Below are 455,415 nucleotides of genomic sequence, written 5' to 3'. Positions count from 1 at the left end.
CAGCAACGGCAGGATGCCTTTGTTGGAGATGATCGATTTCCAGGCCGGCTCGAAAAACTGCGTGTCGCTCTGGGCGATTGCAGCGCCAAACGGCTCGTGGAAGATGAACTCCCAGGCATGCAGCTTGAACAGGTGTGGAATCCAGCGATCTTCGAGATCGACGAAACGTCCGTCACTGGTGAGGCCAATGTCTTCGAGGTCGATGTGGCGTGATTCGATGCCGACTTTTTCCGCGATCAGGCGCAGGTAGTCGGTGGTGCCTTTGTCTTCGACCGAGTCTTTCATCGACGCAAAATAGAACGGCTGCTTGAGCTGCAATTGGGCAAAGGCCTGATGCAGCTTGGTGTCGATACTGTTGAACTGGTCGGCATGCTTGGGCAGCAGACCGCGTTCGATGCATTGCTCCAGCCAGCCCCACTGAAACGCCGCCGCCTCATACAGACTGGTCGGCGTGTCGTAGTTGAGTTCCAGCAACTTGGCCGGCCCGGTGCCGTTGTAGGAGAAGTCCATGCGCCCGTAGAGGTGCGGATGGCCTTCGAGCCATGAAGTACGAACCAGGTCGAAGAACGGCGCGGGAATGCTCAGGCGCTCCAGCAATTCCTCGCTCTGCACCACGCGGGCCACCAGGTCCATGCACATGTGATGCAGCTCGGTGGTCGGGTCTTCCAGGTCGTTTTCGATCTGCTTGAGCGTGAACTGGTAGTACGCACTCTCATCCCAATAGGGTTCGTCGTCGATGGTGTGGAACAGAAAGCCGAGACTTTCGGCTGTCTGTTTCCAGTCATGACGTTCGGCGCAGAGGATTTTCTTCATGGCGCTGCTCCTTAACTGCTCGAACCGCCGGAACTCTTGCTCGAACCGCCCCAGCCACTGCGTGCACTGGCCTGGCTGCCGAAGCCGCCGCGCGAGGTGGCCGAGGCGACCGTCGCCGCTTTGCTGCGGGTGATGGTGTCGCTGTAGTTGCTGCTGCCGTAGCGCGCCTGGTTGGACCGGTTGAAGGTCGAACCGCTCGAAACCCGCTGGCTGAGTGTCGAGTTCGAGTAACTGCCGCGATCATCGCGATAGCGGTAGACCGGCTCCGAGTAGTAGCTGTTGCGGTTGTTGCTCAGCATGTTGCCGATCAGCAAACCGGTCAGCAGGCTGCTGCCGGAGAACCCCGAGCCACTGACGGCGCTGGCCTCCGAGGCGGGCAGCTTGGCCTTGGCCGCATCCACTTCGGATTGCGTCACTTCGCCATCGGCGTTCAGTTCGAAACCGCCGAGCTTGGGAATGAACTTGCCGGCGGAGTCCTGCTGGCACCAGTCGGCGACAAAGTCGGCGTCGCAATCGGCCTGGTTGTCGTACACCGGCGCGATTTGGCGATGTTCGGCCATGGCCTTCATGTAGGCATCGGAACAGATGTCGACCGGCAGCTTTTCATCGGCGCACTGCTGGACGGACTGGAAGTTGTACTTCTTGTGTATCTCGTAGGTTTTTTCCGTCGGCCCGCAGCCTGAGATCGCCATGGCGACCGACGCGGCCAGGGAGAGCTGAACGTACTTGCTTCGTTTCATCACAATCTCCGTTGCGCGCGATCAGTTCTGGGAAGGGGTCATGCACGCGGCGTTGAGCATGCCGACGCTGATGGCCACGGCTGCCACGTAGATGCCGGCAGCGATTTCACCATTGCGGATGCGCTCGGACGTGCCCTTGAGCACCAGTGTGGTCATCAGGAACGCCAACAGTTGAACGAACGCTGCGATCACGGCCCAGACCACGAAGTCGAGGATGTTGATCGAATAGGCAATCACGTTGCTCGCTGGAATGGCGAAGCCAATGATCGCGCCACCGAGGGCAATCGCCGCGGCCACGTTGCCGGCGCGAATCAGTTCGAACTCCTTGTGCGGCGTGATGCGGGTGTAGATGAACTGGAACAGCCCGAACAACACGGCGGCGCCGATGATGTACGACACAAACCCGAGGACGGCGGCCTTGTTCAGGGAGATGGAGAGCGCTTCAAGCATGGGGATCTTCCTTTTTTAAAGTGTGTTCAAGTCGGTGGTGTACAGCGAAATACCCAGCGAAGTGCTCAGGCTGATGGTGCCTTCAGCGTCTTCCTCCACGGAAAACAGCAACAACTCGCGACGATCGGTCAGGCCGGTATCACGGGCATACAGCATCGAACGGTGCTCGATGGTGTAGGACTCGTCTGGATTCCTGACGTGTTCGCTGAGGGGCACCAGTTCCGTTTGCCCTTCCTCGGTCCCCCATTCACGGGTGTATTCGACGCCGTTGTGGGTGTAGGTCGGCAGCCCGATCAGGCTTTGCGGCCCGGCCAAACGGCGCAATTCCGCTTCGCTGGTGATGGTCACGTAGCTGAGGTAATTGAACAGGATCACTGACTCTACCTGCCCGTCGATTTCACCGGTGGTGTGGACTTGCAGCCAGTAGTCTTCGTCGTTCATGTAATAGCGCGATAGCCATGTCGACTGCCCGAGGTCGACATGGCCGACGCTCCAGATCTGTTGGGAGCCGGGGATGGTCACGCTGGTTTTTTCGTCGAGCAGCAATTTCAGGGTGCTGTCGAACATCACGCCTTTGCCCTGCGCCAGCCCCAGCGGGCCGACAACCGGTGGCGTGTCGTTGGCGGTCCACTTCGAGTTCGAGTTGGAATTCGTGGCCGGGGCCTCAAGCCCCATCAACTGTTTAAACCATCCCATTGGAGATTTCCTTTAGGCGAGTGGAGGCAATGTAGAAGAGTTCGCCGCCCTCAATGCGTGTGGCATTGGGCGGATTGATCGAAGGTTGCTGTGCACCCTTGGCGCGGTAGCCGATGAGGGTCGCGTTGTGGCGATCTTTCATCCGCGTGTACAGCTCGCCGAAGGTTGCCACATAGGTTTCGGGCAATTTCATCAGGTATTGCGTGGCGCCTTGGCCCACACACAGTAACTCGTTGATGACGACAGAGGAGCCCGGATCCTGGGAGGCGCGCACCAGCATTTCGATGGCCATGCTCGACGTGCATTCCAGGCTCGGCGCGTAGGAACTGGCGAGGGCGGCGATTTCGCTTTCGTTGAAGTGGGCGACCACGTGTCCGACCGGTTTCAGTTGATTGACCGCCAGCACGGTGGCCAGGGTCAAGTCGTCGGAGTGTGTACGCACCAGCACGCGTTCGGCCCCGGGCACGCCGGCGCGCACCAACAGCGCGCCGGAGGACAGGCTTTCGCCTTTGATAAACGCGGCTTTGCCCGGCATCGGGTTTTCTTCAAGGTCGCAATCGCAAATAACGATCAGGTTGTCGTTGGAGGTTTCATCCTCCAGCAGCAACTCAATGACCCGCTCACTGGACGAGCCTTCCCAGCCGATGAGCACCGTATGGCCGGTCTTGCCGGTGAAATCGCCTTTGCCCTTCATGCCTTTTCTCCATACATCGATAACGCTGCTGGTGGTCTTGCCGATGGCTGCCGTCAACAGCGCAATGCCCCCGAGCATGACCCAGGTAGCCACGAAAACCCGTCCGGCCGCAGTCTGTGGCGCAAGATCGCCATAGCCGACAGTCAGCGTGGTGGTGAGATAGAAGTAGGTAAATGTGGCGGGGGCGGTGAGATGCTGCTCGCCCAGCAGCACCAGGCCGAGATACGCCGTGCTCAGGTGAACGCCCAATGCAATCGCCAGTCCCGCCCAGCCGAAACGGTGGAAGAAGGTCGAGGCGTACACGCGTAATAGAAGAAAAATCGACATGACGTCCCTGACTCCTTGGGAAGGCTCGTTCCAGGTAATGCTCGTGGCCCGAATCTGCAGTTACCGGGCGGCATTAAACCTGTTGCGCGGCGCCGAGAGAAGTACCTTGGCTGCAATAAATCCGGCAAAAGCCCCGGCGATATGACCTTCGAAGGAAACACCCTGGCGCGGCAGGAAACCAAAGACCAATCCGCCATACAACAACGCGACGACAATCGCCGTGATCAGGTTGCCCCAGCTGTGCTGGAACCAGGCGCGCGACAGGATGTACGCCCACAGCCCGAACACCCAGCCGCTGGCGCCAATGTGCACGCCGGAAAAACCGAACAGCCAGACCAACAAGCCGCCCAGGCCGATGATGATCGCGCTGGCGGCGATGAAACGGTTGAGTCCGTCGACGATAACCAACGTGCCGAGGATCAAGAAGGGAATCAGGTTGGCGCTCAAGTGAGCGAAAGATGCGTGGAGAAAAGGCGAGGTGAAGATGCCAGGCAGCCCGTAAAGGGTTCTCGGGACCAGGCCAAATGAAAGGAGGCTGTAGCCGCTGACGGCGTTGAACACTTGCAGCGCGACCATGAAAATCGCCAGGCCGGCGATTGTCTTGAAACCCTTCAGGGCATCCATCCTTGACCTCGACTCGATAAAAAGTTGATCACCACAACCCATGTGGGAGCGAGCCTGCTCGCGAAAGCGATGTATCAGGCAACATCGATGTCGACTGATACTCCCTCTTCGCGAGCAGGCTCGCTCCCACAGGTTTTGCGCCCGGCCTGATTACTCCGCCGATTTTTGCTTCAGGCGTTCCAGGATCGCATTCGCGCTGCCGGTGTCTGGCGTAATCCCGGCTTCGCGCAGTTTGCGCTCCAGGTCAGTGCCGGTCGATACGTCGGCCAGTTCGTCCTGGGCTTGCAGCTCGGCAGCACGTTGCTGCTGCTTGGCCTGCAAACGGTTCAGCGTACCGACGGCGGTTTCCAGCTTGCCGTTGGCGCCGCCACTGGCAATCGAAGCGCTGACCTGGGCTTTCTGCACGCTTTCGCGAGCCTTGGCCATGTCCACTTGCTGGCGCAGGCTTTTGATCCGGCTTTCGGCCTTGGTGATGTCTTTGCGCATGCTGTCCGCGTAACCGCCGAATTCGGTGGCTTGCTTCTGCTCGACGTCGAGCTCGTTGGTCAGGGTCGAAATGGCTTCGGCCACTTCCAGCGCCAAGTCTTCGCGGTTGGCCTGGATCGCGGCCATGGCCTTGGATTCCAGGTCCTTGATCTTGGCGTTGTACTCGGCCACGCGATCGGCCGACAGCTTGTGCTTGGCCATGATGGTGACCAGCTCGCGCTTGGCGTTGGCCAAGGCGCCATCAGCGTCGCGGATTTCCTGGTCGAGGATACGCAGGGCCTGTTGGTCGACGATGGACTCGCCGACTTCACTGGCGCCGCCGCGCAGCGCGGTGAACAATTTGCTCCAAATGGACTGAGTCATTGGATATCGCCTATTCCTGAAAAATTAATGGAAGAACCGTTCAAAGGCTTCGCTGGCGCGCTGCACGTTGTCGACGAGGGTTTTGACCTCGGTCACAACGTTGGTCAGGCTGGAATCGGAGCTCAATGCGCCAAACATGTTGTAGACGGTCTGCCCGTTCGGCATCGACTCGATACCGATCGAGGACAACGGGAACAGCTCGCGGCTGCGCAGTACGGCGTCATTGAAGGCCGGCACGTCCTTGATCGACTCGACGTCCACCAGCACGGTGTCGACGATGATCTGCTCGCCCACCACCGCGATGTAAATCGGCAAGCCGCCGAAGTCGTTCATCTCCAGCTTGATGCTCGGCTCGGAGCCCTGAACGAGGGAAAGGGTGATGTCGTTGGAAACCACTTCATCAAGGGCCTGGAGGGCGCTGAAGAGGCGGTCGATGTTCCAGTTTGTACCTGCGCTCATGTAATTCTCCGACATGAATGAGCCAGCCAGGATCGGTTGGCGTAGCTGTTTCTCCATCTGCTTGAGCAGGCTTCGGTTTTCGGGAAGCACCCAAGTCTCGTGTTTCACATAACCGGCGGCACCCAGGCCCGCACGCATCTGCTTCATGTAGAAGCTCGACGGTTTTTTCGCGGACGGCTTCGAGCGCTCTCCCTTGCGGCTCGCTGTATCGGTAACAGGCTCGGCAGGCGGACCTGACGGAGAGCTACTTTTCATGCTGGTGACTCCGTAGTGAAAATCTCACGCGTGAGAAACACTACAGTGAATTTTCGAGGCCCTCAATAGCTCACGCGTGAGATTTTTTACGGATGGAAATACAAAGGCCCGCAGCGCGAGATCGCTGCGGGCCTTTTTATTTAACCAATTGTTTCGATGGTGTCAGCTGGCGAGGAATTCCTCAGCGGACACTACGCTCGCATAAGCAAATCCCAGTGCCGACATGAAAGCTGCGTGAACGTGGGCAGCCGGAACCGTCACACCGTTGAACTCCAGATCGCGGCTGGCGCAGGCGTCGTGGATCACTGTCACGTTGTAGCCCAAATCAGCGGCGGCGCGGGTGATGCCATCGACGCACATGTGGCTCATGCTGCCGACCACCATCAGGTTTTCGATGCCTTGTTGGTCAAGGATGGCTTCGAGTTCGGTTTCGCGGAACGAGTTGACGAAGTGCTTGAGCACCACCGGTTCGTCTGCGCGGTTGAGGACTTTGGGGTGCAGCTTCGCGCCGTCAGAGCCGGGGGTGAAGAACGGCGCCGCGTCGGAGGTGAACTCGTGGCGGATATGCACCACCGGATCACCGGCCTCGCGGAAGGCGTTGATCAGCCGTACGGCCTTGTCCGCCGCCGCGTCGGCGCCGACCAGCGGCCACTTGCCTTGGGGGAAGTAGTCGTTCTGGATATCGACTACGATGAGCGCTTGCTTGGCCATGAGTGTTTCCTCGAAGTGTGTGTGGGTGTGGAATGAAGTATCGGCGCTGGCCGGCCCGCCGAGGATTGGCCGCACCGACAATAGAAGGGGGAAAACTGACAATGGGCGTAGAAAGGCCAGTCGCCGAATTGGGCGTGTTGATCTATCCCGGCGCGCAGATGGCGGCGGTGCATGGGTTGACGGACCTGTTCGGGGTCGCGAACCGGATTGCTGCGGAGCATCAGGCGGCGCAATTGCCGATGCTGCGCATCAGTCATTGGCGCGGCGAGGGCGATCAGGTGCCCGAGCGGGTGTACGACAGTCATCCCGGCCCGGACAGCGCCTTGGTAGCAGTGATGATCCCGCCATCGATTGGCGGCTTTTCCGAGAGCCAGGCGCCACAAGGCGTGATTCGCTGGATTTGCCAGCAACATGCCCAAGGCGCGACCTTGGGCGGCGTGTGCGTGGGTTCGATCTTGCTGGCGGAAAGCGGGCTGCTCGACGGTCGCAGCGCCACCACCCACTGGACCTCGGCCAAAACCTTTGCCGAACGTTACCCGGCGATCAAACTCTTGGCCGACACGCCCATCGTCGATGACGGCGACCTGATCACCACCGCAGGGTTGATGGCCTGGTCCGAGTTGGGTTTGCGCATGGTCGATCGCTTGCTCGGGCCGAGCATCGCCAGCGGCACTGCACGGTTTCTGGTGGTGGAACACAGCGACAGCGCGAGCCAGTGCGGCAGCAACTTTGCGCCGATTCTCAGCCATGGCGATGCGTCGATTCTCAAGGTCCAGCACTGGCTGCAAAGCACCGGCGCGACCGATGTGTCGCTGACCGCGATGGCCGAGCGCGCAGGGCTGGAAGAGCGCACCTTCCTGCGCCGATTCCGCACGGCGACCGGGCTCAAACCCACCGAATACTGCCAGCATTTGCGAGTCGGCAAGGCGCGGGAAATGCTCGAATTCACCAACGGCACCATCGACCACATCGCCTGGACCGTGGGCTATCAAGACCCGAGCGCGTTTCGCGCCACGTTCAAGAAAATCACCGGGCTGGCGCCGAGTGATTATCGGGCGCGGTTTGGGGCCGTCACCCGATAGCGAACTACACAGCCAATCAAACTGTGGGAGCGGGCTTGCTCGCGAAGGCGGAGTGTCAGTCAGCATCAATGTGTCTGAAATACCGCTTTCGCGAGCAAGCCCGCTCCCACAGGGAAACGGTGCAAGTCTTCGGACCGTGCAAAATGCTCTAGTCTTGAAGTAAGTCGTGCAGAATCAAACAGGCCTAACGCCATCATCGTTTGAGCAACCGCCTGATCTGAAAGCCATTTATTTTCAGGCACCGTTGGCTTGATCCCTGCACCCCTCAAGCCACATTCATCAGCGCAGATTGAAGGGGGACGCATGACCCCAACAAATCGCAAAAAACTGGTCGTCGCCCATTCCGTTCGGCCTGAAGCCCCGCTGCACGAAGTCGAAACCAATCGGGCGCTGGCCAAGTGGCTGGCGCAGATCCTCGGGCTCAAGTACGGCGGCAGCTACGATCCCGAACAGCACAGCGGCCGCGACCTGTATCTATTACCGACCCAGACCCTGGTGGGCGTCGCTAACGCTCGGCAACTGGGGGTCAGGGGCCCGGAGGATTTGTGGGGCGGCTACGTCGACCACGACTTCATCTGCACCAAAGCCATCAGCCACGGTTTGCTCAATCGTGATGCCCAGGCGCCGGAAGGCTGGTCACCGCTGTTTTCCGAACGCGTGCGCCACGTCGTTCTCGATGGTCTCAGCGTATTTTCGCTGGAGGACGCGCGCCCGGCGGCGGAGCACTTGCTCGAGAGCGGCCCGATCCGCCTCAAACCGATTCATGCCTGCGCTGGACGCGGCCAGGAAGTGATCAAAAGCCTGAGCGAGTTCGACGCCATCCTCGCCCGGCCTGACGCCGAGCAGCTGTTCACCGAGGGCGTCGTGCTGGAGCAGGACCTCGACCAGGTGATTACCCACAGCGTTGGCCAGACCTTTATCGGCGACAAGGTGCTGAGTTACTGCGGCGATCAATACTTGACCGAAGACGGTCGAGGCGAGCAGGTTTACGGAGGTTCCAACTTGCTGGTGGTGCAGGGCTACTACGAGGATTTGTTGGAACTGGAGCTGCCGGACGATGTGCGCCTGGCAATCCAGCAAGCCCAGGTATTCGACAACGCAGCGGACGAGGCTTACCCCGGTTTCTACGCTTCGCGGCGCAATTACGACATCGCTCAGGGCCTGGACAGCAACGGCAAACAACGCAGCGGCGTACTCGAACAATCCTGGCGCATGGGCGGGGCCAGCAGCGCCGAAGTCGCCGCGCTGCAGAGCTTTATCAACGATCCGGGGATGAGCGCGATTCGCGTGTCGTCGGTGGAAACCTACATCGATCAACCGCTGCCGGCGGATGCCATCGAGGTGTATCGCGGCCCGGCGGAAAACAGCGACTTTCTTCTCAAGTACGTAACGGTCAAATCCTATGACGGCTAGAAGCGAAACGATTGAAATCGATATAGACGGCGAACAGATGACCGGGCATTTCCTGAGCCCCAAATCGAAAGTCCCGGGCGTGTTGTTTGTGCACGGCTGGGGCGGTAGTCAGGAACGAGATCTGGAACGCGCCAAAGGCATCGCCGGTTTGGGCTGTGTCTGTTTGACCTTCGACTTGCGCGGTCACACGGGGGGCACCGGCATTGCCTTGTCCCAAGTGACTCGCGAGGACAACCTGCGAGATTTGCTGGCCGCTTACGACCGCTTGCTCGCACACCCAGCTCTAGACACTTCGGCGATTGCGGTGGTCGGCACCAGCTATGGCGGTTACCTGGCGGCGATTCTCACGTCATTGCGCCCGGTGCGCTGGCTGGCGCTGCGGGTGCCAGCGCTGTATCGCGACGAGCAATGGCACACCCCCAAGCGGGATCTGGATAAGGTGGATCTGCTGGATTACCGCAGCACCCTGGTGCATTCCGAGAACAATCGGGCGCTGCATGCCTGTGCGGCGTTTACCGGGGATGTGCTGTTGGTGGAATCCGAGACCGACGACCACATTCCCCACGCGACGATCATGAGTTACCGCGCGGCGTGCCAGCAGACGCACTCGCTGACCCACCGCATCATCGACGGCGCCGATCACGCCCTGAGCGACCCCGTTTCACAACAGGCCTACACCTCGATCCTCGTGGACTGGATCACGGAAATGGTGGTGGGTGAGCGGTTGAGCATTATTCAGTCATCGTGATTCCAGCAAGATCAAAAGATCGCAGCCTTCGGCAGCTCCTACATTGAAATGCATCCACCTGTAGGAGCTGCCGAAGGCTGCGATCTTTTGATTTTGCTTTTAATCCCGAGGTTTCTTCGCAATCCGCAACGACTTGGCCTTGGCTTCCACCACCAAATACATCACCAGCGTAATCAACAGCGGCAAGATGAAATAAATCGCCCGATACGCCAACAACCCCGCCACCAGGCTGCCCCGCGATGCTTCATGTTGCAGCAGTGCCACGAACACCGCTTCCAGCACCCCAAGCCCCGCCGGGATGTGCGTAATGACTCCGGCAATCGCGCTGATCAGCAACACCCCCAGCACCAACGGATAATCCAGCTTGCTTGGCAGCAGGGTGAAAATCACCGCCGCCATCAGCGACCAGTTCAACGCCCCAAGCGCCAGTTGCAGCACCGCCATGCGCAACGACGGCAGGTTGATTTCCACCCCGCGTATCGCCCATTCCCGACGCTTGGAAAACTGGCACGCCGCCAGATACCCCGCGCTCACCAGCAGCAATACCACCCCGACAACTTGCAACGCATCGCTGCTCAGTTTCCAGCCCGGCGGCATTCTCACCAGGCCGCTGCTGAAGATCGCGCCGGCGATCACCATGTAGCCAAACCAGTTGGTCGCCAGGCTCAAACCGAGGATTTTCGCGATGTTGCTTTTGCTCACGCCCAACCGTGAATACAACCGATAACGCATGGCAATACCGCCGACCCACGCGCTCAAGTTGAGGTTGAAGGCGTAGCTGATGATGCCCACCGGCAGGATCTGTTTCCAGGTCAGGTCCTGGCGGATGTAGGTGCGGCCGATCAGGTCGAAGCAGGCGTAGACCAGGAAGCTCACCAGCGTCAGGCCGGAAGCGATGATCAGTGTGCGCACCTTGAAATCGGCCAGGGTGTCGAACACCTCGTTCCATTCAATGCGCTGGGCGAGCATCGTGAACAACACGATCAGTGCCAGGAAAAACAGCATCGTCAGCGGTTTTTTCCAACGGCTCCAACGGGATTTTTTTGCAGGCGTAGCGCTGTCGGCGTGGGTCGCCGGTGGTGCATCAGAGTGGCTCATGATGATCGCTCCCGGCCGTATGGATGAAAGGTTTCAGGCGCGGCTTGTGCGCCGGCAGCCAACCGGCCCATGCCGGAAAATGGCGCAGGAAGTGGAACACCAGAAAGCCGACGGTCATGTGCCAGACCCGCCCGCGTGGGGCTTTGTCCGGCGACATGGCTTTGCAATGGTTGTTGCTCAGGTCTTCAAGGCGCTCAAACAATTGGCGGTTGAAGGTTCGGTCGCGGATCAACACATTGGCTTCCAGGTTCATCGACAGGCTCAACGGGTCGAGGTTGCTCGAACCGACTGTGCTCCAGTCTTCATCCACCAGGGCGACCTTGCCGTGCAGCGGCCGCTCGCAATATTCGTGAATTTGTACGCCGGACTTGAGCAGATAGTCGTAGGTCATGCGTGCGGCAAGCTTGGCCACCAGCATGTCCGGCTGACCTTGCAGAATCAGCCGCACCTCGACGCCACGCCGGGCCGCGTTGCGGATCTCCCGCAGCAGACGATAACCGGGAAAGAAGTAGGCGTTGGCGATCACGACACGGCGCTGGGCGCTGCGCAGGACTTGCCGGTAAACCTCCTCAATGTCGGTGCGATGGTCGCCGTTGTCGCGATACACCAGCCGGACCTGGCCGTCGTGATCATTGAAGGCCAGTTCCGAGCGTCGTTGGCGGCGGCGTTGCCACCAATACTTGGCGCGAGCCGGACGACCGCTTTGCAGCAACGCGAAGTGATGAATGTCCGCCACCGCCGGGCCTTGCACTTCTACGGAATAATCCTGCTTGGCCTCGGGGCCGAAATCGGCCAGGTGGTCGGCGGAAAAGTTGATCCCGCCGATAAACGCAATCGTGCCATCGACCACCACAATCTTGCGGTGCAGGCGGCGGAACCAGTTGGTGCGGAATCCCAGATGCTTGGGCGCCGGGTCGAAGATCTGGATGTGCACGCCAGCCTCGCTCAGGGCCGCGAGATAACCGGTGGTCAGCTCGCCACAGCCGAAACCGTCGAGGCTGGCGGTGACGCGCACGCCCCTTTGTGCGGCTTCAATCAGCACTTGCTGCAGCTCATTGCCGACCTTGTCCTCGAAAACAATGAAGGTTTCCAGGAGGATTTCAGTCTTGGCCGCGCGCATGGCCTCGAACACCCGCGGGAAATACGCTTCACCGTTTTCCAGTAGCTCGACAAGGTTGTTTCCCTGCCAGGCATATTCGACGTCAACCGCCGCCGGCTCGACCATCGGTGGCGCGGGAATTTGTTGCACGCTGGCTTTCTCCATCGGGGGATTGCTCATAGCTCGATCTCCACCGAAAGCGGTGCGTGGTCAGAGAGGTGGGACCAGGGCCGCGCGGCCAATACTTGCGGACGACTGGCCTTGAGGTTGCGCACAAAGATGCGGTCCAGGCGCAGCGCCGGCCAGCGCGCCGGAAAGGTACGGGCTGGTTTGCCGTGGTGTTCGGCGAAGACTTCACGCAGGCCCGCAGGTTTAAGCAGCGCATCGGCGCGCTGGCGCCAATCGTTGAAGTCACCGGCGACGATCACTCGCGCATCCTCCGGCAGCTCTGCGAGGCGCCGGGTCAGCAAATTCAGTTGTTCGGTGCGATGCGCTTCATGCAGCCCGAGGTGGACGCAAATCGCGTGCACTTCCTGAGCGTCGCCAGGCAAGCGCAGCACGCAATGCAGGATGCCGCGGTTCTCGTGGCCGCTGATGGACACGTCGAGGTTGTCGTGGCGCACGATCTGGAATTTCGACAGCAAGGCATTGCCGTGATCGCCCGCCGGGTACACCGCGTTGCGGCCGTAAGCGAACTGCGGCCACAGGGTGTCGGCGAGGAATTCGTATTGCGGCATCGTCGGCCAGTTGCTGTAGCGCTGGGGATGCTGCTCGTGGGTGCCGTGGACTTCCTGCAAAAACACCACATCGGCAGACACGCTACGCACGGCCTCACGCAACTCGGGCAGGATGAAGCGCCGGTTGAGCGCGGTGAAACCCTTATGAGTATTGACCGTCAGCACGGTAAAGCGGCGCACCGCGGTGATGATGGTTTCCTGCTCGTCGGTGGTGCCGACCGGTTCGGAAATGCTCATGACAGCACTCCTTCGGCAGCGGGTTCACCGGGGCGGGTGGCGAGGTCATCGTCGAGGTGGAAGCGCTCCAGCAGGCTGCGTGCGTCGAAGGGTGCGCGGACCTTGATGTCGTTATCGAAATAGCAAAAGACTTCCCGGGATTTACGCACCTTGGGTTTTTGTCGTGGCGCGATCAAATGCGGGTCCGCCGGTTGTCGGCCGTGGTTCCAGGCATCGATCCGTTCGCCCCAGTGTTCCAGCGCCTGGGGCGTGTAGCCGCTGGCGTAGAGCTCTTCGGCACCGTGCAGGCGCAGGTACACGAAATCGCTGGTGATGTCTTCGCGGTACGGCCACTTGCCGGCGGTGTCGGCGATCACCAGGGCGGTGTTGTAGCGCCGCAGCAAACGGGTGAAGGCCGGGTCGACAAAGCTGTCGTGGCGAATTTCCACGGCATGGCGCAACGGTTTTTTGCCGTGGGCTTTCAGGCTCGCGTGGCCATTCACATGCGGATCGTGCTGGCGGGCGAGGGCGGCGGCCTGTTCGGTGTTGTGCGGCAATTGTTCGAGGAAATGTTCAAACAGCTCCGCGTCGAATTTGAAGCTGGGCGGGAATTGCCAGAGGATCGGGCCGAGTTTTTCCTTGAGTTCCAACACCCCGGACGCGAAGAAATTCGCGAGGGGTTTGTGGATGTCTCGTAGACGTCTGATGTGGGTGATGAAACGCGGGGCCTTGACGCTGAAGACGAAGCCTTGCGGGGTTTCGTCGTACCACTGCAGGTAGCGTTCAGGCCGTTGCAGGGCGTAGAACGATCCATTGATTTCGATGCTGTTGACCGCCCGCGAGGCGAATTGCAGTTCGCGCTTCTGGGTCAACCCCTTCGGGTAGAACCCCCCGCGCCACGGTGTGTAGCGCCAGCCTGAAATACCAATATGAATCGCCGCCATGTGTCCTCCCCGTCGAATACCCTCCGTCTTTTGATGACTGTCGGGCAAACGAGAAAGTTTCCACGGGGCTACGGACGGTAAGTTTCCTGAAAGACAGCACAAATCAACTGTGGGAGCGGGCTTGCTCGCGAAAGCGGTCTTTCATTCAACATTAATGCTAACTGATCCACCGCCTTCGCGAGCAAGCCCGCTCCCACAAGGGATGTGTATCAGTGACCGGCTACAACGCGGGTCGAGCTTTCGGCATACACCGGCCCAAGCCGGTCAAGCCGCCCACTCCACGCCGTCAGCGCCAGGGCCACCAACACCACCAGGCCACCGATCCACGCGGTATGGATCAGCCCCATATTCGCCACGATCAAGCCACCGCCCCACGCACCGCCGGCAATCCCGAGGTTGAACGCCGCAATGTTCAGGCCTGAAGCCACGTCCACGGCATTCGGGGTGTGATGTTCGGCCTGACGCACCACATACACCTGCAGCCCCGGCACGTTGCCGAACGCGACCGCACCCCAGACCAACACGGTGGCGAGGGCCAGCCATGGATTGCTGGCGGTGAAGGTCAGTACAAACAGCACGGCAGCGAGCAGGGCGAAGATGATTTTCAGCGCGCTGATCGGGCCTCGTTTGTCCGCCAGTTTGCCGCCCCAGATATTACCGACCGCCACCGAGATGCCGTACACCAGCAGCACCAGGCTGACCGTGCTGGCGCTGAAACCCGAGATGTCCTGAAGGATCGGTGCCAGGAAGGTGAACGCGATAAACGAGCCGCCGTACCCGACCGCCGTCATCGCATACACCAGCAACAGGCGCGGTTGTTTCAGCACTTGCAGTTGTTCCAGCAACGAGGCGGGTTTGCTGTGGGTAATGTTTTTCGGTACATACAACAGGCTGCCGATAAACGCGATAACACCCAGCGCCGATACGGCGAGGAAGGTTTCACGCCAGCCGAGATGCTGACCGATAAAGGTCCCCAACGGCACACCGGTGACCAGCGCCACGGTCAGGCCTGTGAACATGATCGCAATCGCGCTGGCAGCTTTTTCCTTCGGCACCAGGCTGGTGGCGATGGTCGAGCCAATCGAGAAAAACACCCCGTGGGCCAGGCCGGTAACGATCCGCGCAATGATCAGCGATTCGTAGCTCGGCGCTTTCCAGGCCAGCAGGTTGCCGAGGGTGAACAGCACCATCAGCGACAACAGCAGCAATTTGCGCGGGACTTTGCCGGTGAGGGCGGTCAGCACCGGCGCGCCGATGGCCACGCCCAAGGCGTAGAGGCTGACCAGCAGGCCGGCGGACGGCAGGCTGACCCCGAGGTCGGCGCCGATGGTGGGTAACAGGCCAACGATGACGAACTCGGTCGTCCCGATGGCGAAGGCGCTGAGCGTCAGCGCGAGCAAGGCAATGGGCATGACTGCAACTCCGGTGGGTTATTTGATGGAGCGCAGTGTCGGGGTTTGGGTTGTGCGGAAAAATAGGGGGATGGGCATTTGATATTTGCGTTCAGATCAAATATCGAAAAAGCACCGCAAGTCCCCATGTGGGAGCGGGCTTGCTCGCGAAAGCGGTGTGTCAGTTGATATATAGGTTGAATGACACACCGCTTTCGCGAGCAAGCCCGCTCCCACAGGGAGGTTGCGGTGTTGGTTTAATCCGGGCTAAAACCGAACTTGCCCGGCATTTGCCGATCAGTTCCTTACAGACCCTTCGCAAGGAGCTCCGCGTTTTGTTCAAGTTCAAGACCGCGATACTACTGGGGGCGTTGCTGATTCTGGGCAGCGGCGAGCTAGAAGCCGCCGCGCTGCCGGGCGTTCCCGCCACCGCCGAAGCGCCTGCCGCGGCCGAACCACTGGTCCAGGGCGGCCTGCTCGGCGCCATCAGTTCCAGCATCGACGACGTGCAGGACAAACTCGACCTCAACGACAACCTGGTGGACGCCTGGCGCGTGCGCGCGGATCGGGCGGCGGATGAAGTCGACAAACTGGTCAACCAGCCATCCGCGCGTTCCGGCTGGAGCGTGACCGGGGATTTCCTGATGCTGTCCGGCGTCTGGCTCGGCACTTTTGCCTTGCTCACGGTGCTCGGCGGTCTGGCGGCCAAACGCCTGATCCAGGGCCGTTGGCTAAGCACCCGCCAACGCAGTCAGGACCTGCTCGGCTACCTGCTGCCCTACACGCTGCCGGCGATTGCCAGCCTGCCGTTGACCCTTTACGTCAGCCATTTCCTGCAAGCCTCGGCGGGGCGAGCGTTGGCGCTGTGTTTTGCTTACGCCACCAGCAGCGGCATTTTCTCGACCTCGATGCTGCTGTGCGTGGTCGTCATGTTCAACACCGGCCACAAACGTCCGGCGGTGCAGATCATCCGCGATTTCTGTCCCAAGCCGCTGTTCCTGATCGGCTTCCTTGCGGCGCTCAGCGATGCGTTGACCAGCCCGCAGATCGCCCGACAACTGGGCGGTAATATCACCAGCAGTGTGGCGGTGTTTACCGGGCTGTTTGCCTCGATCATCTTCGGTTATCTGGTCATCCGCCTGCGACGCCCGGTGGCGCATCTGATCCGCAACCGCCCACTGGCCCAACGCCTGAAACAACCGTCGCTGCAAGAATCCCTGCGAATCTTTTCCGGTCTCTGGTACTGGCCGATTTTGCTGATGGTGATGGTCTCGGCGATCAACCTGATCGGCGTCGGCGAGGACAATCAAAAAGCCCTGCGCTGTGCGTTGTTCACCACGATCCTGCTGATCGCCACGGTGTTCCTGAGCACGATTTTCCAGCACCTGTTCAAATCCCGGAAAGCCGAAAGAATCCAGCGCAGCAGCGCCTACAAGGATCGCTTTCTCAGCCTGCTGCACGCTTTGTTGCGGATCGTCATTGCTGTGGCCTTCATTGAAATCCTTGGGCGCATCTGGGGCATTTCGCTGTTCGAATTCGCCGAGCAAAACACCGTCGGCCGAGCGATTGGCAATGCGCTGAGCAGCATCGGTTTGATCTTCCTGGTGACGTGGCTGCTGTGGGTGGTGCTCGACACCGCGATTCAGGAAGCGCTGAAACCGCCGGTCAGCAAGCGCTCGACGCGGCAACCGAGCACACGGGTCAAAACCATCCTGCCGCTGCTGCGCAATGCGATCAAAATCATCCTGGTGGTGATCTGCGCGATCACCACCATGGCCAATCTGGGGATCAACGTTGCACCGCTGCTGGCGGGTGCCGGGGTGGTCGGTCTGGCCATCGGTTTCGGTTCCCAGCAACTGGTGCAGGACGTGATCACCGGGCTGTTCATCATCATCGAAGACACGCTGTCGATTGGCGACTGGGTGGTGCTCGACTCCGGCCACGCCGGCACCGTCGAAGGCCTGACCATCCGCACCTTGCGCCTGCGCGACGGCAAGGGCTTTGTGCATTCGGTACCGTTCGGGCAGATCAAGGCGGTGACCAACCAATCGCGGCAATTCGCCTATGCGTTCTTCTCGGTGCAGTTCACCTACGACACCGATGTGGACAAGGCGATTGAGCTGATCCGCGAGGCCGGTGATTCGATCCGCGACGACGCGTTCCTCAAGTACAACCTGCAAGGGCCGCTCGACGTATTCGGTGTCGACAAGATGGACCTCAACGGGGTGGTGCTGACGGCGCAGTTCCGCACGGTGTCCGGTGGGCAATACGCGGTGAGCCGGGCGTTCAACCAGCGCTTGAAAAAGCTTGTGGATAACAGTCCGTGGGTGCACTTCGCGCAGACTTATCCACAGCAGGTTTTGATGCCGCATCGGGCGGTGGATGGCGTGGAAGAGGAAGGGCCGGCACCGGAAAATTCCCCAGTGTTGCTGCCGAATCAACCACGCAGCCAGTGATGGATGTTGTGGCTGATGGCCCCTTCGCGAGCAAGCCCGCTCCCACAGGGGAACGCATTCCAATGTGGGAGCGGGCTTGCTCGCGAAGGGGCCGGCCCAACCTACCTCAATGCCGGATCAGTTTGCTGTGTAGTTCAGCACTCTCGGACTGATCCAGCTCCACCCAAAAAACCTGCTTCCCCGCAATCTCGGCGGCCGCCGGCAAGCCATCCCGATACACCAACCGATTACTCGCCAACGCCGGCACTTTCGCACCCGGCAACAACGTCCCGGCCAGGTTCAGCGGATCCACTCCACATACCGCCACCAGACTCCCGTCATGCGGCCGGCGCCGCACCTCCCGCAGCAACGAAATAGCCTCGGGCAACGCAAACTGTTCTCCGGCCAAGCCACTGACAAACCGCCCACCGCGAATCTCGCCCCGTGCTTCCAACCGATGAAACGTGCGCAGCAATTCGCGCCAACTCGGCAACCAATCCGCCTCGCGTTCCAGCAAGCGCCAGAACACCACGCCGTAGCGGCGCAGCAAAGTCATGGCGATGTGTTCCAGGGTGTCGCTCGGCGTCGGCGCCGGGCGTTTGTTATCCACAACCGGCGCTGGCGGTCCGCGTCGTAACAGGGCCCAGCGCCCGGCGTCGTCCATGCCGCCGACAAACGCCCCGCGCCCCCGCCGACTGCTGCGCTGCTGGCGTTTGCTCGCAGGCGTGATCAGTGCGCGCAACCCGGCGAAGCTGTCGGCGTTTACCAACCCGGCGCCCACCAGTTCCTGCAAGGCGATTTCCAGTTCCGCGCGCAGCAGGTGCGCCTCATGGATCAACTCATCGAAAAACAATGCGCCGTGCTGGCTCAGTGCCTCGAAAACTTTTTGCGTCTTCGGTGAGAGTTCACTGACTGGCGTTTGCTCGGTCAAACCGCTCCACAACCCGACCTGACTGCGCGGCAACAGCAGAATCGGCGTGCTGCGCAGCGCCGTGCCCGTGCTTTTATTGCGCGCGGTCAGGCGCGTCCACACCAGTTTGCCGCTGCGGCACAGGTCATCCAGCCAGCTCGGCGAATAGTCCTTGAGCCGCGCCGGCAGGAGGTCGCTGTCCCACGCCGATGCAGCGGCCGGGTAGCCTTCAAATTGACTGACAATCGCTGGCAACACCGCGCTGCCCTGGCCTTGGGTGGCGGGGGACAGATGCTGCCAGTCGAACAGAAATCGCATGAAATCCTGCAACGCCACCGGCTCGATTTCCCGGCGCAGGCGCTTGACCGTGTAGCGATGAATCCGCGCCAGCAAATGCCGTTCGCACCATTCATCTTCATCAACGCCCGGCGTGAATTGCCCGCGCAGCACATAACCTTCGCGCTCCAGTTGCGCCAGGGCTTGAGTGACTTGAGTCGGCGGTAATCCGAGCGGTTCGGCGATCGCTTTCAGTGGTAGCGGACCGAACCCGCTAAGCCGCGCACGAATCACTTCCAGCACCGCTTCATCGGTGTCCCAGGTTTCATCGAAACCGGGCAACGCTTGCAGTGGTGGGGTTAAAACCGCCTGTGGATAAATCGCTCGCAGGCAGGTCAAGCGCTCCAGCGCCAACCACAGCGATTGCCCGTGATCGATCTGCAAACGGCTGGCGCGCCCCGACTCGGCCAGGGTGTTCAACCATTCGAGCCAATGCAGGTTGGCTTGAGCTTCGGCATCGGAAATACACGTCAGGCTCATCAACGCCTCGTGCATTTCATCGACGCCAGTGGGCGCCGGCCAGGCTTCATCGCGCACCGCTTGAATCGCCTCGGCATCCAGCGCGCCAAGGTCGTCGGTGGATTGTGGATCGCTCCAGCGCCGGTTGAGCACCGCTTGCGTGCGGCGTTCTTCCAGCGGTGCATCGTCGAGAAAAGTGTAGGGCCGGGCGCTGAGGATTTCTGCCGCCAGCGGCGAAGGCGCCGGCAGGTCGCGGCTGATCAGGCGCACGTCGCCGCTTTCCATGCGTCGCAACAGCGCGAGCCAGCCTTCGGTGTCCATGGCTTCGTGCAGGCAATCGTCGAGGGTTTGTTCCACCAACGGATGCTCGGGCACCTCCCGCTCGCCGGCGAGGTTTTCCACGCAGGCAATCTGGTCGGGGAAGACGCTGGCGATCAGGTCTTCGCTTTTCATCCGCTGGATCTGCGGCGCGACTTTGCGCCCGCCGGTGTAGCGCGGCAACGCCAGGGCGACCCCGGCATTCCAGCGCCAGCGCACGCCAAACAGCGGCGCCTCAAGGACGGCTTGAATCAGGATGTGCTCGGCGCTGTTGCTGTGCAGGTAGCGCCAGACGTCATCGAGTTCAAAGCTGTGGCTGGTGGACAGCGACAGCACGATCGCATCTTCGCTGGCGGCGGCCTGCAATTCGAAGTTGAAGGTACGGCAGAAACGCTTGCGTAGGGCCAGGCCCCAGGCACGGTTGATGCGGCTGCCGAACGGCGTGTGGATGATCAGTTGGGTGCCGCCGGACTCGTCGAAAAACCGCTCCATCAGCAACGTGTCCTGGGACGGCAGGGCGCCCAAGGTCAGGCGTGCGCGGGCCAGGTAATCCACCAGTTGATCGGCGCTGGCGAGGTTGAGGCCCAGAGTGTCGGTCAGCCAGTCGATGGCGGGTTGCAAGTTGCCGGGTGTGGCGCCGAGCAGTTCATCGAGTTGCGCTTGCAGGCGCGCCACGGCAAACGACAGTTCTGCGCTGCGTCCTGGCGCTTCGCCGAGCCAGAACGGAATGGTCGGCGGCTGGCCGTGGGCGTCTTCGACCCGAACCTTGCCGGTGTCGACCCGCAGGATGCGGTATGACGTGTTGCCGAGCTGGAAGATATCCCCGGCGATGCTTTCTACGGCGAAGTCTTCGTTGACGCTGCCGATGTTCAGCCCTTGGGGTTCCAGCAGCACGCTGTAGTCGGCGTTGTCCGGGATGGTGCCGCCGCTGGTCACCGCCGTCAGCTTGGCGCCGCGACGCCCGCGCAAGGTGCGACTCACGGCGTCGCGATGCAGGTAAGCGCTGCGGACTCCCTGACTTCCGTTGTAGCCTTCGGCGAGCATTTGCAGCAGCGCCTGATAGTGTTTTTCGTCGAGACTGGCGTAGGGCGAGGCCTGGCGGAACAGCGCCAGCAGCGCGTCTTCGTGCCATTCCTGGCAACTGACCTCGGCGATGATTTGCTGGGCAAGCACGTCCAGCGGCGCGACCGGGATCAGCAAGGTGTCGAGTTCGCCCCGGCGCACGCAATCGAGCAACGCGGCGCATTCGATCAGATCGTCGCGGGTGGTGGCGAACAAGCGGCCTTTTGGCGTGCCGCCGACCTGATGTCCGGAACGGCCAACCCGTTGCAGAAATCCGGCAATCGAGCGCGGCGACGCGATCTGGCAGACCAGATCGACATCGCCGATATCGATGCCCAATTCCAGCGACGCGGTGGCGATCAGCACTTGCAGGTCGCCGCGCTTGAGCCGTTGTTCAGCGTCGAGGCGAAATTCCTTGGCCAGGCTGCCGTGGTGCGCGGCCACCGCTTCTTTACCGAGGCGCTCGCTCAGGTGCCGGCTCAGGCGTTCGGCGAGACGCCGGGTGTTGACGAAAATCAGCGTGGTGCGATGTTCCCGGGCGAGGGCGGCGAGGCGGTCGTAGACCAGTTCCCAGACGTCATTGGCCATGACTGCCGAGAGCGGCACCGGCGGCACTTCGATGCCCAGATCCCGTGGGCGGGCGTGGCCGATGTCGATGATTTCGCACTCACGATCACGCCCGACCAAGAACCGCGAAACGGCTTCGATGGGTTTCTGCGTGGCGGACAGGCCGATGCGCATCAGCGGGTGCGGGCACAGCGCCTGCAAGCGCTCCAGGCTCAGGGCCAAGTGACTGCCGCGTTTGCTGGCGGCGATGGCGTGGATTTCATCGACGATCACCGTGCGCGTGGTACCGAGCATTTTTCGCCCGGAGTCGGAGCCGAGCAGCACGTAAAGGGATTCCGGGGTGGTCACCAGAATATGCGGCGCGGTCCTGCGCATCGCCGAGCGGTCTTTTTGCGGGGTGTCGCCGGTGCGCACGGCCGTGTTGATCTGCAATTCGGGCAGGCCCATCAGGCGCAGTTGCTCGGTGATCCCGGCCAGCGGGTTTTGCAGGTTGATCTGGATGTCATTGGACAGCGCTTTGAGCGGCGAGACGTAGACCACCAAGGTTTCGTCGGGCAACACGCCGTTATTTTCCAGGCCTTGGTGCACCAGCGCATCGAGTACGGCGAGGAACGCCGTCAGGGTTTTGCCGGAGCCAGTGGGCGCGGCGATCAGCGTCGAGCGATGCTGACGAATCAACGGCCACGCCCGGGCCTGGGCGGCGGTGACCGTCGGGAAGGTCTTGCTGAACCAGGCGCTGACGGCGGGATGGAAGCCGGCCAGGGCGCTGTCTGCGGGGATGGGCAGATTCATGGGTTAATTTATGCGGGCGGGGTGGGGAAGATGCAAGTACCGCTTGGGATGTGTCTCGATGCTGAGGGCCTCTTCGCGGGCAAGCCTCGCTCCTACAGGGAACGGTGCAGGCACTGCGAAAATCGGGGATCTACACTTTACGGATGACGGTTGCGCACTAAACCCGCAAAATGCAACGATTCCGGCATCTATCGACGACATTGCCTGCGGGCGGTGTCGATAAAACCATTGTTCCAATCAGACTGGGCCTGCTGACTCTATGCGAATGCGCCTTATGTTACTGGGCGGCGGAAATGCCCTTGGGCAGGCGCTGATTCGCCTCGGTGCGGAGGAAGACATCGGCTTCCTCGCCCCCCGCCCACCACAAGACGGCTGGGACGCCGCAAGCTTGACGCAACTGCTCGACGACACCCGTCCGGACGCGCTGATCAACCTCGCCTACTACTTTGACTGGTTCCAGGCGGAGGCGGTCAGCGAACAGCGTCTGGCCGGGCAGGAACGCGCGGTCGAGCGTCTGGCCGAACTGTGCCAGCACCACAACATCGTGTTGCTGCAACCGTCGAGCTATCGGGTATTCGACGGCTCGCGGGCCACGGCCTACAGCGAAAAAGACGAACCGGTGCCCTTGGGCCTGCGTGGTCAGGCCTTGTGGCGGATCGAACAAAGCGTCCGCGCCACCTGCCCGCAACACGTATTGCTGCGTTTCGGCTGGTTGCTCGACGACAGCCCTGACGGCACCCTCGGGCGCTTCCTCGCGCGGGCTGAAACACCCGAAGAACTGCTGATGGCCGACGACCGCCGGGGTAATCCGACACCGGTCGACGATGCGGCCCGGGTGATCATCTCGGTGCTCAAGCAACTCGATTGTGCGGCGCCGCTGTGGGGCACCTATCATTACGCCGGACATGAGGCGACCACGCCGCTGGCGTTGGGGCAGGCGATCATCACCGAAGCACGCAACCTGCATGAACTGGCCATCGACGCGCCGACCGCCCAGGCTCACGCCGCCCGGCCCGACGCTGCCGAAGAGCCGCAACACGCGGTGCTGGCCTGCAAGAAAATTCTGCACACCTTCGGGATCAAGCCCCGCGCCTGGCGCGCGGCGCTCCCGGGCTTACTGGATAGGTTCTATCGCCATGGCTGACGGCCCAGTTTTCATCACCGGCGGCGCCGGTTTCATCGGTTCCCACCTCACGGATGCCTTGCTCGCCAAGGGCCACTCGGTGCGGATTCTCGATGACCTCTCCACCGGCAAACGCAGCAACCTGCCGCTGGACAACCCCAAGGTAGAGCTGATCGTCGGCGACGTCGCCGATGCGGCATTGGTCGCCCGCTCCATGCTCGGTTGCAGCGCCGTGGCGCACCTGGCGGCGGTGGCCTCGGTGCAAGCATCGGTGGACGATCCGGTGAAAACCCACCAGAGCAACTTCATCGGCACCCTGAATGTCTGCGAGGCGATGCGCCAGGCCGGCGTGAAGCGGGTGCTGTTCGCCTCCAGTGCGGCGGTGTACGGCAACAATGGCGAAGGCGAGTCGATTGACGAAGAAACCGCCAAGGCGCCACTGACGCCATACGCTTCGGACAAACTGGCCGGCGAGTACTACTTCGATTTCTACCGCCGCCAGCATGGCCTGGAACCGGTGGTGTTCCGCTTCTTCAACATCTTCGGCCCGCGCCAGGACCCGTCCTCGCCGTACTCCGGGGTGATCAGCATTTTCAGCGAACGCGCGCAGAAAGGCCTGCCGATCACCGTGTTCGGCGATGGCGAGCAGACCCGGGATTTTGTCTACGTCGAGGACCTGGTGGATTTGCTGGTGCAGGCCATCGAGAAGCCGCAGATCGAAGTCGGCGCGGTGAATGTCGGCTGGAATCAGGCGACCACGCTCAAGCAAATGCTCGAAGCGTTGCAGCAAGTGGTCGGTGAGTTGCCGCCAGTGAGTTACGGCCCGGCGCGTTCCGGAGACATCCGTCACTCGCGGGCGAACAATCGTCGGTTGCTGGAGCGGTTTACCTATCCGGAGCAGACGCCGATGCGTGTGGGGTTGGCGCGGTTGCTCGGCCGCTGATCGAAAAAAAGGCGCCTGTTGAGGCGCCTTTTTTTATGCTGGATTTTTGTTGTCTGGGCTGATGTCTTCGCGATCAAGCCCGCTCCCACAGGGGAATGCGATCAACTGTGGGAGCGGGCTTGCTCGCGAAGGGGCCTTAGAACTTGTAACCAAGCCCGACCATGTAGATGAATGGATCAACATCCACATTGACCTTGGCCCGAGTGCCCGGCGCCACGGCGTCGTTTTCCACGGTCGCGCGGGTGTCGATGTCGATGTAGCGCATCTGGGCGTTGAGCATGATGTTGTCGGTGATCATGTAGTCAGCACCGACCTGGAACGCCATGCCCCAAGAGTTTTTAGCCTTGAAGTTGCTGAAGCCGTTCGCTTGGGCTTCGCTGCCGACGTGTTCGTCGTAAATCCAGGTGTAGTTGATGCCGGCGCCGACATACGGCTGGAATGCCGACTTGGCGTCGAGCGGGTAGTACACGACGCTGAGGGTCGGCGGCAGGTGTTTGAGGGTGCCGAGTTTGCCGTTGGCCGCGCCCAGGGCGGTGCCTTTGATTTTTACGTCATGCTCGAACGGCGAGGCCGCCAGCAGCTCGATCCCCCAGTGGCTGTCGATCATGTAGGCGAAGTTCAAACCCAGTTGCGTGTCGCTGCTCATGGTGGCCTTGCCACCCAGATCGGCACCCGCCAACGGACCCTGGTCAACCTTGACGCTGGAGCTGTCGGCTTTCGGGTTGACGGTGATCGCACCGGCGCGAACGATGATGTCGCCGGCCTCGTGGGCGTGGGCGAGCGGGGCTGCGAGCGCGAGGGCAAACAGCGAGGCGCTGAGCAAGGACTTGTTCATGGGGGCTCCAAAGGACGTTAAAAATGTTCGATGTCCAATGGTAAAGAGCCATCTGATACGGTCTTTTGATGCAGCTCAATGAAACAGTGATGGGCCTGTTTTTTGTGGAGCCTTTACTGGCCTCTTCGCGAGCAGGCTCGCTCCCACAGGGTTAGGTGATCCCTTGTGGGAGCGAGCCTGCTCGCGAATCGATCAAACAACACCGAACGCCGGATTCACTCCGGCAGTTCATACACATAAATCTTGTCCGCCTCCATCTGATAACCCGCATCCGCCAACTCGCTGCTGGACGCCTTGACCTGCAACGCCCCCTCGATCCAGTACGGTTGATACAACTCATCTAGCTTCACGCCGACTTCGCTTTTCACATGCACAATCTGGTTCGACGGCGGTGGTGGCACGTGGATGCAGGCGCCGAAATACGGCACCAGCAAAAACTCCGTCGTGCGACCTTCCTCGCTCACTTCCAGCGGCACGATGTAACCCGGCAAGCGGATGTTCTGGCCATCGAGGCTCTTCACCACCGGCGCATTCGGCAGGTCTTGCTTGGCGGCGGGCGCCGACTCCAGGGTGCTGCTCATCTGCGACAGATCATGCAGCGGTGTCATGTTCGGCACTTCCGCCGGGGCGTCCGGCGGGATCATTTCCGACCAGGTCAAATCCTTCGGCTCGGCCGCCCACAGGGGCAGGGCGACCAGCATCAACAGCGCGAGCAGAGCGCGGGGCATCTTCAACGTCCTCATAAACGGATCGACAGGCCATCGGCCAATGATTGGCGATACGCGCGCCAGGCCGGCACGCTGCCCATCAGCAGCGCGGCGATCAGGATGCCACCGAGCAGCGTCCATTCATATTCGCTCGGCCACGCCAGCGGCAAGTACAAACCGTAATTGGCCTGCACATAACCTTGGGCGGCGGCGATGCACACATACAACAACGCCACGCCGGCAATCACCCCGGACAGCGCCAGGGCAAAGGCTTCCAGCACCAGCAACGTCGCGATATGCCACGGCCGCGCGCCCACCGAACGCAGGATCGCCATCTCGCGGCGACGTTCATTGAGGCTGGTGAGGATCGCCGTGAGCATGCCGATCAACCCGGTCAGCACCACAAACAGCGAGACCACGAACAGGGCTTTTTCCGCCGTGCTCATCAAACTCCACAGCTCCTGCAACGCCACACCCGGCAGGATCGCCAGCATCGGTTCGCCACGGAATTCGTTGATTTCACGCTGTACCGCGAAGGTCGAAATCTTGCTGTTGAGACCGAGCATGAACGCGGTGATCGCTTGCGGCGTCAGGTCCATGTTGCGTGCCTGATCGGCGCTGATCCGGCCTTTGCCCTGGGCGGGCACGCCGTTGTGCCAGTCGATATGGATCGCTTCCATGCCGCCGAGGCTGATGTGCAACGTGCGGTCCACCGGAGTGCCGGTGCGTTTCAGAATGCCGACCACGGTGAACGGTTTGTCGTCGTGCTTGACCAGGCTGATCACCGCCACGCCGTGGGACAACACCAGTTTGTCGCCGAGTTTGTAGTGCAGCGCATCTGCGACTTCGGCGCCGAGCACCACTTCGAACGGGTCGGTGGCGAAGGCACGGCCGTCGGCCAGTTCGAGGTGTTGCTGATGGCCGTACTGGTAGTGCTCGAAGTAGGCCTCGGTGGTGCCCATCACGCGGTAGCCGCGATGGGAATCGCCAAGGGACATCGGAATCGCCCACTTCACTTTCGGGTTGTTGGCAAAGTGTTCGAAGCTGTCCCAGCGGATGTTGTTGGTGGCGTTGCCGATGCGAAACACCGAGTACAGCAACAGGTTCACCGAACCGGAACGGGCGCCGACGATCAGGTCGGTGCCGCTGATGGTGCTGGCGAAACTGGCCTTGGCTTCGGTGCGCACGCGCTCAACGGCCAGCAGCAGGCAGACCGACAGGGCGATGGCGAACGCGGTGAGGATCGCGGTGAAGCGGCGGTTAGCCAGGCTGGCCAGGGCTAGACGAAACAAATACATCTCAGACCTCGAACGGGGTGGCGGCGCGATTGAGCTCGGCCAGCGACAGGTTGCGGTCGAACAGCGGCGCGAGGCTCTGGTCATGGCTGACGAACAGCAGGCTCGAACCCGCCTCCCGGCACTCGGCGAACAGCAGGCGAATGAAATTCTCGCGAGCGTCGTAGTCCAGCGCCGAAGTCGGTTCGTCGGCGATCACCAGTTCCGGTTGGCCGATCAACGCCCGAGCGGCGGCGACCCGTTGTTGCTGGCCGATGGACAACGAATCGGCACGGCGGCCGAGGATGCTTTCATCCTTCAAACCCAAATGCGCGAGGAGGGTGGCGGCGGCCTGATCGACGCTACCGTGGCGCTGTTTCGCGCGTTCGGCGCGCAACTTGGAGAAGTGGCAGGGTAACTCGACGTTCTCGCGTACTGAGAGAAACGGCAGCAAGTTGAACTGCTGGAAGATGTAGCCGGTGTGATCGACACGAAAACGATCCCGCGCACCGGCGCCGAGGTCGGTCAGTTCCTGGCCGAGCAAACGGATGCTGCCGCGATTCGGCTTCTGCACTCCGCCGAGCAAGCCGAGCAGGGTGGTCTTGCCACTGCCGCTGGGGCCTTTGAGGAACAGGGTTTCACCGGGCTCCAGGCGAAACGCCGGGATATCCAGCAGCGGCGGGTGACCGGGCCAACTGAAGCCCAGGTCGGACAGTTCGATGAGTGCTTGGGTCATGGCGCCGATTTCATGGGTGTTGATGACCTGTGTAGGAGCTGACGAGTGAAACGAGGCTGCGATCTTTTGACTTTACAGATCAGGATCAAAAGATCGCAGCCTCGTTTCACTCGTCAGCTCCTACAAGGGTTTTGGGGTGGATCAGAATTTCAGGGCAGCAGCCTTGGCCGTCACTTCAACGCCTTGCTGGCCGCTCGGGCTGATCAGTTGTACCTGAATCTTCTGGGTCGCCGGGAAGGTGTTGAAGATCGTCGCCAGGTCCAGGGTTTTCAGCGCGCCGGGTGCCGAGCAGCTGAATTGGTAGTGGGCGTGGATTTCGCTGTGGTCGTGGTGATGCTCGTGACCGTCCTTGTCCGCTTCGTCGTGATCATCGTCGGCGTCCGGCTTGTCACCGAACAGCGGGCTTTCCAGTTCCTGGGTCGCGACCTTGCAACCGGCGGCTTTCGGCAGGTTGAACAGCGCCAGCGGGTTTTCCAGCTTCGCCTTGGCGGCGGCGACTTTGGCTTTGTCGGCATCGCTGGTGGCGGCGTGCTCGAAGCCCACCAGGTTCATCGCCGGGCTTTCCAGTTCCAGTTCCAGGGTCTGGCCGTCCAGCGCCGCGTTCAGGCGACCGACGCCATGTTCATGGGCGCCGAGGCTACCGTGTTCATCAGCGGCATGGGCGACGGCCAGCGGCAACAGGGCAAACGGCAGAGCGAGAAGCAGACGACGCATGGCGGGTCTCCGGAAAGTAAAGTGAAAGGTTTGTTATGTAATCTTATAACGAAAGTGCGGAGAGTTTGACCGCCCGCTTGGCGTTGCACAAGACCCATGGGAGCATGCAGGTCAGAAATGTGCAGGAGCAGACTCATGTTGCGAATACGCGGAAGCATCGGCGACTGGCCGGTGGATTTGACCCTGGAGATGGACGACGGCGACTGGGCACGGCTCGGCGCGCAGTTGCAGGTCAGCAAAACCGAGGAAGTCAGCGCCCCGGCGGCGAAACCGCTGAATCAGGATGACGCGCTGTGGCAGATCGCCAAGGACCTGCTGCGCAAGGCTGGGCAATTGAGCGGTCCGGATTTGCTGGAACAGCTGGAAGGGCTGACGGGCAGCGCTGCGTCGGGCAAGCGGTTGTTGGTGCGCTTGCGCCATTGTGCGGATGTGAAGGTGGTGAGCGGTGGAGATACGCCGCTGTACAGCTGGCGCGAGCCAGCGTAGGAGCTGCCGAAGGCTGCGATCTTTTGATCTTTCGGTTGTTCCAGCACCGCAAAAACAAGATCAAAAGATCGCAGCGTGCCGCAGCTCCTACGGGATCGGGTTCACAGGGCCCGAATCCGATTAATACAACGCTGCAAACAACTTGCGACGGTACGTGGTCACCAGCGGGTGATCGTTACCCAGCAGTTCGAACACCTGCAGCAAAGTCTTGTGCGGCAAGCCTTCGCTGTAGCTGCGGTTGCGGATGAACAGCTTCAGCAACGAATCCAGCGCCGGTTCGTATTGTTGACGGGCCAGTTGCTGGATCGCCAGTTGATACACCGCTTCATCGTCCTGCGGGTCTTTCGCCAGGCGTGCTTTCAAATCCGCCGCATCCGGCAAATCCTTGGCCTGGCCGAGGAACTGGATCTGTGCCTTGGCGCCAGCCAGCGCAGCCTTGTGCTCATCGGTCTTGACCGCGTCGAGCACGGTTTGCGCTTCGCCCAGTTCGCCACGTTCGGTAAGGCAGCGGGCATACAGGATCAGCGCCTTGGCGTTGGTGTTGTCTTCGCCCAGCAGCACTTTGAGAATGGCTTCGGCGTCGGCAAAACGGCCTTCGTCGAAGAGTGCCTGAGCCTGTTCGAACGGATCGGAAGCGGCCGGTGGCGGCATCTGCACATGCGGTTCAAGCATGGCGCGGACCGCGGATTCCGGTTGTGCACCGGCAAAACCGTCCACCGGTTGACCGTCCTTGAACAGCACCACGGTCGGCAGGCTGCGAATGCCGAAGCGCGAGACGATGTCCGGCTCGACGTCGCAATTGACCTTGGCCAGCAGCAACTCGCCCTGATAGCTCTCGGCGATGGTTTGCAGCATTGGCATCAGTGCCTTGCACGGCGCGCACCATTCGGCCCAGAAATCCACCAGCACCGGTTTGTGAAAAGAGTTCTCGATCACCGACTGGTCGAAATCAGCAGTCGTGGCGTCGAAGATGTACGGCGTTTCCTGACTCATGGGGGATCTCTTGGAAGCGTGAATGAGGCCACTATAAGGCTTGGCGGGGTGCGGCCGGAAGTGTGGGCAGTCTGACAGGCAGCCTTCGCGGGCAAGCCTCGCTCCTACAGGTCCGCGTCGAATTCGAAATCACCACAAACCCTGTAGGAGCGAGGCTTGCCCGCGAAGCTTTTAAGAGCGGCGCGCATGGTAAAGGCTCACATACCGAAACTCTTCAGGCTCGGCCAGATCAGGCAAGGTCATCGCCTCCAGCATTTCGATGCGCCGGTACAACGGATGACGAAAATCCCTCACCCGAGAATCCGCCACCAAGGCTTCCTGGCCGCGACTCAAGAACTCATCGAGCAGCGGCAGATTCGCCCGGTCGTACAGCACATCGGCGACGAGGATCAGATCAAAGCGATCCGCCTCGGCAAAGAAATCCGTCGAATAATTGAGTTCTACGTCATTAAGCCGAGCATTCGCCCGACACGCCGCAATCGCCAGCGGGTCCAGGTCACAGGCCACCACTTCCAGTGCGCCGGCCTTCAGCGCGGCAATCCCCGCCACCCCGGAACCGGCGCCGAAATCCAGTACGCGCTTGCCTTTGACCCACTCTGGAAACTCAGCGAGATAGCGCGCCACCGCCAGGCCACTGGCCCAGCAAAAACTCCAGTACGGCGGTTCATGCAGAATCCGTTGGATTTCGTCCTGGCTGAAGGCGCGATCCATGTTGTCGCCGTCGATCAGCCAGAGTTTCAGGTCGGTGTCCGGTAATGCACAAGCGACGAGCTGCGCATCACCCAGCAGTTCACCCAACGCCTGTTGCAGGTCGAGCGGTGCAATCATGGGGCTTTGACGAATTGCAGTTGACCCAAAGCCTGGGTCGTCGGCTGGGTAATGGTTTGCGACGGCAGGTGCAGAATCAACTGGCCGGACTGACTGGCGCGACCGCGCAATTCAACGCGGGCGCCGACCGGGAAGGATTCCGGGTTGAAGCGCAGGCGAAACGGCAACGCCTGGTTCGTGCCGATCAGGCTGGAACTGGCGAGCAATTGCTGCGGACGGGATTTATCGTCGATCACCAGCAGCGCCAATTCGACTTCGGCACCGGCGGGCACACCTTGCAGGGTGCCGCTCAATTCACGCTGATAGGCCGGCAGCGGGCCGAGATCAGCCGATTCCTTGGCTTTCTTCTGCGCCTGTTGCGGTGCGGGGCCGGGTGTCGGCGGCTGGGGCTTGGGCGCATCGCTGCCACAGGCCACCAGCAGGCTTAAAACACTGAGCAGGACGAGCGGTCGTAGCGACATGTGTGGCTCCAGCAAGGTGAAATCCATGAATCAAACATATAGCTCGTCTGTATACCGCAAACCCTATGGCTTGTCTTGCCACGGGGATGCGCTACCATGGCCCTCCCTTTTTTTGTTGCCTGCCACCATGCACTGTCCCTTCTGCGGTGCCAACGACACCAAGGTCATCGACTCGCGTCTGGTCGCCGAGGGCGAACAGGTGCGCCGCCGGCGTGAATGCCTGGCCTGCGGCGAGCGTTTCACGACGTTCGAGACTGCCGAACTGGTGTTGCCGCGCCTGATCAAAACCGACGGCAGCCGTCAGCCGTTCGACGAAGAAAAACTCCGCGCCGGCATGCAGCGGGCGCTGGAGAAGCGCCCGGTGAGTGTCGAGCGTCTCGAATCGTCGCTGGTGCACATCAAACACAAACTGCGCGCCACCGGCGAGCGTGAGGTCAAATCCCTCGTGGTCGGTGAACTGGTGATGGCCGAGCTGCAAAAGCTCGACGAAGTCGCCTACATTCGTTTTGCCTCCGTGTATCGGCGCTTCCAGGACTTGAACGAGTTCCGCGAAGAGATCGATCGCCTGGCCCGTGAGCCGGTGAAAGAATGACCCCCCCCCCCGAACACGCCATCCTCGACGCCCATTACATGGCCCGCGCCCTCGAACTGGCGCGCAAAGGTCACTACACGACGCATCCCAACCCACGGGTTGGCTGTGTGATCGTGAAGGACGGGCAGATTGTCGGCGAAGGCTGGCATGTGCGCACCGGCGAACCCCACGCCGAAGTTCACGCCTTGCGCGCCGCTGGCGACAAGGCTCGGGGTGCCACCGCTTACGTGACCCTTGAACCGTGCAGCCATCACGGCCGTACGCCGCCCTGCGCCGATGCGCTGGTGAATGCCGGCCTCGCCCGTGTGGTCGCGGCGATGCAGGACCCGAACCCGTCGGTGGCTGGTCGCGGCATGCAGCGTCTGGCCCAGGCCGGCATCGCCATTGAAAGCGGCGTGCTGGAAGGCGAAGCGCGCAAGCTCAACGAAGGTTTCCTGAAGCGCATGGAACACGGCTTGCCGTTTGTGCGGGTCAAGTTGGCCATGAGCCTTGACGGTCGCACGGCGATGGAAAGTGGCGAAAGCCAATGGATCACCGGCCCGGCCGCACGTTCGGCGGTACAACGCCTGCGCGCCCAGGCGAGTGTGGTGCTGACTGGCGCCGACACAGTGCTGGCGGATGACGCGCGTTTGACCGTGCGTGCCGCTGAACTGGGTCTGGACGCGGAGCAAACCGCCCTGGCCATGAGCCGTCCGCCGCTGCGCGTGCTGATCGACGGTCGCCTGCGCGTGCCGCTGGATGCGCCGTTCTTCAAGGCTGGCCCGGTGCTGGTCGCCACCTGCATGGCGATTGAAGAACAGTACGCCAACGGCCCGGAATGCCTGATCGTGGCCGGCGATGATGGTCTGGTGGACCTGCGCAAATTGCTGGTCGAACTGGCCAACCGTGGGACCAACGAAGTGTTGGTCGAAGCGGGTCCGCGCCTCGCCGGGGCTTTTGCCCAGCTAGGCCTGGTGGATGAATTCCAGATCTTCATCGCGGGCAAGTTCCTTGGCTCCTCGGCCCGGCCATTGCTGGACTGGCCGCTGGCGCAAATGAAAGACGCGCCTGAGCTCAAAATCACCGAAATTCGCGCGGTTGGCGATGACTGGCGAGTCATCGCCATTCCTGTGCCGGCAGCGAGCGTATAATTCCCGGCCTGCGCCACGCGACGGCTTTGTTCTCGAGGAGGACTTCATGTTTACCGGCATCATCGAATCCATCGGCAGTATTCGTGCATTGACCCCAAAAGGCGGAGATGTGCGGGTCTACGTAGAAACCGGCAAGCTCGACCTGAGCGACGTCAAACTGGGCGACAGTATTGCGGTCAACGGCGTGTGCCTGACGGCGGTTGAATTGCCAGGCAACGGCTTTGCGGCGGACGTCAGCCGTGAAACCCTCGACTGCACCGCCATGAATGACCTGAAAAGCGGCAGCCCGGTCAACCTGGAAAAAGCCCTGACCCCGACCACGCGCCTTGGCGGGCATCTGGTCAGCGGTCACGTCGATGGCGTGGGCGAAGTGGTTGCCCGCACCGAGAATGCTCGCGCGGTGGAATTCCGTATCCGCGCGCCGAAAGACCTCGCCAAGTACATCGCCCATAAAGGCTCGATCACCGTCGACGGCACCAGCCTGACCGTGAACGCAGTCGATGGCGCCGAGTTCTTGCTGACGATCATTCCCCACACCCTGAGCGAAACCATCATGGCGTCGTACCAGCCAGGTCGCCGGGTGAATCTGGAAGTGGACTTGCTGGCACGTTATCTGGAGCGCCTGTTGCTGGGCGACAAGGCCGCAGAGCCGACATCCGGGAACATCACTGAAAGCTTTCTGGCCGCCAACGGCTACCTCAAATCCTGACTCAAGGGGGTGCCTTGTGGCGCTCAATAGCATCGAAGAACTGGTTGAAGACATCCGCCAAGGCAAGATGGTCATCCTCATGGATGACGAAGACCGCGAGAACGAAGGCGACCTTATCATGGCCGCCGAGTGCTGCCAGCCTGAACACATCAACTTCATGGCCAAGCACGCCCGTGGCCTGATCTGCATGCCGATGAGCCGCGAGCGCTGCGAACTGTTGAAGCTGCCATTGATGGCGCCGCGCAACGGTTCCGGTTTCGGCACCAAGTTCACCGTGTCGATCGAAGCCACCACCGGCGTGACCACCGGCATCTCCGCCGCCGACCGCGCGCGTACCGTGCAGGCTGCCGCCGCCAAGGATGCCAAGGCTGAAGATATCGTCAGCCCGGGCCACATCTTCCCGCTGATGGCCCAGCCGGGCGGCACCCTCGCTCGCGCCGGCCACACCGAAGCCGCCTGCGACCTGGCGCGCATGGCCGGTTTCGAGCCGAGCGGCGTGATCTGCGAAGTGATGAACGACGACGGCACCATGTCCCGTCGCGCTGAACTGGAAACCTTCGCCGCCGAACACAACATCAAGATAGGCACCATTGCCGACCTGATTCACTACCGGATGATCCACGAACGTACCGTTCAGCGGATTGCCGAGCAGCCGCTGGACAGCGAACTGGGCCAATTCAACCTGGTGACCTATCGTGACTCCGTGGAAGGCGACGTGCACATGGCCCTGACCCTGGGCACCGTGTGCGCCGAAGAGCCGACCCTGGTCCGGGTGCACAACATGGACCCATTGCGCGACCTGTTGATGGTCAAGCAACCGGGCCGCTGGAGCCTGCGCGCCGCCATGGCCGCGGTTGCCGAGGCCGGCAGCGGTGTGGTTTTGCTGCTCGGTCACCCGCTCGATGGCGACGTATTGCTGGCGCACATCCGCGAAACCGCGGAGCACATCCCGGCGAAAAAACCGACCACCTACAGCATTGTCGGTGCCGGTTCGCAGATCCTTCGGGACCTGGGCGTACGCAAAATGCGCCTGATGAGTGCGCCAATGAAATTTAATGCGATATCCGGTTTCGATCTGGAAGTTGTAGAATACGTGCCCTCCGAATAATGACCGGTTGTTTCCAGTCCTTGATTCGCGGTTAACACATCACTGAGGGACGCGTAGAAAACGCGTCCCGGCTCTTTAAGAGATCTAACGAATGACCCTGAAGACCATCGAAGGTACCTTCATCGCCCCTAAAGGCCGCTACGCTTTGGTAGTGGGCCGTTTCAACAGCTTCGTCGTTGAAAGCCTGGTCAGCGGTGCAGTTGATGCCCTGGTTCGCCATGGCGTGAGCGAAAGCGACATCACCATCATCCGTGCGCCTGGCGCCTTCGAAATCCCGCTGGTTGCGCAGAAAGTCGCTCAGAAGGGCGAATACGCGGCAATCATCGCCCTGGGCGCGGTCATTCGTGGCGGTACTCCGCACTTCGAATACGTGGCGGGCGAATGCACAAAGGGCCTGGCCCAGGTGTCCATGGAGTTCGGCGTTCCAGTCGCATTCGGCGTGCTGACCGTTGATTCCATCGAGCAAGCCATCGAACGTTCCGGCACCAAGGCCGGTAACAAAGGTGCTGAAGCTGCCCTGTCCGCTCTGGAAATGGTCAGCCTGCTGGCGCAGTTGGAGGCCAAGTGATTAGCGACGACAGCGATCAGTTCAACCCGCGCGATCCAAAGCCTGCGGATGCCGGCAAGCCATCGAAAAGCGTCAAGCGTCGCGAAGCTCGTCAGCTCGCGACTCAGGCGCTGTACCAGTGGCACATGGCCAAGCAGTCGCTGAACGAGATCGAAGCGCAATTCCGGGTCGATAACGATTTCAGCGATGTCGATGCCGCCTACTTCCACGACATCCTGCACGGCGTTCCGGCGCACCGCACCGAGATCGATACTGCCCTGGCTCCGTGCCTGGACATTACGATCGAAGAGCTGGACCCGGTTGAACTGGCCGTTCTGCGCCTGTCCACCTGGGAGCTGATCAAGCGTGTCGACGTGCCTTACCGCGTTGTGATCAACGAAGGTATCGAGCTGGCGAAAGTCTTCGGTTCCACCGACGGCCACAAGTTCGTCAACGGCGTACTCGACAAGCTGGCCCCGCGCCTGCGTGAAGCTGAAGTGAAGGCGTTCAAGCGCTAACAAGCGCTTGTAGTTGCCATGGGCGAGTTTGAACTGATCCGCAATTTCTTCGCCGCCGCGCCTTGTGCGCAGGGCGGCGAGGGTGTTGCCCTTGGGATCGGTGATGACTGCGCCTTGCTGGCTGTTCCTCTCGGGGAACAGTTGGCGATTTCCACCGACACGCTCGTTGCCGGTGTGCATTTCGCAGATCCCTGCGACCCGTTTTTGCTCGGTCAGCGCTCGCTGGCTGTCGCAGTCAGTGACCTGGCCGCCATGGGCGCCACTCCCGTTGCCTTTACCCTTGCCCTGACCTTGCCGACGGTGACCGCCGATTGGCTGGACGCCTATGCCCGTGGTTTGAATGTGATGGCGCAGAGTTGTGGCGTGGCGCTGATCGGCGGCGACACCACCCGTGGACCGCTGAGTTTGACCATGACTGTGTTTGGGCGAGTGCCGACCGGTCAGGCGTTGACGCGCGGCGGTGCGCAACCGGGTGACTTGCTGTGCGTCGGCGGTGAGTTGGGTAATGCGGCTGGTGCCTTGCCGCTGGTGCTGGGTCAACGGACTGCTGATGCAGACATCGCCGATCCGCTGCTGCGTCATTACTGGTCGCCGCAACCACAACTGGCCCTCGGTCAGGCGTTGCGCGGCAGAGCCACGGCGGCGCTGGATATCTCCGATGGTCTGCTCGCCGATTGCGGGCACATTGCGCTCGCGTCGAAAGTCGGGATTCAGGTCGAGCGGAGCAAGCTGCCATTGGCCGCTGCGTTAGTCGCGTTCCTCGGCCAGACAGGCGCTGAAGACGCTGCCCTGAGCGGTGGCGACGATTACGTGCTGGCCTTTACCTTGCCGCCCGTCGAATTGCCTCGATTGCTGGCGGACGGCTGGCCGATCCATGTGGTGGGTCAGGTCGTGGCGGGGCAGGGCGTTGTGCTGCTGGACGCCGATGGACACGACATCACCCCGCCAACCCGGGGCTATCAACATTTTCGGGAGACACCGTGACAGATCATCCCAAACAGGTCCCGGCGGAATTCGTTCCGCCTTCGGTTTGGCGCAATCCCTGGCATTTCATGGCGTTCGGCTTCGGCTCGGGCACCTTGCCAAAGGCACCGGGCACCTGGGGGTCGTTAGTTGCGCTACCCTTTATCCCGTTGTGGCAGATGCTGCCCGACTGGGGTTACTGGCTGATGCTTGGCGTCACCATGCTGTTCGGCTTCTGGCTGTGCGGCAAAGTCGCCGACGATTTGCGAGTGCACGACCACGAAGGCATCGTCTGGGACGAGATGGTCGGGATGTGGATCACCCTGTGGCTGGTGCCGGAAGGCTGGTACTGGTTATTGGCGGGTTTCCTGATGTTCCGTTTCTTCGACATTCTCAAGCCGTGGCCGATCCGCTGGATCGACCGCCATGTACATGGCGGCGTCGGGATCATGCTCGACGACGTCCTGGCCGGGGTCTTTGCGTGGCTGGGGATGCAGGGCCTGGTGTGGTTTTTCGCCTGAGTGGTGAAGCAGGGGACTAGGGATGGCTCGACGCTGGTTGATGATGGTTTTCGCGTTGTTTTGCTCGCTCGCCCAGGCGGGGGAAACCGCGCCGCCGTCCGTGATTCATCTGGCCAGCGAAGACTGGGAAGACTACACCGCCGCTGACGGGCATGGCCTGGGTTGGGACGTGTTGCGAGCGATCTTCGAGCCGGCCGGGGTCAAGCTGGACATCCGCACCGAACCCTACACCCGAGCCGTCGGCCTGGCCCAGCGTGGCGAAGTGGATGCCTGCGTCGGCGCTTATCACAATGAAAACAGTGACGTGCTCTATCCGCACTGGAACTTCGACACCGACCACATCTATGCCCTCGGCCTGGCGAGCAACCCGTCGCCGACCCCGGACACCCTTGGCAACTATCGACTGGCCTGGGTGCGCGGCTACAAGTACCAGGATTACCTGCCGAACGTGCAGCGCTTCAACGAAGTGGTGCGGCGAACCGGCATCCTGTCGATGCTGACCCATAACCGTGCCGACTATTACATCGATGCCCTGACCGAAATCGATTACGTGGTCGCCCGGGCCAGGGATCCGTCGCAGTTCCGCCGCACCCACATCGCCGAGTTGCCGCTGTACCTGTGCTTCGCCGACAACCCCAAGGCCCGCGCGCTGATGGCGTTGTTTGACCAGCGCATGGAGCAGTTGGTGAAAAGCGGCCAGTTGAAACCGATCTTTGCGAAGTGGAAACAGCCTTATCCGTTTGACGCGAACTGAACACCGAGCTATGGGCTGATGACAACCCTGTGGGAGCGAGCCTGCTCGCGAAAGCGGTAGGTCAGCCACACAGATGATGAATGTGCTGACACTTTCGCGAGCAGGCTCGCTCCCACAGGGGAATGGTGTTGTTGACGCAGTGATCAAACTTTTTGATCGTTATGCCCCATAATTCAGCCTAAGCGTCTGAAGAAAGCTGCTGTTACAATGCCGCCTCTGCGAAACTCCAGTACTTATTGATCAGGAGCACACCGGTGCCTGTCGTTTTTGTCGCCGCTTCGAAGCTGCCAACGCCTTTTGCGCAATTCACCATGCACGGCTTTCTCGATGAAGAGAACGGACGCGAGCACGTGGTGCTCAGCCTGGGCGACTTCGCCGACGGCGCCCCGGTACTCGGCCGTTTGCACTCCGAATGCCTGACCGGCGATGCCTTGTTCAGCCAGCGCTGCGACTGCGGCTCGCAACTTGAAGCAGCGTTGCAAGCCATCGCCCGTGAAGGCCGTGGCGTGTTGCTTTACCTGCGTCAGGAAGGCCGTGGCATTGGCCTGCTGAACAAGATCCGCGCCTACGAATTGCAGGATGGCGGCGCCGACACCGTTGAAGCCAACGAGCGTCTGGGCTTTGCTGCCGACCAGCGTGACTACGCCATGTGCCTGCCGATGCTCCAGCACCTGGGCGTGAAATCCCTGCGGCTGATGACCAACAACCCACGCAAGGTCAAAGCCTTGACCGACATGGGCATTGTGGTCGCCGAGCGCGTGCCGCTGCACACCGGCCATAACCCGCACAACAAACTCTACCTGGCCACCAAGGCGAGCAAGCTCGACCACATGATGGGCAACGAGCATCAGGGCGAGGCGGACCGGGCGTGACCCGCGGCCAGGTTCGGCGACGACTGTCCTTCAGCTGGTGGCAATACCTGGCGCTGGCGTTGCTGCCGTTGTTCGTGATCAACGGCGTGTTCGGCCAGAGCGAGGCGATCCTGCCGGTGCTGGCGATGCCGCTGTTCATTGCCGGTGTGGCCTCGATGTTTGTCAGCCTGAAGTTTTTCAATGGCTACAAACACGCGTTGATCGCCACCCAGAAAGCCCTCGACACCCCTGAAGAACCCGCCGCCTGGATTGCCCTGGCCGCCAAGCGCCGTATCGCATTCCTGGCCGCGAGCCTGCCGGCCTGGGTCGGTGCGTTGGCGGTATTCGTCGGCCTCGAAGCCGTGCCGCTGATGCTCCTGGCGTTGTCGACGGCGGTGCTGTTCTACCTCTACCGTATTCCGCGTCAACTCGGCTGATGCTTCGTCATTGGCTGGCGGTGTTGCTGCTGGCCGTCAGCGGCTCGGTCTATGCGGTTGAGCGCGTGGTCAGCCTCGCGCCTTCTCTGTCTGAAATCGTTGTAGAGCTGGGCTCCGCCGACTTGTTGGTCGGTGTGCTGGATGCCGGTGAGCGTCCTGCCGAACTCAAGGATCTTCCTTCCGTTGGGCGTTATGGTCAGTTAGACATGGAGCGCTTGCTCAGTCTCAAACCCGATCTGCTGTTGCTCTGGCCCGGCAGCGTCGGCCCGGCCCAGCGTGAACAACTCAAGCGCCTGAACATTCCCACCTACGTCGCCGAACCCCACAACCTCGAACAGCTCACCGCGCAGATTGAAGCGATTGCCACGCAACTGGGGCGTCCGGAGCGGGGTGTCAGGTTGGCGGCTGATCTGCGCCAGAAGCTGGAAGACCTGCGCCAACGCTATCGCCGGGACAAGCCGTTGCAAGTGTTCTATCAAGTCTGGGATCGGCCGCTGTACACCGTCGGCGGCGGGCAGATCATCAGCGATGCGCTGGAAGTGTGTGGGGCGCGTAACGTGTTTGCCGACCTGACATTGCCGGCGCCGCAGGTCAGCATTGAGGCGGTATTACAGCGCAATCCCGAAGTGATTCTGGCCAGTGATCAGGCGCAGCTGGACGCGTGGAAAGCCTGGCCGCAGGTGACGGCGGTGGCGCGCAAGCAATTGTTGTTGGTGACGGACAAGGGGTTGGAGCGGCCGAGTGGGCAGATGATTGAGGCGACGGCCAAGCTCTGCCAGGTGATAGCGCCCGACCGTTCAGACCGAGGCTTGCCCGCGAAGAGGCCAGTCCAGACACCGCAAATTCAGGATCAGAGCCCCGGCGTCCAAGTCACCCCAAACATCCACGCCCGTCCTTCCTCGCGATACCCATACTGACCACCGTCATAACTGTACAACGCCCGGCTGTAGCCCTTGTCCAGCAGGTTATCCACCTTCAACTCAAGCTTCACTTCCCGATTCAACGCCCAACTGCTGCGCAACCCGAGCAAGGCATATCCACCCAACGGCTGCAGATTGTTCTCGTCGTCATAACTGCTGCTCACCGCCTGCCAACTCGCCCCCAGACCCAGCCGATCAAACTGCCGATCCAGATCCAGGCTCAACGTGCGCCGCGCCCGACGGGCCAGGGTATGACCGCTGTCGCGATCCCGCGGGTCGATGATCGCCACGCCGAGGTTGCTCTGCCAGCCGAACAGTTCCTGTTTCAGCGCAGCTTCGAAACCATTGATCCGTGCTGAAGCCACGTTCTGCGGGCGATTGTTGCTACCAAAGATGATCGCGTCTTCCAGATCGGTGCGGTACAGCGACGCTTCCAAGCGACTGCTTTCGGTCAACTGACTGCGCCATTGCAGCTCATAGCTTTTCGAGGTTTCAGGCTTGAGGTCCGGGTTGCTGAAGTCCGGGTAGTACAGGTCGTTGAAGGTCGGCGCGCGGAAGCCTTCGCTGTAGGTCAGCAGCACGTCGTTATCCGGATTCAACGGCAGGGTGAAGGTGCCGCTCCAGCTGTTCTGGCCGCCAAACTGCTGGTTCTGATCCCGACGCAGGCCCAGTTCCGTGGAGAAACTGTCGGCCTGATAGCGATGCTGGATGAAAGCCGCGCGGTTCCAGCGACTGTCTTCGTCGAACGCAGTGCTGCTGTTGACCCGATCTTCGTACCAGTCGCCGCCGAGGATCAGGCTGTTGCGATCATTGAGGGTCAGGTCGTTCTGCCAGTTCACCGAATCGCGGTAGGTGTTGAACACCGTGCGCTCATCGCTGAGTTTATCGAGGGTCTTCTCGCGGTTTTCGCTGTGGCCGAATTCGATGCGGGTTTTCCACACGTCGTTGATACGCGCGTCGATGTAACTGCTGACACTGCTGACATCGAACTCACTGTAAGGCTGCTGCTGGACCGATTCGAAGGTGTTCATGTCGAAGCGACCGAACGGGTTGTCGAACTCGCTTTTGCCGTGGTTATCCAGCACGTTCGCGCCGATCTCGATGTCATCGGTGAGGGCGTGGCTCAGGCTCAAACTCACGGATTTATTGCGGTACTCATCGTGATCGCTGTCGCTGGGATATGACTCATGAGTGCGGTCGATTCCGGCGGTTTCATCAAGGCTGGCGCCGAGATTGAAGCGGGTTTTCTCATTGCCACCGGACAAGCCGAGGCTGCGTTCCCACGTCTGGTTGCTGCCAAACCCCACATGCAGGCGTGGTTGCAGACCTTGTTCGCCGCCGCGACGGGTGAAAATCTGAATCACCCCGCCAATCGCATCACTGCCATAAATCACCGAACGCGAGCCGCGCAACACTTCCACGCGCTCGATCTGTTCGATGTTCAGGTGTTGCAGGTTGCTGTCGCCCGACGTGGTGCTGCCGATGCGTTGACCATCCACTAGCACCAGGCTCTGGGCCGATTTGGTGCCGCGAATGTAAATCCCCGGCAAGCTGCCGCGCCCACCGGTTTGCCCGACTTGCACGCCCGGCACACGACGCAACAGGTCGGTGACGCTGCTCGGTTGCAGACGGTCGATGTCTTCGCGGGTGAACACGGTGTTGGCGGCGCTGCTGTCGTTGCGCGCTTCGACCTGGCGGTTGGCGCTGATCAACACGTCGGGGAGCTTGAGGGCCTGGTCGCGCTCGAAGGTGTCGGCCAGGAGTTGACCGGCTGGCAGCAAGGTCAGCGTAAGAGCTAGGCGGGGGAGATTCATTGGCAATCCATGACGAATTCGGCGCAATCCCGTAGGAGCTGCCGAAGGCTGCGATCTTTTGATTTTGATCTTAGGGCGGTAGTGGCGCTGCCGGAGATCAGGATCAAAAGATCGCAGCCTTCGGCAGCTCCTACGGGGGACCGGTTTACAGATTCAGTAGCTGTAAACGCTCACGAATCGAAGCTTCAATCCCCGCTTCATCCAGCCCACACTCAGCCAGCATCTGCGCAGGCTTGGCGTGTTCGACATAGCTGTCCGGCAAGCCCAGGTGCAGCATCGACTTGAGGATGTTCTCGCGAGCGAGGAACTCGCTGACCGCGCCACCGGCGCCGCCCATGATTGCGTTCTCTTCGATGGTCACGAGCAACTCATGGCTGCCGGCGATTTCGCGAACCAGTGCTTCATCGAGCGGTTTGACGAAGCGCATGTCGACCACGGTCGCATCCAGCGTTTCGGCGACTTTAAGCGCTTCGGCCAATTGCACACCGAACACCAGCAGGGCGACTTTATTGCCCTGGCGGCGAACCACACCCTTGCCGATTTCAATCGGTTGCAGGTCTTTTTCGATGGATGCGTTCGGGCCGTTGCCACGCGGGTAGCGCACCGCCGCCGGGCCGTTGTACAGGTGGCCGGTGGTGAGCATTTTACGCAGTTCGTTTTCGTCGCTCGGGGTCATCACCAGCATGCCGGGGATGCAGCGCAGGAACGACAGATCGAAGCTGCCCGCGTGGGTCGGGCCGTCTTCGCCTACCAGACCGGCGCGGTCGATGGCGAACAGTACGTCGAGGTTTTGCACCGCGACGTCATGGATCAGTTGGTCGTAGCCGCGTTGCAGGAACGTCGAATAGATCGCCACCACCGGTTTCGCGCCTTCGCAGGCCATACCGGCGGCGAAGGTGACGGCGTGCTGCTCGGCAATCGCCACGTCGAAGTAGCGCAGCGGGAAACGCTCGCTGAACGCCACCAGATCCGAGCCTTCCTTCATCGCCGGAGTGATCCCGACCAGACGCGGGTCAGACGCGGCCATGTCGCACAGCCATTCGCCGAACACACCGGAATACTTCGGCCCACCAGATTTCTTTGGCGCAGCGGCGGGCGCATCAACCGGTTCGAGTTTGGTGATCGCGTGGTAACCGATCGGGTCGACTTCCGCCGGGGCGAAGCCTTTGCCTTTCTTGGTGACGACGTGGAGAAATTGCGGGCCTTTCAGATCGCGCATGTTGCGCAGGGTGGCGATCAGGGTTGGCAGGTCGTGGCCATCGATGGGGCCGATGTAGTTCCAGCCCAGCTCTTCGAACAGCGTGCCCGGGACCAGCATGCCCTTGGCGTATTCTTCGGTACGTCGGGCGATTTCCCAGGCGCCGGGCAGGCGCGACAGGACCTTTTTGCTGCCTTCACGCATGCTTGCGTAAGTGCGGCTGGAGAGGATCTTCGCCAGGTAATTCGACAAGCCGCCGACGTTGCGCGAGATCGACATGTCGTTGTCGTTGAGGATCACCAGCATGTTGGCGTTGACTTCAGGCGCGTGGTTCAACGCCTCGAAAGCCATGCCGGCGGTCAGTGCGCCGTCGCCGATCACGGCAATCGCCTTGCGATCACTGTTTTGCAGGCGGGCGGCAATCGCCATGCCCAGCGCTGCGCTGATCGAGGTGCTGGAGTGGCCGACACCAAAGGTGTCGTACTCGCTCTCGGAACGCCGCGGGAAGGCTGCGACGCCGTCCTTCTGGCGCAGGGTGCCCATGCGCTCGCGACGGCCCGTGAGGATTTTGTGCGGATACGCCTGATGACCCACGTCCCACACCAGCCGGTCGTCCGGGGTGTCGAACACGTAATGCAACGCGATGGTCAGCTCGATGACGCCCAGGCCGGCACCGAAATGCCCACCGGTCTGTCCGACCGTATAGAGCAATTCCAGGCGCAATTCATCGGCCAGGGTTTCCAGCTCGGCTTCACCTAACCGGCGCAGGCCGTCCGGCGTGTTGGCGCGGTCGAGCAGGGGCGTGGTCGGGCGTTTGCGGGGAATCTCATGAAACGTCGTGGGCATCAGGCGAATCGTTATAGGTATAGAAGAGGCGGCAGTTTACCTGATGCATCGGCCCCTGCCCACGCGTTGCTCTTTTTTGGCGGATACGCTGTCAGCTACGCCGTTCGACGATATAGCGGGCCAGATCGCGCAAAGGCTCGGCTGCCGCGTCAAACGGTCGCAGCGCATGCAGGGCCTGATCGCGCAGTTCCAGGGCGTAGGCCTTGGCCGCATCGAGACCGAGCAGCGCCGGGTAAGTCGGCTTGTCCCGAGCGATATCGGCGCCCTGGCGTTTGCCGAGGGTTTCGGTATCGCTTTCGACGTCGAGAATGTCGTCCTGGACCTGGAACGCCAGGCCGATGGCCTGTGCATAGGTCTGCAACAATTTGAGTTCGTCTTTCTCGGCGCGGCCACTGGCCAGGGCGCCGAGCTTGACGCTGACCTCGATCAGCGCGCCGGTCTTGTGCCGGTGCATGGTTTCGAGGGCTTTTTGATCGAGCTTCAGGCCGACCGAACCGAGGTCGATGGCCTGGCCGCCGACCATGCCCGCAGGGCCTGCGGCCAACGCCAGTGCGCTGACCATTTGCAGACGAATTTCGGTTTCCGGTGTGCTCAGGCGCGGGTCGAGCAAGGCGCTGAACGCCAGGCTCTGCAAACCGTCACCGGCAAGGATTGCGCAGGCTTCGTCGAATTTTTTGTGCGTAGTCGGCTGGCCGCGACGCAAATCGTCGTCGTCCATCGCCGGCAAATCGTCGTGCACCAGGGAATAGGCGTGAATCAGCTCCACCGCGCAAGCCGCACCGTTGGCCTGCTCAGCCTTGCCGCCCAGCGCTTCGCACGCGGCGTAGGCCAGCAGCGGGCGCACACGCTTGCCGCCATTCATTACGCTGTAGCGCATGGCTTCATAGAGGCGGGCGAGCTCGGGGCTCGGCGGGTTGAACAGGGTCTCCAGTGCTGCGTTGACGCGGGCCTGGCTGGTCGCCGAATACGCTGCAATCATTCTGGCTGATCCGCGTCGAAGGGTTCCTCGGCCAACTCGCCATCACGCTCGAGCAGCACTTGAACCTTTTGCTCAGCCTGGGCCAGCGCTGCCTGGCAATCGCGGGTCAGACCGATGCCTTGCTCGAAAGCCGTCAGCGAATCTTCCAGCGACAACTCGCCGTTCTCCAGTCGCTCCACCAGCGTTTGCAGGTCAGCGAGGGATTGTTCGAAATCCAGTGCAGCTTTTTTGCGGGCCATGGCGGCTATTTCCGGTTGACGTTAAACCGGCGCGACACTAGCAGACATGGGGGTTATGGGCAAATGAGCGGGGTGTTTGCCTCTGTTCCGGCAGCACCTGTTTCAGCTTCGATGCACCTTTGTAGCAGCTGGCGAAGCCTGCGTTCGGCTGCGCAGCAGTCGTCAACCCTGTTTGTACGGTACACCTGATGTAGCGTGCGTTCCGATTTCACGACTGCTGCGCAGCCGAACGCAGGCTTCGCCAGCTGCTACAGGTTGGAGTGCAAATCAACTCAATGGTCTATTCGGCTCATTTCGTGAGCCGAATAGCCGCTCTATTCGGCTCACGCCCAACAATCATCGTGATTTCCACCACAAATAAACATGTATCTGATTGTTAAAAAACTGCCGAATAGCTAACCTTCGCGCCTTCTACGACCCAATAGTCACGGGTCTTTCTGACGAAACGCAGTTTTTACATCTGTAACGCGCCGAGGATCGGGCGCAAGGTTTCGTTGTGCATGGCAGGAGGCGTCACATGCGTTGCTTTCTTTCACTGCTGATAATGCTGGCCTGGGCCTCCGCGGCCTCGGCCGAGCCGACGGCTGAAATGTCGGAACCGGTGGGCGGCTGGCGCTTTAACGGCTTGCTCGATCGCAGTGAAAACCCTCAAGTCGCCTATCCCACACCGCCTATCGACCGGGGCGTACAACGCAATCGCACGATGATCGAAGGCCAGCTCAAGGCCATCGGCACTCAGCGCGGGCCGCATACCCTGGCGGTCAACGGCAATCCACTGAATCTGTACACCGACGACGAAGGGCGTTTCGCTCGGCCGTATGCGTTTGGCGCCGGTTCCAACAGTGTCGAAGTGCGCAGCGCCGAGGGCAAATCGCTCAAGCGCGTTCAATTCTATGAAGCCAACAACCTGCGCACCCCGGCGCGGATTCGCGTGGTGCTCGGTTGGGACGACCCCAAAGCCGAGCTCGACCTGCACATCATCACCCCCGACGGCCAGCACGCTTTCTTCGCCCACACGGCGTTGACCAACGGCGGCGGCCTCGACCCGGATGGGGTCGATGGCCCTGGCCCGGAAATGTTCACCATGACCGCCCCGATGCATGGCACCTATCTGGTTTACGTGAACTATTGGGGCAACTTCGGCAGCGAAGGCTATAACTTCGATGAGACCAGCAACCAGAACGAGGTCATCACCTCGCAAATCAACCTGGTACTCAACGAAAACACCGTCGACGAAAAACGCGAGACCTTCATCGTGCCCCTGCGGGCTATCGGTGACCTGTTGCTGGTCAAGACTTTCAACTATTAAGCATCCCGCTCCACGGATGAATTGCTGAGCTTTGGGAACATGAGCGTGAACATGAGCGATAACACGAATTCACCAGCGGTTTCCCCGGCAGCCGAAACGCCTGCAGCCAAACCTTCACGTCGTTGGCCTGCCGTGCTGATCGGGCTGTGTCTGGTGGCCGGCGTGGCGGCCGGGTTGGGCTGGTTCATGCACAAACCCAAAGTGCCGCTGGCGGCGTTGGCCAGTGACAAACTGGGCATGAGCCGCCCGGACGGTCTGCTGGAAACCAACTCCTTGAGCCAATTGCCCAAGGACTTGCTGGCCGTGCCGTTCCTCAAGGAGACCCTGACCGAAGATTTCGTCTTCTATTACGAAGCCCACGCCGATCGCCTCGGCTTGATCGGCAGCTTGCGTCGGATCATCTACGAGCATGACCTGAAGCTGCAGGACAGCCTGATCGAGCAACTTTTCGATCAACCGGCGGACGTGGCGCTGTGGCGTGGGGCGGATGGTCGCCTGAAAGACTTCTTGCTGGTGATGGATCGCGGTGGTCTGGCCAAGATGCTGGAGCCGCTGGCCAAGGTTGCACTGGATGACACGCAACTGACCCAGGTCGCCACGGTGAAAGTCGGCGCTGATGATGTGGCGCTCTATCAGCTGACCTATAACGCAACGAAGTCGCTGCTGTTTGCCTCCCATGGCGACAAACTGGTGGTGCTGTCGAACCCGGCCAAGCTGTACGAAGGCGGCCATGGTCCGGTCGATGAACCGGGGATGGTCTCGACTCAGTCGCTCGAAGCACTGCTCGGGGGCCAAAAACTGTTCCCCGAAGCCTTCGGCCTGCAGCCCCGCGCCCCTGAGGTGAAACAACGCCTGTCGGTCAACTCCAGCGTCCTGGCCATGGGTTATCAGCGTTTCATCCCGAACTTCGCTGGTCTGCGTTTCGACATGGACGACAAGGGCTGGCACAGCTTCCTGGCCATGGATGAACTGGACAACCAACCGGACTTCGATTTCAAACCGATCTGGCAAGCCATGCCGATGGGCGCCAGTGCTTGCGTAGCTTTGCCACTCGCCGCCGAACAACAGAAACCGTTGCTGGTAAAACTCGGTGCCGAAGAAAAAGTCGCCCAGGCCCTGACCGAGCACATGGCCGGTGCGGCGGGTCTGTGCTGGTATGCCGATTCGCGGCTGTACACGCCGCTGTTGGTAGCCAGCCTGAACGACAGCGACAGCGCCAAACTTGATGGCGACCTGGGCAACCTGTTCGGCTCGATGGTCGGCGCTTATGAAGGCAACGTCGAAGAACACGCATTCCCGGTGGTTGAGAAGAAGGAAGGCGAAAGCCACCAATGGCAGCGCCAGGTCAGCTCCAACTTCGGCCCTTATAAAGCCAAGGATGCCGAGAACCCGGACGCGATCACCGGCAAGGCATTCATGAAAGTCAGCCTCGCTCGCCACGGTTCGACGCTGTTGTTCTCCCTCGACGACAAGCTGGTGGATAAAGCCCTCGGCACCCTCGACAAACGCTTCCCGCCTATGGCCGATGTGGTGCCGAAAGACCTGCTGATGCCGGTCTACTTCGGCCCGGATTCCATGGCGCAGCTGATGCAACAGGAAACCCTCGACAGCCTGCCGCAGGACATGGAGCCAGTGTTCTACAACGCCGCGCAAACCTACCTGATCCCGAAACTGCGCAAGCTCGGCGGTTACGGCAAATACGCGCTGACCCTGCCTGAAGGCAGCGAGCCGGACGGCCACTGGCAATGGCTGCCGCTGGAGTGGAAAGCTCTGTGACAGCCCTTATCCGAGGCCTCGGCCTGCTGGCGATGTTGCTCGGCAGTCGGGTGTTTGCCACTGAAGCCGCGCCGCTGGATGCGCAGCAATCCCAGGTGTTTCGCGCCTGGTTCGTGCGCATCGCCCAAGAGCAACTGACCCAAGGCCCGAGCCCGCGCTGGTATCAGCAGGACTGCGCGGGCCTAGTGCGTTTCGCCGCCAACGAAGCGCTGAAGGTCCACGACGACAAATGGCTGCGCAGCAATGGCCTGTCCAACCGCTACCTGCCGCCGGAACTGCAACTGAGCGAGGCCCAACGCGGTCTCGCCCAGCAATGGCAGCAGGGCGGCGGCAAGGTCGGGGCGTACGTCAACGCGATCAAACTGATTCAGTTCAACAGTCATCTGGTCGGCCGCGACGTATCCCAAGCCCGGCCCGGCGACCTGATGTTTTTCGATCAGGGCGACGACCAGCACCTGATGATCTGGATGGGCCGCTACATCGCCTATCACACCGGCACCACCACCCCCACTGACAACGGCATGCGATCCGCGAGCCTGCAGCAACTCATGACATGGAAGGACACCCGATGGATACCCGACGCAGCCAATCCCAACTTCATCGGCGTCTATCGACTGAACTTTCTCTCCCAATGATCGGTGCCCGCATGCTGCGTTTACTGCCTCTGCTGTTGGTTTTAGTGCTGCCGTTTTCGGCGGTGAATGCCGAAGACACCGTCGAGCCAAGCGGCTACACGCCGGTGGCCGGTGAAAGCTTTTTCCTGCTGGCGGATAGCAGTTTCGCCGCCGATGAACAGGCGATGGTGCGCCTCGAAGCGCCGGGCCGTGACTATCGCCGGTTCCGCATGGAGCCTTATGGCGGAGCCGACATTCGCGTGTACCGCATCGACAAGCCGCTGGATTTCCTCAAGCGCCAGAAGAACCTGCACCGCGTGGTCAGCGACGGCCAGTTCAAGGGCGAAGGCCTGTCGAACACCCTCGCGTACCTGTGGGACAACTGGTACCGCAAATCCCGTCGCGTGATGCAACGGGCGTTTTCCTACGAGTCGCGCAAACAAGTCACCGAGGAAGTGCCGGAGCTGAAGATGGGCACCGCGATCGCCGCGCCAACGCCCTACGACGCCCAGCCGCAATTCGCATTGATTCCGGGCCTGCCGGTGGTCAGTCAGTTCCGTTATCCGCTGTGGGAAGCCAAACCGATCCAGCCGCCCGCAGGCGTGAACCTGGCCGGCTCTTCGAGTGAATTCGTCAGTGTTGCGCCGGGCAACGTGTACATTCCGTTGGGTCACCTGAAACCGGGTCTGTACCTGGTGGAAGCGCTGATCGGCAAGTACCGCGCAACTACCATGGTTTTCGTTTCCAACACCGTGGCCGTGAGCAAGATTGCCGGTGATGAATTGCTGGTGTGGGCCGCGCGCAAACACGAAGGCAGTTCGGTGCCAAAAGTGAATGTGCTGTGGACTGATGGTCTGGGTGTGATGAGCAGCGGCGCCACCGATGCCGATGGTTTGCTGCGGTTGAAACACGTCAGCCCCGAGCGTTCCTTCGTGATCGGCGAAGACGAAGAGGGTGGGGTGTTTGTCTCCGAAAACTTCTATTACGACAGCGAAATCTACGACACCAAGCTTTACGCGTTCACCGACCGACCGCTGTATCGGCCGGGAGATTGGGTGTCGCTGAAAATCGTCGGTCGCGAGTTCAAGAACGCCCGGGATTCCGTGGCGCCGACCGCTGCCGACGTCAATGTGACCGTGCTTGATGCCACCGGCACCGCGCTGCAATCGCTGGCGCTGAAGCTCGATTCCAAGTCCGGCACGCAGGGCCGTTTCCAGTTGCCGGACAACGCGGTGGCAGGCGGTTATGAATTGCGTTTCAGCTACAAGGATCAGGCCTACAGCAGTGCCTTCCGCGTTGCCGAATACATCAAGCCACACTTCGAAATCTCGCTCAATTTGGCCAAACAGGATTACCGCACTGGCGAACCGGTCAAAGGCAGCCTGGTGCTGCTGTACCCGGACGGCAAACCGGTGGCCGACGCCAAATTGACCCTGAGCCTGCGCGCCCAGCAACTGTCGATGGTCGATAACGAACTGCAATACCTCGGGCAATTCCCGATTGAGCTGACCAGCACCGAACTGACTACCGACGCCAAGGGCAACGCGACCCTCGACCTGCCGGCCGCCGACAAACCGAGCCGCTACATGCTCACCGTGTTCGCCAGCGATGGCGCGGCGTATCGGGTCAAGACCACCAAGGAAATCCTCATCGACCGTGGCGCCGCGAGCTTCAGCCTGCGCGCACCGCAACGCTTCAGCGCCGTCGGCGACAAGGTTGCATTCCGCTACGTGAACGAAGGCGGCAGTGAGCAAAGCAAAGCGGTTACGCCGAGCAGTTACAGCTGGGTGCGTCTGGAAGACCAGACCACTGGCGACGGCAAGCTCACGGCGAAAGACAAAGGCTTCAGCCTCGCGTTCGACCGCCCGGGCACCTACAACCTGACGTTGAAGGATGACCACGGCCGCGTGGTCGGTGCGACCGGGCATTCGGTTACCGGCGAAGGCGTCAAAGCCGTGCCGGGCACCGTGGAAATCGTCCTCGACAAACCCGAGTACAAGGCCGGCGACGAAGCCATGGCGTTGATCACGTTCCCGGAACCGATCAGCGATGCGCTGCTGTCCCTGGAACGTGACAAGGTCGAGGCCACGGCGCTGCTGTCCAAGGGCGCTGACTGGTTGAAGATGGAAAAACTCAGCGAAACCCAATACCGCGCGCGGATTGCGGTGAAGGACAACTTCGCGCCGAACCTGACGTTCTCGGTGTTGTACACCAAGGGTGGTCAGTACAGCTTCCAGAACGCTGGCATCAAGGTGATCACGCCGCAAATCGACGTGGCGATTGCCACGGACAAAGAGTCGTATCAGCCGGGCGACACCGTGTCGGTGGACCTGAGCACCCAGTTCGCCGGCAAGCCGATTCCGGCGCACCTGACGGTCAGCGTCGTCGATGAAATGATCTACGCGCTGCAACCGGAAGTCGCGCCGACCATCGACCAGTTCTTCTACCACCCGCGCCGCAACAACGTGCGCACCAGCGCCAGCCTGTCGTTCATCAGCTACGACGTGGCGTTGCCGGGCAGCCCAGGCGCGCCGGGCAAAGCCAACCGCAGCGAGCGGGGCGTGAAGGTGCTGGAGCGGCCGCGTCGTGAAGACGTCGACACCGCCGCGTGGCAGCCGGAGTTGATCACTGACGCCAACGGTAAAACCCGCTTCACCTTCAAGATGCCGGACTCGCTGACCCGCTGGCGTATCACTGCCCGGGCCATCGCCGATGACGGCCAGGTCGGGCAGAAGAAGCAATTCGTTCGTTCGGAAAAACCGCTGTACCTGAAGTGGAGCGGCCCGACTAAATTCCGCACCGGCGACAAACCGAATCTCGGCGTGTTCGCTTTCAGCCAGGCCGAAAAACCGGTCAAGGCTGAGCTGGTAATTCATAACGGTGGCACTGAGCAGCGTGTGCCGGTGACGTTGAACAACGGCATCAACTACATCGCACTGCCGTCGTTCGCACTCGCGAGTGGCGACTGGACCGCTGAGCTGGTGCAGGACGGCAAAACCGCCGACGCCCTGGCCGTGCGCCTGACCGCGACCGGCGAAGGTTGGCAGGTCACGCAAAGCCAAAGCCTGGACGTGGCCAGCGGTGATACGCCGCTGACCTTGCCGGCGGACGCGACGGATATTCGCCTGCGCCTGGATGACAGTCCGCAAGCGCTGTTCCGCTCGGCCCTCGATGATCTGCTGAGCTATCCGTATGGCGGCGTCGAACAAACCGCCAGCCGTTTGCTGCCGCTGAGCATCGCTTATCCATCGCTGTCGTCGAACCCGCAGATCCGCGATCGCTTGCGTCTGATCATGCAAAACAGCCGTCTGCGCCTGGTGCAAATGGCTGGGCCTTCGGCGAGTTTCACCTGGTGGGGCATGGACGGCGAGCCGGACGCGTTCCTCACCGCTTACGCTTATTACGCCGACTGGTACGCCAGCAAAGCGCTGGAACTGAGCCTGCCGCCGGAGCATTGGCAGCGGGTGCTGGAGGTGTATTCCAAGCAAGCGAAGAACACGCCGTTGCTGCAACGGGCGTTGATCCTGTCGTTCGCCAAGCAGATGCAATTGCCGGTGAACACCTTGCTCAGCGGTTTGATGGATGACCTGGCGAAGGCCGGCGACGGCAACGCGGCGAACCTGATGGATGACGGCGAAGACAGTCTGGTCATGAGCGATCCGGATTCGGCGCTGGGCCTGGCGGCGGCGCGTGCGCTGACGGCTTCGTTGGCCAAGCAGTCCAAAGTGACGCTGCCGGATGCATTCAATCGTCAATTGCCGGATGCGCAACAACGTCTGGCCGTGAGTTCGCAGCCGTTTGCCGAAGCGTTGAACCTGTCGCTGCAAGCTTTCGATCAGGCTCATGCGCAACAGTTGTTGCAACGTCTGCTGCCACAGCAATCGACCCTGGAACGCGCCTTGGCACTGAGCTGGTTGCAGCGCAGCATCGAACAGGCTTCGCCGACCATTGCACTGGCGCCGGGCGAAGGCTGGAAGAAACGCTACGGTGATACCGGCGAAATGTACTGGACCTGGCAGGGCGCTACGCCGGTGCCGCCAGTGTTGTCGCTGGCCGGAACCCAGGAACGTCCGCTGCGCGCCGCGTTGAGCTATCAGACCAAGCAACCGCCAATCGATCCAATGGCCGTGACCATCACCCGTCGCTTGTCGCGTCTGGTGCCGGGTGACGAAGCGTTCGAATTCAAACTCGAAGCGGTCGGCACCAAGCCGTTGTCCAGCGACAGCCTGTACCTGGACGAAGTGATCATCACCAGCAAAGCCGCGAAACCGCTGCGCTACGGCATGATCGAAGTGCCGCTGCCACCGGGCGCCGATGTCGAGCGCACCACGTGGGGCATCAAGTTGATGGGCAAGGCTGGCACCGAACCGACGGCGCTGGAGAAGGCGCGTTTCGAACCGGGCCAACTGGCTTACGCGATTCCGGTGGACGCCTTGAGCGGCGAATTGCGCGTGCGTCACTTGGTGCGCTTCTCGCAGAAAGGCCAGTTCAACCTGCCGCCGGTGCGTTTCACTCAGGTCTACGCGCCACAGCATCAGGCCCAGGAACAGAAACCGGCGCTCGGCCAGGTCACGGTCAACTGACATGACCCGGCCTCTGGTCTGGTTGCTGCTGTGTTTGCTCCCTGCGCTGGCGACAGCGCAGGACGAACCGCTGCGGCTGGGCTTCAAGGGTGAGTTGATTTCGTTGAGCCCGACTCAAGTGATTTCACGTGAGCCGTTGCCTTCAGATCTGCAGACGCCGTTAGGCAGTTTGTGGAAGTTGTTTGTCTACGGCTGGCTGGTGGATACCGGTGCGCGGGAATCTGCGTATGAGTGTCGCGGGCAGTCGAAGGAAGAAGTTTATTGCTGCACGGCTGGCGGCAAGATTGGCCGTGATCAGGCGTTGGTGAAGTCCTGCGGGTTGTACTTTGAGCCTGCGCGGCTTGGCATTTTGGCTGCTGATTGGCGCACGTATTGGCAGGCGCGACAGGCGCCGGAGTGGTTGCTGAATTTACCGTCGCTACAGCCATCGACGCGGGTTTCAGTTGTTGAGTTGTTGAAGGTGCTGGCCGTGATGCCGGCGCAGGATCAAGCGCGGCGCGTGTTGCTGGACGTGGTGTTGAACGCCGCTGACGGCAATGTCGTCGGTGAGCTCGGTGGCCGGTTGCGGGTGAAAACCTGGAGCTGGCTGGGAGATCAGGATCCGGCGTCGCGTCAGGGCGGGTTTGCCGGTTGGACGCTGGATGGCACGCCGATCTGGGCCGGTGGACGCGGGACCAGCCAGATGGTGCTTCGGCATTATGGTGCGGCGCTGGCTGCGGTGGTGCCGGTGGATTGGCCGGTGGATGCGGGGCGTTGTGTCGAAGTCGGGTTGTTTTCACGTTATCCGATTGGTCGCGTTCTGGCAGGGGATCGGGTGGTTTCCGATGGGCCATTGCAGGGCGACTATCGTGTTGAATTCGCCAATGGCAATCAACTGGATATCCACAGCGACGGCGAACTGTTTCTGCTCAAGGACAAACTCGTCGCCCGTCTGGATCGCGAAGAATACGTCGCCCGCGTCTTGCAACGGGAAGCTAAAGCCGAACCTTTAGAGGCTGCCAAGGCTCTGGCCGTCGCTATCCGCACCTATCTTCTACAAAACGCCACGCGCAACGGTGACTGCCTGAGCATCGACGACAGCAGCAGCCGTCAGCGCGTTGCGCCACGCCCGGCCACCGCCGAATCGCGCAACATTGCAGCCTGGACCAGCGATCTGGTCCTGGCCGGCAGCACCGTCACCTATCACTCCGACCAATCCGGCCCGGACAAACTCTCCTGGCAACAAGCCGTCGAACAAGCCAACGCCGGCCAACGTTACGACGCGATCCTGCTGCACGCCTACCCGCGCGCCAGCCTCAGCCGCTGGGACAACCCCGTCGCCTCCTGCGAAGCGTTGCCCGCCGCGCAAGACTGGCTACAAACCCAACGCCGCGGCTGGCGCCAACGCCTCGAAAACGAAGTCGGCTACAACGAAGTCAACACCTTCGCCGTCTGCCGCCTGGCCTTCGGCCGCCCCTATGTCGACCGCGAACGCCAACGCATCTACGTGCGCGGCGTGCTGTCCCTCCAGGACCGCCTCGACCTGACTCACGAATACCTGCACCTGGCCTTCGAAGCACACCCGAACGGCCAGGATGAAACCTACATCGAAGGGCTCGCCCGCCACCTCTTGCTGGAATAGGCCATGAAACTCCGTTATCCACAGGTCTTCCTGTTCCTCTGTACCTTTTGCGCACTGCCGACGACCTTCGCCGCCGCTGTCGACCTCGATACCCCCGTGGGCGGTTGGCGAACCGGTGCGGTTGAAGGCGAAGGCGAAAACTACCGCCAGCCCGTCAACTATCCCGCGTCCTCGGTCAACACCCCGGTGGGCCAGGCCAACACCGCACGCATCAGCGGCCAGATCAAAGCCACGCCCAAGTCGGGCGAGCCTGGCCGATTGATCGTCAACGGCATCAGCATGCCGCTGAAGGTTGACGCTTCAGGACGCTTTGATCGGCCGTACTCGTTTCCCAATGGCAGTAACAGCGTTGAAGTTCGTAGCCCGGATGGGCAGCAGCGGCATCGCACGCAATTCCTTCACACCAGCGGTGGCGCTACGCCGGCCAAGTTGCGGGTGTTGTTGTCGTGGGACAGCGACAACACGGACCTGGATTTGCACCTGGTGACGCCCGACGGCGCACACATCTGGTACGGAGATCGGGTCGCACCGAACGGCGCGGCGCTGGATGTCGACGTGACCACGGGGTATGGCCCGGAGATCTTCTCCATGCCGGCGCCGATCAAGGGGCAGTATCTGGTTTATGTGAACTACTTTGGTGGCGGGTATCGGAGTGATGAGGACGGGCAGGAAGACGCGGTGCAGGCGCTGACGACCGCGCAGGTGACGGTGATTACGGAGGAAGGGACGCCTAACGAGAAGATGGAGACTTTTCTGGTGCCGATGCGGGCGGTGGGGGAGTTGACGTTGGTTAAGGGGTTTAGTTATCCGTGAGGCGGGAGGGCGACTGATCTGCTTCCGTGGGACCTGTTATGCGGTAGTTGAATAACGATGTGTTCAACAGATGAAAGCTGGGGCAGGACGCGTAAAGCATCTTCGGCTTTTTCACTTTTTGACGAAGGAACAGCTCAATGCGCCAAAGGGATTAACTGACGTCCCGTAACACCTCGATGTAGCCGTTATAGAGGTTGCCGGCGGGCACGAGTTGTTGCGCCACGAGTTGCTGATTCACGCGGTGCAAATGGTAAAAGGGCATGCGCACAAAGAGGTGATGCTCGATGTGGTAGTGGACGGCATGCGGGCCGAACACAAAGGTCTGCCAGTTCGCACGGACAATGCTGCGCGCATTCTGGCTTTGGTCATCGCAGGCGGGCAAGCCGGCATGTTCCATGATTGCCCGGACGCGGCCCATGAATGGCAGCAGGGTAATGGCCGGTAACAACCACAAGCCCAAGTACAGGCCGGCGTGCCCGTACGCACTCAGGATGCCAAACAGCAGGCCATTGCTGAGCAGCATTGAAAAAATTTCCCACGCCACTTGGCCTGTTGATTTTTCGACCTTGGGCATGATCTCGCGATAATCGCCTCGGGCAAATTTATAGGCACTGATGAAGTAGCCCACCCCCCCTATGTCAGCCAGTAACTTTATGGCCAGTTTGCCCCTGGGTAGTGGGAAGTCACCCAGACCAAACACAGCGACTACGGGGTCGTCATGCTGCATCGGCGCCAAGTGATGTTTCAAATGACCGGCGCGGTAGGTTTTCAGCGAAAGAAACAACGGGCCAGCGGCAAACAATTGCCCGATCAGATCATTCGGGCCTTGGCGGCGCAGTAAAACTCCATGGGCGCTCTCGTGCATGATCACCGCCAGCGCAAGTTGACTGCGGGCAATGATGATCGCTGCCAACAGGTACGTGACGGGGTGTGGCCAGGTCGCCGCCGCTACCAATGACGCGGCGATCAATCCCCAGTCGGCCAGTAACGCCAGCAAGGCCCGCCACGGTTTCAAGGCGAATAGCTCGGCGGGCGGGATAAACGCATTCAGCGCCGGATTGTCGCCTGCACGGGACTTCGGTTTGAGCACCTGCATCATCTCCTTGTCGAGGGGTTGCGGGGACACCCGACTCATAAGGTGAGCAGGCGGCTGACCCATGCGTCGATGCGCGCCTGGGCACACGCATTACCGGCCGACCCGTCGGGATCAAACATTGGTGTGAGGGTCAGTTCTGCGGCGGCGTGTGCCACCTGAAGGCGAAAATCAGCAGTATCGCCGCGCCAGGTCACCACGCGATGCACCAACCCTAATCGGGCCGCACGCGCGGCATTGGTAGCCTGTTCGGGCTGATCAGTGAGGACCAGGATGATCGGGCGCTGATAGATCCGCGCGATTGACAGCGCGGCCATCCCGGGTGCCGACACGATCAGTTGCGCCCGCGCCGCACGGCTAGCCCAGTTCGGGTCAACGCCCAGCCAGCCGCGAAGGTGGGTATAACCTTCGCCCACTAAGTGCGCGCTCAGGCCTGCATCGGCGATACCTGCATCTAACGCTTCGGCCAGGCGAGGGTCACTGAAATGCGGATTCAGATAGACCGCCGCACCATCTCGGTGTGGCGTCGATTGAACGTCGGCCAGAGCGACGGGTGTCGGCAATCGAAACAGCGCAGGTGCCGCTGTATCGTCGATGTCATAGGCGAAATCATGTTCGATACACGATCGCGCGGCGTCGATCTGTCGGCCAACGATCCAGCCAAAAATCTGCCCGAAGACACGCGGCCACATCCCCTCGAAGTTGTTGATCAGCGCGACCTTCAAGCTTGCGCCATACACATGCACGACCTTGCGCCGCCAACCCGGCAAGGTGCCCATGAACAGTAACGCCGGGTGAAAGGAGTCATTGATCAGCAGGTCTACGTCATGCAGTTTGCGGCGTAAGCGGATGATGTCCCGCAGCATTCTGCCCGGGCGGAAAACATAATGTGCCACATTGCTGTTGGTTGCCTTGCGCAGCATGTTCTGGCCGCTGTCGAACTGAACTGCGTAGTGCGGCGAGAGTACTTCGCTATCAATACCGAAGCTCTGCAGAAAGCGCTGCCCTTGATCCGAAGTGGTCAGCACCTCGACGTGTGCGCCGACCTTGCGCAGTGCGTGCACCAGCAATTGCGCGCGCATTAAATGACCGCGTGCGTCGGCGGTGGCGAGGTAGAGGATGCGTGGTTTCATCGCTCGCCACCGCTCAAGCGGCTTGAGCCGCCATAGACCCAACCCGCCAGGTACATCGCGAGTGCGCCGGTGACACCGAAACCTGATTCGATGTTCCGAATCTCGGCCAGCAACATGGCCAGATGGCCCGTTTCATGGGGCGCCACGATTTTGCGCAAGGTGTGTTCGCACAGCCGGACGTGTGCTTTTTCGTCGGCCAGAACCCGCGATAACAGCGGATAAAAGCCATGTTCGGCACCGATGACTGAGCAATGGCGACTGAGTACGCGCTCTGCCATCTGCTCGGCGCACAGCCCCGTCGCATAGGCGGGCACTAACAGGCCCTGCTCGAAATGCTTTTCATAGCGATGCGCCAGGCGCTGCCAGCGCCGTATCTTGCGGCGGCTGAGCCAGTCTGGCTCGAGGCGCGTTTGGCCCTCATCCCCGGCGGTGCGTAATGCATCGCTGAACAGCGTCACATGCCGGCGTTCATCCGCCAGATGTTGTTCGACCTGACGTTCTAGCCAGTCGGGTGACTGAGGCAGTAACTCTTCCAGCAGTGCGCGTTCGGTCGCGTCTTCTCCGGCAAGGTACATACGCAGCAACAGCCTCTCGCCACGCCGACTGCCGTGCAAGCGCGTCAGTGCCGCACGCTTGATGCGGTCGACCCAGCGCGCTTGCAGGGCGATCAGCCCTTGTGCTTTCGGGGTGGCCAGACACGCGAAGTCGGCCTCGATGCAGACTTGATCAACCACGGTCATTGCGTCGGCTGCTGTGCAGTATCGATTTCAGCTGTTTGCACTTGCGGCGTGCGGTGCCATGCCAGGATCAGACCGATAAAGCTGTCCTGCATGAAGGCATAACCCGTAGCAGCGGCGCCGGAGAACGCTTCTTCATGACCATTGAGACGCAGATAACCGTTGCCGTTGAGGGCCCCGAATTCCAGCGTATCCAGTTTGTTCAAACCGCGACGACGCACATCTTGCAGGAGCGGGCTGTCCTCAAGACCGAATATGAACAGCTGGCGCTGCACCACCCAAACGGGGATGTGGCTGCTCAGTGCCTGCAATTTAAGCCCCCAAGTACCATTGGAAAGCAGCGTATTCAGGTCACCGGTATCCGGTTCTTGCGAGGTAAAACTGGCGCGCATCAGCGATTTCGATAACCGGCCTACACCAAGGGAAATCGTAATGTCGTTGGCGGCCGGATCTTTCGCATTGCTTGGGCGCACGCCGATGAAATAGCTGGCGACCCGCGCAGCGACCGAAGGATGGGCGAGCACATCGCGCGTCTGTTCGGCGGTGAACAGCACGCGCTCGGTGTTGCCTTCGAGGACGTTGATCCGGTAACGGGGAATCACGACATCAGTGAATTTTCCGCTAACTGGCGCATGTACATAGGTGTCGGGCTTCCACTCCTTGCCCGATCGACGTAGCAGCACATGCAGGCTCAAAGGGACTCGCTGACCGTCAGAGTCGATGCCGCTGCCGTGCAGCAATACGTCGCCAATCACGGTTTTGCTGTCATGCGTGGCATCGGCGGAAATCAGGATGGTCAGGGACACAGGGTCGACACTGGCGCGGGCATCCGCGACATCCAGCGCCACGCGGTTGCATTGTGAGTTGAGCCTGTTGCCGCCGCCGAGAAGGTCTGGCGGACAACCATTGGTTGAGGCGAAGTGGTAGACCCCACGCCCCGCAAACTCCGAAGGGGAGGCATAGACTTGAATACTCAGCGACAACAAGACCAGGCCGGTGATGTACGAGCAGAGTGACGCGATGGAGTCAGTTTTCATCGTTACTTCCTGTAAACGCGACGTGACGTGCGAAAAAAATTCGACGTTAGACGGTATCAATCCAGAGTTCGGTGATAGGACAGTGCTTCAGAATGGCGAGCTTTCGCGCGGCCGGCCGAGATGCCCAGTCCCCGAACGATTGCCCCGGCGGTATCCAGCAACGACATGCCGATCACCATCGCCGTCGCCAAGATGCGGCGCAAACCGTGCAGCGGCGGTAAATCCTGATGATTCAAGGCACGCAAGCTGTAGCTGAGTCGCCCCGCCATTACGCAAAACGGCCCCAGCGGGCCACTGCGGCCGAGCCATTGGAGCCAGGCTGGCATATAAGCGCGCACCAGATACGGCGTGAGACCGACGCTGTCGCCACCGCGCAGCCAGCGCAGTTGAACCACTTCGCCGCGGGTATCCGGAAGCCTGTGTTCTGTGTGCGCACGGGGGGCATACGCCACTGCGACGCCGGCGGCTTGCAGGCGCAAGCCCATGACCTGGCAATGTGCGCGATAGATGCCATCAAGTGGCTCATAGCGATGCTGTTCGAACGTATCGCGGCGAAACGCGACGTTGTTCGCATAAAAATTGCGCGTGGCACCTTCACGCAAGGGACTGGGGAAATACATGAAGTCGATCGCGGTCAATGCACTGCCCATAATGCTCGCGTCGTAACTGGTGCGCCCGGCGACCGCCACGGGTGCGGTAGCGGCAGGCAGGGTAAAGGGAGAGAGCAATTGCTCCAGCCAGTCGGTGCAGGGAATACAGTCGGCGTCAGCAAAGACAACGTACTGGCATCGGCTCTGATCGACGGCCTCGAAACCGACGTTTTTCGCATCGTAGTAGCCGGTGAACGAGGTAATTTCGACGAATTCGATAGGTCGCCCGGCCAGCTCGCACAACGCTTTGCACGCCTGCGCTTCCAGACCGTCGTGGGTGATGATCCATTGCGCAAACGACTGAGTTGGCAGCGTTTGTTGGCCCAATGTGGTGATTAGCCGTTTCAGGCTTGCCAGCGCTTCCCGTGAGTCATTGCCGCCGCGCAGATTATTAGTCTCGAGGATCAATGCGGTATTGGCGGCGACGAAATCCAAGTCGCCTGTAACTTCCCTGTTTGTATGCACCGTCGGTATCCCAAGTTATTGCTTCGTAGTAGGTCTGGTTTTTTTCGTCCGAAGCGTGGTGTTAATCAGCTGTTTTTCTTCGACCCCGACCAGAGCAGGGAAAGCAGAGTACGCGAGTCCATCAGACGTTCATCGGCACTCACCAGGCCGGGCAGGGTGTGCCAGGGGTGGTTGGCATTGCGATGATGATGCAGGTGCAGAATCGTCTGGGCGTTGGTTTGCCAAGCGGTGAACGATAACAGGGTGAGCCAGATTATGCCTGATGCAACAACGGGTCGAGTCATCGTCGGTGACGCCCCGCCTGCGGCTCTGTAGGCGCGCAGATTACGCAGCGTATTGATAATGAACAGGTCTCCCAGCAGTTGCCGAAGCAATAATTTCCCGCCTAGAGGGCGGAATTCCCAAGGTTGCTGGTTGTAAAGAAACCGTCTTTCCGGATATCTCGTGGTTCCCGCAATGGCCAGGTTAATCAAAAAGTCGTTGATACCGCGATGACGAGTCAGGTGATAGTGAGTCGCGTCGTGGTACAGAATGAAAAGCACGTGTTGGCGCGCCGCAATAATGATGAAGGCCAAGCAATACAAGCGCCAGTCCGAGACATAAAGCGCAATGCGTAACGTCACGATGATGCATAACCATTCAAGCAGGATGGCCGCCATGGTGCGCAAGTCCACCTTCAGGCGAGTCAGCGTTATTGTGGTCAGGCGCACCGACAAGGCCTCGACAACGTAGCGGATTTCAAACCTGCCAATGTGCAAGCGGATGCCGTACATATTGGAGTTGAGCAACTACTGGCCGCCGTGAAGCGTGGCGAGGATCTGCCACAGGCACAGCGTCGCGAAACTCGGATACGGTTTGAGCTTTGACTGGGCATTCTGGCGGTGTGGGTATATTTCAGACATTAAAAAGCCGGCTTGTGGGCGGCGTTATTTTAGGCATTTGCCCTTATTTTACTGGGCTTCTGCGGTTTCAATCATTCTGTCCCCCCATTTATCCCCCCATTGAGTTTGCGCGTAAGGGGGGGCTGGGGGGCACGAACATGTACTGACCTTATCCATGGCTTCCTGTCTGGCCCCGTCGATGCCAAGAAGCTTATGCCTTGATGCTACCGTAATTTCCCATCGCATCCATGTTCGAAGGTATTAGCGGTAGCAAATATTTGTGGTCAGATCAGTCTTACGCTGAAAATGCAAAATTCGTGATGCAAAGCTTCGTCAGAAACAGCACAAGGCTCCTCAATTGAAGTCATTGAAGTAATCTCGACTATGCAATTGCGGCCTGTATACTTTTTAGCTTTGGGGTCGTACTCAAGGAGGTTGACGTAGTCCCCAACTTGATAGTTTCGATCGTTTCGGCGTAGTTCATGCGTTCGAAGTCCAGTGGACAGCTGCTCAAAAAATTTAGGCCAACTTTTTAGTTCATGAGTGCTCAACGTTGTTTTCCTCTAGTGCAGGAGAAAAGTCTGAATAATCAAAATTCAGGTTCAACGATTTGTTAGTTTGTGGTGGTGATATTTCGGTTACGAGCTCCAAAGTGTCTCTTGCTTCCTGAGGTAGGCTATCTATAGGTTTTGACTGTTTGTTCGTGCCGGAGATTGCAATGTTTCTAATTCTGTCGAAAGGCTTGTTATTTGCTCTGGTCAGCGCGTTAAGTAATTCTGTGGCCATGCGCACAATGCCGGCGAGCTCTTCATTTGTTATAAAGAAATTTTCGGCTTCGCTATCAATGTATATAACTCCGGTCACGGAAGGTGCATGGGGTGGTGAACCTTCTGGTTCTAGTAACGGAATTGCTAATACGAACTTCACGCTGCTAGACATTTTTCTAGAGGCTTCATTGAGTTGTAGCGAGTCCATGGCTTCGCTTAATTGCGTGGGTGCTATTTTTGATACTGATCTAACGATTTTATGGCAGCGATATGCAATTCCAATCGTCCCATTGTTTGCTGGAAAAGTGCGCGCTGCTGCGGTCTTATTACCTCTGGCCGTATCTGTTCCCTGATAGTCGCAAGCCTGCTGCAGCAGCTCTTCATCCCCGAAAGATATTGCGCGGTGTAGTGTTACTCTTAATCGACCAGGCTCTGTATGACGTGAGCAAATAAGTCCGGCAAGTGTAGCGCAGAAAGCGGTTGCCATTAGCTCCGTCGGTCCAGGTAAATATTCTTTTCGCCAGTGTCCACGTTTATTATCTTCAATCAAGAAACTGTCTTGGCTTTTTCCCCGAAAATCGAAGTAGCCTCCCGGCCAGCGTGCACGATCAGGCTGAGAGAACGGATCTGGTTTAGCATCTCCCCGCCTAGTTTTTATTGCTTTATAAAGATGGTCAGATAAAATCGCGCTAAGTTGATCGTCGCGGTACGTGCCATGACGCCGTACGATATTTCTCTTATGGATCGCATGTTGCTTGATTAACTTTTCTTCGTCTAGGGTCGATGGCACGAAACCACCGCATTTATAAAGAAAAAATATTAGAATCTTATTTTGAAAAGAGATTCTAGATGTTGGTGGATCGAGGAGTTGAGATAGGTTTCTTACTTGCAGATGTAGGATTACATCCGTATCTCTTCTTAGGCGTCTCGAAAGCTGTTTGATTACGTCTTCAAACTCTGCATTAGAGTCCGTGTTGCGTTCTAGAGCCTCAAAGTCAGCGAATAGACCTTTCCGGTGTTCATCATCTGTATATTTAGTGTGCAAATTCTGAATTAGAGTAAATAGGATTTTTTTGTCGTTGAAAAGCTCTTCAAGAATACGATCTTGTCGGTATTGCGAAATGCGGAGGCGTAGCACGTCAATCATAGCTCCGTCCCCTTGGCCGGAAACTAAGAATGTGCGGCGGGGTTGATCTAGGCTCGGCTGCCCCATGGTTTCATTTCGCCAATAAGAAAGTGCCCCGTCCCGTTCGACACCAAACCCTATCGCAAGAATGACTAAATCAAAAATATCGGATCGGCCAACATTACTCTGAGAGCTGTCCTGCTTAGTAGTACCGTCAATGGCCGTTCTTTTTTCACCAACCCACTCAAGTTTCACCCGAGGTGAGCCATCACCGCATTCGTGAATTTGCAGATGTCGTGTGTTGCAATACAGAGTGGGGTCGGTATCGGAACCGCAAAGAGTTTTTTTCCATTCGGAAAGTACCTGAACCACTACGTCAGAAGCTCGAGCCGCTGTCCAATTTAAAACAGGTAACATCGCTACGCTTGCCTGGCTCCCTTCTCGAGGCCAATCATAAATGCGAGGGTGTAACCAGCGCGAGTCACTTCCCTGTTGGAGAGGGAGAAGTGTATCTCTTTGTTCGAAGATTGTAATATCTGCAGTTGACCCTTTGGATATTAATCCTGCAGCTACTGATAATCCCGCAAAACCAGCTCCGACAATTGCGATTTTACACTGAGGAACCATTGTGTCGCTTGGCTCCTTTGGTGTTGTCGGGACAAGCCCTGACTCTACAGCTGCCCAAGCAAGGTTAAGTGCGCGTGTTTGCTGGCTGAATACAGTCACTCCCGTATCAAAAGTTCCAACTAAGTAGAGAGCTGCGCCGTCCACTTTATATGCCTTAAGCGTCTCCGCTGCGGGAGTTCTGGCGTAGTCATTCATTATCATTCTTCCCGCGTTTTTCAAGCCATGCACAAATTTCAGAAAGCGAGACATCATCTGTAACTTCCATGATTTGATCCGATGAGAGTGTGCGGGCAAATTCATCTAGCTGTTCGGTGGCTGATTTCACGTAATCTAGAAAACTTCGTTCTGCAACTCGTCCTCGCAACCCTAAACGTCTCGCAATTAAGTCAACTGGTTGTTTTAGATAAAGGTAGCCTAAAGGTGAAGGCAGTCTTTGCTGGATAGAGTTATAAACGGCATCGTATGCGGGAAACTCTTGATCCAGTCGCATTGACGCCCAGACTCTATCGGATCTAAATGACCAATCGCAAAAGTGAATTCCTTCGGAATTGATGCTCGCCACCAAATGTGCGTGCTGCATTAGAAAAGAAAGATCGTAAGCAAGGTAGCCAAGAATCTGATTTTGGCGTTCAGCCCCCCAGAAAGGGTTTTGTTCGTGTTGCTCGGCGAGTAATGGCTGAGGCTCCTCAGATTCTTCGATAAGCTTTTTAGCGAGCGTTGTCTTGCCGGAGCCGAACACGCCGAGGATTTCAATCCTCCGCCCCGTTAAAAGCTCGGGCGTCGCTTGGGGGGCTAGAGTAACCATGAATAATCCTTGGTGATTTTAACTTTTCTACTGTGTGAGCGTGGATAGTCTGGGCACAAATGGCCAGCATCGCAAAAAGCTCGGTAGTCGACGCCAGACGCGTGCTGCGAGATGATAAGGCATGGTCCATCGCTTTACAGTAATCATCACGAAGTGCCTACAAAGCCATTATTGAAACCATGTGCCGACCACGTACATTCTCTCAGGTCGTACTGTTTTTCGGCGAAAAAAAATATTTCAAGAAAAAATCACCCAAGGGATGAAGCTGACCTTCATACCCTTTGGATTGTTCTCAAGGTCCCTTTTTTTCTCGTATCAGTTCCGCTATTCGCTCCCCTGTCGCCTGCGCCTTTCTCGCCGATCCTAGCTCGCATTCCCACACGACGAAAACTCTCCAGCCGGCAGCGTTGAGTAGCGCCGTCACTCGGTTATCCCGAGCGACATTTTTCTCGAATTTTTCCACCCAAAATGCTGTGTTGCTTTTCGGTGTCGTAGCGATGTTGCAGTTGAAGTGCCTGTGCCAGAAGCATCCATGGACGAAGATCACTGTCTTGTACCGCGGAAACACAAGATCAGGCCTGCCGGGCAAGCCTGATCCATGCAGACGGTAACGCATTCCGAGACGATGCAATACTTTGCGCAGAGCCATTTCTGGGCGGGTGTTACTCCCCTTGATCCGGGCCATCCTCTCTGACCGTTCTTTAGAAGAAAGGAAGTCGGTCATTCTCGGACCTCGTAGGGAATGCTCTTACGAAGGGCTATCATTTCCCTCCTTGATCAGTTCATAGAAGGGAAGCCCATGAATCACTTCTCCTGAAACATCGAATGATTTATAGAGGCAGTGATGGTTAGGTAAAGTCTTCACGCGCTCTGAAAGCTCCGCCAAATCTGACGTAAATCCAAGAACTCCCAGCTCAGCAGGAGTGATGTTCGGCACTTTGTGGATGAACCAGGATAATAATGGTGTCCTGTAATCGGTCGCCCCAGCCTTAAAGTGCTTAAGGAACTGCGATGCTAGTATCACGCCGGTACCGAACTCCCGCCCCTCTAGCAGGATCTTCCGTAGTACGTCGAATTCGTAGGGCATGATGTTGTGGGCCTCGTCTACCAATAGGTAGGAGTCAATCGCTCTGAGCTGGGGATCTTCGCCCAGGAAGGGACGCTTGATTGTCTTTTTCATGTTCTCGAAGAACATGTTCAAAAAGATAGCGACGAGCATGTTCTTGCTTCGGTCGTCTTGCCCCATGGCATTCAGAGATATAACTACGACACCATCAAAGAATTCATCGAACGGCTTTGTCCCTTCGGTGGCCCGTGTAAATATCTCCATGTCCACCAAGTCATCGATAATCGCCATTGGGGAGTCCGACTTCTCACCGAGTATCTCCCTGTACTCCGAGTGGATGTCGTATATCGTAGGTTGGCGATCTTGAGCGTTTGCTGTCTCGTAGGCATTGCGGACAGCGGCTTTGAGTTTGTCCCGCTGTACAGGGCCTATGCCCGAATACACTTTGTCGAGCACATCAGCGAAAAATTTGAACCGATCTAGCCAAGGAGCCGTTGATTCTCCCATTCCGGTGGTGTCGAACAGGTTAAGAGGGAGATGGTAGGGCTTCACTACTTTTGCCCCAGTAGCCTCTACGAAATCCTGGCTACTGAAATCATTTTTATAGTCGAAGATCAAGAAGCGTGGTTTGATCCCGCGGTTTGCATCGCTGGCCCTGGAGATCTGTAGGATGAGCGACTTGAGGAACTGAGTTTTACCCGTTCCAAGGTCACCTGCCACACCAATGTTCAATTGGTTGAGTCGAGTATCGGATATGTTAAGGCTTAGCTTTCTTGGCTCGAAACCATCGACTGTTTTGCCCACAGAAAGGACTATTCCCCCTCCTAACTCGCCAGAAGTTAAGGATGAAACGGTGTCCACATTTGGTTTGTCGGACGATGTGTCTCCGTCGAGTGAATGCGATAGGTCGGTTTCTTTGGTTAGGGATATTGATGGATCTACCAAAGGCGCACTTTGCGCCGGTAACTGGCCGAATTCGATCAAACTGGCAACCGGATTTGATTGCGGAGGCAGCAGCTCCCAATCTCCCACTTTGGCACGCACGGCGTCGTAGAACGACTGTGAATCATTGCCGATTACGATACGACCTGCGTCCTTGTTTGAAATGACAATCGTCTCTTCGAAATTGTCGCCGTCACGATCGAGTGGGCCGCTCAAAGTGGATTCGTCCACGACGATCAGTCGCCCTCTCAAATCGATGCTTGGTTTCGAGCTTGGGTCGAGAATCGCTGCTGCGATTTGCTCATGGTAGCCTGCCCAACGAGTAGATTGCCCTTCTACTGCCTGATGCTGACTGTAGACTCGTAAACCAAAACCAATCATCGAAAGTAGGAGATGCTGGTAGGTCAGGCTCCATGCCAAAGACTTGCTAGCGCGTACCTCGATGGCCTGTAAAAGTGTAGAGAGTGCCCTGGCTTGTGAAAGGGCGTCGACGGCTTCGGAGGCACCAAGCACGGTCCCCTGACGGCACTTGACCTCTATAGGGGTCAGATGCAACTGGACTTTGTCGTTAGAGATCCTCACGCCAATGACAAGTAAGTCGGGACGTGAGAGAGAAGCATCTTTACGCTCCTTGCCAAGGGAGCGTGCAAGGTCGGCAAGATACCCTCTGAACGGATCGACAGGAACAATAAGTGCGATCGTAGATTCGTCAGACGAACCTGCGAGAACTGGTAATAAGCTGTTCAGGTTTCCTTCTATACGGAACTGGTCTTGAAGTAGTCGGACCGCGAGGAAGAGGCCAAGGTCGCCTGTGGCTCCTGTATCATCTCCAGAGAGGCCGCGTACGGTTGGAATTCCTCTCCTCGCGACCTCTAGAAGAATCTGCTCGACCTTGGAATCTTCTAAGTTGTCGCACCCTGGAAGGGGCTTCAAGACACGGCGCAACGCATCACGATCGGCTTGCTTGACCTGTGATAATAGGTAGTAACCGCTGGTATCGCCTGCACGATGGGAATAGGAAGGGAGGTCGTAGTCCCACAGGTATGTGCCTTTGATCCAGCCACCCAAAAAACAGGCAGGATCAATTGCAGAAGACGAGACTGCAACATATCCGGCGCTATTTTGCGTAAGCATGTCGGATATTGCATGGACGCTAGGCGAGAATTGCAGACCTATCGCGCTGTCCCTCATCCTTTCTACTTTAAGCATGCACGCTGACACCTTATCGGCGAATGGGTCGCCGGAAGGGGGCATCTGCAGGCCTTGGCGGGACTCACACAAGAAGGAGCTTTGAAGTTGACGCCTGACACGGTGCCTGATTAGCCCACCAGCGCCCATAGGTGAGAGCATGCCAACTTCTTTGGACTCGGGCTCTGCTGAGTCCAATTGCGCGATGATTCCTAAATCTGGCTTGGCGCCAATCGGTTGCTTTTCGTACCACCGAACGTGGTTATCAGTGTCTTCAGACAGATTTGCGATCGTCGCTTGATCCGGCCTTCCCGAAGTCCTCGTGTCGAATACCTCAAGAATTTTCGCGCCGATACTTTGGTTCGAAAGATCCGTATCACCACTACGAAACCGCTTGGTGCACCAGTTGGTCAAACCTTCGTTGCAAGCATCAGTGGTACCTGCTGCACTAGACACTACCAGGCTGATAATCGGCTTTGCGGCCAGAAGGCCAGTGACATCGTCTAGAGCACGCGAGACCTGTGCTGGACTAAATCCACTCGAGATCCCACCGACTGTTAAACCGAATGTGTTGTCAAATGGGGGGCGTTGGGTACGGGCAGGTAACTGGCCCAGGCGAGAGCCGTTCCATAGTACTGACCAGTAGTCGGAGCTACATTCCACGGACAGAAAGTCAATACGCTCTACGCCACTTGGGGACTGTAAGGAGATAGTTAGTAGATCGGGAACGCAATCTGGATCAAGAATGCTCGCCGCTGGGCAGGGCAAGAGTGAGTCGCCTTCCACCTCATCCCACAAGACTTTTTGGGCAAGACAGTGCCACGCAAGACGTAATGGGTGAAGGGGCGAAAGGATGATGGCGTCTGGAGTTCTACTTAGAGTGCGTCCGTCTAATTCTAGTGAGCAGACCGCAACAGCATCTATCCAGCATGCAATGTCTGGATCCGTATCGAGCCAGGACATATATGCGTCAAGGTAGGTTTCGACGAGTATGCAGAACTCCTCATTCTCCGATAGCCAGGCTCCCAAGGGCGCGGATTCCAGAAGCCCCGACTGATCATCGCTTCCGCGTATGTACTTCGCAATTTCTTGGCGAGTTTCCACGAAGCCCTTTGGTGGTTGGAAGCTTGAAGCGTCAGGGCGAGGGTCAAAAAGGAAGCGACCTTGAGATAAAATCGGGCCATGAACTGAGTCCCAATCTGGAGGTGCCCATTTAGAAATATAGTCTTCTGCTATTACTATCGGTCTGAATGAGTTGGCTACGTTCTGCTCCTCGAGGATCCAAGACTGCAAGCTTGAGGCACGCGCATTCCGGTCCAGATGGACGACAGCCTTTGAGTCAAACTTCTCAAGATGCCGGCGATTCTGTTTGATTAGGCGTTCAAACTCGCTTCTACAGCCCTCTTCCTTCGTCTCCTCGCAAGAAAGATATGCTCTGCAGATATAGGGAGAGGGATGTCCAAAGAGGTTAAATGTTATATCTAGTTGGTATTTTCCGTCAGCCTCTACTTCCAATAAATATTCGTTTTCGCCAACTATGCGCGTGTCGAAAGATTGCTGCTTTCCCTCCAGCTCAGTAGCGTCGTCGGGCATGCCTTCAACCTTACCGATGGTTGCCCCTGGAGATAGATGAATTCGCAATTCATATCGCCCGGATCCAGGTAGCGAGAGTGATGTCTCCCAATGTCCTGCTGCAGTTTTCTTGCTTGGCTTTTTAGGGGGGACCAGTTTTGTTGCTAGCCTGCAAGTGACAAGAATTCCTGGCTTCCAGTTTATTAGCGATATGACCCGAACATTTGCAGGTTTGCAGCCTTCAGAAGTGACTTTGTAAGTAATGGGGTTTTGGTGTGCGGGAGGTGCTAGATCCGTGTACTCGCTAACGCCGCTAGGAGCTGCTGGTAATGAAATTGGCGCTCTTCCATATGAGCCACCGGCCAACAGGAATTCTGCTGGTCGAAAGTTTTCATTCGTTGATACGGCTAAGTCGACCTTGTCTCGCACTATCGCAGGTAACTTCTTTGTTGCAGGAATAATACTATTTGTGCATTTTATGCTGATCTCTCCGACTGCTACATCGGGCTCGTCGGCAAGTAAGTCTGTCCACTGTTCTATGGTCAGCTGCTTCCACCAAGATGGCGGAGGAGTGAGCGTTAGGGTTTTCTCAGGCATATAAAAAGCCTGGGTAGCACGTTCGAAAGCAGTAGGAACGTCGCAGCTCGCTTGGAGGTGGGCAAGCAATTCTCGCAGCGCTTGAGCTATGTCATCAGGGGCGCTTTGTGCTAGGCGCTCAATACCGGTTTTGAACCCGTCAGATAACTCATCTGCAATTTTATCTATGATTGAGAGTTGTGCCTTCGAAGAAATCCCATCACCTGCCATTGGCGGGAGACCGCAAGCTAGGGCAAGAGCCTTTTCAGGCGAAAGGTTTTGGACGGCCGCGTCTATCGAAAATATGCGGGACAGCATCCGCCACAAGGCGCTGTCGTTTGATAGATCTGAATCCATCTCATCTACGGATTTCGCAGCTGCGTGGATTAACTCTTTTGCTTCCTCTCTTTGCGAATCTCCTATGCCTGCGAGGTTGAGAGCCTCATTTACAGATTGCTGTACAAATCCGTCGTCCCACCATGCGCCAAGATCCGAGCTCATGCCGAACACGTCGCTTGATGATTCGATCGAAAGATTGTTGTGCTGGCCTGCAGGAACTAAGGCTACAAAGCTCGAGTTGTTTGGGTCATTACGAACATCTAGCAAGTGATCATTGTCGCAAAATCCGGATTCTCCGATCCGAAGTTTTTGGCCTTTAATTTGATCATTTGGGCGCTGGAGTAGTACTGGTAAGGTCACGGTATTACCGTCTATTCCAGACATAACTTCGATTCCCCCATCGCGAGCGAGCTCTTCGTAAACAAGCTCAAGAAGTTCGAGAGGGGGGCCGCGAAAAATCAGCCGATACTCAAATTTTTTTCCGCTAAGACCTTGCGTCGCTCCAAGTGCTTTCTCACGGACAACTGACGCAAGCCACTCTGCAAGTTTATTCATGTTCGCTTCCCTGAAGAATTTGACTTGTATGGAAAGGCGGCAACAGCAACATGCCGCTCTCGGCATCTGGGCTGTCGAGCACAAGACCGAGCATTCTTAATTGGTGCCCCAAGTCATTCCGGGCGATTTCGTGCTTATCTACGGTGAGGCCATAGGCTTCGAGATGCAGGACTAGTTTTTGGATTGAACGAGGTCCGACCATTCCGGCGAGAGCGCAGTGCACCAAGGCAAGAACAGCTACTGGCCCAAGAGATACGATCCATGGGCTGGAGGAGCTGTTTCCTTTCTTTTTAAGGATGTATCCCTGATCGTACCCTCTGAGCAAAGGTACGGCTGTTTGTCGTTGCCCTAGCGCGTGCCTTGCGAACTCCAACAAGTTGGAGCCAATACCTTTCTTGCATAGCAAAGCTCGCGTCTCTTGTTCTCGTATATCGGTTATGGTTTCAAGAGTGCCGATACTGAGGAGAGCGTCTCGATTTTTTTTGATATGCAAGCAAAGCATGGCAATACCTTTGCTTGATGCAATGTCTCCCTCGTACGGCGCACCTATCTGAGTGAGTGACCAGAGCAGCGCATTGATCCCCAGTCTCGCGTTTAAGTAGCTAGAAACCTTGTCCTTGATACCCTGAAGGGCTTTCCCTCCGTAAGCCATGTACTGAGGGGTCTCAGGGAAAATTGCTTTCCTTATCTCTTGTTCATTCAGATTTATTCCAGTACCTAGTACTGCTGATAGGCTGCTCCAGACTCTCGCATGAACGTCACAAAGCCAAGTCACATGAGATACCGCACCTAGGCGCAATACTGCCTCTAGCAAGCTGGTCCACTGCCTGCGCGTCATGGCGTCTTTCGCCTGCATGATAGCTTGGAGGTCTTTGACAAATCGTCTGGCGGGTAGGAAATGAATATCCTGAAAATCGGGGGGCGTTAGAGTCGTTGATTCACCATCTGGAATCGGTGCTAGTGCCCATATGTCTACATCTTGATTCCATGAAGATGTCTCCTGCTCAAGCCAGCGAGCGAAAAAATCGTCCCTGTCATTCACGCTCAGGGCTTCAAATAGGAGTTTCCACAGCTGCTGTGCCGACTCCGCATCCTTTGACCCCAGGCAAACCATGCGGCGTATTAAGCTGCCAGCGGGCCAGGAGTTGCTACTCAGTCGAGCAGAGCCGGAGAATAGCGATGTTCCAGGGACGAGAGGTGTGACCTGTACGAATCGCTTGGAAGACTGGTTTGGGAGTTTGGGACTCTCCAAAATCCCATGCAGAACCGTATACCAGCTATCCACTGATAAAACCGCACCTGAGGGCTGCGTCTGATTTTTTTTCCTAAGTTTCTGGATCCGTTTATCTAAATCGCTGCCAGCTTGGGGGACGCTGCCTTCGCTAACTGCCGCAAAGCCTATAGTTCTATAGAGGGAGGAAAGTAATACCTCTGAGCTTGCATATTCCGGAGCAGGGCTCATTGCTAGAGCCGACTTCTGATAAGTGCCGTGGGAGAATCTCCACGGCGCCTGTTTGAACTCCATAAGGCTCATACCGCATCCTCCTTCCGCGCGACTAATCCATCCCATGAGCGAGCTATCACCGTGCCGTCCGCCCCTACGCGAATTTTGGCGTGGTCGAGTAGCTCTTCGTCGCGAACGATGGGGCCGGAAAGCCGAGCTTTTGTTGTATCTAACAGGGCCAATACAGTGCGTGGAAGTGATGCAGGGGATAGTCCCCTCTCCAGTTCCTTCACCGCCTTGAACAAGTCATAAGTAAGGGGGATCGGTTGAGTAGACTGGACGTTGCCAACTCCGAGGTAGCGAATTGGTGGGCGAGGACGGCCATTAGTATTCTGGGCTAGCATCTTAACCCTGCGCTGCTGTACTACTAATGTCGCCTGACGCTGTTTTGGGGGAAGTGGTTGCCCGAAGGTGGTAGTCAGTGACACCTCAAATTCGTGTCCCGTATTCAGAAGCCCCTTCACTTGTTGTTCTACTTCGTAAAGCTGGTGCTTGTCGTTTTCCTCAACGACCAGCTGGAAAGCTTGAAGTATCTGGACGTTTGCAACCACGGCTGTTCTGGTGCATATGCTTCGGCGAACTAGGCGGCAAGCGAAATCCCGGAGGACATGTTGAACACGGCTGGCCGCGACCGGTCTACCGCGTCGAAACATTGGCAAGGAGAGCGTGTCGTCTGCATCCGAAAGTCGCTTCAGTAGCTCAATCTCGTTTTTTGATAACACTTTATATTTACGGACGAACTCAATGCCTCCCGCCAAAGAGCGGCTGAATCGAATGTCAAGGTCACCCAGATTGATGGTGCTTTGCGTACTTACCGCAACCTCGTTGTCGGGACTCGCGAATGCAGGGTCTAGATGATCGACGAGGTCCTCCAGAAGAGGGGCAATTGTTGCTGGAAGGTAGTGTGTTTTACGCTCTGAAAGGAATTCTACGAGTCCCTTAAGAGCTCTCTGAAGAGCTCTCCCTCGCTCGGTGTCCAAAGCCTTATCCAGGCGTAGCTCTTGAATATCACGGCGGAGCGATGTAGCTACTCCCTTATCCCATTTATGGAACAAGGCATGCTGGTAGCTTGACGTCGCCAGATGAAAAATCGCGGTAAGTGCTTGTCTGGTTGGTTTTTTAGTTCCAGCCGCTTTCTGATCAAGTTCTATGAGGCTTTCAGCCCATTGGCAAGGCGTAGATTGGTGCGATCGGCTTTCCGCGTCATGAACTACAGGATGATGGCCGGCCAACAAGTAAGAGGTTAGAGAGAACAAGTCTCGGAAGCTCCAGCGCTTGCTGCTTGCAAGCTCATACCAGCGCAATATCTTCAGTAGTGCCAACCGTTGTTCCTCCTTCGCAAGGATACTCTGGCTAGTACAGAACGGGCATTTCTCGCCTGCTGGACATGTTCCCTTTGCAGGCCACATTTCGGATGCAGTAGCTTGGCCGAAGAGAATTTCCGCTGGTGCCTGGGGCAGTCCATCAGGCTTTACTAGCAGGGACTCGGCGTCCATTGGCCAAACTGCGATAGAGGGGAACCCTTCAAGTGGCCAGCAAGAGGGGGCGTCGTACGAGAGACTTACAGCTCGGGTAATCGCTTCGAGGATTACGCGCGGTTTTTCCAAATTGTTGTCTAGCGCATGGATGAGCGCATCATCAAGGACACCGCGGTTGACACAGCACAAATAAGCTTGGGAGGAAGGGCCATGCAGCAGTCTGTCGAGCTCTTGGATAAGGAGTGCAGGAGCAGTGCTCTCTTCGTTTCCAGCATTTGTAGATGCATCCTGAACTATGTCCAAATTCAGTTTGTTGTCAGAACTTGAAAGTCTCCCAGCATCGACGCTTACTATTCTCGGAACTTTAAAACCTGTAGACGGATGGAATGCTTTTGACAGCTCTTTGATCAGTTGTCCGTTGCAGCCGAGGCTAGCATCCAACCAGCGTACGGTGGATTCGATCGCCTCGGTCTTTCCATTACCCGGCCCACCAACTAGAAGGACAATCCGTGGAATGTTTGCACCTTCTATCGGGAGTCTTTCGGTCCAGGCTTCAAGCCGGGACAGAAGATTTGTTCTTAGTAATTTTTCGTTCGGCTGGCCGCTATCATTGTCTAAAAGCCGCTTCACTCCTCCCGAGTGATGGCCGGCCCAGTCGACAAGGGCTGCGGGGTAGCGCGCCCCTTCCAGTTGGGTGCTATCCATTCCCCTCGACTCCTATGTTTTCAAGCTATGGCTAAGATTTCTTGTTCTGGTTCGGTGATTGTTTGTTGATTAGCTGTGGCCATGGCTTCTTTAAGTACCAGCTTGATGGCTTGGCCAATGGCTCTTGCAAGGTAAGGAGGAACGGCGTTGCCTACCTGCGTGTAGCGCGGGCATTCCTTAGTACGTTGCTTACCGCCCGTGGTGAATTTACCGCGGAACTGGAACCAGTCGGGAAACGACTGCAGGCGTGCAGACTCTCGGACGGTCAGTATTCTGGGCTCGCTGTAGTGGAGCACATCGTCGGGCAACGTTGTTATTGTAGGTGCGGGATTTTTCTCGTGCATTAGGCAAATGCGGTGCTTCTTGAGGCCATATTTTTCCCTTTGGGCCAAGCTCATCAAACCACCCCTAACGCACTCGGGGTCCTGAATGATCCTCATGAACCGTTCACTGATTTCGGGCTTGTGTTTTGCTAAGCGTACGCTGTCCATAGAGCCGTCGCTCCCTTGATGCATAAGGGTTTGGTAATGTGTCCGAGGCCCCTTATATGCGAGCTCTAGAAAACCGGTACGAGAGGAGGGATCAGTGCATGGTCTTGTCCCAACGTGCTTTATTTCCAAATCAGAAATGGCCTCCGACGCGCTGACAACTTCTGGAAGGCCAAGCTCCTGCAGTTGGTTCAGCCTTGCTTCCTCTAGAAGCTCGAAAGCTCTGTTGGCGCCGCCACGGAGATGGCCAGCGAGATCTTTGTGGATCCCTATTACGATTAGACGTGGGCGCTTCTGGGGAACTCCAAAAAGTGAGCAGTCCACTATTTTACCGAGGACCTCATAGCCGACGCTATTCAGGCTTTCGACAAGCTTGTCATAGTAGGAATGGGGCTTCACTTTCGTTAAGCCAAATTCTTCTTTCCATGATTTGGCTTTATGCGCGACCTTCATGCCCGGTACGTTTTCCAGAACAATGGCCGCTGGCTGAATGGCCTTGACCATTTCCACGTATTTCTCAAACAGTTGGTTTCGAGGGTCGGACTCTAGTCGCTTCCCTGCGAAGCTGAATCCTTGGCAGGGAGGGCCTCCTGCAAGCACATGAACTTTGCCCTTGAGCCTAGAAAGATCAAGTGGGTGCTGTTCAAGAATGTCATCGATACCCCAGGCTTTTCTTTCCAACCAAGAGGGCCATTCGAACTGGGGTACGGGCACGTCACGCCCTTCGAGCAGGTTTGCCGAAAGCGTAGAGAAAGCCATTTTGTCGCGTTCGACGGCAAAAACGCCGTTTAGCCCTGCGAGCGATAGACCTAGAGATAGGCCTCCACAGCCCGCAAAAAGATCTGCGAACATCAAAGGTTGCCCGTGGGCGGGTAGCGGGGGGAGGGTTTCGAAGTTTTTCATGGGCTCCTGCCCGGATACGGTCGTTTTCAGGGTAGGGAGCGTCTCGCGAAGCCCTTGGCTATCGCCTATATAGACAGGACGATGGAGGTCTTTTTTCGCCACCGATGCTTGATGCCTACTCGGCATGCTGACTAGAGGTAGCTCGGTAGGCGTCGAGGGGGCAATAGTGATGGATAATGGATTGCCCCGCAAGCAAACGCAATGGCTGCGGCCGCTTGGTGACTGGCTTGTTTTGAGATTACAGGCTTCACTTATGTCATTGAATTCATAAAAAAATTTTGCATTAGGTAAATCCGGGGCGTCGCTTGGTGGTACCGGCATTGTTGAGCTCCATCAACGGGTATGAAACCGAGCAATCTTTAATAAACTGGTCCTAATTGGTGTTTTCCTACTGGGCGAACATTGCTTTCTTCGCTTCAACTGCTTGTATGTGCTGCTCAAGTTAGAAGGGCGTTGGGTTGAGGCGTCGGCAGTGTCGAAATCTTCGCAAAGCTGCCGCGTGCAGGCTTAAGAAGCTGCCACAACAGGCGAACTGGAAAGAAGGTCGATAATCTTCCATTGTTCGTCATTCGCCCAAGAGAGCCTTGGCCATTCCAAGTGATAAAAAAATCACTGTGTTTGTATACAGTATCGAGTTTAGGAATATTTGCGCAAGGTTGGTCCGTCGAACGGTTGTAGCAGGATGTGAATGGCGGTGTAGCAGGGGGATGGGTTTTATTTAAGACATTAAAAAGCCGGCTTGTGGCCGGCTTCTCGGGGACTGGCTTGGTTCATTTTTGGTAAACCGCGCCAGCCTTCAAAACGTACACCCGGATCTTGCGTCCGGCTGTGGGACTTGGCGAGAAAATCATCTGCCTTGTCAGTGCGATCAGAGCCGCGGGGCGGGGTGATGCGCAAATGTGGGGCGCAGCATACTGATTTTTTTGGGGAATTCCCAGCTTGATGTGCGGGGTAGAGCTATCGGTGGCTCGGGTGTGGGTACCTGTCCGGGTTTTCAGGTGCATGGGCCACCGCTTTCGCGAGCAGGCTCGCTCCCACAGGTACTGCGCAATCCTGTGGGCGCGGCGCGGTGTTAGAGGAACGGCACCGGCGGCCGTCGTTTGTTCAGCGTCGAGCACCAGAACACCCACCCCAACACCCGAATGTTCTGCTCTTCAATCTGCGCAGGTCTGAACACTTCATCCGGATATTCCGCGCTGTTGTGGCTGCGCAACCGCAACCCATTCCCCGGCATCCGGTGCAGGTATTTGATCCGTAGCATGCCGTCATGCTCGATTGCATAAATCTCCCCATCAACAATCTGGGTCAAGCCGCGATCGATGGCGATGGTTGAGCCGTCTGCAATTTTCTCGGCCATGCTGTTGCCGACCATGTAGGCGCAGATGGCGTCTTTGTGGTTGATTTCCAGGGAGTCGAGGTGGCCGCGGGGCAGGCGGATGGGGTGGCTGATGTCTTCGATGACGTGGGTTTTGCTGGAGCCTGGGGCGATGGGTGTTTCTTTGTAGAAGGGCAGTTCGACGTCGTTGGGTTCGATGACGGTATAGACGCCGCGGATGGCCTGGGTGTTGTAGGTGTTGCCGGTTTCGTCTAACAGGCACAGGTCTTTCGGGCCTTCGGCGGCTTTCAGCCAGGTGCTGTTGACCGAGAGTTTTCGGGCGACTTCTTCCATGCAGTGAGCGGGCACGCCACGGGTGTACCAGTTGTGGATGTTTTGCGGCGACGTATCCAGGAATTCGGCAAATCCTGTTGTCGTAATGTTCGCTGCTTTGAGCAGCGCTTTGAACCGTGGACCGCTAGTGTTCTTTTTCATGAACGCGAGTTTACGGGCGCGGGGCAGGGCTTTGAATAAACGAACCGTTCAAATTGCGCGGGAATTTTAAGACCGGATGTAAGACGTCTTACGCCAGTTTTAAACAAGAAAAAACCGAGCGCCCAGATTGTTAAACGTGTCGTTTAAAACTCGATCCGCGCCCACAAAAAACCCCGGATCAACCGGGGTTCTTTTTGAAGCTTGAAGCTCAACGCTGGCGTTAGCCTTTGTAAGCAGCAACCGACTTCATGATCTCGGTGCGAGCGGCTTCGGAGTCGCCCCAACCTTCGATCTTCACCCATTTGCCTTTTTCGAGGTCTTTGTAGTTCGCGAAGAAGTGCTCGATCTGCTGGATCAGCAGTTGTGGCAGGTCGCTGCATTCCTTCACGTCGACGTACAGCTGGGACAGCTTGTCGTGTGGGACTGCGATGACTTTGGCATCGCCGCCGCCGTCGTCGGTCATGTGCAGGATGCCGATTGGACGGGCGCGGATAACCGAACCTGGAGCAACCGGGTAAGGGGTCACGACCAGCACGTCGAGGGGATCACCGTCGTCAGCCAGGGTGTTCGGGATGAAACCGTAGTTGGCCGGGTAGAACATCGGGGTGGCCATGAAACGGTCAACGAACAGGCAATCGCTGTCTTTGTCGATTTCGTACTTGATCGGCGCGTGGTTGGCCGGGATCTCGATCGCGACGTAGATGTCGTTCGGCAGGTCTTTGCCAGCCGGAATCTTGCTGTAGCTCATTGGGCGGTGCCCCCGTTAGTTGACCAAAAACACTTGGCCGGATTGACCAAAAAGTGGCGGCGATTATAGGCATATTCTGCCGCCGATGCCATGCGCCTTGGGTCGTGTAGACCTTAGTCGTGTCCCTGATAGACAGGGCTGGACGCCTGAAGTTGCCGCAGCCGGGACAATGGATCTTGCCGATAAAACAGCTTTAGCTGCTCGTAGACCTGTGGATAAGCCTCGTGCAGCAAATCCGGAGCGCTGAAGAAGTATTCGCTGGTGACGGCGAAGAATTCGGCCGGGTTCTCGGCGGCGTAGGGGTCGATGGCGGTTTCGGCGTCCGGGTTGCGGTCCAGATGGCGGTTGAGGTCATCGTAGGCTTGTTGCATGACTTTGGCCCAGTCGCTGACGCGCATATCGGGATGCAGCGGCGGCAGGCCGTTGGCGTCGCCGTTGAGCATGTCGAGTTTGTGCGCGAGTTCGTGGATCACCAGGTTGTAGCCTTCCCAACCGCCGCTGGCCATGACGCCGGGCCAGGCGAGGATGATCGGGCCTTGCTGCCAGGCTTCGCCGCTGTGTTCGCCGTCCCATTCGTGTTCGACGCCGCTGGCATCGCGATGGCGCTGGGGGCTGAGGAAGTCGTCGGGGTAGAGGACGATTTCGTGGAAGCCCTGATACCAGTTCAACTCGCCGAGGTTCAGCAGCGGCAATTGCGCCTGGGCGGCGAGCAACAGGCGTTGTTCCTGGTGCAGTTCGACGCCGGGCAGGGCGGTCAGGTGTTTGTCTTCCAGGAACAACACGCTGGCTTCACGCAGCCACTGGTCCTCGGCGGCGCTGATGCCGTCCAGGAAGCTCAAGTGATGGCGCACCCGCTGCCACATGTCATCGGCAATCGGGTGCCTGGCCAGGATGCGCCGGCGACGCCAGGCGCTCAGGGACCACATGGGCGCTCAGCGGGTTTCGGCTTTGGAGCTCGAACCGCCGAAGCGGCTGCGCACGACGCCGATGATCATCGGGATCAGCGACAGCAGGATGATGCCCACCACCAGCAACGACAGGTTTTTCTTGATGAACGGTACGTTACCGAAGAAGTAACCGAGGGTCACCAGGCCGCCGACCCACAGGATCGTGCCGAGCACACTAAAGAAGAAGAAGCGCGGGTAAGGCATCCGGGCGATGCCGGCGACGAACGGTGCAAAGGTACGAATGATCGGCAGAAAGCGCGCCATGGTCACGGTTTTGCCGCCGTGCTTGTCGTAGAAATCATGGGTTTGTTGCAGGTAGTCGCGGCGGAAGATTTTCGAGTTCGGGTTGCTGAAGAGCTTCTCGCCCGTCGTTCGTCCGATCACGTAGTTGGTGCTGTCACCGAGGATCGCCGCCAGCATCAGCAGACCGCCCAGCAGCACCGGGTCCATACCGCCACCGGCCGCCACTGCGCCGGCGATGAAAAGCAGGGAGTCGCCCGGCAGGAAAGGCATCACTACCAGGCCGGTTTCGCAGAAGATCACCAGAAACAGGATGGCGTAGATCCATGGCCCGTAGTTGTTTACCAGCATGTCGAGGTACACATCGAGATGCAGGACAAGGTCGATCGGGTTGAAATCCATGGGGGGCACCTGTGGTGACGGTCCGACTCAGCAGACCTGTGCGTATGACTTCATGTAAGCCTACAAGCGGATGTAGTTTTTCTTACAAGCCGGGGGAGCTCGGGATTATACGGTGGGAAAAGTGAAAAGCGCGTCGAGATTGTAGCGGGGGATGTCGCGGATAATCAGAGTCCGACAAGTTGTATACAAATCCCTGTGGCGAGGGAGCTTGCTCCCGCTGGAGGGAGAAGCACTCCCAAAGCCTGCATTTACAGTGTGTCAGGAGAATCTTGTTGGCCGGGTTACGACTGCTGCGCAGCCGAGCGGGAGCAAGCTCCCGCGCCACAAAAGCTCGCCCGCCGCGAAATTGTTATAACTCGTCGCTAATCGGCAACACGTAGTTCTTGAATTCGGTGTCTTCCTTGAACCCGATCGACTCGTAAGTCTTCTGCGCCACTTCGTTGTTGCTGCTGGTGGACACACGCATGCGCACGGCATTGGTTTCCTTGGCCATTTTCTTCGCGGTGCGGATCAAGTTGTCGGCGACCAGTTGGCGGCGGGCATCTTCGGCGACGTAGATGTCGTTGAGGATCCACACGCGTTTGAGCGACAGCGACGAAAAGCTCGGGTACAGCTGACAGAAACCCATCAGTTTGTTGTTGTCGTCATCGGCCAGGGCCAGGTAGATCACCGATTCCTTGCGACGCAGGCGTTTTTCGAGGAAAGCCCGGGACGAGTCCGGATACGGCAGTGAGCCATAAAACTCGCGATATTTGACGAACAACGGGGTCAGCAGGTCCAGGTGTTCGAGGGTCGCTTGAATAATCCGCATGGTAGGTCTCGCTTCAAGTGGCTGTCATACGTGCGTGACGGCGATGGGAAACCCCTGGCGGCCGTGCATCGATCCTGCCTGAAACCGAGTCGGAAACGCAATGCGGAAACGGTTCAGGCATCCGGCGGACTGAGTAGGAAATTTCCTTTCATGTCCGCTCCAGTTTCCGACTCCAATGTCTGAACCTGGGCTTCGTCCTTCAGATTGACCCCCGACAACTGCCGCCGACAGGCTTCGCGCATCAGGTACAGCAAGCGGTGCGCTGCCATGCCGTAGCTGAGACCTTCGAGTCGGACGTTGGAGATGCAGTTGCGATAGGCATCCGTGAGACCAATCTTGGGATTGTAGGTGAAATATAAACCCAGACTATCAGGGGAGCTGAGACCCGGGCGTTCACCAATCAGGATCACCACCATTTTCGTGCCCAACAGCTCGCCGATCTCGTCGGCCACGGCCACGCGACCCTGTTCGACCAATATCACCGGGGCCAAAGACCAACCATCCGCCGCCGACTGTTCCTCCATGCGAGTCAAAAACGGCAGGGTATGCCGATGTACGGCCAATGCTGACAAGCCATCGGCGACCACGATCACCAAATCCACCCCACCGGGATGCGCCGAGGCGTAATCACGCAGGATCTGCGCCGACTCATCGCTCAACTTGCGACCCAGATCCGGGCGCTGCAAATAGCTGTTGCGGTCCGTGGCGGCGCTATGCAGCAGCAAACTCTCGCGCCCGCGTTCGGCCAATTGCGCGCTGAGCCCGGCATGATCGAACGGCAAATGCACCGCGTCCCGAGCCTGGGCGTGGGCGTACTGGAAATCCAGTTGCGCGCTGGTGGGCATGCTGGTGCCGGTGCGGCCCAGAGCAATCCGCGCCGGGGTCAGGCGCCGCAGTTCCAGCCACGGGTTCTGTGGATCAACGGGTGGTTTATCCATATCAACACTCATCCCAGTTGCGCCAAGGCCTGGCGGAAGGCCGGCGGCAGGTTGTTACCAAAGTGAATCTTGCCGTCCGCCTGGGTGAAAATCCCCATCTTCGCCAGCCACTGCTCGAACTCCGGCGCCGGCTTCAAACCCAGGGTTTGCCGAGCGTAGAGGGCGTCGTGGAACGAGGTGGTCTGGTAGTTGAGCATGATGTCGTCGGAGCCGGGGATGCCCATGATGAAGTTGATCCCGGCCACACTCAACAGGGTCAGCAGGGTGTCCATGTCGTCCTGGTCGGCTTCGGCGTGGTTGGTGTAGCAGATGTCGCAACCCATCGGCACGCCCAGCAACTTGCCGCAGAAGTGGTCTTCGAGGCCGGCGCGGATGATCTGTTTGCCGTTGTAGAGGTATTCCGGGCCGATAAATCCTACGACGGTGTTCACCAGGAACGGTTTGAAATGTCGCGCTACGGCGTAGGCCCGTGTCTCGCAGGTCTGTTGATCGATGCCGTGGTGGGCGTTGGCCGACAGGGCGCTGCCCTGGCCGGTTTCGAAATACATCAGGTTCTGGCCGAGGGTGCCGCGATTCAGGCTCAAACCGGCGTCGTAGCCTTCCTGCAACACGTTCAGGTTGATGCCGAAACTGGCGTTGGCCGCTTCGGTGCCGGCGATCGACTGGAACACCAGGTCCAGCGGAACCCCGCGATTGACCGCTTCGATAGACGTTGTGACGTGGGTTAAAACGCAAGCTTGTGTAGGAATTTCGTAGCGCTGGATGATCGCATCGAGCATTTCCAGCATGGCGCAGATCGAGGCGATGCTGTCGGTGGCCGGGTTGATGCCGATCATCGCGTCGCCGTTGCCGTACAGCAGGCCGTCGAGAATACTCGCGGCGATGCCGGCCGGTTCGTCGGTGGGGTGGTTGGGTTGCAGGCGGGTGGATAGGCGGCCGCGCAAGCCCATGGTGCCGCGAAATTGCGTGACCACGCGGATCTTCTGCGCCACCAGCACCAAATCCTGCACGCGCATGATCTTCGACACGGCGGCAGCCATTTCCGGGGTCAGGCCGGGGGCGAGGGCGCGCAGGCTCTGTTCGTCGGCGGCGTCGCTGAGCAGCCAGTCGCGAAAACCCCCGACGGTGAGGTGGCTGACCACCGCGAAGGCTTGTTTGTCGTGCGTGTCGATGATCAGTCGGGTGACTTCATCGGCTTCGTAGGGAATCAGTACTTCCTGTAGGAAGTGAGTCAACGGGATGTCGGCCAACGCCATTTGCGCAGCCACGCGCTCGCCATCGTTGAGCGCGGCGACACCGGCCAGGAAATCCCCGGAACGCGCCGGGCTGGCCTTGGCCATGACTTCCTTGAGACTCTCGAAGCGGTAGGTCTGGGCGCCGACGGAATGGGCAAATGCGGCCATGGGACGGGGTCCTCCTGATGCTGTAAATCACTCAAAAACACCGCGAACGCCCCTGTAGGAGCTGGTAGGAGCTGTCGAGTGCAACGAGGCTGCGATCTTTTGACCTTGTCTTTAAAAGATCGCAGCCTCGTTGCACTCGTCAGCTCCTACAGGCTTCTACAAGTTCCTACAGCAGCGGTGTGCACTTCAATATGGCAGGCGCCGAGTATTGAGCCCGGCGCCGGTGCAACTCAGATACCTGTGAGCATAGCGTCCGCCGGTGCCGCGAGGCGTTGCTTGGCGGTCAGTTGGAAATACAGGTAACCGGCAGCCATGAACCCCAGGAACACCAGGCCGATCAACGTGTTGAACCACGCCATTGCCACCAGGCACACCACCGCCAGGAACAGCGCGATCCCCGGCACGATCGGATAACCCGGCGCGCGGAAGGTGCGTTCCAGATTTGGCTCGGTTTTGCGCAATTTGAACAGGCTCAGCATGCTGATGATGTACATCACGATGGCGCCGAACACCGACATAGTGATCATCGCCGCCGTCAGGGTCATGCCTTGCAGATTGACCAAGCCATCGCTGTAGATCGCCGCGATGCCGATCACGCCGCCGGCCAGGATTGCCCGGTGCGGAGTCTGGAAGCGCGAGAGTTTGGCCAGGCCTTTAGGCAGGTATCCGGCGCGGGCCAGGGCGAAGAACTGCCGCGAATAGCCAAGAATAATCCCGTGAAAACTCGCCACCAGACCAAACAGGCCGATCCAGACCAGCATGTGCATCCAGCTCGAATTGTTGCCGACCACGGCTTTCATTGCCTGGGGCAGAGGGTCGTTGATGTTCGACAGTTGACGCCAGTCGCCGACGCCGCCGGCCATCACCATCACGCCGATTGCCAGGAACACCAAGGTCAGAATGCCGCTGACGTAAGCTTTGGGAATCGTGCGTTTCGGGTCCTTTGCTTCCTCGGCCGCCATGGCTGCGCCTTCAATCGCCAGGAAGAACCAGATCGCAAACGGGATCGCCGCAAAGATCCCCGGGATTGAGGCCATGGTGAATTCGTTGGAACCCGACCAGCCGTTGAGCACGAAGTTACTGAAGCTGAAGCCCGGCGCCACCACGCCCATGAACACCAGCAATTCGGCGACCGCGAGCACGGTGACCACCAGTTCAAAAGTCGCGGCGATGCTGACGCCGAGGATGTTCAGGGTCATGAACACAAAGTACGCGCCGACCGCCGCGATCTTCGGGTCCAGTTCCGGGTATTGCACGTTGAGATAGGCGCCGATGGCCATGGCAATCGCCGGCGGCGCAAAGACGAATTCGATCAGGGTGGCGATGCCGGCGATCAATCCGCCTTTCTCGCCAAACGCCCGTCGGCTGTAGGCAAACGGTCCGCCCGCGTGGGGAATCGCGGTGGTCAGTTCGGTGAAACTGAAGATGAAGCAGGTGTACATCGTCGCCACCATCAATGCGGTGACGAGGAAACCCAGCGTGCCCGCGGTGCCCCAGCCGTAACTCCAGCCGAAGTACTCGCCGGAAATCACCAGGCCGACGGCAATGCCCCATAAGTGCAGGGTGCCGAGTGTGGGTTTGAGCTGTGTCGTAGAAGTCATAAGTCCTCTCTGTTTTTTATTGTTTGATCGGTTGGACTTTCGGGTGTGGCGGTTACAGCGGGCACGCAAAGCCCGTGCCAGAGGGGCAGGGCGATGATTTTCGGTGTGTGTGAGGGCGCCTTCGCTGGCAAGCCATGCTCCTACAGGTATTGCATGATCTGTAGGAGCGAGGCTTGCCCGCGAAAGCCGTTACGCGGTCACGCGTCGAGTTAGAAGAAGCCCAACGGATTGATGTCGTAGCTCACCAGCAGGTTTTTGGTCTGCTGATAGTGATCGAGCATCATTTTGTGGGTTTCACGCCCGACGCCGGACTTTTTGTAACCACCGAATGCGGCGTGCGCCGGGTACAGGTGGTAGCAGTTGGTCCACACACGACCGGCCTTGATGGCGCGGCCCATGCGGTAGGCGCGGTTGATGTCGCGGGTCCAGAGGCCGGCGCCCAGGCCGAACTCGGTGTCGTTGGCGATGGCCAGGGCTTCGGCTTCGTCCTTGAACGTGGTGATGCTCACCACCGGGCCAAAGATTTCTTCCTGGAACACACGCATTTTGTTGGTGCCCTTGAGCAAGGTCGGCTGGATGTAATACCCGGTCGCCAGGTTGCCCTCGAGTTTTTCCACCTTGCCGCCGGTCAGCAACTCGGCGCCTTCGCCCTTGGCGATTTCCAGGTACGAAAGGATTTTGTCGAATTGCTGCTCGGACGCCTGGGCGCCGACCATGGTGTCGGTGTCCAGCGGGTCGCCACGTTTGATCGACAGAACTTTCTTCATCACGACTTTCATGAAGTCGTCGTAGATCGATTCCTGTACCAGCGCGCGGGATGGGCAAGTGCAGACTTCACCCTGGTTGAAGAACGCCAGCACCAGGCCTTCGGCGGCTTTTTCGATGAACGTTTCTTCGGCTTGCATGATGTCGGCGAAGAAGATGTTCGGCGACTTGCCACCCAGCTCCACGGTGGACGGAATAATGTTTTCGGCGGCGGCATGCATGATGTGCGAGCCGACCGGGGTCGAGCCAGTGAAAGCGATCTTGGCGATGCGCTTGCTGGTAGCCAGGGCTTCGCCAGCTTCTTTGCCGAACCCTTGCACCACGTTGAGCACGCCGGGCGGCAGCAGGTCGCCGATCAGTTCCATCAGCACGGTGATGCCCAGCGGGGTTTGCTCGGCAGGCTTGAGCACCACGCAGTTACCGGCGGCCAGGGCCGGGGCGAGTTTCCACGCGGCCATCAGGATCGGGAAGTTCCACGGGATGATCTGACCGACCACGCCCAGCGGTTCATGGATGTGATAAGCCACGGTGTTGCCGTCGATCTCGGCGGCACTGCCTTCCTGGGCGCGGATGCAACCGGCGAAGTAGCGGAAGTGGTCTGCGGCCAGCGGGATGTCGGCGTTGAGGGTTTCACGCACGGCTTTGCCGTTGTCCCAGGATTCGGTGATGGCCAGGAGTTCCAGGTTCTGCTCGATGCGGTCGGCGATTTTCAGCAGCACCAGCGAGCGCGCCTGGGCGGACGTGGCGCCCCAGGCATCGGCAGCGGCGTGGGCAGCGTCCAGGGCTTTGTCGATGTCTTCGGCCGTGGAGCGCGGGAATTCGGCAATCGGTTGGCCATTCACTGGCGAGGTATTGGTGAAGTACTGACCTTTGACAGGCGCGACGAACTCGCCGCCGATGTAGTTACCGTATTTGCTCTTGAACGAAACGATAGCGCCTTCAGTACCGGGGTGAGCGTAACGCATGGTGATTTCTCCTTGGCTTTTGTGCTTATAAGGGAGAGCGCATGTGCGCCTGCTATAAGCGTAGAGCAAAGGTTGGGCCACTGCCTTGCAGGGCAGGCAAATCAAGGCCTTGCGCGATTTTTGTCGGACAAGCGGAGATTGTCTGTGACGGTTTCGGTACAGCCTGGGTGACAGTTTGTACCGCTTGTGGCACAGGTTGTGACCGGGTGGTCTTGCCAGCATTGCAAAGCGCGCTGGCGTGGAGGATGCTCCGTGTTCATATGACTACGTCATTGGGCTGCACACCTTTGATGGCTGCCGCATAACCCCTGTAGGAGCTATCGAGTGAAACGAGGCTGCGATCTTTTGATCTTGTTTCTCAAAAAGCAAAATCAAAAGATCGCAGCCTCGTTTCACTCGACAGCTCCTACGTGGGAAGTGTTAGCGGCTCGGGGAGAATAATAAGAAATGCACGACAACCATTTGAGTCGCCATGCCCAGCAAGTCCTGACCGTTACCCAGGGCAAATCGCACCTACACGGTCCTGGCAGCGATCCGTCGATTGCCCGCTCCTGGCTGCGTTGTCTTGAGGATTACCACCTCGACCCGGCCCTGACCATGGCGCCAACGGTGCTGGAACATGGCCGCGTACTCGAAAGCCGCGAGCGCCTGCAACAAGTGCTGCACATCGCTGGCAATGAAATGACCAGCCTGCACCAGCAACTCTCCGGCGCCGGTCACGCGGTGCTGCTGACCGATGCCCGTGGGGTGATCCTCAATTGCGTCACTGCCCCCGCCGAACGCAAGATTTTCGAGCGCGCCGGGCTCTGGCTAGGCGCCGACTGGAGTGAAGCCTGCGAAGGCACCAACGGCATCGGCACCTGCCTGGTAGAGCGCCAGGCCCTGACCATTCACCAGGACGAACACTTTCGCGGCCGTCACACGGGCCTGACCTGCTCGGCGAGCCCGGTGTTCGACCCGCACGGCGAACTGCTGGCGGTGCTTGACGTGTCTTCGGCGCGGCATGAAGTCTCGCGGCAGAGCCAGTTCCACACCATGGCCCTGGTCAATCTGTCGGCGAAGATGATCGAGAGCTGTTATTTCCTGCGCTACTTCGACAATCAATGGCTGCTGCGTTTTCACCTTCAGGCGGAATCCGTCGGGCTGTTCAGCGAAGGGCTGCTGGCGTTCGATGGCGAAGGCCGGATCAGTGCGGTCAACCAGAGTGCGTTGAACCTGCTGGGGCACATTCGCGGCGGCTTGTTGGGTAAACCGGTGGAAGCGTTTTTCGATTGCACGCTGGATGAATTGCTGGGGCGTGCGAGCGTGAATGCCAGCGCCAGTTGGCCACTGCGCACCCGTGACGGGCGCAGTCTGTTTGCCCTGTTGCGCGGCCAGCCGCGCAGCATTCCGGTGCCGGTGGTGCAAAGTCCGGTGATTGCCGAGCGTCCGCGCCTGTCCGGTATTTGCCTGGGCGATGCGGCGTTGCAGGAAGATTTCCGCAAGGCCCTGCGTGTGTTCGAACGGGACGTGCCGCTGTTGATCAATGGCGAAACCGGGTCCGGCAAAGAGGCCTTCGCCAAAGCCGTGCACCAGGGCAGTCAACGGGCGGAAAAGTCCTTCGTCGCCCTCAACTGTGCGGCCATCCCGGAAAGCCTGATCGAAAGCGAACTGTTCGGCTATCGCGGCGGCAGTTTTACCGGTGCGCGCAAGGAAGGCATGCGCGGCAAGCTGCAACAGGCGGATGGCGGCACGTTGTTTCTCGACGAGATCGGCGACATGCCCCTGGCGTTGCAGACCCGATTGCTGCGGGTGCTGGAAGACCGCCAAGTGGTGCCGATTGGCGGCGAACCGGAGTCGGTGAACGTCCGGATTATCAGCGCCACCCACCGGAATTTGCTGGATCGGGTGCAGGACGGCAGCTTCCGCGAGGATTTGTATTATCGGCTCAATGGGCTGGAAGTCGCGTTGCCTGCGCTGCGTGATCGCACCGATAAATCCCAGTTGCTCGATTTCCTGCTGGCCGAAGAAGCGGGCGGGGAGACGGTGTTGATTGATCAACCGGCGCGACAGGCCTTGCTCGGTTTTGCCTGGCCGGGGAATGTGCGGCAGTTACGCAATGTGCTGCGTACCTTGGCGGCGTTGTGTGATGGCGGGCGGGTTGGGCTGGAAGATTTGCCGGCAATGATTCGTCAGGCGCGGCCGGTGGTTGCGGCGGCGGTGGAAGAGCCTTCCGAATTCCCGCTCGATGATGCCGAGCGCTTGGCGTTGCTGAATGCGCTGGAGCAGCAGCGCTGGCATATGACGCATACCGCTGAGCAGCTAGGTGTCAGCCGTAACACCCTTTATCGCAAGCTACGTAAACACGGCATCGCCCGTTCCGCGTAACCGATCGTTCCCACGCAGAGCGTGGGAACGATCATGTGCAAGAACCTGTAGGAGCGAGGCTTGCCCGCGAAGAACGATAACGCGGTGTATCAGACAGACCGCGTCGTGGCCTTCGCGGGCAAGCCTCGCTCCTACGGGTTGTGTGATCGACCCGAAACAAAGGTGCGATTTTCCCCACCCTACGCTAACCTGCGGCCATGTTTTACGAGGTCGACTATGCACATTCATATTCTTGGTATCTGCGGCACTTTCATGGGTTCGATGGCGGTTCTGGCCAAAGAGCTGGGCCATCACGTGACGGGCTCCGATGCCAACGTCTATCCGCCGATGAGCACGCAGCTTGAGGCTCAGGGCATTCAGTTGACCCAGGGTTACGACCCGGCGCAGCTCGATCCGGCCCCGGATCTGGTGGTGATCGGCAATGCCATGTCCCGTGGCAACCCGGCCGTCGAATACGTCCTGAACAAAGGCCTGCCTTACGTTTCTGGCCCGCAATGGCTGGCGGATCACGTGTTGCGGGGTCGCTGGGTGCTGGCCGTCGCCGGCACTCATGGCAAGACCACCACCAGCAGCATGCTCGCCTGGGTGCTGGAACACGCAGGCATGAGCCCGGGTTTCCTGATCGGCGGCGTGCCGCAGAATTTCTCGGTGTCCGCTCGCCTGGGTGGCACACCGTTCTTCGTGATCGAAGCCGACGAATACGACAGCGCGTTCTTCGACAAGCGCTCCAAGTTCGTCCACTACGGCCCGCGCACGGCGATCCTGAACAATCTTGAGTTCGATCACGCCGACATCTTCCCCGATCTTCCAGCGATCGAGCGGCAATTCCACCATTTGGTGCGCACGATTCCGAGCGAAGGCCTGGTGATCCATCCGACCACCGAAGCTGCCTTGCAGCGCGTCATCGATATGGGCTGCTGGACCCCGGTGCAAACCACCGGTGCCGGCGGTCAGTGGCAGGTCAAGCTGTTGAGCGAAGACGGTTCGAAGTTTGAAGTGCTGTTCGAAGGCGTCGCCCAAGGCGTGGTCGAGTGGGACATGACCGGTCAGCACAACGTCGCCAACGCCTTGGCGACCCTGGCGGCCGCGCGTCATGTCGGCGTCGTACCGTCGCTGGGCATTGCCGCGTTGAGCGCGTTTAAAAGCGTGAAGCGCCGGATGGAGAAAGTCGCGGAAGTCCGTGGCATCACCATCTATGACGACTTCGCCCACCACCCGACTGCCATCGCCACCACCCTCGATGGCTTGCGCAAGAAGATTGGCGACGCGCCGTTGATCGCGATCATCGAGCCGCGCTCCAACTCCATGAAGCTCGGCGCGCACCGTGACGGTTTGCCGGAAAGCGTGGTGGATGCCGATCAGGTGATCTGGTACGCGCCAGCCAACCTCGGCTGGGATCTGGCCGGCACGGCGGCGCTGTGCACCGTGCCGTCGATTGTCAGCGACTCCCTCGAAGGCATCATCGAACGCGTGAAAAGCCAGGCCCAGCCCGGCACTCACGTGGTGATCATGAGCAACGGCGGCTTCGGCGGCCTGCACGGCAAACTCGCCGAGGCGCTGCAATGAACAACGGCCCGGAACGCATCACGCTGGCCATGACCGGCGCTTCCGGCGCCCAGTACGGCTTGCGCCTGCTGGACTGCCTGATTCGCGAAGACCGTGAGGTGCACTTCCTGATCTCCAAGGCTGCGCAATTGGTGATGGCCACCGAGACTGACGTAACGCTGCCGCCGAAACCGCAAACCATGCAGGCCTTCCTCACCGAATACACCGGGGCGGCTGCCGGGCAAATCAAGGTGTATGGCAAGGAAGACTGGATGTCGCCGGTGGCTTCGGGCTCCGGCGCGCCGGCGGCGATGGTGGTGGTGCCGTGTTCCACCGGGACCTTGTCGGCCATCGCGACCGGGGCCTGCAACAACCTGATCGAACGCGCCGCCGATGTCACCTTGAAGGAGCGCCGCCAGTTGATTCTGGTGCCGCGCGAGGCGCCGTATTCGAGCATTCATCTGGAGCACATGCTCAAGTTGTCGAACATGGGCGTGACGATCCTGCCGGCCTCGCCGGGTTTCTATCACCAGCCACAGACCATCGACGACTTGATCGATTTCGTCGTCGCACGGATCCTCAATCTGCTGAATATCCCGCAGGACATGCTGCCGCGTTGGGGCGAGCACCATTTGAGCAGCGATGAATAAACTGCTGATGGTCCTGCTGGTGCTGCAACTGGCCGGCTGCGCCACGGCGCGCACCCTCGATGCTGCCAAACCGGGGGCGCCAGTGGTGTATTCGGGGACGCGCCTGGATTTGTATGCGATGAATGGTGGTTGCTGTGCCATGGATCGTTTTGGTGCTGAAGCGCCGAGCTATCCCGGCGTTGACCTGCCGGCCAGCGCGTTGCTCGACACGTTATTGTTGCCGTTGTCGGTGCTGACGGTGATTGGTGTGAGTTTTCAGGCGACGGGCGGGCTTTAAAAATCAAAAGATCGCAGCCTTCGGCAGCTCCTACAGGGTGAGCACATAGCCCATGTAGGAGCTGCCGAAGGCTGCGATCTTTTGATCTTACTTGCCTAACTTACGCAACTCATCCGACTCAACCACCCGCACGCCATCCTGCTCTTCCAGCGCCAGTCGCCACATTGCCCGCGCCAGTTGGCAGGCTTCGATGCCGTGGTATTTGCCCGGGATCAAGCGCGACAACGGCCCAGCGAACTGCTCGGCCATGCGCGGTTCGAGACGTTCGCCAAGCAACAACGAAGGTCGGCAAATGGTCAGTTGCGGCCAATTCTGCGCGCGCAATGCGTATTCCATCTCGCCTTTGACCCGGTTGTAGAAAACCGTGGATCTGCGATCTGCCCCCAGGGCACTGATCACGATCAAGTGCCGCGCGCCCATTTCCCGGGCACGTTTGGCGAACGCCACTACCATGTCCAGGTCCACCGCGCGAAACGCCTGCTCGGAGCCAGCCTGTTTGATCGTGGTGCCGAGGCAGCAGTAGGCGATGTCGACGCGACCGTTCAACTGCGGCAGGAACACGGCGGGGTCGCCGACGGGGTTTTCCAGATGGGGATGCTCGGCCAGTGGCCGGCGTGAAGGTGCCAATACCCGCGTAATCGTTGGCTCATTGAGCAGGCGATCAAGCAAATGTTCGCCGGTTAATCCGGTAGCTCCGGCAAGCAATACATGCTGAGGCGTCAAGTACATAGTGTTTCCCCCTTGATACTGTTCAGCTTAGTTGCTCTTGGCGTCCTTGCTGCTGATAGCAGCACTTTGTAATGCTTTTCGGGCTTGCTGCTTGCGCAACAGCTGCCAGTGGGAGAGCACGGTTTTTGGCGCCCAGATCTGCGGTTCAGAGGCTTCGAAGTTATCCGCCAGCTCGCGCTCGGCCACGGTGGCCTTGGCCAGTTTGAAGGCCTGCTCCAAATCGTCGGTCTGGTTCAGCGCCTGGGCGAACAAGGCGTCGCCGAAGTAAGTGAAGTTGGCCTCTTCTGAGCAACCGAAGGACACCCGGTCCGCCCGCGAGGCGGTCATGATCAACGTGCGCTCGTCTTTCAATGCCGGGATGAAACCACCGGAATAGCAGGAAGAGATGACAATTATCTTGTCGCGATTTTTCAGCGGGGCGAGCACCGCTGCCAGTTCGTCGGCCGGCAGGTCAGCCAGTTCCATGCGTGGCTGATCGAGCACCAGTTCGTGTTCGCTGGTGCCGTGGCTGGTCAGGTAGATAAACAGCAAGTCTTCCGGGCCACTGCGTTCGGCCAGAGTCTGGGCGGCGCGGCGCAGGTTTTCCCGGGTGGCCATCGGACGGTCGGCGAGGTGGTCGCGGTGGTTGACCAGGCGGATCTGCCCGTAAGCGCCGAAACGGCTGGCGAGCATGTTGGCGACGTAGTCGGATTCGCGCAGGAACACGCTCTGCTTGCCGTCGCCGCCGAGGGTCAGGGTGTACAACTCGACCGCCGGGGTGGAGGCGGGCACATTGGCCAGCGCTTCGTCGAGCAAGCGGCCCTGGGCCAGCAGACCGGATTCCAGGGTGTCGGGCAGCAACTTGCCGTCGGCGTCGCGCACACGCTGGCCGTTGATCCAGGTGCCGCTCATCACGGTGCCATCGGTCAGCACCAGGGTGCCACGACCCGAGTAGCTGTCGCTGTCGAAGCCGCCGACGTAGAAACTGCCGTCGGCCAGGTTCAAGCGGCCCGGCCCGGTGAAGCGCCAGTCGCTGAACTGGCCGATGTAATGGCTGCCGTCGGCGCCGACCAATTCGCCCTTGCCGCTGAGCGCGCCTTCCTTGAACTGGCCGATCCACACATCGCCATCGGCGTTTTCGTAGCGGCCCTTGCCGTGGAGTTGGTTGTCCTTGAAACCGCCGACGTAGATATCACCGTCAGCGCTGTTGAACGTGCCGTTGCCTTCGAGTTGCCCGTCGACGAAATGCCCGCTGAACTGATTGCCGCTGGCATCGCCGCGCTGGCCTTCGCCGTTGGGTTTGCCGTGGGCGAACTGGCCTTGATAGGTGCTGCCGTCGTCGAGTTCGAGACGACCGAGCCCGGAATACTGATCGGACTTGAACTCACCACGGTAAGTCATGCCGTTTTCTTTGAGGGTGCCTTCGCCGTCGCGCCGGCCCAGCTTGAAGCCGCCGGTGTAACTGCTGCCATTGGTGGTTAGCGTGCCCTGGCCGTCGAACAGCCCTTGCTGGAACTGCCCGCGATAGACCTCGCCATTGCTGCCGTGCCATTCGCCCTGGCCATGCCACTGGCCTTTGTCGAACTCCCCGGCGTACCAGCTGCCGTTCGGGTAGTCGATGCGGCCCTGGCCCTGCAACAACCCGTTGACCAGATCCCCTCGATAGCGTCCGCCGTCCGGCAGGCGCGCGTCAGGGGACAACAGCGATTCACCATCGCCGCAAGCGGTGAGCATCAGGGTCAAAGCGAGGAGTGCAAGTGAGCGCATAGCGGGATCCGGGCAATTAGGCGACCGAGTATGCCGCAGCTATGCGTCGCATATATAGAGAAGGTCGCGAAACAGCGTGCGCTGCTTCGCATTCGGGATGGTTTACACGAAACAGAGGGACAGCGGTTCAGCGATGTACGCCGGTTTGTCCGAGCCTTCTATCTCAAGGGTGGCGGTGGCCTTGAGCAACCACTGGCCGGGTTTCTTCTCGGTGACTTCGGTCAGGTCGACCTTGAGCCGTACTTTCGAGTTGACCTTGACCGGCTGGATGAAGCGCACGCTGTCGAGGCCGTAATTGACCACCATCTTCAAGCCTTCCGGCAGGATCAGGATGTCTTCCATCAGTTTGGGGATCAGCGACAGCGACAGGAAACCGTGGGCGATGGTGCTGCCAAATGGCGTTTGCGCGGCTTTGACCGGGTCGACGTGAATGAACTGATAATCCCCGGTGGCTTCGGCGAACAGGTTGATGCGCTCCTGATCGATGGTGAGCCATTCGGAACGTCCAAGTTCCTTGCCGACATAATCTTTGAGCTCTGCAACGGGAACATAGGGCATTGAGACTCTCCTTGGGTTCATCGGTTTTATAGTTTTGAGGTGGGGGGATTTGACCTCCCGGATTACCACTTTAGATCAACATGGCAAATTGCTCCGGTCAACTGACCATGCTTTTGGCGAATGCCGGTGTATAGCGTCGGCATGCTTATAATGCCCGGCCCCTTTTTGGTGGGGAGCGCGCGCGGGAGATGCTGGATGTTGTTACGTGGCCTGACCTGGCTGGTGCTGTTCCAATTGCTGGGCACAGCCATCAACCACCTATTTTTGCCGGTGCTGCCGGGGCCGATTGTCGGCCTGCTGCTGTTACTGGTGTTTCTGATTTGTCGTGGCGAGGTCGGTGAACCACTGAACCTGGCCGCCAGCAGTTTGCTGCTCTACCTGCCGTTGCTGCTGGTGCCGCCGGCGGTGGGCGTGATGGTTTACGCCAAGGATATTGCGGCGGACTTCTGGGCGATCACCGGTGCGCTGGTGCTGTCGCTGCTGTTGTCCATGGCGTTCGCCGGGGTGTTGATGCAGCGTCTGGTCAAGCGCCATGCGCATCGTGGGGATCGCCCATGATCCTCGACTGGCAAGGCGCGCTGGATTCGGTGATCCACCATCCGCTGTTCGGCATTGGCATTACCCTCGGCGCCTATCAACTGGTGCTCGCGGCGTTCGAGAAAACCCGCTGGATCTTCCTGCAACCGGTGCTGGTGTCGATGGTGCTGGTAATTGGCGTGTTGGTGAGCTGCGGCCTGACCTACGCCGAGTACCGCAAGAGCACCGAGATCCTCAGTATCCTGCTGGGCCCCGCGACTGTTGCGTTGGCGGTGCCGCTGTACTTGAACCTGCGACGGATTCGACAGTTATTCTGGCCGATATTTACTACGCTGGTGATAGGCGGTGTGGTCGCCACGGGCATGGGCGTGTTGCTGGGCTGGTGGTTTGGTGCCGAGCACATGATCCTGATGACCATGGCGCCGAAATCCGTGACCTCGCCGATTGCGATGTTGGTGGCCGAACAGATTGGTGGCGTCGCGGCGCTGGCAGCGGTGTTCGTGTTGATTACCGGCGTGATTGGTGCGATTTTCGGCCCGAGCCTGTTGACGCGTCTTGGTGTCCACAGCCCCGAGGCACGCGGAATGGCGTTAGGGATGACCGCCCATGCGGTCGGCACCTCGGTGGCCTTGCAGGAAAGTGAAGAGTGCGGCGCCTTTGCGGCGCTGGCGATGAGTCTGATGGGCGTGGCGACGGCGGTGTTCCTGCCGTTGGCCGTGTCGATGGTGGTGTAAGGAAATGTCTATGAGCTTGCCGCTTTTCCCGCTGAATACGGTGCTGTTCCCCGGTTGCATCCTTGATTTGCAGATTTTCGAGGCGCGTTACCTGGACATGATCAGCCGCTGCATGAAACAAGGCAGCGGTTTCGGCGTGGTGTGCATCCTCGACGGCGAAGAAGTCGGCATCGCGCCGGCGGGTTATGCGCTGGTGGGCTGCGAAGCACTGATCACCGACTTCAAGCAGCAGGACAACGGCTTGCTGGGGATTCGGGTGCAGGGTGGGCGACGTTTCCACGTGTTGCGCTCCGAAGTGCAGCGCGATCACCTGACCCTCGCCGACGTCGAGTGGCTGGAAGACGAGCCGGAACAACCGTTGCAGGACGAGGACGCCGACCTGGTCGCCTTGCTCAAGGCGTTGGCCGAACACCCGATGGTCGAGGCGCTGAACATGGGCACCGAAGCAACCGGGCAACAATCATTGGCCAATCAACTGGCCTACCTGCTGCCATTTGCCGAGGTCGACAAGATCGACCTGCTGCAACTCGACGATCCTCAGCAACGGCTGGATGCGATTCAGGCATTGCTGGATGAGTTGCAGGGCGAACTGTTCGCCTGAGATCCCCCGTAGCAGCTGCCGAGCCCGCGAGGCTGCGTTCGGCTGCGCAGCAGTCGCCGTTCAGAGACACCGCATGCTCAGGATTTGCGAGGACTTCGTCCTCGAACGCAGCCTCGCGGGCTCGGCAGCTGCTACAGGGCCGCTGTAACTCCGGTCTTCAATACGCGTAGCGCAACATCATGTGCGGTAGATGCCGTAACGCGAAAAAGGCAAACAACGCCAGCAACGACGGCAGCACCAGCCACCAGACCTTCGGCGGCATGGCGTTGAGCGGGGTCTGGCGTTGGCTCAGCCACAGGCTCGCCGCGCAGACACCCGCCGCTAGCATCGCGCCGGCCAGCACGTCCGTTGGCCAATGGGCGCCCAAATAGACCCGCGACAACGCAATCGCCAGCGCCGGCAGGCAACCCAATAGCAGCCAGGTCAGACGCATGCGTGGCGGTTGTCCGCGCCCGGCGAGTACAGCGATGGCGAGGAACAGCGCGAAAGAACCCGAGGCGTGACCGCTGGGCATGCTGTAACTGGTCAGCGGGTCGCTCAACACTTCCGGGCGCAACCGGGCGAAAAAGTGTTTGGTCACGGTGTTGCCCAGCGCGGTGAACAGCAGCGCGCCGCCCGCGAAAATCGCCTGGCGCCATTGCCGGGTGAGTAACAGCAAGCCGGTCAGCAGGGCGCTGAACATCAGCATGTTGCGGAATTCGCCGATCAGCGTGAACGTCACGGCCACTTCATCGAGCATCGGGCTGCGGTGCTCCTGCACCAGGGTCATCACACCCTGGTCGAGAGCGGTCAGGTGCGGATAGCCGATAAACAGCCCGATCAGAATCACCAGGCCGAGGCCGGCAATATAGGCGGTGGCGTGACGATGACGACGCATGCTGCTGGTGACGCTCAAACCGATCATCAGCGCAATGCTGCCGGCGACAATCCCCGCTTCCGGCCAGAAGCCGTCCGGTAATGGCAGGCGAATCGCCGCCCCTGTGGCCCAGCCCGGTAGCAGGTAAGCGATGCTCCAACCGGCGGCGGCCAGCAAGCTGACGGCGGCGAAGCGCGGGAAGGGCATGTCGAACATCCCGGCGACCATTGGCAGCATCGGGCGCAACGGGCCGATGAAGCGTCCTACCAACAGGCTGGCGATGCCGTAGCGCTGGAAGTAGGACTCGGCCCCGGCAATCCATTCCGGGTGATGGCGCAAACCGGGCAGGCGCCGGATGTTCTGGTGGAAATGTCGCCCCAGGAAGTAGGAAACCACGTCACCCAGCAAGCCACCGAGAAACCCCAGCAACAGCGTCTCGCCCAGCGACAACGCGCCACTGCCGGCCAGCACCGCCACGGCAAACAGCAAAACGGTGCCCGGCACGATCAACCCGGCAATCGCCAGGCATTCCACGCACGCCACTATAAACACTGCGGCGGCCAGCCACTGTGGATTGACCGTCAACCAGCCAGTGATGCTATCGAGCCATGGGCCCATACCTGCAACTCCATTGAAATGTTATCGGTCCCTGGGGACACATCCAATCTGCAAAACACCACAAACCTATTGTGGGAGCGAGCCTGCTCGCGAAGGCATTGGTCCAATCGACATTGATGTCGGCTGACACTCCCTCATTCGCGAGCAGGCTCGCTCCCACAGGGATCAGTTGTGATTCAAGACAACAAAAAATAATCGCGACCTTCGACCTGCCCCCGGCGCAGCGGGTTCCGTGTGCAGTACGGCGCATATGCCGCATCCACAAAGCGATACATCAAGTGCTCGTCACGCCCATGGGGAATGCCCAGGCGAGTGGTTTGGATAATGTGGGCGGGCGCCGGGCCGACGTCTTGCACCAGCAGCACTTCATGATCAAAACGCTTGGCGTCCCAGACCGGCACCTTCAACCCCAGCGCTTTGCACAGCAGCGTCTGGCCGGCGCAGAGTTTTTGCGAGGGGCGAGGGCGGCCCTGGGCATCGGGATTGTTCAGCAGCATCTGCGCCAGGCTCGCCGGTCCGCTCAATTCATCGACCCACGGATAGGCGGACTTGATCAGCACCGCGTTGCCCGGCCCTTGGGCGCTGAAGTTCAGCGAATCACCGCCCCGGGCGTAATACATATAGATGTGTCCGCCATCCAGAAACAAAGCCTTACGCTTTTCTGTGTAGCCGAGGGACGCGTGGCTGCCTTTTTCTTCGCAGTAATAGGCTTCGGTCTCGATGATCCGGGCGCTGAGCCACAGGTCGCCGACCCGGTGACGGATGACTTTACCCAGTAACTCCCGGGCCAGAACTTGCGCGTCACGGTCGAAAAAAGCGTCCGGCAGCGCCGTGGGCAGGGCCGCAAGGGCGGCGCGAACAGTCAGGTTGGACATGATGAACGGCGTTTATCAGGGCTGAATGAGCGGTGATGATAACAATTTGCAGCTTAATCACGGCTGAACGTCGGCAAATTGCCCTCCATTTCGACCATCCGCCCGTCACCGCTGTTAGTCCTAGGACGCGACAGCTATAATCTGCCGCTTTCATCTTTGCCAAGACCCCATCAGACATGACTGAGTCCGTCCTCGACTACATGACCCGCCTGGGTCGCGCTGCCCGCCAGGCGTCGCGCATCATCGGCCGTGCCAGCACTGCGCAGAAAAACCGCGCCTTGCAGGCCGCGGCCAATGCGCTGGACGCTGCGCGCGGCGAGTTGACGGCTGCCAATGAGCTGGACCTGGCCGCTGGTCGGGCCAATGGTCTTGAGCCGGCTTTGCTGGAACGTCTTGCGCTGACCCCGGCGCGCATCGACGGCATGATCGTCGGCCTGCGTCAGGTCGCGGCCTTGCCGGACCCGGTCGGCGCGATCCGCGACATGAGCTTTCGCCCGTCAGGCATTCAGGTCGGCAAGATGCGCGTGCCGTTGGGCGTAATCGGGATCATCTACGAATCCCGCCCGAACGTGACCATCGATGCTGCCAGCCTGTGCCTGAAGTCGGGTAACGCAACCATCCTGCGTGGCGGTTCCGAAGCGATTCATTCCAACCGTGCCATTGCTGCCTGCATCCAGCGCGGCCTGGCCGAGGCCGATCTGCCGGCCGCCGTGGTGCAAGTGGTCGAAACCACCGACCGTGCCGCCGTCGGCGCGCTGATCACCATGCCTGAATACGTGGACGTCATCGTGCCCCGTGGCGGCCGTGGCCTGATCGAGCGAGTCAGCCGCGACGCCCGCGTGCCGGTGATCAAACACTTGGACGGCATCTGCCACGTCTACGTCAGCGAACACGCCGACCTGCCGAAAGCCCAGCGCATCGCCTTCAACGCCAAGACCTACCGTTATGGCATCTGCGGCGCGATGGAAACGTTGCTGGTGGATCAAAGCGTTGCCAAAGATTTCCTGCCGTCGATGGCGAGCCAGTTCCGCGAAAAAGGCGTTGAACTGCGCGGTTGCGAGCGCACCCGGGCGATTATCGAGGCCGTTGCGGCCACCGAAGACGACTGGAGCACCGAATACCTGGCGCCGATCCTGTCGATCCGCGTGGTCGACGGACTGGACCAGGCCATCGAGCACATCAACCAGTACGGCTCCCATCACACCGATTCGATCGTCAGTGAAAACCTGGCCGACACCCGGCGTTTCGTCGCGGAAGTCGACTCGTCATCGGTGATGATCAACACGCCGACCTGCTTCGCCGATGGCTTTGAATACGGATTGGGTGCCGAGATTGGCATTTCTACTGATAAGCTGCACGCCCGCGGCCCGGTGGGCCTCGAAGGTCTGACCTGCGAGAAGTACATCGTGGTCGGTGACGGCCAGTTGCGCGGACAGGAGTCGGTCTGACTTGGGCGACCTCGACCCGTCAGCCCCGGTCATTGCCGGCGAGGCTGGGCCTCGGCGCATAGGCGTGCTGGGCGGAACGTTTGACCCGGTGCACATCGGCCATTTGCGCGGTGCACTGGAAGTGGCCGAGTCCTTGGGCCTCGATGAGCTGCGACTGACACCCAGTGCCAGGCCGCCTCATCGGGGCACGCCGCAGGTCTCGGCGCAGGACCGTCTGGCGATGGTCGAGTGCGCGGTGGCCGGTGTGGCGCCGTTGGTGGTGGACGCCCGCGAATTGCAGCGGGACAAACCGTCCTACACTATCGATACCCTGGAATTGATGCGCGCCGAAATGGCCGCGGATACCCAGGTTTTTCTACTTTTGGGCTGGGACGCATTTTGCGGCCTGCCCACTTGGCACCGCTGGGAAGAGTTGCTCCAGCATTGCCACATCCTGGTGCTGCAACGCCCGGATGCCGACAGCGAACCGCCGGATGCCTTGCGCAATCTGTTGGCGGCACGCTCGGTGAGCGACCCGCTGGCCCTCAAAGGGCCGAGCGGACAGATTGCATTCGTCTGGCAGACACCGCTCGCGGTATCCGCCACCCAGATCCGTCAACTGCTGGCCAGCGGTAAGTCGGTACGTTTCCTGGTGCCCGACGCGGTCCTGGCCTACATCGATGCGCACGGTCTTTACCGTGCGTCGAACTGAAAAAAAGGGCACGTTTCAAGGCACGAAATGACGTGTATTGAAACGCCCGAACATACGAGCAAAACGAGTTTTATATGACGAACAAAGACGTAACTAAAGTAAAGCGCAAAGGCACGTTCAAGAGCGCTCCACTGCCTGAGCCGGTCCTGACCAACGAGCCCCTGAAGGGTGATGAGCTGGTCAAGGTTGCCGTAGCCGCCCTGGAAGACGTGAAGGGCCAGGACATCCAGGTCATCGACGTTCGCGAAAAGCAGAGCATCACTGACTACATGATCATCGCTACCGGTACTTCGAACCGCCAGATCGGCGCGATGCTGGACAAGGTCCGCGAAGCCGTCAAAGCCCTGGGCATCAAGCCGTTGGGTGAAGAAGGCAAGGGCGACAGCGACTGGGTCCTGCTGGATATGGACGACGTGATCGTGCACATGATGACCGCGTCTGCTCGTCAGTTTTACGACCTCGAGCGTCTGTGGTCCGGCGCTGAACAGAGCCGTGCCCTGAACGCGGCTCACCACAGCCCGGAAAACACCCACGAGCATTTCATCAAGCTCAACAAAGACCAGCAGTAAGGGACCGCTGTGCGACTGCGACTGATCGCCGTCGGTTCACGCATGCCCAAATGGGTGGAAGAAGGCTGGCATGAATATGCCAAGCGTCTTCCGTCCGAGCTGGCGCTGGAACTGGTGGAAATACCGCTCAATACCCGTGGCAAGAACGCCGACGTGGCGCGCTTCATCCGTCAGGAAGGCGAAGCCATGCTGGCCAAGGTCGGGCCGAACGAGCGGGTTGTCACCCTCGAAGTCCACGGCAAGCCCTGGAGCACCGAGCAACTGGCGGTCGAACTCGATCGCTGGCGGCTGGACTCGCGCACGGTGAATTTCATGGTCGGCGGCCCCGAAGGGCTGGCGCCGGAAGTCTGTGCGCGAGCTGATCAGCGTTGGTCGTTGTCGCCGTTGACGTTGCCGCACCCGCTGGTGCGGATTCTGATCGGCGAACAGTTGTATCGTGCCTGGACAGTCCTGTCCGGCCACCCTTACCACAAGTAGTTCTGCCCTCATGTCCCAGCCGATCCGCATCAAGGACCACGAAAAAGACGCCCGTCTGGTGCGTGGCCGCGTCGTGTTCGGGGCAATTGCGGTGGTGGCGCTGATCTGCGTGTTGATCGCGCGGTTGTATTTCCTCCAGGTCATCCAGTACGAGTACCACTCGACCCTGTCTGAAAACAACCGCGTCCATGTGCAGCCGATTCCGCCGACCCGTGGGTTGATCTTCGACCGTAATGGCGTGGTGGTGGCCGATAACCGGCCCAGCTTCAGCCTGAGCATGACCCGCGAGCGCTCCGGCGACTGGCAGCAAGTGCTCGACGTGATCGTCCAGGTGCTGGAACTGACGCCCGAGGACCGAGGGATCTTCGAGAAACGCATGAAGCAGGGGCGTCGGCCATTCGAGCCGGTGCCGATTCTGTTCGAGCTGACCGAAGAGCAGATCGCGCGGATCGCGGTGAATCAGTTCCGGCTGCCGGGTGTGGAAGTGGTCGCGCAGTTGGTGCGGCATTACCCTCAGGGCGCGCACTTTGCGCATTCCGTGGGTTATATGGGCCGGATCAACGAGAAAGAGCTCAAGACGCTGGACCCGGTCGGTTACAGCGGTACTCATCAAATTGGCAAGACCGGCATCGAACGCTTCTACGAGCCCGAGCTGCACGGCCAGGTGGGTTACGAAGAAGTCGAGACCAACGCTCGGGGCCGCGTCTTGCGCGTGCTCAAGCGCACCGATCCGATTCCCGGCAAGGACATCGTCCTGAGCCTGGACATCAAATTGCAAGAAGCTGCCGAGTTGGCACTCGGCGGTCGCCGTGGTGCGGTCGTCGCGCTGGACCCGAACACCGGCGAAGTCCTGGCCATGGTCAGCCAGCCGAGTTTCGATCCAAACCTGTTCGTCACCGGCATCAGCTTCAAGGCCTACGCCGAGTTGCGCGATTCCATCGACCGGCCATTGTTCAACCGCGTGCTGCGCGGTCTGTACCCGCCGGGCTCGACGATCAAGCCTGCGGTGGCGATTGCCGGTCTGGACTCCGGTGTGGTTACGGCCTCGACCCGGGTGTTCGACCCCGGCTACTACATGCTGCCCAACTACGATCACAAATACCGTAACTGGAACCGTACCGGAGACGGCTACGTGGACCTGGACACGGCGATCATGCGTTCCAACGACACCTACTTCTATGACCTGGCGCACAAGCTGGGCATCGACCGGTTGTCCTCGTACCTGGGCAAGTTCGGCATCGGCCAAAAGGTCTCGCTGGACATGTTCGAAGAATCCCCGGGTTTGATGCCGTCCCGCGAATGGAAACGCGCGACCCGGCGTCAGGCCTGGTTCCCGGGCGAAACCCTGATTCTGGGGATCGGCCAGGGCTACATGCAATCCACACCGCTGCAACTGGCGCAAGCCACGGCGCTGGTGGCCAACAAGGGTGTGTGGAACCGTCCGCACCTGGCCAGGACGGTCGAAGGCGAGAAGCCCAAGGATGAGAATCCGATGCCGGACATCATCCTGCGCGACCCGTCCGACTGGACCAAGGTCAACCATGGCATGCAGCAGGTAATGCACGGCGCTCGCGGTACGGCGCGCAAAGCCGCCATCGGTTCGCAATACCGGATCGCCGGTAAAAGTGGTACGGCCCAGGTGGTCGCGATCAAGCAGGGCGAGAAGTACGACCGCTCCAAGGTGCAGGAACGCCACCGCGACCACGCCTTGTTCGTCGGCTTCGCGCCCGCCGATAACCCGAAAATCGTGGTGTCGGTGATGGTCGAGAACGGCGAGTCCGGTTCCGGCGTCGCGGCACCGGTTGTGCGTCAAGTCATGGATGCCTGGCTCCTGGACCAGGATGGACGACTCAAACCTGAGTACGCCGGCCCTATCAGCGCGGAGGCTACGGCCCGTGAAGAGTAATTTCGATCGCATCCTCTCCAGTGAGGACGTGATGCGTCGCCGTGCGACGCTGCTGCAACGCATGCACATTGATGGCCCATTGTTGATCCTGCTGCTGACCCTCGCCGCTGGCAGCCTGTTCGTGCTGTATTCGGCCAGTGGCAAGAGCTGGGACCTGCTGGCCAAGCAAGCCACTTCATTCGGCATCGGCCTGGTGTCGATGATCGTCATCGCCCAGTTCGAACCGCGTTTCATGGCCCGTTGGGTGCCAATCGGTTATGTGCTCGGCGTGTTGTTGTTGGTGGTGGTGGACGTCATGGGCCACAACGCCATGGGCGCCACGCGCTGGATCAACATTCCCGGGGTGATCCGCTTCCAGCCCTCGGAATTCATGAAGATCCTGATGCCGGCGACCATCGCCTGGTATTTGTCCAAGCGCACGTTGCCGCCGCAGCTCAAGCATGTAGGCGTCAGCCTGTTCCTGATCGGCTTGCCGTTTATCCTGATCGTGCGCCAGCCGGACCTCGGCACTTCGCTGCTGATCCTCGCGGGCGGCGCGTTCGTGCTGTTTATGGGTGGCCTGCGCTGGCGCTGGATCCTCAGCGTGATCGCCGCCGCGGTGCCGGTGGCAGTGGCGATGTGGTTCTTCATCATGCACGACTACCAGAAGCAGCGAATCCTGACTTTCCTCGATCCGGAAAGCGATCCATTGGGCACTGGCTGGAACATTATTCAGTCCAAGGCCGCCATCGGTTCCGGCGGCGTATTCGGCAAAGGCTGGCTGCTGGGCACCCAGTCGCACCTGGACTTCCTGCCGGAAAGCCACACCGACTTCATTATTGCGGTACTGGGCGAAGAATTCGGTTTGGTGGGCATCTGCGCACTGCTGCTGATTTACCTGTTGCTGATCGGTCGCGGGCTGGTGATAACCGCCCAGGCCCAGACTTTGTTCGGCAAATTGCTCGCGGGCAGCCTGACTATGACGTTTTTTGTTTACGTTTTCGTCAACATCGGTATGGTCAGTGGCCTGTTGCCGGTTGTGGGGGTGCCGTTGCCGTTCATTAGCTACGGAGGAACTTCGCTGGTGACGCTGCTGTCAGCGTTTGGGGTTTTGATGTCGATCCATACCCATCGTAAGTGGATCGCACAGGTTTGAATAAGGTGAAGATTTCAATGCAAGTAATGCATGGCTGGGCGACTCGATACGCGCCGTGGGTCGGCCTGGTAGGCATCCTTGGTACCGCGGAAACGCGGGCCGGCGATTACGAAGGCTCACCCCAGGTGGCCGAATTCGTCGGTGAAATGACCCGCGACTACGGTTTTGCCGGTGAACAGCTGATGGGCGTGTTCCGCGAAGCCGAGCGCAAACAGGCGATCCTCGACGCGATCTCCAAACCCGCTGAGCGAGTCAAACAGTGGAATGAATATCGCCCGATGTTCATCACCGACGCGCGCATTGCCCGTGGTGTGGACTTCTGGCGTCAGCACGAGGCGGTACTCGCCCGTGCCGAGCAGGAATACGGTGTACCCGCCCAGGTGATCGTCTCAATCATCGGCGTTGAAACCTTTTTCGGCCGCAATACCGGTAATTACCGGGTGATCGACGCGTTGTCGACCCTGGGTTTCGACTATCCTCCCCGTGCCGAGTTTTTCCGCAAGGAGTTGCGTGAGTTCCTGCTGCTGGCCCGGGAAGAGCAGGTCGATCCACTGACCCTCAAAGGCTCCTACGCTGGTGCCATGGGCTTGCCGCAGTTCATGCCGAGCAGTTTTCGCGCGTATGCGGTGGACTTCGACGGTGATGGCCACATTAATATCTGGAACAACCCGGACGATGCCATCGGCAGCGTCGCCAGTTATTTCAAGCGTCACGGCTGGGTCGCCGGCGAACCTGTGGTCAGCCGCGCCGATGTGCGTGGCGATCAGGTGGACGACGGCCTGACCACCGGCATCGAGCCGACGAAAACCGTCGGGGAGTTGCGGGCGTTGGGGTGGTCAAGTCATGATGCGCTGCGCGATGATATGCCGGTTACGGCTTTCCGCCTGGAAGGTGACAACGGCCCCGAGTACTGGATGGGCCTGAAGAATTTTTACGCGATCACGCGTTATAACCGCAGCGTGATGTACGCCATGGCCGTACATCAACTGTCTGAACAGCTGGTCCAAGCACGGGGCGTCAAGTAATGCGGGCATTGCCTATGAATAAACCCCTGAAGCTGATGGCATTCGCCGCGTTGGCGGTGCTGGTCGCCAGTTGTTCGACCAGCCGCGCGCCAACGCAAAAAACCTCCAACACCGCCGTACGCGCTACGCCGGGACTGGACATCAACCGCGCCCACAAAGATGGCGCGCCGTGGTGGGACGTGGATGTTTCGCGCATCCCGGATGCCACGCCGACCCTGCACAGCGGCCCTTATAAAGCCAACCCGTACACCGTGCTGGGCAAGACCTATTTCCCGCTGCAAGAGTCCAAGACCTACGTCGCCTCGGGCACGGCGTCGTGGTACGGCACCAAGTTCCACGGCCAGAACACCGCCAACGGCGAAGTCTATGACCTGTACGGCATGAGTGCCGCGCACAAGACCTTACCGCTGCCAAGTTACGTTCGGGTGACCAACCTGGACAACAACAAGAGCGTGGTCTTGCGCGTCAACGACCGTGGGCCGTTCTACTCGGACCGCATCATCGATTTGTCCTATGCCGCCGCCAAGAAACTGGGCTACGCCGAAATCGGCACCGCGCGGGTCAAGGTCGAAGGTATCGATCCACAACAGTGGTGGGCCGCGAAAGGCCGTCCGGCGCCTTTGATGCTCAATGAGCCTCAAGTAGCGCAAAATGCCGCGCCAACGATTACCGCTTCGGCGGGGACGGTCGAGCAGTGGACGCCACCGCCGCAGCAACACGCTTCGGACACCGTGCCGGTGCCGATCAGTGCAAAAAAAAACGCTTCTGTACCAGCCTCTGGCCAGTATCTGCAGGTGGGCGCGTTCGCCAACCCGGACGCTGCAGAACTCCTGAGATCGAAGCTCAGCGGGATGGTGAGCGCTCCGGTGTTCATCAGCTCGATAGTGCGCAACCAACAGACATTGCATCGGGTACGCCTGGGGCCGATGGGTTCGCCGGGTGAAATCCAGCAAGTGCAGAACAGTGTGCGAATGGCCAATCTCGGTTCGCCGAGCCTGGTCACCGCCGAGTAATACGCAGTACTTGATTGAAGGTTCGCTTGCAGTTTGGGGGGCGAACCTGGTTGTTGGCTCGTTAAGAACAAAAGCCCGGCAAGGGTTACTGAGTGAGCAACTGAACACGCGATGACCCGTTAGAAGGTCATCTGATTAGTTTTGCCCCTGGGCAGTTTCCATTAGCGATTTCGAGAGACGGATGAACATCACCACCTTTGCCAAACGCCTGTGCCTGTTAGTCCCGCTGTTCATCACGCCTGCCGCTTTTGCGGTAGAAATGATGCCGTCGCCACCGCAACTGGCCGCCAAATCCTACGTGCTCATGGATGCCAGCAGCGGCAACGTGCTGGTCGAGAACAACGGTGACCAGCGCCTGCCGCCCGCCAGCCTGACCAAACTGATGACCGCGTACATTGCGACGCTGGAAATCCGTCGTGGCCAGATCGGCGAAAACGACCCGGTGACCGTCAGCGAAAACGCCTGGCGTACCGGCGGTTCGCGGATGTTCATCAAGGTTGGCTCGCAGGTGACTGTCAGCGATCTGCTGCACGGCATCATCATTCAGTCGGGTAACGACGCCAGTGTTGCGCTCTCCGAGCACATCGCCGGTAGCGAAGACGCGTTCGCCGACATGATGAACAAGACGGCCGGCGACCTGGGCATGACCAACAGCCACTTCATGAACCCGACCGGCCTGCCGAACCCTGAGCACTACTCGTCGGCTCACGACATGTCGTTGCTGGCTCGCGCAATCATTCACGAAGACCCGGCTCACTACGCGATCTACTCGCAGAAAGAGTTCTTCTGGAACGGCATCAAGCAGCCTAACCGCAACCTGCTGCTGTGGCGCGACAAGACCGTTGACGGTCTGAAAACCGGTCACACCGACGAAGCCGGCTACTGCATGGTGTCTTCGGCCGTACGTGATGGCATGCGCCTGATCGCCGTGGTGTTCGGCACCAACAGCGAAGTGGCTCGCGCCTCCGAAACCCAGAAACTGCTGACCTACGGTTTCCGCTTCTTCGAAACCCAGACCTTCTATCAGAAAGGCGCCGAGCTGGCTCAGGCTCCTGTCTGGAAAGGCACCACCAATCAAGTCAAGGCCGGCCTGGCTGAAGACTTGACCATGACCCTGCCAAAAGGCCAGCTGAAAAAGCTCGCCGCCAGCATGACCATGAACCCGCAACTGGTTGCGCCAATCGCCAAGGGCGACGTGATCGGTAAAGTCGAAGTGAAACTGGACGACAAGGTAGTGCACAGCGCTAACCTGATCGCTCTGGACGCGGTCGACGAGGGTGGTATCTTCCGTCGCATGTGGGATAGCATCCGTCTATTCTTCTACGGCTTGTTCAACTGAATTAGTGTGGACCTGCATGGCTCCGTTCCAACCCGGAACGGAGCCATGTCCGTTGCCACGGCTTACGAGGCCGTTACGCCATGACAGACACTGAAGTAAAGGCGCCAAAGATCGAATTTCCCGCCAATGATTACCCGATCAAAGTGATCGGCGACACCATTGTCGACATCAAGCAAAAGATCATCGACATCGTCAAGAAACACGCGACGATCAACGATGAGAAGGTGGACGAACGCCAGAGCAGCAACGGCAAGTACACCACCATCCAGCTGCACATCATCGCCACCGGTCAAGACCAGCTGTACGACATCAATAGCGAGTTGCGGGCTACCGGTTTCGTGCACATGGTGCTGTGATGCCGGGCACGCTGGGCTTTCGTGAACTCGGCCAGATGGCTTACGAGCCGGTCTGGCATGCCATGCAGCGCTTCACCAACGAACGCGGCAGCGATGCCGCGGACGAGATCTGGCTGGTGGAACACCCACCGGTGTTCACCCAGGGCCAGGCCGGCAAAGCCGAGCACCTGTTGCTGCCGGGAGATATTCCGGTGGTGCAGGTCGATCGCGGCGGTCAGGTGACTTACCATGGTCCCGGCCAATTGGTGGCGTACCTGTTGCTGGATGTGCGCAAACTGGGTTTCGGCGTGCGTGACTTGGTCACCCGCATGGAACACTGCCTGATCGAGTTGCTGGCCAGCTATGGCGTAACTGCCGCAGCCAAGCCAGACGCGCCAGGTGTCTACGTCGATGGGGCGAAAATCGCGTCCTTGGGCCTGCGGATCCGCCACGGTTGTTCCTTTCATGGCCTGGCGCTGAACGTGGACATGAACCTGGAACCGTTTCGACGGATTAATCCCTGCGGCTACGCCGGGCTGGCGATGACCCAGCTGAGCGATCACGCAGGATCGATTGAATTTGCCGAGGTAAGTGCCCGGCTGCGCACGCAGCTCGTCAAACACCTCGACTATGCTGAGCAGACGACCCTTACGGGCGGAATCGACTGATATGACTACTGATGCAGTGCAAACCATGATCCCGACGCTGGATGTTACCGAGCGTCCGGCCCCGCGTGCGAAGGTTGAAGCCGGCGTCAAGCTGCGCGGCGCCGAGAAGGTTGCACGCATCCCGGTAAAGATCATTCCGACCACCGAACTGCCGAAGAAACCTGACTGGATCCGCGTGCGCATCCCGGTTTCCCCGGAAGTCGACCGCATCAAGGCCCTGCTGCGCAAACACAAGCTGCACAGCGTCTGCGAAGAAGCGTCCTGCCCGAACCTGGGCGAGTGCTTCTCCGGCGGCACCGCGACCTTCATGATCATGGGCGACATCTGCACCCGTCGTTGCCCGTTCTGCGACGTCGGCCACGGTCGTCCGAAACCACTGGACGTCAACGAGCCGGAAAGCCTGGCCATCGCCATCGCCGACCTCAAGCTCAAGTACGTGGTGATCACCTCTGTTGACCGCGACGACCTGCGTGACGGCGGTGCCCAGCACTTTGCCGACTGCATCCGCGAGATCCGCAAGCTGTCGCCGAACGTACAGCTCGAAACCCTGGTCCCGGATTACCGTGGCCGTATGGACGTGGCGCTGGAAATTACCGCCGCCGAGCCACCAGATGTGTTCAACCACAACCTGGAAACCGTGCCGCGCCTGTACAAGGCTGCGCGTCCGGGTTCGGATTACCAGTGGTCGCTGACCCTGCTGCAACGCTTCAAGCAGATGATGCCGCACATTCCGACCAAATCCGGCCTGATGCTGGGCCTGGGCGAAACCGACGAAGAAGTCATCGAAGTCATGAAGCGCATGCGCGAACACGACATCGACATGCTGACTCTGGGCCAGTACCTGCAACCGTCGCGCAGTCACTTGCCGGTGCAGCGTTTCGTACACCCGGACGTGTTCGCCTGGTTCGCCGAGGAAGGCTACAAGATGGGCTTCAAGAACGTCGCTTCCGGCCCATTGGTGCGCTCGTCGTACCATGCCGATGAGCAGGCGAAGCTGGTTAAAGCCGAGCTGATCTCGGCCCTGTAATAGCTGATGAAAGACAAAACGCCCGCACGGCTTTACAGCCTGCGGGCGTTTTTTTGCCTTGCCCACATCCACGGCGGTCTTTTCCCGCAACGCGCGGCGCGATTGACCCCCTTCTGTTTATGCCCGTTCCTGACTACTGTGTGCTGAAGATTCCATGCAGGGAGATTCATGGATGAACGTTCGACCGACCCACACCCTTTTTCCTTACGCTCCCGTGCCGGCCTTGCCGTCGGAGGGCGTGATCGGCGTGATTGCGCCTGCCGGTCCCGCACCGCTGGACACCGACAAGGCCGTGCAATGGATGCGCGCCCGAGGTTATTCGCTGCGGGTGTTCCCCGGCGTTTACGAGAAAGACGGCTACCTCGCCGGCAGTGACGAAGTGCGGCTCAATGATCTGCACGGAGCATTTGCCGACCCTGAAGTGGCCGCGATCATTTGCCTGCGCGGCGGCTACGGCACGCCGCGCTTACTCGATCGTATCGACTTCGACTTGTTGCGTGCCAACGCCAAGCCCTTTATCGGCTACAGCGACATCACGGCGCTGCATCTGGCCATCGGTCGCTATGCAGGCTTCGTGACCTTTCATGGCCCGCTGCTCAACGCTGACCTGCTGGGCGACAAGCAGAGGCCCACCGAGTCATCGTTCTTCAACATGCTGCGCGGGCAGGTGAAGGCGGGCAGCGTGTTGTCGCACCCGGTGGCCTATCCGTTAAACACCATCGAGCCTGGCGTCGCTCATGGGCGCTTGCTGGGGGGCAACTTGTCGATGATCGCCGCGACCATGGGCACGCCGTACGAAATCGATGCGGAAGGGGTGATCCTGTTTATCGAGGACATCAACGAGCCGTTGTATCGCATTGATCGGTTGCTGACCCATCTGCGCCTGGCTGGCACGCTGGGCAAGCTGCGCGGGGTTCTGGTGGGGGATGTGGCAGGGGTGGACGCTGCTGCGCTGGCGCGGCTGCTCAAGCAAACCTTCGAACCGTTGCGGATTCCGGTGCTGGCCGGGTGGCGCAGCGGGCATTGTGATCCGAACCTGACGCTGCCGATGGGGGCGCTGGTCAAGCTGGATGCGGGGAATAAAGTGTTGGTGTTGGAGCAGGATGTGGTGGTCAAGGTTTAGAGCGTGGTTGCCGGTTAGTCAGTCTTCGCGGGCAAGCCTCGCTCCTACAGGTGTGTGCGTCGTTTTTGCGATCGCGTATTACCTGTAGGAGCGAGGCTTGCCCGCGAAGCTTTTAACGGTTACGAAGGCCTTCCAGCAACTTGTGCGTCGGATATCCATCCGCCGGCCAGCCAAACGACTGTTGTGCGCTACGGATCGCTTTGCGCGTGTTGGCACCGATGATCCCGTCGGCGGTACCTGCGTCGTAATTCTGCGCACTCAGCAGGTTTTGCAGTTCAATCCGCTCCGTACGGCTCAGGGGCAAATCATCTTTCGGCCAGGTGCCGCTGATCAGGCCCCCACCGTTGAAGCGTTCGGACAGTAAGCTAACCGCCAACGCATAAGACGACGAGTTGTTGTACTTGAGGATCGCGCGGAAGTTGTCGAGGACCAGGAACGCCGGGCCACGGTAACCGGCTGGCAGCAGCAGGGCGGCCGACAGGTGTTCAGCGCCTGCCGGAACCTGGGCGCCATTGGGCAGCGAGACGCCCAGTTGCTGCCATTCAGCGACGCTCTTGCGAATCGTGCCATCGGCCAGGACGTAGTTGAAACTCCCCGGCAACTGCACTTCAAAGCCCCACGGCTGGCCTTTCTGCCAGCCGGAGCTTTGCAGGTAGTGCGCGGTCGAGGCCAGGGCATCGGCCGGGCTGCCCCAGATATCGCGGCGACCGTCGCCATCGAAATCCACGGCGTGGGTGTTGTAGGTGGTCGGGATGAATTGGGTCTGGCCCATGGCACCGGCCCATGAACCGAGCATTTTCTCTGGCGTGATATCGCCCTGTTGCAGGATCTGCAGGGCGGCGATCAGTTGCGCATGGGCAAAGCCCGGGCGCCGGCCTTCGTAGGCCAGGGTCGCAAGGGAATTAATCACCGACTTGCTGCCCTGGAACTGCCCGAAGTTACTCTCCATGCCCCACACCGCGACCAGTGCTTGGCGATCGACGCCGTAGCGCTGTTCGATGCTTTGCAGGATGTCGGCGTACTGGCTGACCAGCGCCTGGCCTTTGCGTACCCGCAGCGGCGACAGGGCGCCGTCGAGGTATTCCCACACCGGGCGGGAAAACTCCGGTTGGCTGCGGTCCGCGCGGATCACGCTGTCATCGAAGCTGACATTGGCGAAGGCACGGTCGAAAAGGTCGGCGCGAATGCCGGCGGCCAGGGCGTCCTTACGGAAACCGGCCTGCCATTCAGCGAATGTCTGGGTTGGCTGGAGGTCGAGATTTTCACCGGTCGGCACCACAGGCGGGATTACCGCAGGCGCAGTTGCGACGGGGAGGGTTTGCAGCGGTTGGGCGTCGGCGGCGGTCGGTTTTTCCGCGCAGGCGACAAGCAGTATGAGGCTGGAGGCAGCAATCAATTGGCGAAGGTGCCAACGACGGGAAAGACAAAGGGGCATGCACAGGTCCAGGGAATACGAATCAGGTGCAGACCTTAACATGGAGAAGGGGTGTTCTGCTTTAAGCGGCTAGAAAGTAAGAAGCCTCCCAGCTATTAGACTGGAAGGCTTCGCGGCGGTAGCTGCCTTTGCCCTTGCCGGCTCGTTCCGTACGGCTGCGGAACAGTGGCTGGGCGATGATGGATTTGGCCTTGTTGGGGCCATGCTTGGATGGCTTTTTGCTCATGATGATTTCTCGCAGGCAGGTGGGTTTTGCGGGGGAAATAATCTGCTGAAGTTGGGGGTCTGTCTATAGGGAAATGGATGTGAGTTTTGTAGGAAGAAAGATCAAAAGATCGCAGCCTCGTTTCACTCGACAGCTCCTACAGGTCTACGCGATCCAGTGTAGGAGCTGTCGAGTGAAACGAGGCTGCGATCCCTTGATCCTACTCCGCCGGCAACGACAATCTCTGCCCGGCCATCAACAACGACAATCGGCTCAAGCTCATCCACGGCGAACCCGCCGCCTGGCCTTTGATCTGCGCATCAATACGCTGCGCTTCCAGCAGCAACTGCGCCCAGCGTTGCGCCGAGTAGCGTTGCAGGGCTTTGCTCATCAGCGGTTTGCGCTTATCCCAGACCGGTGGTCGGGCTGAACTAAAGGCTTTGTCCAGCGGCACGCCCTGGCTGTATTGCAGCGACAGGTTGGCCAGCAGGCGCAACTCACGGGCCAGGGCCCAGAGAATCACCGGTGGTTCGACGCCCTCGCCACGCAGCCCTTCAAGCATGCGCAGGGCATGCGCGGCTTCGCCGTTGAGAATCGCATCGGTCAGACCGAACACATCAAAACGCGCACTGTCGGCCACGGCCGCCTGCACGGTTTCGACGGTAATCTGGCCACCTTCGGCCATCAGCTTGAGCTTTTCGATTTCCTGGGCGGCGGCCAACAGGTTGCCCTCGACCCGCGCGGCGATCAGTTCGACGGCGTCCTGGCTGGCGGACAGCCCGGCCTGGGACAACCGCTGACGGATCCAGCTCGGCAACTGATTGGCATCCACCGGCCAGATTTGCACGAACTGGGTCTGCGCACCTTCGACCAGCGCCTTGCCCCACTTGGTCTTCTGCGCAGCGCCATCGAGCTTGGGCAGGCTGATCAGCAGCACCGTGTCTTCGGCCGGGCGCGAGCAATATTCGATGAACGCAGCAGCGCCTTTGTCACCGGGTTTGCCGGAGGGCAAGCGCAGTTCCAGAAGACGCTTTTCAGCGAACAGCGACATGCTGGCACCGGCCTGCAGCAGCGTTCCCCAGTCGAAACTGGCGTCGGCGGCGAAGACCTGGCGTTCATCAAAACCTTGCTGGCGGGCAGCAGAACGAATCGCGTCGGCGGCTTCCTGACACAGTAGTGGGTCATCGCCACTGATGATGTAGACCGGCGCGAGGGCACCTTGCAGGTGTTTGGCGAGTTGAGCGGGGGCGAGTTTCATAAGAGAGGGCAAACGGGGCGCCTGAGCGCCCCGTAAGTCTTACTGCTGCGGGATTTCGACAGGCGACTGGCGCGGGGTTTCCGCTTCAGCCTTCTGCGCCGCGTTCAGTGCATCGGCTTCAGCCTTGGCACGGGCATTCGCGGTCTGTTGCAGCTGATCCAGCTGAGTCGGCGTGATCTGTTGCAGACGCAGAATCATGCGTTGAACCAGTTCGCGGCGGGTTTCTACGCGGGCTGTGTTCGCTTCCTGGTCGGAACCCACCAGGTTGTTGCCGTCGTGGATGAAGATCTTCTCCACTTCGAGCTTGTCGCTTTTGAGGGTCAGATCGTTCTCGCCACGGATGTCGTAGTTCAGCACCGTAGTCACCTGGTACTCACCCGTGCGACCGGCACCGGCGTAGCTGAGGATGCGCTGGCTTTCCTGCTCATCCGTCAGAATCAGCTTGTACGGCGCACCGGTGTAGACCTTGACGCCACTGCTTTGCAGTACCTGACGCAATTGCGTCACGGTTTCGCCATAGGCGTTGCGGGCGCTCACGTCGAGTTCCTTGATCGCCAGTTCAGTGGTGCCAGTACCGCGCAGCTGGAAACCGCAGGCGCTCAACAGGACTGCGAGGCCCATCACCAGCAGATTGCGTTTGATCATCTTGTTGCTCCCCTTGAAACCATGTGGGCCGACCGTGCGGCCCGAAAGGTTTGACTCGGCGCCAGGCTTACCTGGCGCCTGTTCCAATTAGCTGGCGACGATATTGACCAGTTTCCCGGGCACTACGATCACTTTACGAATAGTCAGGCCATCGACGAAGCGCAGCACGTTCTCATTCGCCCGTGCGGCGGCTTCGACTTCTTCGCGGGTGGCGCTGGCCGGCATTTCAATGTGGCCGCGCAGTTTGCCATTCACTTGAATAACCAACTGAAGGCTGTCTTGCACCAGGGCGCTCTCGTCCAGCACCGGCCAGCCTGCGTCGATCACCGGGTCAGCGTGACCCAGTTGATTCCACAGTTCATGGCTGATGTGCGGAGTAATCGGCGCCAGCAGCAGGACCACGGTTTCCAGGCCCTCGTGAATCAGCGCACGATCCTGATCGGTGCCTTGCGGGGCTTTTTCCAGCACGTTCATCAGCGTCATCACCTGGGCGATGGCGGTGTTGAATTTGTGGTTCTGGCCGACGTCGTGGCTGGCTTGCTTGATGGCTTGGTGGATCGAACGGCGAATGGCTTTCTGCCCGTCGTTCAGGCTTGCTATATCCAGTTTGCCCGGCAGGCCCTGAGTGACGTGGGCCTGGGCCAGACGCCATACGCGCTTGAGGAAACGGTGCGAACCTTCAACGCCGGAGTCGGACCATTCCGCGCTCATGTCGGGTGGCGAGGCGAACATCATGAACAGGCGGCAGGTGTCTGCGCCGAACTGGTCAATCATCGATTGTGGGTCAACGCCGTTGTTCTTCGACTTGGCCATCTTCTCGGTGCCGCCGATTTCCACCGGCAGGCCGTCGGCGATCAGCTTGGCGCTGATGACCTTGGCTTTACTGTCGCGCTCGAGTTCCACATCCGCCGGGTTGAACCAGGTGTAGGCACCGTTGGCTTCACGACGATAGTAAGTCTCGGCGATCACCATGCCTTGGGTCAGCAGGTTCTTGAACGGCTCGTTGGAGCTCACCAGGCCTTCGTCACGCATCAGCTTGTGGAAGAAACGCGCATACAGCAGGTGAAGAATGGCGTGTTCGATGCCGCCGATGTACTGATCTACCGGCAACCAGTGGTCGGCCGCGGATTTTTCCACGAGGCCGCCAGCATAGTGCGGCGAGGCGTAACGGGCGTAGTACCACGAGGACTCGACGAAGGTGTCCATGGTGTCGGTTTCACGCTTGGCAGGCTGGCCGCATTTCGGGCAGGTGCACTCGTAGAACTCGGGCATGCGCGCCAATGGCGAACCGGCGCCATCCGGCACCACGTCTTCCGGCAGCACGACCGGCAGTTGATCTTCCGGGACCGGCACATCACCGCAGGTGTCGCAGTGGATGATCGGGATCGGGCAGCCCCAGTAGCGCTGGCGGCTGATGCCCCAGTCGCGCAGGCGGAACTGGGTGCGCGAGGCACCGAGGTTTTTCTTGATCAGCGCGACTTCCATGGCATCGAAAGCGCCTTCGAAGTCGAGACCGTCGAACTCGCCGGAGTTGATCAGCGTGCCGTGCTCGCCGTAGGCGTCTTGCCATGGCGACGGGTTAGTGTCGCCGGAGCTGGTGCGCACCACCGATTTGATCGGCAGGTTGTACTTGGTGGCGAACTCGAAATCACGTTCGTCGTGAGCCGGAACCGCCATCACAGCGCCGTCGCCGTAATGCATCAGCACATAGTTGGCGACCCATACCGGGAGTTTCTCACCGGTCAGCGGGTGCTCGACGAACAGCGACGTCGGCAGGCCTTTTTTCTCTTGGGTGGCGACGTCGGCTTCAGCGACGCTGCCGCCTTTGCATTCAGCGATGAACGCTTGCAGCTCAGGGTTGTTCTGCGCGGCCAGGGCGGCCAAGTGGTGCTCGGCGGCCACGGCGACGTAGGTCGCGCCCATCAGGGTGTCCGGACGGGTGGTGAAGACTTTCAGTACGCCGCTTTCGCCGATGGAATCGACGTTGTACGGGAACTGCACTTCCATGCCGCGGGACTTGCCGATCCAGTTGCGCTGCATGGTCTTGACCTGTTCAGGCCAGCCCGGCAGATCGTCGAGGCTCGACAGCAGCTCATCCGCATAAGCGGTGATCTTGAAGTAGTACATCGGGATTTCGCGCTTTTCGATCAGCGCGCCGGAACGCCAGCCGCGACCGTCGATCACCTGTTCGTTGGCCAGGACGGTCTGGTCGACCGGGTCCCAGTTCACGGTGCCGTTCTTGCGGTAGATCACGCCTTTTTCGAACAGGCGAGTGAACAGCCATTGTTCCCAGCGGTAGTAATCAGGCTTGCAGGTGGTCACCTCGCGGGACCAGTCCACCGCCAGGCCCAGGCTGCGCAGCTGGGTTTTCATGTAGGCGATGTTTTCGTAGGTCCACTTGGCGGGCGCTACGTTGTTCTTCATCGCGGCGTTTTCCGCCGGCATGCCGAAGGCGTCCCAACCCATGGGTTGCAGGACGTTCTTGCCTTGCATGCGCTGGTAGCGGGAGATCACGTCGCCGATGGTGTAGTTGCGCACGTGCCCCATGTGTAGCTTGCCGCTGGGGTAAGGGAACATCGACAGGCAGTAGAAAGTCTCCTTGCCTGGCTGTTCACTGACTTCAAAGGACTTTTGCTCGTCCCAGAACGACTGGGCGGCGGCTTCGATTTCACGGGGCTGATATTGTTCGTGCATGGCTACTTTTGAACTGAATAGGGGTGGCCTAATCCTCTTCAATGCAACGCCGGACGGTGATCACGCCAAATCGGCGGTTCGGTGTCCAGGCGAGCTGGAAGTGGAGTTACAGGAAGCGCCGTAGCATACATGACCGCACTCTATCGAGGGAAACCCTGATTACAGGCACAAGGCCCCTTCAAACCTGCCGCGAGGGCCGTTGGTCGCAGGGTTCAGCCGGTTTGTTCATGGAAGCTAAGCTCCTAAATGGGGAGTGAGTCTTATCTTCAATGAGGTGAGGGATGGTTGAGTCACAACGCAAAGTTACAAAACCGGAGCTGTATGAGCGACTGATCGATCGTCTGGGGATGGCCCTGGATGCGGCAAAAACCGCCGATCGGTTGCGTGATGAACGTCCCCTGGAGCTGGAGTTGCGTGGTTTGAGCCCCGCAGAGTTTGCATTGGTCAAGGCGTATCTGGATCGCAGTGAACGTGAAACCCACGGATGCTTGTCTGAAGCAGTGAAGCAACTCGACGCACCACGTTCGGCCAAGATCATCTGGCTCAAGGACAAAACACCCGGCAGGGACGCGGTAAAGGTCCGGTCTCTGCAATTCAAGTAAGGGCACTTGAAGCCATGCCACATGGTTTTTTGAAGCATAGTCCTTCCGCATTAGTTGTCGCATCGCGTCAACCCACTTAGGCTTCGGGCATCTCTGGAGATGCTCGATGCCTTTTCGTTATTTCGTGAAACAACTTCTATTGCCCCCCGGCATCCTTTTGCTGCTGCTTGCGCTTGCCTGGTGGTTGCGCCGCTCACGGCCGCGACTGGCCGGATTGTGCTTTGCATTGGGGTTTGGCGGCTTCTGGCTGATGAGTTTGCCGGTGGTGGTGCAATGGAGCGCCAAGGCTTTGGAACGTGAGCCGGCGCTGGCGCTGGATGAATGGGCAACCCTGGGCCAGCGCGCGGATGCGATCGTGGTGCTGGGATCGGGCCGCGAGCGGGGCGATTCGGCGTGGGGTGCAGACCAGCCGACGGGCGTAGGCTTGGAACGCCAGCGCTATGCCGCGCGATTGGCCAAGGCGTCTGGCCTGCCGATCCTTACGAGCGGCGGCCTGCACTACGACACGCCGCCGACGGAAGCCAAGTTGATGGCAGATTCATTGCTCGATGATTTCGGCGTGACCGTGCGTTGGCAGGAAGGGCGCAGCCGCACGACTTGGGAGAATGCGCAGTTCAGTGCCCAGGTGCTGCTGCCAGAAGGGGTTAAGCGCGTAGTGGTGGTGACGCAGGCCTGGCATATGCCGCGGGCGGTCTGGAGTTTCAGGCAGGCGGGATTTGAAGTGGTGCCCGCGCCGGTGGGGTTTCTGGGCGTGGACAATGCCCGGCCGCTGGGCGGCTGGATGCCAGAGTTCAAGTCGATCTGGCAGAGCGGTCAGTTGCTGAATGAGGCGGTGGGGCAGGTGGGGTATTCGGTGTTTTACCGCTAAAGATCAAAAGATCGCAGCCTCGTTCTACTCGACAGCTCCTACAGGGGATTGCGTGCTCTGTAGGAGCTGTCGAGTGAAACGAGGCTGCGATCTTTCGCAGGCGCCGCGATTAAACGGTTTTCGCCATCCGGCTGGCAATCAACGCCCAGCCAAACAACAGCACACACACAATGATCAGCGGCCACGAACGCCATTCAAGGTACGGCGTCAGGTTGTGCATCGGCACCACTTCGCCATACAGAATCCCTTGTTCGAACTGCGGAATCTGCGCTGTGATCTGCCCGAACGGGTTAATCAAACCGGTCACGCCGTTGTTGGTGGCGCGGATCATCCAGCGGCCGGCCTCCAGCGCGCGCATCTGCGCCATCTGCAAATGTTGCAGCGGGCCGATGGATTTGCCGAACCAGGTGTCGTTGCTGATGGTCAGCAGCAGATCGCTGCGGGCGGCCAGGCTGGCGGCGAATTCCGGGTAGACCACTTCATAGCAAATGAACGGTGCGATCTGATAACCCTTGGCTTGCAGCATGGCCTGATCGGCCGGGCCACGAGCGAAGTCCGACATCGGCAGATCGAAGAACGCGATCAGTCCGCGCAACACATCCTGCAACGGAACGTACTCGCCGAACGGCACCAGTTTCTGCTTGAGGTAAGTGCCGTCGCCTTCACCGACCACGGTGATGCCGTTGAAGAAACGGCGCTCGTGCCGCACTTCCTGGCGAATCGGCACGCCGGTAATCAGCGCAGTCTTACGCTCTGCGGCGAAGTTTCCCATCATGCTCAGGTAGCCCTCGGCGGACTCCTTGAGTACCGGCACTGCGGTTTCCGGCCAGATCAGCAGATCGACGCGCTTGGAGCTGAAGCTCATGTCGCGGTACAGCGCCAACTGCGCGTTGAGCTGCGCCGGGTCCCACTTCATGCTTTGTTCGATATTGCCCTGGATGGCGGCGACGCTCAGCGCCGGGCCGGCAGGGCTGGTCCAGGCATGTTCCTTGAGCGCGATGCCCGCCACCCATGGACCGGCCAGCAATACAACGCCAGCCGCGATAAAGCCTTTGCGGCCAGTGCGAATCAGTCGTGGAGCGTTCCAGATCAGCGCTGCTGTCAGGGCCAGGGTGAAGGAAATCAGCCACATCCCGCCAACCGGTGCGAGCCCGGCCAATGGGCCGTTGAGCTGGCTGTAACCGGAATAGAGCCACGGGAAACCGGTAAGAAACCAGCCACGAAACGCTTCCTGACCCACCCACAGCGCCGCAAACGCCAAGGCATCGGCCAGCGGCGCTTCGTTACGACGCAACCAGCGCGCCCAGATCCAGGCGGGCAGGGCGAAGAACCAGGCAATCGCGGCGGTGAAGATCAGCATCAGGAAACCAGCCAGCAGCACCGAAGCGCCGCCGAAGTTGTGAATGCTGTAGTAGATCCAACTGGTGCCGGCGCCGAACAGGCCGAAACCGAAACACCAGCCACGGCCCAACGCCTGACGAGGGCTCAGTTCACGCAGGCCGGCATAGAAGAAACCGACCGCCAGCAATGCCAGCGGCCAGATATCGTACGGCGCCAACGCCAGGGTGGTGATTGCACCGGCCACCACGGCCAGCAGATTACCGGGCCAGCCGGGACGGGTCAGACGGTGCATTTCAATCCTTAGGAATTACCGGGCAATTGGAGTCAGGCGCAGCAAGTGAATCCGACGGCTGTCGGCGTTCAGGATGCGGAAACGATACGGGCCGATTTCAGTGATTTCGTTGCGTTTTGGCAAGTGCCCGAACGCGCTCATCACCAGGCCGCCCACCGTGTCGAACTCATCATCGGAGAACTCGCTGTCGAAGAACTCGTTGAAGTTCTCGATCGGCGTCAGCGCCTTGATCAGGAAGTCACCGCTGGGCAGTGGCTTGATGTAGCTGTCTTCTTCGACGTCATGCTCGTCTTCGATGTCGCCGACGATTTGTTCCAGCACGTCTTCGATGGTCACCAGACCGGCCACGCCGCCGTATTCGTCGATGACGATGGCCATGTGGTTGTGGTTGGCGCGGAACTCACGCAGCAGTACATTCAGGCGCTTGGACTCCGGCACGAAGGTGGCCGGGCGCAGCAGGTCCTTGATGTTGAAGCTGTCGCCGTTCTCCTTGAGGATCAACGGCAGCAAGTCCTTGGCCAGCAACACGCCCATCACGTCATCGTGGCTTTCGCCGATCACCGGGTAGCGGGAGTGGGCCGAGTCGACCACGGCGGGCAGGAACTCGCGAGGTGTCTGGGTCGCCTTGATGCTGACCATTTGCGAGCGCGGGACCATGATGTCCCGTACTTGCAGGTCCGCAACCTGGATGGCGCCTTCGACGATGGCCAGCGCTTCGCTGTCCAGCAGTTTGTTTTGGTGTGCGTCGCGCAGCAGCTCCAGCAGCTCCTGGCGGTTCTTCGGCTCGTGGGCAAAAGCCTGGGTGAGCTTACCCAGCCATGACTTCTGCCCGTTGCTCGATCGATCTTCGCTCATAGCGATTACTCTGAATCCTTTGTTGTAACGATAGGGGATGTTTCGGTTTCGTCGTCCGCATAAGGGTCGGGATAGCCCAACTCGGCAAGCAACGTTCGTTCCAGTGCTTCCATTTCCTCGGCTTCCTCGTCATCTATATGGTCGTAACCAAGCAGATGCAAGCAGCCGTGAATGACCAGATGCGCCCAGTGGGCCTTTAGTTCCTTTCCTTGTTCCGCGGCTTCACGCTCGACCACCGCCACGCAGATCACCAGATCGCCCAGCAATGGAATATCGAGAAACTCATCGGGAACATCGGCCGGGAACGACAAAACGTTGGTGGCGTAGTCTTTCTGCCGCCAGGTGAAGTTCAGTTCGCGGGCCTCTTCTTCGTCGACCAAACGAATGGTCATTTCGGAATCGGCGGTGCGCTGGCGCAGGGCCAGTTCGCACCATTGGCGGAACTCGGCTTCGCTTGGCGCAGATGCTTCAGTGGCCAGTTGCAGATCAAGCTCAAGCATCGTGGCGTTTATCCTTGGGCGCTTCATCGGCGACGCGATTCTCGAAGCGCTCGTAGGCTTCGACAATGCGTTGCACCAGAGGATGGCGCACGACGTCCTTGGGCATGAAATGGGTGAAGCTGATGCCCGGCACGTCTTTCAGGACTTCAATCACATGGTGCAGCCCGGACTTGGTGCCTTTCGGCAGGTCAACCTGGGTGATGTCACCGGTGATCACGGCAGTGGAGCCGAAGCCGATCCGGGTCAGGAACATCTTCATCTGCTCGACGGTGGTGTTCTGGCTTTCGTCGAGGATGATGAAGCTGTTGTTCAGCGTGCGACCGCGCATGTAGGCCAGCGGCGCGACTTCGATGACCTGGCGCTCGATCAGCTTGGCCACGTATTCGAAGCCGAGCATTTCGTAGAGCGCGTCATACAGCGGGCGCAGGTACGGGTCGATCTTTTGCGACAGGTCGCCGGGCAGGAAGCCGAGCTTTTCGCCCGCTTCAACTGCCGGGCGCACCAGCAGGATGCGACGAATCTGCTCGCGTTCCAGTGCGTCTACCGCGCAGGCAACAGCCAGATAGGTCTTGCCGGTACCGGCCGGGCCGATGCCGAAATTGATGTCGTTACCGAGGATTTCCTTCACATAGCGCAACTGATTCAAGCCGCGAGGGCGAATCATGCCTTTCTTGGTGCGCAGTGCGACGGAGGGTTCGGCGGGGGAGACGTTGTCCAGCTCTTCGACGGCCGATTCCTGCAGGAACAGGTGAACCGTATCCGGCGACAGCTCCGTACCTTTGGTTTCCCGGTACAGACGGCGAATCAGATTTTCCGCGGAAGTGGTGTGCTTGGGTTCGCCGATCAGTTCGAACTGGTTTCCGCGATTGCGGATCTCGATGGTCAGGCGCTGTTCGATCAAGCGCAGATGCTCGTCGAATTGCCCGCACAGATTGGCGAAGCGGCGAGCCTCAAAGGGCTCGAGGATGAAACGATGTGGTTCGATGGGTGCGTTCAAGGTCGTATTTAGCCGCCCTGGGGCAATTAAGATGAAATCAAGGATAACGCCAGAGGGCTGGGTGCGAAAGCTCTTAAATAACCCAAGGCAAAACGCCATCCCTTGTGGGAGCGGGCTTGCTCGCGAAGGCGGTGTGTCAGCCACATTGATGTTGACTGACACGGCCTCTTCGCGAGCAAGCCCGCTCCCACAGGGGGAAGTCGGTGTTACTGGACCAGCGAGCCCCGCAACGAGTGCGGCTGTGCGGCATCGATGTGCACGTCGGCGAACTGGCCAATCAGGGTCGGATTGTCGCAGCGGAAGTTTACGATACGATTATTCTCGGTCCGGCCCTGCAGCTCGCCAGGGTCCTTTTTCGAATAATCGGTAACCAGAATACGCTGGGTCGAACCGACCATTTGTCGGCTGATCTCGAATCCCTGCTGATTCAAGCGATGTTGCAGCGCGTTCAGGCGTTCTTTCTTCAGCTCTTCCGGCGTCTCGTCGGCCAAGTCAGCCGCCGGAGTCCCCGGGCGTTGGCTATAAACGAACGAGTAGGAGAAGTCGAAACCGACGTCTTCGATCAGCTTCATGGTCTGCTCGAAGTCTTTCTCGGTCTCGCCCGGGAAGCCGACGATAAAGTCCGAGCTGATGCAGATCCCCGGCACGGCGGCGCGCAGCTTGCGCAGTTTGGATTTGTATTCCAGCGCGGTGTGGTTGCGCTTCATCGCTGACAGAATCCGGTCCGAACCCGACTGCACCGGCAAGTGCAGGTGTTTCACCAGCTCCGGCACTTCGGCGTGGGCCTGGATCAGGCTGTCGGAAAATTCCAGCGGGTGCGACGTGGTGTAGCGAATCCGGTCGATGCCATCGACGGCGGCGACCACGCGGATCAGTTCGGCGAGGTCCGCCAGGCGCCCGTCGTGAGTGGTGCCGCGATAACCGTTGACGTTCTGCCCGAGCAGGGTCACTTCGCGCACGCCGTTTTCGGCAAGGTGAATGATCTCGGCGAGTACGTCATCGAACGGTCGGCTGACTTCTTCACCGCGGGTGTACGGCACCACGCAGAAGGTGCAGTACTTGCTGCAGCCTTCCATCACCGACACATAGGCGCTCGGCCCGTCGATGCGCGGCTCGGGCAAGTGGTCGAACTTCTCGATTTCCGGGAACGAGACGTCCACTTGCGGCAACTTGGTGGCGCGGGCGGCGTCGATCATTTCCGGCAAGCGGTGCAGGGTCTGCGGGCCGAACACCACATCCACGTACGGCGCGCGGTCACGGATGGCAGCGCCTTCCTGGCTGGCCACGCAACCGCCGACGGCGATCACCATGTCCGGATTGGCGAGTTTCAGTTCGCGCCAGCGGCCGAGCTGGGAATACACCCGGTCCTGGGCGCGTTCGCGGATAGAGCAGGTGTTGAGCAGGATCACGTCGGCATCTTCAGCGCGAGCGGTGACTTCCAGGGCCTGGTGTTCACCCAGCAGATCGACCATGCGCGAGCTGTCGTACTCGTTCATCTGGCAACCGTGGGTTTCGATGTAAAGCTTCTTGGCCATGGACAGAGTCATCACGTGATTCAAAGAACCGCGCATTATAGGGAACATGTCCCAAGGTTCCTACCGTTGTGCGTCCGGCGGCTATGCTATAGTTCGCGCCCTCATTTTTATCCCCAATGTGTTGCCCGCCCACCATGACCAAACGTGAAGCCCCAATCTACAAGGTGATTTTCCTCAACCAGGGCCAGGTGTACGAAATGTATGCCAAGCAGATCTATCAAAGTGATCTGTGGGGCTTCCTGGAAGTGGAAGAATTCGTCTTTGGCGAGCGCACGCAAGTGGTCGTCGATCCGAGCGAAGAGAAACTCAAGGCTCAGTTCGAGGGCGTGGTGCGCAGTTTTGTGCCGATGCATTCGATTGTGCGCATCGACGAAGTCGAGCGCCTGGGCACGCCGAAAATCAGCGAAGCCCGTGGCGCGGTCGGCAATGTGATGCCGTTTCCGATGCCGATGCCTGATAAGTAAGACGCAAGACCGAGTTGCCCCATTCGCGAGCAAGCCCGCTCCCACAGTAGACCGAGTCCTTAGGTTGGAACGCGGTTAAAGGTGGGAGCGGGCTTGCTCGCGAAGGGGCCAGTCAGAACAAAGCAAAAATCAGGGAAGAGGCGAAAACGGCGTACGCCCATCCGCGCTTTGCAATTCCATCAGGTATTTACGGAAGATTTGTCCCAGCACCTGGGTAGCAACTTCCAGATCTTCGCGGGGCATTTTCTCGGCGACTTCGTCGGCGGTGTCCAACGCATCTTCTGCGCCGTTGACCGCGGCCATTTTCAGCACGATATACGCCTGAACGTTATTGGCCGGCACGCCTTCGCCGTGGAAGAACATGGTGCCGAGTTTGAATTGCGCCTGGGCGTGGCCTTGCAGAGAGGCTTTTTCGAAGAACGCCAGGGCTTTATTGAGGTCACGCGGCGTGTTTTTGCCGTCGTAGTAGAACTCACCCAACTCGTATTGCGCTTGCGCATCCCCTTCATCCGACGCTTTCTGGCAGGCGGCAAGCGCTTGCGTCAGATCTTGCGGCTGAGTATTGAGGGTGCAGCGACCCATCGCTGGGATCAACAACGAGTTGCCGCCTGCTTGTGCGTGCGCGAGCAGGGGCTGAAGGAGCAACAGGCAGCCCAATGCAAGGGTGCGGCCGGTGCGGTTCATGGGAATCGACTTACCTCTGAAGGGCGCGCGGACCCATCGAGGGATCCAATAAGCGCGCATTATGAAATAAGCAGGGCCAACCTTACAAAGTCTTTACTCGTTTTTCTGCTGCGCGGGGAATATATCGCCCACTTTGCGGGAGATTATTGGCACAAGGGTGGGAAAAGACACAGGAATGTAGGTAAAAGCTGACGCTGGCAATCGCCAACGTCAGCGGCACAGCATTATTTCAGTGCGGCGAAAGCGCGTTCAGCGGCATCCAGGGTCAGTTTCAACTCGGTTTCGCCGTGGGCGATCGAGGTGAACCCGGCTTCGAAAGCGCTTGGCGCCAGGTACACGCCACCTTCCAGCATCAAGTGGAAGAAACGCTTGAACAGATTGGCGTCGCTGGACATCACGTCATCGAAAGTCACGATGTCGTCGGCGCCACTGAAGTACAGGCCAAACATGCCGCCCGCCTGGGTGGTCACGAACGGAATGCCCGCCGCATCGGCACGCTGTTGCAGGCCGTCGAGCAGTCGGCTGGTGTAGTCGCTCAGCTCGGCGTGGAAACCCGGACGGCTGATCAGGCGCAGGGTGGTCAGGCCGGCGGCCATGGCCAACGGGTTACCGGACAAGGTGCCTGCCTGGTAGACCGGGCCAAGTGGCGCGATGTGCGACATGATTTCGCGCTTGCCGCCGAAGCAACCCACCGGCATACCGCCACCGATGATTTTGCCGAAGGTGCTCAAGTCTGGCGTCACGCCGAAATGCGCCTGGGCGCCGCCGAGTGCCACGCGGAAACCGGTCATCACTTCGTCGAAGATCAGCACCACGCCGTGCTTGTCGCAGAGTGTGCGCAGGCCTTCGAGGAAACCCGGTGCCGGCGGAACGCAGTTCATGTTGCCGGCCACCGGCTCGACGATGATGCACGCCACGTCCTGGCCGACTTCGCCGAGCATGGTTTCCACGGCGTCGATGTCGTTGAACGGCAAGGTCAGGGTGTGTTTGGCGAAGTCAGCCGGTACGCCTGCCGAACTCGGTACGCCTTGGGTCAACAGGCCGGAACCGGCCTTGACCAGCAGGCTGTCGGAGTGACCGTGGTAGCAGCCTTCGAACTTGATGATCGCATCGCGGCCGGTGAAACCACGGGCCAGGCGAATCGCACTCATGGTCGCTTCGGTGCCGGAGCTGACCATGCGCACCATTTCCATCGACGGCACGATCGAGCAGACCAGGTCGGCCATCTCGGTTTCCATCGCGGTCGGGGCGCCGTAGGACAAGCCGTGTTCCAGCTGTTTACGCACTGCGTCCAGCACGTCCGGGTGGCTGTGGCCGAGGATCATCGGGCCCCAGGAACCGACGTAATCGACATAACGCTTGTCGTCTTCGTCGGTGACGTAGGCGCCTTCGGCGTGTTTGAAGAACAGCGGCGTGCCGCCAACGCTCTTGAACGCGCGAACAGGCGAGTTCACGCCACCGGGGATGTGTTTTTGAGCATCGGCAAACAGGGTTTCGGAACGAGACATGATCGGGCTCTCAAATCGGATTTTAAGCTACTTAATAGAAAGCAGTTCGTTGAAGGCGCGGGCGCGGCGGGTCACTTCAGCCGTACTCTCGGCGCCAAACAGGCCATGCACGACAGCCAGCAGATCGACCCCATGGGCCACCAGCGGCGCGGCGTTTTCCAACGTGATGCCGCCAATCGCGCAGATCGGCAGGTGCAGTTTGCTACGGGCCTGATCGAGCAGGTCGAGGCTGCACGTCGGGGCGCCGGGTTTGGTGTTGGAGTTGAAGAAGCGGCCGAAGGCGACGTAACTCGCACCTTCCTTGGCGGCTTGTTCGGCGAGTTCGAGTTGCGCGTGGCAAGTCGAACCGATGATCGCCTGACGACCGAGCAGCGCGCGGGCCGGGGTCAGCGGACCGTCGGTCTGGCCCAGATGCACGCCGACGTTCAGGCGCGCGGCCAGTTCGGCGTCATCGTTGATGATCAGCTGAGTCTTGTAGCGGTCACACAAATCGCGCAGGGCTTCGGCCTCGCGCAAACGCCGGGCCTCGTCGCTGCTCTTGTCGCGGTATTGCAGCAGCGTGACGCCGCCTTCCAGCGCCGCCTCCACGTACGAAAGAAATTTACCGGCCAGTAACTGGCTATCGGTAATGGCATACAGGCCACGTAGTTTCATCGGGCAAGCCTCTGCGCATTACGCATCAAGAGTTACGAACAAAAATCCAGCGGCAGGCGGCGCGGCACGAATTGGCCTTTGCCCAACTGCTCGGCATCGCGCAGGGTGCGCCACGTGTAGTTAAGCGCGGTCTGCACGGCGCTGGCGAGGTTTTCACCCTGGGCCAGACGACCGGCCAAGGCGCTGGCCAGTGTGCAACCGGAACCGTGATAACTGCCGGGCAAACGCTGGCAAGTGAAGGTTTCGCGGCGACCGTCGCGGCTGTACAGGCGATTATGGATTTCGTGTTCGTCGCCATGGCCGCCGGTGATCAGCAGGTGTTTGACGAAGGGCAGGAGTTTTTCAGCGCACTCGTCCGCGGTGCCGTCGGGCAGTTCGGCGAGGATGCGCGCTTCGGGAAGGTTAGGGGTGGCAATGATCGACAGCGGCAGCAGGCGTTCGCGCATGGCGTAGCCGACTTCGTCCTTGCCCAGGCGTCCACCGCCACCGGCACGCAGCACCGGGTCGCAGACCACCGGCAAATGCGGGTGCGCCGAGAGCAGTTCGACAACCGTGTCGACCATCTCCAGGGAACCGAGCATGCCCAGTTTGACGGCCGCGACTTCGGAGTCGTTGAGCACGGCATTGGCCTGGGCCAACACCCACTCACGATCGAGGACGCGGAAGTCAGTGACGTTGACCGTGTCTTGCACAGTCAGGGCAGTGACGGCCGGGGCCGCATGACAACCCTGAGCGAGCAGGGCTTCGATATCTGCCTGCAAGCCGGCGCCACCACTTGGGTCGTGGCCGGAGAGACAGAGGACAACGGGGCGAGAGCTGTAGATATTCATGGTGCGCGAGCTTACCACCAGTCGACCAGCGAGTCATGACGGCCCACGTAGCAGCTGCCGAAGCTGACGCCCGGCTCACGTATCTGCTACTGAATGTGACGCCGACTCCCGTAGCAGCTGCCGAGCAGCGCGAGGCTGCGTTCGGCGGCGAAGCCGTCGTCAAACCTGATCACTCGGTCTTGCTGAAACACCGCGTCGCCTGATTTCACGACGGCTTCGCCGCCGAACGCAGCCTCGCGGGCTCGGCAGCTGCTACGGGCAAACAGCTCTATCTCAGGGTGTGGCGCTGGAACGCCCGTTCTAGAGCCTCTGTAGGAAAAATTTCAATGGTGCTCAATGGCCATCAACGGCTATGCTAGAGTGGATCCAAACCAATAACAGGTAATACCGGTTTTACGTCTACTCAAAAGGAAAGGGGGGGCTTCCTGACTAAACCGGACAGGCCACGCTGGGGCTTAAATGCGCTATTTGCTGATGTTGCTGTTGTGCTTGCCCCTTCTGGCGAGCGCCGTTGAATTTGACGAATTCACCCAGAGCCTTCCCCTGGGTCGAACCATGCAGGTGTACGAAGACGCGGGCGGTCAGGCGACCATCGCCGATGTGCGTGCGCAAGCCGTCGCCGGAAACTTCAAGACTCAAGATAAAGCCACCCTCAACGCTGGTTATTCGCGTTCGGTGTTCTGGCTGAAAATCGACCTGCACTACCGCCCGACCAATCCGCAGGCGCAGCGGACCTGGTTGCTGGAACTGGCCTATCCGCCCCTCGATCACCTCGATCTGTATTTGCCCGATGCCGGCGGCGACTATCAATTGATCCGTCGCACCGGTGATGCCCTGCCGTTTGCCAGCCGCGAATTTCGCCAGAACAACTACCTGTTCAATCTGGACTTCAAGCCCGATCAGGCGCGAACCGTTTACTTGCGCCTGCAAAGCCAAGGCTCGATCCAGGCGCCGGTGACCTTGTGGTCAAGCACCGCTTACCTTGAAGAACAGCCCGTGCGTCTTTATGTGCTGGGCCTGATCTACGGCGTGTTGTTGGGGATGGTGGTCTACAACCTGTTCATCTACCTCAGCGTGCGCGACACCAGTTACCTCTATTACATCTTCTATATCGCCTCGTTCGGCCTGTATCAGCTGTCGGTGAATGGCGCGGCGGTGGAGTATTTCTGGCCGGACAACCCTTGGTGGGCCAACGCTGCGACGCCATTCTTCATTGGTTGTGCCGGGCTGTTCGGCAGCCAGTTCGCCCGCAGCTTCCTGCAAACCGCGCAACACAGTCGCTGGCTCGATCGCGTGCTGTTGGCGCTGATCGCGTTTGGCGCGGTGGTGGTCGGGTTGTCGCTGATGACCAGTTACGCCCTGGCTCTGCGCCTGGCAACCACGCTGGCCCTGATTTTCACCGTGGTGATTTTTGCCGCCGGGATCTTCGCCTGGGTACGCGGCTTACGCGTGGCGCGTTATTTCATCATCGCCTGGTCGGCGTTTTTGCTCGGCGGCGTCGTCAATACACTGATGGTGCTGGGTTACTTGCCGAACGTTTTCCTGACCATGTACGCCAGCCAGATCGGCTCGGCGATCGAAGTGGCGCTGCTGTCCCTGGCGCTGGCCGATCGCATCAACGCCATGCGTGAGCAACAGGCGCAAACGCTGTTCGATGCCGGGCAGAAGCTTGAAGTGTTGAACCAGCAACTGGCCCGCAGTAACAAGCTCAAGGACGAGTTCCTCGCGACCCTGACCCACGAACTGCGCACGCCGATGAATGGGGTGATCGGTTCGCTGGAATTGATGCAGACCGTCGAGATGGACCCGGAACTGGAGCAATACCAGCAAACTGCCGCCGGCTCGGCGCGGGACATGATGCGCATGGTCAACGGCATCCTCACCCTGACCGAATTGCAGGCCGGCAAGCTCAAGGCTTACCCGGACACCTTCAGCCTGCGCGGCGTGGTCGAGGCGTTGCGCGTGCAGTTCGAGGGCAATGCGTCGAGCAAGTCCCTGGACCTCAAGGTCGAAGTCACGCCGGGGCTGCCGGATCGCCTGCTCGGTGACAGCAGCAAACTGGCGCAATGCCTGGAGTGCCTGCTGGACAATGCGATCAAATTCACCCGGGTCGGCGGCGTGGCGCTGAGAGTGACGGGCAAGACTGTCGAAGAGGGGCGACTGGCCCTGTCGTTTGCGGTGATCGACACCGGTATTGGTTTTACCGATCTGGGAGAGGCGACGATGTATCAGCGCTTCTTCCAGCTCGACGGCTCTATGACCCGCGAATACGGCGGTCTGGGCGTTGGCCTGGCGATTTGTCGGCAACTGGTGGAGCTGCTCGGCGGGCGCCTGACCCACCGCTCCGAACCGGGGCGCGGCAGTCGTTTCCAATTGGACGTCGAGGTCGATTTGCCGGTGGTGGAAGCGGTGCCTGCGCCCTCTATGACCCGCGACACCTCACGTCTGCGTCTGCCTCAGGACTGCACCGTGTTGTTGGTCGATGACAACAGCATCAACCAATTGGTGATGCGCGGCATGTTGCTCAAACTCGGATTCCGGGTGCGCACAGCCGACAGTGGCGCGACCGCACTTGATCTTTTGCAGCGTGACGTCTTCGATGCGGTGGTGCTCGATTGTCAGTTGCCGGCTCAGGATGGCGCGTCCCTGTGCTGCCAGATCCGTGGCTTGCCGGGCTGTGCCGAGGTGCCAGTGTTCATGGTTGCGCAGAGTATTGATCGGGAACATTGCCCGACGGGCGCGCTGATCGATTACCTGAGTAAACCGGTTAAATTCGAGGATTTGCAGGCGGCGCTTTATCGTCGGGTGCTTTGTCCGAAACAAGGTGAAAGCGCCGACATTTAGGCAGGTATGACACTTTGTTCAGCCAAGGGCCGGTGCTTAACTGAGTTCCTGGCTGACCAAAGGAGCCCCGTCATGAACCTGCATCAGTTCGCCGAAACCCACGAAGTCACCAACCAGCCTCCGTCGCTGGACGGCACCAATCTTTACCGTATCGACCTGCCATTACAGGAGTGGTCGCGACGTTTTGGTGCCGGTTGGGCCGAGTCGCGGATCGATGCCTACGGCGCTCTGGCCGGCGGGCCGCTGATGGAAGCCGGGTTCCTGGCCAATCAGAATAAACCGGTATTCGTCAGCCATGACCGTTATGGGCATCGCATCGATCTGGTGGAATTTCATCCGGCTTATCACGAACTGATGCGGACTGCGGTCGAACACGGGTTGACCTCATTGCCTTGGGCGCATCCGCAATCCGGCGCGCATGTCGCCCGGGCTTCCATGACTTACTTGCACAGCCAGGCCGAGGCCGGCAGCGGTTGCCCGTTGACCATGACCTTCGCCAGTGTCCCGGCAATGCGCCTGCAACCGAATCTGGCCGAACAATGGCTGCCAAAAATCCTCGCCACCGAATACGACCCGCGTAACGTCGGCATGGCCCACAAGGCCGGCGTCACCATCGGCATGGCCATGACCGAGAAACAGGGCGGCACCGACGTGCGGGCCAACACCACCAAGGCGTACCCAGTTGGCGCCAGCGGTCCGGGCCAGGCGTATGAACTGGTGGGGCACAAGTGGTTCTGTTCGGCGCCGATGTGCGATGCGTTCCTGACCCTGGCCCAGACCGACAAAGGCCTGACCTGTTTCCTGCTGCCGCGCCATCGCCCGGACGACACGCGCAATCAGTTCTACATCCAGCGTCTGAAAAACAAACTCGGCAATTGCTCCAACGCCTCCAGCGAAGTGGAGTTTCGTGGCGCGCTGGCGTGGATGATCGGCGAAGAAGGCCGGGGCGTGCCGACCATCATCGAGATGGTCGCGATGACCCGCTTCGATTGCATGGTCGGTTCCAGTTCGCTGATGCGCCAGGCCCTGACCCAGGCCAGTCATCACTGCGCCCATCGCACGGTGGGCGGCAAGTTGCTCAGCGAACAACCGCTGATGCAGAACGTGCTGGCCGACCTGGCCCTGGAAAGCGAAGCCGCCCTGGCGCTGAGCCTGCGCATGGGCAAGGCGCTGGATCATCTGGATGACAGCCATGAAGCCAAATTCGCCCGGCTGGTGACGGCGGTGGGCAAATACTGGATCTGCAAGCGCGCGCCGGGAATGATCAACGAAGCTGCGGAATGCATGGGCGGCGCCGGTTATGTCGAAGAAAGCATCCTGCCGCGCCTGTACCGTGAGGCGCCGGTGAATTCGACGTGGGAAGGTTCCGGCAACGTGCAATGCCTCGACGTGCTGCGGGCCTTGTCGAAAGAACCGGGTGTGCTGGATGTGTTGTTCAGCGAGTTGGGCGACGGGCATGGCGACAAACGCCTGGCCGCACACATCGCGCAATTGCAGGCGGCGTTCAAGGACACCAGCGACATTCAATACCGCGCGCGGCAGTTGACCGAGGATATCGCGCTGGGGCTTCAGGCCAAGTTGTTGCTGGAGGCTGGCAACTCGGCGGTCAGTGACGGGTTTATCGCCAGCCGCCTCGGCTCGGCGGGGCGGGTGTATGGCGCGTTGCCGCGAGGGCTGGATGTTGAAGCGCTGGTCGCCCGCTCGACCCCACACATGTAATCACCCCCGAACCCCCTGTGGGAGCGAGCCTGCTCGCGAATGCGATTTAGCATTCAACATTGATGTTGGCTGACAAACTGCATTCGCGAGCAGGCTCGCTCCCACATTTTGATCCGGGGTGTCCTGAACATTTGTATCAACACGCCACTGTTCCCGTCCGACGACGATGCAGGCAAGATGAAGGTCTGCAAGTCAGAACACAGGAAGCTGATCGTGACCGAAGCGTTTATTGTTGTTCAAACCGCCGAACAAGCCGTAGACCGGCTCGCCGCCCTGCATGAGCAGGCTACTTCTGCGCTGAATCAGGCGCTCAAGCGTTACCTCAAGGATCGTATCGAACCGGACGCCGAGCAGCGTGCGATGTTTCGTTATCCCGAATTGCGCCTGACCTACCTCTGCCAGGGCGAAGTCCCACAGACTACCCGCGCGTACGCCAAAGTGCAGTTGCCCGGGACCTACAGCGTCACCGTCACCCATCCGGCAGCCTTTCGTAAATACCTGCTGGAACAGCTGGTGCCATTGATGCACGACTTCACCGTCACGGTGGAAGTCGGCGTGAGCAAGCAAAACATTCCGTACCCGTACGTGGTCGAGCAGGGCGATGAGCTGGCCGGCTCCGGCGTCACTGCCGCCACGCTGGCGCGGGTGTTCCCGAGTACCGACCTGTCCGCCGCCACCGACGGGATTGCCGATGGCTTGTACGATTGGGAAAACACCGATCCGCTGCCGCTGGCGCTGTTCGATGCGGCGCGGGTAGATTTCTCTTTGCGCCGGCTGGTGCATTACACCGGCAGCGACTGGCGGCATGTGCAGCCGTGGATCCTGCTGACCAACTACCACCGTTATGTCGACCAGTTCATCGTGCATGGCCTGGAGCAGTTGCGCAGCGATCCGCGTTTTGTGCGCATGGTCTTGCCGGGCAACGTGATCATCGAAAAGAGCATGGACCACGGCGAAGCTTCGGCGATTGCCGCGGGCGTGGTCTGGCACCGTTATCAGATGCCGGCCTATCACCTGATCGCCAGCGATGGCCACGGTGTGACCCTGGTGAACATCGGCGTTGGCCCGTCCAACGCCAAGAACATCACCGACCACTTGGCCGTGCTGCGTCCGCATTGCTGGCTGATGATCGGTCACTGTGGCGGCCTGCGTCAGTCCCAGACCATTGGCGACTACGTATTGGCTCACGCTTACATGCGTCGTGACGGGATTCTCGACCGGGTGGTGCCGCCGAACATTCCGATCCCGGCCTTGGCCGAAGTGCAGATGGCGTTGCAGCAAGCGGCGGCCAACATCACCGGCGAGAAGGGCGACGAACTGAAGAAACGCCTGCGCACCGGCACCGTGCTGACCTACGACGACCGTAACTGGGAATTGCGCTGGGCCCAGGAACGACCGTTGATCAACCTGTCTCGCGCCGTGGCGGTGGACATGGAAAGCGGCACCATCGCTGCCCAGGGTTATCGCTTGCGGGTGCCGTATGGCACGTTGCTGTGTGTTTCGGACAAACCGCTGCACAGCGAAATCAAGCTGCCGGGTTCGGCCAACGCCTTCTATGAGCGCGCCGTCAGCCAGCACTTGAAGATCGGCATCGAGGCGGTGGATCTGTTGCGCACCGAACTCAACTCGTTGCACTCGCGCAAACTGCGCAGCTTCGACGAGCCGCCGTTCCGCTAACAGTCATGGTCATTTAGCGGTCAGGGCACTAGCATTAGCAACCCTGACCGTTAGATGTTCTCTTTCCTCATGTCTCGTCCCCAACGTCCCGTTTCCCGCCGCCCTGGCGCGAAACCTGCGCCATCCTCATCAGCCCCGCGCCGTGTTGCCAAAGCGCCACCGGCCGAGCCAAAACTGATTCTGTTCAATAAACCGTTCGATGTGCTGACGCAATTCAGCGACGGTGAAGGGCGGGCGACGCTCAAGGATTACATCGAGATTCCCGGGATCTACCCGGCCGGGCGACTGGACCGCGACAGCGAAGGTTTGCTGCTGCTGACCAATGACGGACAACTGCAAGCGCGGATCGCCGACCCGAAACACAAACTGGCCAAGACCTATTGGGTGCAAGTGGAAGGCGAGCCGAGCGCCGAGCAATTGCAGCGCTTGCGCGATGGCGTCGAGCTGAACGACGGCATGACCTTGCCCGCCGAGGCGCGGCAGCTTGAAGAGCCGGAACTGTGGCCGCGCAACCCGCCGGTGCGCTTTCGTAAAAGTGTGCCGACTACTTGGCTGGAACTGGTGATTCGCGAAGGTCGCAACCGTCAGGTGCGGCGCATGACGGCGGCGGTGGGCTTGCCGACCTTGCGTCTGGTGCGGGTGCGGATCGGCGACTGGACGATCGAAGGGCTCGATCAGGGCCAGTGGAAGGAAGTGCCGGCGCGGTTATGAATGATTTTCGATGTACGCGATGACCACGCTTTTGATGATGAACGCGAAGATCCCCAGGCCCAGCACGAAGAACAGAATCATGGTACCGAACTTGCCAGCCTTGGATTTCTTCGCCAGATCCCAGACGATGAAACCCATGAAAATGATCAGGATGCTGACCAGGCCAGTCATCATCCACTCTTCAAAAACTGCAGGATCCATCGAACATCTCCAGCGCGGGCGGGGCTAAAAGGGCGGGGCGAGTATACGCCTATGGGGAATGACCGGGCATTGACCTGCGGCAGTGTGTCGCGGTCATTCGTCGCCTGTGCCGGCCCGCAGGAATCTGTAGGAGCCGGTAGGAGCTGGTAGGAGCTGTCGAGTGAAACGAGGCTGCGATCTTTTGATCTTGCTTTTAAAAAGATCAAGATCAAAAGATCGCAGCCTCGTTTCACTCGACAGCTCCTACAAATGGCATTCCTAGCTGCGCAGATGCGTCAACGGCAACTCAGTGCTGTTCAACACCTGATTCAACACAAAACTCGACCGCACGCTGGTAACGCCCTCAATCCGGGTCAAATGCCCCAGCAGCAGTTTCTGGTAGTGATCCATGTCCGGCACCACCACCTTGAGCTGATAATCCGCATCCATCCCCGTCACCAGGCTGCATTCCAGCACCTGCGGCAAGGTCCGGATCGCCGCTTCGAAGTTTTCGAAACGCTCGGGCGTGTGGCGGTCCATGCCGATCAGTACATAGGCCGTGAGGCTCAGGCCGAGCATCTTGCGATCCAGCAAAGCCACCTGACGCGAGATGTAGCCATCGTCTTCCAGCTGTTTGACGCGGCGCGAGCAGGGTGAAGGTGACAGGCCGATGCGTTCGGCCAGCTCCTGGTTGGAGATGCGCGCGTCGCGCTGCAATTCCGCCAAAATGCTCAGGTCGTAACGGTCGAGTTTGCTCATCAATCAGTCCTTTGTCGTAACTATTGCGGCGGATTATCTATCCAGGGTTAAAAATTGCGCAAGTGATGTTTATTTCAGCAATCTTCGCAATCCTCTGCCGACGCCCCAGGCCTATTCTTATTACCAGAATCACTGCTCGGACAAACAGTCCACAGCGACTCGCCCAATCAGGCCAGTCGCGGCCGCCACCCCCATCGGGGATGTGCCGGCCCCCGAGCTACACACTGTCCAGAAGACGGCGTGAGGTGAGCCGACGTCATAAGCGTCGAGCACGGACGAAGTTCTCAAAGGGAGGCCGACGGGTCTCCCTTTTTTATTGCCTGCAAAATAAGTTGCGTGACTGATAACCTGTTGCAGAACCGGCCTGTGCTTTTCCAGTCTTACGTACAGGCCCTAACCCGCAGTGAGGAAAAGCATGAAGTCGCGCATCTGGCGTTTGGCCGGTGTTGGTTTGCTGTGTGTAAGTGTCACTGCGCAATCGCTGGCCGATGAGCCGCAGAACCGAGGGCCCGAAGGTGTACCGCACGGGCGCGATCATGAGCGAAATGATCAGGGCCATGGCGGCAACAACCAGCCACGCCCGCAGAATAACCCTCAACAGAATAATCAGCCGCGGCCGCAGAACAATCCGCAGCAGAATCAGCCGCGCCAGCAGAACAACGAGATCATTCGTGGCGACAACAGTCGCCAGTTCGAGCACAACGGCCAGAATCAGAATGGCCAGTGGCAGAACCGTCAGCCGCGCGATGCCAACACCCAGGTTCGTCCTGCGCCGCCACCGCCGCAACTGCCTGCCAACAGTCTGCCGATCCAGGGCCGGCCCGACACCGTGCGCCAGACCCAGCAACCTCGGTACGGCAATTATCAGGACATCCCGCGACGCAACGATAACAACCAGCACTGGCAGGGCAACAACCAGGGCCCGCGTCCCGATGACCATCGCTGGGAAGGTCGCCCGAACGGGCATGGCAACGGCTGGGGTCCTGGTCCGCAGTACCGTCCCGGGCAAATGGTCGATCGCTTCCCGGACCGTAACTTCCGCGTGCCGTATCGCGGCCAGGACTACTTCTACTCCGGCGGCTACTGGTATCGCCCGCAAGGTCCGCGCTACGTAGTGGTGCAGCCACCGCGCGGGATTCGCGTGCACTACATGCCTGATTACGCGCGTGAAGTGTGGATCGGCGGTGCGCTGTTGTTCCTCGCGGCTGGCTCTTACTACGCCTACGAAGAAAGCACTCAGGATTATGTGGTGGTCGAGCCGCCAGTCGGCGCTCCGCAACCGCAACCGACCAGCAACGGCATTGACGTAACGGCGTATCCAGCCAACGGCCAGTCGCCGCAGCAAGTCGCCCAGGACGGTTACGAGTGCTCGCAATACGCGGTGCAACAGAGCGGCTTCAATCCGCAAACCGCGACGTACCAGCCAGATCCGTCAGTCGTGCAAGCCTACCGTCAGGCCCAGGGCAACTGCCTGAGCAGTCGCGGTTATCAGGTGACGTTCTGAGCCTTGGCCGCTAACACCACTTCCTGCGGGTCGGCGTGCACCAGCACTTCGGCTCGCGGGTAAGCGGCGTGAATCGCATCGGCGGCCTGATCGCTGATGCCATGGGCAACTGACAGGGTCAGCTCCCCCGGCAATTCCAGGTGCAACTGCACAAACCAATGGTTGCCGGAAATCCGCGTGCGCAAATCATGCGCGCCCAATACTCCCGGCACACCGCACGCCAGTTCCAGCATGTGCTGGCTCACGTCCGGCGGCAGTTCTTCATCCATCAGCACCGCAAAACTTTCCCGGGCGATCTGCACCGCGCTCCAGAGGATGTACGCCGCAATCCCCAGACCGAACCAGGCATCCAGTGAATGCCAGCCGAACCCGGCCAGTATCAGCGCCACCAGGATGCTGCCGTTGAGCATCATGTCGGAGCGGTAATGCAGGGAGTCGGCGCGCACCGCATTGGAGCCGGTTGCCTTGATCACCCGATGTTGCAGCATCAGCAACGCCAGGGTCAGCGCGAGGGAGAAAATGATCACCCCGATGCTGATCCACGGCGCCCCCACCGGTTCCGGATGCTTCAACCGATCAAACGCCTGAAAGGCAATCAGCACCGCACTGCCACCGATGAACAACGCCTGGGCCATGCCCGACAGCGACTCAGCCTTGCCGTGGCCGTAACGATGATCGTCATCGGCCGGACGCAAGGCGTAATGCACCGCCAGCAAGTTGAGCAATGACGTGATGCCGTCGAGGGCCGAGTCGGTCAAACCGGCGAGCATGCTCACCGAACCGCTCAGCCACCAGGCGATGGCCTTGGCGACGATCAACGTGCAGGCCACCGCCACGGAGGCGCGGGTCGCCAGCTTCAGCAGGCGAGCGTGTTCGAGGCTGGTGGTCATAGGTGCGGCAGTTCCTTTGAGTGCACGGAGTTACGCGGCAGGTTGCAGGCCGAACATGGCCAGTTGCTGGCTGCTGCCCTTGTGCTGGATCAGGCGTGGGTCATCCAGCGGGAAGCTGCGGCCCAGTTCGGTTTCCAGAATAGTCTGCAACTTGCGGTTATCGACCTGGCCGTCCGGGCCGATCGCTTCCTTGAGTTTTTCCGGCGCGACCTGTGCAGTCTTGCCCGGCTCGAAATAAATCGCGCCGGTGGCGAAGTCGACGGCAAACGCGATCAGACCAGGGACGATGTAGAACAGCAGGCCCACGGCATCGAGCACCGCAATGGCCGGATCGATCTTGCCGTCGATCTGACCGCGACGGTCCGGGTAGAAAATCGAGCCGCAGGCGGTCACCTGGGTCAGCAGGGTGGCGACCAGAACACCGCCAATCAGGCGAAAGGGAACACGCATAGGAAATCTCCTGGGTCATTTGAAAACGAATGGGCGTCTATATGAATTAGGACTGTGATTAACGCCAGACAGTTCGCCGTTATACTCGGCCCGGCAAGGCGTGCCCACCGTAAATTGCTGCCGTGTCTCAACGTCTTGCTCGGCGATCTCAATACGCGTCAGTGCGAGCGCGCACGACAGCCTCACACGGCAGCAGCCTGTGGGACTCGTCGAGCTCCCTGGCGTGATGGGTTCCCCATTCGATCAACGACTCCAGAATCGGCCGCAGGCTTTCGCCCAGCGGGGTGAGCAGGTATTCGATGCCCTGACGATCCTTGGCGCTGGGTTGCCGACTCAGCATGCCGTGTTCCTCAAGCGCCCGCAGTTGCTCGATCAAGACTTTCTGTGAGATGCCGGCAATCCGGTTTTCCAGGTCACAGGTGCGTTGCGGGCCATCCAGCAGCACATGCAGGATGACCGCTTTCCAGCGCCCCGAGAGGACGCCCAGCGCGCGCTCGATGGGCAGGCCCGGAAGTCTATTGATTGTCTTCATATGCAACCACTGACTAAACGGTGTGTAGATAGGGGTGACGGGCGAAAAGTAGGCTTTCCTTCCGATCCATTCGACCGAAGGAAAACCTATGATAAACCTGTTCGAATCACAACTGCTTGGCGGCACCGTTCTGCTGAAGAACCGGATTGTCATGGCGCCCATGACGCGCACGCGGACCTCCGAAGGTGACATCCCGAATGAGCTGATGGCCACCTACTACGGGCAGCGGGCCAGCGCCGGCCTGATCGTGGCCGAGGCCACCGACGTTGCTCCATCCAGCAACGGCTACGCGTTGACCCCCGGCATCTACACGCCAGCCCAACGGCAGGGCTGGCGGTTGGTGACGGATGAGGTTCACCGCAAGGGTGGCACGATATTTTTGCAGTTATGGCACGTCGGCCGGATGGCCCACCCCTCGCTCATGCCGAACGGCGAGGCGCCTTGGGGCGTAACCGCGGAACGGGCCGAGTCGCAGGTGTTTGCCCACGGCCCGGATGGCAAGTTGGGCCATATCCCCGCCGGCACGCCAAGGCGCTTGAGGACGGAGGAAGTGATGAGGTTGGTTGACACTTTTTCCAACGACAGCGCCCACGCCCGCGAGGCTGGATTTGACGGTGTCGAAATCCATGGCGCCAACGGTTATCTGTTCGAGCAGTTCATGAACTCGGTGCTCAATACCCGCACCGATTGCTATGGTGGCGCGAGCGTGGAAAACCGTACACGCTTCCTGCTGGAAGTCGTTGAAGCGGCGGTGCGTGAATTGGGTCCGGGGCGCGTTGGAGTGCGCCTGTCGCCGTTCGGCAGGTTCAACGGTATTCCGGCGGACCCTCTGACCGAGGAAACCTTGCTGTACGTGGCCGGGCAATTGGTCCGTCTTGGCGTCGCCTATCTGCATCTGGTCTACGAGCTGATGCCTGAGGCGAACATGGAAGTTGCCGAGTTCAAATCCCACCACCTCGACCACGCGCTGCTGGCCAAGGTCCGGGCGGTGTTTCCTGGCACGATCATCTGGTGTGGTGGATTCACCGATCGCCAGGGCGCCGAGGAAGCGCTCGACACCGGATTAGTGGATCTGATTGCCTTCGGCAGACCCTATATCGCCAACCCGGATCTGGCCGAGCGTCTCAAGTACGACTGGCCATTAGCCGAAGCAGACCGATCGACGTATTACACCCGGTGCGGCGAAGTGGGTTACACGGACTTCCCGGCCTATTCCGGTCAGTAATGTGCTCGCGCCGTTATACTGCTCCGTCTGCCCGGGAGCCACCATGAATTCTTTGCCCATCGATGCCGCTCTGCCGGCCCTTCTCCAAGCCTTGACCGATCGCAACGAGGTGGTCCTGCAAGCACCGCCCGGTGCCGGCAAGACCACCCGCGTTCCATTGGCCGTGCTGCATGAAACGTGGCTGGGTGGGCAGACCATCCTGATGTTGGAACCCCGTCGACTGGCAGCGCGGGCTGCTGCGGAAAGGTTGGCGAGTGAGTTGGGGGAGAAGGTCGGCGAGACGGTGGGCTATCGAATTCGCCTGGAAAGTCGCGTGGGTCCAAAGACTCGCATCGAGGTCGTGACCGAAGGCATTTTGGCGCGTCGACTTCAAGAAGACCCCGCGCTGGAAGGCGTTGGGCTGGTGATTTTTGACGAGTTCCACTCACGCAACCTGGACGCGGACCTGGCATTGGCGCTCACGCTCAATGGCCGTGAGTTACTGCGCGACGAGTTGCCTCTGAAAGTGCTGGTGATGTCGGCAACCCTGGAAGGCGATCGCATTTCACGATTGCTCGACGACGCTCCGGTGGTCACCAGCGAAGGCCGGATGTACCCCGTATCGACGATTTGGGGGCGGCCATTTCGGCCCGGTGAGTCGGTCGAGCCGCGAGTGGTCCAGGCCTGTCTGGATGCAATCGATGAGCAAAGCGGCAGCATCCTGGTGTTCCTTCCGGGACAGATGGAAATCCGCCGCGTCCATCAACAATTGGTCGATGCGCTCGGTGAAAATCCACAGGTGTTGCTCTGCCCATTGCACGGTGAACTCGACCTGGCTGCGCAACGCGCCGCGATTGATCCGGCGCCCGCCGGCAAGCGCAAAGTGGTGCTGGCCACCAACATTGCCGAGACCAGCCTGACCATCGAAGGCGTGCGCGTGGTCATCGATGCGGGGCTGGAACGCGTGCCGTATTTCGATCCACGTAGCGGCATGACCCGCCTCGATACGCAGCGCATTTCCAAGGCCAGCGCCACCCAGCGCGCGGGCCGGGCCGGACGGCTGGAGCCGGGTGCCTGTTACCGCTTGTGGTCGCAGGATCAGCACGAGCAACTGGCCGCCTACGCCAGCCCGGAAATCCTCTGTGCCGACCTCGCCGGGCTGGCCTTGCAACTCGGCCGCTGGGGCGTGACGCCCGGGCAATTGGCCTGGCTCGATGTGCCTCCGGCCGCCGCGTATGCACAGGCACAGGATCTGCTCGAACGCTTGGGCGCACTGGAGGGCGAGGCATTGACTCGTCATGGTCAGGCTATGGCCCAGCTGCCGGTGCATCCGCGCATCGCGCATTTGCTGTTGCGCGGTCAGGCGTTAGGTCTGGCGGACATGGCGTGCGACGTCGCGTCGCTGCTTGGCGAGCGAGACATTTTGCGCGGCGCCGGCGCCGATCTGCACACTCGATTGGTCCTGTTGTCCGGCGAAGAGCGCGCTGCTCGCGGCGCCCAGGGCGGCGTGCAGCGAGCGCGTCAATTGGCGCGGCAGTTTCGCGGCCACTTGCGCGGCAAAGCCTCGGAGCCGGTCAGCGATCCCGATCATCCGCGCTGGCTCGGCGCTCTGCTGGCGTTGGCCTATCCGGATCGAGTCGCGCAACAGCGCCGGGCCGGCGGTGCGGAATATCGCTTGGCCAACGGGCGTGCGGCATTGTTTACCGAGGCCGACAGTTTGATGAAACAACCCTGGCTGGTGATCGCCGATCTCGGCAGTCGTCAGGGCCAGCGTGAAGAACGGATTTACCTGGCGGCGGATTTCGATCCGGCGCTGTTCGATTCAGTCTTGGCCGAGCAGGTGCGCAACGTCGATCAACTGGATTGGGACGAGCGCGAAGGCGTGTTGCGGGCCGAGCGGCAGCGCAAGGTTGGCGAATTGATCCTCAGCCGCGAACCCTTGACCGGGCTCGACGAAACCGCACGCAGCCAGGCGCTGGTCAATCTTGTGCGGCGCAAAGGCCTGGAGCTGCTGCCATGGACCCCGGAGCTGCGTCAGTGGCAGGCGCGGGTGGCGTTGTTGCGCCAGTTGGACCTGGGCGCCAAAGGTGAAAGTGAATGGCCGGACGTCGGCGACGCCGCGCTACTTGAAAACCTTGAACACTGGCTGATGCCATACCTGGGAAAAGTCTCGCGACTCAGCCACTTCGCCAATCTGGACCTCTCGAGCATCGTGCATAACCAGTTGCCGTGGCCATTGCCGCAACGCCTCGATGAACTGGCGCCGCATCATTTGAGCGTGCCGTCCGGGTCATCGATCCGGCTGGACTACAGCGAGCAACCGCCGATTCTGGCGGTGCGTTTGCAAGAGCTGTTTGGTCTCGCCGAAACCCCGCGCATTGCCGGTGGCCGGCAAGTGGTCAAGCTGCACCTGCTGTCCCCGGCGCGGCGGCCAGTGCAGGTGACTCAGGATTTGGCTAACTTCTGGCGCAGCACCTACGCCGAGGTGAAGAAGGATTTGAAGGGGCGCTATCCCAAGCATTACTGGCCGGATGACCCGTTGGTGGCTGAAGCGACGGCGCGGATCAAACCGCGTAAGCCCTAAGCCGATTCCGACTCACTGCAAACTTCCCAGATGCATCCGCGTAACCAGCGATGTGCAGGGTCCGCATCCATGCGCGGATGCCAGAGCATGGATACGCTAATCTGTGGTGTCGGGAACGGAAGCGCAAAACGATGCATGCCGTCGCACAGGTTTCCGACGTGGCGTTGCGGCACAGTGGCGACCAGGTCTGAAGCTCGCGCGAGTGCCAGCGCGGCAGAAAAACCGCCAACGACGGTGATAATTTCCCGCTCCAGACCAAGCAGGGCCAGCGCCTCATCCATGACACCTTTGTCGTCACCCCGGCGTGAAACCAGGACGTGTTTTTGCGCCGCATAACGGGCAGGTGTTATCGCGCCTTCGCTCAGCGCGTGGCCCATGCGTACGACGCCCGTGAAATGGTCCCGGAACAGCATCCGGGTGCGGATTTCCGGGCTGGTCGATTCGCCAATCACGCCTGTTTCCAGATCGACCGTGCCGTTGCGCAGTTGCGTGCTGTCCTTGTTCAGTTTTTGCACGAAGTTCAAGCGTACATGCGGGGCTTCCTCCATCAGGCGAGCGATAAGCCTCGGCCCGAAATTCTCGACGAAGCCATCACTGGTCCGCAGCGTGAAGGTTCGAACAAGTTGCTTGAGTTCGAGTTGTTCGGTGGGGCGCAGCATGGCTAGCGCCTCCTGAACCAGCACGCTGACGCGCTCGCGCAGTTCCAGCGCGCGCGGGGTCGGCACCAGGCCACGCCCGGCCCTGACCAGAAGCGGATCACCGGTCGTTTCACGCAGCCGCGCCAGTGCCCGGCTCATGGCCGATGGGCTCAGCCGCAAGCGTCGGGCCGCGCGGGCCACACTGCCTTCCGCGAGCAGCACATCCAGCGTGATCAACAAATTCAGATCGGGCAGCGACATGCTGGCGTCCTCGCTCTTTTTTTCTGATGTGGCGCCACGTGCATGTATAAAGTGCAAATGGTGCGTCTTCCGCCATAGTAGGCAGCGGCATAGGCTCTGGACAAGCCTATTGCCGGAGTCGTCAGAACATGAAAATCAGCCAGACCTCCATCGCCGCCCGAGTAGAAATTGACGCTAAACCGGCCACTTCGACTCGGGGCGCGCTGGCCAGCCTTTCGTTATCCATGCTGCTGTCTTCGCTTGGCATCAGCATTGCCAATGTCGGGTTGCCCACATTGGCCGCATCGTTCTCTGCTTCCTTCCAGGACGTCCAATGGGTGGTGCTGGCCTATCTGCTGGCCATCACCGCCCTGATCGTCAGCGTTGGGCGGCTCGGGGATCTGATCGGCCGTCGACGTTTGTTGCTGATCGGGATTTCGCTTTTTACCTTGGCTTCAATCCTCTGCGCCGTTGCGCCCAATCTCGGATTGCTGATCGCCGCCCGAGCCCTACAGGGAAGCGGTGCGGCAATCATGATGGCGCTGACCATGGCGCTTGTGGGGGCGGCAGTTGCCAAGGACAAGATGGGCAGTGCCATGGGGATGCTTGGCACCATGTCCGCAATTGGCACTTCACTAGGGCCGACCCTTGGCGGTGTGTTGATCGCCAGTGTGGGTTGGCAGGGGATTTTTCTCGTCAATGTACCGCTGGGTATTCTGGCGATTTTGCTCGCCTGGCGCTTTCTGCCGATTGATCGCCGGCAGGCGAAGACTGATCGGACAGGTTTCGACCCTCTCGGCACGCTGGTGCTGGTCCTGACACTCCTGGCCTATGCCCTTGCGATGACCCTGGGACGCGGCAGTTTCGGCCCGGTTAATACCGCGCTGTTGTTGGTCGCGGTGGGTGGCGTGTGTTTGTTCGTGTTCATCGAAAACACCACGTCATCACCCCTGGTGAAATTGGCGATGTTTCAGGATCCGCTGCTGAGTGGCGGCTTCGCCATGAGCGCCCTGGTGACCACCGTCGTCATGGCGACCATGGTGGTGGGGCCGTTTTATCTTTCTGGCGCACTGGCGTTAAACACCGCAAGCGTCGGTCTTGTGATGTCGATCGGCCCGCTGGTCGCTGCATTGACGGGAGTGCCGGCAGGCCGGATGGTCGACAAACTGGGGGCGCATCGTTCGAGCATCAGCGGCCTCATCGCCATGGCGGTGGGGTCGATGATTCTGCCTGTGGTGCCGATCAGTGTCGGCGTGTTGGGCTACATCGTCCCGCTGGCAGTCATCACTGCCGGGTATGCGTTGTTTCAAGCGGCCAATAATACGGCCGTCATGACCAGCATCCAGCCGGAACAACGCGGGGTTGTTTCCGGTTTGCTCGGACTGTCGCGCAATCTCGGGCTCATCACCGGGGCCTCTGTGATGGGCGCCGTGTTTGCACTCGGAGCTGCCGGCAGCCATATCCTGCAAGCCACCCCAGAGGCCATTGCATCGGGGATGCGGATGACGTTTGCGGTCGCCGCTGCACTCATCGTTGCGGCCATCGCGATTGGCGTTATCAGTCAGATCGTTTCACGGCGCCGCGGGCAGTAAAAACCGTGCAATCACCGGCAGATGATCGGAAATCCGCAACGTGTCGTCCTGCCTGACCGTGGCTTCGACCCGTTTGATCCGTGGACTGTAAAACAGGTAATCAACCGTCCGGTCCGGGCCGCTCAAGCCAGGGTCGTTCGGGTAATGGGTCAGCCACTGCGCCCGATCGACGCCGCTGGCTTCATTGTTGGTGGGGATCATCGGGTATTTGTCCCACAGCACATGCAGGGCGCTGTCGGCGGAGTAGGGCGTGCGCTGCTCGGCGGGCAGGCGTCGGTACTGGCCCAATGGCAAGAGATTGAAGTCACCGCCGATCAACCACGGCGTGCCGCGACCCTCGTATTTGTCGAGGGCCTTGGCCACCGCCGTCACCTGCGCTTGCAGGGTATCGTCGGGCTGGCGAACACGGTCTAGATGCGTGTTGAGCACCGCGATCTGTCCGCCATCGCTCAACGGCAGGTACGTCACCAGCAAGGCGTTTTTCGGTTTGAACTGACGGCTGATGAAGTTGGCGGGCGCCACTGGCAGTTGCAGGCGTTCGGCATGTTCGATCTGGTAACGGCTCAGGGTCGCCAGTTGCCGGCCGACGCTGCCGAAGATGTGCGGCTCAGGAACGAAGTCAGCCTTCCAGTCGAAAGCGTGGGCGCTGCAGGGGTACAGGTCGGCGACCCGTTCCTGCAACAGTTTGAACTGATTCTGATAATCGCTGGCCTTGGCGCCGTCATCCAGTTCTTGCAGCAGGACGATGTCCGGCTGCTCGTCGCGAATCACCCGCGCCACTTCATCGAGGCTGAAGGCCATGTCTTCGAGGGTGGGTTTTTCGTCGTCGCCCTGGGCCAGGTCGTTCCAGAACAAATAGCGTTTACCCGCCAGGTACTGGACGTTCCAGGTCATCACTTTCAAGGCCTGCCCGGGCACCAGGGTGGGCGCCTTGGCACTGCAACTGACGGGCAACACTTCCCTGGCTTCGGGCCGCCAGGTGACGCTGTAGATCAGCAGGCCCGCCAGGCCAAGGATAATCAGCAGGCCCAGCAGGGTGTAGCGCAGTAGACGGGTCATTGGCTCGGCTTATAGCGTTACAAAGATGATCCCGAGCATACCCGAGAGCGGCGTCCGCGCCCAAGGGTAGAGCGGTCAGACGAGTCTGTCGTTGTTGTCAGGCACTTCGCTGATCAACATGAACAGGCGGAACAGCACCACGCTGGTGAACAATTGCAGGAAGCTGTGGGCGCTGTCGATCAGCAGGCCAAGCAGCGGATTTTGTGGCTCCGGGTACATCTCCAGGCTGGCACCCTTGAGCAGCCACAACGGCGCCATCACCGCGAGGATGCACACCAGGATGCGCAGGAAATGGCCGCGAGTCAGGCGCAGGCTTTCCTTCATCGCCGCCAACGGACCCATGCCGCGCAGCACCAGCAGGTACTCGGCGAAGGCCAGGGTCACCATCAGCCAGATACCCGGCAGGAAATACAGCGACAGGCCCAGCAGAATCAGCAGCGTGTTGAGCGCCGTGAGCAGGGCGAAGCGTGGCCACAGGGAAGCGGAAGTGGCGAGCAGGTCGCGGATGCGCGGCGATTCGCCACGGCTGCGAGCGTCGAGAAACAGAATCAGCGCTGCGGTGTACAGCGGATACACCAGCAAACCGACGATCACGCTGTAACCGGGAAAGCCGTCCGGGCCGGCGGTGTTGTCGACCATTTGTTGCAAGAACGCTTCGAACATCACCAGCGGCAGGCACAGTTGCACGATCTGGCCCAGATTGCGCTTGAAGAAATACAAGGAGTCACGCAGCACATCGAACGGATTCATCAGTCGGTATCGCAGGTTAAAAGCAGTCCCACACTTTAACCGATGAAGCGCCGGGGGGCGCAAACGTAAACGTTCGGTAAAGAGCATTGAAACATCCTGTATCAGCCCCATAACTGAGAGGCACCTTATCCACCGTGGATGAGGACGACGATATTCCCGGCAATCTACGAGGTCGCCATGAACAGCGAAGAACAAACCCTGATCGATGGACTGTTTTCCCGGCTGCAACAGGCCGAAACGGATTCAGCCCCGCGTGACGCCCAGGCCGAGGCGCGGATCAAGGAGCACCTGACTCGCCAGCCCGCCGCGGGCTATTTCATGACCCAGGCGATTCTGGTGCAAGAGGCTGCGATCAAAAGCCTCGACGAACAGAACAAACAGCAAGCCCAGCAAATCCAGCAATTGCAGGCCGAATTGCAACAGGCCAAGGCTTCCGCGCCAGCGCCAAGCAGTGGCGGTTTCCTGTCGAGCATCTTCGGTGGCGGCTCCCGCGATCCGCAACCTGCGCCGACGCAAAGTGCTCCGCCATCGACTGGCGGCTGGCGTGAGCCGGCACGGCCGTCGTTCAATTCGCAGCCGCCACAGCAGAACTTCGGTGCGCCGCAACAGAACTACGGCGCCCCGCAGCAAAACTATGCGCCGCAACAGCAAGCGCCGGTCGGCAGCGGCTTCCTCGGCGGCGCACTGAAAACCGCCGCTGGCGTGGCCGGTGGCGTGATGCTTGCGCAGGGCATCAGCAGCCTGTTCCACAGCAACCAGCAACCGCAGGAAATCGTCGAAGTCATCAAGGAAGAGCCAGCCCAGGTCAACGACCACAGTGGCAACGACTGGAACAACGACCAGAACGTGGCCGGCAACGATGCCAACGACCAGGGCAATTTCACCGACGCCGACTATAGCGATGACAGCTCGTCATTCTTCGGCGGCGATGACGACGACTCCTTCGTCTGACCCACCACTCGTCCGGGGCGCGCACGTGCCCCGGGCCGATTATTCGCGGAACAATCCTTCAGGCTGGCATACTGGGCGACTTTTCGGGCCAGGTGCCTGATCCAAGCCTGCGCCTGTGCGCCAAGAGGGAAATGCGATGAAGAAAATCGCAGTGTTCGCCGACGTTCAAAACCTCTATTACACCGTGCGTCAGGCCTATGGTTGCCACTTCAACTATGCCGCGCTGTGGGCTGATATCAGCAAACAGGGCGAGATCGTCGAGGCCTATGCCTACGCCATCGATCGCGGTGACAGCAAACAGCAGCAGTTCCAGCAGATCCTGCGCAACCTCGGCTTTATCGTGAAGCTCAAGCCCTACATCCAGCGCAGCGACGGCTCGGCCAAGGGCGATTGGGACGTGGGCATCACCCTCGACATCATGGACGCCGCCGACCACGTCGACGAAGTGGTGCTGGCCTCCGGCGACGGTGATTTCGACATGCTGCTGGAGCGCATCATCAGCAAGCACGGCGTGCAAGCGGTGGCTTACGGCGTGCCGGGTTTGACCGCCAACTCGCTGATCCGCGCCGCCAGCCGCTACGTGCCGATCGAAGGCGCGTTGCTGCTCAAGAATTGATTTATACGGAGTTGAAACAGGTTTGGAACGCATAGCAGTCATCGACTTTGAAACCACCGGGATCTCCCCGAGCAGCAGCTGCCGGGCCACGGAAATTGCCGTGGTGATCCTTGAACAGGGACGCATCGTCGAGCGTTACCAAAGCCTGATGAACGCTGGCGTGCGCGTACCGGCCTTCATCGAACAACTCACCGGCATCAGCAACGCCATGCTGCGCACCGCACCATCGGCCGAGCAGGTGATGAACGAGGTGAACGAGTTCGTCGGCATCACCCCGCTGCTGGCGCACAACGCCGCGTTCGACCAGAAGTTCTGGGATTTTGAATTGGGCCGGATCAAGCGTACGCGGTTGCAGAACTTTGCCTGTTCGCTGTTGCTGGCCCGTCGGTTGATGCCGGCCGCACCGAACCACAAACTCGGCACCCTCACCACCTTCGCCAGTCTGCCCAACACCGGCAAAGCTCACCGGGCGATGGCGGATGCGGAAATGGCCGCCAACCTGACGACGCATTTGGCAGAGCAACTGCGTCAACAGCATGGGTTGCGCGAGTTGTCGCATGATCTGCTGGTCAGCCTGCAGAAAGTGCCGGCGGCGAAGATCAACGAACACCTGAAACGCCATCGCGGGTTCTGACTGACTCCACCTGTTTCTGACTGACACCCCACAAATCCCCCACTGACACCCCACAAATACCCTGTGGGAGCGGGCTTGCTCGCGAAAGCGGTGTGTCTGTCACATTGATGTTGGATGTGCCGACGCCTTCGCGAGCAAGCCCGCTCCCACATTGGATCTCCTGCGGCCTGCTAAAGACATGCCGTATTTGCTAGGCGCCGGATATAGCGGCGTTCGCGGATTCTGACAGCTCCTACGGGATCGCTATTTACCATTTCCTTCCAACTGCCCCAACGGAACGCGCTTTTCTATCGCGCTGGACAGCACAATCGACGTCTTGCTGAACCCGAACTTGGCGATGCGATTGATCAACTCTTCCAGCTCCGGCATCGACCCCACCGCCGCTTGCATGATCACGCACGGATCACCGGTCACCCGATGGCACTCGGTCAATTGCGGGATTTTGATCAGGTCGTCGTAGGCCTTTTGATTGCCGTGCTGGTTCAGGCGCAGTTCGATCACGCACTGGATCGGCAGGCCGATTTTCGACATGTCGACTGTCGCCTGATAACCGGTAATCACCCCGGAGGCCTCAAGTTTGGCCACGCGCTCGGCCACGGCCGGGGCGGAGAGATTCACTTTGCGCGCCAGTTCGGCGTAGGACGCCCGACCGTTTTCCAACAGGGCGCTGAGGAGCATGCGGTCGTACTTGTCCATCGTAAATTCCTGAAAATGACATGACTTTCGAAATCACGGTTTATCGCGCAGATCTCCGTGCTTTGAAAAGTGTACCGGCGCTATAAACAGGTTTTGTAACTTATTTTTAGCGCCTGGCCTTTCTAGAATATTCGATCTCCTTGTCCTGCCTACGAGCTGCCCCATGCCTGGCTTACGTCGCTTTCCCTTGCCGTTGATCGCCGCATTCTTCGCGTTGTACGTGATTTGGGGCTCGACTTATCTGGTCATTCGCATCGGCGTGCAGTACTGGCCGCCGTTGATGCTCGGCGGCATTCGCTTTGTGATTGCCGGGACGCTGATGTACGCGTTCCTGCGCTGGCGCGGGGCGCCGGCACCGACCTGGGCGCAGTGGAAAGCGGCGGGGATCATCGGCATCTTGCTGCTCAGTTTCGGCAACGGCGCGGTCAGCGTGGCCGAGCACACTGGGGTCGCGTCCGGCGTTGCCGCACTGGCGGTGGCGACGGTGCCGCTGTTTACCTTGCTCTGCGGATATTTCTGGGGCGCGCGTAATACCCGTCTCGAATGGGCCGGGATTGTGCTCGGGCTGATCGGCATCGCCATGCTCAACCTTGGCTCCAACCTGCAATCGAGCCCGTTGGGCGCGGCGTTGTTGGTGTTTGCCGCCGCGACCTGGGCCTTCGGCTCGGTGTGGAGCAAACACTTGCCGTTGCCCCAAGGCGCGATGGCCAGTGCGGTGGAAATGCTGGTGGGCGGTGTGGTGTTGCTAATCGGCAGCGCGGTCAGCGGCGAACACCTGGACAGTCTGCCGCCGATGGAAGGCTGGGCCGCGTTGGCTTACCTGATCGGCTTCGGTTCGATCATCGCCTTCAACGCCTACATGTACCTGTTGAAAAACGTGCGTCCGGCGGCGGCCACCAGTTATGCCTACGTCAACCCGGCGGTGGCGGTGTTGCTGGGGATCGTGTTCGTCGGCGAGACCATTGGTATTGAAGAGGCGATTGCCATGGCGGTGATCATCAGCGCCGTGGTGTTGATCGGCTTGCCGCAGTGGCGGCGGGCGCCAGAACGACCTGCGGTGGTGGCACCGACAGAATCCCGTGTGAATTAGGGTAAACTGCGCGCCATCGCCTATCCGCTCTGATTTTTCCTACGGTAATCCCATGACTTTCGCCTCCCTTGGCCTGATCGAACCTTTGCTGCGCTCTCTTGAGACGCTCGGCTACCAGACGCCTACGCCGGTCCAGGCGCAAGCCATTCCGGCGGTGCTGGCCGGTCGCGACCTGATGGCTGCGGCCCAGACCGGCACCGGCAAAACTGCCGGTTTCGCGCTGCCGCTGCTGCAGTTGCTGGCCATGGAAGGGCCGAAAGTTGCCTCCAACTCGGTGCGCGCGTTGATCCTGGTGCCGACCCGCGAACTGGCCGAACAGGTTCACGAAGCCGTGCGTCAGTACGCCGAGAACCTGCCGCTCAGCACTTACGCGGTGTACGGCGGCGTCAGCATCAACCCGCAGATGATGAAGCTGCGCAAAGGTGTCGACGTGTTGGTGGCGACCCCGGGTCGTCTGCTCGACCTGTATCGCCAGAAAGCCCTCAAGTTCAATCAGCTGCAAACCCTGATCCTCGACGAAGCCGATCGCATGCTCGACCTGGGCTTTTCCGAGGAGTTGGGGAACATCTATCGCGTGTTGCCTAAGCAACGCCAGACGCTGCTGTTCTCCGCGACCTTCTCAGACGCGATCCGCTTGCTGGCCGGACAAATGCTCAACGATCCGCTGAGCATCGAAGTCAGCCCGCGCAACGTTGCCGCCAACACGGTGAAGCAATGGGTTGTGGTGGTGGACAAGAAGCGCAAGCCGGAGCTGTTCATTCATTTGCTGCGCAAGGGCAAGTGGAAACAGGTGCTGGTGTTCGCCAAGACCCGCAACGGCGTCGACGCGCTGGTGGAAAAACTCCAGGGCCTGGGCATCAATGCCGATGGCATCCACGGCGACAAACCTCAAGCGACCCGTCAGCGGGCGCTGGATCGGTTCAAGGCCAGTGAAGTACAGATTCTGGTTGCCACCGATGTTGCGGCCCGTGGTCTGGACATTGAAGATCTGCCGTTGGTGGTCAACTTCGACCTGCCGATTGTGGCCGAGGACTACATCCACCGCATCGGTCGTACCGGGCGTGCGGGTGCTACCGGTGAGGCAATTTCCCTGGTGTGCGCCGATGAAGTGAATCAGCTGTCGGCCATCGAGATGTTGACCCGTCAGACATTGACCCGCCAGATGGAACAGGATTTCGAGCCTGAGCATCGGGTGCCGGATACCGATTCCAGTGGTCAGGTGGTGAAGAAGCCGAAGAAACCGAAGAAGCCAAAGACCTCCGGTGGCGGTAAGCGCAACTTGGGTAAGTGGGTTGAGAGCGGGGACGCTTCGGCGGTGGAGCCTTCGATCAAGCCTGTGCGCAAAGTGCCGGTGTTTAACACTGGACCGCGTAAGAAAAAGCCTTAATAAGATTCGGCGTCTGTTAGGCCGCCTTCGCGAGCAAGCCCGCTCCCACATTTGATCTGCATACGACACGGATCAAATGTGGGAGCGGGCTTGCTCGCGAAGGGCGCGCCGCGGTCTTCAGCGCTTACGCTGTAGCCACTCCACCATCCCGAACCCAGCCGCGCGCCCGCTGGCAAAACACCCCGTCAGCAAATAGCCCCCCGTCGGCGCTTCCCAGTCCAGCATTTCCCCCGCGCAGAACACGCCCGGCAGTTGCTTGAGCATCAAGCGCTCATCCATCGACTCGAACTTCACACCACCCGCACTGCTGATGGCTTCGTCCAATGGACGGGTTTTCACCAGCGTCAGTGGCAACGCCTTGATCGCTTTGGCCAGCAACGACGGATCGGCAAAACACTCGGCCGCCGTCAACTCTCTTAGCAACGCCGCTTTCACACCATCAATTCCAAGCTGACTGTGCAGGTGCTTGGACATCGATCGCGAGCCGCGCGGTTTCTTCAGCGCAGCCTCAACTTTATCCACAGGCCGGCCCGGCAACAGGTCGATATGAATGGTCGCTGAGCCGTGCTGATTGATGGCTTCGCGAATCGGCGCCGACAGTGCGTAGATCAAACTGCCTTCAATCCCGGTGGCGGTGATCACGCATTCGCCGAGGCGTGGGATGTCGTCATTCAAGCCAATCGCGATATTTTTCAGCGGCGCGCCAGCGAATTTGCTGACCATCAATTCGCTCCAGGCCTGCACCTCGAAGCCGCAATTACTCGGTTGCAGCGGCGCCAGTCCTACGCCGCGCTGTTCCAGTGGCAGCATCCATGCGCCGTCCGAACCCAGGCGCGACCAACTGCCGCCGCCGAGGGCGAGCAGGGTGGCGTCGGGTTTGACCGTGATTTCGCCGTCGGGACTGGCGATACGCAAATCACCGTGCTCATTCCAGCCGAGCCAGCGATGGCGGGTGTGGATAACGACACCGGCATCGCGCAGGCGTTTTAGCCAGGCGCGAAGTAGGGGCGCGGCCTTCATGTCCGTAGGAAAAACCCGGCCAGAGCTGCCGACAAAGGTTTCGATGCCCAGGTCATGAATCCACTGGCACAACGCATCGGCGCCGAATGCCCTTAGCAGCGGGGCGATTTGCGGCGCCCGTTCGGCGTAGCGCGAGAGGAACGCCGGGTAGGCTTCGGAGTGGGTGATGTTCATGCCGCCGACGCCGGCCAGCAGGAATTTTCGCCCTACGGAGGGCATGCCGTCGTACAGATCGACTTTGATCCCGGCCTGGCTCAGGACCTCGGCGGCCATCAGGCCGGCGGGGCCGCCGCCGATGATGGCGACTTGAAGGGGCAGGGCGGCGGATTGGGTCATGGCGAGAGCTGCGGCGTGGCGGAATAAGCCGCGCATTCTACCAGCACCGATAACTGTGGGAGCGAGCTTGCTCGCGATAGCGGTCTTTCATCCAACATCGATGTTGAATGTGATGGCCTCATCGCGAGCAAGCTCGCTCCCACATGGGTGTTGTGGTGTTCTTGAAGTAGTGATCAAAAAACAACCAGTGTTCTGAGAGCTATACAAAGCCTGGGGTGCAGGCCCTTTCACTCAGGTTATCCACAGGCAGTTCCACAGGCATTGTGGGTAAAGATTCATACCTCAATGACAACCTGATGACTGCCACACCCTTTGTGCGCTGTGATGGAGGATGCCGTGGCGGCGGGCCAGGGCCTGGCGGTCCTTACTGTAGCCGCCGCCGATCACTCCGACCACCGGAATGTCGCGGCCCAGGCAGTGGCGCATCACGCTTTCGTCCCGGGCGGCGACGCCTTCGTCGGTCAGCTTCAGGTAACCCAGCGCGTCATCCTTATGCACATCGACGCCCGCGTCATACAGCACCAGGTCCGGTTGGTAGAGCGGCAGCAAGTAGTTGAGTGCGTCGTCCACCACCTTCAAATAATCCGCATCGCCCATGCCTTTAGGCAAGGGAATGTCCCAGTCGCTTTCGGCTTTGCGTGCAGGAAAATTCTTTTCGCAGTGCAGGGAAACGGTCACGGCGTCCGGGGTGTTGTGCAGGATCCGTGCAGTCCCGTCGCCCTGGTGCACGTCGCAATCGAAGATCAGCACCCGATTCACACGACCGCTTTCCAGCAGGTAATGGCTGATCACCGCCAGGTCATTGAAGATGCAGAACCCGGCCGGATAGTCGTAGTGCGCGTGGTGCGTGCCGCCGGCCAAGTGACAGGCCAGACCGTGTTCCAGCGCCTGCTCGGCCGCCAGCAATGAACCGCCAACCGCCCGCACCGTGCGCCGGGCCAGGGCTTCGTTCCAGGGCAGGCCGAGGCGCCGCTGGTCTTCGCGGGACAACTCGCCGCTCATATAGCGTTCGATATACGCAGGGTCATGTGCGAGGGCGAGAATCTCTGCCGGACACAGTTCCGGGCGCAGCAGATCGATGTCCCGGACCAGGCCACTGTCCACCAGGTGATCGCGCAGCAGGCGAAACTTGTCCATGGGGAAGCGATGCTCCGCCGGGAACTCGGGGCTGTAGTCTTCGTGGTAGATCAATGGCAGGGGCATGGCTGATTTGTGTAGGAATGCAGGTGGGATGAGTGAAGGATCCTACCAGCGATGTAGACTCGGAGTATGGAATTGGAGGGGCACAATGGAGCCGATACTGGAACTTGAAAGCGCACGCTTGCTGTTGCGGCAATGGAGCGATGAGGATTTGCCGGAGTTTGCGGCGATGTGTGCCGATCCGCAGGTGATGCGTTATTTCCCCGAGCCCTTGAGCCGACTGGAAAGTGCGTCACTGATCGGACGGATCCGCGGGCACTTTGCCGAGCACGGTTTCGGCCTCTGGGCATTGGAGCGCAAGGACACTGGCGCTTTTATCGGCTTTACCGGATTGGGTGTGGTCGGTTTTGACGCGCCTTTCACCCCGGCCACCGAAATCGGCTGGCGCCTGGCCCGCGAGCACTGGGGCCTGGGTTACGCCAGTGAAGCGGCGTGGACCGCTCTGCGCTGCGGCTTTGACCGGTTGGCGCTGAAAGAGGTCGTTGCGTTCACCGCGCAAGCCAATCTGCCGTCGGAGAAAGTCATGCAGGCCATCGGCATGCAGCATGATTCAGCCGATGACTTCGACCACCCGAAGCTCGCACCCGAGCATCCGCTGCGTCACCATGTCCTGTACCGCATCACCCGTGAACAATGGCTGCAAACCTTGCATGGATAAGCCGGCGCGGACGTTTACAATGGTCGCCATGTTGGCCTGGGCCATTAACTGAATCGACCGCCGCAGCCAAGACTGCGCGGCATTGCTTTGTGTGAGGAGAGCCTGAATGAGCCAAGTATTGGAAGATCTGGTAGACCTGCTGACGCTGGAACCGATTGAAGAAAACCTGTTCCGTGGCCGCAGCCAGGACTTGGGTTTCCGTCAGTTGTTCGGTGGCCAGGTGCTCGGTCAGTCCCTGTCGGCGGCCAGTCAGACCGTTGAAGAGGCGCGTCATGTGCACTCGATGCACGGTTATTTCCTGCGTCCGGGCGATGCCAAGTTGCCGGTGGTGTATCAGGTTGACCGGGTGCGCGATGGCGGCAGTTTCAGCACCCGCCGGGTGACGGCGATCCAGAAGGGCAACCCGATTTTCACCTGCAGCGCGTCCTTCCAGTACGACGAAGAAGGCTTCCAGCACCAGACCGAAATGCCGCAAGTGGTCGGCCCGGAAAACCTGCCGTCGGAACTGGAGCTCACCCAACAACGCGCGCATTTGATCCCGGAACACATGCGCGAAAAATTGCTCTGCCCGAAACCGATCGAAGTCCGCCCGGTGACCGAGAAAGATCCCTACAACCCGCAAGCGGCCGACCCGATCAAGTACGTCTGGTTTCGCGCCGACGGTGCCTTGGCCGATTCGCCGGCGCTGCACAAATACCTGCTGGCCTACGCCTCGGACTTCGGGCTGCTGACCACCTCGTTGCTGCCTCATGGCAAATCGGTGTGGCAGAAAGACATGCAGGTCGCCAGCCTCGACCACGCGTTGTGGTTCCATTCCAACCTGCGCGCCGATGACTGGCTGCTCTATGCGATGGACAGTCCGTGGGCCGGTAATTCCCGTGGATTCTCCCGTGGCAGCGTGTTCAACCGTGCCGGGCAACTGGTGGCCTCGGTCACTCAGGAAGGCCTGATTCGTCATCGCAAGGATTGGGCATGAGCCTTACCGAGGTGCGGCACTGGGTGTTCGACATGGACGGCACCCTGACGGTGGCCGTGCATGACTTCGCGGCGATCCGCGTGGCGCTGGCGATCCCGGCCGAAGACGACATCCTGACCCATCTCGCCGCACTGCCCGCCGAAGAAGCCGCCGCCAAACATGCGTGGTTGCTGGAGCATGAACGGGATCTGGCGCTGGGCTCGAAACCGGCACCCGGCGCGGTTGAACTGGTGCGTGAACTGGCCGGGCGCGGTTATCGCCTCGGCATCCTCACGCGCAATGCACGGGAGCTGGCGCATGTGACCCTGGAGGCCATCGGCCTGGCGGACTGCTTTGCGGTGGAGGATGTGTTGGGTCGTGACGAAGCACCGCCCAAGCCGCATCCCGGCGGTTTGTTGAAATTGGCCGAAGCCTGGAACGTACCGGCGAGCGAGATGGTGATGGTCGGTGATTATCGATTTGATCTGGATTGCGGTCGGGCAGCAGGGGCGCGGACGGTGTTGGTGAATTTGCCGGATAACCCGTGGCCGGAGTTGGCGGATTGGCATGCGGCGGATTGTGTTGAGTTGCGGCGGATGCTTTTCGCTTAAGTAATTTGTTGTTTGGTTAATTGTCTTCGCGGGCAAGCCTCGCTCCTACAGTTGGAAATGCATTCCCCTGTAGGAGCGAGGCTTGCCCGCGAAGAGGCCCTGTCAGGCCATACAAAACTCACTGACTGAACAGAACCTTCTGCCCCTCAGGCGACGTAAACATCCCATCCCCGTTATGCCCGACCCCAGGCACTTCGATCAGGCGCTGATTCACCCCTTGTGGATTTCGCCGAAGCAAATAATCAAAAAAGTTATGCCCGCGAACCAGGCGATAAGCGCCTTGGGCTTCAGCTTCGCAACCCTTGTCCAGCGCCGGGTGCTGCGGGTCGGTGTCCTGCTGACCCAGCAGATAAGTCACATCACGCTTGATGTAAACGCTCTCAATCTGCGGCGCCGTTTGCCCACTGGCATAGATGGGCAGGTCTGTCAGGCCATACTTCCAGCGATTGAAACCGGTGCAGCGCGCATGGTCGAACGCTACCGGCCGCTGCTCGTTGAAGTAGGCGTAGGACGATGGGTTGGCCACCACATAGCGAATTTTCACCCCGGCCACCGTGAGCGCCGGTTGGTCGTGGGCCAGCAGTGCGTAGCGCTGCACCACTTGGCCGCCACCGGAGTGACCGGCGATGACGATCTGCTTCACGTCCGGAAATTGCCGGCGGTCGCTGAGCCTGTCGATGATTTGGTCGAGGGCGGCGAACGAACTCAGGGCAAACGGCGCGGTGGATAACCCGCCGGCCATCCAGTCATTCCCCTTCCAGCGCAACACACTGTCCGCCACGGGATGGCGCGTGACGTCTGTTTCATTGAGAAACTGCGGGGCGATCACCAGCGTGTTCGCGCTTTGCCCGGCCGCTTCAGCCGCCTTCTCGGCGCTGCGACGGTAGGTCTCGGCGTTGCGCAATCGACCATGGATGATGATCAGCACCCGCTCGATTTTCGCCGGCGCCGGGCCCATGCCCACCGCCATCTCACCTTCTTTCAACAATAGGCGCCCGGGGCTGATCTCTTTGACCCCGTGCTCGTCGGCCTGGGCACTCGCGCAGGCGATCAACAACACCAACAACCATTTATGCATTTACAGATTTTTCGCCGCAAAGGTATCGCACTGGCCGACCTGGCCCTGAGCGAAACCGGTTTTGAACCAGCGCACCCTTTGCGCTGACGTGCCATGGGTAAAGGAATCCGGTACGACGCGGCCCTGACCTTGCTGCTGCAAACGGTCATCGCCAATCGCGTTGGCGGCGTTCAGGGCTTCCTCGATGTCACCGGGTTCCAGCCAGTTCAGACGCTTCTGCGCATTGTTGGCCCAGACCCCGGCCAGGCAATCGGCCTGGAGTTCCTGGCGCACCAGTAAACCACCATCGCCTTCCATCTGCCGACCTTGCTGGCGAGCGGTCTGAATTTTCGCGGAAACACCGAGCAAGGTCTGAACATGGTGTCCGACTTCGTGAGCGATCACGTAGGCCTGGGCGAAGTCGCCGGCAGCGGAAAAACGCTGCGACATTTCCTGGAAGAACGCCATGTCCAGGTAGACCTTCTGGTCAGCCGGGCAGTAGAACGGGCCGGTCGCGGAAGTGGCCAGGCCGCACGCCGAGTTCACGCGGTTGCTGAACAGCACCAGTGTCGGGTTTTTGTACTGCTTGCCGGCCTGCTGGAAAATCTGGCCCCAGGTGTCCTCGGTATCACCGAGGATCGAGCGCACGAACTCGGCCTGTTGATCATTCGCTGGTGGCGCCTTGCGGGTCTGGTTCGTGGCCGGTGCCGATTGCTCGGTCATTTGCCCGGTCAGTTGTCCGAGGATCTGCATCGGGTCCTGGCCGGTGATCCAGCCGATCCCGACAATCAACAGGATCGCCGTCAGGCTCAGGCCCTTGCCGCCGCCGAAGCGCATCCCGCCGCCACCACCGCCGGCATCATCACCTCGGGCATCGACCACGTTGTCGCTGCGTCGGCCTTTTTTCCATAGCATGTGGGAATCCTCGATGTGTACGTGGTGATGAGTGTTGTTGGTGTGTAGGTGCGGCGCCAGTCCGGTCGTCCATATTTCAACGTTAACCAGAAAACTACAGCGTTGTATTGAGCGTCAATCGCGCGGCAAATTCCGTCAGGCGCCGGGTATTTGTCCCAGAGACGGAAGCGGGGCGTTGTTCGCACACTTTTTTCGTTCGCCTGTGTAAGAATCTGGAACCAGGTTCTAAATTGTTGGAATTAAAATTCCAAAGGATTTCCATGACCATCAGCACCCCCCTCTCCGGTGTAAACAAACCCTTCAAAGGGATATTGCTGATCGTTGCCGCGACGTTCCTGTTTTCCAGCCATGACGCGCTGTCCAAATACCTCTCCGGTTTCTACCCGATCATCATGGTGGTCTGGGCCCGTTACCTGGTGCACACCTTGTTGATGGCCGGGATTTTTCTGCCGCAATCCGGGTTGCGCGTCCTACGCACCAAGCGACCTTTACTGCAGTTGGCTCGGGCGTTGTGCTTGCTGGGCACCAGTCTGTTCTTCACCACCGGTTTGTTGTACATCCCCTTGGCCGAAGCCACGGCAGTCAACTTTCTTGCGCCGGTGTTGGTCACCGCGTTGTCAGTCCCGTTGCTCAAGGAACACGTCACCCGTGGCCAATGGATCGCGGTGATTTGCGGTTTTATCGGCGTGCTGATCATCGTCCACCCTGGCGGGGAACTGTTCACCCCGGCGATTTTGTTGCCGTTCTGCTCGGCGATGTTTTTTTGTTTTTATCAGTTGCTCACCCGCAAGCTCAGCCAGATCGATAGCCCGACCACCAGCAACTTCTTCGCCGGGTTGTGCAACACCCTGGTGATGAGCGCGCTGGTGCCGTTCTTCTGGCAGGTGCCGACTCTCGGTCATGGGTTGTTGATGCTGGCGTTGGGGAGCTGCGGGATGACCGCGCATTTGTTCCTGACCCAGGCCTTCCGCTACGCCGCCCCGGCGCTGCTGGCGCCGTTTGGTTACTGTCAGATTGTGTTTGCCGGGTTGCTTGGCTGGCTGCTGTTTTCCCACACGCCGACCCTGACCACGGTGGTCGGGATTGCGGTGATTTGTTGCAGTGGGTTGGCGGCGGCTTGGCAGCAGAGCCGCCGGTAGGGGATTAACACTGAACGAACTGTGGGAGCGGGCTTGCTCGCGAAAGCGGTGTGTCATTCAACATTATCGTTGCCTGACACACCGCCTTCGCGAGCAAGCCCGCTCCCACAGGGGGTGTCGTGTTTTTACTGAGTGACGGTAGGAATCTTGCGCGGTGCCATGAAGTACATCCAGATCAGCGCGATGAAGTACATCGCCGGGATCATGGTGAACAGCACGGTGTAGTTGTTATTGGTGGCCGTCAGGATGTGCCCGACCAACTGCGTCATGAACATCCCGCCAATCGCCGCACACATCCCACCGAAACCAAACACGGTGCTCATCATGTGTTTAGGCGTGTAGTCCATCACCAGGCTCCAGATGTTCGCGGTCCAGGCCTGGTGTGCGCCGATGGCCAGGGAAATGGCGGCCACCGCGACCCACAGGTTGCTCGATCCGGCCGCCATGATCACGCCGATAATGCAGCAGGCGAACAGGAACATGGACATCAGCCGCGCCTTGATCGGGTTGATCCCGCGACCGATCAGGAATGAGGACAGGATCCCGCCGCCGACACTGCCGAAGTCTGCCGTCAGGTAAATGATGATCAGCGGGATGCCCATCTGGGTCACGTTGATGCCCAGGTTGTATTGCTGATTGAGGAACGGTGGCAGCCAATAAAGGTAGAACCAGAACACCGGCGCGGTCATTGAGTAGGCGAGGGCGAATGCCCAGGTGCCACGCATGCGCAGGATGGTGGAGAACGATACGCGGGATTGTTCCGGCTCGACTTCCTTCTGGATGTAGTCCAGTTCCGATTGTTTGACGCTCGGATGATCTTCCGGGTTGAAGTACTTCAAGGCCCAGAACAGCAACCAGATCCCGCCCAATGCCGACATGCACAGGAACGCTGCCTGCCAGCCCCATGCGTGGAGGATCAGTGGCAACAGCATTGGCGTGAACATCGCGCCGACGTTGGTGCCGGCGTTGAAAATGCCGGTGGCCACGGCCCGCTCGCCGGCCGGGAACCACAACCGGGTGGTTTTCACACAGGCCGGGTAGTTCGCGGCCTCGGTCAAACCGAGAATAAACCGACAGACCATGAAGCCTGCGGCTGACGTGGCCAAGCCATGGGCGCCGGTGGCCAGGCTCCACAGCAGCACCGCGCAAAAGAACACGCGCTTGACGCCGACCCGGTCGATCAATCGGCCTTGCAGCACGAAGCCGATGGCATAACCGACCTGAAACCAGAAGTTGATGTTGGCGTAATCCATCGCCGTCCAGCTCATTTCCTTGGCGAGGATGGGCTGCATGACGCCGAGTGCGGCGCGGTCGATGTAGTTCAGGGTGGTGGCAAAAAACACCAGTGCCAGCATGCCCCAACGGGTTTTGCCGACGGCCATGGCGCCGCGGATTTTGTCACCGATGCCGCCGGAGGCAGGAGTCATGGAGGAACGCTCCATGGGAGAGCTTTGAGAAGGAGTCATGTAGGCCACCCGATTATTTTTATGTGGTGTTCTAGGTCTTTGGTAACCGAGCCTCGGCGGTTGATGACCGGACTCAATGTGCAGTGGATGTTGGGCAGTGGACAAAAAATCGTCAATTCGCCAAGGGTCATTGTGTTCGATAATCGCACATAAAACTAACTGGCTAGTACACTTTGAATTGCTGTGTGGAAGCTTGGAGCCAATAATTTACCCCAAGAAAACGCGATCCTCGTAGGAGCTGTCGAGTGAAACGAGGCTGCGATCTTTTGATCTTAAAAGCCAACGTCAAAAGATCGCAGCCTCGTTTCACTCGACAGCTCCTACAGAGGGATGTGCAATCACCGGGAGTCGAGATATGCAACGTTCCATTGCCACCGTTTCCTTGAGCGGTACCCTGCCGGAAAAACTCGAAGCCATCGCCGCCGCCGGGTTCGACGGGGTGGAGATTTTCGAGAATGACCTTCTCTACTACGACGGCAGCCCCCGGGAAATTAGACAGATGTGCGCCGATCTCGGGATCGCCATCACGCTGTTTCAACCCTTCCGCGATTTCGAAGGCTGCCGCCGCGATCGCCTGCCACGTAACCTGGAACGGGCCGAGCGCAAGTTCGACTTGATGCAGGAACTCGGCACGGACCTGGTGCTGGTGTGCAGCAACGCGTCAGCTGATTCCCTCGGTGATGAACGAATCCTGATCGATGATCTGCACCTGCTGGCCGAACGCGCCAGCATTCGCGGTTTGCGCATCGGTTACGAAGCGCTGGCATGGGGCCGCCACGTCAATACTTATCAACAGGTGTGGAACATCGTGCGCCAGGCGGATCATCCGAGTCTGGGTGTGCTGCTCGACAGTTTTCACACGCTGTCGCTGAAGGGTGATCCGAGCGCCATCGCTGAGATTCCCGGCGACAAAATTTTCTTCGTGCAAATGGCCGATGCGCCGATCCTCGCCATGGACGTGCTGGAGTGGAGCCGGCATTTCCGCTGCTTCCCGGGGCAAGGCGAATTCGATCTGGCGGGTTTCCTCGCACCAATTATCAAGAGCGGTTACACCGGACCGCTGTCGCTGGAAATCTTCAACGACGGCTTCCGCGCCGCGCCGCCACGAGCCAATGCCGCCGACGGTTTGCGCTCGTTGCTGTACCTGGAGGAGAAAACCCGCCAGCGTCTGGCGCAGGAAGCCAAGCCTGTAGCCAATGTCGACATCCTGTTCGAAACGCCCAAGGCCAGCGAATACAACGGCATCGAGTTTTTGGAGTTCGCGGTGGATGAAAGCCTCGGTGCCAAGCTCTCGCATTGGCTGGAGCGGCTGGGTTTCGTCAAGGCCGGGCAGCATCGCTCGAAGAGCGTCAGCCTGCTGCGCCAGGGCGATATCAACCTGATCCTCAACTCCGAACCGTACTCTTTCGCCCACAGCTTTTTCGAAGCCCACGGTCCGTCGCTGTGCGCCACCGCCGTGCGGGTCAACGACAGCGCCAGTGCACTCGCACGCGCCGTGGCCTACAAGGGCCAGCCTTATCGCGGACTGGTCGGCCCCAACGAACTGGAGCTGGCGGCGGTGCGCGCACCGGATGGCAGCCTGATTTATCTGGTGGATCAGCACGCGGATGTCTACGGCACCGATTTCAATTTGCAACCGGCGGCGACTGCCAGCGGCGGCTTGAAACGCATCGACCACATGGCCATGGCGCTGCCGGCGGACAGCCTCGACAGTTGGGTGCTGTTCTATAAAAGCCTGCTGGATTTCGAGGCGGACGACGAGGTGGTGCTGCCCGATCCTTACGGTCTGGTGAAGAGCCGGGCGCTGCGCAGCCGTGACAGTTCGATCCGTTTGCCGCTGAACATTTCCGAGAACCGCAACACCGCGATCTCACACGCGCTGTCGAGTTATCGCGGCTCCGGGGTGCACCACATCGCCTTCGACTGCGACGACATCTTTGCCGAGGTCAGCCGTGCGAAAGAGGCGGGCGTGCCGCTGCTGGATATCCCGCTCAACTATTACGATGACCTCGCCGCGCGGTTTGATTTCGATGACGAGTTCCTCAGCGAACTGGCGTATTTCAACGTGCTCTACGACCGTGATGCCCAGGGTGGCGAGCTGTTCCACGTTTACACCGAGCCGTTCGAAGGGCGATTCTTCTTTGAAATCATCCAGCGCAAAAACGGCTACGCCGGTTACGGTGCGGCCAACGTCGCGGTGCGCCTGGCGGCCATGGCCAAATCCCGAAGTGGTGCCGTACGTCAGGCAAAGTTGTAGGAAAATCGTAAACACGGGGTTAAACCACGGCCGCGCGACTTCCTTCACTGTGCAGCGCGGCCCATAATCGCCAGCCTGTGCAGTGATGGCCGTGAGCCCGCAATGACAATAACTTCAGAACTCCCCGTAGCCCCAGACGAACCACTTGTGGAGCCTCGCAAGAGTCGCAAGAACAACCCGGAAAAGACCCGCGAGAACATCCTGCAAGAGGCGATTGTCGAGTTCGTCCAGCAAGGACTTTCCGGCGCTCGCGTCGATGCGATCGCCGAACGCATCCACACCTCGAAACGCATGATCTATTACTACTTCGGCAGTAAAGAGCAGCTGTACGTCGAGGTGCTGGAGAAACTCTACGGCGATATCCGTAGCACCGAAAACCGTTTGCACCTGGCCGAACTGGCTCCGGTGGAGGCGATTCGGCGGCTGGTGGAATTTACCTTCGATCACCATGACCGCAATGTCGATTTCGTGCGCATCGTCTGCATCGAGAACATTCACAACGCCGAGTTTGTGAAGCGCTCCGATGCGATCAAGGCGATGAACAACACCATCCTCGATTCTCTGAATGAGATCCTGCGTCGCGGAGCTGAAGAGGGTGTGTTCCGGGCCGGCCTGGACCCGCTGGATGTGCATTTGCTGATCAGTTCGTTCTGCTTCTACCGCGTGTCGAACCGCCATACCTTCAGCGAGATATTTCAGATCGACTTGCCGGATGAAACCGTCAAGCAGCGTCATCGGGCGATGATTTGCGAGTCGGTTTTGCGCTATTTGCAGGCCTGACGCTTTCGCGGGCAAGCCTCGCTCCTACAGGTTCGATGTGTGCCGCACGATAGTGGCACGACGCCAATCCTGTAGGAGCTGCCGAAGGCTGCGATCTTTTGATTCTCACCCATTCATGCTTTGAAAATGCGCCAGCATCCGCTGCGCATCTGGCACCACGCCACTGAACAACTCAAACGCCTTCACCGCCTGGAACACCGCCATGGTGCCGCCATCCAGTGTCCGGCAACCCAAGGCCCGGGCGTTGCGCAGCAGTTCGGTTTCCAGCGGGAAGTAAACAATCTCCGCCACCCACAATTCAGTCCTCAACAGCTCGATCGGCACCGGCATGCCCGGCAGTTTTTTCATGCCCATGGGCGTGGTGTTCACCAGACCATCAGCCAGCGCCAAGGTACTCTCCAGATCATGCCCGGCCACGGCTCGGCCAGCGCCGAAATGCTGATTGAGGTTGTTCGCCAGCGCCTGCGCCCGGCCATCATCCACATCGAAAATGCTGAGTTGCCGGACGCCTTCGCTGAGCAACGCGTGGGCCACCGCCGCACCTGCGCCACCGGCCCCCATTTGGACTACACGCTCACGGACAACGTCCTTCAAGCCTCGGCGAAAACCCTCGGCAAAACCCAGGCAGTCGGTGTTGTGGCCGATGCGTTTTCCGTCCTTCAGCACCACCGTGTTCACCGCGCCGATGCCCCGGGCCTCCGGGGACAATTCGTCGAGCAGCGGGATGATGGCCTGCTTGCACGGGAAAGTGATATTCAGCCCGGTGAAGTTCATGCGCTCGGCGGCCATCAGCAGGTCGGGCAGGGCGTTAAGGTCAAGCTGCAACTGGTCGAGGTCGATCAAGCGATAGAGATAACGCATGCCCTGGGCATCGCCCTCGTGCTCATGCAGCGTTGGCGTGCGCGAGGCCTGGATGCCGGCGCCGATCAATCCGGCCAGTACCACGGTGTTATGTGTCATGGCGCTCATCCCTTCAAACGCAGGCTGAAATGCTCCAGCGCCAGACGATAGCCGTGGCTGCCGAAACCGGCCATCACTGCGGTGGCGATGGCTGAGACGAAAGAGTGATGACGGAACGGTTCGCGGGCGTGGACGTTGGACAGGTGAACTTCGATCACCGGTAGTTCACAGGCGACCAACGCATCGCGAATCGCCACTGAGGTGTGGGTCCAGGCTGCCGGATTGATCACAATCCCGGCGCAACGGCCACGGGCGGCGTGAATCCAGTCGAGCAATTCGCCTTCATGGTTGGTCTGGCGGAACTCCACCGTCAGGCCGAATTCCTCGGCGGCGCGTCCGCACATCGCGGAGATGTCGGCCAGGGTTTCGTGGCCGTAGGTCGCCGGTTCACGGGTGCCGAGCAGGTTCAGGTTCGGGCCGTTGAGCACCAGAACGATAGGGGGCATCGGATTCTCTCCACTTATTATTGTTGGCATTGGCTGTTGGTTTCAGCCTGTGGAGATAAATTGTACTAGCTGGTTAATTTGGTCAATTGAAGAGGCGATGTCGCAGGTTTTTGTGTGCGGTGATCGGACATAAGAAAAAGATCGCAGCCTTCGGCAGCTCCTACAGGTATACGCAAAACCGGTGTAGGAGCTGCCGAAGGCTGCGATCTTTTAACGAGGCAAATGCTCAACCAGAAAATCTATGAACGCCCGCAACCTTAACGGCACATGCCGACTTTGCGGATACAGCAGGGTGAAGGGGCGCGAGCGTCCGCCATACGGTTTGAGCACTTCCACCAGCGAGCCATCCGCCAACTCTTTTTCGACGATGAAACGATAGGTCTGAAACAACCCCGCAGCGTGTTTCGCCAGGGTTACGCCGCCCAGCACGTCGTCGGAGCAACTGAGATTGCCCTCGGCGAGAATCTCCCGAGGCTCGCCATTGTCATTGAACAGCCAGGCAATCCGCCGGCCGCTGCTGGGCAATTCGTACTGAATGCATTCGTGCTGCGGGAGATCATCCAGGGTTTGCGGCACCCCGGCGCGCTTCAGGTAATCGGGACTGGCGATCATCACCAGCGCCGCGTCTTCCAGTGGCCTGGCGATCAAACCCGAATCCGGAATCGCCCGCACGCGGATCGCCATGTCGTAGCCTTCGCCAACAAAGTCGATGTTGCGATTGCTGATATGCGTCTCGACCTTCACCGCTGGAAACCGCGCGCGAAACGCCGGCAGCAACGGCAAGATCCGGTGGTGGGCGTAGGTCGTAGGAATACTGATACGCAAGGTGCCGGACGGTTCCTGCTGCTGGCCCATGACCTCCCTTTGCGCTTCAACCAATTGCGCCAGCGCCTGACGGCATTCCTCGTAATAACGTCGACCACTGTCGGTCAACTTGACGCTACGGGTGGTGCGGGCGAACAACCACACTGCCAGGCGTTCCTCCATGCGCGACACCGATCGGCTCACGGCGGCCGGCGTCACTCCGGCGACCAGCGCGGCGGCGGTAAAGCTGCCAGCCTCGGCGGCCAGGCAAAACAGCTCGATGCTGCCGAGCTGAAGATCGTCGAAATGTCGCTGCATGATTGATTACGCCGGGGATCAAATGAAGGCTCGAGCTCTGTATTTATCAAATACCCGCGCATTAATACAGCCTGTTACTACGAAAGGATTGCTTACCATTTTCCGGCGTAGTGGGCAGGGCGTTCGTGGTCTCGAAAGCTAGGCTCAGTTCAGGTGGCTGATTTGGGGAAGTCAGCGCCAGTTATCGGAATTCCAAGGAATGTCGAGTCTTGCGACTTATTAACCTAACGGATGGGTTAGCATGAGATTATTCAGCTACAAAGGGTTTTCAATGGTGATCATGCTGCGCGATGAGCACTGCCCGCCACACGCGCATGTGGACGCCGGAACCTGGAGCGCGCGCTTCAAATTCAGTTTTTGGCACAACGCTGTCGAGCTTTGGGATGTGGTGCCGCTGTCGCGCCGCCCGCCGGTGGCGTTGCTGGAGGGATTGCGCCATGCCCTCAGGCAACCGGCCCACTTGCGCAGGGCGCGGGGCATCTGGTGGGACAAGTTGCACACCGCTTGCCTCGACAATCAGTTGTGGGACGGGGAAAGCAATGAAGTCGTGGTCATGAAACGGCTCGCCAGTACGACCTACATGATTGGTTCGGCGTGTTACGAGCCTGATGAGAACAAGACCCTGCTGGCGCTGATAGGCGCACCGGAGGGCGTGGAGATCGAATTATGAAAACGATATCGGCCAAACTGCAGGTGGATCGGCCAGTGACTGAAGAGGTACTGGACGAGGCAATTGAACGGGGGCGACTGCGCCACAAAAGTACTTTGCAGGCGACGGCGGTGACCTTTCAGGATGGGTGCCTGACGATCCGCTTCGAGGATGGCGCGGGTGTGTTGCTGCCTGTGAAACTCTTCCCGGAGTTCGATGGTTTTGAGGCCGAGGATTTTGCCGCGCTTAGCGTCGGTTTTTCGGGCACCGCACTGTGCAATGAAGAGAAGGACCTGCACGTCTCCATCGCCGGGCTGATTTCCGCCAGCAAGCCGCTGATGAATATGGCGGCCTCGGTCATTTCCTCGCGCAATGGGCGCCAAAGCAGCGCCGCCAAGGCTGAAGCGGCGCGGGCTAACGGTAAAAAGGGCGGTCGCCCGCGCAAGGTCGAAGTCGCCCAATAATCAGCACCCACAAAAAAGCCGTCATCAAGACGGCTGATTTGTATCTGGCACCTGCAATCAACGCCGGGTAAGCAGCACTCCGGATTCCATGTGATGGGTCCACGGGAACTGGTCGAACATCGCGCATTGGCTGATGCGATGGGTGTCATGCAGCTGGGCGATGTTGTCGGCCAAGGTCTGCGGGTTGCAGGAGATGTAGAGGATGTTGTCGAAGCGTCGGGTCAATTCGCAGGTGTCCGGGTCCATGCCGGCGCGCGGCGGGTCGACGAACACACTGCCGAACTCGTAGCTCTTCAGGTCGATGCCGTGCAGGCGACGGAACGGCCGCACTTCGTTCAAGGCTTCGGTCAGTTCTTCGGCGGACAAACGCACCAGGGTGACGTTATCCACAGCGTTTTCGCTCAGGTTGCTCAGCGCCGCGTTGACCGAACTCTTGCTGATCTCGGTGGCCAGCGCTTTGCGCGCGCGGGTGGCCAGGGGCAGGGTGAAGTTGCCGTTGCCGCAATACAGCTCCAGCAAATCGTCCGTGCGATCGCCCAAGGCGTCGTAAGCCCAGTTCAGCATCTTCTGGTTCACGGTGCCGTTGGGCTGGGTGAACGCGCCTTCCGGCTGGCGGTAACTGAACGTGCGGCCGCCGACTTCGAATTGCTCGACCACGTAATCCTGGCCGATGACTTCGCGTTTGCCCTTGGAGCGACCGATGATGCTGACGTTCAGGTCCGCCGCCAGTTTCGACGCAGCGGTGTGCCAGTGCTCGTCCAGCGGACGGTGATAGCACAGGGTGATCATCGCATCGCCGGCCAGGGTGGTCAGGAATTCCACCTGGAACAGCTTGTGGCTCAGGGCTGCACTTGCTTGCCACGCTGCCTTGAGCTGCGGCATCAGTTCATTGATGCGCAGGCTGGCGATCGGGAATTCTTCGATCAGGATCGGCGTGCGTTTGTCGTCCTGGGCAAACATCGCGTAGTGACGGTCGCCGCCTTCGCGCCACAGGCGAAATTCTGCGCGCAGGCGGAAGTTTTTCAGCGGCGAGTCGAATACGACGGGTTCTGGCGCACCAAACGGGGCCAGCAGGTCACGCAAACGCGTGACCTTTTCTTCGAGCTGTACGGCGTAGGCCTGGGAATCAAAAGTCATGCGTTGAACCAACCCAACTTGATCACGAACAGAATCGACAGAATCACCAGCGCCGGGTTCAGCTCACGGGCGCGGCCGGACAGCAACTTGATCACGGTCCAGGAAATGAAACCGAAGGCGATGCCGTTGGCGATGGAATATGTGAACGGCATGGCCAGCGCGGTGACCACGACCGGTGCGGCAACGGTGATGTCGTCCCAGTCTATTTCGGCCAGGCCGGATGTCATCAGTACCGCGACGAACAGCAGTGCCGGTGCCGTAGCAAACGCCGGAACACTGGCGGCCAGTGGCGAGAAGAACAACGCGAGCAGGAACAGAATCGCCACCACGATGGCGGTCAGGCCGGTGCGGCCACCGGCACTCACGCCAGCGGCGGATTCGATGTAACTGGTGGTGGTCGAGGTGCCCAGCAGCGAACCGGCCATGGCCGCGGTGCTGTCAGCGATCAATGCACGGCCCATTTTCGGCATGTGGCCGTCCTTGCCCATCAGGCCAGCGCGCTTGGCGACGCCGATCAGGGTGCCGGAGTTGTCGAACAGGTCGACGAACAGGAAGGCGAAGATCACGCTGACCAGACCGATGTCCAGTGCGCCCTTGATGTCCAGTTGCAGGAAGGTCGGAGCCAGGGACGGCGGCATCGACATCACGCCGCCGAACGCGGTGAAGCCCATCACGATGGAAACAATGGTCACCGCCAGGATGCCGATCAGCACTGCGCCGCGAACTTTCAGGGCTTCGAGGGCGACGATCAGGGCAAAGCCCAGGGTCGCGAGGATCGGTGCCGGTTGTTTCAGATCACCGAGTCCGACCATGGTCGCCGGGTTGCTGACCACGATGCCGGCGTTGTGCAGGGCGATCAATGCCAGAAACAGACCGATACCCGCAGCAATCGCCGAGCGCAGGGGCAGCGGAATGCTGTTGATGATCCATTCACGGATGCGGAAGATCGACAGCAGGAAGAACAGCACCGCCGAAATAAACACTGCCCCCAGCGCCACTTGCCAGGTATGGCCCATGTGCAGGACCACGGTGTAGGTGAAGAATGCGTTCAGGCCCATGCCCGGTGCGAGTGCGATCGGGTAGTTGGCGATCAGGCCCATCACTGTCGAGCCGATGGCGGCGGCCAGGCACGTGGCGACAAACACCGCACCCTTGTCCATGCCGGTCTCGCCGAGGATGCTCGGGTTGACGAACAGAATGTAGGCCATGGCCAGGAAGGTCGTGACGCCCGCAAGAATCTCGGTCCGCACGTTGGTGTTATGTGCCTTGAGTTGAAACAGCCTTTCCAGCATGTCTGCTCCCCGTGGCGCGCAGTGCGCCGTGAATGTATCGACCTCAACAGCAAAGCACAGACTGCCCAGGGCGCCCGGAATTTTCTGAGGGTCGGAAAAAGCCGCGCATCATACCAGCCGCGTGGGGTAATGGCTGCGATCGTCGGCGATGTTTTGCGGTTCGCTGAACTGAGCCATACTGCGCGCCTGTTTTGGGGGAGTCTTCATGGTTCGCATCAAGCGCAATATTGTTCGATCGTTTGGGCTGTTTTTCGCGTTGCTGGCCGGTGTGCCTGCCGTTATGGCGGCGTCGGCACCGCCGTTGACCAACGTTCAGGTGCTCAAGGTCCAGTCGGCGGCGTGCGGGATTGAAAATATCTCGGCGGGGCAGGAACGCACGACCTGCGATCACGGCGGGGCGAACATCAAGGTCTATGTGCTGGAAATGGGCTACGGACGCGGACCGCGTGCGTCCATCGACGGTTTTAGCGTCGCCGGCGGGCAGACCAACGTCTGTGCCTACGGCAACGGCAACCCGACGCAATGCACCAGCACCGAGACCAGGGTTGTCGGAAAGCTTTACGTCTATGACCTGGGCGACAGGCAGGAAGGGACATTCACCTTCAGCAACACCTCGATCAACGCGCCGGGCAACACGCTATCGACCCAGCTTTACATCAAGTAACGACCGGGCGCGAACCAGGGTCAATAAAGCTGACTAAGCTTTAAGGATCATCCTGTGGACCGTGCCCATGACCTTTAGAGCTCTGATTACCCTCGCCGAGGGCATCGATGACCTGCAATGCGTGACCCTGGTCGATGTGCTGCGCCGCGCTCAAGTAGAAGTGGTGGTGGCCAGCATCGAGGGCCGGCGCATGCTCACTTGCGCCCGTGGCACCCGCCTGACCGCCGACGCGATGCTGGTGGACCTGCTGGCCCAGCCGTTCGACCTGATTGTCCTGCCCGGCGGAGCCGTTGGCGCGCAACACCTGGCGGCGCATCAACCCCTGCAACAACTGATCAAGGACCAGGCCGCCGCCGGACGCCTGTTCGCCGGCATCGCTGAAGCCCCGGCGCTGGCGCTGCAAGCCTTTGGCGTGTTGCGTCAACGGCGCATGACTTGCCTGCCCACGGTCAGCAATCAATTGTCGGGCTGCACCTTTGTCGATCAACCCGTGGTAGTCGATGGCAACTGCATCACCGCCCAAGGCTCGAGTGCTGCACTGCCATTCGCACTGGCGCTGGTGGAACAACTCTGTGGAAAAGCCACGCGCGCGACGGTGGCGGGGGAGTTGTTGGTTTAGAACCGATCAGGCATGGACGGCAATCGGCTCGATGACCGGTTGCTCACGATGTTCGGCCTGCCAGAGGTCGTAGTCGATTTGAACCCCCAGCCACATCCGGGCTTTACCAATGCCTGCCCGCTCCAGACGTACCGCCAGATCCGGGCTGATCGGCGCGTGGCCATGCAACACTCTGGAAAGATGTGGCCGCGCAAATCCGAGATGGCGGGCCAATTCTGTGACGCTGATGCCAAGCTCGGGCAACACGTCCATCAAAAGCGTTTCACCAGGGTGTGGCGGGTTGTGCATGGGCATGATCCTGCCTCCTGTCAGTGATAGTCCAGATAGTCGACCAGTTCGATATCCGAGCCAATAAAACGAAAAATAACTCGCCAGTTTCCCGAAACGCTGAGGGACCAATACTCGGCCAGTTCTCCCTTTAACGGGTGTAGCCGCCATCCCGGAAGATCAAGGTCCCCAGGCACTACTGCGCGGTCCGTGAACTGCAGCATCCGAGCCAGACGTTTCGCATGGTCTGCGCGAATCCCACGAGTCGAACCTGATTCATAGAAGCCACGAAGGCCTTTGTGCTGAAAGGATTTGATCATGGGGGGAGTGTAAGGCGATACATTACACTCGATGCGGTATCTATGTATCGCACTTGGTCGGCGAATATGTGCTTTGTGCGCGATTGCGCCACAGATCAATTCCTTTGAACGCTCATCCAACCCCCGAAGTCGTACCCCTTATGACGGCGGTTTGCCAAAACGCCGCGAATGTATGACCAACCGTGAGGTGTTTATGAGCGCGACCACTCCCGAGGCGGCGACGCCGTCCTTCGCACGCCATCCGTTACGCCTGACGCTTAACGGCCAGGTGCGTCAACTCGAGGTCCTGCCCTGGACCACGTTGCTGGATTTGCTGCGCGAGCAACTTGATCTGATCGGCACGAAAAAGGGCTGCGACCACGGCCAGTGCGGCGCCTGCACGGTGTTGCTCAACGGTAAGCGGGTGAATGCCTGCCTGACCCTTGCCGTTATGTGCGACGGCGCCGAATTGACCACTATCGAAGGCCTCGCCAGCGGCGAAGCACTGCACCCGATGCAGCAAGCCTTTATCAAGCACGATGCCTTTCAATGTGGCTATTGCACGCCGGGGCAGATTTGTTCGGCGGTGGGGCTGGCCAATGAAGGTCGTGCTCACAGTACCGAAGAGATTCAAGAGCTGATGAGCGGCAACCTCTGCCGCTGCGGTGCCTACACCAACATCCGCGATGCCATCGAAGAAGCCTTGCCCGCCTGCCGCCAAGGAGGTGGCCAATGAATCCTTTCCACTACAGCAAGCCGGATTCGGTGCAGGACGCCGTGCATCTTGCCGGCCCGGCGTCGCGCTTCATCGCGGGCGGCACGAATCTTCTGGACCTGATGAAGGAAAACCTGACCCGTCCCGAGCATCTGATCGATATCACCGGTTTGCCACTGCGCGAGGTCACTGAAACGGCCAAGGGCGGGCTGATGATTGGCGCGTTGGTCAGTAACGCTGACTTGGCCTGGCACCCGATTATCGAGCAGCGTTATCCGCTGTTGTCCCAAGCGATTCTGGCGGGCGCGTCGCCGCAACTGCGTAACATGGCCAGCACCGGCGGCAACTTGCTGCAACGCACCCGCTGCTATTACTTCTATGACGCCAATGTGCCGTGTAACAAGCGCGAACCCGGCAGTGGCTGCCCGGCGCGGGACGGACTCAATCGGATTCACGCGATCCTCGGCGCCAGTGCGCAATGTGTCGCCACGCATCCGTCGGATATGTGCGTGGCACTGGCTGCGCTGGAAGCGGTGGTCCACGTGCAAGGTCGCAACGGCGCAAGAATTATCCAATTCGGCGACTTTCACCGCTTGCCGGGCGACCACCCCGAGCGCGACAACCACTTGGCCGACGATGAGCTGATCACCGCCATCGAACTGCCCGCCACCGGTTTTGCCGAACACAGCCATTACCTGAAGATTCGCGACCGGGCGTCCTACGCATTCGCGCTGGTGTCGGTGGCCGCCGCGCTGGATTTCACCGGTCCCGTGATTCGCCAGGCACGTCTCGCCCTCGGCGGCGTGGCGCACAAGCCGTGGCGCGACGAAGCTGTCGAAAATTGGTTGGTTGGCAAAGCGGCCAGCGTCGAAACCTTCACCGCTGCCGCCGACGCTTTATTGCAGAACGCGCAGCCTCTCGAACACAACGCATTCAAAGTCAAACTGGCCCGTCGGGCGATTGTTCGCGCCTTGAGCGATGCCGCGCGGGGAGGGCAAGCCTGATGACTACGTTCACTAAACCGATGGGGCAACCGCTTGATCGCGTCGATGGCCATCTCAAAGTCACCGGTCAGGCGCGCTATGCCGGGGAGTTTCCCGAGGACGGCCTGCTGCATGGCAGTGTTGTCTCCAGCCGCATCGCCTGCGGTCGTGTGATCAACATTGACGCGTCCAAAGCCCTCGCGCTGCCGGGCGTGGTCGCCGTGATCGATCACACCAACCGCCCGAAGATCGCCAGTTACGACAAGGACTATGAAGACGCCGACTCGGCTGACGGCTCGCCGTTTCGTCCGCTGTACAACGACCGTGTCCTGTACAGCGGCCAGCCGCTGGCACTGGTTGTCGCGGATAATCTTGAGCTGGCGCGCTATGCCGGTTCGTTGATCGAGATCGAGTACGACGCCGAGAGCCATCAGACCGATCTCTTGAGTCTGCAGGGCGAAGCCCATCCCGCACCCGCCGAGCTGCCGAAACCGCGTGGGAATTTTCAGGCCGAGTTCGTCGGCGCGGCCATGAGCCTGGATCTGAACTACAGCACGCCGATCGAACACCACAATCCGATGGAACCGCATGCCAGTACGGTGCTGTATCAAACCGATGGCAGCCTGCACATCCACGACAAGACCCAAGGCCCGCAGAACTGTCAGTCCTACGTGCAAAAGGTCTTCGGCCTGGAGAAAGAGCAGGTCAGGATTTTCGCTGCGTATGTCGGCGGGGCATTCGGTTCCGGTTTGCGTCCGCAGTATCAACTGCCGTTGGCGGTGATGGCGGCGCTGCACCTCAAGCGTTCGGTGCGCGTGACGCTGACGCGGCAACAGATGTTTACCTTCGGCTATCGCCCGCGCACCTTGCAGCGCCTGCAATTGGGCGCGGCGGCCAATGGTCGCTTGCTTGCAGTGGCGCATACCGCCATCGGCCAGACCTCGCGTTTCGAGGATTTCACCGAGCATGTGGTGGAGTGGAGCGGCATGCTCTACCACTGCGACAACGTGCAGCTGACCTACAAACTGCTGCCGCTCGATGTCTTCACGCCGCTGGACATGCGGGCGCCGGGCGCGGCGCTGGGGCTGATTGGCCTGGAGTGTGCGATGGATGAACTGGCCTGCGCGCTGGCCATCGATCCGGTGCAACTGCGCCTGATCAACTATTCCGAGCGCAATCAGAACGAAGACAAACCCTATTCCAGCAAAGAACTGCGCGAGTGTTACGCCCAGGGCGCCAAACGGTTCGGCTGGGAAAAGCGCGATCCTGAACCGCGCAGCATGTGCCAGGGCCGGCAGTTGGTCGGTTGGGGCATGGCCGGTGGCGTGTGGGAGGCGATGCAGCAGAAGGCCAGCGCCAAGGCCTCACTCGATCACCACGGCAAACTTACCGTCAGCAGCGCCACCACCGACATTGGCACCGGCACCTACACGGTGATGACGCAAATCGCCGCGCAGGCGTCAGGCGTTTCGCTGAAGGACGTCACCTTTGTCCTCGGCGACTCTTCATTACCCACCGCGCCGTTGCAGGGCGGATCGTTCACGGTGTCGTCGGTCGGCACGGCGGTGCAGCAGGCGTGTGAAGCCTTGAAGGAAAAACTGCTCGCCGTAGCGCGCCAAACGTCGCCAGCGTTCAGTGGCGTGACTTCGGAGCAGGCAGTGTTCGAAGACGGACAGCTGTCATTCGGTGAGGCGCATATCCAATTGGCCGATCTGGCCCGGGACAGTGGCGAGGATGCGATTGAGGTTCAAGTCGACGCCGAGCCGGACAAAAAACGCGAAGCCTACGCCACGGCGACCCACTCGGCGGTGTTCGTCGAAGTGTTGGTGGATGAGGATTTGGGCACGGTGAAGGTCAATCGGGTGGTCAGCGCAATTGCTGCCGGCCGGGTGGTCAATCCGAAAATGGCCCGCAGCCAGATCCTCGGCGGCGTGGTCTGGGGCATCGGCATGGCGCTGCATGAGGAGACGCAAACCGACCATGCGCTGGGTCGTCACATGAACCACAGCCTGGCCGAGTACCACATCCCGGTAAACGCCGATATCGGCGAGATTGACGTGTTGTTTGTCGAAGAACACGACGAGATCGTCAATGCCCTCGGTTCCAAGGGCGTCGGCGAAATCGGTATCGTCGGGGTCGCGGCGGCGGTGGCCAATGCTATCTATCACGCCACCGGCAAACGGGTGCGGGACTTTCCCGTCACCCTGGACAAGCTGCTCTAGGCCTTGGCTTCCTCGACCGCGACGTGCATGCGGTCGCGGTTGGCCAGGGTCGGGAACAGTTTGATCCAGGTCCCGGTGACCACCAGCGTGCCGATGCCGCCCATGACCACGGCCGGCACGGTGCCGAACCAATGGGCGGTGAGGCCGGATTCGAATTCGCCCAACTGATTCGAAGCGCCGATGAACAATCCGTTCACGGCGCTGACCCGGCCGCGCATTTCATCCGGGGTTTCCAGTTGCACGAAGGAGGCGCGGATTACCATGCTGATCATGTCCGCCGCGCCCAACACCACCAGCACCGCCAGGGAGAACCAGAACGAGGTGGACAGGCCGAAGGCGATGGTCGCCACGCCGAAGATGCCCACGGCGGTGAACATCACCCGTCCGACTTTGCGTTCCACGGCAAATCGCGCCAGGAACAGCGACATCAACAGCGCACCCACCGCTGGCGCCGAACGCAGCAGGCCCAGGCCCCAGGGGCCGGTCAGCAGAATGTCCTTGGCGAACACCGGCAACAGCGCCGTCGCGCCTCCCAGCAAAACCGCGAACAGGTCCAGGGAAATCGCCCCGAGGATGTCCGGGCGGCTGCGAATGAAACGGATACCCGCCAGCAGCGAATCCATGGTCGCCTTGCCCTTGTTCAACGGTGTCTGCCGCGCGGGCAGGTTGAGCATCAGGCAGCAGGCGATGATGTACAGAACGACCGTCGGGCCATACACCCAGACGCTGCCGAAGGCGTACAGCAAACCGCCGAGCGCCGGTGCCACGATGGTCGCTGATTGCTGCGCCGATTGCGCGGCGGCCACGGCCCGTGGGAACAGCGTACTCGGCACGATGCTCGGGAGCAGCGCCTGGGTGGTCGGCATCTCGAAGGAGCGCGCGGCACCGAGCAGGAAGGCGAGGATGAAGATCATTTCCCGGGTGACGTGATCGGTGGCGCTGCCGATGGCCAGGGACAACGCGATCAAGGCTTGCAGGGACTGGCAGATCGCCGCGACTTTGCGCCGGTCATAACGGTCCGCGACATGCCCGGTGTGCAGCATGAACAGTACGCGCGGGGCGAATTCGACCAAACCCACCAGGCCCAGGTCCAGCACGTTGCCGGTCAGTTGGTACAGATTCCAGCCGATGGCCACGGTGAGCATCTGAAAACCGCTGGCGGTAAACACCCGGGCCAGCCAGAACGCAATGAAAGGACGGTGATGACGTAACAGCAGGGGCGCTTGGCTGGGCATCTGAAGGCAGGTCTTGAGCGAGGGGAGGGTTGAGACTATCACCAAGCTGTAACAAGAAGTTGCGCTGACAAAAATTTTAGGTAGCTAGACATCGATCTCGAAAACCCAGGAATCCCCCTGTGGGAGCGGGCTTGCTCGCGAAAGCGGTGGGTCAGGCAAATTGATTTCGACGTATACACCGCTTTCGCGAGCAAGCCCGCCCACACAGGGAATGTGTTGCAGCCCGTGACCAAACCAATGAGGCAACCTGTCACGCGGCAAAAGACCACACCGTCCATCGTCAAAAATGGGACTACTCTTTCAACGTTGCTTGATCCAGATCAATACCCCACAAGGAATTGATCCGGCGGCCACACGGCCAGACTCCCTACGTTGTGATGTTTGTAAAAAAAGAACGAATTCGAATTCGCCACACTCCATATCCGTGGGGGCAGAGTGGGTGCAGGGTCATAAGCCCTTCAGCCGGTATTACCTGACAGAGGAAGACTTATGTTCGGTTTGGAGGCACTTGATCTCGCCCGGATGCAGTTCGCGTTCACCATCTCGTTCCACATCCTGTTCCCGGCCATCACCATTGGCCTGGCGAGTTACCTGGCGGTACTCGAAGGGCTGTGGCTCAAAACCCACAACGACACCTATCGCGATCTGTACCACTTCTGGTCGAAGATCTTTGCCGTCAACTTCGGCATGGGCGTGGTCTCCGGGCTGGTCATGGCCTATCAGTTCGGCACCAACTGGAGCCGTTTCTCGGACTTCGCCGGGGCGGTCACCGGGCCGCTGCTGACTTATGAAGTGCTCACCGCGTTCTTCCTCGAAGCCGGGTTCCTCGGCGTCATGCTGTTCGGCTGGAACAAGGTCGGGCGCAAGCTGCACTTCTTCTCCACGGTCATGGTCGCCGTCGGCACGCTGATCTCGACGTTCTGGATTCTCGCGTCCAACAGCTGGATGCAGACGCCCCAAGGCTTTGAAATCATCGACGGTCGAGTGATTCCCGTGGACTGGCTGGCGGTGATCTTCAACCCGTCGTTCCCGTACCGCTTGATGCACATGGCGACGGCAGCGTTTGTCGCGACTGCTTTCTTTGTCGGTTCCTCGGCGGCATGGCACTTGCTGCGCGGCAAAGACAACCCGGCGATCCGCACCATGCTTTCGATGGCCATGTGGATGGCGTTGATCGTGGCGCCCATCCAGGCAGTGATCGGTGACTTCCACGGCCTCAATACGCTCAAGCATCAGCCGGCGAAAATCGCGGCGATCGAAGGCCACTGGGAAAACGTCGGGGATGAACCGACCCCGCTGATCCTGTTCGGCTGGCCGGACATGAAAGCCGAAAAGACCAAATTCGCGGTCGAGATTCCTTACCTCGGCAGCCTGATCCTCACGCACTCGCTGGACAAGCAAGTGCCGGCACTCAAGGACTTCCCGCCTGAAGACCGGCCGAATTCGACCATCGTATTCTGGTCGTTCCGGATCATGGTTGGCCTGGGCTTCCTGATGATCTTCACCGGCTTGTGCAGCCTGTGGCTGCGTAAAAGCGACAGGTTGTACACCTCGCGGCCGTTCCTGTACCTGGCGTTGTGGATGGGGCCGTCGGGTCTGATCGCAATCCTCGCGGGCTGGTTCACCACTGAAATCGGCCGTCAGCCGTGGGTGGTCTACGGGTTGATGCGCACGGCGGATGCGTCCTCCAATCACAGCTTCATGCAGATGAGCATCACGTTGATCATGTTCGTCGTGGTCTATTTCGCGCTGTTCGGTGCCGGCCTGGGCTACATGATGAGGCTGGTGCGCAAAGGGCCGAAGATCGACGAAGGCAAGGAAACCAACGACGGTGGTCCTGGCCAGAAACGTACGCCGGCCCGTCCGCTGTCCGCAGCTGACGATGATGACACCGACGGTGACCACCGCCACAGCCTGACCAAGGAGATTTGAATCATGGGTATTGATCTTCCGCTGATCTGGGCCGTGATCATCATCTTCGGCATCATGATGTACGTGGTCATGGACGGCTTCGACCTGGGTATCGGGATTCTCTTCCCGTTCATCCCGGGCAAGACCGACCGTGACGTAATGATGAACACCGTCGCACCGGTCTGGGACGGTAACGAAACCTGGCTGGTCCTCGGAGGCGCGGCGTTGTTTGGCGCCTTCCCGCTGGCCTACTCGGTGGTGTTGTCGGCGTTGTACCTGCCGCTGATCTTCATGCTGATCGGGCTGATCTTCCGTGGTGTAGCGTTCGAGTTCCGCTTCAAGGCCAAGGACGACAAGCGTCACCTGTGGGACAAGGCGTTCATCGGTGGTTCGGTGGCGGCGACGTTCTTCCAGGGCGTGGCGCTCGGGGCGTTTATCGATGGATTGCCCGTAGTTGACCGCCAGTTCGCCGGCGGTTCACTCGACTGGGCGACGCCGTTCACCATGTTCTGCGGCGTAGCGCTGGTGATTGCCTACGCGTTGCTCGGCTGCACCTGGCTGATCATGAAGACCGAAGGCAAGTTGCAGGAGCAGATGCATAACCTGGCGCGGCCCTTGGCGTTCGTAGTGCTGGCAGTGATCGGTATCGTCAGCATCTGGACCCCGCTGGCCCATGCCGATATCGCCGCGCGCTGGTTCACCTTGCCGAACCTGTTCTGGTTCCTGCCGGTACCGATCCTGGTGCTGGTGACCATGTATGGTCTGATCCGTGCCGTGGCCCGCAACGCGAACTACACGCCGTTCCTGCTGACCCTGGTGCTGATCTTCCTCGGCTATAGCGGCCTGGGCATCAGCCTGTGGCCAAACATCGTGCCGCCGTCGATCTCGATCTGGGACGCTGCGGCACCGCCGCAAAGCCAGGGCTTCATGCTGGTGGGGACGCTGTTCATCATCCCGTTCATCCTGGGCTACACCTTCTGGAGCTACTACGTGTTCCGCGGCAAGGTCACCCACGAAGACGGTTACCACTAGCCCCGCCCTGTACCTGTAGGAGCGAAGCTTGCTCGCGAAGGCGCCCTCGCCGGCGCCATCCCCTTTCAAGAGAGGATTGAAAACATGTCTACAAAACCCTCCTTGCACGACATCGAACAGGCCGAAAAAAAGCCGCTATGGCAGCGGCTCGGATGGTTGGCGATGATCTGGACCGGCAGTGTCGTGGCCCTGTTTATCGTGGCCAGCCTGATGCGCATGTTCATGAATGCCGCAGGCCTGACCACCCACTGAAACACCCACAGTTCCCATCCCGATGCCTTGTGGCACGGCCTCAACCCTCCTGACGGAGGGTTTTTTTGCCCGGGTTATTTGCGCGCCTTGAGAATCACGAATTTCGGGGTAGCCGCCACTTGCTCGACGCCGCGGAACAGCCGCGCCAATTTGCTGTGATAACCCAAGTGACGATTGCCGACGATGTACAACGCGCCGCCGACCACCAAAGCCTCCCGGGCCTGCTGGAACATCCGCCAGGCGAGAAAGTCGCCGACGACCTGTTGCTGGTGGAAGGGTGGATTGCACAGCACCACATCCAGCGATTGCGGTTCCTGACCGGCCAGGCCATCGTCGGCGCGCACGATTACATCCCGTTCACCCAGCGCCGCGCGCCAGTTTTCGCTGGCCGATTGCACGGCCATGAATGACTCGTCCACCAGCGTGTAATGCGCTTCAGGGTTTTGCAGGGCGCTGGCGATGGCCAGCACACCGTTGCCGCAACCCAGGTCAGCAACCCGCGCTGCGCCGAGGTTTTTCGGCAGATGCGGCAGGAACGCACGCGTGCCGATGTCCAGACCTTCGCGGCAGAACACATTGGCGTGGTTAAGCAGTTCGATCGCAGGCTCGTCGAGCAGGTAGCGCGACGGGTAGGGCGATGCGACGGGGGGGTTGGATTGCGCGGTGGCGATCAGCAACCGGGCCTTCTTCACGGCCAGCGAGGCTTGTACCGGGCCAATGTAGCGTTCCAGCAAGTCCCCGGCGGCGCGGGGCAGGTGCTTGACCATTGCCGCCGCAATCACTTGGGCACCCGGGGCCAGTTGGCCTTGCAGGCGAATCAGTTGTTCTTCAAGTAAAGCGAGGGTTTTCGGCACCCGGATCAACACCCGGTCGAACGACCCGACGAACGCTTCACTGGCCGGCACGTGCGGCACCGCGTCAAACGCCTTTGCATTGCGGATCAGGTTCTTTTCCAGTCCCAGGAAGGCCAGGAACGAGTCGCCACTGCTGGTCACTTGAACCTTGCCTGCCAGGCTGGCGGCCAATGCGCCGAAACTGTCATTGAGTACCAACACCCGAGAATCCGCAGCCGGTTGTTGCTCGGCCAGATGATTCAGCAGGTATTCGTCGGCAGCATCGAACGCTTGCAGTGGTTCATTCTGCTGTTCGGGCTGGCGGATCAGGTCGAGTTGGGCGAAAGGTGTTTCGAGCAAGGGCATGGGGCGGGGGGCTCTGGATAATCAACGGGTATCCCGCGGCCAAGGGGCGATGTAGCGGGCAGAAACGACCGAGTGGACTGCGTCGCGAAGTGTCACACGTCATCACTCTGGAAGGATCGCAAATGGTACGTTTTTTTCTATCGGATTACCCGCAGGTTTTCCTTGAATCGAACCGCTTCAAATAACGCCGTGCCTGACGGCTTTAGTCACGGCGGCAGTCTTGTTGCAGACGCCGAGTTTTTCGATTGCCCGGTGCACGTGGAAATTCACAGTGCGCTCGCTAAGGCTGAGGATTATGGAAATTTCGTATGCGGTCTTGCCATCGGCTGACAGCTTCAATACTTCGACTTCTCTGGGAGATAAATGCGGTGCGACGGGTTTCGGTGCGCTTTTGGGCAATGTCTTGGCAGCCAGATTGTGCAAATGACGACTGATGAAAACCGTGAAGCCGAGATTTTCATACAATTCATAAGCGCTAATCGGGCAATGGCTTCTAGCCAGACTCAGAATGCTGCAAAGGCCGCTTTCCTGATCATGGATCGATTGCGACCAACCATGTTGAAGTCCTTCCTGTTGCAAGGCTTGCCACATCCAGGGCGTCTTTGAAAAAACTTCTTCAGTCCACATAACCGGCAACATGGATTGATTGCAATGAGCCACTATCGGATCTATAGCACTGAATTTGTTTTCTTTATATTGGGTGTTCCATCCAGGCGGAAAGTTATTTCGGCTAAAGGGTGTGATCCTGTGTGCCAATAGTTTTTGATGTTATTGAAAACGCACAGAATTTATACCCCAGATTTTTAATGAAATTGAGTGAAATCTGGTACGCGATGTCAATTTCATTGGCGTGAGACAGTTGCGTTAATTGCGACTCCATCCACATTTCCATTTTAGTCCTCCATATTTATGTATCACTGGGGTGGCCATTTGGATCCAAGGATCCGGCACGAACCGAGTGTAGGAGGTTTCTGGTACGCACGCTCCAATTTTTTGGATATGTATGGCGTGCGAGAAGTGCATAACAGATTATGGGTATATGTAACCGAGTGTGGCGAAAGTAAATTAATGTTGAAAAACCATTTATGCGTCTAATGGTCAGTAAGAGCTATGCATTTATTATTATTTAAATAACAAACAGCCCCCGTTGCTAAAGCCACTACAAATCGCCGGTGTTTAAGTCCTCGGCTTTGCGGGACACTGGGGACACCCGTTCAATGGAGTGCCCCATGACCGCCAGTGCAGAAAAATTCACACGCCAGACCCTGCTCGACGTCCAGCCACTGACGCCGAGCCTGTTTACCCTGCGCACAACCCGAGACTCGGGTTTTCGTTTTCGCGCCGGGCAATTCGCGCGTCTGGGGGTGACCAAACCTGATGGCAGCACGGTGTGGCGTGCCTATTCCATGGTTTCGTCGCCGTATGACGAGTTTCTTGAATTCTTCTCCATCGTTGTACCGGGTGGCGAGTTCACCAGCGAGTTGAGCCGTCTGGAAGTGGGGGATACGTTGCTGGTAGAACGCCAGGCCACGGGCTACCTGACTTTGGATCGTTTCGTCGATGGCCGCGATCTCTGGATGTTATCCACCGGCACCGGGGTAGCACCGTTCCTCTCGATCCTGCAGGATTTCGAGGTGTGGGAAAAATTCGAACGCATCATCCTGGTCTACAGCGCGCGCGAAGGCCGGGAGCTCGCGTATCAGGAGTTGATCGCAGGGCTGGCGCAGCGTGATTACCTGGCAGAGCATGCGCACAAACTGCAATTCATTCCGACGGTCACCCGCGAGCAGATTTCGGGTGTTCTGAATGGTCGGATTACCACCCTGATTGAAAATGGCGAGCTGGAGCGGGCGGCGGGGCTGGAGCTGAAGCCAGAGCACTCGCGGGTGATGATCTGCGGTAACCCGCAAATGATCGATGACACGCGTAAATTGCTGAAGCTGCGGGATATGAACCTGAGCCTCAGTCGGCGACCCGGCCAGGTGGCGGTGGAGAACTATTGGTAATAAAAAACGGCGCCCGAAGGCGCCGTTTTTACATCGCAACACAGCTTCAAGGCCGGTCGTTCTGAGCCTTGAGCAGATCGCGGATCTCGCTCAGCAGCTCTTCTTCCTTGGTCGGCACCGGCGGCAGAGTCGGGGCCACCGCCTCTTCACGCTTCAGGCGGTTGATGGCCTTGACGCCCATGAAGATCGCGAACGCAACGATCACGAAGTCGATCAAGCTCTGGATGAACTTGCCGTACGCCAGTACCACCGCCGGGATGTCGCCATTGGCAGCCTTGAGCGTAACAGCCAAGTCACTGAAATCCACCCCACCGATCAACAAGCCGATTGGCGGCATGACCACGTCGCCGACGAACGACGAGACGATCTTGCCAAACGCGGCGCCGATGATGATACCGACGGCCATATCGACCACATTGCCTTTGACCGCGAAGGCCTTGAACTCGTTAAGCACGCCCATAGGTTATTTCCTTGTTACAGATGAGGTTGGTGAACGCAGTGTAAATCAGCAAAACGCATCCTGCTCGACACAACTGCTTACAACGCTTGCCTGCTATCGACCTGCTCATTTGCAGAAAGTTTACAAAAGGCCATCATTCGCGCGCGGTTTACCCGCTCTAGGCCGGGCCTTCCAGCACCTTTTTACTATCGCCTCGGTGTGGCATTTCTATTTAGTTTTTGGGCTGGCGGTCACTAGCCTCTGTTGAGCGCACCTGGATGCGCTTTATAAAATCAGAGGAAACTCCTATGACAACTTCCCTTGGCCTTGGGGCTTATTCCCATCGCCGCGCCCTGGGCGTCTTGAGCGCCGGCCTGCTGTCCTTTTCCGTGAGTGCCGCGACACTGACCCGCGATAACGGCGCCGCCGTCGGCGACAACCAGAACTCGCAAACCGCCGGCGCCACAGGCCCGGTGTTGCTGCAAGACGTGCAATTGATCCAGAAACTCCAGCGGTTCGACCGCGAACGCATTCCGGAACGCGTGGTGCATGCCCGGGGTACTGGCGCCCACGGTACGTTCACTGTCACCGATGATCTCAGCGACCTGACCAAAGCGAAGGTGTTTGCCGGCGGCCAGAGCACGCCGGTGTTCGTGCGCTTCTCGGCGGTGGTCCATGGCAATCACTCCCCGGAAACCCTGCGCGACCCGCGGGGTTTCGCCACCAAGTTCTACACCGCGGACGGCAACTGGGACTTGGTCGGCAACAACTTCCCGACTTTCTTCATCCGTGACGCCATCAAATTCCCGGACATGGTGCACGCCTTCAAGCCGGACCCACGCACCAACCTTGACGACGACTCGCGTCGTTTCGATTTCTTCTCCCATGTGCCGGAAGCCACACGCACCCTGACTGAGCTTTATTCCAATTCCGGAACACCTGCCAGTTATCGGGAAATGGACGGTAATGGTGTCCATGCCTATAAGTTAGTGAATGTCAAAGGCGAAGTTCACTATGTGAAATTCCATTGGAAAAGTTTGCAAGGCATTAATAATCTCGATCCAAAGGCCGTCGAAAAAGTCCAAGGCAAAGACTACAGTCATATGACTAATGATCTGGTGGCTCATATAAATAAGGGCGACTTTCCGAAGTGGGACTTGTACGTTCAAGTCGTGAATCCGCAGGACTTGTCTAAGTTCGATTTTGATCCATTGGACGCCACCAAGATCTGGCCCGGTATTCCTGAGCGAAAAGTTGGACAAATGGTGTTGAACCGTAATCCGGCCAATGTGTTCCAGGAGACTGAGCAAGTTGCCATGGCGCCCGCCAATCTTGTTCCCGGTATTGAACCATCGGAAGATCGTTTGTTGCAGGGGCGAGTGTTCTCGTATGCCGATACGCAAATGTATCGCCTGGGGCCAAATGCTCTGCAACTACCGATCAACGCGCCAAAGGTTGCGGTCAACAACGGTAACCAGGATGGCGCGATGAACAGCGGCGCCAGCAGCACCGGCGTGAATTACCAGCCAAGTCGTTTGCTGCCTCGTGAAGAGCCGCAAACCGCACGCTACAGCCAGTCGGCGTTGTCGGGCAGCACTCAGCAGGCGAAGATTCAGCGCGAGCAGAACTTCAAGCAGGCCGGCGATCTGTATCGCTCTTTCAGCCAGAAAGAACGCCAGGACTTGATCGACAGCTTCGGCGGCTCGCTCGCCACCACCGACGACGAGAGCAAGCACATCATGCTGTCGTTCCTTTATAAGGCCGACCCGGAATACGGCACAGGCGTGACCAAGGTCGCCAAGGGTGACCTGGACCGAGTCAAGGCACTGGCGGCCAAACTGGTCGACTGATCCGTTTGCCTGAAACGCGGGGCCTCATTCGGGGCCCCGTCAGACCAAGGAGCCTGTCCATGCGTTTTTATCTATCCCTGTTTCTGGCAGCCCTGTCGTTCAACGCGTTTGCCGGACCGACGGCGGAGGTCGCGAAAGACCCCGCCCTGCTGAAAGCCCAATTGCAGGATTACTACTTCGATGCCGCGCGCCGTGGCGATGTGCCCATGCTCGAAACGTTTATCGAGGCCGGTTATTCCCTCGATACGCGAGACGACAAGGGCTACACCGCGCTGATTCTGGCGGCCTATCACGGCCAGAGTGCCGCCGTGGACCGCTTGCTCGCCGCTGGCGCCGATGCCTGCGCCCAGGATCAGCGTGGTAACACGGCGCTGATGGGCGCGATTTTCAAGGGTGAAGTGCAGATTGCCCGGACCCTGCTGGCTGCCAATTGCAGTCCCGATCAGCGTAACGGCGCCGGGCAGACGGCGGCGATGTACGCCGGGCTATTCAACCGTGTCGAGTTGCTGGATGCACTCAAGGCCAAGGGCGCCGACCTGAACGCCGAGGATCCGTTGGGCAATAGCGCCGCGCGTCTGGCCAGCGGTGAAATCCGCAACGCAGCGCCGCGCTGATCCGGCCCGGCTGCGCTATCATCGCGGTTTTTGCCGGGAGTTCAGATGGCCAAGGCCAAGCGCATGTACGGCTGCACCGAGTGCGGCTCAACCTTCCCCAAGTGGGCCGGCCAGTGCGGCGAGTGCGGGGCCTGGAACACGCTGACCGAAACCATGGTCGAGAGCGGCGGCGCTGCGGCGCCCAGCGGTCGAACCGGGTGGACCGGCCAACAAGCGCAGATCAGGACCCTGGCGGAAGTCAGCGTCGAAGAGATTCCGCGTTTTTCCACAGCCTCCAGCGAACTCGATCGCGTGCTCGGCGGTGGCCTGGTGGACGGCTCGGTGGTGTTGATCGGCGGTGATCCCGGCATCGGCAAATCGACCATTCTGTTGCAAACCTTGTGCAACCTCGCCAAGAGCATGCCGGCGCTGTACGTCACCGGTGAGGAATCCCAGCAACAAGTGGCCATGCGCGCCCGGCGTCTCGGTTTGCCCCAGGACAAGCTGCGGGTGATGACCGAAACCTGCATCGAAACCATCATCGCCACGGCCCGGCAGGAAAAGCCCAAGGTCATGGTGATCGATTCGATCCAGACGATTTTCACCGAACAACTGCAATCAGCACCCGGCGGCGTGTCCCAGGTTCGCGAAAGTGCGGCGTTGCTGGTGCGTTATGCCAAGCAGAGCGGCACGGCGATTTTCCTGGTGGGCCACGTGACCAAGGAAGGCGCCTTGGCCGGCCCGCGAGTGTTGGAGCACATGGTTGATACCGTGCTGTATTTCGAAGGCGAATCCGATGGGCGTTTGCGGCTGCTGCGGGCGGTGAAGAACCGTTTCGGCGCGGTCAACGAACTCGGCGTGTTCGGCATGACCGACAAAGGCTTGAAAGAAGTCTCCAACCCTTCGGCAATTTTTCTCACGCGGGCTCAGGAAGAAGTCCCGGGCAGTGTGGTCATGGCGACGTGGGAAGGCACCCGGCCGATGCTGGTCGAAGTGCAGGCGCTGGTCGATGACAGTCATTTGGCCAACCCGCGTCGGGTCACGTTGGGGCTGGATCAGAACCGCTTGGCCATGTTGCTGGCGGTGCTGCACCGTCACGGCGGGATTCCGACCCACGATCAGGACGTGTTCCTCAACGTAGTCGGCGGGGTCAAGGTACTGGAAACCGCGTCTGACCTGGCGCTGATGGCGGCGGTGATGTCCAGCCTGCGCAACCGTCCGCTGCCGCATGATCTGCTGGTGTTTGGCGAAGTCGGCTTGTCGGGCGAAGTGCGCCCGGTGCCGAGTGGTCAGGAACGCCTGAAAGAAGCGGCCAAGCACGGCTTCAAGCGCGCCATCGTGCCCAAGGGCAACGCGCCAAAAGAAGCCCCGCCGGGGTTGCAGATTATTGCGGTAACCCGACTGGAACAGGCTTTGGACGCATTATTCGAGTAGCCACAATCCCTGTAGGAGCTGCCGAAGGCTGCGATCTTTTGATCTTCAGCGACGCAATAACGCCAAGGATCAACAGATCGCAGCCTTCGGCAGCTCCTACGGGACGTAATCAGACTTCGATCAACGCACCCAATTCGCGTTCCAGTTCCTCTGGATCGCCCAGGTTGAACTCAATCAACCGCCGCAGACGCTCGATGGATTCCAGGCTGATGTGTTTGCAGACAAACCCGAGCTGACCATGGTCATCGTGGGTCAACATCACGTCCATCTTGATCTCGACGTCGGTGTTCAGATGGATATCAACCAGGAAGTGCCAATCCGGATTACCCAGCCAGGGCTCGGGTTTTTCGATCAACAGGCCCTTGAGCGACAGGTCGATCAGCTTCACCGGCCAGGTGGATTCCCCCTGGCTCAGCTCGGTTCGGGCATCGAACGCAATACGTTTGAAGCGGCGGCGATCGGCAGGGTGGTCGCTCATGGCGCAATCCTCGTGAAGGTTGCCTGACTATAGACCTGCATCACCGAAGGCTGCCAGCACGGTAATGGCGCTCGACCAATGTCGGACTATGGTCTTTGGCGCCAGTAGAGCTAAACTCGAACTGGCTGTCTTTCTTGTCCACCCTGGCTGGAATAATAAAATGAAAAATAATAATAGCCTGCTACGCCATCTACCCTGGCTGCTGCTGGCAATCGTAGGAGCGTGCGCCCTGGGCGTAGTGGCATTGCGTCGAGGCGAGGCGATCAACGCCTTGTGGATTGTGGTCGCCGCCGTGGCCATTTATCTGGTTGCTTATCGTTACTACAGTCTGTTCATCGCCAACAATGTGATGCAACTCGATCCACGCCGGGCCACCCCCGCCGTGCTCAACAATGATGGCCTGGACTACGTCCCGACCAACAAACACATCCTTTTCGGTCACCACTTCGCAGCGATTGCTGGCGCAGGGCCTTTGGTCGGTCCGGTGTTGGCGGCGCAGATGGGCTATCTGCCCGGTACGCTCTGGCTGATCGCTGGCGTGGTGCTGGCGGGTGCGGTGCAGGACTTTATGGTCCTGTTCATGTCCACCCGCCGCAATGGCCGTTCCCTCGGCGACATGGTCCGGGAAGAAATGGGCCGCATCCCCGGCACCATCGCGCTGTTTGGCTGCTTCCTGATCATGATCATCATCCTTGCGGTGCTGGCGCTGATCGTGGTGAAAGCCCTGGCCGAAAGTCCGTGGGGTATTTTCACGGTGATGGCGACCATCCCGATCGCGATGTTCATGGGCATTTACATGCGCTACATCCGCCCGGGTCGCATCGGCGAAATCTCCGTGGTCGGCGTATTGCTGCTGCTGGGTTCGATCTGGCTGGGCGGGCAGATTGCTGCCGATCCGGTGTGGGCCAAGGCGTTCAGCTTCACTGGCGTGCAGATTACCTGGATGCTGGTCGGTTACGGTTTCGTCGCCGCCTCGTTACCGGTGTGGCTGATCCTGGCGCCGCGTGACTACCTCTCCACCTTCCTGAAAATCGGCACCATCATCGCTCTGGCGATTGGCATCCTGGTGACCATGCCCGAGCTGAAAATGCCGGCATTGACCCAGTTCGTCGATGGCACCGGGCCGGTGTGGAAGGGCGGTCTGTTCCCGTTCCTGTTCATCACCATTGCTTGTGGCGCGGTCTCGGGTTTCCACGCGCTGATTTCCTCCGGCACGACGCCGAAGCTGTTGGATAACGAAGTCAATTCCCGCTACATCGGCTACGGCGCGATGTTGATGGAATCCTTCGTCGCGATCATGGCGATGGTTGCCGCTTCGGTGATCGAGCCGGGCGTGTACTTCGCCATGAACAGTCCGGCGGCCGTGGTCGGCGGTGACGTGGTGGCTGTGGCGCAAACCGTCAGCAGTTGGGGTTTTGCAATAACGCCGGAAGCGTTGCAAGCGGTGGCGCATGACATTGGTGAAACCACCATCCTGGCCCGTGCCGGCGGTGCACCGACCCTGGCGGTCGGTATCGCGCAAATCCTGCACAGCGTGCTGCCGGGTGAAAACACCATGGCGTTCTGGTACCACTTTGCGATTCTGTTCGAAGCGCTGTTCATCCTGACCGCAGTGGACGCTGGCACCCGTGCCGGACGTTTCATGCTCCAGGATTTGCTCGGCTCCTTCGTCCCGGCGCTGAAACGCACCGAGTCCTGGACCGCCAACCTGATCGCCACCGCCGGTTGTGTGGCGATGTGGGGCTGGTTGCTGTACCAAGGCGTGATCGACCCATTGGGCGGGATCAACACCTTGTGGCCGCTGTTCGGCATCTCCAACCAGATGCTCGCCGGCATCGCGCTGATGCTTGCCACCGTCGTACTGATCAAAATGAAACGCCAACGCTACATCTGGGTGACCCTGATGCCAGCGGCGTGGTTGTTGATCTGCACCACCACTGCCGGTTTCATCAAGCTGTTCGACGCCAACCCGGCGATCGGCTTCCTGTCGCTGGCGAAAAAATACAGCGATGCCCTGGCCAACGGTCAGATCCTCGCCCCGGCCAAGGACATTACGCAAATGCAGCACGTAATCTTCAACGCCTACACCAACGCAACGCTGACGGCGCTGTTCCTGTTCGTGGTATTCAGCATCCTGTTCTATGCGCTCAAGGTCGGTATTTCCGCCTGGGGCACCAAAGAACGTACGGATAAAGAAGCACCCTTCCAGGCTTTACCGGACGCGTGATCGAGGATTGCAACGATGTTCAATGACCTGAGTCGCCTCGGTAAATACCTCGGTCAGGCCGCACGCCTGATGGTCGGCATGCCCGACTACGACAACTACGTCGAGCATATGCAAAACAAACACCCGGACAAACCGGTGATGAGCTACGAGATGTTCTTCCGCGAACGTCAGGAAGCGCGTTACGGTGGCAAGGGTGGGCCGAAGTGTTGTTAACCTGACTTCAGGTTGACGCAGTCCCCTGTGGGAGCGGGCTTGCTCGCGAAGGCGTCGTGTCAGTCAGCATTTTTATCGACTGACACACCGCGTTCGCGAGCAGGCTCGCTCCCACATTTGTTTTTGTATTGGTCTTTAATTTTGTGAACAGGAGATACCAGTTGTCCTCTCCCATCCCGGTAACGATCCTCAGCGGCTTCCTCGGCGCGGGGAAAACCACGCTGTTGCGCTACCTGCTCAAAGCCGAGCACGGCTTGAAAATCGCCGTGATCGAAAACGAATTCAGCGACGCCGGCATCGACACCCAGCTGTTGGGCGAAGAGCCGGTGCAAGTGATGACGCTGTCCAACGGCTGCGTCTGCTGCACCATTCACACCGACCTGACCAAGGCCCTGTACCTGTTGCTCGAACGCCTGGACAGCGGTGAAATCGCCTTCGATCGCCTGGTGATCGAGTGCACCGGTCTGGCCGATCCGGCCCCGGTGGCGCAAACCTTTTTCATCGATGAAGAGCTACGCGAGCGCTACATTCTCGACGGCATCATCACCTTGGTGGACGCCGCCCACGCCGAGACACACCTGACCCAGACCATCGCCCAGGCGCAGATCGGTTTTGCCGACCGCTTGCTGGTGAGCAAACGGGATCTGGTGGACGAGCCGACCTTCACCGCCCTCAGCGAGCGTCTGACCCGCATCAACCGTCGGGCGCCGATTCGCGTGGTCGAGCACGGCAAGATCGACCTGGCTGAATTGCTCGATGTGCGCGGTTTCAACCTCAACGCCGACCTCGGCGGTGGCGTGAGTCTGCGACCGGTGAGCAAAGCGCCGTCCATCGACCGCATTTCCAGCCTGGTGCTGCGCACCGACAAACCGCTGGATCTCGACAAGCTCAGCGAGTTCATGAACGAACTGCTGGAAGACCATGGCAAGCAATTGCTGCGTTACAAAGGTGTGTTGAGCATCGTCGGCGAGCCACGGCGCATGGTGTTTCAAGGCGTGTTGAAGTTGTACGGCTTCGATTGGGACACCGAATGGGCTGAGGGTGAGGCGCGGGAAAGTGTGATCGTGTTTATTGCCGATGATTTGCCGGAAGAGAAGATTCGGGCGGGGTTTGAGCGGGTGGCGGCGGATTGAAATTGTCAGTTTGTCTGTGATGACGCCTTCGCGGGCAAGCCTCGCTCCTACAAGGGCGGCGACATACCTGTAGGAGCGAGGCTTGCCCGCGAAGACAATCTAACCGGCAACACGATTTTGGCTTAGTGTCGGTCCAGCGTTCAGCAACATCCCCTCCAGATAATCCAGATGCCGGCTCAGCAAGGTCACCGCCGCAACGGCATCCCGACGCTCCACAGCCTCCAGAATCCCCAGATGCACCTGCCACACGCAATAGTCCTGCGCCTGTGCATCAAACTGCGCAATCGCCAACGACGTCAGCGGCACCAAGCTGCAGAGAAAATGCGCCAACGGTGCATTCCCGGCCATTTCTGCCAGGCGCAAATGAAACTCCCCGGATAACCGAATCGCCGGACCGCGTGCGGTGCAGTGGCGTTCGCTGTCGATCAAGGCACGTAGCGGTTTCAAGTCTTGCGGCCGGGATTGCTGACAGGCCAGTCGCACCAGCGTGATCTCGGTTAGCCGCCGGGCATGCAGCATCTGCCGGGTCTGCTCGTGATCCAGCGACGCGACGCGGGGCCGATGGTTGGTGCGAAGGATAATGATCTGCTGATGCGACAGTCGCGTCAGTACGCTGCGAACGTCACTGCGTCGGGCGCTGAACATTTGCGCCAGGCTTTCTTCGGTAAAGCGACTGGCCGCATCAATGCGCAGTTCGAGAATCGCGTCGAAGATCTGTGAGTAGAGATCATCCGCCCGCCGGGGGAAGGGCAGGGCAGTGAGGGTTTGCGCTGAGGCGAAGCTGTTCATGGCCTGTCTCCAGTTCGGATGGTTTCAACTGCCGAGGTTGTCGTCCGGAATGTTCAGTTCGATGCCCATGCGCTGGCCTTCGCGAAGGATGTGCCGACGCATTTCGGCGCTGGCTTGGGCGCTGTTCTTGCTGCGGATCGCACGGACCACGGCTTCGTTTTCTTCAAGGCGTTCGGCCAGATGCTCAGGCGAATTGCGCAGTACTTCGGCGCTTTGCTTGAGGGCGTTGCTGGTCTGTTGCACCACGCTCTGGAAGATCGGGTTCGAGGTCAGGGTGAACAGCTCTTCGTGGAACGCGATGTAGGCGTTGACCCCGGCTTCGGCGTCGTTGGCTTCCAGCGCTTCGCGCATGTCCATCAGGGTCAGGCGCAGTTGCCCGACTTCCTTGCTGCTGATCGATTGCGCTACCAACCCGACAATGAACGGCTCAAGGGTGTAGCGCAGTTGCAGCACGTCTTCCAGGCTGGCGCCGGCAACTGCACTGTCATGATGCTGGCTGTCACTGAGATTGGCTTCCAGCACCACCACGCCTTTGCCCGGCATCGAGCGCACCAGCCCGAGGGTTTCCAGCACGATCACTGCTTCGCGCAGGCTCGGGCGGCTGATGCCCAGTTGTTCGGCCAGTTCACGCTGGCCCGGCAGCATATCGCCGGAGCGCCACTGACCCCGGGCCAGCGCGGCCCGAAGTTTTTCTACGACTGAATTGACGACCGTTGAAGTGGTAATCACTGTTGGCTCCGTGAGCATCGATGACGGGTGGTTGAGCGCCGAGAGGCAAGATCAAAAGATCGCAGCCTTCGGCAGCTCCTACAGGTTGTGGGGTCAGAAGTCTTGTTGATGCGCCCCGGCTACAGGTTTTCTCGGCTGGAAGGTATAACCCTGCTGTCCGGAAAGCACCTTGTTTGCGCGCTGGATGTCGATGTCTTTTTCCCAGCGGGCAATGGCCACGGTGGCGACGCAGTTGCCGATCAGGTTGGTCAGCGCCCGGCCAATGCCCATGAACCAGTCCACCGCCAATACCAGCACCAGACCGACCACCGGAATCGCCGGGATCGCGGTCAAGGTTGCCGCCAGAATCACCAGCGCCGAGCCGGGGATGCCGTGGGCACCTTTGGAGGTGATCAGCGACACCAGCAGAATCGTCAGCAGGTCGGTCATGGCCAGCGGCGTGCCGGTGGCGTTGGCGATGAAGACGATGGCCAGGGTCAGGTAGATCGAGAAACCGTCGAGGTTGAACGAGTAGCCGGTTGGAATCACCAGCCCGACCGTCGAGCTGCCGATGCCCAGGTGTTCAAGCTTGCGCATGATCTGTGGCAGCACGGCGTCGGAAGAGGCGGTGCCCATGACGATCAGCAATTCTTCGCGCAGGTATTTGAGCAGCGGCCACATCCGCAGGCCGGAAAGGCGCATTACCAGACCGAGAATCAGCGACACGAACGCGGCGCAGGTCAGGTAGAACAGGCCCACCAGACTGCCCAAGTGTTGTAGGGAATCCAGGCCATATTTGCTGGTGGTGAAGGCGATGGCGCCGAACACGCCGATCGGCGCCAGGCGCACGATCATGCCCATTATGCGGAAAATCACGTGGCTGAGTTCGTTGATCAACCGGGAAATACCCGAGGCCGCTTCGCCCACCAGGTTCAACGCGCTGCCAAACAGTACCGAGAACAGCAGCACTTGCAGGATATTGTTGTCCGCGAAAGCGCCGATCACCGACGTCGGAATCAGGTCCATCAGGAACTGCGTGGTGGTGTGCATGTGCTGGCCGCGCTGGGCGATGTCGCCTATATCGGCCGTAGAGAGCTGCTCCAGATGAATGTTCGCGCCGCTGCCGATACCGGTGCTGAAGGCGAACACCAGGCCGATCACCAGGGCGATGGTGGTCAACACTTCGAAGTAGATCACCGACTTGAGGCCGATGCGCCCGACCTTCTTCAAGTCGCCGGCACCGCTGATGCCACTGACCACCACGCAGAACACGATGAGGCCTATCAGCATCTTGATCAGTTTGATGAAGCCGTCGCCCAAGGGTTTGAGCTGTGCGGAGTATTCGGGAAGGGTCAGCCCACAGATGATGCCGAGCACCAGTCCGAGAACCACTTGGAGGAAGATTGAACGCGAGCACCATCTGAGCATGGGAGGAATCCTGGTCGGTGTCCTGGCTGCCGTGCGCTTGAACGCATCAGATTCAGGACTTAATTATTGTGGTCTTACCGGTATGTCCAGTGCAGGCGCAGTCTACGCTCGGTTTTTTCCTGGTGACAAGTGAAAATAGCAAAATTGGCATGACCGGTCTGACCAGTGGTGTCGAGTCCGAGATGTGGCGCAATAGCTGTTTCCTCGATGGTCTAATCGAGCACGGCGGGGAAGGTAGTGTCGTTTTTCAAACTTCGTCGGGATAACCAAGATAAGGAGCGTTTCGTTCCAGGATGGTAAGGTTAAACATATAAGGTGATTCGCTCTTGTTGGCGAAATAAGTAAAGGGTGAGTTGTGCAGTCGGTGTATATGCAAAGCGCCTGGTGATCCTGAAGCTTGCAGATAGACATTCAATGTGTCGGTTTTAACACTGTCAATTGGCAGGATAAGTCCCTGTTCATTTCTCAGGTTAAAAGTTTTTGATCCCTTGGGTGGAAAGGCGCCGAGAAGTCCATTTTCGTCGATACTGAGGCACTTTCCATAATAGGGCCCAGGTGTTCGGATATAGAGACTGTAATCACGTCCTGTATACCTGAAATAGAGGGTCAGCCGGGGCTCAGGGCGCAGGCTCACAAGGTGCGAGTGATCTTGGGTCTGTGGTTTTCCAGTGTAAAATCCGCCACTGAAAAGCGAGGAACTTACCGTCGCTTTTTCGCCAAGTACCTCGTCAAGAAAGTGGACGAGAGTAGTGGGTGTGCCAATGGTTGCGATAAAAGATTTCTGTCGGTCCGTGCTCATGTGTTCTCAATTCCATTTGAGTTGTTGAAGGATAATAGATTTGGATTGATGCGCTAGTTGATGTACTGGAGCTTAGAATATAGATGTTTTTATGTTTGTATATGAGAGGGGTTAGAGGCGTTTGCTTCAAATTGTTTGATTGTTATTAAATAGCGCACACAAAAAAGCCCGATCATTGCTGATCGGGCTTTGTCATTTCGGTGAAGCGGGCTAGTTAAGCGCCATATACCGGCAGCTTCTTGCAGATGGCCTTGACCTTCTCACGAACGGCGTCGATCACCGCTTCGTTGTTCAGGTCAGCCAGGATGTCGCAGATCCAGCCGGCCAGCTCTTTGCACTCTGCTTCTTTGAAGCCACGAGTGGTCACGGCCGGGGTACCGAAGCGCAGACCGGAGGTCACGAACGGGGAGCGTGGATCGTTTGGCACGGAGTTCTTGTTCACGGTGATGAAAGCCTTGCCCAGAGCGGCGTCGGCGTCTTTACCGGAGATTTCCTGCTTGATCAGCGACAGCAGGAACAGGTGGTTTTCAGTACCGCCGGACACCACGTCGAAACCGCGCTCGATGAACACGCCGGCCATGGCCTTGGCGTTCTTCACCACTTGTTGCTGGTAAGTCTTGAACTCAGGCTGCAGCGCTTCTTTGAAGCAGATCGCCTTGGCAGCGATCACGTGCTCCAGTGGGCCACCCTGGGCGCCCGGGAATACGGCGGAGTTCAGCTTCTTCTCGATGTCGGCGTTGGCGCGAGCCAGGATCAGGCCGCCACGTGGACCGCGCAGGGTCTTGTGCGTGGTGGTGGTCACGACGTCAGCGAATGGCACCGGGTTCGGGTAGACGCCAGCGGCGACCAGGCCGGCCACGTGGGCCATGTCGACGAACAGGTAGGCACCGACCTTGTCAGCGATTTCGCGGAAACGCGGGAAATCGAGGATCTGCGAGTAGGCAGAGAAACCGGCCACGATCATTTTTGGCTTGTGCTCGACCGCCAGGCGCTCGACTTCGTCGTAGTCGATCAGGCCGTTGGCATCGATACCGTATTGAACGGCGTTGTACAGCTTGCCGGAGGACGAAACGCTGGCGCCGTGGGTCAGGTGACCGCCGTGGGCCAGGCTCATGCCCAGGATGGTGTCGCCCGCTTGCAGCAGGGCCAGGTAAACGGCGCTGTTGGCTTGGGAACCGGCGTGCGGCTGAACGTTGGCGTAATCGGCGCCGAACAGTTCTTTGGCGCGGTCGATGGCCAGTTGCTCAACCACGTCGACGAACTCGCAACCACCGTAGTAGCGCTTGCCCGGGTAGCCTTCGGCGTACTTGTTGGTCAGTACCGAGCCTTGAGCTTCCATCACCGCAGGGCTGGTGTAGTTTTCCGAAGCGATCAGCTCAATGTGTTCTTCCTGGCGCTGAGCTTCTTGCTCCATGGCGGCAAAGAGATCGGCGTCGTACTTGGCAATAGTCAAATCACGGCTGAACATGGCGGTCCTCAAGGATCGGGGCAGAAAAGGGGGGCATTCTAACCCAACGGGTTTTAGATGGCATATGAAAGGACATCATGTCGCAGACAAGTGGGCTTCATGAGGGGATCAGCGGTGATCGTGCCGGCCTCTTCGCGGGCAAGCCTCGCTCCTACAAGGGACGCGGTGTTCACAAACGGTGTGTACACCCCGAAACCTGTAGGAGCGAGGCTTGCCCGCGAAGGCGTCATCCGCCGCGCTACAAATCTCAATCAAACATGAACAACGCATCATTGCTGAACTGCGCTTCAAACCGGCTCGCCGGCATCGGCCGCCCGAACAGATACCCCTGAACCTCGTCACACCCATGCTCGCGCAGGAAGTCGAGTTGCTCATGGGTTTCCACGCCCTCGGCGATTACCGCCAGGTTCAGGCTGTGGGCCATGGCGATGATCGCCCGGGCAATCTGCGCATCCTGCTCGCCGGACGGCAGGCCGTCGACGAAGGTACGGTCGATTTTCAGTACGTCGATCGGGAATTGCTTGAGGTAGTTGAGCGATGAATAACCGGTGCCGAAGTCGTCGACCGCAATGCTCAGGCCGAGGTTTTTCAACCCGGCGAGAATCTGCATCGCCTCGCTGACTTCGCGCATCAGGATACTTTCGGTCAGCTCCAGCTCCAGGCACGCTGGCGGCAGGCCGGTTTCCTTGAGGATGTTGGCGATGCGGTTGCCAAGCTGGCCATCGGAGAATTGCCGTGCCGAGATGTTCACCGAAACCTTCGGCACCCGCACCTTGGCCTGATGCCAGGTCTTGAGCTGACGGCAGGCCTCGCTGATCACCCAGTCGCCGACGTCCACCACCAGACCGAGCTCTTCGAGCACCGGAATGAAATCCCCCGGCGGCACCAGCCCGCGACGCGGATGGCGCCAGCGCAGCAGGGCTTCAGCCCCGGTCAGGCGTTTGCCGTCGCCGCTGAACTGCGGCTGGTAATACAGCACAAATTCGTTTTGCTCCAGGGCGTGGCGCAAGTCGCTTTCCAGCTCCAGGCGCTCCAGGGCGCTGGCGTTCATGTCCGCCTGATAGAACTGGAAGTTGTTCTTGCCGCGCTCCTTGGCGTGGTACATCGCGGTGTCGGCGTTCTTCATCAACTGGCTGAGTTCGTTGCCGTCCTGCGGGCTCAGGGCAATGCCGATACTCGCCGTGACAAAGAACTCGCGACCTTCCAGCACAAACGGTTTCACCAGGCTGGCAAGAATCTGTTCAGCCACGTGAATCGCCCGGTTCAGCGCCACTTCACGGTTGATCCGCGGTTGCAGCAGCAAAGTGAACTCATCGCCGCCCATGCGCGCCACGGTGTCGTCATCATCGACGCAACCGAGCAGGCGCGTGGCCATTTCCTTGAGCATGCGGTCGCCGGCGGCGTGGCCCAGGGAGTCGTTGATCGGTTTGAAACGGTCGAGGTCGAGGAACATCAGCACCACCCACGACTTCTGTCGTTCCGCCGATTGCAGCGCGGTGTGCAGGCGATCCTGGAACAGCGTGCGGTTGGGCAGGTGGGTCAGGGCGTCGTAATAAGCCAGGCGATGAATCCGCTGCTCACTGGCCTTGCGCTCGCTGATGTCGCTGAAGAAGCACACGTAACTGGCGAGGTCGCCTTCGTCGTCGAGCACCGCCGTGATGCCGACCCACGCCGGGTAATGCTCGCCATTACGCCGTTTGAGCCAGACTTCACCTTCCCAGGTGCTGTGCTGATGCAATTGCTTGAGCACATAACGCAGATGGGCTTCCTGTTGCTCGTCGACGGTGAGCATGTTCGGCAACTGGTCGAGCACCTGCGACACCGCATAACCGCTGACGCGACTGAACGCTTCGTTGGCCTGGACGATGTAGCCGGCCGGGTCGGTGATCAGGATCGCCGAGGTCGAATGCTCGAATACCGTGGCCGCCATGCGCAGGTCTTTCTCGGCGCGGCGCTGCTGGCTGATGTCGCGACCGACCCCGAGCACCCCTTCGAAACCGCCATGTTCGTCCCAGACCAGCACCAGTCGCAGTTCGATCGGGATCTTGCGTCCGTCGGCGCGCAAGCAGTCGAACAGGAACAACTGGGTCTGCACCTGACTGCGCAACAACGCCAGTTGCTCGGGTTTATCCAGGGCTTTGCTGACCCGGTCCATCAAGCTATAGATGCCGGACAGCTGTTGCGGGTTGGCGATGGTCGATTGCCAGCCGTTCTGGAAAATCCAGTCGACGTCATAGCCGAGCACCGCTTGCACCGACGGGCTGACGTAATTGAGCGACAGCTTGCTGTCAGTGGAGAAAATCACGTCACTGATGCTTTCGGCGAGCATGCGGTAGCGCTGTTCGCTGTCACGCAGGGATTCGCTGGCCTCGATCTGCTCGGTGATGTCCTTGGCCACACCGATGATGCGCGTGACTTGATCGTGCTTGTCCCGCGCCAGAGCCTGCTCGCGAATATCGAAGCGCCGCCAGTTGCCATCGCGATGACGGAAACGTAGCTGGCATTGCAGCAATTGCGAAAAACCGCCCTGGCGCTGGGTCTGGCGCGAGCGGTGGTAGTAGTCGGCATCTTCGGGGTGTAGCAGGATTTCCCAGAAGTACTCGCCCATCTGGTGCAGCTCGGTGCGGTTGTAGCCCAGCGTCTGCCCCAAATGGTGGTTGCTGAAAATCATTCGCTGGCTGATCACGTCCTGCACGTACAGGTGATCCGGCACGGTGCGAACCACGTCGGACCAAAAGCCCTCACGCTCCAGCAGCGACAGCTCGATGAGCTTGCGGCTGGTGATGTCGTTGATGCTCAGGATCACCGCTTTGTAGTCGTGTTGCTCTTCCGGCAGGCGCAGCACCAGCCACAGGTGCTGGTCGCGGCCGTTGGTGTCCTGGAGTTTGATTTCCAGTTCGAGTTGTTTTTGCTGGTTGAGCACGGCTTCAAGAACCTGGTTGCCGATCGCGGTGCCATCCAGCGGACAGCCGTCGATCAGCAGTTTCCAGGCCTGGTCGCAGGAATTGACGTTGAGCAATTGCAGGGCGACCTGGTTGACCTCGGTGATGCGCAATTCCTGCAGCAGTTGCAGGCGTTGCTCCGGGACTTCTAGCCAGGCTTTCAGTTGTTCAGTGTTGTTGAGTTGGGCCTTGTCGAAAAAGCTTTTCAGCCCGGACAGGTCGAGCACGCACAGCGCAACGCCGGTGCCTTCGAAGATGTCCTGATAGCGGCGGCGTCCTTCATGTAGCTGACGCTGACGTCGGCGCATGTTCAGCAGCGCGATAAATGGCAGCAGGGAGAACGCCAGGCCCAGCAGGCATTTGCCGATGAACGCCGGCAGCAGTTGTTCGAGCACCTGTTGGCGGTCGAACAGCCCGCGCAGTTGCCAGTCGCTGCTGCTCAGGGGCACGGTCAACACGCTGTTGGCCAGGTCATCGTCGCTCAGCGTGCCCTGGCGGGTGGCGGGCAGGGCTTCATCGCGGCTGATGATTTGATGATTGACGCGGTTTTCCACCAGCCACAATGGGCGAATCCCGGCTTCGCTCTGTTTGGTCAGCGAGGAGAAAAATGTCGGGGTCAGGCGCAAGGCCCAATAACCGCGAGTGCTGCCGCTGGCCTGATGCAGCAGCAAGTGCACCACCGAGCCATCGTCGGCGTTGCTGAAATAGTGGGCTTGCGAACGGCTGCGGCGTACCAGATCGCTGAGGTAGTCGGCGTCCTGGCTGTCGGCGGCGCTGTCGGTGAGAATTTTGCCGGACGGGCTCAATAACGCCAGGCTGCGCAGGTCGGGCAGCGACTGCTGCAATTTGCGCAGTAGGGCCTGCTGTTCGTCGGCGGTTTGCGGTTGCTCGACGATCGGTAGCAGATTCAGCGCGATCTGCGCGTTGAGCGCCATGTTCAGGCTGACTTGCGAGGCCAGGTCGGCGGTGTAGTCGATGGTGTACTGGCGCTGGTTTTTCTGGGTTTCGCGCAGTTGATCCAGCAATTGCCAAAACAGCAGCGCGAGCAGCAACAGCACGAGTGTCGCGAGTGCGCCCTTCAAAGTTCCGCGCAGGGGGGAGCCGAGCGCAGCAGCCGGTGCACGGTTGGAAAGAGGCGGCGTGACATTAGACAAACTGAAATCCTGCGGTTTGGCTGGACTGGCGCGACGTGCACTATAAGCCGGACGCCCGGAGGGCGGCTAGCATGCCTTGAGTTGTGGCTAAGTGCCAGCCCCTCCCGGCTGGACTGCCATCGGTCATTCAGGTAGCTTTGCCGGTTACGCGGGAGCGTTCCAGCTCCTAGAATCAGGTTTTTTCAGCGCGCGCGCATTGATGCTTATCAAGCGACGACGCGCACAGCCTGGCCGGGCTTTGCCTGCGCTCCAATCATTCATCTGTCACTGACCCAAGGTTCTCCATGGCTCAATACGTCTTCACCATGCATCGGCTGGGCAAAGTTGTTCCGCCGAAGCGGGAAATCCTGAAAAACATTTCGCTGTCCTTCTTCCCCGGCGCCAAGATCGGCGTACTCGGCCTCAACGGTTCGGGTAAGTCCACGCTGCTGAAAATCATGGCTGGCGTCGACACCGAGTTCGAGGGCGAAGCCCGTCCGATGCCGGAGCTGAACATCGGCTACCTGCCGCAGGAACCAATCCTGGATCCGACCAAGACCGTGCGTGAAGTGGTCGAGGAAGCGGTCAGCGTGATCAAGAACGCCCAGGCACGCCTGGACGAGGTCTACGCGGCTTACGCTGAAGAAGATGCCGACTTCGACAAACTGGCGGCTGAACAGGCCAAGCTCGAAGCCATCCTGCAAGCCAGCGACGGTCACAACCTGGATCGCCAACTGGAAGTCGCCGCCGATGCGCTGCGTCTGCCGGCGTGGGATGCCAAGGTCGAATTCCTGTCCGGTGGTGAAAAGCGTCGTGTGGCCCTGTGCCGCCTGCTGCTGTCCGCCCCCGACATGTTGCTGCTCGACGAACCGACCAACCACTTGGACGCTGATTCCGTCGCTTGGCTGGAGCACTTCCTGCACGACTTCCCGGGCACCGTGGTAGCGATCACGCACGACCGTTACTTCCTGGACAACGTTGCTGGCTGGATCCTCGAACTCGACCGCGGCGCCGGTATCCCTTACGAGGGCAACTATTCGGGTTGGCTTGAAGCCAAGTCCGATCGTCTGGCTGCCGAATCCAAGCAGCAGTCGGCCCACGAAAAAGCCATGAAGGAAGAACTGGAGTGGGTGCGCAAAGGCGCCAAGGCCCGCCAGTCCAAATCCAAGGCTCGTCTGCAACGCTTCGAAGAAATGCAATCGCAGGAATTCCAGAAGCGCAGCGAAACCAACGAGATCTACATCCCGGCCGGTCCGCGCCTGGGTGACAAGGTCATCGAATTCAAGAACGTCACCAAGGGCTACGGCGATCGCGTGTTGATCGACAACCTTTCGTTCTCGATGCCTAAAGGCGCCATCGTCGGCGTGATCGGCGGTAACGGTGCGGGTAAATCCACGCTGTTCCGCATGCTGATGGGCAAGGAACAACCGGATTCGGGCAGCATCGAAGTCGGCGAAACCGTGCAACTGGCGTGCGTCGATCAGAGCCGCGAAGACCTGGACGGCAGCAAGACTGTGTTCCAGCAAATCTCCGACGGTTCGGATCAGATCCGCATCGGCAACTACGAGATTCCGTCGCGTACCTACGTCGGTCGCTTCAACTTCAAGGGTGGCGATCAGCAGAAGTTCGTCAAGGACCTGTCCGGTGGTGAGCGCGGTCGCTTGCACCTGGCGCTGACCCTGAAGGAGGGTGGCAACGTCCTCCTGCTCGACGAACCGTCCAACGACCTCGACGTTGAAACCCTGCGTTCCCTGGAAGAAGCCCTGCTGGACTTCCCGGGCGCCGCCATTGTGATCTCTCACGATCGGTGGTTCCTTGACCGCGTCGCGACTCACATCCTGGCGTACGAAGACGACTCGCAAGCGATCTTCTTTGAAGGTAACTACACCGAGTACGAAGCAGATCGTAAAAAGCGCCTCGGCGAAGCGGCTGCCCAGCCGCACCGTGTACGGCACAAGAAACTGGCCTGATATCGGGTTGGTTGCATGAAAAACGGAGCCTTCAGGGGCTCCGTTTTTTTATGGGGATTCAGGTAAACCGCGGGGCGGCATTCGCGAGCAAGCCCGCTCCCACAGGGGATTTGTATTGGTTACAAATATTCAATCCACTGAAGATCAATTGTGGGAGCGGGCTTGCTCGCGAAGGCGCCCTCAAATTCACCCAATCTCTATGCTCAACACCTCAATCAGCAAATCCCCCGCCGGCCGCGTCCACAGCACTTCATCCCCAACCTGCGCCCCTAACAACGCCCGCCCAAGCGGCGAACCCCAATTGATCAGCCCACTGGCCGCATCGGCCTGATCCTCGCCCACCAACTGCACGCGCTGCTCGTTTCCCTGTTCATCAGCAAAGGTCACCCAAGCGCCAATCTGCACTTTGTCAGTCGAGGAGGCCGGTACAACCAGTTGGGCGCTCTGCAGTCGCTGGTTGAAATACCGCCAGTCCCGCTCAAGGTCGGCCTGGCGTTGCTTGTCAGCCAGTTCACCTTTCGCGCCTTGCTCATTCAGCAGGTTCTGCAGCTCGGCGAGTTTCGCTTGTAGCTGGGCGAGGCCGGCGGGGGTGACGTAGTTGGGTTGCGCGCTGACCTGCCGTTCGACTGGCTGATCGGCTTGCGCGGCGGCGTTATCTTCATTGACGAAAGCACGGCTCATGGTTTTCTCCCGTTATAGGGTTTGGGCTATGCTCGCAGGGATTAAGTTTCGACGAATGTCTGCCAGCGACTCAGGGCGAGCGATACGCTCGGGCGGCGTCCTGGTCTTTCTGTTGCTGCCAGGCTCGGTCGCGGTCGTCCCAATGGTGACTGCGATAGTCCTCGCGATCGCGGTTTTCCAGCATCGCCTGACATTGGCGGAAGCCATCGCTCCAGCCCTCGGCGTACTGTTTGTCCTTGAGATAGCGCGGCACGTTTTTGCGAAATTCGCCGGTCATCGCCCCGGCAGCCTGACGACCACTGACGCAACCGTCATCGAAGCCGTCAGCGAATGCCGGCGGGTAACCCTTGGCGATCAGATCTTCGTGGGTCGACTGGCAACCCGCGCACAACAGCAACAACCCCACCACACCCACACAACGCCACATCTCGGACTCCCGGCCGTTTGACGGCCTATGAGGGAAGTCTAGAAGTCGATTCGTGAGTTGGACGTGAAAGAAAGATCAAAAGATCGCAGCCTTCGGCAGCTCCTACGCGGATGTACGCGATCGAATGTAGGAGCTGCCGAAGGCTGCGATCTTTTGATCTAGTAGTGATACCACTTCACTTCAAGCATCACTTCGTTCTCGGGGGAGGCGAGGTGGCTGAATTCGCGTTGGGCGCTCAGGCGCAGCCCCAGGTTGCGCGACAATTCCCACTGCTGGTTCAGGCTCACGCTGCGGCGCACTTCGCCGTTGGTGAAGAAATCGCCCTTGGTTTCCAGGCTGAAATTGCCCAGCGGGTTTTTCCACAACACGCCACTGTTGAAGCCGGCCGCCGGGGCGACGAATCCGGCGAAGTCGTTGTTGTGTTCGATGCGCACCGTGCCCAGGGCAAAGCCGAGCATGTCTTCGCCGAGTTGCCAGGTCCCGCCGGCACCGCCGTTGACGTGGCTGACCAGGGTTTCATCGTCATGTTTGCCCGGCACCCGTTCCAGGCCGCCGGTGACTTGCCAGGACAGCGGCTGCAACAGCTCATTGCGCGGGGTCAGGGAGCGGATGGTCGCCAGGTCCAGTTGCTGCAATTGCCAGTGATTGCCTTCGTACTGACGCAGTTTCATTTGCAGGATTTCGATCTGCGCGCCCAGCGGAAAGCTCTCGGCGTTGTCGTTGAGATCGTGATAGGCCATGCGCAAGCCGTACTCGCCGAATGCCTTGTCGCCCCGGGTGCCGATACCGGCCTGCCAGGTGCGGGATTCGTGACCGTCTTCAGGCAAACCGGGACGCGGGATGTCCAGCTCCGGCGGCGGGTTCTGGTTGATCGCGCGCAGCAGTTCGAAACTGCGCTGCGCCCGTTGCGGATCGCGCTCCTGGCCATTGGCGCGGTAGCGTTCAAGTCGGTAGGCGGCATCAATGATCAGCGCTTGGCGATCCTTGGGCTGCGCCTTGAAGGCCGGGTCTTGCAGTTGTTTTTGATCGGCGCTGACTTTCAGCACCCACTCCTGTTCTTCACCGTTCAGTGGCTCGGCGCGGCTCAGCAATTCACGCTCGCGGGACGGGCGATATTGAATCGATTCCACTAGCCCGGCTTCTTTCACGGCTTTGACGGTATCGGTCGGGATTGCCGTCAGCGGGAATTGTTCGGTCAGGCGCAGGCTCGGTCGCGCCACTTGCAGCAGCTCGAGCAGGCGATACGAGCAGTTTTCGTCGAAGAAGAAATAGTCGAACTGAATCTGCTTGAGTTCCCAGACGTGCTCGACCATGCGCTCGGTTTCTTGCTGGGTCAGGTTGAGCCGGTATTCCCACAGGTCGCGGTTTTCCAGGCTGCGGTATTCGGAGAGTTTTTCCTGATACGGCACCAGCGCAAACAAACCCGGATAGCCGCCCATCAAGCCTTTCCAGGCATACAGGATGCTGTTGTCCGAGCCTTCGATGTAGGCGCCGAAGTTGATCGCGTAGCTGAGCAGGGCGGTCTGGTCGCTTTGCACATTCGCCTGGTCGATGCGCAGCAGGGTGTGGCCGAACATCGAGGACGGACTGTTGAGGTACGCCGCCGGGAAAATCATCACTGCGCTGTGGGGCGCGACATCCTTGAACCATTGCGTGAACTCGGCGCAGTCCAGCTTCGGCAAATCGCTCAGGTTGAGTTGTGCCTTGAGCCAGCGAGTGCGCGCCGGATAAACACATTGCGCATGTTTTTCGCCGGCGCTGGCGGGGGCGTACAACGCCTGTACCGTTGCGGCCAGTTCACGGTCCGGGTGTTCATTGCCGTCCGCGGCGAGGAAGAATTTCTTGTCGCTGACATAGCTGCGCCAGCCGCCGAGTTTGGCGGTTTCGTAATGACCCAGGGAAATCCAGAAAGGGTCGTTGGCCAGTTGCTGCAAACGTTGATCGTCGATGTGTGGCGCGGCGGACAGCGGGGCGCAGACACAGAGCGCCAGCCAGGCAAGGCGTTTGAGCATAGTGGGCAACTTAAGTCGGAAGAAACAAAGACCCAAAGAGGGGCAGGTCCAAAAAACAAAAGCCGCTCCCCGAAAGGAGCGGTTGGTTCGAGCTTAAGCTTGAGTGGCGTACTTGGCCAGACGAGGATCGCTCTTCAGGACGGCCAGGGTGTTGGTATGCACGTCGTCAGCGGTCACGTCAGCTTTGCTGAAGATCTGCTGGAAGTGCTCGTGAGTCACAGCGGCGAAGTGCGCGCGATCTTCCGGCGCCACGCCCAGTACCACGGCATAGGTAGTCAGCGCTTCGCCGTTACCTTTGGCCATGTCTTCGGACAGCTCGTTCATCATGCCATTCATGGCAATCCAGGATTTGCCGCCATAGGTCAGCGCCGCGTTGGTCGAGCAACCGTTGGTACCGGAAGTCATACCAAATGTTGCGTTACCCGAGGTGCCGTTCGTGGTGGATGCCAGGAAGTGAGCCGGGGTGCCGCGCTGTCCTTCGAACAGCATGTTGCCCCAACCACAATCCGGGCCGCCTGGCGCTTGAGCCATAGCATTGAGGGATACAACGGTGAAGAGAGTACCGAGAAGAATCCGTTTCATAGCTTTGTTCTCTTTGTGTGCATACCAATGGACAAGGGGTTCTGGTGCCATCTCGACACCAGTGGGCCGGTTATTAGTTCCAGCCGCGCAGTTTGGAGTTTAGGCACGTTCCAAGGGTTCCGTGATTTTTTCCAAAACATTCGCGGTAAAACATTGATTTGCCCCCGCCCCGCCAGGGGATGGTGGTTTGTCTATGCTTTGACTTGAGGCGCGCCTTGCCAGTCGGGTATGGGCAGCGCCAGAATGCCGCTATCTGCCCCGCCTGATGTAAGGAAGCCCGATGCCTGATCCTGTTGCTGCCAGCTTGCGTCTAGCGCCCGAAGCGCTGACCCGTCCGTTTTCCGCTGAACAGTTCAGCTTCTCTACCACCAATGATCTGGAGCCCTTCCGCGGTGTGCTTGGCCAGGAACGTGCTGTTGAAGCCTTGCAGTTTGGTGTGGCCATGCCACGCCCCGGTTACAACGTCTTCGTCATGGGCGAGCCCGGCACTGGCCGTTTCTCGTTCGTCAAACGCTACCTGAAAGCCGAAGGCAAGCGCCTGCAGACCCCGGCGGACTGGGTCTACGTCAATAATTTCGATGAGCCGCGCGAACCCCGTGCCCTGGAATTGCCGTCAGGCACCGCCGGCGCATTCATCGGTGACATCAACGGCCTGATCGACAACCTGCTGGCAACGTTTCCGGCCGTGTTCGAGCACCCGTCCTACCAGCAAAAGAAAAGCGCCATCGACCGCGCCTTCAACCAACGCTACGACAAGGCGCTGGACATCATCGAGCGCCTGGCACTGGAGAAGGAAGTCGCGCTGTATCGCGACGCCAGCAACATTGCGTTCACCCCGATGAGCGAAGGCAAGGCACTGGATGAAGCCGAGTTCGCGCAATTGCCGGAAGCCGATCGCGAGCGTTTTCACGAAGACATTTCCGGTCTGGAAGAGCGTCTGAACGAAGAGCTCGCCAGCCTGCCGCAATGGAAGCGCGAGTCGAGCAATCAACTGCGCCAGCTCAACGAAGAAACCATCACCCTGGCCTTGCAGCCGTTGCTTTCGCCGTTGTCGGAGAAATACGCCGAGAACGCCGCGGTGTGCGGTTACCTGCAAGCAATGCAGGTTTACCTGCTGAAAACCGTGGTAGAGCAATTGGTCGACGACAGCAAGGTCGATGCCGTCGCGCGCAAGATGCTCGAAGAGCAATACGCGCCAAGCCTGGTGGTCGGTCATTCGGCGAGTGGCGGCGCTCCGGTGGTGTTCGAACCGCATCCGACTTACGAAAACCTGTTCGGCCGTATCGAATACAGCACCGACCAGGGCGCGCTCTACACGACGTATCGGCAGCTGCGCCCGGGTGCATTGCATCGGGCCAACGGCGGTTTTCTGATTCTTGAAGCGGAAAAAATGCTCAGCGAGCCGTTCGTGTGGGATGCGCTCAAGCGCGCCCTGCAATCGCGCAAACTGAAAATGGAATCGCCGCTCGGTGAACTCGGGCGTCTGGCCACCGTGACCCTGACTCCGCAGCACATTCCGTTGCAGGTCAAAGTCATCATCATCGGCGCACGGCAGCTCTACTACACGCTGCAAGACCTCGATCCGGATTTCCAGGAGATGTTCCGCGTCCTGGTGGACTTCGACGAAGACATCCCGATGGTCGACGAGAGCCTGGAGCAGTTCGCCCAGTTGCTCAAGACTCGCACTTCCGAAGAAGGCATGGCACCGCTGACCGCCGATGCGGTGGCGCGTCTGGCGACCTACAGCGCTCGCCTGGCGGAACACCAGGGGCGTTTGTCGGCGCGCATTGGCGATCTGTTCCAACTGGTCAGCGAGGCGGATTTCATTCGTCACCTGGCGGGCGATGAAATGACCGATGCCGGGCACATCGAGCGTGCGCTCAAGGCCAAGGCCACCCGCACCGGGCGCGTCTCGGCGCGGATTCTCGACGACATGCTGGCGGGGATCATCCTGATCGACACCGATGGCGCGGCTGTGGGCAAGTGCAACGGGCTGACGGTGCTGGAAGTCGGTGACTCGGCGTTCGGTGTGCCGGCGCGGATTTCCGCCACGGTGTATCCGGGGGGCAGCGGGATTGTCGACATCGAGCGCGAGGTCAACCTGGGCCAGCCGATCCACTCCAAAGGCGTGATGATCCTCACCGGGTATCTGGGCAGCCGTTATGCGCAGGAATTCCCGCTGGCGATTTCAGCGAGCATCGCGCTGGAGCAGTCCTACGGCTATGTCGATGGTGACAGTGCGTCGTTGGGCGAGGCGTGCACGCTGATCTCGGCGCTGTCGAAAACACCACTCAAGCAGTGCTTCGCTATCACCGGTTCGATCAATCAGTTCGGTGAAGTGCAGGCGGTGGGCGGGGTCAACGAGAAGATCGAAGGCTTCTTCCGCCTCTGCGAGGCTCGCGGGTTGACCGGTGAGCAAGGGGCGATCATTCCCCAGGCTAACGTGGCGACATTGATGCTCGACGAGAAAGTGCTGGCGGCAGTGCGCGCGGGGCAGTTCCATGTCTACGCGGTGCGCCAGGCTGACGAAGCCCTGAGCTTGCTGGTGGGCGAGCCGGCCGGTTCGCCGGACGAGAACGGCGAATTCCCTGAAGGCAGCGTCAATGCGCGAGTGGTGGAGCGCCTGCGAGTGATCGCGGAAATGATCAGCGAGGAAGATCTCAAGGAAGCCGAGAAGGAGATTGCGCTGGAGGCGTTGGTCGAGGCCAAACCTGCCTGAACAATCTCGACGTAGATCCCCTGTAGAAGCGAGGCTTGCCCGCGAATGCAATCTATCAGCCAACATTAATCTTGGCTGATACACCGCCTTCGCGGGCAAGCCTCGCTCCTACAGGGTTTTTTATGCATTGGCGAAATCGACATTCAGTAGAAAAAGTGCCATCAGTCTGACGTCAATATTCACACAATGACCGCTCGGCGCCTTCTGGTTTCGCTTTGCTTGCGACACGAACTTTTCTTCTATTCTCAGCTCAAGGATAAGGACAGTAATCACTGGATCGAAACAGCCTTCCATGGAGGCTGAATACCGGATCTACCGAGGGTCGCCGCCATGTCGCGCAACCTCTGCCTCACACGTCAATGCTTGGGTCTTGTGACCCGTATCGAGTGCGCCATCCGCCCATTGGCGGGGGATACGGGCATGTGGACCTTACTCTTCGCTGCCGGAATGGCCGGCGAACAACCTTCCGCCATCAAGGCTCAAGGCCCGTTTCATGGCCCGTTCGTGGCCGAATCTATCCTCGACACGATTGTTGAAAGCCTGACCCTGCACGGCTATGAGCTGGCCGATGATCCGCAAATCTGGAGCCTGCACCTGCAAGCCCAGTTGCGGGAAATCAATGGTGGCCGTAGTCGAAGCCTGGGTGGCTTTGAGTTTCGCCCTGATCACTGATCAGCATCGGGCATCTCGGTTTTGTCGAGTTTGACCTCAAAACCATATTGCACGGTGGTGAGGTCGGTTCGTTGGTAGGTTTCCAGCCGCGTTGGCTGGCCGTAGAAATAATGCACGCCAAATAGCGCGGGGCCTTCTGCGCTCGCGTCATGTGTGACCGAAAGAATCTCTTTCAGATAATTACCGCTGTCGTCCTTGGCGAAAAAGCGCCATTCCTGGGCGGGAAACAGCTTCAGATCGACCACCAGCGCATTGCCTTTGAGTTCCAGGCCCTTGGGCAGTTGGTTCGCGTCGAGTGATTTCTGTTCGATCGTGGCGAGGAACAGCGGCATCGAGCCCACCGCAAAGACCGGTGTTTCTGGAAACAGATTCAAATCGTAAGTAATGACCCCGCGCAACGGATCAATCTGGTAAGCCTCGGCCGGCAATTCAATCGGTTCATCGCGCTTGCCGTTATCGTCGGCGGTGAAGAACGTCACTGGGCTCTCGCCGGGGCTGAAGGACGAACCGAGCAGCTCATCGTTGAAGCTGCGCGGATGATCGAACTCGATGCGCGCCGCACTTGGGTCATCCACCGACTGGGTAATGCTGACGCTTTTTTTCAGCTGTTCCTCGCCAAGGGTCGCGCCCTTCAGCCAGATTGGCGCCTGATCGTCGTACACAACCACTGGCAAGCTCAACGGCTGGATGGTTTTTTCGGTGGTGTCGTGATCAAAGCGGCGTATCGGCAGGTTCAGATCCTTGCGCGTCACGGTGGCGCTGGAGAAGTCCAGCACACTGACTTCGAGCGTCTCGATCGGGCCGTTGAAATACACCTTGGTGTAATGCCGGGTTTGCTGCTTCTCAAACGCTCGCTGGTCTTCGTCCAGCTGCTTTTCGAGTGTCTCGGTCCAGGCTTTCTGTTGTTGCAGTTGCGCGAGCTGCTTTTGGTAAAAGGCGATTTGCGCGGCGGTTTCGTTGATTGAGCCCGAGCGCGAGAGAAACTGCCCGGTGCTGTCCTTGGCCTGCACGATCAGCGGGTTGAGCGGTGTTTCGCTGACTTCCGGGGCCAGCGGCAAGGCGTTACTGAGTTCGACTTCGGCGTAGTTGGGGCCGAGCTTCAGCAGGGTGACGCTGAGGTTGTCGTTGGTGCGGGTCTGGCCGACGTCTTTTTTCGTCAGGTCGAAGCTGTACAGGCGGCGTGGCGCGACGACCTCGACTTTGCCTTGCAGGCTGACCGGTTGTGGCTGGTTCTTGTTTTCCACGTCCAGACCGTCGATGAACGGGTAGGTCACCGTCAGGTCATCGGGGTTGGTCAGGTTCGAACTCGAAGGGCTCAACTGGATGCCGGGATCGGTTTCCGACCATTCCGGCTGGAAGGGAATGACGCGCTTGTTGCTCAGGGTCACCGATTGCCATTCCAGGCCATGGGGGAAGAGGAAGGCTGCGGGAATGCTGAAGTTGAAAGGGAATACCGGTTGCAGGTCGGTCAGGTAATCGGAGCTGGAGTCCTTGTGCAGCACAAACAGGCCGTTGATGTAGGTGTCCACCAGCGCTTGTGGCGTGGGGTAGTGCTTGAGCACCGCCAGCGCGTCTTCGCTGTACTCGGTTTGCAGCGGTTTGCTGTCGAGCTTGAGTTGCGCCCGTTCGAGCAACAGCAGCGAACCGCCCAGCTCGGCAACGGCGTCCTTGAGTTTCGGGTCCGCAATGCCATCCAGGGACTTTTCGAACTGCGCGGTTTTTTCTTCGAGGCTGACCTGGCGCTTCTCATCGCTGGGTGAACATCCGCCGAGTAGCAGCGCGAAGCAAAGTCCGGCACTCGTTAAAGGCAATCGCACATCCATTTCCTGTCTTCCTGTCCGGTGTCGCTGACCTGTCAATGGTTTGGACACTAGCAGAAAAACCTTGTCACAAACGCGCAGGTTGCGGATTTCCGGGCGGTTTCTGGCTGTTACATACGGCTGATATACTCGCGGCCATTTACCAGCCCTTGTGTGAGACTCAATGGAACGCTTTATCGAAAATGCAATGTACGCCTCCCGCTGGCTGCTGGCGCCGATCTACTTCGGATTGTCCTTGGGCTTGTTGGCTCTGGCGTTGAAGTTTTTCCAGGAAGTTTTCCATGTCATCCCCAATGTCTTCTCGATGGCGGAATCTGACCTGATCCTGGTGCTGCTCTCGCTGATCGACATGGCGCTGGTGGGCGGACTGCTGGTGATGGTGATGATCTCCGGTTATGAGAACTTCGTGTCCGAGCTGGACATCGACGAGAACAAAGAGAAGCTCCACTGGCTGGGGACCATGGATTCGTCTTCGCTGAAGATGAAAGTGGCTGCCTCGATCGTGGCGATTTCGTCGATCCACCTGCTGCGGATTTTCATGGACGCCAAGAACGTCGATCCCGAGCATCTGAAGTGGTACGTGATCATCCACATGACCTTCGTGATCTCGGCGTTTGCGATGGGCTACCTGGATAAACTGACCAAGCATTGATTTCACGCTCCCTGTAGGAGCAAGGCTTGCCCGCGAAGAGGCCGTGTCAGACGACATTAGTTTCGACTGTAACGCCGCCTTCGCGGGCAAGCCTCGCTCCTACAGGGGCAATGTGAAACAGACGGGCGGTGCGGTTTATGGCTTGTACTTTGAAGCGTCGAGGCATATGCCTGTAGGAGTCTTGATTCGTCACTGTCAGAGGTGCGCTCATGAACCTGCAAGAGCTGAATGCGTATGCCATCGCCGGGAAGGTCGATGAGCTGAACCTGATTTCGCTGGAAGGCGGGATCTATCTGCTGGAAGCGCGGATGCATGGTGCGGCGTATCCGTTGAGCGATACCCACGGCCAGATGTTTCATCTGCGTTCGGTCGAACATGCACGCGAAGTGCTGCACGCTTTTCCCAAGCTGCAATTCAACCTGGTGCATACCTCGGTTCATGACGAGATGTGCGGGCTCGGCGCCAGTGCCGAGGAAAGCCTGAAGGTACCGATTGCCTTTCGGTCGACCTGGCAGAGCTGATCACCACCCTTGCATCTGTGCTAGTCTGCTCGCCCTTTTGGTTCCGGGCGCTCCGGGATGCGCTGTGCTCGCACGGCAAGTTCCAGGGCTGTCCGCACAGCGGAGCAGTGTCATGTCCGAAGTAAATCTGTCCACCGACGAAACCCGCGTCAGCTACGGTATCGGCCGTCAGTTGGGCGACCAACTGCGCGACAACCCGCCGCCGGGCGTTAACCTGGACGCCATCCTGGCTGGCCTGACCGACGCGTTCGCCGGCAAGCCAAGCCGTGTGGGCCAGGAAGAAATGTCCGCCAGCTTCAAAGTGATCCGCGAGATCATGCAAGCCGAAGCGGCTGCCAAAGCTGAAGCGGCTGCTGGCGAAGGCCTGGCCTTCCTGGCTGAAAACGCCAAGCGTGACGGCATCACCACCCTGGCTTCCGGCCTGCAATTCGAAGTACTGACTCAAGGTGAAGGCGCCAAGCCGACCCGTGAAGATCAAGTGCGCACTCACTACCACGGCACCCTGATCGACGGCACTGTGTTCGACAGCTCCTACGAGCGCGGCCAGCCTGCAGAATTCCCGGTTGGCGGCGTGATCGCTGGCTGGACCGAAGCCCTGCAACTGATGAATGCCGGCAGCAAATGGCGTCTGTACGTGCCGAGCGAACTGGCTTACGGCGCTCAAGGCGTTGGCAGCATTCCGCCGCACAGCGTACTGGTGTTCGACGTCGAGCTGCTCGACGTACTGTAAGACCTGAACCTGTAAACCTGTAGGAGCGAAGCTTGCTCGCGAAGGCGGTGTCTCAGTCAACGATGATGTTGAATGTGATGGCCTCTTCGCGGGCAAGCCTCGCTCCTACAGGGTTTTCAGCGTTACTCATAGTTCGATCTTATGGTTCAAATCGCTGGTCGGGCGCAACGCCCGGGCATAGCAGAACAGAAACAGATTACGCACCAGTTCCTTGAGCACCACCGGCTCGCTGGAACTCAAGCCGCTGACGTCCAGGTCACCCTGATCCTGTAGCTCGTTCAAGGCTTCCTCTTCAAGCACCGCACAGACTTCCCCGGTTTCCCGATGCAGGATCCTGAGGTAGGGGTGTGGGCGGTCCAGCCAGGCATCGATCAAATAAGTCATGGGTCTCATCTCCATTGATTGGTTTCAATGAGAATAATTCTTATTCATCAAATAGCAAGGGCCTATTGGCGGTTTGTGTTTTTTTCAGGGTAAAGGTTGCGTAAGGTCAAAACGGCTGGCGTTTGGCTACTGCGAGGGATTGCGGGGCAAAACGGGGGAGGGTGAAGCACCATCCCACGCCGGGCGCGGGATGGAGCACAGCAACTTCAGACTTTTCTGACGAACTCGGATTTGAGCTTCATCGGGCCGATGCCGTCGATCTTGCAGTCGATGTCGTGATCGCCATCGCACAGGCGGATGTTCTTGACCTTGGTGCCGACCTTGACCACCAGGGACGTGCCCTTGACCTTGAGGTCCTTGATCACGGTGATGGTATCGCCGTCCTGCAGGACGTTGCCCACCGAATCCTTTTTCACGGTGTCATCGGACGCCGCTTCGGCTTCGCCGCTGGCGGACCACTCGTGGGCGCACTCCGGGCAGATCAGCTGCGCGCCGTCTTCGTAGGTGTATTCGGAATTGCATTTCGGGCAGGGTGGCAACGTGCTCACTAAAGCTCCTTGGATTGAGGATCGCTAAAAGTCGCACATTATATAGGGTTTTAGGCGGGAGAGGGCGTGGGGCAAACAAACCTGTGGGAGCGGGCTTGCTCGCGAAGGCTGACTAACATTCAACATTGTTGTCGACTGTTACACCGCTTTCGCGAGCAAGCCCGCTCCCACATGGGATTCGCGTTTAGTGCGTGCGGGCTACCGCAAACTCGCTCAACTCAACCAGCGCATCGCGATATTCGCTAGCTGGCAGGGCGTCGAGGCATTTGATCGCGCGGGCCACGTAATCGCGGGCCAGCGATGCGGTGTAGTCCAGCGAGCCTGAAGCTTCAACGGCCTCGCGGATGCTTTCCAGGTCTTCGATGCCACCTTTCTGGATCGCCTGGCGTACCAGTGCGGCCTGTTCCGGGGTGCCTTCGCGCATGGTGTAGATCAGCGGCAGGGTCGGCTTGCCTTCGGCCAGATCGTCACCGACGTTCTTGCCCAGGGTTTCCGCGTCGCCTTTGTAATCCAGCAGGTCATCGACCAGTTGGAAGGCTACGCCCAGGTGATCACCAAACGTACGCAGGGCTTCAGCCTGTTCAGCGGTGGCTTCGCACAGGGCGGCGGCGCTATGGGTCGAGGCCTCGAAGAGCATCGCGGTCTTGCCGCGGATGACTTCCATGTAGGTTTCTTCGGTGGTGCTGGCGTCGCGGATCTTCGACAGCTGCAACACTTCGCCTTCGGCAATGATCCGCGTAGCTTGCGAAAGGATCTTCATCACTGGCATGGAGCCCAGCTCGACCATCATTTCGAAGGAGCGCGAATACAGGAAGTCGCCCACCAGCACGCTCGGGGCGTTGCCCCACATGGCGTTGGCGGTCGAACGGCCACGGCGCATGCCGGACATGTCGACCACGTCGTCATGCAGCAGGGTAGCGGTGTGCAGGAACTCGATAGTGGCGGCCAGCAGGCGCAGGTCATCGCCTTCGCGACCCAGTGCCTTGCCACACAGCAACACTAATAGAGGACGCAGGCGTTTACCGCCCGCCGAGGTAATGTAGTCGCCGATTTTCGATACCAGCGGCACTCGGGAAGTCAGCTGCTTCTTGATGATGCCGTCGACGGCGTTAAAATCGTCCGCCACCGCGCGGTAGAAAGCTTGGGGTTGCATCAGCGACAGTTGCTCCAGAAGGGTTGCGCGGCATGCTAGGACCCACGTCCGCAGGTGTCAAGGTACGATGGACGGCCTCTTGCATCGCCAAGGCAGCTTGCGTACAATCGCGCACCCTGAACTTCCTGGGCAGCACCTGCCTTACGCAATTGCAATCAGGCCTTCCAGCCTTATGCAGCCATGCCAGCCAATACCTCTTCTTATAAAGAGCTGGGTGAGCAGGATTATCGGAGAAATACCATGTCGTACGCAGTAATTGTTACTGGTGGCAAGCAATACAAGGTCGCCCCAGGTGAATACCTGAAGATCGAAAAACTGGAAATCGCTACTGGCGAATCCGTGACTTTTGATCGCGTTCTGTTGGTCGCCAATGGCGATGACGTGAACATCGGCGCTCCAGTTGTTGCAGGCGCTACCGTTGTGGCTGAAGTGATCTCCCAAGGTCGTCACGATAAAGTCCGCATCATCAAGTTCCGTCGTCGTAAGCACCACATGAAGCGTATGGGCCACCGCCAGTGGTACACCGAGATCAAAATCACCGGTATTCAGGCTTAATTTCAGCCTAATTCCTCACTAGGAGAATTGACTCATGGCACACAAAAAAGCTGGTGGTAGTACCCGTAACGGTCGCGACTCAGAAGCCAAACGCCTTGGCGTTAAGATGTATGGCGGCCAGGTTATCATTCCGGGCAACATCATCGTGCGTCAGCGCGGCACCCAATTCCACGCTGGTTACGGCGTTGGCATGGGTAAAGATCACACTCTGTTCGCTAAAATCGACGGCGTGATCAAGTTTGAAGTAAAAGGCGCTTTCAATCGCCGTTACGTAAGCATTGTTCCGAAGACTGCAGTCGTCGCGGCATAATTACGTAGTTGCTGGAAAAGCCCTGTCTCGCGACGGGGCTTTTTCGTTTGTGGGGTGAGTCTCTTGCAAAGCTGTTTGTGATGGGTGATAGCAGCGGGATTTGCGGTAGTTGCTTGAGGTCGCTGCGCTCATTTTTGCAAGAGTCTTATGTCTAGTTTTTTTCGGCTCGTCCGTATGACGAGAGGCGTTTTGTTATGAAGTTTGTTGATGAAGTATCGATTCGAGTAAAGGCCGGTGACGGCGGCAACGGTTGCATGAGCTTCCGTCGCGAAAAATTCATTGAAAACGGTGGCCCGAACGGCGGTGATGGCGGTGATGGCGGCTCGGTCTACATGGTCGCCGACGAAAACCTCAACACCCTGGTTGACTACCGTTACACCCGGCACTTCGATGCCGAGCGTGGTTCCAACGGCGGCAGCACCGACTGCACCGGCAAGAAAGGTGAAGAGCTGGTACTGCGCGTACCAGTCGGCACCACCGTTATCGACTCCGCAACCCAGGAAATCATCGGCGACCTGACCAAAGCTGGTCAGCGTCTGCTGGTAGCTCATGGCGGCTGGCACGGTCTGGGTAACACCCGTTTCAAATCCAGTACCAACCGTGCTCCGCGCCAGACCACTCCGGGTAAACCGGGTGAGGCGCGTGACCTGAAGCTGGAAATGAAGGTGTTGGCTGACGTTGGCCTGCTGGGCTTGCCGAACGCCGGTAAAAGTACCCTGATCCGCGCCGTATCGGCCGCCAAGCCGAAAGTCGCTGACTACCCGTTCACCACTCTGGTGCCGAACCTGGGTGTGGTTAGCGTCGATCGCTGGAAGAGCTTCGTGGTTGCGGACATTCCGGGTCTGATCGAAGGTGCTTCCGACGGCGCGGGCCTGGGGATTCGCTTCCTCAAGCACTTGTCGCGTACTCGCCTGTTGCTGCACCTCGTGGACATGGCGCCGCTGGATGACACCAGTGCTCCGGACGCTGCAGAAGTAATCGTCAGCGAGCTGACCAAGTTCAGCCCGTCCCTGGCTGAGCGTGATCGTTGGTTGGTGCTGAACAAGTGCGACCAGATCCTTGAAGAAGAGCACGAAGAGCGCGTCAAGGAGATCGTTGATCGCCTGGAATGGACTGGTCCGGTCTATGTGATCTCTGCGATCTCCAAGCTGGGCACTGAGCGTCTGTGCCACGACATCATGCGTTATCTGGAAGATCGTGCCGATCGTCTGGCTGCCGACCCGGCCTACAAAGAAGAGCTGGCCGAGCTCGATCAGCGCATCGAAGACGAAGCCCGTGCTCAGTTGCAGGCCCTGGATGACCAGCGTGCCCTGCGCCGTAGCGGCGTGAAGTCGGTCCATGACATCGGCGACGATGATTGGGACGAAGAAGATGTGGATGATGAAGACGGTCCGGAAATCATTTACGTGCGTGACTGATTCGTTGCGATAAACTTGAACGCCGCTCACTGGAGCGGCGTTTTAGTATCTGGAAATCGATTGTTGGTAACAAATAGCCACGATTAACGTTACGGGCAGTGCCAAGTCGCGCTGCCCTCAAACTAAGGTTGAAGATGATGCGGAGCAAGGTGACAGGTGCGCAGCGTTGGGTCGTGAAGATCGGCAGCGCTTTGCTGACGGCGGACGGCAAGGGCCTGGATCGCGCGGCAATGGGTGTCTGGGTTGAGCAGATGGTGGCCTTGCATGAGGCGGGCGTTGAGTTGGTGCTGGTGTCCTCCGGGGCGGTGGCGGCCGGCATGAGCCGTCTGGGCTGGACGGTACGACCCAGTGCGATGCACGAGTTGCAGGCGGCTGCCGCTATCGGCCAGATGGGTCTGGTGCAAGCCTGGGAGTCGAGCTTCGGCGAGCATGGCCGGCATACCGCTCAGATTCTCCTGACCCATGATGACTTGTCTGACCGCAAGCGCTACCTGAACGCCCGCAGCACGTTGCGCGCATTGGTCGAGCTCAAAGTGATCCCGGTGATCAACGAGAACGACACCGTGGTTACCGACGAAATCCGTTTCGGCGACAACGATACGCTGGCGGCGCTGGTGGCCAACCTGGTCGAGGCTGATTTGCTGGTGATCCTGACTGATCGCGATGGCATGTTCGACGCTGACCCGCGCAACAATCCGGACGCCAGCCTGATTTACGAAGCCCGCGCCGATGATCCGGCGCTGGACGCTGTAGCCGGCGGCACTGGTGGTGCACTGGGGCGTGGCGGGATGCAGACCAAATTGCGTGCTGCACGACTGGCGGCGCGTTCGGGTGCGCACACCATCATCGTTGGCGGTCGCATTGAGCGCGTGCTGGATCGTTTGAAGGCTGGCGAGCGCATCGGCACCTTGCTGTCGCCTGAGCGCGGCCTGCTGGCGGCGCGCAAGCAATGGTTGGCGGGGCATCTGCAAACCCGTGGCACTCTCGTGCTGGATGCGGGGGCGGTGACGGCATTGTCCAAAGGCAACAAAAGTTTGCTGCCGGTTGGCGTCAAACTGGTCCAGGGCAGCTTCCGCCGTGGCGAAATGGTAGTTTGCGTGGCGCCGGACGGTCGAGAAATCGCTCGCGGCCTGGCCAATTACAGCGCCCTTGAGGCACAAAAAATTATCGGTCAATCGTCTGATGCGATTGTCGGTCTGTTGGGTTACATGGCGGAACCGGAGCTGGTTCACCGCGATAACCTGATCCTGGTCTGAAGGAAAACTGGAATGCGTGTAGCAAAGGGATTATTGGGTTTGTTGCTGGCGATGCCGTTGCTGGCATCGGCAGAAGAGATTGGTCAGGTGTCGACGGTATTCAAATTCGTCGGCCCGAATGACCGCATTGTGGTCGAGGCTTTCGACGATCCCAAGGTTGAAGGCGTGACCTGCTACCTGTCGCGTGCCAAGACAGGCGGCGTGAAGGGCGGCTTGGGTCTGGCCGAAGATCGTGCTGAAGCATCCCTGGCGTGTCGGCAGGTCGGGCCGATCAATTTCAAGGGTGAGCTGAAGGATGGCGACGAGGTGTTCAAGGAGCGCACGTCGCTGGTATTCAAGTCCATGCAGGTGGTGCGCTTCCTCGACAAGAAGCGCAACACGCTGGTGTACCTGGTCTACAGCGATCGCCTGATCGAGGGCAGTCCGCAGAATGCGGTGACGGCTATTCCGATTCTGCCGTGGCCGCACGCTCAATAAGCTAACAAAGATCCAAAATGTGGGAGCGGGCTTGCTCGCGAAGACGGAGTGTCAGTCAATACGGATGTTGACTGATGCACCGCTTTCGCGAGCAAGCCCGCTCCCACTTTTTTTGTGTTGAATTCACCAAATCGCAGGCAATAAAAAACCGACCCTGAGGTCGGTTTTTCAACAAGCTTACAGCTTAAGCGGCTACAGCAAGGTTCAGAGCCTTGACGTGACCGTTCAGGCGGCTCTTATGACGAGCAGCCTTGTTCTTGTGGATGATGCCTTTATCGGCCATACGGTCGATAACTGGCACGGCCAGAACGTAAGCAGCTTGAGCTTTTTCAGCGTCTTTTGCGTCGATGGCCTTAACTACATTCTTGATGTAGGTACGAACCATGGAACGCAGGCTGGCGTTGTGGCTGCGACGCTTCTCAGCCTGTTTTGCACGTTTTTTGGCGGAAGGTGTGTTGGCCACCGTCGAGCTCCTCGAAAGACTTTTTAGGAAATAGCAAACAAAATAGGCCGCGAATCATGCCGATGAGTTGATGTCTTGTCAAGGGCGGTTGAGACGTTCCGCTAAGTGGTAGGTATAAAGAGGCGGGATATTTATTTCCGGCGCTTGACCTGTAAACTCGCGAGCTTTGGCTCTGTGCTGCTGCGGCGCGGAGTATCGCATAAGTGGGCGCTTTGTTCGCCTGCTGTTTATCGACAGGCGCAAACTCTTTCAATGAATCTGCTCAAATCGTTGGCCGCCGTCAGCTCTATCACGATGCTTTCCCGGGTTCTGGGGTTCGTTCGTGACACGCTCATCGCGCGTACATTTGGTGCCGGGATGGCGACTGACGCCTTCTTTATCGCCTTCAAACTGCCCAATCTGCTGCGGCGGATCTTCGCCGAGGGGGCTTTTTCCCAGGCCTTCGTGCCGATTCTGGCCGAATATAAAAGCCAGAAGGGCGAGGAGGCGACGCGAACCTTCATTGCCTACGTCTCGGGCCTGCTGACATTGGTGCTGGCGCTGGTCACGGCGCTGGGGATGCTCGCTGCGCCTTGGGTGATCTGGGCCACAGCGCCAGGCTTCACCGATACACCGGAGAAGTTCGAGCTGACGTCCAGTCTGTTGCGGGTGACGTTTCCTTATATATTGCTGATCTCCCTGTCTTCATTGGCCGGGGCGATCCTCAATACCTATAACCGCTTCTCCGTGCCGGCCTTCGTGCCGACGCTGCTCAACGTCAGCATGATCATCTTTTCAGTGTTCCTGACGCCGTATTTCAATCCGCCGGTCATGGCGCTGGGTTGGGCCGTGTTGGTCGGTGGTCTTGCGCAACTGCTTTATCAACTGCCGCACCTGAAGAAGATCGGCATGCTGGTGCTGCCACGCCTGAACCTGCGCGATACCGGTGTCTGGCGGGTGATGAAGCAGATGCTGCCAGCGATCCTCGGTGTCTCGGTCAGCCAGATTTCCCTGATCATCAACACGATTTTCGCGTCATTCCTGGTGGCCGGCTCGGTTTCCTGGATGTACTACGCCGACCGCCTTATGGAATTGCCGTCCGGCGTACTCGGCGTGGCGCTGGGCACAATTTTGCTGCCGACCCTGGCCAAGACTTACGCCAGCAAGGATCGCCAGGAATATTCACGAATCCTCGATTGGGGCCTGCGCCTGTGCTTCGTGCTGGTGTTGCCGTGCTCTCTGGCGCTGGGGATTCTGGCCGAGCCGCTGACGGTTTCGCTGTTCCAATATGGCCAGTTCAGTGCGTTTGATGCGTCCATGACTCAGCGGGCGTTGATTGCTTATTCCGTCGGTTTGCTCGGGATTATCGTGATCAAGGTGCTGGCGCCGGGCTTTTATGCGCAACAAAACATCCGCACTCCGGTAAAAATCGCGATATTCACGCTGATCGTCACGCAGCTGTTCAACCTGGTGCTGATCGGCCCGCTGGCCCATGCCGGTCTGGCGCTGGCCATCAGTATTGGTGCCTGCATCAACGCGAGCCTGTTGTTCTATCAACTGCGCAAGCAGCAGATGTACCAGCCGCAACCGGGCTGGGCGAAGTTCGGGCTCAAGCTGGTGATCGCGGTATTGGTGATGTCCGCGGTGTTGCTGGTGGGGATGCATTTCATGCCGGCCTGGGATCAGGGGCATATGCTGGAGCGGTTCCTGCGCCTGGGTGCGTTGGTAGTGGCCGGTGTGGTCGCTTATTTCGGCATGTTGCTGTTGATGGGTTTCCGTTTGCGCGACTTCAATCGCAAGGCGTTGAGCTGAGGCGTTTGCCTTGATAAACATGGGCGGGCCGGCAGTTTTGTCGGTTCGATTACTTTGGGTTACGGTGTTGCCTGTCGTCGGCCGCCGGGTGTGGTTATAATCGACCACTTTATGAGCAAGAAGCGCGTTATGCAGCTGGTTCGAGGCCTCCACAATCTGCGCCCCCAGCATCGGGGCTGTGTCGCCACTATTGGCAACTTTGACGGTGTTCACCGTGGTCACCAGGCTATCCTGGTCAGGCTGCGTGAGCGTGCGCTCGAGTTGGGCGTGCCCAGCTGCGTGGTGATTTTCGAGCCACAGCCGCGGGAATTTTTTGCCCCCGACACCGCGCCAGCGCGTCTGGCCCGGCTGCGGGACAAACTGCAGCTGCTGGCCGACGAAGGCGTTGACCGGGTCCTGTGCCTGGCGTTCAACCATCGTCTGAGCAAGCTCAGCGCCGCCGAATTCGTCGATACGATTCTGGTGGATGGCCTGGGCGTGCAGCATCTGGAGGTCGGTGACGACTTCCGTTTCGGTTGCGACCGGGTCGGGGATTTCGATTTCCTGCAACAGGCCGGTGTCCTGCAAGGCTTTACCGTCGAGGCGGCGCAAACCGTCGAGCTGGACGGTATTCGCGTCAGCAGCACCCAGGTGCGTAATGCCTTGGCCGCTGCCGATTTTGCCTTGGCCGAACGCTTGCTCGGTCGCCCGTTCCAGATCACCGGACGGGTGCTGCATGGACAGAAGCTGGCGCGCCAGCTCGGTACACCGACCGCCAACATCCAGCTCAAGCGTCGTCGCGTGCCGTTGTCCGGGGTTTTCCTGGTCAACGTCGACATCGACGGCAAGACCTGGCCAGGCGTCGCCAATATCGGCGTGCGGCCAACGGTCCAAGGTGATGGCAAGGCCCACCTGGAAGTACACCTTTTAGATTTTGCCGGCGATCTGTATGACCGGCGTTTGACGGTGGTTTTCCACCACAAGCTGCGTGAAGAGCAGCGTTTCGCCTCTCTGGAGGCGCTTAAGACGGCGATCAATGCGGATGTCGCCGCCGCCCGTGCCCTGTCGCACCTAGCGCCAATCGCTAATGAAGAGCCTTAAATGACCGACTATAAAGCCACGCTAAACCTTCCGGACACCGCCTTCCCAATGAAGGCCGGCCTGCCACAGCGCGAACCGCAGATTCTGCAGCGCTGGGACAGTATTGGCCTGTACGGTAAGTTGCGCGAGATTGGCAAGGATCGTCCGAAGTTCGTCCTGCACGACGGTCCTCCGTACGCCAACGGCACGATCCACATCGGTCACGCACTGAACAAGATTCTCAAGGACATGATCATCCGCTCGAAGACCCTGTCGGGTTTCGACGCGCCTTATGTCCCGGGCTGGGACTGCCACGGCCTGCCGATCGAGCACAAAGTCGAAGTGACCCACGGCAAGAACCTGGGCGCGGACAAGACCCGCGAACTGTGCCGTGCCTACGCCACCGAGCAGATCGAAGGGCAGAAATCCGAATTCATCCGTCTGGGCGTGTTGGGCGACTTCGCCAACCCGTACAAGACCATGGACTTCAAGAACGAGGCCGGTGAAATCCGTGCCTTGGCCGAAATCGTCAAGGGCGGCTTCGTGTTCAAGGGCCTCAAACCTGTGAACTGGTGCTTTGACTGCGGTTCGGCCCTGGCTGAAGCGGAAGTCGAGTACGAGAACAAAAAGTCCTCGACCATCGACGTGGCCTTCCCGATTGCCGACGAAGCCAAACTGGCTGCCGCTTTCGGTCTGGCGTCGCTGGCCAAACCTGCTTCGATTGTGATCTGGACCACCACCCCGTGGACCATCCCGGCCAACCAGGCGCTGAACGTTCACCCGGAATTCAACTACGCCCTGGTCGACGTCGGCGACAAACTGCTGGTGTTGGCTGAAGAGCTGGTCGAGTCGTGCCTGGCCCGTTACAACCTGGAAGGCTCGGTCATCGCGACCACCACCGGTAAAGAACTGGAACTGATCAACTTCCGTCACCCGTTCTACGATCGCCTGTCGCCGGTTTACCTGGCCGAGTACGTGGAATTGGGCGCTGGCACCGGCGTGGTTCACTCCGCACCGGCTTACGGCGTGGACGACTTCGTGACCTGTAAAGCCTACGGCATGGTTAACGACGACATTCTCAACCCGGTACAAAGCAACGGCGTGTACGTGCCGTCGCTGGAGTTTTTCGGCGGCCAGTTCATCTGGAAGGCCAACCCGGCGATCGTCGACAAACTGACCGAAGTCGGTGCGTTGCTGCACACCACCATCATCGAACACAGCTACATGCACTGCTGGCGTCACAAGACCCCGCTGATCTACCGCGCCACCGCGCAGTGGTTCATCGGCATGGACAAAGAGCCGACGTCTGGCGAAACCCTGCGCAAGCGGGCGATCAAAGCCATCGAAGAAACCAAGTTCGTCCCGGCCTGGGGCCAGGCGCGCCTGCACTCGATGATCGCCAACCGTCCGGACTGGTGCATCTCCCGCCAGCGCAACTGGGGCGTGCCGATCCCGTTCTTCCTGAACAAGGAAAGCGGCGAGCTGCACCCACGTACTGCCGAACTGATGGAAGAAGTCGCCAAGCGCGTCGAAGTCGAAGGCATCGAAGCCTGGTTCAAGATGGACGCAGCCGAGTTGCTCGGTGACGAAGCGCCGCTGTACGACAAGATCAGCGACACCCTGGACGTCTGGTTCGATTCGGGCACTACGCACTGGCACGTCCTGCGCGGTTCGCACCCGATGGGCCACGAGACGGGTCCACGCGCCGACCTGTACCTGGAAGGCTCGGACCAACACCGTGGCTGGTTCCACTCGTCGCTGCTGACCGGTTGCGCCATCGACAATCACGCGCCGTACCGCGAGCTGCTGACCCACGGCTTCACCGTCGATGAGTCCGGCCGCAAGATGTCCAAGTCCTTGGGCAACGTGATCGCGCCGCAAAAGGTCAACGACACCCTGGGCGCCGACATCATGCGTCTGTGGGTCGCTTCCACCGATTATTCGGGTGAAATGGCGGTTTCCGAGCAGATCCTGCAACGCAGTGCGGACGCCTACCGGCGGATCCGTAACACCGCGCGGTTCCTGCTCTCCAACCTGACCGGTTTCAACCCGGCCACCGACATCCTGCCGGCCGAAGATATGCTGGCGCTGGACCGTTGGGCCGTGGACCGCACGCTGTTGCTGCAACGCGAGTTGCAAGAACACTACGGCGAATACCGCTTCTGGAACGTCTACTCCAAGATCCACAACTTCTGCGTTCAGGAACTGGGTGGTTTCTACCTCGACATCATCAAGGACCGTCAGTACACCACTGGCGCCAACAGCAAGGCTCGCCGTTCGGCGCAAACCGCGCTGTACCACATCAGTGAAGCGCTGGTGCGCTGGATCGCGCCGATCCTCGCGTTCACCGCTGACGAACTGTGGGAATACCTGCCGGGCGAGCGCAACGAGTCGGTAATGCTCAACACCTGGTACGAAGGCCTGACCGAACTGCCGGAAAACGTCGAACTGGGCCGCGCCTACTGGGAGCGGATCATGGCGGTGAAGGTTGCGGTCAACAAGGAAATGGAAATCCAGCGCGCGGCCAAAGCCGTCGGTGGCAACCTGCAAGCCGAAGTGACGCTGTTCGCCGAAGAGGCGCTGAGCGCCGATCTGGCCAAGCTGAGCAACGAACTGCGCTTTGTCCTGATCACCTCGACCGCCAGCGTTGCTCCGTTTGTTCAAGCGCCAGCCGATGCGGTGGCTACCGAAGTCAGCGGCCTGAAGCTGAAAATCGTCAAGTCGGCCTTCGCCAAGTGCGCCCGTTGCTGGCACTGCCGTGAAGACGTCGGCGTGAACCCGGAGCATCCGGAAATCTGCGGTCGTTGCGTCGACAACATCAGCGGCGCGGGCGAGGTTCGTCACTATGCCTAATGCGGCTGGCCGTTTCGGACGGCTGAGCTGGCTTTGGTTGAGCCTGCTGGTCCTGGTCATTGACCAGGCCAGCAAGTTCTACTTCGAAGGCAAGCTCGAGATGTACCAGCAAATCGTGGTGATCCCCGATTTGTTCAGCTGGACCCTGGCCTACAACACCGGCGCGGCGTTCAGCTTCCTGGCCGACAGCTCCGGCTGGCAGCGATGGTTGTTTGCCCTGATCGCGGTGGTGGTCAGTGCGGTGCTGGTGGTCTGGCTTAAACGCCTGGGCCGCAACGAAACCTGGTTGGCCATCGCTTTGGCGTTGGTGCTGGGTGGTGCGTTGGGTAACCTGTACGACCGCATTGCCCTGGGCCATGTGATCGACTTCATTCTGGTGCATTGGCAGAACCGCTGGTATTTCCCGGCGTTCAACTTTGCTGATAGCGCCATCAGCGTCGGGGCCGTGATGCTCGCGCTGGATATGTTCAAAAGCAAGAAAACCGGAGAAACCGTTCATGACTGAACAGGTATTGGCTGAGCAACGCATCCGCCAGAACACGGAAGTCACCTTGCACTTTGCATTGCGCCTGGAGAACGGCGACACGGTCGACAGCACCTTCGACAAAGCCCCGGCGACCTTCAAGGTCGGCGACGGCAACCTGTTGCCAGGTTTCGAAGCGGCGCTGTTCGGTTTCAAGGCGGGCGACAAGCGCACGCTGACGATTCAGCCTGAAAACGCGTTTGGCCAGCCTAACCCGCAAAACGTGCAGATCATCCCGCGTTCGCAGTTCAAGGACATGGACCTGTCGCCGGGTTTGCTGGTGATCTTCAACGATGCGGCCAATACTGAGTTGCCCGGTATCGTGAAAGAATTCGATGATGACCAGGTCACCATCGACTTCAACCACCCGCTGGCTGGCAAGACATTGACCTTTGACGTTGAAATCATCGACGTCAAATCGCTGTAACAGACCGAACACGGTCCAATGTGGGAGCGGGCTTGCTCGCGAAAGCGTCATCACATGTAACATCAATGTCGACTGACACACCGCTTTCGCGAGCAAGCCCGCTCCCACAGTGTTTTTCACTGTTTTCGCTATTTCTTGCGCGCAAGACACGAGGCACAGCATGCAAATCAAACTCGCCAACCCCCGTGGCTTCTGCGCCGGCGTGGACCGGGCGATCGAAATCGTCAACCGCGCCCTGGAAGTCTTCGGGCCGCCGATCTATGTGCGCCACGAAGTGGTCCACAACAAATTTGTCGTCGAAGACCTGCGCTCCCGTGGGGCGATCTTCGTCGAAGAGCTGGATCAGGTGCCGGATGACGTCATCGTGATCTTCAGTGCCCACGGCGTTTCCCAGGCCGTGCGTACCGAAGCCGCCGGCCGTGGCTTGAAAGTATTCGACGCCACTTGCCCGCTGGTGACCAAGGTCCACATCGAAGTCGCGCGCTACAGCCGTGACGGTCGTGAATGCATCCTGATCGGCCACGCCGGTCACCCCGAAGTCGAAGGCACCATGGGCCAGTACGACGGCACCAATGGCGGCGCGATCTATCTGGTTGAAGACGAAAAAGACGTCGCTACGCTGCAAGTGCACAACCCCGATAAATTGGCGTTCGTGACCCAGACCACCTTGTCCATGGACGATACCAGCCGCGTCATTGATGCCCTGCGTACGCGTTTCCCGGCCATCGGTGGTCCGCGCAAGGACGACATCTGCTACGCCACGCAAAACCGTCAGGACGCAGTCAAGCAACTGGCCGACGAATGCGACGTGGTGCTGGTAGTCGGCAGCCCGAACAGCTCCAACTCCAATCGCCTGCGCGAACTGGCTGAACGCATGGCCACCCCGGCTTACCTGATCGACGGCGCCGAAGACCTGCAAAAGAGCTGGTTCGATGGCGTCCAGCGTATCGGCATCACCGCTGGCGCCTCCGCACCTGAAGTACTGGTGCGTGGCGTGATCCAGCAGTTGCAGGCGTGGGGCGCTACCGGTGCCGATGAACTGGCCGGTCGCGAAGAGAACATCACGTTCTCCATGCCTAAAGAGCTGCGCGTGCGTTCTTTGCTTTAAGCCTTTTCTCCTCCGCACACAGCGCCTGCGCAACCTTCAGGTTCTCCAGGCGCACGCGGCCAGTTGCAGCCAGCACCAACCGCTGGTGACTGACTGGCTCGCGGGCCGCGCAGAGGTGCAATGTCCCCGCTTGAAAGGCCTTGTCTGGCATCAGTGGTTCTCCGAGACCACTGAACCGCACAAAATTCATGACCCGCCAATTGCCGACAATCGGCACTCGAGCAGCGCTGCGATGCTCGACCAGCAGTGGATTGCGGGTGTCCTCATGGCCCTTGCCGCTGACATCCACAATAATCCGCCAACCCTGGCTCCAGTCGTCGTCGATGGCGTGGATTATCACGGTCTGGTTGCGGACGATCGCTTCAGTCCTCGCGCTGCGTATGCCGCTGATAAGCGACTGCGCCGCCTCGTCCCGATGGTTCGATTCGGTGAGCGCGGCGAACGCCGGACTGACCAACAGCAGAACAATCCCGGCAATTGCCAGTCCCATAAGCAGTTCGATCAAGCCAAAGCCTTGCTGATGCATGGTTTTCCCTCCGTGGAGTGCTGCCGTTCGCACAATCCTTGCGCGAGTCATGGCAAAACAACCGTACATCTCTCGGTTGAATGTTCTAGCGTGTAGAAGCAGGTATAGCCGACGGCAACGGAGGGCACCGATGGATCATCGTACAAAAGGTTTCACGCTGGTCGAGGTGCTGATCACGCTCGCGGTTTTTCTGGTTTTGATCACGATGGCCGTTCCGATGTTTACCCGTTCGGTGCAAGGCACCCGCGCCGATACCGAGATTGGGGACCTGCAGCGCGCACTCAATTTCGCCCGGCTGGAGGCCATCGATCGGGGTGTCACTACACGATTGCGCCCGACCGCCAGTGGCAGCGTCTGGACCGGGGAGTTGACGGTCTACGACAGTACCGGCACTCCGGCCAATGTATTGCGGGTTGTTCCAGCGCTGAGCACCGGCGCGACTCTAGCGCTACCCTCAGGAGTGACCGCCATCGATTTCAACAATATGGGCGGTTTGTCGTCACCGTCCACGGCGGTGGTGATCACTTATAGCCTGGGGGCGCAAAGCAGGACGCTGAATGTGTGTTTGAACGGACGGATTCTATTGGGTGGAAATTGCGGATGAGGCAATGGAGCAGGCGCGCACAGGAGGGCATGACGCTGATTGAAGTGTTGGTCGCGTTGTTGATTCTGACCGTGGGGCTATTGGGCGCGGCGGCGATTCAGCTGAACGCGCTCAAGTACACCGACAGCGCGCGGATGACCAGCCAGGCGAGTTTTATCGCCTACGACATGATGGACCGAATCCGCGCCAACTCCGGCGCCGACTACACCGTGACGCCTCCGACCTCGGCTAACCTGAGCGTCGCCCGGGATCAGGACCTCTACGATTTCACCACCAATATCGTCAACTTTGGCGGCGCGACCGCCACTGGCAGCGTGACGCTCAATCAGCGGGTGTACACCATCACCATCAATTGGGATGACTCGCGCGCCGCCAACGTCGCCAATTCGCGCCGCACCTTTGTCCTGACCAGTCGTGCCGCGGTCGATCCGGCGGCGACACCATGAGGCATTACAGCCGAGGGTTCGGCCTGATCGAATTGTTGATCGCCCTGGCGTTGAGCCTGATCGTGGTGCTGGGCGTGGCGCAGGTGTTCATCTCGGCCAAGAACACCTACGTCAGCCAAAACACCGCCGCCGGGATGCAGGAAGATGCGCGGTTCGTGTTGAGCAAGATGATTCAGGAAATTCGTATGGTCGGGATGTTTGGTTGCCTGGGGACGGTGACGGATGCCAGTTCTACGGGCGATTTCAACGCCAGTCAGATTGCGCCGATCAGTTGGGACAACGCCAATCTCAAGCTCACGCTGGTGACGGCAGATGTAGGCACCACGGGCGGTACGCCGACCTGGACGGTAGTTTCCGACTGTAAAACCAGCGCCACGGCTTACACGGGTGCAAGAGCGATTGGCGGGCAAATATCTTTTCCGATTCGTCGGTTGATCTACAGCTTCAGCAACAACCAATTATTGATGGGGGTCGGCAGCGGTACGCCAACCCAGGCTGTGCTGATCAATAACGTCAGTGCGTTCGGCGTATTGTTCGGTGTGGCCACGAGCACCAGTGATGTGGCGGCCTCCAGCTACAGCGCCAATCCATCCAATCCCGCGCTGATACGCAGTGTGCGCCTGACCCTGACGCTGAGGGATCCCAACAGCCGCGTGCGTGATCAGACCTTCACCGTGGTTGCCGCTTTGCGCAACCGGCTTCAGTAGGGGAGCGCCGGATGAGAACCCCACCAAACATGCAAAACAGCCAACAGGGCATGGCCTTGCTGATCAGCCTGGTCTTTCTGTTGCTGCTGACCCTGATCGGCGTTTCATCGATGCAGAACGCGACCCTTCAGGAAAAAATGGCTGGCAGCGTGACCTTGCGCAATCAATCTTTCCAACTGGCCGAGGCGAACCTGCGCATCGGTGAAAGCGCTGTGCAACTGGCGACTTACACGCTGGCGGTTTGTGGCAGCACGACGCAATGCGCGCCGCCGGCCGAAGCGGCGACGGTGACCGGCGCAGGGCTCAATTCCACCTCGGGGGTCAACTGGATCGCTGCCGGTGGCGGGTTTTACGGGGTGCAGAACATCGGCACCACGCTGACTGCGGTGAATGTACCGAGCAATACCTCGGCGACGCTGTACCGCGTCACGGCAGTAGGCATCGTCGGCAATAACATTCGCAGTGTGGTGGAGAGCATCTATGCCAAGTATTGATGCTCGCGGTGGCTGGCGCCGACGATGGATGCAGGTGCTGCTCGGTGCGCTGCTGAGCCTGTATCTGACGGCGCCTGCGTATGCCTTCACGCCTTCGGATTCACCCTTGTTGAGCGCCGCCGCCGTGCCGCCGAATGTGATGCTGCTGATCGATGACTCGGGGAGCATGAACACCATCATCTTCGCGGCCGGGTTCGATCCGGCGGTCAATCGCACACCGGCCCGGCAGTGCAACGCCTTTATCGGCCTGTGTCTGAGCTCCTCCGACATCGTCGGCAGCTCGATCTTCCTCTCCAGCCTGCCTACCTCAGGCTGTTCGGGGGGCGCCTACGCGTTCTACAACAACAGCCTGACCCCGCAATGCATCAAGCTTCCCGACCCGGTCGGCAACGGCAACACGCGTTACACCGACGATTACCTGTCGTACCTGGTGGGATTGGCCAACGGCAGTAACCGTGATTTCACCACCGGTTCGATTCCGACTGACTATCGCATCAACGTGGCGCGCAACGTTTCCACCTCGCTGGTAAGCAGCAACCGCGGTTTGCGGATCGGTCTGGCGACGTTCAACCCGCCCACCAGCAACAACTCCGGCAATGGTGGTTATATCGCCCGTTCGGTCAGCGATCTGGCGGTAGTCAGCGGCAGCGTGACCCAGGCCCAGGCGGACACCAACTACAACGCGCTGATCAGCGCAATTAACGGGCTGGGCGCCGTGGCCAATACGCCGCTGGCTGAAACCTATTACGAAATCACCCGTTATTTTCGCGGCATGGCGCCGTACTACAACTCGACGCCAGCGACCTACACCAGCCCGATCCAGTACCGCTGCCAGAAGAACTATGGTGTGGTGATCACCGACGGTTTGCCGACTTACGACCGCACGTTCCCGACCAACGATCCGCTAGGCCTTAATCGCTTGCCCAACTGGGACGGGATCAACAACGACGGCAATGACCTCACTGGTGATGACGAGGGCGACACTCTCTATCTGGATGACATCGCCAAGTTTGCGTTCGACATCGACATGCGTTCGACCGGTACTGACTTGGCGGGCAAAAGCTGGACTGCTGCGGATTTTCCCAAGCAGTACATGAACACCTACACCGTTGGCTTCACTGCAGCCAACCAGATGTTGTCGGATGCCGCCGCTTACGGCCAAGGCCTGTATTACCAGGCCAACGACGCCGCCGGCCTGAACTCGGCGCTGTCCTCTGCGTTGAGCAACATCACTTCCAAGGCGGGCTCGGGCGGTAGCGGTGTCACCAGCAGCAGTACGCTGAGCAGCGGATCGAGTTACTTCCAGACCACTTACGATCCCAAGGACTGGCGCGGGACGATCAAGGCCTACGGCTTCACGGCCAGCGGCGCGGTCAACACGGCGGCAGTGTTATGGACCACCGACACGGCCATCGTGCCGGGTGCCGCTGCGCCGACCTATCAGTCCTGGAACACCCTGACCAACGCCGCGATAACCCTGTCTTACGGCAACTTTTCCCCAGCCCAGCAAACTTCACTCGGCCTGAACCTGCCGACCGGGATTGTCGGCAATGATCTGGTGGAGTGGAGCAAGGGCACCAACAAGGCCGGGCTGAAGGTGCGTACGGTGTTGCTGGGCGACATCATCAATTCGCCTCTCGCGTTGGCCTCGCCGACGGAGCAGACCGCTGCGGATCTGGTGGGCGATTCGACCTACACCACCTATCTGGCGACCAAAGCCACCAACATGAGTGCGAGCCTGGTGGTCAACGCCAACGACGGTTTCCTGAATGTCATCAACGCGGCCAACGGTGCTCGACGTTACGCCTACATGCCTTCCAGCGTGTTGCCATCGTTGCGCTACATCGCCGATCCGACCTACATCAACGGCGTGAGCCACAAGTTTCTGGTGGACGGCCAGGTCGGGGTGTTCGATGCGCAACTCGGGACTGCCTGGAAAACCCTGGCCCTGGGCGGGACAGGGGCGGGTGGCAGGACGTTCTACGCGGTGCAATTGTTCGACGCATCGGCAGGTAATGCCTTCAAGGCGCTGTGGGAATTCAGCGCACCGGCCACCGCTAACACCGCGAACGCTTTCAATGATCTGGGATATGCCTACGCCCGCCCGGAAGTGGCACGCTTGGCCGATGGTCGCTGGGCGGCCTTCATCTCCAACGGCTACGGGAGCAATTCGGGGGTGGCAGCGTTGTATGTGGTGGATGTGCGTGACGGTTCGCTGATCAAGAAAATCGTGGTCGACAGCACCGAAACCACCAATGGCCTGTCTTCGGTGAAGCTCAAGGTCAACTCGCAGAACGTGGTGCAAGCCGCTTATGGTGGCGACCTGAAAGGGCGTCTGTGGAAGTTCGACCTGAGTGGCGCCACGACCGACACTTGGGGCCTGGCGTTTTCCGGCAAGCCATTGTTCACGGCGCCGGGTGGCGCGACGCAGCCGATCACTGCGCAACCGCTGCTGGCGGACAATTCCCTGGGCGGCAAGCAAGTGTTTTTCGGCACCGGGAAATTCAATGAGACGGCGGACAAGACCAACAAGGATCTCCAGGCGTTTTACTCGGTGTGGGACGCAGACGGCGGATCGGGGCAGATTACCGTGTCGAGTTTGCAGGCCCAGTCGGTGACCGGGGTGACCACCGGCAGTGCCGGCGGGCAGTTCATCACCACCAGCCAGAACGACACGACCTACCCGACCGAAAAGGGCTGGTACCTGCCGCTGGTGTACAACAACGTGCTAACCGGTGAGCGGGTGATCAATCAGGCCAATCTGGTGGCCGGCCGGGTCGTGTTCACCACCGCCAGTGTCGACACCACCGACCCGTGCGCCAGTTTCGGCACCGGCAAACTGGTCGAACTGGATGCGTTCAGCGGTAAGATGCTCAATTACGCGGTGCTCGACACCAATGGCGACGGGCTGGTCGACAGCACGGATTCGATCTCCAGCGGGGTGATTTTCACCGGAGGTATTCCGACCCTGAACGCGATCGTCAACAATGCGGGCCGCAAGATTGTGAACGACTCCAGCGGTGGCATCACCTCCCTGGTGGAGAAACCCGGCGGTGGCGGCAGCCGTCGCATCATGTGGCGACAAATACAGTAAGTGAGAGTTGAGGCATGCGCAGATCCAACCGAGGTTTTACCCTGATCGAAATCATGATCGTGATTGCGATCATCGGTATCGTCATCACCATTGGCTATCCGAGCCTCACCGAATACGTGAAAAAGGGCCGTCGCACCGAAGTTGCCGGGTTGCTGTCCGAGCAGGCGCAGATTCTTGAGCGGTTCTATTCCAAGAGTAATGTCTATACCGGCGCCACCGGCCTGAGCACGGGGAACGACTTCTACACCATCACCCCGACCATCACCGACCAGACCTTTACCCTGACGGCTGTGCGCAAGTCCGGTACGGCCATGGCAACCGACAAGTGTGGAGACTTCACCATCACCAACACGGGTGTCAGAAGCATGGTTAACGCCACGGCCACCACCAAGGATTGCTGGGGCCGCTGAGTTTCTTTTTCGGGCGCCTTTTGCGCCCTCTGTCTATTGAACGGTTGGATCAGAACATGAGCAGTCAACAGCAAGTGGTGATTGTCGGCGGCGGGGTGATCGGCCTGCTGACCGCGTTCAATCTCGCGTCTGAAGTGCAGAGCGTTGTGTTGCTGGATCGCTCGAATGTTGGCCAGGAATCTTCCTGGGCTGGCGGTGGCATTGTTTCGCCGCTGTATCCGTGGCGCTACAGCCCGGCGGTCACGGCGCTGGCTCACTGGTCCCAGGATTTTTATCCACAGCTGGGCGAGCGACTGTTCGCTGCCACCGGTGTCGATCCCGAAGTGCACACCACCGGGCTGTATTGGCTGGACCTGGATGACGAGGCCGAAGCGCTGGCCTGGGCCGAACGGGAAAACCGTCCGTTGCGGGCTGTGGATATCTCGGCGGCCCATGATGCGGTGCCGGTCTTGGGCGGTGGTTTTTCCCGGGCGATCTACATGGCCGATGTGGCCAACGTGCGTAATCCGCGACTGGTGAAATCCCTGAAAGCGGCGTTGCTGGCGCTGCCGAACGTGACGATCCATGAACAGTGTGAAGTCAGCGGATTTATCCGTGAAGGCGACACGGTGGTCGGCGTGCAGACGTCCACGGGGGCTATTCACGGCGATCAAGTGGTGCTGACAGCGGGCGCGTGGAGCGGCGACTTGCTCAAAAGCCTCGGTTTGGCGCTACCGGTCGAGCCGGTCAAAGGCCAGATGATTTTGTATAAGTGCGCGGCGGATTTTTTGCCCAGCATGGTCCTGGCCAAGGGGCGTTACGCGATCCCGCGGCGCGACGGGCATATTCTGATCGGCAGTACGCTGGAGCACGAAGGGTTCGACAAGACCCCGACCGAAACGGCGCTGGAAAGTCTGAAAGCTTCGGCTGTGGAGTTGATTCCGGCGTTGGCGGACGCTGAAGTGGTGGGGCACTGGGCCGGGTTGCGGCCGGGTTCACCGGAAGGCATTCCATATATTGGCCGGGTGCCGGGGTTTGCCGGGCTTTGGCTTAACTGCGGGCATTACCGCAATGGGCTGGTGCTGGCGCCGGCGTCGTGTCAGTTGTTTGCGGATGTGATGTTGGGCAGGGAGCCGATTATTGATCCGGCGCCGTATGCGCCTGCGGGCCGGATCTAAGGCGAAAGTCAAAAGATCGCAGCCTTCGGCAGCGCCTACAGGGGAATGCGTTGTTCTGTAGGCGCTGCCGAAGGCTGCGATCTTTTCAATCCAACCCTAATTTCTTCAGCCTGTAGCGCATCGACCGAAACGACAAATTCAACCGTTGCGCCGCCGCTGTACGGTTCCAGCGGGTTTCTTCCAGCGCCTGGAGGATCAGTTTGCGTTCGACGTTCTCCAGATAATCTTCCAGATTGTCGATCCGCTTCAGGTCTGGCACACCCGCTTCTGCGGCGCAGTTGCCTTCGGCCAGGCGCAAGTCCCCGGCTTCGATCTGTTTGTTCTCGCACAAGGTGTGAGCGCGTTCGAGCATGTTCTCCAGCTCCCGCACATTGCCCGGAAAGCGGTAGCTTTTCAGTGCTTCAAGGGCTTGCGGATGCAATTTGGCTGCGGGATGGCCGGTGCCGGCGGCCAGGCGCTTGAGCACATGATTGGCCAGTGTCTCGATGTCGTCCCGGCGTTCGCGCAAGGGCGGGACGCGCAACTCGATCACGTTCAGGCGGTAGTACAAATCCTGGCGAAAACGTTCGGCGCTGACTTCGGCATCGAGGTCTTTGTGAGTGGCGCAAAGGATGCGTACATCGACCACGGTTTCCTGCTGCCCGCCGACGGCGCGTACGGCTTTCTCCTGGATCGCCCGCAGCAGCTTGACCTGCATCGCCAGCGGCAAATCCGCCACTTCGTCGAGGAACAGAGTGCCGCCATGCGCCGCCTGGAATAGTCCGGGATTGTCTTCAATGGCACCACTGAAGCTGCCTTTGCGGTGGCCAAAGAATTCACTTTCCATCAATTCGGACGGGATTGCCCCGCAGTTGACCGGGATAAAGGGCCGGCCGGCCCGTGGGCCTTGTTCGTGGATCAGGCGCGCGACCAACTCCTTGCCGCTACCGGATTCGCCGCTGATGTACACCGGGGCCTGGCTGCGGGCCAGTTTGTCGATTTGTTTACGCAGGTTGCGCATCGGCAATGATTCGCCCAGCAACCGACGATCGATGGCGGTGCTGGCGCCACCCGGAGCGGGCAGGCGCAGGGCGCTGGTGACCAGTTCCCGCAGTCGGGTGAGGTCCACCGGTTTGGTCAGGAAGTCAAAGGCACCGGCCTTGAGGGCGTTGATCGCGGTTTCGAGGCTACCGTAAGCGGTGATCATCGCCACCGGCACTTGGGGATAACGTTGCTGGATGTGTTGCACCAGCTCCAGGCCCGTACCATCGGGCAGACGCATGTCGGTCAGGCACAGATCGAATGTTTCCCGGCCCAGCAGCGCCTGGGCTTCGCCGAGGTTACGGGCACTGAAGGTATCGAGTTTCATCCGTCCCAGGGTGATTTCCAGGAGTTCGCGGATATCCGGCTCGTCGTCGACGATCAGGACTTTTTGCCGTGGGCTCATGTTCAACTTTGTTTCCGTCCGTGTGCAAAGGTGATGCGAAAGCAGCCGCCGCCTTGGCGTGGTTTGAAGTCTAGGCGGGCCTGGTTGCTTTCGCACAGCTCACGGGACAGATAAAGCCCCAGGCCAGTGCCCTGGCTACTGGTGGTGAAGAAGGGTTCGAACAAGTGCGCCTGCTGGTCCGGCGCCACGCCTGGGCCATTGTCCAGCACTTCGAGGACTGGCAGTTGGCTGTCGGTGTCGACAAACAGCTCCAGCCAGACCTCGGCCGTTTCATGGACCGAGCCACTGTGACGCCAGGCATTACGCAACAAGTTGTCGAGAATCTGCGTCAGTTGATTCGGGTCCATCAGCGTCGTGAAGTGGCCCATGCCTATGCGCAGGTGAATTTGCTGGCCTTCGGTAGCGGCCTCGCGGGTTTCGGCGACGTATTGCTCGATCCACGGCTTCAGATCGAGCCGTTGCGGTGCGGTTTGCTGGCGGCGGGACAGTTGCAGGACGTTTTCGATAACCCGATTCATTCGCTGAGAGTGGTCTTGGATAATCTGGGTCAGACGCCGATCCGCGCCGTTCAGTTCCTCGGATTCCAGCAGCAGCTGCGCGGCATGACTAACGGCGCCCAGCGGATTGCGGATCTCGTGGGCGATCCCGGCTGTCAGGCGACCCAGGGCAGCGAGTTTCAATTGCTGCGCCTGCTGGGCGATCTGGGCGAGGTCTTCGAGAAAGATCAGGGTCTGATGGTGCGGGCTCTGGTCCAGGGCGATGAAGCTCGGCTGCAGTTCCAGGCCGGAGCGGGCGATCTTCAAGCTCTGAGGGCGCAAGGTCGGGTTGTTGAGCCACAGTTGCAGGCGCTCGACCAGGATCGGCGAGTATTCATCGATCAACTGGCCTTCGAGACGCTCCTGACCGAGTAGTGACAGGGCGCTGTGGTTGGCCAGTTGCACCCGCCGCTGCTCATCGAGCACCAGAATCCCGGTGCGCATGCGTTGCAGGATCAAGGCGTTGAGGGCTTCGAGGCTGACCACTTCGCTGGCCCGCTGCTCGGCGAGGTGTTCGCTGACTTCCAGGCGTCGGATCAAACCTTGCACCAGCAACGCCGCGGCAAAGCACAGCGCGCCGAGGGTGCCGGCTTGCAGGTAGTCGCTGGGACTGGTGGGGCGGGTGAAGCTCAGCAGGAAGCTCAAGCCGACAATGCCAAGGGCCGCGACCGCCGCAATCAACAGGCCGATTCGCCCGCGCAGCAGGGTGTTGCCGATGGCCACCGACACAATCAGCAAGTTGCCAATGGCGCTGGCCACACCGCCGGCGGCATAGAGCAAGCCGCACAGCAGCAAGACGTCGACCAGCGTCAGGCTGAACAACTGCGCCGGGCGCCGGGTGTTCTCCAGGAACACCACCAGCAGGATGTTCAGCACCAGGTACAACCAACTGCCACTGCGCAGCAGATCGTTATTGGCGAACGTCAGCAACTGGTTGTCCATGTTGCTGGAGATCAACAGCACCAGGGTGATGCCGACGCTTAACCGGTAAAAATGATAAAGGCGCAGCAGTCGCTGGGCCTGTTTGCTGCCGGGGCTGGAAGCCTCAGCGATCACTGGAGCCCGGGCCTTGCTCAAGGTGAGCCTGGCTGCAATACCACTGTTGTTGAAGGTTCAGCGCACGATCGCGGGGCAGGTGCACACCACAGTGGGCGCAGCGCACCATCGGCGCCGAATCCAGCTCGGCATTGGGGCGAGGCGTGGAAGCGGATCCCTTGAACTTGCGCCAAAACCATACCGCTGCGGCAATCAGGGCGATCCAGAACAGTAAACGAACCATGGCGGGCTGCTTTTCGAATGATGATCAGGCAGTTTAGCCAAGGACATGTCAGGCGCACAGCGTAATAAATCGCTGAAATAAAAAAGGGAGACTCAAGAGTCTCCCTTTTTGCACAGCCTGTGGGGTTAGTCGAACACACCAAAGGTCATGTAGCTGAACCACGAACGGTCGCCGTTGTTGCCTTCCGCTTCGTGTTGCTCTTCCTCGATCACGTCGCCGTTTTCGTCTTTAGGCTTGAGATCGTTCGGAATCGCGTCTTTCGCGTCCTGGAACTGCTTCTGCACGTCCTGGTTGGCGCGGGTTTCACCCGGTGGCAGCGGCGGGCTGGATTCGATCAGGCCCAGAGTGGCCTTGCTCAGCCACGAACGGTTGTCCGCTTCGTCGACCGACGGCCGGAACTGACCGTCCACCAGGCTTGGGTGGTTCGGGTAGTTGAGCTTCAGGGTTTCGAGGCTGGTTTCGGCCAGTTCGTCCAGGTGCAGACGCTGGTAGGACTCGACCATCACCGCCAGGCCGTCACCGACCGATGGGGTTTCCTGGAAGTTTTCCACCACATAACGACCACGGTTCGCGGCAGCGACGTAAGCCTGACGGGTCAGGTAGTAGTCGGCGACGTGAATCTCGTAGGAAGCCAGCAGGTTGCGCAGATAAATCATGCGCTGCTTGGCATCCGGCGAATAGCGGCTGTTCGGGTAGCGGCTGGTCAGCTGGGCGAACTCGTTGTACGAGTCGCGGGCAGCGCCAGGGTCACGTTTGGTCATGTCCAGCGGCAGGAAGCGCGCCAGCAGGCCGACGTCCTGGTCGAAGGAGGTCAGACCCTTGAGGTAATACGCGTAATCCACGTTCGGATGCTGTGGGTGCAAACGAATGAAACGCTCAGCGGCAGACTTGGCAGCCTCAGGCTCGGCGTTCTTGTAGTTGGCGTAGATGAGCTCGAGTTGAGCCTGATCAGCATAGCGCCCGAACGGATAACGCGACTCCAGCGCCTTCAGCTTGGCTGTGGCGGCGGTGTAGCTATTGTTGTCCAGATCGGTCTGAGCCTGCTGGTACAGCTCGACCTCGCTCAGGTTTTCGTCGACGACTTCCTTCGATGAGCAAGCAGCGGTCAATGCGAGGATGGCGATCAGCAGCAGGTGTTTCACTTGCATGGCGGCTTGCGTCCCTATGACGGCCGCTGTCTTGGGCGGGGCCGTCCTGTTATGATGAGCGCCCCGTTGAATAGCCTCGGGGCAAAAGACGCCGTATTTAACCACAAGCGCGCAGCCGAAACCAAAGGCTGTGCCGACGCCTAGTCTGAGCATGTCCGATAAAATTGAACTTCGCGCAGAGGTGCCGTCCGAATTGGGCGGCCAACGCCTCGATCAAGTCGCCGCACAATTATTCGCTGAGCACTCGCGCTCGCGCCTTTCCGCCTGGATCAAAGACGGCCGCCTGACTGTGGATGGGGCGGTTATCCGCCCGCGAGACATCGTTCATGGTGGTGCCATTCTTGAACTCACTGCCGAGCAGGAAGCTCAGGGCGAATGGATCGCTCAGGACATCGAGCTGGACATCGTCTACGAAGACGACGACATCCTGGTGATCAACAAGCCTGCGGGCCTGGTGGTGCATCCGGCTGCTGGCCACGCTGATGGGACCTTGCTCAACGCCTTGCTGCACCACGTGCCGGACATCGTCAATGTGCCCCGCGCCGGTATCGTGCATCGCCTGGACAAGGACACCACCGGTCTGATGGTGGTGGCCAAGACCATTCAAGCGCAGACGCAATTGGTTACACAGTTGCAGAGCCGCAGCGTCAGCCGGATCTACGAGTGCATCGTGATTGGTGTGGTAACGGCCGGTGGCAAGATCAACGCGCCGATCGGTCGTCACGGCCAGCAACGCCAGCGCATGGCGGTGATGGAAGGTGGCAAGCAAGCCGTCAGCCACTATCGCGTGCTTGAGCGTTTCCGCTCCCACACGCATGTGCGGGTGAAGCTGGAAACCGGTCGTACGCACCAGATTCGCGTGCACATGGCTCACATCAACTACCCGTTGGTCGGAGATCCTGCCTACGGCGGTCGTTTCCGCATTCCGCCGGCAGCCAGTGTGACCATGGTCGAATCGTTGAAGGCGTTTCCGCGTCAGGCACTGCACGCGCGGTTCCTGGAGCTGGATCATCCGACCACCGGTAAGCGCATGAGCTGGGAATCGCCGCTGCCGGACGATTTCGTCTGGTTGCTGACCCTGCTCAAGCAAGACCGTGAGGCGTTCATCGGATGAGTGACTGGCTGATTCCCGACTGGCCTGCGCCTGCCGGGGTGAAAGCCTGCGTTACCACCCGTGCGGGCGGCGTCAGTCTGGCGCCGTTCGACAGCCTCAACCTCGGCGATCACGTCGATGACAGTCCTGAAGCCGTGGCCGAAAATCGCCGCCGCCTCACCGATCATTTCGCTATTCAACCGGCCTGGCTGCAACAGGTTCACGGCATTGTCGTGGCTCATGCAGACCCGAGTCAGGTCGTCACGGCCGACGCCAGTTGGACGCAAACCCCCGGTATCGCCTGCGCGGCAATGACTGCCGACTGCCTGCCCGCATTATTTTGCGACCGTGCCGGCACTCGCGTTGCGGCGGCTCATGCCGGTTGGCGTGGGCTGGCTGCAGGTGTGCTGGAGGCGACTCTCGATACTTTGGCTGTAGCGCCGGAAGACGTATTGGTCTGGCTCGGCCCGGCCATCGGTCCGCAAGCCTTTGAAGTCGGCCCGGAAGTACGGGAAGTCTTCATTCAGCAACTGCCTGAAGCGGCCAAAGCCTTCGTCCCGAGCCAGAACGCCGGCAAGTTCATGGCCGACATCTATGAGCTGGCGCGTTTACGCCTTGCGGCCCGTGGTGTCACCGCTGTTTATGGTGGCGGTTTCTGCACCGTGACCGATACTCGCTTCTTTTCTTACCGCCGCAGTCCTCGCACTGGTCGGTTTGCCTCCCTGATCTGGCTCGAACGCTAGAATTAGCTGACCTGCATCAACGTCACGACGCTTGAAACTCCCAGAATCGACCGCATCTATAACGGTATCTGGCAGGTTTCTTCATTCAGGATGGTTTCTTAGGTCCGGCCTGCTCAAAAGGAAGGTGACCCATGCGTATAGACCGTTTAACCAGCAAATTGCAGTTAGCCCTCTCCGACGCCCAATCCCTGGCCGTCGGCCTCGATCATCCGGGCATTGAACCGGCGCACTTGATGCAAGCGATGCTTGAACAGCAGGGTGGTTCGATCAAGCCCCTGCTGATGCAAGTCGGCTTTGACGTCAACAGCCTGCGCAAAGAGCTGACCAAAGAGCTCGATCAACTGCCGAAAATCCAGAACCCGACCGGCGACGTCAATATGTCGCAGGATCTGGCGCGTCTGCTTAATCAGGCCGATCGCCTGGCCCAGCAGAAGGGTGATCAATTTATCTCCAGCGAGCTGGTGTTGCTCGCTGCCATGGATGACAACAGCAAGCTCGGCAAGCTGTTGCTCGGCCAGGGCGTGAGCAAGAAAGCGCTGGAAAACGCGATCAACAACCTGCGTGGCGGCGAAGCGGTCAATGACGCCAACCACGAAGAGTCGCGCCAGGCTCTGGATAAATACACCGTCGACCTGACCAAGCGTGCCGAAGAAGGCAAGCTCGATCCGGTGATCGGCCGTGACGACGAAATTCGCCGGACCATTCAAGTCCTGCAACGCCGTACCAAGAACAACCCGGTGCTGATCGGTGAGCCTGGCGTGGGTAAAACCGCCATCGCCGAAGGCCTGGCCCAGCGCATCATCAATGGCGAAGTGCCGGACGGCCTCAAGGGCAAGCGCCTGTTGTCCCTGGACATGGGCTCGCTGATTGCCGGTGCCAAGTATCGCGGTGAATTCGAAGAACGCCTCAAATCCCTGCTCAATGAGCTGTCGAAGCAGGAAGGGCAGATCATTCTGTTCATCGACGAACTGCACACCATGGTCGGCGCCGGTAAAGGCGAAGGCTCGATGGACGCCGGCAACATGCTCAAACCGGCGTTGGCACGCGGCGAACTGCACTGCGTTGGCGCAACCACGCTCAACGAGTACCGCCAATATATAGAGAAGGACGCGGCCCTCGAGCGGCGCTTCCAGAAAGTGCTGGTGGAAGAGCCGAGCGAAGAAGACACCATCGCGATCCTGCGTGGCCTCAAAGAGCGTTATGAGGTTCACCACAAGGTGGCAATCACCGACGGCGCGATCATTGCGGCGGCCAAACTCAGCCATCGCTACATCACCGACCGTCAGTTGCCGGACAAGGCTATCGACCTGATCGACGAAGCCGCCAGCCGCATTCGCATGGAGATCGACTCCAAGCCGGAAGTGCTTGATCGTCTGGAGCGTCGGTTGATCCAGCTGAAGGTGGAATCCCAGGCGCTGAAGAAAGAAAGCGACGACGCGGCGAAGAAACGTCTGGAAAAACTCCAGGAAGAAATCGTTCGCCTAGAACGTGAGTATTCGGACCTCGAGGAAATCTGGAATTCGGAGAAAGCCGAAGTCCAGGGTTCGGCGCAGATCCAGCAGAAAATCGAACAGTCCCGTCAGGAACTGGAAGCCGCACGCCGCAAAGGCGACCTGAACCGCATGGCCGAGCTGCAATACGGGATCATCCCGGACCTGGAGCGCAGCCTGCAAATGGTCGACCAGCACGGCAAAAGCGAGAACCAGTTGCTGCGCAGCAAGGTGACGGAAGAAGAGATCGCTGAAGTCGTGTCGAAATGGACCGGCATCCCCGTGTCGAAAATGCTCGAAGGCGAGCGCGACAAGCTGATGAAGATGGAAAGCCTGTTGCACCAGCGTGTGATCGGCCAGAACGAAGCGGTGATCGCGGTTTCCAACGCGGTGCGGCGTTCTCGCGCCGGGTTGTCCGACCCGAATCGTCCGAGCGGTTCGTTCATGTTCCTCGGCCCTACCGGTGTCGGTAAAACCGAGCTGTGCAAGGCGCTGGCTGAATTCCTCTTCGATACTGAGGAGGCGATGATTCGCATCGACATGTCCGAGTTCATGGAGAAACATTCCGTGGCACGACTGATCGGCGCGCCACCAGGCTACGTAGGCTATGAAGAGGGCGGTTACCTGACCGAGGCGGTGCGTCGCAAGCCTTATTCGGTGATCCTCCTGGACGAGGTCGAGAAGGCCCACCCGGATGTGTTCAACATCTTGCTGCAAGTGCTCGAAGATGGCCGATTGACCGACAGTCATGGCCGCACGGTGGATTTCAAGAACACCGTGATTGTCATGACCTCCAACCTTGGTTCGGTGCAGATCCAGGAACTGGTGGGGGATCGTGAGGCGCAACGTGCGGCGGTGATGGATGCGATTTCCACGCACTTCCGTCCGGAGTTCATCAACCGGGTCGACGAAGTGGTGATCTTCGAGCCGCTGGCCCGGGATCAGATCGCCGGCATCACCGAGATCCAGTTGGGTCGCCTGCGCAGTCGCCTGACCGAGCGCGAGCTGAAACTGGAACTCAGCCCTGAGGCGATGGATAAGTTGATCGCCGTCGGCTACGACCCGGTCTATGGCGCACGGCCGCTCAAACGAGCGATCCAGCGCTGGATCGAGAACCCGCTGGCGCAGCTGATTCTGTCCGGGCGATTCATGCCGGGCGAGACCGCTGTCGGCCGTGTGGAAAACGACGAAATCGTTTTCGACTAAGGCGTAATGCCAGTGAAATAAAGAAGGCCTCGCATTGCGAGGCCTTTTTTTCGCCAGGCTGTTGAACTCAAAGGAAAAGGCTTGTAAAGTGCGCCCCGCAGTAAGTCACCCGGAAGGGTTTCTGCTCCCCAAGCGGAAATCTGAAATAAGTTGCAAATCATTAACTTGAATGCAATTTAGGGGGTTGACAGAGGTGCTTAAGATTGTAGAATAGCGCGCCTCAGACACACGAACGCAGCGATGCGAACGGGTCGAAGAGATGCAGCAAGCTTCACCGTTGTAAATTGAAATATGTAGTTCCGTGATAGCTCAGTCGGTAGAGCAAATGACTGTTAATCATTGGGTCCCAGGTTCGAGTCCTGGTCACGGAGCCAATTTCAAACCGGGGTATAGCGCAGTCCGGTAGCGCGCCTGCTTTGGGAGCAGGATGTCAGGAGTTCGAATCCCCTTACCCCGACCATTTTTGGGTCGTTAGCTCAGTTGGTAGAGCAGTTGGCTTTTAACCAATTGGTCGTAGGTTCGAATCCCACACGACCCACCATTTTTGAAACCAGTTAACGCTGGGATCAGATCTTAAGATCAGAGGCCAAAAGCGCTGATCGAAGAAGGCGACTTGTGAAGGTCGCCTTTTTTTTACCGGGGTATAGCGCAGTCCGGTAGCGCGCCTGCTTTGGGAGCAGGATGTCAGGAGTTCGAATCCCCTTACCCCGACCATATTAAAAATCCTCGTATCGAAAGATACGGGGATTTTTTTTGTCTTCGAAAAAGTGCAATCCCGCTTCAAGTCATCATACAACTTGCCGATAACGAGCGAACGGGGCGCATACAGCGCGTCCATTTCCAGCCATAAAAACAAAAGGCGCTCGTTATGTTGCTTCGTCAGCTGAATATTGCCCCTCGTGCGGCATTGGGTTTTGCCCTGATTGCGGTGCTGGTGGCGTTGCTCGGGGTGTTCGCACTGGGGCAGATGTCGAGCATTCGAGACAGCGAGGTGGCGGTTGAAAGCCAATGGTTGCCGAGCATCCGTGGCGGCGATGAAATCCGCGAGATCATGCTGCGCATCCGCACCATCTCCCTGCGCATGGCCCTGGATCAGGACCCGAAGAACATTCCTCAGTACCGTAGCCAGATGGACACCCGGGACAAGGAGCTGAGCGACAAGATTGCTGCCTACGACAAATTGGTCAACACCGCCGAAGGCAAGCAGTTGTATGACCAGTTCAAGAGCACCTTCGCCGCTTACCGCTCGGGTATCGCCCAATCGTTCACCCTGGCCGAGCAGGGCCGTCGCGATGAGCTGACCAAGCTGCTGCTGGTGGACATGAAGACCGTGGTCGATGGCTCCGGCAAACAGCTGAATGACCTGGCGGACCTGTTCGCCAAACAAGTCGCCGCCGAGAGCCAGAAGTCCGCGGCGCACTACGAAACCTCGCGCACCATCGTCAGCCTGTTCATCGGCCTGGCGGCGCTGGCCACCGTCGGCCTGGCGATGTTGCTGACCCGCAGCATCGTGCGTCCCTTGAATGAAGCGGTAAACGCCGCCGAGAACGTGGCCCGGGGCGATCTGACCAACCCGATTGAAACCCATGGCAGCGATGAAGTCAGCCGGTTGCTCAAGGCGCTGGCGACGATGCAGCAGAATTTGCGTGAAACCCTGCAAGGCATCAGCGGCTCGGCCACTCAGTTGGCCACGGCGGCCGATGAATTGAACGCGGTCACCCTCGATAGCACCCAGGGCCTGCAACAGCAGAACAACGAGATCGAGCAGGCTGCCACGGCCGTCAACGAGATGACCACCGCCGTGGAGGAAGTCGCACGCAACGCGGTGTCTACGTCCGACGCTACGCGTCAGTCCAGCGAGTCGGCGCACCTGGGCCAGGAGCGGGTCAGCGAAACCGCCAGCGCGATCAGCGCCCTTGCCAGCGACGTGCAGCACACCGGTGAGTTGGTGCAGTCCCTGGCCAATCAATCCCAGGACATCGGCAAGGTGCTGGACGTGATTCGCGCCATCGCCGAGCAAACCAATCTGTTGGCGCTCAACGCCGCAATTGAAGCGGCGCGGGCGGGGGAGAGTGGTCGCGGTTTTGCAGTGGTGGCCGACGAAGTGCGGGCGCTGGCCCATCGCACCCAGCAATCGACCCAAGAAATCGAACAAATGGTCCAGGGCATGCGCAGTGGCTCGACCCTGGCGCTGGATTCCATGCAAGCCAGCGCTTCCCGGGCTGCCAGCACGCTGGTTTTGGCCGAGCGCGCCGGCGAGGCGTTGCAGACCATCACCGCGTCGGTGCATGAGATTCACGAGCGCAACCTGGTGATCGCCAGCGCCGCCGAAGAACAGGCGCAAGTGGCGCGGGAAGTCGATCGCAACCTGGTGAATATCCGCGACCTGTCGGTACGCTCCGCCGCCGGTGCCGATCAGACCAGCGCCTCCAGCCATGAGCTGTCAAAACTGGCCAATGCCCTGCAGGGCATGGTGCAACGCTTCCGCGTGTAAATCTGTCAGGCACAAAAAAGCCGCACTTCCCGTCGAGGGATGCGCGGCTTGTTTGTTCTGAGGCTTAGGCGCCGTCTTGGTCTTTCAGGTGTTCGAACAGGCCTTTTGGCATTTTCTTGCCGTTGGCTTCGAAGTTGGCTTTCACGTTGTTGTAAGCCTCTTGCTCGTCGATGAAGCCGTCATGGTTGGTGTCGATCTTGTCGAAGTTGGACTTCGGCGCGACGGCCTGGAATTCGGCACGGGATACTTTGCCGTCGCCATCGGTGTCGGTCTTGGCCATCGACGCATCGCCGCATTTGCCTTCGCCACACTTGCCTTCAGGGGTTTTCACCGTTTGCTCGGCCGATGCCAGCAGGTAGCCTTGGGTCAGTGGCTGGGCCGCGAATACGGAACCAGTCAACATCATGCCACCGGCCAAAACAGCGCCGAGCAGACCGATAGTGTTTTTAGTAGTACGGGACATTTGAAATCTCCTGGGTTGCACGACACAACCGCTCGATAAAGGATGCCGCGTAGTGCGGCGTTAACCGAAGCAGGCGGTGCCTTGCTCGGGTGTGGCCATTTAGCCGGGCGGGTGTATCGCTACTGTGTCGTGCAAGGGGGAGTTTGTAAGCGAAGGGGCGAAATCGTGGGGCGGGATACAGTGAGACACAGATCTACAGGCTGGTGAGCAAAAAATTTGGGAGCGAGCCTGCTCGCGAAGACGGTTTAACAGCCAACATTGATGTTGAATGTAATGGCCTCTTCGCGAGCAGGCTCGCTCCCACAGGGATGTGTGTTAATGCAATTTAAGTCGCGGCTCGGTCCCACGCCCAATCTTGCTACCCAGCATCAACATCGCCGTGCGGAACGCTCCATACAGCGCCATCTGGTGCATCCGGTACAGCGACACGTAAAACATCCGCGCCAGCCAGCCTTCCAACATCACACTGCCGGTAAGGTTGCCCATCAAGTTACCCACAGCCGAAAAACGCGACAGCGAGATCAGCGAACCGTAGTCGGTGTATTTGTATTCCGGCAACGCCTTGCCTTCGATCCGCAGCTTCAGGGATTTGGCTAGCAACGACGCCTGTTGATGTGCAGCCTGGGCGCGTGGCGGCACGTTGCGGTCGGTGCCCGGTTGCGGGCAGGCGGCGCAGTCACCGAAGGCGAAGATGTTCTCGTCGCGGGTGGTTTGCAGGGTCGGCAGCACTTGCAGCTGATTGATGCGGTTGGTTTCCAGGCCATCGATGTCCTTCAGGAAACCCGGAGCACGAATCCCGGCGGCCCAGACTTTCAGGCTGGCGTTGATCACTTTGCCATCGGCGGTGATCAGGCTTTCGGCCGTGACTTCGCTGACCGCCGCATTGGTCATCACGTTGACCCCGAGTTTCTCCAGGGTTTTATGCACCGGCCCGCCGATGCGTTCCGGCAGGGCGGGCAGCACCCGAGGCCCGGCTTCGATCAGGGTGATGTGCATGTTTTCCGGTTTGATCCGGTCCAGACCGTAGGCCGCCAGTTCATGTGCAGCGTTGTGCAGTTCTGCCGCCAGCTCAACGCCGGTGGCACCAGCGCCGACGATGGCCACGCTAATCTGTTCCACCACATCGGTTTGCCCGGCATGGGCGCGCAGGTAGTGGTTGAGCAGTTGCTGATGGAAACGCTCGGCCTGTTTGCGGGTGTCGAGGAACAGGCAATGCTGCGCCGCGCCCTGGGTGCCGAAATCGTTGGTGGTGCTGCCGACCGCGATCACCAGCGAGTCGTAGCCCACTTCGCGCGCCGGGACCAGTTCAATACCGGCTTCGTCATACGTGGCGGCCAACTGGATTTTTTTCTGTGCGCGATCGAGCCCGCTCATGCGCCCCAGCTGGAACTCGAAGTGGTTCCATTTCGCCTGGGCTACATAGTTGAGTTCGTCTTCGGAAGAGTTCAGCGATCCGGCCGCCACCTCGTGCAACAGCGGTTTCCAGATGTGGGTCAGGTTCGCGTCGACCAGCATCACACTGGCCGTGCCACGCTTGCCCAGAGTCTTACCCAGACGGGTAGCCAACTCCAGACCGCCGGCGCCGCCGCCAACGATGACAATACGATGAGTCATGGGGATATCTCGCAAGGCTAAAAGAAATCGGTGCGATTACCCGAGCGAGCGCGAGGCAGCTCATAGCGTCAGGTAACCGATAAGGCGGCTCAACAAGCCCAAGCCAATGGTCACTGCCAGCACCAGCACCAGGAGCATCCACGGCCGGAAAGGCCGGCGCTCGACTCGGTGTTGGGACAAGTGCAGGTACTCTTCGACATGCTTCTGGTCGTCTGGGTTCAGGCGGCTGGTCATATTGGGCCTCGTCAGGGGTAGACGTTGCTGAATGTGTAGAAGCTACAGGCTGATTTAACGAACGTTGAACGGAGCATAGCCGCTGTCGGGGATCGGCTCGACGCTCACCGTGTCGTCCAGTCGAATGATTCCACTTTGTAACACTCGGGCAGTGATTCCGCCATGGCCGCGAACCGCTTGAAAAGTCCCGGGGCCGAGGTTGTTTTGCAAGCGTGCGCACGGTTGGCACCAGCCTGTGGTTTCGAAAATCGCCTGGCCAATCTTGAAGCGCCGGCCCTTGAGGCTGAACAAGTTGATGCCGCTGACGACGATGTTGCGCCGCAGGTCATTTGGCAGCACCGGTTGATCCTCCGGGCGGCCCATCAGCGAATTGATCACCGCCAGGTGTTCCCACTGAATCAACGTCACCTGCCGCGCATTGCGTACACCGGGGCGGGCCTTGTCGCCGGTCAAACCGGCCTCAAGGCGCGCTTCCACGACGTCCAGTTCAATCATCGGCACATGCGACGCCGGGCGCACGCCGATCCAACGCACGCGGCCGATTTGTGGGACTTCGGCAATCAACTCCTGCAATGGGCTCACAGGCTGATCCCGACGTCGAAGACGATGCTGCGTCCCAGGTTGCTGCGCAGGAAATCCGGCGCGTCGGGATGTGCGAACAGCACACGGGCGAACGTCGGCCCGACCAGTGACAACGAGCGCCAGCCCTGGCGCAGGTACTCAGTCGGTGGTGGGAAGTGGCTGTTGAGGTCCAGCACTTCGCGCTTGAGGCTGGCGAAGGCGATGATGTCCAGCTCGCCCAGATCCATGCCGCGCTCTTTGTAGTTGTGGGCTTTTTTGCGCAAGGTCGGCGCCAGTCTCAGCAGGAATTCATTGGCCGGAATGCGCCGGGGCTTGGCCTCGCGGCGCACCAGCGAACTCAGGGAAAACGCGCTGCGTCGGCGTTGCAGTTCGTCGCGCCATTCGTCGTTGAGGCGCCGGCCTTCGTCGAGCACGAAGAACACCTCGAAACTGGCATCGCGAAACAGCACGTCCGGCGGCTCACCGGCGGGGGCGAATTCGTCGGCGCGATAGGGAATGTTCAGGCCTTGCAGCAGGCGCTGGCAGACCCAACGCTCACGCTCCCATTTGCGGGCATTGGACAGGAACGCGTTGGCTTGCTCGGCCGCGATGGTCAGCAGGCGTAAATAATCTGAGTCATCCATAGGCCCAAGCTTAGCGTTCAAATGCGACAAGCAGAAAGCTTTGCATCCACTGGAGGCACATTTGCGCCGGTGTATGCTGGCATGGAGCCGTAATCCAACAAGGAGTGTGTCGTGGTGTTCAAGGGGATGGCGTCATGATCGGCGCAGAGTTGCTTTCACCGCAAAGCCTGGCGGTCGGCTGGCTGATTTACGTACCCGTGGTGATCTGGGCGATCTGCCGTGCGCCGTGGGTCGAGTTGTTCACCGACAGTCGCCGTCAACATTTGCTGTTCGGCACGGTGTTCGCGCTGTTTATGTTGTGGCTGGTGCGACGAGATTTCGATACGGGCGTGTCGTATCACTTTATCGGCATGACAGCCGTGACGTTGCTGCTGGACTGGCCGCTGGCGATTCTCGGTGGGTTGATCGCGCAACTGGGTTTGGTGGCGCTCGGGCGTCAGGACCTGGCCGCCGTCGGGGTGAATGGCGCGTTGATTATTCTGCTGCCGGTGCTGGTCACCGAATGCTGCGCGATCCTGGTCGAGCGTGCGCAGCCGCGTAATCCGTTTGTGTATATCTTCGTTTCCGGTTTCTTTGCAGCAGCGCTGTCGGCGTTGCTGTGCCTGCTGCTGGCGCTGACATGGCTGTGGTTCGACGAACGTTTCGCGATGCCGTACTGGCTGGAAGATTTTGTCGGCTATCTGTGGCTGCTGATTTTTCCCGAAGCGTTTATCAACGGCATGATCATCAGCGCGCTGGTGGTGTTCAGTCCCGAGTGGCTGGAGACCTTCAACCGCACTCGCTACCTTTCGGCGCCGTGGAAGGACGACGATCCCAAGTCTTGATCCACATCAAACCGGTTTGACGCTCGCCAACTCATGCTCGGCAAAACCTTCAGGAGCATCGAAATGAGCGTCTATGAATGGGCAAGGCAGGAGTTGCGTCACAGTCTGGATGCTGCGCAGGAAGTGGGGTTTGATCCGGGGTTGAGCCTGCGCGCCTTGCTCAGTGCGGTGGTGCAGCAGAGCAAGGCGGTGCGCAGTGTCGAGGATCTGGCGGATGAGTTGCAGTTTCTCGCCGAGAACCTCGATGACAGTCAGGACTACGGTTTTATGCGGCCCTGATGCCTGTGGATAAAGACGGAAGTCAGTGACGCGGTTCGAAGTCTTCGCTGAACAGGTCGTCCTCGGCATCCGGGCTCACCGGGATCTTGTGTTCTTCCGACGCCCAGGCACCCAGGTCGATCAGTTTGCAACGGTCCGAACAGAAAGGCCGGTAGGTATTGGTGGCGCTCCATTCGACAGGGGCACCACAGGTTGGGCAATTGACGGTTGGGGTCTGGCTCATGACTGGCTTCCACGCAAAGTTAAATAAAAGTGATGCAGGCGCTCGACCTCGCTGTGCAGCCAGGCGAGGTCGCGGTCGTTGACCACCACATCGTCGGCATGGCTCACGCGGTCCTGGCGGCTGGACTGGGCCTTGAGGATCGCCTGGACCTGCTGCTCGCTGATCTGGTCGCGCTGCAGGGTGCGTTCGATCTGTAGTTGTTCCGGGACGTCGATCACCAGCACCCGTTGGGTCATGGTGTATTGGCCGGACTCGATCAACAGCGGCGATACCAGAATCGCATACGGCGATTTTGCCTTGGCCAGATGCTCGACGATTTCCTCGGCGATCAGCGGATGCAGCAGCGCTTCGAGCCAGCGGCGTTCTTCCGGGACTTCGAAGATCAGCTTGCGCAGCGCCGCACGATCGAGTTGCCCGTCGGCTTGCAGCACGCCAGGGCCGAAATGCTCGGCAATTTTCGCAAGCGCCGGGCGACCCGGTTCCACTACCCAGCGCGCCGCGTGATCAGCATCGACCACGTGCACACCGAGGTCGATGAAGTGCTGGGCCGCCGCGCTTTTGCCGCTGCCGATGCCGCCGGTCAGGCCGAGAATCCAGGGTTTTTCCACAGGGGTATTCATTTCAAACCGACAAACTGCCAATAGAAGTCGGTTATTTGACCACCCCAGAGCAACGCAATCCAGCCGGCAATTGCCAGATAGGGGCCGAAGGGGATCGGCGTCGAGGTTTTCGCGTCACGCAAGCGCAGCAAAATCACCCCGAGAATGGCTCCTACCAGCGATGACAATAGGAGGGTCAGCGGCAGCACTTGCCAACCGCCCCAGGCCCCGAGCATTGCCAACAACTTGAAGTCGCCATGGCCGATGCCGTCCTTGCCGGTGATCAGTTTGAACAGCCAGAACACCGACCACAGCACCAGGTAACCGGCCACCGCACCCCACAATGCATCGTGCAACGGCACGAACAGCTCGAAGCTGTTGACGATCAGCCCCAGCCACAACAACGGCAGCACCAGGACATCGGGCAACAGTTGATGCTCGGCATCAATCAGGCTCATCGCCAATAGGCCCCACGTCAGCACCAGCAGCAGGCCGGCAGGCCAACCGAAACCGAACTGCCAGGCAATGAATGCCGAAAGCAGACCGCAGGCCAGTTCGGTCAGTGGGTAGCGCTTGCTGATCGGTGCCGCGCAGTTCGAGCAGCGACCGCGCAACAACACGTAACTGAGCACCGGAATGTTTTCCCAGGCGCGGATCTTCTGGGCGCAGTGCGGGCACTGGGAATGGGGCAGCATCAGGTTGTAGGTCGGCGGAGGCGTTTCGATGGGCAGGCCGAGGACGTCGTGAGCCTGCGTTCGCCATTCCCGTTCGAGCATTTTCGGCAGGCGCCAGATCACTACGTTGAGGAAGCTGCCGACCAGCAGGCCGAGCACCAGCGCCGTGATGACGAAGGCCAGCGGATAGAGGGTCAGGTAGTCGGTCAAGGGCATGTCAGATCGCTGAGCCGAGTTGGAAAATAGGCAGGTACATCGCAACTACCAGCCCGCCAACGACAACGCCGAGCACTACCATAATGAACGGCTCCATCAGGCTGGTGAGGTTGTCGACCATGTTGTCCACTTCGTCCTCGTAGAAGCTGGCGACCTTGTCGAGCATGTCGTCCAGCGAACCCGACTCTTCGCCGATGGCGGCCATCTGGATTGCCATGTTCGGGAAGATGCCGGAGGTGCGCATGGCGAAATTCAACTGCATGCCGGTCGAGACGTCCTGCTTGATACGCAGCACCGCGCGTTTGAACACGATGTTGCCGGTGGCGCCGGCCACCGATTCCAGCGCATCCACCAGCGGCACCCCGGCGGCGAAGGTGGTCGAGAGCGTGCGGGCGTAACGCGCCACGGCGGACTTGTACATCAGCGCGCCCACCAGCGGCAGTTTCAGCAGCCAGGTGTCCATCCGGTCGCGAAAGGGTTGCGACTTCTTCATTGCGCGACGAAAACCGAAGATCGCGGCGATCAGCGCGCCGAGCATCAGCCACCACCACTCCTGCATGAACTCCGACAGGTTGATCACCATCAGGGTAAAGGACGGCAGCTCGGCGCCAAACCCGGCGAACACCGTCTTGAATTGCGGCACCACTTTGACCAGCAGAATCCCGGTGACGATGATCGCGACAAACACCACGGCCAGCGGATAGGTCATGGCCTTCTTGATCTTGGCCTTGAGCTGTTCGCTCTTTTCCTTATAAGTGGCGACCCGATCCAGCAGGGTATCGAGTGCGCCGGCCTGTTCACCGGCATCCACCAGGTTGCAGTACAACTCGTCGAAATACTGCGGCTTCTTGCGCAGGGACGCGGCGAAGCTGTTGCCCGCCGCGACTTCCTGTTTCACCTCGTCCACCAGTTTGCGCATGGCCGGGTTGTCGAAGCCTTCGCCAATGATGTCGAACGACTGCAACAGCGGCACACCAGCCTTCATCATGGTCGCCATCTGCCGGGTGAACAGGGAAATGTCCTGGGCCTTGATGCGTTTGCCCAGGCTGAAAATCGACGCGGATTTCTTGCGCACCTTGCCCGGGTTGATCCCTTGCTTGCGCAATTGCGCCTTGATCAGCGCCGGGTTTTGACCGCTCAACTCGCCGGTCATTTTCGTGCCTTTCTTGTCCGTGCCTTCCCAGGCGTACACGCTGATTTTTGCTGCCTTGACCGCCATGTTCAGTCCTTGGTGACCCGGTTGATTTCTTCAAGGCTGGTAATGCCTTGCATGGCCTTGATCAGCCCGGAAGTGCGCAGGTCGTTGAAGCCGTCCTTGCGCATCTGGATCTCGATTTCCAGGGAGTTGCCTTCGGCCATGATCAGCCGTTGCAGGTCTGGCGTGTTCTTCACCACTTCATAAATCCCGATTCGCCCTTTGTAGCCGTGGTTGCAGTGATCGCAACCGACGGGCTCATAGATCGTGAATGAGCCGATGCGTTCCTCAGGGAAGCCTTCCTTGATCAGCGCCTCGCGGGGGATGTCGATCGGCGCCTTGCAGTGGCTGCACAGCTTGCGCGCCAGGCGCTGGGCGATGATCAGGGTGACCGAGGTGGCGATGTTGAACCCCGGGATGCCCATGTTATGCAGGCGGGTCAGGGTTTCCGCAGCGCTGTTGGTGTGCAGGGTCGACAGCACCAAGTGCCCGGTCTGCGCGGCCTTGATCGCGATTTCCGCGGTTTCAAGGTCGCGGATCTCGCCGACCATGATCACGTCCGGGTCCTGGCGCAGGAACGAGCGCAGGGCCTGGGAGAAATCCAGCCCTTGCTTGGGATTGACGTTGACCTGGTTGATGCCTTCCATGTTGATCTCCACCGGGTCTTCGGCGGTGGAGATGTTGATGTCCACGGTATTGAGAATATTCAGCCCGGTGTAGAGCGACACGGTTTTGCCCGAGCCGGTGGGGCCGGTGACCAGGATCATGCCTTGTGGCTGCTTGAGGGCGGCCATGAACAGGGCTTTCTGGTCGGGCTCGTAACCGAGGGCGTCGATGCCCATCTGGGCGCTGGACGGGTCGAGGATCCGAATCACCACTTTCTCGCCCCACAGCGTCGGCAAGGTGTTGACCCGAAAGTCGATTGACTTGCTCTTGGACAGGCGCATCTTGATCCGCCCGTCCTGGGGTTTGCGTCTTTCGGAAATGTCGAGGCTGGCCATCACCTTGAGCCGGGCGGCAATCCGCCCGGCCAGTTGAATCGGCGGCTTGGCGACTTCGCGCAGGATGCCGTCGGTGCGCATCCGTACCCGATAGGTTTTTTCGTAAGGTTCGAAGTGCAAGTCGGAAGAGCCGCTCTTGATCGCATCAAGCAGCATCTTGTGGACGAAGCGCACCACGGGCGCGTCATCGGCGTCTTGCCCGGGGATGGAGTCGTGGTTTCTATCGTCGACGGTCTCGATGTCCAGGCCATCGAGGTCCACATCGGCCATCTCTTCCAGGCCGGTGGCGTGGCTGTCGAAGAACTTTTCGATGGCGTCGCTGAGCTTGTCGTCCTCTACCAGGATGGCTTCGGTGCTCAGCCCTGTGCTGAACTGGATATCGTTGATCGCCTGGTGGTTGGTTGGGTCGGAAACCCCCACAAACAGTTTATTGCCACGTCGCCAGAGGGGCAGGGCGTGGTGCTGGCGGACCAGCTTCTCGCTGACCAGACCCTTGGGTTGGGTCTCTTTGTCCAGACAGTGGAGGTCCAGCAGGGCCATGCCGAAATGTTCCGAGGCAATCTCAGCCACTTCACGGCTCTTCGCCAGTTTGTTCTGCACCAGGTAGCTGACCAGTGAAATCCGGTTGCGCTGGGCTTGCTGATACGCCAGTTGCGCGCTTTTTTCAGTGAGCAGTTCGGCCAGCACTAATTGCTTGGCCAGACCGCTAAGGGCGATGTCGTTCATGGGGATACCGGACGCAGACAGTTCATGACTTATAGCCTAGTCAAGGCGAGGAACCAAACCAGTGGGGGTGAGGTGACAAAAAGTGTCAGATAGTGCGGTTACAGGGGGTAGGAAAGGGCGCTTTCGACACTTCGCGCCCCACAGCCAGGGCAGCGAAGGCCTGGCACGGAGTATGCTGAGGCTTAATCAGATCATGAGATTTCGACTCATGCATGGAGCTTGTCTATGAATACTCAGAAAGGTTTTACCCTGATCGAACTGTTGATCGTGGTGGCGATCATCGGGATTCTGGCGACGTTTGCGATTCCGGCGTATTCAAAATATCAGGCGCGGGCAAAGGTCACTGCGGGGGTAGCAGAGATTTCGGCGCTTAAAGTGAATTATGAGGACAAGATCAACTCAGGTACTGCTGCCCCAGCAGTTGCTGACATCACTTCGGCTGCCACCACGCAAAATTGCACAATTACCGTCTCGGCAAGCCCTACGGGCATCATCTGTACGCTCGTAGGTGCGCCTGCGCAGGTGTCCGCTGCGACTATTACTTTGACTCGTGATGCCACCTCGGGCTGGTCTTGCAAAACAAGCGCCGCCGCCGATTTCGCCCCAGCGGGTTGCCCTCATGGCTAATGGCGGCTAATTCGTCGACGACCAAGCCCCGCCTCTCAAGATGCGGGGTTTTTTTTCGCTGATTGTTTGAGTGCTCGATGTGCTGGTTTTACGTAAAAGTAAAACCTTCGCAAATTCATGGCCTTAGGCCTTCGACAAAACCGGCAAGTTGCATGTACGCAAACCGCTCTTCATGCATTTTGCATGATTGTGGAATTTGGCGATTTTTTTAAGTTGTTGATTTATATAGGTTTAATTGGTTTTTCAAAGTTGGCACAGCGTTCGCAATATACCCAGTAACCCTGCTGAGAAGACACGCAGCAGACTTTATAGAAAAACAGGAGTTACTCGTATGAAGAAGTTCGCTATCGCTACTGCTGCCGCGCTGACCCTGACCATGGCCGGTGCTGCATTCGCACAGACCACCACCACCCAAGCCCCGATGACTCTGGCGGCTGGTGAAGTGACCAAGGCTAAAGAAGCCACTTCCGATACCTGGATCACTACCAAAGTGAAAAGCGATCTGGTTACCGAGAAAGGCATCCCAGGCACTGACATCAAAGTAGAAACCAACAAAGGTGTTGTATCGCTGTCGTCCACTGTTGCAGTGACCGACGCTCAGAAAGCCACCGCTGTTGCGATCACCAAGAAAATCAAAGGCGTTAAAGCAGTTTCTGCTGACGGCCTGAAAGCCGAGTAAGGCAAGACTTCTCCGCTTGAACCGGGAGAAGGCGTGGCAGACGGGCTGAGCAATACGCCTGCCGCCTCTGGAGAGTTCATGCGAAGGCCACAAGGACGTGGCCATTACAGGCCTCCGACATTCGTGTCGGGGGCTTGTTCTATTGTGGAAGGATCAAAAGCAAAAGATCGCAGCCTTCGGCAGCTCCTACAGAGGAATGCATTCACCCTGTAGGAGCTGCCGAAGGCTGCGATCTTTTGATCTTTAGTTGCCGCGCTTGCTGGTGATTTCCTTCAGCCGATTACCTTCAAATCGCAGGTACTGGTACATCCCGTTGTTAGGCCCGTAGGTCCATTCCTCGACCTGGAATTCTTCCCGTCGGTTGGCACTGCGCTTATAGCCCAACGCATCCCGGGAAACGGGTTGTCCACATTTCTGCAGCACTTCGCTGGACCGGTCGCCCACGCTGATCAACTGACTGCCGCAGCGCAGGGTATCGGCTGCGCTGGCCTGACTGGCAGCCATCGCCAGGGTCAGGCCGATCAGCAATTGTCTGATCATCACTCGGCGTCCAGGTGCAGTGGCGTAATCACTCGACCATCACTTTGCGCTTCACCCAGGCTGGCGTCGACAAAGTACACGCGGTCATCGGCCATCTGCGTTTTGTCCACCAGGAAGTCCTTGATGCTGCTGGCCCGTTCCTGGCCCAGTTGGCGCAACAGCGTGTCGCTGGAACTCCAGAACTTGATCACATCCGCGCGCATTTTGGCGGTGCGTTCTTCCTTGCCCAGGTCCTTCCATTCGGCGGGCGGCTGAGTCTTGAGACGGGTGCGGTAGATGCCTTCCAGCAGCGCACCTTTCTCGCCCTCCGGCACTTGCAGCAGGGACGCCTGGGCCGGAACCTTGTCGCCACGGCGCTGGAGCATTTTGTAGTAGTTGTACTGGTACTCACGCTCCAGCCGTTGCTCGGCGATCAGCGGACCGTCGCTGTTTTGCGCGGCGGTGCCTTCGATTTCCAGGCGCAGGGCCGGACGTTCCTTGAGCGCACTGGAGAGTTTGACCAGCGACGCCTCGGCTTCCTTGCTCAGGTCACTCGAACCCGGCGCAAACGACACGGTGCCCAAGTCTTCCGAACCACCGCCGCTGATCAACCCGCCGATCATTTTGAACGGTGCGGCCGCCGCTTTGACGATCAGGTTGCGCAGGGTCTGCCAGACAATCGGCATGATGCTGAACTGCGGGTTGTTCAGGTCGCCGGTCACCGGCAATTCGATGGAAATCTTGCCGTCGACGTCCTTGAGCAGGGCGATCGCCAGTTTCAGCGGCAGGCTGGTGGCGTCCGGGCTGTCGACTTTCTCGCCCAGTTGCAGTTGCTCGACCACAACCTTGTTTTCAGCCTTGAGCTGGCCCTTGGTGATCAGGTAATGCAGGTCAAGATTGAGCCGGCCCTTGCGGATGCGGTAGCCGGCGAACTTGCCGGAGTACGGCGTCAGCGTCGTCAGCTCCACCCGTTTGAAACTGGTGGCGATGTCGAGGCTGGCCATCGGGTCGAACGGGTTGACCGCGCCCTTGATGGTGACCGGCGCATAGCGATCGACCTTGCCCTTGATGTCGACCGTCGCGGGTTTCGCCTGGCGGCTGTCGATGGTGCCGATCGCACCGTTGAGCTGTTGCACTGCCGTCGCGAAGTTCGGCGTGAGGCTGAAGTCGGCGAAGTTCGCCGAACCGTCGTTGATCGCAACACCGCCGACGTGGATAGCCAGTGGTTTGTCCTTGCTGGCCGCCGGTTTTGCTGCAGCAGTCTTGGCGCCGGAATCGGGTGGTTGCGGGACCAGCAGGTCATCGACGTTGGTGGTGCGGTCATCATTGATCATGAAGCGCACGTAGGGCTGGAACAGGTTGACCTTGTCGATTGACAGGCTGTCGCCGTGCTGATAGTTCAGGCCTTCGAGCGTCAGTTGCTGCCACTTGAGGAAGTCGCGGGTTTTCAGGGTGTCGAGGGTGTGCAACTGATCGACCTGGGCGCGACCGGTCACGCTGAAGGCCAGCGGTTCGGTGCTTTTCAGGTCAACCGCCAGGTCACTGCCGAGCATGCCGCTGCGCAGTTCCAGGCGAATGAACGGGGTGATGTAGGACTGGGCAACGCGCAGGTCGATGTCCTTGGTCTGCACTTTCAGCTTGGCGCTGACCGGTGCCAGATTGACCTCGCCGTCCGCGGTGATCTTGCCTTGCTTGCCGATACCCGTGTCGAGCTTGAGGGCGAAAGGCGAGCCATTGAGGCTGTCGAAATTCTGCAGGTCCACATTCAGTGGGCCCACTTCCAGCGCCACGGCCGGCTGCGCCTTGCGATCGGCCAGATGCACCTGGTAATTGCGCAGTTGCACGTCTTTGAGCAGCACCTGCCACGGTTTGCTTGGCGGAGTGGGTTCAGGTTTTGGTGAGTCGGCTGCTGCCGGAGTCGTCGCTGGTTCGGCTTTGGCTTTGACTGCCGCTTTGGACGGTTGGCTGGCAAACAATTTCTGCCAGTCCAGTTGGCCATCTGCTTCGAGGGCGGCCCAGGTTTCGAGTTTGTTGCTGCGGATCTTGCCGACGACGACTTGCTGCTTGGCCAGGTCTATCGTGGTATCGCTGACGTCCAGGCGTTCGAGTTTCACCAGCGGCCGGCCGTCCGGTGCATTGATGGCGAAGGGCGCGACGCTGACCGCGACGTTGCTCAGCAGCAGTTCGGTTTCCTTGGCCAGGTTGAGCTTGTAGTCGGTGCTCAGGTTCAACACGCCGTTTTCCAGGGCCAGCGGCAACGCATCACGTACGTATGGCCACCAGACTTTCATCTGGCCGTCGGTGACTTTCAACTTACCTTCGGAGGCAATCGGCACCAGGCTGAAATTGCCGGTCCAGTCGATCTGCCCGCCTGCGGGGCCGGCCGCGACCAGGGTCATGTCGGCGTTGTCATCGGGCAGGGTACTGAGGTTCTTCAGCTCGAAATCGAGTTTGTCGTAAAGGAATTCGATCGGCTCGCTGGGGCGCGAATCCTGGAAGTGCACATAACCGCCGGCCAGTTTGATTCGCTCCACGCGCAGCGGGAACGGCTTGGCATTCGGGTCGGCCGGGGTCGGTTCGCTGGCGGGGATTTTGAACAGGCCGAGCAGGTTGAGTTTGCCGTCCTTGCCGAAAAGGATTTCAGTCTTGGGTTTGTCCAGTTCGATATCGGACAGGTGCAGCGCCTTGGTCCAGAGACTGTCGATCTGCAGGTTGGCGTAAAGCCGTTCGAAGCCGACCTGTTCCTTGCCTGGCTCACCGATGATCAGGCCCCACAGGGTGACTTCAAGGCTGAAGGGGTTGAGTTCGATGCGCTGGATGTGCGCGGGTGTCGTGGCGTAATTGGCCAACTGCTGGTTGGCGATCCGCAAGGCGATGCCCGGCAAAATCAGAAACCCCAGCAGGCTGTAGAGAGCCAGAGCAGTCAGCAAGGCGCCGATAGCGCGAATCAATCCTTTGGGCATGTGCGGCTTCATTTGTCTGATCGGAGTGCCTTGGAGTATGGCACGCGTTTTCGGTTCCGAAGTACTCGCCCTGTTCAGGTTTGTTCAGAAAAAAGTGAATGAAACGTCCTCGCGCGTCAAAGCTGCAGGATCAGGGTTTTCAACGGTGGCTGCTGATCCATCGACGGGAAATCCGCGCCCGGGGTCATCACCGACCACTCGCGCACCGGCCGACCGGCCTTCTCTGCACAGCGCAAAACCTGCCCGCGCCAGTCGTCCATGCTGACCTTCGCCAGATTGTTGCAGCAGATCAGCACGCCATTCTCGGCGGTGGTCAGCAACGCGGGCTTGAGCAGGCTTTGATAGTCGCGCAGCAGGTCGACGGTGCCGAATGCGCTCTTGGCCCAGGCCGGCGGATCGAGCAGCACCAGATCGTACTGACGCTGTTCCAGGCGTTGGTAGCTCGGCAGTTTCTGTCCGCGACGCTGACTGATCGGCAGACCGGCGAGTTGGCGGATCGCCGGGAAGTAATCGGACTGAATGAATTGCATGGCCGGCAACTGCGGGTTGAGCAGGCCGTTTTCGCGGCCCACGGCCAGGTTGCCTTCGGCGAAGTCGAGGTTGCAGACCTCGCGCGCGCCACCGGCCGCCGCACTCAGGCCGACGCCGCAGGTGTAGGCGAACAGGTTCAGCACGCTTTTGCCTTTGCTGTGATCCTTGACCCAGCCACGGGTGTTGCGCAGGTCGAGGAACAGCAACGGGTCTTGCCCGGCGTGACGGCCGCGAACCCGGTAATTGAGGCCCCATTCGTGGCCGATCAGGTCTTGCAGCGCGGCTTCGTCGGCTTGGTAGACAGTGTCTTCGCGGTCGATACGCGAATTGCCCCGGGAGCGGTCGTTGTAGACCAGCAGGGTGTCGAGCCCAAGGTGTTGATTGATGCTGTCGTGCAGTTGCAGCAGCGCGTCGCGTTCCAGCGACTGGTGAAAACTTTGCACCAACAGTTGCGGACCGTAACGGTCGATAGTCAGGCCGCCGGCGCCTTCCTGGCTGCCATGGAACAGGCGATAGCAATCGGTGCCCTGCTGATGCAGTTCGGCAAGCAGGTCCTGGCGATGATCGAGGGCGGCGCGCAGCGCCTGATTCAAGGAAGACATGCTGGGCGCCTTGCAGGAGGAGGGAATTTGGCGCGGGAGTTTAACAGTTCGCAGCAATAAGAACCTGTAGGAGCGAGGCTTGCCCGCGAAGAACGATAACGCGGTATATCAGCCAGACCGTGTGGCCTTCTTCGCGGGCAAGCCTCGCTCCTACGACAGCAACCCCATCCGTCGCTTGGCCCGCTGCACCGAGCCATTCCTCATCGCCCAGCGCAGCATCGGCGCACTGCGCTTGACGCTGGCGCGGATCAACTGGCGTTGCAGCGGGTTCTGATTGACCCCGAGCATGTCACTCGCCCAATCCGGCAGCAGGTCGATCCCGGCCTGCATCATCAAGCCGCCAAACGGTTTGGCCATGCGGCTGGGGGAGGGTGCGTTCAGCAGCAGGCGCAACACCTCGCGACTGCGCTCGTCGCACAGCAGCTGCGGGCGGATTCGCTCCAGATACTCGGCTATTTCCTTGCGGCTATGCGGCACATCGCGGGCGCCCAGGCGCTCGGCGATCACCGCGATTTCGGCGTAGTAGCGGTCTTGATCAGCCAATGACAAATGCGGATTGCGATAACGCAGGTGCGCCGCGAGGAAGTTACTGACCTCGGCCACATGCACCCAGGTCAGCAAGTCTGGATCACTGGCGGCATACGGCCGGCCATCCGGCGCGGTGCCGACCACTTGCAGGTGGATGGTGCGCACTTTCTCGATCAGCCAGTCGGCGTCCTTGCGCGAACCGAACGTCGTCCCGGAGATGAACTGACTGGTACGGCGCAAACGGCCGAGCATGTCTTGGCGAAAATTCGAATGATCCCAGACCCCAGCCAACGCCAGTGGATGCAAGGCTTGCAGCATCAATGCACTGATGCCGCCAATGAGCATGCTGCTGAAATCACCATGCACTTGCCAGCTCACCGACTCGGGCCCGAACAGGCCGGGATCGCCCTTGGGATTCTCCAGGTCGAGGTTGCCCAGGGACAGACCGGTCAGGCTCATGAGCTGGGTTTCGATGCGGCTGCGGATGAATTCCATGGCGACTCAGTGGCGGAAAAAAGACTGACTGGAATGCCCCTGTGTAGGAGCTGCCGAAGGCTGCGATCTTTTGATTTTTCGATCTGAAAACGAAGATCAAAAGATCGCAGCCTTCGGCAGCTCCTACACAGGGCATGCCGGGTCGGAGTGTTATTGATTCAGGCGTTTATCGACCAACTCCTGCACCACACTTGGATCGGCCAGGGTCGAAGTGTCGCCCAGGCTATCCAGTTCGTTGCAGGCGATCTTGCGCAGAATCCGCCGCATGATCTTGCCCGAACGGGTTTTCGGCAAGGCCGGCGCCCATTGAATCAGGTCTGGCTTGGCGAAGCTGCCGATTTCCTTGCTGACGTGCGCCAGCAGTTCTTTCTTCAGTTCATCGTTGGGTTCGGAGCCGTTCATGGGCGTGACGAAGGCGTAGATGCCCTGGCCCTTGACGTCGTGGGGGTAACCGACCACTGCGGCCTCGGCGATGCTGTCGTGCAGCACCAGGGCGCTTTCCACTTCGGCGGTGCCGATGCGGTGCCCGGAGACGTTGATCACATCGTCGATACGCCCGGTGATCCAGTAGTCGCCGTCCTCGTCGCGCCGCGCGCCGTCGCCGGTGAAGTAGTAGCCGGGGTAGGGCTTGAAGTAGGTTTCGACCATGCGTTGCGGGTCGCCGTAGACGCTGCGAATCTGCGCCGGCCAACTGGATTTGATCGCCAATACGCCGCTGCCAGCGCCTTTGATTTCCTTGCCCACTTCATCGAGCAACACCGGTTGCACGCCGAACATCGGTTGCGTGGCGCAGCCCGGTTTGATGCGCTTGGCGCTGACCAGCGGGCTGAGCATGATGCCGCCGGTTTCGGTCTGCCACCAGGTGTCGACGATTGGGCAACGCTGTTCGCCTACGACGTTGAAGTACCAATCCCACGCTTCGGGGTTGATCGGCTCACCGACACTGCCGAGTAATCTCAGGCTCGCCCGGGAGGTTTCCTTCAACGGCTCGGGGCCTTCACGCATCAGCGAGCGCAGGGCGGTCGGTGCGGTATAGAAGATGTTGACGTGGTGTTTGTCGATGACTTGCCAGAAGCGTGAGCTGGTGGGGTAGCTCGGCACGCCTTCGAAGATCAGCGTGGTCGCACCATTGGCCAGCGGTCCGTAGACGATGTAGCTGTGGCCGGTGACCCAGCCGACGTCAGCGGTGCACCAGAATACTTCTTCGTCGCGGTAGTCGAGCACGTACTTGAAGGTCATTGCGGCTTGTAGCAGATAGCCGCCGGTGGTGTGCAGCACGCCTTTGGGTTTGCCGGTGCTGCCGGAGGTGTAGAGGATGAACAGCGGGTCTTCGGCGTCCATCGGCTCGGGCGGGCAATCGTCGCTGACATCGCGCAGGGCCTGGTGATACCAGATGTCCCGGCCTTCGACCCAGTTCACTTCGCCCTGGGTGCGCTCGACCACGATCACCGTGCTGACGTTCGGACAACTCTCGAGTGCCTTGTCGACCTTCTCCTTGAGCGGCACGAATTTACCGCCGCGCACGCCTTCATCGGCGGTGATCACGGTATGGCAGTCGGCGTCGAGAATCCGGTCGCGCACCGAGTCCGGGGAAAAACCGCCGAACACCACCGAATGCACCGCGCCAATCCGCGTGCAGGCGAGCATCGCGTAGGCGGCTTCGGGGATCATCGGCATGTAGATGCACACGCGATCACCTTTTTTCACGCCACGACTTTTCAGCACGTTGGCCAGGCGACAGACGTTGTGATGGAGTTTTTTGTAGGTGATCTGGGCGGATTCGGCGGGGTCGTCGCCTTCCCAGATGATTGCGATCTGATCGCCACGTTTTTCCAGGTGACGGTCGATGCAGTTGTAACTGACGTTCAGCTTGCCCCCGGCAAACCAAGCGGCTTCGCCGGTTTTCAGGTTATAGCGCTGGACGGTTTGCCACGGAGTGCTCCAGTCGAGGAAGCGCGTGGCCTGTTCGGCCCAGAAGGTGCTGGGGTGTTCGATGGATTGTCGGTAGAGACGCTGGTAGTCGTCCTGACTCAGGTTGGCTGCCCGGCGTACGGCATCGGCTTTGGGGAACGTGCTGATATCGAACATGACGGTTCCTTATTCTTGTTTTGGTAAACAAGTCATAAAGATGCGCCGAGTGCCCAGCGGGTTCAAGTCATGCCCTAAAACAACTGTGGGAGCGAGCCTGCTCGCGAATGCGGTAAGCCAGTCAACTTATCTGTTGAATGACACTCCGTCTTCGCGAGCAGGCTCGCTCCCACAGGGGTGTTGCAGTGTGGCGTCAGATCAACCGCGGTGACGGTCTCTGTAGGAGCAAAGCTTGCTCGCGAAGTAGGCGACTCGGTGTATCAAGTACATCGAGTCATCGTTCTTCGCGGGCAAGCCTTGCTCCTACAGGATTTGGGGCGTTAGCCGCGGTGACGGCCGCGGAAGTAGTTGATCAGGCCTTGGGTCGAAGCATCGTCAGCCGGGGTTTCTTCGCTGCCGACCAGGCGGTTGTAGACGCCTTTGCCCAGTTCTTTACCCAACTCCACGCCCCACTGGTCGAAGGCGTTGATGCCCCAGACCACGCTTTGCACGAAGACTTTGTGTTCGTACAACGCCACGAGTGCGCCGAGGCGACGCGGGCTGATGCGCTCGACCACGATGGTGTTGCTCGGACGGTTGCCCGGGATCACCTTGTGCGGCGCGAGTTTGTGCACTTCTTCTTCGCTCAGGCCTTTGTCGCGCAGCTCAGTCTCAGCTTCAGGAAGGGTCTTGCCGAGCATCAATGCCTGGCTTTGCGACAAGCAGTTGGCGTACAGCCACTGGTGGTGGTCGGACACCGGGTTGAAGCTGACGATCGGCACGATGAAGTCGGCCGGGATCAGTTGGGTGCCCTGGTGCAGCAACTGGTGGTAAGCGTGCTGACCGTTGCAGCCAACGCCACCCCAGATAACCGGGCCGGTATCGGTGGACACAGGCGTGCCATCCTGACGCACGCTCTTGCCGTTGGATTCCATGTCCAGCTGTTGCAAGTGCTTGGTGATGTTACGCAGGTAGTGGTCGTACGGCAGGATCGCGTGGCTTTGCGCGCCCCAGAAGTTGCCGTACCAGACGCCAAGCAGTGCCAGCAGCACCGGCATGTTCTGTTCGAACGGTGCGCTCTGGAAATGCTGGTCCATGGTGTAGGCACCGGACAGCAGTTCCTTGAAGTTCGACATGCCGATGGCCAGGGCAATCGGCAGACCGATGGCCGACCACAGCGAGTAACGCCCGCCAACCCAGTCCCACATCGGGAAGATGTTTTCTTCGCGGATACCGAAGGCCACGGCGGCGGCGTTGTTGCTCGAGACCGCGATGAAGTGACGATACAGCTCGGCTTCCGAACCGCCCTGAGCCAGGTACCAGGCGCGTGCGGCCTGAGCGTTCTTCAGGGTTTCGAGGGTGTTGAAGGATTTCGACGAGACGATGAACAGCGTGGTCTCGGCGCGCAGCTTCATGGTCAGTTCGTGGAACTCACTGCCATCGATGTTCGCCAGGTAATGGCAGCGCACGCCTTTATGGGCGTAGGACAACAGCGCTTCGGACACCAGCTCGGGACCGAGGAACGAGCCACCGATGCCGATGTTCACCACGTCGGTGATCGGCTTCTCGGTGTAACCGCGCCACAGACCATCGTGGATACGGCCCACGAGGTCGGTGATCTGGTTCAGCACTTTGTGCACTTCTGGCATCACGTTGACGCCATTGACCGACAACTTGTCGCCCACCGGGCGGCGCAGTGCGGTGTGCAGCGCAGGACGGCCTTCGGAAGAGTTGACGATTTCGCCTTCGAACAACGACTTGATCGCGCCCTTGAGGTCGACTTCGTTGGCCAGGCCCACCAGCAGATTGCGGGTCTCGGCGTTGATCAGGTTTTTCGAGTAATCGAGAAACAGACCGCAGCTGCTGAGGGTGAATTGAGTAAAGCGCTGCGGGTCGGCATTGAACGCTTCGCGCATGCTGAAATCCTGCATGGCTTGGCGGTGGTCTTTCAACGCTTGCCAGGCGGGCAGAGCGGTAACGTCATGAGGAGTGCGGTAGTACGCCATCGCTGCGATTTTCCTTTTTACTTGAACTGCCTTTAAGACACTGAAGATCCCGGAACGTCCCGACCGCTGGGTGGGTCATTGCGGGCAATCTGCTTGGAGACGATTAAATAGCGCAGGGCGGTAACAGTAAACCTCGCGTGCGGATCTGTCTTCGCTTTGTATGACTCGTTTTCTGTACTTTTTTAACATTAAAACCAGAAATGCCCCGACAAACGGGTGTTTGCCGGGGCAGGGTGCAATCAGGCCACCTGGACTGGAATGGCATTGCTGGTGTGGCTCAGCTCATTGCCCGGCGCCATGTAGAGCATGCGCGGCTTGAAGTTCACCAACTCGGCTTCGCTGTAATGAGCGTAAGCGCAGATGATCACCCGATCACCGACCTTGGCCTTGTGCGCCGCAGCACCGTTGACGGAAATCATGCGCGACCCTTCTTCGCCACGAATCGCGTAGGTGGTGAAGCGCTCGCCATTGTCGACGTTGTAGATCTGGATCTGTTCGTATTCACGGATGCCGGACAAGTCCAGCCACTCGCCGTCGATGGCGCAAGAACCTTCGTAATCGAGTACTGCGTGGGTGACTTCGGCGCGGTGCAGCTTGGCCTTGAGCATGATGGCGTGCATGAGTGTTTCCCCAGGTCGGAATCGAACGGCGGGCATATTGCACGAAGGCTTTAAGGGCGGCAATACGCCGCGCAAGCCACCACAGAAACCAATGTGGGAGCGAGCCTGCTCGCGAATGGGACATTCAACATCAATGCTGAATGTCCCATTCGCGAGCAGGCTCGCTCCCACAGGGGAGTTGCGGTGTTTAGGCGGAAGCGTCGAGGTTCAGGTGCAGGTTGTCGATCAATCGCGTCGTCCCGAGGAACGCCGCCACCAGAATCACCAGATCCCGATCTTGCGCAGTGGCCGGACGCAAGGTCACGGCATGGCGGATTTCCAGGTAATCGGTGCGCAATCCAGCCGCTTCGAGTTGTTTGATCTGTGCCTCGATCAGCGCCGGATAGTCGCGATCACCCTGTTTAATCGCGTCGGCAATCGACGACAGCGTGCGATACACCACGGGCGCAGTCGCTCGTTGTTCTTCGCTGAGGAAACCATTGCGCGACGACAGTGCCAGGCCATCGGCGGCGCGGACGGTCGGTTCGCCGATGATCTGGATCGGCATGTTCAGGTCATGCACCAGGGCGCGAATCACCGCCAGTTGCTGGAAGTCTTTCTGGCCGAAGATCGCCAGGTCCGGCTGGACCATGTTGAACAGCTTGCTGACTACCGTTGCCACACCTTCGAAATGCCCCGGACGGCTGGCACCGCACAAGCCTTCGGACAATTGCGGAACGCTGACACGGGTCTGGCCGGCCATGCCGTCGGGGTACATTTCTTCGACGGTCGGGGCGAACAGCAGATGGCAGCCGCCCTGGAGCAGTTTTTCCTGATCCGCCGCCAACGTGCGCGGGTACTTGTCGAGGTCTTCGCCAGCGCCGAATTGCAGTGGGTTGACGAAAATACTCGCGACCACGAAATCCGCCCGTTGGGAGGCTTTGGCAATCAACGCGATATGACCGCTGTGCAGGTTGCCCATGGTCGGGACGAAAGCAATGCGCTTGCCTTCACCGCGGGCACGGGCGATAGCAGCCCGCAGTTCGCGGACGGTTTTGACGGTGTTCATGCAGAGAATCCGTGTTCGATACCTGGGAAAGTCGCCGCTTTGACTTCAGAGACGTAAGCGCCGAGTGCAGCCTGGATGCTGACTTGTCCGGCCATGAAGTTCTTCACGAACTTCGGCACGCGACCCGTGATCGACAGGCCGAGCATGTCGTGCAGCACCAATACCTGGCCGTCGGTGCCGCTGCCGGCGCCGATGCCGATCACCGGAATACCCACGGCTTGGGTGATTTCTTCAGCCAATTCGCTCGGTACGCATTCGAGCAGCAACATCGACGCACCGGCCTGTTCCAGGGCGATGGCGTCGGCACGCATCTGCCGCGCCTGGTTCTCGCTGCGGCCCTGGACTTTGTAGCCGCCCAGAATGTTCACCGATTGCGGGGTCAGGCCCATGTGCGCGCACACCGGCACACCGCGTTCGGCCAGCAGGCGGATCGAGTCCGCCAGCCACAAAGCGCCTTCGACCTTGACCATGTGCGCACCGGCCTGCATCAGCAGGGCACTGTTGGTCATGGCTTGTTCAGTGGTGGCGTAGGCCATGAACGGCAGGTCGGCGAGGATCAGGGCGTCGGCATTGCCGCGTTTGACGGCGGCCACGTGGTAGGCCATCTCAGCGGTGGTAACGGGCAGGGTGCTGTCGTGACCTTGCAAAACCATGCCGAGGGAGTCGCCCACCAGCAGCACTTCGACACCGGCCTCATTGCAGGCGTGGGCGAAGGTCGCGTCATAGCAGGTCAGCATGGTGATTTTTTCACCTTTCTGCTTGAGGCTCTGGAGCGTGGTCAGGGTGATGGCTGGCATGTAAAAAATCCTCGTTCAGGCGCTATGGAAACTACTGCGAGTAACGCGCGTGATTCTTCATTTACTCAGGCGCACGGTCTTTTGTCGTGCTTATAAGGCCTGGATTGCGCCCTTTAGCGCCGCGTTGGCGGCAGCGGGACGCCTATAGTCGTGAGGAGGACTCGGGAAGTCAATTGTGTGTGTTACCGCATTGTTACGTGTGGGGTGTTACCGGGGTAACTGATGCGATTCAGCAGATTCTGCGCAGCCAATACAAATCATTGTGGGAGCGAGCCTGCTCGCGAAAGCGTCGGTCTATTCAACATCGATGTGCCAGACAGGCCGCTTTCGCGAGCAGGCTCGCTCCCACAGGGGGGATCACATTAGCTCTGGGGAATGCGTTCGAGGCCGACGAACAGACATGCCGCAAGCAATTCGCTGAGGGTCCGGCCATCCGCCAAGCGCAAATCCGCCGGCGCCAGTTCGGCCAGTGGATACAGGACGAAGGCGCGTTCCTGCATATGGTAGTGCGGGACTTTGAGGCGGGGCTCGTCGATCAGGCGATCGCCGAAAAGTACAATGTCGAGATCCAGCGTGCGCGGCCCCCAACGTTCAAGGCGCTCGCGACCCTGGCCGTTTTCGATGGCTTGCAGCGCATCGAGCAGGTCCAGCGGCGCGAGGCGGCTGTCGAGGGCGGCAACTGCGTTGGTGTAGCGCGGTTGGCCGGGCAGCAGCGAGTCGCTTTGATAAAACCCGGACACCCCGACCAGTTCGGTTTGCGGCAACCGCGCCAGCGCCTCGACGGCGCTGCGCAACTGTTCGGCGGGGTCAGCCAGATTGCTGCCCATGCCGATGTAGACGCGTTCCATGACTTACTCGCCCGTGGTGCTCGGTGCGCCAGCGGCGCGTTTGCGCTTGGCGCCGCCGCTGCGACGACGTTTGCGTGGAGCGCCGGCGCCGTCATCCTTGCCGCTGAGGTCGCGGATCATGTCGCGACGTTCGCTGTCGTTCGCGTCCTGATAATCCGTCCACCATTCGCCCAGGCCATCGGTCTGCTCGCCGGCGCTTTCGCGCAACAGCAGGAAGTCGTAACCGGCACGGAACCGCGGGTTGTCCAGCAACAGGTCGGCGCGCTTGCCGCTACGGCGCGGCAGGCGTTCCTGCATGTCCCAGATCTCGCGGATCGGCATGGTGAAGCGTTTCGGAATCGCAATGCGCTGGCACTGTTCGGCAATCAGTTCGTGCGCCGCTTCCTGCATCGCCGGAATCGGTGGCATGCCGCGTTCTTGCAGGCGCAACACGCGGGCCGGGAGGGCCGGCCACAACAGTGCGGCAAACAGGAACGCCGGGGTCACCGGTTTGTTCTGCTTGATCCGCAGGTCAGTGTTGATCAGCGCTTCACTGATTAGCGTGTGGGTGTACGTCGGGTTGTATTCCAATGCTTCGGCACTGGCCGGGAACAGTGGATCGAACAACTGCAGGTCGACCAGCATCTCGAAGGTGTCCGCGGCGTGGCCGGAGAGGAACAACTTGAGTACTTCTTCGAACAGACGTGCCGACGGAATCTCGCGCAGCATCGGTGCCAGGTCGCGGATCGGCGCGGCGCTGTGTTTTTCGATACCGAAATTCAGCTTGGCGGCGAAACGCACGGCCCGCAGCATCCGTACCGGGTCTTCCTGGTAGCGTTGCTTCGGGTCGCCGATCAGGCGGATCAGGTGATTGCGGATGTCGTGTACGCCATTGGCGTAATCGAGGATGCGCTCACTGACCGGATCGTAATACAAGGCGTTGATGGTGAAGTCGCGGCGTTGCGCGTCTTCTTCCAGGGTGCCATAGACGTTGTCGCGCAGGATGCGCCCGCTCTCGTTGCGGGAAGACTGGTTGCTGTCTTCCTCTTCATCGTTTTGCGGGTGGTTGGCACGGAAGGTCGCGACTTCAATGATTTCGCGACCAAAGTGGATGTGCACCAGTTTGAAACGACGGCCGATGATCCGCGCATTGCGAAACTCTGCCCGTACTTGTTCAGGGGTGGCGCTGGTGGCGACGTCGAAATCTTTCGGCGTGATGCCGAGCATCATGTCGCGCACACAACCGCCGACCAGGTAAGCCTGGTAACCGGCGTTCTGCAGGCGTTCGACGATATTCACCGCGTAGCGGCTGAATTGCCCCTTTTGCAGCGAATGTTGGCCGCTGTTGAGCACTTCAGGCGTGCTGCGGATGTGTTGCGTATGACGCTTGGGAGAACGGAATGACTGGAACAACTTCTTCAGCATGGGATGCACTGTTTGAAGGAATGTTCGGCCATAACGAAGAATGACCGCATGATGGGCCGGGATTCTAGCATTTAGTCGGGGGATGGTGTAGGAAGCTGCGAAACCGCGTGAAGGGCATATCTGGAAAGCCCTGTAGCAGCTGACGAGCAGCGCGAGGCAGCGTCCGGCGGCGAAGCCGTCGTAAACCAGAGATTGCGGTGGGTCAGGGGGAATGCGGTTGCTTATCTTGCGACGGCTTCGCCGCCGGACGCAGCCTCGCGGTGCTCGACAGCTGCTACGTGCGGACGATATGCGGACGATATGCAGGTTATACGCGGGCTCAAACGCCAGAAACTACAAGGGGAGCCGAAGCTCCCCAAGAAGTAGTTGCATGCTCTATTTTTATTATTGGTTTCGGGCTTTTTGTTTTTGTTAAGTGCCCTCGTCATGAAGTTTTTCCTTCATGACCCTCCCAATCGGGAGCCAAGAGCAAACGGATTGCTTTGGTCGCTGTGTTGCAGTGATCTTACGATCCAACCAGTTCAGGCTCTGTCTTAGGACAGTTTTTGTTGTTCTCGGCCTGGTCGTGGGGCAAGCCCCAAATACAACGCCTCTCCAAAAGAATCAGTTAGCTGCGCCTCTCGCCGTCTTGTTTTTATTGTGCGTGAGTCGATTCGTCTTATTTTTATTGTCTTGTGCATTGCTTGTTATTGTTCTTGTACTGAACATATAGCAGGGTGCGTGCCAACTTTTGCGAGGCCCAGCAAAACAAGGGGTTAGGCGGTCTGGCGAGGTTTTTCGAGGCCCAAAAAAACCGGGGCTTCGTTACCGTAAGCCCCGGCTTCTGTTACGTGAAAAGACTGGGGTAACAGTTTTTTCACATCGTCACGTGTTACCCGCACACCCTACAGGTGACGTTCAGCTTTCGCTGGCCACCCCGGTCTTGCGCCGTGGAATGCCCAGGCGTTGGCGACGTTCCCACAGGCACTTGCGGCTGACCCCGAGTTTGCGGGCCAGTTCGGTTTCGGTCATGTGGTCCTGATGCTCGAGGACGAAGTGCTGGAAGTAGTCTTCCAGCGACAGGTCTTCGGTCGGCTCATGGCTATTGTTACCGGCGGCGTTGCCCTGTTGCGGGGGCAGGCCGATGAAGTCGTCATCGTCCAGATCGCTCAGTTCGATGTCGATGCCCAGCAGCTCGGCGGAAATTTCCGGGCTCTCGCACAGGATCACCGCGCGTTCGACCGCATTTTCCAGTTCACGAACGTTGCCCGGCCAGGTGTAGTGACGAATCGCTTGCTCGGCATCCGGGGCAAACTTCAGGTCGGTGCGGTTGACCCGCGCGCTCTGGCGCACCAGGAACGCATTGGCGATTTCGTTAACGTCCGCACCGCGCTCGCGCAGGGCCGGCAGTTTCAAGGCGATTACGTGCAGGCGGTAATAAAGGTCTTCACGGAACTGGCCGATCTTCGCCAGGCTCTTGAGGTCCCGGTGAGTCGCGGCGATCAGGCGTACATCGACTTTCTGCGATTGCACCGAGCCGACCCGGCGAATTTCGCCTTCCTGCAACACGCGCAGCAAGCGAGCCTGGGCTTCGAGTGGCAGTTCGCCGATCTCATCGAGGAACAAGGTGCCGCCGTCCGCCGCTTCCACCAGCCCCGCACGCCCGGCGCTGGCGCCAGTGAACGCGCCTTTCTCGTGGCCGAACAGTTCGGACTCGATCAGGCTTTCCGGAATGGCCGCGCAGTTCACCGAAATCATCGGTGCCTTGGCCCGTTTGGAGAGGTTGTGCAGGGCGCGGGCCACCAGTTCTTTACCGGTGCCGGACTCGCCCTGGATCAGGACGTTGGAGTCGGTGGGCGCGACTTTGCGGATCTTGCTGTACAGGTCCTGCATCGGCGGACAGGAGCCGATGATGCCGATCTCGCCATTGCTGTTATCGACGCCCGGCTTCGCGGCGCCATTGGCGGCTTTGCCGACCACTGGCTCACCGGCGGCGGGTGCCGACTGGCGATCGCGCAGGATTCGCGCAACGGCCTGGAGCATTTCGTCGTGATCGAAAGGCTTGGCGATGTAATCCACCGCGCCCATCTTCATGGAATCGACGGCCGAACGCAGGCTGGCGTAGCTGGTCATGATCAGCACCGGAGTGCCTTGGCCAAGCTTGATCAGTTCAGTGCCCGGTGCGCCAGGCAGGCGCAGGTCACTGACGATCAGGTCAAACGTGGGAATGCTGAAACGCTCTTGTGCTTCCTGCACGGATCCGGCTTCGCTGACCTGGTACTGATTACGTTCCAGCAGGCGGCGCAAGGCGGAGCGGATAATTGTTTCGTCTTCGACGATCAAAATGTGCGGCATTGATTCGATACTCTCGACGGTCTCAGTTCACAGCGGACGTCGCTTCGACATGACGCGGTAATGTCACCCGGATACGGGTACCGCGTTGGCTTTGAACATCAGCCGGGCTGTCGATGGTGATTTGTCCATAATGCTCTTCAACGATGGAATAGACCAGTGCAAGGCCCAGACCGGTGCCTTCGCCAGGATCCTTGGTGGTGAAGAAAGGTTCGAACAATCTATCCATGATGTTCTTCGGAATACCGCTGCCTTCGTCTTCCACGATCAGATCGACCGTGTGTTCGCCGGCTTCGCTTTTGACCCGCACCGCACTGTGTGGCGGCGAGGCGTCGCGGGCGTTTGAAAGCAGATTGATCAAGACCTGGGCGAGCCGCTGGGGATCGCCTTCGACCCAGTGATCGGGGTCGCACAGGTTGTAGAACTGTACTTCGAAATTGCGCCGGTTCAGGGCCAGCAGGCCGATGGCATCCTGGGCCACTTCGGCCAGACAGACGGGCTCGTCGCTGTGCTGATGACTGCCGGCGTGGGCGAAGCTCATCAATGACTGCACGATGCGCGACACGCGTTTGGTCTGCTCGAGAATCTGCCCGCTGATTTCCGTCAGCTCGGCGTCTTCCTCGCGTTCTTCGCGCAGGTTCTGCGCCAGACAGGCGATGCCGGTGATCGGGTTGCCGATTTCATGGGCCACACCCGCCGCCAGTCGGCCAATGCTCGCCAGGCGTTCGGAGTGCACCAGTTTGTCTTCGAGCATCTGGGTTTCGGTCAGGTCTTCCACCAGCAGCACCAGGCCACTGTTGCCCGGCGCCAGCGGTTCGTCGATGGCGGCTTTGTGCAGGTTCAACCAGCGGGTCTGGCCGTCGAGAGCCAAGTGCTGTTTGTGCAAGTGTTCGTCCGGCAGATTAATAAAGCCCTGGAGCAATTCTTTCCACGGGTCGCCAATGGTGCTCAGGCGCGAGCCGACCACGCGTTGCGCGGCGATCCCGGTCAGTTCTTCCATGGCTTTGTTCCACATCAGGATCTCTTGATCCTTGGCCAGGGAGCAGACGCCCATCGGCAGTTCCTGCAAGGTCTGGCGGTGGTAGCGGCGCAAGGCATCGAGCTCGGCGGCGAGGCCGGTGAGACGCGAATGGTAGTCCTCGAGACGGCTTTCGATGAAGTGAATGTCCTCGGTCACATAGTTTTCGCCGCCGGCCTTATAAGGCAGGAAGGTTTCGACCATGTCCTGGGCGACGCTCGGCCCCATCAGGCCGGAGAGGTTGGCTTCGATGCGGTCGCGCAAACGACGCAACGCGTAAGGCCGGCGCTCGTCGAACGGCAGATAAAGATCGCGCAGGGCCTGTTCGACTTCTTTCTGTGCAGCCTTGGCGCCCAGCGGTTTGGCCAGTTGCGTAGCGAACTCCTGGGGCGAGGCGGCGTGCAATTCCCGGCGTTGCGGGCGACGCACGTTGTCCACGGCACAGGCTTCGGCGGCGCTGGCCTCTTCCGGGCTGGCGTTGGTGAACAGCGAAATCAGCGTGAACATCAGCACGTTGGCGGCCAGCGAGGCAATCGCCGCCATGTGCCAACTGGTGTCGTCGAGCACGTAGATCATGTTCAGCAGCGGAATGTAGAAACCCTGCAGATTGCCCACCAGTGGCATCAGCATGGTCACCATCCACACCAGAATCCCCGCGAGCAGACCGGCAATAAAGCCGCGGCGGTTGGCGGTCGGCCAATACAGGACCGACAGAACCCCCGGCAGGAATTGCAACGTGGCGACGAACGCGACGATGCCGAGGTTGGCCAGGTCTTGCTCCGCGCCCAACAGCAGGTAGAAACCGTAACCGGCCATGATGATCGCGACGATCAGCGCCCGGCGGGTCCACTTCAACCAGCGATAGATGTTGCCTTCGGCGGGCGGCTGATACAGCGGCAGCACCAAATGGTTAAGCGCCATCCCGGACAGCGCCAGGGTGGTGACGATGATCAAACCGCTGGCCGCCGACAAACCACCGACGTAAGCCAATAGCGCCAAAGCCCTGCTGTTGGCGGCGATGCCGATGCCGAGGGTGAAGTATTCCGGATTGGTGGTCGCGCCGAGTTTCAGCCCGGCCCACAGAATCAGCGGCACCGCCAGGCTCATCAGCAGCAGGAACAGTGGCAAGCCCCAACTGGCACTGACCAGCGAGCGCGGATTGAGGTTTTCGGTAAAGGTCATGTGATACATGTGCGGCATCACAATCGCCGAGGCGAAGAACACCAGCAGCAGCGTACGCCACGGGCCTTCCTGCAGCGGGGTGTGCAAAGCGGCGAGGGCGGTCTGGTTTTGCAGCAGCCACAGTTCCAGCTGTTGCGGGCCGTCGAACACGCCGTACAACGCGTACAGGCCAACGCCGCCGATGGCGATCAGCTTGATCACCGATTCAAAGGCAATCGCGAACACCAGGCCTTCGTGTTTCTCCCGCGTGGCAATGTGGCGCGAGCCGAAGAAGATTGTGAACAGGGTAATCAGTGCGCAGAAGCTCAGGGCTACGCGATGCTGCACCGGTTCGCGGGTCAGGATGCCGATGGAATCGGCCACGGCCTGGATCTGCAACGCCAGCAATGGCAGGACGCCGATCAACATGAAGATCGTGGTCAGCGCGCCGGCCCAGGTGCTGCGGAAGCGGAAGGCGAACAAATCCGCCAGCGACGACAGTTGGTAGGTGCGGGTGATTTTCAGAATCGGGTACAGCAACACCGGCGCCAGCAGGAATGCGCCGGACACGCCCAGATAGCTGGACAGAAACCCGTAGCCGTACTGATAGGCCAGGCCGACCGTGCCATAAAACGCCCACGCACTGGCGTAGACCCCCAGCGACAAGGTGTAAGTCAGCGGGTGGCGAATGATCGCCCGGGGGATCATGCCCCGTTCGCTGATCCAGGCGACGCCGAACAGCACCGCCAGGTACGCGGCGCTGATCAGGATCATCTGGGTCAGGCTAAAGCTCATCGGCATCTTTTTGGCTCTGCAGGATGAAGGTCACGACGATCAGAATCAGCCAGAGCAGATAAGGGCGATACCAGGCGCCAGTAGCGTCGATCCACCAATCCATGATGGCCGGGGAGAATAGATAAATCCCCACTACCAAAAGCAGGACCAAGCGATAGATGTACATCCCGGCCTCTCTTTTATGCGCGTGCCCGAAAACGTGCGGCGATGGTAACGGATGGCGGCGCGACTGCAAGTGCCATCACTGCAGTTGCGCCTCGGGCAGCGCCAGTGTGCGCGGGATCTGTGCGGCATCCCAGTGGGAGATGCCCCAATTCAGCACTTCCCGTGGCGTGGCGTAAGCCAGTTCGCTGCCGGGATTTTGCCCCAGCGCCCGCAGTGCGCGCAGTAACAGTGGCGTGGCCTGATCGTCGGCCAGCGGTGGCGAACGGTAGGATTTGCCGAGCTTGTTACCGTCCGGCTGGGTGATCAGCGGCACGTGCAGGTATCGCGGTTGCGGCAGGCCGAGCAGTTCTTGCAGATAGAGCTGTCGCGGCGTGGAGTCGAGCAGATCAGCGCCGCGCACGATATCGGTGATGCCTTGCCAGGCGTCATCCAGCACCACGGCCAGTTGATAAGCGTATAGCCCGTCGCGGCGGCGAATCACGAAATCCCCGACTTCCCGGCCCAGATGCTGACGGAACTCGCCTTGCACCCGGTCGATGAAGTGATATTCCAGTTCCGGCACACGCAGGCGGATCGCCGCGTCATCAGTGCCATGCCCGGCATTGCGGCACAGGCCGGGATAAATGCCGTGATACGGCTCCAGTTGCTTGCGCGAACAGGTGCAAGCGTAGGCCAGGCCATGATTGAACAGGCGATTGAGCACTTCGGCGTAGGCGTCGTGCCGGTCGCTCTGGCGGACCAGTTCGCCATCCCACTCGAACCCGTAGCTTTCCAGCGCCTTGAGAATCGCGGCCTGGGCGCCGGGTTCTTCCCGTGGCGGGTCGAGGTCTTCCATACGCATCAGCCAACGACCGCCCACCGAGCGCGCGTCGAGGTACGAGGCCAGGGCGGCGACCAGCGAACCGAAGTGCAAGTGACCGCTGGGCGTAGGGGCGAAGCGGCCGATGTAGGGGGAGGCAGTCATAAGGGCGATGTTACTTTTCCAGTCTTGCGCCAGACCCCTGTGGGAGCGAGCCTGCTCGCGAAAGCGGTGTATCAGTCAACATTGATATTGAAGCTGAAGGCCTCTTCGCGAGCAGGCTCGCTCCCACAGGATTTATGCCGGGGCGAATTGCGGAAACAAAAACGGAGCGTTCGCACGCTCCGTTTTTCGTTCAAGTCGAGATTACTTGCCGACTTGCTTTTCCTTGATTTCCGCCAGGGTCTTGCAGTCAACGCACATGTCGGCGGTAGGGCGGGCTTCCAGTCGCTTGACGCCGATCTCGACGCCGCAGGACTCGCACCAGCCATATTCTTCGTCTTCGATCAATTGCAGCGTTTTATCGATCTTCTTGATCAACTTGCGCTCACGATCGCGGGCGCGCAATTCAAGGCTGAATTCTTCTTCCTGGCTGGCACGATCTGCCGGGTCAGGGAAGTTGGCCGCTTCGTCTTTCATGTGATCAACCGTGCGGTCGACCTCCTGCATCAAGTCCTGTTTCCACTTATTCAGGATCTTGGTGAAGTGAGCGCGCATGGGCTTGCCCATGTACTCCTCGCCCTTAACTTCTTTGTAGGGTTCGAAGCCGCTGATCGACTGGTTTTGCTGCTTTGCTTGGGTGGGCATGAAATGGACCGCCTCTACTCTTGTAATCCATTGCGCAGGATTGCTCCATCACCGACACCTGCCGGCCCTGCGGCTGCAAGCGGGCGAACTTACCAGATCAAAACGGACCGCGCTACTCCCGGATGTCGCGGTAGTGGCTCACGGTGCTTGCAAATGATTGCAAAGCCTTGTCTGGTGGTGCTGGAGACCTGATCAAATATTGATTTTAGTCAAACCTGAGACACTCGCTCGAGTCGTTTGCAGCCCCGGTTATACGGCTCTGACCGCTTTAGGTTCTCCCTCGTTCCAGCGGATAGGTAGAATCGATTCTTTTCCCCGTTGAAGGAAGGCTAATGGCTCAGCCCTACAGTGCGCGCAGTCGTGCGATCGAACCATTCCATGTCATGGCGCTGCTGGCGCGGGCCAATGAACTGCAAGCTGCCGGCCACGACGTGATCCATCTGGAAATCGGCGAGCCGGACTTCACCACTGCCGAACCGATCATCCAGGCCGGCCAGGCCGCGCTGACTGCGGGCAAGACCCGTTACACCGCGGCTCGCGGCATTCCCGAACTGCGTGAGGCAATTTCGGGTTTCTACGAACAGCGCTACGGGCTGAACATCGACCCGCAGCGGATTCTGGTGACACCGGGCGGTTCCGGTGCGTTGCTGCTGGCCAGCGCCTTGCTGGTCGATCCAGGCAAACACTGGCTGTTGGCAGACCCCGGCTACCCGTGTAACCGGCATTTCCTGCGTTTGGTCGAAGGCGCGGCGCAACTGGTGCCGGTCGGTCCGGACGTACGTTATCAACTGACGCCTGATTTGGTGGCGCGGCATTGGGATCACGACAGCGTCGGCGCTCTGGTGGCTTCGCCGGCCAACCCGACCGGCACGATCCTTACCCGCGATGAGCTGGCCGGATTGTCGGCGGCGATCAAGCAGCGCCACGGCCATTTGGTTGTGGACGAGATCTACCACGGCCTGACTTACGGCACCGACGCGGCCAGTGTGCTGGAAGTCGATGACAGCGCCTTCGTCCTGAATAGTTTTTCAAAGTATTTCGGCATGACCGGTTGGCGCCTCGGGTGGCTGGTAGCACCGGAAGCGGCGGTCGGCGAGCTGGAAAAACTCGCGCAGAACCTCTACATCAGCGCCCCGAGCATGGCTCAGCACGCCGCGCTGGCCTGTTTCGAACCGGCAACCATCAGCATTCTGGAGGAGCGCCGCGCCGAATTCGGGCGTCGTCGCGACTTCCTGTTGCCGGCCTTGCGTGAGCTCGGTTTCGGCATCGCCGTCGAGCCGGAAGGCGCGTTCTATTTGTACGCTGATATCAGCCAGTTCGGCGGCGATGCCTTCGCGTTCTGCCGACACTTCCTCGAAACCGAACACGTGGCGATCACTCCGGGTCTGGACTTCGGGCGTTATCAGGCCGGACATCATGTGCGATTTGCCTACACCCAAAGCCTGCCGCGCTTGCAGGAAGCTGTTGAACGGATCGCGCGCGGCTTGAAGAGCTGGCAAGGCTGATGCGCTTTCATCCTCCCCTCGAAGAAGGTCGTTTGATTCGTCGCTACAAGCGTTTTCTCGCGGATATCGAAACCGTTAGCGGCGAGTTGTTGACCATTCACTGCCCGAACACCGGCTCGATGCTGAATTGCCAGGTCGAGGGCGGGCAAGTCTGGTTCAGTCGCTCCAATGACCCCAAGCGCAAGTTGTCCGGCACCTGGGAAATCGGCGAAACCCCGCAAGGGCGCTTGTTCTGCGTGAACACCGGAAAGGCCAACGGCTTGATTGAAGAAGCACTGCGCGCCGGTGTGATCACCGAGCTAAACGGCTTTACCGAGCTGAAGCGCGAAGTCGCTTACGGTCAGGAAAGCAGCCGCATCGATTTCCGCCTCGATTACCCGAGCGGGCCGGCGTACGTGGAAGTTAAAAGCGTCACCTTGGGTTATGACGGCACGGCTGTGGCAGCGTTTCCCGATGCGGTGACCCAGCGCGGGGCCAAGCATTTGCGTGAACTGGCGCATCTGGCCCGGGACGGAATTCGTGCGGTGCAGTTGTATTGCGTCAACCTGACTGGCATCGAGGCCGTGCGTCCTGCAGAAGAAATCGATTCGGCCTACGCGGCTGCGTTGCGCGAGGCGGTGGCGTGTGGCGTCGAGGTGTTGGCCTATGGCGTGCGCCTGAGTCACGAAGAGATGGTGGTGGATCGGCGTCTGGACGTGTTGCTCAACGGTTAAAGGCTGACCCAGATTCCCTGCGCATCTTCGCGGCAGGGGATGGCGGTCAGGGATTGCCCGGCGCACGGCCCGGCCACACATTCGCCGTCTTCGATCAGAAACAGTGCGCCGTGGGTGGCGCACTGGATCAGGCTGTTGCTGGGATCGAGAAACTGGTCGGGCTTCCATTCAAGGCTTACGCCACGGTGCGGGCAGCGGTTGATATAGACATAAACCTGACCGCCCCGGCGCACGGCGAAGAGCTTCTGGCCGTCGATGTCGAAACCGCGGCTGCTGGCATCGGTCAGCTCTGGGCCTGGGCAAAGAAACTTCATGTCTATCCTCAAGTGGCGCGGCGCGTGACGAGATATGTCCGGGCTTGACGTGCAAATGCAAACAATTATCAAATGGCCGCCCGCCCATGGGGCGCGTGCGGTCTGCCGAGGATACTTGGCCTGTCCGCCGGATGCCCGGGAAACCGTTTAAGGAAGCTGTTTATGCGCCTGAGTCCCCGCGTTGTTGCGTTGTGTGTCGGACTGCTCGTCAGCCATCAGGCCGCAGCGGCCGAACTGCCGCAACGTTGGGTCAGCGCCGGTGGTGCGCTGTCTGAGTGGGTGAGTGCGCTGGGTGGCGAATCGAAACTGGTGGGCGTCGATACCACCAGCCAGCACCCGGAATCCCTCAAGGCGCTGCCGAGTATCGGTTATCAGCGGCAGTTGTCGGCGGAAGGCATCTTGAGCCTGCGCCCGCAGATTCTGGTCGGCACCGAAGAAATGGGTCCGCCACCAGTGCTGTCGCAGATTCGCACCGCAGGCGTTCAAGTTGAGCTGTTCTCGGCCCAGCCGGATTTGCCGGCGCTGCAACGTAATCTGGAGCATCTGGGCAAGTTGCTCGGCGCGGAAGCGCAGGCATCCCAGGCCTTGCAGGCGTATCAACAGCAACTGGATCAGCAAAAGGCCCGAGTCACCCAAGCCCAGCTCAAGCAGAAAGCGCCGGGCGTGCTGTTGTTGCTCGGTCATATGGGCGGTAAGCCGATGATCGCCGGCAAGGACACTGCCGCCGATTGGCTGCTGCAACAGGCCGGCGGCCACAATCTGGCGACGCACACCGGTTACAAACCGTTTTCCAACGAATCCCTGGCCAGCCTGAACCCTGAAGTGCTGGTATTTGCCGATCGCGCCCTGACCGGCGACGCGGCGCGTGCGGCGCTGTTCAAAGAGAATCCAATCCTGTCCTCGACCCGTGCGGCCAAGAATGGGCGAGTGATGGAACTCGACCCGACCTTGTTGGTGGGAGGATTGGGACCACGACTGCCCGAGGCATTGAAAAAGCTGTCTGACGGTTTCTATCCTGGCGCGACTGGCCAATGACCACGTTGGTTAAACCTCGCGCACTGTTTATTGGCTTGAGTGTGCTGTGTTTGCTGGCGATCTGGTTGTCGTTGGCTCTAGGCCCGGTGAGCTTGCCGCTGCTCGACACCTTGCGTGCGGCGCTGCGGCTGATCGGTGTGCCGATTGCCCCCGATGGATTGGAGCAGGCTGAACTGATCCTCGGGCAGATTCGCCTGCCGCGTACCTTGTTGGGCCTGGCGGTCGGCGGTGTGCTGGCGTTGTCTGGCGTGGCGATGCAGGGTTTGTTTCGCAATCCATTGGCTGATCCGGGACTGGTGGGGGTTTCCAGCGGCGCGGCATTGGGCGCGGCGATTGCGATTGTCGGCGGTTCGGCGTTCGGCGGTTTGCCTGAAGCCTTCGGGCCTTATCTTTTATCCTTGTGCGCCTTTCTGGGCGGGCTCGGGGTGACGGCGCTGGTGTATCGACTGGGCCGACGTAACGGCCAGACCAGCGTCGCAACCATGTTGCTGGCGGGGATCGCGTTAACGGCGCTGGCCGGTTCGGCCGTGGGTTTGTTCACCTATCTGGCGGACGATGCGACTTTGCGCACGCTGACCTTCTGGAACCTGGGCAGCCTCAATGGCGCCAGCTATTCGCGGCTTTGGCCGTTGTTGCTGGTGACGGCCGGCGTGGCGCTGTGGTTGCCGCGTCGGGCCAAGGCGCTGAATGCGTTATTGCTGGGCGAGTCCGAGGCCGGTCACTTGGGCATTGATGTCGAAGGGCTCAAGCGTGAGCTGGTGTTCTGCACTGCGCTGGGTGTCGGCGCGGCGGTGGCGGCGGCTGGCATGATTGGTTTTGTCGGGTTGGTGGTACCGCATCTGGTGCGACTGCTGGCCGGGCCGGATCACAAGGTATTGTTGCCGGCCTCAGTGCTGGCGGGGGCGAGTCTGTTGTTGTTCGCCGATCTGGTGGCGCGCCTGGCCTTGGCGCCGGCCGAGTTGCCGATCGGCATCGTCACGGCGTTCATTGGTGCGCCGTTCTTCCTGTTTTTGCTGCTCAGGAGGCCTGCCTGATGCTGCGCACGGAAAACCTGGTGATCCGCCGTGGCAGCAAAACCGTGCTGACGGATATCACCCTCGAACTCAAACCGGGCGAAGTCCTCGGCGTGCTGGGACCGAATGGCGCCGGCAAAAGCACGTTGCTCGGCGCGTTGTGCGGTGAACTGCATCCCGATGAAGGACGTGTCTGGCTCGATCAGCAAGAGTTGCGACATTGCACCGGCGCCCAACGCGCGCAACGGCTGGCCGTGTTACCGCAGGTCTCGACCCTGGACTTCGGCTTTCGTGTCGAGGAAGTGGTCGGCATGGGCCGCTTGCCTTATCAGACGGGCCGGGTGCGCGATGATGAAGTCGTCGCCGCCGCATTGGGCGCCGCGGATGCCGGGCATCTGAGCGGTCGCAGTTATCTGGCGCTGTCCGGTGGTGAACGTCAGCGGGTGCATCTGGCGCGGGTGTTGGCGCAACTCTGGCCGGGCGAGGCGGGGCAGACCTTATTGCTGGATGAACCGACCTCGATGCTCGATCCGCTGCATCAACACACTACTTTGCAAGCGGTGCGCGAATTCGCTGATCGCGGTGCGGCGGTGTTGGTGATCCTGCATGATCTGAATCTGGCGGCGCGTTATTGTGATCGCCTGTTGCTGCTCGAAGGCGGGCGTCCGGTGGCGCTGGATACGCCGCAGCAGGTATTGCGCCCGGAACCGCTCAAAGCGGTATTCGGTCTGGAAGTATTGGTGCAACCGCACCCGGAGCGTGGGCATCCGCTGATCATCGCCCGCTGAGTCATTCAACGAGGTGAGAACATGCGAGGGATTTTGCTGCTGGCTGCGTTGCTACTGAGTGCTTGTCAGCATGTTTCAACGCCGCCACCGCTCACCGGCCAGATTCGCGATTTGCGCAGCGGTCAGTCACTGACGGCACCCGAACTGGTGGCGCGATTGGCCACGCCTGAGCGGATCATCGTCGGCGAGCAGCACGACAACCGCGATCACCATCAACTGCAATTGTGGTTGCTCCAGGAGCTGGGGCAGCGGCGAGCGCAAGGCAGTTTGTTGCTGGAAATGCTCACGCCGGATCAACAACCGCGCGTCGATGACGTGCGCCGCGCCGCCTCGCTGCCAACTGATCTGCCCGGTGCATTGGCCTGGCAATCTGGTTGGGACTGGGATTTGTACGGGCCGATTGTGCGTTTTGCCTTGGGTCAGCCTTATTCGCTGCTGTCGGCCAATCTGGATAACGCCGAAGTTCGTGCTTTCTATGCCCAGTCACCGACAGTGAGCGGTTTGCGCTCCAATGCCCCGTCGGTCAAAAAAGAGTTGCTGGAACAAATCAGCGGTTCCCATTGCGGCCTGCTGCCCACATCGCAAATGCCGGCCATGCTGGCGGTGCAACAGCAACGTGATCGGCGCATGGCACAGCGCCTGATTGCGGCGCCGACGCCGTCAATGCTGTTGTCCGGTGCCTACCATGCGCGCAAGGATGTCGGTGTGCCGCTGCATGTGCTGGATCTGGGCGAGCCCGAAGCCCCCATCGTGTTGATGCTGGCGGAGCAGGGCAGTGAGGTCACGCCGGCCATGGCCGATTACGTCTGGTACACGCCTGCCACGCCAGCGCAGGATTACTGTGCAGAGATGCGTAAGCAGATGGGCAAGTAGGCTCAGGCGACTTTTTCACAGGCAAAAAAAGACCCGACAAGAGTCGGGTCAAATAACCGTGATTAGCCTGATGAGGAGATAATCTGAGAGTCCGAACCAAGGGCTTTTCAGAATATCGACCAGTCTCGCGACCAGTTGTGATAATCATAGCGATTCTCATTACCAAGTCAACCGCTGTTTTCTGATTAATTTTGAATTCGTCTGTAAGCCCCGTATTTACTGGGCTTCAGCCTGAAGGCTTGGCTGCGCTCAGTTGGGTGATCTGCTTGTTCAGCAGCCCGATGCGCCGCGCCATGCTCTCGATCAGGCTGTGAGCGATCTTTGGATTGTTTTGCGTCAGGCTTAGAAACTGATCCTTGGGAATCAGTATCACCGTGCTCGGTTCGCTGGTGATGACACTGGCATTGCGCTTCTCGCCAGTGAACACGGCCATAGCGCCGAAAATCTCATCCTTGGGCACATCGCCGACTTTATATCCGTCGACAAACGCTTCGGCGTGGCCTTCGATGATGACGAACACATGGTCCGCCTCATCGCCTTGCTGAATCAGCACTTCGCCCCTGGCCACGCGCTGGAAGCCGTGGGTACTGCGAAACTCGGGTGGTTTCAGGCGCGCGATGGCGTCGGACAACAGGGAGGACTGGCCAGCGAGGTATTGCAGGAACAACTCCGAACGCTGTGGATCGGCATAAATATGCTGGAACACTTCGGTACGCAGGAAAGGAATCAGGGACAACGGGCCGTCGCTGCGCAAGCGGCAAGAGGGCAGTTCAGCGTCCTGGCGCAGGCCGACCAAGTCACCTTCATGCAGATAGAACAGCGCGCGCTCATCGACGCAGCCATGCAGCAAGCCGCTGTCGAGCAAGAACAACTGATCGCCGGGCAATGCCTTTGCGAGGTCGTCAACGGCAGGCAGCCCCAGGGCCGGGCCGCAGGGTGATAACCCCTCCAGCAACCGGGCAGGCATGTTTTGCAGGCGGTTGATCAGTGCGTCGGCGTAAGCCGGTTGTTCCCCGAGCAGGTACATGGCAATGGCGCCTGTTCAATTCTTGTGACGTGAAGAGATGGCTTCCAGTTGTTTATTCAAGGCTTCCTTGCGTTCGGCGGGGATGTCGTTCCAGTGCACATCCATCAGCGCGCCTTCGATCGCATACAGCAACACCTTGGACGCCCGGAACCCGCGCGTGCGCACGGCCCGATAAGCGTCCACCGCCCCCAAGCGACGCAAGTCCGAGGCACTGTGGATGCCCACGGCATGCAGCCACTGTGCAGACGTCTTGCCAAGATTCTTCAGGTGTTGCAGTTCATCATTCATCAAGCCTCCTTGCGACGGCCGAACGGTGCGTGGGCGAGCCTTTGAGGAGTGTAGCCATCAGTAGGAAAAGCGTGATTGTTTGGTCGGTTTCGGCGCAAAAGCTTCTAAGAAGCGCGTTCGAAGGGGCTGCGAATGCAGTAGAGGAGGGCGGCGCAAACCCTTGTGGGAGCGGGCTTGCTCGCGAAGGCGGTGTGTCAGGCGAAATGAATGTTGAAGGTTAAGCCGCTTTCGCGAGCAAGCCCGCTCCCACAGGGATTGCGTCGTGTCAGGGGATTAGCGAGTGCGATAACGCAGGCGCGTACCGAAATTCATCGACATCAGAATCTCGTCGGCACTCAGCTCGGGCGGGAAGTAGGCGCCGGAGATTTGCGCGTGGGCCAGGCTCGCGCCTTCCAGGGATGCATTGCGAAAGTCGATGCCGCGCAAGTCGGCGGAACGGAAATACGCGTCGGTGAAATCAACGCCATCGGCGTTCAGCTCGCGCAGGTCGAGACCACGGAAGTCGCCACCGACCATGTCGATCGGGCCGTCCGCAGGGCGTTCCTTGTTGAAACCTGTGATGTCGTCTTTGTGCAGCAAGGCATAAAGCGGGGTGTCGAGAAGTTTCGGCTGGCTCATGTCACATCACCTGTTGGTTTTATGACGCCAGTATAGTGCCACTATTTGACAGCCGTGAAGCCGGCGAGGGCTCCACGGCTGAAATAGTTTCTTACAGGCCTGGCATGCGCTGGCGAATCTGCGCCACGACGGTGTCGAGGGTCCCGCTTTCATTGGTCTGCACGCGCTTGCTGCACAGAATCTCGGCAGGCGTCAGCGCTTCACGGCTGGCTTGCTGGGCGGCGATAACGGCCAGGTTGGCGTCGGACGGATCGGTTTTCTCTGCCTGACGCAGGGCCAGCCAGCCCTCGATCACGGCTTGCGGCGCGTTGCAGTCCAGGATCAGGAACGGTGCGCCAGTGGCTTCGGCAATTTTTGCCGCGCCGTCACGCTGGTCGCGCTTGAGGTAGGTGGCATCGATCACGACCGGGAAACCGGCCCGCAGGATCACGCCGGCGATTTCATGCAGGCGGGTGTAGGTCGCGGCACTGGCGTCAGCACTGTAGATGCCGGCCTGTGGATCGTTCGGTACGGTTTGCTCGCCAAACAGACGCTTGCGTTCAACATCCGAGCGCAGGCGGATCGCACCGAGCGCTTCTACCAGGCGCATGGCCACGCGGCTTTTGCCGACAGCGGAAACGCCGTGGGTAATCGACAGGAAGCGCGAAGGGATGGTGCTGTAGCTTTCGGCCAGGTTCGCGTAGTTGCGATATTGGCGTAGGGTGGTGGCGCGCTGCACCGGATCGGCCTCGGCCGGCATGCTGAACAGGGCAACCTTGGCGCGAACCAGGGCGCGGTAGGCTTTATAGAAGTTCAGCACTTCAAGGCCCTGATAATCGCCGGTCAGTTCCAGATACTGGCTGATGAAACGACGGGCCATGCTTTTCAGGCCACGGTCTTCCAGGTCCATCGCCAGGAAACCGGTGTCGGCGTAGACGTCGGTGAAGCGGAACGGCTCGTTGAACTCGATGCAGTCGAAGATCACGACCTTGCCGTCGATCACGGTGGCGTTGCCGAGGTGAATGTCACCGTGGCATTCGCGGGTGAAACCGTCTGCCTTGCGTTGGGCAAACAGCGGCTTGAGGCGTTCGAAGCTGCTTTCGGCCCAGGCTTGCAAGGCTTCCAGTTGCAGCAGATCAGCCTTGTCGCTGAGGAATGGGCGGATCTGTTCAAAGTTCTGGCGTACCGGCGCCATGACGCTGTCCGGGGTGCCGGCGTCGTGTTCAGCCGGTACTTTCGGTGCAGTGAGGTGGAACTGCGCGATTTGCTCGGCCATTTCGTCGATGTGCGCGGTGGTCAATTCACCGTTGGCTTGCAGCGTGCTGAGCAACTGGCTTTGCGGGAACTGACGCATCTTCAGCGCGAATTCGATGGCCGGGCCATCGCCGCCAAATTGCGGGGCTTCGGCACTGCCGGTAATCGGCAACACTTCAAGATACAAATCATTGGTCAGGCGCTGGTTCAGACGCAGCTCTTCAGCGCAGAAATGTTCGCGATCTTCGAGGCTGGTGAAGTCGAGGAAGCCGAAATTCATCGGTTTCTTCACTTTATAAGCAAAGGGACCCGTGAGGATGACCCAGGAGATATGGGTCTCGATGACCTGGAACCCGTCAACGGGATGCGGGTAGAGGGCCGGGTTTTGCAGGGCGGCGATCAGGGACTGGCTCACAGGCGATCCTTCAGAGTCGGGGAAAATTCAAGGTCGCCATTATGGCCGCAAGTCCGCCTGACGCAAACCTCGGCGGGCTCCTGTTGAGTATGAATAAAGTGCGTATAATCCGCCGCCATGACTCGAACTCGATCCCCCCGCAGCAAAAAAAAACCACCATCCAAGGGCCTTGGGCCGTGGTTGAGCTGGGCCATTAAACTCAGCCTGGTCGGCCTCGTCGTGCTCGCCGGGTTCGCGGTTTACCTGGACGCCATCGTCCAGGAGAAATTCTCCGGCAAGCGCTGGACCATCCCGGCCAAGGTGTACGCGCGTCCGCTGGAGCTGTTCACCGGCCAGAAGCTGAGCAAGGAAGACTTCCTCACCGAACTCGACGCCTTGGGCTACCGCCGCGAAGCCGTGAGCAACGGCCCCGGCGCTGCGGCGGTCAACGGCAATACCGTCGACCTGAATACCCGTGGCTTCCAGTTCTATGAAGGCCTGGAAAAAGCCCAGCCTGTGCGCGTGCGGTTCTCCGGCGACTACGTGGCCGAACTTTCGGCGACCAACGGCTCGAAGCTGTCCGTGGTGCGCCTGGAGCCGCTGATGATCGGCGGCATTTACCCGAAAAACCTCGAAGACCGGATCCTGATCAAAATCGATCAGGTCCCGCCGTATCTGCTGGAAACCCTGGTCGCCGTGGAAGACCGGGATTTCTATCACCACTGGGGCGTGTCGCCGAAGTCGATTGCCCGGGCCGTTTACGTCAACACCTCGGGCGGCAAGATGACCCAGGGTGGCAGTACGCTGACGCAACAATTGGTCAAGAACTTCTACCTGACCAGCGAACGCAGCCTGACCCGCAAACTTACCGAAGCCATGATGGCGATGCTGCTCGAGCTGCATTACGACAAGCGCGAGATTCTTGAGGCTTACCTCAATGAAGTGTTTGTCGGTCAGGACGGTCAGCGCGCGGTGCACGGTTTCGGTCTGGCCAGCCAGTTCTTCTTCGGCCAGCCGTTGTCCGAACTGAAACTGCATCAGGTCGCGTTGCTGGTGGGCATGGTCAAGGGCCCGTCCTATTACAACCCGCGTCGCAACCCGGAACGTGCGCTGGAGCGACGCAATCTGGTGCTCGACGTACTTGAGCAACAAGGCGTTGCCACTGCCGAGCAAGTTGCTGCGGCCAAGGCCATGCCATTGGGCGTGACCACGCGTGGCAAGTTGGCCGACAGCTCGTTCCCGGGCTTTATCGACTTGGTCAAACGCCAGTTGCGTGAAGACTATCGCGACGAAGACTTGACCGAAGAAGGCCTGCGGATTTTCACCAGTTTCGACCCGATTCTGCAGATGAAAGCCGAAGCCTCGGTCAATGACACCTTTAAACGACTGGCCGGGCGCAAAGGTTCGGATGATGTCGAAGCGGCGATGGTCGTGACCAACCCGGAAACCGGTGAAGTCCAGGCGATGATCGGCAGTCGCCAGGCAAGCTTTGCCGGTTTCAACCGTGCGCTGGATGCGGTGCGACCGATCGGTTCGTTGATCAAGCCGGCGGTGTACCTGACCGCGCTTGAGAAACCCAGCCAGTACAGCTTGACCAGTTGGCTGTCCGACGATGCCTTCTCGGTGAAGGGCGCGGACGGTCAGGTCTGGAAACCGCAGAACTACGATCGTCGCTCCCACGGCACAGTGTTCCTGTACCAGGGGCTGGCGCATTCCTACAACCTGTCGACTGCGCGTCTCGGGCTGGAACTGGGCGTGCCGAATGTCCTCAAAACCTTGGCGCGACTGGGTGTGACTCGTGAGTTCCCGGCGTTCCCATCGATGCTGTTGGGCGCGGGTGGCTTGACGCCTATGGAAGTCGCAACCATGTACCAGACCCTGGCCAACGGCGGTTTCAACACGCCGATGCGCGGGATCCGCAGCGTACTGACCGCCGAGGGCGAGCCGCTCAAGCGTTATCCGTTCCAGATCCAGCAGCGGTTTGATCCGGCGTCGATCTTCCTGATCCAGAGCGCCATGCAGCGGGTGATGCGTGAAGGCACCGGCAGTTCGGTTTATAACGTGCTGCCCAAGACCCTGACGCTGGCGGGCAAGACTGGTACCAGTAACGATTCCCGCGACAGCTGGTTCGCCGGTTTCAGTCAGGATCTGCTGGCGGTGGTGTGGCTGGGGCGCGACGATAACGGCAAGACGCCGTTTACCGGCGCTACCGGTGCGTTGCAGGTCTGGACCAGTTTCATGCGCAAGGCCGATCCGCTGCCGCTGGACATGCCGCAGCCGGATAACATCGTTCAGGCGTGGGTAGATTCGCGCACCGGGCAAGGCTCTGATGCCAACTGCCCAGGTGCGGTGCAGATGCCGTATATTCGCGGCAGCGAACCGCCTCCCGGCGCCGCTTGCGGTGGGGAAACCCCTGCTTCCGGCGAAACCGTGATGGATTGGGTCAAGGGCTGGATGAATTAAGCAAAGAGGGTTTCAAGTGAACAAGTGGTTGATTCCAGCGGTTACCGCCGTGGCTTTGCTCAGCGGTTGCTCCAGCGTACAGCGCGGCTCGATCCCGGTTGTGGATTCCGGCAGCGCAGTGTCGAACAGTGAGCGGATTTCGGCGAATGGCGGTTTCCGTCAGACCACCGTGAAACGTCCTGCACAAGCCCAGACCCAGGCGATCCCGCAAGGCGATACCGGTGTGGTGGTGATGGTTCCGGGGGGGGGCGCGGTTTCCTCGGCACCGATCAGCACGTCGCCGATCACGCCGGGCCCGATTACCCCAGGTCCGATTGATACGTCGCCGGTTCAGTCCGCGCCGGTCAATCAGGGCAGCTACAGCATGCCATCGACGCCGAGCGGAATTCCGTCGGCCAGTACCGGTGGCGGTTTGTCTGCCGATGAACAGCTCGATGGCCCAGTGTTGGCGCTGCTGACCACCGCTCAACAGCAACAGGCCACTGGCGACCTCAACGGTGCATCTTCCAGCCTGGAGCGCGCCCAGCGTGTGGCGCCGCGTGAGCCGCAAGTGCTTTATCGCCTGGCGCAAGTGCGCATGGCCCAAGGCGATGCGCCGCAAGCCGAGCAGTTCGCTCGTCGTGGGCTGACGTTTGCCAATGGCCGCCCGGATCTTCAAGCCAGCCTGTGGGAATTGATCGCTCAGGCGCGTGAGAAACAGGGTGATTCCGCGGGTGCTTCGCAGGCACGTCAGAAGGCCAAGGTTTCGCTGTGATGGATGCACGTTTCCCAAAGATTGCCGAGCAGTTGCTGCTGATCGAGCGTGAGCTGCGGATTCAGGGCTGGTGGGACGAAGTCGCGCCGAGTGCTGAAGCGTTGTCGAGTGTCGAGCCGTTTTCGGTCGACACCCTGGACTTCGAGCAATGGCTGCAATGGATTTTCCTGCCGCGCATGAAGGCGATCCTCGAGCAGGATCTGCCATTGCCCAATGCGTCGGGCATTCAGGAGATGGCCGAAATGGTCTTCGCCGCCCGCAACGTTCAGGGCAAGGATCGGCAGCTTCAGGTTCTGCTCAAAGAGTTTGACCTGCTGATCACCGCCTCTCGCTAACGCGCTGCGCAGGAGCCCGTAGGAGCACGTAGGAGCTGTCGAGTGAAACGAGGCTGCGATCTTTTGATCTTGCTCCTAAAAAAAACATCAAAAGATCGCAGCCTCGTTTCACTCGACAGCTCCTACAGAGAGCGTTATTGGCAGTTATCCGCAATCTGTTTCTGTGCCTCGGTAATACGCTCCTGACGTGTCTGGTCAGTCAGGCGTTGCATCTCGCCATCGACCTCTTCCCGTAGTCGCGGATTGTTCTGCAGTTGAGCAAGGTTCGTCCGCGCCTGCTCACAGAACACCTTGAGCTGGGCTTGCTGCTCGGCCACCTGCTTTTTAACCGTCTTGTCGATGGCCTGCTGATCGCCGAGCACATTGCTGCGCTCAGGTGCGGGCGGTTTGCCGGTGGGTGCGGCGGGCGTGACCACCGTGGTGGTCTGCTGGCCTTGGGGCGGCTGGGCATCGAAGTGAGTCACGCCTTGGGCGTCGACCCACTTGTAGATCTGCGCGGCCATGCACAAAGGGCTCAGGCTGATCAGCAGACTGGCGGTGAAGAAGAACGTACGCATGCCATTTCCTTGTCATAAGTTGCGCAATTGAAGCTAACACACGCGAGGTTTACGGGTTTTTTCTTGCGTTCTCATGTGCTTACTTACAATAAAGCACATAGACGACTTGACTTGCAGGGGACGAAACAGAAGAATCCAAAGTCCGCTGTAGAGGGACTGCCAGAAGCAGGCCCACTCGGCAGATCATGAGGCGCATACCCGCGCCGACCTGTAACACCCGCAACGCGTTACCTCGCGCTGGGTGGGAAAGCCCCGCAACACTTGGGACGATCCCAATACTTGCTCAGTCAGTGCTGACGTAGTCGGCGACCACCGTCGCTCATGCTCTGCCGAGAAGTAAACCTATTAAGACCCGTCCTTTTTTGTGTGGACGGTATTCTGGCGTTTTAGAGGTGAACAACGTGGAGCTTTTATCTGGCGGTGAGATGCTCGTCCGCTTTTTGCGTGACGAAGGCGTCAAATATATTTACGGGTACCCGGGTGGTGCTCTTCTTCATGTCTACGATGCCCTGTTCAAAGAACCGGAAGTGACCCACATCCTGGTTCGTCACGAACAAGCGGCTACCCATATGGCTGACGGCTATGCCCGTGCCACCGGTAAAGCCGGCGTGGTACTGGTGACTTCCGGTCCTGGCGCAACAAACGCCATCACCGGTATCGCCACTGCCTATATGGACTCCATTCCAATGGTGGTCATTTCCGGCCAGGTGCCTAGCACCATGGTAGGCACCGACGCGTTCCAGGAAACCGACATGATCGGTATCTCCCGGCCGATCGTGAAGCACAGCTTCATGATCAAGCACGCCTCGGAAATCCCGGAAGTCATGAAGAAAGCGTTCTACCTGGCGCAATCCGGTCGTCCTGGTCCGGTCGTTGTCGATATTCCGAAAGACATGACCAACCCGGCCGAGAAGTTCGAATACGTCTTCCCGAAAAAAGCCAAGCTGCGTTCCTACAGCCCGGCCGTTCGCGGTCACTCCGGGCAAATCCGCAAGGCAGCAGAGATGCTCCTGGCGGCCAAGCGTCCTGTGATGTACGCAGGTGGCGGCGTGATCCTCGGTGGTGGCTCCGCGCCGCTGACCGAATTGGCGAAGATGCTCAACCTGCCAGTGACCAATACCCTGATGGGCCTGGGTGCCTACCCTGGCACCGACCGTCAGTTCATCGGCATGCTCGGCATGCACGGCAGCTACACCGCCAACCTGGCAATGCACCATGCCGATGTGATCCTGGCAGTCGGTGCGCGTTTCGATGACCGTGTGATCAACGGCCCGGCGAAGTTCTGCCCGAACGCCAAGATCATTCACATCGACATCGACCCGGCTTCGATCTCCAAGACCATCAAGGCCGACGTACCGATCGTCGGTCCGGTCGAGAGTGTCCTGACCGAAATGGTCGCGATCCTCAAGGAAATCGGCGAGCCCCCGAACAAGGAGTCCGTGGCCAGTTGGTGGAAGCAGGTTGATGAGTGGCGCGGTGATCGCGGCCTGTTCCCTTACGACAAGGGCGACGGCAGCGTCATCAAGCCGCAGACCGTGGTCGAAACCTTGTGCGAAGTGACCAAGGGCGATGCTTATGTTGCGTCCGACGTGGGCCAGCACCAGATGTTCGCGGCGCAGTACTACAAGTTCAACAAGCCGAACCGCTGGATCAACTCCGGCGGCCTGGGCACCATGGGCTTCGGTTTTCCGGCGGCCATGGGCATCAAGTTGAGCTTCCCGGATGCCGACGTCGTCTGCGTGACGGGCGAGGGCAGCATCCAGATGAACATCCAGGAACTGTCCACCTGTCTGCAATATGGCTTGCCGGTCAAAATCGTCATCCTGAACAACGGTGTTCTGGGTATGGTTCGCCAGTGGCAAGACATGAGTTACGGCAGCCGTCACTCGCACTCCTACATGGAATCGTTGCCTGACTTCGTCAAGCTGGCCGAGGCCTATGGTCACGTCGGCGTACGCATCACCGAATCGAAAGATTTGAAGTCGAAGATGGAAGAAGCGTTCGCCATGAAGGATCGCCTGGTGATCATCGATGTTTCGGTCGACACCAGTGAGCACGTCTACCCGATGCAGATCAAAGACGGCTCCATGCGCGATATGTGGCTGAGCAAGACGGAGCGTACTTAATCATGCGGCACATTATTTCCTTGCTTCTGGAAAACGAACCTGGCGCTCTGTCTCGTGTAGTCGGCCTGTTTTCGCAGCGCAACTACAACATCGAAAGCCTGACCGTGGCACCGACCGAAGACCCGACCCTGTCGCGCCTGACGTTGACCACTGTCGGCCATGATGAAGTGATCGAGCAGATCACCAAGAACCTGAACAAGCTGATCGAAGTGGTCAAATTGGTCGACCTGTCGGAGAGTGCTCACATCGAGCGCGAACTGATGCTGGTCAAGGTCAAGGCCACTGGCGCCCAGCGCGCCGAGATCAAGCGCACTACCGATATTTACCGTGGGCAGATCGTCGATGTCAGCGCCAGCGTGTATACCGTTCAACTGACCGGTACCAGCGACAAGCTCGACAGCTTCATTCAGTCCATCGGCACCGCCTCGATTCTGGAAACCGTCCGTAGCGGCGTAACCGGCATTGCTCGCGGCGACAAAGTACTCAGCATCTAAACCAAATTAGCGAATGGCCTGAACGGCCTGGATATATAGGGGAATTTCATGAAAGTTTATTACGAAAAAGACTGCGACCTGTCGATCATCCAGGGCAAGAAAGTTGCCATCATCGGTTACGGTTCCCAGGGCCACGCTCAAGCGTGCAACCTGAAAGACTCCGGCGTTGACGTTACTGTTGGTCTGCGTAAAGGTTCGGCCACTGTTGCCAAAGCCGAAGCTCACGGCCTGAAAGTGACTGACGTTGCTTCCGCTGTTGCTGCTGCCGACCTGGTCATGATCCTGACCCCGGACGAGTTCCAGTCTGCTTTGTACAAGAACGAAATCGAGCCGAACATCAAGAAAGGCGCCACCCTGGCCTTCTCCCACGGCTTCGCGATCCACTACAACCAGGTTGTTCCGCGCGCTGACCTCGACGTGATCATGATCGCGCCGAAAGCACCGGGCCACACCGTGCGTTCCGAGTTCGTCAAAGGCGGCGGTATCCCTGACCTGATCGCTATCTACCAGGATGCTTCGGGCAACGCCAAAAACGTTGCACTGTCCTACGCCGCTGGCGTTGGTGGCGGTCGTACCGGCATCATCGAAACCACTTTCAAGGACGAGACCGAAACCGACCTGTTCGGCGAACAAGCCGTTCTGTGCGGCGGCACCGTTGAACTGGTTAAAGCCGGTTTCGAAACCCTGGTTGAAGCTGGCTACGCGCCGGAAATGGCCTACTTCGAATGCCTGCACGAACTGAAACTGATCGTTGACCTCATGTACGAAGGCGGCATCGCCAACATGAACTACTCGATCTCCAACAACGCTGAGTACGGCGAGTACGTGACCGGTCCGGAAGTGATCAACGCCGAATCCCGTCAGGCTATGCGCAACGCCCTGAAACGTATTCAGGACGGCGAATATGCCAAGATGTTTATCAGCGAAGGCGCAACCGGCTATCCTTCGATGACCGCCAAGCGTCGTAACAACGCCGCTCACGGTATCGAAATCATCGGCGAGCAACTGCGCTCCATGATGCCGTGGATCGGTGCCAACAAGATCGTCGACAAAGCCAAAAACTAAGTCGCACGCTTGTACGGAAAACGCGGCCTAGGCCGCGTTTTTTCGTTTGGATCGCCGGTTCTGGTATAAAGCTGCATCGTTTGCGGCCGAACCGTCGTCCCAGACACCTGTCGAAACTTTCCACCCTGTTGCAAGGTAATGTCCATGAGCGAACGTCCCGAAGAGCCAAACAAGGCTCCTGACGCCGAAAGTCTGCTGCCCATCGATGAACACATCGAGGAAGGGCATGACGCTGAAGGTCGTAAAGTCCGGCATCGTGGTATCTATCTTCTGCCGAATCTTTTTACCACTGCGAATCTGTTCGCAGGGTTCTACTCCATCATCAATTCGATGAGTGCACAGGCCGCCCTGAGCGCCGGTGACTCGGTCAATGCGAGCAAGTATTTTGCATTCGCCGCCATCGCGATTTTCGTCGCCATGGTGCTCGACGGCCTGGATGGCCGGGTTGCGCGCATGACCAATACCCAAAGCGCATTCGGTGCCGAGTACGACTCGCTGTCGGACATGGTTGCCTTCGGTGTTGCGCCGGCGTTGTTGGCCTTTGGCTGGGCTCTGGGTGATATGGGCAAGGTCGGCTGGATGGTTGCCTTCATTTATGTGGCCGGCGCGGCGTTGCGCCTGGCGCGGTTCAACACCCAGGTTGGCACCGCAGACAAGCGCTACTTCATTGGCCTGGCCAGCCCGGCTGCCGCTGGTGTGGTGGCGGGGATTGTCTGGGCATTCAGTGATTACGGCATCCAGGGTTCCAAGATGTCGTTCCTGGTGGCGTTGATGGTGGCGGCTGCCGGCATGTTGATGGTCAGTAACATCAAGTACAACAGCTTCAAGGAGCTGGACTTGAAGGGGCGGGTGCCTTTCGTGGCGATCCTGGCCGTAGTGCTGGTGTTTGCCGTGGTCTTCAGTGATCCGCCGCGCATTCTGCTGCTGGTATTCCTCGGGTATGCAGCCTCTGGCCCGGTTCAATATCTGTTGCGTCTTCGTCGGCACAAAAACGCCGAGTGATGTAATTTCCCTCATACTCCGCAGTCTGTTGGTGCATCTGTCCTCCAATGCTGCGGAGTAGCCATGCTGATCAAAGTCCCCAAAGCGTCCGACTGCCTAGAGTCGGACGTCACGCCTGAATCCTTCTATCTATCTCGTCGTAAAGTGCTCGGTGCTGCCGTGGCCGGGTTGGCCGTGAGCAGTCTTCCTCGTTGGGCGAATGCTGACGATGCTGCGCGTTATGCCGATGTCGAGCCTGGCAAGGCGCCTTCCTGGTTTGCCGAAAAGCTGCCTTCTACTAAATGGGGGGCGGTCAACGTCAAGGATGAGGCGATCACTCCGTTCAAGGACGCGACCCACTACAACAACTTCTACGAGTTCGGCACGGATAAAGGTGATCCGGCGGCCAATGCCGGTGTGCTGAAGACCGAGCCGTGGAGCGTGGTTGTGGACGGGGAAGTGGGCAAACCGGGAAGGTATGCGCTGGAAGACTTCATGAAGCCTTATCAGTTGGAGGAGCGGATCTATCGCCTTCGCTGTGTGGAGGCGTGGTCGATGGTCATTCCCTGGATAGGCTTTCCCATCTCGGCGCTACTAAAAGAAGTCGAGCCAACCTCCAAAGCCAAATACATTCGCTTCGAGACGCTGGAGGACCCTAAGGTCATGCCCGGACAGCGCTCCGGTTTTGCCTTGATCGACTGGCCTTATGTGGAAGGGCTGCGCCTGGATGAGGCGATGAATCCGTTGGCGATTCTTGCGGTGGGCATGTATGGCCGGGAATTGCCGAATCAGAATGGCGCGCCACTGCGGTTGGTGGTGCCGTGGAAGTACGGCTTCAAGAGCGTCAAATCTATCGTGCGGATCAGTCTGGTCAGCGAACAGCCGAAGACGACCTGGCAGAGCATTGCGGCGGATGAGTATGGGTTCTATGCGAACGTGAACCCTACGGTCGATCACCCGCGGTGGACCCAGGCGCGGGAGCGGCGTTTGCCGAGTGGTCTGTTCAAGCCCAATGTGCGGGACACGCAGATGTTCAATGGTTACTCGGATGAAGTCGCCTCTTTATATACAGGGCTCGATTTGCGGAAGAACTACTGATGCGGTTTCCGTTTTGGCGAATAGGCGTCTTTATAGCAGCAGCGGTATGGCCGTTGATTTGGTTGTATCAGGCTTGGGCTGATGTGCTGGGGCCTGATCCGGGCAAAGTGCTGGTTGATCGGCTGGGGTTGGGGACACTTGTCCTGCTGCTTATTACATTGAGCATGACGCCCCTGCAGAAGTTGACCGGTTGGGCGGGGTGGGTGGCGGTTCGGCGGCAGCTAGGGCTGTGGTGCTTTGCCTATGTCGTCCTGCATATGAGTGGGTATACGGCTTTCATTCTTGGTTTTGACTGGTCGCAGTTGGGCGTCGAGTTGCGCAAGCGGCCTTACATTATTGTCGGGACGCTGGGGTTTCTTTGTTTGCTGGCGCTGGCCGTGACATCCAATCGTTACAGTCAGCGACGTTTGGGGGCTCGCTGGAAGAAGCTGCATCGACTGGTTTATGTGATTCTCGGTCTCGGGCTGCTGCATATGTTGTGGATCGTTCGTGCGGATCTGAAGGAGTGGGTTGTCTATGCTTCTATAGGTGCGTTGCTGATAGTGCTGCGTCTGCCCCCTGTAGCCCGTCGAATCCCGCGTTTAATGACCAAAAAGACACCTTCTGCAAGAAAGGCGTAATTAAGGGTTGACGGCAGATTCTGGAAGTCTATAATTCGCCCCACTTCCGGCGCAGTCGAAACGGAAAACTCCTTGGTAAACAAAGAGTTACGCAGGTTTCGGCAGTGAGTTGCTTCAGTTCATCGAGGCACGAAAGGAGTTGAAAAAGAGGTGTTGACAGCAGCGAGTAATGCTGTAGAATTCGCCTCCCGCTAACGAGAGATCGAAAGCGCAAGTGGTTGAAGTTACAAAGGAAACTTTGAAAACTTCTTAAAATAACCGCTTGACAGTAACTGGCGCTGCTGTAGAATGCGCGCCTCGGTTGAGACGAAAGAATCAACCCACCGCTCTTTAACAACTGAATCAAGCAATTCGTGTGGGTGCTTGTGGAGTCAGACTGATAGTCAACAAGATTATCAGCATCACAAGTTACTCCGCGAGAAATCAAAGATGTAACCAACGATTGCTGAGCCAAGTTTAGGGTTTCTTAAAAACCCAAAGATGTTTGAACTGAAGAGTTTGATCATGGCTCAGATTGAACGCTGGCGGCAGGCCTAACACATGCAAGTCGAGCGGCAGCACGGGTACTTGTACCTGGTGGCGAGCGGCGGACGGGTGAGTAATGCCTAGGAATCTGCCTGGTAGTGGGGGATAACGCTCGGAAACGGACGCTAATACCGCATACGTCCTACGGGAGAAAGCAGGGGACCTTCGGGCCTTGCGCTATCAGATGAGCCTAGGTCGGATTAGCTAGTTGGTGAGGTAATGGCTCACCAAGGCGACGATCCGTAACTGGTCTGAGAGGATGATCAGTCACACTGGAACTGAGACACGGTCCAGACTCCTACGGGAGGCAGCAGTGGGGAATATTGGACAATGGGCGAAAGCCTGATCCAGCCATGCCGCGTGTGTGAAGAAGGTCTTCGGATTGTAAAGCACTTTAAGTTGGGAGGAAGGGCATTTACCTAATACGTAAGTGTTTTGACGTTACCGACAGAATAAGCACCGGCTAACTCTGTGCCAGCAGCCGCGGTAATACAGAGGGTGCAAGCGTTAATCGGAATTACTGGGCGTAAAGCGCGCGTAGGTGGTTTGTTAAGTTGGATGTGAAATCCCCGGGCTCAACCTGGGAACTGCATTCAAAACTGACAAGCTAGAGTATGGTAGAGGGTGGTGGAATTTCCTGTGTAGCGGTGAAATGCGTAGATATAGGAAGGAACACCAGTGGCGAAGGCGACCACCTGGACTGATACTGACACTGAGGTGCGAAAGCGTGGGGAGCAAACAGGATTAGATACCCTGGTAGTCCACGCCGTAAACGATGTCAACTAGCCGTTGGGAGCCTTGAGCTCTTAGTGGCGCAGCTAACGCATTAAGTTGACCGCCTGGGGAGTACGGCCGCAAGGTTAAAACTCAAATGAATTGACGGGGGCCCGCACAAGCGGTGGAGCATGTGGTTTAATTCGAAGCAACGCGAAGAACCTTACCAGGCCTTGACATCCAATGAACTTTCCAGAGATGGATTGGTACCTTCGGGAACATTGAGACAGGTGCTGCATGGCTGTCGTCAGCTCGTGTCGTGAGATGTTGGGTTAAGTCCCGTAACGAGCGCAACCCTTGTCCTTAGTTACCAGCACGTTAAGGTGGGCACTCTAAGGAGACTGCCGGTGACAAACCGGAGGAAGGTGGGGATGACGTCAAGTCATCATGGCCCTTACGGCCTGGGCTACACACGTGCTACAATGGTCGGTACAGAGGGTTGCCAAGCCGCGAGGTGGAGCTAATCCCAGAAAACCGATCGTAGTCCGGATCGCAGTCTGCAACTCGACTGCGTGAAGTCGGAATCGCTAGTAATCGCGAATCAGAATGTCGCGGTGAATACGTTCCCGGGCCTTGTACACACCGCCCGTCACACCATGGGAGTGGGTTGCACCAGAAGTAGCTAGTCTAACCTTCGGGAGGACGGTTACCACGGTGTGATTCATGACTGGGGTGAAGTCGTAACAAGGTAGCCGTAGGGGAACCTGCGGCTGGATCACCTCCTTAATCGACGACATCAGCTGCTCCATGAGCTCCCACACGAATTGCTTGATTCATTGAAGAAGACGATAAGAAGCAGCCCGAAATTGGGTCTGTAGCTCAGTTGGTTAGAGCGCACCCCTGATAAGGGTGAGGTCGGCAGTTCGAATCTGCCCAGACCCACCAATTTTGCTTGTGTGGGAACGCCTGTAGAAATACGGGGCCATAGCTCAGCTGGGAGAGCGCCTGCCTTGCACGCAGGAGGTCAACGGTTCGATCCCGTTTGGCTCCACCACTACTGCTTCTGTTTGTTGAAAGCTTAGAAATGAGCATTCCGCCAAAACGGTGATGAATGTTGATTTCTAGTCTTTGATTAGATCGTTCTTTAAAAATTTGGGTATGTGATAGAAAGATAGACTGAACGTTACTTTCACTGGTAACGGATCAGGCTAAGGTAAAATTTGTGAGTTCTCTTAGTTGAGAAATTCGAATTTTCGGCGAATGTCGTCTTCACAGTATAACCAGATTGCTTGGGGTTATATGGTCAAGTGAAGAAGCGCATACGGTGGATGCCTTGGCAGTCAGAGGCGATGAAAGACGTGGTAGCCTGCGAAAAGCTTCGGGGAGTCGGCAAACAGACTTTGATCCGGAGATGTCTGAATGGGGGAACCCACCTAACATAAGTTAGGTATCTTAAGCTGAATACATAGGCTTAAGAAGCGAACCAGGGGAACTGAAACATCTAAGTACCCTGAGGAAAAGAAATCAACCGAGATTCCCTTAGTAGTGGCGAGCGAACGGGGACTAGCCCTTAAGTGGCTTTGAGATTAGCGGAACGTTCTGGAAAGTACGGCCATAGTGGGTGATAGCCCTGTACGCGAAAATCTCTTAGTCATGAAATCGAGTAGGACGGAGCACGAGAAACTTTGTCTGAATATGGGGGGACCATCCTCCAAGGCTAAATACTACTGACTGACCGATAGTGAACTAGTACCGTGAGGGAAAGGCGAAAAGAACCCCGGAGAGGGGAGTGAAATAGATCCTGAAACCGTATGCGTACAAGCAGTGGGAGCCCACTTTGTTGGGTGACTGCGTACCTTTTGTATAATGGGTCAGCGACTTATTTTCAGTGGCGAGCTTAACCGAATAGGGGAGGCGTAGCGAAAGCGAGTCTTAATAGGGCGTCTAGTCGCTGGGAATAGACCCGAAACCGGGCGATCTATCCATGGGCAGGTTGAAGGTTGGGTAACACTAACTGGAGGACCGAACCGACTACCGTTGAAAAGTTAGCGGATGACCTGTGGATCGGAGTGAAAGGCTAATCAAGCTCGGAGATAGCTGGTTCTCCTCGAAAGCTATTTAGGTAGCGCCTCATGTATCACTGTAGGGGGTAGAGCACTGTTTCGGCTAGGGGGTCATCCCGACTTACCAAACCGATGCAAACTCCGAATACCTACAAGTGCCGAGCATGGGAGACACACGGCGGGTGCTAACGTCCGTCGTGAAAAGGGAAACAACCCAGACCGTCAGCTAAGGTCCCAAAGTTATGGTTAAGTGGGAAACGATGTGGGAAGGCTTAGACAGCTAGGAGGTTGGCTTAGAAGCAGCCACCCTTTAAAGAAAGCGTAATAGCTCACTAGTCGAGTCGGCCTGCGCGGAAGATGTAACGGGGCTCAAACCATACACCGAAGCTACGGGTATCACTTAGGTGATGCGGTAGAGGAGCGTTCTGTAAGCCTGTGAAGGTGAGTTGAGAAGCTTGCTGGAGGTATCAGAAGTGCGAATGCTGACATGAGTAACGACAATGGGTGTGAAAAACACCCACGCCGAAAGACCAAGGTTTCCTGCGCAACGTTAATCGACGCAGGGTTAGTCGGTCCCTAAGGCGAGGCTGAAAAGCGTAGTCGATGGAAAACAGGTTAATATTCCTGTACTTCTGGTTATTGCGATGGAGGGACGGAGAAGGCTAGGCCAGCTTGGCGTTGGTTGTCCAAGTTTAAGGTGGTAGGCTGGAATCTTAGGTAAATCCGGGATTCTAAGGCCGAGAGCTGATGACGAGTGTTCTTTTAGAACACGAAGTGGTTGATGCCATGCTTCCAAGAAAAGCTTCTAAGCTTCAGGTAACCAGGAACCGTACCCCAAACCGACACAGGTGGTTGGGTAGAGAATACCAAGGCGCTTGAGAGAACTCGGGTGAAGGAACTAGGCAAAATGGCACCGTAACTTCGGGAGAAGGTGCGCCGGTGAGGGTGAAGCATTTACTGCGTAAGCCCATGCCGGTCGAAGATACCAGGCCGCTGCGACTGTTTATTAAAAACACAGCACTCTGCAAACACGAAAGTGGACGTATAGGGTGTGACGCCTGCCCGGTGCCGGAAGGTTAATTGATGGGGTTAGCTAACGCGAAGCTCTTGATCGAAGCCCCGGTAAACGGCGGCCGTAACTATAACGGTCCTAAGGTAGCGAAATTCCTTGTCGGGTAAGTTCCGACCTGCACGAATGGCGTAACGATGGCGGCGCTGTCTCCACCCGAGACTCAGTGAAATTGAAATCGCTGTGAAGATGCAGTGTATCCGCGGCTAGACGGAAAGACCCCGTGAACCTTTACTATAGCTTTGCACTGGACTTTGAATTTGCTTGTGTAGGATAGGTGGGAGGCTTTGAAGCGTGGACGCCAGTTCGCGTGGAGCCAACCTTGAAATACCACCCTGGCAACTTTGAGGTTCTAACTCAGGTCCGTTATCCGGATCGAGGACAGTGTATGGTGGGTAGTTTGACTGGGGCGGTCTCCTCCTAAAGAGTAACGGAGGAGTACGAAGGTGCGCTCAGACCGGTCGGAAATCGGTCGTAGAGTATAAAGGCAAAAGCGCGCTTGACTGCGAGACAGACACGTCGAGCAGGTACGAAAGTAGGTCTTAGTGATCCGGTGGTTCTGTATGGAAGGGCCATCGCTCAACGGATAAAAGGTACTCCGGGGATAACAGGCTGATACCGCCCAAGAGTTCATATCGACGGCGGTGTTTGGCACCTCGATGTCGGCTCATCACATCCTGGGGCTGAAGCCGGTCCCAAGGGTATGGCTGTTCGCCATTTAAAGTGGTACGCGAGCTGGGTTTAGAACGTCGTGAGACAGTTCGGTCCCTATCTGCCGTGGACGTTTGAGATTTGAGAGGGGCTGCTCCTAGTACGAGAGGACCGGAGTGGACGAACCTCTGGTGTTCCGGTTGTCACGCCAGTGGCATTGCCGGGTAGCTATGTTCGGAATAGATAACCGCTGAAAGCATCTAAGCGGGAAACTAGCCTCAAGATGAGATCTCACTGGGACCTTGAGTCCCCTGAAGGGCCGTCGAAGACTACGACGTTGATAGGTTGGGTGTGTAAGCGCTGTGAGGCGTTGAGCTAACCAATACTAATTGCCCGTGAGGCTTGACCATATAACACCCAAGCAATTTGCTTGCTTCGAGCTGAAAAGCGAAAGAGCACCAGATTGCGGTGTGTGAAGACGAAACGAACCGAAAGTTCGAAACTGCTCACAAAACACCGAGATCTATCACATACCCATTCGCTGGAGCGTAAACCCGTAAGGGCAAACGAGCCGGCTCCCGAATTTCTTGACGACCATAGAGCATTGGAACCACCTGATCCCATCCCGAACTCAGCAGTGAAACGATGCATCGCCGATGGTAGTGTGGGGTTTCCCCATGTGAGAGTAGGTCATCGTCAAGATTAAATTCCGAAACCCCTATCTGCGTATGCAGGTAGGGGTTTTGTTTTGCCCGAAGGAAAGTGCGCCCAGATAGCAGCACAAATTTGCACAGTTATTTTCGATTCAGAACACTAGAATAGGCCCATCTTTTTCGGAGCAAGAGCCTTTTATGCCAGATTCGGTTGACGCCCCCGGGCTGTCAGATTTACCGCTGGACGACTTGGTGGCGTGTCATGAGTGCGACCTGCTGATGCGCAAGCCCGAACTCGCCCGTGGCGAGAAAGCCCTATGCCCGCGCTGCGGCTACGAACTCTATGCCCACCGGCACAACGTGGTTCAGCGCAGTCTCGCCTTGGTCATCGCCGCTCTGTTGTTGTATATCCCGGCGAACTTTTTACCCATCATGCAGCTCAATCTACTCGGGCAATCGTCGCAAGACACTGTCTGGACCGGCGTTGTCGGCTTGTTCAATACCGGCATGCAAGGCGTCTCGGTCGTCGTGTTTCTGTGCAGCATGGGGATTCCGCTGCTCAAGTTGCTCTGTCAGCTGTTGGTGCTACTGAGCATTCGTTTCGATATCGGGCGCAGCTACGGTTTGTTGCTCTACCGCGTTTACCACCACCTTCGGGATTGGGGGATGCTCGAGGTTTACCTCATGGGCGTGCTGGTAGCGATCGTCAAGCTGGCAGATATGGCAGCCATCACCGTCGGTCTTGGCCTGGCGTGCTTTATCAGTTTGTTGTTGGTTCAGGTGTGGTTGGAGGTTGTGATGTCGCCTCACCAGATCTGGCAGGCTTTGTCAGGAGAAGATGCCCATGCGGGCGATTGATGCAGGCATTCTGATTTGTATCGAATGCCACGAGTTGAACAAGCAGGAAGCTGATACCGATGAGCAGGTCTGCACCCGCTGCGGTGCGCTGGTCCACGCCCGTCGTCCGAACAGCTTGATGCGTACCTGGGCGTTGCTGATCACCGCCGCGATTCTCTACATCCCGGCCAATGTGCTGCCGATCATGACCGTCAGCTCTCTGGGCAAGGGCGATCCCAGCACCATCATGTCCGGTGTGATCCAGCTGGTTCAGCACGGCATGATTCCCATCGCCGCCGTGGTTTTTATCGCCAGCATTCTGGTCCCCACGTTCAAGTTGGTGGGCATCGCGTTGCTGCTGTTTTCAGTGCAACGGCGCCAGCCATTGTCGGCACGCCAACGGATTGTGATGTACCGCTTTATCGAGTTCATCGGCCGTTGGTCGATGCTGGATATCTTTGTGATCGCCATCCTGGTGGCGGTCGTGAATTTCGGACGGCTTGCTAGCGTCGAAGCCAATCTTGGCGCCATCGCCTTCGCCAGTGTGGTGATTTTGACGATGCTTGCCGCAGTTACTTTCGATCCCCGACTGATTTGGGATAACACGGAGTCGGACGACGACCATGACTGATTTGCCTACAGCAAAAACCCGACCGGCCTCGAACTGGTCAGCTATCTGGGTCCTGCCACTGATCGCCCTGATCATCGGCGGCTGGCTCGGCTGGCGTGCCTATAACGAAACCGGCATCGAGATTCAGGTGCGCTTCGAAAGCGGCGAGGGCATCCAGGCCAACAAGACCGAAGTGGTCTACAAAGGCATGTCGGTCGGTAAGGTGAAGACTCTCAAGCTCGATGACGAAGGCAGCTCCAAAGGGGTGATCGCCACCATCGAGATGAACAAGGACGTGGAGCAATACCTCAAGACCAGCACCCGTTTCTGGCTGGTCAAACCGAGCGTGAGCCTGGCCGGTATTACCGGTCTGGAAACCCTGGTGTCAGGCAACTATGTCGCCGTCAGCCCCGGTGAAGGCGAGCCGACCCGCAAGTTCAAGGCCTTGGCCGAAGAGCCGCCGCTGTCGGACTCCAAGCCAGGCCTGCACTTGACCATCAAGGCTGATCGTCTCGGTTCGCTGAACCGTGGCAGCCCGGTGTTCTACAAGCAGATCAAGGTCGGCCAGGTCAAAAGCTATCTGCTCTCCGAAGACCAAAGCACGGTCGAGCTCAAGGTCTTTATCGAGCCCACCTACGCCAGTCTGGTGCGCAAACACACGCGCTTCTGGAACTCCAGCGGCATCAGCATCGACGCCAACCTGTCCGGGGTGAAAATCCGCAGCGAATCCCTGGCCAGCATCGTCGCCGGCGGGATCGCGTTCGCCACCCCGGAAAACCGCAAGGACAGCCCGCCCACCGATCCAAGCCTGCCGTTCCGTCTCTACGAAGACTTCGACGCAGCCGCTGCCGGTATTCGGGTCAAGGTCAAACTCAGCGACTTCGAAGGCCTGCAGGCTGGCCGTACGCCCGTGATGTACAAAGGCATCCAGGTCGGCAACCTGAAGGCGCTGAAGATCGATCCGGACCTGTCTGCCGCCACCGCCGAATTAACGCTGGACCCGCTGGCCGAGGATTACCTGGTCACCGGCACTCAGTTCTGGGTAGTAAAACCGTCTATTTCCTTGGCTGGCATTACCGGTCTGGAAGCCCTGGTCAAAGGTAACTACATCGCGATTCGCCCCGGCGACAAGGGTAGCGCACCGCAGCGCGAGTTCGTGGCGCGGGCAAAGGCGCCGCCGCTGGACTTGCGTTCACCCGGCCTGCACATGGTGTTGTTCACCGATAACCTCGGCTCTCTGGAGGTCGGTAGCCCGGTGCTCTATAAGCAGGTCAAGGTCGGTTCGGTCCAGAGTTACCAGTTCTCCAAGACCAAGAAACAATTGGTGATCGGTGTTCACATCGAGAAGGAATACGAGGGGCTGGTCAACGCCTCGTCGCGATTCTGGAACGCCAGCGGCGTCACCCTCAGCGGTGGTTTGACCGGCGGCATCCAGGTCAAGAGTGAATCGCTGCAAAGCCTGATGGCCGGCGGTATTGCCTTCGAAACCCCGGAAGCCAAGGCACCGTTGCAGAAGAAGATCCCGCGTTTCCGTTTGTTCCCGAGCCATGACGAGGCGAACCAGAAAGGCGCGGTGGTCACCATCAAGGTTGATCGCGCCGACGGTCTGCGCACCGGCACGGTCATCCGTTTCAAGGGGCTGGACGTCGGCAAGATCGAGGACGTTGACCTCACGGATGACTTGCAGTCGGTGATATTGACCGCGCGGATTACCGAAGTGCCGGAGCGCATTGCCCGGGTGGGCAGTCAGTTCTGGGTGGTCAAGCCAGAGCTGGGTCTGATCAAGACGTCGAACCTCGAAACCCTGGTCACTGGTCAGTACATCGAAGTGCAACCGGCCGCTAAAAATCTCGGCCCTCAGAAAAACTTCGTGGCGCTGGCCAATCCACCGGACTCCGCCAAGGTTGAGGCCGGGTTGAGTCTGGTGTTGAGCGCCGCTCGCCGTGGTTCGCTGAAAACCGGTGTGCCAGTGACCTATCGTGAAATCACCGTCGGCAAGGTGACCGGTTACGAGTTGGGTCAAACCGCAGACCGCGTGTTGGTGCACATCCTGATCGAGCCGAAGTACGCGCCACTGGTGCGCAGCGGCACGCGGTTCTGGAACACCAGCGGTTTTGGCCTGGACTTCGGTTTGTTCAAGGGTGCGACAGTGCGGACCGAGTCCCTGGAGACGTTGATCCAGGGCGGTATCGCTTTTGCCACGCCGGACGGTGAGCGCATGGGCACGCCGGCCCGACCTGAGCAGACGTTCCCGTTGTTCGATAAGTTTGAAGATGAATGGCTGACTTGGGCGCCGAAGATTTCACTCGGCAAGTAATTCAGCGGCGTCTGTGATGACGCCTTCGCGAGCAAGCCCGCTCCCACATTTAATCCGGTGTACACCGAACCATTGTGGGAGCGGGCTTGCTCGCGAAGAGGTCCTGAAGAACACTAAACACCTTCAATAAAAAAGGCCGCAATCCAATGGATAGCGGCCTTTTTCATATCTAACGGTTCAACCTAAACCGCATCCAGCTCCGGCTCATCCGCGTCAACATTCACTGTCGCCTTCACCTCATCATGCCGGCGAATGTACTTCCAGTCCGCCTCATCGATGTAGATCCCGTTCGGCCCGCTGCCGCCTTCCAGGTCAATCGCCACACTGGCACAGACCTGCGGCTTCACACTCGCCAGGATCGGCACGAAGCCCAGTTGCAGGCTGGTTTCCAGCAATGCAGCCTGGTTCTTCTCGTCGATGTCCGCCGCCTCGTCGAGGTAGTACGGCAGGCGCACGCGACCGGCCTGGTCGCGGTCCATCAAGTGCAGCAACAAGTACATGTTGGTCAGCGCCTTGATGGTCATGGTGGTGCCGTTGGACGCCGCGCCGTCGATGTCGGTGTGGATCACTGGTTGGCCGTTGACCTTGGTGATCTCGAACGCCAGCTCGAACAAATCCTTGAGCCCGAGCTGGTTGTGGTTCGCCGCCACCAGCCGTGCCAGGTATTCCTTGGCTTCTTCGTTCTTGTTGTCCTGATCGGCGCTTTGGCTCAGGTCGAATACGGAAAGGGTTTCGCCTTCTTCGTACTGACCGGCGCTGTGGATGATCTGGTCGATGTGCTTGAGTGCTTCCTTGTTCGGCGCAAGCACGATGCGGAAGCTCTGCAGGTTGGACACCTGACGCTTGTTGATCTCGCGGTTGAACAGCGCCAGTTGATGTTCGAGGCTGTCGTAGTCGCTGCGGATATTGCGCAGGGTCCGGGCGATGTCCGTCACGGCGGCGCGACGAGCCTTGCCGAGCGTCAGCGCTTCGTCGGTGCGGTGCGCATACGCGTTGATCAGCAATTGCAGGCGACGCTCCATATCGTCTTCGCTGTCGAACTTGGCCACGCCTTTCAGACGAACCTGCGCATACAGCGCCTCTATCTGGCCATCGCTGCGCTGCAAACCCTGCCAGCTGTCCTGATAGTCGTTGAGCAGCGGCAACAGGTTGTCCATCGAATCGTCGATCGGGTCCATGAACGGCGTGCCGAACGGCAAGTCTGCCGGCAACAGCTGACGGCGGCGCAACGCGTCGTCGAGGGTGCGTTGCTTGGCTTCCATGTCGCCGATCTGCCGACCGACCAGTTGCAGCTTGGCCGACAGTTGCTGGACGCGTTCGGTGAAGGCGTCGCTGGAACGCTTCAACTCTTCCTGCGCCGCTTCCATCTGCGCGAGTTGCTCAAGCTTGTCGTCTTCCTCGGCGCTCAAGGTTTGCGCGCGACGGAAATCTTCCAGGGCTTTCTGCGCATCCAGCACTTGCTGGTACAGCGCTTCAGTCTGGGTCTTGCTCGCCGCGCGGTCAGCGACCACGGCGGCCTGGGTTTTCAATTGCTTGAGCTCTTTCTCCAGACGCTCTTTCTGGTCGCGCAACGCGGCGCGGTCAGCCAGGGCTTGCAGGGCCGGCGGCTCGATGTGCGAGATGTCGATGGCCAGGCCCGGCACTTCAAAACGCTCGCCCTTGAAGCCATCGAGGATCAGCTCCAGGGATTTGACCCACTGACCGTCCTCGTCCAGCGTAATGCCGTGCTCGCCCAGCGGCAGACTGAACAGCGCGCTGTTGAACAGGCGCATCAGGCGCTCAACATCTTGTTGCGAGAACTCTTCGCGCAGACGGGCGTAGCTGTTGTTGTCGGCGTGATCGAGTTGCTGTTTCACCGACTTCAAGCGTTTTTCCAGATCCCGCAGGCGCTCGTCGAGATCTTCGGCGCTGAACTGCCGCGACTGCGCCAGCGCACCGGCCAGTTCATCGTGGGCATCCTTGGCCGCCAGCAATTGCTGCTCAAGGACTTTGACGTCAGTGACCAACGCGAAGCGATGCTTGAGCACCGACAACTCGCCGAGCCAGCGCTGGATGCCGGTGATTTCCCGCTCCAGACGCATCAGTTCCTGGGTGCCGCCGCGCTGATCGTTTTGCAGGGCGTCCTGCTCGCTGCGGTAGTGCTCGGCCTGGATGGTCAGCTCTTCCTTGCGCGCACTGGCGTAGTCTGACCAGGTGCCGAGCAACGAATCCAGCAGCGGCGAAATGCGATGCAACTTGCCGCGCAGGATATTGCGCTGGGTAACGCCCGAAGCCAACGCTTCGACCAATGGACCCGCAGTGACCAGCGAGTTGTAGTCCTGTTCCATGCGTCGTACATCGCGGAACGCTTCTTCGCACGCTGCGATGTAATCGACACTGCCGGAACGCAGGCTGTGTTCGAAGGCATCGAGGAACAGTTGCTTGAGCTTGGCCGCAGTGATTTCGCGCATGTGCAGCAGGTTGATGAACAACGCGCGGAAGGTCTTCAGGCTCTGTTCGCTGGTGGAGCGCAGCGGGATCAGGGTCAGGTCCAGCGGAATCGAGGTGTGACCGCCAACCAGCAAACGCCGCAGTTCATCCGGCTTGAGTTCGTAGGCTTTCAGGCCTTCGCGCTCAAGGTTGGTGAACAGTTCTTTCTGGCGCAGGCAGGTGTCGTTCTTCTGGTAATGGGCCAGGTCCAGTTTGCCGGCATAGGCAAAGAACTGGTGACCAAATCCACCACCCGGGCCGCGACCGACCACGCCAATCACGTGCGGGCCGTGGGGCAACGAGACTTCAACCAGGATGTAACTGGTGTCCGAGGCGAAGTAGAAACGCCGGGATTGTTCCAGGCTGTACTTGCCGAAACTCATGTCCGACATGCGCGCCAGGATCGGGAACTGCAAGGCGTTGATCGACGCGGATTTACCGAGGTTGTTCGCGCCGTAGACCGACAGCGGCTCTTCCAGCGGAAACAGCCCGAGACTGTAACCGGCGGTGTTCAAAAGGGCGAAGCGGCGAATGCCGTAGCGTTCCTTGCTCATGCGTCGGTCTCCTGTTCTTCGGCAATGGCGCGGGCCATGGCGTCTTCTTCGCTTTCTTCTTCGAAGTCACTGAGGTCCAGCGGATCATCGGTTTCCAGCAGCTTTTCGTCGCTGTCGTCATCGATCAACACTGGCACCGGCAATGGCAACACGCTGTGCAGGCTGGCTGCCAGATCACGGTCCTGCTGAACCGACAGGCAGACATCGAGGAAACGGTGCATCGGCGGCAGGAAACGGTAGATGCCGTTTTCTTCGCCGGCAAAACCGAGTTGGGTCATGCGGCGCATGATTTTTTCTTCGAGTTCTTCGACGGTCTGCACTTCGGCCTGGATAAACAGGTCGCGGTACTTCTCCAGCAGCGATGGCAATTCATCGCGGCCAAGGCTGCCACCGTCGAGCACGGCGACCGGGTCGCGGCCCTGGTCGGCCAGGTGCTCGACGAGGATGAAGGTGAACAGCGCCAGGCGTTGCGCAGTCTTGTTCACCGCCGCAGCGGCGAGGTCCGGCACGAAGTAGTAGAAACCACGGGTGTCGCAGACCAGTTCAAAGCCCAGCGCCTTGAACAGCGTGCGGTACTGGTCCTGGAAGTTCGACAGTTGCGCGTACAGCTCCGGATCGCGGCGGCTGACGTGGTAGCCCTTGAACAGCTCGCGAAAGATCGGCGCCAGCTGGGACAGTTCGTTTAGATCAAGATGCATGTGGGGTGCTCGCAGAATCCTCGGCGGCGGTGTCGCGGGCCGAGAGCAGGGCGAAGGAGCGCAGGCTGACCTGATGCTCATGAGTGTGGTAATCGCGGCGTTCCAGACGCTCGCGGGTGAAGCGTTTTTCCCGCGACAGGCGCGAGAACCAGTACAGCAATTCGTCGGTGGCGCCGTTCGGCTCTTGTTCCAAAAGCCAGGTCATCAGGTCCGGCATCGGCAGGGCGTCTTCGCAGCGTTCGAGCATTTCCCGAACCGTGCGTGGCGCACGTGGTGCTTCGCCTTTCTGGGTCTTGTGCGCCTTGGGGAAACGCGCCGGTTTCGGCTCGAAACGCGCCAGGGCGTAGACGTAGGCTTCGACCTGACTGGCACTGCCAAGAAAGGTGCTTTGCGGGCGAGTGAACATCGGCATCGCGGCTTGCGGCACTGCATCGATGCCTTTGCGGCGGATAGCCGACAAGGCCAGCGCCGCGCCACGGGTTACGGCGTTGTGGCGACGGGCTTCTTCACGCAGCGGCAGCAGCAGTTCCCGGGCGTGACGCAAGGTCAGCTGGGCGCTGGTCTGCATTTCGAGGATGCGCGCGTGGGTGCGCAGCAGCATGTCGTCATCGACCAGATGGCCGAGGCGTTGCTGTTCGGTGAGCATCTTCAGCAGCACGTTCTCGACCTTGCGCACGCCTTGTTCGAAGGCGCCGTCGGCGTTGACCAACTGGATCATCGGTTCGACGTATTCGTCCCAGGTCGCCAACACTTCAGCATACCGCTGACGCAACGGGATTTGCCGGTCGCTGGTCTTGGCGCGCTCGGCGACGGCTACGAGGGCCTGTTCGTCATTGGCGAGTTTCTTCAGAACGTCGCGCACGCGCATGTCGAGCAAGCGCAACTGGCGCGCCAGATCGTGGCCGTCGCGGATGTCGAAGGCGTCCTGGATATAACCGGCCAGGCGCTCGAGGTGGCGCAGGTAGGCTTCGATTTCCAGGCACAGGCCCAGACGGTGCTCACGGCGCAGGTAGGCGAGGAAGTCGTGGATCTGTGCGTTGAGCTCGAAACGGTTCGGGCTTTTCGCCACGGGCACCAGAATGTCGAGGCGGATCCACACGTCCAGCAGGCTGGTGATGTCCTGCGGTGTACTGTCCAGTTGCTGGGCGGCCAACTGTGAACGCAGTTCGTTGAGGCTCAGGGTGCCTTGGTCGAAGTGCTCGCACAGTGGCTCCAGAAGTGCCCAGTGTTCAGCGAGGGCGCGCAAGACGCGCTTGGGTTCGATCATCGGGATGGCCGGCTGGTTGTCGAATAAAAGCGGCGATTGTACTGCATCACGCCGGTTGCGATTCACTCTCGGGACGGACAGTCGGCTTTCTATGGATCAACAGCGGGCGATCTTGAGCGAAGGGCGGTAGAATCACCGCACTTTAGTTATCCACAAGTGGCCGACCTTTGCTTATCGAGTCCCGTCGTCGCGCTTATTTGACCGCCATGCAGGTGGTCAACTGGCTGCCGCGCACCGAATTGCCCTTTGCTGCGCCTTCGCGGCCAGAACTGCTGGAAGCGCCCGAGCCGTTGGTCGTCGCGCCAGTGCTGCCGGCTGCCGTGGCTGAAACGCCCGTGGAACCGCTGGTCAAGCCAGCCGAGCGGGTGAAAATCGAAGTGCCGCGCCCATCGTTGGCCAGCACGCGCTCGGGGGCCAAGGTCGAAGAAGAGGCGGCACCGGTCGTGGCAAAGGCGCCAGTCGTGCCGCCACCACGTTTCGCCCTGCAATTGCTGCGGGCCGGGCGTTGTTTGCTGCTGGTGGAGTTACCCACAGGCGAAACCTTCCAGACCCGCGACCCCGCGTACATGTTGCTCAAGGACATGTTGCGCGCCGCCGGTCTGCCGGACAGCCCGCAAATCGTCGGCGAACCGGTGCGCTGGCCGCTGTTGACCCGTGGCACGATGGACCAGGGGCCGGAAGCGGCGCGGGACTTCGTGCAAGGTTTCCTCTCGGCCCGGCTCGAAGACGCACCGTGCGTTTGCCTGTGGCTGATCGGCCTGCCGGCGGTGCGGTTTGCTGGCGAGGCCAACGCCGAATCGTACAACCGTGAACTCCAGGTCGAAGGCCTGGGCTCGGTCTGGGCCCTGCCGGGCCTGGAACTCTTAATGGAAGAGCCACAGCGTAAGGCTGATGTCTGGCAAGCCATGCGTCGGCTGATGGCGCGTTGGAAAGAATCAAATGAGTGACGCTGTATCGTTCCGCCCAATGACCGAGGCGGACCTGGACGCTGTACTGAAGATCGAATACGCGGCCTATAGCCACCCGTGGACGCGGGGGATTTTTCTCGATGGACTGGGCAAGTACCAGATCTGGCTGATGTTCGAAGGCTCGCAGCAGGTCGGCCACGGCGTGGTGCAGATCATTCTCGATGAAGCGCATCTGCTGAACATCACGGTCAAACCGGAGAACCAGGGCCGAGGCCTGGGTTTGACGCTGCTGGAACATTTGATGTCCCGGGCGTATGACGCCAAGGCGCGGGAGTGTTTCCTGGAAGTGCGCGACAGCAACCGTGGGGCGTTTCGGTTGTATGAGCGGTATGGGTTTAACGAGATTGGCCGGCGTCGGGATTACTACCCAGCGGTGGGTGGGCGGGAAGATGCCGTGGTCATGGCCTGCACATTGGTTGACTGAAAGTCGTTAAAAGCTTCGCGGGCAAGCCTCGCTCCTACAGATTTTTTGTCGCACACAATATTTGTGATCGCCACAAAACCTGTAGGAGCGAGGCTTGCCCGCGAAGGCGTCCGCTCAGGCGCTACAGATCAACGATTCCCGTCAATCGGATCGCGCTTCGCCAACTCCGCCTCATCCAACCCATTGCCGCCACCAATATCGTCTTCATCGACAATGCTCAGGTCCCAATCAGCCTGATTGCCTTGGCCGGCTTCATGGGCGTCCCGCGCGCCATCTTCATGGATCAGCGTTTCCGGGCTCATGTCATCGTCGGTAGACTCATGATCGTCGGTCGAGGCCCCGGTCATGCCGGCTTCGCGCACACGTTCGCGGGGCATCAGGCGTTCGCGTTCGTTTTCCGGCAGCTCGTCACCGATTTTGGCGCTCGGTTCTTCCTCGTCGAAATCCAGCTCATGCATCGAACCCATGCGGTCTTCGTTGTCATCGATGGGCTCGGGTTGCACCGCATCGTACGGACGTCGTGATTCAGTCATGGCAATTCCTCATACTGTGGGCCTTACTAGGGTGGACCCACAGGGCGTGCGAGAATTCCACCGGCATGGAATGCCGATCATGGACGTTTGGGCTATCTGCATCATGCGCGTGACCTCGACGGACGGTCGTCTGTCAAACCTGCGCATCATTCTTGAGGCTTCATTGCATGAACGAATTACAAGATCTGATTGATAACAACGAGCGCTGGGCTGACGCGATCACCAAAGAAGATCCTGATTTCTTCGCCAAACTGGCCCGTCAGCAAACCCCGGAATACCTGTGGATCGGTTGCTCCGATGCGCGGGTGCCGGCGAACGAGATCGTTGGCATGCTGCCCGGTGACCTGTTTGTTCACCGTAACGTGGCCAACGTGGTGCTGCACACCGACCTCAATTGCCTGTCGGTAATTCAGTACGCGGTGGACGTGCTCAAGGTCAAACACATCCTGGTCACTGGCCATTACGGGTGTGGCGGCGTGCGTGCGTCGATGCAGGACCGCCAGTTGGGCCTGATCGATGGCTGGCTGCGTTCGATTCGTGATCTCTATTATGAGAAACGCGAAGAATTGGCCAAGTTGCCCACCGAAGAAGAACAGGTTGATCGCCTCTGCGAGCTCAACGTGGTCCAGCAAGTGGCCAACGTCGGGCACACCAGCATTGTGCAAAACGCCTGGCATCGCGGGCAGAGCCTGTCGATCCACGGTTGCATCTATGGCATCAAGGACGGTCGCTGGAAAAGCCTGAACGCGACCATCAGCGGTTTCGAGCAACTGCCGCCGCAATACCGTTTGCGTCCTGTCGGGGCGTTGTAACGCGCTAAAAACAAAACGCCTTTGCGTGTGGGCCATGGCTCATGCGCAAAGGCGTTTGTCGTTTCAGATGTGCGGTGCCGGGATGGCCGCCGCAGGTGCCGGGGCTTGCAACTGATTGAGCTCGGACTTGATCGGCGGCGTGGCGCACTTGGCTTCGGCCTGGGCTTCGGTCAGGTTGCGGATCGAGGTGTAGAACAGATCGCAGGTTTTCGCTTTCTGGGTTACCTGCCAGGTCTGGGTGCAGCTTTTCAGCAGTGCGGCCGGGTCGCTACCCGGTTTGCTGCCCATCCCGGCCTGCCAGCACGCGGCGCTCAAATCCTGGCCCATGACTTTCAGGCCGGCTGCGTCGGCTAATGCCTGGGCGTCAGGACCGGTATACGTTTCTGGGTCAGCGGCATACCAGATATAGCTTGGATGGTTGGAGCCCAGCACCGGCACCTTCACCCCGGCACTCGGGCTGATCGTCGCCAGGCCCAGCACACCCACGGTCACCCCGTATTGCTGCTTGATCCAGTTACGCACCGGTGCGCCAAACGCGAGCATCGGCAACGTTGCGCCTTTGGCGTTCTGGCTGACTTCCTTGACCATGGTGGTCTGGTAGTCCTTGAAGTAGTCGTAGACGCCTTCCAGATCCTTGCCGGCGCTGGCCGGCGCGGCAATCGGCGCGATGTCGATGATGGTCTGGTAGCCCGGCGTCTGCGCGGTCGGAATGCCGTTGTCGACCAGCAGCGTGGCCCAGCGATCGGTGGTGGCGGAGCGCAGGTAATCCTGGGCTTGGGTCAGCGAGTAATCCGGCGGGAAGTGCAGCAACTCGACGCTTTTGCGGTTTTCCAGCGCCATGCCCAACGGCAGGAACAGATACCAGCTATAAGCCCATTTGCCATCGATGTTGAGCTTTTTGGCGCCGTTGTAGGCCAGATCCCCGGCATCGAGCAACGCCGCCAGGGGTTTTTCATAACCCTTGGGCACGCCGCTGATCTCGGCGTAGAGCTGATGGTTATCGGTTTTGACCCGGACTTTCGCGGCGCTGTAACCGTCGCGCTGCACACTCTGGGTCAGATAATGCTCAACGGTTTGCTCCAGCGTCCAGTTGCGGAAGCAGATCACGTTGCAGTTGTTGGGGTAAGCGAAGAGACGGGTGACGCGTTCAGTGCTGCCCAGCTTGAGATCGACATCGGCGTGGGCGGCGGCACTCAGGGTGAGCGCGGCGAGGGTAAGTCCTGCGAGTTTGAACATGCTCAGATCCTTTTCAGCGTGGACCCCTCTTGCGGGGGCAAGCGCCATACTGAATCAGGGCAAGCAGACAAAGAAGTAGGTTGTAACAGTATTTTTTACGCTGACGCGGAAGTAATTGATGGGGCTCAAAATTTTGGTCGAAACGGGCAGCCCACCCTTGAACAGGAGAGGGCTGAGTCGTTGTTTTGAGTTACAGCAGGTGCAATGCGAGATGACTGCCCGCGCGCAAGTACTCGACCTGTGCAGTAACGGCATCCTTGACGATGGCCTCGCCGGTGTCGCTAAGTTTGGCTTTCTTGGCATCGATCACAGTCAGTTGCAATAACTGCATGGCGACATCCATTGCCTTTTGAAAGGCAGTCAGATTGTTGTGATGTCCAAATTCACGAATGACCGCGTCCATACGGCGGTCGGCGTCATCACGCAGTGTTCTGTATTCGACAAATGAAATTCGCTCGTCCTTGTAAACTTCATTAATCATTTCTTCCAGCGTTTTTGATTTTAGAGACATTAAGTCGATCGTCCTTGAAGAGTGGTGTTGTATTTGAATAGTTTGCGAAAACCTTTTTGTTGTTCGCCGAAACATAACTACCGCCGAAGTTTAATTCAGCGGGCTATGTATTGGAGATAGGATCAGGACGAGTTTAATGTCAGGCGAGGTTATGCATGTATGTAGGAATAATCCTGACTCAGTGGTCGCTCCCGTAGGAAGGAGCGACACTGCTTAAGGCTATAAGTCAGGCGGGAAAGTGCAGCGCGTTGGTCAAATCCCCCATCGGCTTCTGCCCGCGGGCAATCATCGCGTCATCGCGCATTCTGATCCCGTCGAGGGTTTCCAGCTGAAAGGTGCGGGTGATCAGGCGCAGGATCGAGGCAGTGTCATACACCGTGTGATCCACTGTGCCCTTGCGTGAAAACGGTGAAATCACCAGCGCCGGGATACGCGTCCCCGGGCCCCAGCGATCGCCTTTTGGCGGCGCAACGTGGTCCCACCAGCCACCGTTCTCATCGACGGTAATCACCACCACCATGTTTTTCCATTGCGGACTTTGCTGCAGCACTTTCAACGCCCGCACGATATGCCGGTCGCCCGAGGCGATGTCGGCGTAACCGGCGTGCATGTTCAGGTTGCCCTGGGGTTTGTAAAACGTCACCGCTGGCAGCTTGCCAGCCTCGGCATCGGCGAGGAATTTGTTGGTGCTCGACTCATCGCCCAACCCGCCATCGCGCAGGCGCTTGGCACGCTCGGCCGGGTTTTCCGGGCCCTGGCGCTTGAAGTAGTTGAACGGCTGGTGGTGGTACTGGAAGTTGGGGATTTTCGGAATCGCCCCCGAATCCTTGTACTCATCGATCGTGGCTTGCCACGCGCCGCCGTACCAGGCCCAGTCGACGTTCTTTTTCGAGAGCTTGTCGCCGATGTGCTCGTGGGTTTGCGGGACCAAAACGCTGGGCAGAGGCTTGGCGTAATCCGGGCGCTCCGGGTCGCGAATCCAGGTCGGCCAATACGGCGGCGCCATGGTGTTTACCGCGTAGCCATCCGGGGTCAGCAGGCTCGGGCCGAACTGCGGCGGGCCGGTCATGGCGCTGGCGGGCGAGGCGTCCAGTGGCTTGAGACGATTGTCGGTCGGGTCATCGCTTTGCAGCGTGGCGATATTGGGCTTGGCGATCGAGTTGGCCGCATCCGGGTAGAACGGCACTTGGGCGCTGATCAGGTATTGATGGTTCAGGTACGAGCCGCCGAAAGCGCCCTGGAAGAAGTTGTCGCAGAGCACGAATTCCCTGGCCACATCCCACAGGCGCAATGAATAGCGGGTCTGGGTGTAATGACCCATGGTCAAGGCACCAGAATCGGCCCAAGCCACAAAGCGGTCATTCTTGCCGCCATTGATCTGCATCTGGTTCTGGTAGAACACATGCCACAGATCGCGGGTCACCAGGCTCAGCGGCAAGTCTTCACCTTGCGGGCCTTTGAGGGCGAACGGCTCATTGGGCAAGTGTTCCTGGAATTGCGTGCCGGCGGGGTAGACCACACCGTCGAGGGTTTGCGGACCAACCTGATTCAAGCCACCCCACACCGGCGGCAGGGTCGACAACAGATTGCCGTCGCGGTCCCGTTGCTGAAAGTCGTCCGGCTTGAGCGCCGACAGCGGTTTCTCAATCCCCGGGAAATCCGCGAACAGGTTATTGAAGCTGCGGTTTTCGCCGTAGATCACCACGACGTTCTTCACGTTTTCGTGCAGGGCTTTATCCAGCTCGGTAGGCGTCAGCGGGCGCTCGACCGGTTTGCCAGTGTCATCACCTTTAGTGCCGCAAGCACTCAGGGTTGCCCCGACACCCAACACGGCAACGCCACCGAGGAAGCGGCGGCGGCTGGTGTCTACAGGTTGATCGGCGTCGGGGGAGGGGAGGTCGGTTCCGTCTTTTTCGTCGGCCATTTCGATTCCTTTTCACGAAATTGTTGCAATGTGTTTCGGCGGGACGCTAGCAGCGCGATGTGACGGGGAGGTTACACGAGAGTTTCGATTGGCTGGAACTGTGTAGGAAACCGTGGGGATCGGTACTCATCTTGTAACGGTGTGGGACTTTTAGCCTTCACGAGCACTGTTAGGCTAGCGCGATGCCGATTTGGTCAAGGTGAGTCATGAAGCCCTCAATTGCTTTGGATCTCCAACGTGTGGCTGTCCTCGAGGTTGTTCGCAGGTCCCACACTTCCAATCCCCGTGTCTTTGGCTCGGTAATGTTCGGAACGGATAAAGAGGGGAGTGACCTTGATCTGTTAGTTGACGCATTGCCTGGTGCAACACTTTTTGACTTGGGCGGACTTCAGGAAGAGCTGGAGGAGTTACTGGGCGTAAGTGTTGACCTGCGGACGCCGCAAGACCTTCCATTGAAGCTCCGTCGGAAAGTCCTTAAACAGGCTCGCCCGATATGACCGAAAACCTACTCGGCGCATATCAGGCTAAGCAGCCAACTCGACTGCACTCGTTTCTCCCAAGCAAGTGCAGTCCACTCGTTTAAGGCATCACCGGCGCCGTATAAACCAGCGTCGTCCCCAGCGCCCACAGCAGGAACAACACCAGCGGCGTGTGCACCAGCAACTGCACGAACGAGAACCCGATCAAGTCCCGCGCCTTCAATCCCAGTACGCCCAGCAGCGGCAGCATGTAGAACGGGTTGATCAGGTTCGGCAGGGCTTCGGCGGCGTTGTAGATTTGCACGGCCCAGCCCAGGTGGTAGTTCAGGTCGGTGGCCACTTGCATCACGTACGGCGCTTCGATGATCCATTTACCGCCGCCGGACGGGATGAAGAAACCGAGAATCGCCGAGTACACGCCCATCAACAGCGCGTAGGTGTCGTGGGACGCGATCTGTACGAAAAAGGTCGAGATGTGGTGGGCCAGGGTCTGGGCGTCGGTGCCTTTGACGGTGGTCATCAGCGCGGCAATCGAGCCGTACAGCGGAAACTGGATCAGCACGCCGGTGGTGGTCGGCACCGCACGGGCCACGGCGTCGAGGAAGCTGCGCGGGCGCCAGTGCAGCAGGGCGCCGAGCATCAGGAACAGGAAGTTATAGGTGTTCAACCCGGAGATCGCGCTGATTGCCGGTTTGGTCGAGAACTCATGGAACAGCCAGCCGCCCGCCAACAACACCAGCAAAATCGTCAGCAACGGACTGTGTTCCAGCCATTCGCCGGGACGGGTGCGCGGTTGCAGTGGCGGCAGGTTGAAACTCGGGTCGATGCCACAGGCCTCGGCGTCACGCGCGGAATTCGGGCCGGGGGCGGTGGCGTAGGCAATGATCAGCGAGACCACGATCAGCGCCAGCAACAGCACACCGGACTGCCAGAGAAAGATCGTCTGAGTGAACGGGATGACCCCGGTAATCGACAGAATCGATGGCGGCAGGCTGGCCGGGTTGGCTTGCAATTGCGCGGCGGACGACGACAGGCCCAACGCCCAAACGGCGCCAAGGCCCAGATAAGCAGCGGCGCCGGCAGCGCGGTAATCCATTTTCAGATCAGTGCGGCGCGCGAGGGCACGTACCAGCAAACCACCGAACACCAGCGAAAGCCCCCAGTTCAGCAGCGACGCGACCATGGAAATCAGCGCGACCCAGGCCACGGCGGAGCGGCCGTTTTTCGGGATCCGCGCCAGGCGATCGATCAGCTTTACCGCTGGCGGCGAACTGGCCACCACATAACCGCCAATCACCACGAACGCCATTTGCATGGTGAACGGAATCAGACTCCAGAACCCGTCACCGAACGCCATGGCGGCGTCGGTGGGTTTGGCGCCCATGGCCATGGTCGCCACGGCAACGATGATCACCGCCAGGGCAGCGAACACCCAGGAATCGGGGAACCAGCGTTCGGCAAAGCTTGAGCAGCGCAGGGCAAAGCGGGCATAGCGGCTATCGTCGATATCAGCGGCCACGGGACTACCTCGGATTTTTATGATTATTGTGATGTTCCAGGCCGCAAAGGCCCGTCTGGTCAGGTGCCAACATTAAATCAATCGACTGTTTTTTGTGACGAAGTTTTACTGGTTTAGGACTTTGGTCTAACGGGTTGTCCGTCACCGATTTTGCGTAGACCATGGGCGCCTTGGTTTTTGCCTATGCCAGAGTTCTTTTCATGACTGCCAATACCGACACGCGCCCGGCACCGTTCACCCGTTCGGACTACAAGACCCTGGGCCTTGCGGCGCTCGGCGGGGCGCTGGAAATCTACGATTTCATCATTTTCGTATTTTTCGCCCTGACCCTCAGCCAGCTGTTCTTTCCGCCGGAAATGCCCGAATGGCTGCGCTTGCTACAGAGCTTCGGGATCTTCGTCACCGGTTACCTGGCGCGGCCGCTGGGTGGGATTCTGATGGCGCACTTCGCCGACAAACTCGGGCGCAAAAAGGTTTTCAGCCTCAGCATTTTGATGATGGCGCTGCCGTGCCTGCTGATCGGCATCATGCCGACCTACGCGCAAATCGGTTATTTCGCACCGTTGCTGCTGTTGGCCCTGCGCATTCTTCAGGGCGCGGCAGTGGGCGGTGAGGTGCCAAGCGCCTGGGTATTCGTCGCCGAACACGCGCCGGCCGGGCATCGCGGTTACGCTCTCGGATTCCTTCAGGCTGGGCTGACGTTTGGCTATTTGATCGGCGCGTTGACCGCGACCTTTCTGGCCCAGGCCTTCACCCCGGCTGAAATTCTCGATTACGCCTGGCGCTATCCGTTCCTGCTGGGCGGCGTGTTTGGTGTGATCGGCGTCTGGTTGCGCCGCTGGCTCAGCGAAACCCCGGTGTTCATGGCGATGCAGGCGCGCCGCGATGCGACGGCCGAACTGCCGCTGCGCACCGTGCTGCGCGAACATCGCCTGGCCATGTTGCCGGCGATGATCCTCACCTGCGTGCTGACCTCGGCGGTGGTGGTGTTCGTGGTGATCACCCCGACCATGATGCAGAAAACCTTCGGCATGACCGCCAGCCACACCTTCGCCCTGAGCGCCTTGGGCATCGTGTTCCTGAACATCGGTTGCGTGCTCGCCGGTTTGCTGGTCGACCGCATCGGCGCCTGGCGCACGGTCATGCTTTACAGCCTGTTGCTGCCACTGGGCATTGGCGTGCTTTATACCTGCCTGATCATCGGCGGTAGCTGGATCGGCCTGGCCTACGCGGTGGCCGGCCTCTGTTGCGGGGTGGTCGGCGCGGTGCCGTCGGTGATGGTCAACCTGTTCCCGGCGCGGATTCGCGTCTCGGGGATTTCCTTCACCTACAACATTGCCTACGCGGCGTGGGCGAGTATCACACCGCTGTTGCTGATCGGTCTGATGCCGTGGAGCCCATGGATCTGCGTGATTTTCTGCGCGGTGATGGGCGCGATGGGCGTGAGCAGCGCGGCGTATTTCGGCGCGCGCATGCCGCATGTCGGGAGCCGTTCCGTGGCGCCCTGCTTGTAGCTATCCGGGGGGCGGGGCGGCCATCACGTCAACCAATGCCACCACAACAACGTCCCCACCAACCCCACCACCGACACGATGGTTTGCAGGATCGACCAGACCCAGATGGTCTGTTTGAGCTGCAAACCAAAGTACTCGCGCACCATCCAGAATCCGGCGTCGTTCACGTGGCAGAAAAACACTGAGCCGGCGCCAATCGCCAACGCCACCAATGAGCTTTGCGTCGCCGCCAGCCCCGCCATCATTGGCGCCAGAATGCCCGCCGTGGTCGTCGTCGCCACCGTGGCCGAACCGGTAGCCTGGCGCAGTGCCACGGCAATCAACCAGGCCAGCAGCAAGTACGGCATATGCGCACCTTCGGCGACTTTGCTGATGGTCTGGCTGACGCCTGCATCGAGCAACGTCTGCTTCAAGCCACCGCCGGCACCGATGGTCAACAGCAACACCGCAATCGGCGCCAGGCTTTTACGCAACGTGCCGCCCACGTGTTCACGCGGCATGCCATTGGCCCAGCCGAGGCAGATCACTGCCGCCATCACCGCAATACCCAGCGCCACCAACGGTTCGCCAAGGAACTTCAGGGTCAGGGCGGCGGTGCTTTCCGGGCTCATGGCGACTTTCGCCAAGGTGCTGCCGAGCATCAGCAATACCGGCAACAGGATGATCAGCAACGACACGCCGAAGCTCGGTTGGCGCGGGGCCTTGGGCGCGGCGCTGAACAGGGCGCCGAGTTCTGCGGGCTCCTCGACGTGCATGCGTTTCGACAGCCAGTTGCCATAGATCGGGCCTGCCAGGATCACCGCCGGAATCGCGATACTGAACCCCAGCAACATGGTCAGCCCGAGGTCGGCGTGCAACGCGCTGACCGCAATCAGCGGCCCGGGATGCGGCGGCATCAAGGCGTGCAACGTGGTCATCCCGGCCAGCGCCGGGATCGCGATCTTGAGCAACGGCTGACCCGAACGGCGCGCCATGACGAAGATGATCGGCACCATCATCACCAGACCCACTTCGAAGAACAGCGGCAGGCCAATCACCATCGCCACCAGCGCCATCACCCACGGCAATGACTTGCCTTTACCCAACCCAAGCAAGGTCGAGGCAATGCGGTCCGCGGCACCGGATTCGGCCATCAATGCACCGAGCATCGAACCCAGGGCAATGATGATCCCGGCCTCACCGAGAATCGCCCCAGCACCTTTGCTGAACGCTTTAGCGACGTCTTCAGGCGGCAAACCGGCGCCGACACCGGCAATGAACGTACCGATCAGGATCGACAGAAAGGGCGGGAGTTTGGTGGCGCTGATCAACACGATAATCGTGGCAATCGCCAGCAGGACGCAAAGAATCAAACGGGTGTCATGAACCATCCAGGCAGCAGTCGATAACTCCAAAACGGGACTCCTTATCGGGCAGATACCTTGCAACATGTTGTTGCAATTTAGCCGAAGGATACCTGAAGTGACCGGGGTAGAGCGGTGGGTTTTGTAACGGGGCTACGGAGGGGACGACAGAGTCAGTGTCACGTTGCCATTATTTTTGTAGGACAACCCGAAAACACTCTTCAGAAAATATCCCCAAGGCCGATGGTTAGGCTGCATGCCGCTTACTATCTCTGCCCATCGGTGCTTTCCCATGTTCAATAAACGCTTGAAGCAGGAGCTGTCCGCTCTTCGCGAAGAACTCTCCAGCCTCCTGCAAGTGAAGGACAGCCTGGAAAGCGAGATGCTGGTCCTGACTCTCGATCCGGATGGGCGGGTGCAATCGGTCAATCAGAATTTTCTTGGCGAGATGCTCTACAAGAGCAATGACCTGGTCGGTCGGCACCTCGAAGACATCGTGCCGGCTCACGTGAAATCCGGCGAATTTCATCAGCGATTCAAAAACGCGCTGACCCGTGGCGAACATTTCGCTGGCACCGTGCGTTTGTTGCGTGGCAACGGCGCCGAGGCCTGGTTGCGGTCGATCCTGCAACCGGTGCGTTCGGCGGACGGTCGCATCAGGCATTTCTCGATTTATTCCAGCGACCTGACCCGCACCATCGAAGCGTCTCGCGAGCACGAGAACCTGATCGGTGCGCTGGTGCGTTCGACGGCGGTGATCGAGTTTGACCTCAACGGCAATGTGCTGAGCGCCAACGAGCGTTTCCTCAACGGCATGGGTTACAGCCTGGCGCAGATCCAGGGCAAACATCACCGCACCTTTTGTGAACCAGAGGAATACAACAGCGCCGAGTATCAGAACTTCTGGCGTCGCCTGAACAATGGTGAGTTTGTGGCTGACCGCTTCAAACGCGTCGACAGCCACGGTCGTACGGTCTGGCTGGAGGCGTCCTACAACCCGGTAGTCGATGCCAACAACAAACTCTACAAAGTGGTGAAGTTCGCCACGGTGATTACCGATCAGGTCAATCAGGAGCAAGCGGTCGCCGACGCAGCCAACATCGCCTACAGCACGTCGATCCAGACCGATAACAGTGCCCAGCGCGGCACGGCGGTGGTGACTCAGGCAGTGAATGTGATGCGCGACCTCGCCAAGCATATGCAAACCGCCGGTGAAGGCATCGAAGCCCTGAACGAGCAGTCGTTGGTGATCGGCACCATCGTCAAGACCATCAGCGGCATTGCCGAGCAGACCAACCTGTTGGCGCTCAACGCGGCGATTGAAGCGGCTCGCGCCGGCGAACAGGGCCGGGGTTTTGCGGTGGTGGCGGACGAAGTACGGCAACTGGCGTCGCGCACTAGCCAGGCGACGGATGAAATTGTTGGCGTGGTGCGACAGAACCAGGACATGGCGCGTAACGCCGTGAGCCTGATGACCGACGGCAAGCTCCAGGCAGAACAGGGCTTGGCGCTGGCGGCGGAGGCGGGGACGGTGATTGTCGAGATTCAGGATGGCGCGCAGAAAGTGGTGAATGCGGTTGGGCAGTTTGCCAATCAATTGGCGACTTGATTCGCAGGTTTAAATAGAAGTAAACGCGAAAAGATCGCAGCCTTCGGCAGCTCCTACAGGGGAATATCAATCCATGTAGGAGCTGCCGAAGGCTGCGATCTTTTTCGTAACAACACCATGTTCTTCGCAATGGCCTGATGCGCGGTTGCCGTTACAATCGGCGTTTTCCCTGGAGCAGACATCCATGACCGTTTCCCATCGCCGTCCGGTTCCGTTGTCCAAGGCTTATCGCCTGCTCAATCACGGGCCGACCGTGCTGGTCAGCGCGGCCCACGACGGTCAGCGCAATATCATGGCCGCGGCCTGGGCCATGCCGCTGGATTTCGAACCGCCGAAAATCGCCGTGGTGCTGGACAAGTCCACCTGGACCCGGCAACTGCTGGAAGCCTCGGGCACGTTCGTGGTGAACGTGCCTTGTGTCGCCCAGGCCGATATTGTCCAGACCGTCGGCTCGACCTCTGGCCTGGCGCTGACTCAGGACCAAGGTCAGGATAAATTCCAGGCCTATGGCTTACAGACTTTCAGCGGCGAATTGATTGATGCGCCGATGCTCGAAGGTTGCGTTGCGTGGCTGGAATGCCGGTTGTTGCCGGAGCCGCATAATCATCAGCAATACGACCTGTTCCTCGCCGAGGTAATTGCCGCGCAGGCCGATGAGCGCGTGTTCAGCGAGGGTCGCTGGCACTTCGAAGGGCATGACGCGCTGCGCACCTTGCACCACGTTGCTGGTGGCCATTTCCTGAAGATCGGCGATCCGGTGGATGGCAAGGCGCTGGGCGAGTCTGACTAAAGAGCGCTGATCGGCGACGGTTCAAACTCTGCGCGCAATAACGAAAGTTGCAGCAAATCGCGATGCTCGCCCAGCCAGAAACCCGCCTGGCGAAGCCGTCCTTCCTGGACGAACCCCTGGCGTTCGAGCAACTTCAAACACGCTAGGTTCTCCGGGTGGACGGTGGCCTCGATCCGATTGAGCTGCATCTGTTCAAATCCCCAGACCAGTGTCGCTTGCAGCGCTTCAGACATAAAGCCTTTGCCCCAGGCTGACTGTCCCAACGCGAAACCCAGTGAGCAGCTTTTCCACTGTCGGTTCCATTTGAAGAAACCACAGTTACCGAGCAATGCTTCGTGTGTTTTGTCCTGGATGCCCCAGCGGATGCCCGGATTCGGCAGAGCGCGCGATTCGGCGAAAGTCTCTACCAATGCCTGGGCCTGAGCGATCTCGGTAATCGGGTCCATGCCGAACCACTGCATGGCCCGGGCATTACCGTGAATCGCCAACAGGGCCGGGGCGTCGGTTGTCACTATTTCGCGAAGCAGCAGACGCTGGGTTTCGAGAGTCGGGAAGTCGCTCATGGAATGTCCTTATTCCTCGACCAGGAAGTCGGTCAAGTGATCACGGCGATCACAGTCTGCGTATTTCCGCTGTTTTTCAAATCCACAGATCATTCACCGCCGTAAGCTCGCCGCCTTCACTGCCGGTGTTGATCACGCCCCGGGGTTCGATCAGCAGCAGTTTCACTTCCTGTTCCGCCGACGGTTTGTGTTCGATGCCCTTGGGCACGACGTACATTTCCCCTGCTGAAATCAGCACGTGGCCGTCGCGAAAGTCGATGCGCAATTGCCCTTCGAGAACGATGAAAGTTTCGTCGGTGTCCAGGTGATCGTGCCAGATGAAATCCCCCAGCAGCTTCACCACTTTGAACTGGTAGTCGTTCATTTCGGCGATGACGCGGGGTGACCAGTGTTGGTCGATCAGGTCGATTTTCTGCAGGAAGTTCAGGCTTTTTAACGTGTTCATCAGGTGGTTCTCCAGAGTGATTCCGGCCCCACGATAACCAGCGCATCGAGGTCATTCTTGAACGATTGTGCGTGACTCAGCGTTGGTGCATTTTCATCCAGCGGGCCGGCGACAGGCCGTAGGTTTTGCTGAACTGGCGGGTCATGTGGCTCTGATCGGTGAAGCCGGCGATCAGCGCGGCGCTGACCAGCGACTGGCCCTGAATCAGCAGTGCCCGGACCATGTCCAGCCGGCGCATGGTCAGGTAGCGATAAGGGCTGGTGCCGAACAGCAGGCGAAAATCCCGGGACAGACTCCAACGATCCCGACCGCTGTGGTGCGCCAGTTCGTCCAGGGTTACGGTGCGATCAAGGGCACTGTGCATGAACTCCCGCGCGCGCTCCGCCGCCACATAGTCGAATCGCTGGTGTTTGTCGGACGTGCCAGACACCGCGCTCAATGCGTGGGCCAGATCGAACAGTGCGTCCTGTTCTTCCAGTGGGTCGAGCGGGTCATCCAGGCTGCGCATCAGCACATCGGTGGCGGCAAAAAGGCGCGGGTCGGTCGACAGGCCGGTCTTGATGAAGGGCAGCGGCTGACCGCCGAGGATCTGCTGGACCAGCGCCGGTTCGATGTACATCATTCGATAGTGGAAACCGCTGTCGGTGCCGGCCTCGCCGTCGTGGACTTCGTCCGGGTGCAGCACCAGCGTGCCGCCGGGTAGACTGTGGCGCCAGGCGCCGCGGTACTGAAAACTCTGCACCCCGGCCAGGGTGCGGCCGATGGCGTAAGTATCGTGACGGTGGAAGTCGTAGCCGTGGCCGGCAAAAAACGCCTCGATACGCTCCAGCCCGCCGACGTTGGGCGCGCGGTGGAACCAGTCGCTGGGTGGCGTGTGCTTGGTCATGGTGCCGCTTGTCCTTGGCTCGATGTTGAATACGTTAACCCAGTGACAAATCCTTGTCTGCTGACGAACGGCGTCTGTGCGGCGAGTAGAAAATTGTTGGCAAATGTTGCAAGGTACAAGGCCTCTCTGATGCCTCGAAGGCGCCCCGTCCCATGGAACCGACTGACCTGAGCTATGCCGCGCCATTATTGTCCCTGGCCCTGTTGTGGACGGTCGCGGTGGTGACGCCGGGCCCGAACTTCTTTAACACCGCGCAACTGGCAGCCAGTTGCTCCCGACGACATGGCGTAGTCGCGGCACTGGGTGTGGCCACGGGCACGGTGTTGTGGGGATTGGCCGGTGGTTTGGGCATCAAGTCGCTGTTCAGCGCGGCGCCGACGCTTTACCTGACGTTCAAGATTGCCGGTGGCTGTTACCTGATCTATCTGGGGTTGAAGCAATTCAAGCGCAAACCGGCAACGCAACCCGGTGCTGGCAACTCGCTGGACGGGGCAGGGCGAACGCTGTGGTCGGCGTATGGCCGGGGCTTTATCGGCAACATGACCAATCCCAAATCGGCGCTATTCGTCGCGACGATCTTCGCCACCGCGATGCCTGCCTCACCGCCACCGATGTTGCTGGGGCTGGCGGTACTGACCATGGCGAGCCTGTCATTCACTTGGTATTGCAGCGTGGCGCTGCTGTTTGCCAGTCGGCGGGTTGCGGGGGCTTACGAACGTTCGCGCAAGTGGCTCGACCGCTTTGCCGGCAGTTGCTACCTATTGTTCGGTGCGCATCTGGTGGCCAATCGCTGATCAGGTTGGCACCGTGGCCACAGGTTGCTCGGCAACGGTGGGCGTGCGATTCAGTGTCTCCGGCATGGCCACCACCAGCAACACCAGCGCTGCCGCCGCCACTGCCGCCAGCGTCAGGAATGCCGCGCTGTAACCGGCCGACTGAACCACCAGCCCGGCCAAGCCGTTACTCAGTGCGGCGCCCAGACCGAACACCGTCGACAGCGCGCCGAGGCTCACATTGAAGCGGCCGGTGCCTTGGGTCAGGTCCTTGATCACCACGGGAAACAGGGCGCCGAAGATCCCGGCTCCGACGCCGTCGAGCAATTGCACGGCCACCAGCCAATACGGATCATCCGACAAGGTGTAAAGCACCCCGCGCAATGGCAGGATCAGGAAACCGGCAAGCAGCAACGGTTTACGTCCCCACACATCGGCCTTCCATCCCACCAGCAACGCCACCGGCACCATGACTAATTGCGCGGCGACTATGCAGGCGGACGTCAGCGGCGTGGCCATTTGCAGGTTCACCAAGGACAATTTCTGACTCACCAGCGGGAGCATTGCCGCGTTCGCCAGATGAAAAAGCCCACAACAAATAGCGAACACCAGCAGCGGGCGATTGTGCAGCAGCACATTTAACCCCGAGGGTTGTTCGCCGTGCGCCGGGCCTTGCGGATCAAAGCCTCGGGCGACGTCGTGATCGATGGCTTGTGGCGCGATGAAGCTGATGGCGATCACGCTGGCCAGCGCCATCACGGCCATCAGGTAAAACACCGCCACCGGGCCGAACAAATACGCAAATCCCCCTGCCAGCAACGCCGCGGCAGCGTTGCCGGCGTGGTTGAAGGTTTCATTGCGCCCGATACGGCGTGTAAACGCTCGGGGCCCGGTGATGCCCAACGAAATGGCGGAAATGGCCGGGGCGAACACCGACGCCGCGACAGCGCTCAAGGCCTGGGTCAGCGCCACCAGGGTGAATGAAGTAATGAACGGCAACAGCAGACAACTCAGCGTCACCAGCAGCGCCGCGACGATGATCACTCCGCGTTTGCGCCGGGTTCGGTCGATCAACGCGCCGGCCGGAGTCTGGGTCAGCAGCGCGGCGATCCCGGCAATCGTCATCACCAAGCCGATGCTGGCCGGGTCCCAGTGATGCACTGCCAGCAAATAAATCGCCAGGTAGGGCCCGAGCCCGTCGCGCACGTCGGCGAGAAAGAAGTTGAGCCCGTCCAGGGAAAGGGTGTTGCGACGATCGGTCGGAGCGTTCAAGGGCGGCGGCCTCTGCTTGGCTGAGCGCAGGTGCGTGCTGCGCATTAGCAATGACTCATCGGCACCACGCGAAGTTTCAGTCTTTAACTCATCCGCGCTGCCGTGGTATGAAACACCACGTTCACTAAGAGGCCAAGTAATGAGCAAGCTGCGGGTTGGGATTATTTTCGGGGGCCGTTCGGCGGAGCATGAAGTGTCGCTGCAATCGGCGAAAAACATCGTTGATGCGCTGGACCGCTCGCGCTTCGAACCGGTACTGATCGGCATCGACAAACAAGGCCACTGGCACCTCAACGATCCCTCGAACTTCCTGCTCAATCAGGAAAACCCGGCGCTGATCGCCCTCAATCAATCCAATCGCGAATTGGCCGTGGTGCCGGGCAAGTCCAGTCAGCAATTGGTCGAAACCTCGAGCCAGGAACTGCTGGGCCACGTGGATGTGATCTTCCCGATTGTCCACGGCACCCTCGGCGAAGACGGCTGCCTGCAAGGTTTGCTGCGCATGGCGGATTTGCCGTTTGTCGGTTCCGATGTGCTGGGTTCTGCGGTGTGCATGGACAAGGACATCAGCAAACGCCTGCTTCGAGACGCCGGGATTGCGGTCACTCCTTTCGTGACGTTGAACCGTGCCAGCGCCGCGCGTACCGGGTTCGCCGAAGTGCAGGGCAAGCTCGGCCTGCCGCTGTTCGTCAAACCGGCGAACCAGGGTTCTTCGGTTGGAGTGAGCAAGGTGACCGACGAAACCGAATACGTGGCGGCGGTTGAGCTGGCCCTGGGCTTCGACGAAAAAGTCCTGATCGAATCCGCCGTCAGCGGTCGCGAGATTGAATGCGCGGTGCTCGGCAATGATCAGCCGATCGCCAGTGGTTGTGGCGAGATCGTGGTGCGCAGCGGGTTCTATTCCTACGACAGCAAATACATTGACGACCAGGCCGCCGAAGTGGTGGTGCCGGCCAATATCAGCGTTGAAGCGAGTGAGCGTATTCGCGCCTTGGCCGTTGAGGCCTTTCAGGTATTGGGTTGCTCCGGGCTGGCGCGGGTCGATGTGTTCCTCACCGACAGCGGCGAAGTGTTGATCAACGAGATCAACTCACTGCCCGGTTTCACCCGCATCAGCATGTACCCCAAGCTGTGGCAGGCCACCGGCATGACATATAGCGAACTGGTCAGCCGTTTGATCGACCTGGCGCTGGAAAAGCATCAGGCACGGCAAGCGTTGAAAATCAGTCGCTAGGCTGTGCGTCATCAATCCCGTCGTCTAGTTGAACAGCGCTGCGTTATCCCGAATGATGTGCAAAGTTGTATACAAAAATTACTAACAGAGGCAACAATATCATGAAAGTCAGCGCACGTAACGTCTTCAAGGGCATCATCAGCCAGCTCCAACCCGGCGCCGTCAACGCCGAAGTGTCCCTGAAACTCGCGGGCGGCAATGAGCTGGTGGCGGTGGTGACCATGGAAAGCGTGAAGAGCCTTGGCCTGGCCGTCGGCAAGGAAGCGGTCGCACTGGTGAAGGCGCCGTGGGTGATGCTGATGACCGAATCCAGCGACATCCGCCTCTCGGCGCGTAACTGCCTGGAAGGCAAAGTCACCAGCGTGACGGATGGCGCGGTAAATGCTGAAGTGGTGATCCGGCTCGACGGCGGCAGCGATGTTTATTCGATCGTTACCCGTGAAGCTGTCGCAGAGTTGGGGCTGGCGCCGGGCGTGACTGCGACGGCTGTTATCAAGGCTTCGCACATTATTTTGGGTGTGCCGGCCTGATACATCGATTTCAAGTACAGCTCAGATTGAAGTGGGAGCGGCGGTGCGACGATTCGACTTGCTCGCGAAGCAGACAACTCGGTGTTTCAGCTGAACCGCGTTATCGTTCTTCGCGAGCAAGCTCGCTCCCACAGTCAATCCCCCAACGCCTCTCCCTCACGCCGCGGATCCGCTCCGCCGGCCAGCGACGCTTTCCCTGACGTATCTTTCACCCGAACAATCGCCTGGGTCCCGCTGGTCATGTCGATTTCATTCACCGCATGCCCTTTGTCCTTCAACGCCTGAACCAATTCCGGGCTGAATTGCCCCTGTTCCAGTTCCGTCGGGCCGTTGCGGCTGCCGAAGTTGGGCAGGTTGATGGCGGCTTGTGGGTCGAGGTTCCAGTCGAGCAGGCCGATCGTGGATTTGGCCACGTATTCGATGATTTGCGAGCCGCCGGGTGAGCCGACGGTGGCCACGAATTCGCCGCTCTGGCGATCGAAGACCAGGGTCGGCGCCATGGACGAGCGCGGGCGTTTGCCGGGTTCGACGCGGTTGGCGACTTTCTGGCCGTTTTCTTCGGGGATGAACGAAAAGTCGGTCATCTGGTTGTTGAGCAGGAAGCCCTGGACCATCAGGTGCGAGCCGAACGCGGACTCGACGGTGGTGGTCATGGACACGGCGCCGCCTTCGTCATCGACGGCGACCACTTGCGAGGTTGAAATGCGCAGTGGCGAACGGTCTGGTGCGTAGGCGACTTGAATGCCCGGCGGCGTGCCGGGTTTGGCCGTGCCCATGCTGCGGTCGCCGATCAGGGCGGCGCGGCTGGCAAGGTAGCTCGGGTCTACCAAGCCCTTGACCGGCACTGGCACGAAGTCGGTGTCGGCCACGTATTGCGCGCGGTCGGCGTAGGCCAGGCGTTCGGCTTCGGAAATCAGATGCACGGCTTCAGGCGCGGGTTCGATGCCTGCTGGCTTATTGGTCTTGAGCGGTTTGAGTGGCGCCAAGGCGAAGCGCGGGTCGCGGCTTTCCAGGGCTTGCAAGGTGCCGAGAATCTGCGCCACGGCAATCCCGCCTGATGACGGTGGCGGCATACCGCAGACCTGCCAGCGTTTGTAGTCGGTGCACAGCGGCGCACGTTCCTTGGCCTTGTAAGCCTGAAGGTCATTTAGCGAAAGGCTGCCAGGGTTTTTATGGCCCTGGACCTTGGCGACGATTTCTTCGGCAATCGGCCCTTTGTACAACGCATCGGGACCTTCTTTGGCGATGCGTTTGAATACTGCGGCCAGTGCCGGATTCTTCAACTGTGTACCGACGGCTTTCGGGCTGCCGTCAGCATTCAGAAAGTACGCCACCATGTCCGGCGAGCGTGTCAGGGACGAATCCGAAGCAATCAGCAGGTGCAAACGCGGCGAGATCGCAAAGCCTTGCTCGGCAAGTTGGATCGCCGGCTCGAACAGCTTGGCCCAAGGCAGGCGCCCGTGTTTCTGATGCGCCAGCTCAAGCGCACGCAACACGCCTGGCGTGCCGACTGAGCGACCACCAATCTGCGCCTGAGTGAACGGCATTGGTGTGCCGTCGGCTTGCAGGAAAAGTTTCTCGGTGGCGCCAGACGGAGCGGTTTCTCGACCGTCATAAGTGCGCACGGCCTTACCGTCCCACAACACGATCAATGCACCGCCGCCGATGCCGGACGACTGCGGTTCCACCAGGGTCAACACCGCTTGCATGGCAATGGCTGCGTCGATGGCCGAACCGCCCTGACGCAGCATCTCCCGGCCGGCCGCCGCCGCCAGTGGGTTGGCCGCTGCCGCCATGTGTTTCGCGGCGTGGCGGGTTTGCAGGTCAGTGCGGAAACCGGTGGCAGCTTCCGGCGCCAGGGGCAACGTCGACGTGGTTGGCGCGTTGCACGCGGCGAGGGTTAACGCGGCGGCAATCAGCGACAAGGCTGACAGGCGATAGCGGCTCAAGTGGAAGGCTGGGAACACGTGGGGCACTCCGTCCGTGGGAAAAGGTTCGAGGGACTTTATCGACCGACAGGGTGCGACGCAAACTGCATCCTACGGCCAAGGCACTTTTGCCCTTCATGAACCGGCGGATTTTCTGTAGGGTCGAGAACATCAGGACGGCGAGAAAACCAACAAGAGGCAGACATGCAGACCGAGTTTCCTACCCAGCCAAGTTACCGTGGGCAACGTGAACAATTCCTCGCGGCGGCCACCGCTGCCGGCGCGACGTTGACCGAATATCCGCACCCACTTAAAGGACCGTTCGGTGAATCGTTGAGCTCTGACGTGGCGGTGCTCGGTGATCCGGCGGCCAAGCGACTGCTGATTGCGTTGAGCGGTACTCACGGGGTCGAAGGCTTTTATGGCTCCGGGTGTCAGATCAAATGGATGCAGGACTTGGGCAAGCGCTCACTGCCGGCGGATGTCGCAGTGGTGATGATCCACTTGATCAACCCGTGGGGCACGGCGTGGCTGCGTCGGGTCAATGAAGACAACATTGACCTCAATCGCAATCACCTGGATTTCGAACGTCCGCTGCCAGACAACCAGGCCTACGCGACGCTGCATGAGATCTATGCCAGCACTGATTTGCAGGGGCCCGAGCGTGATCGCGCCGATGCCTTGCTCGAGGCGCAAATCAAGGAACACGGTTGGCCGGCGGTGATGTCGATTGTCGAGGGCGGCCAGCACAGTCACCCCGATGGTCTGTTCTATGGCGGGCTGGCGCCGAGTTGGTCGAACCGCACGTTGCAGCAGATCATGCACAAACACGTGGCCCATGCCGAGGTCGCGATGTGCTTCGACCTGCACACCGGGGCAGGGGAGTACGGGCATCCGATGCTGTTGACCATTACCGAAGCGGCGTATCCGGCGCTGGAAGAAGCACAAGCCATTTACGGCCCATGGCTCTACACCTTGCACACCGGCGCCAATACCACCAGCGAAACCGGGGTGGCGGCGACGGCAACCGGTTACACCTCGCAGGCGTTGCTCAACGCCTTGCCACAGGTGCGGCTGATGCCGTTCGTGATCGAGTGCGGGACCTATCCGGGGCCGGACGTTCATCGTCATTTGCGCGATGACCATTGGCTGCATCTGCATGGCAACCCGAGTGATGCGGTGGGGCGCGGGATCAAACTCAATCTGCTTGAGCAGTTCTTCCCGGCTGACAGCGACTGGCAGGCCATGGTCTGGCTGCGCACTTGGCAGATTTGGGAGCGGGGCTTGTCCGCGTTGTCGACGATGCGAGCCTGACGATGACAGGCACTTTTCTCGAGGCATAAAAAAACGGCCTACCTTTCGGTAAGCCGTTTTTAGTACTTGGTGGCTACACAGGGACTTGAACCCCGGACCCCAGCATTATGAATGCTATGCTCTAACCAACTGAGCTATGTAGCCAAGTGGCGCGCATTATTCACCTGGAACGAAGATGCGTCAAGCGTAAATTTAAAATATTTCTCCACACTTTCAACCGGTTATCGTCCTGGCCCGAAAAAACAGGGCGGGGCAGGGCGTCAACGCAGCTGAAATCTCCCGGTATTCGCACTCAAGGCCTTGCTGCCCTGGCTCAAGGTGTCTGCCGCGAGGTTCACCGCCCGCGCGCCTTCCAGCAGCCTGACGGCGGCCTGATCGACCTGCTGGATATTGCCGCTGACCTCATCGGCGGTGCTCGCTTGCTCTTCGACCGCAGTAGCGATTTGCGCCAAGGTATCGGTGACGCTCTGTACGGCACTGGCGATTTCCCCTAGGCGTTCACCCAAACCCGTGACGGCTTCGGCGTCGGATTGGGCCTGGCCGCAAGCGGCTTCCATCAAGCTCACGGCTTCATTCACCGTATTGCGCAGGCTGTCGACGGTGCCGGCGATTTGCGCGGTGGAGGATTGCGTGCGCTGGGACAGACTGCGCACTTCATCGGCCACCACGGCAAAGCCGCGACCTTGTTCGCCCGCACGAGCAGCCTCAATGGCGGCGTTGAGCGCCAACAGGTTGGTCTGCTCGGCGACACCGCGAATGGTGTCGACCACCAATTGAATCTGTTGCCCTTGCTCACTGACCCGGCCCAATGCGGCGGCGGTGTCGTTGAGGCGTTGATTGAGCTGCTGAATGCTCGCCGTGGTGCGTTGGCTGTCGCGGCTGCTGTCGGCGGCGATGCGCTGGGTGTGCTGGGCGCTGCCGGACGCTTGTTCACAGCTCTGGGCGACGCCTTGCGAGGTGGCGGCCAACTGCGTGGCAGCGGCGGCGATCTGGCTGATCTGAATCTGCTGGGCCTCGACTTCGCCCAAGGCGCCGCTGGAATGATCGTTGAGGGTGCGCACGGCATTGCTCAGTTGCAACGTCTCGTGATCGACCCCAAGCAAACTGTTGCGCAGTTGCACCACCGCGACATTCAACGCAGTGCTGATTGCCGCCAGTTCATCGCGACCCTGCACCGGCACTTGCAGGCTCAGGTTTCCGTCGCGCAAGGCTTCGGCCAGCACGGTGATGCCGCTGGCGCTACGACGAATCGAAGCCTGCAAGCACACGAACAAATACAGCGCGGCTAGCAGCAGGCAACCAAAGATCGTCGCCACCAGGATGAACTGGCGGATCGCCGAGCTGTGGTAGTAATCCAGGCGTTGATCCAGCGACACCAGCGATTGCTGGCGCAGCGAGGCGAGGTCAGTGAGCAGCGCGTCGAGGTTGCGTTCGAAGTCTTCCGGCTTGAGGTTGATGCTGCCGCCGAACACGCCGTCGTCCAGCACTTTCAAGGTCGAATCCAGATGCTTGAGGCTGTCGTGATACTGCCCGGCCCACGTCTGCAAGGCGCTGGGCAGGCGTGCTTCGAGCAGGCTGGCGGTCTTCACCAGTTGCTCTCGCGCATCCCCGATGCGACTGCGTAAATCGCGCAATTGCAGGCGACTTTGCAGGGTGAATTGTCCCGACACCACTGATGCCTGGCCAACCGCCGCGAGCCGGCCGACCCGTTCAATCAGGTCTGGCGCATGCTGCGTGGATATCTGCGTCAGCAAATAGGTTTCCAGCCACGGCGCCAGGGTCAGGCGATTGTCCATGACGATCTGTTCGCGCAAGGCTTGCAAGGCGCTCAGGGCATTGGTGAAACGGTCGTAGCCGTCCGGCCACCAGCCGACGCTGCTCAGGCTTTTCGAGTCGAGGCCGTTGAGCGCGGTTTGCAGGGCTTGATAGCGGCTCAGGGTTTCACCTTCCGCGCCTTCGGTTTGCAGGGCATTGCCCAGGTCCGTCGTGGCTTGGGCGACAGCGGGCTGCACGGCGTCGAAAGCGCCCATGGCGGCGATCGTGGCCGGTGTCGGCTGGCGATTGGTTTCAGTGGCGCGCCAGCGGGCGGCGCGATCACGTTGGGCGGCGAGCAGGTTGTCGAGCGCATCCAGGGACAGCAGTTGACGAACCCCGGCGCGTTCGCCGGAAATCAGTTGCAGCTTGTCGCGATAATCCTGGCCGATCATCAACAGGCTGCCGGCCAGCGGGAGGATGAATAGTAGAAACAGCAACTGAAACTTGCGTGCGAAGCCAAAACGCCCCAGCAGTCCGATCCCCGGTGATAAAAAAGCCTGCATGCCCCATGACTCCTCTGGACACCACGCACCATTGGCGTGCGTCGTGATCGTTGCGACCGCGACTTGTGCCCTTTTAAAAGGCCTCGAAAGTTCACCCTCGCCAGCTCTGTAGGCCGACTCTGTAGCGAAACTTCCCATTCTCGATCCCCTTTGTAAGGGGGCCGCGTTGAAGCGGATAAGCAAGGCAAGATTCAGACCATGGCGTTGAGCTATCACCCACTCTTCGATGAACGACGAGGTCGTTAGCAGGCTAAGGGGATGGCGCTGCTGCACTGAAAAATGGCACATTGACGCACCTGCCCGTGTGCACCCTCTGTTGTACGGAAATTCTCATGGCTATCAGCAATGCCCAGACCGGCGCTACGCCGGCGTCCGCGACTCCACAAAGCAGCCCCTTGGTCATGCGCATCATCGGCGCCGTGGCGCTGGCCCACCTGATCAACGACTTGATTCAGTCAGTGCTGCCGTCGATTTATCCGATGCTCAAGGCCAACTATGGCCTGACCTTTACCCAGGTCGGCCTGATCACCCTGACGTTCCAACTGACCGCCTCGCTGCTGCAGCCGTGGGTCGGTTACCACACAGATCGCCATCCAAAACCGTGGTTGTTGCCGGCCGGTACGGTGTGCACGTTGATCGGCATTCTGATGATGTCGGTGGTCGGTAGCTTCCCGATGATCCTGCTGGCGGCCGGATTGATCGGCATCGGTTCCTCGACCTTTCACCCGGAGGCTTCTCGCGTGGCGCGACTGGCTTCGGGCGGGCGTTTCGGCCTGGCGCAATCGACCTTCCAGGTCGGTGGTAATGCTGGTTCGGCGTTCGGTCCATTGCTGGCGGCGGCGATCATCATTCCTTACGGCCAGGGCCACGTCGCGTGGTTTGGGTTGTTCGCGGTGTTTGCGCTGTTCGTGCTTTATCGCATCAGTCGTTGGTACGCCAACCACTTGAACCTGTTCAAGCTCAAGCAAGGCCAGGCGGCGACCCATGGCTTGTCGAAACAGCGGGTGATCAGTGCGCTGGTAGTCCTCGGTTTGCTGGTGTTCTCCAAGTATTTCTACATGGCCAGTTTCACCAGTTACTTCACGTTCTACCTGATCGAGAAATTCGACCTGTCGGTGGCCAGTTCGCAATTGCACCTGTTCCTGTTCCTCGGTGCTGTGGCGGCGGGGACGTTCTTCGGCGGGCCGATTGGCGACAAGATCGGGCGTAAGGCAGTGATCTGGTTCTCGATCCTCGGCGTTGCGCCGTTCACCTTGATCCTGCCGCATGTCGACCTGTTCTGGACCAGCATCCTCAGCGTGGTCATCGGCTTCATCCTCGCCTCGGCGTTCTCCGCCATCGTGGTGTATGCGCAGGAATTGGTGCCGGGTAACGTCGGGATGATTGCCGGGGTGTTCTTCGGCTTGATGTTCGGTTTTGGCGGGATTGGCGCGGCGCTGTTGGGGCATCTGGCGGATGTTCACGGCATCGAATACGTGTACTTCCTGTGCTCGTTCTTGCCGCTGTTTGGGGTGTTGGCGATCTTCCTGCCGAGAACCAAAAAGGCCTGAGCCAACACCATTCCCCCTTTGGGAGCGGGCTTGCTCGCGAAGGCGGTGTGTCAGCCAGCATCAATGGCGAATGACACACCGCTTTCGCGAGCAAGCCCGCTCCCACAGGAGATCTGTGGTGTGGCGGATAAATCATTCAGGCACAAAAAAGCCGCGTCTAGACGCGGCTTTTTCATGCGCAGATGTTTTACACGTTGAAGCGGAAGTGCATCACGTCGCCGTCTTTGACGATGTAGTCCTTGCCTTCCAGACGCCATTTACCGGCTTCTTTGGTGCCGGCTTCGCCCTTGTACTGGATGAAGTCGTCGTAGGCGATGACTTCGGCGCGGATGAAGCCTTTTTCGAAGTCGGTGTGGATCACGCCAGCGGCTTGTGGTGCGGTGGCACCGACGCGGACGGTCCAGGCGCGGACTTCTTCGACACCAGCGGTGAAGTAGGTCTGCAGGTGCAGCATCTCGTAGCCGGCGCGGATTACGCGGTTCAGGCCAGGTTCTTCCAGGCCCAGGGCTTCGAGGAACATGTCTTTCTCTTCGCCGTCTTCCAGCTCGGCGATTTCGGCTTCGATCTTGTTGCAGACCGGAACCACCATGGCGCCTTCTTCTTCGGCGATGGCTTTGACGATGTCCAGCAGCGGGTTGTTCTCGAAACCGTCTTCAGCGACGTTGGCGATGTACATGACCGGCTTGGTGGTCAGCAGGTGGAAACCACGAACCACGGCTTTATCGTCGGCGCCCATGTTCTTCATCAGGGTGCGCGCTGGTTTGCCGAGGGTGAAGTGAGCGATCAATTGCTCCAGCAGGCCTTTCTGGACCACTGCATCCTTGTCGCCACCCTTGGCGTTGCGGGTGACTTTCTGCAGTTGCTTCTCGCAGCTGTCGAGGTCGGCGAAGATCAGTTCCAGGTCGATGATTTCGATGTCGCGTTTCGGGTCGACGCTGTTGGAGACGTGAATCACGTTCTCGTCTTCGAAGCAGCGGACCACGTGGGCGATGGCATCGGTTTCACGGATGTTGGCCAGGAACTTGTTGCCCAGGCCTTCACCTTTCGAGGCGCCGGCAACCAGGCCCGCGATGTCGACGAATTCCATGGTGGTCGGCAGGATGCGTTTTGGATTGACGATGGCTGCCAGGGCTTCCAGACGCGGATCCGGCATCGGCACGATACCGGTGTTCGGCTCGATGGTGCAGAAGGGGAAGTTCTCGGCCGCGATCCCGGATTTGGTCAGGGCGTTGAATAGGGTGGACTTGCCGACGTTAGGCAGGCCGACGATGCCGCAATTGAATCCCATGGTGTTTTCCCCGAGGAGTGAGTCAGGCCTTCTGGCTGTGCAGGTTTTTCATCGCGCGGTTCCATTCCCCGGCGAGGATATCCGGCAGCACGCCGAGGGCAAAGTCGATGCTGGCATCGAGTTTTTCCTGTTCGGCGCGTGGCGCACGACCCAGGACGAAATTTGAAACCATACTGGCTACGCCCGGGTGGCCAATGCCAAGCCGCAAGCGGTAGAAGGTATTCTGATTGCCCAGCTGCGCGATGATGTCGCGTAACCCGTTGTGACCGCCATGGCCGCCACCCAGTTTGAGTTTGGCAACGCCCGGTGGCAGGTCGAGTTCGTCATGCGCCACGAGGATTTCTTCAGGCTTGATGCGGAAGAAACCAGCGAGTGCCGCGACGGCCTGGCCGCTGCGGTTCATGTACGTGGTGGGAATCAGCAGACGAACATCCTGACCCTGATGCGAATAGCGCCCGGTCAGGCCGAAATATTTGCGGTCCGCCACAAGGTTTACGCCTTGTGCGTTCGCGATGCGCTCAACAAAAAGGGCCCCTGCGTTATGCCGGGTCTGTTCGTATTCAGCGCCTGGATTTCCCAGGCCAACGATCAGTTTGATGGCAGTCACGATAGGGGCCCTTCCTTGGAGTGGTGGATAACATCGCCGCAATCAGGGAGTGCGGCAAAAGTGGACGACAAGTGCTCATTTACCATTATGTAAACTCCGCGTTCTCGCCCGCTTTCTCGCTACGCTCTAGTCCGCGATGTTTCCGGTCACTCCGGCGAACAGAGTGAAATTACTCTGCTGCGCCTTCTTCGGTAGCTTCTGGAGCAACACGTGGAGCGTGGACGTTGGCAACAGCCTTGTCATCACCGTGTGCCAGAGCAACAAACTCAACGCCTTTAGGGGCTTTGAGGTCGGACAAGTGAATGATCGAACCGATTTCGGCGTTAGCCAGGTCGACTTCGATGAATTCAGGCAGGTCTTTCGGCAGGCAGGTCACTTCGATTTCCGAAACAACGTGCGAAACTTCGCCGCCTTTCTTGATCGGGGCTTCTTCACCAATGAAGTGTACAGGCACAACAGCGGTCAGTTTCTGGCCAGCTACTACGCGTACGAAGTCAGCGTGCAGTACGTGACCTTTAGCCGGGTGACGTTGCAGAGCTTTGATGATTACGTTCTGCTTGGTGCCGCCAACGTTCAGCTCGATGATGTGGCTGTAAGCCGCTTCGTTTTCGAGCAGTTTGGCAACTTCTTTAGCCAGCATGCTGATGGATTCAGGGGCTTTTTCGCCACCGTAAACTACAGCTGGTACCAGGCTTGCGAGACGACGCAGGCGGCGGCTCGCACCTTTCCCCAGGTCGGAACGCACTTCAGCATTCAGAGTAAAATCGTTCATGTTGTATCTCCAAAATAACCACATTCGCCCCAGCGGTTGCGACCAGCGCTAAAGGCGATATGGGCAAAAAAGCCCCGCCCCGACAGGAATGCCGGGGCGGGGCGCTTTTCGTCAACGAGACATTCGAGAAGGGCAGGGCCCTTAACGGAACATCGCGCTGATCGATTCTTCATTGCTGATGCGGCGGACCGCCTCGGCAACTACCGGCGCGATATCCAGTTGACGGATACGCGAACAGGCTTGAGCAGCAGCGGACAACGGGATGGTGTTAGTCACCACCAGTTCGTCCAGCATGGAATTTTCAATGTTTTCGATCGCCCGACCGGACAGCACAGGGTGTGTGCAGTAGGCGAAAACCTTGGCAGCGCCATGCTCTTTCAGGGCCTTGGCCGCGTGGCACAGAGTGCCGGCGGTATCGACCATGTCATCAACCAGAATACAGGTACGCCCTTCGACATCACCGATGATATGCATCACTTCAGAGTGATTGGCTTTCTCACGGCGTTTGTCGATGATCCCGAGATCTACGCCCAGGGATTTGGCAACAGCACGTGCACGCACGACGCCGCCAATGTCCGGGGACACGATCATCAGGTTTTCGAAGCGCTGATCTTCAATGTCATCCACCAAGACTGGGGAGCCGTAGATGTTATCTACCGGAATATCGAAGAAGCCCTGGATTTGGTCAGCATGCAGATCAACCGTGAGAACACGATCGATGCCGACTACGGTAAGCATGTCAGCAACGACTTTCGCGCTGATAGCCACACGTGCGGAACGCGGACGGCGATCCTGACGGGCATAACCAAAGTAAGGAATAACAGCAGTGATACGAGTAGCCGAGGAGCGGCGGAAGGCATCAGCCATCACTACCAGTTCCATCAGGTTATCGTTGGTCGGAGCGCAAGTCGGCTGAATAATGAAGACATCTTTACCGCGGACGTTTTCATTGATCTCGGCTGTAATTTCGCCGTCGGAGAACTTACCGACAGAGATGTCACCGAGAGGGATATGCAGCTGACGTACAACACGCCGAGCCAGATCGGGGTTAGCGTTCCCCGTAAAGACCATCATCTTGGACACGCGCAGTACCTGAAGGCTGAGGGTAACCTGGATGAGTATAGGAAAATGGCAGGGGCGGCTGGATTCGAACCAACGCATGGCAGGATCAAAACCTGCTGCCTTACCGCTTGGCGACGCCCCTGTATCTGTTGCAACGATTACCCAGTAATCGGTTCCTTTAGAGCAGATTTTGCAGCTTGCGATGCAACATCGAAACGTTGCTTCCCTTTGCTACAAACCCTGTAAGGGTCTCTGTAAGAAGGGCCGAGACTTTATCAGCTTCAGCTTTGCTTGGGAAGCCCCCAAACACACAACTTCCAGTTCCGGTGAGTTTTGCTTCGGTAAATTTACCTAACAAATTCAAAGCGTTACGTACCTCTGGATAACGCCTTGCTACTACCGGTAAGCAGTCATTTCGACTGTTTCCCTTGGGAACGGGGCGCACTTTAATGGGAGAAGAGTTACGTGTCAACAACGGATCGGAAAAAATTTCTGCTGTACTTACAGATACTTGCGGCACCAGCACGAGATACCACGGTTCTTCAGGGTCTACAGGGGTGAGTTTCTCCCCGACACCCTCGGCAAAAGCCGCGTGACCACGGACGAAAACCGGGACGTCGGCGCCCAGCGTCAGGCCCAGTACGGCCAGGCGATCCTCGTCCCAGCCCAGTTGCCAAAGGTGGTTGAGGCCGAGCAAAGTCGTCGCGGCATTTGAGCTGCCGCCGCCGATTCCACCGCCCATGGGCAGAATTTTATCGATCCAGATATCGATGCCGAGCGCGCAACCGGATTGCTCCTGAAGTTTCTTTGCGGCTCGAACAATCAGATTACTGTCATGAGGAACGCCTTCGAATTCAGTGTGCAAACGAATCACACCGTCGTCGCGCACCGCGAAGGTGATTTCATCACCGTAATCGAGAAACTGAAAAATCGTCTGCAGCTCGTGGTAGCCGTCTTCACGGCGCCCGAGAATGTGCAGCATCAGATTGAGTTTGGCCGGCGAGGGCAGCGTCAAGCGCGGAGCAGTCATGTTCACTGCCCCAGTTTGCGTGGTTGCCATTCCTTGATCACCAGCGTGACATCAAGGTCGGTGCCGTGCAGTTTGATCCGCTCGGGCAGCCAATAGCCGTTTTGTTCGGCGTAGCTCAGGTACTCGACCTGCCAGCCATCCTGTTCGAGGTTGGCCAGGCGACTGTCGGCGTCCAGGGTCAGGCGACTCTTGCTGTCGGGAGCCGGGAGGCCGCGAACCCACCAAGCCAGGTTAGATACAGGTAATTTCCAGCCCAGCTGTTCTTCGAGCAGGGCTTCTGGCGTCGGTGCTTCAAAGCGACCCTGGTTGGCCACTTCCAGCGACACCTTGCCGGGACGTCCGGTCAGGCGAGCGGCACCGCGACCCAACGGGCCGGAGAGACGGATGTCGTAGTAGTCCTGTCGCTGCAGCCAGAACAACGTGCCACTGCCCGAATCCTTGGGCGCGCGGATGCCGATCTTGCCGTTGATCTGCCAGCCGTCGAGGCTGGTCATCTGCTGTTTATACGTGTTCCATTGAGCCGGGTTGCCCTGACCCTGGACCGATTCGCGGGCGCCGAAGCCCGCGCAACCGGCGAGCAGGGCAATGAAGCTGAAAACGATAACGTGGCGCAAAAACATAATCTTAAAGAGTCTCTGATCCGGTCAGGCGCTTGATGGTGCCGCGCAGGGTAGGGCTGTCGGGTTGATCCTTGAGGAACTTGCCCCAGATTTGCTTGGCCTCGCGCTGTTTGCCGTTGGCCCACAGGACTTCGCCCAAGTGAGCGGCGACTTCCTGATCGGGGAAGCGCTCCAGCGCCTGGCGCAGGTAACGCTCGGCTTCATCGAGATTGCCCAGGCGGAAATTCACCCAGCCGAGGCTGTCGAGTACCGCCGGGTCTTCCGGATTGAGCTTGTGCGCGTGTTCGATCAGGGCCTTGGCTTCTTCGTAGCGGGTCGTGCGGTCGGACAGGGTGTAGCCGAGGGCGTTCAACGCCATCGCATTGTCCGGGTCGCGCTTGATGATCAGGCGCAGGTCTTTTTCCATCTGTGCCAGGTCATTGCGTTTTTCCGCAAGCATGGCACGGGTGTAGAGCAGGTTCAGATCGTCCGGGTATTGCTGCAAGGCTTTATGCAACACGCCCCAGGCTTTGTCGCCCTGTTTGTTGGCGGACAGGGTTTCGGCTTCGATCAGGTACAACTGGATCGCGTAATCCGGTTGCGTATCGCGCTCGGCCGCCAATTTGCTTTGGGCCTCGGCGGTCTTGCCGTTGTTCATCAGGATATCGGCCTGGCGCAATTGCGCTGGCAGGTAATCGTTGCCGGGGCCGACCTGGGCGTATTCGATCAATGCACCTTGCGGGTCGTTGCGCTCTTCAGCGATACGGCCGAGGTTCAGGTGCGCCGAATCCACATGGCTTTCCCGGGCAATCAGGTCTTCCAGGTAACCCTTGGCCTCGTCCCAGGCCTTGGCTTCCAGGCACACCAGCGCCAGGGAATAACGCAATTCGTCATCTTCCGGATACTGCTGGACCAGGCTGGAGAACTCGACTTTGGCGTCGTCCATGCGGTCCTGCTCGACCAGCATGCGCGCGTAAGTCAGGCGCAGGCGTTTGTCGTCCGGGTATTTCTTGATGCTTTTTTGCAGCAGCGGCAGGGCTTCACCACCACGGTTGAGGGTTTGCAGCAGGCGCGCCCGCAACAGGATCGGGGCGATTTCGCCTTCATCCGGCGGATTGTCTTCCAGCAGGGTCAATGCGCCTTTGGCGTCGCCGTCCTGTTGCATCAACAAGGCCTTGCCGAAAATCAGCTGGCTGTTGTTGGGGTGACGCTGCAACAAACGGTCAAAACTTTTCATCAGGCCGTTGCGGGTGTCCTGGTCGGTATCAGCCGCAGACAGGGCGAGAAAGTCGAAATGCGTGTCGCCCTTGCCCAGCAGGACTTTCTCCATATAGACCATGGAGTCGTCATAGCGCCCGGCGCGCGCCAGTTGCACGGCGGCTGCCCGCTGCGCTTCGAGGTCGTCCGGGGCGTTTTTTGCCCAGATCAGCGCGGTATCCAGGGCGGCCTGATCGGCGCCCAGGTACTCGGCGATGCGGAATGCCCGCTCGGAGACGCCCGGATCCTGGGTGTTGATCGCCTGGGTCACGTAGTTGTCCAGCGCAATGTCGAAACGATTGCGTTGGCCAGCCAGTTCGGCGCTCAACAGACTGAAGACGGTTTCTTCACTGAATGAGCTGTAGACCTTGGGCTTTTCAGGGGCTGGAGTGCTGTCTTCGACCGGAGACGTACCGTCCGGCGAAACGGGGGCCATGGCCTGGCAGCCGCTGAGGAAGACAAAAGCGAGGAGCAACGCGGAAGATCTATTCATATAGGAGAAGGACGACTAACCTGCGGTCGGATCATCATGACACAAGCCTTCGGCCAAACATAACCGAGTCTCAATTGATGCCTTTATAGAGGCAAGTGATTGGGACAATAGTCAGCGGTAGTTGTTCTGTCTGTGTCGAAGTAGGACAATTGCCGGCTTCACGTCACCATCAGCGACCTTGAATGGCCTTCCTTGCACTCGGTATTAACCACAAGACTGCTTCAGTAGACGTCCGCGAGCGCGTGGCCTTTACCCCTGAGCAGCTGGTGGAGGCGTTGCAGCAGCTCTGCCGACTGACCGACAGCCGCGAAGCTGCGATCCTTTCCACCTGCAATCGCAGTGAGCTTTATATAGAGCAGGATCACCTTTCGGCGGACATCATCCTGCGCTGGCTGGCCGATTATCATCATTTGAGCCTCGATGAGCTGCGTGCGAGCAGTTATGTGCACGAAGATGATGCGGCAGTTCGTCACATGATGCGGGTCGCCTCCGGGCTCGATTCGCTGGTGTTGGGCGAACCGCAGATTCTCGGCCAGATGAAATCGGCCTACGCCGTGGCGCGAGAGGCCGGCACCATCGGTCCGCTGCTGGGCAGGCTGTTCCAGGCGACGTTCAATGCGGCCAAACAGGTGCGCACCGACACCGCCATCGGTGAAAACCCGGTGTCCGTGGCGTTTGCCGCGGTCAGCCTGGCCAAGCAGATTTTCAGCGACTTGCAACGCAGCCAGGCCTTGCTGATCGGCGCCGGCGAGACCATCACGCTGGTCGCCCGTCATCTGCATGAGCTGGGTGTGAAGCGCATCGTCGTCGCCAACCGTACCCTCGAACGCGCAAGCATCCTGGCCGAACAGTTCGGCGCCCACGCCGTGCTGCTGTCGGACATTCCAGCCGAGCTGGTGCGTAGCGATATCGTGATCAGCTCCACCGCCAGCCAGTTGCCGATCCTTGGCAAAGGCGCGGTGGAAAGTGCCTTGAAGCTGCGCAAGCACAAACCGATCTTCATGGTCGATATCGCCGTCCCACGGGATATCGAGCCTGAAGTCGGCGAACTCGACGACGTTTACCTGTACAGCGTCGATGATCTCCACGAAGTGGTCGCCGAAAACCTCAAGAGCCGCCAGGGTGCAGCCCAGGCCGCGGAAGAAATGGTCTCGATCGGCGCCGACGACTTCATGGTGCGCCTGCGCGAACTGGCGGCGGTGGATGTGCTCAAGGCCTACCGCCAGCAAAGCGAGCGCATGCGTGACGAAGAATTGCAAAAGGCCCAGCGCATGCTGGCCAACGGCAGCAGCGCTGAAGATGTGCTGGTGCAACTGGCCCGTGGCTTGACCAACAAACTGTTGCACGCCCCTAGCGTACAGTTGAAAAAGTTGACTGCCGAAGGCCGCCTCGATGCGCTGGCCATGGCCCAGGAACTGTTTGCCCTCCATGAGGGCTCGTCGGATAGCTCGGATAAAAAACCGCAATGAAAGCGTCACTGCTCAATAAGCTGGACATCCTCCAGGACCGTTTCGAGGAATTGACCGCTCTGCTTGGCGATGGCGAGGTCATTTCCGATCAGGCCAAATTCCGCGCCTATTCCAAGGAATACGCGGAAGTCGAGCCGATTGTCGACACCTATAAACAGCTGCTCAAAGTGCAAGGCGACCTCGAAGGTGCTCAGGCTCTGCTCAAGGACAGCGACCCGGACATGCGCGAAATGGCCGTGGAAGAAGTGCGCGAAGCCAAAGAGCAACTGATCGAAATCGAAGCCCGGCTGCAACGCATGCTGCTGCCCAAGGACCCGAACGACGGGCGCAACGTGTTCCTCGAAATCCGCGCCGGCACCGGCGGTGACGAGGCGGCGATTTTCTCCGGCGACCTGTTCCGCATGTATTCGCGATACGCCGAGCGGCGTGGCTGGCGCGTGGAGATTCTCTCGGAGAACATCGGCGAGCACGGCGGCTATAAAGAAGTCATTGCCCGGGTCGAAGGCGAGAATGTCTACGGCAAACTGAAATTCGAATCCGGCGCACATCGCGTGCAGCGTGTGCCGGCGACTGAATCCCAAGGCCGCATCCACACTTCGGCGTGCACCGTGGCCGTGTTGCCCGAGCCGGACGAGCAGGAAGCGATCGAGATCAACCCGTCCGACTTGCGCATCGACACCTACAAGTCCTCGGGCGCTGGCGGCCAGCACGTCAACAAGACCGACTCGGCGATCCGCATCACGCACTTGCCGTCGGGTATTGTCGTCGAGTGCCAGGAAGAACGTTCCCAGCACAAGAACCGCGCCCGGGCGATGTCCTGGCTGTCGGCCAAGCTCAACGACCAGCAGACCAGCGCCGCCGCGAATGCCATCGCCAGCGAGCGTAAACTGCTGGTGGGGTCGGGTGATCGCTCCGAGCGGATCCGCACCTACAACTTTGCCCAGGGCCGGGTCACCGACCACCGGGTCAACCTGACGCTGTATTCCCTCGACGAAATCCTCGCCGGTGGCGTCGAAGCGGTGATCGAGCCGTTGTTGGCCGAGTTCCAGGCCGACCAATTGGCGGCGATAGGTGAGTAAATGACGATCATTGCCAGTTTATTACGCGCTGCCGATCTCCCCGACTCGCCGACGGCGCGCCTCGATGCCGAGCTGTTGCTGGCCGCTGCCTTGGGCAAGTCCCGCAGCTTCTTGCACACCTGGCCCGAGCGCATCGTGCCGAGCGAAGCGGCGCTGACCTTCGCCAGTTACTTGCAGCGTCGTCGCGGCGGTGAGCCGGTGGCCTACATTCTCGGCCAGCAAGGTTTCTGGAAGCTTGATCTGGAAGTTGCACCGCACACATTGATCCCGCGCCCGGACACTGAATTGCTGGTGGAAACCGCGCTGGAATTGTTACCCGCGACGCCGGCCACGGTCCTCGACCTCGGCACCGGCAGCGGCGCGATTGCCCTTGCCCTGGCCAGCGAGCGCCCGGCCTGGACAGTCACCGCCGTCGATCGCGTGATCGAAGCCGTGGCATTGGCCGAACGCAATCGCCAGCGCCTGCACCTGAAAAACGCCACGGTGTTGAGCAGCCATTGGTTCAGCGCCCTGGAAGGTCAGCGTTTTCAACTGATCATCAGCAACCCGCCTTACATTGCCTCCGCCGATCCACACCTGGTGGAAGGCGACGTGCGTTTCGAGCCTGCGAGTGCTTTGGTCGCCGGTGTCGACGGGCTCGACGATCTGCGTTTGATCGTCGCCCAGGCCCCGGATTACCTCGAGGCCGGCGGCTGGTTGATGCTCGAACACGGCTATGATCAAGCCGGCGCGGTACGCGATCTGCTGCTGACCCGCGGTTTTGAAGAAGTCCACAGCCGTACCGATCTGGGCGGCCACGAACGCATCAGCCTGGGGCGCCTGCCGTGCTGAATGATCAGGAATTGTTGCGCTACAGCCGACAGATTCTGTTGCAACACGTCGACATCGACGGTCAATTGCGGCTGAAAGAAAGCCGTGTGCTGATCATTGGCCTCGGCGGTCTGGGTTCACCGGTGGCGCTGTACCTGGCGGCAGCCGGGGTCGGTGAGTTGCATCTGGCCGACTTCGACACGGTCGACCTGACCAACCTGCAACGCCAGATCATTCACGACACCGACAGCGTCGGTGTGAGCAAAGTCGATTCGGCGATCCGCCGCTTGAGTGCGATCAACCCCGAGATCCAACTGGTCGCCCATTGTGCGGCGCTGGATGAAGACTCCCTCGCTGCGGCGGTCGCGGCGGTGGATCTGGTGCTCGACTGTTCCGACAATTTTTCCACCCGCGAGGCGGTCAACGCCGCGTGTGTGGCAGCGCTCAAACCTCTGGTCAGCGGCGCGGCGATTCGCCTGGAAGGGCAGTTGTCGGTGTTCGACCCGCGTCGCCCTGAAAGCCCGTGCTACCACTGTTTATATGGGCACGGCAGCGAAGCCGAGCTGACGTGCAGCGAAGCCGGGGTGATCGGTCCGCTGGTGGGCCTGGTCGGCAGCCTGCAAGCGCTTGAAGCGCTGAAGTTGCTGGCGGGTTTTGGCGAACCGCTGGTGGGCCGCCTGCTGTTGATCGATGCCTTGGGTACGCGCTTCCGTGAGTTGCGGGTCAAGCGTGATCCGGGTTGCAGCGTCTGTGGTACTGCCCATGCGTGAGGCGCCGATTGGCGTGTTCGACTCCGGTGTCGGTGGGCTTTCGGTGCTGGCCGAGATCCAGCGTTTGCTGCCCAACGAGTCACTGTTGTACGTCGCCGATTGCGGGAATATTCCCTACGGCGAGAAAACCCCTGAATTCATCCAGCAACGCTGCAGTGCTATCGCCGAATTTTTTCAGCAGCAAGGCGCCAAGGCATTGGTGCTGGCCTGCAACACGGCCACCGTCGCTGGCGTGGCCAATCTGCGCCGCGATTATCCCGAATGGCCCATCGTCGGCATGGAGCCGGCGGTCAAGCCGGCCGCGGCTGCTACGCGCAGTGGCGTGGTCGGTGTCCTCGCCACCACCGGCACCTTGCAGAGCGCCAAGTTCGCCGCGCTGCTCGACCGCTTCGCCACGGATGTGCGGGTGATCACCCAGCCTTGCCCGGGGTTGGTGGAGCTGATTGAAAGCGGCGATCTGCACAGTCAGAACCTGCGTCAGTTGCTCCGCGGTTATGTCGAGCCGCTGCTGGCCGCAGGCTGCGACACGATAATTCTCGGCTGCACGCATTACCCCTTTCTAAAGCCGTTGCTTAGGCAGATGATCCCAGAAGACATCAGCCTTATCGACACCGGCGCCGCCGTGGCGCGGCAACTGCAACGCCTGTTGGCCGAGCGCGAGTTACTCGCCGAGGGGCCGGTGCGTGCCGCGCAATTCTGGACCAGTGCAGATCCGGAACATTTTCGAAATATCTTGCCCATACTCTGGAATAACACAGGCGTTGTGCAAAGCTTCGACATGTAGAGGCGAGATGTAAAAAAAATGTGAAATGCGCTTAAAAAGGCTGAACTTCTGATTAAGCGCCGACTTCTATAGCTTTGTCTTTAAGCTACAAAAAAAAATCCACATGAAATCGTTCCGGAAAAGGATGTTTCTAATGAAGCGACTATTCTGTTTGGCCGCGATTGCGGCCGCACTAATGGGGCAAAGTCTTACTGCACAGGCGGCCGGCGTAGAGTTCGGGGTAGGGGCCACCAGTGACTCAACCATGACCTACCGGTTAGGCATGCAATTCGATTGGGACAAGAGCTGGCTGCAAAGCGACGTCGGTCGTTTGACCGGTTACTGGAGTGGCGCCTACACCTATTGGGAAGGCGACAAGACTTCCGGCACTAGTAGCCTGTCGTTCTCTCCAGTGTTTGTTTACGAGTTTGCCGGGCAAAACGTCAAACCGTATGTAGAAGCGGGGATTGGTGTCGCGTTGTTCTCCAATACCCAACTGGAAGACAACAACATCGGCCAGGCTTTTCAGTTCGAAGACCGCTTCGGGTTCGGGCTGCGCTTTGCCGGTGGGCATGAAGTCGGGATTCGTGCGACGCACTATTCCAATGCCGGGATCAGCAGTAACAACGATGGTGTAGAAAGTTACTCGCTGCATTACACGATGCCGTTGTAAGCATTCTCAGATTGGTAGCAAACCCTGTGGGAGCGGGCTTGCTCGCGAAAGCGGACTGACAGTCAACTTAGATGTTGAATGCTGAACCGCCTTCGCGAGCAAGCCCGCTCCCACATGGGATCTTCATCGGTTTCGGTATTAACGATACACCGAAACAATCCCCTGCCGTTCCTCCATGCATTCCGGCGAACCGGTCTCGAACTCCCGGCAGATCAGCGGGCGTTTTTCGTAGATGGTGCACATCATCGTGTTGCGATCCAGCGCTGCGCACCAGCCGTCATCCAGCCGCAACATCACTTCCCCGCCCCAGTCATCGGTATCGATAAAGCGCTCGGGCACGCCGGTTTCGGTGATCAACATGACTTCGAGCTGACAGCAGCAGGCTGAGCAAGTCGAGCAAGTGACCGCCGGCTCGGCGATTTGCGTGTGGGGGATGGTTTTCATGGGGCGCAGTGTAAGGCAGTGGGCCGTTGCTGTGTGAAAGGCCTGACGGACGCTCAGTCGTGGTTATCCGACGCCAGCCGCCGCGCCATGAAGTGCAGCGTAGGAAACAGCAGCGCCCAGAGTAGTCCGATGCCGATCAGCGTCGGTAGTTGGCCGTAGGGAAATTGCACCCCCGCCAGTTGACTGCCCGCGTAATACGACAGCGGCCCACCGACGGCGCCCAACAGGCTGGCCAGCCACCAGGGATTGGCGCTCCAGATCAGGCAGTGACGCAGCGTGGTCGCGAGCAACGCCCAAAGCAACATCAGCCACAGCGGAATCAATGGCGCGACGTCGGCAAAATCAAACACCCCCAGCCAGCGCAATGAACTGTCGACGGTAGTACCGAGCAACACCACGCTGAGGATCAGTCGGCCCTCATCGCCCCAACGACTTATCCACAGCAGATGAATCACCAGCGCCGCCAATGCCACCAACAACCACAAGCTGTTGCCGCCCACGACACAGGCGAACCAGCCGAGTTGAAACAGTGCAGCGTTGGCCAGGCGTTCAAGCATCGAAACGGCCGAGCAGGGGCGCCGGCATCGCCGCCGGTTTGGCCAGCAGCAATTGCGCGGTGCCGATGGTGCGCTCCAGGAAGCCACCTTCGCAGTAGCACAGGTAAAACTCCCACAACCGCAGGAAATACTCGTCGTAGCCCAATTCGCTCAAGCGACCGTGGGCACGGCGAAAATTCTCATGCCACAGGCGCAGCGTGCGGGCGTAGTGCAGGCCGAAATCTTCCATGTGCAACAGGTTCATGTCGGTGTCGCGGCTGACAATCTCCAGCATCTTCTGCACACAGGGCAGGGCGCCGCCGGGGAAGATGTAGCGCTGGATGAAATCGACACTGGTCTTGGCTTGCTCGTAGCGCTGCTCGCGGATGGTGATCGCCTGCAACAGCATCAAGCCATTGCTCTTGAGCAGGTGCGCGCATTGCTTGAAGTAGGTCGGCAGAAAGCGATGGCCGACCGCTTCGATCATCTCGATCGACACCAGTTTGTCGTACTGCCCGGTGAGGTCGCGGTAATCCGACAGCAGCAGGGTGACCTGGTCTTGCAGACCCAGGGTTTCGATGCGCTGGGCGGTGAAGGCGTACTGCTCTTTCGACAGCGTGGTGGTGGTGACTTTGCAGCCGTAATTCTGGGCGGCATAGATCGCCATGCTGCCCCAACCGGTGCCGATTTCCAGCAGATGATCGCTGGGCTTCAGGTCGAGCTTCTGGCAGATTCGTTCCAGTTTGTTCAGTTGAGCCTGTTCCAGGGTGTCTTCGGGGCTGAGGAACTGCGCCGCCGAATACATCATCGTCGGGTCGAGAAACTGTTCGAACAGGTCGTTGCCGAGGTCGTAATGCGCGGCGATGTTTTTCTGCGAGCCCTTGCGCGTATTGCGATTGAGCCAGTGCAGCCCTTGCACGAGCGGCCGGCCCAGTTTGGCCAAGCCACCTTCCAGCGCATCCAGCACCTCAAGGTTGCTGACGAACACGCGGACTACGGCGGTCAGGTCCGGCGAGGTCCAATAGCCGTGGATGAACGCTTCGCCGGCGCCGATCGAGCCGTTGCTCGCCACCAATCCCCAGACCGCCGCATCCAGGACATGGATCTCCCCCAGCAGATGATCGCCAGCGGTGCCGAACACGTGGCGTTCGCCGTCTTCGATCACCACCAGTTGCCCGTGCTTGAGGTGCGCCAGTTGGCGCAGAACACCCCGGCGCAACAGCGAGCCGGACAAGCCGTTGGTACTGAGCAGATTGGCTTTGGCCGAAACGCTAGGGGATTTCATGGCGGCGATCCTGTGGGGCGACGATGGCGGTTTGAAAGCTGCCATCGGCAGCCCGGTGAGCAAAGATCGGTACACGCTTGAACAGCAGGCGCACGGCCTGCCAATAGATCGCGAGGCAGGTTTTCGCAGTCATCCACGGGAAGCGTCGCAAGTAGCGGTGCAGGCTGTGGCGATCCAGCGGTTCGCGTTGCAGGTTGAGCGTGGCGTCGAACAGTTTCAGTTCGCCCTGCCAGTCCGCCATGTGCACGCCAAGCTTTTGCGCGGCAGGGCTGAAGCTCATGCGGTATTCGAGATCCGGTGGCAGAAACGGCGAGACATGAAACGCCTTGGCCACGGCGAAATGCTGGTGGAAATCGCGCAAGTGTTCCGGCGTCTTGGCCGGCAACACGTAGTGATAACGCTCGCGCCACGGCGTGTTGGTGACTTCGCAGAGAATCGCCGCCAGTTGCCCGTCCGCCTCGTGACAATAGAAAAAACTCACCGGGTTGAACGACAGGCCCCAACTGCGGGCCTGGGTCAGCAGGCAAATCGAACCCTGGGGCTCGTGGCCGATGGCTTGGCCGACCTGTTGCCGCACTGCATCGATCAAGCGCATGCCCGCGCCGGTAAAGGTTTTGAGGTAGTCGCTCTCGCGAAACGAGAACGCGGCGAAACGGCTACGGCCCGACAGCGGCGACAAACCCAGTACGGCATCCTGTTCATCGAGATCGAGGTACAGCAAACCGATGCGGTAACGGAATTCATGGCGCTTGGGCGCGAACCGCCGATGGGCGATCCAGCCGCTGTAGAGGGCGCTGTTCACAACACTTCACCGAACGAGCGGGCTACGCGCAAGGCACTGACCACCCCGTCTTCGTGAAAGCCGTTGGCCCAATAGGCGCCGCAATAATAAGAGTGCTGCGCACCGTCCAATTCTTCCCAGCGCGCCTGCGCCGCCACTGCTTTCAAGCTGTATTGCGGATGGGCGTAAGTGTATTTGGCGAGCACCTTTTGCGGACTGATGCCGGCACTCTGGTTGAGGCTGACGCAGAACGTGGTGTCGCTCTGGATGCCTTGCAGGATGTTCATGTCGTAGGTGACGGCGGCCCGCGTGTGCCCGGTGCCACCGAGGCGAAAATTCCAACTCGCCCAAGCCAGTTTTCGCTCCGGCAGCAGCCGGGTGTCGGTGTGCAAAACCACTTCGTTGTCGGCGTAGGGCAGGGCGCCGAGGATCGACTGTTCGGCATCGCTCGGCTTGGCCAGCAGTTTCAGGGCCTGATCGCTGTGGCAGGCGAACACCACTTTGTCGAAGCGCTCGCTGCCGGCGGGGCTGTGGATAACTACGCCATCGGCATCGCGTTCGACCCGGCTGACCGGGCAGTTGAGACGAATCTTCGGTTTAAACGAGGCGGTCAGTGGCGCGACGTAAGCGCTCGATCCACCTTCGATCACACACCATTGCGGGCGATTGCTGATGGACAGCAAACCGTGGTTCTTGAAAAACCGCAGGAAGAACTGCATCGGGAAACCGAGCATCTCGGCCATGGACATCGACCAGATCGCTGCGCCCATCGGCACGATGTAATGCAGGATAAAGCGCTCGCCGTAGCCGCCAGCCTTCAGGTACTGATCGAGCGTGGTGTCGGCACCGATCCGTTGTTCCTCAAGATCGCGCAGGGCTGCTTTATTGAAGCGCTGGATGTCGCGCAACATGCCCCAGAACCCCGGCGACAGCAGGTTACGCCGCTGGGCGAACAGGCTGTTGAGGTTGTTGCCGTTGTACTCAAGGCCCGAGTCCGGGTCGGTGACCGAGAAACTCATCTCCGTCGGTTTGAATCCCACCCCGAGTTGACCCAGCAGGCGAATGAAGTTCGGGTAGGTCCAGTCGTTGAACACAATGAAACCGGTGTCCACCGAGTACTGCTGGCCATCGACCGTCACATCCAGCGTATGGGTGTGACCGCCGACCCAGTCACCGGCCTCGAACAGGGTGATCTCGTGGCTGCGATTAAGCAGATAGGCACTGGTCAGCCCCGAGATACCGCTGCCGATGATAGCGATGTTCACGGCTGATCCTTGATCGGCGGCTGGCTGCGCACCATGCGTTTGCCAATCGCCAGTTTCACCCGGTTGGGCATTTTCGACAGCGGCCAGAGCGCCGCCATGAACAGCGCCGGGAAGGCGATTTCCAGCGGCCGGTTCTTCAATTTGGCGAAGATGTGCCGCGCGGCTTTGTCCGCAGGCCAACTGAGCGGCATCGGGAAATCGTTTTTCTGCGTCAGCGGTGTGTCGACAAATCCGGGGCTGACCACGGTGACTTCAATGCCTTCAGGCGCCAGGTCGATGCGCAAGGATTCGAACAAATAGCGCAGCCCGGCCTTCGACGCACCGTAGGCTTCGGCGCGGGGCAACGGCAGGTAGGTCACCGAGCTGGCGACGCCCACCAGGTGCGGCGCGGTACCTTTGCGTAGCAACGGCAGGGCCGCTTCGATGCAATAGCTGCTGGCAAGCAGATTGGTGCGCACCACGTGCTCGACAATCGACGCGTCGAACTGCTTGGAGTCAACGTATTCGCAGGTGCCGGCGTTGAGGATCACTGAGTCGAGGTAGCCCCAGTCTTCAGTAATCCGTTCGCCGATTTCGCGCACGACCTGGCTGTTGGTCAGGTCTCCTGCGACCACCATCACTTTCCCCGGATAACGTTGGGAGAGGATCTTGAGTGGCACCACCGAGCGTGCGCTGACCGCCAGATGCGCGCCGGTTTTCAATATTTCTTCGGCCAGCGCGGCGCCAATGCCGCTGCTCGCTCCTGTCAGCCAATACCGTCGTGGCGGTGTGAGGCTCATCCCATTCTCCTTTTCAGCCAGGCGATCGCCCGGCCCAATACGGGTAAATGTTCATAAAGCAGTGCACCGGCATCGAAATAATCCCGGTGGCGATAAACCTTGTCGCGCCAAAGCAGGTGCGAGCAGCCGTCGACCCGAATCAACCGGCCGCTGGCCAGGCGCGGATGACGGTAGCTCATGACCCAGCGTAGATAGCCTTCACCTTCTGCAATCTGGTCGAAGCCGTGAAAGTCGAACTGCAGATCGCTGACGTTGGCGTAGAGCTCGGTGAAGTAGTCGCGCATCTGCACCAGACCCTGTACCTCGTGCAGCGGGTCGGTGAAATGCACGTCGTGGGTGTAGAGCTGATTGAGGCGTTGCAGGTTGTCCTTGTTCAGGTCTGCAAACTGCCGGGCAAAGTTGCGCAGGAATTCACTCATAACCGCCTCCGGCCGCTTGTCGCGACGGCAGGTTCTTGAATGCGGCCAGGGCGCGCTGGCGAGAGGTACTGAGATTGACGATCGGCGAGGGGTAATCCGCAATGCCGAACAAGCCGCCGACGTTCGCCGGGTTGTGCACTTCTTTTTTATTCAGCCCGGCCAGTTCCGGCAGCCAGTGCTTGATGAACACGCCTTCGGCGTCGAATTTTTCCGACTGGCTCAGCGGGTTGAAGATGCGGAAATAGGGTGCCGAGTCGGTACCGGTGGACGAACTCCACTGCCAGCCGCCGTTGTTGGCCGCCAGATCGCCGTCGATCAGGTGACGCATGAAAAAGCGTTCGCCTTCACGCCAGTCGATCAGCAGGTTCTTGGTCAGGAACATCGCCACCACCATGCGCAGGCGGTTGTGCATCCAGCCGGTTTCCAGCAGTTGGCGCATCGCCGCGTCGATGATCGGCAGGCCGGTGCGGGCTTCCTGCCACGCGGCGAGTTCATCCGGCGCATCGCGCCAGGCCAGCGCTTCGGTTTCCGGACGGAAGGCGCGATGACGGGAAACCCGTGGGTAGCCCACCAGAATGTGTTTGTAGAACTCGCGCCACAGCAGTTCGTTGATCCAGGTGACCGCGCCAACCTTGCCGCTTTCGAACTCGCCCTGATTGCTTTGCAGCGCAGTGTGCAAACACTGGCGCGGTGAAATCACCCCGGCCGCAAGATAGGCCGAGAGTTGACTGGTGCCAGGCTTGGCAGGGAAGTCGCGTTCGCTCTGGTAGTAATCGATTTGCGCATCGGCAAACGTGTCGAGGCGGCGCCGGGCTTCGGCTTCACCGGCGGGCCAGAGGGCGATTAAACTGTCTTTCGGCGTATCGAAACCTTTGACTCGGGCCGGGATTTCATCGCTGTTGATGTTCAGCGGCGCCTGGATGCCGGGGGCGTTCACGAGTTCAGGCAGTGAGCGGCGCAACCGGTCGTAGCAGACTTTGCGGAACTGACTGAACACCTGGAAGTAGGTGCCGGTCTTGGTCAGCACGGTGCCCGGCGAGAACAGCAGTTGATCGAGGTAGCTATAAAAGTCGATGCCCTCGGCCTTCAACGTTTGGGCCACGGCTTCGTCACGACGGCTTTCATGAATGCCGTATTCCTCGTTGACGTGTACCGCGTCGATCTTCAACTCCCGGCACAGGTCGAGCAGAACCTTCGGCGCCGCATCCCAGCGAGACGCTGTGCGGATCAGCAAGGGAATGTTGAGCTTGCCCAGCGCCAGGCTCAATTCGCCCAGGTTGCGCAGCCAGAAATCCACTTTGCACGGTGCATCGTCATGCTCCAGCCATTGCCCTGGGCTCAACAGATACACCGCCACGCTCGGGCCGCGAGCAGCGGCGGCCGAGAGGGCGGTGTTGTCATGCAGGCGCAAGTCGCCGCGCAGCCAGATCAATTGCATGGTGGTTCCCGTACTCAACATTAGATAAGCCCACGCCGAATGAGGTCCTGATGGGCCGACAAGGCATCTTCGGCCAAGGACAAATCAGGGATCTCAGTGGTTCTTACGGACAACTCGGCGTGGTGGATGCATACCGTTGGTCCGACAATCATCTTGGGGCAACTGACGCCATTTAGCGTTTTTGGCAACTGCGCCAGGTTCATGGCTTTGCTGGAATACAGCAGTACGCCGCGGGCTTGCAGGTGCTCGACCGCCAGCGCAAGTTCCCCGGCCGGCAATGGCCAATCGAAAACTTCCACCGGGCAATCGGCGCTGCTGATCAGCCAGGCAGTGAGCCACAGGTGAGGTTCCAGGGGCAAATCAGAGTGGTTGATCAGCAGCAGCGGCGCTGAACGCAGTTGCCGGTTGTTATGGTAGATGCGCGCGCCGAATTTGCTGCGCAACCAGGAATAAAAGAACACGCGCTCCATCTGCGCGCCGAACTGGCCTTGCCAGCGTTGTTCCAGTTCGGTCAGCAACGGCATCAGCAGTTGTTCGCACAAGGTCCGTGGCGGGTACAACGCCATGGCCTGGTTTACCGTGTCATCGAGGGTGCGCTCGGCCAGTTGAGTGACCGCTTGCAGCAGTGTGTTACGCAGCAATTGCCAGTCGTTTTCGACGGGATCGGTAAAGGCTTGCGGCGTGTCGAGCAGTTGCTTGACCTGGCTGACGGCAACGCCACGATTGAGCCAGGTGAGAATCGTCAGGATCCGTTGCACGTGTTCGGCCGAAAACAACCGATGCCCCTTGGGCGTGCGTTGCGGCACGATCAGGCCATACCGCCGTTCCCAGGCACGCAGGGTGATCGCGTTGACTCCGGTCTGGCGCGCCACTTCACGAATCGGCAGCCAGCCTTCGTCCAGGGCTTTCTTGAAGTCGGCGCCGAGGTCTTCCCGGGCACTGGTGTCGGGTGTGTTGTTCATTTAGATCGCATTTCGCAGGCTGAGGTTTTCCGGGTGCGGTTGCAGGTAAACCTGTTGCGCAATGTACGGATCCGGGTGTTGGCGGAAGTAGTGCTTGAGCAGCGTCAACGGCACCACCAGCGGCACGATGCCGTGGCGGTATTGGCCGATCACGCGTTGCATTTCCTGTTTGTCTTCAGCAGTGATGGCCTGCTTGAGGTAACCACTGATGTGTTGTAGGACATTGGTGTGGGTGCGGCGGGTGGCGCATTTTTTCAGCGCTTCCATCAGCTCGCTGAAATAACGCGGGCCGAGTTCTTTCGGGTCGGTCTGGCCCATGTTGCCCAGCAGGTTGCCCAGGGTTTTGTATTGCACCGGGTTGTGCGCCATCAGCAGGTATTTGTAACGTGAGTGAAAGTCGATGAGGCCGCGCCGGCTCAGGCCTTCCTGGAGCAATTGCTGCCAGGCGCTGTAGGCGAACACGCGGGTCAGGAAGTTTTCCCGCAGCACCGGGTCATTCAGGCGGCCGTCTTCTTCCACTGGAAGGTCGGGGTGTCGTTCGCAGAACGCCTGGGCGTAGATGCCGCGCCCACCGCCGTCCACTGGTGCACCGTTGGCGTGGTAGACCTTGACTCGCAACAGCCCGCAGGACGGTGATTTCTGCATGAAGATGTAGCCGCAGATATCGTCCAGTTCCGCGGCCATTTTCTGACCGTACTCGGCGAGCGGTTGAGTGACATTGATTTCGCGGTTCACTGTGCCGACGGCTTCGGGATGTTCGACATCGCCCACCAGGCGAATCGGTTCGCGGGGAATGCCGAGGCCGATCGCGACTTCCGGGCACACCGGGACGAAATCGAAATAATCGGTGAGGGTGCGACTGCACAGCCGCGATTCCTTGTGCCCGCCATTGAAGCGCACCTCTGCACCCATCAGGCAGGCGCTGATCGCGATTTTCGGTTTGGCGGGAGTGACGGGCATCGAAGCACCTCGAATCTAAACCTGTACAGATCGTTGGATCTGTACAACATAATCTTCATCATAGATTCGAAGCTGTACAAGTCAAATTATTTGTATAGGTTTTTCGGAATGCTCGCTATTCCCCTGTAGGAGCGGGCTTGCTCGCGAAGAGGGAGTGTCAGTCGACATATGGGTAGCTGACCCACCGCATTCGCGAGCAAGCCCGCTCCCACAGGGATCTACTTCCAGCCCAATAACCAGGCGTCGCTATTTTTTAATGCCTGCCAATCCAGCCGCTCACTGCGCTGCGTCAACACCGCCTGCAACTCGACCGCCAGCACCGTGCCGTCCTCATCCCGGAACAACTCGGTCACCAGAAAATGTTTTTCGCGGTTTTGCGGATGGGCTGCTGTCCATTTCGACAGCAGCAATTTACCCGGATTGAGGCGATTCACTGCAGGTGTGCATGCAAGCGGCGGGCGGCTTCCTGGCCGCTGAGCCAGGCACCTTCGACACGACCGGACAAGCACCAGTCGCCACACACATACAGGCCCAGGTCGGCATCCGCCAACACGCCCCATTCATGACTGCTGGCAGGGCGGGCGTAGAGCCAGCGATGGGCGAGGCTGAAGGTCGGTGCGGGCATCGCGCTGTGCAGCAGTTCGGCGAAAGCACCGTGCAGTTGCTCGATCACGGCTTCCTTGGACAAATCGATATGTTGCCGGCTCCAAGTGCTGGTGGCGTGCAACACCCATGTGTCCAGCGTGTTGTCGCGCCCGGGTTTGCTGCGGTTGCGGGCCAACCAGTCGAGCGGGCTGTCCTGTACGAAGCAACCTTCCATGGGCGTATCCAGCGGCGTGTCAAAGGCCAGGGCGATGGCCCAGGTCGGGTCCATTTTGACTCCGGCAGCGGCACCCGCGAGTTTCGGTGCGGAGGCCAGCAGCGCGGTCGCCTGAGGTGCCGGCGTCGCAATGACCACGTGGCTGAACGGCCCGTGAGTGAAACCTTCGGCGTCCTGCAGATGCCAGTGTTCTTCACCGCGATAGACCTCGGTGATCCGGCAGGCGAATTGCACTTCCAGGTCCCCGAGCAACGCGCGGGTGATGGCGCTCATGCGCGGCGTGCCGACCCAACGGGTTTGCTCGTCCGGCGACAGGTTGAGTTGGCCGCCCTGAAACGTGTAGAGCTGCGGCGTCCATTCGGCGACCCAGCCATTCGCTTGCCAGCGCTGCACTTCGGTGACGAAGCGCCGGTCACGTGCCGTGAAATACTGCGCACCCATGTCCAGAGCTCCGGCGTCACTGCGCTTGCTCGACATGCGTCCGCCGCTGCCACGGCTTTTATCGAAAAGTTGAACGACATGCCCGGCCTCCGTCAGGGCCTGGGCGGCGGAGAGTCCGGCGATGCCGGTGCCGATGATTGCGATAGGTACAGTCATAGGGGCCTCGTTTACCTTTCTGTACAGACTACGCCGTGGATTAAACCTGTACAATATTGTTTTTTGGTATAACTTTTAGCGTTCTCGTTCTGACAGCTTGGCCTATTGTTAAACACAGACCCTGCCCGATACCAAAGATCCCTGCTTATAAAAATAGACTAGTGATCAAGGTAAAACGCCACGCGAGGAAGTAGTCATGCACATATTGCTGACCGGCGGTACTGGTTTGATAGGACGTCAACTCTGTCATCACTGGTTGAGTCAGGGACATCGCCTCACGGTCTGGAGTCGTTCGCCTGCAAAAGTCGCGAAAATCTGCGGCGCTCAGGTGCGCGGCATTGCCCGTCTGGAAGACCTTGGCCAAGAACCGCTCGATGCGATTATCAATCTGGCCGGTGCGCCGATTGGTGATAGTTGGTGGACCCACAAGCGCAAGACGCTGTTGTGGAGCAGCCGGATCGGCCTGACCGAAACCCTGCTGGCCTGGCTCGAAACCCGTGAGCAAAAACCGCAATTGCTGATCTCCGGTTCGGCGGTCGGTTGGTACGGCGACGGTGGCGAGCGTGAGTTGACCGAAGAGTCGCCGCCGGTGATCGATGATTTCGCCAGCCAGTTGTGCATCGCGTGGGAGGAAACCGCCCAGCGTGCCGAAGCCTTGGGCATTCGCGTGATCCTGGTGCGCACCGGGTTGGTCGTGTCCGCCGAGGGCGGCTTTTTGTCGCGGCTGTTGCTGCCGTTCAAACTTGGGCTGGGCGGGCCGATTGGCAACGGCCGGCAGTGGATGCCGTGGATTCATATCAAGGATCAAATCGCCCTGATTGATTTTCTTCTGCATCGCAATGACGCCAGCGGTCCATATAATGCCTGCGCGCCCAAACCGGTGCGCAATCGCGAGTTTGCCAAGACGCTGGGCAGCGTGTTGCACCGCCCGGCGTTCATGCCCATGCCGGCCCTGGCGCTGAAGGTAGGCCTGGGCGAAATGTCGCTGCTGTTGTTGGGCGGCCAGAAAGCCGTACCGGCGCGTTTGCTGGCAGCGGGTTTCACTTTCCAGTTCACTGATTTACGCGCGGCGTTGGACGACGTGTCCAGCCGCCTCTGAAATAGGACGTTGCATGACCGATCACGCGTTGCTTCTGGTCAACCTGGGCTCACCGGCCTCCACTTCGGTGGCGGATGTGCGCAGCTACCTCAATCAATTTCTGATGGACCCGTATGTGATCGACCTGCCATGGCCGGTGCGACGTTTGCTGGTATCGCTGATCCTGATCAAGCGTCCGGAGCAGTCGGCCCACGCTTACGCCTCGATCTGGTGGGAGGAGGGCTCGCCGCTGGTGGTGCTCAGCCAGCGCTTGCAACAGGCCATGACCGCTCAGTGGAGCCACGGTCCTGTGGAGCTGGCGATGCGTTATGGCGAGCCGTCGATTGAAACGAAACTGCTGCAATTGGTGGCCCAGGGTCACAAGAAAATCACGCTTGCGCCGCTCTATCCGCAGTTCGCCGACAGCACCGTGACCACGGTCGTCGAAGAAGCCCGACGCGTGATTCGCGAGAAGAAACTCAATGTGCAGTTATCGATTCTCCAGCCGTTCTACGATCAGCCGGAATACCTCGATGCCTTGGTGGCGAGTGCCAAGCCGTACCTTGAGCAGGATCACGATCACCTGTTGTTGAGCTTCCATGGTTTGCCGGAACGGCACCTGACCAAGCTTGATCCGACTGGCCAGCATTGCTTCAAGAATGAAGACTGCTGCAAGAACGCCTCGCCGGCCGTATTGGCGACTTGCTACCGCGCCCAGTGCCTGCGCACGGCTTCCGAGTTTGCCAAGCGCATGGGCCTGGAGGAGGGCAAGTGGTCGGTGTCGTTCCAGTCACGCCTGGGCCGGGCGAAGTGGATCGAACCCTACACCGAAGCACGTCTCGATGAGCTGGGCAAAAGTGGCGCGAAGAAGATCCTGGTGATGTGCCCGGCATTCGTCGCCGATTGCATCGAGACCCTGGAAGAAATCGGTGATCGCGGGCTGGAGCAATTCCGCGAAGCGGGAGGGGAGGAGTTGGTGTTGGTGCCGTGCCTTAACGATGATCCGAAGTGGGCGAAGGCGCTGAGTGCGTTGTGCGAGCGAGCGCCGTTGGCGCTTTAAAAGCTTCGCGGGCAAGCCTCGCTCCTACAGGGTTGTGTCGATCATGGAAACGACGAAATCCTGTAGGAGCGAGGCTTGCCCGCGAAGGCATTCTTTCAGGCGATGAAGATTCCGCCTGTTTACAGCAAAGGCTCATCCGCCTTCTTGTGCTTCCAGCTGTCATTCCCCGGCAGCAACAGGTTCAGCGCAATCGCCACCACCGCGCACAGCGCGATGCCTTTGAGGCCGAAGTCGTCCGGGCCAGTGCCGGTGCCGACCAGCACACCGCCAATCCCGAACACCAGGGTCACCGAGACAATCACCAGATTGCGCGCCTCGCCCAAGTCGATCTTGTGGCGAATCAGCGTGTTCATGCCTACCGCCGCAATCGAACCGAACAACAGGCACAGAATCCCGCCCATCACCGGCACCGGAATGCTTTGCAGCAGCGCGCCGAACTTGCCGACAAACGCCAGGCTGATGGCAAAGATTGCCGCCCAGGTCATGATCTTCGGGTTGTAGTTCTTGGTCAGCATCACCGCGCCCGTAACTTCGGCGTAGGTGGTGTTGGGTGGACCGCCGAACAGACCAGCCGCGGTGGTGGCAATGCCATCGCCGAGCAAGGTGCGGTGCAGGCCGGGTTTCTTCAGGTAATCACGACCGGTCACGCTGCCCACGGCAATCACGCCGCCGATGTGCTCGATGGCCGGGGCCAGTGCCACCGGAACGATGAACAGAATCGCCTGCCAGTTGAACTCCGGCGCCGTGAAGTGCGGAATCGCAAACCACGGAGCGGCAGCAATCTTCGCGGTATCGACCACGCCGAAATAAAACGCCATCGCAAAACCGACCAACACGCCGGAGATGATCGGCACCAGGCGGAAAATGCCTTTGCCGAACACTGCGACGATCAGGGTGGTCAGCAGTGCCGGCATCGAGATCAGCATCGCGGTCTGGTAATGAATCAGCTCGGAGCCGTCGCCGGCCTTGCCCATCGCCATGTTGGCGGCGATTGGCGCCATGGCCAGGCCGATGGAGATGATCACCGGACCGATCACCACCGGTGGCAGCAAACGGTCGATGAACCCGGTGCCTTTGATCTTCACGGCCAGGCCGAGGAAGGTGTAGACGAAACCGGCTGCCATCACGCCGCCCATCGTCGCCGCGAGGCCGAACTGGCCCTTGGCGAGAATGATCGGGGTGATGAAGGCAAAGCTCGAAGCCAGGAACACCGGCACCTGACGCCCGGTGACGATCTGGAACAGAATCGTCCCCAGACCTGCGGTGAACAGCGCCACGTTGGGGTCGAGGCCCGTAATCAGCGGCATCAACACCAGGGCGCCGAACGCCACGAACAGCATCTGTGCACCCGACAGCACTGTGCGCCAGAGCGGATCGTTGAACTCTTCCTGCATGCTCAAGCGTCCTTCTGCTTGGTGCCGAAGATCTTGTCACCGGCATCGCCCAGGCCTGGGATGATGTAACCGTGCTCGTTGAGTTTTTCGTCGATGGACGCGGTGTAGATCATCACATCCGGGTGCGCTTTCTCGACGGCGGCGATGCCTTCGGGGGCAGCGACCAGCACCATGGCGCGGATGTCCCGGCAACCAGCCTTTTTCAGCAGGTCGATGGTCGCGACCATGGAGCTGCCGGTGGCGAGCATCGGGTCGATGATCATCGCCAGGCGCTCGTTGATTTCCGGCACCAGTTTTTCCAGGTAGGTGTGGGCCTGCAGCGTTTGTTCGTTGCGGGCCACGCCCACGGCGCTGACTTTGGCGCCCGGGATCAGGCTCAGCACGCCTTCGAGCATGCCGATACCGGCGCGCAGGATCGGCACCACGGTAATCTTCTTGCCGGCGATTTTCTCTACCGACACAGTGCCGGCCCAACCTTCGATATCGTAGGTTTCCAGCGGCAGGTCTTTGGTCGCTTCATAGGTCAGCAGGGCACCGACTTCCTGAGCGAGCTCACGGAAATTCTTGGTGCTGATGTCTGCGCGGCGCATAAGGCCAAGTTTATGACGGATCAGCGGATGGCGGATCTCTTGGATGGGCATGGGGAAAGGCTCCGGCGGCGGGCAAAAAAACCGGCCTAGATTAATCTATCCGAGGGTGTTGTCCTATAGACATAAGGTACGTTAGTCCACAAAGGCTTGATCTGGACGTGCGGGATGCGTACCTTTGCCCGCTTTTCCCGAATCCGTCCCTCCTGGAGAGCGCCATGTCTGCTGATCTCGAGCATATCCGTCAAATCATGCGAGAGGCTGACTGCCTGTACACCGAAGCTGAAGTCGAGGCGGCCATCGCCTGTGTCGGTGCACACATCAACGAGCAACTGGCGGACACCAACCCGGTGGTGTTCTGTGTGATGAACGGCGGCCTGATTTTCGCCGGCAAGCTGCTCACCCATCTGCACTTCCCGCTGGAAGCGTCCTACCTGCACGCCACCCGTTATCGCAACGAAACCAGCGGCGGCGACCTGTTCTGGAAAGCCAAGCCGGAAGTCTCGTTCCTCGACCGTGACGTGCTGATCATCGACGACATCCTCGATGAAGGTCACACCCTGGGCGCGATCATCGACTACTGCAAACATGCCGGTGCCCGCGCCGTGCACACCGCCGTATTGATCGACAAGGACCACGACCGCAAGGCTCGTCCGGACCTGAAAGCCGATTTCGTCGGGCTGCCGTGCATCGACCGCTACATCTTCGGTTACGGTATGGACTACAAAGGCTACTGGCGCAACGCCAACGGGATCTTTGCCGTTAAAGGCATGTAAACCCCGCTGCAAATTGCCTGTGGGAGCGGGCTTGCTCGCGAAAGCGGTGTGTCAGCTGCATTAATGTTGGCTGACACGGCGCCTTCGCGAGCAAGCCCGCTCCCACATTGGGTTTTGTGTTCTCAAATTCAATTTTGTGTACGCATGCTACATTGCTCGGCCCCGCCCTCCGGAGCCTGTCATGAGCCTTTTGATCCGTAGCTGCGCCGCCCTGTTGCTGACCCTCAGCCTGCCCCTGGCCGCCGCGCCAGCGCCGATGCACGCGCAGTTCCTGCCGCCGGATGACCTGACCCTGCGTGACGCCGAACCGGAGCAGCAGCAACTGTTGCAGGTCACCGACTATTCGGTGGTGGTGGGCAGCCAGCGCCAGTCCACTCAACAACCGATACCGGTGACGTCGCCGCTGCTGATCCGCCTCAAGGGCAAATCCTTGAACAAGGGCGCGACCATCAACCAGGTGCTGGTCAACTTCGATGGCGAAAGCAAAAGCCTGAAAAAGCCGATCTACGACGAAAAAAGCAAAACCCTGACGCTCTACTACCCGTTGGCGCAGTACCGGGTGGTGATCGATTTGTTGCGCAATGACACGGTGTATTGCCAGTTCCTCAGCTACGCCAACGGCCATGTCTGGGCCGATCTGCACACCGGCAGCGTTCGCGCGCGTTGAGCCTGGCGGCCAGAGGGGGGTAAACTGCCCGCCCCGTGAAATGTCTGCGAGCTGGAGTCGGCAATGCGTAAAGATAAGAAGCAAGTGATTGGTGACGAGATCGGCGATGAGCAGATCAAACTGTTTCTCGATTTTGAACCGGTCGACGCCACTTCGCCGTCCCTGCACAAACTGATCAAGGCCTATCGCGGCCTGCGCATCGACGACTTCGAACGCTTCCTGACGTTTTTCGTCGAGGCCGGGTTTGATCTGGATGGCAAGGATGAGCACGGCGATGATTTCGTCGCGGTGATCAAGGATCAGCGCAACGCAGCCGAATACATCGAGTTGATTGCCAAGGCGCGCGGTTAATCCCAGAGACATCGTTGTTGGTGCCGGCCCCTTCGCGAGCAAGCCCGCTCCCACATTTGGAATGCATTTCCCTGTGGGAGCGGGCTTGCTCGCGAAAGCGGTGTAATTGCCGCCGGAGATCTTAAGGTCACCGTTTCACCGGCCATAGAAAACGCCCCGCTCTCACTGAGAACGGGGCGTTTTTTGTGGAGCCGAATCAAGCGTAGCTTTCGGTCTCGTTGCTGGCTTCAACCAGTTCCAGCGCGACGTTGTTGTGCGCATTGATCTTGCGATACAGCGCAGCGTCGGTTTCCAGGACCTTTTCCCGAGCCGGGAAGATTTCTGCCAGTTTGGCAGCCCACTCACCGGAGGCTTTGTTCGGGAAACATTTTTCGATCAGTTCCAGCATGATCGAAACGGTCACCGAAGCACCTGGCGAAGCGCCGAGCAGTGCAGCAAGCGAACCGTCCTTGGCCGCGACCAGTTCGGTACCGAACTGCAGGACGCCACCCTTTTTCGGGTCTTTCTTGATGATCTGCACCCGTTGGCCGGCCACTTCCAGGCGCCAGTCTTCGGCTTTCGCCTGCGGGTAGAAACGACGCAGGGATTCGAGGCGCTGCTCCATCGACTGCATCACTTCGCTGACCAGGTACTTGGTCAGGTCCATGTTGTTTTTCGCCACGGCCAGCATCGGCCCGATGTTGCCGGCGCGAACCGACAGCGGCAGGTCCATGAAGGAGCCGTGCTTGAGGAACTTGGTGGTGAATCCGGCATACGGCCCGAACAGCAGCGACTTGTTGCCATCGACCACGCGGGTGTCCAGGTGCGGCACCGACATCGGTGGCGAACCCACGGCAGCCTGGCTGTAGACCTTGGCCTGGTGGTGTTTGACCACTTCCGGGTTGTCGCAACGCAGCCACTGGCCACTGATCGGGAAACCGCCGAAGCCTTTGCTTTCTTCAATGCCCGACGCCTGCAACAGCGGCAATGCCGCGCCGCCCGCGCCGAGGAACACGAACTTGGCGTCGACTTCACGGGTGTTGCCGCTGTTGACGTCCTTGATGCTGACGGTCCAGCCGCTGCCGTTACGCTTCAGGCCGGTGACGCGCTTGCAGTACTTGACCTGGGCATCGGGTGCGCTGGTCAGGTGCTTGAGCAGTTGATTGGTCAGGGCGCCGAAGTTGACGTCAGTGCCGTTCATCACGCGAGTGGCTGCGAGGACTTCGTCGGGCGAGCGGCCCGGCATCATCAGCGGCATCCACTCGGCCATTTTGGCCTTGTCTTCGGTGTATTCCATATCGGAGAAAGCGTGGTGCTTGCTCAGCACGTTGAAGCGTGACTTGAGGAAGGACACGCCGCTGTCGCCCTGCACGAAGCTCAGGTGCGGCACCGGGCTGATGAAGGATTTGCACGAGCCGAAGGTGCCTTTCTTGGTCAGGTACGACCAGAACTGCTTCGACACCTCGAACTGGGTGTTGATGTGCACGGCTTTCTTGATGTCGACGGTGCCGTCGGCAGCCTGGGGCGTGTAGTTGAGCTCACACAGCCCGGCGTGACCGGTACCGGCGTTGTTCCACGGGTTGGAACTCTCCGCGGCACCGGAATCCATCAGCTCGACGACTTCCAGCTTGATCGCGGGGTCGAGCTCTTTGAGCAGTACAGCGAGGGTGGCACTCATGATGCCGGCCCCAACGAGTACTACGTCGACTGCTTCGTTATGCGCCATTTAACGCGTCTCCAAAATCTGCAGCACCAAATTGTCGGCATGGCTGCCAGGCGTTCCGGGGCGTGTCATTGATGCCCCACGTACCCATGGCAGTATCGCCATGTCCGAATCTTCGCAATTTTTCGCAACTTCGACGGACGCTACCGGTTGGGTTAATGAGCCCTATGAACTCACTTCAACGCGCAACTGGCAATTCGACTTATGGTCGAGACATCCGTTTGTGCAACCAAATCCGTAGCGGACAGGCTTCAGGCTCCGGTATTCGAGGCGTACTCGGTCCTGTGTCGTTGGGCTGTTTCAGACGCTAATGGTGCATGTTCAGACGCAAAACTATTCATTTGCTCGCCACACTCTTGTGAAGTTGTGAAAACCCGTTTTTTTCACGCTCTTTTGAAGACGTGAACCTCAAAAAAGGGCTGTCCCAGCCTGGCACTGTGCCCGGATGGATTGCCGTCATGGGGTACATGACAGGCAAAACGGGCAAACAGCTCAGTAACCGAGCGTAATGACAGCTCTGCAGATTCGCGAAAAGTGGGGTTTTTGCTCAAGGAACAGCAAGCGCGCCAGCTTCACTCGATCTGTGTGGGCGGCTCTCTGTGGGCGGTGCGGGGTGTCAATACCGAGGCATTGACGATGCTGCGAGGCCCGATCAGGAGACGTCCTTATAATCGGGGGGAGATTGTATCTAAGAAACGCAGGGAAATGGTCGTGAATAATGACTTTTATTAGGCGTCTGGTCAGATGGACAACAGCGCCTGTACCCGTGAACGAGGCTGATGCTGCCGCACGCGGGCGCTAGGGGGCAGCGGATGGTGCAGCCAGTTGAGGCGGATTTCTTCGATTTCGACCCAGCCATCGCCCATCGGCTGCAGGCTGCACTGCTTGAATGCCTGGCAATGGCCGTTGCGATCCAGTAGGGCAAAACTGCGATGCAGTGGGCGTGGCGCGAACAACGAGATCAGATAACGCATGGCGAAGTACCTTGTGGGGTGACTGCTGTGAAGGTTGCCAGCAGGCCGTGACGTCAAAGTGTATGGGCGATGACAGATCTGTGACAGGAACCGCGGTCTGAGAGGTTTGTCAGAGATTTCGGTAATAGTTGAAGTCCCCTAGTTCGCTGCAGTGGCCCACCGCTATACTGCGGGCCTGTTTGTGCCTGATTCTGGAGAGAAGAGCATGTTGCAACGCCTGTTGTTCGGTTTGATCACTGTGACCGGTTTGACCCTGGCCGGCTGCGCCCACAGCCCGCAACAACTGAACCCTGAGCCGAAGCTGACCACTCAGCTGGCACCGGTTGGCCACGGCCAGCAAGTGGTGGTGCGTGTGGTGGACGGTCGTCCGTCGCCAACCCTGGGAACCCGTGGCGGTCTGTACCCTGAGACCAGCGCGATCACCGTGCAGGGCGCGCAGATCCTGCCGAAACTGCAGGCCCAGGCTGAAGCCGCCGTGCGTTTGCTGGGTTTCACCCCGGTGTCCAACGGCATGAACGCGCCGCAGTTGACCGTGACCCTGGCGGAACTGAAGTATCAGTCGCCTAAAGAAGGCATGTACGTGACTGAAGCCACCATCGGCGCGACCTTCCGCTCCGACGTACAGAACGCCAACCGTCGCTACAGCGGCCGTTACGGTGCGTCCCTGGACCAGCGTTTTGGCATGGCGCCGAACCAGGAAACCAACACCAAACTGGTCAGCGATGTATTGAGCGACGCCCTGACGCGTCTGTTCAAGGACCCGACAGTGGGTCAGATCCTCGGCGAATAAGTTTTCGCCAGATGCAAAAAAGCCCGGCGCCAGTGATGGCTCCGGGCTTTTTCATGCCCACCGGTTTTGCATCGCCACCTGTAGGAGCGAGGCTTGCCCGCGAAGGCGGTGTGTCAGCTACATGATTGTTGACTGACACACTGCCTTCGCGGGCAAGCCTCGCTCCTACAAGGGGATCTATGCGGCTTCGGAGTAGAAATCCAGCACGCTCACGCCCGTCAGCAAGTCCGTCTCCGGCAAATCCGCATGTTGATGCCCGCCCAGCGCGCAATACACCAGCCAGTGGCGGTCCTGGACGTTGAAGGCGAGACTTCCGACGAGGTTCTGCTGTTCGTCGCTTTGGGCGATGAGGTAGAGGCGGTCCTGGTTTTCGGCGTGCAGCATGGTGTGCTCTGTGTCGGTTTCGAGGGGCGACAGACTGGCGCATTCAGATGACGATGGCGTGACGCCGGACAAGAATCGGCCAAGTGGCTCGTTATTTATCGTAAAGGGGAGGGCAGGTGGGCAGGCTTTCGGTAGAATCCGCGCCGCAGTCGTCGGTTCGGCGCCTGCCACCTTAGTTTTGCCGAGGTCCGTGATGTCGTTGCATTTGATTTCGTTGTTTACCAACCATCCCGCCAAGTTGATCAACCTGCTGGCCTTGCTGCTGGCGTTCCCGGGCAGTTGGCTGCTGCATGCCACGCGCCGTCGCGAACAGCGCGCGCTGGCCATTCTTGAGGCTGCCGCCCAGAACCGTCGTATCGATGACGCGACGTTGATGCTGGATGGTGCGACCCAACGCATGAACCGGTTTTTTTATCGCTTCGGCTTTGCCTGCCTGGGCGTGGCGCTGATCGTTTCGTGGATCAGCACTCAGTTCTGAGCCTTTAAACGCAAAAGATCGCAGCCTCGTTGCACTCGACAGTTCCTACAGGATGAATCCGATCCTGGGTAGGAGCTGTCGAGTGCAACGAGGCTGCGATCTTTTGATCTTGCTTCTTCTTAAAGCGGCAACCCAGCCTTCACCCGATACTGATTCCTCACCGGCGTCGCATATTGCAACACCATGAACGGACGATGTTCCTCAGGGCAAGCCTCCAGCCGGCGCTGCCATTCTTCCTGAGCCTTGGCCAGTTCATCCGCCGCGAATACCTCGGCGGCTTTCGGCACCTGCAATTGTGGATCCGCGTCCTTCCACTGCGCATACGCCAGGTAGTGCACCGGGAATAACCGGTAACCGCCGAGAATCTGCTTGTCCATTTCGATCGCCAATTGCTTGGTGTCGTCGAACAGCTCGGTGATCGGCTTGGCGAAGTTCACGTGGACCCGGCCCTTGTAGCCAGTGATGCCCTTGGCAATGCTCACGTCGTCTTCGCCCGGCACTTTGGTGTAGCTGCCGGTGGTGGCGCGGATGAACAGCTCGCGGGCCTTGGCCTGGTCGCACGGATCGTATTCGTAGCTGATCGACACCGGGGTCACGTTCAGCGATTGAATCACCTCGCCGAACGGCTCGTCCTTGCGGCACATGTGGAACATCTTGAGGATCGCCGACTCGGTGCGGTCGTCGCCGTCCTTGGCCCGGCCTTCTGCCTGAGCGATCCAGATCGAGGCGCAATCGTTGCGGATCGAGTGGTTGATGTAGGCCGACAGCAGTTGATACGCCGCCATCTTCTCGCGGCGACCGGTGATCGAACGGTGCACGATGAAGCTCTTGTTCAAACGCATCAAATCGCTGACAAACGGCTTTTGCAGCAGGTTGTCGCCAATCGCGATGCGCGGGGTCGGCAGGCCGGCGTGGTACACGGCGTAGTTGACGAAGGCCGGGTCCATCACGATGTCGCGGTGGTTGGCGATGAACAGGTAGGCGCTGCCGGACTTGAATTGCTCGACACCGGTGTAGGTCACGCCGTCGGTAGCACGCTCGATGGTGTGATCGACGTAAACCTCGACTTTATCCTGCAACGTGGCCACCGAGTTGACGCCGGCGAACTCACGGCGCAGCCGATGAGCTATAAGAGGTTTGAGCATCCAGCCGAAGGCACCGGCATAACGCGGGAAGCGGAAGTGAATGAGGATGTCTAAAAATGCCTTGTCGCCGAGCAGCCGGTCCAGCACTGCAGGGACTTCGCTGTCGTCGTAAGGTCGGATGGCATCGAATTCGCCCATCATGCTCTCTTGTTAGAAACGGCTAGGGTAAGTAAAGGTTTTGATCGAAAACCAACGGGGCACGGTCTGAAAAGGTAGCCAGACAAAAATAGCCCTGCAAATAGACCGGCGATTATACGCACAAGTCACCTGGGAGACCGCGATGCTGGAAGCCGCACTGTATGAATGTCCGTATTGTGGTGAAGAGGTTGAGACCTCTGTGGACCTGTCGGCTGGCGATCAGACCTACATCGAAGACTGTCAGGTATGTTGTCGACCTATAACATTTGTGCTGCAGGTTCACGAAGACGAATGGCATCTCGAAGTCTTCAGCGAAAACGAGTGAGGGGTGCGTATGCAGCGAATCTACGAACCGGAAAACCTGATGGAAGGTGAGTTGCTGCAAGGAATGCTGGCCAGCGAGGGCATCGAGGCGCATCTGGTGGGCCGGGATTTGCTCGGTGGCACCGGCGAACTGCCGATCTTCGGCTTGCTCGGTTTGTCGGTGGATAACGACCAGGCCGAATACGCTCGGGAGCTGATCACCGCTTACAATGCGGCGCTGCCGATGCCCGGTGATGAACCGGAAAGTTTTCCCGGCACCCTGGTCTGTTAGGCTGACGTTCGTTTTATCAAGAGTCGTGTTGCCCCATGTGTGGACGTTATGCCCTGTTTCGCTGGAACCCCGCCTTCGCGGCCCTGCCTGGCTTTCCTGCCGATCAGCAGGCCCAGTGGAATATTTCCCCCAACGATTCGGTGTTGATGCTGCGTGCCGGCCCAGACCGTCAGCGCGAGTTGGCCCGTGCCCGCTGGGGCCTGACGCCGCCATGGCTGACCGACCTGTCGCGCACCCCGGCGCATGCCCGCGCCGAAACCGTGGCCGAACAGCCGATGTTTCGCCAGGCCCTGCGCGAGCGCCGCTGCCTGCTGCCGGCGAATGGTTTCTACGAATGGCGCGGCACCACGCGCAAGCGTCCGTATTGGCTGACCCCGGGGGAGGGCTCGGCGCTGTTTTTCGCGGCGATCTGGGAAGCGTATCCAGTGCAGGAACAGGTGTGGCTGAGCACCGCAGTGATCACGCAACCGGCGGCGAGTCAGCGTCGGCCGTTGATTCTGGATGAGGCGGGTCAGGCGGCGTGGCTCGATCCCGAGACGCCGTTGCATGTGTTGCAGGGATTGCTGGCCGGTGAGCCTGCCGCGTTGCGCGAGCGGGTGTTGGCGAATCTGGTGAATGATCCGAAGTTGAATGGGCCGGAGTGTTTGACCCCGGGTTGATTGGGCGCCTGGGCTGATGCCTTCGCGGGCAAGCCTCGCTCCTACAGGGACGGTGATCTCCTGTAGGAGCGAGGCTTGCCCGCGAAGGGGCCCTCAAATCAAACCTTGAACTGATTGATCAACCGCCGCTGCTGTTCCGCCAATTTGGTCAGGTCCGCACTGGCCGCGCTCGATTCATCCGCCCCGCCAGCCACTTCATTGGCCACTTGCCCGATGTTGATCACGTTACGGTTGATGTCATCCGCCACTGCGCTCTGCTCCTCTGCCGCACTGGCAATCTGCGTGTTCATGTCGTTGATCACCGACACTGCCTGAGTAATCGTTTCAAGCGCCTCGGCGGCTTTCGCCGCGTGCTGCACGCTTTCGTCGGTGCGGTTCTGGCTGTCTTCCATGACCCGCACCACATCGCGAGTGCCTTGCTGCAACTGCTGGATCATGCTCTGGATTTCTTCAGTGGCTTTCTGAGTCTTCTGCGCCAGGTTGCGCACTTCGTCGGCCACGACGGCAAACCCACGGCCCTGTTCACCAGCACGCGCCGCTTCAATCGCCGCGTTCAAGGCCAGCAAGTTAGTTTGCTCGGCGATCCCGCGAATCGCGGTGAGGATCGCGTTGATGTTCTCGCTGTCCTTGGCCAGGGTTTGCACCACGCTGACCGCCTTGCCAATTTCCACGGCCAGTACGCCGATCGAATTCGACGTGTCGCGCACGATCTGCATGCCTTGCGCCGCTGCTTTATCCGCATGGCTGGCAGCCTGTGCCGCCGACGTCGCGTTGCGTGCCACGTCTTGGGCGGTCGCGGTCATTTCATGCACCGCCGTGGCCACTTGATCGATCTCGGCCATCTGTTTATGCACGCCAATGTTGGTGCGGATGGCGATGTCGGCGGTGTGTTCCGACGAGTCGCTGACGCTCTGCACCGACGTCACCACTTGCGTGATCATCACCTGCAACTTGGCCAGGAAAGTGTTGAAGCCTTTGGCGATCGAGCCCAATTCGTCGGCGCGGTCGCTGGTCAGGCGGCGCGTGAGGTCGCCTTCGCCCTGTGCGATGTCGTCGAGCATGGCCACCATTTGCTTGAGCGGGCGGGCAATCCCGTGGCCCACCAGCCAAATCACCAGCAAGCCGATACCGGCGATCAACAGGCCAACCATGGCCATGCCGAAGGTGTCGGATTTGCGCTGTTTATCCAGGTCGCCCTGAAGTTTTTGCAGGTCTGCCATCACCGCGTTCAGCGGCAGTTGCAGCATCAGGGTCCAGCGCGCGTCGGTCTGGCCGATGCCGAACGGCAGGTACAACTCGATCCGGCCATTGGCCTTGTCGACGGTGTAGGTCACTTCGCCGCGCTTGAGATTGGACAGGTTGGCAATCTGCTGGCTGTCGAGGATGTCGCTGGCCTTTTCGCCGAATTTGCTCGCGTCCTTGGTGTAGGCAACGATCCGGCCATTGCCGCCGATCAACGCCATCACGCCCGAGCCACCATACAGTTTCTGGTTGGCGCCCAGGAGCATTTCCTGGATGAAGTTCACCGACAGGTCGGCGCCGACGATGCCCTGGAAGGCGCCGTTGAGCATGATCGGTTCAATAAAGGAGGCGAGCATGACGATTTTGTCGCCGACCTTGTAGGGCGCCGGATCGATCACGCAGGATTTCTTGGTTTCTTTCGAGCACAGGTAGTACTCGCTGGCGCGCACGCCGGTGGACAGGGTTTTCTGGTCGTCGACGTCGACCAGTTTGTCCAGGCCGAGGCTGCCGTCTTCGTTGCGGAACCACCATGGCAGGAAGCGCCCGTTGGCGGCGTCGATGCCGACCACCTTGGTGTCAACGTAGGCCGCATCGTTGTGGTCCAGTGCGTTTTTTTCCCAGCCGATGTAGGTGCCGAGAATTTTCGGGTTCTTGGTGACGTTTTCCTTGATCAGGCTGATCAACTGCTCACGGCTGATATTTACTTGCGGCTGACCATCTGTCCCCGGTGTGCCGATCAGCTCGTTGACCCGCACCAGTCCGCCGGCAATCAGCAGCGGTGCTTCGAGCTCGCGCTGAATCTGGCTGACCTGGGTTTGCGCCAGGGAAGTCAGGCGTTGCTCGATGACTTGCTCGAACTGTGCCTGGGTCCGTTCCTGGACCATGTCTTGCGTCCGCGCACCGGAAAAAAGCGCATACAGCACCAGCGCCGCCACGACACTGAGGACGATGGCGCCAGCGAGGGCCGCTACGGAAAACTGGATCGACTTGAATTTCATGGGTGCTCCGCACGCAAGAGGACGTCTGCGCTGTTGTATCGGCCAGGCAATCGGAGTCCATGAGCGGGTATTGGCGAAATGACCGTTTTGGAGCGCTGGATGTCGTAAATGAAGCAGGCCGCGCATGGCCCACGGGGGATATGAACTTTTTCCTGCGGGCAGCAGCGGTTTTTCCGAAAGTCAGTGCTACACGTCTGTTGTATCTGGCGCCGATACAATTCACCGCCTAGGATACGCGCATGTTTTCAGGGAGCTTTTCGATGAACAAGATATTGGTTGTAAGTGCACTGAGCGCAGCCTTGCTGCTGGCCGGTTGTCAGTCGGTCAACACCACCAGCGGCGGAGCCGTCGGCGTTGAGCGCAAGCAGTACATGTTCAGCATGTTGTCCTCGGACGAGGTCAACCAGATGTACGCGCAGTCCTATCAGAAGACAGTAGGCGAGGCGACGACCAAAGGCGTGCTGGACAAGACCAGTACCGATGCCAAGCGCATTCAGGCCATTGCCAACCGGCTGATTGCCCAGGCGCCGAACTTCCGTCCGGACTCGGCCCAGTGGAAGTGGGAAGTCAACCTGATCAAGAGCGATGAACTCAACGCCAACTGCGGTCCTGGCGGCAAGATCATTTTCTACACCGGGCTGATCGACAGCCTGAAACTCACCGACGATGAAATCGCCGCGGTCATGGGCCATGAAATCGCCCACGCCTTGCGCGAGCACGGTCGTGAAGCGATGTCCAAGGCTTACGGCATCGAGATGGCCAAGCAGGGCGCCGGTGCCTTGTTCGGTCTGGGTCAGGACAGCCTGGCTTTGGCCGACACCGTCGCCAACTACGGCATGACCTTGCCGAACAGCCGCGCCAACGAAAACGAGGCTGACCTGATCGGCCTGGAACTGGCGGCTCGCGCCGGCTACAACCCGAATGCCGCGATCACCTTGTGGAACAAGATGAGCAAGGCCTCGGAAGGTTCCTCGCCGGAATTCATGAGCACGCACCCGGCGTCGGCCAGTCGTGTTTCCTCGTTGGAGGCAGCGATTCCTAAGGTGATGCCGTTGTACGAGAAAGCTTCGAAATCCTGATAGGGATGTAGCGAGGCTGCTGGCGCCTTCGCGGGCAAGCCTCGCTCCTACAGGGGGAATGCGTATCTCTGTAGGAGCGAGGCTTGCCCGCGAAGAACGATAACGCGGTCTACCGCCTTATGCTGTCAAACCCACCCACTGCTCTGCATCGCCTTGTACACCGCGACAATCGCCAATACGAAGAACGCCGACGCCGCCAGTCGACGGATCAACGTGAGTGGCAGTTTGTCCGCCGCAAAGTTACCGGCCAGTACCACCGGCACGTTGGCAATCAACATCCCGGCGGTGGTGCCGATGATCACCAACCACAGGTCCGGGTATTGTGCGGCGAGCATCACCGTGGCGACTTGAGTCTTGTCGCCCATTTCTGCGAGGAAGAACGCGATCAGCGTGGCCAGGAACGGTCCGAATTTGCGCGCGGTGCTGGCTTCGTCGTCATCCATCTTGTCCGGCACCAGGGTCCACAGCGCGGTCGCGGTGAAGCTCGCGGCGAGGATCCAGTGCAACGTTGCATTCGAGAAGAAACTGCCGAACCAGGCACCTACCACACCGGCTGCCGCATGGTTGGCCAGGGTCGCGGCGACGATGCCGGCGATGATCGGCCAGGGTTTGCGAAAGCGAGCCGCAAGAATGAGCGCGAGCAGTTGCGTCTTGTCGCCGATTTCGGCCAAGGCAACGATTGCGGTGGGTACGAGAAGTGAATCCAGCATCAGGGTTTTCCTAAGGGGCGGGTCGACACGGCTATGACACGTACAGCCTTCCCGCCCCGGGTAAGGTGTTCGTGTCATAGGTCTTGTCAAACCCTGGCGATCCGTCTGTGCGGACGCTTGGGTCGCATACGCCATGGTCTGTTGACCAAGTATGTTGACGTATGCCGGACGAGCATGGCGCTCGTGGGAGACTACTCCCCTAGGACGGAGCGGATTCTGCCTAGGCAAAACCGATTGGGCAAGCCTCTTTTTTAAAAGAAGTGCTAGCCGCGTTTGGCCCGATAGATTCTGAAACCCTGTCCTTCAGCCTTGATCGCGCATACCCCAAGGTGCTCCTCGATCAGCGGCTGATACTTCAGGAAACTGTTAGCGACCAAGCGAAGTTCGCCACCATTTTTCAGATGTTTGGCCGCTTTTCGCAGCAAGTTCTCGGTGGCGAAATAATCGGTGTGCACGCCGACATGGAACGGCGGGTTGCTCAAAATCGCACTCAAACCCATCGGTGCCGCGTCGATACCGTCACCGGTAATCACCTCGGCTTCCAGACCGTTGGCGGCCAATGTCAGGCGACTGCTGGCGGCAGCAAACGCATCCACGTCGAGCAACGTCACCTGATTGTGCGGATAACGACGCTTGACCGCCGCCCCCAACACACCGGCGCCGCAACCGAAATCCAGCAAGTGGCCGCTTGGCAACTTGTCCAAATGTTCCAGCAACAGCGCGCTGCCGCGATCCAGCCGACCGTGGCTGAACACGCCCGGCAGGCTGATGACTTTCAATGGCCCTTCGGCCAATGGCAGTTCGTATTCCTGGGCCAGGCTTTCCAGCGACTTGGCTTCTGGCGCGTTGGCCACGGTGACTAGCCACAACTGGCAATGCCGTGCGCTGTCGAGCTTGCGCGGTTTACCAAACGGGTTCAGCTGCTTGGCCGCGCCTTCGATGCCGCTGCGTTTTTCACCCACCAAATACAACTCGCGACCGGCCAGCCGTGAGGCGAGGGCGTTGAGGATGTAGTCGGTCAGGTCCTTGGACTTGGGCAGGAACACTACGGCCGTCTCGAACTCGCGTTCAGGCGCATTCACGCCAAACTGGCTGCGCTCGGCAAAGCGTGCGTCGAGCGCCGCTTGATCGCCGGCATGCCAGCACCAGCCATGGGCCTCGGGCAGGCGACCGAGCAAATCGTCGGCGGGCAAACCGGCCAGCAACACCGAACCCTGGAATAACTCGGCCTGACGAAGCAGTACTTCACTGCGCGGATCCATACTCTGCTCCTTGAAAAAAAGTGCGGCAGTTTATCAACTGACGACCCGCAGCGCTGTACCGCTGAAGAACGCCTGGGCGTTTTCAGTCAATTGGCCAACGATCCGCTGACGCGCTTCGCGACTGCCCCAGGCGTTGTGCGGGGTGACAATCAATCGAGGGATGTCATCGGCCAGCAGTGGATTGCCATTGACCGGCGGCTCGACACTCAGCACATCCGTGGCCGCGCCGCCCAAGTGACCGTTGCGCAACGCGTCGGCCAGCGCCTGTTCGTCGATCAAGCCACCGCGAGCGGTGTTGACCACGAACGCACCGGATTTCATCGAGGCCAGTTCACGGGCACCGATAAAGTGGCGGGTGTGTTCGTTGAGCGGGCAATGCAGGGTCAGGGCGTCGATTTGCGGCAGCAGTTCATTCAGCGGCAAGCGATCTGGGCGGGCAGGGCGGCCGGGAATCTGCCCCAGCAATACGCGCATGCCGAAGGCTTCGGCCAGTCGTGCCACGGCGCCACCCAGTTCACCGTGGCCAAGCAAACCAAGGGTTTTGCCTTCGAGTTCGACGATCGGGTAGTCCAGCAGGCAGAACTGTTTGGCCTGCTGCCAGCGACCTTCGCCGACGGCTTTCTGGTAATCCGCCAGGCGTGTCGCCAGGTTCAGCAGCAACATGATCGTGTGCTGGGCCACCGACGGCGTGCCGTAACCCTGGCAGTTGCACACGGTAATCCCGTGGGCGCGGGCGGCGGCCAGATCGACGTTGTTGGTGCCGGTCGCGGTGATCAAAATCAATTTCAAATCAGGGCTGGCGGCGATGGCGGCGGCATCGATCAGGATCTTGTTGCTGATGGCGACGGTGGCGCCCTTGAGGCGCTCGACCACTTGGTCCGGCATGGTCTGGGCGAACAATTGCAAGTCGCTGAAGCAATCGCGCAAAGGCGTCAGATCGAGGTCGCCCAGGTCCAGGGACGGGTGGTCGAGAAAAACGGCGCGGCGAGAGTTCGTCATCAACTGTACCTTTTGTGCAATGAACTGAAGGCGTAATCTGCCGAGCCTACCAGATGAAACAAATGGTTACGTACTACTGGCGGGACGCTGACTCCTGTGGGAGCGGGCTTGCTCGCGAAGAGGCCGTGTCAGTCGATGCAAATGTTGACTGATACATCGCCTTCGCGAGCAAGCCCGCTCCCACAGGGATAATGGCAAACCTGTGAATTTCATTTTGACCGATCTACCCCAGAGGAGCCCCCATGTACTGGACAGAATTCTTGACCGTTGCCCTGATTCACCTGCTGGCCGTCGCCAGCCCCGGCCCGGACTTTGCGGTGGTGGTGCGCGAAAGCGTGACCCACGGTCGGCGTGCCGGGACCTGGACTGCGCTGGGTGTGGGCACGGCGATTTTCCTGCACGTGGGTTATTCGCTGCTCGGCATCGGCCTGATCGTGTCCCAGTCGATCGTGCTGTTCAACGCCTTGAAATGGGCCGCCGCCGCGTACCTGCTGTACATCGGCTTCAAGGCCTTGCGCGCGCAACCGGCCAAACCGGTGACGGACGATCTGCACAAGGAAGTCGGTGAGCGCACTGCCCGTGGCGCCTTCACCTCGGGTTTCGTGACCAATGGCCTGAACCCGAAAGCCACGCTGTTCTTCCTGTCGCTGTTCACCGTGGTGATCAACCCGCACACGCCGTTGGCGGTGCAGGCTGGCTACGGGATCTACCTCGCCTTCGCGACGGCGCTGTGGTTTTGCCTGGTGGCCAGGTTGTTCAGCCAACAACGCGTACGCGCCGGTTTCGCCCGCATGGGCCACTGGTTCGACCGGACCATGGGCGCGGTGTTGATCGCCATCGGCGTGAAACTCGCGTTCACCGAGATGCATTGATAGAACGCGGCCCCCTGTAGGAGCTGCCGAAGGCTGCGATCTTTTGATCTTTAACGTCATCGAAGACGCCAAAAGATCGCAGCCTGCGGCAGCTCCTACAGAAGCGGGTTGAGTTCGCTCAATTTGTTGAGTGCGTTCAGATATTCCCTGGGATTCTCCCCCAGCAAACGGCGAAACATCGCGCTGAACGCCCGCGCGCTGCCGTAACCCAGATCCTGCGCCACGCTCTGCACGCTTTCCCCGGCGAGCAGGCGGGGCAGGGCTTCCATCAGGCGCAGTTGCTGGCGCCAGGCATTGAAATTCATCTTCAGTTGTTGCTGGAACAGCCGCGCCAGAGTGCGTGAACTGGCGCCGACCTGCTGCGCCCAATCTTCCAGGGTGTTGGGATGATCAGGTGCGCGCAGCAGCGCCAGGCAGATGCCTTGCAGGCGCCGGTCCTCGGGCATCGGAATGTGCAGCGGAAGGTTTTCCAGGCCGGCGATTTCTTCGAGCATCAGGCTCTGGATCAATGGGTTTTCCGCGTGTTGCGGACCTTGCACCGCGCGCAGGATCAGTTCGCGCAGCAACGGCGTGACCGCCAGTACACAGCACTGTTGCAGGCTCGGCGGTGACAGTTCGGCGGCAATGAACAGCGAGCGCATGCGCACCTCGCCGGACATGAAAATCTCATGCTCCACCAACGGTGGAATCCACACCGCGCGGGTCGGCGGAATCACCCACGCACCCTGCGCCGTGACCACCCGCATGGTCCCGCAAACGGCGTAGAGCAACTGCGCTTCGCGGTGTTGATGCAATTCCTGATGCGCACCGTCCACATAATCCCGTGGATAGGCGCTGACCGGGCCGTGCAGGAAATGGCTGATTAACATGTCAGATCCGATGACTTTGTTGTCAGGAATACGCTTTTTCGCCAACTTAGCATAAGCCGCTCACTACAACGTAAAGCGTGCCGCGATGAACCAGTCCAGAAATGTCATCCGCTACATCAACGCAGCCCATGTGATCGACCACATGTTCATGCTGATTTTTCCCGCCGCCATCCTTGGCATGACCCAAGCCTTCGCGCTGGATTACGCCGCGCTGATCGGCTTGTCACTCGGTGGCTTCATTGCGTTCGGCGCCTGTTCGCTACCGGCCGGTTGGCTGGGCGATCACTGGAGTCGGCGGCAAATGATGCTGGTGTTTTTCTTCGGCATCGGCGCTTCGGCGATCTTTACCGGGTTGAGCAACAGCGCACCGATGCTGGTGCTCGGCCTGACGCTGATCGGGATTTTCGCCGCGATCTACCACCCGGTCGGCACCGCGATGCTGGTGGCCTATGCGCAGCACCGTGGCCGGGAAATCGGTATCAACGGCATGTGGGGCAATCTCGGCGTGGCGTTTTCGGCGCTGATCACCGGGTTGTTGGTGGCGCAGTTCGGCTGGCGTTCGGCATTCATTCTGCCGGGCGTGGTGGCGATTGCCCTGGGCATCGGGTTTGCCTTGCAGGTGCGAGAAGAGCCGATCCCCAAGCGTCCCCACTCACCGCTCAAAGGCGCGGCCGGCCAGCGGATTTCCATGGTCATGGTGTTCGGCGTACTCGCCCTGGCCACGGCCACTGGCGGTGTGGTGTTCAACGCCACGACCATGACCTATCCAAAACTGTTCCAGGAGCGCCTGCATGATCTGTTCGCGTCGCCGCAAACCCTGGGCATCGTGGTCAGCCTGGCGTATGCCTTCGGTGCCGTGGCGCAATTGAGCATCGGCCGGATCTTGCATCGGTTCAGCCTGAAATGGCCGTTCATCGTGTTGACGCTGTGCCAGGCGCCGCTGTTGTTCGGGTTGGCCTACGTCGATGGCTGGGCCGTGATTGCGCTGGGCGCGGCGTTCATGTTCGTGGTGTTTGGCCAAGTCACGGTGAACGACGCGATGGTTGCCAACTTCGTCGCACCGCAATGGCAATCCCGGGTCTTTGCCCTGCGTTACTGTTTATCGTTCGGCGCCAGCGCGACGGCGATTCCGCTGATTTCGTTCGTCGAACCGCGCCAGGGATTCGTAGGGCTTTATTTGATATTGGCGGGTTTCGCGGCGCTGACCTTCGTGGCAGCAATGGTTTTCCCACGCACACCGTCTGAGGCTGCCGTAGGACAAACGGCGTAAGCGGTAAAGAAATCCTGCAAATGCTGGCGCAAAGCTAGCATTTGTACGGTTCTGCAAATCATACCTTTGGCTGATTTGGTTGGCGTATAACGGCTCTAAAGTGCTTCTCTCCAAAGCCAAGACCGTGCAGTCAGAAAAGGGATTCTTATGTTGCAGACTCGCGTTATCCCGCCAGCCGAAGGCGCCTACCAGTATCCGTTGTTGATTAAACGACTGCTGATGTCCGGCGCTCGTTACGAGAAAACCCGCGAGATCGTGTACCGCGACCAGTTGCGCTACAGCTATCCGACCCTGATCGAACGGGTTGCTCGGCTGGCCAACGTGCTGACGGCGGCCGGGGTCAAGGCCGGCGATACCGTGGCGGTGATGGACTGGGACAGCCATCGTTACCTGGAATGCATGTTCGCCATCCCTATGATCGGCGCGGTGATCCACACCATCAACGTGCGTCTGTCGCCGGAACAGATCCTCTACACCATGAACCACGCCGAGGACCGCTTCGTGCTGGTCAACAGTGAGTTCGTGGGCCTGTACCAGGCGATCGCCGGGCATCTGACGACGGTCGAGAAAACCCTGTTGCTGACCGACCTGCCAGAGAAAACCGCCGACTTGCCGAACCTTATCGGCGAGTACGAGCAACTGCTGGCCGCTGCGAGCACGCAGTACGACTTCCAGGATTTCGACGAAAACTCCGTCGCGACCACCTTCTACACCACCGGCACCACCGGCAATCCGAAAGGCGTGTACTTCACCCATCGGCAACTGGTGCTGCACACCATGGGCGTGTCGACCATCATGGGCTCCATCGACAGCGTGCGGCTGCTGGGCACCAACGATGTCTACATGCCGATCACGCCGATGTTCCATGTGCACGCGTGGGGCTTGCCATACGTGGCAACGATGCTCGGGCTCAAGCAGGTTTACCCAGGCCGCTACGACCCGGAATACCTGGTGGAGCTGTGGCGCAAGGAGAAGGTCTCCTTTTCCCACTGCGTGCCGACCATTTTGCAAATGGTCCTCAATGCCAAAGCCGCGCAAGGCACCGATTTCGGCGGCTGGAAAATCGTCATCGGCGGCAGCGCGCTGAACCGTACGTTGTACGAAAACGCCAAGTCCAAGGGCATTCAACTGACCGCCGCCTATGGCATGTCGGAGACCGGGCCGCTGGTTTCGTGTGCCCACCTGAATGACGAGTTGATGGCCGGCACCGAAGACGAACGCACCACTTACCGGATCAAGGCCGGCGTGCCAGGGCCATTGGTGGAAGCGGCGATTGTCGATACCGACGGCAACTTCCTGCCTGCCGACGGCGAGACCCAGGGCGAACTGGTGCTGCGTGCGCCGTGGCTCACCGAGGGTTATTTCAACGAGCCGCAGAAGGGCGCCGAACTCTGGGCCGGCGGCTGGTTGCACACCGGCGACGTGGCGACCCTGGACAGCATGGGCGTGATCGACATTCGCGACCGGATCAAGGATGTGATCAAGACCGGCGGCGAGTGGATCTCCTCCCTGGACCTCGAAGACCTGATCAGTCGTCACGTAGCGGTACGCGAAGTAGCAGTGGTGGGAATCGCCGATCCGCAGTGGGGCGAGCGGCCGTTTGCCTTGCTGGTGATCCGCGAAGGGCATGAGATCGGGGCTCGTGAACTCAAGGAACACCTCAAGCCGTTCGTCGAGTTGGGGCACCTGAGCAAGTGGGCGATCCCGAGTCAGATCGCCCTTGTTACTGAAATTCCCAAGACCAGTGTCGGCAAGCTCGACAAGAAGCGTATCCGCCTCGACATCACTGAATGGCAGGCCAACAACAGCACCTTCCTCTCGACGCTTTAAGCGTTTTCTGACCCCGCTGGCGTGCCCGAAAAGGCACGTCAGCCCCACCAAGCAAGCGCTTGGCTTGTGAAATCCGAATTTTCAGCCATCCTTGCCGTGCCGACATGTGTCGGACTGGCGAAAGGACTGTTCCAGAGTGGCCGGCAGCTGCAAATCACACTTTAGAGGGATCAAGCAGTACTACCTGCTGGCTATAGTCCGCTCAAGGATTTTTAAGAACGGAGCAAACGCACAAACGGGGCGATGCACCTTGGGAATGAATTCGGGACGCCTTGGCTTCCGGTCTTCCACAACGTTTTTAAAAGTACTCACTGCCATAACAATAATGCACATGGAGTAGCGTCGATGACATCAGTAAACCAGTTCTGGCGCCGGGCGAAATTGCCCCTGGCGGTCAGTCTCGCCTCTTCGCTCGCCGGGCCTGCATTCGGCGTCAGTTTCAACGTCGGTGAAATCGAAGGTCAGTTCGACTCATCCCTGTCGATCGGTGCCAGTTGGTCTACTCAGAGTCCCAACAAGAACCTTATCGGCGTCAACAACGGCGGCCACGGCCTGTCACAGACGTCCGATGACGGTCACGCAAACTTCAAGAGCGGGGAAACCTTCTCGAAAATCTTCAAGGGCATCCACGACCTTGAATTGAAATACGGCGACACCGGGGTCTTCGTCCGCGGTAAATACTGGTACGACTTTGAACTCAAGGACGAAAGTCGCGAGTTCAAGGACATCAGCGACAACAACCGCAAGGAAGGCGCCAAGTCCGCCGGTGGGCAGATCCTCGACGCCTTCGTCTACCACAACTACTCCATTGCCGATCAGCCGGGTTCCGTGCGTCTGGGCAAGCAGGTAGTGAGCTGGGGTGAAAGTACCTTCATCGGCGGCGGCATCAACTCGATCAACCCGATCGACGTGTCCGCGTTCCGTCGTCCGGGTGCCGAGATCAAGGAAGGCCTGATTCCGGTCAACATGTTCTACGTGTCCCAGAGCCTGACTGAAAGCCTGTCGGCCGAAGCGTTCTACCAGCTCGAGTGGGACCAGACTGTCGTCGATAACTGCGGCACGTTCTTCTCCCAGCCAGACATCATTGCCGACGGTTGCGACAGCAACCTGCGCGTGCTGAACAAGCGCTCGCAGATTCCGGCCATTGCCTTGGGCCCGTTGGCTGCCAATGGCGTCGACGTCAACGAAGAAGGTGTGCTGGTCCGTCGCGGTGGCGATCGTGACGCCCGTGACAGCGGCCAGTGGGGCGCGTCCCTGAAGTACATGTTCGACCCGCTGGACACCGAGTTCGGCGCCTACTTCATGAACTACCACAGCCGTGCGCCGATCTTCAGCGCCACCGGTGCTCCGCAATCGGTCTACAACACTGCACGAGCGCTGCCAGGGCCGTTTGCGGCACTCGCCCCGTTGCTGGTGGCAGGCAACTCGGAATACTTCGTTGAATACCCGGAAGACATCCGTCTGTACGGCTTGAGCTTCTCCACCACCCTGCCTACCGGTACGGCGTGGAGCGGTGAGATCAGCTACCGTCCGAACGCGCCGGTGCAACTGAACTCCACCGACATCCTGTTCGCCGGTGTGCGTCCTATCGGTGGTGCCTTGTCCAATGCATCCTTGCTGACCGGCGTACCGGGCCAGGACCTGCACGGTTATCGTCGCAAGGAAATCACCCAGTTCCAGACCACCCTGACGCACTTCTTTGACCAAGTCATGGGCGCCAGCCGTCTGACCTTGGTCGGTGAAGTGGGCGTGACCCACGTCGGCGGCCTGGAAAGCACTTCCGATGTCCGTTATGGCCGTGATCCGGTCTACGGTCCGGGTGAATTGCCGGCTACCGGCACCGCCAATACCTGCGCCAACATCCTCAACGCCAGCACCATCAATGGCGCCGGTCCTGGTTCGCCGCAGAACAACCGCAGCCGCAACTGCACCAACGAAGGCTTCACCACGGCGACCTCGTGGGGTTATCGCGGTCGGGCCATCTGGGAATACAACGACGTGTTCGCCGGTGTAAACCTCAAGCCGAACGTGGCGTGGTCGCATGACGTCAGCGGTTACTCGCCTGGCCCTGGCGGCAACTTCGAGGAAGGTCGCAAAGCGGTCAGCCTGGGTGTCGATGCCGAATACCAGAACACCTACACCGCGAGCCTGGCCTACACCAACTTCTTTGATGGCAAGTACACCACCGTCGACGACCGCGACTTCGTTGCGCTCAGCTTCGGCGTGAACTTCTAAGCACTGCTTTTTCAGGACGAACACACATATGAAAATAACAAAGAGTCTGTTCCACGCCGGTGTTCTGGGGCTGTCGCTGCTGGCGACAAGCGTCATGGCCGCGGTGCCTGCCGCTGAAGCGGACAAGCTGGGCAAGAGCCTGACGCCGATGGGCGCCGAGATGGCGGGCAATGCCGACGGTTCAATCCCGGCCTGGAAACCCCTGGCGAAGAATGCCGGCACTGTCGACAGCAAGGGCTTCCTGTCCGACCCGTATGCCAGTGAAAAACCGCTGTTCACCATCACCGCGCAGAACGTTGACCAGTACAAAGAGAAGCTTGCTCCGGGCCAGTACGCGATGTTCAAGCGCTACCCGGAAACCTTCAAGATGCCGGTCTACCCGTCCCATCGCGGTGCCACCGTGCCGGATGACGTGTTCGCCTCCATCAAGAAAAACGCCACCAACACTAATCTCGTGTCCGGCGGCAACGGCCTGGAAAACTTCGAAACCGCCGTACCGTTCCCGATTCCAAAAAGCGGCGTCGAAGTCATCTGGAACCACATCACCCGCTATCGCGGCGGCAGCGTGACGCGTCTGGTCACCCAGGCCACGCCACAGCCGAACGGCTCGTTCAGCCTGGTGTACTTCCAGGATCAGTTCGTGTTCCGCGACAAGATGAAGGACTACGACCCGAAAAACCCGGGCAACATCCTGTTCTACTTCAAGCAGAAAGTGACCGCGCCGGCACGTCTGGCCGGTGGTGTGCTGCTGGTGCACGAAACCCTCGACCAAGTGAAGGAACCGCGTTCGGCGTGGGTCTACAACGCCGGTCAGCGTCGTGTGCGTCGTGCTCCGCAAGTGTCCTATGACGGGCCGGGTACTGCCGCCGATGGCCTGCGTACCTCCGATAACCTGGACATGTACAACGGTGCGCCGGATCGCTACGACTGGAAACTCGAAGGCAAGAAAGAGATGTACATCGCCTCCGACAGCTACAAGCTCGACGATCCGAAGCTGAAATACGCCGACATCATCAAGGCCGGCCACATCAACCAGGACCTGGCTCGTTACGAGCTGCGCCGGGTCTGGCATGTGGTTGCAACCCTGAAGGAAGGCCAGCGCCACATCTATGCCAAGCGTGACTTCTACATCGACGAAGACACCTGGCAGGCTGCGGTGATCGACCACTACGACGGCCGTAATCAGCTGTGGCGCGTTGCAGAAGCCCACGCCGAGAACTACTACGACAAACAAGTGCCGTGGTACGCCCTGGAAACCCTGTATGACCTGCAATCGGGTCGCTACCTGGCGCTGGGCATGAAGAACGAAGAGAAATCGGCGTATGACTTCGGCTTCACCGCCACCACCAGCGACTTCACCCCGGCCGCACTGCGTCAGGATGGTGTTCGCTAACTCGCTGTAGACAGAGGCCGCATCCTCGAAAAACGCCCCGACTGGTTCGGGGCGTTTTTTTTTGGGCGCAGGAAATTTTTGGTGATGCTGATGGCCTCTTCGCGAGCAAGCCCGCTCCCACAATTGACCGCATTCTCATGTAGGAACGCATTCCCTGTGGGAGCGAGCCTGCTCGCGAAGGCGTCCGTATCAACACCGCATGAATTCCGATACATCGCGCCGACCCCATTCGCGGGCAAGCCTCGCTCCTACGGTCTTTTTGTAGCCATTTGTAGCAACAACCTTCAATACCTCTTCGTTTACCGCTAGTCTGCGGACATCTGCAACGCCGCCAACAGCATTTCAAACAAGAGCCGGCCATGACTGATCTGTCCCCACTTCCGGGTCCTGCAAGCGTTGCCGTCGCGGCACTGGACGGGCGTTTTTTCCGGCCACCGCTGCCTGACGGCCATGTGCTGCGACCTCGCTTGTGCGAACGCCTGAGTGCGGGGCTGGGTGGGCGGTTGCTGCTGGTCAGCGCTCCGGCGGGGTTCGGCAAGAGTTCGCTGGCCGTGGAGTTCTGTCAGGGACTGCCGGCGCACTGGCAAAGCCTGTGGCTGGGGCTGAGTCCGCGTGACAATGATCCGGGGCGCTTCCTCGAGCGTCTGCTCGAAGGCCTTCAGGACTATTTTCCGCAACTGGGTAGCAAGGCGCTCGGGCTGTTGAAAATGCGTCAACGCCATCAACCGTTTGCGTTCGAAGAGTGGCTGGACGGTCTGCTGGATGAACTGGCCGTGCACTTGTCGCCGAGTACGCCTCTGTTGCTGGTGCTGGATGACTACCATTTGGCCCAGGGCCCGGTGCTCGATCGCTGCCTGCAATTCTTCCTCAATCATTTGCCCGATGGCCTGCTGGTCATGGTCACCAGTCGGCAACGTCCCGACTGGCACCTGGCGCGCCTGCGTCTGTCGCGGCAATTGCTCGAACTGCATGAGCAAGACCTGCGCCTGACCCACGACGAAGCCCTGACCCTGCTTGATCGCCACAGCAGCTCATTGCGCGGCGAGGCCCTGGAAAACCTGATCCAGCGCAGTGAAGGTTGGGTGGCCGGCCTGCGTTTCTGGCTGTTGGCGGCCTCCGAAGCCGGCAGCGAGGGTGCGTTGCCGCAGTCGCTGCATGGCGGGGAAGGGCTGATCCGCGATTACCTGCTGGAAGAAGTCATCGATTGTTTGCCGGCCGAAGTACAGGCATTCCTGTACGACACCGCGCCTCAGGAGCGTTTTTGCAGCGAGCTGTGCGACGCCGTGCGCGAAGCCCATGACAGCGCGGAAATCCTGAGCTTCCTGCTGGCGCATCAGGTTTTCCTGGTGCCGCTGGACGAGCACGGTCACTGGTATCGCTATCACCATCTGTTTTCCGACTTGCTGCGTACGCGACCCAAGACCCAGGCCCTGGTGCCGGCCGCCAGCCTGCATTTGCGCGCCTGCCGCTGGTTCAATGCCCAAGGCTTGCTCGATGAAGCGGTGGAGCAGGCGTTGCGCGCCGGGCATCTGGATGTCGCGGCGAATCTGGTGCAAAACCTGTCTGAAGAACAACTGCTGGCGGAGCAAAACGTCGGCATGCTGCTGCGCTGGAAAATGGACTTGCCCGACAGCCTGCTGATCAGCACGCCACGGCTGATCGTGCTCTACAGCTGGGCGCTGGGGCTGGCCTGTCAGCTGGATGCCGCCGAAGAGCTGGCCAATCACTTGAGCCGCTTTCTGCCGGCGCCATCGGCCACGGCACAGAAGTCCATGCTGGCGCAATGGCTGGCCCTCAGCGGCATCATCGCCCGAGGCCGCGGCAATCGTGAATTGACGCTGCTGTATTGCAGCGAAGCGCTGGAGAGCCTGCCGGCCAAACGGTACGGCCAGCGCCTGATGTGTCTCTCGACCTTGTCCAACCTGGCCATTGCCGATGGCGATTTGTGGCGGGCGCGGGGGCTGAATCGTGAGTCCCTGGAGTTGGCGCAGCGCGTCGGCAATCCATTATTCGAAGCCCTGGCCCATTACGACCGCGCCCGCGTGTTGCAGGCCCGAGGGGAAATCCTGCGTTCGCTGGATGAAGTCCGCCAGGGCCTGCAACGCCTGCACGGCTTGTCGCCACAACGGCTCTACGCGGTGCGGGCCCGACTGATCTTGTACGAAGGTTTCTTGCTGGCCCTGCGCTTGCAGCCACAGGCTGCCCGCTTACGTTTGCAGGCCGGTTTGAGCGAGGCCCGGGCCTGCCGCGATATCAGCGTTTTGATCGGTCACTGCGTGATCGCCAGGCTCGACGGCAGCAGCGGCGAGTTCGCCAAAGCCTTCGCCGAACTGGCCGAGGCCGAACGGCTGATGCACATCTGGGACGTCCCGCCGATCTACTACCTGGCGATGATCACCCTGGTCAAATGCGAACTCTGGCTGGCCCAGGGCCGCACTGACCTGGCCGAAGCGTGGTTGACGCGGTTGGGCCAGACCTACAATGGCGAGCGCCCGGCAGCTCCGCCGGAATTCCATCCGCAGTTGCCGTTGCATATCGAATTGCAGCAAGCGCTGCTTGACGTGATTAAAGGCCAACCGATGCTGGCGGAAGGGCGGTTGAATGCGCTGTTGGAGCACGGGCAGCAGACTGGCCGGCAGATGCTCAGCGTGATGGCCCTGACGCAAAAGATTGCGTTGTTGCTGGCGGGTGGGCGTGAGCCCGAGGCGCGCAAGGCATTGGCGCAAGCGCTGGAAGCGGCGGCTGGTGGTGTGCTGCAACCGTTCGACGGGTTGCTGACTGAGCATTCGGACTGGTTGCGCGGGCAACTTCAACTCGGTGCCCAGACAGCGGTTTCGCAAAACCTTGTAGAAAAACTGCCTGTCGCAACCCCGCGTCCGGCGTTGGAGTTATCCCCAGGCGCGGAAACCCTCAGCACCCGCGAGTTGGCCGTCCTGCGACTGATCGCCCAAGGGTGCTCGAATCAGGAAATCAGCGATCAGCTGTTTATTTCCCTGCACACGGTGAAAACCCACGCCAGCCATATCAACAGCAAGCTTGGGGTGGAGCGCAGAACCCAGGCGGTTGCACGGGCCAAGGAACTGGGTGTGTTGGACTAACTGAAGCGACTGCGCAATCACACACCAAAACGCCCCGAACATGTCGGGGCGTTTTTTTGCGGTCAGTGCGTCAGGCCACCAGATCGGACGCGCTGAAGGTGTTTACGCCAACCAACTGGATTTCGAAGTCCGCACCGGCATTACCACTGACGTTGCCCGAGAGCACATGGTCGACGAAGCGAAGTTGACCCGCTCCGGTGAAATCACTGGCACCGATGAAATTGAAACCGTCAATGCCAGCATTGAGCAAGTTGGCATCAAACTGTGACAGATTGATCTTGTCACCCTCAATGCTACTGAAGTCCGTGATGACATCCCGCAGACTGCCAACGCCCGTTTCGTTCCAGGTGTTGAACACAAACGTGTCTGCCCCACTGCCTCCGGTGAGCGTGTCCTTGCCCAGGCCTCCGATCAGGGTGTCGTTCCCCAGACCACCATCGAAGGTGTTATTGCCGGCGTTACCGGTCATGCGGTTGGCGATGTCGTTGCCGGTGCCGTTGAGGTTGGCGGTGCCGAGCAATTGCATGTCTTCGATGTTGCCCTCCATGTTGTAGTCGATGGATGCGAACACCTGGTCGTGCTCGGTCAACGAGGAACCGGTTTCGAAAACAAAGTCGAAGTCGTCATCGACGTAATAGGTGTCCGCGCCGTCGCCGCCCCTCATGAAGTCGGCGCCTACGCCTCCGTCGAGAGTGTCGTCACCGGCGCCGCCGGTGAGTGAGTCATTGCCGGTACCGCCAATCAGCACGTTGTTCAAACTGTTGCCGGTGCCGCGCAGGTTTGCGCTGCCGGTCAGCACCAGGTTTTCCAGATTGTCGCCCAGCGTCCAGTCAATCGACGAGCGCACAGTGTCGATCTCGCCAGCCAGGGTGCTGGTTTCACTGATGGTGTCGCCAACGTTATCAACCACGTAAGTGTCGTTGCCCAGGCCGCCGATCAACTGGTCGGCGCCGAGGCCGCCATCGAGGATGTTGTTGCCGGCGTTGCCGGTCATCTGGTTGGCGACGTTGTTGCCAGTGCCGTTGAGGTTGGCGCTGCCGAGGAGCAACAGGTTCTCGACATTGGCGCCGAGGGTGTAGTCGATGGAGGCGAACACTCGGTCATAAGCCGTCGGCGAAGTATCGGTCTCGATCACCAGGTCGCCGATGTTGTCGACGTAGTAAGTGTCGACGCCGTCGCCCCCGACCATGGCATCGGCACCTACGCCACCGTCGAGGGTGTCGTCGCCGGCACCGCCACTGAGCACGTTGTTGCCGTTGTTTCCGATCAGGAAGTTGTTCTGGCTGTTGCCGACGCCATTCAGGTGGTCGTTGCCGGTGAGGAACAGGTTTTCCAGGTTGGCGCCGAGCGTCCAACTGACCGACGAACGCACGGTGTCGGTTTCACCGAGCAGGGTGCTGGTTTCGTTGATGGTGTCGCCGAGGTTGTCGACGATGTAGGTGTCGTTGCCCAGGCCGCCAATCAACTGGTCGGCGCCGAGGCCGCCATCGAGAATGTTGTCGCCGGCGTTGCCGGTGATGCGGTTGGCCACGTTGCTGCCGGTGCCGTTGAGGTTGGCGCTGCCGACGAACAGCAAGTTCTCGACGTTGGCACCAAGGGCGTAGTCGATGGACGAGAACACCCGGTCATAAGCGGTCGGCGAGGCATCGGTCTCGATCACCACATCGCCGATGTTGTCGACGTAGTAAGTGTCGATGCCGGCGCCGCCGATCATGATATCGGCACCCAGACCGCCATTGAGGGTGTTGTCGCCATCGTTGCCGGTCAGGCTGTTGTTCAACTCGTTGCCGGTGCCATTGACGGCACTGCCGGTCAGCACCAGGTTTTCCAGGTTGGCGCCCAGCGTCCAGTCAACCGACGAGCGTACGGTGTCAATCTCGCCAGCCAGGGTGCTGGTTTCATTGATGCTGTCGCCGAGGTTGTCGACGATGTAGGTGTCGTTGCCCAGGCCACCGATCAACTGGTCGGCGCCGAGGCCACCGTCGAGAATGTTGTCGCCGGCGTTGCCGGTGATGCGGTTGACCACGTTGCTGCCGGTGCCGTTGAGGTTGGCGCTGCCAAGGAACAACAGGTTCTCGACGTTGGCACCGAGGGTGTAATCGATGGACGAGAACACCCGGTCGTAGGCGGTTGGCGAAGTATCGGTCTCGATTACCAGATCGCCGATGTTGTCGACGTAGTAGGTATCGATGCCGGCGCCGCCGATCATGATGTCGGCGCCAAGGCCGCCATCGAGAGTGTTGTCGCCATCGTTGCCGGTGATGCGATTGATTGATGCGTTGCCGATGCCGTAGACGGCGTTGCCGGTTAACGTCAGGTTCTCGACATTGGCGCCCAGGGTGTAATCGACGGATGAAAACACCCGGTCGACAGCCGTTGGCGAGGTCTCGGTTTCGATCACTACGTCACCGAGGTTATCGACGTAATAGGTGTCTAGGCCGGCGCCGCCGATCATGATATCGGCGCCCGAACCGCCGTTGAGGGTGTTGTCGCCCCCGTTGCCGGTCAGGCTGTTGTTAAGCTCGTTGCCGGTGCCATTGACGGCACTGCCGGTCAGCACCAGGTTTTCGAGATTGGCGCCCAGCGTCCAGTCAACCGACGAGCGTACGGTGTCAATCTCGCCAGCCAGGGTGCTGGTTTCATTGATGCTGTCGCCGAGGTTGTCGACGATGTAGGTGTCGTTGCCCAGGCCGCCGATCAACTGGTCGGCGCCGAGGCCACCGTCGAGAATGTTGTCGCCGGCGTTGCCAGTGATGCGGTTGGCCACGTTGCTGCCGGTGCCGTTGAGGTTGGCGCTGCCGAGGAACAACAGGTTCTCGACGTTGGCGCCGAGGGTGTAATCGATGGACGAGAACACCCGGTCATAAGCCGTCGGCGAAGTATCGGTTTCGATCACCAGGTCGCCGATGTTGTCGACGTAGTAAGTGTCGACGCCGTCGCCCCCGACCATGGCATCGGCACCTACGCCACCGTCGAGGGTGTCGTCGCCGGCCCCGCCGCTGAGCACGTTGTTGCCGTTGTTGCCGATCAGGAAGTTGTTCTGGCTGTTGCCGACGCCATTCAGGTGGTCGTTGCCGGTGAGGAACAGGTTTTCCAGGTTGGCGCCGAGCGTCCAGCTGACCGACGAACGCACGGTGTCGGTTTCACCGAGCAGGGTGCTGGTTTCGTTGATGGTGTCGCCGAGGTTGTCGATGATGTAAGTGTCGTTGCCCAGGCCGCCAATCAACTGGTCGGCGCCGAGGCCGCCATCGAGAATGTTGTCGCCGGCGTTGCCGGTGATGCGGTTGGCCACGTTGCTGCCGGTGCCGTTGAGGTTGGCGCTGCCCAGGAACAACAGGTTCTCGACGTTGGCACCGAGGGTGTAATCGATGGACGAGAACACCCGGTCATAGGCGGTTGGCGAGGCATCGGTCTCGATCACCACATCGCCGATGTTGTCGACGTAGTAGGTGTCGATGCCGGCGCCGCCGATCATGATATCGGCACCCAGACCGCCATTGAGGGTGTTGTCGCCATCGTTGCCGGTCAAGCTGTTGTTGAGCTCGTTGCCGGTGCCGTTGACGGCACTGCCGGTCATCACCAGGTTTTCGAGATTGGCGCCCAGCGTCCAGTCAACCGACGAGCGTACGGTGTCAATCTCGCCAGCCAGGGTGCTGGTTTCATTGATGCTGTCGCCGAGGTTGTCGACGATGTAGGTGTCGTTGCCCAGGCCACCGATCAACTGGTCGGCGCCGAGGCCTCCGTCGAGAATGTTGTCGCCAGCGTTGCCAGTGATGCGGTTGGCCACGTTGCTGCCGGTGCCGTTGAGGTTGGCGCTGCCAAGGAACAACAGGTTCTCGACGTTGGCACCGAGGGTGTAATCGATGGACGAGAACACCCGGTCGTAGGCGGTTGGCGAAGTATCGGTCTCGATTACCAGATCGCCGATGTTGTCGACGTAGTAAGTGTCGACGCCATCGCCCCCGACCATGGCATCAGCACCTACGCCACCGTCGAGGGTGTCGTCGCCGGCCCCGCCGCTGAGCACGTTGTTGCCGTTGTTGCCGATCAGGAAGTTGTTCTGGCTGTTGCCGACGCCATTCAGGTTGTCGCCGCCGGTGAGGAACAGGTTTTCCAGGTTGGCGCCGAGCGTCCAGCTGACCGACGAACGCACGGTGTCGGTTTCACCGACCAGGGCGCTGGTTTCGTTGATACTGTCGCCGAGGTTGTCGACGATGTAGGTGTCGTTGCCCAGGCCACCGATCAACTGGTCGGCGCCAAGGCCACCGTCGAGGATGTTGGCGCCATCGTTGCCGGTGATGCGGTTGGCCACGTTGCTGCCGGTGCCGTTGAGGTTGGCGCTGCCGACCAGAATCAGGTTCTCGACGTTGGCGCCGAGGGTGTAGTCGATGGACGCGAACACCCGGTCATAGGCGGTTGGCGAGGTATCGGTCTCGATCACCACGTCGCCGACGTTATCGACGCAATAGGTGTCGATACCGTCGCCACCGATCATGATGTCAGCGCCGTAGCTGCCATTGAGGGTGTTGTCGCCGCTGTTGCCCGACAACACGTTATCGAGATTGTTGCCGTCGAGGTTGATGGCTGCATTGCCCAGCAGCACGCCATCTTCTACGTTGGCGCTCAAGGTGTAGCTGATCGATGAACGAACCTGATCACGGCCTTCGTTGGCGGCCTCGATCACTCGGTCGTTGATGTCGTCGACAACATAGATGTCATCGCCGGCAAGCCCCGAAAGTGTATCCGCCCCGGCACCGCCATCGAGGATGTTGTTGCCGAGGTTGCCGTTGATGTTGTTTGCGCTGTAATTGCCCGTCGCGTTGATGTTGCCAGCGCCGGTAAGTGTCAGCGCTTCGAGGTTGATATCCAGCGTGAAGCTGGCAGACGCATAAACGTGGTCATAGTCGTTGAACCAGCCTTCGACGATGACGTCACTGGTGTTATCGACAAGGTAGGTGTCATTGCCGTCGCCACCGATCAATTGGTCGGCGCCGAGACCGCCGTCGAGGAAGTTATCGCCGGAGTTGCCGATCAGAACGTTGGCCAGTTCGTTGCCGTTGAGATTCAGGGCGGAACTGCCGAGTAGTTCGCCGTCCTCGATGTTGGCGCCGAGGGTGTAGCTGACGGAGGTACGAACCAGGTCACGACCTTCGTTCGCCTGTTCGACCAGCGTATCGTCCAGGCTGTTGATCACATAGGTGTCGTTGCCCGTGCCACCGATCAGGGTGTCGACGCCGTCTCCACCATCGAGCATGTCATTGCCTGCGCCACCCTGCAGGTTATTGGCAAAGGTGTTGCCGATCAGGATATTGTCTTGACCGTTACCCAGCACATCAAAGGCACCCGCCCCGTTGAGGGTGACATTTTCGAAGTTGCTCAGCGTACCGCTATTCAAATCAACGAGGGTGTTGCTCTGCACGGAGTAGTTGAGCAGCAGGGTGTCGCTGCCCTCGTTGGCATTTTCTTTCGCCAGATTCAGTTCGGCGGCCTGATCAATGACGTAAGCGTCATTGCCAGCGCCTCCGATCAGGGTGTCCAGGCCACCTTGGCCGTCGAGCACGTTGCTGCCAGCGTTGCCGGTCAGGATGTTGTCCTGGGCGTTACCCACGGCATTGATATTGGCGCCGCCGCTGAGCTCAAGGTTTTCCAGGTTATCGCCCAGCGTCCAGCTGACCGATGTGCGCACGGTGTCGATCTCACCGACGACGGTACTGGTTTCAACGATGACATCACCGAAGTTGTCGACCACGTAAGTGTCGTTGCCGGCACCGCCAATCAGCCGATCCGCTCCTTCGTCACCGTCGAGAATGTTGTTGCCGGCGTTACCGGTGATGACGTTGCTCAACGCATTGCCATAGCCGTTGATATTGGCACTGGTTTGCAGCGTCAGGTTTTCTACGTTCTGGTTGTAAAGCAGATTGTAGGTGGCCGTCGAAAAAACCGAATCGATCTCGCTGGTTGAGGTGCCGGTCTCGAAGATCCGGTCATCCCGGTTATCGACATAATAGGTGTCGTTGCCGGCACCGCCATACATCGAGTCCGCGCCTGTGCCGCCATTCAGGACGTTGTCCAGATCATTGCCGCGCAGTACGTCGTTAAAGTTCGAGCCAATGGCGTTTTCTATCTTGGCGCCGTAAGCAATCGCCAGTCCGCTGTTGAACGTGCTCCCGCCAGTGAGAATGGGCAGGCCGATGGTGCTGTACGCACCCTCATTCAAGTTGATGTCGACCCGGATTGCCTGGGTGCTCGCATCGATTGTGTCGTTGCCGCCGGCGTCCCAGATGGTCTCGAAAACCGGTTGGTAGGCTTTCCAGCTATAGACGTTGTCACCGGTTTGCCAATGAGTGTTGGCGCCGTACAACGCCTGCATGGCGAGGATGTCCAGCACCATCGGCGTTGTCGGCTGATAGGAATAATTGTTGTTGTAACTCATGACTGTGAATCGGACATCGTCCAATGCCGGGTCAAGAATCGTGCTATTGCCCGAACTGGCGGAGAACGGATGCTTGAAGCCCAGGGCATGACCGATTTCGTGGATGTAGGTCATGAAGTCATAAGTACCCTTGGTCGGGTACTCGTTGGCCGGTTCGCCAATCCAGACATCACCGCCTACCGGTGAGTTGGAAGGGTTGTATGCCCAGGCGGCCGCTTGATCGCCCATCAACGCATAGCCACCAAAACGCAAGTCGCCGACGTTCGAGATGTTGTCGGTGGTCTGGGTGAAGTTGATATTGGCCACGGCGCTCCAGGTCGCCAGCGCATTGATGATGCCGTTTTTCTGATCGCCAGACAGGGCGTAAATAGCGTTGTATTCGTTATCGGCGCTGTAATTGGTCGCAAAGTAGGAAGTGTTGGGCTCAATAAAGCTGTAACTCAGATTGGTCGGGCCGTTTGTCGTCCAGTTGGTGCCCGCCCAGTAGGAGCCGGAAAGCAAACTGTCGAGCGCTTTAATGCCGGTCAGATTAGAAGAGAAGCTTAAAGAGGAACCAAGGGGCGTAGGCATGCGAATTTCCTGAGTGCGCTGCGGCCCTTCCTGGATGCGACCGCTACAAAAGTCCGATTTTGCACCAGAAATGATGCGTTTGGCATCATATGGCCACTACTTTCTGATTAGTGGCGTCAAATAACTGGCCTGGCGATCTGTATCGGCGAATGGCGTAGAATCGTGAAGCAATTGTCACTGCCTTCCGTCCAATACAGGCCATCGATCTTCATGACTGTTCCCAGTTCCGCACTTATCCGCGAAACCTTCCCCGTCGGCCCGCTCCAGTGCAACTGCACCATCATCGGCGACCCCGTCACCAAGAAAGCCATCGTCGTCGACCCCGGTGGAAACCACGAACTGATCCTCGCCCGCCTCGACGCCCTGGGCCTGAAGGTGGTAACCATCATCCACACCCACGCGCATCTCGATCACTTCCTGGCCTCCGGTCAGTTGAAGGAGAAAACCGGCGCGACCCTGCATCTGCACAAAGAAGATCAATTCCTCTGGGACAACCTGGAGATGCAATGCCAGATGTTCGGTGTGCCCTACACGCCGGTGCCATCGCCGGATCGCTGGTTGGCTGATGATGAAGAACTGGCTTGCGGCTGCGGCGTGGCGATTCATACGCCGGGGCATACGCCAGGTTCCATGAGCTTTTGGTTTTCAGAGGCTAAGCTGCTGATTGCCGGTGACACGTTGTTCAAGCGTGGGGTAGGGCGCACGGATTTGTGGGGTGGCGATCAGGCGACCATCGTGCGGTCGATCAAGCAGCGGCTGTATACCCTCGACGAGGAAGCCACTGTGGTCACTGGCCATGGTCCGGATACGCGTCTGGGTGATGAAATGCGCGAGAACCCGTTTGTGCGGGCCTGAATTGTAACCAGCGGAATTTTTACTCGCGCAAATGATCCAACGCCCGCATAGGCCGATGCCTTGGTCCGTTGCACCTCAGAATGCAAAAAGTAGGAGCTCTTCATGTTCACCAAGCAGCGTTTGATTATTGTCGCAACTGCTGTGGCCTTGTTGTCTGGCTGCGCTTCACCTAATCCTTATGACAATCAGGGACAGGCCGATGGCGGTTCCCAAGGCATGAGCAAAACCGCCAAGTACGGCGGCCTCGGCGCCCTGGCGGGTGCTTTGGCGGGTGCCGCGATCGGTCACGATAATCGTGGCAAGGGCGCGTTGATCGGTGCTGCCGTGGTGGGTGCTTCCGCGGCCGGTTACGGTTATTACGCCGACCAGCAAGAGAAAAAGCTGCGGGCCAGCATGGCCAACACCGGGGTTGAAGTGCAGCGCCAGGGCGATCAGATCAAGCTGATCATGCCGGGCAACATCACGTTCGCCACCGATTCGGCGAACATCGCTTCCAGCTTCTATCAGCCGCTGAACAATCTGGCAGGCTCGCTCAAGGAGTTCAGCCAGAACCAGATCGAGATCGTCGGCTACACCGACAGCACCGGCGCCCGTCAGCACAACATGGACCTGTCCCAGCGGCGCGCCCAGAGTGTGGCGACTTACCTGACATCCCAAGGTGTCAGCGGTGCCAACCTGTCGGCCCGTGGCGCCGGCCCGGATAACCCGATTGCCAGCAACGGCGACGTCAACGGCCGGGCGCAGAACCGCCGGGTCGAGGTCAACCTGAAGGCGATTCCGGGTCAGCAGTATCAGCAGCAGGGGCAGCCTGTTCAGCAGTACCAGTAAACCCCGGGTGTAAAAAGAACCGCACGATCTTCAAAAGATCGGGCGGTTTTTTTTGTGTCGCTTGTTAGGGCCCCTTCGCGAGCAAGCCCGCTCCCACCTTTGGAGTGCAATCCCCTGTGGGAGCGGGCTTGCTCGCGAAGGGGCCGGTGCAGACAACCCAACAATCAGCCACAAAAAAGCCCTCGGACAATCACTCATCCGAGGGCTTTTTGCGTAGCGCGAAACCTGATTATTTCTTCAGGCCGTAATGCTCATCGAGCATGCCCGGCGCGTTCGGGGCTTTTGGCGCGTAGTCGCGAGGCGGCTCCTGATTGCGCGGTGGCGTCAGGCGTTCCCGTGGCGCCACGGTGGCGTCAGCGTGCAGGGCGGCCAGCAAGCGTTGGCGAGTCTGCTCGTCCAGGGCCAGACGATTGGCACCCTCGGCGAGATGATCCTGCACTTCCTGATAGCTCGCAGTCAGTTTCTTGACCAGCGAGGCAGTGCTGTTGAAGTGAGTAACCACCTCGTTCTGATAACTGTCGAAACGTTCCTGAATATCATCCAGCTGACGTTGTGTGCTGCTAGGAGCGGCATTTGGCACCAGGCGAGCGATCAGGAATCCAACGGCGACACCCACAACCAGGGCAAGAGTCGGCAACAACCAAACTAAGAGCGAGTGTTCCACGAGTCCTTCCTCTATAAACGGCTTTGCTTTACGTTAACGGCTCGAACCTGCGCTGTATACCGCGATTCACTCGCAATAGATTGGCACAGACAATTTGCTAGACGAGTCGACCCGATTCGAGGTCACGGAGTTCCTTCCTTGCTTATGCGCGAAACCCCTGTAGTGATTGATGGCCCCGTCGGTCAACTGGAAAGTTTGTACCTGGATAACGAGCAGCCGCGCGGCATTGCGCTGATCTGCCATCCGAACCCGGTGCAGGGCGGCACCATGCTCAATAAAGTCGTGTCGACCTTGCAGCGCACCGCCCGCGACGCCGGTTTGGTTACCTTGCGTTTCAATTACCGTGGCGTTGGCACCAGCGCAGGCAGCCACGACATGGGCACCGGTGAAGTCGACGATGCCCAGGCGGCCGCCGAATGGCTGCGGGCCAAGCACCCGGACTTGCCGTTGACGCTGTTCGGTTTCTCCTTCGGTGGTTTTGTTGCTGCCAGCCTCGGCGGACGCCTGGAAGCGCAGGGCGAACAGCTGAAACATCTGTTCATGGTCGCGCCGGCGGTGATGCGCCTCGGCGATCAGGATCAACTGCCGCAACACGGCGAGCTGACCCTGATCCAGCCAGAAACCGACGAAGTCATCGATCCGCAGCTCGTCTACGACTGGTCCGACAAACTCGATCGCCCCCATGAGCTGCTGAAAGTGGCAGAATGCGGACACTTTTTTCATGGCAAGCTGACCGATCTCAAGGATCTGATCCTGCCGCGTCTTTCGAATTGATTGCAGTCTGACAAGCGATTACCCATGACGACTCGTACCCGTATCCTCACCGGCATCACCACCACCGGCACGCCGCACCTGGGCAACTACGCCGGCGCCATCCGCCCGGCGATCGTCGCCAGCCGTGACAGCAATGCCGATTCGTTCTACTTCCTGGCCGACTACCACGCCCTGATCAAATGCGATGACCCGCTGCGCATCCAGCGCTCGCGTCTGGAAATCGCCGCGACCTGGCTGGCCGGTGGCCTCGACGTTGATCGCGTGACCTTCTATCGCCAGTCCGACATCCCGGAAATCCCCGAGCTGACCTGGCTGCTGACCTGCGTTGCCGCCAAGGGCCTGCTGAACCGCGCCCACGCCTATAAGGCCTCGGTGGACAAGAATGTCGAGACCGGCGAAGACCCGGATGCCGGCATCACCATGGGTTTGTACAGCTACCCGGTGCTGATGGCTGCGGACATCCTGATGTTCAACGCGCACAAAGTGCCGGTCGGTCGTGACCAGATCCAGCACGTGGAAATGGCCCGGGACATCGGCCAGCGCTTCAACCATCTGTTCGGTCAGGGCAAAGAATTCTTCACCATGCCGGAGGCGCTGATCGAAGAAAGCGTCGCCACGCTGCCAGGCCTCGACGGTCGCAAGATGTCGAAAAGCTACGACAACACCATTCCGTTGTTCAGCAGCGCCAAAGAGATGAAGGACGCGATTTCGCGGATCGTCACTGACTCCCGCGCACCGGGCGAAGCCAAGGATCCGGACAACTCGCACCTGTTTACTCTGTTCCAGGCCTTCGCCACCCCGGCGCAGTCCGACGAATTCCGCAGCGAACTGCTGCAAGGCCTGGGTTGGGGCGAGGCGAAGAATCGTCTGTTCCAGTTGCTCGACAGCGAGCTGGGCGAGTCCCGCGAGCGTTATCACCAGTTGATCGAACGCCCGGCAGACCTGGAAGACATGCTGCAGATCGGCGCGAAAAAGGCTCGCTCGGTGGCCACGCCGTTCCTTCACGAACTGCGCGAAGCGGTCGGCCTGCGTTCTTTCGTCGCCCAGACCCAAGTCGCTGCGACGACCAAGAAGAAAGCTGCGAAAGCCGCGCGTTTCGTCAGCTTCCGCGAAGACGACGGCAGTTTCCGCTTCCGTCTGCTGGCGGCCGATGGCGAGCAACTGCTGCTGTCGCGCAACTTTGCCGACGGCAAAACCGCCGGCCAGGTGACCAAGCAACTGCAAGCGGGCCAGCCTCTGGACGTGCGCAGCGAAGACCTGAGCTTCAGCGTCTGGCTGGAAGGCGCGTGCGTCGGCGACAGCCCGACCTTCGCTGACAGCGCCGCTCGCGACGTCGCCATCGACGCCCTGCGCGTTGCGTTGACGCCGGTTCAGGAATAAATCAGCGGCTCGACCCGACCAAGGGCCGATTGCCATTCCCACGGGCCGTCGCTACAGTGACGGCCCGTTTTTGTTGCCTTGCTAACGAATTATGACGCCCCTAGAACGATATCAAGCTGATCTGAAACGCCCGGAATTCTTCCATGACGCCGCCCAGGAAACTGCGGTGCGTCATTTGCAGCGCCTGTACGACGATCTGGTCGCGGCCTCGCAGAGCAAGCCGGGCCTGTTCGGCAAGCTGTTTGGCAAAAAAGACCAGGCGCCGGTCAAGGGCCTGTACTTCTGGGGCGGCGTGGGTCGCGGCAAGACCTACCTGGTCGACACCTTCTTCGAAGCCCTGCCGTTCAAGGAAAAGGTCCGCACTCACTTCCACCGCTTCATGAAGCGCGTGCACGAAGAGATGAAGACCCTCGGTGGCGAGAAAAACCCGTTGACCATCATCGCCAAGCGCTTCTCCGACGAAGCCCGGGTGATCTGTTTCGATGAATTCTTCGTCTCCGACATCACCGACGCCATGATCCTCGGCACGCTGATGGAAGAACTGTTCAAGAACGGCGTAACCCTGGTCGCGACCTCGAACATCGTGCCGGACGGTTTGTACAAGGATGGCCTGCAACGTGCGCGCTTCCTGCCGGCCATCGCGCTGATCAAGCAGAACACCGACATCGTCAACGTCGACAGCGGCGTCGATTATCGTCTGCGTCACCTTGAGCAAGCCGAGCTGTTCCACTTCCCGCTCGACGAAGCGTCCCAGGAAAGCCTGCGCAAAAGTTTCCGCGCCCTGACGCCGGAATGCACGGCTGCCATCGAAAACGATGTGCTGATGATCGAAAACCGCGAAATCCGTGCCTTGCGCACCTGTGATGACGTGGCCTGGTTCGACTTCCGCGAACTGTGCGACGGCCCGCGCAGCCAGAACGATTACATCGAACTGGGCAAGATCTTCCACGCCGTGTTGCTCAGCGGTGTCGAGCAGATGAGCGTCACCACCGACGACATCGCCCGACGCTTTATCAACATGGTCGATGAGTTCTACGACCGTAACGTGAAGCTGATCATTTCTGCTGAAGTCGAGCTCAAAGACCTCTACACCGGCGGTCGCTTGAATTTCGAGTTCCAGCGTACGCTGAGTCGTCTGCTGGAAATGCAATCCCACGAATTCCTGTCCCGGGCGCATAAGCCGTAGGACGATTAGGAAAATAAAAAAAGGGCCTGCAAACGCAGGCCCTTTTTTTGTGCGCTGAAGATCCCTGTGGGAGCGGGCTTGCTCGCGAAAGCGGTGTATCAGTCGACATCAATGTTGAATGTCAGTCCGCATTCGCGAGCAAGCCCGCTCCCACATTATTGGATTTCTGTTGTTTCACGCAGCCTGCTGAAACTGCTGCCGATACTGGTTCGGCGACAATTCGGTGTGCTGGCGGAACAGCCGCGCAAAGAAGCTCGCATCGTCGTAGCCGACCTCATAACTGATGGTCTTGATGCTCTTGCGGCTGCCGGACAACAAGCCCTTGGCGGTCTCGATGCGCAGGCGTTGCAGGTAGTGCAGCGGTTTGTCGCCGGTGGCAGTCTGGAAGCGGCGCATGAAGTTGCGAATGCTCATGCCGTGTTCGCGGGCCACGTCTTCGAAGCGAAACTTGTCAGCGAAGTGTTCTTCGAGCCAGTGCTGGATCTGCAGGATGATTACGTCCTGGTGTAGCTTCTGTCCGCCGAAACCGATGCGGCCCGGTGCGTAGCTACGCTGCACTTCATACAGAATGTCCCGGGCCACGGCCTGGGCCACGTTGGCGCCGCAGAAACGCTCGATCAAGTAGATGTAGAGGTCGCACGCCGAGGTCGTACCGCCGGCGCAATACAGGTTGTCCGCGTCGGTCAGGTGCTTGTCCTGATTGAGGTGAACCTGCGGGTAACGCTCGGCAAACGCGTTGAAGAAGCGCCAGTAAGTGGTCGCTTCCTTGCCGTTGAGCAGCCCGGCTTCCGCCAGCCAGAACACCCCGGTGGCTTCGCCGCACAGCACCGCGCCACGAGCGTGTTGCTCTCGCAGCCACGGCAGCACCTGTGGATAACGTTTGCACAGGGTTTCGAAATCGTCCCAGAAGGCCGGGAGGATGATGATGTCGGCGTTTTCCAGGCCGCCATCCACCGGCATGATCACATCGCTGAAGCTGTTTACCGGTTTGCCGTCGGGGCTGACCAGCCGGGTTTCGAACGCCGGTGTCAGGCCGTGGCCCAGTTGTTTGCCGTAGCGCAGGCTGGCCAGATGGAAGAAATCCTTGGCTTGCATGAGGGTGGAAGCGAAAACCCGGTCGATAGCCAGGATGCTGACGCGCCGCAGGGGCGTGGAGACTTGGTTAGACATAATTCAACTTTATTCTTATAGGGGAAAGTGGTCACCAGACGGCTGGATCGTCTTATTTTTTGTCTGATGTGTCCAGTGTCCTGTATCGGAAGCGGGGCTTAGTCTCTGAAGGTCATTTCCTTCTAACAATAACGGCAGGTGCCGCATGATTCCCAGAACCTTGTTCAGTTCCGAGCACGAACTCTTTCGCGACAGCGTGCGAACGTTCCTCGAAAAAGAGGCCGTGCCGTTCCATGGGCAATGGGAAAAACAGGGCTACATCGACCGTCAACTCTGGAACAAGGCGGGGGAGGCGGGGATGCTTTGTTCGCACCTGCCGGAAGAATACGGCGGGCTGGGGGCGGACTTTCTCTACAGCGCGGTGGTGATTGAGGAGGTCGGTCGTCTCGGACTGACCGGGATCGGTTTCTCGCTGCATTCGGACATCGTCGCGCCGTATATCCTGCATTACGGCAGCGAAGCGTTGAAACACAAATACCTGCCGAAACTGGTGTCTGGCGAGATGGTCACGGCAATTGCCATGACCGAGCCGGGCGCCGGGTCCGACTTGCAAGGGGTCAAAACCACCGCAGTGCTGGACGGTGATGAGTACGTGATCAACGGCTCGAAAACCTTCATCACCAATGGCTATCTGGCGGACCTGGTCATTGTTGTCGCCAAGACCGATCCGAAGGCCGGCGCCAAGGGCACCAGCTTGTTTCTGGTGGAAGCCAACACGCCAGGCTTCGCCAAGGGCAAGCGCCTGGAAAAAGTCGGCATGAAGGCCCAGGACACGTCGGAATTGTTCTTCCAGGACGTACGCGTGCCGAAGGAAAATTTGTTGGGCCAGGCCGGGATGGGCTTCGCCTACCTGATGCAGGAATTGCCGCAAGAACGTCTGACCGTTGCGGTCGGCGGACTGGCTTCGGCCGAAGCGGCGCTGCAATGGACGCTGGACTACACCCGCGAGCGCAAGGCGTTCGGCAAGGCGATTGCCGACTTCCAGAACACTCGCTTCAAACTGGCGGAAATGGCGACTGAAATTCAGATTGGCCGAGTGTTCGTCGACAAATGCCTGGAGCTGCACCTGCAAGGCAAGCTCGACGTGCCGACGGCGGCAATGGCGAAATACTGGGGCACGGACCTGCAATGCAAGGTGCTCGACGAATGCGTGCAGTTGCATGGCGGTTACGGATTCATGTGGGAATACCCGGTGGCCCGGGCGTGGGCGGATGCGCGGGTGCAGCGGATCTATGCCGGCACCAACGAGATCATGAAGGAGATTATTGCGCGGTCGCTTTGAAGATTTGGTGAATTCGAGATCCCCTTCGCGAGCAAGCCCGCTCCCACATTTAACCGAGTTCTCCAGAAGAATGCGGTCGAATGTGGGAGCGGGCTTGCTCGCGAAGGCTTTTTACCTGGCGATCAAGGCGCAGGATTCGGGTGATCCTTGTGAATCGCCTCGATCCCCGCCAGCACTTCATCGGAAAGTTTCAGCTCGAAACTCGCAATGTTGCTGTCCAATTGCTCCAGCGTGGTCGCACCAATGATGTTGCTGGTTACGAACGGTTGCTGGGTCACGAAAGCCAACGCCATTTGCGCCGGGTCCAGACCGTGTTCACGCGCCAGTGCGACATAACGGCTGCAGGCTGCTTCCGACTGCGCGTTGAAATAGCGGCTGAAGCGGCTGTAGAGGCTCAGGCGACCTTTCGGTGGACGTGCGCCACCTTCGTACTTGCCCGACAGGAAACCGAACGCCAGAGGCGAATAGGCGAGCAGGCCGCATTGTTCGCGAATGGCGATTTCCGCCAGGCCGACTTCAAAGCTGCGGTTGAGCAGGTTGTACGGGTTCTGGATCGACACGGCGCGCGGCCAGCCGCGGGCTTCAGCCAGGGCGAGGAAGCGCATGGTGCCCCACGGGGTTTCGTTGGACAGCCCGATGTGGCGGATCTTGCCGGCCTTGACCTGTTCGTCGAGCGCTTCGAGGGTGTCTTCCAGCGGTGTCAGGTTGGCTTCGATCTTGTGCTTGTAGCCCAGCTGACCAAAGAAATTGGTGCTGCGTTCCGGCCAGTGCAGTTGATAGAGATCGATGTAGTCGGTCTGCAAGCGCTTGAGGCTGGCGTCCACGGCTTCAGTGATGTGCTGGCGGTTGTGGCGCAGGTTTTTGTCGCGGATGTAGTCGATGGTGTTGCCGGGGCCGGCGATCTTGCTCGCCAGGATCCAGTCGGCACGATCACCGCGACTCTTGAAGTAATTGCCGATGTAGCGCTCGGTGGTGGCGTAGGTTTCGGCCTTGGGTGGCACCGGGTACATTTCGGCGGTGTCGATGAAATTGATCCCGGCGCCTTTGGCCCGTTCTATCTGCGCGAAGGCTTCAGCCTCGCTGTTTTGCTCGCCCCAGGTCATGGTTCCGAGACAGATTGCACTCACGTTCAGATTGGTTCGGCCTAGCTGGCGATAGTCCATCGGGTGCTCCTTGGGCAAAACAATCATAAAAGCAGGTTGAAATATTTTTCGCAATCTGCATAATTGCGCACCTCTTTCTGCAGTGGAAGTGATGCGCCGCCGCCGAAGAATCTTGCCGTTGAACGGACGCGCCGACCCGAGCCCCCGAAAGCGTCTGTATCCGGCTGCCTTTGACTTGTCAAAGTACGCACTATTCAGTAAGATCCGCCGTCTAATTTACAGGGCGGCCCCTGAGGCTATAAAGAATGAAAACTTTTACTGCTAAACCGGAAACAGTACAGCGCGACTGGTTTGTCGTCGACGCTGCAGGTCAGACCCTGGGTCGTCTGGCCACCGAAATCGCGAGCCGTCTGCGTGGCAAGCATAAAGCTGAGTACACTCCTCACGTTGACACCGGCGATTACATCGTCGTTATCAATGCCGAGCAGATTCGTGTAACTGGTGCTAAAACCACCGACAAGATCTACTACTCCCACTCCGGTTTCCCGGGCGGCATCAAGTCGATCAACTTCGAAAAGCTGATCGCTAAAGCCCCTGAGCGCGTGATCGAGACCGCGGTTAAAGGCATGCTGCCTAAGAACCCGCTGGGTCGCGACATGTATCGTAAGCTGAAAGTCTATGCGGGCGCTGTACACCCTCATACTGCTCAGCAGCCCCAAGAACTGAAGTTTTAACGGAATAGTTCATTATGTCGGCGACTCAAAATTACGGCACTGGCCGTCGCAAGACCGCAACCGCACGCGTTTTCCTGCGTCCGGGTACTGGTAACATCTCCATCAACAACCGCACCCTGGAAAATTTCTTCGGCCGCGAGACTGCCCGCATGGTAGTTCGTCAGCCGCTGGAACTGACTGAGACTGTCGAGAAATTCGACATCTACGTCACCGTGATCGGTGGTGGTGTAAGTGGTCAAGCTGGCGCAATCCGCCACGGTATCACTCGCGCACTGATGCAGTACGACGAAACCCTGCGTGGCGCTCTGCGCAAAGCTGGCTTCGTTACTCGCGATGCTCGTGAAGTTGAACGTAAGAAAGTTGGTCTGCGTAAAGCGCGTAAGCGTCCGCAGTACTCGAAGCGTTAATTCGCTTCCACGTTCAAAAGAACGCCCAGTCTCCTCACGGAGCTGGGCGTTTTTTTATGCGTGCGATTTCTTAAAGAATTGCGCTGTGACAACTTGCCACATCCGTAGAGCCCCTATACTGCAAGGCTTGGCAGTGGAGCCCTTGGGTAATTACCTTGTCAGAATTGGGGCTTTTCATTACCATTCGGCAAAATTTTTATAAGTACATAGATTTACTTAGTAGATGCCTGATTTAACAGGCCACAAAGCTGATGGGAGAGGACTGAATGAGCAATGACGGCGTGAATGCAGGCCGGCGTCGCTTCTTGGTAGCAGCCACATCCGTGGTGGGTGCTGCAGGAGCGGTGGGGGCTGCGGTCCCGTTCGTGGGGTCATGGTTTCCCAGTGCCAAGGCGAAAGCCGCAGGTGCACCGGTGAAAGTGAATGTCAGCAAAATCGAGCCAGGCCAGCAGATGATTGCTGAGTGGCGCGGTCAGCCAGTATTCATTGTCCGCCGAACCGCGGAAATCCTGGGGAATCTGAAGAAGATCGAGGGCCAGTTGTCTGACCCGACCTCCAAGAACTCGACACAACCGACCTACGTCGATCCAGAAACGCGTTCGATCAAGCCAGAGGTCCTGCTGCTGATCGGTATCTGCACACACCTGGGTTGCTCGCCGACCTTCCGCCCTGAAGTGGCACCTGCTGATCTGGGCAAAGACTGGGTAGGTGGTTATTTCTGCCCTTGCCACGGTTCCCACTACGATCTGGCTGGCCGCGTCTACAAGTCGCAACCTGCGCCTTTGAACCTGCCAGTTCCCCCGCATTCCTATGAGACCGATGAGATTATTGTCATTGGCGTCGATACGGAGAAAGCGTGATGAGCAAGTTCATGGATTGGGTTGATGCGCGCTTTCCCGCGACCAAAATGTGGGAAGACCATCTCAGCAAGTACTACGCCCCGAAGAACTTCAACTTCTTCTATTTCTTTGGTTCCCTCGCACTGCTCGTTCTGGTCAACCAGATCGTTACCGGTGTCTGGCTGACCATGAGCTACACCCCGTCGGCGGAAGAAGCGTTTGCCTCCGTCGAATACATCATGCGCGACGTCGAGTACGGCTCGATCCTGCGACTGCTGCACTCCACCGGCGCTTCGGCGTTCTTCATCGTGGTCTATCTGCACATGTTCCGTGGTTTGCTCTACGGTTCGTACCAGAAGCCACGTGAGCTGGTGTGGGTCTTCGGCATGCTGATCTACCTGGCGCTGATGGCTGAAGCCTTCATGGGTTACCTGCTGCCGTGGGGCCAGATGTCCTACTGGGGTGCCCAGGTGATCATCTCGCTGTTCGGTGCGATCCCGGTCATCGGCAACGACCTGACCCAGTGGATTCGTGGCGACTACCTGATTTCCGGTATTACCCTGAACCGCTTCTTCGCCTTGCACGTTGTGGCGCTGCCAATCGTGATCCTCGGCCTGGTGGTGTTGCACGTACTGGCGCTGCACGAAGTCGGTTCGAACAACCCGGACGGCGTGGACATCAAGAAACACAAAGACGAAAACGGCGTACCGCTGGACGGCATTGCCTTCCACCCGTACTACACCGTGAAAGATATCGTCGGCGTGGTGGTGTTCCTGTTCATCTTCTGCTCGATCGTGTTCTTCTTCCCGGAAATGGGCGGTTACTTCCTCGAGAAGCCGAACTTTGAAGTGGCGAACGCCTTCAAGACCCCAGAGCACATCGCGCCGGTCTGGTACTTCACGCCGTTCTACGCGATCTTGCGGGCAATTCCCGACAAGCTCATGGGCGTCATCGCCATGGGTGCTTCGATTGCCATGCTGTTCGTCCTGCCTTGGCTCGACCGCAGTCCGGTCAAGTCCATGCGCTACAAGGGCTGGCTGAGCAAGATCTGGCTTTGGGTGTTCTGCATCTGCTTCGTGATCCTCGGCGTGCTGGGCGTATTGGCCCCAACCCCTGAGCGGACACTGGTGTCGCAGATTTGCACCTTCCTGTACTTCGCCTACTTCATTCTGATGCCGTTCTACACCAGGCTCGAGAAGACCAAACCGGTTCCGGAAAGGGTGACTGGCTGATGAAAAAGCTATTTGCTGTATTGATTCTTGCTGCTCTGCCAGTGTTCTCCTTCGCAGCCGAACACGGTGGCCCGGAGCTGGAAAAAGTCGACATCGACGTTTCCGACAAAGCGGCCATGCAGGACGGCGCACGTACGTTCGCCAACTACTGCATGGGTTGCCACAGTGCCAAGTTCCAGCGCTATGAGCGCGTTGCCGACGACCTGGGGATTCCTCACGATCTGATGCTGAAGAACCTGGTGTTCACCGGCGCCAAGATCGGCGACCACATGAGCATCGGCATGCAGCCGGCAGACGCCAAGACCTGGTTCGGCGCAGCGCCGCCGGACCTGACCCTGGTGGCTCGCGTGCGTGGCACTGACTGGCTCTACGGCTACCTGCGTTCGTTCTATGAAGACCCGACGCGTCCTTGGGGTGTGAACAACAAGGTGTTCCCGAACGTCGGCATGCCTAACGTGCTGGTCGGCCTGCAAGGTCGCCAGGTGGTTGGCTGCAAACAGGTTCAAATCGTCGAGGACGGCAAGAAGCAGTATGATCCGCTGACCGGTTCGAAGCTGACTCATGAAGCGTGCGATCAGTTGACCATTGTGCCGAAGAGTGGTGCCCTGAACGAAGAGCAGTTCGATGAGAAGGTCAAGAATCTGGTAACCTTCCTCGCTTACTCGGCTAACCCGGTAAAGCTTCAACATCAGCGCATCGGCACCTATGTATTGCTCTACCTGGCGTTCTTCTTCGTATTCGCATACTTGCTCAAGCGTGAATACTGGAAAGACGTCCATTGATAAAGCTGTAAGCAATTGCTGTTAATCGCGCGCGCCCAGGGGCGTCTCTGAAGGTGTAACGAGTCTGGTAAGCCAGGCGTTACGGGAGGCGCCCTCTGGGCGCGCGCGTTTTTCCGCTTCCGATAATTTCTACAAGCGAGGAGGACCGCCATGGGCGTGACCAATCGGTTGGCCTGTTACTCCGACCCCGCCGACCACTATTCCCACCGAGTACGCATCGTACTTGCAGAGAAGGGTGTCAGCGCCGAGATCATTTATGTGGAAGCTGGTCGCCAGCCGCCTAAACTGATCGAAGTGAACCCTTACGGTAGCTTGCCCACCCTGGTCGATCGTGACTTGGCGTTGTGGGAGTCGACCGTGGTGATGGAATATCTGGATGAGCGTTACCCGCACCCGCCTTTACTGCCGGTTTATCCTGTGGCGCGTGCAAACAGCCGTCTGCTGATTCATCGTATTCAGCGTGACTGGTGTGGCCTGGTGGATCTGATCCTGGATTCCCGGTCCAAGGAAGCCGCCCGCGTTGTCGCTCGTAAAGAGCTGCGCGAAAGCCTGACAGGCGTGTCGCCGTTGTTCGCCGACAAGCCGTTTTTCCTCAGTGAGGAACAAAGTCTGGTGGATTGCTGCCTATTGCCAATACTCTGGCGATTGCCGATTTTGGGTATTGAACTGCCGCGGCCTGCCAAGCCGCTGCTTGATTACATGGAGCGCTCTTTCGCGCGTGAGGCTTTCCAGGCGAGTCTGTCTGGTGTCGAACGCGATATGCGCTAAGGCTTAAGGAGCCGCTATGAACTCCAGTCGACCTTATCTGGTCCGCGCGCTCTACGAGTGGATTGTTGATAACGATTGCACCCCGCACATGCTGGTCAATTCCGAATATCCGTCGGTGCAGGTACCGCAAGGTTTCGCCAGTGATGGACAGATTGTCCTGAACGTATCACCGGCTGCCGTGCGTCATTTGCACATGGACAACGAAGCGGTCAGCTTCGAGGGGCGCTTCGGTGGCGTGCCGCACACCCTGTTCGTGCCTATCGCGTCGATCCTGGGCATTTACGCCCGGGAGAACGGCCAGGGCATGGTGTTTGATCTGGAGTCGCCTATGGAAGACGACGAAGAGATCGAGCCGGATGATGTCCCGCCACCCGACAACGAACCGCCGCGTCCCAGCGGTCGACCCAGTTTGAAAGTGGTGAAGTAATAAAAAAGGCGATCCGAAAGGATCGCCTTTTTTATTACTTCACCACTTTCAAACGTGTAGGAGCTGCCGAAGGCTGCGATCTTTTGATTTTGCTTTTACAAGATCAAAAGATCGCAGCCTCGTTTCTCTCGACAGCTCCTACGGGTTCTGCGAGTTCTGCAGATCAAATATCAGTCGATGTACTCAAACAACTTCACAATCTTTTGCACACCGGAAACGCTCTGCACCAGGCTGGTGGCTTGATCGGCTTCCTGCTTGGTCAGCAGGCCCAGCAAGTAGACGATGCCGTTCTCGGTCACGACCTTGATGCGCGAGCCCGGGATGTTCGGATCGGTGAGCATCTGGGTCTTGATCTTGGAGGTCAGCCAGGTGTCGTTCTGGCGCGCAAGGAAGCCGGATGGCGGCAGGACTTGCAGTTCGTTATGGACCTTCTTCACGCGCTGCACGGCGGAGGCAGCCTGTTCGGCCTTGGCCTTGAGGTCTGCGGTCGGCGTTTGCCCGGCCAGCAGTACGATGCCGTTGAAGCTGGTAACGACGATGTGCGAGTCGTTGTCCAGCGCCGGATCGGCCTTGGCGACGTTCACGCCGACCTTGGTGTCGATCAGGGAGTCGTCGATTTTGCTGCCGAAGGTGCGCGTGCCGCGGTCATCTTCAATCGGCGCTTCACGGCTGGCTTTAACCACCGAGGTGCAGCCGCTGATGCCGAGGCACAGGGTCAAGGCCAGAAGGCCTAGGCGATTAGGGGTCATTCTTCACTCCCGAACAGTTGGCTGTCGATCAAGTCGCAAAGGCAATGGATCGCCAGCAGGTGGACTTCCTGAATACGTGCGGTGACATTGGCCGGTACGCGAATCTCGACGTCTTCAGGCAAAAGCAGCGACGCCATGCCGCCGCCATCGCGACCGGTCAATGCTACGACAATCATTTCGCGATCATGTGCGGCCTGGATCGCTTGAATAATGTTCGCCGAGTTGCCGCTGGTGGAAATCGCCAGCAATACATCACCCGGCTGGCCAAGCGCGCGAATCTGTTTGGAGAAGATTTCGTTGTAGCTGTAGTCGTTGGCGATCGAGGTGATCGTCGAGCTGTCGGTGGTCAGCGCGATGGCTGGCAGGCTCGGGCGCTCGCGTTCAAAGCGGTTGAGCAATTCCGACGAAAAGTGCTGGGCATCACCGGCGGAGCCGCCGTTGCCGCAGGAAAGCATTTTGCCCTCATTGAGCAGGGCGTTGACCATCACCTGGCTGGCTTGCTCGATGTGCGGTGCAAGTACGTCCATCGCCTGTTGCTTGGTGTCGATACTGGCCTGAAAAAGCTGGCGAATTCGGGATTGCATGTCCATCTGTGTGACCTTAATTAGCGCGGCTACTTGGCACATGAATGTGCAGCCCGCAAAGCAAAGAGCAAAAGTGTTGGGTGAAGGTGTCCGGTTCGGGGTGCAAGCGATCAGCTGTCGAAGGCATTCTGCAACCAGTTCAACTGATCAAGGCTGCTGTCGATGGCAACCACGTCGAAACGGCAAGGGGAATTGGCCCAACGCGACTCGCGCTGAAGAAAATACTGCGCGGCGAAAATCAGTTTCTGCCGTTTGCGCCCATCGATGCTATCGAGCGCGCCACCCCATTGAGTGTTTTTTCTGTAGCGGACTTCAACGAATACTACTGTATCGCCATCAAGCATGACCAGATCAAGCTCGCCGCGTTTGCACAACCAGTTCTGCGCCAGCAGGCGCAGACCTTGTTGTTGAAGATGCTCGAGCGCATGGCGCTCGGCATCCTGACCGCTTTGTTGGCGTGACCTGTCAGGCATCAGCGCGGGGTGTCCGGCAGGCGTTGAACCTGGCCGTTGACGAACTGTGCCCACGGCAACTGGCGTACCACACGTTGGTTCTGGGTCATGCCGAGGCTGCCCGATTGACCTTCGATGCGGCTGTCCGGCAAGGCCTTGAGTTGCCCCAGGCGCGGTGCCAGGCGGTAGGCGTCAACACCCATCGCGTACAGGCGGCCAAGGCTGCCACCGGCCTGTGGCCATTGTGCAGTCACCTGTTTGCGCAGCGGATCATTGGCATCCAGCAACCATGGGGTTTCGCAGAAGCGAACGCCGTTCATATCGTTGTACTGGTTTACGTCACCGCTGGCGCTGAACACGTGGGACGTCGCGTAGACCGGCACATCACCGGCGTATTGGAAGTTCAGTGTCGGTTTGATCTGTTGCGCCTGTTGCGGAGTGGCGGCAAGGAAGATGAACTCGATGTCCTGACGACGTGAAGGTTGCGCTGCGACTTGCGAGCCAACGGTGCTCTGCAGGGTTTTGGCGCGACCTTCGCTCTGGCGCAGCTGGAACATGTCGGCGATTTGCTGGGCCAGTTGCACCGGCTGATCGACGCGTTCGGTTGCGACGATGCTGCCACCGTTTGCTTGCCAGTCCTGGCTGAAGGCTCTCAGGACGCGGTCGCCCCATTCGCCTTTCGGCACCATGATGGCGGCGCGATGCAGGCCATCGGCGCGAGCGCGACGGGACACTTCGCGAGCTTCGTCTTCAGCCGCAAGACCGAACTGGAACAGCTGGGCCGGACCTTGTTCGCCTTCGCTGTAGTTCAGCGCCAGGGTGGTGATCGGCAATTGCGGGCGAGCGCTGAGCTGTTTGACCAGCGGCTTCTCCAGCGGGCCGACGACCAGTTGCACGCCATCGGCCTGGGCCTTGCGATAAAACTCGTCCATCGACGTCAGCTTCGAGGTGTCATAGAACACAATGGCTGGCGGTTTCTGCCCGGCTTGTTGCGCCTGGTAGTGAGCGGCCATGAAGCCGTCACGAAGCGCCTTGCCAACCGACGCCAACGGGCCGTCCTGTGGCAGCAGCAGAGCGATCTTGCCCAGAGGCTGGCTAGCCAGTTCTTTGAGTTTGGTCAGAGGCAGCGGCAATTGAAGCGCAGCCGGGTGCTTCGGATTCTGTGCTTTCCAGGCGTCGATCGCGGCTTGCTGCTGTTCCAGGGTGCCGGCGGTTTTCACCGCCAGGGCCAGGCTCATCCAGCCGCCGAGGTCGTCGGTGGTGGTCGGCTGCAATTGATCGGTAGGCAGCGAGGCGATCAGGGTCCAGATCGCTTCGTGGTTTTTTGCTGCGGCTTCGCCTTCGAGCATCGGCGCAATAAAGATGCGCTCCCGTGCGGCGGCCAGGGTCTGGCCATCGGCTTCAAGGGCGCGGGCGTGAACGGTGCCGGTGCGCACTTGTTGCTCGACTGGCAATTCACCCAGGCGTTGCAGGCTTGGGTGGCTCAAGGCGGTCAGCGCCGCTTTGGGCTGGTTACGCACCATGGCCAGTTCCGCCGCCAGGGTACTGGCGAAGACCTGTTGGCCAGGCTTGAGTTGTTCCATCGGCACTTGTTGCAGGATTTGCGCGGACTGGCCGGCATTGCCTTGACGGTAAGCCAGGTCTGCCGCGCTCAGTCGAAACAGTGCAGCTTGTTCCGGCGTTTTGCTCTGGGCAGCCTTTTCGAGCAGTTGCTCGATACTGGCATCCGGGGTCCGTGGAAGTTCGCCAAGGCTGGAGGAGGGCGAGCTGGCGCAAGCCGCCAACAAGGCAGCGAGGCAGAGGGCAGTGAACAGCCGCAGGCAAGCGATCATGTAGTGTTCCTGATACTCGATCAAATTAGCGTGGAATTGTACCCAAGCACTGGCCGGGGCGCGATGTTACTGGCGTGAATCGATCAATTTAGCTCGTGCAAATGTTGCAGCACTGCACAAAAGGCCCCGAAACCAAGGGTGGCTTGCGCGCGTCGCAAGTGTCACTACGCGCTACAATGGCGACTTTTACCGATCATGAGGTGTGCGCTTTGACTGCTCCAGGTGCTTTGAATTCCGCTGCTGGCTCGCTTTATGTGGTGGCGACGCCCATCGGCAACCTGGACGACATCAGTGCCCGTGCGCTGAAAATCCTGCGTGAGGTGGCATTGATTGCCGCCGAAGACACGCGTCATTCCCAGCGTTTGATGCAGCACTTCGGCATTGCGACACCATTGGCCGCTTGCCATGAACACAACGAACGGGATGAAGGTAGTCGTTTTATCCAGCGCCTGCTGGCCGGTGACGATGTGGCGTTGATCTCCGATGCCGGGACGCCGCTGATTTCCGATCCGGGTTATCACCTGGTGCGCCAGGCACGCGCGGCGGGGATCAATGTGGTGCCGGTGCCGGGTGCCTGTGCCTTGATTGCGGCATTGTCGGCGGCGGGTTTGCCCTCGGATCGTTTCATCTTTGAAGGCTTCCTGCCGGCCAAGGCTGTAGGGCGTCGGGCTCGGCTGGAGCTGGTCAAGGAAGAACCGCGCACGCTGATTTTCTATGAGGCCCCGCACCGGATTCTCGAGTGTCTGCAAGACATGGAGCTGGTATTCGGCGGCGAGCGCCCGGCGTTGCTGGCACGGGAAATCACCAAGACCTTCGAAACCCTCAAGGGACTGCCGCTCGCCGAGCTGCGTGAATTCGTCGAGTCCGACAGCAATCAGCAGCGCGGCGAATGCGTGGTGCTGGTGGCGGGTTGGTCGGCACCGGAGACGGAAGACGCGGTCAGCAGCGAAGCGATGCGTATCCTCAATCTGTTGCTCGAAGAAATGCCGCTCAAGCGTGCGGCAGCCCTGGCGGCGCAAATTACCGGCGAGCGCAAGAATGTTCTCTATCAAGTCGCGCTGGATAAACAGAAGGGCGAGTAAAAACCCGACGCGCAGGAGTGGCCAAAGGCGTTTAGCGCTTGTTCTTCGGCCGCTCTGCCGTTAACCTTCGCGGCGGAGAGTCGATTGGACAGTCGCTGCCCTCTATGAAAATTAGGGGGGGAGGAAAGTCCGGGCTCCATAGGGCGAAGTGCCAGGTAATGCCTGGGAGGCGTGAGCCTACGGAAAGTGCCACAGAAAATAACCGCCTAAGCGCTTCGGCGCCGGTAAGGGTGAAAAGGTGCGGTAAGAGCGCACCGCACGTCTGGCAACAGTTCGTGGCTAGGTAAACCCCACTTGGAGCAAGACCAAATAGGGTCCCAAGGCGTGGCCCGCGCTGGGACCGGGTAGGTTGCTAAAGATGTCCAGTGATGGCCATCGTAGACGAATGACTGTTCAAGACAGAACCCGGCTTACAGATCGACTCTCCACCTTATTTTCTTTCCCTGCTTTAATCATTGAGCAGGGCATCGGTGCCCACAATTTCCCTTTGTCAGTAATGACTGGCGAAGGGTTTTTGTGATATCGATGAGCCAGTGATTCCGGCTATGCGCAAAACACCCCGCAACACCGATTTCCCTCCGTACATAAACACCAGCAGACCCTCCGTCGTAATACCGAAAAAATCTTACTCTTAACAAATTACATTAACTTTCGAGCGCAGCCATCAGTGCTGAATCAAGTTATTGAGCAAAAACATACGCCATATTCCCGTTACCCCTCCTTTTACGCTCCTAAATCTCCGTTCTGTAAGGCTTTTCCTTTAATCCGCGCCTTGACGGTGTGGTGGGCGCATTCCTATAGTGTGCGCAAGTGGCGGAAAGTGGCATGAAGTGGGTTTTTTGAGCTCAAAACGCTAAAAATTGGAGAAACGCTGACGTGTTTCGCGGAGCTAATGCAATCAGTCTCGATGCAAAGGGCCGTCTCGCTATGCCGAGCCGGTACCGTGACGAGTTGGTTTCGCGTAGTTCCGGTCAACTGATCGTCACCATCGATGCCGTTGATCCGTGTTTGTGTGTTTATCCCCTCGATGAGTGGGAAATTATTGAAACCAAACTGCGCGCACTGCCTTCGCTTCGCGAAGAGAACCGCCGCCTGCAACGTTTGCTGATTGGTAATGCCGTCGACCTCGAGCTCGATGGCAGTGGTCGTTTTCTGGTTCCGCCGCGTCTGCGCGAATATGCCAAGTTGGATAAGCGCGCAATGCTGGTAGGCCAACTGAACAAGTTCCAATTATGGGACGAGGATGCCTGGGATGCGGTTTCTGCCGCTGACCTGGCTGCTATTCAACAACCGGGCGCGATGCCTGATGAACTGCGTGATTTGATCCTGTGACTATTGATAGCGGCTTTAACCACATCACCGTACTGCTCGACGAAGCCGTGGAGGCTCTCGCCGTACGTCCTGATGGCTGCTATCTGGACGGCACGTTCGGACGCGGCGGACACAGTCGTTTGATCCTCAGCCAGCTCGGCCCAGACGGTCGGTTGCTCGGATTCGACAAAGATCCTCAAGCGATTGCCACAGGGCAAACGCTAGCGGCCGAAGACGGCCGCTTTGTCGTTGTGCAGCGTAGCTTTGCCGAGCTGGGTTCGGAAGTCGTCGAACGCGGTCTGGCCGGCAAGGTCAGCGGCGTTTTGCTCGATCTCGGCGTCTCGTCGCCACAGCTCGACGACCCTGAACGCGGCTTCAGTTTCCTCAACGATGGCCCGCTGGACATGCGCATGGACCCGTCACGCGGGATCAGCGCTGCCGAATTCGTCAACACCGCGCCGGTGGAAGAAATCGCCCGGGTGTTCAAGGAATACGGCGAAGAACGTTTCTCCGGCCGCATGGCCCGTGCCGTGGCCGAGCGCCGCGACATCAAGCCGTTCGAGCGTACCGCTGACCTGGCTGAAGTCCTGAAAGTTGCCAACCCTGCATGGGAAAAGGGCAAGAACCCGGCAACTCGTGCGTTCCAGGGCCTGCGTATTCACGTCAACAACGAACTGGGCGATCTGGAAGCCGGCCTCGAAGCCGCTCTGGAATGCCTGGAAGTCGGCGGTCGCCTGGTGGTCATCAGCTTCCATTCGCTGGAAGACCGCATCGTCAAACTGTTCATGCGCAAACTGGTGAAAGGCGAAGCCGACAACCTGCCGCGCAACCTGCCGGTTCGTCACGTTGCTTTCGAACCCAAAATCAAAGTCCATGGCAAAGCGCAGTCCGCCTCCGAGGCCGAACTCAAAGCCAACCCACGTTCCCGTAGCGCCATCATGCGCGTCGCGGAGAAGCTGCGGTGAGCAAGCTTTTCGCCAAGCCACTTCCCGGCGGAAGCTTTTTCATGCTGCTGCTGTTTGTTGGCGTGCTCGTGTCGGCCATCGGCGTGTCCTATAGCGCCCACTGGAACCGTCAGCTGTTGAACTCGCTGTACAACGAGTTGAGCGTGCGCGACAAGGCGCAGGCCGAGTGGGGTCGGTTGATTCTCGAGCAGAGCACCTGGACCGCCCACAGCCGTATCGAAGTGCTGGCCACCGAACAACTGAAGATGCGCATTCCCGGCGCCGCTGAAGTACGGATGGTGGCGCCATGATGAAACTCGAAGGCGCACTCTTCCCGTGGCGGTTCCGCGTGGTCCTGGGTTTGCTCGGCATCATGGTGGCTGCAATCTGCTGGCGCATCATCGACCTGCAAGTGGTCGACCGTGACTTCCTTAAAGGTCAGGGCGATGCGCGCAGCGTTCGTCACATTCCTATTCCGGCTCACCGTGGTCTGATCACCGACCGTAACGGCGAGCCTTTGGCCGTGAGTACCCCGGTCACCACCCTGTGGGCCAACGCCAAGGAAATGCAACTGGCCAAAGAGAAGTGGCCAGCACTGGCCGCCGCGCTGGGTCAGGATCCGAAAGCCCTGACCGAACGCCTTGAAGCCCAGGCCAATAAAGAATTCATCTACCTGGTGCGCGGGTTGACCCCCGAGCAGGGCCAGTCGGTGCTCGACCTGAAAGTGCCCGGCGTCTACGGCATCGAAGAGTTCCGCCGTTTCTACCCGGCCGGTGAAGTCACCGCGCACATGGTCGGCTTTACCGACATTGACGATCACGGGCGCGAAGGCGTCGAGCTGGCTTACGACGAATGGCTGGCTGGAGTCGCCGGCAAGCGACAGGTCATCAAGGATCGGCGCGGCAGGCTGATCAAGGATGTTCAGGTCACCAAAAACGCCAAGGCCGGCAAGCCCTTGGCGTTGTCCATTGACCTGCGTCTGCAATACCTGGCCAACCGCGAACTGCGTAACGCGATCATCGAGAACGGCGCCAAGGCCGGCAGCCTGGTGATCATGGACGTGAAGAGCGGCGAGATCCTCGCCATGGTCAACCAGCCGACCTACAACCCGAACAACCGTCGCAACCTGCAACCGGCGATGATGCGTAACCGCGCGATGATCGACGTGTTCGAACCCGGTTCGACCATGAAGGCGATCTCCATGAGTGCCGCCCTGGAAACCGGGCGCTGGAAGCCGAGCGACACCGTCGAGGTGTACCCGGGCAGCCTGCAGATCGGCAAGTACACCATCAAGGACGTGTCGAAGACCGAAGGCCCGGTGCTCGACCTGACCGGCATCCTGATCAACTCCAGTAACGTCGGCATGAGTAAGGTCGCGTTCGATATCGGCGGCGAAACCATTTTCCGTCTGGCGCAGAAAGTCGGCCTCGGCCAAGACACTGGCCTGGGCTTCCCGGGCGAGCGCGTCGGCAACCTGCCGAACTACCGCGAATGGCGCAAGGCTGAAACCGCCACGCTGTCCTACGGCTACGGTATTTCGGTGACGGCGATCCAGCTGGTCCACGCTTTCTCGGCGCTGGCCAACAACGGTCGCATCGCGCCGCTGACCCTGATCAAGACCGACAAGCCACCGCAGACCACCCAGGTGATCCCGGAAAAAGTCGCGAAGACCATGCAAGGCATGCTGACCCAGGTGATCGAGGCCCCACGCGGTGTATTCCGTGCGCAGGTGCCGGCGTATCACGTGGCCGGCAAGTCGGGTACCGCGCGTAAAACGTCGGTGGGCACCAAAGGCTACGCCGAGAATTCCTATCGATCGCTGTTCGCCGGTTTCGGCCCGATGAGCGATCCGCGTTTCGCCATTGTTGTGGTGATCGATGAACCGTCCAAGGCCGGCTACTTCGGTGGCCTGGTATCGGCGCCGGTGTTCAGCAAAGTGATGTCCGGGACCTTGCGCCTGATGAACATCACCCCGGACAACCTGCCACCGACCCAACAGGCCAACGCCACACCGGTCGTTCCGCTGAAAGCCAATGGAGGGCGCGGCTGATGTCTCTGAGTCTGAACAAGATTTTCGCCCACGCCGGTCGTGATCTGTTGATCCGCGAACTGACCCTCGATAGCCGCAATGTGCGGGCAGGCGATTTGTTCCTCGCCGTGCCTGGCGGCAAATTCGACGGGCGTGCGCACATTGCCGACGCATTGCAGCGCGGCGCCGCTGCCGTGGCTTATGAAGTCGACGGCGCCACCGTGCTGCCGATCACCGACGTGCCGCTGGTTCCGGTCAAAGGCCTGGCGGCGCAGCTGTCGGACATTGCCGGGCGCTTTTATGGCGACCCGAGCCGCCACCTGAACCTGGTCGGCGTCACCGGCACCAACGGCAAAACCAGCGTGACGCAATTGGTTGCCCAGGCGCTTGACCTGCTCGGTCAGCACTGCGGCATCGTCGGCACCCTGGGCACCGGTTTCTACGGTTCGCTGGAAAGCGGCCTGCACACCACGCCGAATCCGATTGCCGTGCAAGCGACTCTCGCCGACCTGAAAAAGGCCGGGGCCAAAGCCGTGGCCATGGAAGTCTCTTCCCACGGTCTGGATCAGGGCCGCGTGACTGCGTTGGCGTTCGATGTGGCGGTGATGACCAACCTGTCCCGCGATCATCTGGACTACCACGGCACCATGCAGGCCTACGGTGAAGCCAAGGCCAAGCTGTTTGCCTGGAACGATTTGAAATGCCGGGTGATCAACCTCGACGACGAATTCGGCCGCGAACTCGCAGCGGACAAGCGTGAGTCGCGCCTGATCACCTACAGCCTGGAAAACTCCAGCGCCTACCTGTATTGCCGCGAAGCGCAGTTCGACGACGAAGGCGTGCGCGCCACGTTGGTCACGCCGCAAGGCGAGCACCATTTGCGCAGCACCTTGCTCGGTCGTTTCAATCTGAGCAACGTCCTGGCTGCGGTCGGTGCCTTGCTCGGCCTGGACTACGCGCTGGACGAGATCCTCAAGGTCCTGCCGAAACTCGAAGGCCCCGCCGGTCGCATGCAGCGCCTGGGCGGCGGTACTCAGCCGCTGGTGGTGGTTGATTACGCCCACACCCCCGACGCGCTGGAAAAAGTCTTGCTGGCCCTGCGCCCGCACGCCAAAGGCCGGCTGCTGTGCCTGTTCGGTTGCGGCGGTGATCGCGATCGCGGCAAACGCCCGCTGATGGCTGAAGTGGTCGAGCGTCTGGCCGATGGCGTGCTGGTCACTGACGATAATCCGCGCACCGAAGATCCATCGGTGATTTTCGATGACATCCGCGCCGGTTTCACCGCTGTGGATAAAGTCACCTTCGTCGCGGGCCGTGGCCAGGCGATTGCGCAATTGATCGCCAGCGCTTCGGCGGATGACGTGATTGTCCTGGCCGGTAAAGGTCACGAGGACTATCAGGAAATCAACGGCGAACGCCACGCGTTCTCCGATCTGGTCGAGGCCGATCACGCCCTGACCGCGTGGGAGGTGGCCCATGCTTAAAGCCTTGAAGCTGAGCGAACTGACCGGCGTGCTGAATGCTCGTCTGGTCGCTGCCGACGCGAGTTTCGACGGTGTCAGCATCGACAGTCGCGCGATCAAGCCAGGCCAGTTGTTTGTTGCCCTGACCGGTCCGCGCTTCGATGGTCATGACTATCTGAATGACGTTGCCGGTAAAGGCGCCGTCGCGGCACTGGTCGAGCGCGAAGTCGCCGACAGCACCTTGCCGCAACTCGTCGTGAAAGACACGCGCCAGGCCCTCGGCCAACTCGGCTCGCTGAACCGTGCTGCTTATAGCAACCCGGTCGCAGCAGTGACCGGTTCCAGCGGCAAGACCACGGTCAAGGAAATGCTCGCGAGCATCCTGCGCACCCGCGGTCCGGTGCATGCGACCCGTGGCAACCTGAACAACGACCTCGGCGTGCCGTTGACCCTGCTCGAACTGGCGCCGGAACACACCGCCGCCGTGATCGAACTCGGTGCTTCGCGCCTGGGTGAAATTGCCTACACCGTGGGCATGACCAAACCCCACGTGGCCATCCTCAATAACGCCGGGACCGCCCACGTCGGTGAGTTCGGCGGGCCGGACAAAATCGTTGAAGCCAAGGGCGAGATTATCGAAGGGCTGGATGCCGATGGCGTCGCCGTTCTGAATCTCGACGACAAGGCATTCGGCATCTGGAAGGCCCGCGCTGGCAGCCGCAAAGTGCTGACCTTCGCCCTGAACAACCCAAGCGCCGATTTCTACGCCAGCGACCTCGATCGCGATGCTCGCGGTTGCCCGGCCTTCAACCTGCACAGCCCTGAAGGTGTGGAACGGGTTCAACTGAACCTGCTCGGCACCCATAACGTCGCCAATGCCATGGCCGCCGCAGCCGCTGCGCATGCCTTGGGCGTGTCGCTGTTCGGCATCGCCACTGGCCTGGGCGCGGTTCAGCCGGTCAAGGGCCGCACCGTTGCGCAACTGGCGACCAACGGCATGCGCGTGATTGATGACACTTACAACGCGAACCCCACCTCGATGTGCGCCGCCGTTGATATACTCGCCGGCTTTTCCGGACGCACCGTTCTGGTGCTCGGGGATATCGGCGAGTTGGGCGACTGGGCAGAGCAGGGGCACCGCGACGTGGGCGAGTACGCCCGTGGCAAGGTTTCCGCGCTTTACGCGGTCGGGCCAATGATGGCTCACGCCGTGAACGCATTTGGCCCGCAGGCCTTTCACTTCAGCACCCAGGCTGAACTGATCGAAGCCCTGGGCGCCGAGCAAGATACAAACACCACTATTTTGATCAAGGGCTCGCGTAGCGCTGCGATGGAAAACATCGTCGCCGCTTTGTGCGGGTCCAGTCTGGAGAAACATTAATGCTGCTGCTGTTAGCGGAGTACTTGCAACAGTTCTACAAAGGCTTCGCGGTCTTTCAGTACCTGACCCTGCGCGGGATTCTCGGTGTGCTGACCGCGCTGGTTTTGTCGCTGTGCTATGGCCCGTGGATGATCCGCACGTTGCAGAACCGTCAGATCGGCCAGTCCGTTCGTAATGACGGTCCGCAATCGCACCTGTCCAAATCCGGCACCCCGACCATGGGCGGCGCGTTGATTCTGTCGTCCATCGGCGTCAGCACGTTGCTGTGGGCTGACCTGAGCAACCGTTATGTCTGGACCGTGTTGCTGGTGACCTTGCTGTTCGGCGCCATCGGCTGGGTCGACGATTACCGCAAGGTGATCGAGAAGAACTCCAAAGGTCTTCCGAGCCGCTGGAAGTATTTCTGGCAATCGGTGTTCGGCCTCGGCGCGGCGATCTTCCTTTATATGACCGCAGCGACTCCGGTGGAAACCACCCTGATCCTGCCGATGCTCAAGGACTACAGCATTCCGCTGGGCATTGGTTTTGTGGTCCTGACCTATTTCGTGATTGTCGGTTCGAGCAACGCGGTCAACCTGACTGACGGCCTCGACGGCCTGGCGATCATGCCGACCGTGATGGTGGGCGGTGGTCTGGGGATCTTCTGCTACCTGTCGGGTAACGTGAAGTTCGCTGAATACCTGTTGATCCCTTACGTACCCGGCGCCGGTGAACTGATCGTGTTCTGTGGCGCGTTGATCGGTGCGGGCCTGGGCTTCCTCTGGTTCAACACCTATCCGGCACAAGTCTTCATGGGCGACGTCGGCGCGCTGGCGCTGGGCGCAGCCCTGGGCACTATCGCGGTGATTGTCCGTCAGGAAATCGTCCTGTTCATCATGGGCGGCGTGTTCGTGATGGAAACCCTGTCGGTGGTCATCCAGGTGGCCTCCTTCAAGATGACCGGGCGCCGCGTGTTCCGCATGGCGCCGATACACCACCACTTTGAACTCAAGGGCTGGCCTGAGCCGCGCGTGATCGTCCGTTTCTGGATCATCACCGTGATTCTCGTACTGGTCGGCCTTGCCACCCTGAAGCTGAGGTAGAACGAGTGTCTCTGATCGCTTCTGACCACTTCCGCATCGTTGTCGGCCTCGGCAAGAGCGGCATGTCCCTGGTTCGCTTCCTGGCGAACCGGGGCACGTCGTTTGCCGTGGCCGATACGCGGGAAAATCCACCGGAACTGGCCACGCTCAAGCGTGACTATCCGCACGTGGAAGTGCGTTGTGGCGAGCTGGACGTCGAATTCCTGTGCCGTGCCGACGAGCTCTACGTGAGCCCCGGCCTGGCGCTGGCGACCCCGGCCCTGCAGGCTGCCGCCACCCGTGGCGTGAAATTGTCCGGCGACATCGAGCTGTTCGCGCGTAACGCGAAGGCGCCGATTGTCGCCATCAGCGGTTCCAACGCGAAAAGCACCGTCACCACCCTGGTTGGTGAGATGGCCGCTGCGGCGGGCAAGCGTGTGGCGGTCGGCGGCAACCTCGGCACGCCGGCGCTGGACTTGCTCAGCGACGACGTCGAGTTGTACGTGATGGAACTGTCGAGCTTCCAGCTCGAAACCACCGATCAACTCAACGCCGAAGTGGCGACCGTGCTCAACATCAGCGAAGACCACATGGACCGCTACAGCGGCCTGCCGGCTTATCACCTGGCCAAGCACCGGATCTTCCGCGGGGCCAAGCAGTTCGTGGTCAACCGTCAGGACGCCTTGAGCCGTCCGTTGATGGGCGAGGGTCAGCCATGCTGGACCTTCGGTTTGAGCAAGCCTGATTTCAAGGCATTTGGTATCCGCGAAGAAGACGGCGAGAAGTACCTGGCCTTCGAATTCCAGAACCTGATGCCGGTACGCGAATTGAAGATTCGTGGCGCGCATAACCAGTCCAATGCCCTCGCGGCGCTGGCGCTGGGGCATGCCGTTGGCTTGCCGTTCGATGCCATGTTGTCGAGCCTGCGCACCTTCGCTGGCCTCGAACATCGCTGCCAATGGGTCCGTGACCTGGACGGCGTGGGCTACTACAACGATTCCAAAGCCACCAACGTCGGCGCCGCACTGGCCGCCATCGAAGGCCTGGGTTCGGACATCGACGGCAAGGTCGTGCTGATCGCCGGTGGCGACGGCAAAGGTGCCGAGTTCAAGGATTTGCGCGATCCGGTGGCGGCCAACTGCCGCGCCGTGATTTTGATGGGCCGCGACTCCGACAAGATCGGCGAAGCCATTGGCGATGCCGTGCCGCTGATCCGTGTCGGCTCGCTGGTCGAAGCCGTGGAGCAATGCCGCGCCGCTGCGCACCCCGGTGACGTGGTGCTGTTGTCGCCAGCCTGCGCCAGTTTCGACATGTTCAAGAATTATGAAGACCGTGGTCACCAGTTCGTCCGCGCTGTGGAGGATCTGGCATGAGCCTGCGAAATATCATCAAGCCGTATCCATCGCCGATCATCACCGGGCGCGGCATCGACCTCGACTTCCCGATGCTCGCCGGTTGCCTGGCCTTGATCGGCCTCGGGCTGGTGATGATCGCCTCGGCATCGACCGAAGTCGCCGCCGCGCAGTCGGGCAGCGCGCTGTATTACATGATTCGCCACTTGATCTATATCGTGCTGGGCCTGGGCGCCTGCGTCATCACCCTGATGATCCCGATCGCCACCTGGCAGCGCCTGGGCTGGCTGATGCTGTTGGGCGCCTTCGGTTTGCTGGTGATGGTGATCGTTCCGGGGATCGGCCGTGAAGTGAACGGCTCGATGCGCTGGATCGGTTTCAGCTTCTTCAACGTTCAGCCGTCCGAGATCGCCAAGGTGTTCGTGGTGATCTACCTCGCCGGTTACCTGGTGCGTCGCCAGAAAGAAGTGCGCGAAAGCTGGATGGGCTTCTTCAAGCCATTCATCGTTCTGCTGCCAATGGCCGGCCTGTTGCTGATGGAGCCGGACTTCGGTGCCACCGTCGTAATGATGGGCGCGGCGGCGGCGATGCTGTTCCTCGGCGGGGTCGGGCTGTTCCGGTTCTCCTTGATGGTGGTGCTCGCGGTCGCGGCGGTAGTGCTGTTGATTCAAGTGCAGCCGTATCGAATGGCGCGTCTGACCAACTTCGCCGACCCATGGGCCGACCAGTTCGGCGCCGGCTATCAGTTGTCCCAAGCCTTGATCGCGTTTGGTCGCGGCGAATGGCTGGGTGTTGGCCTGGGTAACAGCGTGCAGAAACAGTTCTACCTGCCGGAAGCGCACACTGACTTCGTGTTCTCGGTGTTGGCCGAAGAGCTGGGTGCCGTGGGTTCGCTGTGCACGGTCGCGCTGTTCGTCTTTGTGTGTATTCGCGGCATGTACATCGGCTATTGGGCCGAGAAGGCCAAGCAATTCTTTGCTGCCTACATTGCCTATGGTTTGTCGTTCCTGTGGATCGGTCAGTTCCTGATCAATATCGGCGTGAACGTCGGCCTGCTGCCGACCAAAGGTTTGACCCTGCCGTTCCTCAGTTACGGCGGCAGTTCGTTGGTGATCTGTGGTGCCTGTCTGGGCTTGTTGCTGCGCATCGAGTGGGAGAGTCGAACCCACCTGGGCAGCGAAGAGACCGAGTTCCAGGAAAGCGACTTCGCCGAGGAGTCGACCCATGGGCGCTAACGTATTGATCATGGCGGGCGGCACCGGCGGGCACGTGTTCCCGGCACTGGCCTGCGCACGCGAATTCCAGGCCCGCGGCTACACCGTGCATTGGCTCGGTACGCCACGTGGCATCGAAAACGATCTGGTCCCGGCGGCCGGTCTTGAACTGCATCGCATCAACGCCAGCGGATTGCGCGGCAAGGGCAAGCTGTCGCTGCTCAAGGCGCCGTTCATGTTGCTGAAGTCGGTCTGGCAGGCGCGGGCGATCATTCGCCGGTTGCGGCCGGTGTGCGTGGTCGGCTTCGGTGGTTATGTGACCGGCCCTGGCGGCGTCGCAGCCAAACTGTCCGGTGTGCCGGTGATCGTTCACGAGCAGAACGCCGTGGCCGGTACCGCCAATCGGTTGCTTATGCCGTTGGCCGCCCGAGTCTGTGAAGCGTTCCCCGACACCTTTACCCTGTCGGACAGCCGTCGGACCACCGGTAATCCGGTGCGCACCGAGCTGTTCCTCGAAACACCGCGACCAGCCCTGGCCGGTCGCAAGGCGCGTTTGCTGATCCTGGGCGGAAGCCTGGGCGCAGAACCGTTGAACAAGTTGCTGCCTGAAGCCCTGTCGCAAGTCGCCGTCGACCTGCGCCCGGAAGTGTTCCATCAGGCCGGCAAAAATCACGATGAAGTGACTGCGCAGCGCTATCGCGAGGCTGGCGTCGAGGCGCAAGTGCAGCCTTTCATCAAAGACATGGCTCAAGCCTATGGCTGGGCCGACCTGGTGGTGTGCCGTGCAGGCGCATTGACCATCAGTGAACTGGCCGCCGCCGGTCTGCCCTCGATGCTGGTGCCTTTGCCCCACGCCATCGACGATCACCAGACCCGCAACGCCGAATATTTGGCCCGTGAAGGCGCTGCCTTCCTGATGCCGCAAAGAACGACTGGCGCCGCAGATCTTGCCGCGCGCCTGACAGAGGTCCTGATGCAACCGCAACGACTCAATGACATGGCCAACGCGGCCCGCCGCCTGGCGAAACCCGATGCAACCCGTAACGTCGTCGACACCTGCCTGGAGGTGGCCCATGGTTGAGAATCAGAAAGCCATGCCGCACCCGGAAATGCGCCGCATCCGTCGCATCCACTTCGTCGGTATCGGCGGCGTGGGCATGTGCGGTATCGCCGAAGTGTTGTTGAACCTGGGCTATGAAGTGTCCGGTTCCGACCTCAAAGCTTCGCCGGTGACCGAGCGCCTGGAATCTTTCGGTGCGCACATCTATATCGGCCACCGTGCCGAGAACGCCGCGAACGCCGATGTGCTGGTCACGTCCAGTGCCGTGAACACGTCCAACCCGGAAGTCGCCACCGCCCTGGAACGCCGGATCCCGGTGGTGCCGCGTGCCGAAATGCTTGCCGAGCTGATGCGCTATCGCCACGGCATCGCCGTCGCCGGTACCCATGGCAAAACCACCACCACCAGCCTGATCGCTTCGGTGTTCGCGGCCGGTGGCCTGGACCCGACGTTCGTGATCGGTGGTCGTCTGAATGCCGCGGGCACCAATGCCCAGCTCGGCACCAGCCGCTACCTGATTGCCGAAGCCGACGAAAGCGATGCGAGTTTCCTGCACTTGCAGCCGTTGGTAGCCGTGGTTACCAATATCGACGCCGACCACATGGCGACCTACGACGGTGACTTCAACAAACTGAAGAAAACCTTCGTCGAATTCCTGCACAACCTGCCGTTCTACGGTTTGGCCGTGGTGTGCCTGGACGATCCGGTGGTGCGTGAAATCCTGCCGCTGGTCAAACGCCCGACGGTCACCTATGGCTTCGGCGACGACTGCGATGTGCGCGCTATCAATGTGCGCCAGCAAGGCATGCAGACCTTCTTCACGGTCCTGCGTCCTGAGCGCGAGCCGCTGGATGTCTCGGTGAACATGCCGGGCAACCACAACGTATTGAACGCCTTGGCGACCATCTGCATCGCCTCTGACGAGGGCGTCAGCGATGAAGCCATCGTCCAGGGCCTGTCCGGGTTCCAGGGTGTCGGCCGACGCTTCCAGGTCTACGGTGAATTGCCGGTAGACGGCGGCAGCGTGATGCTGGTGGACGACTACGGTCACCACCCGACCGAAGTCGCGGCAGTCATCAAAGCCGTACGCGGTGGCTGGCCGGAGCGTCGCCTGGTGATGGTTTACCAGCCGCACCGCTACAGCCGCACACGCGACCTGTACGACGATTTCGTCAATGTCCTGGCCGATGCCAACGTCTTGCTGCTGATGGAAGTCTATCCGGCCGGCGAAGAACCGATCCCGGGTGCCGACAGCCGCAAGCTGTGCAACAGCATCCGCCAGCGCGGTCAGTTGGACCCGATCTACATCGAGCGCGGTGTCGACCTCGCTCCAATCGTCAAGCCGCTGCTGCGTGCCGGCGACATCCTGCTGTGCCAGGGCGCCGGTGATATCGGCGGTCTCGCACCGAAATTGTTGAACAGTCCGTTGTTCGTGGGCGCGGTTGCCGCGCCTGCCGTGGGGAAGTTGAAATGACTGCTGCTTACGCCAACCTCGTCTCCACCCTCGCGCCGAAAGACTTCGGCCGCGTCGCCGTGCTGTTCGGCGGCAAGAGTGCCGAGCGTGACGTGTCCCTGAAGTCGGGCAATGCGGTTCTCGAAGCGCTGCAAAGCGCCGGTGTGGACGCGTTCGGCCTCGACGTGGGCGATGACCTGCTGCAGCGTCTGCTCAACGAGAAAATCGATCGCGCCTTCATCATTCTCCACGGTCGTGGCGGTGAAGACGGCAGCATGCAAGGCCTGCTCGAATGCCTGGGCATTCCCTACACCGGTAGCGGCATCCTGGCCTCGGCACTGGCCATGGACAAACTGCGCACCAAACAGGTCTGGCACAGCCTCGGGATTCCGACGCCACGCCACGCGGTACTTAGCTCTGAAGCCGATTGTATTTCGGCGGCGACGGAACTGGGCTTCCCTTTGATCGTCAAACCGGCCCATGAAGGTTCAAGTATCGGGATGGCCAAAGTGACTTCCTCTCCTGCGTTGATCGACGCATGGAAAGCGGCCAGTACCTACGATTCGCAAGTGTTGGTCGAGCAATGGATTCAAGGTCCGGAGTTCACCATCGCCACCCTGCGTGACCAGGTGTTGCCACCGATTGCCCTGGGCACGACGCACAGTTTCTACGACTACGACGCCAAGTACGTGGCTTCCGATACCCAGTACCGGATCCCTTGTGGCCTGGACAGCACCAAAGAAAAAGAACTGATGGACCTGACGGCGAAAGCCTGTGAGGCGCTGGGTATCGCCGGTTGGGGCAGGGCAGACGTGATGCAGGACGCCGACGGGCAGTTCTGGTTTCTCGAAGTCAACACCGCACCGGGCATGACCGATCACAGTCTGGTGCCAATGGCGGCCCGTGCCGCCGGCCTGGATTTCCAGCAACTGGTTCTGGCGATTCTGGCCGCCAGCATTGCCGGCAACAACGAGCCGCGAGGTTAAGACCATGCAAGGCGCTCAGCTGAGACATCAGCCCCCCGCACCACCCGGCCGCAAGCCGGTGCCGCGGGGGGCCAGCCGAATGGTGGCCAAAGAGCCGATGTCTGCGCGCCTGCCGAAAGCCAATTTTGGTTTTCTCAAAGCCTTGTTCTGGCCAGTGCTGCTGGTAGCGCTGGGGTTCGGCACTTACGAAGGCGCGCAGCGTTTGCTGCCTTACGCCGACCGGCCGATCACCAAGATCAACGTGCAGGGCGATTTGAGTTACATCAGCCAGCAAGCAGTGCAGCAGCGGATCGCCCCGTACGTGGCGTCGAGCTTCTTCACCATCGACCTGGAGAGTATGCGTACCGAGCTTGAAACGATGCCATGGATTGCCCACGCCGAAGTGCGTCGGGTGTGGCCGGATCAAGTCGTGATTCGCCTGGAAGAACAACTGCCGGTGGCCCGTTGGGGCGATGAGTCGCTGTTGAACAACCAGGGCCAGGCGTTCACCCCGCGTGAGCTGGCGAACTACGAGCACTTGCCACAGCTGTTCGGTCCACAACGGGCCCAGCAGCAAGTGATGCAGCAATACCAGGTGCTGAGCCAGATGCTCAGGCCATTGGGCTTCTCGATTGCACGCCTGGAATTGCGTGAACGAGGCAGCTGGTTCCTGACCACCGGTGCCGGCAGTTCCGGCCCGGGAATCGAACTGCTGCTGGGACGCGGCAACCTGGTGGAAAAGATGCGCCGCTTCATTGCCATCTACGACAAAACGCTTAAAGAACAGATTACGAACATTGCGCGCATCGATCTGCGCTACGCCAACGGCCTCGCTGTTGGCTGGCGGGAACCTGTAGCGCCCACGACAGCCCAACCCGCTGTCGCGAAGAATTAAGAAGAGGCAGGACCCATGGCAAACGTGCAAAGCGGCAAAATGATCGTCGGTCTCGATATCGGCACCTCCAAGGTGGTGGCGCTGGTAGGCGAGGTCTCGGACGACGGCACGCTGGAAATCGTCGGGATCGGCACTCATCCGTCCCGCGGCCTGAAGAAAGGCGTGGTGGTGAACATCGAGTCCACCGTGCAATCGATCCAGCGCGCCATCGAAGAAGCGCAGCTGATGGCCGGTTGCCGGATCCACTCGGCGTTCGTCGGCGTGGCGGGCAATCACATCCGCAGCCTGAACTCCCACGGCATCGTGGCGATTCGTGATCGCGAAGTCAGCGCCGCCGACCTTGAGCGCGTCCTCGACGCTGCCCAGGCCGTGGCGATCCCGGCTGACCAGCGCGTGCTGCACACCCTGCCGCAGGATTACGTGATCGATAACCAGGAAGGCGTTCGTGAGCCGCTGGGCATGTCGGGCGTACGTCTGGAAGCCAAGGTCCACGTGGTGACCTGCGCCGTCAACGCCGCACAGAACATTGAAAAATGCGTGCGTCGCTGCGGTCTGGAAATCGACGACATCATTCTCGAGCAGCTTGCTTCCGCGTATTCGGTCCTGACCGACGACGAGAAAGAGCTGGGCGTGTGCCTGGTGGACATCGGCGGCGGCACCACCGACATCGCGATCTTCACCGAAGGCGCGATCCGTCACACCGCGGTGATCCCGATTGCGGGCGATCAGGTGACCAACGACATCGCCATGGCGTTGCGCACCCCGACCCAGTACGCCGAAGAAATCAAGATTCGCTACGCCTGCGCCCTGGCCAAACTGGCCGGTGCCGGTGAAACCATCAAGGTGCCAAGCGTTGGCGACCGTCCACCGCGCGAGCTGTCCCGCCAGGCCTTGGCCGAAGTGGTCGAGCCGCGCTACGACGAGCTGTTCACGCTGATCCAGGCCGAACTGCGTCGCAGCGGCTACGAAGACCTGATCCCGGCCGGCATCGTGCTGACCGGCGGTACGTCGAAGATGGAAGGCGCGGTCGAACTGGCCGAAGAGATTTTCCACATGCCGGTCCGCCTGGGCGTGCCCCATGGCGTCAAGGGCCTGGATGACGTGGTGCGCAACCCGATTTATTCCACTGGCGTTGGCTTGTTGATGTACGGCCTGCAAAAGCAGTCCGACGGGATTTCGTTCTCGGGCATCAGCAGCCGCGACAGCTACAGCAATGAAGAAGCCAAACCCGCCTTGCTCGATCGCATCAAGAGCTGGGTACAAGGCAACTTCTAAAGAATTACCGCAGCACCGCAACAAACGCAGTAGGCGAAAAAACTAGAGAATGTAAGGAGAGGGAAAATGTTCGAACTCGTAGACAACATCCCCGCAAGCCCGGTTATTAAAGTTATCGGTGTTGGCGGTGGCGGCGGAAACGCCGTAAATCACATGGTCAAAAGCAACATTGAAGGCGTTGAGTTCATCTGCGCCAACACTGATGCCCAAGCGCTGAAATCCATCGGCGCGCGGACCATCCTGCAATTGGGTACCGGTGTGACCAAAGGTCTGGGCGCCGGCGCCAACCCTGAAGTAGGTCGTCAGGCCGCTCTCGAAGACCGTGAGCGCATTGCCGAAGTCCTGCAGGGCACAAACATGGTGTTCATCACCACTGGCATGGGCGGCGGTACCGGTACCGGTGCTGCGCCGATCATCGCCGAAGTGGCCAAGGAAATGGGGATCCTCACCGTTGCGGTGGTGACTCGTCCGTTCCCGTTCGAAGGCCGCAAGCGTATGCAGATCGCCGACGAAGGTATCCGTCTGCTGTCTGAAAGCGTCGACTCGTTGATCACCATTCCCAACGAGAAACTGCTGACCATCCTCGGTAAAGACGCAAGCCTTCTGTCGGCTTTCGCCAAGGCTGACGATGTACTGGCCGGTGCCGTTCGCGGTATCTCCGACATCATCAAGCGTCCGGGCATGATCAACGTCGACTTTGCCGACGTACGGACTGTCATGAGCGAAATGGGCATGGCGATGATGGGCACTGGCTGCGCCAGCGGTCCGAACCGTGCACGCGAGGCCACCGAAGCGGCCATTCGCAACCCGTTGCTCGAAGACGTGAACCTGCAAGGTGCACGCGGCATCCTGGTGAACATCACCGCCGGTCCTGACCTGTCCCTGGGTGAGTACTCCGACGTGGGTAGCATCATCGAAGCCTTCGCTTCCGAGCACGCAATGGTCAAGGTCGGTACTGTTATCGATCCGGACATGCGCGACGAACTGCACGTGACCGTGGTTGCCACTGGTCTGGGCGCAAAAATCGAGAAGCCTGTGAAGGTTATCGACAACACCATGCACACATCCGTGGCTTCGCAGCCGCAGCAACAAGCGCCTTCGCGTCAGGAAGCGCCTGCTGTGAACTACCGTGACCTGGACCGTCCGACCGTCATGCGCAACCAGGCTCAGGCCGGTGCTGCGACTGCCGCGAAGATGAATCCGCAAGACGATCTGGACTACCTGGACATCCCGGCATTCCTGCGTCGTCAGGCTGATTGATGGAATGTATCAGGGCTATGAAGGTGATTGGTGTTCAGCAAAGGTCTGGTCTGCTATTATCGCCAGCCTTTGTTGATACCAGTTCGCAATTTGCGCTGAAGCGGCCCAAGCCATGATTAAACAACGCACACTGAAAAATATTATCCGTGCCACAGGTGTAGGCCTGCACTCCGGGGAGAAGGTTTACCTGACCCTCAAGCCTGCACCTATCGACACCGGCATCGTGTTTGTTCGTGCCGATCTGGACCCTGTGGTGCAGATTCCTGCTCGCGCGGAAAACGTTGGCGAAACCACGATGTCGACCACGCTGGTCAACGGTGACGTCAAAGTGGATACGGTTGAGCACTTGCTCTCGGCCATGGCTGGCCTGGGCATCGATAACGCCTACGTCGAGCTCTCCGCGTCCGAAGTCCCGATCATGGATGGTAGCGCTGGACCTTTCGTATTCCTGATTCAATCGGCCGGCCTGGAAGAGCAGGACGCCGCCAAGAAGTTCATCCGGATCCTGCGGGAAGTGACAGTGGAAGACGGCGACAAGCGCGCCACTTTCGTCCCTTTCGAAGGTTTCAAAGTGAGCTTCGAGATCGATTTCGATCACCCGGTTTTCCGTAACCGCACACAAAGTGCAAGCGTGGATTTTTCCAGTACTTCGTTCGTAAAAGAAGTCAGCCGCGCCCGTACCTTTGGTTTCATGAGTGACATCGAGTACCTGCGCAAGCACAACCTCGCACTCGGCGGCAGCGTTGAAAACGCTATTGTGGTCGACGCGGATGGTGTACTGAACGAAGACGGCCTTCGCTATGAAGACGAATTCGTGAAGCACAAGATCCTCGATGCAATTGGTGACCTCTACCTGCTGGGCAATAGCCTGATTGGTGAGTTCAAGGGCTTCAAGTCCGGACATGCATTGAACAACCAGCTGCTGCGCAAGTTGATTGAGCAGACAGATGCTTGGGAAGTCGTGACTTTCGAAGACGCCAGCACTGCACCGATCTCTTACATGCGTCCTGTTGCGGCCGTGTAAGCAAAAACCTCTCTAGTTTTTAAAGGCTGCCTTCGGGTGGCCTTTTTTTATGCCTGCTGAGTCAAGATCAAAAGATCGCAGCCTTCGGCAGCTCCTACATTTGGAATGCGTTCTCCTGTAGGAGCTGCCGAAGGCTGCGATCTTTTGATCTTTGCTTTTAACCCGCGTTAACCACCCGATTCCTCCCCCCTTCCTTGGCCTGATACAACGCCTTGTCCGCCACAAACAACAATTGCTCCAGGCTGATCTCGCTCGCAGTGGTCCAGGTACTTATCCCGATACTGACAGTCATCGGCAACGCTGCACCCGCCACCAATGGCAATTGCTCCACGGCCACGCGGATGGCTTCGGCAATCTGCCGCGCACCCGCGCCATCGGTTTCTGCCAGGATCACCGAAAACTCTTCTCCGCCGTAACGGGCCGCCAGGTCCGCCGGTCGTCGGACGAGGGCACTGATGACCTTGGCCAACGAGCGCAGCGCTTCGTCGCCGGCCTGATGGCCATGGCGGTCGTTGAACGCCTTGAAATGGTCAGCATCGATCATCAACACCGATAACGGCATACCGGAACGCTGGGCGCGAAACCATTCGTGGCGCAGGGTCTGATCCAGCATTCGGCGGTTGGCCAGCCCCGTCAACGCATCGGTAGCGGCCAGTTGCGTCAGCTCGTGCTCGGCGGTGTGACGCCGGCGCAATTCCCGGCGCAGCGACCACGTCAGCCATAGCAGGCTCACGCACAGGGCCAGCGTTGCCGAGCTGACCACCACCGCCGTACGCTTCCAGGCTGCAAAGACTTCATCGCTGGACAGCGCAACGATGACGATCAACGGCAAATTTCCGACCTTGGAGAAGGTGTACAGGCGCTCGTCACGGTATCGATCGGAAATGCTGGTGAAGCTGCCGTTGCCTTCTTTGACGATGCGCTGGAAATTCGGGCGGTTACTGAAATCTTTGCCGATCAGTTCTTCGGCCAGACGTGGTTGCTGGGCCAGGAGAATCCCGTTCTTGCTGATCAGATTGACCGTGCTGTCGCGGCCGATGCTCAAACCGTTGAACAACTGATCGAAGTAGCTCAAGCGCATGGCGGCTTCGGCGACCCCCAAAAACTCGCCCTTGGAGCTGCTTACCCGTCGACTGAAACTGATACGCCAATCCTGTTCGGGTGACCTGGCTCTGAAAGGGGGGCTGATGAACATGCCCGGGTCCGGGTTGTTTACGTGAGACTGGAAGTATTCGCGGTCGGCGTAGTTGCCTTGCCTGGGCTCCACCGAAGCCGAGTCGGCGATCACGTCGCCCTTGTTGTCGAGCAACAAAATATTGCCCTTGTACGGTGCGGCGGTGGCGCGATCGAAATAGGCCAGATGGCGAATGGCTGGAGACACGCTTTTGAGATCTTCTCGCTGGTAGGCAGCGATCAAACCCAGCAGGGACAAATCATAGAGTTCGACATTGCGCAGTACATCGGCGTCGATCAACTGCACGATGTTGCTGGCGGCGCGGGCGGCGGACAATTCGGCGTTGGCGCGCTCACGGATCAGCAGGAAGGTCACGATGCTGAGTATCGCAATCACCAACAGCACACTGCCGAGTACAAGAAGTCGCTCCGATCGTGTCGAGCCGACCGGATCTAGAGATTTCACACTGCTCACACTCATGGTTCTGACTTCTGCAAATAAGGCGTTATGAAAGTTTTTTACAAGAGTTGGGCAGAGTCCCAGAAACCGGTCGCGTCCAGAGCGCTTGTATAAATGCCAGATAAAAAAAAGGCCAGCAAAACATGCTGGCCTATTGCTTAGTAAAGCTTAGAAGACATTCAGCGGGTAGTCGACGATCACGCGGTATTCATCGGTGTCCTGATCCAGCGCGCCGTAGCCATTGCCGCCACGGTTGGTCGCCCATTGCAGGCGCAGCGCCAAGTCCTTGGCCTTGCCGCCCTGGACCACATATTTCAAATCGATATCCCGTTCCCAGTGCTTGGCGTGTTTGCCGTCGGCGCTGTACCACGAGGCGTAGCCCTTGCTGTCTGGATCAACCTTGGTCAGGTCCGTTTCACCCCGGGAGTAGGAAACCGCCGATGTCAGGCCGGGCAAGCCGAGGCCGACGAAATCGTAGGCGTACTTGAGTTTCCACGAGCGCTCGTTCGGGCCGTTGAGGTCCGAGTACTGCTGGGAATTGTCGAGGTAAATGCTGTCGCCCTGGCTGATGTAGTCGAACGGCGTGTTGCCGTTGACCCGCTGATACGCGGCGGTAACGCTGTGATTGCCCACGCCGACGGTGAAATGCAGGCTGTAGGTGTTGTTATCGATGTTGCCCAGCAGCGCATCGCCGGTGTCTTGCGTGTGATAGAAGTGCAGGCCGGGGTTCAGGCTGACCAGATCATTCAGTTGATAGGTGTAATCCAGGTCGTAGTAGTACTGGTTCCAGATGTCCTTGAGCTCAGACGCATACAGGCTGCTGGTCAGCCCCGGCAAACCGCTCCAGGCCACGCCGGCCCAGTTCAGGTGCTGGCTTTCGTCGCCGTCGGCGAGGCTGCCATAGGACGTGCCGATCCGGGTGTGGCCGCTCTGGTTGTAAGGCTTGGTGAAACTGGCCTGGCCACCTTCGATCAGGAAACCGTCGAAGCTGTGGTTGGTCAGGCTGACGCCACGAAAGGTCTGGGGCAGCATGCGGCTCTCGCCACCGGCGATCACCGGGTTGGTGAGAAACAGGTCGCCGGCCTTCAGTTCAGTGTCAAAGGCGCGCATTTTCAACGTGCCGCCGCCAGTGGAGAACGAGCCCGGCGCTTTGCCGTTGCCGTCGCCGATCGGCAGGATGCTCGAATTGTCGGTGCCGCCACCGCCGTCGAGTTTCAGCCCGAGCATGGCGTGGGCGTCAAGGCCGAAACCGACGGTGCCTTGGGTGAAACCGGATTCGAATTTACCGAGAAACCCCTGGCCCCATTCGATGTTGTCATCGGTGTGCTGGTTCCGGTTGCGATTCATGTAGTAGTTACGGGCGTTGAGGTTGAGGCTCGACCCTTCGACAAAACCTTCGCGGCTGGTGTCGTCGGCGGCCTGTGCAGTGGCGGCCATCGTTGCAGCGATTGCAATGAATAACGGGCTGAGTTTCAGAGAAAAAGACACGTGCGGTACAGCTCCTTTTGGGTCATTAACGTCAGTTCATGGATCGACGTTTTTTACTTCTTGTTAAGGGAGACGAAGTCGGACGTGTTTTCTGCACAATAAAAAAAGCCGCTGATAGCAGCGGCTTTGAAGACAACTTTTCAAAGGGAAGAGCCGATGAAAAGTGTCGAGGGAAACGGAGCGATACGGTTAATCAGCTGTCTTTCTCAACCTGCTGGCGGGCTGCAGAAGTGGACGCTTGAGGGGTTTGCTCGGCATCGTGCGCTTTGGCAGTCATCTCTTCCTGGGCCTGTTCGAACGCTTTGGCTCGCGCAACATTGTGCGCGACAAAGGCTGGCGACTCTTCAGCCATGGCGACCGGGGACAGGAATAAGGCGGACAAAACGAAAGCGCTGGCAATACCCATAGTGTTGGACATCTTTAAAACCTTCTTGCTTGGCAAGTGCTGTTTGGTGCGCCAAGGTTAAGGTTCGAGGACGATGGGAAACAGAGCTGATTTCAGAAAGGACTATTGCGTGGGAGGCAATAGTAACCGGTGCGCCGCAAATCCGTAGCAGCTGGCGAAGCCTGCGTCCGGCTGCGCAGCAGTCGTAAACCCTGGGCGCGCGGTTTGCCTGAAAGAACCTGACGCATGATTTGACGACTGCTTCGCAGCCGGACGCAGGCTTCGCCAGCTGCTACAGGGCCGCGTTGAGTCAGACGGGGAGATGGATGCCGAACGTATTCATCCCATGGTCACTGCGCACAAACACATCGCCGCCATGCATCAGCGCGATCGCTTTCACAATCGCCAGCCCCAGCCCATGGTTATTCCCGCTATTGCTGCGTGACGCATCCACCCGATAAAACCGTTCGAACAGCCGTGGCAGATGCTCACTGGCAATCGGCGACCCAGGGTTGGCAACACCAATACTCACTTGATGCTCCGCCACCTCGATCCGAACCTCAATCACCTGGCCAGGCTCGGTGTGTTGCACAGCATTGCTCAGCAGATTGATCAACGCCCGACGCAGATGCGCGATCTCGATCCGCACCTGCGCATCGCCGCTGACCTGCACCCGCACCTGCGCGTCTTCCAGAATGAAATCCAGATACTCCAAGGTCGTGGCCACTTCATCGGCCAGCGACGTGGAGGTCAGTTTGGTCGCCTTGCTGCCCTGGTCGGCGCTGGCCAGGAACAGCATGTCATTAATGATCGAGCGCAGCCGTTCCAGTTCTTCGAGGTTCGATTGCAGCACTTCGAAATAATGTTCCGCCGAGCGCCCACGGGTCAACGCCACTTGGGTCTGGCCAATCAGGTTGGTCAGCGGTGAGCGCAGCTCATGGGCGACGTCGGCGTTGAACGATTCCAGCCGCGAATAAGCCTGCTCGACCCGCTCCAGTGTCGAGTTGAACGAACTGACAAACTGATCCAGCTCTGGCGGCAACGGTGACAGGCGCAACCGCCCCGAACGCAACGGCGGCGCCAGGCGCTGGGCTTCCTGAGACAACTTGATCAACGGCTTGAGACCGATCCGCGCCACCCAGTAACCCAAGGCCGAGGCCAGCAACACGCCGATGATCGCCAGGCTGATCAGGGCGATCAGCAAATGATGCTGGGTCTGCAGAAACGTCTCAGTGTCGATGCCGATCATAAAGCGCAACGGCGGGCGCTGGTCCTTGGCCGGGAACTGGCTGACCAGGACTTTCAGCGGGTAGTCGTGATCCGGCAGTTGCATGTCACGCCGGCCCAGCGGCCCTTCGGCGAAGGCGCGAATCTGCGGGGTGATGTTGCCGTACTCGTACTGCGGATCGCCACTGATGATCCAGAAGCTGATGCGCTTGTCTTCTTCGCCGAGCAGCTTGAGCTTGTTGTTGATCTTCACCCAATGCTCGGGTGTGCCGTAACGCCCGACCGTGGATTCGAGCACGCTGTAGCGCGCATCCAGCTCGGCTTCGGGCAACAGGCCCAGGCCTTTGTCGACCTGCTGGTACAAGGCCCAGCCGATCAACAAAAACACCAGCAGTGCCACCAGCGTGAACATCCCGCTCAAGCGCAGGGCGATGGAATTACTGGACACCACGGCTCTCCAGCACATAACCCATGCCACGAATCGTGTGCAGCAGTTTCTCGTCGAAAGGCCCGTCGAGCTTGGCCCGCAGGCGTTTGATCGCGACTTCGACGACGTTGGCGTCGCTGTCGAAATTGATGTCCCAGACCATCTCGGCAATCGCGGTTTTGGAGAGGATTTCACCCTGGCGCCGGGCCAATACGCTGAGCAGCGAGAACTCTTTGGCGGTCAGGTCCAGGCGCGTGCCGGCGCGGGTGGCCTTGCGGCTGATCAAATCGATCCACAGGTCGGCGATGCTGACTTGCACCGGTTCATGCCCGCCGCTGCGTCGGGTCAACGCTTGCAGGCGCGCCACCAGTTCCAGGAAGGAAAAAGGTTTGCCGAGGTAATCGTCGGCGCCATCGCGCAAGCCCTTGATGCGGTCTTCGACACGCTCGCGGGCGGTGAGCATGATCACCGGGGTTTGTTTGCGTGCGCGCAACGCTCGCAACACGCCGAAGCCATCGAGGCCCGGCAACATGACGTCGAGGATGATCACCGCGTAGTCGCTTTCCAGCGCCAGGTGCAGGCCTTCGACGCCATCCCGCGCCAAGTCCACGGTGTAACCCTGTTCCGTCAGGCCGCGGTGCAGATAGTCCGCGGTTTTTTCTTCATCTTCGATAATCAGAACGCGCATGACCCCGCCTCAGTCTGTGGTCGCCAACGCCGGCATCGGCGCGGGTTTGGGTCTATGGAAAAGACGCTCAAGCCACAAGTATATGACCGGCGTAGTAAACAGCGTCAGCGCCTGACTCACCAGCAAACCACCGACTACCGCAATACCCAATGGCTGGCGCAGTTCGGCGCCGGTGCCGTAGCCGAGCATCAGGGGCAAGGCACCGAGCAGGGCGGCGAGGGTGGTCATGATGATCGGCCGGAACCGCGTGATACACGCCTGGAAAATCGCCTCTTCCGGCGGCAAGCCACCCTTGCGCTGGGCCTCGAGGGCGAAGTCGATCATCAGGATGCCGTTTTTCTTCACGATGCCGATCAGCAGCACCAGGCCGATCAACGCCATGATCGAAAAGTCCTGGCCCCAGATCCATAGCATGATCACCGCGCCAAGCCCGGCTGACGGCAAGGTCGAAATAATGGTCAGCGGATGCACGAAGCTCTCATAGAGCACGCCGAGAATGATGTAGACCGCCACCAGCGCCGCCAGAATCAGCCACGGCTGGCTGGCCAACGAACTCTGGAATGCCTGGGCCGCGCCCTGGAAGTTGCCGCTGATCGCCGCCGGCATGCCGATTTCGGCCTTGGCCTGGTTGAGCAGAATTACCGCATCACCCAACGCGACGCCGGGCGCCAGGTTGAACGATAGGTTGGCCGCCGGGAACATCCCGTCGTGGGCGATGGACAATGGGCCAATGGTCGGTGCATCGAACTTCGCCAGTGCCGACAACGGCACCATCTCACCGCTCAACGGCGAGCGCAGGTAGAAGTAATTCAGGCTTTCAGCCTTGCCGCGCTGCTTGGTGTCCAGTTCCAGGATCACGTTGTACTGGTTGATCTGGGTCTGGAATTCATTGATTTGCCGCTGACCGAAGGCGTCATACAGCGCTTCATCGACATCACTGGCGGTGAGGCCGAAACGCGCCGCCGCGCTGCGGTCGATGCTGATGTGGGTGATGCTGCCGCCCAGTTGCAAGTCGTTGGAAATGTCGCGGAACGCCGGGTTGGTGCGCAGTTTTTCCGTCAGGCGCTGGGTCCAGGTGCTGAGTGTCGGGCCGTCGTTGCTCTTGAGTACGTATTGATACTGCGCACGGCTTGGGCCGGAACTGAGGTTGATGTCCTGACCGGCGCGCAGGTACAGCACGATGCCGGGGACTTTCATCAGTTGTGGGCGAATCCGGTCGATGAACTGGCTGGCCGAGACATCCCGGTCGCCGCGTTTTTTCAGGGCGATCCAGAACCGGCCGTTGGCGATGGTCTGGTTGCTGCCTGACACGCCGACGGAGTGGGAAAACGCCTGCACGGCCGGATCCGCCGCGACAATTTCCGCCATCGCCAGGTGTTTTTTCACCATGTCACCGTAGGAAATATCCGCAGCCGCTTCGGTAGTACCGAGGACAAAACCGGTGTCCTGAACCGGGAAGAAGCCTTTGGGGATGAAGATGTAACCGGCGATGGCCAGGCACAACGACAGGCAGAACACGCCGATCATGGTTTTCTGATGGGCGAGGGCGCGGCGCAGGTATTTTTCATAACCGGCCAGCAAGCGATCACCAAAGGTCTTTTTGCTGTGGGCGTGATGCACCGGCGCACGCATAAACAGCGCAGCCAGAGTCGGCGCCAGGGTCAGCGACACCACCACCGAAATCATGATGGTCGAGGTGGCGGTCAGGGCGAATTCTTTAAACAACCGCCCGACTACGCCGCCCATGAACAGCAGCGGAATAAACGCGGCGACCAGCGAGAAACTGATCGAGACCACAGTGAAACCAATTTCGCCGGCACCCTTGATCGCCGCCTCGCGCATGCCGTCGCCGGCCTCCAGGTGCCGGTGGATGTTCTCCACCACCACGATTGCATCGTCCACCACAAACCCCACGGCCACCACGATGGCCACCAGGGTCAGGTTGTTCAGGCTGAAGCCCATGATGTACATCAGGGCGAAACTGGCGGTCAGCGACACACCGAGCACCGCCGAAACAATCATGGTCGCCGACCATTGGCGCAGGAACAGCGCCATCACCGCCACCACCAGCATGATCGCGATCAGCAGGGTGATTTCCACTTCGTGCAAGGAGGCGCGAATGGTCTGGGTGCGGTCGATCAACACCTTGACCTGCACCGACGCCGGCAGCATCGCCTCAAGGCCGGGCAGGGCGGCTTGAATACGATCCACCGTCTCGACGATGTTCGCCCCCGGTTGCCGGGAGATCACCAGGTTCACACCGGGTTGATCACCGGCCCAGGCCTGGACGTAGGCATCTTCCGAACCGTTGACGACTTTGGCGACATCTTTCAGGTGAACCGGTGCACCGTCCTTGTAGGAAACGATGAGTTGGCTGTATTCGTCGGGGTGGAACAGCTGATCGTTGGTGGACAGGGTCGAAATGCTCGACTCGCCGTACAACGCACCCTTGGCCAGGTTGAGGCTGGTTTGCTGGATCGCCAGGCGAATGTCGGCGAGGGTCAGGCCGATGGCGGCGAGTTTGTCGGCTGAGGCCTGGACGCGGATCGCCGGACGTTGCTGACCGGTGATGTTGATTTGGCCTACGCCGTCGATCTGACTGATCTGACGCGAGAGCAGGGTTTCCACCAGGTCACTGAGTTCGGTGCCGGGCATTTGCGTCGAGCTGACACTGAGGATCAGCACCGGGCTGTCGGCCGGGTTGACCTTCTTCCAGGTCGGCAGGGTCGGCATGTCCTTGGGCAGCTTGCCGGCGGCGGTGTTGATCGCGGCCTGGACTTCCTGGGCGGCGGTGTCGATGCTTTTATCGAGGGTAAATTGCAGTGTCAAAAGGCTTGAGCCCAAGGCACTGCTTGAAGTCATCTGCGTCATGCCGGGGATGGCGCTGAATTGCACTTCCAGCGGCGTGGCCACCGACGAGGCCATGGTGTCCGGGCTGGCGCCTGGCAGTTGCGCGTTCACCTGAATGGTCGGGAATTCCGCTTCCGGCAACGGCGCGATCGGCAGGCGCGGGAAGGCGATCACACCCAGCAGCACCAGGGCAAAGGTCAGCAGGATGGTAGCGACCGGGTGGTCGATGCACCACGCGGAGGGCCCTCTCATTGTTTAGGCTCCGCTTGCACCACTTGCGGCGGCTCCGTCAGCACTTGCACGGTCGAACCGGGTTTGAGTCGCGACTGGCCATCGCTGACCAGCACATCGCCGGGTTTGACCCCGGTGATGATGTCCTGGCCGCTGCCTTGGTAAACCATCTGCACTTGCACGGTTTCCACTTTGTCGCCTTTCACCCGGTACACGAAATGTTGATCGAGGCCCCGTTGTACGACGGTCGGCGGTACGACAAGCGCATCTTTATCCAGCGCTGTCTGAATCTTTACCGTCACCAGCAGGCCGGGCCAGAGCTTCTGGTTCGGGTTGTTGAATTCGGCTTTGGCGCGGATGGTCCCGGTGTTGGCGTTGATCTGGTTGTCGATCAGGGTCAAGTGACCTTCGCCCAGCAGGTTGCCGGTTTCGCCGTCGGTGTCGGCGCCGATGTAGGCCTTCACCTGCGCGCGTTGCGGGTCGCCGATCAAGCCTTGCAGGGTCGGCAGCATTTGCTGCGGCAGGGAAAATTCCACGGCGATCGGGTCGATCTGCGTCACGGTGAACAAGCCTTGGGCGTCGGTCATGCGCAGGAAGTTGCCTTCGTCGACCGTACGAATACCGACACGACCAGTGACCGGAGAGCGAATCTGCGTGTAGGAAAGCTGTACCTGCGCGGCGTCGATGGACGCCTGATTGCCTTGGGCGGTGGCCTTGAGTTGGTTGACCAAGGCTTGTTGCTGATCATAAGTCTGCTTGGACACGCCATCATCGACGCTCAGCAGCTTGTAGCGCTTGAGGTTGACCAGCGCCACTTGCAGCTGCGCCTGGCTTTCGCCCAGTTGCGCACGGGCCTGATCGAGACTGGCGCGGATCGAGCGGTCATCGATGGTGGCGAGCAGGTCGCCGGTCTTGACCAGTTGACCTTCCTTGACCAGCAATTTGGTAAGGATGCCGTCGATTTGCGGACGCACCACCACACTGTGCAAGGACAACACCGAGCCGATGCCGCTGACGAAGCGCGGAACATCTTTTGCGGAAACCGCGACTACTCGCACCGGAATGGCCGTCGGGGCCGCCAGTTTGGCGGTGGCCGGCTTGGTGGCGTACCACACGCCCAGCGCTGCCAGGACAATCAGAGGGGCTGCGATCAACGCGGATTTTTTCTGAATTCGCATGCGAGTGGGGCGCCGGGCTAGAGGGACGGGAATAAGGTCAGATTTTATACCTCCCCTTATAGCCCTGTTACCCGGTCAGCAAGGTGACTGCTAACTGACGGGGCTGTCAGTTTGGGATCAGCGATTATGCAGATACACCGCGTTATCGTTCTTCGCGGGCAAGCCTCGCTCCTACACAGGTACAGCGTCGTCCTTGTAGGAACGAGGCTTGCCCGCGAAGGCGTCAGCCCAGCCCACACAACACTGACAGACCGACTACTTGTCGCCTGAATCTCACCGCTTGCAGCTTGCCGCCCTCGACACGGGTATACTGCCGCCTTTCGCGGCCCATCCACCGGGCCCGACTCTTTGTGCATCACCCGGAGCTTTCATGACTTCCCCGACACAACCGCCGGTCGCCGACGCTTTGAGCGACGACCAGGCAGACCTGCCAGACAGCGTCGACTCCAGCGCAGACAGCGAAACCAAAGCCGCAATCCCGGCATTCAAGTTTCCATTCAAACCGGGCGAACTGGCATCGGCCAAGAACGCCAGCCAGCCGTGGTACAAGAACGGCGCCAAGAATGGCCACACCAAGACCCCTGGCGCAGCGCCACCGGGTACTCGTCGTTCGATGGGCAAACGCTGACCGTCAGCCAGTTGGAAAAAAAGCCCTTCTGAAATCGAGACTGTTCCCACAAGGATGAGCGATTCGTCCTCTGGGAAAGTCAGTGGCCACTCGTCGAAGATTCATCTCCGTGAATTCCTCGACGAAGGCCATCGAAATGCCCCTGCTGAAAATCCTCTCTGTTCTGTCGCTGATGGTCCTGACCACCGGTTCTGTATCGTCTGCGGTCGAGCCACAGATCCGTTTTGGCGTCGAAGCTCTTGTCCCACCGTTTGAAAGCCGTAACAACAGGGGTGAACTGGTCGGGTTGAACATCGAATTGGGCAATGCGTTATGTGCCGAACTCAAATCCCGCTGTGTCTGGGTCGACCAGGACTACGCCACCAATATCGAAGCCCTTGAAGCCAATCGCTTCGACGTGATCATGCCGATGACCGCCACCCCGGCGCGTCGCGAGCGGATCGATTTCACCGAGAACCTTTACCCGCTGAGCAGCCGTCTTGTGGCCCGCGAGGGTTCTGGTTTGCAACCAACGGTGGCGTCGCTCAAAGGCAAGCGTGTCGGCGTGCTTGCGGGCACCAGTCGCGAAGCGTTTGCCAAGGCGCGTTGGGCTGAGTCAGGCGTGACCGTGCGCAGCTTCCAATTCAACGATCAACTGATCGCCAGCCTGCAGGCGGGTGAAATCGACGCCACCCTGCAAGACACCATCGAAATCAGCCATGCGCTGTTGGGTCAACCCTATGGACGCGACTTCGCCTTTGCCGGCCCGGCGTTCAATGACCCGATGCTGGGCGATGGTGTGGCGATGGCGCTGCGCAAAAGTGACACCGCTTTGCGCGATAACCTGAATGCTGCGTTGGAGCGCCTCAAGCAAAACGGGCAGTACCCGTTGATCACCCAGCGCTACTTGCCGCCGGTCGCTGTCAATTCGCCCCACTATTTTCTTAACGACGAAGGCCTGCCATTTTCGGATGCGGTGCAGGTAGGCGAGACTATTTATCTGTCTGGCGTGCTCGGCTTGGGAGCGGACGGCGAATTGGTGAAGGGCGGTATCGTCCCGCAGATGACCCAGACCATGGAGAACCTGCGCAGCGCATTGCAACGCAGTGGTTCGTCCCTGTCCCACGTGGCCAAATGCACGGTCATCCTGGCTGATATCAAGGATTTCAGCGCAATGAACACGGTGTATCGACACTACTTCCCGGCAGATCGATTGCCGGCCCGTACGACGTTTGTCGCCAAGGCGTTGGTGCTGGACGCTCGGGTTGAAGTCGAATGCCTGGCGGTTGCCACTCGCTGATTCGGAATCTGCGTTGTCTGTGCCGGCTTCTTCGCGAGCAAGCCCGCTCCCACAGGGGAATGCAATTTAATGTGGGAGCGGGCTTGCTCGCGAAGGGGCCATCACAGGCAACGCATCCCTTGGATCAAGCCGCTCGCAAAGAAATAAACGCATAGTTCAGCGCGGCTTCAGTTGCCACTTCAGCCCCGGCCGCCAGGACTTGCCCGGCAATGTCCTCGCCCGAGACATGAAACAGCCATTCACCGCCCGGTGCTTCCAATGGCTGAGCCACCACCTGATCGATCACCGAAGCAAAAGCCCCCATCTCCGGCAGATACGCGGTAAAGCCGTCACCCTTCAGCGCGGTGGTTCGAATTCCCAAGAGCCCGCAAATCGCATCCTTGGTCTGAACCTCATCGCGATCCGCCTGGCGCGAGCGCTGGATCAGCGTGAGCAGTTCCTGATCAACCAACTCGCCGCCCACAATCAAATCCGGCCCCTGTTCCCACGACTCGGGCGGGCATTCTTTTACCGCCGGGTTGAGAGGGATGTGCGGATTGATTTCCATCGGGTAGATGCGGCACACCAACGGCCGGCGTTCGTAGATGCGACAGAGGTTGTCTTCGTCAAGATTCCGGCAGGGGCCGACATTGTAGGCGGCGAAAGTGATCGCAACGTAGGCCTCGGTCGCGCCGCTTCGAACCATCACCGACCGGCGTTCGGCGTGATCCCGTTGCAACAGAGGCAAGCCCAGGCCATTGCCCAGGAAGCCTTCCACCAGCACGATCACCTGACCGCCATCGTTCGCCCACATGCGGGCTTCCGTCAGGGTCAGGGGTACGTGGTGGTCGTTGCAGCATTTGCCGCAACCTACGCAGGAAAACGTCGTGTTCATTGGTTGACCGGTCGCATGTGAGGGCGTGATTGGGTGACAGAAAGCCACCGCACAGGTCAGCGTCGAAGCAAGTTATGCGCCACTCACGGCTTTTTGGCGGTAGGGCGGATCGAGTCCCATTCGGTGACGTAGGCGGTTTTGGCTTTCTTGTTGTAGAGACACAACTCAGTGCCCTGTTGGCCCTTCATGTGCTTTTGCGGGTATTGGCCTTGCAGCAGGAGGGCGGTGTAGCCGACGCGGTCGTCGAATTGTGCGGCGGTGCCGACGGGTTTTGCGTCCTTCAGGCCGCTGGCTTTGGTGCAGCTGTTGAGGACGGCTTTGTCGTAGGCGGCCCAGGCGTCGGGGCTGGAGGCGTGAGCCTGGGTGGCGAGGGCGGTGAGGCTGAGGAAGAGCAGGGTGGTGGCTTTCATGGAGATGGGCATCCTTGTGTAAGTTGGACAAGGTCGGAGTATGCCTGATGGTTGTGGGGTGTTTGTGTCGGCCTCTTCGCGGGCAAGCCTCGCTCCTACAGGGGGCGCGCTGTCAGGCCGGCACCGGCTCGCGGCGTACCACCCGCATTCCGGCGCTTTCGTACAATCGCTGCGCGCGCAGGTTGTGTTCCAGCACTTTCAAATCGACAAACCCTTCGCGGCGCTGCTGAAACGCTTTGAAAGCATTTAGCAGCAAAGCGCGGCCGAGTCCGAGGCCTTGGGCGCGGGGATGCACCACCAGGTTCTTGATGTAGGCGCTGGTCCAGCACTGGCACACACCGACGATCCCTTCGGCGTCGAGGGCGATGAAGCAGAGGCTTGGATCGTATTCAGGATCGGTTTCAAAGCGTCGCTGCCAGACGTCCAGCGCCGGCACGCGACCGCCGCCCTCGCGATAACCCAGTTCCATCAGCCGGTGTACGGCTTCGGCGAGTTCGGGGCGGTATTGGCACAGTTCGATACCGGTTGGCCAGGTGATGGCCGGCACCGCCTCCGCGAGGTTGCGCCGCATCAGAAAGCAAAAGTCCTCGGCCAAACTCAGTGGCCCTGCTCGGCGACAGCC

General features: G+C 59.6%; 410 protein-coding genes, 8 tRNA genes, 3 rRNA genes, 1 other RNA gene, 6 pseudogenes and 1 riboswitch (2 of these 429 running past the window's edge). Of the genes and pseudogenes, 214 read left to right on the top strand and 214 right to left on the bottom strand.

Going from position 1 to position 455,415, the window contains the following annotated elements; all coding sequences use genetic code 11:
- The 9 genes from LOY68_RS28535 to LOY68_RS28495 all read right to left on the bottom strand — a co-directional run.
- On the bottom strand, positions 1-813 hold the 5' portion of the coding sequence (locus LOY68_RS28535; protein WP_265041202.1) for a glutathionylspermidine synthase family protein. The gene continues 345 nt to the left of window position 1, outside the view; only the first 813 of its 1,158 coding nucleotides appear in the window; its start codon is at positions 811-813; its stop codon lies off the left edge, out of view.
- Between the two features lie 11 nt (positions 814-824).
- Positions 825-1,553, bottom strand: a complete 729-nt coding sequence (locus LOY68_RS28530) for a DUF1190 domain-containing protein (RefSeq protein ID WP_265041201.1) — start codon at positions 1,551-1,553, stop codon at positions 825-827.
- Positions 1,554-1,574: 21 nt separating this feature from the next.
- Complete coding sequence (locus tag LOY68_RS28525) at positions 1,575-2,003, bottom strand: DUF350 domain-containing protein (RefSeq protein WP_265041199.1); 429 nt, start codon at positions 2,001-2,003, stop codon at positions 1,575-1,577.
- A 15-nt stretch (positions 2,004-2,018) separates the two neighbouring features.
- Positions 2,019-2,699 carry a DUF2491 family protein gene (locus LOY68_RS28520; RefSeq protein WP_163911361.1) on the bottom strand — a complete coding sequence of 227 codons (681 nt, stop codon included), beginning with the start codon at positions 2,697-2,699 and terminating at the stop codon, positions 2,019-2,021.
- Positions 2,686-3,720, bottom strand: coding sequence for an ion channel (locus tag LOY68_RS28515; RefSeq protein WP_265041198.1), 1,035 nt, complete (start codon positions 3,718-3,720; stop codon positions 2,686-2,688). Before LOY68_RS28515 ends, LOY68_RS28520 begins: the two co-directional genes overlap by 14 nt.
- A 60-nt stretch (positions 3,721-3,780) precedes the next feature.
- Positions 3,781-4,344: a rhomboid family intramembrane serine protease gene (locus tag LOY68_RS28510; protein WP_265041196.1), complete on the bottom strand. Its 564-nt coding sequence runs from the start codon at positions 4,342-4,344 to the stop codon at positions 3,781-3,783.
- A gap of 150 nt (positions 4,345-4,494) precedes the next feature.
- On the bottom strand, positions 4,495-5,193 hold the full coding sequence (locus tag LOY68_RS28505) for a PspA/IM30 family protein (RefSeq protein WP_054052268.1): 699 nt from the start codon (positions 5,191-5,193) through the stop codon (positions 4,495-4,497).
- Positions 5,194-5,217: 24 nt separating this feature from the next.
- Positions 5,218-5,799 carry a YjfI family protein gene (locus tag LOY68_RS28500; protein ID WP_152981122.1) on the bottom strand — a complete coding sequence of 194 codons (582 nt, stop codon included), beginning with the start codon at positions 5,797-5,799 and terminating at the stop codon, positions 5,218-5,220.
- Positions 5,800-6,069: 270 nt separating this feature from the next.
- Complete coding sequence (locus LOY68_RS28495) at positions 6,070-6,618, bottom strand: cysteine hydrolase family protein (protein WP_265041193.1); 549 nt, start codon at positions 6,616-6,618, stop codon at positions 6,070-6,072.
- Between the two features lie 101 nt (positions 6,619-6,719).
- Between LOY68_RS28495 and LOY68_RS28490 the strand changes: the two genes are divergently transcribed.
- From LOY68_RS28490 to LOY68_RS28480, 3 genes are all read left to right on the top strand, one after another.
- Positions 6,720-7,700, top strand: a complete 981-nt coding sequence (locus tag LOY68_RS28490) for a GlxA family transcriptional regulator (RefSeq protein ID WP_163911401.1) — start codon at positions 6,720-6,722, stop codon at positions 7,698-7,700.
- Between the two features lie 303 nt (positions 7,701-8,003).
- The gene (locus LOY68_RS28485; RefSeq protein ID WP_265041190.1) at positions 8,004-9,113 is read left to right on the top strand and encodes a DUF3182 family protein; all 1,110 of its coding nucleotides are present in this window, start codon (positions 8,004-8,006) and stop codon (positions 9,111-9,113) included.
- Positions 9,103-9,861 (top strand): alpha/beta hydrolase family protein, encoded by a 759-nt coding sequence (locus LOY68_RS28480; protein WP_163911407.1) that lies wholly within the window; start codon positions 9,103-9,105, stop codon positions 9,859-9,861. The genes LOY68_RS28485 and LOY68_RS28480 overlap by 11 nt, the downstream gene beginning before the upstream one ends.
- A gap of 99 nt (positions 9,862-9,960) precedes the next feature.
- Here the strand turns inward: LOY68_RS28480 and LOY68_RS28475 are convergent, their stop codons facing one another.
- The 5 genes from LOY68_RS28475 to LOY68_RS28455 form a co-directional block, all read right to left on the bottom strand.
- On the bottom strand, positions 9,961-10,959 hold the full coding sequence (locus LOY68_RS28475; RefSeq protein ID WP_265041189.1) for a lysylphosphatidylglycerol synthase domain-containing protein: 999 nt from the start codon (positions 10,957-10,959) through the stop codon (positions 9,961-9,963).
- Positions 10,946-12,238 carry a cardiolipin synthase ClsB gene (clsB, locus tag LOY68_RS28470; protein WP_265041188.1) on the bottom strand — a complete coding sequence of 431 codons (1,293 nt, stop codon included), beginning with the start codon at positions 12,236-12,238 and terminating at the stop codon, positions 10,946-10,948. Before clsB ends, LOY68_RS28475 begins: the two co-directional genes overlap by 14 nt.
- Positions 12,235-13,032 carry an endonuclease/exonuclease/phosphatase family protein gene (locus LOY68_RS28465; RefSeq protein ID WP_265041186.1) on the bottom strand — a complete coding sequence of 266 codons (798 nt, stop codon included), beginning with the start codon at positions 13,030-13,032 and terminating at the stop codon, positions 12,235-12,237. The genes clsB and LOY68_RS28465 overlap by 4 nt, the downstream gene beginning before the upstream one ends.
- Positions 13,029-13,955 carry a DUF72 domain-containing protein gene (locus LOY68_RS28460; RefSeq protein WP_265041185.1) on the bottom strand — a complete coding sequence of 309 codons (927 nt, stop codon included), beginning with the start codon at positions 13,953-13,955 and terminating at the stop codon, positions 13,029-13,031. Before LOY68_RS28460 ends, LOY68_RS28465 begins: the two co-directional genes overlap by 4 nt.
- A gap of 209 nt (positions 13,956-14,164) precedes the next feature.
- A complete protein-coding gene (locus LOY68_RS28455; RefSeq protein ID WP_163911423.1) occupies positions 14,165-15,367 on the bottom strand; it encodes an MFS transporter in 1,203 nt (400 codons plus the stop codon).
- A gap of 314 nt (positions 15,368-15,681) precedes the next feature.
- On the opposite strand from LOY68_RS28455, the gene LOY68_RS28450 reads away from it, so the two are divergent.
- The gene (locus LOY68_RS28450) at positions 15,682-17,802 is read left to right on the top strand and encodes a mechanosensitive ion channel family protein (protein ID WP_265041183.1); all 2,121 of its coding nucleotides are present in this window, start codon (positions 15,682-15,684) and stop codon (positions 17,800-17,802) included.
- Between the two features lie 106 nt (positions 17,803-17,908).
- Here the strand turns inward: LOY68_RS28450 and LOY68_RS28445 are convergent, their stop codons facing one another.
- Positions 17,909-22,225 (bottom strand): DNA glycosylase AlkZ-like family protein, encoded by a 4,317-nt coding sequence (locus LOY68_RS28445; RefSeq protein ID WP_265041181.1) that lies wholly within the window; start codon positions 22,223-22,225, stop codon positions 17,909-17,911.
- Positions 22,226-22,484: 259 nt separating this feature from the next.
- Between LOY68_RS28445 and LOY68_RS28440 the strand changes: the two genes are divergently transcribed.
- Positions 22,485-23,369: a sugar nucleotide-binding protein gene (locus tag LOY68_RS28440; RefSeq protein WP_054052295.1), complete on the top strand. Its 885-nt coding sequence runs from the start codon at positions 22,485-22,487 to the stop codon at positions 23,367-23,369.
- Positions 23,362-24,291, top strand: a complete 930-nt coding sequence (locus LOY68_RS28435; RefSeq protein WP_054052297.1) for an NAD-dependent epimerase/dehydratase family protein — start codon at positions 23,362-23,364, stop codon at positions 24,289-24,291. Before LOY68_RS28440 ends, LOY68_RS28435 begins: the two co-directional genes overlap by 8 nt.
- Before the next feature lie 136 nt (positions 24,292-24,427).
- Here the strand turns inward: LOY68_RS28435 and LOY68_RS28430 are convergent, their stop codons facing one another.
- From LOY68_RS28430 to LOY68_RS28410, 5 genes are all read right to left on the bottom strand, one after another.
- The gene (locus LOY68_RS28430) at positions 24,428-25,126 is read right to left on the bottom strand and encodes an OmpW/AlkL family protein (protein ID WP_163911435.1); all 699 of its coding nucleotides are present in this window, start codon (positions 25,124-25,126) and stop codon (positions 24,428-24,430) included.
- A gap of 215 nt (positions 25,127-25,341) precedes the next feature.
- Positions 25,342-25,854, bottom strand: a complete 513-nt coding sequence (locus LOY68_RS28425; protein WP_265041179.1) for a DUF3299 domain-containing protein — start codon at positions 25,852-25,854, stop codon at positions 25,342-25,344.
- A gap of 11 nt (positions 25,855-25,865) precedes the next feature.
- Entirely contained in the window at positions 25,866-27,131 is a 1,266-nt protein-coding gene (locus tag LOY68_RS28420; RefSeq protein ID WP_265041177.1) for an ABC transporter permease, read from the bottom strand.
- 1 nt (position 27,132) lies between these two features.
- Entirely contained in the window at positions 27,133-27,843 is a 711-nt protein-coding gene (locus LOY68_RS28415) for an ABC transporter ATP-binding protein (RefSeq protein ID WP_265041176.1), read from the bottom strand.
- Positions 27,844-27,984: 141 nt separating this feature from the next.
- Positions 27,985-28,557 (bottom strand): DUF2796 domain-containing protein, encoded by a 573-nt coding sequence (locus LOY68_RS28410; protein WP_265041174.1) that lies wholly within the window; start codon positions 28,555-28,557, stop codon positions 27,985-27,987.
- 135 nt (positions 28,558-28,692) lie between these two features.
- Here LOY68_RS28410 and LOY68_RS28405 point away from each other — a divergent pair, with 135 nt between their 5' ends.
- Positions 28,693-29,043: a hypothetical protein gene (locus LOY68_RS28405; RefSeq protein ID WP_133837501.1), complete on the top strand. Its 351-nt coding sequence runs from the start codon at positions 28,693-28,695 to the stop codon at positions 29,041-29,043.
- A gap of 120 nt (positions 29,044-29,163) precedes the next feature.
- Here the strand turns inward: LOY68_RS28405 and trxA are convergent, their stop codons facing one another.
- From trxA to LOY68_RS28390, 3 genes are all read right to left on the bottom strand, one after another.
- Positions 29,164-30,036: a thioredoxin gene (gene trxA, locus LOY68_RS28400; RefSeq protein WP_265041172.1), complete on the bottom strand. Its 873-nt coding sequence runs from the start codon at positions 30,034-30,036 to the stop codon at positions 29,164-29,166.
- A gap of 171 nt (positions 30,037-30,207) precedes the next feature.
- Complete coding sequence (locus tag LOY68_RS28395) at positions 30,208-30,864, bottom strand: class I SAM-dependent methyltransferase (protein WP_265041171.1); 657 nt, start codon at positions 30,862-30,864, stop codon at positions 30,208-30,210.
- Positions 30,861-31,325: a hypothetical protein gene (locus LOY68_RS28390; protein ID WP_265041170.1), complete on the bottom strand. Its 465-nt coding sequence runs from the start codon at positions 31,323-31,325 to the stop codon at positions 30,861-30,863. The genes LOY68_RS28395 and LOY68_RS28390 overlap by 4 nt, the downstream gene beginning before the upstream one ends.
- 127 nt (positions 31,326-31,452) lie before the next feature.
- On the opposite strand from LOY68_RS28390, the gene nrdR reads away from it, so the two are divergent.
- The 12 genes and pseudogenes from nrdR to LOY68_RS28330 form a co-directional block, all read left to right on the top strand.
- Complete coding sequence (gene nrdR / locus LOY68_RS28385) at positions 31,453-31,917, top strand: transcriptional regulator NrdR (protein ID WP_003228656.1); 465 nt, start codon at positions 31,453-31,455, stop codon at positions 31,915-31,917.
- Entirely contained in the window at positions 31,914-33,047 is a 1,134-nt protein-coding gene (ribD, locus tag LOY68_RS28380; protein WP_265041165.1) for a bifunctional diaminohydroxyphosphoribosylaminopyrimidine deaminase/5-amino-6-(5-phosphoribosylamino)uracil reductase RibD, read from the top strand. Before nrdR ends, ribD begins: the two co-directional genes overlap by 4 nt.
- Before the next feature lie 46 nt (positions 33,048-33,093).
- Positions 33,094-33,756, top strand: a complete 663-nt coding sequence (locus LOY68_RS28375; RefSeq protein ID WP_054616781.1) for a riboflavin synthase — start codon at positions 33,094-33,096, stop codon at positions 33,754-33,756.
- Positions 33,757-33,772: 16 nt separating this feature from the next.
- The gene (ribBA, locus tag LOY68_RS28370; protein WP_054052341.1) at positions 33,773-34,864 is read left to right on the top strand and encodes a bifunctional 3,4-dihydroxy-2-butanone-4-phosphate synthase/GTP cyclohydrolase II; all 1,092 of its coding nucleotides are present in this window, start codon (positions 33,773-33,775) and stop codon (positions 34,862-34,864) included.
- A gap of 91 nt (positions 34,865-34,955) precedes the next feature.
- Positions 34,956-35,432: a 6,7-dimethyl-8-ribityllumazine synthase gene (ribE, locus tag LOY68_RS28365; RefSeq protein WP_003185938.1), complete on the top strand. Its 477-nt coding sequence runs from the start codon at positions 34,956-34,958 to the stop codon at positions 35,430-35,432.
- The gene (nusB, locus tag LOY68_RS28360) at positions 35,429-35,929 is read left to right on the top strand and encodes a transcription antitermination factor NusB (protein ID WP_054052342.1); all 501 of its coding nucleotides are present in this window, start codon (positions 35,429-35,431) and stop codon (positions 35,927-35,929) included. The genes ribE and nusB overlap by 4 nt, the downstream gene beginning before the upstream one ends.
- A gap of 18 nt (positions 35,930-35,947) precedes the next feature.
- On the top strand, positions 35,948-36,913 hold the full coding sequence (thiL, locus tag LOY68_RS28355) for a thiamine-phosphate kinase (RefSeq protein ID WP_265041160.1): 966 nt from the start codon (positions 35,948-35,950) through the stop codon (positions 36,911-36,913).
- Complete coding sequence (locus LOY68_RS28350; protein ID WP_054052346.1) at positions 36,910-37,413, top strand: phosphatidylglycerophosphatase A; 504 nt, start codon at positions 36,910-36,912, stop codon at positions 37,411-37,413. Before thiL ends, LOY68_RS28350 begins: the two co-directional genes overlap by 4 nt.
- Before the next feature lie 22 nt (positions 37,414-37,435).
- Positions 37,436-38,167 (top strand): substrate-binding periplasmic protein, encoded by a 732-nt coding sequence (locus tag LOY68_RS28345; RefSeq protein WP_265041158.1) that lies wholly within the window; start codon positions 37,436-37,438, stop codon positions 38,165-38,167.
- A gap of 254 nt (positions 38,168-38,421) precedes the next feature.
- Positions 38,422-39,039 (top strand): GTP cyclohydrolase II, encoded by a 618-nt coding sequence (gene ribA, locus LOY68_RS28340; protein ID WP_054052350.1) that lies wholly within the window; start codon positions 38,422-38,424, stop codon positions 39,037-39,039.
- Positions 39,036-39,455 carry a hypothetical protein gene (locus LOY68_RS28335; protein WP_054616778.1) on the top strand — a complete coding sequence of 140 codons (420 nt, stop codon included), beginning with the start codon at positions 39,036-39,038 and terminating at the stop codon, positions 39,453-39,455. Before ribA ends, LOY68_RS28335 begins: the two co-directional genes overlap by 4 nt.
- Positions 39,455-40,252 (top strand): annotated as a pseudogene (locus LOY68_RS28330) (cobalamin-binding protein); the annotation flags it as partial. The gene LOY68_RS28335 and the pseudogene LOY68_RS28330, both read left to right, overlap by 1 nt.
- 53 nt (positions 40,253-40,305) lie before the next feature.
- On the opposite strand, the gene LOY68_RS28325 reads toward LOY68_RS28330, so the two are convergent.
- From LOY68_RS28325 to LOY68_RS28310, 4 genes are all read right to left on the bottom strand, one after another.
- Positions 40,306-42,189 (bottom strand): TonB-dependent receptor domain-containing protein, encoded by a 1,884-nt coding sequence (locus tag LOY68_RS28325; RefSeq protein WP_265041156.1) that lies wholly within the window; start codon positions 42,187-42,189, stop codon positions 40,306-40,308.
- Positions 42,190-42,334: 145 nt separating this feature from the next.
- The gene (gene dxs, locus LOY68_RS28320; RefSeq protein WP_265041154.1) at positions 42,335-44,233 is read right to left on the bottom strand and encodes a 1-deoxy-D-xylulose-5-phosphate synthase; all 1,899 of its coding nucleotides are present in this window, start codon (positions 44,231-44,233) and stop codon (positions 42,335-42,337) included.
- A 91-nt stretch (positions 44,234-44,324) separates the two neighbouring features.
- Positions 44,325-45,212 carry a (2E,6E)-farnesyl diphosphate synthase gene (ispA, locus tag LOY68_RS28315; RefSeq protein WP_265041153.1) on the bottom strand — a complete coding sequence of 296 codons (888 nt, stop codon included), beginning with the start codon at positions 45,210-45,212 and terminating at the stop codon, positions 44,325-44,327.
- Positions 45,209-45,451 carry an exodeoxyribonuclease VII small subunit gene (locus LOY68_RS28310; RefSeq protein ID WP_007894317.1) on the bottom strand — a complete coding sequence of 81 codons (243 nt, stop codon included), beginning with the start codon at positions 45,449-45,451 and terminating at the stop codon, positions 45,209-45,211. Before LOY68_RS28310 ends, ispA begins: the two co-directional genes overlap by 4 nt.
- Positions 45,452-45,968: 517 nt before the next feature.
- Here LOY68_RS28310 and LOY68_RS28305 point away from each other — a divergent pair.
- From LOY68_RS28305 to LOY68_RS28280, 6 genes are read left to right on the top strand one after another with little or no spacing between them, the layout of a single operon-like run.
- On the top strand, positions 45,969-46,760 hold the full coding sequence (locus tag LOY68_RS28305; protein ID WP_265041146.1) for a YfaP family protein: 792 nt from the start codon (positions 45,969-45,971) through the stop codon (positions 46,758-46,760).
- 51 nt (positions 46,761-46,811) lie between these two features.
- Positions 46,812-48,536, top strand: a complete 1,725-nt coding sequence (locus LOY68_RS28300; protein ID WP_265041145.1) for a DUF2138 domain-containing protein — start codon at positions 46,812-46,814, stop codon at positions 48,534-48,536.
- Positions 48,506-49,171 carry a DUF1175 domain-containing protein gene (locus LOY68_RS28295; protein WP_413787166.1) on the top strand — a complete coding sequence of 222 codons (666 nt, stop codon included), beginning with the start codon at positions 48,506-48,508 and terminating at the stop codon, positions 49,169-49,171. Before LOY68_RS28300 ends, LOY68_RS28295 begins: the two co-directional genes overlap by 31 nt.
- Positions 49,168-53,733, top strand: coding sequence for an alpha-2-macroglobulin family protein (locus LOY68_RS28290; protein WP_265041143.1), 4,566 nt, complete (start codon positions 49,168-49,170; stop codon positions 53,731-53,733). The genes LOY68_RS28295 and LOY68_RS28290 overlap by 4 nt, the downstream gene beginning before the upstream one ends.
- A 1-nt stretch (position 53,734) precedes the next feature.
- Positions 53,735-55,354, top strand: a complete 1,620-nt coding sequence (locus LOY68_RS28285) for a DUF2300 domain-containing protein (protein ID WP_163911475.1) — start codon at positions 53,735-53,737, stop codon at positions 55,352-55,354.
- A gap of 3 nt (positions 55,355-55,357) precedes the next feature.
- On the top strand, positions 55,358-56,167 hold the full coding sequence (locus LOY68_RS28280) for a YfaP family protein (RefSeq protein ID WP_265041140.1): 810 nt from the start codon (positions 55,358-55,360) through the stop codon (positions 56,165-56,167).
- 151 nt (positions 56,168-56,318) lie between these two features.
- Here LOY68_RS28280 and LOY68_RS28275 read toward each other — a convergent pair whose 3' ends face one another.
- The 6 genes and pseudogenes from LOY68_RS28275 to LOY68_RS28250 all read right to left on the bottom strand — a co-directional run.
- A complete protein-coding gene (locus tag LOY68_RS28275; protein WP_265041139.1) occupies positions 56,319-57,257 on the bottom strand; it encodes a fatty acid desaturase family protein in 939 nt (312 codons plus the stop codon).
- 41 nt (positions 57,258-57,298) lie between these two features.
- Positions 57,299-58,393 carry a hypothetical protein gene (locus LOY68_RS28270; RefSeq protein ID WP_265041137.1) on the bottom strand — a complete coding sequence of 365 codons (1,095 nt, stop codon included), beginning with the start codon at positions 58,391-58,393 and terminating at the stop codon, positions 57,299-57,301.
- Positions 58,390-59,133 (bottom strand): hypothetical protein, encoded by a 744-nt coding sequence (locus tag LOY68_RS28265; protein ID WP_265041135.1) that lies wholly within the window; start codon positions 59,131-59,133, stop codon positions 58,390-58,392. The genes LOY68_RS28270 and LOY68_RS28265 overlap by 4 nt, the downstream gene beginning before the upstream one ends.
- Positions 59,130-60,167, bottom strand: coding sequence for a hypothetical protein (locus tag LOY68_RS28260; protein ID WP_265041133.1), 1,038 nt, complete (start codon positions 60,165-60,167; stop codon positions 59,130-59,132). Before LOY68_RS28260 ends, LOY68_RS28265 begins: the two co-directional genes overlap by 4 nt.
- Before the next feature lie 56 nt (positions 60,168-60,223).
- Entirely contained in the window at positions 60,224-61,252 is a 1,029-nt protein-coding gene (locus tag LOY68_RS28255) for a glycosyltransferase (RefSeq protein ID WP_265041131.1), read from the bottom strand.
- 95 nt (positions 61,253-61,347) lie between these two features.
- Positions 61,348-61,986: pseudogene (locus tag LOY68_RS28250) on the bottom strand (fatty acid desaturase); the annotation flags it as partial.
- Between LOY68_RS28250 and LOY68_RS28245 the strand changes: the two are divergent.
- A pseudogene (locus LOY68_RS28245) lies at positions 61,984-62,148 on the top strand (aromatic ring-hydroxylating dioxygenase subunit alpha); the annotation flags it as partial. The pseudogenes LOY68_RS28250 and LOY68_RS28245 sit on opposite strands and share 3 nt — an antisense overlap.
- 299 nt (positions 62,149-62,447) lie before the next feature.
- Here the strand turns inward: LOY68_RS28245 and LOY68_RS32440 are convergent.
- From LOY68_RS32440 to LOY68_RS28165, 17 genes are all read right to left on the bottom strand, one after another.
- On the bottom strand, positions 62,448-62,714 hold the full coding sequence (locus LOY68_RS32440; RefSeq protein WP_081932425.1) for a DUF3850 domain-containing protein: 267 nt from the start codon (positions 62,712-62,714) through the stop codon (positions 62,448-62,450).
- Positions 62,701-64,878: an FAD-dependent oxidoreductase gene (locus tag LOY68_RS28240; protein WP_265041130.1), complete on the bottom strand. Its 2,178-nt coding sequence runs from the start codon at positions 64,876-64,878 to the stop codon at positions 62,701-62,703. Before LOY68_RS28240 ends, LOY68_RS32440 begins: the two co-directional genes overlap by 14 nt.
- Complete coding sequence (locus tag LOY68_RS28235) at positions 64,871-65,488, bottom strand: deoxynucleoside kinase (protein ID WP_041477905.1); 618 nt, start codon at positions 65,486-65,488, stop codon at positions 64,871-64,873. The genes LOY68_RS28240 and LOY68_RS28235 overlap by 8 nt, the downstream gene beginning before the upstream one ends.
- 292 nt (positions 65,489-65,780) lie before the next feature.
- Positions 65,781-66,212 carry a very short patch repair endonuclease gene (locus tag LOY68_RS28230; RefSeq protein ID WP_265041128.1) on the bottom strand — a complete coding sequence of 144 codons (432 nt, stop codon included), beginning with the start codon at positions 66,210-66,212 and terminating at the stop codon, positions 65,781-65,783.
- A 24-nt stretch (positions 66,213-66,236) separates the two neighbouring features.
- Positions 66,237-71,726: an ATP-binding protein gene (locus tag LOY68_RS28225; protein WP_265041127.1), complete on the bottom strand. Its 5,490-nt coding sequence runs from the start codon at positions 71,724-71,726 to the stop codon at positions 66,237-66,239.
- Entirely contained in the window at positions 71,719-73,260 is a 1,542-nt protein-coding gene (locus LOY68_RS28220) for a hypothetical protein (RefSeq protein ID WP_265041126.1), read from the bottom strand. The genes LOY68_RS28225 and LOY68_RS28220 overlap by 8 nt, the downstream gene beginning before the upstream one ends.
- Positions 73,257-75,413 carry a hypothetical protein gene (locus tag LOY68_RS28215; protein WP_265041124.1) on the bottom strand — a complete coding sequence of 719 codons (2,157 nt, stop codon included), beginning with the start codon at positions 75,411-75,413 and terminating at the stop codon, positions 73,257-73,259. Before LOY68_RS28215 ends, LOY68_RS28220 begins: the two co-directional genes overlap by 4 nt.
- A 20-nt stretch (positions 75,414-75,433) precedes the next feature.
- Positions 75,434-77,125, bottom strand: a complete 1,692-nt coding sequence (locus LOY68_RS28210; RefSeq protein WP_265041122.1) for a DNA cytosine methyltransferase — start codon at positions 77,123-77,125, stop codon at positions 75,434-75,436.
- Positions 77,126-77,876: 751 nt separating this feature from the next.
- Positions 77,877-78,614 carry a S24 family peptidase gene (locus tag LOY68_RS28205; protein WP_265041120.1) on the bottom strand — a complete coding sequence of 246 codons (738 nt, stop codon included), beginning with the start codon at positions 78,612-78,614 and terminating at the stop codon, positions 77,877-77,879.
- A 220-nt stretch (positions 78,615-78,834) separates the two neighbouring features.
- The gene (ppa, locus tag LOY68_RS28200; protein ID WP_054052377.1) at positions 78,835-79,362 is read right to left on the bottom strand and encodes an inorganic diphosphatase; all 528 of its coding nucleotides are present in this window, start codon (positions 79,360-79,362) and stop codon (positions 78,835-78,837) included.
- A 113-nt stretch (positions 79,363-79,475) separates the two neighbouring features.
- The gene (locus LOY68_RS28195) at positions 79,476-80,288 is read right to left on the bottom strand and encodes a zinc-dependent peptidase (protein WP_265041118.1); all 813 of its coding nucleotides are present in this window, start codon (positions 80,286-80,288) and stop codon (positions 79,476-79,478) included.
- A 6-nt stretch (positions 80,289-80,294) separates the two neighbouring features.
- Complete coding sequence (locus LOY68_RS28190) at positions 80,295-80,951, bottom strand: DedA family protein (protein ID WP_054052380.1); 657 nt, start codon at positions 80,949-80,951, stop codon at positions 80,295-80,297.
- A gap of 349 nt (positions 80,952-81,300) precedes the next feature.
- The gene (locus LOY68_RS28185) at positions 81,301-81,762 is read right to left on the bottom strand and encodes a GNAT family N-acetyltransferase (RefSeq protein ID WP_054052383.1); all 462 of its coding nucleotides are present in this window, start codon (positions 81,760-81,762) and stop codon (positions 81,301-81,303) included.
- 113 nt (positions 81,763-81,875) lie between these two features.
- Entirely contained in the window at positions 81,876-82,700 is an 825-nt protein-coding gene (eutC, locus tag LOY68_RS28180; RefSeq protein WP_265041115.1) for an ethanolamine ammonia-lyase subunit EutC, read from the bottom strand.
- An 8-nt stretch (positions 82,701-82,708) separates the two neighbouring features.
- Positions 82,709-84,103 (bottom strand): ethanolamine ammonia-lyase subunit EutB, encoded by a 1,395-nt coding sequence (locus LOY68_RS28175; RefSeq protein ID WP_265041114.1) that lies wholly within the window; start codon positions 84,101-84,103, stop codon positions 82,709-82,711.
- A 230-nt stretch (positions 84,104-84,333) separates the two neighbouring features.
- Complete coding sequence (gene eat, locus LOY68_RS28170) at positions 84,334-85,704, bottom strand: ethanolamine permease (RefSeq protein ID WP_054052387.1); 1,371 nt, start codon at positions 85,702-85,704, stop codon at positions 84,334-84,336.
- A gap of 209 nt (positions 85,705-85,913) precedes the next feature.
- A complete protein-coding gene (locus tag LOY68_RS28165) occupies positions 85,914-87,434 on the bottom strand; it encodes an aldehyde dehydrogenase family protein (RefSeq protein ID WP_054052388.1) in 1,521 nt (506 codons plus the stop codon).
- Between the two features lie 447 nt (positions 87,435-87,881).
- Here LOY68_RS28165 and LOY68_RS28160 point away from each other — a divergent pair, with 447 nt between their 5' ends.
- From LOY68_RS28160 to LOY68_RS28145, 4 genes are all read left to right on the top strand, one after another.
- Complete coding sequence (locus LOY68_RS28160) at positions 87,882-89,801, top strand: sigma-54-dependent Fis family transcriptional regulator (RefSeq protein WP_265041111.1); 1,920 nt, start codon at positions 87,882-87,884, stop codon at positions 89,799-89,801.
- Positions 89,802-90,017: 216 nt separating this feature from the next.
- Positions 90,018-91,367, top strand: a complete 1,350-nt coding sequence (mpl, locus tag LOY68_RS28155; RefSeq protein ID WP_265041109.1) for a UDP-N-acetylmuramate:L-alanyl-gamma-D-glutamyl-meso-diaminopimelate ligase — start codon at positions 90,018-90,020, stop codon at positions 91,365-91,367.
- The gene (gene ubiX, locus LOY68_RS28150) at positions 91,364-91,996 is read left to right on the top strand and encodes a flavin prenyltransferase UbiX (protein ID WP_054052392.1); all 633 of its coding nucleotides are present in this window, start codon (positions 91,364-91,366) and stop codon (positions 91,994-91,996) included. The genes mpl and ubiX overlap by 4 nt, the downstream gene beginning before the upstream one ends.
- Entirely contained in the window at positions 91,989-92,273 is a 285-nt protein-coding gene (locus LOY68_RS28145) for a YceK/YidQ family lipoprotein (protein ID WP_265041107.1), read from the top strand. Before ubiX ends, LOY68_RS28145 begins: the two co-directional genes overlap by 8 nt.
- Before the next feature lie 87 nt (positions 92,274-92,360).
- Here the strand turns inward: LOY68_RS28145 and LOY68_RS28140 are convergent, their stop codons facing one another.
- The 3 genes from LOY68_RS28140 to LOY68_RS28130 all read right to left on the bottom strand — a co-directional run bounded on the left by LOY68_RS28140 (position 92,361) and on the right by LOY68_RS28130 (position 95,306).
- On the bottom strand, positions 92,361-93,002 hold the full coding sequence (locus LOY68_RS28140; RefSeq protein WP_163911501.1) for an oxidoreductase: 642 nt from the start codon (positions 93,000-93,002) through the stop codon (positions 92,361-92,363).
- 27 nt (positions 93,003-93,029) lie between these two features.
- Complete coding sequence (locus LOY68_RS28135; RefSeq protein WP_163911504.1) at positions 93,030-94,748, bottom strand: C13 family peptidase; 1,719 nt, start codon at positions 94,746-94,748, stop codon at positions 93,030-93,032.
- A gap of 102 nt (positions 94,749-94,850) precedes the next feature.
- Positions 94,851-95,306 (bottom strand): MaoC family dehydratase, encoded by a 456-nt coding sequence (locus tag LOY68_RS28130; protein ID WP_008035756.1) that lies wholly within the window; start codon positions 95,304-95,306, stop codon positions 94,851-94,853.
- A 195-nt stretch (positions 95,307-95,501) separates the two neighbouring features.
- On the opposite strand from LOY68_RS28130, the gene LOY68_RS28125 reads away from it, so the two are divergent.
- Genes LOY68_RS28125 through LOY68_RS28115 form a run of 3 tightly spaced genes read left to right on the top strand, consistent with a single transcriptional unit; the run spans position 95,502 to position 97,178 of the window.
- Positions 95,502-95,864 carry a CidA/LrgA family protein gene (locus LOY68_RS28125; RefSeq protein ID WP_265041104.1) on the top strand — a complete coding sequence of 121 codons (363 nt, stop codon included), beginning with the start codon at positions 95,502-95,504 and terminating at the stop codon, positions 95,862-95,864.
- Positions 95,861-96,577 (top strand): LrgB family protein, encoded by a 717-nt coding sequence (locus LOY68_RS28120; RefSeq protein ID WP_054052398.1) that lies wholly within the window; start codon positions 95,861-95,863, stop codon positions 96,575-96,577. The genes LOY68_RS28125 and LOY68_RS28120 overlap by 4 nt, the downstream gene beginning before the upstream one ends.
- Before the next feature lie 10 nt (positions 96,578-96,587).
- Entirely contained in the window at positions 96,588-97,178 is a 591-nt protein-coding gene (locus LOY68_RS28115) for an LON peptidase substrate-binding domain-containing protein (protein WP_054052402.1), read from the top strand.
- Positions 97,179-97,335: 157 nt separating this feature from the next.
- Here LOY68_RS28115 and LOY68_RS28110 read toward each other — a convergent pair whose 3' ends face one another.
- Both LOY68_RS28110 and LOY68_RS28105 read right to left on the bottom strand, forming a co-directional pair.
- Positions 97,336-98,652, bottom strand: coding sequence for a bifunctional DedA family/phosphatase PAP2 family protein (locus tag LOY68_RS28110; protein ID WP_163911510.1), 1,317 nt, complete (start codon positions 98,650-98,652; stop codon positions 97,336-97,338).
- Between the two features lie 176 nt (positions 98,653-98,828).
- Positions 98,829-99,527, bottom strand: a complete 699-nt coding sequence (locus LOY68_RS28105; protein WP_054052406.1) for a DNA-3-methyladenine glycosylase — start codon at positions 99,525-99,527, stop codon at positions 98,829-98,831.
- A gap of 176 nt (positions 99,528-99,703) precedes the next feature.
- On the opposite strand from LOY68_RS28105, the gene LOY68_RS28100 reads away from it, so the two are divergent.
- The 13 genes from LOY68_RS28100 to LOY68_RS28040 all read left to right on the top strand — a co-directional run bounded on the left by LOY68_RS28100 (position 99,704) and on the right by LOY68_RS28040 (position 112,283).
- Positions 99,704-100,975, top strand: a complete 1,272-nt coding sequence (locus LOY68_RS28100) for a glutamate-5-semialdehyde dehydrogenase (protein WP_163911515.1) — start codon at positions 99,704-99,706, stop codon at positions 100,973-100,975.
- 1 nt (position 100,976) lies between these two features.
- Entirely contained in the window at positions 100,977-101,666 is a 690-nt protein-coding gene (nadD, locus tag LOY68_RS28095) for a nicotinate-nucleotide adenylyltransferase (RefSeq protein ID WP_265041101.1), read from the top strand.
- Between the two features lie 74 nt (positions 101,667-101,740).
- Positions 101,741-102,235, top strand: coding sequence for a ribosome silencing factor (gene rsfS / locus LOY68_RS28090; RefSeq protein WP_054052413.1), 495 nt, complete (start codon positions 101,741-101,743; stop codon positions 102,233-102,235).
- A gap of 9 nt (positions 102,236-102,244) precedes the next feature.
- Positions 102,245-102,712, top strand: coding sequence for a 23S rRNA (pseudouridine(1915)-N(3))-methyltransferase RlmH (gene rlmH, locus LOY68_RS28085; RefSeq protein ID WP_007937439.1), 468 nt, complete (start codon positions 102,245-102,247; stop codon positions 102,710-102,712).
- Positions 102,713-102,722: 10 nt separating this feature from the next.
- On the top strand, positions 102,723-104,618 hold the full coding sequence (gene mrdA, locus LOY68_RS28080) for a penicillin-binding protein 2 (protein WP_163911518.1): 1,896 nt from the start codon (positions 102,723-102,725) through the stop codon (positions 104,616-104,618).
- A gap of 31 nt (positions 104,619-104,649) precedes the next feature.
- Positions 104,650-105,753 carry a rod shape-determining protein RodA gene (rodA, locus tag LOY68_RS28075; protein ID WP_054052418.1) on the top strand — a complete coding sequence of 368 codons (1,104 nt, stop codon included), beginning with the start codon at positions 104,650-104,652 and terminating at the stop codon, positions 105,751-105,753.
- Positions 105,754-105,770: 17 nt separating this feature from the next.
- Positions 105,771-106,778: a lytic murein transglycosylase B gene (mltB, locus tag LOY68_RS28070; RefSeq protein WP_054616724.1), complete on the top strand. Its 1,008-nt coding sequence runs from the start codon at positions 105,771-105,773 to the stop codon at positions 106,776-106,778.
- On the top strand, positions 106,778-107,791 hold the full coding sequence (locus tag LOY68_RS28065; protein ID WP_163911520.1) for a septal ring lytic transglycosylase RlpA family protein: 1,014 nt from the start codon (positions 106,778-106,780) through the stop codon (positions 107,789-107,791). Before mltB ends, LOY68_RS28065 begins: the two co-directional genes overlap by 1 nt.
- A gap of 181 nt (positions 107,792-107,972) precedes the next feature.
- Positions 107,973-109,130 (top strand): D-alanyl-D-alanine carboxypeptidase family protein, encoded by a 1,158-nt coding sequence (locus LOY68_RS28060; protein WP_054052424.1) that lies wholly within the window; start codon positions 107,973-107,975, stop codon positions 109,128-109,130.
- 80 nt (positions 109,131-109,210) lie between these two features.
- Positions 109,211-109,486 (top strand): DUF493 domain-containing protein, encoded by a 276-nt coding sequence (locus LOY68_RS28055; RefSeq protein WP_054052426.1) that lies wholly within the window; start codon positions 109,211-109,213, stop codon positions 109,484-109,486.
- Entirely contained in the window at positions 109,486-110,133 is a 648-nt protein-coding gene (lipB, locus tag LOY68_RS28050) for a lipoyl(octanoyl) transferase LipB (protein ID WP_054052428.1), read from the top strand. The genes LOY68_RS28055 and lipB overlap by 1 nt, the downstream gene beginning before the upstream one ends.
- A 1-nt stretch (position 110,134) precedes the next feature.
- On the top strand, positions 110,135-111,160 hold the full coding sequence (gene lipA / locus LOY68_RS28045; RefSeq protein ID WP_054052430.1) for a lipoyl synthase: 1,026 nt from the start codon (positions 110,135-110,137) through the stop codon (positions 111,158-111,160).
- A gap of 172 nt (positions 111,161-111,332) precedes the next feature.
- Complete coding sequence (locus LOY68_RS28040; protein WP_265041092.1) at positions 111,333-112,283, top strand: S66 peptidase family protein; 951 nt, start codon at positions 111,333-111,335, stop codon at positions 112,281-112,283.
- 112 nt (positions 112,284-112,395) lie between these two features.
- On the opposite strand, the gene LOY68_RS28035 is transcribed toward LOY68_RS28040, so the two are convergent.
- The 5 genes from LOY68_RS28035 to leuS all read right to left on the bottom strand — a co-directional run bounded on the left by LOY68_RS28035 (position 112,396) and on the right by leuS (position 118,520).
- The gene (locus LOY68_RS28035; protein WP_265041090.1) at positions 112,396-113,718 is read right to left on the bottom strand and encodes a lytic murein transglycosylase; all 1,323 of its coding nucleotides are present in this window, start codon (positions 113,716-113,718) and stop codon (positions 112,396-112,398) included.
- Between the two features lie 61 nt (positions 113,719-113,779).
- The gene (arfA, locus tag LOY68_RS28030; RefSeq protein WP_054052436.1) at positions 113,780-113,944 is read right to left on the bottom strand and encodes an alternative ribosome rescue factor ArfA; all 165 of its coding nucleotides are present in this window, start codon (positions 113,942-113,944) and stop codon (positions 113,780-113,782) included.
- Positions 113,945-114,143: 199 nt separating this feature from the next.
- Positions 114,144-115,181: a DNA polymerase III subunit delta gene (gene holA / locus LOY68_RS28025; protein WP_054052438.1), complete on the bottom strand. Its 1,038-nt coding sequence runs from the start codon at positions 115,179-115,181 to the stop codon at positions 114,144-114,146.
- A gap of 39 nt (positions 115,182-115,220) precedes the next feature.
- Entirely contained in the window at positions 115,221-115,826 is a 606-nt protein-coding gene (gene lptE / locus LOY68_RS28020; protein ID WP_265041088.1) for an LPS assembly lipoprotein LptE, read from the bottom strand.
- An 87-nt stretch (positions 115,827-115,913) separates the two neighbouring features.
- Entirely contained in the window at positions 115,914-118,520 is a 2,607-nt protein-coding gene (gene leuS / locus LOY68_RS28015) for a leucine--tRNA ligase (RefSeq protein WP_265041086.1), read from the bottom strand.
- A gap of 281 nt (positions 118,521-118,801) precedes the next feature.
- On the opposite strand from leuS, the gene LOY68_RS28010 reads away from it, so the two are divergent.
- Positions 118,802-119,122 carry a hypothetical protein gene (locus LOY68_RS28010; RefSeq protein ID WP_054052445.1) on the top strand — a complete coding sequence of 107 codons (321 nt, stop codon included), beginning with the start codon at positions 118,802-118,804 and terminating at the stop codon, positions 119,120-119,122.
- Positions 119,123-119,228: 106 nt separating this feature from the next.
- Positions 119,229-119,990 (top strand): YdcF family protein, encoded by a 762-nt coding sequence (locus LOY68_RS28005; RefSeq protein ID WP_265041084.1) that lies wholly within the window; start codon positions 119,229-119,231, stop codon positions 119,988-119,990.
- A 109-nt stretch (positions 119,991-120,099) separates the two neighbouring features.
- Here the strand turns inward: LOY68_RS28005 and lnt are convergent, their stop codons facing one another.
- From lnt to miaB, 5 genes are all read right to left on the bottom strand, one after another.
- Complete coding sequence (gene lnt / locus LOY68_RS28000) at positions 120,100-121,623, bottom strand: apolipoprotein N-acyltransferase (RefSeq protein WP_265041083.1); 1,524 nt, start codon at positions 121,621-121,623, stop codon at positions 120,100-120,102.
- A 15-nt stretch (positions 121,624-121,638) separates the two neighbouring features.
- Positions 121,639-122,478, bottom strand: a complete 840-nt coding sequence (locus tag LOY68_RS27995; RefSeq protein WP_027924283.1) for an HlyC/CorC family transporter — start codon at positions 122,476-122,478, stop codon at positions 121,639-121,641.
- A gap of 5 nt (positions 122,479-122,483) precedes the next feature.
- Positions 122,484-122,978: an rRNA maturation RNase YbeY gene (gene ybeY / locus LOY68_RS27990; protein ID WP_054052451.1), complete on the bottom strand. Its 495-nt coding sequence runs from the start codon at positions 122,976-122,978 to the stop codon at positions 122,484-122,486.
- Positions 122,971-123,975, bottom strand: a complete 1,005-nt coding sequence (locus tag LOY68_RS27985; protein ID WP_054052453.1) for a PhoH family protein — start codon at positions 123,973-123,975, stop codon at positions 122,971-122,973. Before LOY68_RS27985 ends, ybeY begins: the two co-directional genes overlap by 8 nt.
- A gap of 206 nt (positions 123,976-124,181) precedes the next feature.
- Complete coding sequence (miaB, locus tag LOY68_RS27980; RefSeq protein WP_265041078.1) at positions 124,182-125,510, bottom strand: tRNA (N6-isopentenyl adenosine(37)-C2)-methylthiotransferase MiaB; 1,329 nt, start codon at positions 125,508-125,510, stop codon at positions 124,182-124,184.
- Positions 125,511-125,644: 134 nt separating this feature from the next.
- Here miaB and LOY68_RS27975 point away from each other — a divergent pair, with 134 nt between their 5' ends.
- Complete coding sequence (locus LOY68_RS27975) at positions 125,645-125,974, top strand: DUF1820 family protein (protein WP_045062075.1); 330 nt, start codon at positions 125,645-125,647, stop codon at positions 125,972-125,974.
- A 129-nt stretch (positions 125,975-126,103) separates the two neighbouring features.
- Here the strand turns inward: LOY68_RS27975 and LOY68_RS27970 are convergent, their stop codons facing one another.
- From LOY68_RS27970 to LOY68_RS27955, 4 genes are all read right to left on the bottom strand, one after another.
- On the bottom strand, positions 126,104-126,658 hold the full coding sequence (locus LOY68_RS27970) for a tetratricopeptide repeat protein (RefSeq protein WP_054052457.1): 555 nt from the start codon (positions 126,656-126,658) through the stop codon (positions 126,104-126,106).
- Between the two features lie 224 nt (positions 126,659-126,882).
- Positions 126,883-128,166, bottom strand: a complete 1,284-nt coding sequence (gene hemL, locus LOY68_RS27965) for a glutamate-1-semialdehyde 2,1-aminomutase (protein WP_054616718.1) — start codon at positions 128,164-128,166, stop codon at positions 126,883-126,885.
- 27 nt (positions 128,167-128,193) lie between these two features.
- Complete coding sequence (thiE, locus tag LOY68_RS27960) at positions 128,194-128,820, bottom strand: thiamine phosphate synthase (protein ID WP_054052461.1); 627 nt, start codon at positions 128,818-128,820, stop codon at positions 128,194-128,196.
- Positions 128,821-128,852: 32 nt separating this feature from the next.
- Complete coding sequence (locus LOY68_RS27955) at positions 128,853-129,650, bottom strand: hydroxymethylpyrimidine/phosphomethylpyrimidine kinase (protein WP_054052463.1); 798 nt, start codon at positions 129,648-129,650, stop codon at positions 128,853-128,855.
- A 35-nt stretch (positions 129,651-129,685) separates the two neighbouring features.
- Between LOY68_RS27955 and LOY68_RS27950 the strand changes: the two genes are divergently transcribed.
- The 5 genes from LOY68_RS27950 (at position 129,686) to LOY68_RS27930 (ending at position 136,601) form a co-directional block, all read left to right on the top strand.
- Complete coding sequence (locus LOY68_RS27950) at positions 129,686-129,853, top strand: hypothetical protein (protein ID WP_265041072.1); 168 nt, start codon at positions 129,686-129,688, stop codon at positions 129,851-129,853.
- A 256-nt stretch (positions 129,854-130,109) separates the two neighbouring features.
- Positions 130,110-132,494: a hybrid sensor histidine kinase/response regulator gene (locus LOY68_RS27945; protein WP_265041071.1), complete on the top strand. Its 2,385-nt coding sequence runs from the start codon at positions 130,110-130,112 to the stop codon at positions 132,492-132,494.
- 72 nt (positions 132,495-132,566) lie between these two features.
- On the top strand, positions 132,567-134,213 hold the full coding sequence (locus LOY68_RS27940; protein WP_265041070.1) for an acyl-CoA dehydrogenase family protein: 1,647 nt from the start codon (positions 132,567-132,569) through the stop codon (positions 134,211-134,213).
- A 177-nt stretch (positions 134,214-134,390) separates the two neighbouring features.
- Positions 134,391-135,890, top strand: a complete 1,500-nt coding sequence (gene amn, locus LOY68_RS27935; RefSeq protein WP_163911548.1) for an AMP nucleosidase — start codon at positions 134,391-134,393, stop codon at positions 135,888-135,890.
- Positions 135,891-135,959: 69 nt separating this feature from the next.
- Positions 135,960-136,601 carry a pseudouridine synthase gene (locus LOY68_RS27930; RefSeq protein WP_054052655.1) on the top strand — a complete coding sequence of 214 codons (642 nt, stop codon included), beginning with the start codon at positions 135,960-135,962 and terminating at the stop codon, positions 136,599-136,601.
- Here the strand turns inward: LOY68_RS27930 and LOY68_RS27925 are convergent.
- Both LOY68_RS27925 and LOY68_RS27920 read right to left on the bottom strand, forming a co-directional pair.
- A complete protein-coding gene (locus LOY68_RS27925; protein WP_054052468.1) occupies positions 136,596-136,802 on the bottom strand; it encodes a DUF2788 domain-containing protein in 207 nt (68 codons plus the stop codon). The two genes, LOY68_RS27930 and LOY68_RS27925, sit on opposite strands and share 6 nt — an antisense overlap.
- A gap of 258 nt (positions 136,803-137,060) precedes the next feature.
- The gene (locus LOY68_RS27920; RefSeq protein ID WP_007937367.1) at positions 137,061-137,540 is read right to left on the bottom strand and encodes an Lrp/AsnC family transcriptional regulator; all 480 of its coding nucleotides are present in this window, start codon (positions 137,538-137,540) and stop codon (positions 137,061-137,063) included.
- Positions 137,541-137,955: 415 nt separating this feature from the next.
- On the opposite strand from LOY68_RS27920, the gene LOY68_RS27915 reads away from it, so the two are divergent.
- Positions 137,956-139,044: a DUF6515 family protein gene (locus LOY68_RS27915; RefSeq protein ID WP_265041062.1), complete on the top strand. Its 1,089-nt coding sequence runs from the start codon at positions 137,956-137,958 to the stop codon at positions 139,042-139,044.
- On the opposite strand, the gene LOY68_RS27910 is transcribed toward LOY68_RS27915, so the two are convergent.
- The 3 genes from LOY68_RS27910 to LOY68_RS27900 all read right to left on the bottom strand — a co-directional run bounded on the left by LOY68_RS27910 (position 139,029) and on the right by LOY68_RS27900 (position 140,916).
- A complete protein-coding gene (locus LOY68_RS27910; RefSeq protein WP_163911553.1) occupies positions 139,029-139,934 on the bottom strand; it encodes a cation diffusion facilitator family transporter in 906 nt (301 codons plus the stop codon). The two genes, LOY68_RS27915 and LOY68_RS27910, sit on opposite strands and share 16 nt — an antisense overlap.
- Positions 139,935-139,964: 30 nt before the next feature.
- On the bottom strand, positions 139,965-140,384 hold the full coding sequence (locus tag LOY68_RS27905) for a polyribonucleotide nucleotidyltransferase (protein ID WP_163911555.1): 420 nt from the start codon (positions 140,382-140,384) through the stop codon (positions 139,965-139,967).
- 148 nt (positions 140,385-140,532) lie between these two features.
- On the bottom strand, positions 140,533-140,916 hold the full coding sequence (locus LOY68_RS27900) for a winged helix-turn-helix transcriptional regulator (RefSeq protein WP_163911558.1): 384 nt from the start codon (positions 140,914-140,916) through the stop codon (positions 140,533-140,535).
- Between the two features lie 88 nt (positions 140,917-141,004).
- On the opposite strand from LOY68_RS27900, the gene LOY68_RS27895 reads away from it, so the two are divergent.
- Both LOY68_RS27895 and hrpB read left to right on the top strand, forming a co-directional pair.
- The gene (locus LOY68_RS27895; protein ID WP_265041059.1) at positions 141,005-142,141 is read left to right on the top strand and encodes an alkene reductase; all 1,137 of its coding nucleotides are present in this window, start codon (positions 141,005-141,007) and stop codon (positions 142,139-142,141) included.
- Positions 142,142-142,184: 43 nt separating this feature from the next.
- Positions 142,185-144,704, top strand: a complete 2,520-nt coding sequence (gene hrpB / locus LOY68_RS27890; RefSeq protein WP_265041057.1) for an ATP-dependent helicase HrpB — start codon at positions 142,185-142,187, stop codon at positions 144,702-144,704.
- Here the strand turns inward: hrpB and LOY68_RS27885 are convergent.
- On the bottom strand, positions 144,701-145,603 hold the full coding sequence (locus LOY68_RS27885; protein ID WP_265041056.1) for a LysR family transcriptional regulator: 903 nt from the start codon (positions 145,601-145,603) through the stop codon (positions 144,701-144,703). The two genes, hrpB and LOY68_RS27885, sit on opposite strands and share 4 nt — an antisense overlap.
- A gap of 128 nt (positions 145,604-145,731) precedes the next feature.
- On the opposite strand from LOY68_RS27885, the gene LOY68_RS27880 reads away from it, so the two are divergent.
- Positions 145,732-147,174 (top strand): MFS transporter, encoded by a 1,443-nt coding sequence (locus tag LOY68_RS27880; protein WP_265041054.1) that lies wholly within the window; start codon positions 145,732-145,734, stop codon positions 147,172-147,174.
- Here the strand turns inward: LOY68_RS27880 and LOY68_RS27875 are convergent.
- Both LOY68_RS27875 and LOY68_RS27870 read right to left on the bottom strand, forming a co-directional pair.
- Positions 147,154-148,233: an endonuclease/exonuclease/phosphatase family protein gene (locus tag LOY68_RS27875; RefSeq protein WP_265041052.1), complete on the bottom strand. Its 1,080-nt coding sequence runs from the start codon at positions 148,231-148,233 to the stop codon at positions 147,154-147,156. The genes LOY68_RS27880 and LOY68_RS27875 overlap by 21 nt on opposite strands.
- Before the next feature lie 75 nt (positions 148,234-148,308).
- A complete protein-coding gene (locus LOY68_RS27870; RefSeq protein WP_265041050.1) occupies positions 148,309-148,983 on the bottom strand; it encodes a YciC family protein in 675 nt (224 codons plus the stop codon).
- Positions 148,984-149,160: 177 nt separating this feature from the next.
- On the opposite strand from LOY68_RS27870, the gene LOY68_RS27865 reads away from it, so the two are divergent.
- From LOY68_RS27865 to LOY68_RS27855, 3 genes are all read left to right on the top strand, one after another.
- On the top strand, positions 149,161-149,934 hold the full coding sequence (locus LOY68_RS27865; protein ID WP_265041049.1) for a DUF2076 domain-containing protein: 774 nt from the start codon (positions 149,161-149,163) through the stop codon (positions 149,932-149,934).
- 136 nt (positions 149,935-150,070) lie between these two features.
- Positions 150,071-150,550: an NYN domain-containing protein gene (locus tag LOY68_RS27860; protein WP_054052625.1), complete on the top strand. Its 480-nt coding sequence runs from the start codon at positions 150,071-150,073 to the stop codon at positions 150,548-150,550.
- A 22-nt stretch (positions 150,551-150,572) separates the two neighbouring features.
- Entirely contained in the window at positions 150,573-151,184 is a 612-nt protein-coding gene (locus LOY68_RS27855; RefSeq protein WP_054052626.1) for a PolC-type DNA polymerase III, read from the top strand.
- A gap of 243 nt (positions 151,185-151,427) precedes the next feature.
- On the opposite strand, the gene LOY68_RS27850 is transcribed toward LOY68_RS27855, so the two are convergent.
- Complete coding sequence (locus LOY68_RS27850) at positions 151,428-151,880, bottom strand: Lrp/AsnC family transcriptional regulator (protein ID WP_054052630.1); 453 nt, start codon at positions 151,878-151,880, stop codon at positions 151,428-151,430.
- A 163-nt stretch (positions 151,881-152,043) separates the two neighbouring features.
- On the opposite strand from LOY68_RS27850, the gene yedA reads away from it, so the two are divergent.
- Positions 152,044-152,970, top strand: coding sequence for a drug/metabolite exporter YedA (gene yedA, locus LOY68_RS27845; protein WP_163911586.1), 927 nt, complete (start codon positions 152,044-152,046; stop codon positions 152,968-152,970).
- 52 nt (positions 152,971-153,022) lie between these two features.
- A complete protein-coding gene (locus tag LOY68_RS27840; protein ID WP_265041046.1) occupies positions 153,023-154,357 on the top strand; it encodes a DEAD/DEAH box helicase in 1,335 nt (444 codons plus the stop codon).
- Between the two features lie 117 nt (positions 154,358-154,474).
- Here LOY68_RS27840 and LOY68_RS27835 read toward each other — a convergent pair whose 3' ends face one another.
- The gene (locus LOY68_RS27835; protein ID WP_265041044.1) at positions 154,475-155,713 is read right to left on the bottom strand and encodes a TIGR03862 family flavoprotein; all 1,239 of its coding nucleotides are present in this window, start codon (positions 155,711-155,713) and stop codon (positions 154,475-154,477) included.
- 282 nt (positions 155,714-155,995) lie between these two features.
- On the bottom strand, positions 155,996-156,916 hold the full coding sequence (locus tag LOY68_RS27830) for a histone deacetylase (protein ID WP_265041043.1): 921 nt from the start codon (positions 156,914-156,916) through the stop codon (positions 155,996-155,998).
- A gap of 85 nt (positions 156,917-157,001) precedes the next feature.
- Between LOY68_RS27830 and LOY68_RS27825 the strand changes: the two genes are divergently transcribed.
- The 3 genes from LOY68_RS27825 to LOY68_RS27815 all read left to right on the top strand — a co-directional run bounded on the left by LOY68_RS27825 (position 157,002) and on the right by LOY68_RS27815 (position 159,137).
- The gene (locus LOY68_RS27825) at positions 157,002-157,571 is read left to right on the top strand and encodes a GNAT family N-acetyltransferase (protein WP_054052640.1); all 570 of its coding nucleotides are present in this window, start codon (positions 157,002-157,004) and stop codon (positions 157,569-157,571) included.
- Positions 157,572-157,677: 106 nt separating this feature from the next.
- On the top strand, positions 157,678-158,547 hold the full coding sequence (tesB, locus tag LOY68_RS27820) for an acyl-CoA thioesterase II (protein WP_265041041.1): 870 nt from the start codon (positions 157,678-157,680) through the stop codon (positions 158,545-158,547).
- A complete protein-coding gene (locus LOY68_RS27815) occupies positions 158,544-159,137 on the top strand; it encodes an HAD family hydrolase (protein ID WP_054616697.1) in 594 nt (197 codons plus the stop codon). Before tesB ends, LOY68_RS27815 begins: the two co-directional genes overlap by 4 nt.
- A gap of 118 nt (positions 159,138-159,255) precedes the next feature.
- Here the strand turns inward: LOY68_RS27815 and LOY68_RS27810 are convergent, their stop codons facing one another.
- Both LOY68_RS27810 and LOY68_RS27805 read right to left on the bottom strand, forming a co-directional pair.
- On the bottom strand, positions 159,256-160,215 hold the full coding sequence (locus LOY68_RS27810) for an alpha/beta hydrolase (RefSeq protein ID WP_265041039.1): 960 nt from the start codon (positions 160,213-160,215) through the stop codon (positions 159,256-159,258).
- Positions 160,216-161,109 carry a neutral zinc metallopeptidase gene (locus LOY68_RS27805; protein WP_163911594.1) on the bottom strand — a complete coding sequence of 298 codons (894 nt, stop codon included), beginning with the start codon at positions 161,107-161,109 and terminating at the stop codon, positions 160,216-160,218. It abuts the gene before it with no gap.
- A gap of 260 nt (positions 161,110-161,369) precedes the next feature.
- Here LOY68_RS27805 and LOY68_RS27800 point away from each other — a divergent pair, with 260 nt between their 5' ends.
- A complete protein-coding gene (locus LOY68_RS27800) occupies positions 161,370-162,248 on the top strand; it encodes a DMT family transporter (protein ID WP_054052650.1) in 879 nt (292 codons plus the stop codon).
- A 125-nt stretch (positions 162,249-162,373) separates the two neighbouring features.
- On the opposite strand, the gene LOY68_RS27790 is transcribed toward LOY68_RS27800, so the two are convergent.
- Positions 162,374-163,690, bottom strand: coding sequence for an MFS transporter (locus LOY68_RS27790; RefSeq protein WP_265045840.1), 1,317 nt, complete (start codon positions 163,688-163,690; stop codon positions 162,374-162,376).
- Between the two features lie 379 nt (positions 163,691-164,069).
- Here LOY68_RS27790 and quiC point away from each other — a divergent pair, with 379 nt between their 5' ends.
- Both quiC and LOY68_RS27780 read left to right on the top strand, forming a co-directional pair.
- On the top strand, positions 164,070-165,971 hold the full coding sequence (quiC, locus tag LOY68_RS27785) for a 3-dehydroshikimate dehydratase QuiC (protein WP_265041036.1): 1,902 nt from the start codon (positions 164,070-164,072) through the stop codon (positions 165,969-165,971).
- 102 nt (positions 165,972-166,073) lie between these two features.
- Positions 166,074-166,751, top strand: coding sequence for a TetR/AcrR family transcriptional regulator (locus LOY68_RS27780; protein WP_054616694.1), 678 nt, complete (start codon positions 166,074-166,076; stop codon positions 166,749-166,751).
- 105 nt (positions 166,752-166,856) lie between these two features.
- Here the strand turns inward: LOY68_RS27780 and LOY68_RS27775 are convergent, their stop codons facing one another.
- The 3 genes from LOY68_RS27775 to LOY68_RS27765 all read right to left on the bottom strand — a co-directional run bounded on the left by LOY68_RS27775 (position 166,857) and on the right by LOY68_RS27765 (position 169,279).
- Positions 166,857-167,711 carry a shikimate dehydrogenase gene (locus LOY68_RS27775; RefSeq protein WP_265041034.1) on the bottom strand — a complete coding sequence of 285 codons (855 nt, stop codon included), beginning with the start codon at positions 167,709-167,711 and terminating at the stop codon, positions 166,857-166,859.
- A gap of 5 nt (positions 167,712-167,716) precedes the next feature.
- Positions 167,717-168,157, bottom strand: coding sequence for a type II 3-dehydroquinate dehydratase (gene aroQ, locus LOY68_RS27770; RefSeq protein ID WP_054616693.1), 441 nt, complete (start codon positions 168,155-168,157; stop codon positions 167,717-167,719).
- A 210-nt stretch (positions 168,158-168,367) separates the two neighbouring features.
- A complete protein-coding gene (locus LOY68_RS27765; RefSeq protein WP_265041032.1) occupies positions 168,368-169,279 on the bottom strand; it encodes a LysR family transcriptional regulator in 912 nt (303 codons plus the stop codon).
- A 241-nt stretch (positions 169,280-169,520) separates the two neighbouring features.
- Between LOY68_RS27765 and LOY68_RS27760 the strand changes: the two genes are divergently transcribed.
- Together LOY68_RS27760 and LOY68_RS27755 are read left to right on the top strand one after the other, a co-directional pair.
- Positions 169,521-169,949: a DUF4160 domain-containing protein gene (locus LOY68_RS27760; protein ID WP_265041030.1), complete on the top strand. Its 429-nt coding sequence runs from the start codon at positions 169,521-169,523 to the stop codon at positions 169,947-169,949.
- Complete coding sequence (locus LOY68_RS27755; protein ID WP_265041029.1) at positions 169,946-170,392, top strand: DUF2442 domain-containing protein; 447 nt, start codon at positions 169,946-169,948, stop codon at positions 170,390-170,392. The genes LOY68_RS27760 and LOY68_RS27755 overlap by 4 nt, the downstream gene beginning before the upstream one ends.
- Before the next feature lie 57 nt (positions 170,393-170,449).
- Here the strand turns inward: LOY68_RS27755 and trmA are convergent, their stop codons facing one another.
- Both trmA and LOY68_RS27745 read right to left on the bottom strand, forming a co-directional pair.
- Entirely contained in the window at positions 170,450-171,529 is a 1,080-nt protein-coding gene (trmA, locus tag LOY68_RS27750; RefSeq protein WP_163911618.1) for a tRNA (uridine(54)-C5)-methyltransferase TrmA, read from the bottom strand.
- Positions 171,526-172,821 (bottom strand): NCS2 family permease, encoded by a 1,296-nt coding sequence (locus LOY68_RS27745; RefSeq protein WP_265041027.1) that lies wholly within the window; start codon positions 172,819-172,821, stop codon positions 171,526-171,528. The genes trmA and LOY68_RS27745 overlap by 4 nt, the downstream gene beginning before the upstream one ends.
- A gap of 205 nt (positions 172,822-173,026) precedes the next feature.
- Between LOY68_RS27745 and LOY68_RS27740 the strand changes: the two genes are divergently transcribed.
- Entirely contained in the window at positions 173,027-173,485 is a 459-nt protein-coding gene (locus LOY68_RS27740) for a YolA family protein (protein WP_265041026.1), read from the top strand.
- Between the two features lie 67 nt (positions 173,486-173,552).
- Positions 173,553-174,104: a DJ-1 family glyoxalase III gene (locus LOY68_RS27735; RefSeq protein ID WP_265041024.1), complete on the top strand. Its 552-nt coding sequence runs from the start codon at positions 173,553-173,555 to the stop codon at positions 174,102-174,104.
- A gap of 6 nt (positions 174,105-174,110) precedes the next feature.
- Here LOY68_RS27735 and LOY68_RS27730 read toward each other — a convergent pair whose 3' ends face one another.
- A complete protein-coding gene (locus LOY68_RS27730) occupies positions 174,111-174,398 on the bottom strand; it encodes a HigA family addiction module antitoxin (RefSeq protein WP_054051454.1) in 288 nt (95 codons plus the stop codon).
- 14 nt (positions 174,399-174,412) lie between these two features.
- Complete coding sequence (locus LOY68_RS27725) at positions 174,413-174,691, bottom strand: type II toxin-antitoxin system RelE/ParE family toxin (RefSeq protein WP_265041022.1); 279 nt, start codon at positions 174,689-174,691, stop codon at positions 174,413-174,415.
- A gap of 193 nt (positions 174,692-174,884) precedes the next feature.
- On the opposite strand from LOY68_RS27725, the gene LOY68_RS27720 reads away from it, so the two are divergent.
- Genes LOY68_RS27720 through LOY68_RS27710 form a run of 3 tightly spaced genes read left to right on the top strand, consistent with a single transcriptional unit; the run spans position 174,885 to position 178,590 of the window.
- Complete coding sequence (locus LOY68_RS27720) at positions 174,885-175,406, top strand: (2Fe-2S)-binding protein (RefSeq protein WP_265041020.1); 522 nt, start codon at positions 174,885-174,887, stop codon at positions 175,404-175,406.
- The gene (locus LOY68_RS27715; protein ID WP_265041018.1) at positions 175,403-176,389 is read left to right on the top strand and encodes an FAD binding domain-containing protein; all 987 of its coding nucleotides are present in this window, start codon (positions 175,403-175,405) and stop codon (positions 176,387-176,389) included. The genes LOY68_RS27720 and LOY68_RS27715 overlap by 4 nt, the downstream gene beginning before the upstream one ends.
- The gene (locus tag LOY68_RS27710; protein WP_265041017.1) at positions 176,389-178,590 is read left to right on the top strand and encodes a xanthine dehydrogenase family protein molybdopterin-binding subunit; all 2,202 of its coding nucleotides are present in this window, start codon (positions 176,389-176,391) and stop codon (positions 178,588-178,590) included. Before LOY68_RS27715 ends, LOY68_RS27710 begins: the two co-directional genes overlap by 1 nt.
- Here LOY68_RS27710 and LOY68_RS27705 read toward each other — a convergent pair.
- A complete protein-coding gene (locus tag LOY68_RS27705) occupies positions 178,587-179,825 on the bottom strand; it encodes an MFS transporter (RefSeq protein WP_265041016.1) in 1,239 nt (412 codons plus the stop codon). The genes LOY68_RS27710 and LOY68_RS27705 overlap by 4 nt on opposite strands.
- 489 nt (positions 179,826-180,314) lie before the next feature.
- On the opposite strand from LOY68_RS27705, the gene LOY68_RS27700 reads away from it, so the two are divergent.
- The 3 genes from LOY68_RS27700 to LOY68_RS27690 all read left to right on the top strand — a co-directional run bounded on the left by LOY68_RS27700 (position 180,315) and on the right by LOY68_RS27690 (position 183,020).
- Complete coding sequence (locus LOY68_RS27700; RefSeq protein ID WP_265041014.1) at positions 180,315-181,757, top strand: cytochrome ubiquinol oxidase subunit I; 1,443 nt, start codon at positions 180,315-180,317, stop codon at positions 181,755-181,757.
- Positions 181,758-181,760: 3 nt separating this feature from the next.
- On the top strand, positions 181,761-182,768 hold the full coding sequence (gene cydB / locus LOY68_RS27695; protein ID WP_163911643.1) for a cytochrome d ubiquinol oxidase subunit II: 1,008 nt from the start codon (positions 181,761-181,763) through the stop codon (positions 182,766-182,768).
- Positions 182,769-182,852: 84 nt separating this feature from the next.
- On the top strand, positions 182,853-183,020 hold the full coding sequence (locus LOY68_RS27690) for a DUF2474 domain-containing protein (protein WP_082356715.1): 168 nt from the start codon (positions 182,853-182,855) through the stop codon (positions 183,018-183,020).
- A gap of 74 nt (positions 183,021-183,094) precedes the next feature.
- Here LOY68_RS27690 and LOY68_RS27685 read toward each other — a convergent pair whose 3' ends face one another.
- On the bottom strand, positions 183,095-184,219 hold the full coding sequence (locus LOY68_RS27685; RefSeq protein ID WP_265041011.1) for a methyltransferase: 1,125 nt from the start codon (positions 184,217-184,219) through the stop codon (positions 183,095-183,097).
- Positions 184,220-184,396: 177 nt separating this feature from the next.
- Positions 184,397-185,111: pseudogene (locus tag LOY68_RS27680) on the bottom strand (autoinducer binding domain-containing protein).
- A 337-nt stretch (positions 185,112-185,448) separates the two neighbouring features.
- Between LOY68_RS27680 and LOY68_RS27675 the strand changes: the two are divergent.
- A complete protein-coding gene (locus tag LOY68_RS27675) occupies positions 185,449-186,225 on the top strand; it encodes a ferredoxin--NADP reductase (protein ID WP_265041009.1) in 777 nt (258 codons plus the stop codon).
- A gap of 46 nt (positions 186,226-186,271) precedes the next feature.
- Here LOY68_RS27675 and mscL read toward each other — a convergent pair whose 3' ends face one another.
- The gene (gene mscL / locus LOY68_RS27670) at positions 186,272-186,685 is read right to left on the bottom strand and encodes a large-conductance mechanosensitive channel protein MscL (RefSeq protein ID WP_054051433.1); all 414 of its coding nucleotides are present in this window, start codon (positions 186,683-186,685) and stop codon (positions 186,272-186,274) included.
- Between the two features lie 287 nt (positions 186,686-186,972).
- On the opposite strand from mscL, the gene katB reads away from it, so the two are divergent.
- The 3 genes from katB to radA are packed head-to-tail and all read left to right on the top strand — an operon-like array spanning position 186,973 to position 190,541.
- Positions 186,973-188,514, top strand: coding sequence for a catalase KatB (gene katB, locus LOY68_RS27665; RefSeq protein WP_163911656.1), 1,542 nt, complete (start codon positions 186,973-186,975; stop codon positions 188,512-188,514).
- Positions 188,515-188,573: 59 nt separating this feature from the next.
- The gene (locus LOY68_RS27660) at positions 188,574-189,128 is read left to right on the top strand and encodes an ankyrin repeat domain-containing protein (protein WP_265041006.1); all 555 of its coding nucleotides are present in this window, start codon (positions 188,574-188,576) and stop codon (positions 189,126-189,128) included.
- Positions 189,129-189,173: 45 nt separating this feature from the next.
- The gene (gene radA, locus LOY68_RS27655) at positions 189,174-190,541 is read left to right on the top strand and encodes a DNA repair protein RadA (RefSeq protein ID WP_054051427.1); all 1,368 of its coding nucleotides are present in this window, start codon (positions 189,174-189,176) and stop codon (positions 190,539-190,541) included.
- 109 nt (positions 190,542-190,650) lie between these two features.
- On the opposite strand, the gene LOY68_RS27650 is transcribed toward radA, so the two are convergent.
- Positions 190,651-191,019: a PilZ domain-containing protein gene (locus LOY68_RS27650; RefSeq protein ID WP_163911662.1), complete on the bottom strand. Its 369-nt coding sequence runs from the start codon at positions 191,017-191,019 to the stop codon at positions 190,651-190,653.
- Positions 191,020-191,179: 160 nt separating this feature from the next.
- On the opposite strand from LOY68_RS27650, the gene LOY68_RS27645 reads away from it, so the two are divergent.
- The 3 genes from LOY68_RS27645 (at position 191,180) to yjiA (ending at position 194,592) form a co-directional block, all read left to right on the top strand.
- On the top strand, positions 191,180-193,246 hold the full coding sequence (locus LOY68_RS27645) for a carbon starvation CstA family protein (RefSeq protein ID WP_265041004.1): 2,067 nt from the start codon (positions 191,180-191,182) through the stop codon (positions 193,244-193,246).
- 15 nt (positions 193,247-193,261) lie between these two features.
- Entirely contained in the window at positions 193,262-193,459 is a 198-nt protein-coding gene (locus LOY68_RS27640) for a YbdD/YjiX family protein (RefSeq protein WP_054616680.1), read from the top strand.
- A gap of 161 nt (positions 193,460-193,620) precedes the next feature.
- Positions 193,621-194,592, top strand: a complete 972-nt coding sequence (gene yjiA / locus LOY68_RS27635) for a GTPase (protein ID WP_265041002.1) — start codon at positions 193,621-193,623, stop codon at positions 194,590-194,592.
- Positions 194,593-194,691: 99 nt separating this feature from the next.
- Here the strand turns inward: yjiA and LOY68_RS27630 are convergent, their stop codons facing one another.
- The 6 genes from LOY68_RS27630 to LOY68_RS27605 all read right to left on the bottom strand — a co-directional run bounded on the left by LOY68_RS27630 (position 194,692) and on the right by LOY68_RS27605 (position 203,880).
- Positions 194,692-195,381: a GntR family transcriptional regulator gene (locus LOY68_RS27630; protein WP_265041000.1), complete on the bottom strand. Its 690-nt coding sequence runs from the start codon at positions 195,379-195,381 to the stop codon at positions 194,692-194,694.
- A 24-nt stretch (positions 195,382-195,405) separates the two neighbouring features.
- Positions 195,406-196,110, bottom strand: coding sequence for a FadR/GntR family transcriptional regulator (locus tag LOY68_RS27625; RefSeq protein WP_054616677.1), 705 nt, complete (start codon positions 196,108-196,110; stop codon positions 195,406-195,408).
- A 93-nt stretch (positions 196,111-196,203) separates the two neighbouring features.
- Positions 196,204-197,517 (bottom strand): C4-dicarboxylate transporter DctA, encoded by a 1,314-nt coding sequence (locus tag LOY68_RS27620; protein WP_163911673.1) that lies wholly within the window; start codon positions 197,515-197,517, stop codon positions 196,204-196,206.
- A 247-nt stretch (positions 197,518-197,764) separates the two neighbouring features.
- Positions 197,765-198,316 (bottom strand): hypothetical protein, encoded by a 552-nt coding sequence (locus LOY68_RS27615; RefSeq protein ID WP_265040997.1) that lies wholly within the window; start codon positions 198,314-198,316, stop codon positions 197,765-197,767.
- A 214-nt stretch (positions 198,317-198,530) separates the two neighbouring features.
- On the bottom strand, positions 198,531-199,784 hold the full coding sequence (gene glyA, locus LOY68_RS27610; protein WP_054051411.1) for a serine hydroxymethyltransferase: 1,254 nt from the start codon (positions 199,782-199,784) through the stop codon (positions 198,531-198,533).
- 247 nt (positions 199,785-200,031) lie between these two features.
- Complete coding sequence (locus tag LOY68_RS27605) at positions 200,032-203,880, bottom strand: EAL domain-containing protein (protein WP_265040995.1); 3,849 nt, start codon at positions 203,878-203,880, stop codon at positions 200,032-200,034.
- A gap of 284 nt (positions 203,881-204,164) precedes the next feature.
- On the opposite strand from LOY68_RS27605, the gene ettA reads away from it, so the two are divergent.
- Positions 204,165-205,829: an energy-dependent translational throttle protein EttA gene (ettA, locus tag LOY68_RS27600; RefSeq protein ID WP_054616675.1), complete on the top strand. Its 1,665-nt coding sequence runs from the start codon at positions 204,165-204,167 to the stop codon at positions 205,827-205,829.
- A 186-nt stretch (positions 205,830-206,015) separates the two neighbouring features.
- Here ettA and LOY68_RS27595 read toward each other — a convergent pair whose 3' ends face one another.
- The 4 genes from LOY68_RS27595 to LOY68_RS27580 form a co-directional block, all read right to left on the bottom strand.
- Complete coding sequence (locus tag LOY68_RS27595; RefSeq protein WP_265040992.1) at positions 206,016-206,510, bottom strand: GreA/GreB family elongation factor; 495 nt, start codon at positions 206,508-206,510, stop codon at positions 206,016-206,018.
- Positions 206,511-206,580: 70 nt separating this feature from the next.
- Entirely contained in the window at positions 206,581-206,937 is a 357-nt protein-coding gene (locus LOY68_RS27590; protein WP_163911688.1) for a hypothetical protein, read from the bottom strand.
- A gap of 158 nt (positions 206,938-207,095) precedes the next feature.
- Entirely contained in the window at positions 207,096-208,949 is a 1,854-nt protein-coding gene (locus LOY68_RS27585) for a DUF4105 domain-containing protein (protein WP_265040991.1), read from the bottom strand.
- A gap of 93 nt (positions 208,950-209,042) precedes the next feature.
- On the bottom strand, positions 209,043-209,531 hold the full coding sequence (locus tag LOY68_RS27580; protein ID WP_054051400.1) for a DUF3015 domain-containing protein: 489 nt from the start codon (positions 209,529-209,531) through the stop codon (positions 209,043-209,045).
- Positions 209,532-209,811: 280 nt separating this feature from the next.
- Between LOY68_RS27580 and LOY68_RS27575 the strand changes: the two genes are divergently transcribed.
- Both LOY68_RS27575 and LOY68_RS27570 read left to right on the top strand, forming a co-directional pair.
- Complete coding sequence (locus tag LOY68_RS27575) at positions 209,812-212,250, top strand: Lon protease family protein (RefSeq protein ID WP_054616671.1); 2,439 nt, start codon at positions 209,812-209,814, stop codon at positions 212,248-212,250.
- 330 nt (positions 212,251-212,580) lie between these two features.
- Positions 212,581-212,922: a hypothetical protein gene (locus LOY68_RS27570; protein WP_054051392.1), complete on the top strand. Its 342-nt coding sequence runs from the start codon at positions 212,581-212,583 to the stop codon at positions 212,920-212,922.
- Here LOY68_RS27570 and LOY68_RS27565 read toward each other — a convergent pair.
- Entirely contained in the window at positions 212,916-214,745 is a 1,830-nt protein-coding gene (locus LOY68_RS27565) for a hypothetical protein (protein ID WP_265040990.1), read from the bottom strand. The genes LOY68_RS27570 and LOY68_RS27565 overlap by 7 nt on opposite strands.
- 160 nt (positions 214,746-214,905) lie before the next feature.
- On the opposite strand from LOY68_RS27565, the gene LOY68_RS27560 reads away from it, so the two are divergent.
- The 3 genes from LOY68_RS27560 to LOY68_RS27550 all read left to right on the top strand — a co-directional run bounded on the left by LOY68_RS27560 (position 214,906) and on the right by LOY68_RS27550 (position 216,645).
- Positions 214,906-215,394 (top strand): TIGR00645 family protein, encoded by a 489-nt coding sequence (locus LOY68_RS27560; protein ID WP_054051388.1) that lies wholly within the window; start codon positions 214,906-214,908, stop codon positions 215,392-215,394.
- Between the two features lie 209 nt (positions 215,395-215,603).
- Complete coding sequence (locus tag LOY68_RS27555) at positions 215,604-215,915, top strand: DUF6482 family protein (RefSeq protein ID WP_163911699.1); 312 nt, start codon at positions 215,604-215,606, stop codon at positions 215,913-215,915.
- A 112-nt stretch (positions 215,916-216,027) separates the two neighbouring features.
- The gene (locus LOY68_RS27550) at positions 216,028-216,645 is read left to right on the top strand and encodes an FKBP-type peptidyl-prolyl cis-trans isomerase (protein ID WP_054051384.1); all 618 of its coding nucleotides are present in this window, start codon (positions 216,028-216,030) and stop codon (positions 216,643-216,645) included.
- 126 nt (positions 216,646-216,771) lie between these two features.
- Here LOY68_RS27550 and LOY68_RS27545 read toward each other — a convergent pair whose 3' ends face one another.
- From LOY68_RS27545 to LOY68_RS27535, 3 genes are all read right to left on the bottom strand, one after another.
- Positions 216,772-217,029 (bottom strand): hypothetical protein, encoded by a 258-nt coding sequence (locus LOY68_RS27545; protein WP_163911706.1) that lies wholly within the window; start codon positions 217,027-217,029, stop codon positions 216,772-216,774.
- A 206-nt stretch (positions 217,030-217,235) separates the two neighbouring features.
- Positions 217,236-217,577: a zinc ribbon domain-containing protein YjdM gene (locus tag LOY68_RS27540; protein WP_010467527.1), complete on the bottom strand. Its 342-nt coding sequence runs from the start codon at positions 217,575-217,577 to the stop codon at positions 217,236-217,238.
- A gap of 184 nt (positions 217,578-217,761) precedes the next feature.
- Positions 217,762-218,730 carry a polyprenyl synthetase family protein gene (locus tag LOY68_RS27535; RefSeq protein WP_163911709.1) on the bottom strand — a complete coding sequence of 323 codons (969 nt, stop codon included), beginning with the start codon at positions 218,728-218,730 and terminating at the stop codon, positions 217,762-217,764.
- Between the two features lie 240 nt (positions 218,731-218,970).
- Between LOY68_RS27535 and rplU the strand changes: the two genes are divergently transcribed.
- The 5 genes from rplU to LOY68_RS27510 all read left to right on the top strand — a co-directional run bounded on the left by rplU (position 218,971) and on the right by LOY68_RS27510 (position 222,746).
- Positions 218,971-219,285 (top strand): 50S ribosomal protein L21, encoded by a 315-nt coding sequence (gene rplU, locus LOY68_RS27530; protein ID WP_003176051.1) that lies wholly within the window; start codon positions 218,971-218,973, stop codon positions 219,283-219,285.
- Between the two features lie 34 nt (positions 219,286-219,319).
- The gene (rpmA, locus tag LOY68_RS27525) at positions 219,320-219,595 is read left to right on the top strand and encodes a 50S ribosomal protein L27 (protein WP_046048788.1); all 276 of its coding nucleotides are present in this window, start codon (positions 219,320-219,322) and stop codon (positions 219,593-219,595) included.
- Positions 219,596-219,789: 194 nt separating this feature from the next.
- The gene (gene cgtA / locus LOY68_RS27520) at positions 219,790-221,013 is read left to right on the top strand and encodes an Obg family GTPase CgtA (RefSeq protein WP_054616669.1); all 1,224 of its coding nucleotides are present in this window, start codon (positions 219,790-219,792) and stop codon (positions 221,011-221,013) included.
- Positions 221,014-221,150: 137 nt separating this feature from the next.
- Positions 221,151-222,269 carry a glutamate 5-kinase gene (gene proB, locus LOY68_RS27515; RefSeq protein ID WP_265045839.1) on the top strand — a complete coding sequence of 373 codons (1,119 nt, stop codon included), beginning with the start codon at positions 221,151-221,153 and terminating at the stop codon, positions 222,267-222,269.
- Positions 222,270-222,281: 12 nt separating this feature from the next.
- A complete protein-coding gene (locus tag LOY68_RS27510) occupies positions 222,282-222,746 on the top strand; it encodes a CreA family protein (RefSeq protein WP_163911716.1) in 465 nt (154 codons plus the stop codon).
- 184 nt (positions 222,747-222,930) lie between these two features.
- On the opposite strand, the gene rpsT is transcribed toward LOY68_RS27510, so the two are convergent.
- Positions 222,931-223,209 (bottom strand): 30S ribosomal protein S20, encoded by a 279-nt coding sequence (gene rpsT, locus LOY68_RS27505; RefSeq protein WP_008154937.1) that lies wholly within the window; start codon positions 223,207-223,209, stop codon positions 222,931-222,933.
- Between the two features lie 252 nt (positions 223,210-223,461).
- On the opposite strand from rpsT, the gene murJ reads away from it, so the two are divergent.
- The 6 genes from murJ (at position 223,462) to ispH (ending at position 230,970) form a co-directional block, all read left to right on the top strand.
- A complete protein-coding gene (gene murJ, locus LOY68_RS27500) occupies positions 223,462-225,000 on the top strand; it encodes a murein biosynthesis integral membrane protein MurJ (protein WP_265040982.1) in 1,539 nt (512 codons plus the stop codon).
- A gap of 129 nt (positions 225,001-225,129) precedes the next feature.
- Positions 225,130-226,080 (top strand): bifunctional riboflavin kinase/FAD synthetase, encoded by a 951-nt coding sequence (gene ribF / locus LOY68_RS27495; RefSeq protein WP_054051371.1) that lies wholly within the window; start codon positions 225,130-225,132, stop codon positions 226,078-226,080.
- Complete coding sequence (gene ileS, locus LOY68_RS27490) at positions 226,081-228,912, top strand: isoleucine--tRNA ligase (RefSeq protein ID WP_265040981.1); 2,832 nt, start codon at positions 226,081-226,083, stop codon at positions 228,910-228,912. It begins immediately after the preceding gene.
- Complete coding sequence (gene lspA, locus LOY68_RS27485; RefSeq protein ID WP_054051366.1) at positions 228,905-229,417, top strand: signal peptidase II; 513 nt, start codon at positions 228,905-228,907, stop codon at positions 229,415-229,417. Before ileS ends, lspA begins: the two co-directional genes overlap by 8 nt.
- A 7-nt stretch (positions 229,418-229,424) precedes the next feature.
- Positions 229,425-229,862: an FKBP-type peptidyl-prolyl cis-trans isomerase gene (gene fkpB / locus LOY68_RS27480; RefSeq protein ID WP_177331483.1), complete on the top strand. Its 438-nt coding sequence runs from the start codon at positions 229,425-229,427 to the stop codon at positions 229,860-229,862.
- A 160-nt stretch (positions 229,863-230,022) separates the two neighbouring features.
- Entirely contained in the window at positions 230,023-230,970 is a 948-nt protein-coding gene (ispH, locus tag LOY68_RS27470) for a 4-hydroxy-3-methylbut-2-enyl diphosphate reductase (RefSeq protein ID WP_265040980.1), read from the top strand.
- Here ispH and LOY68_RS27465 read toward each other — a convergent pair.
- A complete protein-coding gene (locus tag LOY68_RS27465) occupies positions 230,939-231,496 on the bottom strand; it encodes a GspH/FimT family protein (RefSeq protein ID WP_265040978.1) in 558 nt (185 codons plus the stop codon). The two genes, ispH and LOY68_RS27465, sit on opposite strands and share 32 nt — an antisense overlap.
- A gap of 130 nt (positions 231,497-231,626) precedes the next feature.
- On the opposite strand from LOY68_RS27465, the gene LOY68_RS27460 reads away from it, so the two are divergent.
- The 7 genes from LOY68_RS27460 to thiO are packed head-to-tail and all read left to right on the top strand — an operon-like array spanning position 231,627 to position 238,408.
- Positions 231,627-232,100: a GspH/FimT family pseudopilin gene (locus tag LOY68_RS27460; protein WP_265040977.1), complete on the top strand. Its 474-nt coding sequence runs from the start codon at positions 231,627-231,629 to the stop codon at positions 232,098-232,100.
- Positions 232,097-232,546, top strand: coding sequence for a type IV pilus modification protein PilV (pilV, locus tag LOY68_RS27455; protein WP_163911730.1), 450 nt, complete (start codon positions 232,097-232,099; stop codon positions 232,544-232,546). Before LOY68_RS27460 ends, pilV begins: the two co-directional genes overlap by 4 nt.
- A complete protein-coding gene (locus LOY68_RS27450; RefSeq protein WP_163911733.1) occupies positions 232,543-233,253 on the top strand; it encodes a PilW family protein in 711 nt (236 codons plus the stop codon). The genes pilV and LOY68_RS27450 overlap by 4 nt, the downstream gene beginning before the upstream one ends.
- Before the next feature lie 11 nt (positions 233,254-233,264).
- A complete protein-coding gene (locus tag LOY68_RS27445; RefSeq protein ID WP_163911736.1) occupies positions 233,265-233,747 on the top strand; it encodes a PilX N-terminal domain-containing pilus assembly protein in 483 nt (160 codons plus the stop codon).
- On the top strand, positions 233,734-236,841 hold the full coding sequence (locus LOY68_RS27440; RefSeq protein ID WP_265040975.1) for a pilus assembly protein: 3,108 nt from the start codon (positions 233,734-233,736) through the stop codon (positions 236,839-236,841). The genes LOY68_RS27445 and LOY68_RS27440 overlap by 14 nt, the downstream gene beginning before the upstream one ends.
- Positions 236,842-236,855: 14 nt before the next feature.
- Positions 236,856-237,251: a type IV pilin protein gene (locus tag LOY68_RS27435; protein WP_054616661.1), complete on the top strand. Its 396-nt coding sequence runs from the start codon at positions 236,856-236,858 to the stop codon at positions 237,249-237,251.
- A gap of 56 nt (positions 237,252-237,307) precedes the next feature.
- Entirely contained in the window at positions 237,308-238,408 is a 1,101-nt protein-coding gene (gene thiO, locus LOY68_RS27430) for a glycine oxidase ThiO (protein ID WP_265040973.1), read from the top strand.
- An 85-nt stretch (positions 238,409-238,493) separates the two neighbouring features.
- On the opposite strand, the gene LOY68_RS27425 is transcribed toward thiO, so the two are convergent.
- The 4 genes from LOY68_RS27425 to LOY68_RS27410 form a co-directional block, all read right to left on the bottom strand.
- The gene (locus LOY68_RS27425) at positions 238,494-239,834 is read right to left on the bottom strand and encodes a sigma-54-dependent transcriptional regulator (RefSeq protein ID WP_265040971.1); all 1,341 of its coding nucleotides are present in this window, start codon (positions 239,832-239,834) and stop codon (positions 238,494-238,496) included.
- 2 nt (positions 239,835-239,836) lie between these two features.
- Positions 239,837-241,426: a sensor histidine kinase gene (locus LOY68_RS27420; protein WP_265045838.1), complete on the bottom strand. Its 1,590-nt coding sequence runs from the start codon at positions 241,424-241,426 to the stop codon at positions 239,837-239,839.
- A complete protein-coding gene (locus LOY68_RS27415; protein ID WP_265040969.1) occupies positions 241,416-241,649 on the bottom strand; it encodes a PP0621 family protein in 234 nt (77 codons plus the stop codon). The genes LOY68_RS27420 and LOY68_RS27415 overlap by 11 nt, the downstream gene beginning before the upstream one ends.
- A 125-nt stretch (positions 241,650-241,774) precedes the next feature.
- A complete protein-coding gene (locus LOY68_RS27410) occupies positions 241,775-242,797 on the bottom strand; it encodes an outer membrane protein assembly factor BamD (protein ID WP_163911753.1) in 1,023 nt (340 codons plus the stop codon).
- 151 nt (positions 242,798-242,948) lie between these two features.
- Between LOY68_RS27410 and rluD the strand changes: the two genes are divergently transcribed.
- The 8 genes from rluD (at position 242,949) to LOY68_RS27370 (ending at position 249,823) form a co-directional block, all read left to right on the top strand.
- Positions 242,949-243,911: a 23S rRNA pseudouridine(1911/1915/1917) synthase RluD gene (gene rluD, locus LOY68_RS27405; RefSeq protein ID WP_054051336.1), complete on the top strand. Its 963-nt coding sequence runs from the start codon at positions 242,949-242,951 to the stop codon at positions 243,909-243,911.
- Positions 243,908-244,633: a peptidoglycan editing factor PgeF gene (pgeF, locus tag LOY68_RS27400; protein WP_265040966.1), complete on the top strand. Its 726-nt coding sequence runs from the start codon at positions 243,908-243,910 to the stop codon at positions 244,631-244,633. The genes rluD and pgeF overlap by 4 nt, the downstream gene beginning before the upstream one ends.
- A 131-nt stretch (positions 244,634-244,764) precedes the next feature.
- A complete protein-coding gene (clpB, locus tag LOY68_RS27395) occupies positions 244,765-247,329 on the top strand; it encodes an ATP-dependent chaperone ClpB (RefSeq protein ID WP_054051331.1) in 2,565 nt (854 codons plus the stop codon).
- 298 nt (positions 247,330-247,627) lie between these two features.
- Positions 247,628-247,703, top strand: a tRNA-Asn gene (locus tag LOY68_RS27390).
- 9 nt (positions 247,704-247,712) lie between these two features.
- Positions 247,713-247,789, top strand: a tRNA-Pro gene (locus LOY68_RS27385).
- 5 nt (positions 247,790-247,794) lie between these two features.
- Positions 247,795-247,870 (top strand) — tRNA-Lys (locus LOY68_RS27380).
- Positions 247,871-247,966: 96 nt separating this feature from the next.
- Positions 247,967-248,043 (top strand) — tRNA-Pro (locus tag LOY68_RS27375).
- A 154-nt stretch (positions 248,044-248,197) separates the two neighbouring features.
- Entirely contained in the window at positions 248,198-249,823 is a 1,626-nt protein-coding gene (locus tag LOY68_RS27370) for a methyl-accepting chemotaxis protein (RefSeq protein ID WP_265040964.1), read from the top strand.
- Positions 249,824-249,887: 64 nt separating this feature from the next.
- Here the strand turns inward: LOY68_RS27370 and LOY68_RS27365 are convergent, their stop codons facing one another.
- The 5 genes from LOY68_RS27365 to LOY68_RS27345 form a co-directional block, all read right to left on the bottom strand.
- Entirely contained in the window at positions 249,888-250,286 is a 399-nt protein-coding gene (locus LOY68_RS27365) for a hypothetical protein (protein ID WP_054616655.1), read from the bottom strand.
- Between the two features lie 315 nt (positions 250,287-250,601).
- Positions 250,602-251,900, bottom strand: coding sequence for an NAD(P)/FAD-dependent oxidoreductase (locus LOY68_RS27360; protein ID WP_054051324.1), 1,299 nt, complete (start codon positions 251,898-251,900; stop codon positions 250,602-250,604).
- Positions 251,901-251,960: 60 nt separating this feature from the next.
- On the bottom strand, positions 251,961-252,134 hold the full coding sequence (locus LOY68_RS27355) for a DUF3094 family protein (RefSeq protein WP_054051322.1): 174 nt from the start codon (positions 252,132-252,134) through the stop codon (positions 251,961-251,963).
- A gap of 54 nt (positions 252,135-252,188) precedes the next feature.
- Positions 252,189-252,716 (bottom strand): MOSC domain-containing protein, encoded by a 528-nt coding sequence (locus tag LOY68_RS27350; RefSeq protein ID WP_265040961.1) that lies wholly within the window; start codon positions 252,714-252,716, stop codon positions 252,189-252,191.
- Entirely contained in the window at positions 252,713-253,339 is a 627-nt protein-coding gene (locus LOY68_RS27345; protein ID WP_008154887.1) for a DUF1780 domain-containing protein, read from the bottom strand. The genes LOY68_RS27350 and LOY68_RS27345 overlap by 4 nt, the downstream gene beginning before the upstream one ends.
- Positions 253,340-253,473: 134 nt before the next feature.
- Between LOY68_RS27345 and LOY68_RS27340 the strand changes: the two genes are divergently transcribed.
- The gene (locus tag LOY68_RS27340; protein ID WP_054051318.1) at positions 253,474-254,163 is read left to right on the top strand and encodes an energy-coupling factor ABC transporter permease; all 690 of its coding nucleotides are present in this window, start codon (positions 253,474-253,476) and stop codon (positions 254,161-254,163) included.
- Positions 254,164-254,226: 63 nt separating this feature from the next.
- Positions 254,227-254,442, top strand: coding sequence for a hypothetical protein (locus LOY68_RS27335; RefSeq protein WP_054051316.1), 216 nt, complete (start codon positions 254,227-254,229; stop codon positions 254,440-254,442).
- Between the two features lie 22 nt (positions 254,443-254,464).
- On the opposite strand, the gene yacG is transcribed toward LOY68_RS27335, so the two are convergent.
- From yacG to pilB, 5 genes are read right to left on the bottom strand one after another with little or no spacing between them, the layout of a single operon-like run.
- On the bottom strand, positions 254,465-254,665 hold the full coding sequence (gene yacG / locus LOY68_RS27330; RefSeq protein WP_054051315.1) for a DNA gyrase inhibitor YacG: 201 nt from the start codon (positions 254,663-254,665) through the stop codon (positions 254,465-254,467).
- Positions 254,662-255,285 carry a dephospho-CoA kinase gene (coaE, locus tag LOY68_RS27325; RefSeq protein ID WP_265040957.1) on the bottom strand — a complete coding sequence of 208 codons (624 nt, stop codon included), beginning with the start codon at positions 255,283-255,285 and terminating at the stop codon, positions 254,662-254,664. Before coaE ends, yacG begins: the two co-directional genes overlap by 4 nt.
- Positions 255,282-256,154 carry a prepilin peptidase gene (locus LOY68_RS27320; RefSeq protein ID WP_265040955.1) on the bottom strand — a complete coding sequence of 291 codons (873 nt, stop codon included), beginning with the start codon at positions 256,152-256,154 and terminating at the stop codon, positions 255,282-255,284. Before LOY68_RS27320 ends, coaE begins: the two co-directional genes overlap by 4 nt.
- 1 nt (position 256,155) lies before the next feature.
- Complete coding sequence (locus LOY68_RS27315; protein WP_265040954.1) at positions 256,156-257,373, bottom strand: type II secretion system F family protein; 1,218 nt, start codon at positions 257,371-257,373, stop codon at positions 256,156-256,158.
- A gap of 2 nt (positions 257,374-257,375) precedes the next feature.
- Positions 257,376-259,076, bottom strand: coding sequence for a type IV-A pilus assembly ATPase PilB (pilB, locus tag LOY68_RS27310; protein WP_265040953.1), 1,701 nt, complete (start codon positions 259,074-259,076; stop codon positions 257,376-257,378).
- 225 nt (positions 259,077-259,301) lie between these two features.
- On the opposite strand from pilB, the gene LOY68_RS27305 reads away from it, so the two are divergent.
- Together LOY68_RS27305 and LOY68_RS27300 are read left to right on the top strand one after the other, a co-directional pair.
- Positions 259,302-259,703, top strand: coding sequence for a pilin (locus tag LOY68_RS27305; RefSeq protein ID WP_265040952.1), 402 nt, complete (start codon positions 259,302-259,304; stop codon positions 259,701-259,703).
- 331 nt (positions 259,704-260,034) lie between these two features.
- A complete protein-coding gene (locus LOY68_RS27300) occupies positions 260,035-260,382 on the top strand; it encodes a BON domain-containing protein (RefSeq protein WP_163911782.1) in 348 nt (115 codons plus the stop codon).
- A gap of 243 nt (positions 260,383-260,625) precedes the next feature.
- On the opposite strand, the gene LOY68_RS27295 is transcribed toward LOY68_RS27300, so the two are convergent.
- The 16 genes from LOY68_RS27295 to dksA form a co-directional block, all read right to left on the bottom strand.
- A complete protein-coding gene (locus tag LOY68_RS27295) occupies positions 260,626-260,922 on the bottom strand; it encodes a DUF2845 domain-containing protein (RefSeq protein WP_265040950.1) in 297 nt (98 codons plus the stop codon).
- Complete coding sequence (locus LOY68_RS27290; protein WP_265040949.1) at positions 260,922-263,864, bottom strand: DUF748 domain-containing protein; 2,943 nt, start codon at positions 263,862-263,864, stop codon at positions 260,922-260,924. The genes LOY68_RS27295 and LOY68_RS27290 overlap by 1 nt, the downstream gene beginning before the upstream one ends.
- A 116-nt stretch (positions 263,865-263,980) precedes the next feature.
- Positions 263,981-264,997 (bottom strand): class I SAM-dependent rRNA methyltransferase, encoded by a 1,017-nt coding sequence (locus LOY68_RS27285; protein WP_265040948.1) that lies wholly within the window; start codon positions 264,995-264,997, stop codon positions 263,981-263,983.
- Between the two features lie 150 nt (positions 264,998-265,147).
- A complete protein-coding gene (locus LOY68_RS27280) occupies positions 265,148-266,020 on the bottom strand; it encodes an oxygenase MpaB family protein (RefSeq protein WP_265040947.1) in 873 nt (290 codons plus the stop codon).
- A gap of 150 nt (positions 266,021-266,170) precedes the next feature.
- Positions 266,171-268,108, bottom strand: a complete 1,938-nt coding sequence (gene acs / locus LOY68_RS27275; protein ID WP_265040939.1) for an acetate--CoA ligase — start codon at positions 268,106-268,108, stop codon at positions 266,171-266,173.
- Between the two features lie 320 nt (positions 268,109-268,428).
- Positions 268,429-270,093, bottom strand: coding sequence for a glucose-6-phosphate isomerase (pgi, locus tag LOY68_RS27270; protein WP_054051291.1), 1,665 nt, complete (start codon positions 270,091-270,093; stop codon positions 268,429-268,431).
- A 239-nt stretch (positions 270,094-270,332) separates the two neighbouring features.
- Complete coding sequence (panD, locus tag LOY68_RS27265) at positions 270,333-270,713, bottom strand: aspartate 1-decarboxylase (protein ID WP_007963888.1); 381 nt, start codon at positions 270,711-270,713, stop codon at positions 270,333-270,335.
- Between the two features lie 187 nt (positions 270,714-270,900).
- The gene (gene panC / locus LOY68_RS27260) at positions 270,901-271,761 is read right to left on the bottom strand and encodes a pantoate--beta-alanine ligase (RefSeq protein WP_265040938.1); all 861 of its coding nucleotides are present in this window, start codon (positions 271,759-271,761) and stop codon (positions 270,901-270,903) included.
- On the bottom strand, positions 271,758-272,558 hold the full coding sequence (gene panB, locus LOY68_RS27255) for a 3-methyl-2-oxobutanoate hydroxymethyltransferase (protein WP_054051288.1): 801 nt from the start codon (positions 272,556-272,558) through the stop codon (positions 271,758-271,760). The genes panC and panB overlap by 4 nt, the downstream gene beginning before the upstream one ends.
- A gap of 362 nt (positions 272,559-272,920) precedes the next feature.
- A complete protein-coding gene (gene folK, locus LOY68_RS27250) occupies positions 272,921-273,406 on the bottom strand; it encodes a 2-amino-4-hydroxy-6-hydroxymethyldihydropteridine diphosphokinase (RefSeq protein WP_265040937.1) in 486 nt (161 codons plus the stop codon).
- A 3-nt stretch (positions 273,407-273,409) separates the two neighbouring features.
- Complete coding sequence (locus LOY68_RS27245; protein ID WP_163911805.1) at positions 273,410-274,810, bottom strand: polynucleotide adenylyltransferase PcnB; 1,401 nt, start codon at positions 274,808-274,810, stop codon at positions 273,410-273,412.
- A gap of 897 nt (positions 274,811-275,707) precedes the next feature.
- Positions 275,708-277,144, bottom strand: a complete 1,437-nt coding sequence (locus LOY68_RS27240) for a sigma-54-dependent transcriptional regulator (RefSeq protein ID WP_054051281.1) — start codon at positions 277,142-277,144, stop codon at positions 275,708-275,710.
- Positions 277,145-277,166: 22 nt separating this feature from the next.
- On the bottom strand, positions 277,167-280,121 hold the full coding sequence (locus LOY68_RS27235) for a sensor histidine kinase (RefSeq protein WP_265040936.1): 2,955 nt from the start codon (positions 280,119-280,121) through the stop codon (positions 277,167-277,169).
- Positions 280,105-280,281 carry a hypothetical protein gene (locus tag LOY68_RS27230; RefSeq protein WP_003176118.1) on the bottom strand — a complete coding sequence of 59 codons (177 nt, stop codon included), beginning with the start codon at positions 280,279-280,281 and terminating at the stop codon, positions 280,105-280,107. The genes LOY68_RS27235 and LOY68_RS27230 overlap by 17 nt, the downstream gene beginning before the upstream one ends.
- A 75-nt stretch (positions 280,282-280,356) precedes the next feature.
- Positions 280,357-281,244 carry a tRNA glutamyl-Q(34) synthetase GluQRS gene (gene gluQRS, locus LOY68_RS27225; RefSeq protein ID WP_265040935.1) on the bottom strand — a complete coding sequence of 296 codons (888 nt, stop codon included), beginning with the start codon at positions 281,242-281,244 and terminating at the stop codon, positions 280,357-280,359.
- Between the two features lie 201 nt (positions 281,245-281,445).
- The gene (gene dksA / locus LOY68_RS27220; RefSeq protein WP_007902025.1) at positions 281,446-281,886 is read right to left on the bottom strand and encodes an RNA polymerase-binding protein DksA; all 441 of its coding nucleotides are present in this window, start codon (positions 281,884-281,886) and stop codon (positions 281,446-281,448) included.
- Between the two features lie 332 nt (positions 281,887-282,218).
- On the opposite strand from dksA, the gene LOY68_RS27215 reads away from it, so the two are divergent.
- Both LOY68_RS27215 and sfsA read left to right on the top strand, forming a co-directional pair.
- Positions 282,219-283,391: a pyridoxal phosphate-dependent aminotransferase gene (locus tag LOY68_RS27215; RefSeq protein ID WP_163911810.1), complete on the top strand. Its 1,173-nt coding sequence runs from the start codon at positions 282,219-282,221 to the stop codon at positions 283,389-283,391.
- Complete coding sequence (gene sfsA / locus LOY68_RS27210; RefSeq protein WP_265040934.1) at positions 283,391-284,104, top strand: DNA/RNA nuclease SfsA; 714 nt, start codon at positions 283,391-283,393, stop codon at positions 284,102-284,104. The genes LOY68_RS27215 and sfsA overlap by 1 nt, the downstream gene beginning before the upstream one ends.
- Here the strand turns inward: sfsA and LOY68_RS27205 are convergent.
- Positions 284,101-284,418 carry a Rieske (2Fe-2S) protein gene (locus tag LOY68_RS27205; RefSeq protein ID WP_265040933.1) on the bottom strand — a complete coding sequence of 106 codons (318 nt, stop codon included), beginning with the start codon at positions 284,416-284,418 and terminating at the stop codon, positions 284,101-284,103. The genes sfsA and LOY68_RS27205 overlap by 4 nt on opposite strands.
- A gap of 162 nt (positions 284,419-284,580) precedes the next feature.
- Here LOY68_RS27205 and LOY68_RS27200 point away from each other — a divergent pair, with 162 nt between their 5' ends.
- The 4 genes from LOY68_RS27200 to LOY68_RS27185 are packed head-to-tail and all read left to right on the top strand — an operon-like array spanning position 284,581 to position 288,127.
- Positions 284,581-285,453 carry a heme/hemin ABC transporter substrate-binding protein gene (locus LOY68_RS27200; protein WP_265040932.1) on the top strand — a complete coding sequence of 291 codons (873 nt, stop codon included), beginning with the start codon at positions 284,581-284,583 and terminating at the stop codon, positions 285,451-285,453.
- A 50-nt stretch (positions 285,454-285,503) separates the two neighbouring features.
- On the top strand, positions 285,504-286,487 hold the full coding sequence (locus LOY68_RS27195; RefSeq protein WP_265045837.1) for a FecCD family ABC transporter permease: 984 nt from the start codon (positions 285,504-285,506) through the stop codon (positions 286,485-286,487).
- Positions 286,487-287,254: a heme ABC transporter ATP-binding protein gene (locus LOY68_RS27190; RefSeq protein WP_265040931.1), complete on the top strand. Its 768-nt coding sequence runs from the start codon at positions 286,487-286,489 to the stop codon at positions 287,252-287,254. The genes LOY68_RS27195 and LOY68_RS27190 overlap by 1 nt, the downstream gene beginning before the upstream one ends.
- Before the next feature lie 21 nt (positions 287,255-287,275).
- Positions 287,276-288,127 carry a ChaN family lipoprotein gene (locus tag LOY68_RS27185; RefSeq protein ID WP_265040930.1) on the top strand — a complete coding sequence of 284 codons (852 nt, stop codon included), beginning with the start codon at positions 287,276-287,278 and terminating at the stop codon, positions 288,125-288,127.
- A 226-nt stretch (positions 288,128-288,353) separates the two neighbouring features.
- Here LOY68_RS27185 and LOY68_RS27180 read toward each other — a convergent pair whose 3' ends face one another.
- The 4 genes from LOY68_RS27180 to LOY68_RS27165 all read right to left on the bottom strand — a co-directional run bounded on the left by LOY68_RS27180 (position 288,354) and on the right by LOY68_RS27165 (position 291,708).
- A complete protein-coding gene (locus LOY68_RS27180; protein ID WP_265040929.1) occupies positions 288,354-289,154 on the bottom strand; it encodes a Crp/Fnr family transcriptional regulator in 801 nt (266 codons plus the stop codon).
- Positions 289,155-289,169: 15 nt separating this feature from the next.
- Positions 289,170-289,442: a TfoX/Sxy family protein gene (locus LOY68_RS27175; RefSeq protein ID WP_007971093.1), complete on the bottom strand. Its 273-nt coding sequence runs from the start codon at positions 289,440-289,442 to the stop codon at positions 289,170-289,172.
- A gap of 273 nt (positions 289,443-289,715) precedes the next feature.
- Positions 289,716-290,060 carry a pentapeptide repeat-containing protein gene (locus LOY68_RS27170; RefSeq protein WP_054055335.1) on the bottom strand — a complete coding sequence of 115 codons (345 nt, stop codon included), beginning with the start codon at positions 290,058-290,060 and terminating at the stop codon, positions 289,716-289,718.
- A gap of 91 nt (positions 290,061-290,151) precedes the next feature.
- Positions 290,152-291,708, bottom strand: a complete 1,557-nt coding sequence (locus LOY68_RS27165) for an AAA family ATPase (protein ID WP_265040928.1) — start codon at positions 291,706-291,708, stop codon at positions 290,152-290,154.
- A 117-nt stretch (positions 291,709-291,825) separates the two neighbouring features.
- Between LOY68_RS27165 and mrcB the strand changes: the two genes are divergently transcribed.
- Genes mrcB through LOY68_RS27150 form a run of 3 tightly spaced genes read left to right on the top strand, consistent with a single transcriptional unit; the run spans position 291,826 to position 295,239 of the window.
- Positions 291,826-294,150: a penicillin-binding protein 1B gene (gene mrcB / locus LOY68_RS27160; RefSeq protein WP_265040927.1), complete on the top strand. Its 2,325-nt coding sequence runs from the start codon at positions 291,826-291,828 to the stop codon at positions 294,148-294,150.
- 16 nt (positions 294,151-294,166) lie between these two features.
- Positions 294,167-294,904 (top strand): tetratricopeptide repeat protein, encoded by a 738-nt coding sequence (locus tag LOY68_RS27155; protein WP_054055329.1) that lies wholly within the window; start codon positions 294,167-294,169, stop codon positions 294,902-294,904.
- A complete protein-coding gene (locus tag LOY68_RS27150) occupies positions 294,904-295,239 on the top strand; it encodes a YqcC family protein (RefSeq protein ID WP_054055327.1) in 336 nt (111 codons plus the stop codon). Before LOY68_RS27155 ends, LOY68_RS27150 begins: the two co-directional genes overlap by 1 nt.
- Before the next feature lie 134 nt (positions 295,240-295,373).
- Here the strand turns inward: LOY68_RS27150 and LOY68_RS27145 are convergent, their stop codons facing one another.
- A complete protein-coding gene (locus LOY68_RS27145) occupies positions 295,374-295,796 on the bottom strand; it encodes a DUF4124 domain-containing protein (RefSeq protein WP_265040926.1) in 423 nt (140 codons plus the stop codon).
- Between the two features lie 401 nt (positions 295,797-296,197).
- Here LOY68_RS27145 and LOY68_RS27140 point away from each other — a divergent pair, with 401 nt between their 5' ends.
- From LOY68_RS27140 to LOY68_RS27075, 14 genes are all read left to right on the top strand, one after another.
- Positions 296,198-297,922: an acetolactate synthase 3 large subunit gene (locus LOY68_RS27140; RefSeq protein ID WP_265040925.1), complete on the top strand. Its 1,725-nt coding sequence runs from the start codon at positions 296,198-296,200 to the stop codon at positions 297,920-297,922.
- Between the two features lie 2 nt (positions 297,923-297,924).
- Positions 297,925-298,416, top strand: coding sequence for an acetolactate synthase small subunit (ilvN, locus tag LOY68_RS27135; RefSeq protein WP_003176102.1), 492 nt, complete (start codon positions 297,925-297,927; stop codon positions 298,414-298,416).
- 48 nt (positions 298,417-298,464) lie between these two features.
- Positions 298,465-299,481, top strand: coding sequence for a ketol-acid reductoisomerase (gene ilvC / locus LOY68_RS27130; RefSeq protein WP_007948647.1), 1,017 nt, complete (start codon positions 298,465-298,467; stop codon positions 299,479-299,481).
- 144 nt (positions 299,482-299,625) lie between these two features.
- The gene (gene pssA / locus LOY68_RS27125; RefSeq protein ID WP_163911846.1) at positions 299,626-300,483 is read left to right on the top strand and encodes a CDP-diacylglycerol--serine O-phosphatidyltransferase; all 858 of its coding nucleotides are present in this window, start codon (positions 299,626-299,628) and stop codon (positions 300,481-300,483) included.
- Positions 300,484-300,546: 63 nt separating this feature from the next.
- Positions 300,547-301,560, top strand: coding sequence for a protein-methionine-sulfoxide reductase catalytic subunit MsrP (gene msrP, locus LOY68_RS27120; RefSeq protein ID WP_265040924.1), 1,014 nt, complete (start codon positions 300,547-300,549; stop codon positions 301,558-301,560).
- Positions 301,560-302,180, top strand: coding sequence for a protein-methionine-sulfoxide reductase heme-binding subunit MsrQ (gene msrQ, locus LOY68_RS27115; protein WP_265040923.1), 621 nt, complete (start codon positions 301,560-301,562; stop codon positions 302,178-302,180). Before msrP ends, msrQ begins: the two co-directional genes overlap by 1 nt.
- Before the next feature lie 486 nt (positions 302,181-302,666).
- A 16S ribosomal RNA gene (locus tag LOY68_RS27110) occupies positions 302,667-304,205 on the top strand.
- A gap of 82 nt (positions 304,206-304,287) precedes the next feature.
- Positions 304,288-304,364: transfer RNA gene (locus tag LOY68_RS27105), tRNA-Ile, on the top strand.
- Positions 304,365-304,397: 33 nt separating this feature from the next.
- A tRNA-Ala gene (locus tag LOY68_RS27100) sits at positions 304,398-304,473 on the top strand.
- A gap of 247 nt (positions 304,474-304,720) precedes the next feature.
- A 23S ribosomal RNA gene (locus LOY68_RS27095) occupies positions 304,721-307,612 on the top strand.
- Positions 307,613-307,788: 176 nt separating this feature from the next.
- Positions 307,789-307,904, top strand: a 5S ribosomal RNA gene (gene rrf, locus LOY68_RS27090).
- Together the 16S, 23S and 5S rRNA genes with 2 tRNA genes alongside form the textbook arrangement of a ribosomal RNA operon.
- Before the next feature lie 149 nt (positions 307,905-308,053).
- Positions 308,054-308,713, top strand: coding sequence for a paraquat-inducible protein A (locus tag LOY68_RS27085; RefSeq protein WP_163911854.1), 660 nt, complete (start codon positions 308,054-308,056; stop codon positions 308,711-308,713).
- A complete protein-coding gene (locus LOY68_RS27080; RefSeq protein ID WP_054045754.1) occupies positions 308,700-309,323 on the top strand; it encodes a paraquat-inducible protein A in 624 nt (207 codons plus the stop codon). The genes LOY68_RS27085 and LOY68_RS27080 overlap by 14 nt, the downstream gene beginning before the upstream one ends.
- On the top strand, positions 309,316-311,619 hold the full coding sequence (locus LOY68_RS27075; protein WP_265040922.1) for an intermembrane transport protein PqiB: 2,304 nt from the start codon (positions 309,316-309,318) through the stop codon (positions 311,617-311,619). The genes LOY68_RS27080 and LOY68_RS27075 overlap by 8 nt, the downstream gene beginning before the upstream one ends.
- Positions 311,620-311,801: 182 nt before the next feature.
- Here the strand turns inward: LOY68_RS27075 and mksF are convergent, their stop codons facing one another.
- The 3 genes from mksF to mksB are packed head-to-tail and all read right to left on the bottom strand — an operon-like array spanning position 311,802 to position 316,607.
- Positions 311,802-314,642 (bottom strand): Mks condensin complex protein MksF, encoded by a 2,841-nt coding sequence (mksF, locus tag LOY68_RS27070; protein WP_265040921.1) that lies wholly within the window; start codon positions 314,640-314,642, stop codon positions 311,802-311,804.
- Complete coding sequence (gene mksE, locus LOY68_RS27065) at positions 314,639-315,340, bottom strand: Mks condensin complex protein MksE (protein WP_027925914.1); 702 nt, start codon at positions 315,338-315,340, stop codon at positions 314,639-314,641. Before mksE ends, mksF begins: the two co-directional genes overlap by 4 nt.
- A complete protein-coding gene (gene mksB, locus LOY68_RS27060) occupies positions 315,330-316,607 on the bottom strand; it encodes an Mks condensin complex protein MksB (RefSeq protein ID WP_054045789.1) in 1,278 nt (425 codons plus the stop codon). Before mksB ends, mksE begins: the two co-directional genes overlap by 11 nt.
- A gap of 206 nt (positions 316,608-316,813) precedes the next feature.
- On the opposite strand from mksB, the gene LOY68_RS27055 reads away from it, so the two are divergent.
- The gene (locus LOY68_RS27055) at positions 316,814-317,554 is read left to right on the top strand and encodes an energy transducer TonB (protein ID WP_163914797.1); all 741 of its coding nucleotides are present in this window, start codon (positions 316,814-316,816) and stop codon (positions 317,552-317,554) included.
- Positions 317,547-317,999: a ribosomal protein S18-alanine N-acetyltransferase gene (gene rimI, locus LOY68_RS27050; protein WP_054045745.1), complete on the top strand. Its 453-nt coding sequence runs from the start codon at positions 317,547-317,549 to the stop codon at positions 317,997-317,999. Before LOY68_RS27055 ends, rimI begins: the two co-directional genes overlap by 8 nt.
- Before the next feature lie 128 nt (positions 318,000-318,127).
- Here rimI and LOY68_RS27045 read toward each other — a convergent pair whose 3' ends face one another.
- Positions 318,128-318,532: a serine kinase/phosphatase gene (locus tag LOY68_RS27045; RefSeq protein ID WP_265040920.1), complete on the bottom strand. Its 405-nt coding sequence runs from the start codon at positions 318,530-318,532 to the stop codon at positions 318,128-318,130.
- 167 nt (positions 318,533-318,699) lie between these two features.
- Here LOY68_RS27045 and can point away from each other — a divergent pair, with 167 nt between their 5' ends.
- On the top strand, positions 318,700-319,344 hold the full coding sequence (can, locus tag LOY68_RS27040) for a carbonate dehydratase (protein ID WP_054045742.1): 645 nt from the start codon (positions 318,700-318,702) through the stop codon (positions 319,342-319,344).
- Positions 319,345-319,407: 63 nt separating this feature from the next.
- On the opposite strand, the gene LOY68_RS27035 is transcribed toward can, so the two are convergent.
- From LOY68_RS27035 to LOY68_RS27025, 3 genes are all read right to left on the bottom strand, one after another.
- Positions 319,408-320,580: a hypothetical protein gene (locus LOY68_RS27035; RefSeq protein WP_265040919.1), complete on the bottom strand. Its 1,173-nt coding sequence runs from the start codon at positions 320,578-320,580 to the stop codon at positions 319,408-319,410.
- A gap of 190 nt (positions 320,581-320,770) precedes the next feature.
- Positions 320,771-321,091 (bottom strand): hypothetical protein, encoded by a 321-nt coding sequence (locus tag LOY68_RS27030; RefSeq protein ID WP_265040918.1) that lies wholly within the window; start codon positions 321,089-321,091, stop codon positions 320,771-320,773.
- A 226-nt stretch (positions 321,092-321,317) separates the two neighbouring features.
- The gene (locus tag LOY68_RS27025) at positions 321,318-323,015 is read right to left on the bottom strand and encodes an acid phosphatase (RefSeq protein ID WP_265040917.1); all 1,698 of its coding nucleotides are present in this window, start codon (positions 323,013-323,015) and stop codon (positions 321,318-321,320) included.
- Between the two features lie 206 nt (positions 323,016-323,221).
- Here LOY68_RS27025 and LOY68_RS27020 point away from each other — a divergent pair, with 206 nt between their 5' ends.
- Positions 323,222-323,512 carry a nucleotidyltransferase family protein gene (locus tag LOY68_RS27020; RefSeq protein WP_265040916.1) on the top strand — a complete coding sequence of 97 codons (291 nt, stop codon included), beginning with the start codon at positions 323,222-323,224 and terminating at the stop codon, positions 323,510-323,512.
- Between the two features lie 82 nt (positions 323,513-323,594).
- On the opposite strand, the gene LOY68_RS27015 is transcribed toward LOY68_RS27020, so the two are convergent.
- The gene (locus tag LOY68_RS27015; protein WP_265040915.1) at positions 323,595-325,013 is read right to left on the bottom strand and encodes a short-chain fatty acid transporter; all 1,419 of its coding nucleotides are present in this window, start codon (positions 325,011-325,013) and stop codon (positions 323,595-323,597) included.
- Between the two features lie 200 nt (positions 325,014-325,213).
- Between LOY68_RS27015 and LOY68_RS27010 the strand changes: the two genes are divergently transcribed.
- Positions 325,214-326,527, top strand: a complete 1,314-nt coding sequence (locus LOY68_RS27010; protein ID WP_265040914.1) for an MFS transporter — start codon at positions 325,214-325,216, stop codon at positions 326,525-326,527.
- A gap of 23 nt (positions 326,528-326,550) precedes the next feature.
- Here LOY68_RS27010 and LOY68_RS27005 read toward each other — a convergent pair whose 3' ends face one another.
- Complete coding sequence (locus LOY68_RS27005; RefSeq protein ID WP_265040913.1) at positions 326,551-327,921, bottom strand: GntP family permease; 1,371 nt, start codon at positions 327,919-327,921, stop codon at positions 326,551-326,553.
- A 205-nt stretch (positions 327,922-328,126) separates the two neighbouring features.
- Between LOY68_RS27005 and LOY68_RS32435 the strand changes: the two are divergent.
- From LOY68_RS32435 to LOY68_RS26990, 3 genes and pseudogenes are all read left to right on the top strand, one after another.
- Positions 328,127-328,891 (top strand): annotated as a pseudogene (locus tag LOY68_RS32435) (PAS domain-containing protein); the annotation flags it as partial.
- A 156-nt stretch (positions 328,892-329,047) separates the two neighbouring features.
- Positions 329,048-329,479, top strand: coding sequence for a methyl-accepting chemotaxis protein (locus tag LOY68_RS32430; protein ID WP_265045836.1), 432 nt, complete (start codon positions 329,048-329,050; stop codon positions 329,477-329,479).
- 184 nt (positions 329,480-329,663) lie between these two features.
- Positions 329,664-330,269 (top strand): flavin reductase family protein, encoded by a 606-nt coding sequence (locus LOY68_RS26990; protein ID WP_163911899.1) that lies wholly within the window; start codon positions 329,664-329,666, stop codon positions 330,267-330,269.
- Here LOY68_RS26990 and LOY68_RS26985 read toward each other — a convergent pair.
- The 3 genes from LOY68_RS26985 to LOY68_RS26975 all read right to left on the bottom strand — a co-directional run bounded on the left by LOY68_RS26985 (position 330,266) and on the right by LOY68_RS26975 (position 332,163).
- Complete coding sequence (locus LOY68_RS26985; protein WP_265040912.1) at positions 330,266-330,832, bottom strand: GNAT family N-acetyltransferase; 567 nt, start codon at positions 330,830-330,832, stop codon at positions 330,266-330,268. The genes LOY68_RS26990 and LOY68_RS26985 overlap by 4 nt on opposite strands.
- Before the next feature lie 76 nt (positions 330,833-330,908).
- A complete protein-coding gene (locus tag LOY68_RS26980; protein ID WP_265040911.1) occupies positions 330,909-331,277 on the bottom strand; it encodes a cupin domain-containing protein in 369 nt (122 codons plus the stop codon).
- Positions 331,278-331,353: 76 nt separating this feature from the next.
- On the bottom strand, positions 331,354-332,163 hold the full coding sequence (locus tag LOY68_RS26975) for an AraC family transcriptional regulator (RefSeq protein ID WP_265040910.1): 810 nt from the start codon (positions 332,161-332,163) through the stop codon (positions 331,354-331,356).
- 152 nt (positions 332,164-332,315) lie between these two features.
- Here LOY68_RS26975 and LOY68_RS26970 point away from each other — a divergent pair, with 152 nt between their 5' ends.
- Complete coding sequence (locus LOY68_RS26970) at positions 332,316-332,957, top strand: LysE family transporter (protein ID WP_163911912.1); 642 nt, start codon at positions 332,316-332,318, stop codon at positions 332,955-332,957.
- On the opposite strand, the gene LOY68_RS26965 is transcribed toward LOY68_RS26970, so the two are convergent.
- Positions 332,958-334,253, bottom strand: a complete 1,296-nt coding sequence (locus tag LOY68_RS26965) for an MFS transporter (RefSeq protein WP_413787165.1) — start codon at positions 334,251-334,253, stop codon at positions 332,958-332,960.
- A 94-nt stretch (positions 334,254-334,347) separates the two neighbouring features.
- Here LOY68_RS26965 and ddlA point away from each other — a divergent pair, with 94 nt between their 5' ends.
- Both ddlA and LOY68_RS26955 read left to right on the top strand, forming a co-directional pair.
- Entirely contained in the window at positions 334,348-335,442 is a 1,095-nt protein-coding gene (ddlA, locus tag LOY68_RS26960) for a D-alanine--D-alanine ligase (protein ID WP_265040908.1), read from the top strand.
- A gap of 101 nt (positions 335,443-335,543) precedes the next feature.
- Positions 335,544-335,972 (top strand): TOBE domain-containing protein, encoded by a 429-nt coding sequence (locus LOY68_RS26955; RefSeq protein WP_163911924.1) that lies wholly within the window; start codon positions 335,544-335,546, stop codon positions 335,970-335,972.
- Positions 335,973-336,106: 134 nt separating this feature from the next.
- Here the strand turns inward: LOY68_RS26955 and ggt are convergent, their stop codons facing one another.
- Positions 336,107-337,939: a gamma-glutamyltransferase gene (gene ggt / locus LOY68_RS26950; RefSeq protein WP_265040907.1), complete on the bottom strand. Its 1,833-nt coding sequence runs from the start codon at positions 337,937-337,939 to the stop codon at positions 336,107-336,109.
- Between the two features lie 165 nt (positions 337,940-338,104).
- On the opposite strand from ggt, the gene LOY68_RS26945 reads away from it, so the two are divergent.
- Complete coding sequence (locus tag LOY68_RS26945; RefSeq protein ID WP_265040906.1) at positions 338,105-339,214, top strand: M14 family metallopeptidase; 1,110 nt, start codon at positions 338,105-338,107, stop codon at positions 339,212-339,214.
- Between the two features lie 67 nt (positions 339,215-339,281).
- Here the strand turns inward: LOY68_RS26945 and LOY68_RS26940 are convergent.
- Positions 339,282-339,358 (bottom strand) — tRNA-Met (locus LOY68_RS26940).
- Between the two features lie 116 nt (positions 339,359-339,474).
- Positions 339,475-341,532, bottom strand: coding sequence for a methyl-accepting chemotaxis protein (locus LOY68_RS26935; protein WP_163911934.1), 2,058 nt, complete (start codon positions 341,530-341,532; stop codon positions 339,475-339,477).
- Between the two features lie 332 nt (positions 341,533-341,864).
- Between LOY68_RS26935 and LOY68_RS26930 the strand changes: the two genes are divergently transcribed.
- Positions 341,865-343,082, top strand: coding sequence for an MFS transporter (locus LOY68_RS26930; protein WP_054045706.1), 1,218 nt, complete (start codon positions 341,865-341,867; stop codon positions 343,080-343,082).
- A 187-nt stretch (positions 343,083-343,269) separates the two neighbouring features.
- On the opposite strand, the gene ychF is transcribed toward LOY68_RS26930, so the two are convergent.
- The 8 genes from ychF to LOY68_RS26890 form a co-directional block, all read right to left on the bottom strand.
- A complete protein-coding gene (ychF, locus tag LOY68_RS26925) occupies positions 343,270-344,370 on the bottom strand; it encodes a redox-regulated ATPase YchF (protein WP_054045704.1) in 1,101 nt (366 codons plus the stop codon).
- Positions 344,371-344,392: 22 nt separating this feature from the next.
- Positions 344,393-344,977 carry an aminoacyl-tRNA hydrolase gene (pth, locus tag LOY68_RS26920; protein ID WP_054045702.1) on the bottom strand — a complete coding sequence of 195 codons (585 nt, stop codon included), beginning with the start codon at positions 344,975-344,977 and terminating at the stop codon, positions 344,393-344,395.
- Between the two features lie 169 nt (positions 344,978-345,146).
- A complete protein-coding gene (locus LOY68_RS26915) occupies positions 345,147-345,749 on the bottom strand; it encodes a 50S ribosomal protein L25/general stress protein Ctc (RefSeq protein WP_163911940.1) in 603 nt (200 codons plus the stop codon).
- A gap of 141 nt (positions 345,750-345,890) precedes the next feature.
- Positions 345,891-346,832 carry a ribose-phosphate pyrophosphokinase gene (locus LOY68_RS26910; RefSeq protein WP_003208392.1) on the bottom strand — a complete coding sequence of 314 codons (942 nt, stop codon included), beginning with the start codon at positions 346,830-346,832 and terminating at the stop codon, positions 345,891-345,893.
- A gap of 46 nt (positions 346,833-346,878) precedes the next feature.
- Positions 346,879-346,953, bottom strand: a tRNA-Gln gene (locus tag LOY68_RS26905).
- A gap of 36 nt (positions 346,954-346,989) precedes the next feature.
- On the bottom strand, positions 346,990-347,841 hold the full coding sequence (ispE, locus tag LOY68_RS26900; RefSeq protein ID WP_054045697.1) for a 4-(cytidine 5'-diphospho)-2-C-methyl-D-erythritol kinase: 852 nt from the start codon (positions 347,839-347,841) through the stop codon (positions 346,990-346,992).
- 2 nt (positions 347,842-347,843) lie between these two features.
- A complete protein-coding gene (lolB, locus tag LOY68_RS26895) occupies positions 347,844-348,461 on the bottom strand; it encodes a lipoprotein insertase outer membrane protein LolB (RefSeq protein ID WP_054045695.1) in 618 nt (205 codons plus the stop codon).
- Positions 348,462-348,465: 4 nt separating this feature from the next.
- Positions 348,466-350,190, bottom strand: a complete 1,725-nt coding sequence (locus LOY68_RS26890; protein ID WP_054045693.1) for a tetratricopeptide repeat protein — start codon at positions 350,188-350,190, stop codon at positions 348,466-348,468.
- A 182-nt stretch (positions 350,191-350,372) separates the two neighbouring features.
- On the opposite strand from LOY68_RS26890, the gene hemA reads away from it, so the two are divergent.
- The 6 genes from hemA to LOY68_RS26860 all read left to right on the top strand — a co-directional run bounded on the left by hemA (position 350,373) and on the right by LOY68_RS26860 (position 355,754).
- Positions 350,373-351,659, top strand: coding sequence for a glutamyl-tRNA reductase (gene hemA / locus LOY68_RS26885; RefSeq protein ID WP_054045691.1), 1,287 nt, complete (start codon positions 350,373-350,375; stop codon positions 351,657-351,659).
- Positions 351,656-352,738 (top strand): peptide chain release factor 1, encoded by a 1,083-nt coding sequence (prfA, locus tag LOY68_RS26880; protein WP_054045688.1) that lies wholly within the window; start codon positions 351,656-351,658, stop codon positions 352,736-352,738. Before hemA ends, prfA begins: the two co-directional genes overlap by 4 nt.
- Positions 352,739-353,569 (top strand): peptide chain release factor N(5)-glutamine methyltransferase, encoded by an 831-nt coding sequence (gene prmC, locus LOY68_RS26875; protein ID WP_163911945.1) that lies wholly within the window; start codon positions 352,739-352,741, stop codon positions 353,567-353,569.
- Entirely contained in the window at positions 353,563-354,318 is a 756-nt protein-coding gene (locus tag LOY68_RS26870; RefSeq protein WP_265040905.1) for a molybdopterin-synthase adenylyltransferase MoeB, read from the top strand. The genes prmC and LOY68_RS26870 overlap by 7 nt, the downstream gene beginning before the upstream one ends.
- The gene (gene murI / locus LOY68_RS26865) at positions 354,311-355,102 is read left to right on the top strand and encodes a glutamate racemase (RefSeq protein ID WP_163911953.1); all 792 of its coding nucleotides are present in this window, start codon (positions 354,311-354,313) and stop codon (positions 355,100-355,102) included. Before LOY68_RS26870 ends, murI begins: the two co-directional genes overlap by 8 nt.
- Before the next feature lie 133 nt (positions 355,103-355,235).
- On the top strand, positions 355,236-355,754 hold the full coding sequence (locus LOY68_RS26860; protein ID WP_054613526.1) for an acyloxyacyl hydrolase: 519 nt from the start codon (positions 355,236-355,238) through the stop codon (positions 355,752-355,754).
- A 138-nt stretch (positions 355,755-355,892) separates the two neighbouring features.
- Here LOY68_RS26860 and LOY68_RS26855 read toward each other — a convergent pair whose 3' ends face one another.
- The 12 genes from LOY68_RS26855 to LOY68_RS26800 form a co-directional block, all read right to left on the bottom strand.
- A complete protein-coding gene (locus LOY68_RS26855) occupies positions 355,893-356,198 on the bottom strand; it encodes a YkgJ family cysteine cluster protein (RefSeq protein WP_149661138.1) in 306 nt (101 codons plus the stop codon).
- 53 nt (positions 356,199-356,251) lie between these two features.
- A complete protein-coding gene (locus tag LOY68_RS26850; RefSeq protein ID WP_265040904.1) occupies positions 356,252-356,755 on the bottom strand; it encodes a DUF2878 domain-containing protein in 504 nt (167 codons plus the stop codon).
- The gene (locus LOY68_RS26845) at positions 356,748-358,019 is read right to left on the bottom strand and encodes an SAM-dependent methyltransferase (RefSeq protein WP_265040903.1); all 1,272 of its coding nucleotides are present in this window, start codon (positions 358,017-358,019) and stop codon (positions 356,748-356,750) included. The genes LOY68_RS26850 and LOY68_RS26845 overlap by 8 nt, the downstream gene beginning before the upstream one ends.
- Positions 358,006-358,821: a DUF1365 domain-containing protein gene (locus tag LOY68_RS26840; protein ID WP_265040902.1), complete on the bottom strand. Its 816-nt coding sequence runs from the start codon at positions 358,819-358,821 to the stop codon at positions 358,006-358,008. The genes LOY68_RS26845 and LOY68_RS26840 overlap by 14 nt, the downstream gene beginning before the upstream one ends.
- Complete coding sequence (locus LOY68_RS26835; protein ID WP_265040901.1) at positions 358,818-360,065, bottom strand: NAD(P)/FAD-dependent oxidoreductase; 1,248 nt, start codon at positions 360,063-360,065, stop codon at positions 358,818-358,820. The genes LOY68_RS26840 and LOY68_RS26835 overlap by 4 nt, the downstream gene beginning before the upstream one ends.
- Positions 360,062-360,844: an SDR family NAD(P)-dependent oxidoreductase gene (locus LOY68_RS26830; protein WP_163911964.1), complete on the bottom strand. Its 783-nt coding sequence runs from the start codon at positions 360,842-360,844 to the stop codon at positions 360,062-360,064. The genes LOY68_RS26835 and LOY68_RS26830 overlap by 4 nt, the downstream gene beginning before the upstream one ends.
- A complete protein-coding gene (locus tag LOY68_RS26825) occupies positions 360,841-361,263 on the bottom strand; it encodes a nuclear transport factor 2 family protein (RefSeq protein ID WP_163911967.1) in 423 nt (140 codons plus the stop codon). The genes LOY68_RS26830 and LOY68_RS26825 overlap by 4 nt, the downstream gene beginning before the upstream one ends.
- The gene (phrB, locus tag LOY68_RS26820; RefSeq protein ID WP_265040900.1) at positions 361,256-362,701 is read right to left on the bottom strand and encodes a deoxyribodipyrimidine photo-lyase; all 1,446 of its coding nucleotides are present in this window, start codon (positions 362,699-362,701) and stop codon (positions 361,256-361,258) included. Before phrB ends, LOY68_RS26825 begins: the two co-directional genes overlap by 8 nt.
- 20 nt (positions 362,702-362,721) lie before the next feature.
- The gene (locus tag LOY68_RS26815; protein WP_054045658.1) at positions 362,722-363,663 is read right to left on the bottom strand and encodes a MerR family transcriptional regulator; all 942 of its coding nucleotides are present in this window, start codon (positions 363,661-363,663) and stop codon (positions 362,722-362,724) included.
- Entirely contained in the window at positions 363,664-364,623 is a 960-nt protein-coding gene (locus tag LOY68_RS26810) for a YbgA family protein (protein ID WP_265040899.1), read from the bottom strand.
- Positions 364,624-364,841: 218 nt separating this feature from the next.
- Positions 364,842-365,057, bottom strand: a complete 216-nt coding sequence (locus LOY68_RS26805; protein WP_054045655.1) for a TIGR02450 family Trp-rich protein — start codon at positions 365,055-365,057, stop codon at positions 364,842-364,844.
- Complete coding sequence (locus LOY68_RS26800; RefSeq protein WP_054613537.1) at positions 365,054-366,040, bottom strand: NAD(P)/FAD-dependent oxidoreductase; 987 nt, start codon at positions 366,038-366,040, stop codon at positions 365,054-365,056. The genes LOY68_RS26805 and LOY68_RS26800 overlap by 4 nt, the downstream gene beginning before the upstream one ends.
- Positions 366,041-366,236: 196 nt before the next feature.
- Here LOY68_RS26800 and LOY68_RS26795 point away from each other — a divergent pair, with 196 nt between their 5' ends.
- Positions 366,237-367,139, top strand: a complete 903-nt coding sequence (locus tag LOY68_RS26795; protein ID WP_163911979.1) for a TIGR01777 family oxidoreductase — start codon at positions 366,237-366,239, stop codon at positions 367,137-367,139.
- Between the two features lie 13 nt (positions 367,140-367,152).
- Positions 367,153-368,178, top strand: coding sequence for a ferrochelatase (gene hemH / locus LOY68_RS26790; RefSeq protein ID WP_265040898.1), 1,026 nt, complete (start codon positions 367,153-367,155; stop codon positions 368,176-368,178).
- A 119-nt stretch (positions 368,179-368,297) separates the two neighbouring features.
- Here the strand turns inward: hemH and LOY68_RS26785 are convergent, their stop codons facing one another.
- Both LOY68_RS26785 and upp read right to left on the bottom strand, forming a co-directional pair.
- Positions 368,298-369,572 (bottom strand): uracil-xanthine permease family protein, encoded by a 1,275-nt coding sequence (locus LOY68_RS26785; RefSeq protein WP_121757255.1) that lies wholly within the window; start codon positions 369,570-369,572, stop codon positions 368,298-368,300.
- A 2-nt stretch (positions 369,573-369,574) separates the two neighbouring features.
- Positions 369,575-370,213: a uracil phosphoribosyltransferase gene (upp, locus tag LOY68_RS26780; RefSeq protein WP_054045646.1), complete on the bottom strand. Its 639-nt coding sequence runs from the start codon at positions 370,211-370,213 to the stop codon at positions 369,575-369,577.
- Positions 370,214-370,377: 164 nt separating this feature from the next.
- Between upp and LOY68_RS26775 the strand changes: the two genes are divergently transcribed.
- From LOY68_RS26775 to LOY68_RS26765, 3 genes are all read left to right on the top strand, one after another.
- Positions 370,378-370,935 carry a hypoxanthine-guanine phosphoribosyltransferase gene (locus tag LOY68_RS26775; RefSeq protein ID WP_265040897.1) on the top strand — a complete coding sequence of 186 codons (558 nt, stop codon included), beginning with the start codon at positions 370,378-370,380 and terminating at the stop codon, positions 370,933-370,935.
- A 181-nt stretch (positions 370,936-371,116) separates the two neighbouring features.
- Positions 371,117-371,602, top strand: coding sequence for a hypothetical protein (locus tag LOY68_RS26770; protein ID WP_054045642.1), 486 nt, complete (start codon positions 371,117-371,119; stop codon positions 371,600-371,602).
- 63 nt (positions 371,603-371,665) lie between these two features.
- Positions 371,666-371,953, top strand: a complete 288-nt coding sequence (locus LOY68_RS26765) for a PA4642 family protein (protein ID WP_163911987.1) — start codon at positions 371,666-371,668, stop codon at positions 371,951-371,953.
- 196 nt (positions 371,954-372,149) lie between these two features.
- On the opposite strand, the gene mqo is transcribed toward LOY68_RS26765, so the two are convergent.
- Together mqo and LOY68_RS26755 are read right to left on the bottom strand one after the other, a co-directional pair.
- Complete coding sequence (gene mqo / locus LOY68_RS26760) at positions 372,150-373,658, bottom strand: malate dehydrogenase (quinone) (protein WP_054045639.1); 1,509 nt, start codon at positions 373,656-373,658, stop codon at positions 372,150-372,152.
- Positions 373,659-374,395: 737 nt separating this feature from the next.
- A complete protein-coding gene (locus LOY68_RS26755) occupies positions 374,396-374,629 on the bottom strand; it encodes a hypothetical protein (protein WP_054045638.1) in 234 nt (77 codons plus the stop codon).
- Between the two features lie 205 nt (positions 374,630-374,834).
- Here LOY68_RS26755 and LOY68_RS26750 point away from each other — a divergent pair, with 205 nt between their 5' ends.
- Positions 374,835-375,419, top strand: a complete 585-nt coding sequence (locus tag LOY68_RS26750) for a YajG family lipoprotein (protein WP_054045636.1) — start codon at positions 374,835-374,837, stop codon at positions 375,417-375,419.
- A 177-nt stretch (positions 375,420-375,596) separates the two neighbouring features.
- On the opposite strand, the gene LOY68_RS26745 is transcribed toward LOY68_RS26750, so the two are convergent.
- Positions 375,597-375,803 (bottom strand): hypothetical protein, encoded by a 207-nt coding sequence (locus tag LOY68_RS26745; protein ID WP_054045634.1) that lies wholly within the window; start codon positions 375,801-375,803, stop codon positions 375,597-375,599.
- Between the two features lie 193 nt (positions 375,804-375,996).
- Between LOY68_RS26745 and LOY68_RS26740 the strand changes: the two genes are divergently transcribed.
- Entirely contained in the window at positions 375,997-376,281 is a 285-nt protein-coding gene (locus tag LOY68_RS26740; RefSeq protein WP_163911990.1) for a hypothetical protein, read from the top strand.
- A gap of 119 nt (positions 376,282-376,400) precedes the next feature.
- On the opposite strand, the gene LOY68_RS26735 is transcribed toward LOY68_RS26740, so the two are convergent.
- A complete protein-coding gene (locus LOY68_RS26735; protein ID WP_265040896.1) occupies positions 376,401-377,564 on the bottom strand; it encodes a 1-acyl-sn-glycerol-3-phosphate acyltransferase in 1,164 nt (387 codons plus the stop codon).
- 142 nt (positions 377,565-377,706) lie between these two features.
- Here LOY68_RS26735 and LOY68_RS26730 point away from each other — a divergent pair, with 142 nt between their 5' ends.
- The 3 genes from LOY68_RS26730 to LOY68_RS26720 are packed head-to-tail and all read left to right on the top strand — an operon-like array spanning position 377,707 to position 378,818.
- Positions 377,707-377,889 carry a CPXCG motif-containing cysteine-rich protein gene (locus LOY68_RS26730; RefSeq protein WP_054045628.1) on the top strand — a complete coding sequence of 61 codons (183 nt, stop codon included), beginning with the start codon at positions 377,707-377,709 and terminating at the stop codon, positions 377,887-377,889.
- A gap of 9 nt (positions 377,890-377,898) precedes the next feature.
- Positions 377,899-378,159, top strand: a complete 261-nt coding sequence (locus tag LOY68_RS26725) for a putative signal transducing protein (protein ID WP_054045627.1) — start codon at positions 377,899-377,901, stop codon at positions 378,157-378,159.
- A gap of 35 nt (positions 378,160-378,194) precedes the next feature.
- Positions 378,195-378,818 carry an SOS response-associated peptidase gene (locus LOY68_RS26720; protein ID WP_265040895.1) on the top strand — a complete coding sequence of 208 codons (624 nt, stop codon included), beginning with the start codon at positions 378,195-378,197 and terminating at the stop codon, positions 378,816-378,818.
- A gap of 98 nt (positions 378,819-378,916) precedes the next feature.
- Here the strand turns inward: LOY68_RS26720 and LOY68_RS32425 are convergent, their stop codons facing one another.
- Together LOY68_RS32425 and LOY68_RS32420 are read right to left on the bottom strand one after the other, a co-directional pair.
- Complete coding sequence (locus LOY68_RS32425) at positions 378,917-379,660, bottom strand: methyl-accepting chemotaxis protein (RefSeq protein ID WP_413787210.1); 744 nt, start codon at positions 379,658-379,660, stop codon at positions 378,917-378,919.
- Positions 379,661-379,774: 114 nt separating this feature from the next.
- Positions 379,775-379,969 (bottom strand): annotated as a pseudogene (locus LOY68_RS32420) (HAMP domain-containing protein); the annotation flags it as partial.
- 1,349 nt (positions 379,970-381,318) lie between these two features.
- Between LOY68_RS32420 and LOY68_RS26710 the strand changes: the two are divergent.
- Positions 381,319-382,137 (top strand): M48 family metallopeptidase, encoded by an 819-nt coding sequence (locus LOY68_RS26710; RefSeq protein WP_054045622.1) that lies wholly within the window; start codon positions 381,319-381,321, stop codon positions 382,135-382,137.
- A 125-nt stretch (positions 382,138-382,262) separates the two neighbouring features.
- Here the strand turns inward: LOY68_RS26710 and LOY68_RS26705 are convergent, their stop codons facing one another.
- From LOY68_RS26705 to LOY68_RS26695, 3 genes are all read right to left on the bottom strand, one after another.
- Positions 382,263-382,847 (bottom strand): TMEM165/GDT1 family protein, encoded by a 585-nt coding sequence (locus LOY68_RS26705; protein WP_265040893.1) that lies wholly within the window; start codon positions 382,845-382,847, stop codon positions 382,263-382,265.
- A gap of 89 nt (positions 382,848-382,936) precedes the next feature.
- A riboswitch (yybP-ykoY riboswitch) is annotated at positions 382,937-383,059 on the bottom strand.
- Between the two features lie 51 nt (positions 383,060-383,110).
- The gene (locus LOY68_RS26700; RefSeq protein ID WP_054045618.1) at positions 383,111-384,109 is read right to left on the bottom strand and encodes a class I SAM-dependent methyltransferase; all 999 of its coding nucleotides are present in this window, start codon (positions 384,107-384,109) and stop codon (positions 383,111-383,113) included.
- A 33-nt stretch (positions 384,110-384,142) separates the two neighbouring features.
- A complete protein-coding gene (locus tag LOY68_RS26695) occupies positions 384,143-385,108 on the bottom strand; it encodes a 2-hydroxyacid dehydrogenase (RefSeq protein ID WP_265040892.1) in 966 nt (321 codons plus the stop codon).
- A gap of 242 nt (positions 385,109-385,350) precedes the next feature.
- Between LOY68_RS26695 and LOY68_RS26690 the strand changes: the two genes are divergently transcribed.
- The gene (locus tag LOY68_RS26690) at positions 385,351-385,980 is read left to right on the top strand and encodes a LysE family translocator (protein WP_054045614.1); all 630 of its coding nucleotides are present in this window, start codon (positions 385,351-385,353) and stop codon (positions 385,978-385,980) included.
- Positions 385,981-386,075: 95 nt separating this feature from the next.
- Here the strand turns inward: LOY68_RS26690 and LOY68_RS26685 are convergent, their stop codons facing one another.
- Positions 386,076-386,849 carry an AraC family transcriptional regulator gene (locus LOY68_RS26685; protein WP_265040891.1) on the bottom strand — a complete coding sequence of 258 codons (774 nt, stop codon included), beginning with the start codon at positions 386,847-386,849 and terminating at the stop codon, positions 386,076-386,078.
- Between the two features lie 85 nt (positions 386,850-386,934).
- Between LOY68_RS26685 and LOY68_RS26680 the strand changes: the two genes are divergently transcribed.
- The 5 genes from LOY68_RS26680 to LOY68_RS26660 all read left to right on the top strand — a co-directional run bounded on the left by LOY68_RS26680 (position 386,935) and on the right by LOY68_RS26660 (position 396,675).
- A complete protein-coding gene (locus LOY68_RS26680; protein WP_265040890.1) occupies positions 386,935-388,119 on the top strand; it encodes an MFS transporter in 1,185 nt (394 codons plus the stop codon).
- A 147-nt stretch (positions 388,120-388,266) separates the two neighbouring features.
- Positions 388,267-389,949 (top strand): fatty acid--CoA ligase, encoded by a 1,683-nt coding sequence (locus tag LOY68_RS26675; RefSeq protein WP_054045610.1) that lies wholly within the window; start codon positions 388,267-388,269, stop codon positions 389,947-389,949.
- Positions 389,950-390,294: 345 nt separating this feature from the next.
- Positions 390,295-392,184 carry a DUF1302 domain-containing protein gene (locus LOY68_RS26670; RefSeq protein WP_163912012.1) on the top strand — a complete coding sequence of 630 codons (1,890 nt, stop codon included), beginning with the start codon at positions 390,295-390,297 and terminating at the stop codon, positions 392,182-392,184.
- Positions 392,185-392,212: 28 nt separating this feature from the next.
- The gene (locus tag LOY68_RS26665) at positions 392,213-393,577 is read left to right on the top strand and encodes a DUF1329 domain-containing protein (RefSeq protein ID WP_163912015.1); all 1,365 of its coding nucleotides are present in this window, start codon (positions 392,213-392,215) and stop codon (positions 393,575-393,577) included.
- 359 nt (positions 393,578-393,936) lie between these two features.
- Positions 393,937-396,675, top strand: a complete 2,739-nt coding sequence (locus tag LOY68_RS26660) for a LuxR C-terminal-related transcriptional regulator (RefSeq protein WP_163912018.1) — start codon at positions 393,937-393,939, stop codon at positions 396,673-396,675.
- Positions 396,676-396,745: 70 nt separating this feature from the next.
- Here LOY68_RS26660 and LOY68_RS32150 read toward each other — a convergent pair whose 3' ends face one another.
- Positions 396,746-403,678 (bottom strand): M10 family metallopeptidase C-terminal domain-containing protein, encoded by a 6,933-nt coding sequence (locus LOY68_RS32150; RefSeq protein WP_320110083.1) that lies wholly within the window; start codon positions 403,676-403,678, stop codon positions 396,746-396,748.
- A 210-nt stretch (positions 403,679-403,888) separates the two neighbouring features.
- Between LOY68_RS32150 and LOY68_RS26620 the strand changes: the two genes are divergently transcribed.
- Together LOY68_RS26620 and LOY68_RS26615 are read left to right on the top strand one after the other, a co-directional pair.
- The gene (locus LOY68_RS26620; RefSeq protein WP_265040889.1) at positions 403,889-404,533 is read left to right on the top strand and encodes an MBL fold metallo-hydrolase; all 645 of its coding nucleotides are present in this window, start codon (positions 403,889-403,891) and stop codon (positions 404,531-404,533) included.
- Positions 404,534-404,635: 102 nt separating this feature from the next.
- Entirely contained in the window at positions 404,636-405,361 is a 726-nt protein-coding gene (locus LOY68_RS26615) for an OmpA family protein (protein WP_054613551.1), read from the top strand.
- 229 nt (positions 405,362-405,590) lie between these two features.
- Here the strand turns inward: LOY68_RS26615 and LOY68_RS26610 are convergent, their stop codons facing one another.
- Positions 405,591-406,025: a YhcB family protein gene (locus tag LOY68_RS26610; protein WP_163912023.1), complete on the bottom strand. Its 435-nt coding sequence runs from the start codon at positions 406,023-406,025 to the stop codon at positions 405,591-405,593.
- A gap of 144 nt (positions 406,026-406,169) precedes the next feature.
- Here LOY68_RS26610 and LOY68_RS26605 point away from each other — a divergent pair, with 144 nt between their 5' ends.
- The 3 genes from LOY68_RS26605 (at position 406,170) to zapE (ending at position 409,365) form a co-directional block, all read left to right on the top strand.
- On the top strand, positions 406,170-406,799 hold the full coding sequence (locus tag LOY68_RS26605; RefSeq protein WP_163912026.1) for an alpha/beta hydrolase: 630 nt from the start codon (positions 406,170-406,172) through the stop codon (positions 406,797-406,799).
- A gap of 24 nt (positions 406,800-406,823) precedes the next feature.
- Positions 406,824-408,179, top strand: coding sequence for a tryptophan--tRNA ligase (locus LOY68_RS26600; RefSeq protein WP_163912031.1), 1,356 nt, complete (start codon positions 406,824-406,826; stop codon positions 408,177-408,179).
- A 91-nt stretch (positions 408,180-408,270) separates the two neighbouring features.
- Complete coding sequence (zapE, locus tag LOY68_RS26595; protein WP_054045592.1) at positions 408,271-409,365, top strand: cell division protein ZapE; 1,095 nt, start codon at positions 408,271-408,273, stop codon at positions 409,363-409,365.
- A 174-nt stretch (positions 409,366-409,539) separates the two neighbouring features.
- On the opposite strand, the gene LOY68_RS26590 is transcribed toward zapE, so the two are convergent.
- Complete coding sequence (locus tag LOY68_RS26590; RefSeq protein WP_177331411.1) at positions 409,540-410,436, bottom strand: GlxA family transcriptional regulator; 897 nt, start codon at positions 410,434-410,436, stop codon at positions 409,540-409,542.
- 244 nt (positions 410,437-410,680) lie between these two features.
- Here LOY68_RS26590 and LOY68_RS26585 point away from each other — a divergent pair, with 244 nt between their 5' ends.
- The gene (locus LOY68_RS26585; protein ID WP_054045588.1) at positions 410,681-411,817 is read left to right on the top strand and encodes an acyl-CoA dehydrogenase family protein; all 1,137 of its coding nucleotides are present in this window, start codon (positions 410,681-410,683) and stop codon (positions 411,815-411,817) included.
- Positions 411,818-411,939: 122 nt separating this feature from the next.
- On the opposite strand, the gene LOY68_RS26580 is transcribed toward LOY68_RS26585, so the two are convergent.
- Positions 411,940-412,980, bottom strand: coding sequence for an NADP(H)-dependent aldo-keto reductase (locus LOY68_RS26580; protein WP_163912034.1), 1,041 nt, complete (start codon positions 412,978-412,980; stop codon positions 411,940-411,942).
- A gap of 245 nt (positions 412,981-413,225) precedes the next feature.
- Here LOY68_RS26580 and rplM point away from each other — a divergent pair, with 245 nt between their 5' ends.
- The 7 genes from rplM (at position 413,226) to LOY68_RS26545 (ending at position 418,109) form a co-directional block, all read left to right on the top strand.
- Complete coding sequence (gene rplM / locus LOY68_RS26575; protein ID WP_007905295.1) at positions 413,226-413,654, top strand: 50S ribosomal protein L13; 429 nt, start codon at positions 413,226-413,228, stop codon at positions 413,652-413,654.
- 14 nt (positions 413,655-413,668) lie between these two features.
- Complete coding sequence (gene rpsI, locus LOY68_RS26570; RefSeq protein WP_003216038.1) at positions 413,669-414,061, top strand: 30S ribosomal protein S9; 393 nt, start codon at positions 413,669-413,671, stop codon at positions 414,059-414,061.
- A 266-nt stretch (positions 414,062-414,327) separates the two neighbouring features.
- The gene (gene petA, locus LOY68_RS26565; protein ID WP_054045584.1) at positions 414,328-414,921 is read left to right on the top strand and encodes a ubiquinol-cytochrome c reductase iron-sulfur subunit; all 594 of its coding nucleotides are present in this window, start codon (positions 414,328-414,330) and stop codon (positions 414,919-414,921) included.
- Positions 414,921-416,132, top strand: a complete 1,212-nt coding sequence (locus LOY68_RS26560; protein WP_054045582.1) for a cytochrome b — start codon at positions 414,921-414,923, stop codon at positions 416,130-416,132. Before petA ends, LOY68_RS26560 begins: the two co-directional genes overlap by 1 nt.
- On the top strand, positions 416,132-416,914 hold the full coding sequence (locus LOY68_RS26555) for a cytochrome c1 (protein ID WP_265040864.1): 783 nt from the start codon (positions 416,132-416,134) through the stop codon (positions 416,912-416,914). The genes LOY68_RS26560 and LOY68_RS26555 overlap by 1 nt, the downstream gene beginning before the upstream one ends.
- 150 nt (positions 416,915-417,064) lie before the next feature.
- Positions 417,065-417,682, top strand: a complete 618-nt coding sequence (locus LOY68_RS26550) for a glutathione S-transferase N-terminal domain-containing protein (protein WP_008155978.1) — start codon at positions 417,065-417,067, stop codon at positions 417,680-417,682.
- A gap of 16 nt (positions 417,683-417,698) precedes the next feature.
- On the top strand, positions 417,699-418,109 hold the full coding sequence (locus LOY68_RS26545) for a ClpXP protease specificity-enhancing factor (RefSeq protein WP_265040858.1): 411 nt from the start codon (positions 417,699-417,701) through the stop codon (positions 418,107-418,109).
- 170 nt (positions 418,110-418,279) lie between these two features.
- On the opposite strand, the gene LOY68_RS26540 is transcribed toward LOY68_RS26545, so the two are convergent.
- The 4 genes from LOY68_RS26540 to LOY68_RS26525 all read right to left on the bottom strand — a co-directional run bounded on the left by LOY68_RS26540 (position 418,280) and on the right by LOY68_RS26525 (position 421,726).
- Positions 418,280-418,858, bottom strand: coding sequence for a BON domain-containing protein (locus tag LOY68_RS26540; protein ID WP_054045576.1), 579 nt, complete (start codon positions 418,856-418,858; stop codon positions 418,280-418,282).
- Positions 418,855-419,448, bottom strand: a complete 594-nt coding sequence (locus LOY68_RS26535) for a phosphoheptose isomerase (RefSeq protein WP_007904374.1) — start codon at positions 419,446-419,448, stop codon at positions 418,855-418,857. The genes LOY68_RS26540 and LOY68_RS26535 overlap by 4 nt, the downstream gene beginning before the upstream one ends.
- A gap of 104 nt (positions 419,449-419,552) precedes the next feature.
- Positions 419,553-419,915, bottom strand: coding sequence for a YraN family protein (locus LOY68_RS26530; protein WP_083471265.1), 363 nt, complete (start codon positions 419,913-419,915; stop codon positions 419,553-419,555).
- Positions 419,915-421,726 (bottom strand): penicillin-binding protein activator, encoded by a 1,812-nt coding sequence (locus tag LOY68_RS26525; protein WP_054045573.1) that lies wholly within the window; start codon positions 421,724-421,726, stop codon positions 419,915-419,917. Before LOY68_RS26525 ends, LOY68_RS26530 begins: the two co-directional genes overlap by 1 nt.
- 176 nt (positions 421,727-421,902) lie before the next feature.
- Here LOY68_RS26525 and rsmI point away from each other — a divergent pair, with 176 nt between their 5' ends.
- The 18 genes from rsmI (at position 421,903) to lpxC (ending at position 441,495) form a co-directional block, all read left to right on the top strand.
- Positions 421,903-422,808, top strand: coding sequence for a 16S rRNA (cytidine(1402)-2'-O)-methyltransferase (rsmI, locus tag LOY68_RS26520; RefSeq protein ID WP_163912037.1), 906 nt, complete (start codon positions 421,903-421,905; stop codon positions 422,806-422,808).
- A 76-nt stretch (positions 422,809-422,884) separates the two neighbouring features.
- An RNA gene (gene rnpB / locus LOY68_RS26515) (RNase P RNA component class A) lies at positions 422,885-423,237 on the top strand.
- 447 nt (positions 423,238-423,684) lie between these two features.
- Positions 423,685-424,140 carry a division/cell wall cluster transcriptional repressor MraZ gene (gene mraZ / locus LOY68_RS26510; RefSeq protein WP_008147486.1) on the top strand — a complete coding sequence of 152 codons (456 nt, stop codon included), beginning with the start codon at positions 423,685-423,687 and terminating at the stop codon, positions 424,138-424,140.
- Positions 424,137-425,084, top strand: coding sequence for a 16S rRNA (cytosine(1402)-N(4))-methyltransferase RsmH (gene rsmH, locus LOY68_RS26505; RefSeq protein WP_054045569.1), 948 nt, complete (start codon positions 424,137-424,139; stop codon positions 425,082-425,084). The genes mraZ and rsmH overlap by 4 nt, the downstream gene beginning before the upstream one ends.
- Complete coding sequence (ftsL, locus tag LOY68_RS26500; protein ID WP_123410156.1) at positions 425,081-425,374, top strand: cell division protein FtsL; 294 nt, start codon at positions 425,081-425,083, stop codon at positions 425,372-425,374. The genes rsmH and ftsL overlap by 4 nt, the downstream gene beginning before the upstream one ends.
- Positions 425,374-427,113, top strand: coding sequence for a peptidoglycan D,D-transpeptidase FtsI family protein (locus LOY68_RS26495; RefSeq protein ID WP_177331412.1), 1,740 nt, complete (start codon positions 425,374-425,376; stop codon positions 427,111-427,113). The genes ftsL and LOY68_RS26495 overlap by 1 nt, the downstream gene beginning before the upstream one ends.
- On the top strand, positions 427,113-428,576 hold the full coding sequence (locus LOY68_RS26490) for a UDP-N-acetylmuramoyl-L-alanyl-D-glutamate--2,6-diaminopimelate ligase (RefSeq protein ID WP_265040849.1): 1,464 nt from the start codon (positions 427,113-427,115) through the stop codon (positions 428,574-428,576). Before LOY68_RS26495 ends, LOY68_RS26490 begins: the two co-directional genes overlap by 1 nt.
- Entirely contained in the window at positions 428,569-429,936 is a 1,368-nt protein-coding gene (locus LOY68_RS26485; RefSeq protein WP_265040847.1) for a UDP-N-acetylmuramoyl-tripeptide--D-alanyl-D-alanine ligase, read from the top strand. Before LOY68_RS26490 ends, LOY68_RS26485 begins: the two co-directional genes overlap by 8 nt.
- The gene (gene mraY, locus LOY68_RS26480; protein ID WP_054045558.1) at positions 429,936-431,018 is read left to right on the top strand and encodes a phospho-N-acetylmuramoyl-pentapeptide-transferase; all 1,083 of its coding nucleotides are present in this window, start codon (positions 429,936-429,938) and stop codon (positions 431,016-431,018) included. The genes LOY68_RS26485 and mraY overlap by 1 nt, the downstream gene beginning before the upstream one ends.
- Positions 431,019-431,023: 5 nt before the next feature.
- Positions 431,024-432,370, top strand: coding sequence for a UDP-N-acetylmuramoyl-L-alanine--D-glutamate ligase (gene murD, locus LOY68_RS26475; RefSeq protein WP_265040845.1), 1,347 nt, complete (start codon positions 431,024-431,026; stop codon positions 432,368-432,370).
- Complete coding sequence (gene ftsW / locus LOY68_RS26470; RefSeq protein WP_054045554.1) at positions 432,367-433,584, top strand: putative lipid II flippase FtsW; 1,218 nt, start codon at positions 432,367-432,369, stop codon at positions 433,582-433,584. Before murD ends, ftsW begins: the two co-directional genes overlap by 4 nt.
- Complete coding sequence (murG, locus tag LOY68_RS26465) at positions 433,574-434,644, top strand: undecaprenyldiphospho-muramoylpentapeptide beta-N-acetylglucosaminyltransferase (RefSeq protein WP_054045552.1); 1,071 nt, start codon at positions 433,574-433,576, stop codon at positions 434,642-434,644. The genes ftsW and murG overlap by 11 nt, the downstream gene beginning before the upstream one ends.
- The gene (gene murC, locus LOY68_RS26460; protein WP_054045551.1) at positions 434,637-436,097 is read left to right on the top strand and encodes a UDP-N-acetylmuramate--L-alanine ligase; all 1,461 of its coding nucleotides are present in this window, start codon (positions 434,637-434,639) and stop codon (positions 436,095-436,097) included. Before murG ends, murC begins: the two co-directional genes overlap by 8 nt.
- Complete coding sequence (locus LOY68_RS26455; protein ID WP_265040842.1) at positions 436,094-437,062, top strand: D-alanine--D-alanine ligase; 969 nt, start codon at positions 436,094-436,096, stop codon at positions 437,060-437,062. Before murC ends, LOY68_RS26455 begins: the two co-directional genes overlap by 4 nt.
- Before the next feature lie 4 nt (positions 437,063-437,066).
- Positions 437,067-437,936 carry a cell division protein FtsQ/DivIB gene (locus LOY68_RS26450; protein ID WP_054045546.1) on the top strand — a complete coding sequence of 290 codons (870 nt, stop codon included), beginning with the start codon at positions 437,067-437,069 and terminating at the stop codon, positions 437,934-437,936.
- Between the two features lie 15 nt (positions 437,937-437,951).
- Positions 437,952-439,211 carry a cell division protein FtsA gene (gene ftsA / locus LOY68_RS26445; RefSeq protein WP_054045544.1) on the top strand — a complete coding sequence of 420 codons (1,260 nt, stop codon included), beginning with the start codon at positions 437,952-437,954 and terminating at the stop codon, positions 439,209-439,211.
- A gap of 66 nt (positions 439,212-439,277) precedes the next feature.
- Entirely contained in the window at positions 439,278-440,471 is a 1,194-nt protein-coding gene (gene ftsZ, locus LOY68_RS26440) for a cell division protein FtsZ (protein ID WP_033061342.1), read from the top strand.
- 112 nt (positions 440,472-440,583) lie between these two features.
- Complete coding sequence (gene lpxC, locus LOY68_RS26435) at positions 440,584-441,495, top strand: UDP-3-O-acyl-N-acetylglucosamine deacetylase (RefSeq protein WP_054045542.1); 912 nt, start codon at positions 440,584-440,586, stop codon at positions 441,493-441,495.
- Between the two features lie 157 nt (positions 441,496-441,652).
- Here the strand turns inward: lpxC and LOY68_RS26430 are convergent, their stop codons facing one another.
- The 7 genes from LOY68_RS26430 to LOY68_RS26400 all read right to left on the bottom strand — a co-directional run bounded on the left by LOY68_RS26430 (position 441,653) and on the right by LOY68_RS26400 (position 451,602).
- Positions 441,653-443,149: a sensor domain-containing diguanylate cyclase gene (locus LOY68_RS26430; RefSeq protein WP_265040838.1), complete on the bottom strand. Its 1,497-nt coding sequence runs from the start codon at positions 443,147-443,149 to the stop codon at positions 441,653-441,655.
- A gap of 147 nt (positions 443,150-443,296) precedes the next feature.
- Entirely contained in the window at positions 443,297-444,565 is a 1,269-nt protein-coding gene (locus tag LOY68_RS26425; RefSeq protein WP_413787209.1) for an OprD family porin, read from the bottom strand.
- A 244-nt stretch (positions 444,566-444,809) separates the two neighbouring features.
- Positions 444,810-445,034, bottom strand: a complete 225-nt coding sequence (locus LOY68_RS26420) for a hypothetical protein (protein WP_054045535.1) — start codon at positions 445,032-445,034, stop codon at positions 444,810-444,812.
- 277 nt (positions 445,035-445,311) lie between these two features.
- Positions 445,312-446,676 (bottom strand): heavy metal sensor histidine kinase, encoded by a 1,365-nt coding sequence (locus tag LOY68_RS26415; protein WP_265040835.1) that lies wholly within the window; start codon positions 446,674-446,676, stop codon positions 445,312-445,314.
- The gene (locus LOY68_RS26410) at positions 446,666-447,343 is read right to left on the bottom strand and encodes a heavy metal response regulator transcription factor (RefSeq protein ID WP_054045531.1); all 678 of its coding nucleotides are present in this window, start codon (positions 447,341-447,343) and stop codon (positions 446,666-446,668) included. Before LOY68_RS26410 ends, LOY68_RS26415 begins: the two co-directional genes overlap by 11 nt.
- Positions 447,344-447,352: 9 nt before the next feature.
- Positions 447,353-450,445, bottom strand: coding sequence for a multidrug efflux RND transporter permease subunit (locus LOY68_RS26405; RefSeq protein WP_265040833.1), 3,093 nt, complete (start codon positions 450,443-450,445; stop codon positions 447,353-447,355).
- Positions 450,442-451,602: an efflux RND transporter periplasmic adaptor subunit gene (locus LOY68_RS26400; protein WP_054613563.1), complete on the bottom strand. Its 1,161-nt coding sequence runs from the start codon at positions 451,600-451,602 to the stop codon at positions 450,442-450,444. Before LOY68_RS26400 ends, LOY68_RS26405 begins: the two co-directional genes overlap by 4 nt.
- A 370-nt stretch (positions 451,603-451,972) precedes the next feature.
- Here LOY68_RS26400 and LOY68_RS26395 point away from each other — a divergent pair, with 370 nt between their 5' ends.
- Positions 451,973-452,230: a hypothetical protein gene (locus tag LOY68_RS26395; RefSeq protein WP_265040832.1), complete on the top strand. Its 258-nt coding sequence runs from the start codon at positions 451,973-451,975 to the stop codon at positions 452,228-452,230.
- A 136-nt stretch (positions 452,231-452,366) separates the two neighbouring features.
- The gene (locus LOY68_RS26390; protein WP_265045834.1) at positions 452,367-453,509 is read left to right on the top strand and encodes a transporter substrate-binding domain-containing protein; all 1,143 of its coding nucleotides are present in this window, start codon (positions 452,367-452,369) and stop codon (positions 453,507-453,509) included.
- Positions 453,510-453,633: 124 nt separating this feature from the next.
- Here LOY68_RS26390 and LOY68_RS26385 read toward each other — a convergent pair whose 3' ends face one another.
- The 4 genes from LOY68_RS26385 to LOY68_RS26370 all read right to left on the bottom strand — a co-directional run.
- Positions 453,634-454,383 carry a YkgJ family cysteine cluster protein gene (locus LOY68_RS26385; protein ID WP_265040831.1) on the bottom strand — a complete coding sequence of 250 codons (750 nt, stop codon included), beginning with the start codon at positions 454,381-454,383 and terminating at the stop codon, positions 453,634-453,636.
- Positions 454,384-454,466: 83 nt separating this feature from the next.
- Positions 454,467-454,793, bottom strand: coding sequence for a hypothetical protein (locus tag LOY68_RS26380; RefSeq protein WP_163912082.1), 327 nt, complete (start codon positions 454,791-454,793; stop codon positions 454,467-454,469).
- Between the two features lie 112 nt (positions 454,794-454,905).
- Complete coding sequence (locus LOY68_RS26375; protein ID WP_265040829.1) at positions 454,906-455,364, bottom strand: GNAT family N-acetyltransferase; 459 nt, start codon at positions 455,362-455,364, stop codon at positions 454,906-454,908.
- Positions 455,365-455,390: 26 nt separating this feature from the next.
- Positions 455,391-455,415, bottom strand: partial view of a chemotaxis protein CheV gene (locus LOY68_RS26370; RefSeq protein WP_054045519.1) — the end only. 878 nt of this gene lie beyond the right edge of the window; 25 of the gene's 903 nt are visible here — the last part of the coding sequence; its start codon lies off the right edge, out of view; the stop codon is at positions 455,391-455,393.

Source organism: Pseudomonas sp. B21-053 (assembly GCF_026016365.1).
Taxonomy (GTDB): domain Bacteria; phylum Pseudomonadota; class Gammaproteobacteria; order Pseudomonadales; family Pseudomonadaceae; genus Aquipseudomonas; species Aquipseudomonas nunensis.
Note: the sequence above shows the minus strand (reverse complement) of the source record. Positions and strands in the feature narration are given on the sequence as shown.

What these genes read in the sequence shown, in the direction of transcription:
- nrdR (WP_003228656.1), top strand. Translation starts at nt 31,453, where the DNA reads ATGCACTGTCCCTTCTGCGGTGCCAACGACACCAAGGTCATCGACTCG.
- LOY68_RS26955 (WP_163911924.1), top strand. Translation starts at nt 335,544, where the DNA reads ATGAAAGTCAGCGCACGTAACGTCTTCAAGGGCATCATCAGCCAGCTC.
- ilvC (WP_007948647.1), top strand. Translation starts at nt 298,465, where the DNA reads ATGAAAGTTTATTACGAAAAAGACTGCGACCTGTCGATCATCCAGGGC.
- LOY68_RS26775 (WP_265040897.1), top strand. Translation starts at nt 370,378, where the DNA reads ATGTCTGCTGATCTCGAGCATATCCGTCAAATCATGCGAGAGGCTGAC.
- LOY68_RS27690 (WP_082356715.1), top strand. Translation starts at nt 182,853, where the DNA reads ATGTCTACAAAACCCTCCTTGCACGACATCGAACAGGCCGAAAAAAAG.
- arfA (WP_054052436.1), bottom strand. Translation starts at nt 113,944, where the DNA reads ATGAGCAAAAAGCCATCCAAGCATGGCCCCAACAAGGCCAAATCCATC.
- yedA (WP_163911586.1), top strand. Translation starts at nt 152,044, where the DNA reads ATGCCTGGCTTACGTCGCTTTCCCTTGCCGTTGATCGCCGCATTCTTC.
- LOY68_RS26620 (WP_265040889.1), top strand. Translation starts at nt 403,889, where the DNA reads ATGACTGTTCCCAGTTCCGCACTTATCCGCGAAACCTTCCCCGTCGGC.
- rplM (WP_007905295.1), top strand. Translation starts at nt 413,226, where the DNA reads ATGAAAACTTTTACTGCTAAACCGGAAACAGTACAGCGCGACTGGTTT.
- LOY68_RS27215 (WP_163911810.1), top strand. Translation starts at nt 282,219, where the DNA reads ATGGCTCAGCCCTACAGTGCGCGCAGTCGTGCGATCGAACCATTCCAT.
- LOY68_RS27035 (WP_265040919.1), bottom strand. Translation starts at nt 320,580, where the DNA reads ATGTTCAAACTCGCAGGACTTACCCTCGCCGCGCTCACCCTGAGTGCC.
- mksB (WP_054045789.1), bottom strand. Translation starts at nt 316,607, where the DNA reads ATGATCGAACCCAAGCGCGTCTTGCGCGCCCTCGCTGAACACTGGGCA.
- mksE (WP_027925914.1), bottom strand. Translation starts at nt 315,340, where the DNA reads ATGCATCTTGATCTAAACGAACTGTCCCAGCTGGCGCCGATCTTTCGC.
- hemL (WP_054616718.1), bottom strand. Translation starts at nt 128,166, where the DNA reads ATGTCTCGTTCCGAAACCCTGTTTGCCGATGCTCAAAAACACATCCCC.
- LOY68_RS27650 (WP_163911662.1), bottom strand. Translation starts at nt 191,019, where the DNA reads ATGAGCGACCACCCTGCCGATCGCCGCCGCTTCAAACGTATTGCGTTC.
- LOY68_RS27675 (WP_265041009.1), top strand. Translation starts at nt 185,449, where the DNA reads ATGACCGCCAGTGCAGAAAAATTCACACGCCAGACCCTGCTCGACGTC.
- LOY68_RS27905 (WP_163911555.1), bottom strand. Translation starts at nt 140,384, where the DNA reads ATGCGTGTTCCCTTTCGCCTGATTGGCGGTGTTCTGGTCGCCACCCTG.
- murG (WP_054045552.1), top strand. Translation starts at nt 433,574, where the DNA reads ATGGGCGCTAACGTATTGATCATGGCGGGCGGCACCGGCGGGCACGTG.
- LOY68_RS27995 (WP_027924283.1), bottom strand. Translation starts at nt 122,478, where the DNA reads ATGAGCGAAGATCGATCGAGCAACGGGCAGAAGTCATGGCTGGGTAAG.
- LOY68_RS28435 (WP_054052297.1), top strand. Translation starts at nt 23,362, where the DNA reads ATGGCTGACGGCCCAGTTTTCATCACCGGCGGCGCCGGTTTCATCGGT.
- LOY68_RS27285 (WP_265040948.1), bottom strand. Translation starts at nt 264,997, where the DNA reads ATGTCTTCCTTGAATCAGGCGCTGCGCGCCGCCCTCGATCATCGCCAG.
- LOY68_RS26980 (WP_265040911.1), bottom strand. Translation starts at nt 331,277, where the DNA reads ATGAACACGTTAAAAAGCCTGAACTTCCTGCAGAAAATCGACCTGATC.
- LOY68_RS26725 (WP_054045627.1), top strand. Translation starts at nt 377,899, where the DNA reads ATGCAGCGAATCTACGAACCGGAAAACCTGATGGAAGGTGAGTTGCTG.
- ubiX (WP_054052392.1), top strand. Translation starts at nt 91,364, where the DNA reads ATGAACAACGGCCCGGAACGCATCACGCTGGCCATGACCGGCGCTTCC.
- LOY68_RS27410 (WP_163911753.1), bottom strand. Translation starts at nt 242,797, where the DNA reads ATGCAAGTGAAACACCTGCTGCTGATCGCCATCCTCGCATTGACCGCT.
- LOY68_RS27295 (WP_265040950.1), bottom strand. Translation starts at nt 260,922, where the DNA reads ATGATCAGACAATTGCTGATCGGCCTGACCCTGGCGATGGCTGCCAGT.
- LOY68_RS27955 (WP_054052463.1), bottom strand. Translation starts at nt 129,650, where the DNA reads ATGAATATCTACAGCTCTCGCCCCGTTGTCCTCTGTCTCTCCGGCCAC.
- msrP (WP_265040924.1), top strand. Translation starts at nt 300,547, where the DNA reads ATGCTGATCAAAGTCCCCAAAGCGTCCGACTGCCTAGAGTCGGACGTC.
- LOY68_RS26660 (WP_163912018.1), top strand. Translation starts at nt 393,937, where the DNA reads ATGACTGATCTGTCCCCACTTCCGGGTCCTGCAAGCGTTGCCGTCGCG.
- LOY68_RS27290 (WP_265040949.1), bottom strand. Translation starts at nt 263,864, where the DNA reads ATGCCCAAAGGATTGATTCGCGCTATCGGCGCCTTGCTGACTGCTCTG.
- LOY68_RS27170 (WP_054055335.1), bottom strand. Translation starts at nt 290,060, where the DNA reads ATGAGCCAGCCGAAACTTCTCGACACCCCGCTTTATGCCTTGCTGCAC.
- LOY68_RS28205 (WP_265041120.1), bottom strand. Translation starts at nt 78,614, where the DNA reads ATGAAAAAGAACACTAGCGGTCCACGGTTCAAAGCGCTGCTCAAAGCA.
- rsmI (WP_163912037.1), top strand. Translation starts at nt 421,903, where the DNA reads ATGGCGACTTTTACCGATCATGAGGTGTGCGCTTTGACTGCTCCAGGT.
- LOY68_RS28290 (WP_265041143.1), top strand. Translation starts at nt 49,168, where the DNA reads ATGATCGGTGCCCGCATGCTGCGTTTACTGCCTCTGCTGTTGGTTTTA.
- LOY68_RS32150 (WP_320110083.1), bottom strand. Translation starts at nt 403,678, where the DNA reads ATGCCTACGCCCCTTGGTTCCTCTTTAAGCTTCTCTTCTAATCTGACC.
- mrdA (WP_163911518.1), top strand. Translation starts at nt 102,723, where the DNA reads ATGTCCCAGCCGATCCGCATCAAGGACCACGAAAAAGACGCCCGTCTG.
- murI (WP_163911953.1), top strand. Translation starts at nt 354,311, where the DNA reads ATGCGTGAGGCGCCGATTGGCGTGTTCGACTCCGGTGTCGGTGGGCTT.
- LOY68_RS26810 (WP_265040899.1), bottom strand. Translation starts at nt 364,623, where the DNA reads ATGCCCGTCACTCCCGCCAAACCGAAAATCGCGATCAGCGCCTGCCTG.
- LOY68_RS26530 (WP_083471265.1), bottom strand. Translation starts at nt 419,915, where the DNA reads ATGCCTGACAGGTCACGCCAACAAAGCGGTCAGGATGCCGAGCGCCAT.
- LOY68_RS28280 (WP_265041140.1), top strand. Translation starts at nt 55,358, where the DNA reads ATGAAACTCCGTTATCCACAGGTCTTCCTGTTCCTCTGTACCTTTTGC.
- LOY68_RS26945 (WP_265040906.1), top strand. Translation starts at nt 338,105, where the DNA reads ATGCAGACCGAGTTTCCTACCCAGCCAAGTTACCGTGGGCAACGTGAA.
- LOY68_RS28445 (WP_265041181.1), bottom strand. Translation starts at nt 22,225, where the DNA reads ATGAATCTGCCCATCCCCGCAGACAGCGCCCTGGCCGGCTTCCATCCC.
- LOY68_RS26710 (WP_054045622.1), top strand. Translation starts at nt 381,319, where the DNA reads ATGAACAAGATATTGGTTGTAAGTGCACTGAGCGCAGCCTTGCTGCTG.
- rodA (WP_054052418.1), top strand. Translation starts at nt 104,650, where the DNA reads ATGCGTCGCCGTGCGACGCTGCTGCAACGCATGCACATTGATGGCCCA.
- LOY68_RS26845 (WP_265040903.1), bottom strand. Translation starts at nt 358,019, where the DNA reads ATGAAATCCCCTAGCGTTTCGGCCAAAGCCAATCTGCTCAGTACCAAC.
- LOY68_RS28265 (WP_265041135.1), bottom strand. Translation starts at nt 59,133, where the DNA reads ATGACCGTGGTTGATCAAGTCTGCATCGAGGCCGACTTCGCGTGTCTG.
- LOY68_RS28040 (WP_265041092.1), top strand. Translation starts at nt 111,333, where the DNA reads ATGAACGTTCGACCGACCCACACCCTTTTTCCTTACGCTCCCGTGCCG.
- LOY68_RS26785 (WP_121757255.1), bottom strand. Translation starts at nt 369,572, where the DNA reads ATGCAGGAAGAGTTCAACGATCCGCTCTGGCGCACAGTGCTGTCGGGT.
- thiO (WP_265040973.1), top strand. Translation starts at nt 237,308, where the DNA reads ATGAGCAGTCAACAGCAAGTGGTGATTGTCGGCGGCGGGGTGATCGGC.
- LOY68_RS27630 (WP_265041000.1), bottom strand. Translation starts at nt 195,381, where the DNA reads ATGAACAGCTTCGCCTCAGCGCAAACCCTCACTGCCCTGCCCTTCCCC.
- thiE (WP_054052461.1), bottom strand. Translation starts at nt 128,820, where the DNA reads ATGAAACTACGTGGCCTGTATGCCATTACCGATAGCCAGTTACTGGCC.
- LOY68_RS27815 (WP_054616697.1), top strand. Translation starts at nt 158,544, where the DNA reads ATGAGCCTTACCGAGGTGCGGCACTGGGTGTTCGACATGGACGGCACC.
- LOY68_RS26450 (WP_054045546.1), top strand. Translation starts at nt 437,067, where the DNA reads ATGCAAGGCGCTCAGCTGAGACATCAGCCCCCCGCACCACCCGGCCGC.
- LOY68_RS28260 (WP_265041133.1), bottom strand. Translation starts at nt 60,167, where the DNA reads ATGAAAACTGACTCCATCGCGTCACTCTGCTCGTACATCACCGGCCTG.
- LOY68_RS27700 (WP_265041014.1), top strand. Translation starts at nt 180,315, where the DNA reads ATGTTCGGTTTGGAGGCACTTGATCTCGCCCGGATGCAGTTCGCGTTC.
- LOY68_RS27730 (WP_054051454.1), bottom strand. Translation starts at nt 174,398, where the DNA reads ATGCCCATGCACAACCCGCCACACCCTGGTGAAACGCTTTTGATGGAC.
- LOY68_RS27595 (WP_265040992.1), bottom strand. Translation starts at nt 206,510, where the DNA reads ATGAGCCGTGCTTTCGTCAATGAAGATAACGCCGCCGCGCAAGCCGAT.
- LOY68_RS26815 (WP_054045658.1), bottom strand. Translation starts at nt 363,663, where the DNA reads ATGAACAACACACCCGACACCAGTGCCCGGGAAGACCTCGGCGCCGAC.
- LOY68_RS26375 (WP_265040829.1), bottom strand. Translation starts at nt 455,364, where the DNA reads ATGCGGCGCAACCTCGCGGAGGCGGTGCCGGCCATCACCTGGCCAACC.
- LOY68_RS28395 (WP_265041171.1), bottom strand. Translation starts at nt 30,864, where the DNA reads ATGATTGCACCGCTCGACCTGCAACAGGCGTTGGGTGAACTGCTGGGT.
- LOY68_RS26830 (WP_163911964.1), bottom strand. Translation starts at nt 360,844, where the DNA reads ATGAGCCTCACACCGCCACGACGGTATTGGCTGACAGGAGCGAGCAGC.
- LOY68_RS26560 (WP_054045582.1), top strand. Translation starts at nt 414,921, where the DNA reads ATGAGCAAGTTCATGGATTGGGTTGATGCGCGCTTTCCCGCGACCAAA.
- LOY68_RS26395 (WP_265040832.1), top strand. Translation starts at nt 451,973, where the DNA reads ATGACTTCCCCGACACAACCGCCGGTCGCCGACGCTTTGAGCGACGAC.
- LOY68_RS26425 (WP_413787209.1), bottom strand. Translation starts at nt 444,565, where the DNA reads ATGGCCGCCACTGCACAGGCCGCCGACGACACCAGCCGCGAAGGTTTT.
- LOY68_RS27510 (WP_163911716.1), top strand. Translation starts at nt 222,282, where the DNA reads ATGCGTGTAGCAAAGGGATTATTGGGTTTGTTGCTGGCGATGCCGTTG.
- rimI (WP_054045745.1), top strand. Translation starts at nt 317,547, where the DNA reads ATGAGTGACGCTGTATCGTTCCGCCCAATGACCGAGGCGGACCTGGAC.
- LOY68_RS27305 (WP_265040952.1), top strand. Translation starts at nt 259,302, where the DNA reads ATGAATACTCAGAAAGGTTTTACCCTGATCGAACTGTTGATCGTGGTG.
- LOY68_RS26755 (WP_054045638.1), bottom strand. Translation starts at nt 374,629, where the DNA reads ATGCGTTATCTGATCTCGTTGTTCGCGCCACGCCCACTGCATCGCAGT.
- LOY68_RS26495 (WP_177331412.1), top strand. Translation starts at nt 425,374, where the DNA reads ATGAAACTCGAAGGCGCACTCTTCCCGTGGCGGTTCCGCGTGGTCCTG.
- LOY68_RS28310 (WP_007894317.1), bottom strand. Translation starts at nt 45,451, where the DNA reads ATGGCCCGCAAAAAAGCTGCACTGGATTTCGAACAATCCCTCGCTGAC.
- LOY68_RS28185 (WP_054052383.1), bottom strand. Translation starts at nt 81,762, where the DNA reads ATGCGGATTATTCAAGCGACCCTCGAACACCTGGACCTGCTGACCCCG.
- LOY68_RS28305 (WP_265041146.1), top strand. Translation starts at nt 45,969, where the DNA reads ATGCGTTGCTTTCTTTCACTGCTGATAATGCTGGCCTGGGCCTCCGCG.
- LOY68_RS26850 (WP_265040904.1), bottom strand. Translation starts at nt 356,755, where the DNA reads ATGCTTGAACGCCTGGCCAACGCTGCACTGTTTCAACTCGGCTGGTTC.
- ispA (WP_265041153.1), bottom strand. Translation starts at nt 45,212, where the DNA reads ATGATTGCAGCGTATTCGGCGACCAGCCAGGCCCGCGTCAACGCAGCA.
- LOY68_RS26585 (WP_054045588.1), top strand. Translation starts at nt 410,681, where the DNA reads ATGATTCCCAGAACCTTGTTCAGTTCCGAGCACGAACTCTTTCGCGAC.
- LOY68_RS26975 (WP_265040910.1), bottom strand. Translation starts at nt 332,163, where the DNA reads ATGACCAAGCACACGCCACCCAGCGACTGGTTCCACCGCGCGCCCAAC.
- LOY68_RS26990 (WP_163911899.1), top strand. Translation starts at nt 329,664, where the DNA reads ATGACCGTTTCCCATCGCCGTCCGGTTCCGTTGTCCAAGGCTTATCGC.
- LOY68_RS27900 (WP_163911558.1), bottom strand. Translation starts at nt 140,916, where the DNA reads ATGAAGACAATCAATAGACTTCCGGGCCTGCCCATCGAGCGCGCGCTG.
- LOY68_RS27565 (WP_265040990.1), bottom strand. Translation starts at nt 214,745, where the DNA reads ATGGATGTGCGATTGCCTTTAACGAGTGCCGGACTTTGCTTCGCGCTG.
- upp (WP_054045646.1), bottom strand. Translation starts at nt 370,213, where the DNA reads ATGCCCATCCAAGAGATCCGCCATCCGCTGATCCGTCATAAACTTGGC.
- LOY68_RS27045 (WP_265040920.1), bottom strand. Translation starts at nt 318,532, where the DNA reads ATGACTGAATCACGACGTCCGTACGATGCGGTGCAACCCGAGCCCATC.
- clpB (WP_054051331.1), top strand. Translation starts at nt 244,765, where the DNA reads ATGCGTATAGACCGTTTAACCAGCAAATTGCAGTTAGCCCTCTCCGAC.
- LOY68_RS27765 (WP_265041032.1), bottom strand. Translation starts at nt 169,279, where the DNA reads ATGCAGCGACATTTCGACGATCTTCAGCTCGGCAGCATCGAGCTGTTT.
- LOY68_RS27920 (WP_007937367.1), bottom strand. Translation starts at nt 137,540, where the DNA reads ATGAGCAAACTCGACCGTTACGACCTGAGCATTTTGGCGGAATTGCAG.
- cydB (WP_163911643.1), top strand. Translation starts at nt 181,761, where the DNA reads ATGGGTATTGATCTTCCGCTGATCTGGGCCGTGATCATCATCTTCGGC.
- LOY68_RS28130 (WP_008035756.1), bottom strand. Translation starts at nt 95,306, where the DNA reads ATGCCCTATGTTCCCGTTGCAGAGCTCAAAGATTATGTCGGCAAGGAA.
- dxs (WP_265041154.1), bottom strand. Translation starts at nt 44,233, where the DNA reads ATGCCCACGACGTTTCATGAGATTCCCCGCAAACGCCCGACCACGCCC.
- LOY68_RS28460 (WP_265041185.1), bottom strand. Translation starts at nt 13,955, where the DNA reads ATGGCGGCGATTCATATTGGTATTTCAGGCTGGCGCTACACACCGTGG.
- petA (WP_054045584.1), top strand. Translation starts at nt 414,328, where the DNA reads ATGAGCAATGACGGCGTGAATGCAGGCCGGCGTCGCTTCTTGGTAGCA.
- LOY68_RS27235 (WP_265040936.1), bottom strand. Translation starts at nt 280,121, where the DNA reads ATGCCGATGAGCTTTAGCCTGACCCAGATGATCCTGATCAGCGCCGCG.
- LOY68_RS27230 (WP_003176118.1), bottom strand. Translation starts at nt 280,281, where the DNA reads ATGTACATCTATCGCTTGGTCCTGCTTTTGGTAGTGGGGATTTATCTA.
- pssA (WP_163911846.1), top strand. Translation starts at nt 299,626, where the DNA reads ATGAGCGAACGTCCCGAAGAGCCAAACAAGGCTCCTGACGCCGAAAGT.
- rpmA (WP_046048788.1), top strand. Translation starts at nt 219,320, where the DNA reads ATGGCACACAAAAAAGCTGGTGGTAGTACCCGTAACGGTCGCGACTCA.
- LOY68_RS28405 (WP_133837501.1), top strand. Translation starts at nt 28,693, where the DNA reads ATGTTGCGAATACGCGGAAGCATCGGCGACTGGCCGGTGGATTTGACC.
- LOY68_RS27745 (WP_265041027.1), bottom strand. Translation starts at nt 172,821, where the DNA reads ATGCTGGAAAGGCTGTTTCAACTCAAGGCACATAACACCAACGTGCGG.
- LOY68_RS27560 (WP_054051388.1), top strand. Translation starts at nt 214,906, where the DNA reads ATGGAACGCTTTATCGAAAATGCAATGTACGCCTCCCGCTGGCTGCTG.
- LOY68_RS26860 (WP_054613526.1), top strand. Translation starts at nt 355,236, where the DNA reads ATGAAGCGACTATTCTGTTTGGCCGCGATTGCGGCCGCACTAATGGGG.
- LOY68_RS27020 (WP_265040916.1), top strand. Translation starts at nt 323,222, where the DNA reads ATGAAGCCCTCAATTGCTTTGGATCTCCAACGTGTGGCTGTCCTCGAG.
- pilB (WP_265040953.1), bottom strand. Translation starts at nt 259,076, where the DNA reads ATGAACGACATCGCCCTTAGCGGTCTGGCCAAGCAATTAGTGCTGGCC.
- LOY68_RS27825 (WP_054052640.1), top strand. Translation starts at nt 157,002, where the DNA reads ATGGAGCCGATACTGGAACTTGAAAGCGCACGCTTGCTGTTGCGGCAA.
- LOY68_RS28215 (WP_265041124.1), bottom strand. Translation starts at nt 75,413, where the DNA reads ATGGATAGCACCCAACTGGAAGGGGCGCGCTACCCCGCAGCCCTTGTC.
- LOY68_RS28495 (WP_265041193.1), bottom strand. Translation starts at nt 6,618, where the DNA reads ATGGCCAAGCAAGCGCTCATCGTAGTCGATATCCAGAACGACTACTTC.
- LOY68_RS28175 (WP_265041114.1), bottom strand. Translation starts at nt 84,103, where the DNA reads ATGGCCGCATTTGCCCATTCCGTCGGCGCCCAGACCTACCGCTTCGAG.
- LOY68_RS27190 (WP_265040931.1), top strand. Translation starts at nt 286,487, where the DNA reads ATGCTGCGCACGGAAAACCTGGTGATCCGCCGTGGCAGCAAAACCGTG.
- rpsI (WP_003216038.1), top strand. Translation starts at nt 413,669, where the DNA reads ATGTCGGCGACTCAAAATTACGGCACTGGCCGTCGCAAGACCGCAACC.
- LOY68_RS27550 (WP_054051384.1), top strand. Translation starts at nt 216,028, where the DNA reads ATGTCCGAAGTAAATCTGTCCACCGACGAAACCCGCGTCAGCTACGGT.
- LOY68_RS27760 (WP_265041030.1), top strand. Translation starts at nt 169,521, where the DNA reads ATGAGATTATTCAGCTACAAAGGGTTTTCAATGGTGATCATGCTGCGC.
- LOY68_RS26855 (WP_149661138.1), bottom strand. Translation starts at nt 356,198, where the DNA reads ATGAAAACCATCCCCCACACGCAAATCGCCGAGCCGGCGGTCACTTGC.
- LOY68_RS27915 (WP_265041062.1), top strand. Translation starts at nt 137,956, where the DNA reads ATGAAGTCGCGCATCTGGCGTTTGGCCGGTGTTGGTTTGCTGTGTGTA.
- LOY68_RS26685 (WP_265040891.1), bottom strand. Translation starts at nt 386,849, where the DNA reads ATGTTAATCAGCCATTTCCTGCACGGCCCGGTCAGCGCCTATCCACGG.
- LOY68_RS26700 (WP_054045618.1), bottom strand. Translation starts at nt 384,109, where the DNA reads ATGGATCCGCGCAGTGAAGTACTGCTTCGTCAGGCCGAGTTATTCCAG.
- LOY68_RS26420 (WP_054045535.1), bottom strand. Translation starts at nt 445,034, where the DNA reads ATGTCCAACACTATGGGTATTGCCAGCGCTTTCGTTTTGTCCGCCTTA.
- LOY68_RS28270 (WP_265041137.1), bottom strand. Translation starts at nt 58,393, where the DNA reads ATGAAACCACGCATCCTCTACCTCGCCACCGCCGACGCACGCGGTCAT.
- LOY68_RS27180 (WP_265040929.1), bottom strand. Translation starts at nt 289,154, where the DNA reads ATGTACCTGCTCGGGGAACAACCGGCTTACGCCGACGCACTGATCAAC.
- LOY68_RS27245 (WP_163911805.1), bottom strand. Translation starts at nt 274,810, where the DNA reads ATGCTGAAGAAGTTGTTCCAGTCATTCCGTTCTCCCAAGCGTCATACG.
- LOY68_RS27870 (WP_265041050.1), bottom strand. Translation starts at nt 148,983, where the DNA reads ATGAATCCGTTCGATGTGCTGCGTGACTCCTTGTATTTCTTCAAGCGC.
- LOY68_RS26750 (WP_054045636.1), top strand. Translation starts at nt 374,835, where the DNA reads ATGTTGCAACGCCTGTTGTTCGGTTTGATCACTGTGACCGGTTTGACC.
- ddlA (WP_265040908.1), top strand. Translation starts at nt 334,348, where the DNA reads ATGAGCAAGCTGCGGGTTGGGATTATTTTCGGGGGCCGTTCGGCGGAG.
- LOY68_RS27715 (WP_265041018.1), top strand. Translation starts at nt 175,403, where the DNA reads ATGAATCCTTTCCACTACAGCAAGCCGGATTCGGTGCAGGACGCCGTG.
- LOY68_RS26545 (WP_265040858.1), top strand. Translation starts at nt 417,699, where the DNA reads ATGAACTCCAGTCGACCTTATCTGGTCCGCGCGCTCTACGAGTGGATT.
- clsB (WP_265041188.1), bottom strand. Translation starts at nt 12,238, where the DNA reads ATGAGCAATCCCCCGATGGAGAAAGCCAGCGTGCAACAAATTCCCGCG.
- LOY68_RS26965 (WP_413787165.1), bottom strand. Translation starts at nt 334,253, where the DNA reads ATGCGCAGCACGCACCTGCGCTCAGCCAAGCAGAGGCCGCCGCCCTTG.
- LOY68_RS28165 (WP_054052388.1), bottom strand. Translation starts at nt 87,434, where the DNA reads ATGCGTTACGCTCACCCCGGTACTGAAGGCGCTATCGTTTCGTTCAAG.
- LOY68_RS28110 (WP_163911510.1), bottom strand. Translation starts at nt 98,652, where the DNA reads ATGGGCCCATGGCTCGATAGCATCACTGGCTGGTTGACGGTCAATCCA.
- lipB (WP_054052428.1), top strand. Translation starts at nt 109,486, where the DNA reads ATGCCGGGCACGCTGGGCTTTCGTGAACTCGGCCAGATGGCTTACGAG.
- LOY68_RS28060 (WP_054052424.1), top strand. Translation starts at nt 107,973, where the DNA reads ATGAACATCACCACCTTTGCCAAACGCCTGTGCCTGTTAGTCCCGCTG.
- LOY68_RS28480 (WP_163911407.1), top strand. Translation starts at nt 9,103, where the DNA reads ATGACGGCTAGAAGCGAAACGATTGAAATCGATATAGACGGCGAACAG.
- LOY68_RS27710 (WP_265041017.1), top strand. Translation starts at nt 176,389, where the DNA reads ATGACTACGTTCACTAAACCGATGGGGCAACCGCTTGATCGCGTCGAT.
- LOY68_RS27685 (WP_265041011.1), bottom strand. Translation starts at nt 184,219, where the DNA reads ATGCCCTTGCTCGAAACACCTTTCGCCCAACTCGACCTGATCCGCCAG.
- LOY68_RS26600 (WP_163912031.1), top strand. Translation starts at nt 406,824, where the DNA reads ATGACGACTCGTACCCGTATCCTCACCGGCATCACCACCACCGGCACG.
- LOY68_RS28140 (WP_163911501.1), bottom strand. Translation starts at nt 93,002, where the DNA reads ATGTACTTGACGCCTCAGCATGTATTGCTTGCCGGAGCTACCGGATTA.
- hrpB (WP_265041057.1), top strand. Translation starts at nt 142,185, where the DNA reads ATGAATTCTTTGCCCATCGATGCCGCTCTGCCGGCCCTTCTCCAAGCC.
- LOY68_RS26675 (WP_054045610.1), top strand. Translation starts at nt 388,267, where the DNA reads ATGTTGCAGACTCGCGTTATCCCGCCAGCCGAAGGCGCCTACCAGTAT.
- LOY68_RS27940 (WP_265041070.1), top strand. Translation starts at nt 132,567, where the DNA reads ATGAACCTGCATCAGTTCGCCGAAACCCACGAAGTCACCAACCAGCCT.
- yacG (WP_054051315.1), bottom strand. Translation starts at nt 254,665, where the DNA reads ATGAGCCAGACCCCAACCGTCAATTGCCCAACCTGTGGTGCCCCTGTC.
- LOY68_RS26770 (WP_054045642.1), top strand. Translation starts at nt 371,117, where the DNA reads ATGAGCCTTTTGATCCGTAGCTGCGCCGCCCTGTTGCTGACCCTCAGC.
- LOY68_RS27740 (WP_265041026.1), top strand. Translation starts at nt 173,027, where the DNA reads ATGGTTCGCATCAAGCGCAATATTGTTCGATCGTTTGGGCTGTTTTTC.
- mltB (WP_054616724.1), top strand. Translation starts at nt 105,771, where the DNA reads ATGCAAGTAATGCATGGCTGGGCGACTCGATACGCGCCGTGGGTCGGC.
- hemA (WP_054045691.1), top strand. Translation starts at nt 350,373, where the DNA reads ATGGCCTTCCTTGCACTCGGTATTAACCACAAGACTGCTTCAGTAGAC.
- LOY68_RS26550 (WP_008155978.1), top strand. Translation starts at nt 417,065, where the DNA reads ATGGGCGTGACCAATCGGTTGGCCTGTTACTCCGACCCCGCCGACCAC.
- LOY68_RS28375 (WP_054616781.1), top strand. Translation starts at nt 33,094, where the DNA reads ATGTTTACCGGCATCATCGAATCCATCGGCAGTATTCGTGCATTGACC.
- LOY68_RS28325 (WP_265041156.1), bottom strand. Translation starts at nt 42,189, where the DNA reads ATGAATCTCCCCCGCCTAGCTCTTACGCTGACCTTGCTGCCAGCCGGT.
- LOY68_RS28465 (WP_265041186.1), bottom strand. Translation starts at nt 13,032, where the DNA reads ATGAGCATTTCCGAACCGGTCGGCACCACCGACGAGCAGGAAACCATC.
- LOY68_RS26555 (WP_265040864.1), top strand. Translation starts at nt 416,132, where the DNA reads ATGAAAAAGCTATTTGCTGTATTGATTCTTGCTGCTCTGCCAGTGTTC.
- LOY68_RS26405 (WP_265040833.1), bottom strand. Translation starts at nt 450,445, where the DNA reads ATGAGAGGGCCCTCCGCGTGGTGCATCGACCACCCGGTCGCTACCATC.
- LOY68_RS28430 (WP_163911435.1), bottom strand. Translation starts at nt 25,126, where the DNA reads ATGAACAAGTCCTTGCTCAGCGCCTCGCTGTTTGCCCTCGCGCTCGCA.
- LOY68_RS26605 (WP_163912026.1), top strand. Translation starts at nt 406,170, where the DNA reads ATGCGCGAAACCCCTGTAGTGATTGATGGCCCCGTCGGTCAACTGGAA.
- LOY68_RS27810 (WP_265041039.1), bottom strand. Translation starts at nt 160,215, where the DNA reads ATGCATAAATGGTTGTTGGTGTTGTTGATCGCCTGCGCGAGTGCCCAG.
- eat (WP_054052387.1), bottom strand. Translation starts at nt 85,704, where the DNA reads ATGACTTCTACGACACAGCTCAAACCCACACTCGGCACCCTGCACTTA.
- LOY68_RS26670 (WP_163912012.1), top strand. Translation starts at nt 390,295, where the DNA reads ATGACATCAGTAAACCAGTTCTGGCGCCGGGCGAAATTGCCCCTGGCG.
- LOY68_RS26380 (WP_163912082.1), bottom strand. Translation starts at nt 454,793, where the DNA reads ATGAAAGCCACCACCCTGCTCTTCCTCAGCCTCACCGCCCTCGCCACC.
- LOY68_RS26985 (WP_265040912.1), bottom strand. Translation starts at nt 330,832, where the DNA reads ATGAGCGACTTCCCGACTCTCGAAACCCAGCGTCTGCTGCTTCGCGAA.
- LOY68_RS27925 (WP_054052468.1), bottom strand. Translation starts at nt 136,802, where the DNA reads ATGGATCCTGCAGTTTTTGAAGAGTGGATGATGACTGGCCTGGTCAGC.
- LOY68_RS27555 (WP_163911699.1), top strand. Translation starts at nt 215,604, where the DNA reads ATGAACCTGCAAGAGCTGAATGCGTATGCCATCGCCGGGAAGGTCGAT.
- zapE (WP_054045592.1), top strand. Translation starts at nt 408,271, where the DNA reads ATGACGCCCCTAGAACGATATCAAGCTGATCTGAAACGCCCGGAATTC.
- LOY68_RS27300 (WP_163911782.1), top strand. Translation starts at nt 260,035, where the DNA reads ATGAAGAAGTTCGCTATCGCTACTGCTGCCGCGCTGACCCTGACCATG.
- mqo (WP_054045639.1), bottom strand. Translation starts at nt 373,658, where the DNA reads ATGGCGCATAACGAAGCAGTCGACGTAGTACTCGTTGGGGCCGGCATC.
- LOY68_RS27055 (WP_163914797.1), top strand. Translation starts at nt 316,814, where the DNA reads ATGCAGGTGGTCAACTGGCTGCCGCGCACCGAATTGCCCTTTGCTGCG.
- prfA (WP_054045688.1), top strand. Translation starts at nt 351,656, where the DNA reads ATGAAAGCGTCACTGCTCAATAAGCTGGACATCCTCCAGGACCGTTTC.
- LOY68_RS26390 (WP_265045834.1), top strand. Translation starts at nt 452,367, where the DNA reads ATGCCCCTGCTGAAAATCCTCTCTGTTCTGTCGCTGATGGTCCTGACC.
- rplU (WP_003176051.1), top strand. Translation starts at nt 218,971, where the DNA reads ATGTCGTACGCAGTAATTGTTACTGGTGGCAAGCAATACAAGGTCGCC.
- ftsA (WP_054045544.1), top strand. Translation starts at nt 437,952, where the DNA reads ATGGCAAACGTGCAAAGCGGCAAAATGATCGTCGGTCTCGATATCGGC.
- lspA (WP_054051366.1), top strand. Translation starts at nt 228,905, where the DNA reads ATGCCTAATGCGGCTGGCCGTTTCGGACGGCTGAGCTGGCTTTGGTTG.
- LOY68_RS28210 (WP_265041122.1), bottom strand. Translation starts at nt 77,125, where the DNA reads ATGCCGGTACCACCAAGCGACGCCCCGGATTTACCTAATGCAAAATTT.
- LOY68_RS27370 (WP_265040964.1), top strand. Translation starts at nt 248,198, where the DNA reads ATGTTGCTTCGTCAGCTGAATATTGCCCCTCGTGCGGCATTGGGTTTT.
- LOY68_RS26745 (WP_054045634.1), bottom strand. Translation starts at nt 375,803, where the DNA reads ATGCTGCACGCCGAAAACCAGGACCGCCTCTACCTCATCGCCCAAAGC.
- LOY68_RS27200 (WP_265040932.1), top strand. Translation starts at nt 284,581, where the DNA reads ATGCGCCTGAGTCCCCGCGTTGTTGCGTTGTGTGTCGGACTGCTCGTC.
- LOY68_RS28295 (WP_413787166.1), top strand. Translation starts at nt 48,506, where the DNA reads ATGGCTGCCGCTGGAGTGGAAAGCTCTGTGACAGCCCTTATCCGAGGC.
- ribF (WP_054051371.1), top strand. Translation starts at nt 225,130, where the DNA reads ATGCAGCTGGTTCGAGGCCTCCACAATCTGCGCCCCCAGCATCGGGGC.
- LOY68_RS32430 (WP_265045836.1), top strand. Translation starts at nt 329,048, where the DNA reads ATGCGCGACCTCGCCAAGCATATGCAAACCGCCGGTGAAGGCATCGAA.
- LOY68_RS27775 (WP_265041034.1), bottom strand. Translation starts at nt 167,711, where the DNA reads ATGACACATAACACCGTGGTACTGGCCGGATTGATCGGCGCCGGCATC.
- LOY68_RS27830 (WP_265041043.1), bottom strand. Translation starts at nt 156,916, where the DNA reads ATGCCCCTGCCATTGATCTACCACGAAGACTACAGCCCCGAGTTCCCG.
- LOY68_RS28065 (WP_163911520.1), top strand. Translation starts at nt 106,778, where the DNA reads ATGCGGGCATTGCCTATGAATAAACCCCTGAAGCTGATGGCATTCGCC.
- LOY68_RS27720 (WP_265041020.1), top strand. Translation starts at nt 174,885, where the DNA reads ATGAGCGCGACCACTCCCGAGGCGGCGACGCCGTCCTTCGCACGCCAT.
- LOY68_RS28345 (WP_265041158.1), top strand. Translation starts at nt 37,436, where the DNA reads ATGGCTCGACGCTGGTTGATGATGGTTTTCGCGTTGTTTTGCTCGCTC.
- LOY68_RS28490 (WP_163911401.1), top strand. Translation starts at nt 6,720, where the DNA reads ATGGGCGTAGAAAGGCCAGTCGCCGAATTGGGCGTGTTGATCTATCCC.
- LOY68_RS27415 (WP_265040969.1), bottom strand. Translation starts at nt 241,649, where the DNA reads ATGGTTCGTTTACTGTTCTGGATCGCCCTGATTGCCGCAGCGGTATGG.
- LOY68_RS27755 (WP_265041029.1), top strand. Translation starts at nt 169,946, where the DNA reads ATGAAAACGATATCGGCCAAACTGCAGGTGGATCGGCCAGTGACTGAA.
- LOY68_RS27570 (WP_054051392.1), top strand. Translation starts at nt 212,581, where the DNA reads ATGTCGCGCAACCTCTGCCTCACACGTCAATGCTTGGGTCTTGTGACC.
- LOY68_RS26800 (WP_054613537.1), bottom strand. Translation starts at nt 366,040, where the DNA reads ATGACTGTACCTATCGCAATCATCGGCACCGGCATCGCCGGACTCTCC.
- LOY68_RS28410 (WP_265041174.1), bottom strand. Translation starts at nt 28,557, where the DNA reads ATGCGTCGTCTGCTTCTCGCTCTGCCGTTTGCCCTGTTGCCGCTGGCC.
- ybeY (WP_054052451.1), bottom strand. Translation starts at nt 122,978, where the DNA reads ATGCTTGAGCTTGATCTGCAACTGGCCACTGAAGCATCTGCGCCAAGC.
- panD (WP_007963888.1), bottom strand. Translation starts at nt 270,713, where the DNA reads ATGCACGCCATCATGCTCAAGGCCAAGCTGCACCGCGCCGAAGTCACC.
- LOY68_RS26430 (WP_265040838.1), bottom strand. Translation starts at nt 443,149, where the DNA reads ATGAGTGTGAGCAGTGTGAAATCTCTAGATCCGGTCGGCTCGACACGA.
- aroQ (WP_054616693.1), bottom strand. Translation starts at nt 168,157, where the DNA reads ATGCCCCCTATCGTTCTGGTGCTCAACGGCCCGAACCTGAACCTGCTC.
- LOY68_RS27945 (WP_265041071.1), top strand. Translation starts at nt 130,110, where the DNA reads ATGCGCTATTTGCTGATGTTGCTGTTGTGCTTGCCCCTTCTGGCGAGC.
- LOY68_RS28055 (WP_054052426.1), top strand. Translation starts at nt 109,211, where the DNA reads ATGACAGACACTGAAGTAAAGGCGCCAAAGATCGAATTTCCCGCCAAT.
- LOY68_RS27450 (WP_163911733.1), top strand. Translation starts at nt 232,543, where the DNA reads ATGAGGCATTACAGCCGAGGGTTCGGCCTGATCGAATTGTTGATCGCC.
- murC (WP_054045551.1), top strand. Translation starts at nt 434,637, where the DNA reads ATGGTTGAGAATCAGAAAGCCATGCCGCACCCGGAAATGCGCCGCATC.
- LOY68_RS26695 (WP_265040892.1), bottom strand. Translation starts at nt 385,108, where the DNA reads ATGACGAACTCTCGCCGCGCCGTTTTTCTCGACCACCCGTCCCTGGAC.
- lptE (WP_265041088.1), bottom strand. Translation starts at nt 115,826, where the DNA reads ATGATCAAACGCAATCTGCTGGTGATGGGCCTCGCAGTCCTGTTGAGC.
- ribD (WP_265041165.1), top strand. Translation starts at nt 31,914, where the DNA reads ATGACCCCCCCCCCCGAACACGCCATCCTCGACGCCCATTACATGGCC.
- LOY68_RS26680 (WP_265040890.1), top strand. Translation starts at nt 386,935, where the DNA reads ATGAACCAGTCCAGAAATGTCATCCGCTACATCAACGCAGCCCATGTG.
- panC (WP_265040938.1), bottom strand. Translation starts at nt 271,761, where the DNA reads ATGAACACCGTCAAAACCGTCCGCGAACTGCGGGCTGCTATCGCCCGT.
- LOY68_RS28105 (WP_054052406.1), bottom strand. Translation starts at nt 99,527, where the DNA reads ATGTCCAACCTGACTGTTCGCGCCGCCCTTGCGGCCCTGCCCACGGCG.
- murJ (WP_265040982.1), top strand. Translation starts at nt 223,462, where the DNA reads ATGAATCTGCTCAAATCGTTGGCCGCCGTCAGCTCTATCACGATGCTT.
- prmC (WP_163911945.1), top strand. Translation starts at nt 352,739, where the DNA reads ATGACGATCATTGCCAGTTTATTACGCGCTGCCGATCTCCCCGACTCG.
- LOY68_RS26765 (WP_163911987.1), top strand. Translation starts at nt 371,666, where the DNA reads ATGCGTAAAGATAAGAAGCAAGTGATTGGTGACGAGATCGGCGATGAG.
- mrcB (WP_265040927.1), top strand. Translation starts at nt 291,826, where the DNA reads ATGACTCGAACTCGATCCCCCCGCAGCAAAAAAAAACCACCATCCAAG.
- LOY68_RS26915 (WP_163911940.1), bottom strand. Translation starts at nt 345,749, where the DNA reads ATGAACGATTTTACTCTGAATGCTGAAGTGCGTTCCGACCTGGGGAAA.
- folK (WP_265040937.1), bottom strand. Translation starts at nt 273,406, where the DNA reads ATGGAACGCGTCTACATCGGCATGGGCAGCAATCTGGCTGACCCCGCC.
- LOY68_RS27645 (WP_265041004.1), top strand. Translation starts at nt 191,180, where the DNA reads ATGAAAAATAATAATAGCCTGCTACGCCATCTACCCTGGCTGCTGCTG.
- LOY68_RS26890 (WP_054045693.1), bottom strand. Translation starts at nt 350,190, where the DNA reads ATGAATAGATCTTCCGCGTTGCTCCTCGCTTTTGTCTTCCTCAGCGGC.
- LOY68_RS26825 (WP_163911967.1), bottom strand. Translation starts at nt 361,263, where the DNA reads ATGAGTGAATTCCTGCGCAACTTTGCCCGGCAGTTTGCAGACCTGAAC.
- pilV (WP_163911730.1), top strand. Translation starts at nt 232,097, where the DNA reads ATGAGGCAATGGAGCAGGCGCGCACAGGAGGGCATGACGCTGATTGAA.
- LOY68_RS27075 (WP_265040922.1), top strand. Translation starts at nt 309,316, where the DNA reads ATGACTGATTTGCCTACAGCAAAAACCCGACCGGCCTCGAACTGGTCA.
- holA (WP_054052438.1), bottom strand. Translation starts at nt 115,181, where the DNA reads ATGAAACTCGCCCCCGCTCAACTCGCCAAACACCTGCAAGGTGCCCTC.
- LOY68_RS27575 (WP_054616671.1), top strand. Translation starts at nt 209,812, where the DNA reads ATGCCTGATCCTGTTGCTGCCAGCTTGCGTCTAGCGCCCGAAGCGCTG.
- LOY68_RS26535 (WP_007904374.1), bottom strand. Translation starts at nt 419,448, where the DNA reads ATGGACATGCAATCCCGAATTCGCCAGCTTTTTCAGGCCAGTATCGAC.
- katB (WP_163911656.1), top strand. Translation starts at nt 186,973, where the DNA reads ATGACAACTTCCCTTGGCCTTGGGGCTTATTCCCATCGCCGCGCCCTG.
- LOY68_RS26385 (WP_265040831.1), bottom strand. Translation starts at nt 454,383, where the DNA reads ATGAACACGACGTTTTCCTGCGTAGGTTGCGGCAAATGCTGCAACGAC.
- LOY68_RS27660 (WP_265041006.1), top strand. Translation starts at nt 188,574, where the DNA reads ATGCGTTTTTATCTATCCCTGTTTCTGGCAGCCCTGTCGTTCAACGCG.
- LOY68_RS28415 (WP_265041176.1), bottom strand. Translation starts at nt 27,843, where the DNA reads ATGACCCAAGCACTCATCGAACTGTCCGACCTGGGCTTCAGTTGGCCC.
- panB (WP_054051288.1), bottom strand. Translation starts at nt 272,558, where the DNA reads ATGCCAGCCATCACCCTGACCACGCTCCAGAGCCTCAAGCAGAAAGGT.
- LOY68_RS27535 (WP_163911709.1), bottom strand. Translation starts at nt 218,730, where the DNA reads ATGCAACCCCAAGCTTTCTACCGCGCGGTGGCGGACGATTTTAACGCC.
- LOY68_RS28475 (WP_265041189.1), bottom strand. Translation starts at nt 10,959, where the DNA reads ATGAGCCACTCTGATGCACCACCGGCGACCCACGCCGACAGCGCTACG.
- LOY68_RS27875 (WP_265041052.1), bottom strand. Translation starts at nt 148,233, where the DNA reads ATGACCCGTCTACTGCGCTACACCCTGCTGGGCCTGCTGATTATCCTT.
- LOY68_RS27185 (WP_265040930.1), top strand. Translation starts at nt 287,276, where the DNA reads ATGCGAGGGATTTTGCTGCTGGCTGCGTTGCTACTGAGTGCTTGTCAG.
- LOY68_RS28300 (WP_265041145.1), top strand. Translation starts at nt 46,812, where the DNA reads ATGAGCGATAACACGAATTCACCAGCGGTTTCCCCGGCAGCCGAAACG.
- LOY68_RS28230 (WP_265041128.1), bottom strand. Translation starts at nt 66,212, where the DNA reads ATGACCGACTTCCTTTCTTCTAAAGAACGGTCAGAGAGGATGGCCCGG.
- LOY68_RS27435 (WP_054616661.1), top strand. Translation starts at nt 236,856, where the DNA reads ATGCGCAGATCCAACCGAGGTTTTACCCTGATCGAAATCATGATCGTG.
- LOY68_RS27025 (WP_265040917.1), bottom strand. Translation starts at nt 323,015, where the DNA reads ATGGCCGACGAAAAAGACGGAACCGACCTCCCCTCCCCCGACGCCGAT.
- LOY68_RS28530 (WP_265041201.1), bottom strand. Translation starts at nt 1,553, where the DNA reads ATGAAACGAAGCAAGTACGTTCAGCTCTCCCTGGCCGCGTCGGTCGCC.
- LOY68_RS27440 (WP_265040975.1), top strand. Translation starts at nt 233,734, where the DNA reads ATGCCAAGTATTGATGCTCGCGGTGGCTGGCGCCGACGATGGATGCAG.
- LOY68_RS27240 (WP_054051281.1), bottom strand. Translation starts at nt 277,144, where the DNA reads ATGCCGCACATTTTGATCGTCGAAGACGAAACAATTATCCGCTCCGCC.
- ppa (WP_054052377.1), bottom strand. Translation starts at nt 79,362, where the DNA reads ATGAGCTACAGCAAGATTCCGGCTGGCAAAGACCTGCCGAACGACATC.
- LOY68_RS26705 (WP_265040893.1), bottom strand. Translation starts at nt 382,847, where the DNA reads ATGCTGGATTCACTTCTCGTACCCACCGCAATCGTTGCCTTGGCCGAA.
- LOY68_RS28100 (WP_163911515.1), top strand. Translation starts at nt 99,704, where the DNA reads ATGACTGAGTCCGTCCTCGACTACATGACCCGCCTGGGTCGCGCTGCC.
- LOY68_RS27340 (WP_054051318.1), top strand. Translation starts at nt 253,474, where the DNA reads ATGATCGGCGCAGAGTTGCTTTCACCGCAAAGCCTGGCGGTCGGCTGG.
- LOY68_RS27150 (WP_054055327.1), top strand. Translation starts at nt 294,904, where the DNA reads ATGGATGCACGTTTCCCAAAGATTGCCGAGCAGTTGCTGCTGATCGAG.
- LOY68_RS27895 (WP_265041059.1), top strand. Translation starts at nt 141,005, where the DNA reads ATGATAAACCTGTTCGAATCACAACTGCTTGGCGGCACCGTTCTGCTG.
- LOY68_RS28525 (WP_265041199.1), bottom strand. Translation starts at nt 2,003, where the DNA reads ATGCTTGAAGCGCTCTCCATCTCCCTGAACAAGGCCGCCGTCCTCGGG.
- LOY68_RS27335 (WP_054051316.1), top strand. Translation starts at nt 254,227, where the DNA reads ATGAGCGTCTATGAATGGGCAAGGCAGGAGTTGCGTCACAGTCTGGAT.
- LOY68_RS26930 (WP_054045706.1), top strand. Translation starts at nt 341,865, where the DNA reads ATGGCTATCAGCAATGCCCAGACCGGCGCTACGCCGGCGTCCGCGACT.
- miaB (WP_265041078.1), bottom strand. Translation starts at nt 125,510, where the DNA reads ATGGCCAAGAAGCTTTACATCGAAACCCACGGTTGCCAGATGAACGAG.
- ychF (WP_054045704.1), bottom strand. Translation starts at nt 344,370, where the DNA reads ATGGGATTCAATTGCGGCATCGTCGGCCTGCCTAACGTCGGCAAGTCC.
- hemH (WP_265040898.1), top strand. Translation starts at nt 367,153, where the DNA reads ATGACCGATCACGCGTTGCTTCTGGTCAACCTGGGCTCACCGGCCTCC.
- lipA (WP_054052430.1), top strand. Translation starts at nt 110,135, where the DNA reads ATGACTACTGATGCAGTGCAAACCATGATCCCGACGCTGGATGTTACC.
- LOY68_RS27640 (WP_054616680.1), top strand. Translation starts at nt 193,262, where the DNA reads ATGTTCAATGACCTGAGTCGCCTCGGTAAATACCTCGGTCAGGCCGCA.
- LOY68_RS26665 (WP_163912015.1), top strand. Translation starts at nt 392,213, where the DNA reads ATGAAAATAACAAAGAGTCTGTTCCACGCCGGTGTTCTGGGGCTGTCG.
- LOY68_RS28195 (WP_265041118.1), bottom strand. Translation starts at nt 80,288, where the DNA reads ATGTGGTCCCTGAGCGCCTGGCGTCGCCGGCGCATCCTGGCCAGGCAC.
- LOY68_RS27735 (WP_265041024.1), top strand. Translation starts at nt 173,553, where the DNA reads ATGACCTTTAGAGCTCTGATTACCCTCGCCGAGGGCATCGATGACCTG.
- amn (WP_163911548.1), top strand. Translation starts at nt 134,391, where the DNA reads ATGAAGGTCTGCAAGTCAGAACACAGGAAGCTGATCGTGACCGAAGCG.
- LOY68_RS28485 (WP_265041190.1), top strand. Translation starts at nt 8,004, where the DNA reads ATGACCCCAACAAATCGCAAAAAACTGGTCGTCGCCCATTCCGTTCGG.
- lnt (WP_265041083.1), bottom strand. Translation starts at nt 121,623, where the DNA reads ATGCACCGTCTGACCCGTCCCGGCTGGCCCGGTAATCTGCTGGCCGTG.
- LOY68_RS26410 (WP_054045531.1), bottom strand. Translation starts at nt 447,343, where the DNA reads ATGCGCGTTCTGATTATCGAAGATGAAGAAAAAACCGCGGACTATCTG.
- ftsW (WP_054045554.1), top strand. Translation starts at nt 432,367, where the DNA reads ATGAGCCTGCGAAATATCATCAAGCCGTATCCATCGCCGATCATCACC.
- LOY68_RS28455 (WP_163911423.1), bottom strand. Translation starts at nt 15,367, where the DNA reads ATGCCCATTGCCTTGCTCGCGCTGACGCTCAGCGCCTTCGCCATCGGG.
- mraY (WP_054045558.1), top strand. Translation starts at nt 429,936, where the DNA reads ATGCTGCTGCTGTTAGCGGAGTACTTGCAACAGTTCTACAAAGGCTTC.
- ileS (WP_265040981.1), top strand. Translation starts at nt 226,081, where the DNA reads ATGACCGACTATAAAGCCACGCTAAACCTTCCGGACACCGCCTTCCCA.
- LOY68_RS27950 (WP_265041072.1), top strand. Translation starts at nt 129,686, where the DNA reads ATGACGGCCCACGTAGCAGCTGCCGAAGCTGACGCCCGGCTCACGTAT.
- LOY68_RS28500 (WP_152981122.1), bottom strand. Translation starts at nt 5,799, where the DNA reads ATGAAGCAGATGCGTGCGGGCCTGGGTGCCGCCGGTTATGTGAAACAC.
- sfsA (WP_265040934.1), top strand. Translation starts at nt 283,391, where the DNA reads ATGCGCTTTCATCCTCCCCTCGAAGAAGGTCGTTTGATTCGTCGCTAC.
- LOY68_RS27725 (WP_265041022.1), bottom strand. Translation starts at nt 174,691, where the DNA reads ATGATCAAATCCTTTCAGCACAAAGGCCTTCGTGGCTTCTATGAATCA.
- LOY68_RS32425 (WP_413787210.1), bottom strand. Translation starts at nt 379,660, where the DNA reads ATGGCCGAGATCGATCAAGTGGCCACGGCGGTGCATGAAATGACCGCG.
- coaE (WP_265040957.1), bottom strand. Translation starts at nt 255,285, where the DNA reads ATGAATACCCCTGTGGAAAAACCCTGGATTCTCGGCCTGACCGGCGGC.
- LOY68_RS27355 (WP_054051322.1), bottom strand. Translation starts at nt 252,134, where the DNA reads ATGACCAGCCGCCTGAACCCAGACGACCAGAAGCATGTCGAAGAGTAC.
- LOY68_RS28010 (WP_054052445.1), top strand. Translation starts at nt 118,802, where the DNA reads ATGGTTGAGTCACAACGCAAAGTTACAAAACCGGAGCTGTATGAGCGA.
- LOY68_RS28440 (WP_054052295.1), top strand. Translation starts at nt 22,485, where the DNA reads ATGCGAATGCGCCTTATGTTACTGGGCGGCGGAAATGCCCTTGGGCAG.
- LOY68_RS26720 (WP_265040895.1), top strand. Translation starts at nt 378,195, where the DNA reads ATGTGTGGACGTTATGCCCTGTTTCGCTGGAACCCCGCCTTCGCGGCC.
- quiC (WP_265041036.1), top strand. Translation starts at nt 164,070, where the DNA reads ATGCAACGTTCCATTGCCACCGTTTCCTTGAGCGGTACCCTGCCGGAA.
- LOY68_RS27835 (WP_265041044.1), bottom strand. Translation starts at nt 155,713, where the DNA reads ATGACCCAATCCGCCGCCCTGCCCCTTCAAGTCGCCATCATCGGCGGC.
- LOY68_RS28285 (WP_163911475.1), top strand. Translation starts at nt 53,735, where the DNA reads ATGACCCGGCCTCTGGTCTGGTTGCTGCTGTGTTTGCTCCCTGCGCTG.
- LOY68_RS26455 (WP_265040842.1), top strand. Translation starts at nt 436,094, where the DNA reads ATGACTGCTGCTTACGCCAACCTCGTCTCCACCCTCGCGCCGAAAGAC.
- ribE (WP_003185938.1), top strand. Translation starts at nt 34,956, where the DNA reads ATGACCCTGAAGACCATCGAAGGTACCTTCATCGCCCCTAAAGGCCGC.
- leuS (WP_265041086.1), bottom strand. Translation starts at nt 118,520, where the DNA reads ATGCACGAACAATATCAGCCCCGTGAAATCGAAGCCGCCGCCCAGTCG.
- ispH (WP_265040980.1), top strand. Translation starts at nt 230,023, where the DNA reads ATGCAAATCAAACTCGCCAACCCCCGTGGCTTCTGCGCCGGCGTGGAC.
- LOY68_RS28225 (WP_265041127.1), bottom strand. Translation starts at nt 71,726, where the DNA reads ATGAATAAACTTGCAGAGTGGCTTGCGTCAGTTGTCCGTGAGAAAGCA.
- LOY68_RS28005 (WP_265041084.1), top strand. Translation starts at nt 119,229, where the DNA reads ATGCCTTTTCGTTATTTCGTGAAACAACTTCTATTGCCCCCCGGCATC.
- tesB (WP_265041041.1), top strand. Translation starts at nt 157,678, where the DNA reads ATGAGCCAAGTATTGGAAGATCTGGTAGACCTGCTGACGCTGGAACCG.
- LOY68_RS27445 (WP_163911736.1), top strand. Translation starts at nt 233,265, where the DNA reads ATGAGAACCCCACCAAACATGCAAAACAGCCAACAGGGCATGGCCTTG.
- ftsZ (WP_033061342.1), top strand. Translation starts at nt 439,278, where the DNA reads ATGTTCGAACTCGTAGACAACATCCCCGCAAGCCCGGTTATTAAAGTT.
- LOY68_RS27590 (WP_163911688.1), bottom strand. Translation starts at nt 206,937, where the DNA reads ATGTGGCGTTGTGTGGGTGTGGTGGGGTTGTTGCTGTTGTGCGCGGGT.
- gluQRS (WP_265040935.1), bottom strand. Translation starts at nt 281,244, where the DNA reads ATGACTGCCTCCCCCTACATCGGCCGCTTCGCCCCTACGCCCAGCGGT.
- LOY68_RS26690 (WP_054045614.1), top strand. Translation starts at nt 385,351, where the DNA reads ATGTACTGGACAGAATTCTTGACCGTTGCCCTGATTCACCTGCTGGCC.
- proB (WP_265045839.1), top strand. Translation starts at nt 221,151, where the DNA reads ATGCGGAGCAAGGTGACAGGTGCGCAGCGTTGGGTCGTGAAGATCGGC.
- LOY68_RS28115 (WP_054052402.1), top strand. Translation starts at nt 96,588, where the DNA reads ATGAGCTTGCCGCTTTTCCCGCTGAATACGGTGCTGTTCCCCGGTTGC.
- LOY68_RS27805 (WP_163911594.1), bottom strand. Translation starts at nt 161,109, where the DNA reads ATGCTATGGAAAAAAGGCCGACGCAGCGACAACGTGGTCGATGCCCGA.
- eutC (WP_265041115.1), bottom strand. Translation starts at nt 82,700, where the DNA reads ATGGATAAACCACCCGTTGATCCACAGAACCCGTGGCTGGAACTGCGG.
- LOY68_RS28515 (WP_265041198.1), bottom strand. Translation starts at nt 3,720, where the DNA reads ATGTCGATTTTTCTTCTATTACGCGTGTACGCCTCGACCTTCTTCCAC.
- LOY68_RS26735 (WP_265040896.1), bottom strand. Translation starts at nt 377,564, where the DNA reads ATGGGCGAATTCGATGCCATCCGACCTTACGACGACAGCGAAGTCCCT.
- LOY68_RS26490 (WP_265040849.1), top strand. Translation starts at nt 427,113, where the DNA reads ATGTCTCTGAGTCTGAACAAGATTTTCGCCCACGCCGGTCGTGATCTG.
- LOY68_RS27345 (WP_008154887.1), bottom strand. Translation starts at nt 253,339, where the DNA reads ATGGATGACTCAGATTATTTACGCCTGCTGACCATCGCGGCCGAGCAA.
- ilvN (WP_003176102.1), top strand. Translation starts at nt 297,925, where the DNA reads ATGCGGCACATTATTTCCTTGCTTCTGGAAAACGAACCTGGCGCTCTG.
- ispE (WP_054045697.1), bottom strand. Translation starts at nt 347,841, where the DNA reads ATGACTGCTCCGCGCTTGACGCTGCCCTCGCCGGCCAAACTCAATCTG.
- thiL (WP_265041160.1), top strand. Translation starts at nt 35,948, where the DNA reads ATGGGCGAGTTTGAACTGATCCGCAATTTCTTCGCCGCCGCGCCTTGT.
- LOY68_RS28135 (WP_163911504.1), bottom strand. Translation starts at nt 94,748, where the DNA reads ATGCGCTCACTTGCACTCCTCGCTTTGACCCTGATGCTCACCGCTTGC.
- mksF (WP_265040921.1), bottom strand. Translation starts at nt 314,642, where the DNA reads ATGAGCAAGGAACGCTACGGCATTCGCCGCTTCGCCCTTTTGAACACC.
- LOY68_RS27320 (WP_265040955.1), bottom strand. Translation starts at nt 256,154, where the DNA reads ATGCCCTTGACCGACTACCTGACCCTCTATCCGCTGGCCTTCGTCATC.
- dksA (WP_007902025.1), bottom strand. Translation starts at nt 281,886, where the DNA reads ATGCCCACCCAAGCAAAGCAGCAAAACCAGTCGATCAGCGGCTTCGAA.
- trxA (WP_265041172.1), bottom strand. Translation starts at nt 30,036, where the DNA reads ATGAGTCAGGAAACGCCGTACATCTTCGACGCCACGACTGCTGATTTC.
- LOY68_RS28220 (WP_265041126.1), bottom strand. Translation starts at nt 73,260, where the DNA reads ATGAGCCTTATGGAGTTCAAACAGGCGCCGTGGAGATTCTCCCACGGC.
- glyA (WP_054051411.1), bottom strand. Translation starts at nt 199,784, where the DNA reads ATGTTCAGCCGTGATTTGACTATTGCCAAGTACGACGCCGATCTCTTT.
- LOY68_RS27425 (WP_265040971.1), bottom strand. Translation starts at nt 239,834, where the DNA reads ATGAGCCCACGGCAAAAAGTCCTGATCGTCGACGACGAGCCGGATATC.
- LOY68_RS26580 (WP_163912034.1), bottom strand. Translation starts at nt 412,980, where the DNA reads ATGGACTATCGCCAGCTAGGCCGAACCAATCTGAACGTGAGTGCAATC.
- LOY68_RS27315 (WP_265040954.1), bottom strand. Translation starts at nt 257,373, where the DNA reads ATGGCGGTCAAGGCAGCAAAAATCAGCGTGTACGCCTGGGAAGGCACG.
- acs (WP_265040939.1), bottom strand. Translation starts at nt 268,108, where the DNA reads ATGTTCGATATCAGCACGTTCCCCAAAGCCGATGCCGTACGCCGGGCA.
- lolB (WP_054045695.1), bottom strand. Translation starts at nt 348,461, where the DNA reads ATGTTTTTGCGCCACGTTATCGTTTTCAGCTTCATTGCCCTGCTCGCC.
- LOY68_RS27030 (WP_265040918.1), bottom strand. Translation starts at nt 321,091, where the DNA reads ATGTCTCTAAAATCAAAAACGCTGGAAGAAATGATTAATGAAGTTTAC.
- lpxC (WP_054045542.1), top strand. Translation starts at nt 440,584, where the DNA reads ATGATTAAACAACGCACACTGAAAAATATTATCCGTGCCACAGGTGTA.
- LOY68_RS27850 (WP_054052630.1), bottom strand. Translation starts at nt 151,880, where the DNA reads ATGGACAAGTACGACCGCATGCTCCTCAGCGCCCTGTTGGAAAACGGT.
- LOY68_RS27865 (WP_265041049.1), top strand. Translation starts at nt 149,161, where the DNA reads ATGAACAGCGAAGAACAAACCCTGATCGATGGACTGTTTTCCCGGCTG.
- LOY68_RS28425 (WP_265041179.1), bottom strand. Translation starts at nt 25,854, where the DNA reads ATGCCCCGCGCTCTGCTCGCGCTGTTGATGCTGGTCGCCCTGCCCCTG.
- LOY68_RS28160 (WP_265041111.1), top strand. Translation starts at nt 87,882, where the DNA reads ATGCACGACAACCATTTGAGTCGCCATGCCCAGCAAGTCCTGACCGTT.
- LOY68_RS27930 (WP_054052655.1), top strand. Translation starts at nt 135,960, where the DNA reads ATGTCTCGTCCCCAACGTCCCGTTTCCCGCCGCCCTGGCGCGAAACCT.
- can (WP_054045742.1), top strand. Translation starts at nt 318,700, where the DNA reads ATGAACGAATTACAAGATCTGATTGATAACAACGAGCGCTGGGCTGAC.
- LOY68_RS26795 (WP_163911979.1), top strand. Translation starts at nt 366,237, where the DNA reads ATGCACATATTGCTGACCGGCGGTACTGGTTTGATAGGACGTCAACTC.
- LOY68_RS26540 (WP_054045576.1), bottom strand. Translation starts at nt 418,858, where the DNA reads ATGACCCCTAATCGCCTAGGCCTTCTGGCCTTGACCCTGTGCCTCGGC.
- pgi (WP_054051291.1), bottom strand. Translation starts at nt 270,093, where the DNA reads ATGGCGTACTACCGCACTCCTCATGACGTTACCGCTCTGCCCGCCTGG.
- LOY68_RS27800 (WP_054052650.1), top strand. Translation starts at nt 161,370, where the DNA reads ATGACCATCAGCACCCCCCTCTCCGGTGTAAACAAACCCTTCAAAGGG.
- rsfS (WP_054052413.1), top strand. Translation starts at nt 101,741, where the DNA reads ATGACGAACAAAGACGTAACTAAAGTAAAGCGCAAAGGCACGTTCAAG.
- ettA (WP_054616675.1), top strand. Translation starts at nt 204,165, where the DNA reads ATGGCTCAATACGTCTTCACCATGCATCGGCTGGGCAAAGTTGTTCCG.
- LOY68_RS27860 (WP_054052625.1), top strand. Translation starts at nt 150,071, where the DNA reads ATGAAGAAAATCGCAGTGTTCGCCGACGTTCAAAACCTCTATTACACC.
- LOY68_RS28520 (WP_163911361.1), bottom strand. Translation starts at nt 2,699, where the DNA reads ATGGGATGGTTTAAACAGTTGATGGGGCTTGAGGCCCCGGCCACGAAT.
- LOY68_RS28390 (WP_265041170.1), bottom strand. Translation starts at nt 31,325, where the DNA reads ATGTCGCTACGACCGCTCGTCCTGCTCAGTGTTTTAAGCCTGCTGGTG.
- mscL (WP_054051433.1), bottom strand. Translation starts at nt 186,685, where the DNA reads ATGGGCGTGCTTAACGAGTTCAAGGCCTTCGCGGTCAAAGGCAATGTG.
- LOY68_RS27460 (WP_265040977.1), top strand. Translation starts at nt 231,627, where the DNA reads ATGGATCATCGTACAAAAGGTTTCACGCTGGTCGAGGTGCTGATCACG.
- LOY68_RS27970 (WP_054052457.1), bottom strand. Translation starts at nt 126,658, where the DNA reads ATGAACCGCACCGGCCGCACCCTTGCATTGGGCTGCCTGTTGCTCCTT.
- LOY68_RS27085 (WP_163911854.1), top strand. Translation starts at nt 308,054, where the DNA reads ATGCCAGATTCGGTTGACGCCCCCGGGCTGTCAGATTTACCGCTGGAC.
- mpl (WP_265041109.1), top strand. Translation starts at nt 90,018, where the DNA reads ATGCACATTCATATTCTTGGTATCTGCGGCACTTTCATGGGTTCGATG.
- LOY68_RS27175 (WP_007971093.1), bottom strand. Translation starts at nt 289,442, where the DNA reads ATGAATGATGAACTGCAACACCTGAAGAATCTTGGCAAGACGTCTGCA.
- LOY68_RS27205 (WP_265040933.1), bottom strand. Translation starts at nt 284,418, where the DNA reads ATGAAGTTTCTTTGCCCAGGCCCAGAGCTGACCGATGCCAGCAGCCGC.
- LOY68_RS28420 (WP_265041177.1), bottom strand. Translation starts at nt 27,131, where the DNA reads ATGTATTTGTTTCGTCTAGCCCTGGCCAGCCTGGCTAACCGCCGCTTC.
- LOY68_RS27080 (WP_054045754.1), top strand. Translation starts at nt 308,700, where the DNA reads ATGCGGGCGATTGATGCAGGCATTCTGATTTGTATCGAATGCCACGAG.
- LOY68_RS26935 (WP_163911934.1), bottom strand. Translation starts at nt 341,532, where the DNA reads ATGCAGGCTTTTTTATCACCGGGGATCGGACTGCTGGGGCGTTTTGGC.
- LOY68_RS27545 (WP_163911706.1), bottom strand. Translation starts at nt 217,029, where the DNA reads ATGACTTATTTGATCGATGCCTGGCTGGACCGCCCACACCCCTACCTC.
- LOY68_RS26740 (WP_163911990.1), top strand. Translation starts at nt 375,997, where the DNA reads ATGTCGTTGCATTTGATTTCGTTGTTTACCAACCATCCCGCCAAGTTG.
- LOY68_RS26615 (WP_054613551.1), top strand. Translation starts at nt 404,636, where the DNA reads ATGTTCACCAAGCAGCGTTTGATTATTGTCGCAACTGCTGTGGCCTTG.
- LOY68_RS28240 (WP_265041130.1), bottom strand. Translation starts at nt 64,878, where the DNA reads ATGAATGACTACGCCAGAACTCCCGCAGCGGAGACGCTTAAGGCATAT.
- LOY68_RS28145 (WP_265041107.1), top strand. Translation starts at nt 91,989, where the DNA reads ATGAATAAACTGCTGATGGTCCTGCTGGTGCTGCAACTGGCCGGCTGC.
- LOY68_RS27145 (WP_265040926.1), bottom strand. Translation starts at nt 295,796, where the DNA reads ATGCGTACGTTCTTCTTCACCGCCAGTCTGCTGATCAGCCTGAGCCCT.
- LOY68_RS27975 (WP_045062075.1), top strand. Translation starts at nt 125,645, where the DNA reads ATGACCAAACGTGAAGCCCCAATCTACAAGGTGATTTTCCTCAACCAG.
- LOY68_RS27580 (WP_054051400.1), bottom strand. Translation starts at nt 209,531, where the DNA reads ATGAAACGGATTCTTCTCGGTACTCTCTTCACCGTTGTATCCCTCAAT.
- LOY68_RS28120 (WP_054052398.1), top strand. Translation starts at nt 95,861, where the DNA reads ATGATCCTCGACTGGCAAGGCGCGCTGGATTCGGTGATCCACCATCCG.
- LOY68_RS27010 (WP_265040914.1), top strand. Translation starts at nt 325,214, where the DNA reads ATGACTGCCAATACCGACACGCGCCCGGCACCGTTCACCCGTTCGGAC.
- LOY68_RS28235 (WP_041477905.1), bottom strand. Translation starts at nt 65,488, where the DNA reads ATGGTTACTCTAGCCCCCCAAGCGACGCCCGAGCTTTTAACGGGGCGG.
- LOY68_RS28505 (WP_054052268.1), bottom strand. Translation starts at nt 5,193, where the DNA reads ATGACTCAGTCCATTTGGAGCAAATTGTTCACCGCGCTGCGCGGCGGC.
- LOY68_RS27620 (WP_163911673.1), bottom strand. Translation starts at nt 197,517, where the DNA reads ATGCTCAGATGGTGCTCGCGTTCAATCTTCCTCCAAGTGGTTCTCGGA.
- LOY68_RS28190 (WP_054052380.1), bottom strand. Translation starts at nt 80,951, where the DNA reads ATGGATTTCAACCCGATCGACCTTGTCCTGCATCTCGATGTGTACCTC.
- LOY68_RS26730 (WP_054045628.1), top strand. Translation starts at nt 377,707, where the DNA reads ATGCTGGAAGCCGCACTGTATGAATGTCCGTATTGTGGTGAAGAGGTT.
- LOY68_RS27280 (WP_265040947.1), bottom strand. Translation starts at nt 266,020, where the DNA reads ATGGAATTCATCCGCAGCCGCATCGAAACCCAGCTCATGAGCCTGACC.
- rluD (WP_054051336.1), top strand. Translation starts at nt 242,949, where the DNA reads ATGTCCGATAAAATTGAACTTCGCGCAGAGGTGCCGTCCGAATTGGGC.
- LOY68_RS28510 (WP_265041196.1), bottom strand. Translation starts at nt 4,344, where the DNA reads ATGGATGCCCTGAAGGGTTTCAAGACAATCGCCGGCCTGGCGATTTTC.
- LOY68_RS27615 (WP_265040997.1), bottom strand. Translation starts at nt 198,316, where the DNA reads ATGAGCACGGACCGACAGAAATCTTTTATCGCAACCATTGGCACACCC.
- LOY68_RS27910 (WP_163911553.1), bottom strand. Translation starts at nt 139,934, where the DNA reads ATGACCACCAGCCTCGAACACGCTCGCCTGCTGAAGCTGGCGACCCGC.
- pgeF (WP_265040966.1), top strand. Translation starts at nt 243,908, where the DNA reads ATGAGTGACTGGCTGATTCCCGACTGGCCTGCGCCTGCCGGGGTGAAA.
- LOY68_RS27365 (WP_054616655.1), bottom strand. Translation starts at nt 250,286, where the DNA reads ATGTCCCGTACTACTAAAAACACTATCGGTCTGCTCGGCGCTGTTTTG.
- LOY68_RS27780 (WP_054616694.1), top strand. Translation starts at nt 166,074, where the DNA reads ATGACAATAACTTCAGAACTCCCCGTAGCCCCAGACGAACCACTTGTG.
- LOY68_RS27360 (WP_054051324.1), bottom strand. Translation starts at nt 251,900, where the DNA reads ATGACTCATCGTATTGTCATCGTTGGCGGCGGCGCCGGCGGTCTGGAG.
- LOY68_RS27885 (WP_265041056.1), bottom strand. Translation starts at nt 145,603, where the DNA reads ATGTCGCTGCCCGATCTGAATTTGTTGATCACGCTGGATGTGCTGCTC.
- LOY68_RS27465 (WP_265040978.1), bottom strand. Translation starts at nt 231,496, where the DNA reads ATGCATCAGCAAGGCTTTGGCTTGATCGAACTGCTTATGGGACTGGCA.
- msrQ (WP_265040923.1), top strand. Translation starts at nt 301,560, where the DNA reads ATGCGGTTTCCGTTTTGGCGAATAGGCGTCTTTATAGCAGCAGCGGTA.
- LOY68_RS27840 (WP_265041046.1), top strand. Translation starts at nt 153,023, where the DNA reads ATGACTTTCGCCTCCCTTGGCCTGATCGAACCTTTGCTGCGCTCTCTT.
- LOY68_RS26970 (WP_163911912.1), top strand. Translation starts at nt 332,316, where the DNA reads ATGGAACCGACTGACCTGAGCTATGCCGCGCCATTATTGTCCCTGGCC.
- radA (WP_054051427.1), top strand. Translation starts at nt 189,174, where the DNA reads ATGGCCAAGGCCAAGCGCATGTACGGCTGCACCGAGTGCGGCTCAACC.
- LOY68_RS26485 (WP_265040847.1), top strand. Translation starts at nt 428,569, where the DNA reads ATGCTTAAAGCCTTGAAGCTGAGCGAACTGACCGGCGTGCTGAATGCT.
- trmA (WP_163911618.1), bottom strand. Translation starts at nt 171,529, where the DNA reads ATGACTTTTGATTCCCAGGCCTACGCCGTACAGCTCGAAGAAAAGGTC.
- phrB (WP_265040900.1), bottom strand. Translation starts at nt 362,701, where the DNA reads ATGCAATTGATCTGGCTGCGCGGCGACTTGCGCCTGCATGACAACACC.
- LOY68_RS26525 (WP_054045573.1), bottom strand. Translation starts at nt 421,726, where the DNA reads ATGATCGCTTGCCTGCGGCTGTTCACTGCCCTCTGCCTCGCTGCCTTG.
- LOY68_RS26400 (WP_054613563.1), bottom strand. Translation starts at nt 451,602, where the DNA reads ATGCGAATTCAGAAAAAATCCGCGTTGATCGCAGCCCCTCTGATTGTC.
- LOY68_RS28035 (WP_265041090.1), bottom strand. Translation starts at nt 113,718, where the DNA reads ATGCCCCTTTGTCTTTCCCGTCGTTGGCACCTTCGCCAATTGATTGCT.
- LOY68_RS27880 (WP_265041054.1), top strand. Translation starts at nt 145,732, where the DNA reads ATGAAAATCAGCCAGACCTCCATCGCCGCCCGAGTAGAAATTGACGCT.
- LOY68_RS27705 (WP_265041016.1), bottom strand. Translation starts at nt 179,825, where the DNA reads ATGCCCAGCCAAGCGCCCCTGCTGTTACGTCATCACCGTCCTTTCATT.
- LOY68_RS27790 (WP_265045840.1), bottom strand. Translation starts at nt 163,690, where the DNA reads ATGGAGCGTTCCTCCATGACTCCTGCCTCCGGCGGCATCGGTGACAAA.
- cgtA (WP_054616669.1), top strand. Translation starts at nt 219,790, where the DNA reads ATGAAGTTTGTTGATGAAGTATCGATTCGAGTAAAGGCCGGTGACGGC.
- LOY68_RS27585 (WP_265040991.1), bottom strand. Translation starts at nt 208,949, where the DNA reads ATGCTCAAACGCCTTGCCTGGCTGGCGCTCTGTGTCTGCGCCCCGCTG.
- LOY68_RS28125 (WP_265041104.1), top strand. Translation starts at nt 95,502, where the DNA reads ATGTTGTTACGTGGCCTGACCTGGCTGGTGCTGTTCCAATTGCTGGGC.